This window comes from Mycobacterium sp. 012931 (assembly GCF_000419295.1).
GTDB classification, from domain to species: domain Bacteria; phylum Actinomycetota; class Actinomycetes; order Mycobacteriales; family Mycobacteriaceae; genus Mycobacterium; species Mycobacterium marinum.
The window spans coordinates 4266312-4727684 of record NZ_AOPX01000001.1 but is presented as its reverse complement, the minus strand read 5'-3'; the positions used below and the strand labels follow the sequence as shown (position 1 = coordinate 4727684).

Sequence of the window (461373 nt, the reverse complement as noted above, 5' to 3'; positions counted from 1 at the left end):
GTCGACAGGGCCGATTGCGGGCGACATCGTCGGCGTTGCACCGGGTGCTAGGCGCGCCCTCGAGTTGGGCCGTCACATCGCACCCGCACCGCGCCGCCAGCCGTGCTCCGTGCGCCGTGTCCCGTCCCCCCTCGGGGCCCGCCGAGTAACAGTCGGCACAGACGGATAGGGAAGCCATGAAGATTCACCGCCTCGACCACCTAGTGCTCACGGTTGCCGACATCGACGCCACCATCAGGTTTTACACGCGGGTGCTGGGCATGGAGCAGGAAACGTTTGGCGGCGGGCGTAGAGCGCTGCGATTTGGCTGGTCGAAGATCAACCTGCACCAGCGGGGCGCCGAGTTCGAGCCGAAAGCCCAGCGTCCCACCCCCGGAAGCGCCGATCTCTGTCTGATCGTGGAGGATCCGATGGACGCGGTCGCGGCGCAACTGCACGCGGCGGGAGTGCCGATCGTGGACGGGCCGGTACAGCGAACCGGCGCCTGTGGGCCGATCATCAGTGTGTATGTGCGCGACCCCGACAATAACCTCGTCGAACTGTCGAACTACCTGGACGCTGATGGCGGGCCGGACCAACGGCTCACTGGCGTTTGACGATTCGTCCGTGGACATTAGTGGACATCGTCGGTCGGTTTGTCCGTGTGGCGCCGGCCGGTGAGGCATCACCGGGCCGCGGGGGCCAGCATGACTACCCCGAGGGCGCCGACGACGACGTTATCAACCAGGATGGTCAGGCGCCGGGTGCGGGCAGTGCTACCAGCGCCAACGACCGCACCGATCCAGACCAGCAACAACTGCCACAGCAGTGACGCCAGCCCGACGCCGGTGACAACGGCGATCGCGGCGCTGCCCCCCAGCGACTGTTCCAGCGTGGCGGCTATCGCGGTGAAATAGACCAACGTCACGGGGTTGATCGCGGTCAGGCCAAAAAAGAACGCGAATCGATCGCTAGAGCGCGGTGATTGCCAGTGCTGAGTCGCCGGCTCGCAACGCCGCAACCCTCGTGCGATTCCCGCCGCGGCCACCACAACCAGCAGGAGTGCGCCGATGACTTCGGGCCAGGAGCCCAAGCCTTCGACCGCCGGCCCCGCAAAACGTCCGACCAGCATCGCTGCGGCGCAATACATCACATCGACACACGACACCGCGGCCGCCGCCACCGCGGCGCGACGAACTCCTCGCTCGACTCCCTCTCGCAGCAGCAGCACGCCAATCGCGCCTAACGGCACCGCGACGCCAAGCCCGGCGGCCAGTCCGACTCCGAACGCCGAGGCAATCCCCGCAACAGCTGACATGGCTACCCACTATCGCGCCGAGTCCAACCTTGCGATGACAAATGTCTCAGCTCAGCCAGTAAATTCTCAGTATGGACGACATTGACAGTGAAATTGTCGACATCTTGGCCCAGGATGGCAGAGCATCTTTCAGTGCCATGGGGCGCGCCATCGGACTGAGCACGAACGCCGTCGGGGCAAGAGTCCGACGGCTAGAGACCACCGGCGTCATCCTCGGCTACCGGGCAGTGCTCGCCGCAGAAAAGGCTCCGAGCTGAGGAATCGAGGCATTCGTCGACGTGCGTCTTCGATCAGAACAGGACGGCGACCAGTTTCTGGCATGGGCGGCCAAGGACCCCGCCATCAGCGACGCTGTCCACGTAACCGGGCCTTATGACTACCTCCTGCACATCCGGGTTCGCGATACCGCCGACCTAGATCGCCTCCTGCGGAGGCTGAAAGCCGCCGCAGGGGTGGCCCAAACCCAAACACGCATCGCACTGCGATCCCAGCACTGAACCCAAACCCATTGCGGGAGCGGACCGTGTCACCGTTTCCATCCGGCAGCTAGGGTATGGCTCGAAGAGCAGTCCGGTCCGGGCAGATGCGCTGTCGGGCAGTTACTTTGGTCACAATGACCGCGCATGGTTGACCCTCGCTGCGCAGCGGTGTGGCGCTGTAGGGCGGGGACTCGTGAAGGGAATCGACGAATGAGATCGGCAATTTTGGGTGCGGTCGCGGCGGTTGCCGTGCTGGGAGGCGCTTGCTGCGTGGCAGGGGCGGCGCCGTCCACTGCGGCTTCCGGGCCGATGATCATCGCCCATCGCGCGGGCGCGGCCGACTTCCCGGAAAACACCCTGCTAGCGATAACGAACGCGGTTTCATCCGGTGTCGACGGTGTGTGGCTGACCGTGCAGGCCAGCGAGGATGGGGTGGCGGTGTTGTACCGGCCGAGTGATCTGGCGACGTTGACCGACGGAGCGGGACCAGTGAATTCCAAGACCGCCGGGCAGTTACAGCAGCTCAACGCGGGCTGGAATTTCACCGAGCCGGGCGTCGACGGCTATCCCTACCGGCAGCGGCCTACGCCGATACCCACGCTCGAACAGGCAATCTCCGCGGTCCCGCCCGATATCGCGCTGTTTCTGGATCTCAAGCAGACTCCCGCACAGCCGGTGGTATCGGCGGTCGCGCGGGTGCTGAACCAGACCGGTGCGGCGGAACGGGCGACCGTCTACTCCACCGATGCGACCATCACCGAGGCAGCGGCTCAGCAGCATCTGCGAGTCGCCGAAAGCCGTGACATCACCCGCCAGCGACTTCTCGACATGGCGCTGAACCATCACTGTGACCCAGCGCCGGATCCTGGCAAGTGGGCCGGCTTTGAGTTGCACCGGAGCATCACGATCACCGAAGAATTCACGTTGGGTGTTGGGACCTCAAAGGTAGACGCGCAGCTATGGGACCCGGCCGCCGTCGAGTGCTTCAAGTCGGGATCCCCGATGAACGTCATGGGCTTCGCCGTCAAGACTGCCGACGACTACCAGCTCGCCAAGAAGGTCGGACTCGACGCCGTGCTGGTCGACTCACCTCGGGAAGCCCAACACTGGGCGCGATGAACAACGGGCCGCTGACGACGCCCGGCTCATCAAGCTGACTGTCCGGGCTGTCGTTGTTCATCATCGGTGCAAGGTTCCCTTCTAGATGAGGTGCATGTGTTGTGCGCACTCTGCTAGCCACGGTCGGTAGTCGGGATGCGCGAGCCCGATCAGCGCCTCGGCGCGGGCGGAACTCGACAGGCCCTTCAGATTGACGGTTCCGAACTCGGTAGCCACATAGTGTGTTTCGTTGCGCGGCGTGGTTACGGGTCCGGAAAGTCGCGGAACGATCTTGCTGATCGTCCCGCCGCGGGTGGTCGATGCGAATGCGATGATCGACTTGCCCCCGCGCGAGGCATAGGCGCCACGCACGAAGTCCAGTTGACCGCCCGCGCCGGTGAACTGGTGCCCATTGACATGCTCGGAGTTGCACGCGCCGGTTAGGTCCATCTCGATCGTCGAGTTCACCGAGACAACGTTGTCGTTGCGGGCGATCACCGCAGGATCGTTGACATAGTCGACGGGGTAGCTCTCCAACTTGGGGTTGTTGTCCATGAATTCGTAGGTCTTGCGATCGCCGAGTGCGAAAGTGAAGACGGCTGCGCCCCGATTGATCGCCTTGTGTCGCCCGGTGACAACTCCTCGGCGCACCAGGTCGGCCAGCGCAGGGGTGAATACCTCGGAGTGGATACCAAGATCGCTACGGTCTCTTAGCTGTTCGCATACCGCTTGAGGCAGTCCACCCACGCCGATCTGCAGGCAGGCTTGCTCGGGCACTAGCGCGGCAACATGGGTTGCGATGACCCGATCGAGCTCGCTGATGGGGCGTTGCGGCAGCTCGGGTAAGGGGGCGTCGTTTTCGACGATGGCGTCGACCTCATCGACGTGCAGCATCGAGTGTCCGAAGACTCGTGGCATGTTGGGGTTCACCTCGACGATGAGGTGGCGGGCCTGCCGTGCCACCGAACTGGTGTAGTCGTTGTTGGTTCCGAACGTGAAGTAGCCTTGCTCATCCATCGGGGAGACCGTCACGATAGTTGTATCGACAGAGATGGTTTCGGTGAATAGCCGTACCGCATTGCTGAACGAATTCGGAATGAACTGCACAACTTTGCGTCCGTCGTGTTCGCCATGGGCGATCAAGTCTCGCTCGGCGGCTTGCAGGAACATCGAGTTGGGCAGGAACCGCCCCATCAATTCGTAACGCAGTACGGTATCGGCCATCGGCCGCTCGGCGTGGTAGTAGAAGAGCCGGACGCGATCGATCTCGCGGCGTTCGGCGCGGGCCGCGAGAGCCTGGAGCAGCGCTGGTGGCTGGCAGGCGGCTTGGCCGACTGCCACCGCCGATCCAGAGGTGACCGCCAGTATGGCGGTGTCGGGATCGGCTAGCTTGGCGCGGTATAGGGCGGCGTGGTCCTTGACTGCTACGCAATTTTCCATCAGTAGTTCGCCTCACCCGCGGGTGAACCGGCACGTTTGTAGATCAGCATGGTGCGTTCAAAGGTCATCACGACGACTCCGTCCTGGTTGGTCCCTTGGGTTTGAACCGACACAATGCCTTGGCTCGGACGACTTTTCGACTCGCGTTTGGCGAGCACGGTGGAGCTGGCGTAAAGCGTGTCGCCTGCGAAAACGGGGTGGCAGGCGCGAACGTTGTCCCACCCCAGATTGGCAACTACCTTGGCGCTGACGGTCCGAACACTCATCCCCGTCAGCATCGCGATGGTCAACGTGGAATCGACAAGCATCTTCTGCCACTCGGTAGCTGCCGCATAGCGTGCATCGAAATGCACGGGCTGGGTATTCATGGTCAGCAGGGTCATCCAGATGTTGTCGGTGTCGGTGATCGTTCGGCCTGGTCGATGCTCGAAAGTGTCGCCGACGACGAAATCATCGTAGTACAAGCCCGCGGTTTCCCGGTACACGCCGGGCGCGACTTCCCGATAGGCCGAAATCAGCTCATGCATGGTTCCTCCTCGTTCACACCCTGAGCTCTGGCAAGGATGCCGCGCGCGCGGCGGGCCATCGCCTCGTCCACCATTCGACCGCCAACGGACCCGGCGCCTGCGTGAGCAGACTTCAATACCTCGCGTGCCCAATTGATTTCGGATTGACCGGGAAGAAATCCGGAATTGATGAGCGCTACGTGATCGGGATGGATTGCCGCCTTCCCGGCGAATCCTTCTGCGACGGCCTCGCGGACGGCCTGGCGCAGTCCGGGTATGTCGTCGATGTCGAAGAACGGGGCATCGATGACCGGTATCTTTGCGGCGGCGGCGTGGCTGAGGATGGTGCTGCGAGCATGTCGCACAATGGCGGCGGACGGTTCTGCGCCTAGGTCGGCTGCCATGTCGGCGCTGCCGAAGATGACTGCGTCGACCAGGCGCGGGTCGAGCGCGCAGTCCGGATTTGCCGCCACAACAGCGGTTTCGGCGGTCGCGATGAGTCGAGTTGTCTTCTGTGACTGCCGAAGCAGGCGTTTGACCAGGCCGATCTCGGCCGCGGACTGCACCTTTGGGAGCATCAGAAAATCTGGGTCGGCCGCAGAGTCGAGCAACGCGGTGAGGTCCCGCCAGCCATCCAGGGTATCGGGTGCATTGACCCGGATGGCCGCCATCGTCTTGGCCGGCGTTGTGGTGCAAAGAAAATTCAGCGCGTCCCGGCGAGCCTGCGCCTTGTCGCGGGGGGCCACCGAGTCCTCGAGATCGAGGATGAGTGCCTCGGCATGCACCGCTGCCGCGGCCAGGTAGTGCTGGGTTTTGGTTGCCGGTGTGAACAACAAACTGCGCGGAATGGGTTTCATCTTGTGGTCTCCTCGGGGTCTACGACCACGCTAGGAACCAACCAGGTTTGCGTCTAGCGCAAGGTTTCGAAGAACTGTTCAGTTTTGCGCAAGTATCCTGGGCCGGTGGAGCTCTATCAATTGCGCTACTTTCAGGCCGTTGCGGAATGCGGCACGCTTCGGGGCGCCTCCGAGCAGCTCTTGGTGTCGCAGTCTGCGGTGAGTCGTGCCATCACGCTGCTCGAGGCTGAGATCGGCGTGCAACTGTTCACCCGGCGAGGCCGCACCAACGAGCTCAATCGATATGGACAGGCTCTACTGGTGGGCAGCCGGCTGGCCCAACGCAGCGTCTCTTCGGCAATCGACAACGTGCGTGAGCTCGCCGGTGTCAGCGGCGGGACGGTAGCACTGGGCTTTCTTCACTCCCTGGGGATGCAGACGGTGCCGCATCTGATTCGCTTGCATCACAGCCGGTTTCCGCAGGCGCGGTTCGAACTGCATCAACGTTCCGGTCAAGGTGTGCTCAGCGACCTGGTCAGCGGTGTTACCGATGTGAGCTTGAGTTTTCCGGCCGCCTTCGAAGGCTACGGCGAGATAGCCTGGCAGACGCTATTCACTCAGCAACTTTATGCGGTGGTCAGCACCGATCATCCACTCGCCGGTCGCCGGCTGATCAGATTTCCTGAACTGGCCGCCTATCCGTTCGTGGTGCTCGACCGTGACCACACTTTGCGTCGCATCGTTGATGCGGCGTGCGCCCGCCACGGCATAGATCCGACCCCGGCGTTCGAAGGGACCGACGTCGGGACGCTGCGTGGCTTGATCGGAGCGAATCTCGGGGTCGGGGTGCTGCCGCAGGCGACGGCAAGGCCCGCTGACATCATCGAAATCGCGATTGATGATGCGCAACTGGTCAGGCCCATCGCGATCGGGTGGATCGCGGACAGATGTCTGCCTTCGTCGGCGGTCGCATTCCGCGAGACAGCGCTTGGCTGCTACGGTCACCGGGTTTCTGCGGCGGGAGTATAGGTCGAAGGTCCGCGGGGTTCTCGATGCATTGACCCCTGCCGAGCCGGCACTGACTCTCGCCGAAATCCATTCTCGCACCGGCTTTCCCGCGTCTACCGTGCACCGACTGGCGGCGAACCTGGCAGACCTGCCGGAGCGGTTTCTCGTTTACCGCCGGTAAGCGTGACGAAGGTGCCGCCGGACTGTCCGCGCCGGTGTTCGATGATCAGCGGACCCAGCTTCCGGCTGCCCCGCAGCGGGCCCAAGGGTCGCTCGCCGACGTGCTAAGCGCCGCGGCGCAAGCCACGAGGATGCTCGGCGGTCGCCTGCCCCACTAGTGGGGCACGGCCGTCTGTTCCGGAACGCCACCCGGCGACCGCAGCGCCGATCGGCGCACCGGCGAGGAGTGGTTCACCCGTACTTCGCCCACCAGGTGTGGAGTTCGTCGAGGGTGGCCGGGTCTCCGAAGGCGTCGCTGAGCATCAGCTTGTCGTCGTTGCTCCAGATCACGTTCGGGTGGTTCTTGTAGGTCCCGCAGGCGATCATTCCGGCCGTCACGTCCGGTGTCCGGTCATAGTGCCACCCGTCGGGAGACGGGCCCTCGCCCGGACAATTGTCCAGATCCACCGCGGCAATGTCGTCGTTGAAGGCCTGCTTGAGTGCTTCCAGACTCGGGAACAGCCCATAAACAGCGCGACTTGGTCCGCCATCGTTGGTGTTCTGCCCACAGTTGTACATCGCCACCGCCCCCGTCCAAACGCTGTTGGGTTTGGGCGTGGTTGCGGTGCAGACACCACTGGCGTAGCCCGACGGCAGGTAACTCAGCAACCGGGCCTGAGGGTCACCGGCCGGGGTGGTCGTCGTCTCGGGGCTGGTGGTCTCCGGTTTGGGGGAAGTAGTGGTGGTGCTGCCCGTAGTGCCGGGGCCCGCTTTGGGGGTGGAGTCGGAATTGGTCACCAGCCAGACGCCGATCCCGCCAACGATGAGGACAAACACCAGTGCGGCAACGCCGGCAACGATCGGCCAGGGATTGCGTTTGGGTGGTGGCTGGTTCCACGGCGTCGGCCCGACGGGTTGTTGCGGTGGCGTGCCTGGCGGCGTGCTTGCCCAGCTGCCGCTTTGGTAGTACTGCGGGACTTGGGCCGGTTGGTGTGCGGCCGGGATGGGACCGCTCGCGGGCGCCCACCCGGGCTGCCCGGTCGGTGCGGACTGAGGCAACGGCCCCGAACTGGCCGGATCGGCATACGGCATGGCCGGTGGCGGGGTGACGGCGGGCATGGTCGGCGGTTGGGGGGTGATCGCGGCGGTGCCGGGCAGCGTGGATTCCCGACTGCGCCGCAGGATGTCGGCCGCGTGGTCCTGATCGGGGTTGCTGAGTGCGTCATGGGCGGCGCGGGCTAGATCCCCGGCGCTCGCATAGCGTTCCTCGGGCTTTTTTGCCATGCCGCGGGCGATTACCGCGTCGAAGGCCTTGGGGATCCCCGGGCGCACCGTGCTTACTTGCGGGACAGGATCCATCAAGTGGGCGGTGACCAGCGTGCCTGCGCTGTCTGACCGGTAGGGCGGGGATCCGGTAAGGCACTCGAACAGCACACATGCCAGCGCATAGATGTCGGCGCGGTAGGTGACCTCTTCGTTGGCGAACCGCTCGGGCGCCATGTATTTCCAGGTGCCCACCGCGGTGCCCAACTGGGTCAGTTTCTCGTCGCCGGTGGCGCTGGCGATCCCGAAGTCGACCAGGTAGGCGAAATCGTCGCGGGTGATCAGGATGTTGGGCGGTTTGACATCGCGGTGCATGACCCCGTCGGCGTGCGCGGCGTCCAGCGCCGAGGCGATCTGGGTGATGATGGCCACCGCACGTGGCGGGGTCAGGGGGCCGAAGCGCTTGAGGATGCTGTCCAGGTCGGTGCCCTCGATCAGGCGCATCTCCAGGAACATCTGCCCGTCGATTTCGCCGTAGTCGTGGATCGGCACCACGTGGGGTTCCTGCAAACGTCCGGCGATGCGCGCTTCGCGTTTCATCCGCTCGCGAAACACCGGGTCTTTGCTGAATTCGGTGGTCATCAGCTTGACCGCCACTGTCCACTCTTTGACGGTGTGCTCGGCCTCGTAGACCTCGCCCATGCCACCCCGGCCCAGGAGCCGTTTGAGGTGGTAAGGGCCGAACATCGACCCCACACGCGAGTCTGGCGCCTCGCCCATCGCTGACCTCCTCAACCCAACCCGAATCCTGGCGACTTTATCAACAGGCCCGACGTGTCGTCCCGAGTCCAATCACCGGCCCAGCAACCATTGACGGTAAGCCCTCGCTAGTCGGCTCGCATGAAAGGCCACATCGCCCGGGTTCGCGGGTGCCGACCGGTCGCGGTCAAAAGGTGGGACGGCGTCAGTGGGGCAGCCGGGCTGGTGCGGCCGGCCGGAACGGCCGCGGAGACGGAGATGGCTTTGGCCAAAAGCCTTGTCGCGATCTCGGATTGCGTCGCAGGCCAGCCCGTCGAGCAAGCGTTGCGCGCCGAAAAGCATTGCTAAACAACCCGGTTGGATGAGCTGGCTCACCGGGGGTTTCGCGCGGTGAGCTGGAAGGTGAATTCGTGGTCGCAGATACGGATGTGGTCGCCATCGTTGAGCGTGACGGCGCCGCGGATCCGCTGGTGCTGTACATGCACTCCGTTGGATGACCGTAGGTCGTTGATGATGTAGTTGGTTCCGGTGTCGATGATGACGGCGTGGTGGCGGCTGACGTTCGCGCTGTCCAGGACGATGTCGTTGTCGCTGAGCCGCCCGATTCGGGTTGCCGCGGTCCGAATCGGGTAGTCGTGACCCGACGCGATGGTGTGCAAGTAGGCGACGGCCTGCTGGCCCGACACCATTGTGCGCTGGTCGAGCACCGTGACTGTGCCAACGGCGGTGGACTTGGCGTTCATCTTGGCGTCGAGTGGTTCCTGACGCAGGATTCGTTCATTGAGGGCCCGCAGGGTCGGGCCGGGATCGATGCCGAGGTCTTCGGCGAGGGTCGTCTTTACCCGGCGATAGGCACCTAGTGCGTCGGATTGGCGATCGGTGAGGTAGTAGGCGGTGATCAACTGCGTCCACAGCGGCTCGCGGTAGGGATGCTCGGCGGTCAGCGCTTCAAGTTCGGTGATCACCGCGGCCGCCCGGCCGCAGGCGATTTCGGCTTCCGCCTTCGCGGTATGGGCAAGGATCTTATCCTCGACCAGTGCGGTGGCGAACGCGTCGACGAACTGAAAGTCTCGCAGGTCGTCGAGTACGGGTCCACGCCATTGGGCCAACTCCCTCGACAAGTGCTGGCTGGCCTGCTCGAATTTGCCGGCTGCGGCCGCATGCACGCCGGCGGTCTTCTCGGCGATGAACCTCCCCAGATCGCACGTGCTATCCGGGATGCTGAGCCGGTAGCCCGGCGGGGCGGCGGCCAGCATGGCCCGTGGATCGATCCCGGTGCCGCTGAGAAGCTTGCGCAGATTGGACACGTAGGAGTGAATGCTGGCCCGCGCCCCCGCCGGCGGCCACTCCTCCCACAGGGCGGTGATCAGTGAGTCGACCCCGACCGGCCGGTTGCGGTTGATCACCAGCATGGCCAGAACCGCGCGCTGCTTGGGTGTGCCCAGCGGCACCAGCTCGCCGTCGATAGTCATCTCCAACGGTCCGAGTAGACCGAATTCGAGACGTTTGTCCACCATTGCGCTACCAGCCATTCCGGGTCCTCCGCGGCTTCACTCGCGTTCGCATCCCTAGCAGTCGGGTGTCATTACTGGTTTGTCGTTACTGGTTATTGTGGTACCAAGTTCGCCGATGCGGTGAGAACCGGGGATCCCGGCACGTCGGCGAGGTGTCGGGGCCGTCCGGCATCGGTGTCGGCCGTTGGTTCTGGCCGCAGATGGTTACCACGATGGCCGTTGAAATGCCCGCGCTGCCAAGACGATCACTGGTATTGCATGCGAATTGTCTTGGTGTGCTTGCGAACATGCCCGTGCGGGCGGCCGGTCCGGTGCGTGTGCACCGGGTGGGCCGCCCGCGGTGGTGATCGATGGTCAATTGCTGGCTTGGGTGGTCACGGCCATGAAGTCTTGGCTGGTGGCCCATGCCTGCATGAACAGGGCCATCGGGACCTGCTCGTCGCGCCCCTCGTCGCTGCCGCTGTCGTTGAGGTGCACGACCCCGTTGGCGGTGTCGACAACGGTCACGACCACCGCGTGGTCAGAAACCGGGTTGCCGGCCTCGTCCTTGTTGTCGATGGTCACGCCCCAGATCATTTCGGCGTTGACACTGACGATCACCGCGCGACCGTTGCCCAGGTGGTGCTCGAGGGCCTCCATGCCGGTGAGGACTCCGTTGCTCGGGGCGTTGTCCAGGTCGGTAAGAACAGCGTCGATGCCGTAGTGCGCCAGCAACGTCGCGATGTCGGCCTGGCTGGTGCCCTGGCCCGAGTTCGGGTTCTTGGTGTCGGCCGGCTTGGTGTAGATCGACCCGGGGTGCACGGCGCTGGGGGTCGTCTGGGCCACCTTGATTATGGCCTGCTCCGAGGGCTCCTTGCCGGTCACCTGACCGACCACGTCGGCGACGGCCATGATGAGGCAGTCGTCGTATTTCTGGTAGCGCCAGTACTTGGCGGCAGCCGCTGGGTCGCCGTACATCGTGCCGGACGCTGCACCGGCCGGGCTGGCCAGTCCCAGTGCAACGGCACCGGCGGCGATCGCGAAGGTGGCTGTCTTGAGGGCGGTGGCGATCTTGTTGATCTTCATCGTCTGTCCTTTTCTCAGTTCCGCGGGTGCGGAGTGGGCGTTGAGAAAAGGTTCTTATGTAGGCCTTTTTGTTATCTCCACGAATTCTTGGGGTGATCTGCTGCCCGCCGGTCGACGGTGGTCATCGCATGGGTCGGGCAGGTTCAGTTGCATGCCCAGGTGTCGATGTAGCCGCCCCCGAGCTTGCTCAGCGCGTCTTTCATCGCGGCGCTCAGGGTGGGCCCGACACCGCCTTCGAAAGTCTTGCCGTCGGCAGCCACCGCCCCACAGGCGGTGAAGGTGGTGAGCACTTTGCAGTCGGAGTAGCCACATAGTTTGACGGCGGTTGCTTCGGCGGCCGCTCGGGTCGGGTAGTGCGACGCTCGTCCCCAGGAGCCGTCGCCGGAGTAGGCGATCGCGCCGTATTGGTCGGCGGCATCAGCGACGGGTGCGAGCGTCAGGGTAGTTGCCGTGGCGGTAGCCACACTGGCGACGGCCACCGCTAACCGCCGCCGACGGGAGATCGTCGTCATTGGTGAGTCCTTTCCAAGTGCCGGTGCTCCGGCGGTTTCAACGGCTTGCGATGAACTGCGATGAACTGCGCTCACGACAATGGCTAGACCGGCTTGGTTGCGGTGACCTGCTTGCCCCAGTCGGACATGGTCAGCGTCACCGATGTGGCCGGGGTCGGCAGGATCTTGATCTGCACCAGGTGAGAGGACCCGTCGGTAGCTATCCAGACGGTGGTGGGCACCGTGGTGACGTCCGCGGAGGTAAGCCGCGAGCCGGCAAGCGTGGCGATGTCGTCCGCGGCCGAGTTCCCGGTGATCTTGGTGGTGGCTACACCGTTCACCTGCTCGCTGCCGGTGACGGATGCTTCCTTGAGGTTGGCCAGCAGGTTGGCCAACCCCTGGTTGGGGTCAAGCAACACCGAAACGTTGTAGATGGATGCCCCGTCACCGAAATCGGTATATGTGCCGGGCTGTCCCAGGTCCGAATACAGATGACCGTCGACATAGACGAACTTCGCGTCCTCTTGTTTGTTGCCGACGAGCATCGTCGCGCTTCCGGTGGCCACGGTCTGCGGTGAGTTGGAAATGTCGCCCTCGAGCTTGGTCACGCGCAAGTTCGGCACGTCGCCGTCCACCGTGAGGTTCACATGCATTCCGGTGACCTTGCGCATGGCCTCGGCGGCCTGCTTGAGGATGGTGGCCGCCTCGGCGCTACTGGTGGTGACGGTGGTGCCGGTGGCCGTCCCGGGTCCGCCGGAACCACCGTTGCTCGAGCAGCCCCCGATCGCGAGCACGACTGCCAGTGTGACGGCGGTGGCGACAACGGAACGAGGCGGATGCTTCATCGGAATTCTCCTTATGTTGGCCCACGGCATTGTCCTGCTTAGCAATCTGTGAGCGGCACAGTCAACAATCCATCACCGAACTCGAAGGGCCCGAGTGGGTGTGAAAGTTTTGGGTGCAGATCCTTGCGGGCACTGGGATTGCGGATCCGCCGGCAAGTCCCCAAGCTCCGCTTTCGGACCGGAAACGACGGATGCGGGGATCCGGAAATCAGGATCCCCGCACGCCCGGTCGGTTGGTCCTAGGTCAGCTGGCTGGCGTATTCGGGGCAGTAGACCTTGGTAGCGTCCACGACGAAGTAGGCCGCTTGCTTGGTGGTCAGGTTGGTCTGGCTGAGGATCTCCTCGGCGATGTCGGTGCCCGTCTTTCCGTTGGCCAATTCCTGGCAGACCTGGTGGCCCTGGCGCACGGCCGACTGAGTTGAGGAGAAGGTGACGCCGACTCCCTTCATCTGGGCGATGAAGGTCTCGTCACCGGTGCTGGCGTTCGCGGCGCCGGCGCCGGCGATGGCGAGGCCGATTGCGGTGGTGATGGCTGCGGTGATGCGCGGTGAGAACATGGTGGCGATCCTCTGTCGGTGATTTTCCGTTGGTGATTTCACCTTGAGGCCGGCGCCTTGGCGGATTCTAAATAAGTTCTTGGCAAGTTCTTGGCGCCCGTCCGCCAACCCGCCTTGGCGATGATCGGCACACTGAGATTGGTTTGAAAAGCACTGTTGCATAATTGAACTCGCCGATAGCAGGCCGAAGCGGGGATCCCGGGCCGGGATCCCCGCGTGGTTGGCGAAGGGCTAGGCGAGCTGGCTGGCGTACTGCGGGCAGTAGTCCTTGATGGCGTAGACCACGAAGTAGGCCGCTTGCTTGGAGGTCAGGTCGGTCTGGCTGAGGATTTCCTCGGCGATGTCGGTGCCCGTCTTGCCGCTGGCCAATTCCTGGCAGACCTGGTGACCTTCCCGGTCGGCCGCCTGAGGTGAGGAGAAGGTGACCCCGACCGACTCCATCTGTGAGATGAAGGCGGCGTCGTCGGTGCTGGCCGCAGCGCTGCCTGCGGTCGCGATGGCTAGCCCGACGGCGGCTGCGCCGATTGCGGTGGTGACGGCTGCGGTGATGCGGGTTGAGAACATTGCTGAGGTCCTTTGCTCTGGTTTCCCTGGCTGGATGACCCCAGCATCGGGCCGGCCGCTCCAAGGATTCTCAACAACTTCTTGGCGCACTCCAGTGGTGGCGTCGCGGCGGCTGCGCGCCGGCATCGTGGCTAGCCCGCGCGAGCTCGATCCGCGCCATTGGCCATATGCCGCTCCCGTTGCCGGCATTGGGCTGTAGCGCTGCACCGTTGACCTGGATCACGATTTCGCGGCCGCTCCTGCGTGGTTCCTCCCGGCAAATGCCCTGATGGATCTATAAGCAAGGAGAGCAACCGAATTCTGGTGGTAGGCGTTGTGTCCGACCGTGAAAGTTGCGGTGCTCGGCACAGTTAGTCTGGCTTCGGCGTGGACGATAGTGGACGTCAGTGTGGCTCTATGCGAGCAATTTTCGCGTTTGATGGCTAGGCGGCGAAATTGGGCTGTCTACGGTGTCGACTGCGGTTGGCGGTCAGTGTGGCGCAATGCGAGTGGTTTTCGAGTTTAGCGGTTGGAGTGCGAAGTATCTGCTGGTCACAGCCTGGATGGCTTTCGTGGCCAATGTTGCTGAACGTGAATGCTTTTCACCTTTTGTGTAGCGATGACAAGTTAACCAAAATGCGACATATGTTGCGTAGGAAGACGGTACGATTCGCCTCGACGCATCGTGCGAAGAAGACAGCGTGGCTGCTGGGGTGAACACGAGCAGGTGGGAGGGTTGTGATGTCGTTTGTCGTCGTCTCGCCAGAGGTATTGGCGGTGGCGGGCAGGGATCTAGCAAGCATCGGCTCGGCGATCAGTCAGGCTAACGTCGCCGCCGCGGTGCCGACCATGGGCGCGCTGGCCGCGGGTGCCGATGAGGTGTCGGCGGCGGTCGCCGCAGTGTTTTCCGGACATGCCCAGGCCTATCAAGCGCTCGGCGCCCAAGTGGCGGCGTTTCACGACCAGTTGGTAACCGCCCTTGACGCGGCTGCGGGGAAGTATGCAAGCGCGGAGGTCGCCAACGCCTCGCCGTTGCAGGCAGTGCTCGACGTGGTCAATGCGCCCGCCCAGGCGCTGTTGGGGCGCCCGTTGATCGGCAACGGCGACGATGGGGTGGCGGGGACTGGACAGAGTGGAGGCGACGGCGGGATCTTGTACGGCAATGGGGGCGACGGCGGCTCCGGAGCGTTCGGCCAGATCGGCGGTACCGGTGGAAGCGCGGGGTTGATCGGCGCCGGCGGAACAGGTGGGGCCGGGGGGGCTTGGCGCGGCCGGGGTGCCGGTGGCAACGGTGGCTGGCTGTTCGGCCAGGGCGGGGCCGGTGGGATCGGCGGTAGCGGTGCGGCCGGGGGTGCCGGCGGCAACGGTGGGTGGCTCTACGGCGACGGCGGTGCGGGCGGGCAGGGTGGTGCGGCCGCGGCGGGTATCGGTGGCGGCGACCCCGGGCAAGGGGGCAACGGTGGCAACGCCTACCTGTTCGGCAACGGCGGCAGCGGCGGGCAAGGCGGCACCGGCCTGGCCGGCGCGGACGGCGTGAACACCTCTAACGACACAGCAGGCCCCGGCGCGTGGGGCAACAACGTTACAACCTCGATTGGCGATGCCAACGGCGGTAACGGTGGCAGCGGTGCCGATGGGGGCTCGGGGGTGACCGGAGGCACCGGTGGGGTCGGCGGGTTCGCCATCAATGACGGCAGCGGTGACGCCTATGGAGGTTTCGGCGGGACCGGCGGCAACGGCGGGGCTCCTGGAGCTTCGGGCGGCGATGGAGGACTGGGCGGGCCTGCCGTCACTTCCAGCGGCAGCGCCTATGCGGGTATTGGCGGGACCGGCGGCAATGGGGCCAGCGGCGCTTCCGGTGGCACCGGCGGGACCGGCGGCGGCGGCGGGGGTAACGGTGGTCGTGGCGGGATATTGGTCGGCGACGGCGGCATCGGCGGCATCGGCGGTACCGGGGGCACCGGGGGCACCGGGGGCACCGGCGGCATCGGCGCCACCGGGGGCGCCGGGAGGACCGGCGGGGTTGGTGGTTCCGCCGGCTCGACTGACGGTGGCGTGGCCGACGCCAATATTGGCGGCGACGGCGGCATTGCGGGCACCGGCGGCGACGGCGGGACCGGCGGGGTTGGCGGGGTTGGCGGCAGCGGCGGTGCCGGCGGGCTGCTGTTCGGAAATGGCGGCGACGGCGGTGCGGGTGGCGACGGCGGAGTCGGTGGTACCGGTGGGAATGGCGGAGTTGGCGGTGACGGCAGTTCGTCTGGCACCGGGGCCGGCGGCTCTGGCGGCGATGCCACGGACGGCGGAACCGGGGGCGACGGCGGCTCCGGCGGAGGGTTCGGCACCGGCGGTGCCGGTGGCACTGGCGGGTGGTTGATCGGTCACTCGGGTACCAACGGCATCGGTGGGACTGGCGGTGCGGGCGGCGCCGGCGCTGTCGGTGGCGACGGTGGCGTGGGTGGCGATCCAGGCGTCGGGACAACCTACAACGGCATCAGCGGCCATAACGGCGTGCAGGGCGGTACCGGCGCCGACGGCGCAGCGGGCTGACCCGGTACGGTTACCGCGCGCTTTGGCGCCACCACCGCCAGCGGGGCTGCATCGCCAGAATCGTTCTAGGCCCGCGTCATGGCGTAGTAGGCGCCCCGGTTGGCCAGCAGCTCCGCGTGGGTGCCGTGTTCGACGATCTGGCCCGCCTGCACCACCAGAATCTGGTCGGCGTCACGAATCGTCGAAAGGCGATGGGCGATGATGAAGCTGGTTCGATCCCGGCGAAGTTCGGCGGTTGCCCGTGCGATGAGCAGCTCGGTGCGGGTGTCGACCGAACTGGTGGCCTCGTCCAGGATTAACAACTGCGGGCGGGCAAGAAATGCGCGGGCGATGGTGATCAGTTGCTTCTCGCCGGCGCTGATGTTGCTGCCGTCTCCGCTGATCCGGGTCTGATAGCCGGCCGGCAGCATGTGGACGAACCGGTCGACGTAGGCCGCTTTGGCGGCTTGGATGATGTCGTCCGGGCTGGCCTCCGGACGCCCGTAAGCGATGTTCTCCGAGATCGTCCCGTCGAACAACCAGGTGTCCTGGAGCACCATGCCGATGTGCGACCGCAGTGACCGCCGGCTCACCGTGGTGATGTCGATTCCGTCGACCAGGATGCGGCCGGAATCGACCTCATAGAACCGCATCAGCAGGTTGACCAGCGTGGTCTTGCCGGCACCTGTCGGTCCGACGATCGCCACCGTGCTGCCCGGTTCGGCCACCAGTGACAAGTCGTGGATCACCGGATGGCCCGGGTGATAGGCAAAGTTCACCCGCTCGAACTCCACGCGACCGGTCAGGGTCGGGGCGCGGCCGGTCCGGCTGACCGGCGGTTGCAGCGCCGACGCGGGGTCGGCGGCTTCTTCGGGTTCGTCGAGCAGCTCGAACACCCGCTCTGCGCTGGCCACACCGGACTGCAGGCTGTTGTACATGGCCGCCACCTGCGACACCGGTGTGTTGAATTGCCGGACATATTGAATGAACGCCTGCACGCTGCCCAATGTGATTTGACCGGTGGCCACCTGCAGGCCCCCCATCACCGCGACCGCTACATAGCCCAGGTTGCCAATGAACGTGGTCGCCGGCTGCACCAGGCCAGAGAGCAGTTGGGCGCCGAAACTGGCCTGGTAGACGTCATCGTTGAGGTTGTGAAACTGCTCGCGTGCTGCGGCCTGGTGGCCGAAGGTCTTGACGACCGTGAAGCCGCTGTAGGTCTCTTCGATGTGTGCGTTGAGGCGTCCGGTACTGGTCCAATGCGCAACGAACAGCCGTTGTGAACGTCGGGTGATCGCTCGCGTCACCAGCAACGACAACGGCACGGCCAGCAGGGTGATCAGTGCCAGCAGCGGCGAGATCCACACCATCATCGACAGCACCGCGACCACGGTCAGGATCGCGGTCACCAGCTGGCTGATCGTCATCGATAGCGACGACTGAATGTTGTCGATGTCGTTGGTGACCCGGCTCAGCAGTTCGCCACGCTGACGTCCGTCGAAGTAGGACAGTGGCAGCCGGTGCAGCTTGTGCTCGACGTCGGCGCGCAACGCTGCCACGGTGCGCTGCACGGTGACGTTGAGCAACCGGGCTTGCCCCCAAATTAGCAGGGAAGCAATGAGATACAGGGCCAACGCCAGTGCGAGGGTTCGTACCACCGCACCGAAGTCCACGCCTTGGCCGGGGGTTACCTTCATTCCCGACAACAGTTCGGCGAAGGTATTGTCACCGCGGGCCCGGGCGCCGGCAATCGCTTGCGCCTTGGTGATTCCGGCGGGCAACTGGCGTCCGATCACGCCGTTGAACAGCAGATCGGTGGCGTGGCCGAGGATTCGGGGAACGGCCACCCCGATCGCGGTGCCGACGATGCCCAGGGCGATCACCGCAAGACTGCGCCGTCGTTGTGGGGCGAGCCGTTTCACCAGCCGCGTCGCCGAACCCCAGAAGTCGCGCGATCGGGTTGGCGCCGGGGCGCCGCCTCGGGGTCGCTGGTTGAGTGCCGCGGTCACGAGACGCCCCTGATGTCGGCGGTCACCGACTGCGAGACGGCAAATTCGGCATAGGTGGGGCAATCGATCAGCAGGGAATCGTGAGTGCCCGCCCCGACAACTCTGCCATCGTCGATCACGATCACTTGATCGGCCTGTGCGGCAGTCGAAACGCGTTGTGTGACAATAATAATGGTCGACTTTGTGGCAAGTTCTCGCAGCGATGCGCGGACCTGCGCATCGGTGTGCACATCAAGGGCGGAGAATGCGTCGTCGAACAGATAGACCGCGGGTCGGCCGATGATCGCCCGGGCGATCGCGAGTCGTTGACGCTGCCCACCGGAGAAGTTGATCCCGCCCTGCGCGACACGCATCTGCAGGCCGTGCGCCCGGACGAATTCCTCTGCGGCCGCGACCCGCAGCGCCTCCCACATCTCTTCGTCGGTTGCGTCGGATTTGCCGTAGCGCAGGTTGTCGGCGACGGTGCCGGAGAACAGGTAACCGCGCTGGGGCACCAGCCCGATCGCCGCCCACAACCGCTCGGTCTGGTAGTCGCGGACATCAATCCCGTCCAGCAGCACGGTGCCGCCGGTAACGTCGTAGAGCCGGCAGATCAGCGATATCAGCGTCGACTTGCCCGAACCGGTGCTGCCGACAATCGCGGTGGTGGCTCCCGGCGGTGCCGACAAGGAGATGTCTTGCAGCACCGGGCAGTCGGCGCCGGGATAGCTGAAGGTGATGTTTTCCAACCGGACCGCGCCGGTGATGCCGGCAGCGGGGAATCTGGGGTGTTGCGGGTTGTTCAGTGCGGCGGGAGTCGAGAGCACCTCGGTGATGCGCTCCGCGCACACGGCGGCTCGCGGCAGCACCACCAAGGTCATCGTTGCCATCAGCACCGCCATCAGAATCTGGGCGAAGTACGACAGAAATGCGCTCAGCGAGCCGACCTGCATCCGGCCTTGGTCGATCAGCAGGCCACCGAACCAGATCACCGCGACGCTGGACACGTTGATCGTCAGCGTGGTCACCGGCAGCATCAGCGCCTGCCAATTGCCGGCCCGCAACGCGGTGCTCGCCAACGCGGTGTTCGCCTGGGCGAACCTGTCCCGCTCGAAGGGCTCCCGAGTGAACGCGCGAACCACCCGGACGCCGGACAGCTGGTCGCGCAGCACCCGGTTGATGCCGTCGATCAACGCCTGCATGCTGCGAAACAACGGCAGCATGTGGGTCATGATCCAGTAGTTCGCCAGCGCCAAGATCGGAACGCTGACCAGCAGCAGCCAGGTCAGCGCGGCCTCTTGATGAACCGCCATGATGATGCCGCCGATGCTCATTATCGGCGCGGCCACCAGCACGGTGGCAGTCGTCTGCACCAGGAACACAATCTGGCGGACGTCGTTGGTGCTGCGGGTCAACAGCGTCGACGCGCCGAATCTGGCCGTCTCGCGTTCGGAAAAGGTGATCACATGCTCGAACATCGCGGCGCGCAGGTCGCGGCCGAAGCCGGTCCTGGTGCGGGCTCCGAAGTAGACGGCACCCACCGCGCACAGCACCTGTAGTCCGGTCACGCCGAGCATCACCACACCCAGCCGGATGATGGTGTTGGTATCGCCCTTGGCGACTCCGTCATCGATGATCGCGGCGTTGACCGTGGGCAGGTACAGCGAGGCCAGGGTGCTGATCAGCTGCAGCGCCATCAGCGCGGCGACCAGCCGACGGTACGGCCGGATGTACTGGCGCAGCAGTGCCAGGAGCATGGGGTAACTGTCGCATACCGTGTCGGCCCGGTGCTGGGGCCGGCCGCATCGGCCAGGACGAAATGCCTGATCAGGTGGCGTGTCGGTGGTTGACCCGCGGGGCTGCGGCTACAGTGCATGCTGTGACCAGCAGTAGAGAGGTAAGCGGTGCGGCGTAATTTGACGACGCTGGCCCTGGCTGCGGCGGCATTGATGGCTCTGAGTCCCGCAGTTGCAGGGTGCTCCAATTCCGGTGACAACAATCCCGGTGCGACGGCTTCGTCGACCCCGGGCAGCTCCGAGGGCCGTCACGGACCGTTCTTTCCGCAGTGCGGCGGTGTCAGCGACCAGACAGTGACACAGTTGACCAGGATCAGTGGCCTGATCAACACGGCTCAGAACTCGGTGGGGTGCCAGTGGTTGGCGGGCGGCGGCATCATGGGCCCGCACTTCTCCTTCTCCTGGTACCGCGGCAGTCCAATCGGTCGTGAGCGCAAGACCGAGGAGCTCTCCCGCGCGAGTGTCGAGGACATCAACATCGACGGCCACAGCGGCTTCATCGCCATCGGCAACGAGCCCACCCTGGGCGACTCGTTGTGTGAGGTAGGGATCCAGTTCCAGGACGACTTCATCGAATGGTCGGTGAGCTTCAACCAGAAGCCATTCCCGCCGCCGTGTGACGTCGCCAGGGAACTCACTCGTCAGTCGATTGCGAACTCGAAATGAGCGGTGGGATGCGTCGTGGATCTCGGCGCGGTAATGGTGCAGGCCTGCGCGCGGCGGCCGTGCTGCTGGCGGTGCTGGTGTCGATAACCGGCTGCTCGAGGTCGATTTCGGGCAACGCCATCAAAGCGGGCGGGGGTGGGGTCCCACGCAACAACAATTCCGAGCAGCAGTACCCCAACCTGCTCAAAGAATGTGAAGTGCTGACCACCGACATCCTGGCCAAGACGGTGGGCGCCGATCCGCTCGACATTCAGAGCACGTTCGTCGGCGCGATCTGCCGCTGGCGGGCGGCCAACCCGGCCGGGCTGATCGACATCACCCGGTACTGGTTCGAGCAGGGCAGCTTGAGCAACGAACGCAAGGTGGCCGAGGGACTGAAGTATCAGGTCGAGAGTCGCACCATTCAGGGCGTCGACTCGATTGTGATGCGACCCAATGACCCCAACGGCGCATGCGGCGTGGCAAGCGACGCCGCCGGAGTTGTCGGCTGGTGGGTCAATCCTCAGGCCCCCGGTATCGATGCCTGCTCGCAGGCCATCAAGCTGATGGAGCTGACGCTGGCCACCAACTCCTGACTGGCGGGACACCCGGGGATGGGTGCTACCCCCGGGTGTCCGCGTCGGGCGACGGTTCGCTAGCGCGGCACGTGGAACGTGATGAGGGCAGCGCCACCGAGTTCGAGATCTTCCCAGCGGCCGGCCACCTGCAGCACCGCAATCGCCGACGTCGGGAATTTCGCCGAGAGCCGTTCGGCGGCGGCAGCGTCGGTGCCGGTGGCGCCGGCGAGGCCCAGTGCCACCTCGGACATCGTTGGCTCATGCCCGACGACGAGCAGGGTCGCGACGTCCTCGCCAATCCGGTTGATCTCGCCGATCAGCGTGCCGGGCACGGCGCCATAGAGCCGCCGGGAATAGTGCACCGGTGCATCGATACCGCTGCGTGCCAGCGTCTCTTGGGTACGGATCGCGGTGGAGCACAACACCTCGTCGACGGCTGGCGCATTGCCGCGCAGCCAGTCTCCGGCCAATCCGGCCTCGCGACGCCCGCGCGGTGCCAACGGTCGCTCATGGTCAGCCACACCAGGCGGATATTGGGATTTCGCATGCCGCATCAACAACAGCGTGTGCCGGTCACTCATTCGGCCCACCCTAAGGCCAACCGGGTTGGCGGCACCGACGCGCGTGCGAATCATCAGCTCGGTGGCGAACACCGTGCGCACTTCGCCGCGCACCAGATGGCGACCCGCTCTGCGCTGCCCGCGATGCGAATGGATGTTCGACTACGGCGGGCGGCGTGGGTCCTCGATCCCGTGCCGACCGCTTGCGAGCCGAACCTGCCGGGCGAGGTCCCGCGTCTTGTCGGTGCCCAGACCTACACTCGCGTTGCCCTGATAGACACGCTTTTTCGCTAGGAGGTCACCAGGATGCGATTCCTGCACACCGCCGACTGGCAGCTGGGCATGACCCGCCACTTTCTCGCCGGTGACGCGCAGCCGCGCTATTCGGCGGCGCGCCGCGATGCGGTGGCCGGTCTGGGGGCGCTGGCTGCCGAGGTGGGTGCCGAGTTCGTGGTTGTGGCCGGTGACGTCTTCGAACACAATCAGCTCACGCCCCAGGTCATCAGCCAGTCCTTGGAGGCCATGCGCGCCATCGGTGTTCCGGTCTACCTGCTTCCGGGCAATCACGACCCGCTGGACGCTTCTTCGGTATACACCGGCGCACTGTTTCGTACTGAATGTCCGGACAACGTTGTCGTTCTCGATCGCTGCGGTAGTCACCAAGTGCGTCCGGGAGTGGAGCTTGTCGCCGCTCCGTGGCGGTCCAAGGCTCCCACCACCGATCTTGTCGCCGACGTGTTGGCGGGACTGTCCGAAGGGGCTGGCACCCGAGTGCTGGTCGCCCACGGGGGAATCGATGCGCTGGACCCGGATCCCGGCAAGCCCTCGCTGATCCGGCTCGCTGGGCTCGAGGACTCGGTGGCGCGAGGAATGTTGCATTATGTGGCGCTCGGGGACAAGCATTCGCTGACTCAGGTTGGTGGCAGCGGCAGGGTGTGGTACTCGGGATCGCCGGAAGTCACCAACTTCGACGACGTCGAATCTGACCCCGGCCACGTCCTCGTCGTCGACATTGACGAAACCGACCCGTGCCGCCCGGTCTCGGTGACAGCCAGGCGGGTCGGCTGCTGGCGGTTTGTCACGCTGCGCCGGGAAGTGGACACCAGCCGTGACATTGCCGACCTCGATCTGAATCTGGATCTGATGACCGACAAGGACCGCACCGTGGTGCGGTTGGCCCTGACCGGTTCGTTGACCGTCACCGACCGTGCCGCGCTGGATGCGTGCCTGGACAGGTATGCGCGGTTGTTCGCCTGGCTGGGCCTGTGGGAACGCCACACCGACCTGGCCGTGATTCCGGCGGATGGTGAGTTCAGCGACCTCGGCATCGGCGGTTTCGCTGCGGCCGCCGTTGACGAGTTGGTCGCAACCGCTCGTTCGGGTGCCGACGGATCCGCAGTCGATGCTCAGGCGGCGTTGGCTCTGCTGCTGCGGCTCACAGATCGGGGCGCGGCATGAAGTTGCACCGGCTGGTACTGACCAACTACCGCGGGATCGCGCATCGGGAGATCGAGTTTCCAGACCACGGTGTGGTGGTTGTGTGCGGCGCCAACGAGATTGGAAAGTCCTCGATGATCGAGGCTTTGGATCTCCTACTGGAATTCAAGGATCGCTCGGCGAAAAAGGAAATCAAGCAGGTCAAACCGACCAATGCCGACGTCGGATCCGAGGTCACTGCCGAAATAAGCAGTGGTCCTTACCGTTTCGTCTACCGGAAGCGTTTTCACAAGAAGTGTGAAACACAGCTGACGGTGCTGGCGCCTCGTCGCGAACAGTTGACCGGCGACGAAGCCCATGAGCGGGTCCGGGCGATCTTGGCGGAGACGGTGGACACCGAGTTGTGGCGTGCCCAGCGGGTGCTGCAGGCCGCGTCGACCACGGCGGTGGATCTGTCCAGCTGTGATGCGCTTTCCCGCGCGCTCGATATTGCCGCCGCCCATTCGGCCACCGACGTGGCGCTCTCGGGTGCCGAGCCAGTGCTGATTGAACGCATCGATGCCGAGTATTCGCGCTACTTCACCCCAACCGGACGTCCCACCGGCGAATGGGCGGCAACCCTCGCTCGGCTGAGCGGAGCCGAGACTGCGGTAGCGGAGTGCGCCGCGGCGGTATCCGAGGTCGACGAGCGCATCAGTCGCCATGGTGAACTAACTAGGCAGGCAGCCGAATTGGCGCCGAAGTTGGCTGCAGCCGGTTCCCGGCTGGCGGCTGCGCGGCAGGCCGCCGACAAGGTCGCGGGGCTGAAGGCAGAAGCGCATGAGGCCAAGCTCGTCACCGCTGCGAAGGCCGCAACCAGCTCGGCTTCGGCGGCCGCTCATGCTGAACGGCGTGCCCTGTGCGAGGAAATCGACAGTCGCGCCAAGGCGCTCGAGGCCCTGCAAATCGATGCGCAGCACGCCGCCGACCAGCGGGCGATGGCGAGCGCCGATGCGCAGCGGTGCGACGTCGCGGTCGAGGAAGCCACGGCTAGCCTGACGGCGGTTCAACGCCGTGCCGAAGCCGCCCGGCGCTCTCTCGGCCAGATCGCCGACCGCGAACAGGCGCAACGGTTGAGCGCCCGACTGGCCAGGATCGGAGAGGTCCAGTGTGACCATGACCGGGTCTGCGCCCAGCTATCCGAGGTGACACTTACCGAGGCGCTGCTGAAACGAATCGAATCCGCTGCGGCGAGCGTGGATCGGGTGGACGGGCAACTCGCGTTGATTTCCGCGGCGGTGGAGTTCACTGCGGCCGCCGATATCGAGCTGGTGGTTGGCGGTCAACGGGTGCAGTTGTCGGCGGGTTCGAGTTGGTCGATGACGGCCACCGGCCCCGCGGAGGTCGAGGTCCCCGGGGTCCTGACGGCGCGGATCACCCAGGGGGCGACCGCGCTGGAGGCGCAGGCCAAATATGTTGCAGCACAAGAAGAACTTGCGGTGGCATTGGCCGCGGGCGGCGTGGCAACCTTGGCGGAGGCCCGATCGGTCGAACAGCGCCGCCGCGAACTGTTGGGGCGCCGCGACCAGTTGAACGCCACCCTGGCCGGGCTGTGTGGTGACGAGCAGGTAGACCAACTCCGCTGCCGGCTTGCACAGCTGCAGGCCAGCCAGCCCGCTGAGCCCGATCTGTTTGCGACCGATGCCACGGCTGCCCGTGCCGAACTCGAGGCGGCCGAGGCCGCCCGGATAACGGCCGGCAAGCAGTGCGAGGATCAGCGCAAGCTCGCTCTCGCGGCAAGCCGGCGTCTCGCCGAAACCTCTACTTCGGCCACGGTTTTGCAGAGCAGGCTGGAAAACGGGCGGGCCGAAGTCGAAGCGGCCACCTCGCGGCTGGCCACCGCGCGGGCCGCGGTTAGCGATGCCGACCTCGCGTCGGCGGCCGATGCCGATCTGCACGTGCTGCAGGCGTCGCAGCGTCGACTCGCCGAACTGACCGAAGTGCTGGACGCGGCCGAGCCCGAGGCGGTAGCCGCCGAAGCACGGGAAGCCGCCGAGATCGCGCAGTCACTGGATGAGCGCCACGATGCCGTTGTCGCCGCGCTGCGCGACATCAGCGTCGAACTCTCGGTGTTCGGCAGCGAAGGTCGGCAGAGCAAGCTTGATGCGGCAGAGACCGAACGTGAGCATGCCGCTAGTCAGCACGCCCGCATCGGACGCCGCGCCAGAGCCGCCCAGCTGTTGCGATCGGTGATGACACGGCATCGCGATACCACCCGGCAGCGCTACGTCGAGCCCTATCGAATGGAGCTACAGCGACTCGGGCGCCCGGTGTTCGGGCCCACGTTCGAGGTCGATGTCGCTAGCGATCTACGGATCCGCAGCCGGACTCTCGACGATGTCACGGTGCCTTACGAGTCGTTGTCCGGCGGCGCCAAAGAGCAGCTCGGCATATTGGCCCGGTTTGCGGGCGCGGCGCTGGTGGCCAAGGAGGACACCGTTCCGGTGGTGGTAGACGATGCGCTGGGATTCACCGATCCAGACCGCCTGGCCAAGATGGGGGGAGTGTTCGATACCGTGGGAACCCATGGTCAGGTGATCGTGCTGACGTGCAGCCCTGACCGATACGACGGTGTCGCCGGCGCGCACCGGATCGATCTGAATCTTTAGTGATCGGGCCGCCCCGCGTCATACACTGATCCCAAAACGGGGATGAGCGGTGGACATTGAGTGCGATTACGTAGTGGTCGGTACGGGCTCAGCTGGGGCGGCGGTGGTCAATCGGCTTAGCGCCGATTCGGGCACCTCGGTGGTGGCGCTCGAGGCCGGGCCGAGCGACAAGAATCGCTTCATCGGGATTCCGGCGGCGTTTCCCAAGCTGTTCCGCAGCGAAGTCGACTGGGATTACACGACCGAACCGGAGCCGCAGCTGGGCGGGCGCGAGATCTACTGGCCCCGGGGCAAGGTGCTCGGCGGCTCGTCCTCGATGAACGCGATGATGTGGGTGCGCGGCTTTGCCGCCGACTATGACGAATGGGCTCGGCTCGCCGGCTCGCACTGGTCCTACGGCGAGCTGCTCGGCTACTTCCGCCAGATTGAAGACGTCACTGCCGCCTGGCACTTCGTCAATGGTGACGACAGCGGTGTGACGGGTCCGCTACAGATCTCCCGTCAACGGAGTCCGAGTCCGCTGACTGCGGCCTGGCTGGCCGCCACACGCGACTGTGGGTTCCCGCCGGTGCAGCCGAATTCCGCAGAGCCGGAAGGTTTTTGCGAAACGATCGTCACTCAGCGCCGCGGCTCCCGGTGGAGCACCGTCGACGCGTATCTCAGACCGGCGATGGGGCGCAGGAACCTGAGCATCCTCACCGGTGCGACGGCGACCCGAATCGTCATCCACGGTACCCGGGCGACTGGCGTCGAGTACCAGCGCGAGGGGCAACACTGCACGGTGCATGCCCGCCGGGAGGTCGTGCTCTGCGGCGGCGCGGTCAACAGCCCGCAGCTGCTGATGCTCTCGGGCATCGGAGACCGTAGTCATCTCGCCGATCACGGAATCGAAACCGTCTACCACGCGCCAGAAGTGGGCCAGAATCTACTGGACCACCTCATCACGCCGCTGGGCTTCGACGTTGCCGGGGACAGTCTGGCCGCCGCCGAAAAGCCCATGCGGCTGATCAACTATCTGTTGCGGCGCCGGGGCATGCTGACCTCCAACGTCGGCGAAGCATACGGATTCGTCCGCAGCCGGCCGGGTCTGGACCTACCCGACCTGGAGCTGATCTTCGCGCCGGCACCGTTCTACGACGAAGGACTGCCCGCGCACCCGCCGGGCCACGGCGTGGTTTTCGGGCCGATCTTGGTTGCCCCACAGAGCCGGGGTCAGATCACGCTTCGGTCTGCCGATCCCCATGCCAAGCCGATCATCGAAGCCCGCTACCTGTCCGACCCCGGCGGTGTGGACCGTGTCGCGATGATGGAAGGCCTGCGGATCTGCGCACGTATCGCCCAGGCGCCCGCGCTCCGCGGCCTGCTGGGGCCGGTGGCGCGGCCGCACAACAGCAGCGAGCTCGATGAAGCAACCCTCGAGTTGGCCCTCACCACCTGTTCGCACACCCTGTATCACCCCTTGGGTACCTGTCGGATGGGCAGCGACGAGGCGAGCGTGGTGGATTCGCAGTTACGGGTGCGCGGGGTCGACGGCCTGCGCGTCGCCGACGCGTCGGTGATGCCGAGCACGGTGCGTGGACACACTCATGCCCCATCGGTGCTGATAGGCGCCAAGGCTGCCGACCTGATCCGCAATTGAGCCGGGCTCTAGGGGCCCAACCGGCGGCCCCTTGAGCTGCCGACGACAGCCCGTCTGGGCAGAATACTGCCCATGATGGGCCGACGCCGATGACGATGAGCGACAAACGGCGCCGGGCGCACGAGAAACTCGCGGGAATGCCGGGTGTGCGGCCGGTGCGCCGGCCGGTGTCGCCGGGCAACGACAGCGAGTTTGATCTGTACTACGTGCGCGCCGGCCGAAAGTCGGCGCATCCGCTGGTCATCATCCCGGGCGGGCCGGGAGTGGCGTCGATGCTGGTGTACAAGGGGTTGCGCCGGCGTGCCGCCGCTGCCGGTCTGGATGTCATCATGATCGAGCACCGCGGAGTGGGGATGTCGCGCCACGATGACTCCGGAGCCGACCTACCGCCAGAAGCTTTCACAATCGATCAGGTCGTCGACGATATTGCCGCGGTGCTCGATGACGCCCATGTCGACTCGGCTGTCATCTACGGCACGTCATACGGCACCTACATTGCCGCTGGAGTCGGCGTCCGTCACCCGGCCCGGGTACGGTCGATGATTCTCGATTCGCCGTTGCTGTCTCGCGATGACATTGCGCTTGCGCGCGAGACCATTCGTAGGCGGCTACTCGACGGGGATAGCCCGGAGACCGCCGCGCTGGCGGCCAAGGTTCGGCAGCTGGTCGATGCCGGGGTGATGACGGCCCGCGCATCCAAGGTCGCAGCGGCGGTTTACGGGTACGGCGGAGCGCGGCTTCTGGAACGCCAATTGGATCTCCTGCTGTGCGGCCGGATGATCTTGTGGCACGTGCTTTTCCGGTTCTCTGCCATGTATGCACGCAAGGTGCCGTACCGCTACGAGATGGACCTGGTCGGTCGCATCGCGTTCCGCGAACTGGACTACGCGGCCGAGCCCGACGGCCTACCGCTCGATCCCGCTCAGGCGATTCGCGAAACTATTGCGGCGACAGATCAGTTCGAGTCCGAGCCGTACGACTTGGTGGCCGAGATGCCCAGATTCGGCTGGCCAACCGTGGTTGTTTCGGGCGGGCACGATCTCACTACCCCGGCCATGGTCGCCGAACATATCGCATCATTGCTGCCCAACGCGGTGCTGATAGAGCTACCGACCATGGCGCACAGCGCCCTTGACTTCCGTGAGCCCGCGGCCCTGGCCATTGCCGGGGCGGTATGTCGGGGGGAGTTCGGAGCGCTCACCGGTCGAGGGGCGGAGCTGGACGCAATGCCGGCGCGGCTGCCGATCCGCGCCTTGTGGAAAGCGATCGAACTGGCGGCTATGGCGGAGCACGCGCTACCGGCGCCGCTGCTGCATCGCCGGGTCAGCTCCGCATGAATCCGATCGCGGTGTAATCCAGATCGGCGAGGCCCCTGGCGCCAAAATTTGCCAGCGTGCTGAGGACGGCAATCGTTCCCGGTGATTGGGTCAATGGCAGGCTGAACCCCTCGGCCCAGATGAGCTTATCCACCTCATTGGCCAGCGCGAGGGCCTTGGCCGGATCCAGCTCCTGCAGCGTCCGCTCGATCGCCGCATCGATCTGTGGGCTGCCGATCTTCCCAAAGTTGCTTTCCCCGTCGGACATGTAGATCTGGGTGAGCGAGGAGAGGGGGAAAGCGTCGCCGACCCAGCCGAACAGCGCAATGTCGAAGGCCCCGACATTGACGTAGTTACTGAAAAAGCCACTGCCCGACCTCGATTGCAGTTCGAGTTTGACGCCGATCTGGGCCAGGCTGTACTGAGCGACCTGCGCGAATTGGCGACTGCTCTGAGCTTCGTAGAACAGCAAGCGGACGACGAGCTGATGGCCGTCTTTCTCCCGGAACTTGCCGTTGAGCTTCCAGCCCAGGGCGTCGAGCTCCCGCTTGGCCTGCTCCGGATCGTAGGGACTGCTGTTGTCCTGATAGCCCTCCTGCCCGGCGACGAAAACATGATTGTTCAACGGCGCCGGATCATTGGTCAGGCCGTATAGTGCCACTTTGGCTATCGTCCGGCGGTCGATCCCCTTGCAGACGGCCAACCGCAGCGCCGGGTCGGCGAGGACCGCTCCCGGGGCACCGTTGAGGGTGAAATGGCTCCAACTGGGAGCCGGCGCGCGCCGGATCGAGATCCCCTTGGTGCGCTCGGCGATGGTGAGTTGATCGAGTGAACCGATCCCGGTCGCGTCGATGGTGAAGTTCTGCAGGGCAGGTATCCGCGCGGCGTCATCGAGAACCAGGTAGGTGATGCTGTCCAGGCGCGGCTTCTTTCCCCACCATTTAGGGTTGCGAGTCAATACGATTCGCTGTGCGCTGCGGTCCAGTGAGGTGACGATGAACGGGCCTGCGGAGGGGCCGGGTCCGGTGAGTTGTCCCTTGTTGAACGCCTCGGGCGTGGCGGTCATGCTGCTGGGCAGCAGCATCCCGTTGCCGGCAAACATCCCACGCCACTCCGCGTAGGGTTTGGCAAACGTCACCATGGCTTGACGATCATCGACTCCCGGGGTCACTGACGCGACACGGTCGGAGCCCCCGCTCGAGGCGATTTCGAATCTGTTGTCCGCGCCGCTGGTCGCGTGGATCTGACTCGCGATGTCACGCCAGGTGATCGGCGTGCCATCAGACCAGAATGCTTTGGGATTGATGGTGTAGGTGATCACTTGCGGGTTGGTCTTGGTGAGTTCGACGCTGGTGAAGTAGTCGTGGTCGACCGTCGTCGAACCGTCTGGACCGATGATGAAGGCCCGCGGCAGAGTGGCTTTGACCATCGCCGCAACCTCCGCCGAGTTGCCGTCGATATGCAAGATATTGAAATTGGGTGGGAAGTCGGTGAGCGAGAGCCTCAGGTCACCACCGTCTTCGAGGGTGGCGGGATCTTGCGGGTTGATATCGCTGCTGCTGCCGACCGCGGTGGACCCGCTGGTCGCGGCGGGGAGTTGGGTGCTGGCCGAACAGCCGGCAAGCAGGAGCGTCACGGTGAGCAATGCGGCACCGGCACACCGGATTCGACGCCGTGCCCAGGGGCGAGTCGGCCGCCGCGACCTCGCGCCAGGCCCGGGCTGGACGCCGTCATGCCGATCTGCGTTAGTCAGCATTGCCCGGAATCGGTTGTGGCACCGCGCCCAGCAGACGCTGTGTGTACTCGTGTTGCGGATTGCCGAAAACCTCCTGGCTGTTGCCCTGCTCGACGATGCTGCCGGCAAACATGACGACCACGGAATGGGCGAGGTGTTTGACCACTGAGAGGTCATGGGAGACAAACAGGTACGACAGTTTGAACCGCGCTTGCAGGTCCAGGAGCAGGTTGATGATTCCGGCCTGGATCGAGACGTCGAGGGCGGACACCGGTTCGTCGAGCGCCAGAATCTTGGGTTGCAGCGCCAGCGCTCGTGCGATACCGACCCGTTGCTTCTGTCCGCCGGAGAATTCGGCGGGATAGCGGCTGGCATCGCTACGACGCAGCCCGACGATGTCAAGCAGTTCGGCAACCCGGTCCTGGGTATCGGTCTTGTTGAAGCCGTTGGCTTGCAGTGGTTCGGCCAACAAATCGGAGATCGGCAGCCGCGGGTCCAGTGAGGCGACCGGATCTTGAAAGACCACCTGGATATCGCGTCGCAGCGCTCTGCGACTCGACGCGGTCAAAGTGGTGACATCGGTGCCCAGAACTTCGATCGATCCCGATTGTGGCGCGGCGAGCTCCAAAATCTGATGCAAGGTAGTGGATTTTCCTGATCCAGACTCACCCACGATGCCCAACGTGTGGCCCTGGCGGAGTTCGAAACTCACGCCGTCGACCGCGCGCACCTCGCCGATCGATCGCCGCAGCAGCACGCCCTTGGTCAGCGGATATGTCTTGACCAGGTCGCTGACCCGGACGACCACCGATGAGTCGGCGGGCGCCGGCTCGGTGGCCTCGGTCTGCACGCCATAGATGTCGGCGGCGCTGCGCCCGTTCACCTGATCGGTGCGAATGCAGGCAGCCCGGTGATTCTGGCCGACCTCGATCAACTCGGGTTCGTCGGAGCGGCATTCATCGATGACCAAGGGACAGCGGGGTGCGAACGGGCAGCCCCGATCGAGGCCGGCGAGCGACGGAGGGGCACCCGGGATTGGCACCAATCGGGTGTCCTGCGTGGCATCGAGCCTGGGGACTGAACCCAATAGTCCGATGGTGTAAGGCATTCGGCGATTGTGGTAGAGGTCGTTGACCGTAGCCTTTTCCACAACTCGCCCGGCGTACATGACCAGCGCTCGATCGGCGAACTCGGCAACCACACCCAGGTCGTGGGTGATGATGAGCACTCCGGCCCCGGTCACATCCCGAGCCGTCTTGAGCACGTCGAGGATCTGGGCCTGCACGGTCACGTCCAGAGCGGTGGTGGGTTCGTCACAGATCAACAGATCGGGATCGTTGGCGATGGCGATGGCGATGACTACCCGTTGGTGTTCACCGCCGGAAAGCTCATGCGGAAACGCGCGGGCGCGTCGCTCGGGTTGTGCGATACCAACCAGTTCAAGCAGCTCCACCGCACGCCGCCGCGCCGCCTTCCTGCTGAAAGTGGGCTGATGTATCTCGATGGTTTCGGCGATTTGATCGCCGACGGTGTAGACCGGGGTCAAAGCGGACATCGGATCCTGGAACACGGTGCCGATCACCTTGCCGCGGAACCGCGACATCGCGTCGTCGGCCAGCCCCAGTAGCTCGGTGCCCTGCAACCGGACCGAGCCACGGACCTTGGCGTACTCGGGTAGCAGACCGACTACGGCCATGGCCGCCGCGGACTTGCCCGATCCGGATTCGCCCACCATCGCGACCACTTCGCCGGGGGCTACCTGGTAGCTGATGCCGCGCACGGCGGTGACCGGATCGTTCTCGGTGGGGAAGGTGACGGCCAGATCGGTCACCTCGAGCAGCGGGTTCATCGGTCACCACTTCGCAGCGTCTTGCTGGCCGGGTCCAGTGCGTCGCGCAAGCCATCACCGGTCAGGTTGGCGCAGACCAGAATCAACACCAGGACCCCGGCCGGGAACAGGAACACCCACGGGAACGTGGTTGCCGACTGGATGCCATCGGCGATCAGGGTGCCCAACGACACGTCCGGTGGCTGGATGCCGAAACCGAGGAAGCTCAAGCCTGTTTCGGCCAGGATGGCGGCCGCGACATTGAGTGCCGCGTCGATGATCAGAATCGACGCCACATTGGGTATCACGTGGCCGGTGATGATCCGCCGGCTGGAAACGCCCATATACCTTGCCGCTCTGATGAACTCGCGCTCGCGCAGGCTCATGGTCATGCCACGCACCATGCGGGAGCTGATCATCCAGCCGAATCCGGCCAGCAGCAGCACCAGGAACATCATGTTGGTCGAGTTCTTGGTACGCGGAGTGACGATCGCAATCAGGATGAAGCTGGGCACCACCAACAGCAGGTCCACCAACCACATCAGGGCTCGGTCTCGCCACCCGCCGAAATAGCCGGAGACGGCACCGACGGTGGCGGCGATTCCGGTGGAGATCACCGCCACAAAGACGCCGATGAGCATGGATTTCTGCATGCCCCGCAACGTCTGCGCGAGCAAGTCCTGACCTAGCGCATTGGTGCCCAGCCAATGACGGGTGCTCGGTGGCTGTAGCAGCGCGTCGAAATCGAGGTCCTCGTAGGAGTAGGGCAGCACCGAGGGCAGCGCATAGCACCCCACGAACAGCACCACCAGCACCGCCAGCGATGCCACCGCGGCCCGGTTACGCAGGAACCGGCGCAGCACCAGCGTGCGGCGTGAGGTGAACTCGACTTGCGTGGCTTGATCGGTCATGAAACCCGGACCCTCGGGTCGAGCGCCGCATAGAAGATGTCGGAGAGCAGGCCGGCCAGCAAGACCACGGCCCCGGAGAACACCGTGATCGCTGCGACGATGTTGGTGTCCTGGGTCGCGATGCCCCGGACCGCCCATTCACCCATGCCGTGCCAGCCGAAGATCTTTTCGACAAACACCGCGCCGGTGACCAGTCCGGCAACCCCGTAGGCGAACAGCGTTGCCATCGGAATCAGTGCGGTTCGCAGCCCATGTTTGATGAGCGCGCGCCGGCGGGTGAGGCCCTTGGCGCGGGCGGTGCGAATGAAGTCCTGGCCCAGCACGTCGAGCATCGCATTGCGCTGGTATCGGCTGTAGCCCGCCGCGGCGCCCAACGCCAGCGTCAACGATGGCAGGACCAAATGTTTCAGGCGGTCACCGAATGCTGCCCAGGTTCCACCGTCCACGCCCGGTGAGGTCTCGCCGGTGTAGTCGAACAGCTGAAATCCCAGCGCCCAATTCACCCGCAGTGCGCCCAGAATCAGCAGGTTGGCCACGACGAAGGTCGGGGTGCTCAGCACCAGCAATGCTAGCATGGTGATCACCCGGTCACTGAACCGGTATTGGCGGATGGCACCCCATGCGCCGATCGCCACGCCGAGCGCGGTGCCGACTACCGATCCGATGAGCAGCAGCCGCAAGCTGGTTCCGATGCGGCGGCCCAGTTCCGCGGAGACCGGCTGACCGCTGATGGTGACACCGAAGTCGCCGCGAACGGCATGGGTGACCCAGTGGGCGTAGCGCACCGGTATCGGCTTGTTCAATCCGAGCTCGGCGGCCTTCGCGTCGATCACCGCTTGAGGTGGGCGCGGGCTGCGCTGCATCAGGCTTTCCAGCGGCGAGAAGGCCAGCGAGGTCAGGCAGTAGGTCAAGAACGAGGCCAGCGCGAGGAGCACAACGTAGTTGAGCAACCGGCGCGCCAGAAATCGTGTCATGCCCATCCACCGTGTTGCATTGGGACAGGGTAGCGAGAAGCGGGTGTGTAGCGCCGCTGACAACGCCGACCAGACGGCCCCCGATGTCGACGGTCCTCGCTGATTTTGGCGTTTGCAGCAACTGCACGCGTTGCCGCTCAATTTCGGTGGGACGGGTTCGTGTGATGCGGGCGGCGGCCGGTACGGCAACGCCGGGGGTGGGTCGATCGCTTTGCGATCCTGCTGATTTTCACCGGTGAAATTCGGGCATTCGGTTGTTAAACTCCTGCGCGGCTTCGCTTTGTGTAGCAAATTTTCTGCCGGGACATATAAGGAGACGTGCGTGACGGTTACCGACGACTACCTGGCTAACAACGCGGATTACGCGAGTGGCTTCGAAGGTCCGCTGCCGATGCCGCCGAGTAAACACATTGCGATCTTGGCCTGCATGGATGCGCGCCTGGACGTTTATCGCCTGCTCGGCATCAACGAAGGCGAAGCGCACGTCATTCGCAACGCAGGGGGCGTGGCCACCGACGACGCCATTCGCTCATTGGCGATCAGTCAGCGGCTACTGGGGACCCGAGAAGTCGTGCTGATTCACCACACCGACTGCGGTATGCTCACTTTCACCGATGACGACTTCAAGCGTGGAATCCAGGACGAGACCGGAGTCAAACCCCCGTGGGCGGCCGAGGCGTTCCCGGATGCGGCGGAGGACGTCAAGCAGTCGCTGCGCCGCATCGAGAACAGCCCGTTTGTCACCAAGCACGTCTCATTGCGCGGCTTTGTTTTCGACGTCGCCACCGGCAAGCTCAACGAGGTCACGCTCTAGCGCGACATCAACCCACCTTGTAGGTCGCCAGGGCCTTGGCGAGCAGCGTGCCTTCGGGGTCGACGATCTCGGCCTCGCAGTTGACCAAGGAGCGCCCACGTCGCAGCACCCGGCCCACCCCGATCACGTCTGTGGCCCGTGCCGGCGCCATGAAGTCCAGCGCCAGCGACACCGTGACGCCGCGCAGCTCGGGCGGCGCCTGCCCGCTGCACCAAGCGGCGGCCATGACCGTCAGGTCGGCAAGGGTAGCGATGGCCCCGCCGTGCACCATGTCGCCGATCGTGACGTTGGACGGGTCCCACAGCAGCTAACACCGCGATCAATCTGCACCGCCTCAACGGCGCCGACAACATCGCCGAAGCCTGCCGGATCACCGCTTTGACCGCCAACCGCCGCCTAGACCTCCTCAATCCACAATTCCCCAGCTCACAAGCCTGCTAATCAACAACGCCGGAGCCCTGCCACGGCAGCCGAAGCCGCACCTCATCGGCACCGAGGTGATCTGCGACGATTCCCAGTTTCGTGACGAACGGCGACTGCGGCAGAAACTGCGCGATGACGTCGCGACCGCTGGCATTGTCGGCCGAACCTGAAGCATTGGACATCCGTCCATGCTGGCGTATCGACGACGGCTGGAAAAGAAGTTCCCAAAGCTGCCCGCGCGCTTCCCAATAGTTTCATTGACAGCGGCAGGGCAGGACTGGTTCCATAGGTAACAATAGCAATAAATATGGTCAGTTCTACCAGAATTATCAGGTATTGAGTTTCTGATTCTGCATGTTAGGTGAAGCCATGACCACCAGTGGTGTAACAACGGGCCCCGCCGTCGGTCAGTACGAATTGAGTCATCTGCGCTCGCTGGAAGCCGAGGCGATGCACATCATTCGTGAGGTGGCCGCCGAGTTCGAACGTCCGGTGCTGCTGTTTTCCGGCGGCAAGGACTCCATCGTGATGCTGCACCTGGCCATCAAGGCGTTTCGTCCTGGGCGGCTGCCGTTCCCGGTGATGCACGTGGATACCGGCCATAACTTTGACGAGGTCATCGCGACCCGCGACGAGCTGGTCGCAGCGTCAGGAGTGCGGTTGGTGGTGGCATCGGTGCAGGACGACATCGACGCCGGCCGGGTCGTCGAGACCTTCCCGTCGCGCAACCCGATGCAGACCGTGACGCTGCTGCGTGCCATCCGGGAGAACCGGTTCGACGCGGCGTTCGGGGGTGCCCGCCGCGATGAGGAGAAGGCGCGCGCGAAGGAGCGGGTGTTCAGTTTCCGCGACGAGTTCGGCCAGTGGGACCCCAAGGCGCAGCGGCCGGAGCTGTGGAATCTCTACAACGGACGCCACCACAAAGGCGAGCACATCCGGGTGTTCCCGCTGTCCAACTGGACCGAGTTCGACATCTGGTCCTACATCGGCGCCGAGCACATCACGCTGCCGTCGATCTACTTTGCGCATCGGCGCAAGGTGTTCAAGCGAGACGGCATGCTGTTGGCCGTCGATCGGCACATGCAGCCCGGCGCGGACGAGCCGGTGTTCGAGGCGACGGTGAGGTTCCGCACCGTCGGGGACGTGACGTGCACCGGATGTGTGGAATCGGAGGCCGCAACCGTTGCGGAGGTCATCGCGGAGACCGCCGTGGCGCGGCTCACCGAGCGGGGGGCGACCAGGGCCGACGACCGCATTTCCGAGTCTGGAATGGAAGACCGCAAACGGCAGGGGTATTTCTGATGTCCGCATCCACCACGCTGTTGCGCCTGGCAACCGCCGGCTCCGTCGACGACGGTAAGTCCACGCTGATCGGGCGCCTGCTGTATGACTCCAAGGCCGTGATGGAAGACCAGTGGGCCTCGGTGGAACAGACCTCAAAGGAACGTGGTCACGAATACACCGACCTCGCGCTGGTCACCGATGGCCTGCGGGCCGAGCGTGAGCAGGGCATCACCATCGATGTCGCCTACCGCTATTTCGCTACTCCGAAGCGGAAATTCATCATCGCCGACACCCCAGGGCACATCCAGTACACCCGCAACATGGTTACCGGTGCGTCCACCGCGCAGCTGGTGATCGTGTTGGTCGATGCCCGGCACGGCCTGCTGGAACAATCACGCCGGCACGCCTTCCTGGCATCGCTGCTGGGCATTCGTCACCTTGTCCTCGCCGTCAACAAAATGGACTTGATCGGTTGGGACAAGGCAAAATTCGAGGCGATTCGCGACGAGTTCCACGCCTTTGCCGCCCGCCTGGATGTGCAAGACGTCACCTCCATCCCGATGTCGGCGTTGCATGGCGACAACGTGGTGACCAAATCGGACCAGACGCCGTGGTACGAAGGGCCCTCACTGCTGTCCCATCTCGAAGAGGTCTACATCGCCGGTGACCGCAACCTGGTTGACGTGCGATTCCCGGTTCAGTACGTCATCCGGCCGCACACCTTGGAGCACCAGGACCATCGCAGCTACGCGGGCACCGTCGCCAGTGGGGTGATGCGCCCAGGGGATGAGGTCGTTGTCCTGCCGATCGGCAAGGCGACCCGGATCATCGCGATCGATGGCCCCAACGGTCCGGTGCCGGAAGCATTTCCGCCGATGGCCGTCTCGCTGAGCCTGGCCGACGAGATCGACATCTCGCGTGGCGACATGATTGCCCGAACCAACAACCAGCCCAGAGTCGCGCAGGACTTCGACGCAACCGTGTGTTGGATGGCGGATTCGGGGGTGTTGGAGCCAGGGCGTGACTACGTCATCAAGCACACAACCCGGACCACCCGCGCAAGGGTCACCGCGCTGGACTACCGGCTTGATGTCAACACCCTGCATCGCGACAAGACGGCAACTGCACTGAAGCTCAACGAACTTGGTCGCATTTCGCTGCGTACCCAGGTGCCGCTGTTGCTCGACGAATACACCCGAAACTCGAGCACGGGTTCTTTCATTCTCATTGACCCGGACACCAACGGTACGGTCGCGGCGGGCATGGTGTTGCGCGACGTCTCGACCCACACATCGAGTCCGAACACGGTGCGCCACCAGTCGCTGGTCACCACGACGGAGCGGCCGCGGGGCAGGACCGTCTGGCTCACCGGCCTGTCGGGTGCCGGCAAGTCGTCGGTGGCCATGCTTGTCGAGCGCAAGCTGCTAGAAGAAGGCGTCGCCGCGTACGTCCTGGACGGCGACAACCTACGACACGGATTGAACGCGGACTTGGGCTTCAGCATGGCCGATCGCGCGGAGAACCTGCGTCGGCTGGCCCATGTCGCGGTGCTGCTCGCAGATTGTGGTCATGTCGTCTTGGTTCCGGCGATCAGCCCGCTGGCCGAGCATCGTGAGTTAGCTCGCAAGGTGCACACCGACGCCGGATTCGACTTCGTCGAGGTGTTCTGTGACACCCCGCTGGCCGACTGCGAGCGGCGCGATCCCAAAGGTCTGTATGCGAAGGCGCGTGCGGGTGAGATCACCCATTTCACCGGGATAGACAGCCCCTACCAGCGCCCGAAGCATCCTGACCTGCGCCTCACGCCGTCACGTAGCCTCGACCAGCAAGCGCAAGACGTCATCGACTTGCTCGAGCTGCGGCCCTAGTTCGGTCGCCTCGGCGGGCCGGATTCCCCGGCTCTTTGCAGCAACATCTGGCGTCGCGTCTGGTAACCGGGGGCGGATGGCACAATCCTGAGCATGCGGATGTCGGCCAAAGCGGAATATGCGGTGCGCGCGATGGTCCAACTTGCGACAGCCGACAGCGGGACGGTGATCAAGACCGAGGACCTGGCGCAGGCTCAAGGCATACCGCCGCAGTTCCTCGTCGACATCCTGACCAACCTGCGGACCGACCGCCTGGTACGCAGCCACCGCGGGCGCGACGGTGGCTATGAACTGGCGCGTCCCGGGACCGACATCAGCATCGCCGACGTGCTGCGCTGCATCGACGGGCCCCTGGCCAGCGTTCGTGACATCGGGCTGGGCGACCTGCCCTACTCCGGGCCCACCACGGCGCTGACCGATGTCTGGCGGGCCCTGCGCGCCAGCATGCGATCAGTGTTGGAAGAGACGACGCTGGCCGATGTCGCCACGGGGGCGCTGCCCGGACACGTCGCGAAACTCGCCGACGCCTACCGGGCGCAGGAGTTCGAGCGGCACGGCTCGGCGCGCAGCGGCGACTAGGAGCCTGAGCCGTACGGTCGGGTGAGGATCTCCATCGAGTGCCCGGCCGGGTCGGGGAAATACACCCCACGACCCCCATCGCGGTGGTTGATTTCGCCGGGACGTCGGGCACCCGGGTCTGCCCAGTGCGGCAAGCCGCGCGAGGAGATCTTGCCGTAGATCTCAGTGAATTCCTGCTCGGAGACGAGGAACGCATAGTGCTGGGGGTGAATCTCCACGTCCTCGGGCACATCCGCGAAGTCGAGGCTGGCGTCGTGCTCGAGCGCGACCACCAGGAAGGGGCCGAATGTCACTGGACTCGGCAGACCCAACAGCTCTGCCAGAAACTCCGCGGATTTTCGCTTGTCGTGTGACGCGACAATGGTGTGGTTGAAGCTGATGGCCATCGTTACCCCTGTCCGTGCCGAGCGTGCGTGTCGGCACCTCGACACGCCGTTAACGCTGACATTTCGCGCACGCTCGCAAGCCGCCCGGCCGGCTACTTGGGTGCGGTGAGTTCCAGAGCGATGTTGTCGGGATCGCGGAACTCCAGGATGTAGGACGGACCAATGTCCTTGACGGGCTCGTGCGCAATGCCGAGATCATCCAGATGCGCTGCCGCACTATTTAGTTCGTCGATGCTGCCCACTCGGAAGGCGATGTGGTCCAGGCCGACTCGATTCTCGTTGAAGCTGTCATTGGCGACCGGGCGCAACCCCAGTAGTGCCCCGCCGAGGTCGTAGATCACCCCGTCGTACAGAAACGCCAGCTGGCGCCGTGTTGCCTCGTCGGCGTTCGCAGGAAGCTCGATCAGCACGGGCCACTCGAAGACGCTCTCGTAAAACCGCCGCGATCGCTCGATGTCGGTAACGGTGAGCCGGACGTGCCCGATTGATGTGCTCGATACACCAATCCGCCCCATGCTGCCAGAATCGCGATTGTGCAGATAGCTATGACGATGCCGGTAATGGAGCCCGATCTGGACGCGAATGTGCTGAAGACCTGGGCGCGTGCCGTCGACGAAGGCCCGTTCTCCGCGCTGTGCTGGGGCGAGCGGATCGCATTCGACAACCCCGACAGCTCGACCCTGCTCGGGGCATTGGCCGCCTGGACCGATCGGGTGCGGTTGGTGACGACCGTTATTGTGCCGCAGTTGCATGACCCGGTCATGCTGGCCAAAGCGCTGGCCACCGGCGACATGTTGAGCGGTGGGAGGTTGACCGTGGGAATCGGGGTGGGAGGTAGGCGTGAGGACTACCTCGCCGTCGGGGCCGACCCCAAGACCCAGACGATGGGCGGAATGGCAACGCGGGTGGCAGTCATGAAGCGGGTGTGGGCGGGTGAGCAGATCAGCGAGTCGGTGCGGCCCGTCGGACCCCTACCGGTCCAGCCGGGAGGCCCGCCACTGCTGGTCGGCACCATCGGGCCCAAGACCCTGCGCAGCGCCGCACCCTGGGCCGACGGTCTAGCGGGTACCACCCTGGACCTCGACGTCGCCAAGCAAAATGAGCTATTCGACGTCGCGCGGGCCGCGTGGGCGCAGGCGGGCAAGCCCAAGCCGCACCTGGCGACGTCGTTCTGGTTCGCTTTCGGGCCGCAGGCCGACGCGCGCGCACAGGTGCATCGGCATCTGCGGCGCTACATGAATTGGATCCCGGCCGAGTACGTCGATGCGATGGCGCCCACGACGGGCTGGGCGGGCAGCGAAGACGAGCTGCTTGCCGTGCTGCGACGGTTCGAAGAGATCGGCACCGACGAAGTCCAGCTCATCCCGACGTCCTCGGACGTCGAGCAACTTCGTCGGGCAATCGATGTGGTGACGAGGTTCGGTGCGGCCTGAGTCCTGGGTCGGCGAACACGTCAGGTAGACCCTGGCTGTCGCGGGTGCGCGGCGATACGCTGTTGTTGCTCGCGGCGGCGCAGCCAGGAGGCTAGCAATGTCTTATTTCATTGCTGTACCGGACGAGTTAGCGCTGGCGGCAACGGAATTGGACAGCATCGGTGCGGCTCTCAGCGTTGCCAACGTGGCCGCGGCGCTCCCGACGACGGGGATACTGGCCGCCGGCGCAGATGACGTGTCCACGGCAATCGCGGCGTTGTTCGCCGGCCATGCGCAGGCCTATCAGGCGCTCAGCACCGCGGCGAGCACGTTTCATACCCAGTTCGTGCGGGCGCTGAACCTTTCCGGCGGCGCCTATGCGGCCGCCGATGCGGCCAACGCCTCGCCACTGCAAACCCTCGAGCAAGACCTGCTTGGCGTGCTCAATGCGCCCACCCAGGCGCTACTGGGACGTCCTCTGATCGGCGACGGCGCCGATGGGACGGCACCCGGGCAAGGCGGCGGGGCTGGGGGACTGCTGTGCGGCAACGGCGGTAGCGGTGCGGCGGGCACAAACACCGGGGTGGCCGGGGGTGCCGGCGGGGACGCCGGGCTGATCGGCAACGGCGGCTCCGGTGGCGCCGGCGGCGGCGGTGCGGCCGGGGGTGCCGGAGGCAACGGGGGCTGGTTGTTCGGTGCCGGTGGCAACGGCGGCTTCGGAGGAGCCGCCACCGGTCTCGGTCCCGGTGGAGCCGGTGGCCATGGTGGCCATGGCGGCTGGTTGTACGGCAGTGGCGGCACGGGTGGTGACGGCGGGTTCGCCAAAGGCGGCAACGGCGGAGCCGGTGGCGCAGGCGGGGACGCCGGGCTGCTCGGCGCCGGCGGATCTGGCGGGACCGGTGGTGCGGGTGCGACAAGCGGTCCTGCCAGTTCGCACTTCGCCGGTGGCGCTGGCGGCGCCGGAGGCCACGGTGGGCTGCTCTATGGCGACGGCGGGACCGGCGGATTCGGTGGGGACGGCGGGGTGGGCGGCGCCGGCGGAGCTGGTGGTGGCGGCGGGGCAGCCGGACTGGTGGGCGCCGGCGGCGCCGGCGGGAACGGCGGGGCCGGGTTGGGCATCTTGGGTGAGGCTGGCGGCAACGGCGGCGGCGGAGGCGCGGGCGGCCTGCTGGTGGGTGCCGGCGGTGCGGGAGGTGCTGGTGGCGACGGCGGGTTACACCTCAGCAGTTTCGTGGGGCCAGGTGGGTCCGGCGGCGATGGCGGGGCGGGTGGTACCGGAGGGTGGCTCTATGGCGACGGCGGCGGCGGCGGTGCCGGCGGATCCGGCGGGAACGGATTCGGGACGATCGGTGGCACTGGCGGGTCCGGCGGGCGCGGTGGCGATGCCAGGCTGATCGGCAACGGCGGCGACGGTGGAGCCGGGGCGCCCGGCGGCAACAGCGCGCCGCCCGGCGACGGCGGGGTTGGCGGGGCCGGCGGAACGCTGTCCGGTACTCCCGGCGCTACCGGCGCATCGGGGTGAGAGCCGGTTCAGTTCGGCCGGTCCAGCGGGCCAACGTTGTCGACCGTCGCCACTTCTGGCCAGTGCCCATCGCCGTTGGCGGGCTGCTGGGGAGGCTGTCCCTTGCGCAACGTCGCCAACAGTTCGCGATACGGGCCGACGAGATAGGCGGTGTCTCCGGCCCGCAGCCGGGTGTCGCGGCGCGGATGTAACTGTGGCGGCTCGTCGGGGCGGGTGATCGCAATGACGCGGGTTCCGGTGACAAGCTCACGCATTGACAGACCATCGAGTTCGCTTTGCGCTGACGCGTGCATCCCGCCCACCATGAATGAGCTTTGTCCTACCGAGAACGTGCCCAGCACCTGCAACCCCATCGCGGCGCCAATGAACCAGGCGCGGCCAATTCGACAGTGGAGCGCACGCTCTCGAAGTCAAACCGCTGGGCAACCGCGCCTCCCAGCTCACGGTCATAGACGCGCAGGACAAGCGGGATATCGCGACGATTGGCTTTCACCGCGCCCAACATTTCCCGCAGCACGATCCCGGTCTCGATATTGACCATGTCGTCTTGCGTCAGTAGCGCCATCGCGCGGGCGTGGGCGATGCAAGCCGATTCCAGCGTTTGCGGCAGCGTCGCGTCGCCGAAGATGACGGGCACGTCCAGCTCGGCCGCCGACTCCAGAAAGCGGCTGTTCTCGTCGAGCTCAATGACCGCGACGTCGTAACCGGCGGCGATCAGATCCCTGACCACCCGGATGCCGAATGAACCCAGTCCGACGACGATCACGTGGTTGCGCAGCTGGCGTACCCGCCGCCGGCCCGCCGAGCGGGTGAAGCGGCGCGACAGCAGCAGGTCGGCGATGAATGCGACCAGGATGGCGGTGGTGGTCACACCGGCGAACATCAACGTAATGCTGAATACTCGCAGCCAGGGGTGCTGGTGGGAGAAGCTGAAGTCGCCATAGCCCACCGTCGCGATGGTCTCGGTGCTGAAGTACAGCGCATCGAGCCACGTCATCCCCGGAGGGTGGCGGTAGGCAAAGCGCAACAAGGTCGTCGATACGGTCAGCAGCGTCGTCATCGCGGCCAAAGCCTTGAAGAACATCGGGTTGACGTCGTTGCGCAGCGCGCGTGCCGCATCGGAGATCTGCCGAAGCCGCAGCAGACGAAAACGCGTCGAGGTCGGTCGGGGAACCTTGATGCCGCGGGCGGCCAAGTCTTCGGCGGTGCCGACCATCGCCGTCTCGTCGCCGGCATGGACCCGCAGGTCGCGCCCCGGGCAGGTCAACACCTCACCGGGGGTGGGCGAGTTTTTTCCCCGGACCACCGCCACCGGGGCCAGATCGCCGTAGATCTCGCGCAGGGTCGCATCCCGCGGCGCCTCCGCGCGCCAGACGACGAACTCGATGCCGGCGGCCTCGAACGGGTGCACGGTGCGGGCCAGACACGCCTCGACGACCGATGGCGCGGCAAGGTCGGCAACGTCAAGGATCGCTCCCGGACCGTTGTCAGCGGCCATCGCCTCACGCAGCACATCGTTGGCCAGTCGGGCCACCACTCGTACGTGCGGGTCGGCTCTTCTTGCCAACAATGCGATTTCGAGGTTTCGCGCGTCGTCGTCGCCGGCGCAGATGACCGCGATGGCCTGAGCGAGCTGGGCGTCATTGAGCTCGTCGCTGGCCAGCTTGAGGATGGTGACGCCGGCGCTGTTCAGCTCCTCGACAATGGTGTTCGCTAGCGCGTCGTCGCCGCTGACGATGATGTGACGCCGCATGCTCACAGGTCTCGCCGTGGTCCGGGATCGTTCGGCATAGGTACACCCACCTTTGTTGGTGTTCGCTGTTCGCGCTCACTTATGCGCACCGTACAGATTTCAACCAGCTCGCACGGTTTGCGCAACCGCAACCGTCGCCGAGAGACGGGCGCAACGGGTTTGCCGGCGCCGCCGGATCGGCGACAATGGTGTCTCCTCGACCCCGCCTGGGGCCCACCCGATGCGGTTGCCGGCGCCACGAGTGTCGGTAGTGATACTGGCTGTGTGCCCTTCATCGAACCCGTCGCTTCCCGGGAGATCTACCGCAACCGCTGGATGGTGCTCCGTGAGGACGACATTCGCCGCCCGGACGGCAGTCCCGGCATCTACGGCGTGGTGGACAAACCGGCCTATGCGCTTGTGATCGCGCACGACGGGAACCGATTCCGATTGGTCGAGCAGTTCCGCTATCCCGTCGGTGCGCGGCGGTGGGAGTTTCCGCAAGGGACCGCTCCCGACTTGTCCGACGTCGAGCCGGCCGAGCTGGCGGCGCGCGAACTGCGCGAGGAGACCGGACTACGAGCGGCGTCGTTTGTGTCGCTCGGTCAGCTCGATACCGCCCCGGGACTGACCAGCCAGCGCGGTTGGGTGTTCCTGGCTACCGGAATAACCGAGGGGGAGTCGGAGCGCGAGCACGAAGAACAGGACATGCGCAGTGCGTGGTTTGCGCGCGACGAAGTCGAGCAGATGATCCGCACCGGAGGGATCGTCGACTCCCAGTCGATCGCCGCCTACGGCATGTTCCTGCTGCATCGGGGATAGTCCTGCCGCCGGCGTCTGGCGGGCTGGCAGCGCAACCTCGTTGCGCCAACGCGATCGGAGTTGTCGCGTGCGTGCCCCACCCATCCGGCCGTAGTTGTTGCACACGATCGTGTCCCCGCTGAGATCGCACCGCGTCCTGCAAGCCGCACCATGGACACGATGCGTGCGCGATCGAGGCTTCGCCTTCAGGTGTTAGGGGTGCTCGGCGGCATCGCGGCCGCGATGTTCGCGCCACCGTCGACTCCGGCACACGCCGCCATGCCCATGTGGAACGGGAAATACTCGCTCGTGCGCTACGCCGAACAAAAAGCCGGCACCAGCATGGCCGCCAGCCAGATGGAACCAACGTTTAGCGCCGACTACGTCTTTGTCACCGCTTGTTCGGCCGAACAGTGCGTTGCCACCGCCACCAACGGGCCTACCCCGAAGAATCCGACCTTGCCCCAGCCGTCCCGCTACTTCTGGGATGGGGCCAAGTGGGTGGAACGCTTCGACTTTCAATGGGACTGCTACATGGGTGAAGGCGCTGCCAAAGTGTGGGCACCGGCGAGGTCGTGGGCCTATTACGCGCCTCAGCCGGACGGGTCGCTGCGCGGCACCTGGCACACCGACATTGTCGGCGGCCCCTGCCAGGGCACGGTGCAAATGCCGGTAGCGGCGCTTCCCGCTGGATCGTGAGGACGTCGCTGCCCATCGGTGTGGGCAGTGATTCGCCATCAGCGGCGACACGGTAATGGGCGTGGGGTGGGTGCAATATCGGGGTAACTGCCGGCGGCCGATACCCTTTTCGGCATGACCGTCGGTGCATCAGTCAAGCAGTCGCTCGAACAGTGGGACCGCAAAATGTGGGATGTGGCGATGCTTCACGCATGTAACGCCGTGGATGACACCAGCAGGAAGCGCTATCCCTCGCTCGGCGCCGGCACGCGCTTTCGGCGGGTGATCCGAGATGCGGTCGACATTTACGGTGTGATGGCCACCCCCGGGCTCGACCTGGAAAATACGCGCTTTCCGGTTGCGGTGAGATCGGACCTGACGCCCGAGATGCGCCCTGACATCGCGGACGTCCTGTACGGGATTCACCGTTGGTTGCACGGACACGATGAGGAATCGGCTACCGGGTTCGAAGTATCTCCGTACGTGAACGGGAGTGCGGCACTACGGGTCGCCAGTGACGGGAAGATCCAGCTACCGAAAACTGCCATCCTGGGGCTGTTGGCCATCGCGGTGTTTGCCCCGGAGAACAAGGGCGAAGTGATTCCCCCCGATTACCAGCTCAGCTGGTTTGATCATGTGTTCTTCGTCAGCGCGTGGTGGGGGTGGCAAGACCATTTCCGCGAGATCGTCAACGTGGACCGGTCATCGTTGGTCGCGCTCGACTCCGGCAACTCGTGGAGCGACTGGGCGCCGGTTGGGTAGCGCCAAGATCCCCCGCTGATCCGATCGGGGGTTGGTCAGCCTAGGAGCGGCCGGCCGGAGGCACCGCGCTGTGGCGGCCCAGGTCTCTGGGGTCTCTGGCCAACGACGCTGCGTTGGCTGGCGCGACCGTCGACGCTGCCGCCCGAGCGGCGGCCACTTGGCCGAACGCGGAGGACGGCGGCGCTAAGGTCCCAGGTCTGTCGACGACCTCGGTTGCCCGGGCGGCTGCGCCGAGCACCATGGCCCGGTCGGATTCGTCGGCGAATTCACGTTGGGCCGCCCGCACCACCAGGGCGATCTGGGTCTGCACGGCGGCCCGGCGCGCGGGGTCCGCGCAGTTTTGGGCGACGGCGCTCAACAGCTGTAGCAGCGCCGTCAGCACCAGCGGTTCACGCACCCCGTAGCGGCGGATCTGAGAACATCCGACGTGCAGATAGGCGGCAAAATCCGGTCTGACCAGCCACAGCAGCAGCTCCCCGGCGCGATCGCGGCGCACCGTGTCTCGCAGCGCACGGGACGCCAGCACCGACTCCACGGCCGAAAGGTGATGCACGACTTGAATTGCCGTGTACGGGTCGTTGACCGCTGGAGACAGGGCTCGCAGCGCGATGTCAACCAGCTGGCGCAGGCCAAACCGAACGTCCTGTTGCAGGGTGCGTTCGTAGCCGATGTGCAGGTGGCGCAGGCAGTCCTGCTGAAAGTTCGACCCCGCCGGGCTCGGCGGGCTGCTGCGGCGCCAGCACCAACCCAACAGGCCCCCGGCGGTGACGTAGTCGCCGACGAAAGTGACCAGCAGCACCGTGTGCCCACTGGCCGCCGCGGCCGCCACAATGTCGTGGGTGTCGACGATCTGCAGATAGCCCGATTGCGGGGCCAGCAGTGCAACCGCCTCAGCGGGAGGGGTTGGCGGTGTTTCCCTTCGCCGATCCGGGGTGTCCGGGCGGGGATACAAGTCGTCAATCAGCCCCAGTGTTCGCTGCCCGACGTTGTCCATGATCGTGTCCAGCTGGATCGAATGCATGAGGTGGTGCAGGAAGTAGATCAGCGCCCCGATACTGAGGAATGCCAGCGCCAGTGACCCGGTGACCGCGACCTTGGGAAGGAACGCGCTCCCGTCGGCGTGCTGGCCGACGGTGTGCAGCCCGCCGGTGCTGTAGGCGAAGGTGCAGGCGAAGATTGCCAGCACCATTTGGTTGGGCATGTCCCGCAGGAAGGTGCGCAGCAACCGCACCGAAAATTGGCTCGATGCGATCTGCAGCGACAGGACCGTCAGCGAGAAGACGATTCCGGTGGTGGTAATCATCGTGGCGGACACCACGATCAGTACGCCGCGGGCATCGCCGGCCGTGCCCTGGAACATCAACTTGTCGATCAGTGAGTCAGGCTTGACGGGAATCAGGGACAGGATGGCGCCGGATCCCAGGCCGGCCACCACGCCGACTAGCGGTAGCACCCAGACCGTGTCCTGCAGGTAGTCCAGTATCGCTTTGCGGCGGCTGATCAGGCTATTTGCGCTCACCGATCCAGCATGCACCCGTCCGATAGCTCACGTGGAAGGTTTGCCGGAGTCATATGGCCGCAAGCGAGGGGGCGCACCGGCAGTTCGTTTCGCGAAAGTGCCCCGGTCTGGAATCGGGGCACGGCCCACGGTGACGGCCGGCTCGCTGGGCGGGTGGAGGTTGGGATTGCGGTCGACGGCGCAGACGAATGTGGGGACCCGTCGTCCGGGGTCCCCACACTGTGGTTGTTGCTAGCTCGAGGTGACGTATTCGGGGCAGTATGCCGAAGCGGCGTCAATCGCGAACGTCTTGGCGCCCTTGGAGCTCAGACCGGTCGACTCGGCGACCGCGTTGATGACCGTGGTGGGTGAGTTGCCTTCGTCGAGCGCGGTGCAGACGGCGTGTGCGTCGCTGATGGCGCGTGCCGCGCTGGGCGGTGTGATCCCGTCGGCTTGGATCTGGGCCAGGAAGGCGTCGTCGGTTGAGCCTGCGGTGGCGGTGGCGGTGGCGGCGAAGCCGAGTGCGGCCAGGCCCAGGCTGGCAGCGGTCAGGGTGGTTCCGGCCAGGGAGGCGGCGAAGCGGCGAGTGAACATTTTGGACTCCTTTGCTGATTTGATTGGTTAGCTCTTTGGCTTGACCTCAGAATCAGCGCGGCGTCTTTACGAATCCTCAATAACTTCTTGTCGAGATCGAGACATCGGGTGGACAGGCAGGATGAGCCCGTAATGCCGGAATCGGGGCGTGGTCGCTGAGCGCGACTACTCGTCTAGCTCGGCGGTTTCGATCGGCGTCGCTAACCGCGTGGGCTGGCCGAGTCCACGCAGCAGCGTCGAGTCGCCCAAACACCATTGGGCGCTGACGCTTTCGCTGGCTCCGGCAAGTGTTTCCGCCGATGCCAGTAGCCGGCCGGGGAACGATTTGGCCAGTTCACAGAGTCGGGCCGCCTCGTTCACCGGCTCGCCGATCGCTGTGTACTCGAACCGCTCGTTGGCGCCGACATTGCCGGCGACGGCTTGACCTGCCGCCACCCCGATCCCGGCCTGGCATTCGGGAACTTCGGCGGCCAGCCGGCGGGCGATGGCACGCGCGGCGGCCAGCGCCTGGTCTTCTGGCTGCTCGAGACGGTTCGGGGCGCCGAAGATCGCCAGTGCGGCGTCACCCAGGAACTTGTTCACCAGGCCGCGGTGGCGGTCCACTTCATCGACCACGATCGCGAAGAACCGGTTGAGTAGTTTGACCACTTCGGCGGGAGGCTGAGTGGTCACCAGCCGCGTGGAGCCGACGATATCGATGAAGACGACCGCGATGTGGCGATCCTCCCCGCCCAGCTTGGGGCGTTCGCGTTCGGCAGCGGCAGCGACTTCCCGCCCGACGTGCCTGCCGAACAGATCGCGTACCCGTTCACGCTCGCGCAGCCCGGCGACCATGGCGTTGAAACCGCGCTGCAGCTGGCCAAGTTCGGTTCCGTCGAACACCACCAAATCGCCCGGCAGATCGCCCATCTCGACGCGCTTGAGTGCCGCGCACACCACCTTGACCGGTGTCGTGGTGAGCCAGGACAGGATCCACATCAGCAGCAAGCCAAGCGCCAGCATTGCCGACGATACGATCACGACCGATATCGAAAACTCGGCTTGGCTTATTTGCCATAGTGATTCATCGAAGATCACCACCAGGGCCATGCCAATCAGCGGTACGCCCGAACCGGTGAGCCAGACGACTATCGTTCGACCCCTGATCCCCGGGGCCCAACGTAGCAGCGGTGGGCCTGCCGCTAACGCCATGGCCGCCACCGGGCGTAGCGCGAACTCGGTGAACATATAGCTGGCGGTGGTGACACCAAGACCGCAAAAGCTCAGTGCGAAAAGGAATCTCGGGATGAACATGCTGTTGGCCATGCCGTAGAGGGCGGTCAGCAGGATGGTGAAGGTTCCCCACACCAGGAGATGAAAGATGGCAAACCGAAATGGGGCCAGTAGCGTATTGCGCTGGTCGGTGGGGCTGGGTTCTCGTCTCTCGATTGCCCAGCGCAACATTTGCGTGGTTCGCCGGGTAATCCAATAGCTGCCAAGGGCAAATGCAATCACGACGTAGGCCGGCATGACCGCGAAGGTGATCCACAAGGGGGCGTCTGACAACACGTGTGGTGCCGGCGCGGCCACGGTCGCCAGTACCAATCCGACGCAGATTCCAATGACGTTGGTGGCCGCAATGACAGCGGTCAACATGCCTTGGATGCGGATCCGACGGTCGCGCTGGCTTTCGTTCAGATCCCCGAGCAGCCAGGAACCGTAGGCCGGGCTTTCCAATAACGAGCCGTCGTGACGCGTCACCGTCTTCACCACCGAGTCCGCCTAGTCCACACTGTCTCATTGGCCAACATGGTGGCGTCAGCTTAGTTTATTCAGGTGCGTCTGAACGTGGCATTTTGGCCGTTGCGGCGAGAGGATGTCCCTACCGCGTCGATGATGACGGGTCCATCGACCAGCCCAGCCAGGACCGCTCACGGCGGCGATGGCAGTGACCCGGACGCCGGGGCCTAGGCACCGTTTTCGCCGGTATCGTCCTGCCGTCGGCCGCCGAGCGTCAAGATGCGCAGCGGGCGCATCAGCATCAGCGCCGAGAGCAAGAGGTAAAACGCCACGGCCACGCTCGGCAGCAGCAGCACCACCACTACCGATAGACCCATCAGTGCGCTGAACATCCAACGCGACTGGGCAATTTCGGCCAGCGTCGCGCGATCCTTCGCGCTGGACAGCTCGCTCTTGTAGCGGCCGTAGCTGGCCAGGACGGCGCTTGCCGCTGTCGCCAGCGTCACGTTCACGCCGAACAAACCGACCGCCAGCCGCTGCCCCGGTCCGACGAGATAGTGGGACATCAGGGCGGAGCTGAATGGCAGGAATGTGACCAGGAGCAGCAACAACAAGTTCATCGTGTTGAACACCTCGTCCGCGGTCACCAGCGCAACGGTCAATCTGGTGTGCGCGAGCCACGAGCTGCCGATGAACACGAAGCTGACCAGATAGGCGAGAAAGGCCGGCCAGGACCGCAGCAGCGCCCCGCCAAGGTCATTGCTGGATTCCGGCACCTTCAGGTCCAGGACGAGCAGGGTGATGACGATGGCGTACACGCCGTCGGAGAATGCTTTGAGACGTGACGTGGGTAGCAGGCGAATGGTGCTCATCTGCCCAACGTGGCACATCTGTGGCCGAATGATTAGTGGCTGAGCCGGTTGCACCGAAGTGGGGTCCAACCTGGGCCGCCGACCGAATGGGTGCCTTCTCGCCGCGGCCGCCGTCGACTGGGTTGGCGCGGTGGCTTATTCGGGCGATCTTGTCACCAAAGCGCCCCGAATCTCCTAGGGATACATCGGCGTCCAGCCATTCGGCGGCAGGCGACGGAACACCCTCTCGCCCGGCCACGGGCTCGCGGCGCTGTGCCGTTTGAAGCCCGTTGCGAACCCGGGCGAGCGGGCGGCCCACAGCGCTGCCTTGCGCTCGATCGCGTGTTGGGGTCCGTTCCTTCGCGGAAGATGGCTCCGAGGCGGGCGATGGCTGGCTGAGGGTGCAGATGATGGATGCGGCGACAACCACAACCATCGCCAGCCCCCGGACCCAGCTGAGCGTCTGGCCCAGCAATATCCAGCCTGCGAGCCCGGCGACCACGGGTTCGAGACTGAGCAGCACGCCGAATGTGTGGGCGCTGAAGCGGCGCATCGCCGCGAATTCCAACGAGTACGGAAGCATCGACGACAGCACCGCGACCCCCAGCAGGGGGATCAGCTTCTCTGGTTGCCCGGTCAATGTGGGTACGGCGGGTATCCCGAAGGGCAGCACCACAATGGCTGCAATGAACTTGCTGACGGAAAGGGCTCCGTGACCCGTTTGCTGACCGGTGATGCGTTTGCCGGCCAAGATGTAGAGCGCCCAGAAGCATGCCGCGACGAGGGCGAAGGCTACGCCCGCCAGATCGGGACTCAGCGCTGCGGATTTCGAGCCGTCCCAACCGAGGACCACGATGGCGGCCGCGGCCGCCATCACGCAGCCGAGGTCGCGTGGGCGGCGGGAGAATGCCGCCGCGAGCATCAGCGGTCCAGCGAACTCGATGGTGACTGCGACACCGAGCGGGATGCGGGCGATCGCGGCAAAGAAGAAGCCGTTCATGCCCGCCAATGCCACCGCAAACAGCGCTGCTGATCTCCACTGTTGTCGGTCCCAGCCGAACGCGCGGGGCCGGTGGATTGCCATCAGCAAGGTGGCGGCAAACAACAGTCGCACGCCGGTGGTGAGCCCGGCGCCGAAGTGCGCCAGCAGCGGCGTCGCGATCGCCGCGCCCCAGCTGTAGTGAAATGCACGATCCCAGGATCATGAGAACGGGCAACGGTGTGCGTGACGCCATGCAATGAGCCTGTCAGGCCCAGATTGAATAGTCCAACGAATGATTCTGATCTAATCTAGTAAGCAAATGTGATGAATATGGGGTCGGCGGATGTTGAATTTGCAGCGGGTGGTCGTGCTGCACGAACTGCAGCGACGGGGCACGCTGGCCGCGGTGGCGAAGGCGCTTTCATACAGTCCATCGGCGGTCTCACAGCAGCTGGCGCAGCTCGAGCGCGAATGCGGGATGGCCCTGATCGAACCCGTGGGCCGGGGCGTGCGGCTGACCGATGCGGGTGAGGCGCTCGTCGAGCACACCAGGTTGGCGATCGCTACCTTGGAGCGGGCCGAGGCCCTGCTGGCAGCCAGCCAAGGGCGGGTAGCCGGTCGGTTGCGGGTCGCGGCATTTCAGACGTTGCTGCTCTCACTGCTGCCCAGGGTGCTTGATGCGCTGGCTCGCGATTACCCCGACCTGCGCGTCGAAGTCGCGCAGCGCGAGGCTGATGGGGCGATTTCGGGTCTGCTGGCCGGCACCTTCGATGTGGTGCTGGGGGAGGAGTATCCGGGCGGGCCGCTGCCGCCGAGCCCGAGTCTGGATCGCGTGGACCTGCGAACTGACGAGCTGTTTCTCGCGATGCCAAGGATCGGGCCCTGGAGCGACGCGACGACGCTGTCCGACCTGGAATACGCGTCGTGGGCCCTGGACCCAGAACCCACTGTGCCCGGCCGGTGGGCGCGCAGCGTGTGTCGCGCCGCCGGTTTCGAACCGGATGTGCGCTTCGACGGAGTGGATCTGCTGGTGCATCTGCAGATGGTGCAGGCAGGGCTCGCGGTTGCCATCTTGCCCGCCCTGCTCGGCCAAGACCGGATGCGCGGGGTGCGGCTTGCCCCGTTGCCCGCTTCGCCGAAACGCCAGTTGTTTACGTTGACCCGTACATCACGCACCTCCCACCCGGCGGTGGTGGCGTTTCGCACCGCGTTGGCCGAGGGCTTTGACGCGCAACATCAATACGACTGAAATTCAATCTTGCGTTCGTGCGGGTCAGGTGAAATTCGATTTTCCCACGTTGTGGTCGAAATCCGGCCTACGATTTCGGTGACGGATCGGCGGCCCATGGCTGGGCTGTCTGGTTTGCCGGGAGGTCGGAATGTCGTTTGTGATAGCAGAGCCGGAGTTGATGGCCGCGGCGGCAACGGATTTGGCGACTATCGGTTCGACACTGAGTGCGGCGCACCTGGCGGCGGCCCCAACCGCTGCGGTGCTGCCCGCCGCCGGCGACGAGGTGTCGGTGGGGATCGCGCAACTGTTCTCCGCCCACGCCCAGGACTATCAGACGCTGGCCGGGCAGGCGGCCGCATTTCATGAGCAGTTCGTTCAGAACCTTACGGCGAGCGCGACCTCGTATTTCGGCATTGATGCGGCGCTGGCCTCACTGTTGGACGGGTTGAAGACGATGGTGCGTTCGTTCGGGACCGCCGTGGAGGCCCAGATAGTCCGAGTCACCGGCACGGTGCTGATGGGACTGCTCACCTCGGCTCCCGAGAGTCTGTATCCCGCCCTGCTGGGCTTCATTTTGCTCAGCGCTGTCGCCGCCACGCTTCTTGTGGCCATGATCGAGGCGGTGACCCAGGTGCTTACCGGGCAAGTGGCTTTGATCTAGTCGCGCGACTCACGGTCTGCGTGTGCGTCGAGGACGTTGGGCGGGCGACTTCTTCGTGGGATGCAGGTCGCCGTCGATATAGCGCTGCAGGTTCGGCGTTATCGTCGCGAGGACTTCGGAATCGCTCATTGACGCGATTGGCTCGATCTGCCAGACGTACCGGGTCATGGCCAGGCCGATCAATTGACTGGCGATCAGCCCGCTTCGCGTGAGGCGGTCATCTTCGTCGGTGTCGAGCTGCGACACTCCGATCAAAGAACTCTCGACAATGCGTCGCAACTTCAGGCGGGTGGCGTCCTCATGCGCAGCCGTCAACAAAATGGCCCGCAGTGACGGGCCGATCTCGTCGTCTGCCCAGCTATCCAGGAGGGTCTGCAAGAGCCGGCGGCCCAGGTCGGCCTTCGGGGTGGTCCATGTCTCGGCGACCGTGTCGAGCCACCGTTGCGGTGGCGTGGTCGCTGCGTCGAGCAGCCCTTCCTTTGAACCGAAATAGTGATAGATCAGCGAAGGGTCGACGTCGGCGGTCCGCGCAACCGAGCGGACAGTGGTTCCAGCCGAACCGTTTTCAGCGAAGGAATCCCGAGCTACGGAAAGGATCTGGGCGGCGAGTACGCCCTTCTCGTCGCGCGGACCCGGCTTCACCCGTCTGCCACCCATCGTGAATCTGCCCCTGCCCACGGCGCGGCAGTGCCGGCCGACGACAAACAAAGTTACCACTTGCGTTGAAATTATCCCGCAAGTACTGCGGTCATAGTCTCAACGAGCGATGAAACTAAAGCCGCAGGGCGGGAGGCCTCATGGCCGTGCAGAGCAGTGCTCGTCGGTTAGAAAAAGCATCCGGCTTGGGCAAGGGTGAGCGGCAACTCAACGGGCCGCAGACAACCGGCCGTGAATACGCCAATCTTAGTGAGCCGCAATGCAACACGATGCAGGAGAACAATGTTGCGATCCCGGTGCGGGATGGCACCGTGTGGCTGGCCGATGTGCACCGGCCCGATGCGCAGGGCCGTTTTCCCGCCTTGATCGCCGTCTCGCCGTATCCGCGGCAAATCCAAGATCTCGGTGCCCCGATGGGGTTCATCGAGGCCGGCGTCACCGATTTCTGGGTGCCTCGGGGCTATGTCCACGTGATCGCGAACGTGCGTGGTACCGGGGGTTCGGGGGGTACCTTCGGGTTCTTCGACGCCACCGAACGCCGTGACATGCACGATCTGGTGGAGTGGGCGGCCGCGCAGCCCTGGTGTGACGGCAACGTGGGGATGATCGGCATCAGCTACTTCGCCATGACGCAGCTGGAGGCGGCCGTGGAGTGGCCACCGCATCTGAAGGCCATCTTCCCAGTGGCGGCGACCACTGACCTCTACGAGGCTGCCGTGCACCACGGCCTGTTCAGCTCGTCGTTCGTCAGTCCGTTTCTGACGATGGTGGGTATTACGTCGGAACGAAGCGACGCGCTGTGGCGGGGCAAGCTGGTCGGGCTGGTCCGGCGGGTCCTCAACACCCCACGGCTGCATCAGAAGTTTGCGACCATGAACGGCGAAGCCGCCCTGACCATGCTGCGTCAATTGACCAAGATTCACCACAATCCGCGCCCGTGGGACCAGTTGTGGCTCTCGGCGGCGGTCGAGCATCCCACCCGCGATGAGTGGTGGGACGAACGCGATCTCAATCCTCTGCTGGACCGGATCGATGTGCCGGTATATCTGGGTTGCGATTGGCAGAACGTCCCGTTGCACCTTCCGTCTACCTTCGCGGCGTGGAAAGCGTTGGCGGACGGGCCCTCTACCCGGATGGGGATGCTCGGCGAGTTCGGCTTGACCTGGCCGTGGGAGAGTCTTCATCTCGAGGCGTTGGCGTGGTTTGACCATTGGCTCAAGAGCCGCGACACCGGGATCCTGGCCGGGCCGGCCATCCGCTACGTGTTGCCCGGCGCCGAGGGATGGCGGACCACCGAGACGTGGCCGCCGCCCGGCGTTGTCTACCGGGAATTTGCGCTGCGCGCTGACGGGCAACTCGGCGATGACGAGGGTGAGCCGGGCGCTCGTGAGTACCTGGTCCTCGGCGGTGGTTTGAATCGGGCCGCCGCCAGCGCGATCGATCCGCCCTCGATGCTCACCTGGACCAGTGCGCCGCTTACCCGGGACCTTGATGTAGTCGGCGATATCGAACTGCGTCTCGTTGCCGCGGCTACCGCAATGGACACCGCGTGGATCGCGACGCTGCACGAAGTTGCCCGAGACGGCACCGTATCCGACGTCACAGCCGGGTGGCTTCGGGCCAGCATGCGCCGCGTCGATGAGAAGGCCAGCCGGCGCGGCGCGCCTATCCTGCCGTGCCGCGAAATGGAGGCCGTACCCATCGGTGAGGATGTCGTCTACCGGATACCTTTGGTGGCCAACGCTCGACGGTTCAAGGCCGGCTGCCGCATTCGGCTGATCCTCACCAGCGACGACCAGGACCCGGCAACTCCGGCCATCATGAGCTTCCGGCACGCCAGTGTCGGCACCAGCAGCCGCAACACCATCCGTTCCTCGTCGCGGTTGCACCTTCCAGTGTTGCCCGCCCAGTCGTCGGAGCTGCAGTCGTGACTGCCGGCCAGGGCAGCGGGGGAGCCCCTCGGGAAGCGGTCACCGGGCCGATGAAACGGGTCGACGTGCTCGACAGCGCGATGAGCTATATCGACGTGGGGCAGGGCGATCCCATTGTCTTCTTACACGGCAACCCGACTTCGTCCTACCTGTGGCGCAACGTGATCCCGCATCTCAGCGACGTGGGTCGATGCCTGGCGCCGGACCTGATCGGCATGGGGGCCTCCGGCACCTCTCCGACCTTCTCCTACCGGTTCGCCGACCATGTCCGGTACCTCGACGCGTGGTTCGAGGCCGTCGGGATTACCGAGAACGTGGTGTTGGTGGTGCACGACTGGGGTTCGGCGCTGGGTTTCTACCGCGCGCTGCGCTATCCGGAGCAGATTGCCGGTATCGCTTACATGGATGCGCTCGTGCAGCCCAGGACCTGGGCGGGCTTCACCGACTATGAGCCCCTGATGCGGGCGCTGCGCACCGAACAGGGCGAGCGGATGGCTCTGGCGGAGAACGTCTTTGTGGAGAAGGTGGTGCCTGGAGGTGTGCAACGCCAGCTGACCGAGGAGGAGATGGCCGTCTATCGCAAGCCCTACCCCACGCCCCAGAGCCGCATCCCCACGCTGCTCTGGGCCCGTGAGATCCCGGTCGAGGGTGAGCCGGCTGACGTGCAGGCGATGGTACAGGAGTATGCAGACTTCTTATCGCGCAGCGACATTCCGAAACTTCTCATAGTCGCGGAGCCGGGCGCAATCCTGCATGAAGGGGGCAGCGAGCTCGACTTCGCGCGCTCGTGGCCCAACCAGCGCGAAGTAAAGGTCGCCGGCCGTCACTTCCTGCAAGAGGACTCCCCGGACGCGATTGGCGCGGCCGTGCGCGCCTTCGTCCTCGACGTGCGCGAACGCCAAGATGGAGCCGACCGTGCCTGACCGACTCGAATCGCGCAAAGTCATCCAGGATTTCGGCCGCCCGGTTGGGTTGACGCTTTACGTGGTCACCTCGGTGGCGCAGGGATTGGACGCCGTGCAAGTGTATATCGAGGATCACCTCGGCTACCTGCGGGAGTTGGAAGACCGTGGCGTGCTCTTTGCCGCCGGCCCGTTGTGGACCGACGGCGGCGATTACTTCGAAGGCGACGGATTGCTGATCTACCGCGCCGGCTCGGTGGTCGAGGCCCAGGCGATCGCTGACGCCGATCCCATGCACACCAGCGGAGCCAGGACCTATCGGATCAGGCCGTGGTTCGTCCATGACGGTACCATCGCGAACCGCCTCTCTTAGTGGCGCCATGACCGTTGATCTTTTCCGGGCCAAGTAATTTCTGCACTGTCCAGAAAGGCATTTCGATGAGTTTCAGTGATGATGAGGTCGCATTCATGAAGAGCCAGCCGCTGGCCAGGATCGCGACGGTCGACGATGACGGTCAACCCGATGTCGTCCCGGTCGGTTTCGAGTTCGATGGGACCTACATCAACATCGGCGGCTTTGAGCCATCGAAGACACGGCGCCACCACAACGTCTTGGACGGCAACAACAAGATCGCATTGGTCATCGACGATTTGGTGTCCACGCAGCCCTGGAGTCCCCGGTTTCTGCGTGTGTACGGCACCGCCGAGGTGGTAGCCGGTGATCAGCCGTATCTGCGGGTGACTCCGAAGATCTCGTGGAGTTTGAACCTGCGCGGCGAACCGGTGGCCAATGACGAATCATTGGCGCCGCCTAAACGGACCGTCCATCAACATCCCCGGGCTTGATCGGCGCCAGGGCCGGCTCCCCAACGCCGGTGTCACCGTAGTAGCCCAGCCGAAGCAAATCGGTGATCTCGCTGACCAGCGGCATCCGCGGGTTGGTGCGGTTGCTGAGGTCCTCGAACGCGGTCATCGCCAGCGTCGGCAGCGCGGCCAGGAATCCCTGCTCGTCAACCCCGAATTCCCGCAGCGATCTCGGCATGTCCAGTCGGTCCAGCAGATCGTCGACCCCTGCGAACAATCGCTGGCGGCTGTCGTCGGGAAGATGGCCACCAAACACCAGCTGGCCGAGTTGCGCGTATTTATCCGGTGCGATGTACGCCGAATATCCAGGCGCGGGCATGAACTTGGTAGGCAGACTTGCGTTGTAGCGCAGCACGTGCGGCAGGAAGATGCCGTTCGCCCGGCCATGGGGGACCGAGAATTTCGCACCAACGGCGTGGGCGAGGGCATGATTGGTCCCGACGAAGGCATTCGAGAAGGCCAGGCCGGCAAGCGTCGCCGCATTGGACATGCTCGTTCGGGCGGACAGATCGTCGGGATCGTCGTACGCCCTGGGCAGGGCATCGAAGATCAGCCGTACCGCCTGGGCGCACAACGCATCCGTGTAGGGCGAGGCGAAGATCGACACGATCGCCTCCAGCGCGTGGGTCAGCGCGTCGATGCCGGTGTCCGCGGTCAGCTTCTGCGGCATTGACGAGGTCAGCACCGGGTCCACGATCGCCAGGTCGGGGACCAAGCTGTAGTCGACGAGCGTCTCCTTCTTCCCGCCAACGGTCAACACCGCCGCCGGCGAAACTTCCGACCCAGTGCCCGATGTCGTTGGGACAGCAACGAGTTGGATGCGATGACGGTCGGTCGGATAGTCAGCCACCCGCTTGCGCGGGTCGAGGAAGGGCATCGTCAAAGCGTCGAGGCTTTTCTCCGGGTGCTCGTAGAACAGCCGCATCGCCTTGCCGGCGTCGAGCACCGAACCGCCGCCGATGGCGATCAGCAGATCGGGCTGCACCCGCTGCATGAGCGCGACACCGCGGCGGATGGTCGTCTCGTCGGGCTCGGGTGTCACTTCGCTGAACACCTGCACGTGCTGGGCGCGCAACTTGCCACGCAGCGCTCCTCGGTCAGTGCGTCGGTTACCACCACGACGGTCTCGCAGTCGAGCTCGCGCAGATTGTCCAGTGCCCCTTCGTTGAAGTAGGTGTTGGACGGCACGCGGAACCATTGCGGCGGCGTGCGCCGCCGCGACACCGTCTTGATGTTGAGCAACTGGCGATAGTTGACGTTCTCGGTGGTGCTCGATCCGCCCCAGGTGCCACAGCCCAGCGAGAACGTGGGTGTCAGATTGTTGTAGACCCCGCCGAGCGCTCCGACCGCGGTTGGCGCGTTGACCAGGATGCGGCCGGTGCGAACCGCCAACCCGTATGCCTCGATGACGTCGTCGTCGTTGGCGTAGATCGCCGAGGTATGGCCCAACCCGCCGTGCTCGGTGACCAAGACGGCGGCGTCGATGCCGTGCTGCACACTGCGCGCGCGCACCACCCCGAGCACCGGCATCAGCTTCTCCTGCACCAGTGGGTGGGCGGCGAGTTCGTCCAAGTCCGACGGCAACTGCGCCAGCAGCACTTTCACCGTGGGAGGCACGCTGAATCCGGCCCGGGCGGCCAGTTCTGGCGCCTTCTGCCCGACCGCATCGAGGGAGACCTTGTCGCCACAACCAAACGCGAACTCGGCCACCGCCTTCGCCTGGTCGGCGGTGAGCAACTGGGCCCCCATCCGCTCGAACTCGGCGATCATCTCGTCGTAGATCTCGTCGTCGATGATGCAGGTCTGCTCGGCCGGGCAGATGACCGATGAGTCAAACGTTTTCGAGATGAGTATGTCGACCACCGCGCCCTTGAGGTCTGCGGTCTTGTGAATGTAGATCGGCGCATTCCCAGGACCGACACTGAGCCCCGGCTTTCCTGCCGAGTTCGCCAACGCGACGATCTTTGGCCCGCCGGTCACCCAGATGAAGTCGACCTTCGGGTGTTTGAACAAGTAGTGCGTCACCTCGTGAGCGGCATCGGGGATGACCTGCAGCGCCCCGGGAGGCATCCCGGCCGCTTCGGCCGCGGTGCGCAGGATCTCGATGCTTTGTTCGCAGCAGCGCACCGCATACGGTGACGGTCGGAAAAGAATGGCGTTGCGGGTCTTTGCGGCCACGATCGCCTTGAACAACACCGTCGAGGTCGGGTTGGTCACCGGGGTAATGCCGAGCACCACCCCGATCGGTTCGGCCACATAGACGATGTTGTGCTCGACGTCCTCGTCGATGACGCCCACCGATTTCTTGCCGCGCAGATAGTCGTGCAGGAATTCGGTGGCCACATAGTTCTTGACAACCTTGTCCTCGAAGACGCCGAAGCCCGTCTCCTCGATCGCCACACCGGCCAGTTCGCCGGCCGCGCGCACCCCGGCCCGCACCATCGCCTCGACGATCGCGTCGACCTGCTGCTGGTCAAGCTTGCGGAAGGCGCGGGCCGCCTCAGCGGCGGTATCAACAATGGCGTCGATTTCGGCGGTGCGTAGGTTGTCGATCGCGGGTGCTTCGACGGGGGAGGCGGACTCGGTTGGTGTCGTTGTCATGATCGGGTCCTCAAGCCGGGAAGAGGCGCGGTGTGCCTCGCGGATGAGCCGATGCTACGCATCCGTGGTCAGGCCTAACGAGGGTCCGAAGGCCCTACGTTGGGGGTACTAATGGGCTGATCGGACGGGGCGGGTGGGGACCGCACTGTCGGAGCCGAATGCCTGCGCGCCGCTGGCACAGCGCCCTGATCGAATCACGCACGTCGCCCGCTCGCTGCATCAGGCCCTACGGATTTCACTATCAGGGGTGATGGCGGTCATGCCACGCATGGTGCGAATGGCGTGCCTCAAGACATCCGAATCGGGTCATTGCGTGACTGCCGGTGGGTGTCGAATGCTCTCCTGGTTGTCGCTGCCGTCATCGTCGAGGGCCACACCCGGTCCGAGGTGCTGGCCTGTCATCGGGCAGAAAAGTTTGCTGCAAGGGCCTGCTGGGCTGCCGGCTTGGTGTGATACTGGCCCCTGGCCGATGGATCAAACCACGATTGGGTGGGAGGGCCGATATGTCAGATGTAATGGTGGCCCCGGAACTGGTGGCGGCCGCGGCCAACGATTACGCGAAGATTGGCGTGTTGCTGGGCGAGGCGCATGCGGCTGCGGCCGCCTCGACGGTCGAGTTGCTGCCCGCGGCCGCCGACGAAGTGTCGGCCGGCATCGCGCACCTGTTCTCCGGGCATGCCGAGGACTATCAGAAGGTGGCCAGCCAAGCGGTGGCTTTTCACGATCGGTTTGCCGCGCAGGTGAACGCCAGCGCCGGTGGGTATGCCAGCGCGGAGGCCGCCAACGCCGTCTCGTTGCAGGCTTTGTTCGATAACCCGCATCTTGTCGTGGTCGCCGCGGGAACCGCCGTCTCCAACGCTTTGTCCGGCCTGTCGGCGGGCGTGAAATCGGCTTGGGATCTGTTGTGGCGGTACGGCGGCCAGTATGTGGCAACCGCGTTGGCTCAGGTGGCGTCCAGTGCCCTATTTTTCTTGCTGATTGCGTTTGTCGGACTCTATTCGCTGGTGAATGGGCGTCCGTACGTGTTTATCTAGCCCGGCGCGTGCTGATGTCTCGAGACGGCTTCTGTGTCGTCGAATGTCAGGGTGGCGCCCGGTGCGCACCGGCTGCGGCAACAAAGTGCTCTCGGGTGCGGTCGCCGGTCGGGATGGCCTTCTGGCGCTGGTGACCTGCTCTAGCTTGGGGAATTGTTACGTAGCTTCGAGTACACCGCTGTGGGGATTAGGACCAGTAGCACAAGGCTGCCAACGGTCCCCCACAGCGATCCCCGTATTGCGTTGGCGATTGCACTGACAGCCAGTAGAAGCCAGGCAAAACCCATGATTGCGACGTAGCGACGCGCGTGCAGCACGCCTGGCCGAAGTCGGGCGAACCCTGCGATGGCGCCGGCTAGGCATGCGGCGACGACCGCGACTGCGATGACGAGGTATGTGGTGCTATTTGGTGGCACAGTTGATCAATCCTGCTCCTGATCCGGCAACGCCGAGTAGCGCCCAGTCTGCGGGGCCAGCCGACGACGGCCGGGTTGAACGCGACCGGGTCAGCGTGCAGCAGCACCCACGCCGCGCCCGCGATTGCGGCTCCGGTGAACGCTGCCCATCCGCGGCGGGCCACAGCACTCTTCCCGCAGGTTGGCGGTCTTTCGCGTGTCGCAGCGGCCGCGAGGACGGCTCCGTACTCGTCCGGTAGGCCAAGTCGTAGCCGCCGGACACCGAGCACACCAGGGCGGCGCAACGGCTCGCGTGCCGTCGGTGCTGCAGAGCGTTGTTGAGCGCGGTGTGCGCCTCGGTCGGGGTGGTGGTGTTGTGCGTCATTGGAGCCTTCCGCCAGTGCTGCACTTGCTGAAACCAGACGGATTGGATTCCGAAGTGCACGCCGGGGCGCTCGATGTTTAGGCGGGCGGCCGAAAACGGCTTCTAGTTGCCTAAGCCCGTGGTGCCCCCGGCAGGATTCGAACCTGCGGCCTTCTGCTCCGGAGGCAGACGCTCTATCCCCTGAGCTACGGGGGCGCATCGACTGCATATTGCTTCGCGCTGCGCCAAAGGGCATGAACAAGCTCCGCCAGACTAGCGCATCGCGGTGACTGCGTTGCCACCGCTATGGATTCGGGGTGCGAGCACCTCAGACCATACGATGGACGATCGTGACCCCCGCCGACCTGGCTGAGCTGCTCAAAACCACCGCTACCGCGGTGTTGAGCGAACATGCCCTCGACACGTCTGCTCTGCCTCAGACCGTCGTGGTGGAGCGGCCGCGCAATCCCGAGCACGGCGACTACGCCAGCAATGTGGCCCTGCAACTCGCCAAGAAGGTCGGTGCTAACCCTCGTGAGCTGGCCGGATGGATCGCCGAGGCGCTGACGAAGGCCGACGGCATCGCCTCTGCCGAGGTGGCCGGACCGGGCTTCATCAACCTGCGCCTCGAGACCTCGGCGCAGGCCAAGATCGTCAACGCGATCATCGACGCCGGTTCGGGCTTCGGGCACTCCGAGCTGATGGCCGCGCACAAGGTCAACCTGGAATTTGTTTCGGCCAACCCGACCGGACCCATCCACATCGGGGGGACCCGCTGGGCCGCGGTTGGCGACGCCCTGGGCCGGCTGCTGTCCACGCAGGGCGCCGACGTGGTGCGCGAATACTATTTCAACGACCACGGCGCCCAGATCGACCGATTCGCCAACTCCCTGATTGCCGCCGCCAAGGGTGAGCCGACTCCCGACGATGGCTACGCGGGTACCTACATCAACGACATCGCCGCGCGGGTGCTGCAAAAGGCGCCCGACGCGCTGAGCCTGCCCGACGCCCAGATGCACGAGACGTTCCGTGAGATCGGCGTCGACCTGATGTTCAGCCACATCAAAGAGTCCCTGCACGAGTTCGGCACGGATTTCGACGTCTATACCCACGAAGACTCGATGCACAGCACGGGGCGGGTTGATCAGGCCGTCGCGCGGCTGCGTGAGACCGGCAACATCTACGAAAAAGATGGCGCAACGTGGTTGCGCAGCAGTTCTTTTGGTGACGACAAGGACCGTGTCGTGATCAAGAGTGACGGCAAGCCGGCCTATATCGCCGGTGACCTCGCGTATTACCTGGACAAGCGGGAACGTGGCTTCGATCTGTGCATCTACATGCTCGGCGCCGATCACCACGGCTACATCGCCCGGCTCAAGGCCGCCGCAGCTGCCTTCGGCGAGGATCCGGCCACCGTCGAAGTGCTGATCGGACAGATGGTCAACCTGGTCCGTGACGGTCAGCCGGTCCGGATGAGCAAGCGCGCCGGCACCGTGATCACCCTCGACGATCTGGTCGAGGCGATCGGCGTGGACGCGGCGCGCTACAGCCTGATCCGCTCCTCGGTGGACACTCCCATCGACATCGACCTGGCGCTGTGGTCCTCGGCGTCGAATGAGAACCCGGTCTACTACGTGCAGTACGCGCATGCCCGGCTCTCGGCGCTGGCCCGCAACGCGGCCGAACTCGGGTTGATCCCGGACACCGACCATCTCGAGCTGCTCAGCCACGAGAAGGAGGGCGTGCTGCTGCGCACCCTCGGCGATTTCCCGCGGATGCTCAAGGCCGCTGCCTCACTGCGGGAGCCGCACCGGGTGTGCCGCTACCTGGAGGACCTGGCCGGTGACTACCACCGGTTCTACGATTCCTGCCGGGTCTTGCCGCAGGGAGACGAGGAGCCCACGCAGCTGCATACCGCGCGCTTGGCCCTGTGTCAGGCCACGCGGCAAGCCATCGCCAACGGTCTGGGAATTCTCGGAGTGACTGCCCCGGAGAGAATGTGAACGTCCACCCAGCCGGCCCTCGGCACGCCGAAGAGAGCCGCCACCCGGAAAGCCCGCAGCGGCCGCAGTCTGCCGAAGAGCTGTTGTACCTGGCGCCGAATGTCTGGCCGCGTAACACAGCCCGTGATGAACAGGGTTGTGCCCGGATTGCCGGGGTACCGCTTACCGAGCTGGCCCGGGAATACGGGACGCCGCTGTTTGTCATCGATGAAGACGACTTTCGCTCGCGGTGCCAAGAGATCGCGGCGGCATTCGGCGGTGGCCACAACGTCAACTACGCGGCCAAGGCCTTCCTGTGCAGCGAGATCGCGCGCTGGGTGAACGAAGAGGGACTCTCGATCGACGTATCCACCGGTGGAGAGTTGGCAGTCGCACTGCACGCCAATTTTCCGCCGGAGCGGATTACCCTGCACGGCAACAACAAGTCGGTCGCAGAGTTGACGACCGCGGTCAAAGCCGGCGTCGGTCACATCGTGCTGGACTCGATGATCGAGATCGAGCGTCTCGACGCCATCGCGGGTGAGGCGGGCATCGTCCAGGACGTCTTTGTGCGTCTCACCGTCGGGGTCGAGGCGCACACCCACGAGTTCATCTCCACCGCGCACGAAGACCAGAAGTTCGGGCTCTCGATCTCCAGCGGCGCGGCGATGGCAGCGGTGCGCCGGGTCTTTGCGACCGACCACTTGCGGCTGGTCGGACTGCACAGCCACATCGGTTCCCAGATCTTCGATGTGGATGGTTTTGAACTGGCCGCCCACCGTGTCATCGGCCTGCTGCGCGAGGTGGTCGCTGAATTCGGTTCGGAAAAGACCGCGCAGCTTGCGACGGTCGATCTTGGCGGCGGCCTGGGTATCTCGTATCTGTCATCCGACGACCCGCCGCCGGTAGGGGAGTTGGCCGACAAGCTGGGCGCGATCGTGAGCAATGAGTCGGCGGCCGTGGGCCTGCCCGCGCCCAGGTTGGTGGTCGAGCCCGGACGTGCCATCGCCGGACCGGGCACCATCACGCTGTACGAAGTCGGCACGGTCAAGGACGTTGACGTGAGCGCCACGGCGAACCGGCGCTACGTCAGCGTGGATGGCGGCATGAGTGACAACATCCGCACCGCGCTCTATGACGCTCAGTACGACGTCCGGTTGGTCTCGCGCGTCAGTGATGCGCCGGCGATGCTGGCTCGCGTGGTCGGAAAACACTGCGAAAGTGGCGATATCATCGTGCGTGACACGTGGGTGCCCGACGACCTGCAGCCGGGCGACTTGGTGGCCGTGGCTGCGACCGGTGCCTACTGCTATTCGCTGTCGAGTCGTTACAACATGATTGGCCGTCCCGCGGTGGTGGCGGTGCGCGCGGGTAAGGCGCGTCTGGTCCTGCGCCGCGAGACGGTTGATGATCTTTTGAGTCTGGAGGTGAGGTAACCCGTGTCCGGTGACGTAAAGCCGGTCGGTGTAGCGGTGCTCGGATTGGGCAACGTTGGTAGTGAAGTTGTCCGCATCATCGAGGAAAGCGCTGATGATCTCGCGGCCCGTGTCGGCGCCCCACTGGTGCTGCGCGGCGTCGGAGTGCGTCGAGTTGCGGACGACCGCGGTGTACCCATCGACCTACTGACCGACGACATTGAGAAGCTCGTTTCGCGTGAGGACGTCGACATCGTCGTCGAAGTGATGGGTCCGGTGGAGCCGTCACGCAAGGCGATCCTGACCGCGCTCGAGCACGGCAAATCCGTCGTGACCGCCAACAAGGCGTTGCTGTCCACCTCTACTGGTGAACTGGCGCAGGCGGCCGAAAGCGCACATGTCGATCTCTATTTCGAAGCCGCGGTGGCCGGCGCCATTCCCGTCATCCGTCCGTTGACCCAGTCGCTGGCCGGCGACACGGTGTTGCGGGTGGCCGGCATCGTCAACGGCACCACCAACTACATCCTGTCCGAAATGGACAGCACCGGGGCCGACTACGCGAAAGCGCTGGCCGATGCGGGCGCGCTCGGCTATGCCGAAGCCGATCCCACCGCAGATGTCGAGGGCTTTGATGCCGCGGCCAAAGCTGCGATCCTGGCCTCGATCGCGTTCCATACCCGGGTGACCGCGGATGACGTCTACCGCGAGGGCATCACCAAGATCACGCCCGCGGACTTCGCCTCGGCCCGCGCTCTGGGCTGCACCATCAAGCTGCTGTCGATTTGTGAGCGCCTCACCACTGACGAAGGTCAGCAACGGGTCTCGGCCCGGGTGTATCCGGCGTTGGTGCCGCTGTCGCACCCGTTGGCCACGGTCAATGGTGCGTTCAATGCCGTGGTGGTCGAGGCCGAGGCCGCTGGGCGATTGATGTTCTACGGTCAGGGCGCCGGTGGGGCGCCAACCGCCTCGGCGGTGACCGGCGACCTGGTGATGGCCGCGCGCAACCGGGTCCTCGGCAGCCGTGGCCCACGCGAATCCAAATATGCTCAACTACCGGTGGCACCAATGGGTTTCATCTCTACGCGCTATTACGTCAGCATGAATGTCGCCGATAAGGCGGGTGTGTTGTCGGCGGTAGCGGCCGAGTTCGCCAAGCGCGACGTAAGCATCGCCGAGGTGCGTCAAGAAGGGGTCGTGGACCAAGACGGCCAACGCATCGGGGCCCGGATCGTGGTGGTCACCCACCTGGCTACCGATGCCGCACTTTCGGAAACCGTTGAAGCGCTTGCGGACTTGGACGTCGTCGAAAATGTGGCCAGCGTGCTGCGACTGGAAGGCAACGACCTGTGAGCGCCTCGCCGACCGCGGTCCACAAGCCCTGGCCCGGTTTGATCGCGGCGTACCGGGACCGCCTCCCGGTGGCCGATGACTGGGCTCCTGTCACCCTGCTCGAGGGCGGTACTCCGCTGATCGCGGCTCCCCGGCTCTCCAAGCAGACCGGGTGCACGATCCACCTCAAGGTCGAGGGCCTCAACCCCACCGGATCCTTCAAGGACCGGGGCATGACCATGGCGGTGACCGACGCGCTGGCGCGTGGGCAACAGGCCGTGTTGTGCGCATCGACCGGGAACACGTCGGCGTCGGCGGCGGCTTACGCCGCCCGTGCTGGAATCACCTGTGCGGTGCTGATCCCGCAGGGCAAGATTGCGATGGGCAAGCTGGCTCAGGCGGTCATGCACGGGGCCAAGATCATCCAGATTGACGGCAACTTCGACGACTGTCTGGAACTGGCGCGCAAGATGGCTGCCGACTTCCCGACCATCTCATTGGTCAACTCCGTGAACCCGGTGCGTATCGAGGGCCAGAAGACCGCGGCGTTCGAGATCGTCGACGCGCTTGGCGTCGCACCGGATGTGCACGCACTTCCAGTCGGTAACGCGGGCAACATCACCGCGTACTGGAAGGGATACACCGAGTATCACCGAGACGGCATTATCGAGAAGTTGCCTCGCATGTTGGGCACCCAAGCCGCGGGTGCGGCGCCGTTGGTTCTCGGCGAACCGGTGAACCACCCGGAGACCATCGCCACCGCGATTCGCATTGGCTCGCCGGCGTCGTGGACGTCGGCCGTGGAGGCGCAGCAGCAGTCCAAGGGGCGCTTCCTGGCGGCGACTGATGAGGAAATCCTTGCCGCCTATCACCTGGTCGCGCGCGCCGAGGGGGTGTTCGTCGAGCCCGCCTCGGCGGCCAGCATCGCCGGTCTGCTCAAGGCCATCGACGACGGGTGGGTGGCCCGCGGGTCAACCGTGGTGTGCACGGTCACCGGCAACGGCCTGAAGGACCCCGACACCGCGCTCAAAGACATGCCGAAGGTGTCTCCGGTACCCGTTGACCCAGTCGCGGTGGTTGAGAAGCTGGGGTTGGCGTAGTGGTGATCGCCAGCGCGGCGCAGCCGGGCGCAGCGCAGTTTGCTGAGGCCTGTCGGTGACACAGGTATTGCCCTCGGGTCTGGTGGCGAGTGCCGTCGTAGCGGCATCAAGTGCCAACCTCGGCCCGGGGTTCGACAGTCTCGGCCTCGCATTGAGTCTCTATGACGAAATCGTGCTTGAGACAATCGATTCCGGGTTGGAAGTGGTGGTCGAAGGCGAGGGGGCCGGCCAGGTTCCGCTCAACTCTGAACACTTGGTTGTGCGCGCCATCCAGCACGGGCTGCGAGCCGTGGGCGTTTCCGCGGCTGGCCTAATTGTGCGCTGCCGCAACGATATTCCGCATTCCCGTGGTCTCGGGTCGTCCGCGTCGGCGGTAGTTGGTGGCCTCGCTGCCGTCAACGGCCTTGTCTCACAAGCTGGTTGGGTGCCATTGAGCGACCAGCAGCTGATCCAGCTGTCTTCGGAATTTGAAGGCCACCCCGACAACGCCGCGGCCGCTGTGCTCGGCGGTGCGGTGGTTTCTTGGATTGAGCGTTGCGGTGACCGTGCCGACTACTCGGCCGTGCAGCTAGATCTTCACCCCGATATTCACTTGTTCTCGGCGATTCCCGAGGTGCGCTCCTCGACCGCGGAGACTCGGGTGCTGCTGCCTGACTTGGTCAGCCATGACGATGCGCGATTCAACATCAGCCGCGCCGCATTGCTCGTGGTTGCCCTCACCCAACGGCCCGATTTGTTGATGGCGGCCACCGAAGACGTCCTCCATCAGCCCCAGCGTGCCTCGGCAATGCCGGCCTCGGCGGAATATTTGCAGCTGTTGCGGCGTCATAAAGTGGCAGCGACTCTTTCTGGGGCTGGACCGGCGCTGATTGCGTTGACCACCAACCCGGACTTGCCGCCGGAAGCGGTCGAGTACGGCGCCGCAAATGGATTCACAATTACCGCGATGACCGCGGGTGACAGGGTCCGGTGGAAGCCCGGAGTGGCATTCAGCGACTGATTGACAACCTGCGGGGGGTTTGCTTGCTTCCGGCCAGGAAGCGGGCTATCCTCGGAGCCGTCCAGCAATCGCAGCATCTGCTTCTGCACACATACTGCCTTGCAGCTAGGACACCACCAATTCTTCTCGGGGACGAGGTTCGCCGTATTCGCCGCAGATCCTGGCGACCACCGTTGGGGAGTCGATGATTGGGCGCACTCGGCTATTTGGCTGAATGCAACGAACCCTCGTATGACGTAATCAAGCGGGGGAAAGAAAGGAATTCCGTGACTGATACGGACCTCATCACGGCTGGCGAAAGCACCGACGCTGATAAGAAGTCGGATTCCGTGACAAAAGACAGTTCCGACCTCAATACTGCTGCGCCGACCGGCGCGCTGGCCACCATGGTGCTGCCCGAACTGCGCGCGCTGGCCAACCAAGTTGGTGTCAAGGGGACGTCGGGCATGCGTAAGAACGAGCTGATCGCCGCGATCCAAGAATTTCGGGACCGCGCCAACGGCACGCCCGCGGCCGCCGAGCCGACCCCAGATTCCGGCGAACAGAAGTCCTCGGCGAGTACCGAGGCCCCAGCGGTCAACGAGGCCACCAAAGACGCTCCTCAACAGGAGCAAAACGCCTCATCCGGCGACACGGTGCGCCGCGAGCGGCGCAGATCCTCGCGTGACTCGGGAACGTCGTCACGTGACGGCGCCGACTCGGCTGGCGAAAGCCCAGATAAACGCGGGAAGCGGGCCGCCGGCGGCGATGCCGACAACAATCAGAAGGCGCCGGAAAAGGCTCAAGAAGACGCCAAGACTGACGGGGGAGCAGCGGAGTCGGGCGGTGACCAAGGCGCCGGCCAGCAGGGCTCGGGTGGCCAGCAATCGCGCGGCGAAGACGATGGCGAAGGGCGGCAGGGCCGGCGAGGACGCCGATTCCGCGACCGCCGGCGTCGTGGGGAGCGCTCGGGTGACGGTTCCGACGCCGAGTTGCGTGAGGATGACGTCGTCCAGCCGGTCGCCGGCATTCTTGACGTGCTCGACAACTACGCCTTTGTCCGTACCTCCGGCTACCTTGCCGGCCCGCACGACGTCTACGTGTCGATGAACATGGTGCGCAAGAACGGCCTGCGCCGCGGCGACGCGGTCACCGGCGCCGTTCGGGTTCCGCGTGAAGGCGAGCAGCCTAACCAACGACAAAAATTCAACCCGCTGGTGCGTTTGGACAGCGTCAATGGGGGATCGGTCGAGGACGCCAAGAAGCGGCCCGAATTCGGCAAACTGACGCCGCTCTATCCCAACCAGCGTCTTCGCTTGGAAACCACCACAGAGCGGCTGACCACGCGGGTCATCGATCTGATCATGCCGATTGGCAAGGGCCAGCGCGCGCTGATCGTCTCGCCCCCCAAGGCCGGTAAGACGACGATCCTGCAGGACATCGCCAACGCCATTACCAAGAACAATCCGGAATGCCACCTCATGGTCGTGCTCGTCGACGAGCGGCCCGAGGAGGTCACCGACATGACGCGTTCGGTCAAGGGTGAGGTCATCGCCTCAACGTTCGACCGTCCGCCATCCGACCACACATCGGTCGCGGAGCTGGCCATCGAGCGAGCCAAGCGCCTCGTGGAGCAGGGCAAAGACGTCGTGGTGCTGCTGGACTCCATCACCCGGTTGGGACGTGCCTACAACAACGCGTCGCCGGCATCGGGCCGGATTCTCTCCGGCGGTGTCGACTCCACCGCGCTGTACCCGCCCAAGCGATTCCTGGGTGCGGCACGCAACATTGAAGAGGGCGGCTCGCTGACCATCATCGCGACCGCGATGGTCGAGACCGGCTCCACCGGTGACACCGTCATCTTCGAAGAGTTCAAGGGCACCGGTAACGCCGAGCTCAAGCTGGACCGCAAGATCGCCGAGCGGCGCGTTTTCCCCGCGGTCGACGTGAACCCGTCGGGTACCCGTAAAGATGAGCTGCTGCTCTCACCTGATGAGTTCGCCATCGTCCACAAGCTGCGTCGCGTGCTGTCCGGCCTGGATTCCCACCAGGCCATCGACCTGCTGATGTCGCAGCTGCGTAAGACCAAGAACAACTACGAGTTCCTCGTGCAGGTCTCCAAGACCACACCAGGGAATATGGACAACGACTAGAGCAATACACCGGCTGCGGGTGCCAGGGAATGCCCGCGCAAATCTCGGTGTTTGGGGTGATGGTGGTTGACCTGGCATAATCGAGGCTCGACCACCCAGAACCGCCTCAGGTTCTTGAGTTAAGCCTGACCGCCGCTTGAACATCGGGGAGCACCGGAGGCCACGAGCGGCCGACGATCGAAGAGGACAGCATGAAATCTGACATTCATCCCACCTACGAGGAGACCACCGTGGTCTGCGGGTGCGGAAACACGTTCCAGACGCGGAGCACCAAGCAGGGCGGCCGTATCGTGGCCGAGGTTTGCTCGCAGTGCCATCCGTTCTACACCGGCAAGCAGAAGATCCTCGACAGCGGTGGTCGGGTTGCCCGCTTCGAGCGTCGCTACGGCAAGCGCAAGGCCGGAGCCGACAAGGACCAGGCGGCGGCCGACAAGTAGCTGGATTACCGACGCCCGAACTGTGCATGAGCAGCACAGGCCGGGCGTCGGTTCGTGTTTGCGGTAAGAGCTGGCAGGAGGTGTGAGATGGCAGCGCCGGTGCAGACGATTGACGTCCTGCTCGCCGAACACGCAGACCTTGAGCGCGCGTTGGCGGATCCAGAACTGCACAGCAGGCCCGACGAGGCGCGCAAAGCCGGACGTCGGTTTGCCCGCTTGGCGCCGATCGTGGCCACCTACCGCAAGCTGGTAGCCGCGCGCGAAGATCTGGAGACCGCGCACGAATTGGCGGCCACCGACGAGTCGTTTGCCGCCGAAGCCGCCGAACTGGAGGCCCGGGTCGCCGAACTGGACTCGCAGCTCACCGACATGTTGGCGCCGCGGGACCCGCATGACGCCGACGACATCGTGCTCGAAGTCAAGTCTGGCGAGGGTGGCGAAGAATCGGCGCTATTCGCTGCCGACCTGGCCAGAATGTATATCCGCTATGCCGAACGGCACGGCTGGACCGTGACGGTGCTCGGGGAGACCACCTCGGATCTGGGCGGCTACAAGGACGCGACGCTGGCCATCGCCAGCAAGGGCGACACGGCCGACGGCGTGTGGTCGCGGATGAAGTTCGAGGGCGGGGTGCACCGGGTGCAGCGGGTCCCGGTAACCGAATCTCAAGGTCGCGTGCATACCTCGGCGGCCGGCGTACTTGTCTACCCCGAGCCCGAGGAAGTCGGCGAGGTGCAGATCGACGAGTCGGACCTGCGCATCGACGTCTACCGGTCGTCGGGCAAGGGCGGCCAGGGGGTCAACACCACCGACTCCGCGGTGCGGATTACCCACCTGCCCACCGGGATCGTGGTCACCTGCCAAAACGAACGCTCACAGCTGCAGAACAAGATCCGTGCCATGCGGGTGCTCGGGGCTCGTCTGCAGGCGATCGCCGAAGAGCGGGCGATGGCTGACGCCTCGGCGGATCGGGCCAGCCAGATACGAACCGTGGACCGTAGCGAACGCATCCGCACCTACAACTTCCCCGAGAACCGGATCACCGATCACCGAATCGGCTACAAGTCCCACAACCTCGACCAGGTCCTCGATGGCGATCTGGACGCTCTATTCGACGCACTGGCTGCCGCTGACAAACAGGCCCGGCTGCAGCAGTCATGACCTCGCTGCGCCACGCGATCGACTCCGCTGCGGCGCTTCTTGCCGAAGCCGGGATCGACTCTGCACGTGGTGATGCCGAATGGTTGGCCGCTCACCTGACCGGCGCCGACCGCGGTCTGCTGTACCTGCCTGACGATCCGCTTGATTCCGATGCTCTCGGTCAGTACCAAGACATGGTGACCGCCCGATCACGCAGGGTGCCGTTGCAGCATCTCATCGGCACGGTGCAGTTTGGGCCGGTGGAGTTGCAGGTCGGTCCGGGTGTCTTCGTGCCGCGCCCAGAGACCGAGGCAGTGTTGGAATGGGCTGGTGCACAACAGCTTTCCGAAGACCCCGTCGTTGTTGACCTGTGTACCGGATCCGGCGCGTTGGCAGTCGCGTTGGCCAACCGTTGGCCCACGGCGCGGATTCTTGGCGTCGACGATTCGGCCGCTGCGCTCGAGTATGCACACCGCAATTCCGTGGGCACCAAGGTGGAACTGGTGCGAGCCGATGTCACCACCCCGGGGCTGATGCCCGAACTCGATGGACAGGTCGACCTCGTGGTGACCAACCCGCCATACATTCCCGACGGCGCTGTTCTGGAACCTGAAGTAGCACAGCATGATCCGCATCGTGCGCTGTTTGGAGGGCCGAACGGGATGGCGGTGATACCCCACGTCGTACGGCTGGCCGGCCGTTGGTTGCGTCCCGGTGGGCGGTTCGCCGTCGAACACGACGACACCACCGCGCGGCAGACCGTTGAATGTATCGAAAGCGCAGGCGTTTTCGAGGACATCGTGGCTCGGCAAGATCTGGCCGGACGGTCAAGGTTCGTGACCGCCGTCAAGAGGCTGGTTCGGTGACGGCTGCGGTGAGGATGCGGGGCGAAGCGAATGCGAAGGAGGGCCAGCGCCCATGAGTGAGGTGTTCGACTGCGCCGACCCCGACCAGCGTTCCAACGGGATCGCTTCTGCGGCAGGGGCGCTCAAAGCCGGTCGGCTGGTCGTCATGCCGACGGACACCGTCTATGGGATCGGTGCCGACGCATTCGACAGTGCCGCGGTGAACGCGCTGCTGTCGGCCAAGGGGCGCGGGCGCGATATGCCGGTGGGCGTGCTGGTGGGCTCCTGGCACACCATCGAGGGGCTGGTTTTCTCGATGCCCGCTGGAGCGCGTGAACTGATCCGTGCATTCTGGCCGGGCGCCTTGAGCCTGGTTGTGGTGCAAGCGCCGTCCCTGCAGTGGGACCTCGGCAACGCGCACGGCACCGTGATGCTGCGCATGCCGTTGCACCCGGTGGCCATCGAGTTGTTGCGCCAGGTGGGCCCCATGGCGGTTTCCAGCGCCAACGTCTCGGGGCAGCCGCCGGCGGTCGACGTCGCGGATGCACGTAATCAGTTCGGCGATCTGGTCGACGTCTACCTGGATGGTGGTCCCGCGGCGCAGCAGGCCGCCTCGACGATCGTCGACCTCACCGGGGCCCCGCGCATCCTGCGTCCGGGACCGGTCAGCGCCGAGCGGATCGCTGACGTGCTCGGAGTGGACGCGACAACGCTGACCGCATAGCACCGTCGTGGTGGCTGCCGCTGGGCGCTGCGGCCGGGCGCGGCTATTGCCGGTGTCCCGCTGCGTGAGCTTGCGCTCGTCGGGTTAACCGCAGCGATCATCACGTATTTCGCGACCGGGCCGGTTCGCGTCTTGGCGACTCGCCTGGGCGCGGTCGCTTACCCGCGCGAACGCGACGTCCACGTGACACCCACCCCTCGCATGGGTGGGCTGGCGATGTTCCTCGGGGTGCTCGCCGCGGTCTTTCTCGCCTCCCAACTTCCCGCCCTCACCCGCGGGTTCGTCTATTCGACCGGCATGCCCGCGGTGCTCGTCGCGGGTGCGGTGATCATGGGTATCGGTCTGATCGATGACAGGTGGGGTCTGGATGCCCTGACGAAGTTTGCCGGTCAGATCACCGCAGCTAGCGTGCTGGTCACCATGGGCGTCGCCTGGAGCGTGCTCTACATCCCGCTGGGTGGTGTCGGGACCATCGTCTTGGACCAAGCCTCGTCCATTTTGCTCACCCTCGCGTTGACCGTGTCCATCGTCAACGCCATGAACTTCGTCGACGGACTCGATGGGCTGGCGGCTGGGCTGGGCCTCATCACGGCCTTGGCGATCTGCACCTTCTCGGTGGGGTTGCTTCGTGACCATGGCGGCGACGTACTGTTCTATCCGCCGGCGGTGATCTCGGTGGTGCTCGCAGGGGCCTGTCTCGGGTTCTTGCCGCACAATTTCCACCGAGCCAAGATCTTCATGGGCGATTCCGGTTCGATGCTGGTCGGGTTGATGCTGGCCGCGGCCTCCACCACCGCCGCGGGGCCCATCTCCCAGAACGCCTATGGGGCCCGGGACGTGTTTGCCCTGCTATCGCCGTTCTTGCTGGTAGTGGCGGTGATGTTCGTGCCGATGCTGGACCTGTTACTGGCAATCGTGCGCCGCACCCGCGCCGGACGAAGCGCATTCAGCCCCGACAAGATGCATCTTCACCACCGCTTGCTGCAGATCGGCCATTCGCATCGCCGGGTCGTGCTGCTCATCTACCTATGGGTGGGCATCGTCGCCTTCGGGGCGGCCAGCACGATCTTCGTGGACCCTCGCCACACCGCGGCGGTGATGCTCGGCGCACTGGTCGTCGCCGGGGTTGTGACAGCGATCCCGTTGCTGCGTCGTCGCGACGACTACTACGACCCGGACTAGGGCACGTCTACGACAGGCGGTAGTAGTGGCATCTACCTTGTGGTACGGTCCTGGTAGAGCCCCGAAATAAACCTCGTGGGTTGCCGGCCCCCGGCCCGGCGGATGCCTATCCGACCGCGCCAGTTAACGACGGACACAGGGAGCTACCCCTTGGGTGAAACCAGCCCAACCGTTGCGATACGCTCGGCGGGCCACCGATCAGTCGATCGGGCGGTTTCCGCTCCACTAACCGGGGATTGAGGTGCTGCAGTGACAACACCAGCGCAGGACGCGCCGTTGGTGTTTCCCTCTGTTGCTTTCCGTCCGGTTCGTCTATTGGTGATCAGCCTTGGACTCACCGCGGTTGCCACTGTGGTCGCCGGACTCTTCGGTCACCTGATGGTCGGAGTGTTTCTTGGCATCGGGCTGCTGCTCGGTTTGCTCAACGCCCTGTTGGTCCGGCGTTCGGTGGAGTCGATCACCGGCCGGGACCACCCGCTGAAAAGGTCGATGGCCCTCAACTCGGCCTCTCGAGTCGCGGTCATTACCATCATGGCGCTGATCATCGCGTATATTTTCCGGCCGGCCGGACTTGGCGTGGTGTTCGGGTTGGCGCTCTTCCAGCTGCTGCTGGTGGCATCCACGGCACTGCCGGTCTGGAAGAAGCTGCGTACCGGGGACTTTGCGGCCGACGATGCGCAGAACCAGCCCGTCGGCTCGGATAGTGGCGTTTTCAAGGGATCGGAAGGGAGTACCGCCAGCGATGACTGAGTCGATCCTGGCCGCCCAGATTGAGGTCGGCGAGCACCACACCGCGACCTGGCTGGGCATGACCGTCAACACCGACACGGTGCTGTCGACGGCGATCGCCGCGCTCATCGTGCTCGCGTTGGCGTTCTACCTGCGCTCGAAGGTCACCTCGACCGCGGTGCCCGGTGGGGTGCAGCTGTTCTTCGAAGCGATCACCATCCAGATGCGCGGCCAGATAGAAAGCGCAATCGGGATGCGGATCGCGCCCTTCGTGCTGCCGCTCGCGGTGACCATCTTCGTCTTCATCTTGATCTCGAACTGGCTGTCGGTCCTCCCGGTGCAGTACACCGACGAACACGGGCAGGCCACCGAGTTGCTCAAGCCCGCCGCCGCAGACATCAACTACGTGCTGGCGCTGGCGCTGTTCGTCTTCGTCTGCTACCACGCGGCCGGTATCTGGCGTCGCGGCATTGTCGGCCACCCCATCAAGCTGCTCAAGGGGCACGTGGCAATCCTGGCGCCGATCAACCTCGTCGAAGAAATCGCCAAGCCGATCTCGCTGTCGCTGCGTCTTTTCGGCAATATCTTTGCCGGCGGCATTTTGGTCGCGCTCATCGCGCTCTTCCCGCCCTACATCATGTGGGCGCCGAATGCGATCTGGAAGTCCTTCGACTTGTTCGTCGGCGCGATTCAGGCCTTCATTTTCGCGCTGCTGACGATCTTGTACTTCAGCCAAGCGATGGAGCTAGAAGAGGACCACCACTAAAACTGCGAGAAACTGCCTAGAAAATCCCGACCCAATACCAGTACTGGAACCTGGTAAACCGCTACCAGAGTTATCAAGGAGGATAAAGTAATGGACCCCACTATCGTTGCCGGCGCCCTCATCGGCGGTGGACTGATCATGGCTGGTGGCGCGATCGGCGCCGGTATCGGTGACGGTATCGCCGGTAACGCTCTGATCTCCGGCGTTGCCCGCCAACCTGAGGCGCAGGGACGGCTGTTCACGCCGTTCTTCATCACCGTCGGTCTGGTTGAGGCCGCCTACTTTATCAACCTGGCGTTTATGGCGCTGTTCGTCTTCGCCACGCCCGTTAAGTAATTCGGCAGCTGTAACCGTTGAAATGGTTGTGATGGGTAGTAATGGATGACGTGAACTCTATTGTCCTGGCTGCGGGCCAGGCAGCAGAGGAAGGCGGCACAAACAACTTCCTCGTTCCCAACGGAACGTTTTTCTTCGTGCTGGCCATTTTCTTGGTGGTGCTTGCGGTCATCGGCACATTTGTCGTACCGCCGATCCTGAAGGTGTTGCGTGAACGCGACGCGATGGTTGCCAAGACGCTGGCCGACAACAAGAAATCGGCCGAGCAGTTCGCGGCCGCCCAGGCCGACTACGAGAAAGCCATGGCCGAGGGTCGGGTACAGGCGTCGTCCTATCGCGACAACGCCCGGGCCGAGGGTCGTAAGGTCGTCGAGGATGCGCGTGCCCACGCTGAACAGGAAGTGGCATCGACATTGCAGCAGGCCAACGAGCAACTGAAGCGCGAGAGGGACGCTGTGGAACTGGATTTGCGTGCCAACGTGGGAGCGATGTCGGCGACGCTGGCCAACCGGATCGTCGGTGTCGACGTGACTACCCCAGCCGCGGCGGGGTAGCAAACCATGTCGACATTCATCGGACAGCTGGTTGGTTTCGCGGCCATCGTTTTTCTGGTGTGGCGTTACGTGGTGCCGCCGGTGCGGCGCATGATGGCAGCGCGCCAGGACACGGTTCGCCAGCAATTGGCAGACGCGGCTACCGCCGCCGTGCGGCTCACGGAGTCGACCACCGCGCACAGTAAGGCGGTGGAGGCCGCCAAGGCGGAGGCGGTGCAGGTCGTCGCAGAGGCCAAGGAAGATGCCAAGCGCATCACGGCGCAGATGCAGACCCAGGCGGGTGTCGAAGCCGAACGGATCAAGGTCCAAGGGTCTCGTCAGGTCGAGCTGCTCCGGACTCAGCTGACCCGTCAGCTGCGATTGGAGCTGGGCCACGAATCAGTCCGCCAGGCAAGCGAATTGGTGCGCAACCACGTTTCCGACCCAGGGCAGCAGGCGGCCACGGTCGACCGCTTCCTCGACGAGCTCGACGCGATGGCGCCGGCAGCGGCGGAAGTCGAGCGTCCGGTGGCGGCCAAGATGCGGTGGGCCAGCCGGCGGGCGCTGGGCAGCTTGGTCGACAAGTTCGCCGGTTTGGCCAAGGGCCTGGACAATGCGGCGCTTTCGGCTCTCGCCAGCGACCTCGTGTCGGTAGCCCAACTTCTCCAACGCGAAGTCATCGTCACCCGCTACCTCACGGTGCCCGCCGAAGACGCAGCACCCAGGATTCGGCTGTTGGAGCGGCTGATATCCGGCCAGGTCGGCAATCCCGCGCTGGATATCCTGCGAGCCGCCGTCACGGAGCGGTGGTCGGCAAGCTCGGATCTGATCGACGCGATCGAGCACGTGTCTCGGCAGGCCCTACTGGAAGTCGCCCAGCGTGACGGACAGGTCGACGAGGTCGAGGACCAGCTGTTCCGGTTCTCCCGCATCTTGGACGCGCAACCGCGCCTTTCCATCCTGCTCGGCGACTATGTGGTTCCGGCCGAGGGCCGAGTTGGATTGCTGCGCAAAGTCCTCGACAGCGCGGGCAGCGTCAATCCGATTGCCGTCGCATTGCTGTCTCAGACGGTCGAACTCCTGCGAGGTCAGCCGGCCGAGGACGCGGCGCTGCTGCTGGCCGAGGTGGCCGTGGCCCGCCGCGGGGAGGTTGTCGCACAAGTCAGCGCGGCCGCCGAGCTCAGCGATGCACAGCGCACCCGCGTTACTGAGGTGCTGAGTCGCATCTACGGTCACCCCGTGACTGTGCAGCTTCAAACGGATCCCACCTTGTTGGGGGGTCTGTCGATTGCCGTGGGTGACGAAGTGATCGACGGAACGCTCTCGTCGCGTTTGACCGCTGCCGAGGCTCAGTTGCCTGATTGATGACGAAGCCCGACTGAACACGAACTAGCCAGCACAACCCAAAAGTAGGAAGACAGCAGCCATGGCCGAGTTGACAATCTCCGCTAATGACATTCAGAGCGCGATCGAAGAGTACGTAGGCTCCTTCACCTCGGATACCTCCCGGGAGGAAGTCGGCACCGTTGTCGACGCCGGGGACGGTATCGCGCACGTCGAAGGTTTACCGTCCGTGATGACTCAGGAGCTGCTCGAGTTCCCCGGCGGTGTGCTCGGCGTGGCCCTCAACCTCGACGAACACAGTGTTGGCGCGGTGATCCTGGGTAACTTCGAAAACATCGAAGAAGGCCAGCAGGTCAAGCGCACCGGCGAAGTCTTGTCGGTTCCCGTCGGCGACGCGTTCTTGGGCCGGGTGATCAACCCGCTCGGTCAGCCGATTGATGGCCGCGGAGACATCGAGGCCGAGACGCGGCGCGCCCTCGAGCTGCAGGCGCCGTCGGTGGTCCAGCGTCAAAGCGTCAAGGAGCCGCTGCAGACCGGTATCAAGGCGATCGACGCCATGACCCCGATCGGCCGCGGTCAGCGCCAGCTGATCATCGGCGACCGCAAGACCGGCAAGACCGCGGTCTGCGTCGACACCATCCTCAACCAGCGCCAGAACTGGGAGATCGGTGATCCCAAGAAGCAGGTGCGCTGCGTATACGTGGCCGTCGGGCAGAAGGGCACCACGATCGCTTCGGTGCGGCGCGCCCTGGAAGAGGGCGGCGCGATGGACTACACGACCATCGTCGCGGCGCCCGCGTCCGACTCCGCCGGCTTCAAATGGCTTGCCCCATACACTGGTTCGGCTGTCGCTCAGCACTGGATGTACGACTGTAAGCACGTCCTGATCGTCTTCGACGACCTGACCAAGCAGGCTGAGGCATACCGGGCGATCTCGCTGCTGCTGCGCCGTCCGCCTGGCCGTGAGGCATATCCGGGCGACGTGTTCTATCTGCACTCGCGGCTCCTGGAGCGCTGCGCGAAGCTGTCCGACGAACTCGGTGGCGGCTCGTTGACCGGTCTTCCGATCATCGAGACCAAGGCCAACGACATTTCGGCCTACATCCCCACCAACGTCATTTCGATCACCGACGGCCAGTGCTTCCTCGAGACCGACCTGTTCAACCAGGGCGTTCGCCCGGCCATCAACGTCGGTGTCTCGGTGTCCCGCGTCGGTGGTGCGGCCCAGATCAAGGCAATGAAAGAGGTGGCGGGAAGCCTCCGTCTGGATCTGTCGCAGTACCGTGAGCTGGAAGCCTTCGCCGCTTTCGCTTCCGACCTGGACGCCACGTCGAAGGCGCAGCTGGACCGCGGCGCCCGGCTGGTGGAGCTGCTCAAGCAGCCGCAGTACCAGCCGATGCCGGTCGAAGAGCAGGTCATCTCCATCTTCCTGGGTACCGGCGGTCACCTGGACTCGGTGCCCGTCGAGGACGTCCGGCGCTTCGAAACCGAACTGCTGGATCACATTCGGGCCTCCGAAGAGAACCTGCTGAGCACCATTCGCGACACGCAGAAGCTCACTGAGGAGACCGAGGAAGCCCTGACCAAGGTGATCAACCACTTCAAGAAGGGCTTCGCGTCGTCCACTGGTGAATCGGTGGTCCCCGACGAGCATGTCGAGGCCATGGATGAGGAAGATCTGGGCAAAGAATCGGTGAAGGTCAAGAAGCCCGCGCCGCAGAAGAAGAAATAGCACACGTAGGTATATGAGATGGCTGCCACACTTCGCGAACTGCGTGGACGGATCCGCTCGGCCGGATCGATCAAGAAGATCACCAAGGCTCAGGAGCTGATCGCGACGTCGCGCATCGCCAGGGCGCAGGCTCGACTCGAGTCCGCCCGGCCTTACGCCGACCAGATCACACAGATGCTCACCACTTTGGCCGCCGACGCCGCTCTGGACCATCCGTTGCTGGTCGAGCATCCCCAGCCGAAGCGGGCGGGGGTCTTGGTGGTGTCGTCTGACCGCGGTCTTTGCGGTGCGTACAACGCCAATGTCTTCCGGCGGTCCGAGGAGCTCTTCTCGCTGCTGCGTGACGAGGGCAAGCAACCGGTTCTCTATGTTGTGGGCCGCAAGGCGTTGGCGTACTACACCTTCCGCAATTGGGACATCGCCCAATCGTGGACGGGTTTCTCCGAGCAGCCCAAGTACGAGAACGCCGCGGAGATCGCTTCCACCCTGGTAGATGCGTTCATGCTGGGTGCTGGCGAAGGCGAGGACCTGCAGACCAACAACGAGCAGAGCGTCGACGAACTGCACATTGTGTTTACCGAGTTCAAATCGATGTTGTCGCAGTCGACGGAGGCCCGCCGGATGGCGCCCATGGTCGTGGAATATGTCGAGGAAACCGGCCCGCGGACGCTGTACTCATTTGAACCGGATGGGACCACGCTGTTCGAGTCTCTTTTGCCGAGGTATCTGACTACCCGCGTGTATGCGGCAATGCTCGAATCCGCGGCGTCGGAGCTAGCGTCGCGTCAGCGGGCGATGAAGTCGGCGACCGATAACGCCGACGACCTGATCAAGGCGCTGACACTGATGGCAAACCGGGAGCGCCAGGCCCAGATCACCCAGGAGATTAGCGAAATCGTCGGTGGCGCAAACGCGCTGGCGGACGCTCGCTAGACAGGCCCACGAGGAAGCGGAAAGATATGACTGTTACAGCCGAAAAGACTGACAAGTCTGCAAGTTCAGAGACCAGCGGCCGCGTGGTGCGGGTCACCGGGCCCGTCGTCGACGTCGAGTTCCCCCGCGGGTCCGTTCCCGAGCTGTTCAACGCTCTGCACGCAAAGATCGACTTCGGGTCGCTCGCGAAGACCCTCACGTTGGAGGTGGCGCAGCACCTCGGCGACAGCTTGGTGCGCACGATTTCGTTGCAGCCCACCGACGGCCTGGTCCGTGGTACGGAGGTCACTGACACGGGGCGGCCGATCTCGGTTCCGGTTGGTGAAAGCGTCAAGGGGCACGTTTTCAACGCGCTCGGGGACTGCTTGGACGAACCCGGCTACGGAGAAGACTTCGAGCACTGGTCGATTCACCGCAAGCCGCCGGCCTTCGAGGACCTCGAGCCCCGCACCGAGATGCTGGAGACCGGCCTGAAGGTCGTCGACCTGCTGACTCCGTATGTGCGTGGTGGCAAGATCGCGCTGTTCGGTGGTGCCGGCGTGGGCAAGACGGTGCTGATCCAGGAGATGATCAACCGTATCGCCCGCAACTTCGGTGGTACTTCGGTGTTCGCCGGCGTGGGGGAGCGCACCCGTGAGGGCAACGACCTGTGGGTCGAGCTCCAGGAAGCCAACGTGCTCAAGGACACCGCGCTGGTGTTCGGCCAGATGGACGAGCCGCCCGGCACCCGTATGCGGGTTGCGCTGTCCGCGCTGACCATGGCGGAGTGGTTCCGCGATGAGGCCGGCCAGGACGTGCTGCTGTTCATCGACAACATCTTCCGGTTCACCCAGGCCGGCTCGGAGGTGTCCACACTGCTGGGCCGCATGCCGTCAGCCGTGGGGTACCAGCCCACGCTGGCTGACGAGATGGGCGAGCTGCAGGAGCGAATCACTTCGACGCGGGGACGCTCGATTACGTCGATGCAGGCCGTCTATGTGCCCGCTGACGACTACACCGACCCGGCGCCGGCCACCACGTTCGCGCACCTGGACGCCACCACCGAGCTCTCGCGTGCGGTGTTCTCCAAGGGCATCTTCCCCGCGGTGGACCCGCTGGCATCCAGCTCGACCATCCTGGACCCCGGTGTGGTTGGTGACGAGCACTATCGGGTGGCGCAGGAAGTCATCCGAATCCTGCAGCGCTACAAGGACCTTCAGGACATCATCGCGATTCTGGGTATCGACGAGCTGTCCGAAGAGGACAAGCAGCTGGTCAACCGGGCCCGCCGGATCGAGCGGTTCCTGTCCCAGAACATGATGGCGGCCGAGCAGTTCACTGGTCAGCCGGGTTCGACGGTGCCGGTCAAGGAGACCATCGAAGCGTTTGACCGGTTGTGCAAGGGCGAGTTCGACCACGTGCCCGAGCAGGCGTTCTTCCTCATCGGTGGGCTCGACGACTTGGCTAAGAAGGCCGAGAGCCTCGGCGCCAAACTGTAGTGGCTGGTCTCCTGCTAAGTCGAAAGGTGGTGTGACATGGCCGAATTGAACGTCGAGATCGTTGCTGTTGATCGGAAGATCTGGTCGGGCGCGGGAACGTTTCTTTTCACCCGCACTACCGTCGGTGAGATCGGAATTCTGCCGAACCATATCCCGTTGGTGGCCCAGTTGGTCGACGACGCGATGGTGCGCGTTGAACGCGATGGCGACAAGGATCTGCGGATCGCAGTGGACGGTGGCTTCATGTCGGTGACCGACGCCGGGGTCAGCATTCTGGCTGAATCCGCGGAGTTCGAGTCCGAGATCGATGAGGCTGTGGCCAGGCAGGACTCCGAATCCGACGATCCCCGTACCGCCGCCAGGGGTCGCGCTAGATTGCGCGCCGTCGGCGCGATCGACTAACAGCCTGGTGAGCGCGCCCATGGTTGGCATGGTCGTGCTGGTTGTCCTGTTGGGTATGGCGGTGCTTGCCCTGAGCTACCGGTTATGGAAGCTGCGCCAGGGCGGCACCGCCGGGATAATGCGTGATATCCCGGCTATCGGAGGACACGGGTGGCGTCACGGCGTCATCCGCTACCACGGCGGCGAGGCGCGGTTCTACCGCTTGTCGAGTTTGCGCTTATGGCCGGATCGGCGGCTCAGCCGACGAGGTGTCGAGATCATCGCTCGGCGGGGACCCCGCGGCGACGAGTACGACATCATGACCGACAAGATCGTGGTTCTCGAACTGCGCGACAGCACCCAGGACCGCAGACCCGGCTCCGAACTCGCGCTCGATCAGGGTGCGTTGACCGCATTTCTGTCTTGGCTCGAGTCTCGTCCTTCGCCTCGTGCCCAAAAGCGGAGCCGCTGACGGCTCTCGTTCGCGCGGTGAGTAGCGGCCCGAACAGTGGCTGCTCGACGCACCGGTCGGCAGTTCCTGTTGGAGCGCTTAGCTTCTGATCTATCCGGCGCTGGGCCTGTTGCCGCCCGGTCGCCACAGCACGTCGCCGTCCGGGTTGGCGGCTCGCGCCAGAATAAACAGCAGATCCGAGAGCCGGTTCAGATATTTCGCGGGCAGCGCACTGACGCCTTCGGGGTCCGCTTCGACAGCGGCCCAGGCTGACCTCTCGGCCCGCCGTGCGACTGTCCGGGCGACGTGCAGCAGTGCGGACAAAGGCGAACCACCCGGCAGCACAAAGGAATTCAAGGCGGGCAGGGTCTCGTTATATTTGTCACACCAGCCCTCGAGCCGTTCGATGTAGGACTCGGTGATGCGCAGCGCAGCGTGCTCTGGCTGGTCTTGGGAGCGTTTCAGCGGTGTAGACAGGTCCGCGCCGGCGTCGAACAAGTCGTTTTGGAGCTGCCGCAACACGTCGGCGAGTTGTGGATCGGGGCTGCCCATCGCGACTGCGACGCCGATCGCGGAGTTGGCTTCGTCACAGTCTGCGTAGGCCACCAGGCGCGGATCGTTCTTGGAAACCCTGGAGAAGTCACTCAATCCTGTCGTTCCGTCGTCGCCGGTCCGGGTGTAGATACGGGTCAGATGGATCGCCATGATCAAACGGTACCCGGATGACTTACCTGGTTGACTGACAAGCTGATAGCGCTTCACTAGACTGACGCGGGTGGCGGAGCGATTCGTGGTCACCGGTGGGAACCGGTTGTCAGGCGAAGTCGCTGTTGGGGGCGCTAAAAACAGTGTGCTCAAGCTCATGGCAGCGACGCTGCTGGCCGAGGGAACCAGCACAATCACCAACTGCCCCGACATCCTCGATGTGCCGCTGATGGCAGAGGTGTTGCGCGGGCTCGGCGCCACCGTCGAACTCGACGGAGATGTGGCCCGCATTACCTCGCCCGACGAGCCGAAATACGACGCAGACTTCGCGGCGGTGCGGCAGTTTCGGGCTTCCGTATGTGTGCTCGGACCCCTGGTTGGACGATGTAAACGGGCCAAGGTTGCGCTGCCGGGCGGAGATGCGATCGGGTCCCGGCCGTTGGACATGCACCAGGCTGGCCTGCGTCAACTGGGGGCGCAGTGCAATATCGAGCATGGGTGTGTGGTGGCCCAGGCAGACACCCTGCGCGGCGCGGAGATTCAGCTGGAATTCCCCTCGGTCGGGGCTACCGAGAACATCTTGATGGCCGCGGTGGTCGCCGAGGGCGTGACGACCATCCACAATGCGGCGCGCGAGCCCGATGTGGTTGACCTGTGCACGATGCTCAATCAGATGGGGGCGCAGATCGAGGGTGCCGGCTCGCCGACGATGACGATTACCGGCGTTCCCCGGCTACACCCGACCGAGCACCGCGTGATTGGCGACCGCATCGTCGCCGCTACCTGGGGTATCGCTGCGGCGATGACCCGTGGCGACATCACCGTGACGGGTATCGATCCATCGCATCTGCAGCTGGTTTTGCACAAGTTGTACGACGCCGGTGCCACCGTTACGCAGACCGACGACAGTTTTCGCATCGTGCAGTACGAGCGGCCCAAGGCTGTCAATGTCGCGACCTTGCCGTTTCCGGGGTTTCCGACCGATTTGCAGCCAATGGCGATCGCACTGGCGTCGATCGCCGACGGCACGTCGATGATCACCGAGAACGTGTTCGAGGCCAGGTTCCGATTCGTCGAAGAGATGATCAGGCTGGGAGCGGATGCCCGCACCGACGGACACCATGCCGTGGTGCGTGGTCTGCCTCAGTTGTCGAGCGCTCCAGTCTGGTGTTCCGACATCCGCGCCGGCGCCGGTTTGGTGTTGGCGGGCTTGGTCGCTGACGGCGATACCGAGGTTCACGACGTGTTCCACATCGACCGTGGCTACCCACTTTTCGTCGAGTACCTGGGGATTTTGGGAGCGGAGATTGAGCGGGTACAGTAGCCAAGGCCAAGCTCGAAGGCGCGGACTTCACTGAGAAGATCGAAAATCCGAGTTTGACTTTTCCGCCGGATCTGTATTAAGCTAGCAGGGTAGCCCCGAAGAGGGGCGAGTGCAAGTAAGAAATGTTGTTTGAGAACTCAATAGTGTGTTTGGTGTTATGTTTTGTTGTTGTTTTTTTGACTACACCTTATCACTCCCGTGTGAGGGCGTAGTCGTTTTTTTAGATGCCAGTTGATTGGCGTCTTGTGAGGTATCTCTGATTGTGAATTCACCTCGTTATCGAGGGGTTTTTGTTTGGAGAGTTTGATCCTGGCTCAGGACGAACGCTGGCGGCGTGCTTAACACATGCAAGTCGAACGGAAAGGTCTCTTCGGAGACACTCGAGTGGCGAACGGGTGAGTAACACGTGGGCGATCTGCCCTGCACTTCGGGATAAGCCTGGGAAACTGGGTCTAATACCGGATAGGACCACGGGATTCATGTCCTGTGGTGGAAAGCTTTTGCGGTGTGGGATGGGCCCGCGGCCTATCAGCTTGTTGGTGGGGTAACGGCCTACCAAGGCGACGACGGGTAGCCGGCCTGAGAGGGTGTCCGGCCACACTGGGACTGAGATACGGCCCAGACTCCTACGGGAGGCAGCAGTGGGGAATATTGCACAATGGGCGCAAGCCTGATGCAGCGACGCCGCGTGGGGGATGACGGCCTTCGGGTTGTAAACCTCTTTCACCATCGACGAAGGTTCGGGTTTTCTCGGATTGACGGTAGATGGAGAAGAAGCACCGGCCAACTACGTGCCAGCAGCCGCGGTAATACGTAGGGTGCGAGCGTTGTCCGGAATTACTGGGCGTAAAGAGCTCGTAGGTGGTTTGTCGCGTTGTTCGTGAAATCTCACGGCTTAACTGTGAGCGTGCGGGCGATACGGGCAGACTAGAGTACTGCAGGGGAGACTGGAATTCCTGGTGTAGCGGTGGAATGCGCAGATATCAGGAGGAACACCGGTGGCGAAGGCGGGTCTCTGGGCAGTAACTGACGCTGAGGAGCGAAAGCGTGGGGAGCGAACAGGATTAGATACCCTGGTAGTCCACGCCGTAAACGGTGGGTACTAGGTGTGGGTTTCCTTCCTTGGGATCCGTGCCGTAGCTAACGCATTAAGTACCCCGCCTGGGGAGTACGGCCGCAAGGCTAAAACTCAAAGGAATTGACGGGGGCCCGCACAAGCGGCGGAGCATGTGGATTAATTCGATGCGACGCGAAGAACCTTACCTGGGTTTGACATGCACAGGACTCGTCTAGAGATAGGCGTTCCCTTGTGGCCTGTGTGCAGGTGGTGCATGGCTGTCGTCAGCTCGTGTCGTGAGATGTTGGGTTAAGTCCCGCAACGAGCGCAACCCTTGTCTCATGTTGCCAGCACGTAATGGTGGGGACTCGTGAGAGACTGCCGGGGTCAACTCGGAGGAAGGTGGGGATGACGTCAAGTCATCATGCCCCTTATGCCCAGGGCTTCACACATGCTACAATGGCCGGTACAAAGGGCTGCGATGCCGCGAGGTTAAGCGAATCCTTTAAAGCCGGTCTCAGTTCGGATCGGGGTCTGCAACTCGACCCCGTGAAGTCGGAGTCGCTAGTAATCGCAGATCAGCAACGCTGCGGTGAATACGTTCCCGGGCCTTGTACACACCGCCCGTCACGTCATGAAAGTCGGTAACACCCGAAGCCAGTGGCCTAACCCTTTGGGAGGGAGCTGTCGAAGGTGGGATCGGCGATTGGGACGAAGTCGTAACAAGGTAGCCGTACCGGAAGGTGCGGCTGGATCACCTCCTTTCTAAGGAGCACCACGAGAAACACTCCAATTGATGGGGTGTAAGCCGTGAGGGGTTCTCGTCTGCAGTGGACGGAAGCCGGGTGCACAACAACAAGCAAGCCAGACACACTATTGGGTCCTGAGGCAACATCTCTGTTGGTTTCGGGATGTTGTCCCACCATCTTGGTGGTGGGGTGTGGTGTTTGAGAATTGGATAGTGGTTGCGAGCATCAATTGGATGCGCTGCCTTTTGGTGGCGTGTTCTGTTGTGCAATTTTATTCTTTGGTTTTTGTGTTTATAAGTGTCTAAGGGCGCATGGTGGATGCCTTGGCATCGAGAGCCGATGAAGGACGTGGGAGGCTGCGATATGCCTCGGGGAGCTGTCAACCTAGCGTGGATCCGAGGATTTCCGAATGGGGAAACCCAGCACGAGTGATGTCGTGTTACCCGCACTTGAATATATAGGGTGCGGGGGGGAACGCGGGGAAGTGAAACATCTCAGTACCCGTAGGAAAAGAAAACAATTGTGATTCCGTAAGTAGTGGCGAGCGAACGCGGAAAATGGCTAAACCGCACGCATGTTTAACCGGGTAGGGGTTGTGTGTGCGGGGTTGTGGGAATGATGTGTCTCAGCTCTACCTGGCTGAGAGGCAGTCAGAAAGTGTCGCAGTTAACGGAAATGGCCTGGGATGGTCTGCCGTAGACGGTGAGAGCCCGGTACGTGAAAACCCGGCACCTGCCTAGTATCAACTCCCGAGTAGCAGCGGGCCCGTGGAATCTGCTGTGAATCTGCCGGGACCACCCGGTAAGCCTAAATACTACTCGATGACCGATAGCGGATTAGTACCGTGAGGGAATGGTGAAAAGTACCCCGGGAGGGGAGTGAAAGAGTACCTGAAACCGTGCGCCTACAATCCGTCAGAGCCTCCTCGTGGGGTGATGGCGTGCCTTTTGAAGAATGAGCCTGCGAGTCAGGGACATGTCGCGAGGTTAACCCGAGTGGGGTAGCCGCAGCGAAAGCGAGTCTGAATAGGGCGTATCCCCGTAAGGGGTGTAGTGGCATGTTCTGGACCCGAAGCGGAGTGATCTACCCATGGCCAGGGTGAAGCGTGGGTAAGACCGCGTGGAGGCCCGAACCCACTTAGGTTGAAGACTGAGGGGATGAGCTGTGGGTAGGGGTGAAAGGCCAATCAAACTCCGTGATAGCTGGTTCTCCCCGAAATGCATTTAGGTGCAGCGTTGCGTGTTTCACCACGGAGGTAGAGCTACTGGATGGCCGATGGGCCCTACTAGGTTACTGACGTCAGCCAAACTCCGAATGCCGTGGTGTGAAGCGTGGCAGTGAGACGGCGGGGGATAAGCTCCGTACGTCGAGAGGGAAACAGCCCAGATCGCCGGCTAAGGCCCCAAAGCGTGTGCTAAGTGGAAAAGGATGTGCAGTCGCAGAGACAACCAGGAGGTTGGCTTAGAAGCAGCCACCCTTGAAAGAGTGCGTAATAGCTCACTGGTCAAGTGATTGTGCGCCGATAATGTAGCGGGGCTCAAGCACACCGCCGAAGCCGCGACAACCGCAAGGTTGGGTAGGGGAGCGTCCCTCATTCAGCGAAGCTGCCGGGTAACCGGTGGTGGAGGATGGGGGAGTGAGAATGCAGGCATGAGTAGCGATAAGGCAAGTGAGAACCTTGCCCGCCGAAAGACCAAGGGTTCCTGGGCCAGGCCAGTCCGCCCAGGGTGAGTCGGGACCTAAGGCGAGGCCGACAGGCGTAGTCGATGGACAACGGGTTGATATTCCCGTACCCGTGTGTGCGCGCCCGTGATGAATCAGCGGTACTAACCACCCAAAACCGGATCGATCATTCCTCTTCGGGGGCGTGGAGTTCCGGGGCTGCGTGGAACCTTCGTTGGTAGTAGTCAAGCGACGGGGTGACGCAGGAAGGCAGCCGTACCAGTCAGTGGTAATACTGGGGCAAGCCCGTAGGGAGAGCGATAGGCAAATCCGTCGCTCATTAATCCTGAGAGGTGATGCATAGCCGATTGAGGCGAATTCGGTCATCCTCTGCTGCCAAGAAAAGCCTCTAGCGAGCACACACACGGCCCGTACCCCAAACCAACACAGGTGGTCAGGTAGAGAATACCAAGGCGTACGAGATAACTATGGTTAAGGAACTCGGCAAAATGCCCCCGTAACTTCGGGAGAAGGGGGACCGGAATACCGTGAACACCCTTGCGGTGGGAGCGGGATTCGGTCGCAGAAACCAGTGGGGAGCGACTGTTTACTAAAAACACAGGTCCGTGCGAAGTCGCAAGACGATGTATACGGACTGACGCCTGCCCGGTGCTGGAAGGTTAAGAGGACCCGTTAATTCGTAAGGGTGAAGCGGAGAATTTAAGCCCCAGTAAACGGCGGTGGTAACTATAACCATCCTAAGGTAGCGAAATTCCTTGTCGGGTAAGTTCCGACCTGCACGAATGGCGTAACGACTTCCCAACTGTCTCAACCATAGACTCGGCGAAATTGCACTACGAGTAAAGATGCTCGTTACGCGCGGCAGGACGAAAAGACCCCGGGACCTTCACTACAACTTGGTATTGGCGTTCGGTTCGGTTTGTGTAGGATAGGTGGGAGACTGTGAAACTCCAACGCCAGTTGGGGCGGAGTCATTGTTGAAATACCACTCTGATCGTATTGGACACCTAACGTCGAACCCTGAACCGGGTTCACGGACAGTGCCTGGCGGGTAGTTTAACTGGGGCGGTTGCCTCCTAAAATGTAACGGAGGCGCCCAAAGGTTCCCTCAACCTGGACGGCAATCAGGTGACGAGTGTAAGTGCACAAGGGAGCTTGACTGCGAGACCTACAAGTCAAGCAGGGACGAAAGTCGGGACTAGTGATCCGGCACCTCTGAGTGGAAGGGGTGTCGCTCAACGGATAAAAGGTACCCCGGGGATAACAGGCTGATCTTCCCCAAGAGTCCATATCGACGGGATGGTTTGGCACCTCGATGTCGGCTCGTCGCATCCTGGGGCTGGAGCAGGTCCCAAGGGTTGGGCTGTTCGCCCATTAAAGCGGCACGCGAGCTGGGTTTAGAACGTCGTGAGACAGTTCGGTCTCTATCCGCCGCGCGCGTCAGAAACTTGAGGAAACCTGTCCCTAGTACGAGAGGACCGGGACGGACGAACCTCTGGTACACCAGTTGTCCCACCAGGGGCACCGCTGGATAGCCACGTTCGGAAAGGATAACCGCTGAAAGCATCTAAGCGGGAAACCTTCTCCAAGATCAGGTTTCTCACCCACTTGGTGGGATAAGGCCCCCCGCAGACCACGGGTTCGATAGGTCAGACCTGGAAGCACAGTAATGTGTGAAGGGAACTGGCACTAACCGGCCGAAAACTTACCAACACAAAAACGCCTCGCAACCACATATCCATGTTCTTGGACAATTACTGTCGAAGAACACCACACCCCCCATCAGCACAAATTTAAATAGAGTTACGGCGGCCACAGCGACAGGGAAACGCCCGGTCCCATTCCGAACCCGGAAGCTAAGCCTGTCAGCGCCGATGATACTGCCCAGCTCGGGTGGAAAAGTAGGACACCGCCGAACATACACAAAAACACCCCCATACTCTGGGGGTGTTTTTGCATGTCAACAATCGAATAACGTCAGATCCGCCCGCACAGTCAGATCCGCCGGCACACACGCCCTCTCCAACTCCAACAACGCCTGCTTCCGATCAAGGCCACCCCCATAGCCAGTAAGCCCCCCACTGGCACCAATCACACGATGGCACGGAACAATCACCGCTACCGGATTACGGCCATTGGCCAGCCCAACCGCACGAGCCGCACCCCGCGCACCAATCCGCTCCGCAATTTCGCCATACGAACGGGTTTCGCCGTAGGGAATTGTCAGCAGTTCCACCCAGACGCGTCGCTGGAACTCGGTCCCACGCAGGTCTAACGCCAGATCGAAGTCGAAACGCTCACCAGCGAAATAGGCGTCGAGCTGGCTCACCGCATCGGCGAACGCCTCATCATCAACTTCCCACCCGACGCGGCTAGGTTCGTAGGTCTGGTCGACCATCCGCAGATTGGTCAACACGCCGTCATGCCCGGCCAGGGTCAGCGGTCCTATTGGGCTATCAATGATGCGGTAGTGAGTCATGCAACCTCCCGTGGTGGCCAATCGTTTACCGAATGCTCGAGTGTGGTCCAAAGGTGTTGGGTTGCATACGAACGCCAGGGACGCCAGCGCGCACTGCGGTCCAGTAGATCCGGTTGACGCTGGGGCAGGCCCAACTGTTTCGCGGCCAGCCGGACGCCAAGGTCTGCGACCGGAAACGCGTCCGGGTCGCCCAGCCCGCGCATGGCAATGACTTCCGCGGTCCACGGGCCGACTCCGGGGATATCGAGCAGCTGCTCTCGCGCCCGAGTCCAGTCGCATCCGGCGTCCAGGTTCACCCTTCGGTCGGCGATGGCGTCGACCATCATGCTCAAGGTGTGCTGTCGGGTCTTGGGGACGGCCAGATGGATTGGGTCGGTTTCGGCCAGGTCCTGCACCGACGGGAAGGTATGAGTCAAGGTTCCGCCTTGATCGTGGATGGGTCGGCCGTAGGCGGTGACCAGGCGGGCCGCGTGGGTACGCGCAGCCTTGGTCGACACCTGTTGTGCGAGCACGGCGCGCACGGCGAGTTCTGCCTCGTCCACGGTGCGGGGTATGCGCTGCCCAGGTGCCGTGGCCACTACCGGGCTCAGAGCGGGGTCGCCACTGAGGGCCTCCACAACAGCCTCCGGGTCGGCATCAAGATCGAGCAGGCGCCGGCATCTGGCCGTGGCGGCCGCGAGGTCGCGGAAATCGTCGAGCACCAGTAGACACCGGACGTGGTCGGGCGCGGGTGTCAGCGTGACGATGCCATTGCCGGACGACAGTCGCAGCGTGCGTCGATAGGCACCATCACGGACCTCCTCACAACCCGGCACGGCCCCGGCGGCGAGGTGGCCGAAGACACCCTGGTAGGCAAAGGGGGTTCGCACCGGCAGGCGCAGGGATACCGTTCCCGGCGAGGTGGCGGGTGCGCCGAACCGCGCGGCAGCGTGTCGACGCAACGCCGTTGGTGTGCTGTCGCAAACCAGGCGGATGGTGTCATTGAACTGCCGGATACTGGAGAACCCGGCCGCAAACGCCACGTCGCCGAAGGGCAGATCGGTGGTCTCGATCAGCACCCGTGCGGTCTGCATCCGTTGGGCGCGGGCCAGCGCGAGGGGGCCGGCGCCGACCTCAGCCTGCAGCAGGCGTTCCAGCTGGCGTGTGGTGTAGCCCAGACGCGCGGCAAGCCCGGTGACACCTTCGCGGTCCACGGTGCCGTCGGCAACCAACCGCATCGCCCTGGCGACGATGTCGCCGCGCATGTTCCATTCCGGCGAACCCGGTGACGCGTCAGGGCGGCAACGTTTGCAGGCCCGGAAGCCCTCACGTTGAGCTGCCGCGGCTGTTGGAAGAAACCGCACGTTGCGGGCGAACGGTGGGCGAACGGGGCAACTCGGCCGGCAGTAGATCCGGGTGGTCAGCACCGCGGTCACGAACCAGCCGTCAAACCGGGCGTCCTTGGATTGGACCGCCCGATAGCAGCGTTCGAAGTCTTCGTGCACCCTTAGAGGATTACACCTGCGCAGCGTCATGACTGGCGGAAAAACGACATCAAAGTGAGCTGACAGCGGTCTCCGGCGACGGCTATGGGCGTGGGCTGCTGGCGGGGATGGCCAGGCGGGTCGGCCGGTCGCGGCCGCGAAGTGTCACCGTCTCCGCCAAATTCCAATGGGCACGTTCGGTTTCGGTCGCGCCGGCTACCGTTTCCGAGGATGCCACTAGGCGGGCGGAATACGATTTGGCCAGTTCACACAGCCGGGCCGCCTCGTTCACCGGTCCATCGATCACGGTGTATTCGAACCGCTCATTGGCGCCGACATTGCCGGCGACCACTTGTCCTGCGGCCACGCCGATGCCCGCCCGGCACTCCGGCACCTCGGTGCAGAGTCGCCCGGCGATGGCCCGTGCGGCGCTCAATGCCGCGACTTCGGGGCACTCGAGTGGATTTGGCGCACCGAAGATAGCCAGGGAGGCGTCACCTTCGAATTTGTTGACCAGGCCGCGGTGACGCTCCACCTCATCGACGATCACCGCGAAAAATCGGTTGAGCAACTGCACCACGTCTGTGGCTGGCCGGTTGCTCACCAGTTGTGTCGAGCCGATGATATCGACGAAAACAACCGCAACATAACGCTCTTCGCCGCCCAGCTGCGGCGGCTTTCGTTCCGCGGCCGCGGCAACTTCGCGTCCGACGTGGCGGCCGAAAAGGTCGCGGACGCGTTCGCGCTCACGCAGCCCCTCGACCATGGAGTTGAAGCCGCTCTGCAGCTCGCCGAGTTCGCTGCCATCGAAGACCACAACATCTCCCCGTAGGTCCCCTCGTTCGACGCGCTTGAGTGCGGCGCGCACGACCCGTACCGGGGTAGCCGTCAGCCACGCCGAGATCGCGATCAGCAACAACCCGAAGACCAGGGTTGCACTGGACGCAATCAATACGCCCACGGCGAATTCCACCTCGCTGAGGTGCAACAACGCGATTTCGAACACCGCCAGTAAAGCGATGCCCACGACCGGCACGCCCGAACCGAGCAGCCAGATCAGGATGGTTCGCCCCATGATGCCCGAGACGATCCGTCGGGGTGGGGGGCCTGTTTCAAGAGCTTGAGCGGTCAGCGGCCGCAAGGCGAACTCGGTGAGTAGGTAGCTGCCGGTGGCCACCAAGATTCCGCAAAAGCTGACCGAGAAGAGATATTTCGGGATAAAGCGGATGTCGATCAGGCCGTAGAGGGTGGTGAACAACAACGTCCCCAGTCCCCACAAGAACAGGTGGACAGCCGCGATTCGGGACGGAACCAGGAAGGTTTCACGACTCTCGGCGCGGTTGGGCGGGTGGCCCTCGATGTACCAACGCAGGGCCCGAACGGTGTTGGAGGTAATCCAGAAGCTTCCGACCACAAATGCCGTCACGTCATATCCGGCTCCGACGCCGAAGGTGAGCCATCTCGGCGCCTCGGTAATGACGTTGGGCTCTGGGATGGCCACGAACACCAGCAGCAACGCGACACCTATCGCGACCAGGCTCGCGACCATGATGGATGAGGTCAGCATGAGCTGGATGCGGACTCGCCGGCGTTGTGGAGTCTCCGTCAACTGTCCGAGCAGCCGGGAGCCGTACGCATAGTTTTCTGTTAGCTGGTCGCTCTGCTGGGTAATCTTCTCCAACGCTCGACGCAAGCGCTGGACTACCGTGTTTGTGGCGACCATGGTGGCGCAAGCCTAGTTCCTTGACGGCTGTTTGAGGCAGGAATTTATTCGCCACATCGCCGGGTCCGTCTCGGTGTGGACAGGGAGTCGGGGTGGTCGTATGGAACTGGACTCCCAGCGCGGCCAGGTTTCAGATGGGTGCGGCCAGGCGGGTGGGTTGGTCGTGGCCGCGAAGTGTCACGGTCTTGCCGACAGACCAGAGCGCACGTTCGTCGTGGCTGGCGCCGTCGGGTGCGGCCCCTGACGCCAGCAACCGGCCCGGGTGGTCTTTGGCGAGCTCGCACAGGCGGGCGGCCTCGTTGACGGGTTCGCCGATCACCGTGTACTCGAAGCGCTCCTTGGAACCGACGTTGCCGGCCACCACCTGTCCTGCCGCCACGCCGATGCCCGCCTGGCATTCGGGTACTTCGCTGGCCAGCCGTGCGGCGATGGTTCGCGCCGCGGCCAGGGCCTGATCCTCGGGTCGCTCGAGGTGGTTGGGCGCTCCGAAGATCGCCAGCGATGCGTCACCGGCGAATTTGTTGACCAGCCCGCGATGGCGATCCACCTCGTCGACGACCACGGCGAAAAACCGGTTGAGCAGCGCGACGACATCGGCCGGCGGCTGGCTGGTGACCAATTTGGTGGAGCCGACGATGTCGATGAAGACCACGGCGACGTGGCGTTCTTCGCCGCCGAGTTTGGGCCGTTCCCGTTCGGCGGCGATCGCCACCTCGCGCCCGAAGTGGCGGCCAAACAGGTCGCGCACTCGTTCACGCTCGCGCAGGCCGTCGACCATCGTGTTGAAACCGCGTTGTAGCTCGCCGAGCTCTGTCCCGTCGAAGACCACCAGATCCCGCTGCAGGTCGCCGTTGGCCACCCGATTGAGGGCCGCACGGACCACGCGGACCGGTGTCGCGGTCAGCCACGACATGATCCACATCAGGATGAAGCCGAAGATCAATGTGCCCGTCGACACGATGACTACACCGATAGCGAACTGGACCTTGGTCAGGCTCCCCTTCACCAACTCGGAGATCGCCATCAGGTTGATGCCGACGAGAGGCCCGCCCGATCCGAGCAGCCACACCATCATCGTTCGGCCCATGATTCCCGGTGCGAAGCGTTGCGGCGGTGGGGCCGCCTCCAGCGCCTGCGCCGCGACCGGACGCAGTGCGAACTCGGTGAGCAGATAGGCGCCGGTGGCGACGAGAACCCCGCAAATGCTCACCATGAAGAGAAAGCGCGGGATGAACAACGGGTTGGCCAGGCCGTAGAGGATCGTCGACGCCACCGCCCCGACGCCCCACAAGGTGGCGGTGGCGAGCGCGACTTGCCGCGGCACTCGGAAAGTGCTGCGCGCATCAGCGTGGCTGGGCGGACGTTCCTCGAGCGCCCAGCGCAGCGTCTGAACGGTTCGTCGGGTAATCTAATACGTCCCCAGCACCAGCGCAACCACGATGTAGGCTGGCGCCACCACGAACGTGACCCACCACGGTGCGTCGGTGAACACGTTCGGTGCCGGAATGGCGACGATCGCTATCAACAGGACGACGCCAATTCCGACCAAATTCGCGAATACGATGACGCTGGTCAGAATGACTTGGATGCGTATCCGCCGGCTGCGCTGGTTTTCCAACACCTGCCCCAGTAACCAGGAGCCGTAAGCGGGCGGCTCGGTTAGTTGGTCACCTTGGTCGATTACCTGCACGAATACTCGGCGTAAGCGCTGCCCCACTGCTGTTGTGGACACCATGGTGGCGCCAGCCTAATTCCTTGAGCGAGGTATCCGGCCGAAGATGATCCCGACGCCGTGTGTCGCGTTCCGCTGGCCAGTCAGCACATTCGAGCTGATGGGATCCCTGTCGGGAAGTGGCGTGGGATGCCAGCGCCATGGGTTTCAGATGGGTGCGGCCAGGCGGGTGGGTTGGTCGTGGCCGCGTAGTGTCACGGTCTTGCCGACAGACCAGAGCGCACGTTCGTCGTGGCTGGCGCCGTCGAGTGCGGCCCCTGACGCCAGCAACCGGCCCGGGTGGTCTTTGGCGAGCTCGCACAGGCGGGCGGCCTCGTTGACGGGATGCACCGGTGTCGCGGTCAGCCACGACATGATCCACATCAGGATGAAACCGAAGATCAGCGTTGCCATCGACACGATGAGTACCCCGACCGCGAACTGGGTCTCCGACAGGTTGCGCAACGCAATCTGGAAGATGGCTACCAGGGCGATGCCGACCACCGGAACTCCCGAACCAAGCAGCCACACCATCATGGTTCGGCCCATGATGCCCGAGGACAATCGCCGTGGCGGCGGCCCCGCCGCCAACGCCTGAGCCGCGACCGGACGCAAGGCAAACTCGGTGAGCAGATAGCTGCCGGTGGCGACCAGCACCCCGCAGAATGTCACGGCGAACAGAAACCGTGGGATGAACATGGTGTTGGCCATGCCATACAGAGTCGTCAGCAGGACCGCTCCGGATCCCCACAGAATCAGGTCGACGACGGCCACTCGCCACGCGGCCAGGAATGTGTTGCGCTCGTCCTCCGGCGTCGGCTGGCGTTCCTCGATCGCCCATCGCAGGGCAAGCACCGTCCGTCGGGTGATCCAATACGTTCCCAGCGCCAGCGCAACCACGATGTAGGACGGCACCACCACGAACGTGATCCACCACGGTGCTTCGGTGAAAACGCTCGGTGATGGGATTGCGACGGTCACCAGCAGGATGGACACCGCGATCCCGAGCAGATTCGCGACCACGACCATGACCGTCAGGATCGTTTGGATGCGTATCCGTCGGCGTTGTTGGCTCTCCGAGACCCGACCGAGCAGCCATGAGCCGTACGCCGGTGTCTCCGGCAGCCGCCCGCTTTGACGGGTCACCCTTTCGAGCACCCGCCCCAGGCGCTGCGCAACGCCCTTCTTGGCGCCACTCTTGGCGCCTTTCTTGCTGCCCGTCTCGGCCGGTCTTCGTCGACGGCATGGTGGCGTCAGCCTAATTTGTCGGGCACGCTCTAAGGTGATTCGGGTGCGTCTAGTCATTGCTCAATGCACCGTCGACTACGTTGGCCGCCTCACCGCACATCTGCCGTCCGCGCGCAGGTTGCTGTTGTTCAAGGCCGATGGTTCGGTCAGCGTGCATGCCGACGACCGTGCCTATAAGCCGTTGAACTGGATGAGTCCGCCCTGCTGGTTGACCGAAGAGCCCGGCGGCGACTCACCGGTGTGGGTGGTGACCAACAAAGGTGGCGAACAGCTGCGCATCTCCGTCGAAGAAATCGAGCACGACTCCAGCCACGAGCTGGGGGTCGATCCCGGATTGGTGAAGGACGGTGTGGAGGCCCACCTGCAGGTGCTGCTCGCCGAGCATGTTCAGCTGCTGGGGGAGGGGTACACGCTGGTCCGGCGGGAGTACATGACCGCGATCGGGCCGGTGGACCTGTTGTGCCGCGATGAAAGCGGAGGAGCGGTTGCGGTGGAGATCAAGCGCCGCGGTGAAATCGACGGTGTGGAGCAGCTCACCCGCTATCTCGAGTTGCTCAACCGTGACAGCGTGCTGGCACCGGTGAAAGGCGTGTTCGCGGCTCAACAGATCAAGCCACAGGCCCGCACTCTGGCCACCGACCGGGGTATCTGTTGTGTGACATTGGATTACGACAAGATGCGTGGGATGGACAGTGACGAGTACCGGCTGTTCTGAGCGCCGCGATTAGACTGGCCGGATGGCTCGGCGCCGCGGATCCCCACGCCGGCAGCGGCCGATGTCCTTCTCACCGATGTTGCGCCGGGTGGAGGCAGGGCCGGACGGCTACGACTACGAAGTGCGCCCAATTGCGGCGGCCCGCGCCGTCAAGACCTATCGGTGTCCGGGGTGCGACCACGAAATCCGTTCGGGCACTGCACATGTGGTGGTATGGCCGATTGAGCTACCGGGAGCGGCGGACGACCGGCGGCACTGGCACACGTCGTGCTGGGCAAGCCGCGCAACTCGCAGTCCGACGCGTAAGTGGTCTTAGACCCTGCGGGCCGGCTCCACCAGTTCGATGAGGACGCCACCCGCGTCCTTCGGGTGGATGAAGTTGATCCGCGAATCCGCGGTGCCCCGTCGAGGGGTCTCGTAGACCAAACGGATGCCCTGAGCCCGCAGCTGCTCGCTCAGTTTCTCGAGATTGCGTACCCGGCAGGCGAACTGCTGGATGCCCGGACCCCGCTTCTGCAGGAACTTCGCGATCACTGACGACTCGTCGATCGGCGCCATCAACTGGATTTGGGTCGTCTCGAGGGCGCTGGGCACCGCCAGCATCGCCTCACGGATTCCCTGGTCGTCGTTGACTTCCTCGTGGACTAGAATCAGCCCCAAGTGGTCGTGGTACCACTCGATGGCCGCATCTAGATCGGCGACGGCGATGCCGACGTGATCGAGCCCGGTCACCAGTGAGGTTTCCAGAATCTGACGGGCGTCAACTTGATCGGTCGTCATAACACAACGGTAACCTCATAGCGGAGAATCTGCTTCTTCGGGTTGGCCGGATCGGCCGTTCCGTTGCGCTTAGGAGGTAGTCATGACGACGTCGGTGATCGTTGCTGGAGCCCGGACACCGATCGGTCGGTTGATGGGTTCGCTGAAGGATTTCAGCGCGAGCGACCTGGGCGCGATCGCCATCAAGGCAGCCTTGGAGAAGGGGAATGTGCCGGCCTCACTGGTCGAGTACGTGATCATGGGCCAGGTGCTCACGGCGGGCGCGGGACAGATGCCCGCGCGGCAGGCCGCGGTCGCGGCGGGCATCGGCTGGGACGTACCCGCGCTGACGATCAACAAGATGTGTCTGTCCGGCATCGACGCCATCGCGCTGGCGGACCAGCTCATTCGGGCCGGGGAGTTCGAAGTGGTGGTCGCCGGTGGTCAGGAATCCATGACCAAGGCGCCTCATCTGCTGATGGATAGCAGGCCCGGCTACAAATACGGCGATGTCACCGTGCTGGACCACATGGCCTACGACGGACTGCACGACGCCTTCACCGATCAGCCCATGGGCGCTCTCACCGAGCAACGCAACGACGTGGACGGTTTCACCCGGCGCCAGCAAGACGAATACTCGGCCGCGTCGCATCAAAAAGCGGCAGCTGCCTGGAAAGATGGCGTCTTCGCCGATGAAGTGGTGCCGGTGAGTGTGCCTCAGCGCAAGGGCGATCCGCTGCAGTTCAGCGAAGACGAAGGAATCCGGGCCAACACCACCGCCGATTCCCTGGCGGGCCTCAAGCCGGCGTTTCGCAAGGACGGCACCGTCACCGCAGGCTCATCATCGCAGATTTCCGACGGTGCGGCCGCGGTCGTGGTGATGAGCAAGGAAAAGGCCCAGGAATTGGGGCTGACTTGGCTGGTCGAGATCGGTGCGCACGGTGTGGCGGCGGGCCCGGACTCGACGCTGCAGTCGCAGCCGGCCAACGCGATCAAGAAGGCCCTGGACAAAGAGGGCATCACGGCCGACCAGCTCGATGTGGTGGAGATCAACGAGGCATTCGCCGCCGTTGCCTTGGCCTCGACCAAGGAACTTGGACTCGATCCGGAGATCGTCAACGTCAACGGTGGTGCGATCGCCTTCGGGCACCCGATCGGTATGTCGGGGGTCCGCATCACGCTGCACGTTGCGCTGGAGCTGGCACGGCGCGGTTCGGGCTACGGGGTCGCCGCGCTGTGTGGTGGCGGAGGGCAGGGCGACGCCCTGATTCTGCGCGCCGGATAGGCCCTCCCGAGGGCTCGCCGAGGTTGCTGGATGCGAGCCGGCAAGGGGTGGTGTGAGATTGGTCATAATTCCGCGGCCCAGGCGCCGTGGGCGTATTCAGGGCACTCAATTGGCCAGTCGTGAGACCGCCGCGACCGGGTGGATCGGTAGCCGACGCGGCGTGACAGACTTGATCACGTGACGCGTCCCCGACCTCCGATCGGGCCGGCCTTGGCAGGTGCGGTCGATCTTTCCGGTCTCAAGCAACGAGCCCAACAAGACACCGCGGCAGGCGGCGCTTCCGGCAAGGCGCCCGCGGATCAGCCTGGTGTGGTTGAGGTCACCGAGGCCAACTTCGAAGACGAGGTGATTGGCCGGTCCGACGAAGTGCCCGTTGTGGTGGTGCTGTGGTCACCGCGCAGCGATGTGTGCGTCGAACTGGTCGACACGCTGTCCGGCCTTGCCGCCGCCGATATGGGCAAGTGGCGGCTTGCCGCGGTCAACGTCGACGTGGTGCCTCGAGTCGCTCAGATATTCGGTGTGCAAGCGGTGCCAACGGTGGTGGCTTTGGCTGCGGCGCAGCCGATTTCGAGCTTTCAGGGGCCCCAGCCTGCCGAGCAACTGCGCCTCTGGGTGGATTCTCTGCTGTCGGCGACCGACGGAAAGCTAAGCGGTGTAGCGGGTTCGGAGGATGCCGAGGAAGTCGATCCAACTGTGGCCCAGGCCCGCGCGGAACTCGAGGAAGGCGACTTCGACGCCGCAAGAGGGTCGTATCAGGCGGTGCTGGACGCCAATCCAAACAGCGTCGAAGCGAAGGCGGCCATTCGTCAGATCGACTTCCTTTCGCGGGCAACCGCTCAGCGGCCCGATGCCGTCCTTGTTGCCGACGCCGCTCCGGATGATGTCGATGCGGCGTTTGCGGCCGCCGACGTGCAAGTCCTCAGTCAGGACGTCACCGGGGCATTCGAACGTCTGGTTGCGTTGGTACGACGCACCTCCGGTGACGAACGCGCCAGGGTGCGCACTCGGCTGATCGAGCTGTTCGAGCTCTTTGACCCTGCCGACCCCGAGGTGATCGCGGGCCGGCGCAGCCTGGCCAGCGCGCTCTACTGACGGCCGGCAGCATCAACCGCCCCGCTGATGCCGGGCGGGTGGCGGTGGCGCCGGCGTCGATCGCGGCTAGGCGGGTTCCAGCCACAGCGCCGACGAGGGCGGCAGCACCAGCACCGCGGATGCCGGACGGCCGTGCCATGGCTCCGCGGTGGCATCAACGCCGCCGAAATTACCGACTCCTGAGCCGTTGTAGATCGTTGCGTCGGTATTGAGCACCTCACGCCAACGACCGGCGATCGGCAGGCCGAGGCGATAGTCGCTGTGTTCTGAACCCGCGAAGTTGAATATGCAGGCCATCACCGAGCCGTCGCTGCCATGCCGCAGGAAGCTCAAGACATTGTTCGCCGAGTCGTTGGCGTCGATCCAGGAATAGCCCTCGGGGGTGGTGTCCTGACTCCACAATGCGCAATGGTCGCAGTAGATCTCGTTGATGTCGCGGACCAAGCGCAAAACGCCATTAGAGAAGCCATTCTCGTCGAGTTGGAACCAGTCCAGGCCGCGCTGTTCGGACCACTCGGCGCGCTGACCGAACTCCTGTCCCATGAACAGCAGTTGCTTGCCGGGGTGGGCCCATTGGTAGGCGAGCAGGCTCCGCAAGCCGGCGGCCTTGGTGTGATTGCTACCCGGCATCCGGCCCCATAACGTGCCTTTGCCGTGGACCACCTCATCGTGACTCAGCGGCAGCACGTAGTTCTCGCTGAACGCGTACAGCATCGAGAACGTCATCTCGTGATGGTGGTAGCTGCGATAGATGGGATCGCGGCTGACGTAGTCGAGCGTGTCGTGCATCCAGCCCATGTTCCATTTCATCGAGAAGCCCAGGCCGCCAATGCTAGTTGGTCGAGTCACCCCGGGCCACGAGGTGGACTCCTCGGCAATGGTGACGATGCCCGGCGCTGCCTTGTGCGCTGTGGCATTCATTTCCTGCAGGAACTGCACCGCCTCCAGGTTCTCTCGCCCTCCGTAGATGTTCGGTGTCCAGCCGTCCTGCGGGCGGGAGTAGTCCAGATACAGCATCGACGCCACCGCGTCCACCCGCAGGCCATCGATGTGGAACTGCTCGATCCAGTACAACGCGTTGGCCACCAGGAAGTTGCGCACCTCAGGCCGGCCGAAGTCGAAAACGTAAGTTCCCCAGTCTAGTTGCTCACCCCTTTTGGGGTCCGAGTGTTCGTAGAGCGGTGTCCCGTCGAACCGCCCTAGGGCCCATGCATCCTTGGGGAAGTGCGCGGGCACCCAGTCCACGATGACCCCGATGCCCGCTTGGTGCAGTGCATCGACCAAGGCTTGGAAGTCGTCGGGGGTGCCGAACCTGGATGTCGGCGCGTAGTAGGACGTGACCTGGTATCCCCACGACCCGGCGAACGGATGCTCTGCAACGGGGAGTAGCTCTACGTGAGTGAACTTATGTGCCACAACGTAATCCGTCAGCTCCGTGGCGAGCTGGCGATAGCTGAGGCCGGGTCGCCACGAACCTAGGTGGACCTCGTAGGTGCTCATCGGCTCGAATACCGGATTGCGTTGTGCACGCTCGGTCATCCAGTCGCCGTCGCCCCAGCTGTAGTCGCTTACGGTTACCCGCGATGCCGTCTGGGGCGGTACTTCGGTGCCGAAGGCGAACGGGTCGGCCCGCTCCGAGACCACACCGTCGGCTCCGTGTACCCGGAACTTGTAGAGCCCGTCGGCGGGGAAGTCGGGCCAGAATAATTCCCACACCCCCGAGGAACCCAACACCCGCATGGGAGCCTCACTGCCGCTCCATCCGTTGAAGTCGCCGATCAGGCTGACCCCCTCGGCGTTGGGAGCCCACACCGCGAAGGACACCCCGTGGACCACGCCGTCGGCTGTGGTGAACGAGCGGGGGTGGGCGCCGAGCGCCTCCCAGAGTCGCTCATGGCGGCCCTCGGCGAACAGGTGCAGGTCCACCTCGCCCAGGGTGGGCAGGAAGCGGTACGCGTCGGCAACCGTGAACGGCTCCGAGTTCTCATAGCTGACTTGCAGTCGGTAGTCGATGAGGTCGACAAAGGGCAGCGCGACGGCGAACAAGCCAGACTCGATGTGCTGCATCGGAAACCGGTCGTCACCGACTATGGCGATCACTTCTGCCGCGTGCGGCCGAAACGCACGGATGACAGTGTGGTCGCCGTACTCGTGGGCGCCCAGGACGCCATGCGGATTGTGGTGTGAACCGGCGACTAGGCGCGCCAAGTCGTTGGGTTCGGGCGCCAGGTGCGTCCCGGCGAGTTGGTCGGTTCTGCTCACTGCCCCTCACCTCCTGCGTAGCAATGTGATTCGAGATTGTTCCGGTATAAGTGGCATGTTGATGATGTGGGCAACCGCTCGGCCCGGATCGATGCGAATGTAATTGGTTTGCCCCCACTGATATTCCTCGCCGGTTACTTCGTCACGTACCCAGAACCGGTCGTAGGGCTCCATGCCCAATGCGTGCATGTCCAACGACAGTGTGGCCACCTCGGGCGTGAAGGCATTCAGCGTCACGACCACCAGAACGCAGTCGCCGGTGGCCGGGTCGAACTTGCTGTAGGCCAGCAACGCGTCATTGTCGACATGGTGGAAGTAGATCGTGCGCAACTGCTGCAGTGCCGGATGCAGTCGCCGAATCGCGTTGAGCTGTGTGATGAACGGTTCCAGTGATCTGCCCTCGGCGAGAGCACCCGCGAAGTCACGAGGACGCAGTTCATACTTCTCCGAGTCCAGGTACTCCTCGCTGCCCTCGCGCACGGCGCGGTGCTCGAACAACTCATAGCCCGAGTACACGCCCCAAGCGGGACCCATGGTGGCGGCCAGCACCGCGCGGATGGCGAACATGCCTGGGCCATGGTGCTGCAGCACGGCGTGCAGGATGTCGGGGGTGTTGACGAAGAGGTTGGGCCGTCGGAAGTCGGCGAGCTTGGCTATGTCGTTGCCGAATTCGGTGAGCTCCCACTTGGCGGTCCGCCAGGTGAAATAGCTGTAGGACTGGGTGAAGCCGAGCTTGGCCAGTCCGTACTGACGGGCCGGCGGCGTGAACGCCTCGGACAGGAACAGGACGTCGGGGTCGACGGCCTTGATCTGGCCGATCAGCCAAGCCCAGAAATTGGGCGGCTTGGTGTGCGGGTTGTCAACTCGAAAGAACTTGACCCCATGGTCGATCCAATATTGCACCACCCGCAAGACTTCGGCGTAGAGCCCGGCAGGGTCGTTGTCGAAGTTGAGCGGATAGATGTCCTGGTACTTCTTCGGCGGATTCTCCGCGTAGGCGATGGTGCCGTCCGGCAACTCCGTGAACCAGTTGCGGTGTTCACGCGCCCATGGGTGATCCGGAGCGCACTGCAGCGCGAGATCCAGGGCGACCTCCATGCCCAGATCGCGCGCCGTTGCCACGAACTCATCAAAGTCGTCGATGGCGCCCAGGTCCGGATGGACCGCGTCGTGACCACCCTCGTCGCTGCCGATCGCCCACGGAGATCCGACATCCCCGGGTACGGCGGTGGGGTTGTTGTTGGGGCCCTTGCGGTGCACCTTGCCGATCGGGTGAATCGGCGGAAGGTAGACCACGTCGAATCCCATGCCCGCGATGCGGGGGAGTTGTGCCGTCGCGGTGGCGAAGGTCCCGTGCACCGGCTTGCCCTCGTCGTCCCAACCACCGGTCGAGCGGGGGAACATCTCATACCAGGCCCCGAAGCGCGCCACGGGCCGATCGACCCAGACTCCGAGCTGCTTGCCGCGGGTGACCAGATCCCGCAGCGGATACAGCTCGAGCACTTCGTCGATCTCGGGCGTCAGCGCCAGGGCCGAGCGAGTCACCGGATCGCCCGGGGCCTGCAATGCTGCCGCGGCCTCCATCAGCGGCCAGCGTTGTGCGCGCGGCACCCCGGTCGCGGCGCGCTCCAGCAGCGCCGCGCCGACCAGCAGGTCGTTGGACAGCTCGCTCTCGCCCTGCCCGGCGTCGAGTTTGGCCACCAGCCCGTGCCGCCAGCTGTGAATCGGGTCACCCCAGCCGTCGACGCGAAACGTCCACAGCCCGACGCTGTCGGGGGTGAACTGACCGTGGAAGACGAAGGGCTCTTCGCCCATGGTCATCGGAAACAGCAATGGCTTGACCCGCTGTTGTTCGGCCGGCCTGGTGCTCAGCTCCGCTTCCGCGGCCGCAGCCGCCTGGATCCTTCGTACATCCGCGACTTGCGGATAGCGCGCTCCCAAATAGCGCACCACCAGCGTCGCGGCCACCGCCTCGTGACCTTCCCGCCATACCGACGCGCTAACCGGAATCACCTCACCGATCACCGCTTTGGCGGGGTATGTGCCACATGAGACGACGGGCTGGACGTTATCGATCTCGACACGACCGGGCACCGATCACTCCGTTCCTGGCTCACCACCCCGGACGATTACCAGCAGATGTCGCCGGGGTTTCTTCGTGTGTCGCTGTCTGCTCGTCTCCTAGCGCCCCATACCCACCCTAGTGTCAGACCACACCGGAGGGGCCCAAGCAGTCGATCTCTAGCCGTGCGCACCTAGAAATCCTCAGTAATGTTTATTCGCGTGAAAGCCCTTCGCCGCTTTACCGTCCGCACGCATCTGCCCGACCGTCTGGCCGCGCTCTACCAGCTTTCGACGAACCTGCGGTGGTCGTGGGAAAAGCCGACGCAAGACCTGTTCGCGAGCATCGATCCGGCGCTGTGGACCAGCTGTGGCCACGACCCGGTGGCGGTGCTGGGCGCGGTCAAGCCCGCGCGGCTCGATGAACTGGCGCTCGACGAAGAGTTCCTGGGGCGACTCGACGCGCTTGCCGCCGATCTCAACGACTACCTCAACCGTCCGCTGTGGTACCAGCAGCAGGAGGCCGACGGCGTTGCGATGCCCACCGGCATCGCCTACTTCTCGATGGAATTCGGCGTCGCCGAGGTGTTGCCCAACTACTCCGGCGGACTGGGGATTCTGGCTGGTGACCACCTCAAGGCCGCCTCCGATCTGGGGTTGCCGCTGATCGCGGTCGGTCTATATTACCGTTCCGGCTACTTTCGGCAGTCGCTGACCGCAGACGGCTGGCAGCAGGAAACCTATCCATCGCTGGACCCGCAAGGCCTGCCGTTGCGCCTGCTCACCAACGCCAACGGCGACCCAGTGCTGGTCGAGCTGACGTTGCCGGATTCGGCTCGGCTGCGGGCCCAGATCTGGGTGGCGCAGGTCGGTCGGGTTCCGCTGCTGCTGCTCGACTCCGATGTTCCAGAAAACGAACACGACCTACGCAGCGTCACCGACCGGCTCTACGGTGGCGATCAGGAACACCGCATCAAGCAGGAGATCCTGGCCGGCATCGGCGGGATTCGGGCCATTCGGGCATTCACCGCAATCCAGGGCCTGCCCGCCCCCGAGGTGTTCCACATGAACGAGGGGCACGCCGGATTCCTCGGCGCCGAGCGGATCCGTGAGCTGATCACCGACGCGGGACTGGACTTCGACACCGCGTTGACGGTGGTGCGCTCCAGCACGGTGTTCACCACGCACACGCCCGTACCCGCCGGTATCGACCGGTTCCCGGTGGAGATGGTGCAGCGCTATTTCGCCGATGACGAGCCCACGTTGCTGCCCGGGGTGCCCACCGAGCGCATCCTTGCCCTGGGCGCAGAAGACGATCCCACCAAGTTCAACATGGCCCACATGGGCCTGCGCCTAGCGCAGCGCGCCAATGGCGTCTCGCTGTTGCACGGCAGGGTGAGCCGGGCCATGTTCAACGAGTTGTGGCCGGGATTCGATCATGACGACGTGCCGATCGGATCGATCACCAACGGTGTGCACGCGCGCACCTGGGCGGCCCCCCAGTGGCTGGAACTCGGTCGCGAACTGGCCGGCTCGGACTCGTTCAGCATGCCCGCCGTGTGGCTACGACTGAATCAGGTGGACCCCGGCCATCTGTGGTGGATCCGTTCCCAACTGCGATCGTTGCTGGTGGAGGACGTGCGGGCGCGGCTGCGGCAGTCACGGCTGGAGCGAGGTGCATCCGAGGCCGAACTGGGTTGGATACCAACGGCATTCGATCCTGATGTGTTGACCGTAGGTTTTGCCCGCCGAGTCCCGACGTATAAGCGTCTGACGTTGATGTTGCGTGATTCGGATCGGTTGGAAAAGCTCTTGCTGGATCCGCAACGGCCGATACAGCTGATTGTTGCCGGAAAATCGCATCCGGCCGATGACGGCGGCAAGGCGCTGATCCAGCAAGTGGTGCGTTTTGCCGACCGGCCAGAGGTGCGGCACCGCATCGCTTTCCTGCCCAACTACGACATGTCGATGGCCCGATTCCTGTACTGGGGTTGCGACATTTGGCTGAACAATCCGCTGCGACCGCTGGAAGCCTGTGGCACTTCAGGAATGAAGAGTGCGCTCAACGGTGGGCTGAATCTGTCCATTCGCGACGGCTGGTGGGACGAATGGTACGACGGCGAAAATGGTTGGGAAATACCGTCTGCGGATGGGGTGGCCGATCCGGAACGACGCGACGACCTGGAGGCCAGCGCACTCTACGACCTGCTGGAGCATTCGGTGGCGCCAAAGTTCTACGAGCGCGACGAACGGGGGGTGCCGCCGCGCTGGATCGAGATGGTGCGCCACACCTTGCAGACACTTGGCCCGAAGGTGCTGGCGTCGCGGATGGTGCGCGACTACACGGAGCGGTATTACGCACCAGCGGCACAATCGCGGCGCAAGACCATCGCCACCGCCGAGGACGGCACCGAGTACCAGGCGGCCCGCGAGTTGGCCGCCTACCGCCGACGTGTGGAAGCGGCCTGGCCCAGCATCGAGATCACCGACGTCGACAGCACGGGGCTGCCCGACACCCCATTGCTGGGATCGAAGCTGACTCTTACCGCGATCGTGCAACTGGCCGGGCTGGCGCCCGATGAAGTGACGGTGCAAGCGGTGCTGGGCAGAGTCGACGCCGGCGATGTTCTGGTTGACCCGGTCACCGTCGAGATGTCTTATGCCGGTCACGCCGACGCGGGCAACCAGGTCTTCTCAACGACGACCCCGCTGCCGATGGCGGGTGCTCTGGGATACACGGTGCGCGTGCTTCCGCGCCATCCGATGCTGGCCGCCAGCAACGAACTCGGGCTGGTCACCCTCGCTACCCGCTAGGTCTCGTCGAGTTCGGCCAATCGCTGCAGTGCCTGGCGAACCTGGGTGCCATTGGTGGTCTGCCAGAACGGGGGTAGCGAGTCGCGCAGATAGCTCCCATACCGGGCGGTCGCCATCCGCGAGTCCAGAACTGCGACCACGCCCCGGTCGGTGACGCGGCGTAACAGCCGTCCCGCCCCCTGCGCCAGCAGCAGCGCCGCGTGGTTGGCCGCGACGGCCATGAAACCATTGCCGCCCCGGGCCGCCACCGCCCGTTGCCGGGCACTGAGCAACGGGTCGTCCGGGCGCGGAAATGGGATGCGGTCGATCAGCACCAGGGACAACGATGGTCCGGGCACGTCGACGCCCTGCCACAGCGACAACGTGCCGAACAACGAGGTGGCGGCGTCGTCGGCGAACTGCTCGACAAGTGCGGAGGTGCTGTCGTCGCCCTGGCACAGCACCGGTGTCGAGAGCCGCTCCCGCATGGCTTCCGCTGCGGCGCGGGCCGCCCGCATCGAGGAGAACAGGCCCAGGGTGCGCCCACCGGCCGCGGTGATGAGCTCGGCGATTTCGGTCAGCTGCTCGGCCGCAGCCGCTCCCTCCCGGCCGGGCGGTGGGAGGTGGGCGGCCACATAGAGGATTCCCGACTTGGCGTGGTGAAACGGTGATCCGACGTCGAGGCCACGCCACGGCGTGCGTTGTTCGGCCGCTTCGCTTTTGGGGTCGGTCCTAGGTTCGGTCAGGCCCCAGGCCGTGGCCATGGCATCGAAGCTTCCGCCCACCGTCAGCGTTGCCGAGGTCAACACCGTCGTCGATCGGGAGAACACCGTGGCGGCCAGCAGCCCGGCCACCGACAGCGGTGCTACCCGCAGTACGGCCCGCGGCGAACCCCGGTTTTCCTCGTGTTCGAGCCAGACCACATCGGTGCGGTCGGGGATGGGCGGCGTGAATGAGGTCAGGATTCGTGACGCGGTATCAGAGATGTCGGCCAACGCCGCGGCGGATTCGGCGCGCGCTGATGCGGCCGCGGCGTCGCTGGTGCCGGAGATCGCCGAGCGGGCCGCGGCGGCGGCATCGCGCAGCGCGGTCAGGTAGGTCGCCAACTCATCGTCGAGGTGGTCGATGCGGCCGGGCGTCCCGTCGTGAATGGCCGAGGCGAAGGTGGTCGATGCCGCATCCAACCGCTGGGTCAGCTCCGGACTCACCAGACGCGCGATGCGCCGCGTCGCCGCGCTGAGGGCGGCTGAGGTCAGTTCCGCGGTGGCCACCGAGGTCACCCGGTCGGTCAACTCGTGCGCCTCGTCGACGACCAGTAGCGAATGTTCCGGCAGCACTGTCGATTCCGCGACAGCATCGATGGCCAGCAACGCGTGGTTGGTGACGACGATGTCGGCGCCACCGGCGCGGCTGCGCGCACGTTCCGAGAAACACTCGGATCCGTAGGGACAGCGGGCCACGCCGATGCATTCCCGCGCCGAGACGCTGACCTGGGGCCAGGACCGTTCAGCGACCCCAGGCTTGAGGTCGTCGCGGTCACCGGTGTCGGTGGTGGACGCCCATTCGGTCAGTCGTGCCACGTCGCGGCCCAGTGCGGTGGCGGCCATCGGGTTGAAGAGTTCCTCTTGCGGCTGATCGTCGGCTTCCGGATCGCTGGTCGAGCCATCGCTGTGGATCTTATTCAGACATAGATAGTTTCGTCGCCCCTTGAGCAGCGCGAACCGCGGTTGGCGGGGGAGTGCATCGGCGAGTGCGTCGGCCAGCCGGGGTAGGTCGCGATCGACGAGCTGGCGCTGCAGCGCAATTGTTGCGGTAGACACCACCACGGGTGCGTTGTCGTCGAGCGCGCGCACAACCGCCGGAATCAGGTACGCCAGCGATTTGCCGGTGCCGGTGCCGGCCTGAACAACCAAGTGCTCGCCGGACTGGAATGACCGCGCAACAGCGTCGGCCATCTCCACCTGGCCGGGACGTTCGCTGCCACCCACTGCGGCCACGGCAATCGCCAGCAGCTCGGGAACGGACGCAGACTCGGGCACGGGACGTGGTTGCTCCCTCGTGGTCAAGCCGGCTCTCAGGCCGAGATGGTCTGGGTCGGGATGGCGGGTTCGCCGGGTGCCAATTTCAGTCCCTCCCAAGGCAAGCTGCGTAGCCCAGACGCCACCAGCTTTCGGGCTGCGGCGAGAGTATCTGGATCGGTGGTGACCATCGGCTTTCCGCTGCGAACCAGCGGTGTCGTCAACACCCGGTGTAGCCCCGTGGTGGCCGGCGGTCGACCGGCCGGGTGCACGATCTCCTCGGTGACGGTTCCCGTCGGTCGCGCCAGCCGCAGCGCCTCCTTGCGACCACCACGGGATTCCTTCTGGCTGCTGCGCTTCTGCACCGGAATGCCTTCGACCTCAACAAGTTTGTAAACCATGCTCGCCGTTGGTGCGCCCGAGCCGGTGACCAGCGAGGTGCCGACGCCGTAGCGATCGACCGGCTCCGCGCGCAGCGCGGCGATGGAGAACTCGTCCAGATCGCCCGAGAGCATGATTTGGGTTTCGGTGGCCCCCAAGGCGTCGAGTTGCTGGCGCGCCTGCCGGGCGAGTACACCCAGCTCGCCGGAGTCGATGCGGACCGCGCCCAGAGCCGTACCCGCGGCGGCCACGGCGTTGGCCACCCCGGTCGTCACGTCATAGGTATCGACGAGCAGCGTGGTGTCCGGCCCGAGCGCGTCGATCTGGGCCCGGAACGCGGCCAGCTCGGCCAAGGCCGGTGTGCGGTCCTGGTTGATATGCACCATGGTGAACGCGTGCGCGGCGGTGCCCTCGGCGGGGACGCCGTAGAGTTGCCGGGCTTCCAGATTGGAGGAGCCGGTGCACCCGGCAATGTATGCGGCTCGGGCGGCAGCGACCGCGGCGCACTCGTGGGTGCGTCGCGAACCCATTTCGATCAAGGGGCGATCGCCGGCGGCACTGACCATCCGGGCCGCGGCCGAGGCGATCGCTGAGTCGTGATTCAAGATCGACAGCACCAGAGTCTCCAGCAGCACGCATTCGGCGAAGCTGCCGTGTACCGAGAGCACGGGGGACCCGGGGAAGTAAAGCTCGCCTTCGGCATAGCCGTCGATGTCGCCGCTGAACCGGAAGTCGCGCAGGTAAGCCACGGTGTCTGGATCCAGGAATTGGGCCAGCAACTCGCATGCTTGGTCGTCGAAGCCGAACCGGGGCAAGAGTTCCAGGAGGCGGCCGGTCCCGGCCACCACCCCGTATCTGCGGCCGGCGGGCAGCCGACGGGCGAAGACCTCCCAGGACGTCCGGCGCTCGGCGGTGCCGTCGCGCAGCGCGGCCGCCAGCATGGTCATCTCGTACTTGTCGGTCAGCAGCCCAGCCAGGACCGAGTGGTTCACACCGCCACCGTATCGGTTCGGTTGGGGAGTCGGTATCCACGGGAGGGGCTCGCTATCCTAGGGCTATGGTTGTTGCCTCAGCCCCTGCTAAGCCCGGCTCGGTCGGGCAGCAGGAGTCTGCGTCGCGAGACGCCACGGCTAGCCCGTGGGTGACAATCGTGTGGGACGATCCGGTCAACCTGATGACCTATGTGACCTATGTGTTCCAAAAGTTGTTCGGTTACAGCGAACCGCATGCCACTAAATTGATGTTGCAGGTGCACAACGAAGGTAGGGCTGTGGTGTCAGCGGGTAGCCGAGAGGCCATGGAAGTCGACGTGTCCAAACTGCACGCCGCCGGTTTGTGGGCGACGATGCAGCAGGACCGGTGAGATTCGAGGGTATCCGGATCCACTGTGCGCAAATGGAAGCGCGTTGAAACCCGCAACGGTCCTCGGTTTCGGTCGTCCTTGGCTCCGCACGAAGCGACCCTGCTCAAAAACTTGGTCGGCGCGATGATCGGCTTGTTGGATGAGCGTGAATCCACCGCGCCGTCGGATGAACTCGAGGAGATCACCGGCATCCGGACCGGCCATGCGCAGCGCCCGGGCGATCCGACGCTGCGCCGGCTGCTGCCGGATTTCTACAAACCCGGCGAGACCGACCCAATGACCCTCGACAGCTCCGAGACACTCAATGCCGCGTTGCGCAGCTTGCATGAGCCCGACATCATCGACGCCAAACGCGCTACCGCGCAGCAGCTATTGGACACGGTTCCGGAGAAGGGGGGCCGCTTCGAGCTGACGGAAGACGGCGCCAACGCCTGGGTCGCCGCGGTCAACGACCTGCGCCTGACGCTGGGAGTCCTGCTTGATGTTGGCCCCCGCGGACCCGAGCGCTTGCCCGCCGACCATCCGCTGGCCGCCCACTACGACGTCTATCAGTGGCTGACCGTTTTGCAGGAATATCTGGTGCTGGTCCTGATGGGGAAGTCGGCTGGATGAGCTCCATCACCGACATCGGGGGCATCCGCGTCGGGCATTACCAAAGGCTGGATCCGGACGCGTCCCTCGGCGCCGGTTGGGCATCGGGTGTCACGGTGGTGCTGGCGCCGCCCGGAACTGTTGGTGCGGTCGACTGTCGCGGTGGCGCGCCCGGAACCCGTGAGACCGATTTACTGGACCCGGTCAACAGCGTGCGCTTCGTGGACGCGGTGCTATTGGCAGGTGGCAGCGCCTACGGTCTGGCGGCCGCTGACGGTGTCATGCGCTGGTTGGAGGAACATCAGCGCGGTGTGGCGATGGGCACCGGTGTGGTGCCGATCGTTCCGGGCGCAGTAATTTTCGATCTGCTCGTCGGCGGGTGGGGGCAGCGTCCCACCGCCGAATTCGGCTACTTGGCCTGTGACGCGGCGGTCAGCGATCAGGACCCGGGCGCCACTGCGTCGCTGGCGGTCGGGACAGTTGGCGCGGGCGTGGGGGCGCGCGCCGGCGTCCTCAAGGGTGGCGTGGGGACCGCGTCGGTCAAGCTGCCCTCCGGTGTGACAGTCGGTGCCGTGGTGGTGGTGAACTCCGTCGGCAATGTCGTGGATCCGGCCACCGGCCTGCCGTGGATGGCGGAACTTTCCGGCGAGTTCGGTCTCACCCGGCCACCGGCCGATCAGCTCGATGAGCTCGCCCGGCTGCCTTCTCCGCTGGATCCGCAAGACGCGCCCCAAGATCGGCCGCTGAACACCACCATTGCGGTGGTCGCCACGGATGCCGCGCTGAGTCCGGCGGGTTGCCAGCGGGTGGCGATCGCCGCCCAGGACGGGTTGGCCCGCACGATTCGTCCCGCGCACACACCGTTGGACGGGGACACCGTTTTCGCGCTGGCCACCGGCGCGGTGCAGGTACCCCCTGATCCCGCCATTCCCGCCGCGTTGTCTCCCGAGACCGGGCTTCTCACCGCGGTGGGGGCCGCCGCGGCTGATTGCCTGGCCCAGGCGGTGCTGGTCGGTGTGATTGCCGCGGAGTCCGTTGCCGGAATACCGAGCTACCGCGATGTGTTGCCCGGAGCGTTGCAAACATCGGGAACAGAAAGCCGCTGAGGTGTTGGTGGTCCGTGCCGACCTGGTCGATGCGATCCTCGCCCATGCGCGCCGCGATCATCCCGACGAGGCGTGCGGAGTGCTGGCCGGGCCGCAGGGATCCGACCGTCCCCACCGGCACATTCCGATGACCAACGCCGAGCGCTCGCCGACCTTCTACCGTTTCGACTCGGGCGAACAGCTTGCGGTGTGGCAAGAGATGGAAGGCGCCGGCGAGGTGCCGGTTGTGATCTACCACTCGCACACGGCCACCGACGCCTACCCGAGCCGCACTGATATCGATCTGGCCGCCGAGCCGGCGGCGCATTATGTTCTGGTCTGCACGCGCGATCCCGACCGCGATGAGTTGCGCAGCTATCGGATCATCGCTGGTGCTGTGACCGAAGAACCCGTCAATGTCGTCGGGCGGTATTGAACTGTCCCTGGAGAGGCCGTCATGAGCGTCACCGTGTCCATCCCGACCATCCTGCGACCGCAGACCGGTGGCCAAAAGCGCGTCACGGCCAGCGGTGACACCCTGGGGGCGGTCATCGACGACCTCGAAGCGAACTACTCGGGTATCGCTGAGCGGCTGATCGACAACGGCAAGTTGCACCGGTTCGTGAACATCTACGTCAATGACGAGGACGTGCGGTTCTCCGGCGGCTTGGACACCGCGATCGCCGACGGTGACACGGTCACCATCCTGCCGGCCGTGGCAGGTGGATGAATCGCAGACCACGGTGCGATACGACTCGCTGCTGTTTGGCGGGCATCGCCACCGGCGCGGTGCTGCAGGCGGCGCTCCGACGGTGGGTGGGAGTATCTGTCCACCTGGGTCTACGCAGGTAGCCTGGATGAGGCCGGAATGCTCTGCAAGGGCACTAAGCGACGAGGAGGAGCGGCGCGTATGGTTAGACATCCGCGCACGCCAGCGACGCAGCCCGAGGAGCGGCCGCGCTGGGTGACCGGCGGAGCGACAATTCTGACCTTTGTCGCACTGCTGTATCTCGTTGAATTGATCGACCAGCTGACTCGGCATTCCCTGGACCTCAACGGCATCAGACCGCTGCAAACCGATGGCCTCTGGCGGATCATCTTCGCGCCGCTGCTGCACGCCAACTGGGCGCACCTGATGGCCAACACGGTTCCGCTGCTGGTGCTGGGTTTTCTGATGACGCTGGCCGGGTTGGCCCGGTTCGTCTGGGCCACCGCGATCGTGTGGATCCTCGGCGGGTTTGGCACTTGGCTGATCGGCAACGTCGGCAGCAGCTGCGGGCCCACCGATCACATCGGTGCCTCGGGTCTGATCTTCGGCTGGCTGGCTTTTCTGTTGGTCTTCGGATTGTTCGTCCGCAAGGTGTGGGACATCATCATCGGTCTGGCGGTGTTGTTCTTCTACGGCGGCATCCTGCTCGGCGCGTTGCCGCGGCTGGGAGTGTGCGGTGGCGTCTCCTGGCAGGGCCATCTGTGCGGTGCGCTCGCCGGCGTCGTGGCGGCGTATTTCTTGTCCGCTCCGGAACGCAAGGCTCGGGAGCTGAAAAAGGCCGGTGAACGGCCGTCAAGCCCGAAGACATGAGCTCGCCGCTGGCGCCCGTCGGAATCTTTGATTCCGGCGTCGGCGGACTGACGGTCGCACGGGCCATCATCGACCAACTGCCCGACGAAGACATCGTCTACGTGGGCGATACCGGCAACGGCCCGTACGGTCCGCTGACCATCCCCGAGGTTCGCGCACATGCCCTGGCCATCGGTGACGACCTGGTCGGCCGGGGCGTCAAGGCGCTGGTGATTGCCTGTAACACGGCATCGGCAGCGTGTCTGCGCGATGCCCGGGAGCGATACGACGTGCCCGTCGTCGAAGTGATCCTGCCGGCGGTACGCCGTGCAGTGGCCACCACCCGCAACGGTCGCATCGGGGTGATCGGCACCCGCGCGACCATCACCTCGCACGCCTACCAGGATGCGTTTGCCGCCGCGCGCGACACCGAGATCACGGCGGTGGCTTGCCCACGGTTCGTCGATTTCGTCGAGCGGGGCGTGACGAGCGGTCGTCAGGTGCTGGGATTGGCGGAGGGCTATCTGGAGCCGCTACAGCGTTCCGGGGTCGACACCCTGGTACTCGGCTGCACGCACTATCCGTTGCTGTCCGGGTTGATACAACTGGTGATGGGGGACAACGTCACGCTGGTCTCCAGCGCCGAGGAGACCGCCAAGGAGGTCCTGCGGGTGCTGACCGAGCGGGACATACTGCGCCCGCACGATGCGCCGCCGGCCACTCGATTGTTCGAAGCCACCGGCGATCCGGAGGCGTTCATGGCGTTGGCGGCGCGCTTCCTCGGGCCGGCGCTAACCGGGGTGCAGCCGGTTCGCCCCTCGGGCATGCACTAGCTTCGCGGCATCACCCTGACGGAGCCGCACCCGTTGAGCGGGTTACGGCACGAACTCCACGTTGGCTACCTTGGCCTCGTCGCCGACCTGCTGCACGGTGATGCGCATGCGCCACGCACGAGGCCGTTGTTCGGGCGCTGCGGCCGTCGTCGTCTTGACGCTCACCGCCACCAGGACCTGTGCCGCGTCGTCGGACTCCGACTCCAGTGCGGCGGCGGTGATCGTTCCCGCGGATTTCGACTGGAAATGCTGAACGACCTGGATGAACGGCTTGGATCGGCGTTGGAAGTCGTCGTAGAAAGTGCCGGTGGCCGAGTTGAGGATGCGCTCGATATCGGCGTCGACATGCTCCCAGTCGATGGTGGTGAGGTTGATCGCGCCCTGTCTGGCGACCTGAACATAGAGCTTGCGCTGTTGGTCGGCCTGATGCGATTGGTAGGCGTGGAACCCGAACCAACTCGCCAACGCCGCCATGGCCACCACCGCGGCCAGCCCCACCACGATCGCCAGCCGCACCTTTGAGGGCGCTGGCTTGGGCGACTCCTGCTCGCCGTCGCTGGCTTGCGCGTCGTCTTCGCCCGCCTCGGGATCCGCGTCGGCGTCTTCCTGGGTCTCGTCCGCGGTCTCGTCTTGGTCTTCGTTGCGCGGCTGGGCCTCGGGCACGCCTGCTTGGCCGGATTCGCCTTCGGGCTCAACGACCTCGGCAGGCTCCGGTTGCTCCTCGAGAGTCGTGGAATCACTCATTTCTTCGGGGGCAGCAACATCGTCTGCCATGTTTGCTCCTCTGGGACGGTCTGGCCCAGATTAGCTTGCGTGTACAGGTGTCCGTCGGGGCCCATATAGGTGCCGGTTGCCGGGTCGTACTCGGCGGCGGCAATCGGGGCTGGCGGTGCCGGACCCGGCGGGGCGCTCTGTTCGAGCGGCGGCTCCGGGGGCAGTTGCGGAATCGGTTGCCCGGACAGCGTGGAGTTCGGATCCCCCTTCCAGTTGTAGCCGTCGTTGAGCGGCACGTAGACCTCGTTGCTCTCGCACAGCTTCGCCGTCGGCGCGCGCTTTCCTGGCACGGTCACGCAAGGCAGATTTCGTGCGCCGCGGACGTTGAAGGGCGCATCCTGTGGCACTCGGCAGTACAGGTCACCCGGCGCACGGTTCGGGTAGTCCTCGAAGGTGGGTACCCGCTGCTGCTGGGCCGGCAGGAAGCCGGTGGTGCACGGCGGCGGCAGGTTCAGGTTCAGGTTGAAGACCAGATAGTCGCCCTTGTAGTCCTGGATGGTGTTGCGCTTGGCAACGCCGACGGCCTGCGTTACGGCAGTTCCCTGAGGAAACAGCACCAGCAGTTGCTCGAGACTCGGGTGGTAGGCGACGGCCACCTCGCCGACGCTGACCAGGTTGGCCAGCACGATCGGCAGTGTGGGGCGTAGTCGGTTGAACAGCGCGCGCACCTCATCGGCTGCCCCGGGACCCTGATCCAGCAACCCGGCCAACGACGAGTCCTGGCGCTGCAGCTGGTCGGTGATGCTGGCCAGATTCGACGCCCACGAGCGGATGGCGCCCGCGGTGTCGGTCTGGGTGTCCAACACCGGCTTGGACTGGTCGATCAACAGGGTCAGCTCGTCCAGGTTCGCGCGGGCGTCGATGGCCAGCTTGCTGCTCCCGGTGATCAACCGCCGAAGCTCGGGCCCCAGTCCGCCGACGGCGACGGCCGCCTCGTCGACAACCGTCTTCAGGTTCTCGCGGGGGATCGCCTGCAGGCCGCGGCTGGTTTCGTCCAGGATCGTGTTGATATCGGTTGGAACGCGGGTGCGGCTACTCGGGATCACGTCGCCGTCCTTCAACGACGGACCTTGGCCGCTACGCGGAAGCAGCTGAACGTACTGCTCGCCGACCGAGGACACGCTGTGCACCTCGGCCTCCACATCGGCGGGAATCTTGACATCGGAGTTCAGCGACAGGACCGCGGCCACACCCGTGTTGGTCAAGTGGACGCTCTTGACGGTGCCGACCTCGACGCCGCGATAGGTGACGTTGCTGCGCGGGTAGAGGCCGCCTGCCTCGGGCAGCTCGACGGTCACGCGGTACTGCCCGATGCCGACCATGGCCGGCACTCGCATGTACCCGAAGACCATGATCAACAGCGCGGTGGTGGCCACGATGGCGAAGATCGCCATCTGGATGAAGATCTGCCGAGTCAGACGCATGTCACGGCCCCTGGTCCCATCGGTACGGAACGATCAACGGGTTACCCACGGTGTAGGGGCTGGGCATCTGCCCGATGGTGCGGCCCCACTGCAGCTCGAGCTCGGTCAAGTCGCCTTCCCATCGCGTTCCGGTGAAGAATCCGGCGTCGATACGGCTCAACGTCATATCGATGATGAGGGTCAGGTTGGCGTAGTCGCCGCGCATCCAGTTGGTCAGCGTCTCCTTGGGAAATGGGTAGGTGGGTAGGAAGCTCAGCGCGCGCGTTAGCGCCGGACCCGCGTTGGCCAGTGACTCCAGCGTCGGCCCAAGATCTTTGAGCTCTTGCACAAGCGCGTCCTTGGTCTGGTTGACCGAGTCGGCGGCCAGCGCGCTGAACCTGCCCAGCTGGGTGAGTGCATCGGCCAGGTTCTCGCGCTCGTTCTTGAGCACGGCGAGTGCATCCGGAATCGTCCGCAACGCCTTGTCCAGTACCGGCCTTTGTGCGGCGAGCTGAGCCATCAGGTTGTTCAGGCTCTCGGCAGCGGCGATGATGTCGCCTTTTTGGTCGTCGAGGTGTCCGATGGCCTCGTCGAGCTGCTCGATCAGGCTGCGCAAGTCGTTCTCGCGTCCGGTGAAGGCGGTGCTCAGGGCTTCGGTGATGTCGTAGATGTCCCCGATCCCGCCGCCATTGAGCAGCATCGCCGTTGCGGCGAGTGCCTGTTCGGTGCTCGGATATGCCTTCGATGAGGACAACGGGATCAACGAGCCCTCGCGTAGGTTGCCCTCAGGCGGCACGTCGGTAGGCGGTGCCAGCTCGATATGCAGCGACCCCAGCAAGCTGGTCTGACCGAGTGTGGCGGTGGCATTTGCCGGCAGCTCGACATTGCCGTTGAGTTTCATCGTGACCAGCGCATGCCAGCCCTGGCGCTCGATCTTGGTGACGGTACCGACATTGACGTCACCCACCCGGACGCGCGAATTCGGCTCGATGTTGTCGACGTCGGGCATCTGAGCCTGGATGGTGAACGAGCCGGGTCCGCCGCCCTGAACACCTGGCAGCGGAAGCGAGTTCAGGCCGCGCCAGCCACTGCAGCCCGATACGGCTACCGCTAGGGCGGCGATTCCCGCCGCGATGCGTATCCGCGTGGTCCACCCGGCCCGCATCATGAGCCCACCCCTTGGGGCACCATGATCCCGCGAAGGCCGGCAGCCGGGTCGGGTGTGGCGGGCGCTTCGGCCGGCAGCGGGAGGCCCACGGCGGGCGGCGGTGCTTGCGCCGGAGGCGCCGCGGCCGGCGGTGCTTGCTGCGGCGGAATGGCTTGCGGTGGAATGTAATCCGGGCGTAGCCAGTCTTCGCTGTAGGTCAGCTCATTGGGTCGCGCACTGGCGCCGACGAAGAGGTTCTGGCCAAAGGGCAGGAAGTTGTACTGACGGTTCTTGATTATCGGTGCCAGGTATTGCACGCATAGCTTCGCGGACTGTTCATAGCCCAGTCGCGATGCGGCCTGAATGGCGCCGCACAGGAAGGAAATCGGATTGGCGAAGTTGTTGAGCATCGGCACGGCACTCACCGCGCCCTGGGCCGGCTGCCAGATGTTCACATAGTTCTGCAAGGTGTTGGGTGCCACGTGCAGGAACTGTTTGACGTCGTCGAGGCTATCGTTCAAAGCCTGGCTGACCCCCGCCAGCTTGTCCGATGTGGCGCCCAGCGCTTCGCGATTGTCGGCCACAAATCGCTGCACCTCACCGACCGTGTCGCCGAGGTTGCGAACGGCGTTGGCGACCTCGTTCGGGTCGTTGGCCAGCAGGCCGGTCACCGTCGCCAGGTTCTGGTTCAGCTGGCGCATCAAGTTGGTGCTGTCCTGCAGCGCCGACACCAGAATCGCGAGATTCTTCACGGTCGAGAAGATGTCCGTGCTGTGGTCGCCGAGGGCAGAAAAGGCCTGAGACAACTTGATCACCGTGTCGCGGATGTTGGCGCCCTCGCCGCGGAGGTTGTCTGCCGCGGTATTGATCACCGACCCCAGGGGGCTGACGCCGCCGGGCTCGGTCGGCTGCAACTCCTTGGTCAGCTTCGCCAATTGCGCACGGACGTCGTCCCACTCGACCGGAACGGCGGTGCGCTGCCGTGGAATGACCGCGTTGTCGGACATCGCGGGCCCGCCGGTGTAGGCGGGGGTGAGCTGAATCGCCCGTGAGGTCACCAGGGTCGGCGACAGGATCGCGGCTTTCGCGTCCGCCGGCACTATGTACTTGCTGTCGTACCAGAATGAGACCTTGACCGACTCGGGCTGCGGTTCGATCGAGGTGATCTTGCCGACGGGCACACCAAGGATGCGAACTTCATCCCCGGTGAAGACGCCGTTGCTGTTCTCGAAGTACGCGACGACATTGGTGCGGTTGACCACTTCGGTGGTTCGCAGCAGCACCACCACTCCAGCGGCCAATAGTCCGACCAACAGCACGGCCAGCCAGGTCTTGGTGCGCCGGATCATCGTCGGCCCCCGCGGTCTGGGGTGCTGAGACCTCGCCCGGCGCGGGCACCAATACCGATGACGGCGTTGGCTGCGGGATGGAAGCCAACTCGGGAGGCGCCGGCGCGGGCGGCCCCGGTGGTGGCCCGCCCGGGGGTGGGGCGGGCAGCGGCTCGCGGTAGGGATACTGCGGGTCATCGGGGTTGCCGGTGATCGCGTCGGGAAGCTTCAGATGTGGTTCGCCGCCTTGGCCCGTCCGCGGGAAGGGCAACGGCAGCGGCGGTGTGCCCGGCTGGCCGATCGGCGGGTCGGTGCGTTGCGACGGGAGCAGCACATTGGGATCCAGGCCGAGGTCGGAGAATGCCGCGTCGATGAATGGCTGCACGAATTGTCCCGGCGCCAGGTTGGCGACGTAGGTCTTGAAGAACGGACCGGAGGACACCGATTCACCCAGCGACATCGTGTAGTCGTCGAGCAGCTTGATCGCCTTCTGCAGCCGTTCCTTGCGGTTGTCCAGGATGGTCAGTACGCCGTTGAGTTTGTCGAGCGCGGGTCGCATCGTCGCCTCGTTCTCCGCGATCAACCCATGCAGTTGTTGACCGAGTGCGGCGATGTTGCCGGAGATGTGATCCAGGGCGGCGCGCTGGGTTGTCAGCTCGGCCAGCAGCGCGTTGGTGTTGGCGATCAGGCTGACGACTTGGTTGCTGCGCTCGGCCAGCACGGTCGTGGCCTTGTTGGCGTTGGTGAGCAGACCGCGCAGCTGCGCGTCGCGCTCGTCGAGGGTCTGCGAGAAGCGTGCCACTCCCTCGATCGCGACGCGTAGTTGTGGCGGGGTGTCGGAAAAGGTGTCCGCCAGTACCCGCAGCGAGTCCGATAGCTGGTTGGTGTTCAGGCCGCTGATCGTGGTGGCCAGGTCACCCAGCGCGTCGGGTAGTTGGTACGGCGACCGGGTGCGGTCGAGCGGAATCGTGCCCTGCAGCTGGCCGTCCCCGCGGGAGATGACCTCGAGCATCTTCGTGCCCAGCAGGCCCCGCGTCTTGATCGCCGCCTCGGTATGGTCGCCGAGGCGGATGTGCTTGTCGACAGTGAACTTGACCAGCACCCGCGGTCCGTCCAACTCGATGGACGAGACCTCACCCACCCGGAATCCCGAAACTTGCACGCGCACGCCGGTTGTCAGCCCACCCGCATCAGCGAAGTAGGCGGAATACTGCTTGCCGGATTGGAAGAACGGCAGCTTGTCGTACTGCAGCGATTCGACCACGATGCCGATGGTGATCGCCAATCCCACTGCACCGACGACGATCTGGTTGCGTTCAGCGAAGGATTTCACCGCGGTGCGCACCTCCCGGTGGGCTGACCGGCGACCTTGACGTACACCGGCTGGCCACCCCTGCCGTTGAGCTTGAGCACGACATCGCAGAGATAGAAACTGAAGAAGTCACCGTAGATGCCTTGGCGCGACAGCGCTTGATAGGCATCTGGCAGCGTGTTGATCAGATTGTCGAAGTATTCGTGGTCTGCCAAGACAATTGCCGATGCGCGATCCGTCTCCTGGACGGTCTTGGCCAGTGGCGGGCGTGCCTGCGACAACAGGTCCGCGATGCTCGAGGCGGCGGCATTGGTGTAAGCCACGCCCTTGGTGATGTCTTCCTTGCGGGCCTGCAGGCCTTCCATGAGTTCGGCGAGTGCGTCGACCGCTTTGGCGAATTGCTTGTTTTGGTCGCCGAGCGAACCCAACACGACGTTCAGATTGATGATGACATCCCCGATCAGCTGATCGCGATCGGCCAGCGTCGTCGTCAACGCGGCGGTCTGGGCAAGAAACGAGTTGATCGTCGCGCCTTCGCCCTGCAGCGCCCGAATCAACTGGCCGGACAGGGCATTGACCTGGTCGGGATCCAGCGCCTTCAGCAGCGGACGGAACCCGCCAATCAACGCATCCAAGTCCAGGGCGGGCGAGGTGTGTGTCATGGGAATCGTGTCACCGGGCTTGAGCTGTTTGGGGCTGCCGGCGCCTTCCTCGAGTGCCAGGTATCGGCCACCGATCAGGTCGTCATAGCGGATCACGGCCCGGCTGCCCTGGGTCAGCACCACCGAACTATCGGCCGTGAACTCGACCAGCGCCGTTGTGTCGGGCTGAATCGCAACCTTTTTGACTTGTCCGACCTCGACACCGGCGATGCGCACGAAGTCGTTTTGCTCCAGTCCGGTCACATTGCTGAACTCGGTTTTGTAGGTGCTGGTTTTCTCGCCAAAGCGCAGCTGCCCGAAGACCGCGAACAAGCCGATGAGGCCCAAGAAGCAGACCAGCAAGAAGGTGCCCAGTCGGATCGCATCACGGATGAGCCGGGCTCTCATGCGCGGTCACCTTCGTTGGCCCAGCGGTCGGCCGAAAGGTCGGTCGAGGGCCGGCTGAGGGGAGGTCGGTACCAGGTGTTCATGGTGACGGAGCGACCTCCTGTGGCAGTGGAGCCGGCGGCAGCGGGGTGGGCTGTGCCTGCGCGGGCGCGGGGACCACGAAGGGCTCGGAGCCCGGCGTGGGTCCCGATTCCCTGGGGGCGCCCGGTGGCGGCGCCGGCGGTAGCCCCGGCCACAGCGGGGTACCGTCTGGCGCGTACAGCTCCGCGCCGTAGGGCGGGGCCCCCGGATAGGGGATCGGTCCTGGCGCAGGTCCACCGAAGAGGTTGCGGATGCTCGGTGGTTCGGGCGTTCCGCGGGTGACCGGGAAGTAGTTGGCCCAGCCCGGGAATCCGATGCCGGGGTTGGGGCGCCAGTCCATTCCCGTGCCAAAGCCGGTGTTGGTGACGAGGTTGCGCCCCGGCCAGTTGTTGTCGACGATCGGCAACGAGCCGCAGCCCGGTTTGCCGCCAGGCCCGCCCTTGGCGCCGATGATGGGCAGGTTGTCCGGAAAACGGTAGGGGTCATCACCGAGCGCCAGGGCCGCATCGAGTACCAGTGACCGCCCATTGCCGCCGGGTGCTTCGTAGCCCCCGTGGTCCAGCAAGTACTTTGCGCCCTCCAACAGACAGGTGTACTCCGGGCTGTACTTGTAGAGCAGGTTCGTCGTGGGCTCGAGTGCGTTGATGGCTTTGATCAGGTTCGCCTGATTGGGTGCCAGCAGGCTGATACCGGTGTTGGAAAGTCCGATGGTGGCCAGCAGCAATGCGTCCAACTGGGTGGAGTGGCTGGTGATGGTGGTGCTGGTCGTGCTCAGCGCGTTGAGCGTGTCCAGAATGTCCTGCGCCGCAGCGCTGAAGGTGTCGTTGAAGTCCTTGACGGCCCGCAGGTCGGCGGTCACGGTTTCGTAGCGCGGATTCAGCTCGAGCAGGACCTGGTTGGCATCGGTGGTCGCTTGTCCGATGAGCGGACCTTGACCGCGTAGGCCCTCGGCAAGCGCGGAAAGCGCGGCATTGAGCTTGGCCGGGTCGATCTGATCCAGCACCGCCACCAGGTTCTGGAACACGGTGTTGGCCTCGCTGGTCACATTGCGCGACATGAGCACCTGGCCGGCCTTCAACCGTTGCGGGCTGGGGTCTTCGGGGTAGATCAAATCGACGAACTTGGCGCCGAACACGGTGGTGGCCCGAATCTCGGCCTGGACATTCGCCGGGATGTAGCGAATCTGGTCGGAATCAATCTCGAGCGTGAGGGCCACCGGCGTCGCGCCCTTTCCGCCGTCGACAATCGAAGCGACCCGCCCGACCTGCACGCCGCGCAATTTGACCTTGGCGTTGGTCTCCATCACCAGGCCGGAGCGCTCGGAGGTCAACGTGACCGGCACGACCGACCGCAGCGAGCCCATGAAAAGTGCGTAGGTCACCCACATCGCCGCAACGAAGAGCAGCACCAGGATCAGCGTGTGCCACGCGGGGTGCAGGCCTTCCTTGCGGTCATCCATGGTGCTATCCCGCCAAGTTGAAATTGCCGGATTGCCCGTACACCGCCAGCGAGATCATCACCAGCACGAACGCCGAGAAGATCAGCGACGTGCGCACCGCGCGCCCGACGGCCTCGCCCACCAGGGCTCCGGCGTTCCCTGGGTTGGTCCCCATGGCGGGGCGGACTGTTTGAACGACACGAGAGAGAGGGGATAACCGTGGAGTTCATTGCTACCACCATGAAGACGGCTGTGGGGGCCGCGGCCATTGCGGCGGCAAGCGTTTTCGGCGCAGCGTCAGCGTTGGCCGCGCCACCGACTATTCAAGGCTTCGGGACCAGCGAACGGCTCGTCGACGGGCCCATGGTCACCTCCTACACGGTCGGTAACCTGCAGCTCGGCGATGTCACCATTGCGGGCTACCTACCTCAGGGACAGCTTTACTCGGCCGACGTCACGGCTCGGTCCGTGACCGGAACGATCACCCCGCTGGTGTCGAGCTTCAACGCCCGCGCGGCCAACGGTGACACCTACGGAGTGGTCAACGAAGTCCCGGCACCCGGTGGCCTCAATCCCGCACCGATCCTGCAGGGCAACAGCCAAAGTGGCGTCCTGTACTTCGATGTGACCGGCCCACCGCCTAATGGCGTTGTGTACAACGACGGCGTGCAAGACGTTCTCATCTGGACCAGTAACGTCTGATTGCGCACCGCTAGCCGACATCCTCCCCGCGTCATCTGGCGCGGGGAGGGTTGTTTGTGCCGCCGAAATCCGTTCGATTGGCTGAGTCGTGGGTCTGGCAAACGGGTACTCCTTCGCCATGAGCGCAACCGACACGAGTGCAACCGACCCCAGGCCGGAACCGCTACGGCGACAAGCTCAGCGCCATGCCGAGCGGGCGAGAGTGGCGATGGATGACAAGCGTGAGCGCCGCGACGGCGGACTCAGCGGTTGGGTGGCGCAACGAGCGGGGCGGTGGGACCTAGATGGCCAAGACGAGGCCACCCTGCAGCGGCAGAAGTTTTTCTGGAATCTGTTGGTCGACTACTGGTTTCGCATGGAGATCGACGGCTGGGAAAACATCCCGGATTCGCCGGCACTGCTGATCGGCATTCACTCGGGTGCTCCCTTTGTCTGGGATGCGTGGACGGTGGGACTGCAGTGGTGGCGGCGGTTCGGTCCGCAGCGTCCGCTGCACGGTACGGCTCACGATGCGCTGATGGCGATTCCGGGTATTGGGCGCTACTTCCGGTCTATGGGAGTGCTCCCCGCCGCTCCGGACGCGATCGCCACGGCGTTGGCCGAGGGCCGCGACGTGGCGTTGTGGCCGGGCGGCGAGGTGGATTCATTGCGTCCGTGGACCGAGCGCGACTGTGCCAACCTGGCCGGGCGCAAGGGATTCGTGAAGATGGCGATTCGTGCCGGAGTCCCGATCGTGCCGATTGCGACCGTCGGCGGGGCGGACGCGATGCCGGTTCTGATCCGTGGGGACCGTCTGTCGCGGGTGCTACAACTTGACCGGCTGCTGCGCTTGAAGGTGTTCCCGCTGGCAATCTCACTGCCATGGGGGATTGCGCCAGCTGCCCTGCCCCAGCTGCCGTTGCCGGCCAAGATCCGCACCCGGTTTATGCCCGCGATCGATCTTGACCACGATCCCGACCGCACCGATGACGACGCGTACATCGACGACATCTACCACCAGGTTGAGGACAGCATCCAACACGGGATGGACGCGTTGGCGCGCAAGCGCGCTCTGCCCCTGTTCGGGTGATCAGCGGACGAGGACCTGTTCGGTCGGCACCGAAATGTCTTGCGGCTCTGGCCCCGAACCCGGGCTGAGTACGGGTTGTCGGGCGGTCCATCGGGGCGGCGGTGGCGTTACCGCCATATAGCCCACGCCCCGCACGGTATCGACCATCGATTCGTGGTCTGCTCCCAGCTTGGCGCGCAGTCGCCGCACATGAACGTCGACGGTGCGGGCCCGTCCGTTGCAGTCGTAGCCCCAGACTTCATGCATGAGCCGCGTGCGGGTGAAGGCTTGTCCGGCGTGGCGGACGAGAAAGTGGAACAGCCGAAATTCGGTGAGTGTCAGGCCTAAGGCTTCGCCGGCCACGGTGACCGTGCAACTGTCCGGGTGAATGGCGAGGTCGCCGAATTCCAGGGCGCCTTTGCGGGCCCGGCGGCGACGCATGACCGCCAGCCGCAGCCGGGCCCGCAGCTCGGCCGCGCCGGCCGCCGCCAGCAAGACGTCGTCGAAGTGCCAATCGATGTCGATGTCGACGAAGTCGGCCGCGGCGACAACTGCAACCACCGCAACAGACTGCGCGTTGGCGGTCAGCCGTCGGCAGGCGCTGCGGGCAGTTGTCAGGTCGGAGCGCGCGTCGATCATCGCGACATCTGGGCCGGCCCAATCCGGTGGGTCGGCAGCGTCTAGCCGCGCGTGTTGTATTACCGATGCGAACGACTTCAACGTCGGCAGAGTCGATTCGAAGTCAGCGGCATTGCTGAGCAAGAGGACTCTCAAAAAACATCTCTCAACCCCTCGCGGGGTTCCGGCCACCCCGGTCCGCATGCATCTCCCGGGGAGATGTCTCACGGCAGCACTGGGTACCCCTTTTCGGCCGCAACTAATTCCGCCCCCTCGTGCCGGTGGCATGCACGACAGTCCAGAACAAGTAGGTGGGCCCGATCCGTGTCCGGACCGGGCCCACCTTTCCAACAAGCCTGCTTGGTCCCCAGCGGGGCGCCGCGGTTGGGGTCAACGGCCCGCGCTCGATGGCGGATTCCCGGGGCCCCGGCCGTTCAAACATCGCTGCGCCGGTGTCCGCGACCTGACACCGGGCACGCTTTTGGTGCCGTTGGATATGAGCGGACACCCCGGCTACCCCGGAGCAGTGCGATGAGGCAGGATATGAGAGGCCGTTCCGGGTGGTTGCCGGGATGGCACTCTCATGCGAGGAGATTCATGACGGAGTCCGACGTCGCCGGTGGGGCGGCTCCGAAGCCGGAGCCGGCAAGCGCCAACGGCGTACCGGCAGCTCCTGTTTCGGGGTCGGTGTCGCAATACAAGCGAGTATTGCTCAAGCTGGGTGGCGAAATGTTCGGCGGCGGTCAGGTGGGCCTGGATCCCGACGTGGTGGCACAGGTGGCCCGGCAGATCGCCGAAGTGGTGCGCGGTGGCGTACAGGTGGCGGTCGTGATCGGCGGCGGCAACTTCTTCCGCGGCGCCCAGCTTCAGCAGCGCGGTATGGAGCGGACCCGGTCGGACTACATGGGAATGCTCGGCACCGTCATGAACAGTCTCGCGTTGCAGGACTTTCTTGAAAAAGAGGGCATAGCTACCCGAGTTCAGACCGCGATCACCATGGGCCAGGTGGCTGAGCCATACCTGCCGTTGCGCGCCGTTCGCCACCTGGAGAAGGGGCGAGTGGTGATCTTCGGCGCCGGCATGGGGTTGCCTTACTTCTCGACGGACACGACGGCGGCGCAGCGCGCACTCGAGATCGGGGCCGAGGTGGTTCTGATGGCCAAAGCGGTCGACGGGGTGTTTGCCGAGGATCCGCGAGTGAATCCGCACGCCGAGCTGCTCGCCGTGATCAGTCATCGGGAGGTCATCGACCGAGGGTTGCGGGTCGCCGATGCCACCGCATTCAGTCTGTGCATGGACAATGGCATGCCGATTCTGGTGTTCAACCTGTTGACCAATGGCAATATCGCCCGTGCGGTCGCTGGTGAGAAAATCGGAACGCTGGTCACCACCTAAGAGGAAGACTCAATGATCCGCGCTTGCGACGATGCAGGGCGCAGCGATGAGGAGGAGCGGCGCAATGATCGATGAGGCTCTCTTCGATGCAGAAGAGAAAATGGAGAAGGCCGTATCGGTAGCCCGTGAAGACATGGCGACAATCCGCACCGGCCGCGCGAACCCCGGAATGTTCTCCCGGATTGTTATCGACTACTACGGCACCCATACCCCTATCACTCAGCTGGCCAGCATCAATGTCCCCGAGGCGCGAATGGTGGTCATCAAGCCGTATGAAGCCAATCAGTTGCATGCGATTGAGACGGCAATTCGCAATTCCGACCTCGGGGTGAATCCCACCAACGACGGCACCATCATCCGAGTGGCCGTACCGCAGCTCACCGAGGAACGTCGGCGCGACCTGGTCAAGCAGGCCAAACACAAGGGCGAGGAAGCCCGGGTCTCGGTGCGTAACATTCGGCGCAAGGCGATGGAAGAACTGCACCGCATCCGCAAGGACGGCGAGGCGGGCGAGGATGAGGTCGCCCGTGCGGAAAAGGACCTCGACAAGAGCACCCACCAGTACGTCGCGCAGATCGATGAGCTGGTCAAGCATAAGGAAGGCGAGCTGCTGGAGGTCTAACGACCTCTCAGCAGCTGAGTCCGTTTAGGTCCGTGGCCAACACCGACGCCACCACCGGCACCCCGGCCGACGAGCCGGTGCAAGAGCCGCCGAAAAAAGCATCACGAGCTGGGCGCGACCTGCCCGCGGCCATCGCGGTGGGCCTCAGCATTGGTTTGTTCCTGGTTGCGACGTTGGTGTTCGCGCCGCGCGGTTGGGTCGCGATCTGTGCGTTTGCGATGGTCGTCGCTACCCACGAGGTGGTGCGGCGGCTACGTGAAGCCGGGTATCTGATTCCGGTTGTTCCGCTGCTGATCGGTGGACAGCTAACCGTCTGGCTGAGCTGGCCATACGGCGTTCGCGGTGTGCTAGCCGGGGTCGGGGCCATGATCGTGGTTTGCATGTTCTGGCGGCTGTTCATGCAGGACAACCTGCCGCACGACGGTGCTGGCAGCGACGGGGTGCCCGCGTCGGGAACCTATTTGCGCGATACCTCGACCACCGTTTTTCTGGCCGTTTGGGTTGTGCTATTCGGTTCCTTCGCCGCGATGCTGGTCTACCCGCCTAACGGCACCGGATGGGTGTTCTGCGTGATGATCGCGATCATCGCGTCCGATGTCGGGGGATACACCGTGGGTGTGCTTTTCGGTAAGCATCCGATGGTCCCCACAATCAGCCCCAAGAAGTCCTGGGAAGGTTTTGCCGGTTCGCTGTTCTGCGGGATCGTTGCAACGACTATCACGGCGACATTCCTGGCGCATGAACCCCCCTGGGTGGGTGCGCTGCTCGGGGTGCTGTTCGTGCTCACCACCACGCTGGGTGACTTGGTGGAGTCGCAAGTCAAGCGTGACCTCGGCATCAAAGACATGGGGCGGCTGCTACCCGGCCACGGAGGTTTGATGGATCGGCTCGACGGCGTTCTGCCGTCAGCGGTGGCGGCCTGGATCGTGATGTCACTGTTGACCTGACAGAGTCAGTCAGCCCCGATGTGACAGCCGGGTCCGGCTCGGAGAAGATGCGGCAGCTGCTTGAGGCGTAACGCATCTTCGGTAGATCCATGCCTTCCAAATGCGTTCCATCCGCCAGAGAGCTCATTTCTGGCGGATTTGCATTTCGCAATTGTGAGACGCAACGAGTCGCTCCCGGCAGACGGAACTGCAGTTCGCGTAATCGAGGTGAGATTGCCGCGAGCCTGGCATGTCGTGATCTTGCTGAGCGGTAATGGCGGTGCCGGAGGCCGGGGGGCGGACAGCGCGGTGCTGGGCGGAACCGGCGGGGCTGGCGGCAACGGCGGTCTCTACGGCAATGGTGGTGCGGGCGGGGCTGGCGGCAACGGGATCGCCGGATCGCGGGGCTTGACCGCGATCACTGCGGGCGACTCGGGTACCGCCGGCCACGACGGTGGCGCCGGTGGTAACGGTGGCGCCGGTGGTCAGGCATTGGCGGCCGGCTACACCGACGGCGCCGGCGGGGCCGGCGGGCTGGCCGGCGACGGCGGCCGCGGTGGTGATGGCGCGGTCGGATTGGGCGGCGATGGCGGCGACGGTGGCCACGGCGGCGACTCCGGTACTGGCGGGTCCGGCGGTGCCGGTGGTACCGGCGGGAGCACCGGATTGCACGGCCTTTCCGGAGCAACCCCGACCAGCGGCGGCAACGGCGGTGCCGGCGGCGAGGGGGGCAGGGGTGCGATCGATATCGCCGGTGGGACCGGCGGGGCCGGTGGTGACGGCGGAACGTATGGCGATGGCGGTGACGGCGGTGCCGGTGGCGACGGTGTTACCGGATCGCAGGGGTCGACCGCGACCACACCGGGGGGCTCGGGTACCAGCGGTGGGGCTGGCAGCGCTGGTGGTGCTGGCGGGTCCGGCGGGCTGGGCGGAACCCTGGCTGGTCACGGCGGTGATGGTGGTGCCGGCGGGGCCGGCGGTGATGGTGGTTTCGGCGGGTCCGGCGCGACGGGTAGTGCCGGGGATCAGGGCAGCGCCGCGGATCCCAACGGTGGCCGTGGCGGTGACGGCGGGTCCGGCGGGCTAGCCGGCGACGGCGGCCGCGGTGGAGACGGCGCGGTCGGGTTCGGTGGGGCCGGCGGGGACGGCGGCCACGGCGGTAACACCGGCGCCGGCGGGGTCGGCGGTAAAGGCGGTGTCGGCTCGACCACCGGACTCACCGGCCTTGGCGGGCATAGCCCGACTAACGGCGGCAACGGCGGTGCCGGCGGTGATGGCGGCAAAGGCGCGGTCGATATCGCCGGCGGTGCCGGCGGTGCCGGCGGTAACGGCGGGCTCTACGGCAACGGCGGGCACGGCGGCGACGGCGGTGACGGCGTCAATGGAGAACGCGGGCTGACCGCGATTGCTCCGGGGGGCTCAGGCACCGACGGCGGCGCCGGCAGTGTGGGCGGCGCGGGCGGGGCCGGTGGCAACGGTGGGGCCCTGGCCGGTCACGGGGGCGACGGTGGCGACGGCGGGTCCGGTGGTGATGGTGGTGCCGGCGGATCCGGCGCGGCCGGTGCCGCCGGGGATAACGGCACCCACAACGGTGGCCGCGGTGGTGACGGCGGCCACGGCGGTACCGGGGGCGACGGCGGTGCCGGGGGCGACGGAGGAGCAGCCGGTCACGCACAAGCGGCCGGCTACTCCGATGGCACCCGCGGTGCTGGTGGGTCCGGTGGCGCCGGTGGCGCCGGCGGGCTGGCCGGCGACGGCGGCCGGGGCGGAAACGGAGCCGCGACAACCGGTGGCGCCGGCGGCGACGGCGGCAATGGCGGTGACCCGGGTGTCGGCGGTGCCGGCGGTAAAGGCGGTGCCGGCTCGACCAACGGATTGAGTGGACTAGGCGGGTACAGCCCCACCAGCGGCGGCGGCGGCGACGGCGGCGACGGCGGCGACGGCGGTGACGGCGGCGACGGCGGCAGCGGTAGCGCCGGCAACCTCTCTAACCCACCGGGCGATTTCGGCGGAGCCGGTGGGCGGGGCGGCAACGGCGGGGCCTACGGCAATGGCGGTAACGGCGGCGACGGCGGGACCGGCGGCGACGGAAGCCAAAGCCTGAGCGGGTCTGGCGGTGGTCCTGGTGGGCATGGCGGTGCCGGCGGCGTGGGAGGTGCCGGAGGAGTCCTCGGCGGTAACGGTGGGGACGGCGGGACGGCGGGACGGGGGGAACCGGTGGCGCGGGTGGTATGGGCGCGCACGGTGAGTCGCAGGTGGACGCAAACGGCCTGAACGGCGGTGCGGGCGGTCTCGGGTCTGCTGGCGGCGCCGGCGGCGACGGCGGCAACGGCGGAAAGGCCCATGCAACCGGATTCCACGATGGTGCCGGCGGCCACGGAGGCGACGGCGGCCAAGGAGGCACCGGGGGGTACGGCGGCGACGGCGGCAACGGCAAAGCCGGGTACAACCAGCGGGCTGGAGGAGATGGTGGTGCCGGTGGCAACGGCGGCACCGGCGGCCTCAACGGCGACGGCACTAGAGCCGCCGGAGGCGCCGCGGGCATTCGAGGGGTCGGTGGCACCGGCGGCAGCGGGGGAGACGGGCTCGGTGGCCGCACCGCGACCGGCGACGGCGGCCACGGAGGTAACGGCGGTGCCGGTGGTTACGGTTCTGTCGGCGGTGTCGGTGGCAGCGGCGGCGACGGCGGCAATGGCGGCAACGGGGGCACCGGGTTCAGTACAAATTCCGCGGCCAGCGGTGGCGCCGGTGGTGGCGGCGGAGAAGGCGGTGGCGGCGGCGATGGTCTCATCGGTGGCGACGGGGGCAGCGGCGGTAACGGAGGTAACGGGGCGGCCGGCAGCACAACGGCCGGCAACGGGGGCCGCGGTGGTACCGGTGGCATCGGTGGCGCCGGTCGTACCAACAGCGGCGACGGTGGCAGCGGTGGGAATGGCGGCGCCGCCGGCGAGGTCGGCCAAACCGCCGCAATCCTGGAAGTGGTCCCCGGCGTTGGTGGCGCCGGCGGCGATGGCGGCGAAGGCGGCTACTCCAACACAGTCGGCGGCGTCGCTGGCAATGGCGGGACTGGTGGTGCCGGTGGCAGCGGCGGCACCCTCGATCACAACGTTGTCTTTACCTACTCCGGGGCCGGCGGGGTCGGCGGCACCGGTGGTGTTGGCGGCTCCAGCACCTACGGCACCGGCGGGGTCGGTGGCGCCGGCGGGACCGGAGGCATGGCCGGTGCCGCGGATGCCAATAACTATGCCGCTGCCAGCGGCGACGGCGGGACCGGCGGGATCGGTGGCGCCGGGGTCACCGGCGGCGACGGCGGCCGAGGCGGGACCGGCGGTAGAAGCACCTTTGCCGGCACCTCCGGCACCGGTGGGATCGGCGGTATCGGCGGCCTCGGCACCGCCGGGGTCGGCGGCTACGGCGGGGACGGCGGCACCGGCGGCACCGGTAACGGCGCTACGGGGGGCTACGGCGGTGCCGGCGGCCGCGGCGGCACCAGCACCATTGACGGACAACGCATTCCCGGCTACAACGGTGGCCCAGGCCAACCTCCTCCACCCGGCTACGCCGGTCCGCCCGGCGTCGGCGGGACCGGCGGCGCCCCCGCAAGCCCCTGACCCCCGCGCGGTGGGCCGTGTGCCGGTCGAACCACGATGAGGGTGCAGAAAGCCGCGGTTGGTTCGCAATCCCGGCTGCGGCCGCGGCACGGATGTCAAACTGGAGCACATGGCCCAAGAGTTGATGTTTGAGGAGCCGCGTCGCGGGAAGCCGCCGCGGCACCTTGCCGATTTCGACGCGGAGGGCCGCGCGTCGGCGGTGGCCGCGCTCGGCCTGCCGCCTTTCAGGGCCAAGCAGCTGGCACACCAGTACTACGGTCGGCTGATCGCCGATCCCCGTCAGATGACCGACCTGCCGGCGGCGGTGCGTGACCAGATCGCCGAAACGATGTTCCCGAACCTGCTGACCGCGGCGCGAGAGGTCACCTGTGACGCGGGCCAGACGCGAAAGACGCTATGGCGCGCCACCGATGGTGTCACCGTCGAATCGGTGCTCATGCGCTACCCGCAGCGCAATACGGTGTGCATCTCCTCGCAAGCGGGCTGTGGGATGGCGTGTCCGTTCTGCGCGACCGGGCAGGGCGGCCTGACCCGCAATCTGTCGACTGCAGAGATCGTCGAACAGGTGCGGGCCGGGGCCGCGGCGTTGCGCGACGAGTTCGGTGACCGGTTGTCGAATGTCGTGTTCATGGGCATGGGGGAGCCGCTGGCCAATTACGCCCGGGTGCTGGCGGCGGTGCGTCGCATCACCGAACCGCCGCCGACGGGTTTTGGCATCTCGGCCCGATCGGTGACGGTCTCGACGGTGGGTTTGGCGCCCGCGATCCGCAAGCTTGCCGATGAACGCCTCGGCGTCACGCTGGCGCTGTCATTGCATGCGCCCGACGACGAACTGCGCGACACGTTGGTGCCGGTCAACAACCGGTGGAAGATCAGCGAAGCTCTCGAGGCCGCGCATTACTACGCAGAGGTGACCGGTCGTCGGGTCTCCGTCGAGTATGCGCTGATCCGTGAGGTCAATGACCAACCTTGGCGGGCTGATCTGCTGGGTAAACGACTGCATGGCGCGCTGGGTCCGTTGGTCCATGTCAACCTGATCCCGCTCAACCCGACACCGGGCAGCGATTGGGATGCGAGTCCCAAGCCGATGGAGCGGGAGTTTGTCAAACGAGTTCGTGCACAAGGGGTTTCGTGCACCGTACGGGATACTCGCGGCCGCGAGATCAGCGCCGCCTGCGGACAGCTGGCCGCCGAAGGCGGGTAGCTGGAGCGTGGGCGATTGGGGCTGGGCCTGCGGACAGCTGGCCGCCGAAGGCGGGTAGCTGCAGCCGGTGCGATGAACCGCGTCAGTGGGTATTACGTCATCAAGGCAAACACCAGTAAGTGAGGTCTGCTATGACTGTTCGCCCTACGCCCCGCAATCGTTGGTTTGCCGCGGTCCTGATGGCCAGCATGGTCGCGCTTGTCCTGACGCTCGGCGTGATCGCCGCGCCGCGCGCCCGCGCCGCCGACGATCGTCTCGATTTCACCGCGACGACGCTGGGCGGCGCGCCCTTCAACGGGGCCAGCCTGCAGGGTAAGCCGGCGGTGTTGTGGTTCTGGACGCCGTGGTGCCCGTTCTGCAACGCCGAGGGCCCCGCCGCCAGCCAGGTGGCGGCCGCCAACCCCGGGGTAACATTCGTCGGCATCGCCGCGCATTCGGACGTGGGTGCGATGCAGGGCTTCGTCTCCAAATACGGGCTGAACTTCACCAACATCAACGACGCCGACGGCGCGATCTGGGCGCGCTACAACGTGCCCTGGCAGCCGGCCTGGGTGTTCTATCGGGCCGACGGTTTCTCGACCTTCGTCAACAACCCCACCTCGGCCATGTCCCAGCAGGAACTGGCCGACCGGGTCGCCGCGCTGACGTCCTGATTCCCCGACCCCGATGAATTCGGCCCTGGTCGCGCTGGCATTCGCCGCCGGATCGGTGGCCGCGCTAAACCCATGCGGATTCGCGATGCTGCCCGCATACCTGCTGTTGGTGGTGCGCGGGCAGCATGGCGGCGAGTCGGGGGAGGCTGCCTCTCCGATCGGCGCGGTCGGCCGAGCCATCGCCGCCACCATCGGGATGGCGCTCGGTTTCCTTACGGTCTTCGGTGCCTTTGGCGCTTTGACCATCTCGGCAGCTTCCACGGTGCAGCGATACCTGCCCTACCTGACTGTGTTGATTGGTGTGCTGCTTTTCGGCCTTGGGGTGTGGCTGCTGTCGGGGCGTGAGTTGGCCGCGCTGACCCCTAGCGGGTTTGGTCCGCGATGGGCGCCAACGGCCCGCTTGGGTTCCATGTACGGCTACGGCGTCAGCTATGCCGTCGCCTCGTTGTCCTGCACCATCGGGCCGTTTATCGCGGTAACCGGGGCGGGCCTGCGGGGCGGTTCGATCCTGGGGGCGGTGGCAATCTACCTGGCCTACATCGCGGGCCTGACCATGGTGGTCGGCGCACTCGCCATTGCCGCCGCGACCGCCAGCTCGGCACTGGCCGACCGGTTGCGGCGGGTGCTGCCGCTGGTCAACCGGATCAGCGGTGGGTTGCTGGCGGTGGTTGGGCTCTACGTCGGCTACTACGGCTACTACGAGGTGCGGTTGACCTCTGGTCTACTGGTCGATCCCCAAGATCGGGTGATCGGTGCGGCCGGCCGCATCCAAGGTGAGTTGGCCGGCTGGGTCCACCAGCAGGGTATCTGGCCGTGGGTGGTGGTGCTGACGTTGCTGGTGGCCGGTGCGTTCAGCGTTAGTTGGTATCGGCGGGCCCGTCGCTAAGCGGCGCGCGCCGAGTTGGTCGGGAAACCGCTATCGGAGCCAGCCGCGCCGGCGGCCCCACAGGTCACGAACCAGGACGGCCAGCGTCAGTACAGCGAACCCGATGAGGAACCAGTCTTCGACATGGCCGACGTGGTTGCCGCGCAGCATCGCCAGCAGGAACACAAAGATGCACGCGCCGGTGATGTGCCAGGTGCGGTAATTGATCCGGCTCCATCCCCAGCGTGCGGACGGCACCTCGGCGATATCGACGCCGGTGAAAGGCTCCACCTCAGTACTGGCCACAGCGATTCCTCCGGATGGGATTGGCTACTGCACGTCTTCGGATCGAACCCGATCATTCTGGCACATCTGCCCGAAGCGCAGACCGGGGTCATCACCTTTGTGCTACCCGTCCGGAGGAATCGCCGTAGCGAAATGCGTCGCCACTGCCGGTGATGCCTAGCTGGCTAGCTGGGCGGCATCAGCACGGTGTCGATCATGTACACCACGGCGTTGGCGGTTTGCACTCCGCCGCAGACCACGGCCGCGTCACCGACCTGTAGGTCATTGCCAGAACCGGTGACGGTCAGCGAGGCGCCCTCGACGGTGCCGTGGATGCCGACCACCTGCGACGGACTCAACTGCCCGGGGACCACGTGATAGGTGAGGATCTTTTTCAGCAGCGGCGCATCGGTTTTCAACGAGTCGATCGTTGCGGCGTCGATCTTGCCGAACGCGGCATCGGTCGGGGCGAAGACTGTGAATTGGCCGCCGTTGAGGGTGTCGACCAGGTTCACCTGCGGGTTGAGCTTGCCGGACAACGCCGAGGTCAGCGTGGTGAGCATCGGGTTGTTCGACGCCGCCACCGCGACCGGTTCGGCCGCCATGCCGGCTACCGACCCTGGCCCGGTCGGCACTTGCTGTGCGTAGGCACTGCATCCGGGGCCGACCAGTGTGTCTGGCGGGCTGGCCATCGCGCTCGGAGCGGTGGCCAGCACCAGGCCTACCGCAGCGGCTGCCGCGAGACCGGTTGCTGCAATTGCTGGGTTGTGGAACTTCATTGCCTATGGCTCCTTTGTTGTCGGGTGGATCTCTGACTGTTATTCGGAGCCGCAGCGGTTTTGGATCGGTGTTGTGGGAAAAATAATTCATCCGTAGGTGAATGAATACACCTGCAATCCTTTGCTGGGATGCACTTCTATCGTGGTTCGCTGCACTTGGTCGCCGGCGATGATTTGATGCGAGGTGGGTGCCCCGCCGATCCGCAGCGTCGTCGACTTGCCGGCTCCGGTCACGGTGAGGGTTCCGGTGCCACCGACCACCAGATAGACGTTCTTGGCGAGGTAGTTCAGCTTGATGCGGCAGTCGTCGCCGTCGGCCGTGGCCCGCTGGTGGTCCAGGGACCAGGGGCCTTGCAGGGCGAAGGTGTCTGGGGGCAGCGCGAGCGGATAGCTGAACGTCGCCGAACCCTGGTCGTAGCCGCTGCCGGCGAAGTTGACCGCTTTGCCCACGCCGAAATATGTCTCGGGGGTCAGGCTCAGCGCGGGTGTGGTGTCGGCGGCGTCCACGGGTGCCGGCAGTTTGGCGCCCGGATTGGCGTCGGTGAGTAGCCGTCTGATCAGGTTCTCCGTGCCGTCGTAGTCACCCTCGCCGAACTTGATGTGCCGAACGGTGCCACTGGCATCGATCAGATACTCGGCGGGCCAGTATGCGTTGCGGTAGTTCGTCCAGGTCGAATAGTTGTTGTCCAGCGCGATCGGGTAGGTGATGTTCAGATCCGCGGCGCCGGCCGCAACATTTTCCGGCACCTTTTCGAACGCGTACTCGGGTGTGTGCACGCCGATCACTTCCAGGCCGCTGTCTTTGTAGGCCCGGTACCAGCCGACGACGTGGGGGATGGCGCGTTGGCAGTTGATGCATGAATACGCCCAGAAGTCGACCAGCACCACGCGGCCTCGCAGCGAACTCAACCGGATCGGTTGGTGCTCAGGGGTGTTGAGCCAGCCGCTGATTCCCGTGATGTCGGGTGCGCTGCCACAGTCTTGCGGTTGGGCGGCGCCGTTGGTGCAGTTGGAGAGCTGCGCGTTTTGGTCAGTCACAAGACCGCCGATGCCGCCCAGGTTGGTGCCGATTTGGTTGGGGCCGCCCACCTGCTCCGGTAGGCCCTGTAGCGCACTGGTGTAGTCGGGGATGGCCCGTTGCAGAGTCGCGGGCAGATTGAGCACCAGGGCCACTGCCAGCAGAATCGTCACGACTCCGGCCCCAATCCGGATCTCGCGCTGGCGCCGACGAAACGCGCTCACCCGTCCTGCCGTCTCGCGCCCGGCCAGGGCGAAGAACAGCAGTGGCAAGGCGGTTCCGAGGGCGAATGCGCAGGTGAGCACGACGGTGTTGAGCCCGATTCTCGAGGTGGCGCCGGCCAGGATGATGGCGGTGAGCACCGGGCCGGCGCAGGGAACATAGAGCACGCCCAGCGCCAACCCGAGCCCGAAACCGGTGCCGCCAGCACTGATCGAGTTGTGCGGGATGCGGGAAAACGGCCGCTGCAGCCACTGTTCGAGTCGCGGAAAGATCAAGCCCAAGCCGATCGCCACCAGCGCGGCCAGCGCGACCCAGCGGATGGTGTCCTGGCGCAGATGCAGCAACGACAGCAGCGCCGAACCCGTCAGGGTCACCAGACAGAAGCTGAGCACCAGGCCGGCGATCACCCGATAGGGGCGTGTCTGGACACGCGCGGCCTTCGGGTCCGGCGTACTAACCCCCGTCTGTGTGGTGGCCACCGTGGCGCCGCCGTGGGCGCCGGAGAAGAAGACCACCGGCAGCACCGGCAGGATGCACGGCGAGATCCCGGTGATCAGACCTCCGACGAAGCCGACGAGTGCAAGCGTGACCATGTTCACTATTCGAAACTGCGGAGGTCCTGGATGGCTAGTCGAAGCGGCGGGCTGGCCGGGCCGCATTGGGGTCGGTCGGGGCACAATGATGGAGTGACTACTGCCACCGACGGGTCCGCCGACGGCCGCTTGCGCGTGCTAGTGCTGGGCAGCACGGGTTCGATCGGCACCCAGGCGCTGGAAGTCATCGCCGCCAATCCGGACCGTTTCGAGGTCGTCGGGCTGGCTGCCGGGGGCAGCAATCTGGACACGCTGCTGCGACAGCGCGCCGAGACCGGCGTAACGGAGATTGCGATCGCCGACGAGCGGGCGGCGCAACTGGCCGGCGACATTGCGTACCAGGGGCCCGACGCTGTCACCCGGCTGGTGGAGGAGACCGAGGCCGACGTCGTCCTCAACGCGCTCGTCGGCGCATTGGGCCTGCGCCCGACGCTGGCCGCGCTGGCATCCGGGGCCAGGCTGGCCTTGGCCAACAAGGAATCGCTGGTTGCCGGCGGTCCACTGGTACTGCAGGCCGCGCAACCCGGTCAGATCGTGCCGGTCGACTCCGAGCATTCCGCGCTGGCTCAGTGCTTGCGAGCAGGCACCCCCGACGAAGTCGCCAAACTAGTGTTGACCGCCTCGGGTGGGCCGTTTCGGGGGTGGTCGGCGGCCGACCTTCAGGAGGTCACCCCGGAGCAGGCCGGTGCCCATCCGACCTGGTCAATGGGCCCGATGAATACGCTGAACTCGGCCTCACTGGTCAACAAGGGACTCGAGCTCATCGAAACCCACCTACTGTTCGGCATCCCGTACGAGCGCATCGAGGTCGTCGTGCATCCGCAGTCGATCGTGCATTCCATGGTCACCTTCGTCGACGGTTCGACCATCGCCCAGGCCAGCCCCCCGGACATGAAATTGCCGATCTCGCTGGCGTTGGGCTGGCCGCGCCGGGTGCCGGGTGCGGCCCGTTATTGCGATTTCAGTCAGGCTCAGACGTGGGAGTTCGAGCCGCTGGACGACGAGGTGTTTCCCGCCGTCGAGCTGGCTCGCCATGCCGGCGAGACCGGCGGGTGCATGACCGCGGTGTACAACGCGGCCAACGAAGAAGCGGCAGCGGCCTTCCTCGCCGGCCGGATCAATTTCCCCGCCATCGTGGGAACTATCGCCGACGTGCTGCACGCTGCCGACCAATGGGCCGTTTCACCCGCTAACGTGGATGACGTACTTGACGCGCAGCGTTGGGCGCGGCAGCGGGCACAGCGTGCGATCGCCAAAGCAAGCCCGGCCGGCGCATGCGAGAAGGTCTCCGGACTGGCTTGAGAAAGGTCGATAGAGGCTGATGATGTTCGTTGTCGGCATTGTGCTCTTCGCACTCGCCATCTTGATATCGGTGGCGCTGCACGAGTGCGGCCACATGTGGGTAGCGCGTGCGACCGGAATGAAGGTGCGGCGCTATTTCGTCGGCTTCGGTCCCACCTTGTGGTCGACGCGCCGAGGCGAAACCGAGTACGGGGTCAAGGCCATTCCGGCGGGTGGCTTCTGTGACATCGCCGGCATGACCCCGGTGGAGGATCTCGAGCCCGACGAACATGACCGGGCGATGTACAAACAGGCGACCTGGAAGCGGGTGGCGGTCCTGTTCGCCGGGCCTGGCATGAACTTCGTTATCTGCCTGGTGCTGATCTATGGCATCGCAGTGGTCTGGGGGCTGCCGAACCTGCACCCGCCCACCCAGGCGATCATTGGCGAAACCGGCTGTGTCGCACCGGAAACGGCTCAAGGAAAACTGGAGCAGTGCACCGGGCCGGGGCCCGCGGCGCTAGCCGGACTGCGCGCCGGTGACGTCGTCGTCAAGGTCGGTGACACCGCGGTCTCCACCTTCGACGAGATGGCGACGGCCATTCGCAAGCTGCACGGCAGCGCGCCGATCGTCGTCGAACGCGACGGAACCACGGTGACGGCCAACGTGGTCATCGAATCCACCCGCCGCTGGGTTCCCAACGAGCAGGGCAATCAACTCGAGCCCCCGACTGTCGGCGCTATCGGGGTGGGTGCGGCCCAGTCCGGGCCGACGCAATACGGGATTCTGTCGGCGCTGCCCGCCACGTTCGCCTTCACCGGTGACCTAACGGTCGAAGTGGGCAGGGTGCTGGTGGCCATCCCGACCAAGGTCGGCGCGCTGGTCCACGCCATCGGGGGCGGCCAGCGTGACCCGCAGACGCCGATCAGCGTGGTCGGCGCCAGCATCATCGGCGGCGACACCGTCGACCACGGGCTGTGGGTGGCCTTCTGGTTCTTCCTGGCCCAGTTGAATCTCATCCTCGGGGCCATCAACCTGCTGCCCCTGTTGCCGTTCGACGGCGGCCATATCGCCGTCGCGGTGTTCGAGAAGATTCGCAACATGATCCGCGCGGCCCGCGGCAAGGTGGCCGCGGCGCCGGTGAACTATCTCAAGCTGATGCCAGCGACCTATGTGGTGCTGGTTTTCGTGGTCGGATACATGCTGTTGACCGTCACCGCCGACTTGGTCAACCCGATCAGGTTGTTCCAATAAGAACCAGAAAGAAGGGGTCACAGTGACCACTGGCCTGGGCATCCCGCAGCCTCCGGCGCCCACGCTTTCGCCCCGCCGCACCACGTGTCAGCTGATGGTCCGCGATGTCGGAGTCGGCAGCGATTACCCGGTCTCGGTGCAATCGATGTGCACCACCAAGACCCACGACGTCAATGCCACGCTGCAGCAGATCGCCGAGCTGACCGCGGCGGGCTGCGACATCGTCCGGGTGGCTTGCCCCCGCCAAGAGGACGCTGACGCGCTGGCCGAGATAGCCCGGCACAGCCAGATTCCGGTGGTCGCCGACATCCACTTCCAGCCGAAGTACATCTTTGCCGCCATCGATGCCGGTTGCGCTGCCGTGCGGGTGAATCCGGGCAACATCAAGGAGTTCGACGGCCGGGTGGGGGAGGTCGCCAAGGCGGCCGGGGCGGTTGGCATTCCGATTCGCATCGGGGTCAACGCGGGCTCGCTGGACAAGCGGTTCATGCAGAAGTACGGCAAGGCCACGCCCGAAGCGCTGGTCGAGTCTGCCCTGTGGGAAGCGTCGTTGTTCGAAGAGCATGGTTTCGGCAACATCAAAATCAGCGTCAAGCACAACGACCCGGTGATCATGGTCGCCGCCTACGAGCAGTTGGCGGCCCAATGTGACTATCCGCTGCACCTGGGGGTCACCGAGGCCGGTCCGGCCTTTCAGGGCACCATCAAGTCCGCGGTCGCTTTCGGTGCGCTGCTCTCCCGTGGCATCGGTGACACCATCCGGGTGTCGTTGTCGGCCCCACCCGTGGAGGAAGTCAAGGTCGGCAACCAGATTCTCGAGTCGCTGAATCTGCGACCACGGTCCCTTGAGATCGTGTCCTGTCCGTCCTGCGGACGCGCTCAGGTTGACGTCTACACGCTGGCCAACGAGGTCACCGCCGGCTTGGACGGTCTTGACGTTCCGTTGCGGGTGGCCGTGATGGGGTGCGTCGTCAACGGTCCTGGTGAAGCGCGTGAGGCTGACCTGGGAGTGGCCTCGGGCAACGGCAAGGGCCAGATCTTTGTGCGGGGCGAAGTGATCAAGACGGTGCCCGAAGCGCAGATCGTCGAGACCCTGATCGAGGAGGCGATGCGCATCGCCGCAGAAATGGGAACTGAGGATCCGGGCACGACATCAAGCGGTGCGCCTATTGTGACCGTAAGCTGATAGGGGGCAGTGAATTGTCTGGCCTCAGTTCGCACCACAGAGAGATCTGAGATGTCGGCTCCGCTCATCATGCGCCTTGTCGGCGAACGACGGGTGTCTGTGGTGCGTGACGTTGCCGCATTGTGGCGAGTGCTCGACGAGAATCCGGTTGAATCGTGCATGGTCGCCGCGCGGGTGGCCGACTACGGAATCGAGCCCAATTCGCTTGGCGGGGAACTGTGGACGCGCGACGGAGTGGATGAGTCGTTGTGCTTCGCCGGCGCCAACCTGATCCCGCTGCGCGGTGAATTGATCGATTTGAACGCGTTCGCCGATGAGGCGAAGAGCACCGCGCGGCGGTGTTCGTCGCTGGTGGGCCGGGCCGATCTGGTGCTGCCGATGTGGCAGCGCCTGGAGTCGGCCTGGGGGCCGGCCCGCGATGTGCGTGACCACCAGCCGCTCATGGCCATCAACACCCACCCCAGTTGCGCGATCGACCCGGAGGTACGCCAGGTCCGACCCGAGGAGTTGGACGCCTACCTGGTGGCCGCCGTGGACATGTTCATCGGTGAGGTGGGCATCGATCCTCGCCTCGGAGACGGCGGCCGGGGTTATCGCCGCCGGGTCGCCAGCCTCATCGCGGCCGGGCGGGCGTGGGCCCGGTTCGAGCACGGTGAGGTGATTTTCAAGGCCGAGGTGGGGTCGCAGTCTCCGGCCGTCGGGCAGATCCAGGGGGTTTGGGTTCATCCGGAGCGGCGCGGCCTGGGTTTGGGTACCGCGGGAACCGCCACGCTTGCCGCGGTGACCGTCGGCAGCGGGCGCATCGCCAGCCTGTACGTGAACAACTTCAACACGGTCGCCCGCGCCGCCTACACGCGCGTCGGCTTCAAGGAAGTCGGCACCTTCGCCACAGTGCTGCTCGACTGAGCAGCCTCCTGCACCAAACCCCTTCGTAGCGTCAACCAGATCCGACATAACGGTTGGGTCTCGGTGTGTCTACGCCCTCCTTGGCGTCACTGTTCTTAACATCAGTAACGATGGTAACTAGAGCAACATTGGCCTCAGCTGGCGCAGCCCTTTTGTTGGTCTGCTGCATGGCGCTGCCAGGCTGCACGCCCCGCCCCGAGGGCCCGGGGCCGGCTGCCGCGAAATTCTTCGCCGCGCTCGCCGTTGGCGATACCGCGACCGCGGCCCAGCTCAGCGACAACCCCAACGAAGCCCGGGAAGCGCTCAACGCCGCGTGGGCGGGTCTGCAGGCGACCCACCTGGACGCGCAGATCCTCAGCTCGAAGTATGCCGAGGACACGGGCACCGTCGTCTACCGCTTCACCTGGCACCTTCCCAAGAATCGGACGTGGACCTATGACGGCCAGTTGAAGATGGCCCGCGATGAGGGGCGCTGGGCGGTCCGCTGGGTATCCACCGGCTTGCATCCCAAGCTGGGGGAGCACCAGACGTTTTCCCTGCGCGCCGACCCGCCCCGGCGGGCGTCGGTCAACGAGCTCGGCGGCACCGACGTGCTCGTGCCGGGCTACGTGTATCACTACGCTCTGGATGCCGTCGAGGCCGGCCGCAACCTGATCGGGACCGCCCACGCCGCGGTTGATGCCCTGCACCCCTTCAACGACACGCTCAACGACCCGCAGCTGCTCGCCGAGCAGGCCAGTTCGTTGACGCACCCGCTGGATTTGGGGGTCACCCTGCGTCCTGACGACAGCGGTCGGGTCGCCGAAGCGATCGGCCACCTGCCCGGTGTGGTGATCACGCCTCAGCCCGAGATGTTGCCGACCGACGATCATTTCGCCGGAGTCGTCATGACCGAGGTGAAGAAAGCCGTGGTCGACGAGCTGGAGGGCGAGGCGGGCTGGCGGGTGGTCAGCGTCAACCAGAACGGTGTGGACGTGGCGGTGCTGCATGAGGTGGCACCGTCACCGGCGCCGTCGGTCACCATCACGTTGGATCGGGCCGTGCAGAACGCCGCGCAGCGCGCGGTGGACGCCAGGGGCGGCAAGGCGATGATCGTGGTGATCAAGCCTTCGACCGGAGAGATTCTGGCGGTGGCGCAGAATGCCGCCGCCGACGCCGACGGCCCGGTTGCCACCACCGGCCTGTATCCACCCGGGTCGACCTTCAAGGTCGTTACCGCCGGTGCGGCCGTCGAGCGCGATATGGCCACCCCCAACACCATGCTCGGCTGCCCCGGCGAACTCGACATCGGCCATCGCACGATCCCCAATTACGGCGGCTTCGATCTCGGCGTAGTGCCGCTATCACGCGCGTTCGCCAGTTCGTGCAACACCACCTTCGCGGAACTGAGCAGCAAGATGCCCCCGCGCGGGTTGACGCAGGCGGCCATTCGCTACGGCATCGGGCTCGACTATCGAGTGGAGGGCCTCACCACGGTCACCGGTTCGGTGCCCCCGACGGTGGACCTGGCAGAGCGCACCGAGGACGGGTTCGGCCAGGGCAAGGTGCTGGCCAGCCCCTTCGGGATGGCGCTGGTGGCGGCCACCGTGGCCGCGGGCAGGACACCGGTTCCGCAGCTCATCGTCGGTCGGCCCACGCAGGTGACGGGTGAGGGCGCGCCGATCAGCCCGAAGATGGTGGACGCGCTGCGCCCCATGATGCGCCTGGTGGTGACCAACGGCACCGCCAAAGAGATCGCCGGGTGCGGCGAGGTCTTCGGCAAGACCGGTGAAGCCGAATTCCCGGGCGGGTCGCATTCCTGGTTCGCCGGATACCGCGGTGACCTGGCGTTCGCCTCGCTGATTGTCGGCGGTGGCAGCTCGGAATACGCCGTGCGGATGACCAAGATGATGTTCGAGCTGATGCCGCCCGGGTACCTGACCTAGCCGCTGTGGGCGCCTGGCTGGGCCCGCGGCGTCGCCACCGATCCCGCAACCGCGGTAAGTTGCCAGGAGAGGCGGATGATCGCCGTTAGCGAGGGACATCAGGAAAAGGCCATGACGGATTCCGGTGCAGAGATGGTGGCGTTGCGGGTCTCCGACGCCGACAGGAACGGCACGATGCGCCGTTTACACAACGCGGTGGCGCTCGGGTTGATCGACATCAATGAATTCGAGCAGCGTTCGTCTCGGGTGTCGTTTGCGCGCACCCAGAACGAACTGGACGGGCTGGTCTGTGACCTGCCCGGGCCGGGTGCCATCGTCACATCCGCGGCTGACCGGGTCGAATTGCGTGGCTGGGCCGGGTCGCTGAAGCGCCATGGCGAATGGATGGTCCCGACTCGCCTGGCGTTGGTTCGCCGGCTGGGCTCGATCGAACTCGACCTGACCAAGGCGCGTTTCGCGGGACCCGTGGTGGTGATCGAACTCGACATGAGGTTCGGCTCACTCGAGCTCAGACTGCCCGAGGGGGCCAGCGCCTCCATCGACGACGTCGAGGTTTACGTGGGCAGTGCCAGCGACCGTCGCAAGGATGCCCCTGGTGAAGGCACACCGCATGTCGTGGTGACGGGCCAGGTGGTGTGCGGCTCCGTGGTGATCCGGGGTCCGCGCCGGGCCTTGCTGCGCCGCCATCAGGTGTAACCAGCGGTTCGTCCAGGCAGCGACCATCGGGGCGGGATGTGACGGCGGGCCGGGCGCTCCCGGTGAGGTGCGAGTCACCGGCCAGGCGCGACTAAGCTAGCGGGATGCCTGCTCGCACCGCGCTTTCCCCCGGAGTCCTCTCGCCGATGCGCTCGGTGCCCAAGTGGATCGCGCGCCCGGAGTATGTCGGCAAGCCGACGGCCCGCGAAGGGACCGAGCCATGGGTGCAGACGCCTGAGGTCATCGAGAAGATGCGCGTGGCCGGGCGGATCGCGGCCGGCGCACTGGTCGAGGCGGGCAAAGCGGTCGCACCCGGGGTCACGACCGACGAGCTGGACCGGATCGCCCACGAGTACATGGTCGACAACGGCGCCTACCCGTCGACGCTGGAGTACAAGGGCTTCCCCAAGTCGTGCTGTACCTCGCTCAACGAGGTGATCTGCCACGGAATCCCCGACTCGACGGTGATCGCCGACGGTGACATCGTCAACATCGATGTCACGGCTTACTTCGACGGGGTGCATGGCGATACCAACGCGACCTTCCTGGCCGGCGACGTCTCCGAGGAGCACCGGCTGCTGGTGGAGCGCACCCGGGAAGCGACGATGCGGGCGATCAACGCCGTCAAACCCGGACGGGCGTTGTCGGTCATCGGGCGAGTGATCGAGGCGTATGCAAATCGCTTTGGCTACAACGTGGTTCGCGACTTCACCGGCCACGGCATCGGTACCACCTTCCACAACGGGCTGGTTGTATTGCATTACGACCAGCCTGCGGTGGAGACGATCATGCAGACCGGGATGACATTCACCATCGAGCCGATGATCAACCTGGGCACGTTGGACTACGAGATCTGGGATGACGACTGGACGGTGGTCACCAAGGACCGCAAGTGGACCGCGCAGTTCGAACACGCGCTGCTGGTCACCGATACCGGTGCCGAGATTCTCACGTTGCCATGAGCTCTCCACACGCGAGCAGACGCAAACTCGCGTAGCCGTCCGCGTGCCGGTGCGATTTTGCGTTTGCTCGCCATGCTCGGTGGCGTCGGCGGTTGACCCGTTACCGGGTGGTTAGCCGCAGGAAGCTCGAGGTGTCGCGGGACTGCGACTGGATGAACTCGTGGCACGCTCTGGTCGATTGGCGGTAACTTGCGTAGGTGCCCTCGATGATGACCACGCTCGACGGATTCCCGGTCCAAGTGGCAGTGGCCGGTCCCGCAAATGGCGTCGTCGTCGTCATTCTTGGTGCCGATCAACGCGCCGTCACCGCGTATGACGCGGTGTGCGAGCGGCTGCATACCGCCTCACTTCGAACGGTGGTGGTGGGCGCCGACCCGCGGCTGACGTCAAAATCCGTGGTTGGCATCCTCGATGCCCTGGGTATCAAGTGGGCGGTGGTGGTCGGCGATCGGGAGGGCGCCGAACTCGCCTGGGAACTGGCGGCGACGAGGTTGGGCAGGTTCGCCGGCTTGGTCGCAATTGACCGTGGCCATCCGGCGATCGCCGATTCCGAGGGCGTCGTTCGCGATGACTCGTGTCCGCCCGTCGAGATCGCCACCACCGTGCTGGTGACTTCGGCGGCCGTGCGGGAAGCGGCCCGTAACAGCCAGCAGTTGGTCTACGCCGAGTATCGGGTGGTTGAGCTGCTGGGCCGACGCAACGCGCAGGAGTCGACGGCCCAGCTGGCCACCGAGATCGTGCTGCGCACCAGCGGTTGGTAGGTGCCGCCAACCTGGCCTTCCGCGAGCGGGCCGGGGATGTCTAGTCGTGTGCCACAACCGTTTCCGTTGAAATATTCGGCATGACACCACGCTGGGCGATGCGGATGCTCCAGCATGATGGGGAGAGGACGGGTGGTCTTGAACGCCGCTGGACCGGGACCGATCGTGGGGATGACCACATATCTGGACCAGGCCAAGACTGGTGTCTGGGATGTCAGCGCAAGTTTTCTGCCCGCCAGCTATTTCGACGGTGTCACCATGGCTGGTGGCATCGCCGTGCTGCTGCCTCCGCAGCGGGCCGATGCCGATGCTGCCAACAGAGTGCTCGACAGCCTCGATGCCCTGGTCATCACCGGAGGTAAGGATGTCGACCCCGCTGCCTACGGCCAACAGGCGCATCCGGCCACCGACGAGCCGGCACCGATCCGGGACAGCTGGGAGTTCGCGCTACTGCGTGGTGCGCTGCAACGGGGGCTACCGGTGCTCGGTATCTGCCGCGGCGCTCAAGTTCTCAACGTCGCATTCGGTGGGACGCTGCACCAGCACCTGCCCGATGTGCTCGGGCACAACGGACACCGGGCAGGCAACGCGGTGTTTTCCTCGCTGCCGGTGCGTACCGTGCCCGGGACCCGGTTGGCGACCTTGATCGGGGAGTCCGCGCAGGTGCGTTGCTACCACCACCAGGCCGTCGCCGAGGTGGGCGAAGGCTTGGTGGTCAGCGCCTTTGATGTCGACGGCGTGGTCGAGGCGCTGGAGCTGCCGGGGGAGAACTTCGTGTTGGCCGTGCAGTGGCATCCCGAGGAGTCATTGGAGGATCTGCGTCTGTTCTCGGCGGTGGTTGATGCCGCCCGGTCGCGCAGGAGCGGGTGAGCGGATCGGCCCTCCCGATTGGACGCCGCACTCGCCTCCGCCGACCTGGCTGCGCCCTAGTGTGGGCGCTACCCCGGCGGCTCACTGCCGACGGCGTCACCGATTGGTTCGCAGATCCATCCGGTGCGTTGTAGCACCGAGACGACGGGGCTGGCGGCAATCGCTGTTATCCACGCCTGCGGCACCGACAACGCTCCGATCGACGTTGCGTGATCAACGTCGACCAAAAGCTGGCTACCGCCACTGTCTGCGACGGTGGTTCGTGCTAGGCCCGAGGCGGTAGCCGTTTCCAGGACATGTAGCGTGCGGGCCGCGAGATTTGACCGTAGGACAACCGAACTCAGTCTTGACAGCGACAAAGCCGCCGGGGAGATCGCGGCACCCAATGACGCATAGGGCGCAGACAGGGCCTTGAGCGCTCGCGGAATTGATGAAACCACCTGAGTGCCGGTAGTCATGATCGCGAGGCTATCCATGGCGGCTGTCCCGCAGGCAACGGGCGAACCACGGTGGGCCAGCTTCGTGAACCCGATGGCGACGAGTTGGGAGGTCAACGGCGTCGACCTCGGTGAGATAGCCAGGGCGCCGGCGAAGTCGTGCACGGCGTCGGCGCAGTGCACCCACACCCGGTCGTACTCGGCTTCGAGCTCGGCGATCACCGGGCTGGCCTGGCCCAGAAAGTTGTTCGCCGACAACCACTTTCTCATCATGCGGTTGGGCGCGATCAGCTGTGCCGATGTCATCTTTGCTGCTGCCTGTTCGTAGGCTTGCGCGGCAGTTTCGGCCTGAACCGCGGTCTGACTGGCATGGCGGGCCAGGGCGGTGAGCAATGCCCAGTGCGGCGCAATGACCCGCATCACCGGCACCGCCGCCGGCCCGCGCCACCCGCTGGTGAGCCCGGCGGCGATCGAACTACATTCCGCCCCAATCTGGCGCATCCCGGCGGTCAACCCGCGCAACGCCACCGCGGTGGCCTGCAGGGAGCCCGGACGGGCTCGGCCGGAGTTGACCTCCGGTGGCAACTTTCCGAAGTCCATGGCTATCTCTTCGGCCTCTTCCGCGCGACAAATGTTCGGGGGATGGCAGGAGTGGGCCGCAAAGACATGATCAATTCCTAAAGTGCTGGGGGACGGGTTGATTCCGCTGTTGTCCCGTTATCGATGTGCTCGGGATCGTTGGCATTCGATGGCATCCCGCGAAGGGGTTACCGCATCGAAGAACGAAGAACGGCGTCATGCAACCAGCGCAGACGCGTTGAAAGCGCGTGGTTGGCAATCACCTGTAACCGGTTGTGCTGCAGCACAACCGTCGGGAACGATCAGCGCCGAGCGACGCAGAACTCGGTCAAGATATCTCGGTCAGCGGCAGTCGCCGCCGGTGGACCGGGCGGGTGCACGTGGATCAGCTGGGATTGCTAGCCCCGGGTTACCCAACCACTCGTCGGCGACCAGGCCGAAAGTGGCCCAAGGTGGGCCCGGCTTGGCGGCCGATCCCGCGTCATCCAAGCGTTTCTGAAGGGTTTCTGATGCGCGGGAGGAGCGTCTTGATCGCTATGGTTCACGGGTTGTGGGCCGTGAGCGAGCTGCAGGTGGCCGATATCGGGGATCGCCTGCGACCATGCTGCGGGTTGCAGTAGTGCCGCGGCGGAAAGCCCGGACCGCAGTGCCCAGCCCGCGATGACGGCGGCAAAAAGACCTACCGCGACGACAACAACGACGACGGCGCGTTGCCATCGTCGGGGAGAAGCCGCGCATGGGAAGGTCACAGTGGCGCAAACATACAGCGCCAGCATTGTTGGGGGCTGGAAGAAACCTTTGAGATTGGTTAGAGGAATGGCATTTTCAGCTGGGTAACTGAGCACGGGCACGTGATCGGGGCCCGATGTGGCGTGGGCCCCAACAGCATCCCGTCATCGTTTGGGTCATCCGGCGGCCGGGGAACGGGGTACCACCGTTGAGCGCAGCTCGAACCGGGAGGCGGCAGGGCCGTTGGCGCTGCGCCCGGCCATGCCGGTCAACGGCATGAACGGCATACCTGCGGTGCCGCTGTCTAGGGTGCCGACCGAGGACAAACTGCTCGGCAGGTTCGCGGCGACGGCACTTGTGGCTGGCGCCGTGATCCAAGAATGCGGAACCGACAACGCCCCTACCGTCATGCCGCGGCCCATTGGGGCGCTCAGTGCCGCACCGCTACCCGTGATTCCCAGCGAAACCGATCCCAGCGATTGCGCCCCGGATTCGACCGCCTTGACCGCACCTGTGGCCGCGGCAGTGAGCGAACCGGTTGCGGCTTTGGTAAATCCGATCCCCTTATCGAGAAAGTTCAGCGCGTACATGGCGAAGTTCAGCGGCACGGCCAGTGAGCTCAGCTTCGAAAGCGACGTTGACAACGACGTGAAGGCGCTATTCAGGGATGTCATGATGGGTGCGGTGGCGAGCCCAGCCAGGGTCCCGGGCAGCGTTGTGATCACCTGAGATGCCGCCAGTACGGCCTCGAGGCTTGGCGCAGCCGCCGATGCGCCGGTCGATTGCGTGGCGGCAACACCTTGTCTGGCCAACCCGACCGGGTCGGTGATCGGCGGCGGTGAAGTAAATGGCGTCAGCCGTGTGGCGCTCGCGCAAGCACCCGCGTAGCCATACATCGCTGCCGCATCCTGAGCCCACATCTGTTCGTAGTTGGCCTCGGTTGTCGCGATCGCCGGGCTGTTCTGACCTAGTAGGTTGGTCGCGATCAACGCTGCCAGATGGGCACGGTTGGCGGCGATCACCGGTGGCGGCACTGTCGCCGCGAACGCGCCGGCGTGGGCACTGACGGCCGCTCTTGCCTGGGCTGAGGCTAGCTCTGCCTGGGCCGCGGTGGTGCTGAGCCACGCCGCGTAGGGCGCGGCGGCTTGGGCCATCGCGGTAGCGGCCGGGCCCTGCCACTTGCCGGCCAGTCCCGCGGTGATGGAGCTATAGCAACTGGCCGCCGAATAGAGCTCGGTGGCCAACGCGTCCCAGGCTGTTGCCGCGGTCTGCATGGATGTCGATCCTGGCCCGGCATACATGCGAGCGGAGTTGATTTCGGGTGGTAAAGCTGCATAGTCCATTGCTATTTCCTCGGGTCTTGCGCCGGCTGGCTGGCTTGGTGCGTTGGCGTGTCTGTCGCCGCGGGCATGACGAATTAGTTTGTGGCGCGACAGAACATGCACTTCTTCTGGACATGTTTGGGTGAGCCGTTTAGGGCATGGCAAGTCGCACGGGTCAGCGAGATTGCTGACCGGGTGTAGGTTTCGCCGGCTCCGTGTCAGCCTTGGAATGGCCGCACAACGAGCCTGGTGCTAGCCGATCAGCAGCGAGCGACGCAGAGCTGGTTGAGATATGCCCGCCCGGCGGCAGCTGCCAGCGGGGCGCGCGCACGCAGTGCCCTGAGCGGGTGGCCCGCCGTGGTCAGTGAGGCAGGTGTGGATAGCCACCACTGCGGCGGTGCCGAGCGCGACCACGTCGGCGGCCGATCCCGTTTCAACCCAGCGCTTTTGCAGGGGCTGTGACCTGTGGATGACGAGCGTTGGTGCCCGGTGCTGCGCACGGACGGTTTGTCGATGTCGGCTCGGCTGAGGCCGGCGGCGGATGCTGTTGCGGCCGGATGCGACGGAGTGGCGGCCGCCACCCCAGAGCGCAATGCCCAGCATCCGATGACGGCGGCGAATAGGCAAAGCCCGGCCACCACAGCGATGGCTGACTGCCATCGCGTCGGCTTGTTGGGGCCCCGCAGAAACACAGTGATTCAACGGTACCAGCGACCGCGCTCAGCTGAGGTGGTAAGGCATGAAACGGCTTTCGCGCCGGTGCCGAGCATGGCCGTGAACCGGATTGGCAGGGAGTCCGGTCAACCCGCCGCTGGCGGGTGCATGACCACTGTCGGCTTGAACCCGTAGCGGGGGACCTCGCTGAAACCGCGTCCGCCAAAGCCGCTCAATGGCAGCCCGCCGAGCATGCTCGCCGGGCCGTGTGCGGTCAGGGGTGCGCCGGCGGCAACGGATGGCAAGGTCGCCACTGCGGCGCCGACCGGCGAGGTTGCCGCCCAGGTCGGGGGCACCGACAATGACCCGATCGAGGCCGCATTTCCCACCCCCGCCGACACGGCGGTGCCCAACCCGCCGAATCCGCCGAGACCGGGTGCGGCCCCGCCGAGGCCGCTGCTGGCGGCGATGGCGGCGTCCTCGGCAGCGTCCATGGCCGAGAAACTGGATAGCCCGAAGAAGTCACACATGGTGCCAAAGAAGTTGCCGGGCGTGTAGAAGCCGGAGCCGATCGCGTTCGTGGTTATTGCGTTGACGGCTGTGCCCAGCGGCGATCCGTCGGTCCCGTTGAAGAATGCGAGCAGCCCGCTCGGGGTCGTCAGGTCGATGCCCTGTAAACCGAGCCAACTTTGAATGCGGTCCAGTTGTGGGGCACCCAGCCCCAGCGCGCCCGCGACATCGGTGATGGTCACGCCGGACGCTGACGGCGAGGCCAGCCCCTGCAGGGCGGTCGGCACCGTTGACATTACCTGCGACAGCGATGCCTGGCTTTGGGCGCTACTTGTGGTCGCGGCCTGGGCGATCAGGCCGGCCTCGGGGCTGGTGGTCGGTGGTGGGTCGGCGAACGGGGTCAACTGCGTTGCCGTCGCGCAGCACGCGGCATAGCCGTACATGGCGGCCGCATCTTGGGCCCACATCTCGCCGTAGGCGGCCTCGGCGGCGGCGATGGCCGGCGTGTTTTGGCCGAGTAGGTTGGTGGCGACCAATGAGGCCGACAGCGCGCGGTTGGCCGCGATCATCGGCGGTGGCACGGTCATGGCGAATGCGGTTTCGTAGGCCGCGGCGGCGGCCTTGGCCTGCAGTGAAGCCTGCAGGGCCTGTGTCGCGGTGCCCGCCATCCAGGCGATGTAGGGGGCGGCGGCGGAGGCCATCGAGGTCGATGCGGGCCCCCGCCACGGCCCGCTCGTCATGGCGGCCAATGCTGAACTGTAATCGGCTGTGGCCGAGGATAACTCGGTAGAAAGGCCATCCCAGGCCAGTGCGGCGGCCAGCATCGGGCCCGAGCCGGGGCCGGTGTACATGCGTGCCGAGTTGACTTCGGGCGGAAGCGCCGCGTAGTCCATGGTTGTACCCACGGCTCAACCGGCGATGATTACGTTGGTGGCTTCGTTGGTGGGATGGCAGTCCGCACCGACCGACCGCCTCGGACCAAGGTATTTGGCGTTATCCGCTGCCGCGGAGCATATTTGGGGTATCGTTCGGGCAGATGACATGGGCTTCTCTTTCGGAATCGAGCCCGGCCCCGGTAAAGGTGTCCGTGTTTGGGCGCGCAGCGGCGCACGATTGAAAAACAGCATACGAGCATGAAATATGGCTCAGTGAAACCATTTTCGATGTCGAGCGCGATACCGGGACCGGATGGGTAGATTACGGCCGTCGACTTCAGTGAATTGCTCCGCCCGTGGTTGGGGGAGAAGCTGGTCCGATCGTTGTGTCGATTGTGCGTTGATCCATGGCTGGGATGCCGGAAATGCCTCCCCACCAACGTCTATCAGATCGGATCGTCATCGAATCCGGTACCGGCGCGGTGGTGCCCGCGGCTTGAGGCCGACCCAAGCCGATGTGACGACGCGTATCAGCCGACGCGTTCGGCAGGCATCGAGCACTGCTCTTCTAGCCGTGCGCTACTGCAGGTCAGGAAACAAGGTGCCGATTTGTCCGGTGCAATAGTCTTTCGAATCAAGCGCGACGATGGCTGCCGGCAGCACAGAGCACAGGCCATGTGCGTCCCCTTAGGGTTGGCGGAGACTCCCTGTATCTAGAAGGTAACTACTGCAACCACATTGATGCAATCGATTTGCAGAAATAGTTGCGAATCATTTGCTACACGACCCAGATGCGCACCATCTGCGGTTCGGGGGAGAGCGGGTGTGGGCTCAGGGCAACCCGTTGAGCCCGTCTTCGCCTAGCAGGGTGCCGCCGGTACCGCCGGCTCCGCCCTTGCCGTCGGTGCCCGCAGTTGCACCGGCAGCGCCGTTGCCGCCGTTGCTGATCGGCATCGCACCGCCACCGTCCCCGCCGTCCCCGCCGTCCCCGAATCCGCCCAAGTCGCACTCTCCGCCGGCGCCGCCGGAGCCTCCGGTGCCCAAGAGCGGTCCGCCGCTACCGCCGGATCCGCCGGAGCCGCCATCGACGAACACTCCGAATCCACCGGCTCCGCCGTCACCACCACTGCCGAATAGACCTGCGTTGCCGCCGTTGCCTCCGGACCCGCCGCCGGATCCGAACCCGCCGAACCCGCCGAATCCGCCGCTGCCGAACAGCAACGCGGCGTTGCCGCCGGCGCCGCCGGTACCAGCAAAGCCGCGGGAGGCTCCGCCGCCCCCGCCGTGCCCGCCGTTGCCGAACAGCAGTCCGGCGTTGCCGCCGGCTCCACCGTTGCTCGAAGGAGCATCGTCGCTGTAGCCGCCGGTGCCGCCAGCGCCGCCGGCGCCGCCGAGCAACCCGCCATTGCCTCCAGCGCCACCGTCGCCGCCGTCGGTATCCCCGGGCCCGCCGTGACCTCCGGCGCCGCCTCCGGCGCCGACCAGGCCGTACCGGTCGCTGGTGAGAACCCGCCGGCGCCACCGGCCCCGCCAGTACCCGCCAGAAATCCGCCGGCCCCGCCCTCACCGCCGGCGCCGCCCAGGCCTCCCGTCGAGGTGCCACCGGCACCGCCGCTGCCGCCGGTGCCCCACAGCCCGGCGGCTCCGCCCGCACCTCCGTCTTCGGCCGTGAACAGTGGAGCGGATCCGCCGGCGCCGCCGTCGCCGAGCAGCCAGCCGCCGGCGGCTCCATCGGCACCGCTACCCGCCGCAGCGGGGGTGCCGTTGCCGACTAGCGGCCGTCCGGTCAGTGTCTGGATCGGCCCGTTGATCGCGGTCAGCGCCTGTTGCTGCAGGGCGTGTATCGGCGAAGCGCTGGCCGGCGCGTTGAAGCCGTCCAGACCCAAGAGCAGCCCGCTGGTCCCGCCCACGCCGGTGCCGCCGACGGTCACACCAGCGCCGCCGATACCGGCGTTGCCGCCGTTGCCGATCAGTACGCCGGCGCCGCCGGCCCCGCCGGCGCCACCGGTGGAAGCGGTGCCGCCGTTGCCACCGGCACCTCCGTTGCCGAACAGCACCCCACCGGTACCGCCGCCGCCGACACCCCCGGAGCTGAAATAGCCCGCCCCGCCGGCGCCGCCGATTCCGCCGTTGCCAAACCAGCCGGCGTCGCCGCCGGCGCCGCCGGCCCCGCCGTCCACGGAGCTGAAGCCGCCGACTGCACCGGCCCCGCCATCACCGAACAACCCCGCATGACCGCCGGCGCCACCAACCCCCCCGGTGCCGCTAAAGGTGGCTCCGCCGGCACCGCCGGACCCGCCCGGCCCGAACAACAAGCCGGCTGCGCCGCCGGCCCCGCCGTCCCCGCCAAGGGTGCCGCCGAATGCGCCCGACCCGCCGCTTCCGCCCGGGCCGGCCAGCGCCCCGCCGTCCCCGCCGTCCCCGCCTGCTCCGCCATTGACCGAGCCGAATCCGCCGTTACCGCCGTTGCCGCCGCCGGAGCCGAATAGCCCCGCAAGCAGCCCACCGGCTCCACCGGCTCCACCATCCCCACCGGTATCCATCCCTGAGGCGCCGCCGGCCCCGCCGAGCCCGCCGGCGCCAAACAACCCGCCGGTGCCGCCGGTGCCACCGACACCGCCCGATCCGGTTAAGAAATTGCTGTACCCGCCGGCCCCGCCGGTCCCGGCGTTGCCCAACAACAAGCCCCCGGCCCCGCCGGCGCCGCCGTTGCCGGTCGATGAGCTGCCGCCGGTACCGCCGGCACCCCCGGACCCGAACAGTCCGGCCGCGCCGCCGGCCCCGCCGTTCTGCCCGGATCCCGCCGCGCCAGAGCCGCCGGCGCCGCCATTGCCGAGCAGCCAGCCGCCCCATCGGCACCGGTGCCCGGGGTCCCGTTGGCTCCGTTGCCGATCAGTGGGCGTCCGGTCAAGGCCAAAGCGGGGGCGTTGATTGCGGCCAGGAGGGGGTCGGCGATTGACGCCGCGCTGGCGGCCTCGGCGCTGGAATAGGCGCCGGCCCCGGAGGTCAGGGCCTGCACAAACCGGTTCCCAAACTCCGCCGCTTGGGCACTGGCCGCTTGATAGGCCTGGGCGTGACCGGCAAACAGCGCCGCAATTGCGGTTGATATCTCGTCTTCGGCGGCGGCCAGGATCTCGGTTGTAGGGATAGCCGCAGCGGCATTGGCGGCGCTCAGTGTCGAGCCGATGCCAGTCAATTCTGTTGCTGCCGAGCCAATAAAATCGGGTACCGCAATTACGAACGACATTGTTATCCCTCAAAATAGAATCGAATTCGGTTTGCGCCCAATCGATGTCGACGCGCCTGGCGATATTTACCGTATCGCAAATTGGCTTTTGGGATTCCTATTTCCATAACGGGATGCCTAGAATTGGCGGTAATAGGGGCAGGTGATGGGCGGCGCGGCGATCTCGGTTGGTCGCCGGTTTGCTGTGAAAAGTTCTGGGGTGAAATGGCTTTAGGGCGTCGTGGCCGAACCTGCCAGTGCCGCAGTGCGGTTGTGAGGACTGGGCTGATAAACGGATTGTCTTGCTTGCCGGTTGTTTCCGATGTGTTACGTGCGGCCGCAGCGCAGGGTGCCCTGGCTAGGGCAACCCGTTGAGCCCGTCTTGACCCAGTAGCCCGCCGGAGCCGCCGTGGCCTCCGCTGCCGGTGGGTGTTCCGCCGTTGCCGCCGTTGCCGCCGGTCCCGATGAACGCCGCGTTGCCGCCGACCCCGCCGGCGCCGTCGCCTTCCCCGCCCTCGCCGCCGGCTCCGCCGTTGCCGAGCAGCCCTCCGCCGACGCCGCCGGCCCCTCCGGCACCCGCGTCACCGACTCCGCCGAGTCCGCCGCCGCCACCGGCCCCGCCAAAGCCAACCAGTCTCGCGCTTCCGCCCGCGCCGCCGGCCCCTCCGGTCCCGCTGCCGAACCCGCCGAAGCCCCCGGCCCCGCCCGCCGAGAACAGCAGTCCGGCGTCACCGCCGTTGCCGCCGGCCCCGCCTACGCCGCCGACACCAACGGGTGCGAATCCGCCGTCCCCACCGCCGCCCCGCTGCCGAACAGCAGCCCGGCGTTGCCGCCGGATCCGCCGCCACCGGCGAAACCCCCGTGGCTGAAGCCGCCGGCTCCGCCATTGCCGCCCGGGCCACCAAGCAGTCCGGCATCGCCGCCGGCCCCGCCAAGACCTGCAATGCCGGTAGCGCCGCCACCGGTCCCGCCATTGCCGCCGCCGGCCCCGAATAGCCCGCCAAGTAGCCCGCCGGAGCCGCCGGCTCCACCCGAGCCGCCATCGCCATTGAGCACGCTCGCCCCGCCGGTGCCACCGACACCGCCGGCGCCCAGCAGTCCGCCGGCCCCGCCGCCGCCCCCGGCCCCACCGTTACCGTCGCCACCGGCCATGTTGGGTCCGCCGGATCCGCCGGCCCCGCCGGTGCCCGACAGCCAGCCGCCGGCCCCGCCGGATCCGCCGGCGCCGCCGTTGGTAGTCGATGTCAACGAGCTGCCTCCGGCCCCGCCGGTTCCGCCGGCGCCCCATAGCCCGGCCAAACCTCCGGCCCCGCCGTTGTGGCCGACGCCTGGTGCTCCGGACCCGCCGGCTCCGCCGTCACCGAGTAGCCACCCGCCAGGCGTGCCGATCGCCCCGGTGCCAGCAGCGCCGGGGGTGCCATTGCCGATCAGCGGGCGCCCGGTCAGTGCCTGGGTGGGCGCGTTGATGGCGGTGAGGACCTGCTGTTGCAGGTTGTGTAGGGGCGAGGTGCTTGCCGCTGCGTTGAATCCGTCCAGCCCGATGAGTAGCCCGCCGGTGCCGCCGACGCCGGTGCCGCCGTTGGTGGTGCTGGCACCGCCCACCCCGGCGTTGCCGCCGTTGCCGAACAGCACACCGGCGCCGCCGTTTCCGCCGGTCCCGCCGCTGACTCCAGCACCGCCGCCGGCACCGCCAGCGCCACCATTGCCAATCAGCTGGCCGGCTCTCCCGCCGGTCCCGCCGGCGCCGCCAAGGACGTTTTCGCCGTAGCCGCCGGCTCCGCCTATCCCGCCGTTGCCGACCAAGGCGGCGTTGCCGCCGTTGCCGCCGTCGCCACCACCTGTCGTGCCGTACCCGCCGTTCCCGCCGATCCCACCGGTGCCCCACAGCCCGCCGTTGCCGCCGGCCCCGCCGTTGCCGCCGGCGCCGGAGGAGTCGAAGGTGGTGGATCCGCCGGTCCCGCCGCCGCCGCCATCGCCGAACAGCAGTCCCGCGTTGCCGCCTGCCCCTCCGCTACCGCCACTGCGCCCGAGGCTGGCTCCACCGTCGCCGCCGGCTCCGCCGGACCCGCCGTCGCCGAACATGCCAGCCCCACCGTCGGTACCGCCCGCACCACCGCCGGCACCGACCATCCCGGCCAGCAGTCCGCCCGCGCCGCCGTGACCGCCGACACCGCCGTCATCGAACTCCGAGCTTCCGCCGGTCCCGCCAATCCCGCCGGCGCCCAACAGCCCACCGGGTCCGCCGGCTCCTCCGGCTCCGCCGTACCCCCGCCGATGCCGGTCGCGGTGCCGCCGGCTCCACCGGCCCCTGCGTTGCCCGCCAGCCAGCCGCCTGCCCCGCCGTCGCCGCCCGCCCCGCCGCGACCATCGACCGTCGAGCCGCCGCCGGCACCCCCGGCCCCTCCGGAACCGAACAGTCCAGCCGCTCCGCCGGTCCCGCCGGGCATCCCCGCCGCGCCCGACCCGCCGGCCCCACCATTACCGAGCAGCCACCCGCCCGGTGCCCCGTCCGCTCCGGTTCCCGGGGCCCCGTTGGCGCCATTGCCGATCAGCGGGCGCCCGGTCAACGCCAACGCGGGTTCGTTAATGGCGGCCAGCAGCGGGTCGGCGATCGATGCTGCACTTGCGGACTCCGCGCCGGCATAGGCGCTCGCGCCCGCGGTCAACGCTTGCACAAAGCGTTGCTGAAATGTGGCCGCCTGCGCGCTGGCTGCTTGATATGCATGGGCGTGTTGGGAAAACAAGGTCGCAACCGCCGCGGATACTTCGTCCCCGGCCGGGGCCAGAATCCCCGTTGTCGAAGCCGACGCAGCGGCGGTAGCCGAGTTCAAAGCTGTGCCGATATTGGCTAAATCCATTGCTGCCGAATCGATCAACTCCGGCAGCGTGATCACGAAGGACATGTGCTACCTCCAATACCGGAATAACCGGCTGGCGTCGGCCCGGGACCGACGCGGTCATGGTTCACCGTAGCGCGATTCGGGACCAGGATCTCGACATCGGGGCGGATACGTTGCGGCACCGGGGGTCTTGGCGAACGTGTATGGGGTGAAGCCGTTTCTGGGCTCTTGTGCTGTCAACAAACAGCCGCCAACCCCCGCGAGGCCGGGATGCACTGCGTTGAGAGCGACTAATCGGCGCCTTGGTGAATCTGTTGGTTGGTGGCCACTTTGGCGACGGCCTCGCCGAGCAGAGCCCCCGCGTAGTCATCGCGGGTCCGCAAGTACATGAAGATGCGTTCGGCGCGGGCGCCGAAGCGGTTCTTCTCGACCTCGGCGTCCATGCCCATCCGGACTTTGCGCATTGACAGGGCGCATGCCCTGCGCACCCAATGCAGGATCGTCACGCGGTAAATGTCTCGATCCCGATACGCGTCGTCAACTCCCAACAGGAACGGCGCATAGGTGTCACCGCACTTGTGCGCGGCCCAGAATCCGACCGGCTGTTGTGGGCCGCCCGCTTCGGCGCGGATTCGGACCACCCCGAGTTCCCAAGCGGGGCTGGTCAGCATGCCCGGGAGCAGCGTCATCGGCAGGTCGAATAGGTTGATCCGAAACTTTTTCTGCTCCAGCTGTTCAAACAGGCCATGCAAGTAGACGGCCTCCTCATCGGTCAGTGGAGCCAGGCCTACTCCGTGGAAGCTCACTTCGGTGTCTTTCGCATGTTCGATAACCCGCCGCAGCTGGTAGCGCTTCTTGTTATGAAGTGCCGAATACCAGGCCGACTCGTCCGGGGCATCGAGGGTGAGGGTGTGGGTGTCGAGGATTGGCACGCGGGAGAAGCCCTCGTCGAGCATGAAGGTATCCATTTCCGGATCTCCGTCGGGCAAGTCTCGCAGCATGATCGCGTCGGCTCCCGCGCGCTCGGATTCTTCGTCCGCGGCGGCCAGAATCAGTCGTAGCGCTTCCCGCCAGGGGCCAATGCGGTCCAGGTAGAGGTGATTGCCCTCGGACAGCGTGGAACCCGTCATGACGACCGTCGAACTCAGGTAGTACCGGTCTGCTTCCCGCCGCCTCTCGATCTCCCGCGAAACGTCTTCAGCCGCGAGCATGTCATCCTTGGTCAGCAGCGTCGTGAACACGGTTGCGGCGACGACGCGATGGGTGTGGTCGCGGACGATCAGGTAGCGGAACTTCCAGCGATGTTCCGGTGGAGCGTCCTTGGCGCCGTAGATCCGCTCTGCCGCCGCCATCGCGTCCCAGCTACAGTGGGCTGCTTCGCCCAGGACGGTGTCCCAGGTGGCGCGGTCGATCTGGTGGATCGTGGTCGCGCTCTGCATCCGTAATCCATTGCCTTTCAACGGCGCATCCGTCACTGATTCTCGCGGGATCGCGTTCGCGAACTCTTCGGCGAGTTGGCCGTCGGCGACTCCGAGTTCACGCAGCACGTTGGGAATGTGCAACGCCAGCCGATCGATGGCCCGGTCTATCTCGGCGAAGGTGTGTGCGGCGGTGACGCTGAGCCGAATGCCCCCACGCTTCATCGGGACCGAGGGGAACACGGACGAATTCACCAGCAAGCCGTCATCGAGCATCCGCTTGGTGACTTCGAAGGCCACCCGAGGTAAACCGCACTGCAGGAAAAAGATTGGACTCTGATTGACCGCGATCGGGACAATCCCCGTGTCTTCGAGGCCGTTGTTGATCCGGTCCACCCTGGTGCGCAGGGCATCTTGCAACTCGACGATCTCGGGGCTCAAGTGAACGAGTGCCGAGCCTCGCAACGCCCCAAGCATCGGTGGCTGCATGGGCCCGCCGAACATCAAGGGGCCGCCGCTGGTCCGCACCAGGTCCAGCTCTGCCGGATCGCTGAACACCAAGCACGCGCCCCCGGCGCCGAATCCCTTTGCAAATGAGGCGGCTACCACCACCCGGTCGTCTAGCGGAAACCGGTCGAGGAAACTGCCCCGGCCATGGCGCCCGATCCATGAGACGCCATGGGCGTCGTCGACATAGAGACGCACGTTCGGACTGGTGGCGAGGACTTCCTGGAGGAGGCGGGTCGGTGCCAGGTCGCCATACATCGAGTAGACGCCGTCCACGCAGAACCACACCCGGCGATGCTTGCTCGCGAGCTTGCTGATGGTGTCGCAGGCCTGGTCAAGGTGATCGTGGCGCACCAACTCGACTCGGGTTCCGCTAATTCGGGCCTGGTTGGCTCCGACGTGGACGGAATGATGGACTTGATGATCGAGGACGAGCGCATCGCGTTCATCGGCCAGCCAGGGAACGCCGGAGCCCTGATCGGCCAGCACGGGGAGTGCGGCCATATGCGCCAGGGTCGTGGTGGGGGCCAATAACGCGTGTCCACCGAAAAGTTCGGAAAGAAGCCGCTCCACGTCTTGGTACAGCGGGTTCGCCACAAAGGCCCGCGAGCAGGAGAACTGGGTGCCGTAGCGTTCGCCGGCATCGGTCATGCCATCGATGAGGGCCCGATGGAATTCCAGGCCCAGGTAGGAACACGACGAAAACGAGGTGACCTGGCGACTGTTGACCGTGAGCGATCGCCCGCGGAGCCCTGCCGGGCGGGCCCACCGAAGTGCCGAAGAAAATGATGTCGCGCGCCGCGTCATAATTTGGCGTCTGCCTGAATGCGGGGAGGCCGCTCTCGATCGTTTCGAGCACGCATTCGCGGATATTTGCGCGGCGTTCCGGTGATGGACCACGTGCTCCGCGCGGCAGTGTAAGTGCAGCGTTTATGGTGTAGTGGGCCGCCCGCTCCGGTAGTTCGGAGCCATAAATGTGAAGGCTTGTCCGAGATTTCGGCACTCCGGAATCTAAGCGACGTAGTTCTTGTGTGATTCGGGATTGAGGCCAGAAGAGGATGTGATATACACGTGGATTCGGGAAGCTTGTGTCGACCGCGGGCAGCAATAACGCCACCTCCAGGCGGTCCTGCCGCCGAAGATATATGCCCGCGCTTGGCCCGGATATGCCGCTGCCAACTATGATCGTATCGAGTTTTTGGCATGGAAGGGGTGCGCGCACTTCTCGCTCCTGAGGGGTTGGAGAAATTCGGTATATTCCGGAATTAAATTATTGAGTCCCGGATATCACGAGTACCGGTCCGTTGTTGGGTTTACGTGTTGGCGGGATCCCGACATCGAATCGGGACGCAATCCAGACGATTCTTTGCCGCGCGGATTTGGTGAGAGCTTGGTGCGGTTCTAGTTAAACGCCGGAGCCCTGGTTGCCGCGGGCGGAATTTGCCCGATAAATTGAGCTATCAAATGCTTAATTTGACCATTTATTCTGCCGATTAATTTGGGGTCAAGTTCATGAGCTGTTGAATAACGCGTAACTTTGAAGTAACAAAGTTAGTCACCCTACTTCGGGCTCCCGCGCCTTGTTGATTTGGTGCTCTCACCGCCGAACTTGGGAAGTCGGATGCGCGCGAGCGGGTGAAGGAAACCGAATAGTCCGGAAACGCTTGCGCCCGACCCGTTAGCCGTACGTAGGCTGATGCGCCCGCGCGATGTTGGCGCAACGCGCAGTTCAACGATGTATCCGTGGCCAGAACAGATCGCCCAAGCAGATCAGTTGCCGGGCACAAGGATCAGAACGAGATGAGCGGTATGGCCATTTCGGCCGCGGTGGCGGCGCCGTGAAAGCCGATGAGTCGGGCCGTTTCCGGCGGCTCGTGAGCCGTTGCCAGCACTGCCGCGTCGTCGGCACAAGTCACGACGACATCGCCGATTCGGAGCCGGTGCTCCGGTGCCACCGAACCGAAAATCCCTGTGGCAATTGCATCGTCGCGGGTGCGGACATCGGCTCGGGTTCCCAGCAGCTCCCGCCAGGTATCCAAGACGTCGGTTGTCGCCCCGGGCACGGTGTGCAGGTAGCGCACCCGCGGTTCACCGGCGACCACCCGGATCCCGGCCGAAAGCCGTGGGTCTGTGTCGAGATCGACGCGAGCATCGGCCGCGACATTGAGGCCACCGTGGTCTGCGGTCACCAGTAGCGCCGCATCCGGCGGCAACGCCTCGACCAGCCGGGTGAGCAAGGAATCCACGCTGCGCCCCGCCTCGTGCCACTGGGATGAACCGATGCCGAACAGGTGCGCCGCGGTGTCCAGGTCGGAGGTGTAGGCGTAAACTAGTCCCGGCGCGCCACGCACCTCATCGATGACCAGCTGAGCGTAGTCGTCGCTTGCGCGGGTCGGGTGAAACTGCGCGCCGCGGTACGCCGCTGCGGTCAAGCCGCTGCCGATGAACCACTCCGGCAGCACCGCGCGTGTACTGATGCCCGCCCACGTCAATCGTTCGAACCAGGTTGGGAGGGCCTGCCATTGGCCCTGTGGTGGATCATCGCGCCAGCGGATGTGGTTGAGCACTCGATCGGTTCCGGGGACGTTGACGGTAAAACCGAGGATGCCGTGCTCACCGGGCATCGCTCCGGTACCCAGGGAGACCAGGCTTGTCGGTGTCGTGGACGGAAACGTACAGCTGAGTTGGCTGACCCGACCGGCATCACCGGCCAACACGGAGGCCAGCAGTGCACCATCAGCGGCCAACTCGGGCAGCAAGTGCCAGCCCAGCCCGTCGACCAGGACGACGAGCACGCGGTCGACGTGGCCGACCCGGTCGATCAGCCCGAGCCGGTCTTCGGTGCCCGGGACCCCCAGTAGTGCGCCCGCCGCAGGCAACACGTCGCAGATGGAACCGGGCATGACGGTCAGTCTGGCATGCCGCTACACCCGAGCCAGTCGCTGGTTTGTCACTCGTAGCTGGCGGTGGGTGCTCTCGGCGAGCGCCACCACCTGTTCTGGCTGCAGCCGGGCGCAGAGCCGGCCCCAGTGCACGGCGACTTCTTCGCCGACCGACACATCGGGTACCGCGCTGTATCCGTCGGCCCAAACATCCAGTAGCTGCGATGAGGGCGCCGCCAAAGCCAGCGCCTCGCCATCCCAGATGAGGCTTTGACGCGAAACCTCAACGGCGTCACCAGTACGGGAGACGACTGTTGCCCAAGTGATTCGGCAACTATCGAGCACGCTCAGCGGATGCTCGTCGAGGCCCCGGCGCAGAAAGCGGGTCCACGGATAGACACCGAAGACGTGGAAGCAGTGATTTCCGGCCGCCTCGTGCGCCAGTTCCGGCGTCAGATGCGACCAATGACGGCCCGCCTGCGGGCCGATGATGGCCAGCAGCTCGTCGAAGAACCGGCCAGGCTCCACGTCGGCGCCGACGCCGCCACCGAGCCAGTATGCCTCGACGAGCCGATAGTCCAACGGATCGGCGATGCCGGTCAGCCGCGAGAGCACCCGCAGGTACGGCCACGCACCCGAGAATTTCCTGGCCGCGGCGCGCACATCGGCAACCGATCCGTCCCGCAGCGTGGCGCCCAGCGGGGGGCCGCAATAGCCCAAGGCGTTGGGCGCGTAGGCGTAGCGGGCGAACATCTCGGGCCCCCGGATGTCGGGCGTATCAGGGACTGACACGCGTCATGCCCGCCCGGACTGCCCCACGAGCTTGACGGCGTCGCGGTGCAGGCGGCCGAAGTTGTAGTAGGCCGCACAGGCTCCCTCCGGAGACACCATGCACGTGCCGATCGGGGTCTCCGGCGTACACGCGGTGCCGAAGACCTTGCATTCCCAAGGCTTGAGCACACCCTTGAGCACCTCACCGCATTGGCATGCCTTCGGGTCGGCCACCCGTACGCTGGGCATCGCGAATCGCAGCTCGGCATCGAACTCGGCGAAATCGTCACTGAGCCGCAGTGCACTTTGCGAGATGAAGCCCAACCCACGCCACTCGAAGTGTGGGCGCAGGGCGAATACCTTGCCCATCAGTGCCAGTGCGGCGGGGTTGCCCTCTTCGGGCACGACCCGCTTGTACTGGTTTTCCACCTCGCAGCGGCCCTCACGAATCTGACGTAGCAGCATCGTGACCGACGCCAGGATGTCCAACGGCTCGAATCCCGCCACGACCAACGGCTTGTGGTACACCTCGGGCACGAACCGATACGGCCGATTACCCACGACGGTCGAGACATGACCGGGGCCAATGAAACCCGACAAGCGCAGATCCGGTGATTCCAGAATGGCCTTGATCGGCGGAACGATCGTTACGTGATTGCAGAACACGCTGAAGTTGGGTAACGCGAGGTCGCGAGCCCGCACCAGGGTCACCGCGGTCGAGGGTGCGGTGGTTTCAAAACCGATGGCGAAGAACACCACCTGCTTGTCCGGGTTGTCGATTGCGACCTTGAGCGCATCCAGCGGCGAGTAGACGAACCGAACGTCGGCGCCGCGCGCCTTGGCGTCCAGCAGGCTGCCGTCGGACCCGGGAACCCGCATCATGTCGCCGAAGCAGGTAAAGATGACATCGGGTTGGCCGGCCAGCCACATGGCGTCGTCGATGCGGCCCATCGGGATGACGCACACCGGACAACCGGGGCCGTGCACCAGTTCGACATTGTCTGGCAGGAGGTGTTCGATCCCATGCCGGTAGATGGTGTGCGTGTGTCCGCCGCACACCTCCATGAACTTGAAGTGTTCGGGGCCGGCTCCCGGCAGGTGCGCCAAATGTTCGATGGCGGTCAGCAGTTTTCGGGCCGCCGCCGGATCACGGAATTCGTCGACAAATTTCATCGTCAGCCTCCTCACACGATCGAGGATGAGTCGAAGGCTTCCATCTCGGCCGTGTAGGCCTCGCCGAGCTGCTTGATGGCGGCCAGCGTGAGTAACGCTTCGCTCTCATCGATCTTGGCCATCGCGAACCCGACGTGAACCAACACCCAATCGTCGGGTTGTGGCGTGTCTTCGTCGAGTAGCCGCACGCTGATCGTGCGCTGCACCCCACTGACATCGACTTTCGCCAAATAGTTCTCCGGATCGGTGATCTCGACGATCCGGCCCGGAATCCCAAGACACATGTCAGCCCCTCTCTTCTAGCAGCTCAGCAGATTCGCGGCAGCGGGTCGCCGACCAACATGTCGACAATCCGGGTACCACCGAATCCGGTTCGCAGGATTACGGTTTCGGCCGGCTCGGCGATGATCTCGCCAACCTCGGCCGCATCGGCTCCCAGAGGGTGCGACTGCAACGCGGCCAGCCCCGCTTCGGCTTCCTCGGGCGCGACGACAGCGATGAACTTGCCCTCATTGGCGACGTAAAGGGGGTCGATGCCGAGCAGCTCACACGCGCCGTTGACCATCGGAGCCACCGGAAGGCGCTGTTCGTCGAGCAAGACCCCGAAACCACAGGCCTGGGCCAGCTCGTTGCAGACGGTGCCCACCCCGCCGCGGGTGGCGTCGCGCAGCCAGCGGGTGCCCGGGGCGGCCGCCATGAGAAGTTCCACCAGCGGGCTGACCGACGCGGTGTCCGAGTGGATGTCGGCTTCGATGGCCAGATCCCCGCGCGCCAACATGACCGCCATGCCGTGATCACCCATCGAGCCGGACAACAGCACCTTGTCGCCCGGTCGCACCGAGTCGGCAGACAGCGCACGCCCGGTGGGAATGATGCCGGTCCCGGTGGTCGTGATGAACAGGCCGTCCGCTGCGCCCTTGGGCACCACCTTGGTGTCGCCGGTGACGATCTGCACGCCGGCCTTGGCCGCCGCGTCCGCCATGTCGGCGACGATCTGTTTCAACTCCTCGATCGGGAACCCTTCTTCGAGCACGAAGGCGGCCGAAATCCAGGACGGTACCGCGCCCGCCACGGCGAGGTCGTTGCATGTTCCGTGCACGGCGAGTTCGCCGATCGAGCCACCGGGAAAGCGTCTGGGCTGCAACACGAATGAGTCCGTGGACATCGCCACCCGCTCGCCGCTGGGCAGAGTGAGGATGGCTCCATCGCCCAGCGACTCCAGCAGCGGGTTGCGGAAAGCCTCCATGAACACCGCATCGATCAGCGCCGCGGACGCCTTTCCGCCGGCGCCGTGCGCCAGGGTGACGTGCTCGTCGAGCAGCCTGGGACGTCTGCGGCGAAACGACTCGATGCGCCCAATGACGTCACCTTCGGCAAAGCGCGGTCCTGACGACAAGTATTCGCCGGCTGACTTGCTCATGCCGCCCCCAGATCCCGGTCGACCTTTTCGTGGGTCGCCAACCACAACTGATAGCCCAACAATGCCTGTGACTCCTGAATCCGATGCACGCTTTGTGACCGAACGATGAAGCAGGCGTCGACGTTCGGGTTGTCCGCCATCGCGCCACCGTCGTAGCCGGCGAACCCGACGGTGTACAGACCCCGCTGCCGCGCCTCGGCCAACGCGGTCAACAGGTTCGGTGAATTGCCGCTGGTTGACATGGCGATCGCAATGTCGCCGGCCTGTGCGCGCGCGATCAATTGTCGGGCGAACACCAGCTCGAACCCGACATCGTTGCCCAGCGCGGTGATGATCGCCTGGTCGGCGGTCAGCGACCAGGCCGGCAGTGACGTCGCCGGTGTGCCGATCGGCGGCCGGGCGAACAGGCCGGCCAAGGTCGCCGAATCGGTGCAGCTACCGCCATTGCCGAAGGTGAACAGGCGCCCGCCGACGCGGAAGCGGCGTGCCATCTCGGTGGCGGCCTGGTCCAGCAGCTCGGCGTTGGCCTCCAGCGTGGAGCGCCGCAAGGCCAGGCTCTCGGCGGCCTTTGCCTGCGCCGAGGCGGCGAGGTCGGCGAGCAGGGATTGTGGATCTTCTTCCTGCGCGTCGATGAACGGATACAGAAAGTTGGTGGGTTCCTCGCGCGTCATGAGTCGTCCCCGTCGTCGCCGAGGCGGCTGATCGCGGTACCCGCATGCACTAGCACCAGGTCACCGGCGGCGACCGGGTCGATAAGTGTCGTGATCACGTCCTCGATGCCGCGCGCGGTGCGCACCGCGGCCAGCCCGTCGGCCGGGGCTGACACCACCTCGCCCAGCCGGCCTTCGTCGCTGCAGGTGACGCACACCTCCTCGGTGCACTCGGGTTTGAGCAAACCGGAATGTTCGAAGCAGACATGGGTCAATTCCCACAGCAGGTGATAGAACAGCACAAATCCGCCGGTTGCGGGCACTCGCGGGTCGGGATCGTCGAGCCAGAGCAGATGATCGGCCAGCGCGGCCTCGGGGCGGGCGCCGCTGCCGATCCAGATCGTGGTGGCGCCCCAGGCCGGACTGCGACGCATCACCGATCGGACGTCGGGCTGGTCGGCGCCGGCCACCGCGACCACGATGTCGCCGGGCCGCACCGATACCCGGACCAGATCCACCAGGTCAGGGCCGGTCAGCGCCACCGCGGGCAAGGCGCGTTTGCCCATGATGACCGGATGGACGAACTCGACCGCGATGTGCAGGGCATGCGGTTCCCACGACGGCGCGATTGACCACATGGTCGCGCCCGCGGCGAACCTTTTCGCCAGCGTGAACGCGGCGGCCGCCAGGTCAGCGGCCAGCTCGGAGCTGAGCCCGCGATCGATCGCGGTGGTGTTCATCGATCAGTCCTTTTCCAATCCTCATCCAGTCCTATCAACAAGGAAACCACGGCCTGGCCCAGCGCGAGCCCACCGTCGTTGGGCGGCACCGTATGGTGGGTCAGCACCTCGAATCCTTTTCGCTGCAATCGCTCCCGGCATGCCCGCAGCAGCAGCACGTTCTGGAACACTCCGCCGGTCAGGCCCACCAGCCCCACCTGGCCCGCTACCTGGGCAACCACCTCGGCGACGGCGCGGGCCACCGCTTGGTGAAAACTCGCCGCCAGTACCGCCGGTGGCGTGCCAGCGCGCAGGGCCGATACCAGTGTTTGCACCATCGTGGTCGGGTCGATCACCCCGTCCGGGCGCACGGTGAGCGGCAGCGACGGCCGGGGCCCGTTGCACTCAGCGAGCGCCGACTCGGCGAGCGCCTCGAGTTCGATGGCGGCCTGGCCTTCATAGTCGATCCGGTGGCGGACGCCGAGCAGGGAAGCCACCGCGTCAAACAAGCGGCCCATGCTCGAGCACGGGACACAGCCCGCGCCGCTGGCCAACTGGGAACGCGTCACCCGTAGTTCATCGACTCCCGCCGCAGCGACCGGCGCCAGGTCCGGGCTCCACTCGATATGCGCGGTCCACAGCTGCGACAGCGCCATCCGCCACGGATTGCGCACCGCGGCATCGCCGCCGGGCAGCGGCACCGCCAACAGGTGTCCGGCGCGGGTGAAGCGGTGGCTCTGGGGCCCGAGGACAAGAATCTCCCCACCCCAAATCGTCTCATCACACCCATAGCCAGTGCCGTCGAAGGAGACTCCGACGACGGGTTCGTTGATCCGCCCGTGCTCGGCGAGCAGCGACACCACGTGCGCGTGATGGTGCTGGATCAGATCGAGTGGTCGATCGTCCGCGTGACGCTCGGCCCAGTTGCGGGTGTGGTAACCCGGATGCAGATCGGCGGCCAAACGAACCGGATGGCCGCGTATTTCGCTGAGTTGGCCAACCGCGCGCTCGAACGCACGCAACGTCTCCCAGGTAGCCATGTCACCGATATGCCCGGATAGGTAGGCCCGTGTGCCGTCGGTCAGACAGAACGTGTTCTTGAGCTCGCCGCCGACGGCAAGAACCGGTGGGCTCTCGACGGCGATGTGTCCGAGGTCGACCGGCAGGGGGGCATAGCCGCGAGATCGGCGGATCGGTAGCTCACGGGCCAGGCCCGCGTCTTCGACCACCCGCACCACCGAGTCGTCGCAGGGCACGTGGATGGGACGGTCATGGTCGAGCACCGCATCGCACAACATCGAAAGGCGCTCTGCGGCATCACCTTCGGTGAAGCAGATGGGTCCATCGGAGCGGTTGGCGCTGGTCAGCACCAGTGCCTCGGGCGCCGCCGCATCGGCACCCGGGACCGGCGCCAACAGTAGGTGATGGATGGGGGAGTACGGCAGCATCAGCCCGAGCAGCGGGCTGCCCGGAGCGACGGCGTCGGCGACCGGCGCGTCGAGGCGGCGGCGCAGCAACACAATTGGCCGGGCGGGATCGGACAACACCGCGGCCTCGGCATCGTCGATGAAGGCGTAGCGGCGCGCCACGTCCAGATCGCGGACCAAGATGGCGAAAGGTTTGGCCCCACGGCTTTTGCGGGATCGCAGCACACCGACCACCGCGTCGTCGTCGACGGCACAGGCCAGGTGGTAGCCGCCAATGCCCTTGATGGCGCAGACCTTCGCCGCCGTCAGGGCGTGCTGGGCGGCCGCCAACGCCGCATCCGCCCCGGCGACGTGCTCGGTTGCACTCCGAAACCACAGCGACGGACCGCAGTTTGGGCAGGCGATCGGTTGGGCGTGAAATCGGCGATCGCCTGGATCGTGGTACTCGGCGGCGCACCGCTCGCACATCGGGAATGCCGACATGGTGGTGCCCGGACGGTCGTAGGGCAGCGTGCGGATGACGGTCAATCTCGGCCCGCAATTGGTGCAGGTCACGAACGGGTGCCGAAAGCGTCGGTCCCGCGGGTCGAAAAGCTCGCGCACGCAGTCGTCGCACACCGCGATATCCGGCGGAATCGGTGTTGTCGCACCGGTTGCGCCCTGGCTGGCAACGATCCGGAAGCCGGCGGCACCGGCCTGCAGCGCCAACTCGGTAGCCGAGACCGAGCTGATGCGGGCCAACGGCGGAGCGTCTGCGCGCAATCGGCGCGCAAACTCGTCCAGCCCGGCGCGCCCGCCCTGTACCTCGATGAAGACCGCCGCCGAGTCATTGCCGACGAACCCGGACAGACCCAGCTCGCTGGCCAGTTGGTGGACGAAGGGGCGAAAACCCACTCCCTGGACGACACCGGTCACCGTGAAACGCTGTCGGGTCTCGGCGCACCGCACCATCGCGGGCCGCAGCAGGGGGAGGCCGGCCATGTCAGCCGCCGTCGGTGAAGTCGGTGTCGGTTCTGCCGCGGCCCATCAACTCCAGACCGGCCATCGCTTGTTCGGCACCGGCCCGATCCGTTTTCTCGATGGCGAAGCCCATGTGAATGATCACCCAGTCACCGGGTGAAAATGTCTCCTCCGGCAGCATGCCGATATTGACTTTCCGCGCCTCACCGGTGACCTCGACCAACGCCAATTGCCCCTCGTAGCCGTCGAGGATCCTGATTACTTGACCGGGTATGCCCAGGCACATGCTCAGACCTCCTCTCCGGTCGACTGCGCGGTCGCGGGACCCTGTAGCGCCGCCACGATCTCCTCGACCGCTCGCGCGGCGCGGGGGACGGCCTTGGCGACGGGTTCGGTGAGGCCGATACCTTCCTCGACGCTACCCGCCTCGCATCCGACGACAACGGTGTAGGGCGGATTGCCGCCCAGCGCCCGCAGATTGGCGAACACCGTTCCCGGATCCATGCCGTGGGCGTCCAGGCCGGGCGCCTCTGACCAGGACGCTTGATCTGCCTCGAAATCGGCTTGGAAGACGTGCAGGGTGCCCGGATTGCCGCGGCTGGGTACCGCGTCGACGAGCACCAGGGTGTCCCAGCTGTCCAGCAGGTCGTAGGCCAAGTGCATACCGCGGATGCCGTAGTCGATGACGCGCACACCCGGATCGTTCTGCGGGATGTCGGCTCGCCGGACCACTTCGGGGCCAAATCCGTCATCCCCCAGAAAGATATTGCCGATTCCGGCTACCAGGATGCGTGCTGTCATCGGGCTGGCGGGGCGCTACATGCGCCGCAGCCTGTGGTAACGACGGGCGTCCGGTAGCGATACCACGCCCATCACCACCGCGGCCGCCACGACCAGCGCGATGATGCCAAGGAAGATCCAGCCTAAGATCTCCATATCGAACTCCTTTCGTTGCTGGTTTGTTCGGATTCCAACGGCTCGACTTCGTCGGGGGAGAAGTACAGGTAGCGCCCGTACCAATCATGCAGATCGGCGGCGGGATCGTCCTCCACCACGACCCCGACGTGGCGGTTGCCCTCAACGTCCTCATGCACCGAGGTGACCCGCGCGATCTTGCCGGCAACAAAGATGTCCTGAGCGTCGGCGTTGCGCCTGGGGTGCAGCCGGACACGGCTGCCCCGCGCGACCCGGACCCCGTTCACCAGCACGCCGTCCAGCTCGGGCCGAACCGCGTTGTCGGCCATGGGATCCCACCAGTCGACTCCCTCGGGCAGCTCAGGGACCAGGCCGGAGACGGCATGCGGATCGCGCAGCACACCGTGCAGGCGCGCCATGGCTTCGGGTGACATGGCGTCGCATTGGTCGGTGATCTGGGCGGCGCGCGGATCGGTGGCCCGCGCTTGCGCCTTCTCCTCGTCGGTCATCGTCATCACCCGAAGCGTCAGGATCTCGTCGATCTCCGTGCAGTCGTAGAGTGCGGTGTTGCTCTGTTCGGCGACCTCGGGGTGGTCATAGAGGATGATCGGCGAGATCAGCAGCAAGTCTTGGGTGCCCGGGGGGCCGGCCAGTACGGGGAAGCAGCGGTGCTGGGTGCACCGTGACACCGCATCGGCCGCGGCAGGCGCCGGCTCGAGCAGCGAGACAAACTGGCCGCCAATCACTTCGGCGATCACATGACTGCCGATCATGGACCGCGCGATCACCGAGTCTTTACCCTCGGTAACGGGATCCACCGGCGGCCCTACATTGCGGAGCCGCAACGAGACTCGCCGCAGGTCGCCGTCGGATTGGCTGGAAACCGTGAGTTCGCCGCGCACTTCCCGGCGTTGTCGCAGCAGACGACCGCCTTCGACCTCCTCGATGTCAGTGGCCGCGGGTGCCAGCACCGGTAGCTGCCACGGTTGGTCCGGATCGTCGAATGCGAGTGGTCCGAATGACATTTCGCACTCGACCGCTTCGTCCCAGGTCAGCCATGATCCGGACGGTGTCGCCAGTTCGTCGACGGCCTCGAACGCGCCGTTGATTTCGCGCTCGGCCCGGCGATGCTGCAACTGCAGGAAGCACACCGCCACGGTGATCGCCTGGGTGCCCTCGACCAGGAACTCTGCCGCGAGCGTGTCGTCTTCACCCAAGCCGGCATCGGCCGCCCCGGGCGGACCCAAAACGCCGAACTGCCAACGAGACTGGTTTTTGCTGGAGGTCCCACGGTACGGATACAGCAGGTAACCCTCGTAGAGCACCGTGTCGGCGACCGCGCGGGCCCGGTCTCGGTTTGAGGTCATTGGGCGACCTCCGGTAGTGCGGCGGCGGCGATCAGGGCGGTGACCGTGTGGTCGAGGTCGAGCAGTCCGTGGGCCGACTTGTAACGGGCCAGCGCGCTGACGGTGTCATGGCCCAGCCGCACCCAACCGGAATTTGGATAGTGCTGGGCGATCAGCTGATGCCACACCGCCACCGGCATGTCGTATCGATCTTCGCAATCCCAGGACACCTGCTGGACCGAGAATCCGCGCTCGGACTTGACGAAGATGGTCCCGCTGAAGAGAAATTGAAGGGGCAATGCGCCGTCGCGGAGCGCATGCAGGTACTTGGCGGCGGTCACCTCGAAGTCGTATATGCAGTCCAGCGGCAGGGCGACAGTCGTGTTGCCGGCGAATCCGGGGACCATCGCGGTGCAGTGTTGCCACAAGAAGGTGCGCTGGGTGATAGCCCAGCGTTCGCGGGCACCGAAAAGGTCCACCAGTCCGTCCGCCTCGGCATCGGAATAGGGACGACGCAGCGGCTCGATTCGGACCTGGCAGCGCAGCGCAATGGCGTGCACCGGGTCTTCGCCGCCGGTGTCGATCCCGACGCGGGCGGTCAGCACCGGGCTGACGGCGTAGGGTTCGGGCGCCACGTCCAACACGGCGAAGGTCAGGTCCAGCGGTTGTTCGTTCATCGCGGCGTCTCCACCGCCTTGCCCGCGACCTTCGCGAAAAAGCTGTCGATGAACTCCCGGGCTTGCTGACCGCCATCGAACCCTCGCCACAGCATGCGCAACCGTCCGACGAACTCGTAGCACACATCGATCGGGACCAGATAGCTGCGTGGGGCGCCCGATTCGGGGACTTGCACCAGCAGCGCTTCAACGTCGTCGGCAAGCAGTTCGAGTCGCTTGTCGCCGTCTTTGAGGTCGCTCCAGACATCGAGGTCCAGCTCGGATTCGCAGGCCCCGGCCGGGCCCGGATAGAAGGCGACGGTGCGTCCGAGAGCGGAGTTGGTGAAGAAGAACGCCACACCGACCGGGATCTGCAGTGCGTCCCAGGCGCGGCGGTCCAGCGCGAAATCCGGGAACCACAAGTACCGGTCGGGCACCGCGCGGTAGCGCAACTCGGCGGCCGAGTCCGTGAACAACAGATAGCAGGCTCGACAGACGCACATCAGTTGCCGGCCAGCCACATTGACGACGTGCTGGTGCTCGTCGGCGATCTCGGTAGCGCACATTTCGCAGCGCTCACCCGCTGGTTCGGGAGGCCGCCGGTTGGCGGTGATCCGCGCCAACACGTCATAGGCGGTGTTCATGCGATGGCTCCCAGCTCTTGACCGCGCAGTGCTATCGAGGGCACACCGTCGCGAATCAGCAGCGGCAGCGGGTCGAGGTGGAGCTCCTGGTGTCCCGCGCCGGCGGGTACGCCGGCCTGCACGACGTCGAAATCTGTTCGGCAGCCAGGGCATCGCAGAAGGGTGCCCAGCAGTTGCGCCCCGGCCAGGGAGTCACGGCAGATCGGACAATGGTCGCGGTAGGCCAGTACCTGCTCGCCGACGCGGCACGCCAGTAGCGTGGTGTCGCCAATCGCAAAACCGGCGACTTCGCCGGGCACCAGTTCGGCCAGCTCGGGCACCGGGTGCCAGCTGGTGGCGCGTGATGCGTTGGACCCGTTGGAATGCACGCGCGAAAACAACGACTCCGCCGGTATCACGCCGGCGGTGCCGGCGGGTTCGGCCGCCACGACCTCGATCGCCGCGATTTCCGGGGCGGCAGCCCGCACCGCGTCCTGTACCGCCAACTCCAGCGTCACCGCCGACGACGGACAGCTCTTGCAGCTGCCGGTGAATGCCAGGCGCACGGTGATGTCGCCCGATCGCCCGGTGACGACGTCGATCAAATCGACGTCACCGCCGTGGGATCCGAGATAGGGCCGTACCTCGTCCAAAGCGTCGGACACTCGCCGGTGGACGTCATGCGGGTGTAGGCCGTGGACCAGGAGCAGGCTGGCCACCAGGTCGTCGGTGGCCAGCCGCTCGGCTAGGTCGATGTGCGCGTCCGGGTCCAGACCAGGCTGGGAGAGCAGCCGCATGATCCGCTCAAGCCCGGCTCCGTAGAGGCCGACCACCTCCCGGACCAGTTGCGAAGCGCGCTCCTGAGCGGCGGCTCCGCCGGCCGCGCAGGAGTCCAGGAGTGTCTGGATCCGATCGCCCGCTGTACGCCACTGCACGTCGCTTTCCGAAATTGCCTGGGTAGGTTCCGAGGGGGTTTCCGGGCGATCCGCCATGTGTCACTCCCCGACGGGTGACTGTGTTGGTGTGTGCAGTCTCTCCAGGGTTTTGCCCTTACCCAGATACATGTGCACCCCGCAAGGCAGGCACGGGTCAAAGCTACGCACGGTGCGCATGACATCGATGCCCTTGAAGTTTTCCTGGTCGTTCTCTTCGAAGATCGGCTGGCCCTGCACGGCATCTTCGTAGGGGCCTGGGGTGCCAAAGCTGTCGCGCGGGTTGGCATTCCACGGTGTGGGCGGATACGGATGATAGTTGGCGATCTTGCCGTTGCGAATCACCAGATGGTGGCTCAGCACTCCACGCACGGCCTCGGTGAACCCGCATCCGATGCCCTCGTCGGGCACCTCGAATTTCTCCCAGGTCTTGGTGCGCCCGGCCCGGATCTCGGCGAGTGCTTTCTCGGCGAAGTGCAGGGCGCACGCCGCGGCGTAGGCCTGGAAGTAGGTGCGGGCGCGGTCGCGCTCGATGGTGTTGCTGCCGTGCTTGGGTACCTTCCACTCAAACTCGACCGGGCCCTTCAGCGCGGTCTTGGGCAGGTTGATCTTGACGCTGTTGCCGGTGGCCTTGACGTAGCCGATGTCGACCAGGCCGGCCAGGGCCGTCGCCCACAGCCGGGCCAGCGGACCGCCACCGGTGTCCAGGGCCAGGTGATCCTTGCCGTCAAACCAGCGCGGCGACATCACCCAGCTGTACTTGCCGCCATCCATTTCCCGCTTCTGGGGATGCGGGTTGGTGTGCTGGTTCCACGGGTGGCGTCGATCCACCTTGTTGCCCAGGGGATCGGTCTTGACAAACATCTCCTGGTCGGTCCAGTCGTCGTAATACGAACTGCCCAAAAGGATCCGGATACCCAGGTTGATGTCCACCAGCGAGTGGGTGACCAGCTTGCCGTCGACCACAACACCCGGGGTTACAAACATGGCGTTACCCCAGCGTTCCATGTCCTTGTATTCGAAGTTGCACACCTCGGGATCCTGGAAGGAGCCCCAGCAGCCGAGCAGCGTGCGGCGCAGGCCCACCTTCTCGTAGCCGGGCAGGGCGTCGTAGAAGAAGTCGAACAGATCGTCGTGTAGCGGGACGGCCTTCTTCATGAACTCCACGTAGCGCATCAGACGCGTCATGTAGTCGGTCATCAACTGGATGGTCGCGACCGTGCCGACCCCACCCGGGTACAGCGTGGAGGGGTGCACGTGGCGACCTTCCATCAGACAGAACATCTCTCGGGTCCAGCGACTGACTTGCAGGGCTTCGCGATAGAACTCGCCGCTGAACGGGTTGAGCGAGCGCATGATGTCGGCGATGGTCTTGTATCCGTGCGCGTCGGCATGTGGCGCTTCGGTCTTTTCCGCTTTGGCGAGCACTCCGGGGTTGGTTTCGGAGACCATCTTTTCGCAGAAGTCCACGCCGACCAGGTTCTCTTGGAAGATGTTGTGGTCGAACATGTACTCGGCGGCCTCACCGAGGTTGACGATCCATTCACCCAGGTGTGGCGGCCGGACTCCGTAGGCCATGTTCTGCGCGTAGCACGAACAGGTGGCGTGGTTGTCACCGCAGATGCCGCAGATGCGGCTGGTGATGAAGTGGGCGTCGCGGGGATCCTTGCCTTTCATGAAGATGGAGTAGCCGCGGAAAATAGACGAAGTGCTGTGGCACTCGACGACTTCGCGGTTTTCGAAATCGATCTTGGTGTAGATGCCGAGGCTGCCCACGATTCGGGTGATCGGATCCCACGCCATTTCGACGAGCTGGCCGGGTTCGCGCTTGGCAGTGGTGGGCTCGGGGACGATAGTTGTCATCGGAGTCTCTCTGTCTAGAACAAGATGGAGTGCCGGTCGGTTCGTCGAACTACCAGGTGCGGCGGGCTCCAGTGGTGAGTTGGGTGCCCTTGTGGCGCCAGCGCGGTTCCTTGTCGACGGTGCGTTCGGTGATATTGCGCAGACTGCGGATCACCGTTCCGTACAGACCCGACGCGGTGCTGGACAACTTGCCGCCCGGCGGCTCGTCCATGAACGGCATGAACTTGTCCGGGAATCCCGGCATCGTGCAACCGATGCAAATGCCGCCGACGTTCGGGCAACCCCCGATGCCGTTGATCCAGCCGCGCTTGGGCACGTTGCACTTCACAACGGGACCCCAACATCCCCGTCTGACAATGCATTTCGGTGAACCGTATTCGGTGGCGAAGTCTCCCTGCTCGTAGTAACCGGCCCGGTCGCAGCCCTCGTGCACGGTGTTGCCGAACAACCACTTGGGGCGCAGCGCGTCGTCGAGCGGAATCATCGGTGCCTGCCCGGTGGCCATGTAGAGCAGATACGTCAGGGTCTCCGACAGGTTGTCCGGGTGAATCGGGCAGCCGGGAACGCAGACGATCGGGATGCCGGCCTTGCTCTTCCAGTCCCAGCCCAGGTAGTCGGGCACCCCCATCGCCCCGGTCGGATTGCCGGCCATCGCGTGGATGCCGCCGTAGGTGGCGCATGTTCCCACGGCGACGACAGCGGTGGCTTTGGGCGTCAGTCGATCCAGCCATTCGCTGGTGGTCATCGGCTGACCGGTCGCCGGGTCGTTGCCGAACCCGCACCAGTAGCCCTCGTTCTTGATCTTCTCGTTGGGAATCGACCCTTCCACGACGAGCACGAAGGGCTCCAATTCACCGCGTTCGGCCTTGAAGAACCACGCGAGAAAGTCGTCCGCGCCCCCGCTGGGCCCACATTCAAAATCGATCAATGGCCAGTGGACAGCGACCTGAGGCAGGCCGGGAAGTGCGCCTAATGCGATTTCCTCGACGCTGGGCTGGGTGGCGGCAGTCAACGCCACCGAATCGCCGTCACAACTAAGACCTGCATTGATCCACAGAACATGGATCAAGGTTTCTTCTGCTTTGACTGCTGCTTCTGTTGGCATGCTGCAGCTTTCCGGGGCGGGCTGAAGCCCCTCACGCTGCCGGAGTCGACCTTCGGCCCACTTGCGCAGCGTTGTTTTTGGGTCTACCCCGGTTGCCGAGCCTTGTCAATGGTTCGCAGTTAGAACACCAAGCAATGCGGCAAGAAAGCCATTGCATGACCCATCGTTTATACCGAATTCGCTTCGAGCAGAACAGTATTCATGACTTCTGGCCCATCCGATGAGCCCTGGCGAGCGGCTCGGCGGACCATTGTTGGGTTTTCTGGAAATCATTTGCAGCTGAATTAATGCGCGCCGCCAATTGCATGCGTAAAGAGGTCTATTCCGGCGGTAGGCCTTGCGCGAATCGGCGCAACCAGTCGAACCAGGCGGTCATGCCGGCCCCGGTGCGTGCACTCACCGGCAGGATTGTTGCGTGCGCGTTGACCTCTCGGATGTGCGCGACGTATGTGTCGACGTCAGCGTCCAGATAGGGCACCAGATCGATCTTGTTGAGCAGCACCACATCCACACAGCGGAACATCACCGGGTACTTCAGCGGCTTGTCCTCGCCTTCGGTCACCGAGTAGACCATGGCCTTGGCATGCTCGCCGACATCGAACTCCGCCGGACAGACCAGATTGCCGACGTTCTCGACGATCACCAGGTCCAGGTTCGGCAGGTCCAGACCCGGTAGGGCCCGGTTGACCATTGGCGCGTCGAGGTGGCATTCCCCGCCAAATCCGTTGCTGGTGTTCAGCAGCGATACCTGTGCGCCGCGACCACTGAGTTTGGCGGCGTCCAGATCGGTGGCGATGTCGCCTTCGATCACCCCGATGGCGAACTCGCTGGCGAGCTGGTCGAGGGCGGCTTGCAGCACTGTCGTCTTACCCGACCCGGGGGAGCTCATCAGGTTGAGCGCGCGGATCCCGTTGGTTTCGAAAGCCCTCCGGTTGAGATCGGCGCGCACGTCGTTTTCGGCGAAGATTTCTTCCAACACTTCGATTCGCGCCGGTCCCGTCTGATAGCCGGTGTGATCGCCGTGCTGGTGATGTTCGTGCTCGTGGGTGTGCACCGTGCCGTCGTCGTGACGGTGAAATCTACCCAAGCTGGAAACCGTTCATCTTGACTACCTTTCACGAGACATCCAGCGATGTCACCAGGAACTCGTTGCCGTGTAGCACCTCTACATCGGAACTGTCACACTGCGGACACCAGATCGACCACGCCGAGGTGATCTCCGACTGCTGGCCACAGGCGCGACAGCGGACCTCAGCGGTGACGCGCTCGAGTTCCAACTCGGCGTCGGGCATGTTCTCCGAGTCGCGCACCAGGGTCCAGCAGAACGACAAAGACTCCGGGACCACCTGCCTCAGCGCGCCGACACGCACCCGGACCACCTCGACGTGGCGACCGTCGGCATGCGTCTTGACCACGTTGGCGATCGCCTCACACAGGGCTAGTTCATGCATGGGCGGCAAACGGAGCTCATGTGCCTGTTCTACACCGTGGATCCGCACCGGGGCCATCAGCCCGGGACACAGCGGTGGGGTGCGGCTCGGGTCAGGTCGCGCTATTTGCCGCGGCGGTCCACTTCTCTTCGATGCGGCCGAAGCGCCAGACCAGCATGGCGGCGGCCCAGGTGACCACAAACATGCCGACGACCAGGAAACCGACCAGGTTCAGGTTCAGACCGGCGATCCAATCCCAGAATGCACCCCGCCAGCCGAATTCGTCGGCGAAGAGGCCAAGCAACTCGACGCTTCCGATCAACAGCGCCACTGCCACCGACAGTGCGGTGATGGTGATGTTGTAGTAGATCTTGCGCACCGGGTTGGAGAACGCCCAGCCATAGGCGAAGTTCATGAACGAACCGTCGATGGTGTCCAGCAGGCACATGCCCGCGGTGAACAGCACCGGCAAACACAGGATCGCGTACCAGGGCAATCCGGCCGCCGCACTGGTGCCGGCGAGCACCAGCAGCGCGATTTCGGTAGCGGTGTCGAACCCGAGTCCGAACAGCAATCCCACCGGATACATGTGCCAGGACTTGGTGATCGAATTGGTGAACCGGCCCAGCAGCCGGTTGATCAGTCCTCGGTTGTTCAGCTGCTCCTCGAGTTCGGCCTCGCTGAACTCGCCGCGCCGCAACCGGAAGAAAACGCGCAGGATGCCGGCCAGAATGATGACGTTGAGGATGGCGATCAGATATAGGAACAGCCCGGAGACGCTGGTGCCGATCAGGCCCGTGTAGTGGTGCAGCCTCGAGGAGTCCTCTCGGACCGGGCCGATGATGGTCTTGATCCCGGTTGCCAGCAGGACCGCTAGGCCGAAAACCACGGTGGAGTGGCCCAGGGAGAAGAAGAATCCGGTGGCCAACGGACGCTGGCCGTCGTTCATCAGCTTGCGGGTTGTGTTGTCGATCGCGGCAATGTGGTCGGCATCGAAGGCATGTCGCATGCCCAGCGTGTAGGCGGTCACTCCGATCCCGATACCGAAGGCCCTGCTGCCCACGGCAAGCTGCGCCGGCTCCACCAAGAAAACCAGCGTGCCCCAGCCGACGACATGCAGCGCGGCGATGAAGGCGAACATCGCGCCCAGGCGCCACCATTCCGGCGGCGTCAGGGTGCTGTGCAGCCTGGACCACCACGAAGAGCGTGAGACGAGGTCATTGCTGGCCATGTCGGTCCTTCCGGCACTGGGCACGACGCAACAATCAGACTGTAGGTTCGTCCCCGAGCTGGATGCAAGTCAATTGCAAGAACGCCGCCGCGGCGGCACCGCCGTGTTCCATCACTGGCATTCCCGGGGGTTGGGCGCGACACTGAATAGGTGACGACAACGCCGCCGGGGCTGGACCCGGCCGTCACCGAACGCATCGGAGAGTTGCTGCGCGCTCGCGGGTTGCGGCGGATGGCGTCGCGCATCCAGGTGTTGGCGGTGCTCGAACCGGTCAACGGGCACCTGTCGGTGGCCGAGATCCATCAACGGCTGGCCGCGCGGCTTCCCGCCGGTGCACAGCCGCCGGACCTGGCAACCATTTATCGCACCGTCACCACTCTGGTGCAGCAGGGGGTGCTGCACGCGCTGACCCTCGATGGGGGCGTCACCACCTACGGACTGGCCACCGCCGCCCACCACCACGCGGTATGCACCAAATGCGCGGCGATCATCGAAGTGCCCGCACGACAGCTGAGCTCGGCGCTGGAGCAGGCGATGGCGGGCAGTTCTTTCGCGCTCTCGGAGCGCGCCGGACTGACGCTGCGCGGGTTGTGTCCGGCGTGTCAAGACAGCGTGGCGGACAAGCCGGAACAGGCAGACCGCTAGTCGAGGTCAGCGCAGATTCAACAGGGCGTTTTCGATCACCTCGGGCAGCGCGGGATGAATCCAGTACTGGCCGCGGGCCATCTCGGCCGCGGTCAGCCCGAAACTCATCGCCTGAATCAACGGTTGGATCACCGTCGATGCGTGATAGCCCATGATGTGGGCGCCCAAGAGCCGACCGGTGGCGCGGTCGCCCACGAGCTTCACGAACCCGGTCGTGTCCTCCATCGCCCAGCCGTACCCGACGTCGGCGTACTCCTGTATCGCAACGGTGATATCGAGGCCCTTTGCCACGGCTTCATTTTCGGTCAACCCGACCCCAGCCAGTTGCGGGCCGGTGAACACCGCAGCGGGGACAAACCGGTGGTCGGTGACGGCCATCGACTCGGTGTCGTCCCAGTCGCAAAGCAGATTCTGCTGCACAACGCGGGCTTCATGGTTGGCTACGTGCTTGAGCTGGTACGGCGAGGACACGTCTCCGAGCGCGAAAACCCTACGCGCGGAAGTCCGTTGGTACTGGTCGACCACTACTCGGCCGTCGGCGACCGCGACGCCGGCTTGCTCGGCATCGATCAGATCGGCGTTGGAAACCCGCCCGGTCGCCACCAGGAGCAGGTCGGCGTCGATGGTTGAGCCGTCGTCGAGCTGCAGCTCGACGCCCGAGCCATGGTTTTCCCAGCCCACGATGTTGCGGTGCGTGCGTAGTTCCCACTTGGTCGACGCGATGCGGGTAAACCGCTCACAGATGGTGTCGTCGCAATGGCGTAGCAGACAGCTGCCCCGGATCACCAAGGTGACTCGTGCGCCGAGCGTGGAGAACACATGCGCGAATTCGGCAGCCACAAAACCACTTCCAACGATCACGACGTGTTCGGGCAACTCGGCGATACGCATGACGGTGTCGCTGGTGTGATACTTCAGGCCGGATTCGGCGATGGCCTGGGGAACCACCGGCCGCGACCCAGCCGCGATCACCACCTGGTCCGCGGTGAACTCATCGCCGGCCGCAGTCCGCAACAGGTAGCGTCCGTCAGCCTGGGTCGGCCCGAACCGGGTATGGGAGCCGTATACATCGATGTTGGGTGCCGAGCGTCGGTAGTCCTCGCCGCTGTGCGCGATGGGATCGATACGGCCGAAGACCCGCGAGACAATGTCGTCCCAGCGCACCCGGTCGATGTGCGCGTCGACGCCGTAGCGCGACGCGCCCCGAATGGTCTGGGCCACCTCGGCGGCGTAGACGAACATCTTTGTTGGCAGGCACCCGACGTTGAGGCAGGTGCCGCCGAAGGTGCCTTGCTCGCAGATCGCTGCTCGCTTTCCGGCATAGCGCTCGTCGAGAATGCTATTGCCCGAGCCCGTTCCGATGATCGCGAGGTCGTAGGTTTCCATTCTGGGCCGTTTACCCTTTCCCCGGACGATGCCGAGACGTCGGTGTCTAGTTGGCGATAGGCTATCTGGCCCGGCTGTCCGGCCGGAAAGAAGACGTCGTGTTGGGCGCACTCGTCGATGAGCTGGTGGGTGGCATCGCCCGCCCCGCGGATCCACGCGCGCCAAGGACCGATCCTCAAGGCACGCAATGCTTGTCGAGATGATGCAGCGGGATCTCGGCTCGACTCGAGGGGGCGCATGCGCGCCTTTGCCCGGGGGTTGCGTCGTCGGCCACTTCCTCGGAAATGGGCCATTCGAGCGTGTTCGAGTTTGCGTGAAATATGTGAATGTAGATTCAGGTTCTATCGACAATATAATTGGCACCACTATCTCTTCTTCCGCTTGATACCGACGGGCATCCCGGCGTCAAACAGGCCCCTCGAGGGTGCTCTCAAGTCGCGGTACCGAGAATCTTGGTTTGGCCGCCGAGGCGATCGGCGAACTGTTACCGTTCAACGTAGTGGAGCGCCCATCGCATTTGCGCCACTGATTGATGTCCGAATGATTTCATGTACAACTACTGAGGCCACAGCTATGTCGTTACTTCTAGACCGGTTTAGGGAACTCGCGGCGTGCATACCCGCCAACACCGCCATCTCGTTCGTCAACGAAAAAGGGCGAGTCGCCGAATCGATGAGCCGTGCTGATGTGGTGAGCGACATGGGCGAGGTGGCCGAGTTTCTGCGGCACCACTGCGGACTGGAGCCGGGGGACCGGGCGATTCTTGCATATCCATCCGGTCTGGACTTCGTGCGCGGCCTGATCGGATGCCTCGCAGCGGGGGTTGTTCCCGTCCCGATCTACCCGCCGGACCCGATCAACCCTCAGAAGACCGTCGACCGGATGCAGCGGGTGGTGGCCAGCAGCGGTGCGAAAGCGGTGCTGACGAGTCGGCGGTATGCGAACGCTCGCCGGCTCGGAACAGCCAGGTCCATCGTGACCGGAAGCACGGTTGGCTGGCCTGGGGATCTCCCCTGGCACATCACCTCGCGGGGTATCGGCGGCCGCCGAATGCGCGGACCGGGCACCCCCGGCGCGCCGGGCCGCGGCTGGTCCCCGAGCCCTGACGCCCCCGCTTTGCTGCAATACACCTCGGGCTCCACCTCAGACCCCAAGGGTGTCGTCATCACCCATGGCAACCTGGCGCATCAGGTCGATTTCAACCGTCGGTTGCTAGGGCTCGGACTGGATGCCCGGGGCGTCTTCTGGCTCCCGCCGTATCACGACTTCGGACTCATCAGCGTGATCCTGAGCGGTTTGGCGGGCAGTGGCGAGGTCACCCTGATGTCGCCGTTGACCTTCCTGCAACGGCCCGCGCTGTGGTTCGACGTCATGGATCGGGTGCGTGCCACCCACACCGCCGCCCCCAAGTTTGCCTACGAACTGGCGGTGCGTAAGACCACCGCCGAGCAACGTGCGGCATGGGATCTGAGTTCGCTGCAGGTGGTAATGAGCGCGGCCGAACCGGTACGCGAGGACACCACCAGCCGTTTCCTGGATGCCTTCAGCGGAACCGGGCTGCGTCGCGATGCATTCTGCCCCGCCTATGGCCTGGCCGAGCACACCGTCGCCGTCACGATGTTCGGGCGTTCGACGCTCAGTGTCGACCGCCATCAGCTGGAGACGCAGCGGCTGGCGGTTCCTGCCGATGGTCCCGGTAGCCAGATGCTGATTGGTTGCGGCCAGGTGGCCGACGACGTCGACGTGCGCATCGTGGACCCCGAACTCCACGTGCCGCTGGCCGACGGGCAGGTCGGCGAGATCTGGGTGGATTCGAGTAAGGCGGCGAGCTACTGGGGATTGCCGGACAAGAGCCGCGACACCTTCGGCGCCCGTCTCGCCGGGTCTGACGACAGCCGCAGCTACCTGCGAACCGGCGACCTGGGACTCCTGCATGACGGCGAGCTGTATGTGTGCGGTCGCCTCAAAGACCTGCTCATCCTGGCCGGGCGCAACATCCATCCCCAAGACATCGAGGAGAGCCTGCGTGACTGTCACCCAGCCATCAGGCCGGGCGGGATCGCAGCCTTCGCAGTCGATGCCGGCGATGCCGGCGATGTCGAGGGGCTTGCGGTGCTCGTCGAGGTGAAAGCCGATATCGCCACCGAGATGTTGTCGGGGGTGGCCGATGAGGTGCAGGCAGTTGTCTTGAAGAACCACCAGTTGCGCTGCTCGGCGGTGGTGGTCGCGCCGCCCGGCAGCGTGAGCAAGACGACCAGCGGGAAAGTGCAGCGTGCCAGATGCCGCACCCGCCTGCTGGACGGCACCCTGGAAGCCGAGGAGCTGCTGGTGGCACGCCTTGAGGACGCGGGGCCGCCGGACGTGCCCGACGACGAACTGGGGACGGCCGGCCCAGTGGTCACATCGGCCGGAGCCTGGCCGGCAGCTCCGGGCGACCCGCTACTGGCGTCGGTGCGCGACCAGGTAGCCGCGGTCTTCGGAATTCGGGCTGCGCGGGTCGACATCGACCAACCCCTCAGTGAGCAGGGCCTGGACTCGGTCGGGTTCGTGAAACTGGCTTCGCGCCTGAGCCAGGCGTTCGACCGGGATGTGCCTCCGGTGGACGTCTTCAACCACCCGACCGTTCGAGGCCTGGCTCACATGTTGAGGGACGCTGAGGTGGCGGGTTGCGAACACCACCCGCCGCAAGCTTTGCTGCAGCACCCCAACCCGGCCCGGTGCGGTCCGGCTGGGGATGGGGACGCCGCATCAACCAGGGATTCGTTCGAAGCGCTCCTCAAGGGGGCGATCACCACAGGGCGGATCAGCGAGGGAATGCACTTGCCGCGTTCGGCGTCTCAGCTGCGACTGGCGGTTCAATCCGAGTCCGGCGCCCGGACCTGGCCGACCGCCGTTCCGACGACCTTCACCAGCGGGCCCAAGGCTCCCCATCTGATCTTCCTGTGCACGTCGGTCTTCAGCAGCGGAGTGCATAACTATGCAAGAATCGCATCAGAATTCAGGGGAGTGCGAGCCGTCTCGGCCATACCCCTGCCCGGTTTCGCCCGCGGTGAGCCACTGCCCGACTCCCCGGAAGCCGCGGTTGAGTGCCTCGCTCGGATCGTCGTCGAACTGGTCGGTGATGAGCCTTTCGTCCTCGCGGGGCAATCATCGGGTGGAAAGTTCGCCTATGCTCTCGGCAAACATTTTGAGGATGTCAGAAATCGCAATTTCGCCGGTGTGGCCTTACTCGATAGTCACAAGGAATCCGATCCCGAACTAACTGAACTTCTCACCAGAGAAATACTTTATGACGTGTACGTAGAAAGTGTCGGACAGGATCTATTTCATGCCACCAGGCTAACTGCCGTAGTCAGCTGGTCGGATCTGCTTCCCAATATGTACGATGGGCCTCTTGAATCCGATGTGCTATTCGTGCAATGCACCCGGCCGTGGGTGATGCCTTATGGCGCGGGTGATATTACCTATCCCGCCACCGAGCCTTGGTCGCCATCGAATACCGTGCGCACGGTCGCGGTGGACCACGTTTCGCTGCTCGTCGAAGGGGCGAAACCCGCAGCGCAGATCCTCGAGGAGTGGATCAGCCGGGGCTGAGGGTCTCAGTCGACAAGGCGCGCAGCCGCCGGGTTTGGTGACGTTCGCCAACTGATGGCAAATGATCCGGCGGATCAGGCCGGCGGGGTTTGACGGCGGTGGGCCTGGCTGGCCGGGTTCGCACCTGCAGCGGCCACCAGAACCAGCGCCCGAGTAGGGCGGCGATGGACGGCGTCATGAATGCGCGCACGATCAGGGTGTCGAACAGCAGGCCCAGACTGATGGTGGTGCCGACTTGGCCGATGATCCGCAGATCGCTGACGATCGTCGAGGCCATGGTGATGGCGAACACCAGTCCCGCATTCGTCACCACCTTGCCGGTACCGCCGATCGCACGGATGATGCCGGTATTGAGGCCGGCGCCGATCTCCTGCTTGAACCTGGAGACCAGAAGCAGGTTGTAGTCGGATCCCACCGCCAACAGCACAATCACCGACATCGGAAGCACCAGCCAGTGCAATTTGATGCCGAAAATGTGTTGCCAGACCAATACGGATAGGCCAAAGGAAGCGCCCAATGACAGCGCCACCGTGCCGACGATGACGGTGGCGGCGATAAGGGCTCGGGTGAGGATGAGCATGATGATGAAAATGAGGCACAGGGAAGCGATTCCCGCGATCAGAAGATCCCATTTAGCGCCTTCGGAGAGGTCCTTGGATACGGCCCCGGTTCCGGTCAGATAAATCCTGGAGTCTTCTAATGGCGAGCCCTTCAGCGACTCTTCGGCAGCGGTGCGTATCAAGTCGATGTGGGCAATTCCTTCAGGCCTGTCGGGGTCTCCACGGTGCAAAATAATGAACCGAGCCGCATGCCCGTCGGGGGATAGAAATAGTTTCATTATGCGTTTGAAGTTCGCGTTGGTGAACACCTCGGGGGGGAGATAGAACGAGTCGTCGTTGTTTGCGGTGTCGAACGCTTTCCCCATGGCCGTCGAGTTTGCGCTCAACTCGTCCATCTGGTCGTAGATCCCGATCATGGTGCTATGCATGGTCAGGACGATGTCCCGTACCGTCTCCAGGGCTTCGATCTGTGGCGGGATCTGGGCGGCCGTCAGCGGCATGAGCCGGTCCATGGTTTTCACGTCGCCCAGCAGGTCGGTTAGTTCGTCGCTGATCTTGTCGACGCCGTCGAGCGCGTCGAATATCGATCGCAGCGACCAGCACATCGGGACTCCGTTGCAGTGCTTATCCCAGTAGAAATAGCTCCGGATCGGTCGCCAGAAATCATCGCAGTCCGCAATATGATCGCGCAACTCATCGGTGACATCCTTTATCTGGCCGGTGTCGATGACCGTCTGATGCATCGTGTCCGACATTTGCATCATCAAGTCGTACATGCGTTTCGTCACGGTGATGGACTTGCCGATCGCATCCGCCTGTCTGAGTAGGTCGTCCATTCGGTCACGTTGATAGTTGAGATTTTGCATCTGACTGGCGTTTTGCATGCTGATCTGAAACGGGATCGACGTGTGATCCATCGGCTTTCCTTCGGGCCGGGTTATCCCCTGGACACGGGAAATCCCGGGAATCCGGAAGATTTCCTTTGCGACCTTGTCCAAGACCAGAAAGTCGGCTGGATTCCGCAGATCGTGATCCGACTCGATCAGCAACGCCTCGGGCTTCATCCGCGACTGAGAGAAATGTCGATCCGCGGCGGCGAATCCCTGGTTGGCTGGGGTGAAGCCCGGGGTGTAGTCCCGGTTGTTGTAGCTGGTCGTGTACGCGGGCAGAGCGAGCAGACCGATCAGCGCGATTGCGATCGTGGCAGCCAGAACGGGCCCCGGCCAGCGAACCACGACGGTGCCGATCGGTCGCCAGCCGCGAATCTTGATCATGCGTTTGGGGTCCAATACCCCGAAACGGCTGCCGATGGCAAGCACCGCCGGTCCTAACGTCAGGGCGACCACCACCGCTAGCAGCATCCCGACCGCGCAGGGGATACCTAGCGTTCGAAAGTAGGGCAGCCGGGCCAGGCTGAGGCAAGACGTCGCCCCCGCGATCGTCAGCCCCGAGCCCGCGATGACGTGGGCGACCCCCCGGTACATCGTGTAGAACGCCGTCTCGCGGTCTTCGCCGGCCTGGCGGGCTTCCTGATAGCGCCCGATGATGAAGATCCCGTAGTCGGTGCCGGCGGCAATCGCCAGCGAAGTCAGCAGGCTCACGGCGAAGGTGGAAAGCGCAATGGCCCCGACCTGCCCGAGTAGCGCGACTACTCCACGGGCCACCGTGAATTCGGCTCCGACGGTGAGCAATAGCAGGACCACCGTGAGCGGCGAACGGTACACCAAGAGCAACATGATGAATATGACCGCGGCGGTCGTGACGGTGATTCTCGCCAAAGACCTGTCGCCACTGTGCTGCATGTCAGCCACCAGTGCCGCCGTCCCGGTGACGTAGACCGCGATCCCGGGCGGCGGCTTGGCGCCGTCAACGATGCTGCGGACAGCTTCGACGGATTCGTTGCCCAGCGGCTCACCCTGGTTGCCGGCCAGATTCAGCTGGACATAAGCGGCCTTGTCATCGGCACTCTGCGACCCGGAAGCGGTAAGCGGATCCCCCCAGAAATCCTGGACGTGCTGCACGTGCCTGGTATCGCCACGCAACCTACGGACCAGATCGTCGTAGTACTTGTGGGCTTCGGTGCCGAGGGGCTGGTCGCCTTCCAGAACAATTGTCACGATGCTGTCGGAATCCGATTCCTTGAACACCGCCCAGATCCGGTGTATAGCCTGCATCGCCGGCGCGTCGCGGGGAGTCAATGACACCGAACGGTTTTCTCCAACCGATTCCAGTGAAGGCACGAAGGCCGCGATGATCGCGCAGACGGCTAGCCAAAACAGGGCGATGGAAACCGCGAATTTGTAGATCGACCGTGCCAGAATTGATGGTTCTGTATCTGTGTTGTTGAGGTATTTGCCACTCACGCGTGCTTCGCTAGATCGATTGTGTCAAAGATGGTGCGATGAGTACCCCCTGTCGCCCATCTCTTATTGCCTGATGTGAATCGACAGTCGATGTCGGATTCCTTCGTCGCGATGTTTGTCGTCAACGCCGCCCCATCCGTCGTGCTACGAACGGTTGGTGCAGCGTACTTCGTGGCCGAGCGGGTTGTCAGTATTTTGTGAAAGTCGCGGCGGGAAGCGGGTGCAGGCAATGTTCGTCCACAGCTATTTGTCGCCCCGGACCGGGCTAGGTGGGTGCAGCTTTCATGGCGGGGCGGGGCATTCAACGATGTCGCGCTAGTGCTGGCCGAAATCCGTGCGACGACGCGCGCAGCTCCACCGTCCGAAGTCCTGATGTACGGCCGGGCTTTCGGCTGCTAGGGGGCATGGCGCGGCGCGCGGTGGTGGGCGCCGGAAACCGATTTCGGGCAGCGATTCTGCGGCGGAGGTTACGACCCATGAAACGCTGACCGCTACTCCTCCTGGTCGGGCCGTCCTGCCGGGGTTCGTCATCGAAGGACGATCCCATTTATGCACGCCAGAAGCTGAATAAACGCGGACTCGTACCAAGCTGGTTTGCAATCGGAAGTGACGCCCTGCCCGGGATACTCGAATTAGATTCTTGAATTATATTCTCGAATTACGTTCTTGAATTTGATTCTAGTATTGGGGCATTATCCTCGGTATTGGCCTGGCGAGAATCGGCTCGCTGAGCATGTTCGATTCTACGCTTGATGGCGAGGTTGTATGTCGATATCTGTCAACAATTGTTGAGTTTGCTGGTGACTCACGCAGTGGTTGCTTTCGAGCGGAGATAGGCAAGATGTTGTCAATTTGTCAGATTTGCATAGCAGCGTCTTTCTGCGGGGTAGAGTCACGGGCTGGACTTGCCGACGCATCATCGACGTTGGCTTCCGTTCGGGGAAATATTCGGTCGGGACGTGCGCGAATATTGCAGCTGTTTCAGATCGAGCCGCGGCGCAGGTATTCATCGGTTCTCGCCGATGCTCACCGAGTGACTGGAAGGGGCGCAGCGATGTCATTGCTGGTGATGGCCGCCTGGGTGCTGCATCGGGCTGGCCCGGCCGGGCCCGTTACGGCCACCGCGGCCCGCGCTGCTGGTGGTGGCCAGGTCGAAGTAGCGCCATGACGCGGGGGGAGACGCGAGCCGTGCCGGCAAGTCCGGGCATCCGCTGCAATGCTGTGCCCGTCCAAACCCATCGCGACACGCTATGGGCGATCGCCATTGGCATCTTCATGACCTCGGTGGACGACACCGTCGTGTACGTCGCCAACCCGAGCATCATGGCCGGGCTGAACACCAGCTATCACATGGTGATCTGGGTGACCAGCGGCTACGTGTTGGCCTATACGGTGCCGTCGCTGGTCGCTGGTCGCTGGTCGCTGGTCGCTGGTCGCTGGTCGCTGGTCGCTGGTCGCTGGTCGCTGGTCGCTGGTCGCTGGTCGCTGGTCGCTGGTCGACTTGGTGACCGGTTCGGCGTCAAGAACCTCTACCTGGCCGGATTGGCGGTGTTCACCGTCAGCTCATTGTGGTGTGGCCTGTCGGGCACCATCGAAATATTGATAGCGGCTCGGGTGGCTCAAGGCATCGGCGCCGCGTTGCTCTACACACAGACATTCACCATCGTCACCCGGGCTTTCCCGCCGGAACGTCGCGGAGCGGCGGCGACCGTTTGGGCTGCGGCCGCCGGCTTTGGCAATCTGGCTGGTCCGCTGCTCGGCGGCGCGCTGGTCGACACCCTTGGGTGGCAGTGGATCTTTTTCGTCAATATCCCCGTCGGCATCGTCGGATTGGTGCTGGCCGTGCGGTTTGTGCCCGCACTGCCGACGCACACGCGCCGGTTCGACCTGATCGGTGTGGGGCTATCCGGACTCGGCTTGCTCCTCATTGTCTTCGGGCTGCAGCAGGGGCACGCGGCCGGCTGGTCGCCATGGATCTGGGCGATGATCGCCGTGGGCGTCGGGTTTGTGACCGTATTTGTCTACTGGCAATCGGTGAATACCAGCGAGCCGCTGATCCCGCTGCGGATCTTCGGCGATCGCAACTTCGCCCTGTGCAGCTTCGGTGTGGCGGTGATCGCGTTCGTGGCGGCGGCGATGATGCTGCCTGGCGTGTTCTATATGCAGACGGTGCGGGGCTTGTCGCCGACTCGTACGGCGCTGCTGATGGCGCCGCTGCCCATTGTCGTCGGCTTGTTGACCCCGTTCATCGGCAAGATCCTGGATCGGGCACACCCGCGGGCGGTGGCCGGTTTCGGCTTCTCAGTGGTGGCCATCTCGCTGATCTGGTTCTCGATCGAGATGGCCCCGGCAACCCCGGTTTGGCGGTTAGCAGTGCCGATCGCTTTCCTTGGCGTTGGAATGGTGTTCGCCTGGCCTGTGTTGACGGTTACCGCCACCCGTGACCTGCCGGCGGAGCTGGTCGGTGCGAGTTCAGGGGTATACAACGCGGCTCGGGCGTTGGGCGCCACGCTCGGCAGTGCCGGGATGGCGGCGTTGATGACATCACGCATTGCCGCCCAGGCCCCGGCCATCCACGACGACGCGCATACCTCTGCGGCGGCGGCAACCGAAGGCGTCGCCCTGCAGCTGCCCGAGTTTGCGCGCGAGCCGTTCTCGGCCTCGATGTCGCAGTCACTGCTGTTGCCCGCGTTGATCGCACTGCTCGGCGTCGGCGCCGCCTTGTTCATGTCCGACTTGCGGGCGCCGCGGTCAACCCTTGCGCAAGGGCTTTGACGGGTCGGCGTCGATAGTCTCGAGGTAGTGGTCCAGCCAGCGGTCCAGCTGACGATAAGCGGTCAGTCGAGGTTGTGGCAGGGACAAGAACACATCGTGTTTGGCGTCCGGCACCGGAATGACGGTGCTGCGGTTCCCGATGCAGCCGGCCCAGCGGGCGATTTGTGTGACGTCGAGAACCGCGTCGCCGCGTTCTACGGCGGTCGGGTCGGCGCTGTCGGGCACGCTGTGGTCCGAACGCAGGATCAGATTGGGCACGCCGACGTCCAGCCCCCGATGCAGCCGCGCCTGGCCGCGGCGTATGGCACTGGACCAGCCGGCGGTGACGGGAAAGCCGCCCAGCGGTTTCCACTGCAGGTTGAAGTCGAACTCGCCGTGGTAGTCCCGGTGCAGGCCGGAGCCGTAGCCGGGCTCACCTCGCGCTCGGAGCACCCACATGGGGCGCACCCGCGATACCGCGCCGATCGCGGCGGAAATCACGCCCAGGCGCAGGACCGCCGCGCCCTGCAGGTCCAGCCACGGGCTGTTGAGCACCAGGCCGCCGACGCCCCCGTGCGCACCGAGCCGGCGCCGACGCAGCCGGTCCAGCCATAGCGACACGATGAGCCCGCCGGCCGAATGCCCGTAGATGAGGACCTTGGCGGCATCTGCCGCGCCGGTGTGCTCGCCGATGACCGCCAAGGCGCGCTGCAGTTCGACGTCGTATTGCGCCAGGTCGGTGGTGAAGTGCGGGGTTTGGCCAGGCCGGTGCGAGCGGCCGCACTTTTGCAGATCCAGCGCGTAAAAGGCGAAGCCGCGGTCGGCGAAGTGGTCGGCCAGAGCGGTATTGAAGAAGTAGTCGGTGAAGCCGTGCACCGCCAGAACCGCGTGTGCCGAGGGCGCGGCGTTCGCCCGGCGGACCAGGGTCGCGACGATGTCGCCCTCGTCGACGGGATCGGGTCCGAGCGGGATCGTGTACTGCTCATAGCCAGGCAGTACATCGGGTACCCAGCCGCTCACGAGGTCAGCTTAGAGGCGATCACCGAAGCGCGGGCGACTAGGTGGGGCAGCGGCGTTTGCTGGTCTGCGCCGTCGCAATTGCGGCCTGCGCCCCGAGGTCTGCCGGCTCGACGGCAGCGGTTTGGGTGGGGCCCATGCCCGGCGGGATAACCTGAGGACCTGCACAACCGCGCGAACACGAAGGACCAACGATCCGGTGTCAGAGTCAGCCAGAACCGACGTCGTGCTGGTGGGCGCGGGCATCATGAGCGCCACGCTGGGCGCGATGCTGCGACGACTGGAACCGGACTGGTCGATCACCCTCATCGAGCGCCTGGACGCCGTCGCAGCAGAAAGCAGTGGCCCCTGGAACAATGCCGGCACCGGGCACTCCGCGCTGTGCGAGTTGAACTACACGCCACAGCGACCCGACGGTTCCATAGACATTTCCAAAGCGGTGCGGATCAACGAGGAATTTCAGGTCACCCGCCAGTTTTGGGCGTACGCGGCGGAGAACGGCATCCTCAACGACGTGCGCAGCTTCCTCAACCCACTCCCGCACGTGAGCTTTGTGCACGGTGCCGAGCGGGTCCATCAGCTGCGGCGGCGTCGCGACGCGCTGGCCGGCAACCCGCTGTTCGCCGGCGCCGAGTGGATCGACGACCCGGACGAGTTCGCCCGCCGACTGCCTTTGATGGCCGCCAAACGTGTTTTCTCCGAACCGATTGCGCTCAACTGGGCCGCCGACGGTACCGACGTTGATTTCGGCGCACTGTCTCGACAGCTCATTGGCTATTGCGTGCGCAATGGCGCGGTGGCCCTGTTCGGTCAGGAGGTCCGCAATCTGGTTCGACAGTCCGACGGTGGTTGGATGCTGACCGTGGTCAACCGGCGCACCGGCGAAAAGCGCAAGCTGAAAACCAAATTCGTGTTTGTCGGTGCCGGGGGCAACGCGCTGTCGTTGCTGCAGCGGTCGGGCATCAAGGAAATAAACGGTTTTGCCGGCTTTCCCATCGGCGGCCGGTTCTTGCGTACCGCGAACACGGCGCTCACCGCGGCACACCGGGCCAAGGTGTACGGCGTTCCGGCGCCGGGGGCCCCGCCGCTGGGTGCGCTGCACCTGGACCTGAGGTATGTCAACGGTAAGTCCTGGCTGATGTTCGGGCCGTTCGCCGGATGGTCGCCGAAGTTCTTGAAGCGCGGCCACTTGCGCGACCTACCTGGTTCGATCAAGCCCAACAACATACTGTCCATGGTTGGCGTCGGTGTCACTCAAGTGACACTGTTGAACTACCTGATCGGCCAGCTGCGTCTCTCCGAGCCCGACCGAGTCGCGGTGCTGCGCGAGTTTGTTCCCAGTGCAGCGGATTCGGACTGGGAATTGATTGTGGCAGGTCAGCGAGTGCAGGTGATCCGTCGGGACAAGCGCAAAGGTGGTGTGCTCGAATTCGGTACCACGGTGGTCGGCGAGGCCGACGGCAGTATTGCGGGACTACTTGGGGGGTCGCCCGGGGCCTCGACGGCGGTGCCGATAATGCTTGAGGTGTTACAGCGATGCTTTACCCATCGGTACCAGTCCTGGCTGCCAGCACTCAAAGAGATGGTGCCGTCGTTGGGGGCGAACTTGTCTGAAGAGCCGGTTTTGTACGACGAGGTGCGGTCCTGGAGCAGCAGGGCGCTGCAGCTGGATGCGTCATGAGCGAAGCGCTGCGCCGTGTCTGGGCCAAAGACCTTGACGTACCAACCCTTTACGAATTGCTCAAGTTGCGGGTCGAGGTGTTCGTGGTCGAGCAGGCCTGCCCCTATCCGGAGCTGGACGGCCGTGATCTGCTCGCCGAGACCCGCCACTTCTGGCTGGAAACCGCCGATGGCGAAGTGATTTGCACGTTGCGGTTGATGGAGGAACACGCCGGGGGCGAGAAGGTGTTCCGGCTTGGCCGGCTGTGTACGAAACGTCAGGCCCGCGGGCACGGGCACTCCACCCGGCTGCTGCGGGCAGCCCTGGCCGAGGTTGGCGACTACCCGTGCCGGATCGACGCGCAGGTCTACCTGGCCGAAATGTATGCGCGGCACGGATTCGTTCGTGACGGGGACGATTTCATCGACGACGGTATTCCGCACCTGCCCATGTTGCGGCCCGCACACGGTCCCGCGGCGCAGTCATGAAGGCCTATCCATTCAGCGCGATCGTTGGACACGACCAGATGCGACTGGCGTTGCTGTTGTGCGCCGTTCGTCCGGAGATAGGCGGCGTGCTCATTCGCGGCGAGAAGGGCACCGCGAAATCAACAGCCGTGCGCGGGCTCGCCGCGCTACTGTCCGCCGCTACCGGCAGTTCCGGTCCCGGGCTGGTCGAAATGCCGCTGGGGGCCACCGAGGACCGGGTGGTCGGCTCGCTGGACCTGCAGCGCGTCTTGCGCGATGGCGAACACGCCTTCGCGCCGGGACTGCTGGCCCGCGCCCACGGGGGAGTGCTCTACGTCGACGAAGTGAACTTGCTGCACGATCATCTGGTCGACATCTTGCTCGACGCCGCCGCGATGGGGCGGGTGCACGTCGAACGGGACGGCATCTCACATTCGCACGAGGCCCGCTTCGTCCTGATCGGCACGATGAATCCCGAAGAAGGCGAACTGCGTCCACAACTGCTGGACCGGTTCGGGCTGACCGTCGACGTGCACGCGTCCCGCGATGTGGACGTCCGCGTGGAAGTCATTCGCCAGCGGATGGCTTTTGAAGCCGACCCGGACGCCTTCTGTGAACGCTATGTCGGCCCCGACGCCGAGCTGGCCCGCCGTATCGCCGAGGCGCGGGACATCGTCGACTCGGTCGTGTTGCCCGACCACGAATTGCGTCGGATCGCCGCGTTGTGCGCGGCGTTCGACGTCGATGGCATGCGAGCGGATCTGGTGCTGGCCCGAACGGCCACCGCTCATGCGGCGTGGCGCGGCGCACCGGCCGTCGAAGAACAAGACGTGCGGGTCGCCGCGGAACTGGCATTGCCCCATCGCCGTCGTCGGGACCCATTCGACGATCACGGTATTGACCGCGACCAGCTCGACGAGGCACTGGCACGGGCCGGAGCGGAGTCGCAGGGTTCGCCCGAGCCGGAGCCCGACCCGCCGGGTGGAGGCCAGTCAGCCGGCCAGGATTGCCCTCCCCAACAACAGAACTCGAACTCCAGGCCCCAGCAGGCGCCCAAGCCCAGCGCCGGGCCGTCCAAGGTGTTCCGCACCCGCGCGCTGGTTGTGCCCGGGGTCGGCGAAGGTGCGCCCGGGCGGCGCTCGCGGGCGCGCAACGGCTCCGGCAGCGTGGTAGCGGCCGCCGACGGTAGTGACAGCAATTCCGGCGCCCGTGGGTTGCACCTGTTCGCCACCTTGCTCTCGGCCGCCGAAAACGCCACCGGATCGGGGCCGCTGCGCCCGCAGGGCGCCGACATCCGCCGGGCGGTGCGCGAGGGGCGTGAGGGCAACCTGGTGATCTTCGTCGTGGACGCTTCGGGATCGATGGCTGCCCGGGATCGGATGGCGGCGGTCAGCGGCGCGACCATGTCGCTGCTGCGCGATGCCTACCAGCGCCGGGACAAGGTCGCGGTGATCACGTTCCGCCAGCATGAAGCCAAGATCCTGCTGTCACCCACCTCGTCGGCGCACATCGCCAGCCGGCGGCTGGCCCGGTTCGACACCGGCGGCAAGACTCCGCTGGCCGAGGGTCTGCTGGCCGCGCGCGAGCTGGTGATCCGGGAGAAAGTACGCGACCGTGCCCGCCGCCCGCTGGTGGTGGTGCTCACCGATGGACGGGCCACCGCCGGGCCGGACCCGTTGGGCCGCAGCCGAATCGCCGCCGCTCGGCTTGTCGCCGAAGGCGCCACCGCGGTGGTTGTGGACTGCGAGACGTCGTATGTGCGGCTCGGACTGGCCCAGCAACTCGCCCGCCATCTCGGCGCGCCGGCGGTGCGGCTCGAACAGTTGCACGCCGACTACTTGGCGCAAGCCATCCGCAGCGTGGCCTGAACTCGCGGAAGGCAACTGCTTATGCCACAGGGAAATCCGGCCCAAGTCCCCGACGACGGTCTCACTACCCGACAGCGGCGCAACACCCCGGTGCTGGCCGTGCATACCGGTGACGGCAAGGGCAAGTCGACCGCGGCGTTCGGAATGGCGCTGCGGGCTTGGAACGTCGGCTTGGATGTCGCGGTATTCCAGTTCGTCAAGAACGCCAAGTGGAAAGTGGGCGAGGAGACGGCGTTCCAACACCTCGGCCGGTTGCACGACCAGCAGGGGATCGGCGCGGCCGTCCAGTGGCACAAGATGGGCGCGGGGTGGTCCTGGTCACGCAAGGTCGGCAGCGACGACGACCACGCGGCCGCAGCAGCGGACGGCTGGGCCGAGATCGCGCGGCGACTGGCGGCGCAGCGCCACCAGTTCTACGTGCTCGACGAGTTCACCTACCCACTCAAGTGGGGCTGGGTGGACGTCGGGGAAGTGGTGGACGTACTGCTGGCGCGGCCGGGGTACCAGCATGTGGTGATCACCGGGCGTGATGCCCCCGCGCAGCTGATTGCGGCCGCCGACCTGGTCACCGAGATGGCCAAGGTCAAACACCCGATGGACGCGGGGCGTAAGGGGCAGAAGGGCATCGAGTGGTGAGCATCGCCCCGCCCCGGTGCCGCGAGCGTGCGTGTCGGCACAGCGACACGCCGCTACAGGTGGCATTTTGTGCACGCTCGCACCGGGTGCCTCGGTGAACTCAATCCCCGGTGTGGTGATCGCCGCCCCGGCATCGGGCAGCGGAAAGACCACCGTGGCCACGGGTGTGATCGGAGCGCTCCGACAAGCGGGCCGCAGGGTCGCCCCGTTCAAGGTCGGCCCGGATTTCATCGATCCCGGCTACCACGCCCTGGCCGCGGGACGCCCGGGCCGCAACTTGGACCCGGTATTGGTGGGGGAGCGGCTCATCGGCCCGCTGTACGCACACGGCGCACAAGGTGCCGACATCGCGGTGGTCGAAGGGGTGATGGGCCTTTTCGACGGGCGTATCGAGCACGCCGTGGCGGGCCCGGCGACGGGTTCGAGCGCACACGTGGCAAATCTGTTGGGAACACCGGTGATTCTGGTGGTCGATGCCCGCGGCCAAAGCCACAGCATCGCCGCACTGCTACATGGCTTTTCTACGTTCGACTCCAAGACCCGCATCGCCGGGGTCATTCTCAACCGGGTCGGAAGCGCCCGCCATGAGCACGTTTTGCGGCAGGCGTGCGAGCAAGCCGGTGTGCCGGTGGTGGGCGCCATCCCGCGCAGTGCCGAGCTGGAGCTTCCGACGCGGTATCTGGGTCTGGTTACCGCCGTCGAATATGGCCGTCGTGCCCGGCTGGCGGTCGAGGCGATGACAGCGTTGATCGCCCGCCATGTCGACGTGGAGGCGGTGCTGGCCGCGGCCGGCAGCAGTGTCGGCGATGCGCCCTGGGACCCGGTGACCGCCATTGGTGGGGCGCCAGCCGGCCACGCCACCATCGCGATGGCCGCCGGCAAGGCATTCAGCTTCGCGTACGCCGAGCACGCCGAGTTGTTGCGGGCCGCCGGGGCCGACGTGGTCGAGTTCGACCCGCTCGGCGAACCACTGCCCGCGGATAGCACCGGCGTCCTGCTACCCGGCGGATTTCCCGAGCAGTTCACCGCGGAGCTGTCCGCCAACGACCTGGTGCGCCGCCAAATCAAAGACCTGGCGCACGCCGGCGCGCCCCTGCACGCCGAATGCGCGGGCCTTATCTATTTGGCCTCCGAACTCGATGGGTACCCGATGTGCGATGTGCTGGCCGGATCGGCACGGTTCACCCCGCACCTCACCCTGGGATATCGCGACGCGGTCGCGGTTGCGGACTCGGCGTTGTATGCGGCCGGCCATCGAGTTGTCGGACACGAATTCCACCGCACCACCGTCACCTTCTCCGATCGTTACGAGCCGGCTTGGGTGTATCGCGGCAACGATGCGGCAGCGGTGCGGGATGGAGTTGTACATGCCGGCGTGCATGCGTCATACCTGCACACTCATCCGGCATCCACGCCGGACGCGGTAGCACGTTTTGTCGCGCACGCCGCCCGGGCCGGCCACGGGATTTGATGGTGGCGACCCGCTGCGCCCGGCTCCCCGCCGCGCTGGCGGTCACCACTAAGCTTGCCGGGTGACCGAGAGCCCCTACCTTGTCGGACTGCGTCTGACCGGCAGGAAGGTCGTCGTGGTCGGCGGGGGCAACGTTGCTCAGCGCCGTCTGCCCCTTCTGATCGCCAGCGGCGCGGATGTGCAAGTCATATCCCGTAGCGCCACCCGTTCTGTCGAGGTGATGGACAAGATCACCTTGACCCTGCGGGAATATCGCGACGGCGACTTGGAAGGCGCCTGGTACGCGATAGCGGCCACCGATGACCCCGCGGTGAACGCGGCCATCGTCGCTGAAGCCGATCGGCGCCAGATTTTCTGCGTGCGCGCCGACATCGCCGTGGAAGGAACCGCGGTCACCCCCGCGACCTTCAACCACGCGGGCCTGTCGGTGGGAGTCTTGGCCAGTGGCGACCACCGTCGTTCGGCGGCAATCCGGTCGGCGATTCGCGAGGCGCTGCAGAACGGCCTTGTCACCTCGACGAGCTATCAGAGTTCCGACGTCATCCGGGGCGGGGTCGCGCTGATCGGCGGCGGTCCGGGGGATCCGGAGCTGATCACCGTCCGGGGTCGACGCCTGCTCGCCCAGGCGGATGTCGTCGTCGCCGACCGGCTCGCGCCACCTGAACTGCTCGCCGAACTGCCGCCGCACGTGGAAGTCATCGACGCGGCCAAGATCCCTTACGGCCGGGCCATGGCCCAGGACGCCATCAACGACGTCATGATCGAGCGGGCCAAGGCGGGGCGCTTTGTCGTCCGCCTCAAAGGGGGCGACCCGTTCGTCTTCGCGCGGGGCTATGAAGAGGTGTTGGCATGCACCGAAGCCGGGATTCCGGTGATTGTGGTGCCAGGTGTGACGAGTGCCATAGCTGTGCCCGCTTTGGCGGGCGTTCCGGTCACTCATCGGGCCACAAATCACGAGTTTGTGGTGGTCAGCGGCCATATCGCGCCCGACCATCCCGAATCGTTAGTGAATTGGAATGCGTTGGCAGCAATGTCAGGCACGATTGTTTTGCTGATGGCGGTCGAACGAATCGAACTTTTCGTCGAGGCGCTGTTGAAAGGCGGCCGACCTGCGGATACGCCGGTGCTTGTCGTTCAGCATGGAACGACGCCCGCTCAGCACACGTTGCGGGCGACCCTTGCCGACACGCCGGAAAAGGTCCGCGCGGAGGGGATCCGACCTCCTGCGATCATCGTCATAGGGGCTGTCGCGGCATTCGGGGTTTAAACGATTCTTAAGATTACTGTAAGGTAACCCGCTATGACGGCTCTCAACGACACAGAGCGGGCAGTCCATAATTGGACGTCCGGACGGCAGGAGCGTCCGACCTCCGCTCGCGCAACGCACGAGACGGAGACCGCTTCAGAGCGCGCGAGCAGGTATTACCCGATGTGGTTGCCCTCGCGCCGCTTCATCGCCGCGGTTATTGCGATCGGCGGGATGCAGCTGCTGGCGACGATGGACAGCACCGTCGCGATCGTCGCGCTTCCTAAGATTCATGACGAGCTGAGCCTTTCCGACGCGGGTCGGAGCTGGGTGATTACCGCATACGTGCTGACCTTCGGCGGGCTGATGCTGCTCGGCGGCCGGCTTGGCGACACGATCGGGCGTAAGCGGACATTCATCGTCGGCGTCGCGCTGTTCACCATCTCGTCGGTGCTGTGTGCGGTCGCCTGGGACGAGGCGACATTGGTCATCGCACGGCTATCGCAGGGTGTGGGATCGGCGATCGCCTCGCCGACTGGTTTGGCCCTGGTGGCCACCACGTTCCCGAAGGGGCCGGCGCGTAACGCCGCGACGGCGGTATTCGCCGCGATGACTGCGGTCGGTTCGGTGATGGGCCTGGTGGTAGGCGGGGCGCTGACCGAGGTCTCCTGGCGGCTGGCGTTCATGGTCAACGTGCCGATCGGTCTGGTCATGATCTACCTGGCTCGCACCGCGCTGCGCGAGACCAACCGCGAGCGGATGAAGCTGGACGCCGCCGGTGCCATCCTGGCCACACTGGCGTGCACCGCTGCCGTATTCGCCTTCTCGATAGGCCCGGAAAAGGGCTGGCTCTCGATCACCACGATCGGCTCGGGTGCCGTGGCGTTCGCCGCCGCTCTCGGCTTCGTTCTGGTGGAACGTACCGCCGAAAACCCCGTCGTACCGTTTGACCTGTTCCATGACCGCAATCGGCTGGTCACGTTCATCGCCATCTTCTTGGCCGGTGGCGTGATGTTCAGCCTGACCGTCTGCATCGGCTTGTACGTGCAGGACGTCTTGGGCTACAGCGCGCTACGTGCCGGTGTCGGCTTCATCCCCTTCGTCATCGCGATGGGAATCGGCCTAGGCGTGTCCTCGCAGCTGGTTTCGCGATTCTCGCCGCGGGTGCTGACGATCGGCGGTGGATACCTGCTGGTGTGCGCGATGATCTACGGCTGGGCGTTCATGCAGCGCGGTGTGCCCTACTTCCCGAACCTGGTGGCCCCCATCGTGATCGGCGGCATCGGTATCGGCATGGCTGTCGTCCCGCTGACGCTGGCGGCGATCGCCGGCGTCGGCTTCGACCGCATCGGTCCGGTATCGGCCCTCACGCTCATGCTGCAGAGCCTGGGCGGGCCGCTGGTGCTGGCCGTCATTCAGGCCGTGATTACCTCCCGCACGCTGTATCTGGGTGGCACCACGGGCCCGGTCAAGTTCATGAACGACGCACAGCTGCACGCGCTCGACCACGGATACACCTACGGCCTGTTGTGGGTCGCCGGAGCGGCCGTGATCGTCGGCGGAGCGGCAGTGTTCATCGGGTACACCCCGGAGCAGGTGGCCCACGCGCAAGAGGTCAAGGAAGCGATCGACGCCGGAGAGCTGTAAGCCTTCGGCGGGGGCGCCGTAGCCGCGCGTGAGCACACGCCGGCTCGCCGCCCGGAGGTGGCCCGCTTGGTCACCCGCGGACGCACCGCCACTAGGCTAGCCGCCTGTGATTACCCGGATGTCCGAGCTGTTCCTGCGCACCCTGCGAGACGACCCCGCCGATGCGGAAGTGCCTAGCCACAAACTGCTGATTCGGGCCGGATACATCCGGCCGGTAGGGCCTGGCCTGTATAGCTGGCTGCCGTTGGGGCTGCGAGTGCTGCGCAACATCGAACGCGTCATTCGTGAGGAGATGAACGCGATCGGTGGGCAGGAGATCCTGTTTCCCGCATTGTTGCCGCGGGCGCCCTACGAGACCACCAACCGCTGGACCGAGTACGGCGACGGCGTATTCCGCTTGCAAGACCGCCGCGGCAATGACTACCTACTGGGCCCGACCCACGAAGAGCTGTTCACCCTGACCGTCAAGGGCGAATACAACTCCTACAAAGACTTTCCACTCACGCTGTATCAAATCCAGATCAAGTACCGCGACGAGGCCCGACCGCGCGCCGGCATTTTGCGGGCCCGCGAATTCGTCATGAAGGATTCCTACTCCTTCGACATCGACAGTGGCGGCCTCAAAGCGGCCTACCACGCCCACCGAGAGGCCTACCAGCGGATCTTCGATCGGCTGCGGGTGCGCTACGTCATCGTGTCGGCGGTGTCCGGTGCGATGGGCGGCAGCGCCTCGGAGGAGTTCTTGGCCGAGAGCCCAGTCGGCGAAGACACCTTCGTGCGGTGTGTGGAGTCGGGGTACGCGGCCAACGTGGAGGCGGTCGTCACCGCGCGCCCGGAAAGCCTGCCGATCGATGGGCAGCCCGACGCCGTGGTCCACGACACCGGCGAGACCCCCACCATCGCCACCCTGGTGGCCTGGGCAAACGAGGCGGGTCTGGGGCGTGAGGTGAGCGCCGCGGACACGCTGAAGAACGTCCTGATGAAGATCCGTCAACCGGGCGGGGAGTGGGAGCTGCTGGCGATCGGCGTGCCGGGCGATCGCGAGATCGACGAGAAGCGGCTGGCCGCGGCGCTGGACCCGGCCGAGTACGTCTTCCTCGATGACGACGATTTCGGCAAGTACCCGTTCCTGGTCAAGGGCTACATCGGTCCGAAGGCGCTACGAAGCAACGACGTTCGCTATCTTCTCGACCCGAGGGTGGTCGACGGCACCAGCTGGATCACCGGGGCCGACGAACCCGGTCGCCACGTGGTCGGCCTGGTCGCCGGCCGCGACTTCACCGCCGACGGCACCATCGAGGCCGCCGAGGTGCGCGAGGGAGATCCCGCCCCGGACGGCGCCGGTCAGTTGGTCATGGCCCGCGGAATCGAGATCGGTCACATCTTCCAGCTCGGCCGCAAATACACCGACGCCTTCACCGCCGATGTGCTCGGTGAGGACGGTAAGCCCGTGCGGCTGACCATGGGCTCCTACGGTATCGGTGTATCGCGGCTGGTTGCGGTCATCGCCGAACAGCATCACGACAACCTGGGCTTGCGCTGGCCGGCGGAGATCGCGCCGTTCGGTGTTCATCTGGTGATCGCCAACAAGGACGCCGAGGCGCGGGCTGGGGCCATCGGGCTGGCCGGCGAACTGGATGGCCTCGGCGTCGAGGTGCTCCTCGATGACCGGCAGGCGTCGCCGGGAGTCAAGTTCAAGGACGCTGAGCTGCTGGGAATGCCCTGGGTGGTCGTCGTCGGGCGTGGTTGGGCGGACGGCGTGGTGGAGCTGCGCGACCGCTTCGGTGGGCAGACCCGCGAGTTGACGGTTGGAGATTCGCTGGCCACCGACATCGCGGCGGCCATTTCGGGCTAACCCAACGCCTGGCTACTCGTCCCCGCCCGGAAAGGCGGTGGTGATCGGCCAGGCGCCCAGCACCTTGCTCCAGCGGGCGGCCATCACCGCGCTCTGGGTCAGCGCCGTGCTGGCGAATGCCCGATCACCGGCGGTGTCGGCGTATTCGACGACCGCGCGCCAGGCCGTTGCACCGTCGTTCTCCATCCGGGCGGCCAGCCGCGCGGCGTCGGCGGCACTGCTCACCACGTTCGGCAGCTGGTACCCGGCGGCGGCGACCGGTGCGGTGACCTTGCGGGAGGTCAGCATGGCGATCACGTCATCACGGCGTTGGCGGTGTTGGTTGAGCGCCTCCACCACCAGGTCGTTGACGCTCGGGGGCGATAGCGCTGACACGATGCCGTAGCCATAGATGGTCGCGTGCTCGACGGCGAGCGCATCGCAGAGCGCCGCGGTGTCGCCGTCTTTGTCGGCGGGGGAGCGCTTCGGGTTGGCGCCGAAGCTGGGTTCGGAAGAGGTCATATCGATGGCCCTCCGGGCAGCAGCGCGACCTGGTAGGACGCGGTGCAGGATGCGGCGATCGAGGCGAGCAGCCCGGCACGGTAGCCCTCCGTCGTGGTGACCAGGCGATTGGCGTCCTCGGCGGACTGGCGCAGTGAGTCGACCACGTCGGACAGGGGCGGGGGCGGCGGTGGCGGCGCCTGCGGCTCGGTGGCGCTGGGGCTGGGACTCGAACTGCTCGTTTCGCTGGTCGCCGATACCAGCTTGCCGGCCGCGCGGGCGATCTCGGTGGCCAGCGCGCGCGCATGGGCGGCCCGTTGGTTGGCGACCACAGTCAGGGCGGCGGCGATCTGTGGTGGATTGCCGATCGCCCCGGCGGCGGCCGAGGCCAGCGCACTGTCATGGCGGGCCTGCTCCAAAGGCGCCAGCAGCTCTTCGACGGCTGGCGGCTTGGGCGGGGACTCGCCGCAGGCGGAAACGACCACCCCGAGTGCAGCGAGAGCGGCACCGCCGGCGAGCACACCCCGCCTGTTGAGGACGGTTACTGCTCGGGACACAGCAACATCCTGCCATTGAGATCAAGCGGGGCACGATCAGGGACGATTAGCTCGGAGCTTGACGGCGGGATCGGCGCGCCGACGCGGATTCCTGGCGTATCGTTGGTAGCTGGTTCCGGTGAATCGTCGGCTTTTTGGTGCCGGTGCGACGCTGGTACCGCCCCTGGCGGCGCCATCCGCCAGATGACCGGACAACTCAAGATGAGGAGCTCGCCGTGACCACCGGGCTACCTTCGCAGACGCAGGTGATCGAGCTACTCGGTGGAGAGTTCGCGCGCGCCGGCTACGAGATCGAGGATGTGGTCATCGACCACCGCGCTCGTCCACCGCGGATCACAGTTGTCGCTGATGGTGACACCACCCTGGACCTGGACACTATCGCCGTGCTGTCGCGCTCCGCGTCGAGCTTGCTCGACAGCCTGGACAACATCGGCGACAGCTACGTGCTTGAAGTCAGTTCGCCCGGTATCGATCGCCCGCTGACCAGCGAGAAGCATTTCCGCCGTGCTCGTGGCCGCAAGGTCGAACTGACCCTGGCGGACGGATCGCAGCTGACTGGCCGCATCGGCGCGCTGCAAAGCGGTTCGCTGGATCTGGTGGTTCGGGCCGGGCGGGAGTGGAAAGTCCGCGAGATCCCACTTGCCGAGGTGGAGAAAGCGGTTGTGCAGGTCGAGTTTTCGCCGCCGAATCCAGCTGAATTAGAACTCGCGACTACAGGTAGGGCCGCTGGGACGGAGGTCGAGGCATGAACATCGACATGGCGGCACTGCATGCGATCGAGGTCGATCGGGGCATCTCGGTCAATGAGCTGCTCGAGACGATCAAATCGGCGCTGCTGACCGCCTATAGACACACCCAAGGCCATCAGACCGACGCGCGCATCGAGATCGACCGCAAGACCGGCGTCGTGCGCGTGATGGCCCGCGAGACCGATGACGACGGCAATGTGATCAGCGAATGGGATGACACGCCCGAGGGTTTTGGCCGCATCGCCGCGACAACCGCACGCCAAGTCATGTTGCAGCGGTTCCGGGACGCGGAAAATGAGCGCACTTACGGGGAGTTCTCTACCCGCGAGGGCGAGATCGTCGCGGGTGTGATCCAGCGTGACAGCCGAGCCAACGCTCGTGGGCTGGTCGTGGTTCGGATGGGAAGCGAGACCAAGGCCTCCGAAGGCGTGATTCCCTTTGCCGAACAGGTTCCTGGCGAGAGCTACGAGCATGGCAATCGGCTGCGCTGCTACGTCGTGGGCGTTAGCCGCGGTTCTCGCGAGCCGCTGATCACGCTGTCTCGTACCCACCCCAATCTGGTGCGCAAGCTGTTCTCCCTGGAAGTGCCCGAGATTGCGGATGGTTCGGTGGAGATCGTGGCGGTCGCCCGCGAGGCCGGACATCGGTCCAAGATTGCGGTTCGGTCCAACGTTCCGGGGCTGAACGCCAAGGGCGCCTGCATCGGACCGATGGGTCAACGCGTCCGCAACGTGATGAGCGAACTTTCCGGAGAAAAGATCGACATCATCGACTATGACGAGGACCCGGCGCGGTTCGTCGCCAACGCGCTGTCCCCGGCGAAGGTTGTTTCGGTGTCGGTGATCGATCAGACCGCACGGGCGGCTCGCGTCGTGGTGCCGGACTTCCAGCTGTCCCTGGCCATCGGCAAGGAAGGCCAGAACGCGCGGTTGGCGGCCAGGCTTACCGGCTGGCGGATCGACATCCGCGGCGATTCGCCGGAGCAGTCGGCGGAGCACCCGGAACGGGGCGCCAGCCGCGGCTTGGCACACGACCACTAGGGGACATGCCCCGGTTTGGGCGCCGGCCCGGACAACGGGTCCACGGGCGGTTCGGGCAATCGGTTCGGTGACGCTAGACTGAGCCGTGATCCAGCGCAAGCCTTCGGCCATGGCGCACGGGCGTCCGGATATCCCCTGCGGACCGGTGCGGACGTGTGTCGGGTGCCGAAAGCGAGAGTTGGCCGTCGAACTGCTTCGAGTGGTGGCTGAGTCGACCGGGAACGGCAACTATGCCGTGATCGTTGACACAGCTAGGGGGCTGCCGGGACGGGGTGCGTGGTTGCACCCGGTGCCGCAGTGCGTACAACAAGCGATTCGGCGACGGGCTTTCACCAGAGCGCTGCGCATCACCGGGTCACCGGATATATCCGCGGTGGTCGAGCACATCGGTGGTTTGGATGTGCCCGGTCCGCCGAGCAACAGAACAGGTAGCAAAGAACATGAGCACACCGTGAAGTCCCGATGACAATGTGTCATAGCTAAACCCCGAGGCGCGGCCCACAACTGTCGCCTCATGGACAGGAGATGTAGTGGCAGGTAAGGCCCGCGTACACGAGTTGGCTAAGGAACTCGGTGTAACCAGCAAAGAAGTGCTCGCCCGGCTGAGTGAACAGGGCGAATTCGTCAAGTCGGCCTCGTCGACGGTGGAAGCTCCCGTGGCCCGCAGGCTGCGTGAATCGTTCGGTGGCGGTAAGTCGGCGCCGGCGAAAGGCTCCGACACGGGTGCCGCCAAAGGTGTGGCCAAGGCCCCGCAGAAGGTGCCGGGTGCCAGCCCCGCGGCCAAGGCTCCGGACAGGTCTCTGGACGCCGCTCTGGACAAGGCGGTAGGCAACGGTGCTCCGGCGCCCGTTCCCGCGCGGGCGCCTGCGCCTGCGCCCGCGCAACCCGCGGACTCCGGTGTGGCACCGCCGGCCGCGACGCCGGCGGCCCCCGCTGCTTCGGCAGCGCCCGCGCCGCCGAAGGCGCCGCTTCCCGGGCAACGGCCTGCGCCGACACCGGGCAAGCCGGCCGCTCCGCAAGCGCCTCACCCGGGCATGGCTCCGGGTGCACGGCCGGGGCCGGTGCCCAAGCCGGGAGTTCGTACTCCCCGCGTCGGCAACAACCCGTTCTCCTCGGCGCAGCCGGTTGATCGGCCCATTCCGCGCCCGCAGGCGCCGCGCCCAGGGGCGCCTCGCCCCGGCGGCGCTTCTCCCGGCAACATGCCTCCGCGTCCCGGCGGCGCTTCCGGTGGGCCTCGCCCACCGCGTACCGGCGCGCCGCGGCCCGGTGGTGGTCGTCCTGGTGGGCCAGGTGGCGGCCGGTCAGATGGTGGCGGCGGTAACTACCGCGGCGGAGGCGGCGGCGTTGGCGCCGCACCTGGAGGCGGCTTCCGCGGCCGTCCCGGTGGCGGTGGTGGCGGCGGCCGTCCCGGCCAGCGCGGCGGTGCGGCCGGTGCTTTCGGCCGTCCCGGCGGCGCGCCCCGGCGCGGCCGTAAGTCCAAGCGGGCCAAACGCGCCGAGTACGAGAACATGCAGGCGCCGGTCGTCGGCGGTGTGCGGCTGCCGCACGGCAACGGTGAAACCATCCGGCTGGCGCGCGGAGCATCGCTCTCCGACTTCGCGGACAAGATCAACGCCAACCCGGCGGCACTGGTCCAGGCGCTGTTCAACCTCGGCGAGATGGTCACGGCCACCCAGTCGGTCGGCGACGAGACCCTCGAGCTGCTCGGCAGCGAGATGAACTACAACGTCCAGGTGGTCAGTCCCGAGGACGAGGACCGCGAGCTGCTGGAATCCTTCGATCTGACCTACGGCGAAGACTCCGGCGACGAGTCCGAGTTGCAGACCCGACCGCCGGTAGTCACGGTGATGGGTCACGTCGACCACGGCAAGACCCGACTGCTGGACACCATCCGTAAGGCCAACGTCCGCGAGGGCGAGGCCGGTGGCATCACCCAGCACATCGGTGCCTACCAGGTCAGCGTGGACCACGATGGCACCGAGCGGTTGATCACCTTCATTGACACCCCCGGTCACGAGGCGTTCACTGCCATGCGTGCCCGCGGTGCCAAGGCCACCGACATCGCCATCCTGGTGGTCGCCGCCGACGACGGTGTGATGCCGCAGACGGTTGAGGCCATCAACCACGCGCAGGCCGCAGACGTGCCGATCGTGGTGGCGGTCAACAAGATCGACAAGGAGGGCGCCGACCCGGCCAAGATCCGCGGTCAGCTCACCGAATACGGTTTGGTCGCTGAGGATTTCGGTGGCGACACGATGTTTGTCGACATCTCGGCCAAGCAAGGCACCAACATCGAGGCGCTCGAGGAGGCGGTGCTGCTTACCGCCGACGCGGCCCTGGATCTGCGGGCCAACCCCGACATGGAGGCCCAGGGTGTGGCGATCGAAGCGCACCTGGACCGTGGTCGTGGCCCGGTGGCCACCGTGCTGGTGCAACGCGGCACGCTGCGGGTCGGCGACTCGGTGGTGGCCGGCGACGCCTACGGCCGCGTGCGCCGGATGGTCGACGAGCACGGCGAGGACGTGGAAGAGGCGCTACCGTCGCGTCCGGTCCAGGTGATCGGCTTCACCTCGGTCCCCGGTGCCGGTGACAACTTCCTGGTCGTGGACGAGGACCGGATCGCCCGCCAAATCGCCGACCGGCGCAGCGCTCGCAAGCGCAACGCGTTGGCGGCGCGCAGTCGCAAGCGGATCAGCCTGGAAGATCTGGATTCGGCGCTGAAGGAAACCAGCCAGCTCAACCTGATCCTCAAGGGCGACAACGCCGGTACTGTCGAGGCGCTGGAAGAGGCCCTGATGGGTATCGAGGTCGACGACGAGGTGGCCCTGCGTGTCATCGACCGCGGTGTCGGTGGCATCACCGAGACCAACGTCAACCTGGCGTCGGCTTCGGATGCGATCATCATCGGTTTCAACGTGCGTGCCGAGGGCAAGGCCACCGAGCTGGCCAACCGCGAAGGTGTGGAGATTCGCTACTACTCGGTCATCTACCAGGCGATCGATGAGATCGAGAAGGCCCTGCGCGGCATGCTCAAGCCGATCTACGAAGAGGTCGAGCTCGGGCGCGCAGAGATCCGGGCGCTGTTCCGGTCCTCGAAGGTCGGCCTCATCGCGGGCTGCATGATCAGCTCCGGTGTGGTTCGCCGCAACGCGAAGGCCCGGTTGTTGCGAGACAACATCGTGGTCGTCGAGAACCTCTCGATTCACTCGTTGCGTCGGGAGAAGGACGACGTGACCGAGGTCCGCGAGGGATTCGAGTGCGGTATGACGCTGGGCTACTCCGACCTCAAAGAGGGCGACTTCATCGAGTCCTACGAGCTGGTCCAGAAAGACCGCTCCTGATGGGGCGCGAGCATGGCTGACCCGGCGCGAGCGCGCCGGCTGGCCAAACGGATCACCACGATCGTCGCGTCGGCGATCGAGTACGAGATCAAGGATCCGGGGCTGGTCGGGGTGACCATCACCGACGCCAAGGTGACGGCCGATCTGCACGATGCGACGGTGTACTACACCGTGATGGGGCCGACGTTGGACGATGAGCCGGACTACGCGGCCGCCGCGGCGGCACTGGAACGGGCCAAGGGGGTGCTGCGCACCAAGGTCGGAGCCGGCACTGGCGTGCGCTTCACCCCGACCCTGACGTTCACCCGGGACGTCACGTCCGACACCGTGCATCGGATGGACGAGTTGTTGGCCCGTGCCCGCGCCGCCGACGCAGATCTGGCGCGGGTGCGAGTCGGTGCCAAGCCGGCGGGGGAGGCCGATCCCTACCGCGACAGGGGATCGGCCGACGAACCGTCGGATGCCGGGGGACTGGTCATTCGAACTAGCGACGGGCTCGAGGCTGAGAACACCGGTGACGACTACCAAGCCGAAGATTGAGCAGATGCGATGTCCGGGGGTGCGCGTCGACGCCGTCGGCGCGGCCGAGCTGCTTTCGGCCGCCGACAGCATTGCGGTAATCGCCCATGTCCACCCCGACGCCGACACGATCGGCGCGGGGCTGGCCCTGGCGTTGGTGTTGGACGGGTGCGGCAAGCAGGTCGAGGTGAGTTTCGCCGCCCCCGCCACGCTGCCTGAGTCGCTGGCGTCGCTGCCCGGTTGCGCCCTGCTTGTCGATGCCGACGAGATGCGCCGCGACGTCGACTTGATGGTGACCGTCGACGTCCCCAGCATCAAGCGTCTCGGTGGGCTCAGTGACCTGGCCGATCCGGGCCGCAGCGTGCTGGTCATCGATCACCACGCGTCCAACGCCGAGTTTGGCACGGCCAACTTCATCGATTGCTCGGCCGACTCGACCACCATGATGGTGGCCGAGATTCTCGATGCGTGGGGCAAGCCGATCGATCTGGACGTCGCGCACTGCATCTATGCCGGTCTCACCACCGACACCGGGTCGTTTAGGTGGGCGAGTCCGCGCGGCCTGCGGCTGGCGGCCCGGCTGGTGGACATCGGCGTGGACAACGCCGCGATCAGCCGATCGCTGATGGATACCCACCCGTTCATGTGGTTGCCGATGCTCTCCCGGGTGCTCGGCTCGGCGCAGCTGCTGCCCGAGGCGGTAGCCGGTCGGGGATTGGTCTACGCGGTCGTCGAGCACCAGGAGTTTGTGCGGGCGCGCGCCGAAGAGGTGGAGAGCATCGTCGACATCGTGCGCACCACCCGGCAGGCCGAGGTCGCGGTCGTTTTCAAAGAGGTCGACCCCCAGCAGTGGTCGGTGTCGATGCGGGCCAAGAAGGACATCGATTTGAGCGTGGTCGCCTCAGCGTTCGGTGGCGGGGGCCACCTGCTGGCGGCGGGGTATTCGACCACCGGCTCGATCGATGACGTCGTGGCGTCGCTGCTCGCAGCGCTGGGCTGACCCTCTTTGCGGGAAATGGGGCCCGACGCCGGGCGGCCCGACGCCGGCGGCCGCAAGATCGCAGCGCTGGTGTTGCCCGCGCTGGGTGTGCTGGCCGCCGAGCCGCTGTATCTGTTGTTCGATACCGCAGTGATAGGTCGGCTTGGGGCTTTGGCCCTGGCGGGTCTGGCCATCGGCAGTCTGGTTCTGGGCCTGGTCGGTTCTCAGGCGACGTTTCTGTCCTACGGCACGACGGCGCGTTCGGCGCGCCACTACGGGGCGGGCGACCGGGTGGCGGCGGTCGCCGAAGGCGTGCAGGCGACCTGGTTGGCGGTGGCGCTCGGGCTGTTGACCATCCTTGTGGTGCAGATCGCCGCGGTGCCCCTGGTCTCGGTGATCGCCGGGGCCCGCGCGGGTAGCGGCGATATCGCGGGGACGGCGCTGCCCTGGCTGCGGATCGCCATTTTGGGCACGCCGGCGATTCTCATCTCGCTCGCGGGCAACGGCTGGATGCGGGGCGTGCAGGACACCGTTCGGCCGCTGCGCTACGTGGTTGCCGGTTTTGGGTTGTCGGCACTGCTGTGTCCGCTGCTGGTGTACGGCTGGCTGGGCTTGCCGCGAATGGAACTGGCCGGCTCGGCGGTGGCCAATCTGGTGGGGCAGTGGCTGGCGGCGTTGCTGTTCGGGGGCGCGCTGCTCGCCGAGCGGGTGTCGTTGCGACCCGACCGCCACATACTGCGGGAGCAATTGGTGCTGGCTCGCGATCTGATCGTGCGGACGATGGGGTTCCAGGCGTGTTTTATCTCGGCCGCGGCGGTGGCTGCCAGGTTCGGCGCTGCCGCTCTGGCTGCACACCAGGTGGTGCTGCAGCTGTGGGGCTTTTTCGCCCTGGTTCTCGATTCACTGGCCATTGCGGCCCAATCGCTGGTGGGGGCGGCACTCGGGGCCGGGGACGCCGCACACGCGAAGTGGGTGGCATGGCGGGTGACAGTGTTTTCGCTGCTTGCCGCGGGCATGTTGGCGGCGGCTTTGGCGCTGGGGGCCCCGGTGCTGCCCGCGCTGTTCACCGACGATGCGGCGGTGCTCGCGGCGGTCACCGTGCCGTGGTGGTTCCTTGTTGCGCAGTTACCTTTTGCCGGAATCGTTTTCGCACTCGACGGGGTGTTGTTGGGTGCTGGTGACGCCGCCTTCATGCGTACCGCGACCGTGGTCAGCGCGCTGGCGGGGTTCTTGCCGCTCACCTGGCTGTCGTTGGTGTACGGCTGGGGGCTGGCGGGCATCTGGTCGGGCCTTGCCACCTTCATCGTGCTGCGGCTGATATTCGTCGGATGGCGGGCGATGAGTGGCCGGTGGGCCTTGACGGGGACGGCTTGACTCGCCCGGCGCCGATCTTGGATCTTGACGAGAACTCCCCAGCAACCGCCGATACACTGCGCCGGTGACGACGACGCGGCCACGGCGGAACCGGTCGTGGCGGGATTACGCGCTATTCGTCGCTTTGGTGGGCCCCAACCTGGCATTGTTGTTGCTGTTCGTCTACCGCCCATTGGTCGACAATATCAGGTTGTCGTTCTTTGACTGGAATATCTCCGACCCCACTGCGGAATTCGTCGGATTCTCCAACTACATCGAGTGGTTCAGTCGTCCGGACACCCGCCAGATCGTGGCCAACACGGCGATTTTCACCACCGCAGCGGTGGCCGGATCGATGGTGCTGGGACTGCTGCTGGCGATGCTGCTCGACCAACCGTTGCGCGGGCGAAACCTGGTGCGCTCAACGGTCTTCGCACCGTTTGTGATCTCGGGTGCGGCCGTCGGTCTGGCAGCCCAGTTCGTGTTCGATCCACATTTCGGTCTGGTGCAAGACTTGTTGCACCGGGTCGGGGTCAACGCTCCCGACTTCTACCAGGACACGCCCTGGGCGTTGTTCATGGTGACGGTCACCTATGTGTGGAAGAACCTCGGATACACCTGCGTGATCTATCTGGCGGCGTTGCAGGGCGTGCGTCGAGATCTATTGGAGGCCGCAGAAATCGACGGCGCGAGCCGGTGGACGAGCTTTCGGCGGGTACTGCTGCCGCAGTTGCGGCCAACCACCTTCTTCCTGTCGATTACGGTGCTGATCAACTCGCTGCAGGTGTTCGATGTAATCAACGTCATGACCCGCGGCGGACCGGAAGGAACCGGGACCACAACGATGGTGTACCAGGTGTATCTGGAGACCTTCCGAAACTTCCGCGCCGGCTACGGCGCCACCATCGCAACGATGATGTTTCTTTTCCTGTTGGTCGTCACCTACTACCAGGTGCGAGTCATGGATAGAGGGCAGCAGCAGTGATGTCCTTGCGCCCGCGCGGCTCGAGGGCCATCGTTCGTGTGCTCGGCTATGTCGCCATGTTGTTGGTGATGGCTGTGGTGGCCGGGCCGCTACTGTTCGTGTTCTTCACCTCGTTCAAGGAACAGGCGGACATCTACTCACAACCGACCAACTGGTGGCCGCCGCACTGGTATCCGCAGAACTATTGGACGGCCACCCGGCAGATCCCGTTTTGGACCTTCCTGCGTAACTCGGTGATTATCACCTCGGTGCTGGCTGTGGTGAAGTTCGCCCTCGGTGTGTTCAGCGCATTCGGCTTGGTGTTTGTCCAGTTCCCGGGCAAAACCCCGGTGTTCTTGTTGATCATTGCCGCGCTGATGGTGCCCAACCAGATCACCGTCATCTCCAACTACGCGCTGATCGCTCAGCTGGGGCTGCGCAACACGTTTCCCGGCATCATCTTGCCCCTTGCCGGAGTCGCGTTCGGAACCTTCCTGATGCGCAATCACTTTTTGTCGCTGCCCAGCGAGGTCATCGAGGCCGCGCGGATGGACGGGGCGCGTTGGTGGCAACTGCTATTTCGAGTGGTGTTGCCGATGTCCGGTCCCACCATGGTGGCCTTCGGCATCATTACAGTCGTCAACGAATGGAATGAATACCTGTGGCCATTTCTGATGTCCGACGACGAATCGGTGGCGCCGCTGCCAGTGGGGCTGACTTTCCTTCAGCAGGCCGAGGGCGTGACGAACTGGGGTCCGGTGATGGCAGTGACACTGTTGGCGATGTTGCCGATCCTGGTCATCTTCATCGGATTGCAGCGGCGCATGATCAAGGGCCTCACCTCGGGTGCGGTTAAGGGGTAGTGGGCCATGAACTCCATGCATCGCAGACGGTTTCTGTCGCTCGCAAGTGCTGCCGCGGCCGGTGTGACGGCCGGATGCGCCGGGATCACCAACAACGTCTCGATCAAGTCGGGGCCCGGACCGATCTCGTTCTGGTCCAATCATCCGGGTCAATCATCCGGCGTGGAGAAGGTTCTGATCGACTGTTTTCAGCAGCAGTTTCCCGGCTTGTCGGTCAAATTGGTCGATGCCGGCATGGACTACGACGAAGTGGCGGAGAAGTTCAACGCAGGGCTCCGGCGTTAACGCCGGAGCCCTGAAGTTCAACGCCGCACTTATCGGCGATGACGTGCCCGATGTGGTTGTGCTGGAAGATATCTGGTGGTTTCACTTTGCCTTGAGCGGCGTGATTTCCCCCCCTCGATAAACTATTTCGCCAGATCGGTGTGGACACCTCTGATTATGTGGACACACTGCTGGCCGACTACGAGTTCAACGGACGGCATTACGCGTTGCCCTATGCGCGCTCGACGCCGCTGTTCTACTACAACAAGGCGGTATGGCAGCGGGCCGGATTGCCCGATCGCGGGCCGAACAGTTGGCAAGAATTCGATGACTGGGGCCCGCGGCTACAACGCGTCGTCGATGAACGGCAGTGGGCCCACGGCTGGGCCAATGCCGAATTGATCTCGTGGACGTTCCAAGGAGTGAACTGGACCTTCGATGGTTCTTACTCGGATCTGTGGACGCTGCGATTCACCGACCCCGACACCATCGCGGCGGGCAACTTTTACCGGGACAGCATCCATACCAAGCGTTATGCGGCGGTCGCCAACAACATCGCCAACGAATTCGCCACCGGAATCATGGCCTCCGCGGTCGCCTCGACCGGCTCGCTGACCGGCATTACCCAGATGGCCAAATTCGACTTTGGTGCGGCGCCCGTGCCTACCGGCCAGGGCTCCGGCGTTCATCGCCGAAGCCTGCCGGATCACCGCTTTGACCGCCAACCGCCGCCTAGACCTCCTCAATCCACAATTCCCCAGCTCACAAGCCTGCTAATCAACAACGCCGGAGCCCTGGCCTACCGGCCCGGGCGGAGCCCCCGGATGCCCGACAGGTGGGGCGGGCCTGGCGATTCCCACCAAGCTCTCCGACGAACGCAAGCGCAACGCACTCAGGTTCATCGAGTACATCACCAACCCAGTCAATACCGCCTATTTCAGTCAGCGCACCGGATATCTGGCGGTGCGAAAGTCGGCAGCCGATGTCCCCAGCGAACAGAAGTATTTGGCGGATCATCCGCGCGCCAGAGTTGCGATCAACCAGCTTCCCCACACCCGCCCGCAGGACTACGCGCGGGTCTTCCTGCCCGGTGCCGATCGAATCATCTCCGCCGGGCTCGAGTCCATCGGGTTGCGGGGAACAAACGTGGCAAAGACATTCGCAAGTATTGAAAGGCAGCTGCAGATCATTCTGGACCGACAGATCGTGCGAAAGCTTCGCCAGCATGGCTAAAGTGCAGTACTCCGGGGTCACCTATCGGTATCCAGGCAGTGGTGCGCCCGCTGTGAACAACCTGGACCTCGAGATCGCCGACGGCGAGTTTCTGGTGCTGGTCGGCCCTTCCGGTTGCGGCAAATCCACCATACTGCGGGTGCTGGCCGGACTGGAATCCGTTGAGAGCGGTCGTATTACTATCGGCGATACGGATGTCACCGACCTTCCGCCGCGGGCTCGCGATGTCGCGATGGTATTCTAGAACTACGCGCTTTACCCGAATATGACGGTGGCGCAGAACATGGGATTTGCGTTGCGCAATGCCGGCATGTCGCGCGCGGACACTCGGCAACGAGTTCTCGAAGTTGCCAGCATGCTGGAACTGACCGAGCTGCTGGATCGTAAGCCGTCGAAGCTTTCGGGTGGACAGCGCCAGCGGGTGGCGATGGGACGAGCCATCGTGCGCCGGCCGCGGGTCTTTTGCATGGACGAACCGTTGTCGAATTTGGATGCCAAGCTGCGAGTGAGCACCAGATCGCACATCTCGGGGCTGCAACGTCAGCTGGGCACCACCACCGTGTACGTCACACACGACCATGTGGAGGCCATGACAATGGGCCATCGGGTCGCCGTACTCAAAGACGGTGTGCTGCAACAGGTTGATACGCCCCGGGAATTGTATGACAACCCGGTGAACACTTTCGTCGCCACTTTCATCGGGGCGCCGGCGATGAACCTCATCGAGGCTTCGGTCGCCGATGGGGTGGCGCGACTGTCCGGTCTGGTGATACCGGTTCCGCGCGGCGCCGCCGACCGGGTGCTGATTGGCGTCCGGCCGGAGTCCTGGGATGTGGTAGGAGGCGATGCCGCCGCATCATTGGGTGTTCGCGTCGAACAGGTCGAGGAATTGGGCTTCGAATCGTTCATCTACGCAACCCCCGTCGCCCAGGACGGGTGGTCGTCACGGACCCGGCGGATCGTGATCCGGTCCGACCGACACACCACCGTCGGTGCGGGGGATTCGTTGTCGATCGCGCGCCGAATCCGCAGGAAGTGTGCTTCTTCGATAGTCGAACCGAGTCGCGCATCCGTTGAGCAGTACCGGTGCTATCGCGGACCCGATGTCATCGGTCAGCAACCCCCAGAAGTGCTTGCTCGGTGTCCTCGTCGACCAGGTCGGCGTTGATGGCCATAGCGGCGAGCAGGCCAGAAGACGCCGAGTTGACCACGTGAGCCGAAATGTCGGCCGCGTTGCCGGCGGCGTAGACGCCGGGCACCGAGGTACGGCCGCTGCCATCGGTCTTCAGATTCTCGCCGAAACCCGACGGGTGGGTCACCAAGCGAAGCCCCAGCGGTTCTAGGAAATCGGTGTTGGCGACCATCCGCGGCAACAGCGCGAGCGCTGCCAGCGCGACGCGGTTGCCGTCGGCGAGCGCGACGGCCTCTAGTCGCCCGTCGTTGCTGACAACCTCGGTGACCGGCGAGGTTATGACTTCGATCTGGCGGGCGTGCAGCCGGGCTCGCTCGGGTTCGCTCGGATCGACTGCGCCGTTGAGAAAGAGCGTGATCCGCGGACTCCACTGTCGGAACATGAGGGCCTGATGGACGGATTCGGGCCCGGTTGCCAGGACGCCGATCGGCTGGTCTCGCACCTCCCACCCGTGGCAGTACGGGCAATACAGCACATCGGTGCCCCATAGCTCGGCCAGGCCGGTGATGTCGGGCAAATGGTCCACCAGCCCCGAAGCGATAAGCAGCTTGCGTGCGCGAATCGTGCTGCAGTCGGTGATGGAAACCTCGAACATCGATCCGTTGCGGTGTGCCGCCATGACCTGGCCCTGGCGGAGTTGGCCGCCATAACCCGCAATTTCGGCATGACCGGCGGAAATGAGATCCGCGGGGGCAAAACCGTCGCGGGTCAAGAAATCATGGACCCCGGCTGACCGCGCATTGCGCGGTTGCCCGCCATCGATGACCAGGACGGATCTTCGGGCTCGGGCGAGCGTTAACGCACTGCTCAATCCGGCTGGACCGCTACCGATGACGACGACGTCATGGGGATCGGTCATCTGGCAAGGATCCCTGCAGTTCTGCGTTCAGGCAAGCGCGGTGTGATCGCTACCGCACTTGGGAACGTCCGCGATTGAGGACAGCCTCGCGGTTGGCCGCGATATCGTCGCCGCTGGTCCGGAATTCTCTAGCGGCAGTTGCTTCCAGCCACAGCCCCTGCGCGGTCGAAGAATCATCGATGCGGTGGTAGGACGCGAGTAAGGCTCGGACCGCGTTCTGGTTGTTGCCAACGATGGACGCCGCGACCTGGCGTGCGGCGGGCAGCAGTTGCTGGTGCTCCACGACCTCGGTGACCAGGCCCGCGCGCAGCGCGTCGGTGGCCGAAAGGTAGTCCCCGGTGAGGCTCATGCGCCGGGCCAGGCCCACGCCCACCTTCTGGGGCAACCGCACGCTGAGGCCCCAGGTGGGCAACAGTCCGACTCGCGCGTGAGTGTCGGCGAAGCGTGCCTGCTCGGAGGCGATCAGGATGTCGCAGTACAAGGCGAGTTCGAGTCCGCCCGTCACCGCGGCACCGTTGATGGCTCCGATCACCGGCTTGGTGAGGGCCGGCCAGCGCGGCGAGATGTCGGGCAGTGCTGATTGCCCGCCGAGCTCCTTGAGATCCAGTCCGGCGCAGAACACCGGATCGGCGCCGGTGAGGATGATGACGTCGACGTCGTCGTCGGTCTCGGCCGCGGCGAGAGCCGCGAAAAACTGATCCCGCAGGGCCGCCGATAGAGCATTGCGTGATTGCGGGCGGTTGAGGGTCAAAGTGAGCACCCGCTCAGCAGTATCAATCAGCAGGATTTCGTTGGTCATGATTTCACCGTAGTCGGCGCTGGCAAGGACCCCTATCCGGCTGGTTGGCAGGAAGGGGCCGCAGCCCTCGGCGCCGAATTTGGAGTGGCTGGGTGGTGTATCAACGGTGAACAGTGTTGAACCCACTTGGGTTTCGCGTGAATAGACGCTACCGTTTCCTGCGAGCGGCCAATTACTGCATATAGCAACTGTTTTGTAGGAAAACTGTTGACGGGCTCGCTTTTTGGGTGTCTGCGGCACAGCCGGCGCAGATCTCGTAACCGCTGCTACTTCCGAGGTGAGGAGACGAAGAGATGGATTTTGGGCGCAGACCGCCTGAAGTCACCTCCGCGCTTATGTATATGGGTCCGGGGTCGACGTCGATGACCGCTGCGGCATCGGTCTGGAACCGCGTTGCCGCGGAGTTGGATTCGGCGGCGACCAGCTATGAATCCCTGGTCATCGGGCTGGTCGAGGAAGGGTGGCTGGGCCCGGCATCGGTGGCGATGGCAGATGCGGTCGCGCCCTATGTGGTCTGGATGCGGGCCACCGCCGCACAGGCCGAGCACACGGCGATGCAGGCCAGAGCCTCGGCGGCGGCCTACGAGACCGCGTTTGGTGCGGTGGTGCCACCGCCGCTGATCTCGGCGAATCGGGTGCGGTTGGCCGAGCTGATCGCATCGAATGTCTTCGGTCAGAACACCGCGGTGATTACCGCCTTGGAAACCGAGTACGGCCAGATGTGGGCTCAAGACGCCGCGGCCATGTACGAGTACGCCGCGGCCACCTCGTCGGCCACGGAGTTGACCCCGTTCACGCAGCCGCAGCAGATCGTTAGCCCCGGCGCCGGTTCCGGGCAGATCGCTGCGGTCGCACACTCGGCGGCAACATTGGCCGGCACCAGTCAAACAACGCTGTCGCGGCTAATTTCGGAGATCCCCAAGGCGTTGCATGGCATTGTTGCGCCCCTTGCAGCCTCGACCACACCAGACTCCCCGCTGGGTTGGCTGTGGCAAATCTTGTTCGGAACGACTTTCCCCACCTCGATTTCGGCGCTGCTCACCGATTTGCAGCCATATGCCAGCTTTTTCTACAACACCGAGGGCTTGCCCTATTTCAGCATTGGGATGGCGAACAACTTCATTCAGATGAGCAAGACCCTGGGATTGCTCAGCGGCACCACCGCGGCGGCCACTGGCGGCGCCGCCAGTGGGTTAGCCGGTCTGGGCGGCCTGATTGACGGCGGCGGGCAGGTATCGGCACATCTGGGGCACGCCGCGTCGCTGGGGCGGTTGTCGGTGCCGCCGTCGTGGGCGCAGTCCGTCCCGGATCTCGAGTCCATGCCAGCACGCATGCCGATCGAGACGCTCAAGTTCGCACCCGACGGTGGAGGCGCCGGGAACCTGTTGGGGGGCATGCCGCTTGGCGGTCCCGGGCTCGGCGCATCCGGTTCGGGTCCCCGATACGGTGTCCGCCCCACCGTGATGGCACGCCCACCCTTTGCCGGCTGAAACGTGATCGCGACCAACGTGATAACGGTCCCGCCCGACAGCCAGGACACAAGTGCTGACCCAACCTATGGCGATGTCCCGATGCAGACTTTCCTGTATTCAGGCGACCGCATCCAATCGGGAAAGCGCTGATGGCCCATGCCGACTATGGGGCACGACCACCCGAAATCAACTCTGCGCTGATGTATTTCGGCCCAGGCTCGCGATCCATGCTGGCGGCCGCGGCGGCATGGGATGCGGTCGCCTTCGAGCTCGGTGTGCTGGCCTCCGGCTATACATCGGTGATTTCCGAGCTGACGAGTGGGCCGTGGGTCGGTCCGGCGGCGGCTTCGATGGTGGGTGCGTCCGCCCCGTATGTGGCATGGTTGCGCGCCAGCGCCATCCGGGCCGAACGGACCGCCAGTCAGGCGCGGTCGGCCGCGGCCGCCTATGAGGCGGCATTCGTCATGACCGTGCCCCCGCCCGTGGTCGCGGCTAACCGGGTCTTGTTGACGACGCTCATCGTCACCAACTTCTTCGGTCAGAACACCCCGGCGATCGCGGTCACGGAGGCCCAATACGCCGAGATGTGGGCCCAGGACGCCGCCGCGATGTACGGCTACGCCGCATCCTCGGCGACCGCCACCAGGCTGACCCCCTTCGTGCCGCCGCCCGCGACGACCAACCTGCCTGGACCGCTGTGGCAAGCATCCGCGATGGGAAAAGCCGCCACCACAACCGCGGTGGCTGGCGGGTCAACGCTGTTGGCGGCGACCCGGCGACCCGTCGCCCTCCCGCGGCTCGCGGCGTTGGCGCAATGGCTCGAAGCGCACCTGCCCGGCATCACGCCCGCCGAAAGGACCACGGTGGTCCGGCTGTTGGGGCAAAGCTACTTCGCCCTGGGGATTGTGCAGTTTTCCACATCGATAGCGCTGCAAGCCATTCCCGGGACCGCCAGTGGCGCCGGGGGCTCGGGATCCTCTGTCGTTGACAACTGGGGGTCGATGCTGCACGGCGCCCATGGCGGGGCCGCCGCGGAGTTCGAGGAGGATTTGGGCACGCTGACCCGCCCGGTGTCGGCGGCAATGGGCAAGGCGCGGTTGACGGGATCCCTGTCGACGCCGAGCAGTTGGGGTGCTGGGGTTCGAGAATTCGCCAACGCCGCCGCCGATGAGCAGCTCGACCTGGCCGGCTCGGTGGCGAGTGCGAAGTCGAACGCATACCTGCAGGGCATGCCGATGACAGCGGCCTGCAGGAATACCGCCGTGGCGGAGCAGAAATACGGATTCCGCTATCGGGTGATGCAACGCACTCCTGCTGGCGGGTAGCGGGGTCGAGCGGACCCATGGTGCCTATCGTGGAGGTATGTGCCGGAACATCACCGAACTGCGCGGGCTGGAGCCGCCGGCCACTGCCCAGGAAATCGCGGCCGCGGCGCGCCAGTATGTGCGCAAAGTCAGCGGGATCACCCATCCCTCGGCTGCCAACGCGGAAGCGTTTGAAGCCGCGGTCGCCGAAGTCACTGCGACCACGACACGGTTGCTCGCCGGGCTAGCCCCCCGGCGGCAGCCGCCAAAGACGGTTCCGCCGTAGCGCCGACCAGAGGTGGTGGCGCGGTTGGCGGGCTCGCAATCGCCATGACGCCCGCGCTGAAGGAGTGGAGCGCCGCGGTGCACGCGCTACTGGACGGGCGCCAGAAGGTGCTGCTGCGCAAGGGGGGGCATCGGTGAGAAGCGATTCGAGGTTGCGGCGCAAGAGTTTTTGCTGTTTCCGACGGTGGCGCACAGCCACACCGAGCGGGTTCGACCCGAGCACCGGGATCTACTGACCGCCGCCGCTGCCGATAGCACCGACGACCACCTGCTGATCCGTGCGGCAGCGAAAGTTGTTGCCGCACTGCCCGTCAACCGTCCGGAGGGGCTGGGAGAAATCGAGGATCTGCACATCTGGACCGCAGAGTCGGTACGGTCCGAGCGGCTCGACTTCCGGCCCAAACACAAGCTTGCCGTGCTGGTGGTGTCGGCGATCCCGCTCGCCGAGCCCGTGCGGGTGCGCCGCGTTCCGGAGTTCGGGGGGTGCACCAGTTGGGTCCGGTTGCCGATTGCGCCGAGCAACGCGGCACCGGTGCACGACGAGGCGCTGCTATCGCAGGTCGCTGCCCGCGTCCGTGATGCCGTCGGCTGACTAGCCGGCGCCTGAAACCCGCAACGTCAACTCCGATCGGTTACCACCAATTCACGCAATCCGACATGTTGCTGCGCTGGCCCGGTGACTTCCAGTTTCACGTAGCGGGCTAGCCGCGGCGGCGTAAGCTCGGTCCCCGTTTCGCTGAAATGCTCACCATCAACGGAGGTGAACAGGCGCAAGGAGCTCGGCGCAACATCAGTCCACGCCGTCGCGATCTTGGTGAGCTGCCGTGGCTGGCCCAAGTCGAAAGTGAGGGAGCCCGCGGTTCCGTTGGGCGCCCAGCTGGTCGCGTTGTTGCCGTCGACCGCAGCCTCGGCGTACCGTCCCGGCTCCTCCGATGTGGCGGTCGCGGGTCGGCACCGAGCGACATCGCTGGTCGGTGTGAGATCCGGGCGCCGGGTCTGGAGGACCAGCGGCTCTTGCGCGCTCACCACATGGTCCCCGTCCGTGGCGTGCACCGTGAATGGCTCACCGTCGCGAAGGCTGACCTGTGTGGTCTGGGGCCCGATGGCGATGTCGAAGGTGCGGCCCTGCCAATGCAGGTTGGCAACTTCCACGCCGTCGGCGAGCTGCGGCGGCAGCATCGGGTCGACGACGATGCCGTCGGCGCGCAGTCGCAGGCCGGTCAGACCGAAGGTGAACACCTGCGTGAATCCGCCGCCGCCGGTCAGGAAGCTAAACGCCGGAGGCCCTGTGCGCGCACTGCCACTGTCATCGCGAGTTTCCGAAAGCTGCGCGAATGGCGCTCTGAGGTATGGCAGCACGGAACGGTCCAGGTAGGTGTTGGTCGCACACCCCGGTTCGCCGGTGGCGGCCGCGTCGATTGCGTGCACGGCATCCGTCATGGCAGGACCGTCCGGGTTGGTGCGCGGTGCGTAGAAGTCGAGGGTGTTGGTCGCGGCTTCACGTGACATCGGCCACTCCAACGGATATTGGAGCAATACGGAGTCGGCCTGCTTGATCGTGCTGTCTCGGTAGCCGTCGTACTGCATGAACACCTTGTGGCTCTGGTCGAACGGAATCCGCAGGTGTTCGGCGATCTGTTCCCATCGCGGGGGTGCCGTTTCGCCAATCAGCCGCGCCGCTTCGGTGGCGCGGGTGAGCGCCATGGCGGCGCCCGCGTTGGTGAACACGCCATCGGTGACACCGTTGCTGTACTCGTCGGGCCCGGCGACGTTGGCAACCGAGTAGCTCCCGTCACGATTGACCCGCACGCGGCCGGCCCAGTACTCGGCGACCGCCTGCAGGACCGGCCAGCCGTCGTGGCGTAGCCATTGCCGGTCGCCGGTGGCCAGGTAGTACTGCCACATGGCAAACCCGACGTCACTTTGCAGATGGTTTTGGGTCAGGCAGTGCGGCGGATCCCAGCTGTGGCAGTCGGCGTATACATCGCCGGTGTCCGCACTCGTCCACGGGTAGAAAGCGCCCTTCTCGCCGATCGATTGCGCGTTACGGCGCGCTGCCGGCAGCGTTGTCACCCGGTAATCGATGATGTTGCGCGCGATTTCGGGGTGCGCGAGCAGCAGATTCGGGTACATCCACAGCTCGGTATCCCAAAAGATCAGCCCGGCGTAGTTGTCACTGCTCAGCCCGGCCGGCGCGACGCTGCTGGCCTGACCCTCACGGATGCTGGACAGCAGGGCGTAGTTCGTTGAACGCAACGCGTCCTGCAGCTGTGGACGCCCGACAACTCGGACGTCGCTTCGCCACAGCCGCGACCACTGCTCGGCATGCGTCGCGAACACATTGCCCCAACCGCGCTCGGCCGCATCCCGGGAGAACCGCACCGCGGTCGAGGCATCTCGGCGCCTGGTGTCCACGCCCACGAACTTTGCGAATTCGTAGGTGTGACCCGGCTCGACTTGGAAATCGACGGCATGCTCAGCGGTCAGACCGTCGGCGCGGTGGTGGTGTTCGCGCACCTTTGCTGACGGACCGGCCTGCAGCGTTGACGCGACCGCGCCGTTCACACCCACCCCGTCGGTGGAAAAGCCGACATGAATGGTGTTTTCGTCGGCACCAGACCCGGTCGGCTGTACCCGCCGTGCTCCGGCCCCATCGATTCGGTCGACGACCTGAGCCGGTCCGCTCCAGTGCGGCGTCATCTTCAGGCGCACCGCCCCGACGTGCGGGTTCGCTCGATCGGCCAGCACCTGGTACTCCAGGTCCGTCGCACGCCCGTCTGGTGTCGTCCACGTCAACGACGTGCGCAGTAGCCCGCACCTGACGTTGAGCGTCTGCCGAAAATTCGACACCTGCTTCGGGGACACATCGGGCGAGTACTTGTGGGCGCCTTGCTGTACCTCCAACGTCGACCACGTGGGTATCGCCGCGATGGCACGCCGGGGCACGGAGCTCTGCTTGGTCGGAGCCACGGAGTACAAGCCCGCGGTGAAAGCGCCGTCGAAACGCGGTGTGAAGAGGGGGAATCCGGTCTCCTCACCGGTCTGCGCATACCCCATGCCCGCCGGCGGCACTTGTTGCGACAGGTAGCCGTTGCCGACGAAGGCGTGCCGGCCATACGAGTTGTCGAACTCGTCAGACGTGAACTCCCAACCTGGTCCACCATCGCAGCGATCGGCCGCTGCCGGGGTCGCCTGGCTCGGTGCCACGGCGGAAGCGGTCAGCATCCCGGCTGCAACAACGGTGCAGAATCGGGTTAAGAGCCGACCGCGGCGCGCTCGAGTCTGAAACGCCGGGGTCACATCGGCCCGGTGGGCATTCTGGTCGGCCTTCACGTGAGCGAACCCCCAGGTGAACGTCGTGCGCCCGGCACGGTGGGCCGTTCGACTCCGAAGTCGGCTGCGCTGAGGGCGGATCGCGCGGCGGTGGGCACCACAGCGCCCGCGCCGCCCAGCGAACAACTGGTCAATACCTCGATCATGTAACGCACCAAATCGTCAATAGTTCCATCATGGGTGGGCTTGACCCCGTCCAATCGGTACGGGTCCGGCGGCTTGCGCCGTGTGAGCAAGTCGGTCTTGAACTCGACGGGAGCCGAGCATACCCAGAGCCGGTCGCGGACGCGAACCACACAGGCAGCGCGGGTCTGCACCCCAGCCAAATCGCGCGACGCTGCAATCAATGACGGGCAGATATCCCAAATGCTATGGAAAGCAGTGCTATTGAGGTGCAGAGGCGGAAACTGCCGGCTCCAGATTTTGCTGACCGACCGTGCCGCGGCGGAGGAGTTCAGGGATGCTAGCGCCCGCGTTGGGCGCTCATTGATCGTTGACGTGCTGCACTGCGCTACTGCGCATTTCAATCCGCGGTCGGCGCATCTCCGGGCCAAGCCCGTCGAGCCGCCATTTCGGCTCTCTCGGCCGAATCGCATTGACTGCCAGGCTAATTCGTCTCAATCGCAGATCCCGTGCGGACGCGTCATTCGGGTGATTCGTCGCTGCCCGCGTCCGTGATGTCGTTGGCTGACTGGTCGACACCCAGCAGCAGCCGCGACTGGCCGAAGTACACCGAGTGGGTGGCCGGTTGCACCTGCCGTCCGGTCAGGGTCGGCTCGTCGGTGCCCAGGTGGCGGGCATAACGCGGGAACCAGCTGCCCGCAATCAAGACGCGAATACGCGAGCCGGCCTTGAAGCGGTGAGCGATCGGATCGAGTTCGATGCGGACCGTTTCGGGCGCGTCGCCCAGTCGCTGGTAACCGTCACTGACGTTGCGGGATCGCCCGTTGCTGTCGACCTCACTGATCCGGACAAACACGTCGACGTTGGGATTGTCCGAGCTGTGGGTCAACTCGATCACCGGGTGCCCGTGAATCCACAGATCATGGGTCAGCGCGGAGCCGGTAAAGGTGAGCACGTCATTGCGTGACGCGAGCCGACTGTCGTTGCGATAGCCGGCTTTGGAGGACAACAGCGGGCCGCCGATGGTCGGGGTGGGATCGGTGGGGTCGTAGCGGAACGTTGCCGGTGTCGTTGCGTCGGGCGGCGCGATCTCGCTGAGGCGGCCGGTGGGGTGCAGGTAGAGCTCATGGTCAGTGGTTTTCGGCGGCCAGTCCGAAAGGTGGCGCCAGCCCTCGCCGGTCACGTAGACGCGAACCGCGTCGGGCCGGCGCAACTCGGCCGTGCCGCCCAGGTGGGTGTCGAGCCAGTCCAACGTCTCTTGTGCGCTGACGGCCAGCCCTTTGCTGAGTAGCTGCGAGTGAGTCCAGGGGCCGATGGTCAGCGCGACGTCCACGCCGCGGTCGCGCAGATGCCGATACTGCTGCAACGTTTGTTGCACAAAGACGTCTTGCCAACCGCCGACCAGAAGTACCGGAACCTGCACCCGGTCCAATGCGTCCGGGGAGCGCATCCGGTCCCAAAACGGATCGCTGTGGTCGGTGTGCTCGAGCCACGATTCGAACCACGGCGCCCCCGTACCGAGCAGCGTCCTGGCCGATTCACCCATCGGTAATTCGGCCGCCGCTCGCGCCACCCGGCGCGGGGCGGTCAGTTGGCGGATTCCGGTCCGGATGCGCACCGGATCCTCCTGGCGGGCGACCAACTCGCTCCAGCCCAGGAAGTCGTTGATGGCAAACGAGCCGGTGCCCCAGACCGAGGACCGCAAGTCGTGGGGGCCCGCGGTGATCACCGCCGCGGCCAGCTCCGGAGGCGGATCCTGCAACAACGCCCACTGGGTGAACCCCAGGTAGGACACCCCGATGGTGGCGAACCGGCCGGTGAACCAGGGCTGCCGGCGCAGCCACTCGACGGTGTCCGCGCCGTCGGCCGCCTCGTTGACCATTGGCTCGAACTGCCCGGCGGACCCGAAGGTTCCCCGCACGCTCTGCAGCACGACGTGGTAGCCGCGGGCGGCATACAGGCGGGCGAACACCAACGAGAACGGAAATCCGCGCCCGTAGGGTCCGCGGACCAGCACGGTCCCGGCAGGTCGCGACGTAGTGGGGCAGTAGTGGTCGGCCACCAGGTGGACACCGTCGCGCATCGGGACTCCGACGCGGCTCACGGTGTAGCGAGTGGTCGCGCGCGGTAGGCCCAATAAGCCGCCGAGAGCGCCGCCGGCCGCGCTGCCGCCGACTCGTTTGGTCAAGGCGCGCAGCGTGGGCTGCCCGACGTCGGTTGAAGTGATGCTCATATCCCCAGGTTAGCCACGCTCGCTAGCGGAGCTAGAAAACGTAGTAGGGGGCAAGTTCATTTGCCCGCTGCAGGTTGGTTGCCTGGCAGTCGACATCGGGCTCGGAGTAGACGGTGGAGTAGTAGAGCGACTGCTGGATCACCCCGTAGCTGGTTTTGAAGGTGACCATGCAGGAGGAGAACCAGAAGCTGTTGTGATAGGTCGGCTTCATCACCCAGTACTGAGCCGCCCGGTGGCCCGCGATAGTGGTCTCGATGGCATCCGGCGGCAGGGTCTGAGCGTAGGTGCGCCAGACGATCGTTTCGACGGCCATCTGGTAGTTGCCCGCATCGAAGTGGCACCGCAACCCATCCTCGTGTTCAGGCGGCGTGTAGGCCAGACCGAGTCGCTGCACGGCGTCGAACGGGATGTCTTCGCACGCGTCGAACGGGCGTACGTTGTTGGTCTCCACGATCGGGCTCTTCATCGTGCTCGACAGCGGCGCGGTGGTTGAGCGCAGATCGATGTTTTCGCCTCTGGTGGGGGCCGGCGCGACGCCCTGCCAGCCGATCACCGCCGCTGCGACCAGTGCGCCAAGCGCTCCGGCCAGACGCACTTTGGTAAGCACGACACCCCCTGCCTTTGGGCGGTCCCTTTGCCCGGAGTGTACAAGTCGGCTCCGCGCCGCCACAGTCAAACGAGAACTTGTTCTAGTCCGGGGGGTTGATTTCTTGGTGGCCAACTCGAGCGTGGCGCAGCTCGAATTTCGCCCTGACCCGCGATGAAGTGCGCTTGGTGGCGCCCAGTGCAAGAATGTCTGGGTGTTTGAGATCAACCCGGAGCAATGGGTGCGCTCAGCGGCGCATGTCACCGGGCAGGGGGAGGACTTGGCGGCCGGACATTTGTCGTCCGATCATCGGATCCAGGCCGCTCAGTCCGGGTGGCAGGGCGCGTCGGCGCTGGCTCTCAATGCCGCCATGGACGACTGGTTGGAAATGTCGAGGGCGTTGTTGAGCAGAATCGGCGATCATGCACGCGGCCTGCATCAAGCCGCCGTCGCGCATGCGGCGGCGGAGGAGGAGCGGGCCCGCGCGCTCGCCCAAGTGGGCGTTGGTTTTGATCGATGTCGCTGACGGTCGCCGATATCGATCGGTGGGACGCGCAAGCGGTTCGGGAGGTGTTCCACGCGGCCACCGCCCGAGTCCAGGTGAGCTTGGAGGTGTCGCGTCAGCTGGCCACGCTGTCGATTTTTGCCAACTCCCGTGGCAAGACCGCCGAGGCTGCCGCGCATCAGAACGCGGGACTTCGCCGCGATCTCGACGCCCACGGTAATGAAGCGTTGGCAGTTGCGAGGGCGGCGGATCGGGCCGCTGATGGGATTGTGAAGGTCCAATCGGAGTTGGCCGCGTTGCGCAATGCCGCCGCGGCCGCCGAACTGCAGATCGATGCGCTGAGCAGCCGGGTGGTGCCGATTGCGGGCTTGCGCCACACCGAGTCCGAATGGGCGCGGGTGCTTGCCAAGCAAGCCGAGCTGCAGGCTGACCTGGGGGCGATTGTGGTTGAGGCGAACACCATCGACGAGGAATTGGCGTCAGCGGTCAACATGGCCGACGGTGATTCGCCCATCCCGGCCGAGGCCGGTGCGCCGGTCGGACCCGAGGGACTGACACCGACTCAGCGGGCCAGCGATGCCAACGAGGAGCTGTTGCGTGAGGAACGCGCCAAGCTGCGAGCCCGGATTGGGCAGTTGCAGGGGCGCTATGACCAGCTGGCGGCGCGGGCCGCCAGCGACTACAACAACGGCATCCTCGACAGCGATGCGATGGGCCAGCTCGCCGCCCTTGGCGATCAGCTGACCGCCGCCAAGGGCCGGCTGGGCGATCTAGATGCTGTTGATCAGGCACTGCGAAACGCCCCGGAAACCTACCTGGCCCAGTTGCGGGTTCCGGACGACCCGCACCAGCAGGTGCTGGCTGCGGTGGCTGTGGGTAATCCGGACACCGCAGCCAATGTTTCGGTGACCGTGCCCGGAGTCGGTTCCACCACCCGGGGCACCCTGCCGGGCATGGTCACAGAGGCGCGGAATCTACAAAGCGAAGAAATGCGGCAGTTGAAGAATGCCGGCAAACCGACGTCGGTCGCCGCGATCGCCTGGATGGGCTATGAGCCGCCCCCCAACCCGCTCGACACCGCAACTGCGGGTGACCTGTGGCAGACCATGACCGATGGGCAGGCACGTGCGGGCGCCGGCGATTTGTCCAGGTATTTGCAGCAGGTGCGCGCCAATAACCCCTCCGGCCACCTCACCGTGTTGGGGCACTCCTATGGCTCGTTGACGGCGTCGCTGGCCCTGCAGGACCTCAACGCCCATGGCGCGCATCCCGTCAACGATGTCGTGTTCTACGGTTCACCCGGCCTGGAGCTCTACAGCCCGGCTCAACTGGGACTCGAGCACGGGCATGCTTATGTCATGCAGGCGCCGCACGATTTGATCACCGGCGTGGTGGCCCCGCTGGCCCCGCTGCACGGTTGGGGGCCGGACCCGTATCTGACTCCCGGCTTGACGGAGTTGTCGTCACAGGCCGGTTTCGATCCCGGTGGGATCTGGCGGGACGGGGTGTATGCCCATGGTGATTATCCGCGAGTCTTCCAAGATGCCGCCGGGCAGCCACAGCTGCGGATGTCGGGCTATAACCTGGCGGCGATCGCCGCTGGGCTGCCGGACAATAAGGTCGGCGCGCCGTTGCTTCCGCCGGTTCTGGGCGGCGGGATGCCGGCAGCGCCCGGCCACGTATTGGCGGGAGGGCATTGATGCGGTGGCGGCTGGTGGGGTTGTTGGCGCTGGTTTGTGTGCTGGTGCTGGGGTGCGGTTCCAGTGGTTCTGGTGGTCTTGGGCGTGGTGGTGAGCAGGAGGGCCCGTTGAGTCCGGAGAAGGTTGCTGAACTGGAGAACCCGTTGCGGGCCAAGCCTTCGTTGGAGGCGGCCAAGGATCAGTACCGCGCGGCGGTGACCCGGATGGCCGATGCGATCGCGGCTCTGGTGCCGGGGTTGACCTGGTCGATGGATGTGGACAGCTGGAATCATTGCGGTGGCGAGTACGTCTGGACCAACGCCAAAATGGCGTATTTCATGGTCGGATTCAGCGGGCCGATTCCCGACGACAAGTGGCCGCAGGCTGTTCGGATTGTCAAAGATGGTGGGCAGCAGTTCGGCGCCATCACCTTTGGGGTGATGAAGGACAAGCCGGGTGACCATGACGTCTACCTCGCTGGGCACGGGGGCGTCGAGTTCAAACTGGGCACCCAGGTGGCCTCATCGCTCACGGCGCAGTCGGACTGCCGGATCAGTGAAACCGACACACCCAGCCCACCGCCGCCCCCGTAGCCGGTTGCCGGACGGTGCTTGTCGGCGCCTGCCGCAGCGGTGTGAAGGGGGGTATTGATGCGGTGGCGGCTGGTGGGGTTGCTGGCGCTGGTTTGTGTGCTGGTGCTGGGATGTGGTTCCAGTGGTTCTGGTGGTCTTGGGCGTGGTGGTGAGCAGGAGGGCCCGTTGAGTCCGGAGAAGGTTGCTGAACTGGAGAACCCGTTGCGGGCCAAGCCTTCGTTGGAGGCGGCCAAGGATCAGTACCGCGCCGCGGTGACCCGGATGGCCGATGCGATCGCGGCCCTGGTGCCGGGGTTGACCTGGTCGATGGATGTGGACAGCTGGAATGGGTGTGGAGGCGATTACGAGTGGACCAGGGCCAGAACGGCGTATTTCATGGTCGGATTCAGCGGGCCGATTCCCGACGACAAGTGGCCGCAGGCTGTTCGGATTGTCAAAGATGGTGGGCAGCAGTTCGGTGCCACCACCTTTGGGGTGATGAAGGACAAGCCGGGTGACCATGACGTCTACCTCGCTGGGCACGGGGGCGTCGAGTTCAAACTGGGCACCCAGGTGGCCTCATCGCTCACGGCGCAGTCGGACTGCCGGATCAGTGAGACCGACACACCCAGCCCACCGCCGACCCCTTAGCCTGGGGCCTTGAACCCCGCCGCTGCGCCCGAGGTGTGCGGGACCCAAGGATTTCGTCTCCACTTCACCGGGTCGTTAGGCTGGTGAGTCGTGACAGGACACGAATCGACCGGCGGGGCGCAGCCGACGTTGTGGGCTGTCTCCGATCTGCACACCGGTCATATGGGCAACAAGCCGGTCACCGAGTCGCTGTACCCCTCCTCGCCAGAGGACTGGCTGATCGTCGCCGGCGACGTTGCCGAGCGCACCGACGAGATTCGTTGGTCGCTGGACTTGCTGCGGCGGCGATTCGCAAAGGTGATCTGGGTGCCCGGAAACCATGAGCTTTGGACCACCACCCGCGATCCGATGCAGATTTTTGGCCGGGCGCGCTATGACTACCTGGTCAACATGTGCGACGAAATGGGCGTGGTGACACCCGAGCACCCCTTCCCGGTATGGACCGAACGGGGTGGCCCGGCCACCATCGTGCCGATGTTCTTGCTGTACGACTACTCGTTTCTGCCCAGCGGCGCGACCACCAAAGCCGAGGGTATGGCCATCGCCAAGCAACGCAATGTGGTGGCCACCGACGAATTCCTGCTCTCGCCCGAGCCCTATGCCACCCGGGATGCCTGGTGCCGCGAGCGGGTTGCCGCTACCCGCGCCCGTCTCGAACAGCTCGACTGGATGCAGCCCACCGTGCTGGTGAATCACTTCCCGCTGCTGCGCGAACCGTGTGACGCGATGTTCTACCCGGAATTCTCGATGTGGTGTGGAACCACCAAGACGGCCGACTGGCATACCCGCTACAACGCGCTGTGTTCGGTCTACGGCCATCTGCACATCCCGCGCACCACATGGCATGACGGCGTGCGCTTTGAAGAGGTGTCGGTGGGCTACCCGCGGGAATGGCGTCGACGCAAGCCCTACAGCTGGCTGCGTCAGGTGTTGCCGGACCCCCAGTACGCGCCGGGGTACCTCAACGACTTCGGCGGTCATTTCGTGATCACTCCGGAGATGAGGGCGCAGGCCACCAAGTTCCGGGAAAGACTGCGGCAGCGGCAGGAGCGGTGACAATCAGCATGTTGGTGTCGTCGGTTCTACCCGGCACCGTGGTCGATGATCTGGCGTATGCGGAGCTGTACTCGGACCCGCCCGGCCTGGTGCCGCTGCCCGAAGAGGAACCACTGATCGCCAGGTCGGTTGCCAAGCGGCGCAACGAGTTCATCACCGTCCGCCACTGTGCTCGCGTCGCGTTGGGCGACCTCGGTGTGCCGCCGGTGCCGATTCTCAAGGGCGACAAGGGGCAACCGTGCTGGCCCGACGGCGTGGTGGGTAGCCTCACCCACTGCTCGGGCTACCGCGGTGCCGTGGTCGGTCGCAGCGCCGCGGTGCGTTCGGTGGGCATCGACGCCGAACCGCATGACGTGTTGCCCAACGGCGTGCTCGATGCGATCAGCCTGCCCGAAGAGCGCGACGAGATACCGTCGGCAATGCCGGACGGCCTGCACTGGGACCGAATACTGTTCTGCGCCAAGGAAGCAACCTACAAAGTATGGTTTCCGCTGACCAATCGGTGGCTGGGATTCGAGGACGCGCACATCACGTTCGAGGCCGACGACTCGGGGCGGACCGGCCGCTTTGTCTCCCGCATCTTGATCGATCCGAGTGCGCTGTGGGGCCCGCCCCTGACGACACTTCACGGTCGATGGTCGGTTGAGCGCGGGCTGGTGCTGACCGCGATCGTGCTATGAGCCGGCAGAACGCCGGTCCCGGCTTTGGCCCGGGCATCGTTGTGGTCGACAAGCCGGGCGCAATGACCAGCCACGACGTGGTTGGGCGCTGCCGCAGGATCTTTGGCACCCGCCGGGTCGGCCACGCGGGAACCCTGGACCCGATGGCCACCGGTGTGCTGGTGATCGGCATCGAGCGTGCCACCAAGATCCTTGGCCTGCTGACCGCCACGTCGAAGTCGTACGCCGCCACCATCCGGTTGGGCCAGACGACCTCCACCGAGGACGCCGAAGGCGAGCCGCTGGCCTCGGTGTCCGCCGAACATGTCGCACCCGAGGCAATCGCGGCGGCGATCTTGGATTTGACTGGCGACATCAGACAAGTTCCGTCGGCGGTCAGCGCGATCAAGGTGGACGGCCGGCGCGCGTATCAACTGGCCCGGGAAGGCCAGACGGTCGAGCTTGCGGCGCGCCCGGTGCGCATCGACCGATTCGAGCTGATGGATCTTCGGCGCGGCGCCGATGTGATCGATATCGACGTCGAAGTCGACTGCTCGTCAGGGACCTACATCCGCGCCCTGGCGCGCGATCTTGGTGCGGCGCTCGATGTGGGCGGCCATTTGACGTCGCTGCGGCGCACTCGCGTTAGTCACTTCGACCTGTCCCAGGCCGCGTCACTCGACGAGCTGGCCGAGCGGCCGGCGCTGAGCCTGACCCTCGATCAGGCCTGCCTGCTGATGTTTCCGCGCCGCGACCTCACCGTCGACGAATCTCAGTCCGTGGGCAACGGTCGTCCCCTTGAACCGGCCGGAATCGACGGCATCTACGCCGCCAGCGATGCCGATGGCCGGGTGATTGCGCTGTTGCGCGACGAGGGGCGCCGCACCAAGTCGGTGGTGGTGATCCGCCCGGCGACGATGTAGGGGACCCGCCCCTAAAGTCGATGCGGCCGGGTTGCACACTGTGCAAGAGGGGTCGTTCCGGCCTTTCAGCCGCTAAGGGGGGCCTGGAAGGGTAGTAGGGGTAAAGATGCCTAACAACGGGTCGAACAGGGTTTTTGTCATCGGCGTCGGCATGACGAAGTTTGAGAAGCCGGGTTGTCGTGAAGGCTGGGATTATCCCGACATGGCGCGCGAGTCGGGAACCAACGCGCTCAATGACGCCGGCATCGAGTACCGCGAAGTCGAGCACGCCTACGTCGGCTATGTCTATGGAGAGTCGACGTCGGGTCAGCGGGCGGTCTACGAGCTGGGTATGACGGGCATTCCGGTCGTCAACGTCAACAACAACTGCTCCACCGGTTCCACCGCGTTGTTCCTGGCGGCACAGGCGATCCGCGGCGGACTCGCCGACTGCACCGTCGCGCTGGGCTTCGAGAAGATGAAGCCGGGCTCGCTGTCCTCGTCCTACGACGACCGCACGCAACCGATGGACAAACACGTCAAGGCGCTGGCCCAAATAGCCGAATTCGCGTTTCCGGTGGCTCCCTGGATGTTTGGGGCCGCCGGACGCGAACACATGCAGCAGTACGGCAGCACGGCCGAGCACTTCGCCAAGATTGGCTTCAAGAACCACAAGCATTCGGTCAACAACCCGTTCGCGCAGTTCCAGGAGGCCTACACGCTCGACGACATCCTGGCGTCGCGGATGATCTACGAACCACTCACCAAGCTGCAGTGTTCGCCGACCTCAGACGGCTCGGGGGCGGCGATCCTGGCGTCGGAATCCTTCGTCGACAGCCACGGGCTGGCCGGGCGAGCGGTCGAGATCGTCGGCCAGGCCATGACCACCGACTTCGCGTCGACCTTCGACGGCAGCGCCAAGAACCTCATCGGATACGACATGAATGTTCAAGCGGCACAGCGCGTTTACCAACAATCTGGACTTGGCCCCGAAGACTTTCAAGTGATCGAGCTGCACGACTGCTTCTCGGCCAACGAGTTGTTGCTCTACGAAGCGCTGGGCCTGTGTGGCCAAGGTGAGGCGCCCAAACTGATCGACAACGGCGACACCACCTACGGCGGACGTTGGGTGGTCAACCCTTCGGGTGGGCTGATCTCCAAGGGGCATCCGCTCGGTGCGACCGGTCTGGCCCAGTGCTGCGAACTCACCTGGCAGCTTCGTGGCACCGCCGACAGGAGGCAGGTCGACAACGTCACGGCCGCGCTACAGCACAATATCGGGCTCGGTGGCGCCGCCGTGGTCACCGCCTACCAGCGCGCCGAACGCTGAGCGGCGAGCGGGCGGCGAGGCGGCTCCGATGATCGAGTGGTCCGACACAGATCTGATGATGCGCGACGCGGTTCGTCAATTCATCGACAGGGAGATTCGGCCAAATCTGGATGAACTGGAAACCGGTGCGCTATCGCCGTATCCGATCATGCGCAAGCTGTTCAGTCAGTTCGGTTTGGATGTGCTGGCCGCCGAATCGGTCAAGTCGATATTGGACGCCGAGCGCGCCAACCAAGGCGAAAAGCGGCACCGAACCAGCGGTTCGGGTGGCCTGGGGCCCCAGGCGTCGATGGGCCGCGGTGCTGGTGTCCGAGCTCGCCGGAGTCAGCATCGGCTTGCTGAGCACGGTCGCGGTGAGCCTTGGATTGGGCGCGGCGACCATCATGAGCCGCGGCACGCTGGCGCAGAAGCAGCGCTGGTTGCCCGAGTTGATGACGCTGGAAAAGATCGCGGCCTGGGCGATCACCGAGCCGGATTCCGACTCGGATGCGTTCGGCGGCATGAAGACTCACGTCAAACGTGACGGCGCCGACTACATCCTCAACGGTCAGAAGACTTTCATCACCAACGGTCCTTACGCCGACGTGTTGTTGGTGTACGCCAAACTCGACGAGGCCGGAGCCACGTCCTCGGACCGGCGGGACCGGCCGGTACTCATCTTTGTGCTCGAATCGGGTATGGCAGGCCTCACGCAAGGCAAGCCATTCAAGAAAATGGGCATGATGTCCTCGCCGGCCGGTGAGTTGTTCTTCGACAACGTGCGGCTGACTCCGGACCGTCTGCTCGGCGAGAGTGAACACCACGGCGACGGTGACGGACGTGAGAGCGCCCGTGCCAATTTCGCCGTGGAACGTCTCGGGGTGGCGCTGATGGCGCTGGGCATCATCAACGAATGTCACCGATTGTGCGTGGACTACGCAAAGACTCGTACGTTGTGGGGCAAGAACATCGGGCAGTTCCAACTGATCCAGCTCAAGCTGGCCAAGATGGAGGTGGCCCGAATCAACGTCGAGAACATGGTCTTTCAGACACTCGAGAAGTTCAAGGCGGGCAGGGAACCGACACTGGCCGAAGCGTCGGCGATCAAGCTGTACTCCTCCGAAGCCGCCACCGACGTCGCGATGGAGGCCGTCCAGTTATTTGGCGGCAACGGCTACATGGCCGAGTACCGGGTGGAACAGCTTGCGCGCGATGCAAAGTCGCTGATGATCTATGCCGGAAGCAATGAGGTCCAGGTAACTCACATCGCCAAGGGCCTTCTTGGCTGAGGTCGGATCAGACCGATCAGGCCACCACCCAGATCGCTCGCGCCGCGGGGCTCCCCAAATCGACCGTGTTCGCGGCGCCGTCGGCCGATTCGATCGCCACCGAGATCATGCCGGCGAACTCACGCCGGGTCAGGACCCGCAGCTGCGAGTCGAGGTTGATCCCGACACTGTCGAAATACCGCAGCATCTCCGGGTCGGCATCGGATATGCGTGCCACGGTCGCGGTGTCACCATCCCGACAGGCCCACAGCTGGCGGGCCGGTGGGGTGGGCACTTGCCCGTCGGAGGCGGGAATGGGATCACCATGGGGATCCCGCCGCGGGAAGCCCAGCTTCGCGTCGATCCGGGCCACCAGGCGATCCGATACCGCGTGCTCGAGCACCTCGGCCTCGTCGTGCACCTCATCCCAGCCGTAGCCGAGCTCATTGACCAGGAAGGTTTCCAAGAGCCGGTGCCGGCGCACCATCGTCAGCGCGGCTCGCCGCGCCGAGTCGGTCAGGGTCACTGCACCGTACTTTTCGTGGTCGACCAAGCCCTGCTCGGCGAGTTTGCGTATCGACTCCGAAGCGGTGCTGGCCGACACGCCGATCTTCTCCGCCAGCATCTTGGTGCTGACCCTTTCCCGCGACCACTCCTGCGCCGTCCAAATGACTTTCAGATAGTCCTGGGCAACCGTGGTGAGACCGCCAGGCTCCTCGTCAGCCCTCACAAGGAGAAAGTTTAGGCAACCCACGCCTGATCGGCGGTCCAGCCCGCCAAACGAGCGTGTCCCGGTGGACCCCGATGACCGTCCGAGCGCGCGCCGAACCCGCTCGGACAGTGCCGGCAAGACCCGCCAACCCCAGCGATGCTGTACGCCGCGGTCCCATCGCGCCGTAGGCTTGCGGTTGTGCAGCGGTGGCGTGGCCAGGACGAGATCCCCACGGACTGGGGCAGGTGCGTGCTCACCGTCGGGGTATTCGACGGTGTGCACCGCGGGCATGCCGAGTTGATCGCGCACGCCGTGAAGGCCGGCAGGGCGCGCGGCGTGCCGACCGTGATGATGACCTTCGATCCACACCCGATGGAAGTGGTCTACCCCGGCAGCCACCCGGCGCAGCTGACGACGCTGACCCGTCGCGCTGAATTGGTCGAAGAGCTGGGCATCGACGTGTTCCTGGTGATGCCGTTCACCACCGATTTCATGAAGCTCACACCGGATCGCTTCATCCACGAACTGCTGGTCGAGCACCTGCACGTGGTCGAGGTCGTGGTCGGTGAGAACTTCACCTTCGGCAAGAAGGCGGCCGGCAGCGTCGACACCCTGCGCCACGCCGGCGAGCGATTCGGGTTCGCCGTGGAGGCCATGTCGCTGGTGTCCGAGCACCACAGCAACGAGACCGTGACGTTCTCGTCCACCTACATCCGGTCGTGTGTGGACGCCGGTGATGTCATGGCGGCCACCGAAGCCCTGGGCCGCCCGCATCGTGTCGAGGGCGTCGTGGTCCGCGGCTACGGGCGTGGCGCCGAACTGGGGTTCCCCACCGCTAACGTTGCGCCGCCGATGTATTCGGCCATACCGGCCGACGGGGTCTACGCCGCCTGGTTCACCGTCCTGGGACACGGCCCGGTGACCGGCGCGGTCATACCGGGGGAGCGTTACCAGGCGGCCGTCTCGGTCGGGACCAACCCGACGTTCTCCGGACGCACCCGCACGGTCGAGGCGTTTGTCCTGGACACCGCCGCGGACCTCTACGGTCAGCACGTGGCGCTGGACTTTGTTGCCCGCATCCGAGGCCAGAAGAAATTCGCTTCCGTGCCCGAATTGGTCGCCGAGATCGGGGCGGATACCGAACGGACCCGGGTCCTGCTGTCGACCGGCTGACCCGCGGCGTTTGTGTCTGTCGGCCACACCGCTGCTAGACTGCCCGACGACATCGGCGCGTGCTGCGGTTCGCGGTGGCCGCGCCGGCTAATCCCTGATCGCGGACCAATTGATGGAGATGTTTCGTGGCGCTGACTGCCGAGCAGAAAAAGGAAATTCTGAATTCCTACGGTCTTCATGAGACCGACACCGGATCCCCGGAGGCGCAGATTGCGCTGCTGACCAAGCGGATCTCTGACCTCACCGAGCACCTCAAGGTGCACAAGCACGACCACCACTCGCGGCGTGGACTGCTGCTCCTGGTGGGGCGCCGGCGCCGGCTGATCAAGTACATCTCCCAGATCGATGTGCAGCGCTATCGCTCGCTCATTGAGCGTCTGGGCCTGCGTCGCTGACCCCCGGCGCGATGCGCGCCTTGTTCTTGGCCGTGCTGATGGTTCTGGCGGTGCCGGCATCCGGCGTCTTGGTGGGTTGCTCGTCAACCACCAAGGCCGCCGACCTGGCGGTGGGTGACTGCCTCAAACTTGCCGGACCGCCGGACCGGCCGCAGGCCACCAAGGCTGCGTGCGGCAGCGAGGACTCCAACTTCAAGGTCGTTGCCGTCGCCAAGGATGGGACCGACCACACGGAGTGCCCGGCCGACGTGGATTCGTCGTACTCCAGCCGCAACGTGCTGGGCGGCGCAAACAGCACCCTGTGCCTGGACGTCGACTGGGTGCTGGGCAGTTGTATGAGTGTCGACCCGGACCACAAGACCGACCCGTTTCGAGTGGGCTGCAACGACGCGTCGGCGCCGCACCGGCAACGGGCCACCCAGATTCTCCAAGATGTCGCATCCCCGGTCACCGTGGATCAGTGCGCCAGCGGTGTGGGCTACACCTACACCGAACGGCGGTTCGTTGTCTGTGTGGAGGACGTCGGCGGCAGTTCCCAGACGTAGTGGGTGAGTTTGATCGTTCCATCAGGAGAAGTTGATGCCCTTCCCGGTCGCTGAGAAGTACATCCTCGACACCGAGGAGAAGCTCGGAGTTACCTTCCCCGCGGCGTTCCGGGCGAAGATGATGGCCGATAACGGTGGGGCTGTCGAGACGTCGTCGGACGTCTGGGACTTGCACCCCTTCTTCGACACGAGCGACAAACAGCGGCTGAAGCGGACCTGCAATGACATTGTCCGCGAGACGGCAAGCTCCAAGGAATGGTTCGGCTTTCCGGTCAACGCCGTCGCCATTGGGGCCAACGGTTGCGGCGACCGGCTCGTCTTGTTGCCTGGTGTGAATGGTTCGGCATTGCGCGACGAGGTCTTCTGCTGGGACCACGAGTTGGGCGAGCTCGAGAAGGTCGCCGACGATTTCACGGAACTGGAATTGGCTTAGAACCGGAGCCCTCGATAATCGTCGACAGGTTCCCATCATGGCCGGGCATCGTGGCGAATTGGCCGGTGTACAGTGAGGAAGTTCTGGGCCCATTCGGCCCAGGCACTGTGGTGCGGTTCACGCAGATCCGCGTGCGCCGTTCCAGCGAGTCGCTACGTATGTCCGAGGGAGCAGCCCTGCCTGTATCGGGCGGTCTTCGGTAGTGGCTGCCGGGCACCCCGGATCTGGGGAAAGTCCGGCCGCTTCGATCGACGGCCGTAGCCGCATCCAGGCCGGCCCATCTGGGTCCGCGAGGAGTCCTGCAAACTCATCGGGTTGCGTGTGACGCCGCGAAACAGCTGAATAACCCAGAGAGGGCCGCACGGACGTTATGTCTGTAGCTGAAACTGAAGAAGGCGTGTTCGAAGCAACCGCCACCATCGACAACGGGAGCTTCGGCACCCGCACCATCCGTTTCGAGACTGGCCGATTGGCCCAGCAGGCCGCCGGCTCGGTGGTCGCATACCTCGACGACGAGAACATGTTGCTGTCGGCGACCACCGCCAGCAAGAACCCCAAAGAGCATTTCGACTTCTTTCCGCTGACCGTCGATGTCGAAGAGCGGATGTATGCCGCCGGCCGCATCCCCGGTTCGTTCTTCCGTCGTGAGGGCCGCCCCTCCACCGATGCGATCCTGACCTGCCGGCTCATCGACCGCCCGCTGCGGCCGTCGTTCGTCAACGGACTGCGCAACGAGATCCAGGTCGTGGTGACGATCCTGAGCCTGGACCCCAACGACCTGTACGACGTGGTGGCGATCAACGCCGCGTCGGCCTCGACCCAACTGGCCGGGCTGCCGTTCTCCGGTCCCGTCGGGGGCGTGCGGGTGGCCCTCATCGACGGCCAGTGGGTCGCATTCCCCAACGTCGAGCAGCTCGAGCGCGCCGTGTTCGACATGGTGGTTGCCGGACGGATTGTCGGCACCGAGGAAGACGGCACGCCCGACGTCGCGATCATGATGGTCGAGGCCGAGGCCACCGACAAGGTCATCGAGCTGGTTGAGGGTGGCGCCCCGGCGCCGACCGAGAGCGTGGTCGCGCAGGGTCTGGAAGCGGCCAAGCCGTTCATCGCGGCGCTGTGCACCGCGCAGCAGGAGCTGGCCGACGCATCTGGGGCCACCGCCAAGACCGGTGCCGAATATCCGGTGTTCCCCGAATACGGCGACGACGTCTACTACGCGGTGTCCTCGGTGGCTACCGATGGACTGGCCGCGGCGTTGACCATCGGTGGTAAGGCCGAACGAAACCAGCGCACCGAGGAAATCAAGGCCGAGGTGCTCGAACGGCTGGCCGACACCTACGAGGGCCGGGAAAAAGAGATCGGCGCCGCGTTTCGCTCGCTGACCAAGAAGCTGGTACGGCAGCGCATCGTCACCGATCACTTCCGCATCGACGGCCGCGGCATCACCGACATCCGCGCATTGTCGGCCGAAGTCGCCCTGGTTCCGCGGGCCCACGGCAGCGCGCTATTCGAGCGCGGTGAGACCCAGATTCTCGGCGTGACCACGCTCGACATGGTCAAGATGGCGCAGCAGATCGACTCGCTGGGGCCGGAGACCACCAAGCGGTACATGCACCACTACAACTTCCCGCCGTTCTCCACTGGTGAGACCGGCCGGGTCGGTTCGCCCAAGCGACGGGAGATCGGGCACGGTGCGCTGGCGGAGCGGGCGCTGATGCCGGTGCTGCCCAGCGTTGAGGAATTCCCGTACGCCATTCGCCAGGTATCCGAAGCGCTGGGTTCCAACGGCTCGACCTCGATGGGGTCGGTGTGCGCTTCGACGCTGGCGCTGCTCAACGCCGGCGTGCCGTTGAAGGCGCCGGTGGCCGGTATCGCCATGGGCCTGGTGTCCGACGATGTCGAGGTGGACGGCAAGACCGAGCGCCGTTTCGTCACCTTGACCGACATCCTGGGCGCCGAAGACGCGTTCGGTGACATGGACTTCAAGGTCGCCGGAACCAAGGACTTCGTCACTGCACTGCAGCTGGACACCAAGCTCGATGGGATCCCGTCGCAGGTTCTGGCCGGTGCGCTGGCCCAGGCGAAGGATGCGCGCCTGACCATCCTCGAGGTCATGGCCGAGGCCATTGACACGCCCGACGAGATGAGCCCGTACGCGCCTCGGGTGACCACCATCAAGGTTCCGGTGGACAAGATCGGTGAGGTGATCGGGCCCAAGGGCAAGGTCATCAACTCGATCACCGAGGAGACCGGCGCGCAAATCTCCATCGAGGACGATGGCACCGTGTTCGTCGGCGCCACCGACGGGCCGTCGGCTCAGGCTGCCATCGACAAGATCAACGCCATCGCCAACCCGCAACTGCCTACCGTTGGTGAGCGGTTCCTGGGCGCGGTGGTCAAGACGACCGACTTCGGTGCCTTTGTGTCGCTGCTGCCCGGTCGCGATGGCCTGGTGCACATCTCCAAGCTGGGCAAGGGCAAGCGCATCGCCAAGGTCGAGGACGTCGTCAATGTCGGCGACAAGCTGCGGGTGGAGATCGCCGACATCGACAAGCGCGGCAAGATCTCGCTGGTGTTGGTGGCCGAGGACGACGATTCAGCCGCTGCGGCGGCCGCCGATTCCCCGGCGCCGGCCGATGCCGCCACGGCAAGCAGCTGACCCTGCGGCCGTCCCGGCACTGCGCCGCACCACACTGCCGGGCGGTCTGCGGGTCGTCACCGAATACCTGCCTGCGGTGCGCTCCGCGTCGGTCGGGGTCTGGGTAGGGGTCGGGTCGCGGGACGAGGGCACGACGGTGGCCGGTGCCGCGCACTTCCTCGAGCACCTGCTCTTCAAGTCGACCCCGACCCGCACCGCGGTGGACATCGCTCAGGCGATGGACGCCGTCGGTGGGGAGCTCAACGCGTTCACCGCCAAGGAGCACACCTGCTACTACGCGCACGTGCTCGACAACGACCTAGAGCTGGCCGTGGAACTGGTGGCCGACGTGGTGCTCAACGGACGCTGCGCCGCCGACGATGTCGAGCTGGAACGTGACGTCGTTCTCGAGGAGATCGCGATGCGCGACGATGACCCCGAGGACGCACTGGCGGACATGTTCTTGACGGCCATGTACGGTGACCATCCGGTCGGCCGGCCGGTGATCGGCAGTACGCAATCCGTCTCGGCGATGACGCGAGCCCAGCTGCACTCGTTTCACATGCGCCGCTACACACCGGATCGGATGGTCGTCGCGGTAGCCGGCAATGTCGACCACAACCAGGTGGCCGGGTTGGTGCGCGAGCACTTCGGGCCACGCTTGGTCCGCGGCCGCCGGCCCGTCGCCCCGCGCAAAGGCACGGGCCGGGTCAACGGCACCCCGCAGCTGGTGCTGGCGGACCGGGAAGCCGAACAGACCCACGTGTCGTTGGGAGTCCGCACGCCCGGACGTGGCTGGGAGCACCGCTGGGCTTTGTCGGTGCTGCATACCGCGCTCGGCGGCGGATTGAGCTCGCGGCTGTTCCAGGAGATCCGCGAGTCCCGCGGTCTTGCCTATTCGGTCTATTCGGCGCTGGACATCTTCGCTGACAGTGGAGCGCTGTCGGTGTATGCCGCCTGTCTTCCGGAACGTTTCGCCGAAGTGATGCGCGTGACCAGAGAGGTGCTGGAGGCGGTGGCACGCGACGGCATCACCGAGTCCGAATGCCGTATTGCCAAGGGTTCGCTGCGTGGCGGGCTGGTGCTGGGGCTAGAGGATTCCAGCTCGCGAATGAGCCGCATCGGCCGCAGCGAATTGAACTACGGCAAGCACCGCACTATCGAACACACTTTGCAGCAAATCGATCGGGTCACGGTCGACGAGGTCAACGCACTGGCCCGCCGGCTGCTGGTGAAACGATACGGCGCCGCGGTTCTCGGCCCGTATACCTCGAAACGACAGCTGCTGCAACAACTTCGAGCGATGGTAAATTAGGTCGATGGTACTGGGTTTCTGGGACATCGCGGTACCCATCGTGGGTGCTCCGATGGCGGGCGGCCCAGGAACCCCGGCCTTGGCCGCGGCCGTGTCGAACGCGGGCGGGCTGGGCTTCGTCGCTGGCGGGTATCGGACCGCCGACCAGTTCGCCGATGACATCTCCGCTGCGCGGGCCGCCACCACCGGCCCGATCGGAGCCAATATCTTTGTGCCCCAGCCCAGCGTCGCCGACTGGTTGCAGCTGGAGTACTACGCAGAAGAACTCGCGGAGGTCGCCGAGTACTACCACGTCGAGGTGGGACAACCCATTCACGGTGATGACGACGAGTGGGAACGCAAGCTCGAAGTCGTGGCCGACATTCGTCCGGAGCTGGTGTCGTTCACCTTCGGTGCGCCGCCGCCCGATGTGGTCCGCCAGCTCAGTGCGCTGGGTTTGTTGGTTTCGGTCACGGTGACGTCGGCTTATGAGGCCGGGGTGGCCATCGCGGCCGGCGCTGACAACCTGGTGGTTCAGGGCCCCGGCGCGGGCGGGCATCGCGGTACGTTCGCGCCGGATACGGAGCCGGGCGAGGAGTCCCTGCACCAACTACTCGATCACATCGGCCGTACCCACGATGTGCCGCTGATCGCGGCGGGCGGTCTTGGTACCGCCGACGAAGTGGCAGCCGTGCTGCGCAGGGGAGCGGTTGCTGCACAGGTGGGGACGGCGCTGTTGCTTGCTGATGAAGCGGGTACCAGCTCGGTGCACCGAGTTGCCCTGAAGAACCCGGAGTTCGACTCCACGCTAGTCACCCGTGCTTTCTCCGGCCGCTATGCGCGAGGGCTGGCGAACAACTTCACTCGACTGCTTGACCGGGTCGCGCCGCTCGGCTATCCGGAGGTCAATCAGATGACCAAGCCCATCCGGGCGGCGGCGATCGAGGCGGACGACCCCCACGGAACAAACCTGTGGGCGGGGACGGCCTACCGGGCGGCCCAGGCGGGACCGGCGGCCGACATCGTTGCCGCCCTGGCGCCGGACGTGTGGTCGCTGTAGGTCCGGCCCAACGGCCCCCGACGCGACACTGGCCACCTGCATGGTGGGCAGGTGGCCAGCGTCGGTTGTGATTCGGTTAGCCGAGCACGCTCGCCGGGTCGGTGAACGGCAGGTCGAGGTCGGCGGCCACGTGATCTGCCAGCAGCGCGCCTTCGTGAGTCGAAAGGCCTTTAGCCAGTGCGGAATCCGAGAGGCAGGCCGCTTGCCAACCCAGGTCGGCGAGCTTGAGCACGTAGGGCATGGTCGCGTTGGTCAGCGCGTAGGTCGACGTGCGGGGCGCGGCGCCGGGCATGTTCGCGACGCAGTAGAACACCGTGTCGTGGACGGTGAACGTCGGCGACGTGTGCGTGGTCGGCCGGGAGTCCTCGAAGCAGCCGCCCTGGTCGATGGAGATGTCCACCAGCACGGCACCCTTCTTCATCCGCGCTACCAGCGAGTTCGGAATCAACTTGGGTGCCTTGGCGCCGGGCACCAGCACGGCCCCGATCAGCAGGTCGGCGTTGACTGCCGCATCCTCAAGGTCGAGGGTCGACGAGTAGCGGGTCCGGACGCGACCGCCGAACTCCGCGTCGATCTGGCGGAGCTTGTTGATGTTGACATCCAGCACGGTGACCATCGCGCCCATGCCGTTGGCGACGCGGGCGGCGTTGTAGCCGGCCGTGCCCGCGCCGATCACCACGACGTCGGCAGGCTTGACGCCGGGGACGCCGCCCATCAGCACGCCGCGACCGCCGTGGGTGCGCATCAGGTGGTAGGCCCCAGCCTGGGCGGACAGGCGCCCGGCGACCTCGCTCATGGGGGCCAGCAGCGGCAATGCGCCGTCGGCGGTCTGCACCGTCTCGTAGGCGATGGACGTGGTGCCGGACTTCAGCAGGGCATCGGTGCAGGGGCGCGAGGCGGCCAGGTGCAGGTAGGTGAACAGGGTCTGGCCCCGGCGCAGCCGGCCGTACTCGGACTCGATCGGTTCCTTGACCTTGAGCAGCAGGTCCGCATCCGCCCACACCTGGTCGGCGGTGCTGATCAGCTGGGCACCGGCGGCCTTGAAGTCGGAGTCGGAGATGGCGGAGCCTTCTCCGGAGCCGGCCTGGATCAGCACCTCGTGGCCGCGCTTGGTCAAGGCGGCGACGCCGGCCGGGGTGATCGCAACCCGGAATTCGTTGTCTTTGGTTTCGGTTGGAATACCGACTCGCATATTCGCTCCTGCCGATTTGGTGGGGGTTTGACGGGCTTGTGTGACGCGGTTCCATAAGTGTGAAAAAACTTCGGAAGTTATGCAATTACACTGATGATAATTCTGTAATGTGGATGCATGTCTGATGACCTAACGGGATCTAGCGGCCGAGAGGGAGACTCGCCGAAGGATGTTCGGCCCGCTGTGCTTGACGACATGGACCGCAAGATCCTGCTGCTGCTGCATGGCGATGCCAGGATCACCAACAATGCCCTGGCCCAGGCGGTCGGGATCGCGCCTTCGACATGCCACGGCCGGGTTCGCCGACTGGTCGATCTCGGCGTGATCCGCGGGTTTTACACCGATATCGACCCCGTCGCGGTGGGCCAACCGCTGCAGGCGATGATCTCGGTCAGCCTGCAGGCCAACGCCCGTGGCAAGATCCGCAGCTTCATTCAGCAGATCCGCCGCAAGCGACAGGTGATGGATATCTACTTCCTGGCCGGTGCCGAAGACTTTCTGTTGCATGTCGCCGCTCGGGACACCGATGACCTGCGCTCATTTGTGGTGGAGAACCTCAACGCGGACATCAACGTCGCGGGCACCCAAACGTCGCTGATCTTCGAACATCTACGCGGGGCCGCGCCCCTTTAGGCCGGTCCGCCCTGGTTATGATCACCCAATGACCAAGCCTTCTGTGGCGGCCACTGTCGAGATCGATGCCACCCCCGAGCGGGTGTACGGACTGATCACCGACCTGAGGACACTGGCGTCGCTGGCCGAGGAGGCGGTGGCGATGGAACTGCAGAAAGGCGATGGAGTCGGTAAGGGGGCCGTGTTCGTCGGCCACAACCGAAACGGTGGCCGGCGCTGGAAGACGACCTGCACGGTGACCGACGCGGAACCGGGCCGGATCTTCGCGTTCGATGTCCACTCCATCTTCATTCCGGTGTCGCGGTGGCAGTACGACATCGTCGGTGCCGATGGCGGTTGCCGGGTCACCGAGAGCACCTGGGACCGGCGGCCCGGGTGGTTCCGCAAGGTGGCCGGCCTGGCGACCGGGGTCAAGGATCGGGCCGCGACAAACGCCGAGCACATCGCGACCACGCTGCAGCGCCTGAAGCAACGTGCTGAGGCTGGCGACTGAGTTCTTCACCATCGGGGGATTGCATCACTATACTTGCGAGCACGAGTTGTCTATTGAGGCGACATATGAGGCGTTAATGTAAACGTCCAAGGCAAGGGGGCCTTATGTTCACCGTCGATAACCGCGCAGTGGGGCCGCACTCTGGAGAATCGGGTGCGGCCGACCACGAGCGTCTCGTTCTCGAGGCTCGCGATGTCGAGTTCGACTGGGCGAACCTGCCGTTTCATTACGTTCCCAACGAGCCGCTGCCCACCCATGTGCTCAACGTGCTGCACCTGCTGCTGCCCGCCGGCGAGGAATTCTTCGTCGAGGTCTTCAAGAAGACGTTGCCATTGATCAAGGATGATCAGCTGCGGCTGGATGTGCAGGGGTTCATCGGCCAGGAGGCGATGCACTCCCAGGCACACTCCGGTGTGCTGGCCCACTTCGAGGCCCAGGGCGTGGACGTGACGCCTTATACCGACCAGATCAGGTGGCTGTTCGGGAAGCTGCTGGCGGAGAAGCCGGGACGCAATCCGCGACAACGGCACCGCTGGCTGCTGGAGCAGGTCTCCTTCATCGCGGCAATCGAGCACTACACCGCCGTATTGGGGGAGTGGATTCTGAACTCGCCGCAACTCGACGTGGTCGGCACCGACCCGGTGATGCTGGACATGCTCCGGTGGCACGGCGCAGAAGAGGTCGAGCACAAGGCGGTGGCGTTCGACACCGTGAAGCACCTGCGCGCGGGGTATTGGCGGCAAGTGCGTGCGCAGCTGGCCGTGACGCCGGTGATGCTGTTGCTGTGGATTCGCGGGGTCCGGTTCATGTATACGGTGGATCCGCTGCTGGCGCCGGGCACCAAACCACGGTGGCGGGACTACGTCAGGTCCGCGCGTCGCGGTCTGACGCCCGGCCCGTGGCGACTGATCCGGGTGGTAGGCGACTACTACAAGCCGGGCTTTCACCCCTCGCAGTTGGGTGGACTCGAGCGGGCCGTCGACTACCTGGCCGTCTCTCCCGCCGCCCGGGCGTCGCACTGAGGCCAATGAACACCGCTTCGCGAACGGGAATCACCGCATCCGACGGCGCCACCCTGGCTGTGTATCACTACACGCCGCTAGATCCGCAGTGCCCGACCATTTTGGCCGTTCACGGCTGGCCCGATAACCACCACCTGTGGGATCCGGTGGCCGAGCTGCTCGGCGATCGCTACAACGTGGTTGCCTATGACGTGCGCGGCTCCGGCGAATCATCCTGTCCTGCCAGTCGTTCCGGGTACCGGCTGGAACAGCTGGTTTCTGACACCGGCGCGGTGATCGACAGCCTGGGCGTCGATCGGGTGCACCTGCTGGCACACGATTGGGGCTCGATTCAGGGCTGGGCCGCGGTGACCGCCGACTCGGTCATGGAAAAGGTCGCCTCATTTACCTCTATCTCGGGCCCGCACCTGCAGTACGCGGGTGCGTTCCTGCGCTCGGGGCGCACCCCCCGCTCGGCGGCCCAGGTTGCCAGGCAGCTTGCCAGTTCGGGATACATCGGGTTCTTCTTGTGCCCGGTCGTGCCGGAACTCTTCTTCCGTTCCGGCATCGGGGTGAAACTCGTTGGGGCGTTTGAGCGCATCGGTCAATCGAGCACCCGCAGTCAGCGTGGTCAGACGCCGCGCTCGATCGGGGACTATGTGAACGCGCTCAACCTCTATCGGGCCAACATGCCCGCCGGATTTGTCACCGATGGGTCGTCACTCCCGCAGACCAGCGTGCCGGTTCAGGTGTTGGTGCCCAGGAAAGACATGTTCGTGACGCCGGCTCTGCAACGTTTCACCGGCGCGATTCCGGGCGGCGGCAGGGTGGTCCCGATCGAGGGCGGGCACTGGGTGGTGACCTCGCGTCCGGACGTGGTCGCACGGCTGACCGCCGACTGGGTGGACCGGGTCGTTGCGGGTACGGGCGACGCCGCGGCGACCGTGGTGCGCGCGGGCCCGGGTGAGGTGCGCGGTCAGCTCGCTTTGGTCACCGGGGCGGGTGCGGGCATCGGCCGAGCCACCGCGGTGGAGCTGGCGCGCCAGGGCGCCCGCATGGTGATAATCGCCGACCGTGACCTTGCCGCGGCCAACGAGAGCGCAACACAGGTGCGCGCCGCGGGCGCGGCGGCGGCCGTGTACCAGGTCGATGTCAGCGACGAAACGGCGATGAACGACCTTGCCGCGCAAGTCCTTGACGAACATGGTGTCGTCGACATCCTGGTGAACAACGCCGGAATCGGGATGGCGGGCAGGTTTTTGGAGACGACCCCGCAGCACTGGGACGCGATCCTGGGGATCAATGTCGGTGGCGTCATCAGCGGGAGCCGAGCATTCGGTGCCCAGATGGTCGAGCGCGGTCAGGGCGGAACGATCATCAACATCGCGTCGGCCGCCGCGTATCTCCCGTCGAAATCGATGGTCGCCTACAGCACCACCAAGGCCGCGGTGCTGGGGTTCAGCGAAGCGTTGCGCGCCGACCTAGCCGACGAAGGCATCAGCGTCACAGCGGTGTGCCCGGGCTTCGTCAACACCAACATCGCCAAGAGCACTGTCTACGCCGGGATGTCGACCGAGCAACAAGAGCGCGCCCGGCAGAAGGCGGACGCGGCCTATCGGCGTCGTAATTTCACCCCGGAAGCGACCGCAAGGGCGATCGTGAAGGCCATCAGGTCCGGGCCGGCCGTGTTGCCGGTGGCCGCGGAATCCAAGGTGGGCTACGCGATGCGGCGCATCAGCCCGTCGATGATTCGGATGTTCGCACGCTTGGACATCCGGCAGCGGTAGAAAGTTGGGGGATATGGCGGTGTCGGAGAGCAGCTGGACCAGCAGGCCCGCCGATCTGTACGGTCGCAGCCACCGGGATCGCTTTGCCACCGCATTGTGGGGTGTGCGCACCATGTTCGGTGGATTCGCCCGGTTCTCGCGGTGGAATCCGTCGCGGGTAACGCCGGTGGGCCGGACACATCGCGCCAGGGTGGTTGAGCGCGAGCTCGTCGCGCCCGACGTGGTCGCGCTGACCCTGGCAGACCCGGACGGCGGATTGCTTCCGTCCTGGTCACCCGGGGGGCACATCGACGTGCAGCTGCCCTCTGGCCGGCGCCGCCAGTATTCGCTGTGCGGCCCACCGGGGCGCCGCACCGACTACCGCATCGCGGTGCGCCGCATCGCCGACGGGGGCGGCGGTTCCATCGAGATGCACGCCGCTTACCAACCGGGAGACATCCTGGTCTTCGAGGGGCCGCGCAACGCGTTCTATCTCGGTGCTGCCGAGCACGACATGCTCTTTGTGATCGGCGGTATCGGGGTGACTCCGATTCTGCCGATGGTCGCGCTGGCCCACCAGCGCGGCGTCAATTGGCGCGCGATGTATGCCGGTCGCAGCCGCGAGTACATGCCCCTACTCGATGAGCTCGTGGCTATGGCACCGGAGCGGGTGTCGGTGTGGGCCGACGACGAACACGGGCGCTTTGCCCAAGTGGAAGATCTGGTGGCCGGCGCCGGACCGAAGACGGCCGTCTACGTGTGCGGGCCACCCCCAATGCTGGAGGCGGTACGCGCGGCGCGTGCTGAATATCCCTGTGCACCTTTGCACTACGAACGATTCAGCCCGCCGCCGGTCGTGGACGGGGTGCCGTTCGAGCTGGAGCTCGCGCGCACCGGCGAGGTGCTGAGCATCCCGGCGAATCGGACAGCGCTGGACGTCATGCTCGACCACGATTCGACGACCGCGTACTCCTGCCAACAGGGATTCTGTGGCACGTGCAAGGTCAAAGTGCTTGCCGGACAGGTTGATCACCGTGGCCGGGCGGCGCAGGGGGACGACGAAATGCTGGTCTGCGTTTCGCGGGGGCACAGCGCTCGGGTCGTCATCGACGCCTGAGCGACTCAGGGTGTTCGAGAATTCTTCAGGTAACCCGCCAGCGCATTGGTGAGCGCGCGTCGTGCCAGCTCGAGGTCGGCGTAGGAACCCAGTTGTCGCTCTGACACCAGCCCGCGCATCGCGCCGGGAATGAGGGCGGCGACCTCACGCACCCGGTTGGGGTCGACATCGAGATCGGCGAAGGCGTTCTGGCACGTTTCGAGCCAGCTTCTGCCCCAGGAGAACAGCTCGGCCGCGGTGCGGGGATAGAGGCGCTCGAGTTCGCCTGGGTCTCGGGGCAGCGCGGCGCGCAGGTTCTCTATTGCGCGTGAATCGGCCGATGCCAGGCCGTGAAACAGGGTCTCGATGACGGCGGCAACTCGCTCCTGCAGGGGCCGGCCGGACTGCAGCGGCTTCGACAATGCCAACATCGACCCCGCACGCCGCTCGGCGGTGCGGTGCAGTACGGCGGCCCAGAAACCGTCGACGTCGCCAAACTGGTATTGCACCGCACCCCAGGTGGCGCCGATCTCCTTGGCGATGCGGTTGGCCGAAACCGAGCCCGGATCCCCGGAAGCAAGTGACGTCAGCGCCGCTTCGAGCATGCTCTCGCGGGTGGCGTTGCCGCGCCGGTTGGGGCGTCTGCCTGCGACTCCGGCCCGAGTCATGTGCCGATGGTATCGGCTGTCGCGATGGCAGTAGGGGCAAATCCACATTTTCATAGAAGGTGCTGTGATTTTTTGGCGGGGCGGCCTATCATTCGTACGAAGCCGCCAAGGAGGACTGCTCAGATGGCCAAGCCGCCGCTGTCGATGAAGCCGACCGGATGGTTCCAGGTCGCCTGGTCCGACGAGATCGGCGTGGGTGACGTACGCACCATGAAGTACTTCGACCAGGAATTGATCGCCTGGCGGGCCGAGTCGGGCCAGCTCACCGTGATGAACGCCTATTGCGAACATCTTGGCGCCCACCTCGGCTACGGCGGCAAGGTCGTTGGCGAGGTGCTGCAGTGTCCGTTCCATGGGTGGCAGTGGAATCAGCTGGGTCGCAACGTGTGCATTCCGTATCAGGACCGGCCAAATCGAGGGCGCCGCATTCGTACCTATCCCGTGGTGGAGCGCAATGCGTCGGTCTACCTTTGGCACGATGTCGAAGGCCGTGCGCCGTTCTTCGACGCCCCGGATGTGTTCGCCGGCTTCAACGATGGCAGCAGCGTCGCCGACTACTATCCGCAGCAGCGCCTCTACCGGCACACATTGGAACTGCATCCGCAATACGTGCTCGAGAACGGGGTGGATTTCGCGCACTTCAAGTACGTGCACAACACTCCGATAGTGCCGGTGTTCACCCGCCACGACTTCGACGGCCCAGTGTCTTTCGTCGACTTCACCATCACCTTCGAAGGCGATGACGGCCAGCAGATCGAGGACATCAACAGCGGCGTGGAGGCGATCAACGGCGGCCTGGGAGTGGCGGTCACCAAGAGCTGGGGCATGGTCGACAATCGCACCATTTCGGCGATCACGCCGGTCGACGAATCCACTTCCGATGTCCGGTTCATGGTCTACATCGGCCGTACCCCGGGTAAGGATCCGGCCCGAGCCGAACTCAAAACTGCCGAATTCGGCCGGGAAGTGATCCGTCAGTTCAAGCAAGACATCCAGATTTGGGCTCATCAGCGCTACTGCGACCCGCCAGCGCTAACCACTGATGAACTCGCCGGATTCACCGCAATTCGCCGATGGGCCAAGCAGTTCTATCCCGACGGCATCGGCGGCAGCGCCGCCGAGGTGTATGCAGCGTTGCAGAAAGGCTGAACCGAATGAGTGCACGGCCCCAACCGATTCGGGTCTTTCAGGTCGCCACCGGCAACGTCGGTCGCGAGATGATCAAACGGCTACAAACCCGGCCCGACCTGGAGCTGATCGGGCTGCACTGCTATTCGCCAGACAAGGTCGGCGCAGATGCCGGGGAACTGGCCGGTATCGGCCCGATCGGCGTAACGGCCACGGGCAGCGTCTCCGACATCGTCGCGGCCAAGCCGGATGTGCTCACGTTTCACGGTGTGTTCCCCGACGAAGACCTCTATGTCAAAGTGCTCGAGGCGGGCATCAATATCGTCACCACCGCCGACTGGATCACCGGGTGGCACCGCGATCACAACCATCCACATCCATCGGGCAAGCCGGTGACGCAGCTGTTGGCCGAGGCGTGTGAAAAGGGCGGCGCCACGTTCTACGGCACCGGCATGAACCCCGGCCTGAACCAGATCCTGGGTGTGGTGTGCTCAGCTGATGTGGCCGAGATCGAGAACGTCACCACGATCGAGTCCGTCGACGTGTCATGCCACCACTCCAAGGAGACCTGGATCGAGGTCGGTTACGGTCAACCGGTTGATGACCCGGACATTCCGGCCAAGCTGGAGAAGTACACGCGGGTCTTCGCCGACAGCGTGCTGATGATGGCGGACTGTTTCGACTTGCCGCTCGACGAGGTCAAGTTCAGTTACGAACTCGGGGCCTGCACCAAGGACGTCGACCTGGGCTGGTACACGCTGCCCAAGGGCTCACTCGGCGGTAATTATCTCAAGTATCAGGGCATGGTCGGCGGGGTGCCGCGGGTGGAGACACACCTGGAGTGGCAGATGACGCCGCACACCGACCCGAGCTGGAACATCAAGGGCTGCTACATCACCCAGATCAAGGGTGACCCGTGCATCTACAACAAGCACATGATCTTCCCGAAAGCCGGTGTGGACCTGTCCAACCCGGACAACTTCGCCTCCATCGGCATGACGGTCACCGGCATGCCCGCCCTCAACTCGATCAAGTCGGTGGTGGCGGCACGGCCCGGCTTGATCACCAGCGCTGAGCTTCCATTGCGCGGGTTTGCCGGGCGGTTCAAGAACTAGCCCCGGTCAGGGCCCCCCGTCGTCGAAGAGGCGCTCGGGGTGATGGTAGTCATTGGTGCGTGCGCCGCGGTCGAGCTGTGGGGGCGGGATCCATGCGGTCCGTCCGTTGGGGAGTTTCGTTGTTTGCCAGCCATTTCCGGCCAGCTTGTGATCGGGCTTGCAGGCAAAGGTGAGTTTGTCGACGTCGGTTGGGCCGCCGGCCGCCCACTCGTCGGTGTGGTGCACTTCGCACCAGTAGCCGGGCACGTCGCAGCCGGGGTGGGTGCAGCCGCGGTCCTGCGCGTAGAGGACCAGCCGCTGATCGGCCGAGGCTAGTCGGCGAGATCGTCCGAGATACAGGGGGCGATTTGAATGTTCGTCGAAAACTGCCAAGTAGTGATATGCGCGGCTGGCCATCCGGATCACGTCGCGCATGGGCACAAACGTCCCACCGCCGGTCACCGCGCGGCCCGTGCCCGAAGTCAGTTCCCGCAGCGTGGTCGACACGATGACCGTCACCGGCAATCCGTTGTGGGCACCGAGTTTTGGATCACCTAGCCGGCCGTCGAGCAGGGCGTTGAGGGCGTCGTGGCGGCGCTGGGCGGGGCTGCGCAGATCTTTGTCGGTGACCTCGTCGGTGGGTTCGCCTTTGACGCAGGGTGTTTCGTCATCGGGGTTGCACATTCCGGGTGCGGCGAACCGGGCCAGCCATGCATCGAGATGGGCACGCAGTTGTGGGGTGGCGATGAGTTTGCCGATGCTCATGCCGTCGGGGCGTTGAGCGCACCAGGTAAAGCCACGCTGGCGGGCCCGGTCGGCGTCGGAGAACTTTCCGTCGGGATTGATCAGCACCGCGGCGCGGTTGGCGACCTTTTCGAGTTGGTCGGGCCGCAGCTGCACCGCTTGCCGGGCCAGAAATTGTTCCGCTTGTCTGACCGTGTTGGCCGGTGTGTCCTGGGGGAGATCGCGCACGAAGGCCGCTATGACCTTTACGTGCTGGCCATCCAGCAGGCCCCGGCGCCACACCTGTGCCGTGGCGGGCAGTTCCGCCGGCAGCGGTTGGCCGGTCAGCGTGATGCGCGGTGATAGTTGTTGGGCATCGTGAACCCGGCGACGGGCTTCGGCGCAGCTGATGCGCAGCCAGTCGGCGACCACCTTGTAGACCGGGCCGCCGATGTCGGCCGGATCTTCGGTGGCCAGGCCCGCGATCACGTCGTGGCTGACCACCGCTTGGCGTCGTCGCGCGTTCTCCAGCCGCTGCAGCGCGCGCAGCCGAGCGGCGGGCTCGAGGTGGCCAAGGTCGGCTTCACCGATCGCCGCCACCGCCGCGTCCAGCGCGTCCAACAAGGCGGATATCGAATACATGTTCGAATTCTATGTGTGTGCGGCAACACGGGTGCGGCGGTCAACGGCCGCTGTGGATGAACGCCGGACTGTGGATGACGGTGCCGGGTCTAGGGTGAAGGCCATGCGAGTAGGCGTATTGGGAGCCAAGGGAAAAGTCGGTGCGACGATGGTTTCGGCGGTCGAGTCCGCTGCGGACTTGACCCTGTCCGCCGAGGTGGACGCCGGTGATCCACTGAGTACCTTGACCGAGACAAACACTGAGGCCGTCATCGACTTCACCCACCCCGACGTGGTGATGGGCAACCTGGAGTTCCTGATCGACAATGGAATTCACGCCGTGGTCGGAACCACAGGTTTCACCGCCGAGCGGGTCGAGCAGGTGCAATCATGGCTGGCCAAAAAGCCAAGCACGGCAGTGTTGATCGCGCCGAATTTTGCTATCGGGGCGGTGTTATCCATGCATTTCGCCAAGCAGGCTGCGCCGTTCTTCGACTCCGCTGAGATCATCGAGCTGCATCATCCACAAAAGGCGGACGCACCATCGGGCACGGCCACCCGTACCGCAAAGTTGATCGCCGAGGCGCGGGAAGGCCTGGCGCCCAACCCCGATGCCACCAGCACCAGCCTGCCGGGAGCTCGTGGCGCCGACGTCGACGGGATCCCGGTGCACGCGGTGCGCTTGGCCGGACTCGTCGCTCACCAGGAGGTGTTGTTCGGTACGCAGGGGGAGACGCTCACAATCCGCCACGACAGCCTGGACCGGACATCGTTTGTGCCCGGTGTGCTGCTGGCGGTGCGTCGGGTCCGGGAGCGTCCCGGCCTGACCATAGGTATTGAGCCGCTGCTCAACCTGCAGTGAGTGACCAATGAGTGACACTGTGCGCACCGTGCGTGTTCAGGTGCTGATTGCCTTCATGTGCGTAGCCCTACTGGCGTATTTCGTCATGCTCGGCCGGCTTGCGTTCGCGATGATCGGCTCGGGTCGCGCGGCCGCGGTGGGGCTGGGGTTGGCGCTGCTGATCATGCCGCTGATCGGGTTATGGGCGATGGTCGCGACGCTACGAGCTGGATTCACGCATCAGAAGCTGGCCCGCCTCATCGCCGAAGAGGGACTAGAACTCGACGCCGACGGGCTGCCGCGGCGCGCGTCGGGCCGGATCGAGCGCGATGCGGCTGACGCGTTGTTCGACACGATGCGCGCCGAGTTGGAAGAGGACCCGCAAAATTGGCGGCGCTGGTACCGGCTGGCCCGTGCCTACGATTACGCGGGGGACCGCCGCCGTGCCCGCGAAGCCATGAGAACCGCTGTCGAACTGCAGGCGCGGCAGTGAGCAAGCGACTGTTGATCGTGCACCACACGCCGTCGCCGCACTGCCAGGAGATGTTCGAGGCGGTGGTGGCCGGGGCGACTGACCCTGAGATCGAGGGTGTGGAGGTCGTCCGGCGGCCCGCGTTGACCGTCTCACCGGTAGAGATGCTGGAGGCGCACGGGTACTTGCTGGGCACCCCGGCGAACCTTGGCTACATCTCGGGCGCGCTCAAGCACGCGTTTGACCAGTCCTACTACCAATTGCTCGACTCGACGCGAGGTCGGCCCTTCGGGGCCTGGATGCACGGCAATGAGGGCACCGAGGGAGCCCTACGTGCCATCGACGGCATCACCGCCGGACTCGGGTGGGTAAAGGCCGCGGAGACCGTCGTGGTGATGGGTAAGCCGACCAAGGCAGATGTCGAGGCGTGTTGGAACCTCGGCGCGACGGTCGCCGCGCAATTGATGGAGTGAGTCCCGTGCTGCCGTGATGCGCGCCGATCCCAAGACAGGGGCATTCGAGCCGAGCGCGACGACGTCGATGCGCTGGTGCGCGCGTTGGAACGGGCAAGGGAAATCGTCGCCACCGAGCCGATCGCATCCGCTGTCGGGCCTGAACTTCTCCCAGGCCCGGGTTCCGATGTGAAGGCATGCATTCGAGAAACCGCGATCACCACCCGCCATCCCGCTTGCAGCGTCGCGATGGGGAGCCACGCCTCGGCGCTGCCTCGCATTCCCCGCGCCAACACCAATGCCCCCTCGATCATGATCGGAGAGCGCTGCGCGGACTTCCTGCTCGCACAATCGGCGACACCTACGCCGAGACGGTAATTGTGTCCGGCAAGGAACTCGGGTGCAGGCAAACTTCGAGTGCGTTGCAATAAGAAGCTGCAATCGGCGCGCTTGAGCCCGCATTGGCGGGCAGGCTGTTGGATAATGGATGGCACACCTGGAGCACAGAACGCCAATATCCCCGGCTAGAACGAGAAATGGAATCCCAAGTGGATTTTGGAGCTCTACCTCCGGAGATAAACTCCGCGCGCATGTACTTCGGCGCGGGAGCGGCTCCGCTGCTGGGGGCCGCGGCGGCATGGAACGACATCGCTGTCGAGCTGAGCACCGCCGCGTCCGCCATCGAGTCGGTCATCACCCGGCTCAGTTCCGATCAGTGGTTGGGTACTGGCCGCCGCGGCACAGCCGTTGCTGGCCTGGTTGAGCTACACCGCTGAATCCTCAGCACTTGCTGCGGCGCAGGCCGCGGCGTCGGTGGCCGCCTTCGAAACCGCATTCGCCATGACAGTGCCCCCGGCCGAGGTTGCGGCGAACCGAGCGCGGCTGGCGGCACTGATGGCGACCAACATCTTTGGGCAAAATGTGCCGGCTATCGCGGCTACCGAGGCACGTTACGGCGAGATGTGGGCCCAAGACGCGTCGGCCATGTACGGCTATGCGGCCTCTTGCGCGGGTGCCGTAAGACTGAATCCACTGACCCGGCCGTCGGAGACCACCAATCCGGGCGGGATCGCCAGCCAGGCGGTCGCGGTCAGCCACGCTGCCGCCTCTGTTTCGGTGCAGCAGGCGGGTTTCGAGAACCTGATCAGCACGGTTTCCGATGCGGTCATGAGCCTGTCGGCTCCCGTGACATCCTCACCGCATGTGACGTCACTCGGCGCTTTCATAGAGGACATCATCTTTCTGGATATTCCGCGGTTCGTAGAGTCCGCGTTTCACGGCCTGGGCGCGACCGCGGACTATGCCACCATGATCGCTGCCAATCTGCTGACCTTGCAGACCAGCGCCAATACCGCAACCTCCGCGGGCGGGGTCGCCCCGGCGGCCGCGGCGGGATCCGCACTGGCCCAAACGGTCACCTCCGCGGGCGTTGGCGATGCATCCTCGGTCGGTGCGCTGTCGGTGCCGGTGGGCTGGACTACCGCGGCACCGGCTGCGACCGGCGGCGCCGCCTCCGACGGCACGGGCTGGGCGGTTCCCGACGAGGACGTGCCGAGCCCGGCGGGGATGGTCGCCGGCACCAACGGTGCTGGTGCGCGGCCAGGCCCGCGGTACGGAGTCAAACCGAGGGTGATGCCGAAGAAAGTCCTCGTCTGACCTGAACCTGGACTACGCAGCCGGCCGCTCCTACCGTTTGTTGATATGGGGCAACAACGACACCGGTGAGCGCTGATGTAGTAGCAAAAGGATTGGGACATGAGTTCGGTCATCGAAATCTCCCGCGACCACAACCCGTTCCCGCGAGTAGGGGTTTGCGTCGATCGCAACGGCGTCGCGCGCTACGACGAACTGCCGGCCACCCTGCTGGAAATGCTCGGCGAGCAGTTCGACAGCCGTCCCGACGCCATGGCGGTGATCGAAGTCGGTGGCGACCGGTTGACCTACCGCCAGTTGTGGTGCCGCGCATCGCGAGTGGCCGGAGGGCTGCGGGCCGACGGCCTGAAACCAGGTGACCGGGTGGCCGTGCGATACCCGGCGGGCATCAATTGGGTGCTGGCATTTTGGGGGGTACTGATGGCCGGGGGGATCGCGGTTGCGGTCAACACACGCTCGGCCCGCCCCGAGGTCGAATTCGTGCTAAACGACTGCGGGGCACGGATCGACCTGGCACCACAGGACGCGCTGCCCGATGGCGATCCGTATGTGACCGAGCAACTCGGCCGGCGTGATGTCGCAGCGCTGTTCTACACGTCGGGCACCACCGGACACCCCAAGGGCGTGCCAACGACCCACGAGGCGTTCCTGACCAACACCGAGAACGGGCTCAGATGTCTCGGATTGGCGACGGATCTCGGTGAGCAACTGCGCACCCTGATCACGGTACCGTTGTTTCATGTGACAGGCTGTAACTCACAGCTGTTGACGGCCGCCCGGCTTGGCGGCGTCGCGGTGATCCTGCCTGCACTCGACCTTGACCAGGCGCTCGTAACGCTTCTCGCAGAGCGGATCTCGCTCCTGGTGACCGTTCCGGCGGTGTATTCTTTACTGCTGTGGCACAAGGATTTTGGCGCTGCCGATGTTTCGGGAGTCCGCCAGGTCTGCTACGGGGGTGCGCCGATAGCGCCGTCGCTGGTGCGGCGGGTGAAGGAAGCGTTTCCGCGGGCCACGGTGTTGAATGGATACGGCATGACGGAGTCCGCCTCGCTGATGACCGTGCTGCCCGACCCGGAGGCCGTCGAGCACGCCGATTCGGTCGGATATGCGGTTCCTTCGGTGGACCTGGGGGTAATTCCGTTGCGCGACGGCGGGACCGGTCCAGGTGAGCTGGTAGGCGAGCTGGTGGTGCGTGGCGCCAATGTGACGGCGGGCTACTGGAATCGGCCGGAGGCCACGTCGGCGACGATCGTGGACGGCTGGTTGCATACCGGTGACGTGGTCCGCGTCGACGATGCGGGCCGGGTGCACGTCATCGATCGACTCAAAGACATCATCAACCGGGGTGGGGAGAACGTCTCGAGTGTCGAGGTCGAATCCGTGTTGTTGTCCGCGCCCAGCATCGCCGACGAGTGTGTGTTGGCCGTGCCCGACGAGGTGATAGGGGAGAAGGTCGGAGCGGTGCTGTTCGGGGGCGCCGACCCGATCGATGTGGCCGCGGTGCTGCAACACTGTCGGGCCCAGCTCGCGGACTTCAAAGTCCCGCAATACGTGACCGTGGTGACCAATCCGTTGCCGCGCAACGCCGGAGGCAAGCTGCTCAAGGCCAAGCTTCGCGAGCAGATCCAGTGGGGCGCGGCCTTGCGGTGACTGACGCGCGCGCACGGCCCGCAGAAATTTTTTCGCCACAAGGCTCAATTCGGTGCGGTCGGCCGTGCCAAGGTGACACGCTCGAATGGACAGTGTTAGCGCTGTCGGCGTCGGCGTTAAGAAACCGTAAATGGATTCCTCGCCTGCGCCTTTGGGCCGGAAGTGCGGGGGTGCATATCACTAGCCTTATCTCAGTGCACAGGAGCCAATCGGAAAATATTCAGAAAGTGTTCAGCAAATGTACAGGAAATTCGGTCGCGGCAATGAGCCGGAATGTTTCACAAGGAAGGAGCAATAGATGTCTTTTCTGACTACACAGCCCGAAGAGCTGGCGGCAGCGGCGGGCAAGCTGGAGACCATCGGTGCGACGATGGATGCGGAGAACGTGGCCGCCGTGGCTCCGACCACGACCGGAGTCATTCCCGCGGCAGCAGACGAGGTGTCGGCGCTGCAGGCGTCACTGTTCACCGCCTACGGAACCCTGTATCAGCAGGTTAGCGCCGAGGCGGCGACCCTCTACGACATGTTCGTCAGAACGCTCGGGGTCAGCGCTGGCACCTATGCGGCCGCAGAGACGGCCAATTCGTCGGCGGCCGCCGGCACGCTGAATCCTTTGACCACGCCCGCGCAGATCGCCAACCCGGCCGGGCTGGCAAGCCAGGCGGCCGCCGTGAGCCAGGCCGCCGCGGCCACCACTGTCGAGCAGGTGGGCCTGGGCAATCTGATCACCAACGTGCCAGGGGCGGTCATGGGTCTGGCATCCCCGGCGGCATCACTGGTCGATGCGACCGGGCTGAGCACCCTGGTTCAGGACATCAGCAGCGTGCTGGGGACACCCTTCCTGCAGAACGCCATCAACGGTGCGGTCAACACCGCGGCATGGTTCGTCATGGCGGCCATCCCCAATTCGGTCTTCCTCGGCCACACCCTCAACGCCATCGAGACCGCGGGCGCGCCCGTGGCTGCCGATCTTGCCCCAGCCCTCGCGCCCGCGGCGGGCCTAAGGCATGCGGTGGCGCCGTTGAGCTTCGGCGGGGCCGGCGTTGAGGCGGGTCTGGGGCAGGCCGCCGGGGTGGGCAAGTTGTCGGTTCCGGTCGGTTGGTCCAGCGCCGCGCCCGCGCTAACCTCTGGCACCACGGCGCTGGACGGCAGCGGCTGGGCCGTACCCGAGGAATCCGGGCCAATAGCGGCGATGCCGGGTGGACCGGGAATGGCAGTAGCAGGCAAGGGCGGGGGCTTTGCCGGGCCACGCTATGGATTCAAACCCACCGTCATGCCCAAGCAAGTTGTCGTGTGATCCCCACTGACCTGAAAAACCGACGGGACTCATGACTCTGCTAATCGCGAACCGCGGTGAGATTGCGCTGCGAATCATCCGCACGGCAAATGAATTGGGAATCGCGACGGTGGCGGTGTATGCCGAAGACGACGCCGAGACCCCACACGTGCACGCTGCCGATGAGGCGATCGGTTTGCCTGGCAAGGGCGCATCCGCCTACCTGGACCGAGCGGCGATCCTCGCGGCGGCCGCGAAGGCCGGGGCCCGCCTGATCCATCCTGGCTACGGATTTCTCAGCGAGAACTCCGAATTTGTGTGGGCTTGCACGGCCGCGGGCTACACGTTTGTCGGGCCGGACGCCGACGTACTGGACCTGGTGGGCAACAAGGTCTCTGCCCGTGGCGTCGCGACTGCCGCCGGAGTGCCGGTGTTGGCCGCGACCGAAGGGCCGAGCAGCGTCGAGGACGTCCGTGCCTTCTTCGCTGACCAGGATGGCGGCATCATGATCAAGGCGCTGGCCGGCGGTGGCGGCCGCGGAATGCGCAAGGTCGAGTGCGGTGACCAGATCGACAACGCATACCGGCAGTGCGCGGCCGAAGCGCAACTCGGATTCGGCAATCCCGCGCTGTTCGCTGAGGCGTTGCTGCACAACGCGCGCCACATCGAGGTCCAGGTGGTCGCCGCCCCCGTCGGGCACCAAACACGTGCCCTGGCTCTTGGTGACCGGGACTGCAGTATCCAGCGGCGCTACCAGAAGCTGGTTGAAATAGCGCCAGCCCAGCAACTTTCGGACTTGCTGCGGCGTCAGCTGCATCAGGCCGCCGCGCGGTTGTGTGCCAGGGTAGGCCTGCGCGGGGTGGCCACGGTCGAATTCTTGGTTGCGGGGGACAAGTTCGTCTTTCTCGAGATCAATCCGCGAATTCAGGTGGAACACACCATCACCGAAGAGGTCACCGGGGTGGACCTGGTGGCCGCACAGTTGGCGATCGCCGGCGGCGCCTCCTACTATGAACTGGGTCATCAGCTCGGACTACCCGCCGGTATCGCCTCTGACGGCAGTGAAGTCATCGGCGAGCCCGCCGTGCGCCGCGGGATCGCCATCCAGACCCGGATCAACATGGAGACCCTCGCCGCTGACGGCTCGGTCTCGCCCGCTACCGGCACCCTGAACGTGTTCTCGCCGCCAAGCGGTCCGGGCGTGCGGGTCGATACCTATGGCCGGCCAGGCCTGGTCCCCAGCCCGCTCTACGACTCGCTGCTGGCCAAGGTGATCACCCACGTACACGGTTCTTCGTTTCCGGCAGCGTTGCGCAAGGCCCGGACCGTGTTGTCCGATTTCAGCATCGAGGGCATCGCGACCAACGCCGGTCTGTTGCGGGAAGTGCTCTCGGATGAGCGTCTTGTGTCCGGAGTGGTGCCGACGACCTTCCTCGACGAGATACTCCCGGCGCTGTTAGAGGCGGCGCAGTCGCAGCAGCGCGAGGTCCGTGTGGTGGCCCTCGAGTTGTACCCCGGTGAACAGGCGCTGCGCGCCCAAATGGCGGGCACCGTCGTCGAGGTTCCGCCCGAGGGCGTCGATATCGGCGCCGGTGACCAACTGGTGGTTCTGGAAGCGATGAAAATGCAGCATGTGCTGGCGGCGCCGCATCGGCTTCACACGGTCCGGATACTGGTGACGCCCGGTCAGGTCGTTGCGACGGGCGACCCGCTAGTAGTCTTCTGCCGCACCGATGCTGGAGAAGACGTCGAATCATCGTTGGCGGCCGTCGATCTGGATCGCTCGCGGGCCGATCTCGAGGAGGTCCGGGCGCGCCACCGGCTGACTCTGGACGAGGGCAGGGAACTCGCCGTCGGCAAGCGGCACAAGCAAGGCCGACGCACGGCGCGGGAGAACATCGCCGACCTGGTGGATGCCGGAAGCTTCGTCGAATACGGTGCACTGGCGATCGCGGCGCAACGCAGCCGGCGCTCCGAGCAAGACCTGATCGTGAGCACTCCGGCCGACGGCCTGGTGGCCGGGCTGGCAACCATCGGCGCGGATCGCTTCGGAAGCAACGCCGCCGAGGCGGTGGTGGTGTCCTATGACTACACCGTGCTGGCCGGAACCCAAGGCATGCGCAACCACGCCAAGACCGATCGTGTCTTCGGACTGGCCGCTCGAAAACGGATTCCGGTCGTGCTGTTTGCCGAGGGCGGTGGTGGCCGGCCGGGGGACACCGACCTCGGCAACATTTCCGGACTCGATGTGCCGACCTTCCGGATGCTGGTCGGACTCAGCGGGCGGGTGCCGTTGGTGTCGATCGTTTCCGGCCGCTGCTTCGCCGGCAATGCCGCACTCGCCGGAGTATGCGACGTGATCATTGCGACCCCGGACGCCAACATCGGGATGGGTGGTCCCGCAATGATCGAGGGCGGTGGGCTCGGGGTGTACCCCCCGGAGGCGATCGGCCCGATCGATGTTCAACGACGAAACGGCGTGGTAAGTCTGGTCGCCCGCGACGAAGCCCATGCGGTGTCGCTTGCCAAACGGTATCTCGGCTACTTCCAGGGCAAGGTCGAGGGTTGGCAGGCGCCGGATCCGCGGTTGGCCCGCCAGGTGGTGCCGGAGAATCGGTTGCGCGCCTACGATGTTCACCGTGCGATCGAGTCCATTGTGGACGTCGGTTCGGTATTGGAGTTGCGCGCCGACTATGGGGTGGGCATCGTCACCGCACTCGTTCGGATCGAGGGTGTTGCCTACGGTTTGATCGCCAATAGCAGTCACCACCTCGGTGGTGCCATCGATGCCGAAGCATCGGACAAGGCGACCGACTTCCTCATGCTCTGCGAATCGTTTCGGTTGCCGGTGATCTCACTGTGTGACACGCCCGGGTTCATGGTTGGGCCAGACGCGGAAACGCAGGCCTCGGTCCGCCGGTTCGGCCGGATGTTTCTGGCCGGCGCACGGTTGACGGTGCCGCTCGGAATGATCATCTTGCGCAAGGGATATAGGCTGGGAGCCATGGCGATGGCCGGCGGCTCCTTTCATGCCCCCGAATTCACCATCGCCTGGCCCACCGGGGAGATCGGCGGCATGGGCTTGGAAGGGGCGGTCCGCCTTGGCTTTAGCAAAGAACTCGCGGCGGCCGCCGACGACATCGAGCGCCAAGAACTCTTCGATCGTCTTGTTCAGGCCGCCTACCAACACGGCAAAGCGCTACGGTCGGCCACCACATTCGAACTGGATGACGTGATAGACCTGGCAGAGTCCCGGGCCTGGATCACCAGACTGCCGGGACGCTGACGGTTCGCGCGGCTGGTTATCCGTGGCCGGAGCCGCAACCGACGCCGGGGATGCAGCCCTGGCCGCCCGGCACGCCACCGGGTCCGGAGAACTGGCCTCCGGAGCCGCAACCGACGCCGGGGATGCAGCCTTGGCCGCCCGGTCCGCCGCCGGGGCCACCGTTGACCCCTCCGGATCCGCAGTTGCCGTTGCTGTCGCAGCCGCTGCCGCCGGGCTGTTCGGTGGCGAGGAAAGTGATTGCTGTGGTGGCCGCTGCCGGGCCGGCCGCCGCGACGGCATCGGCTGTGACAACCGGCGCTGCGGCGATCGCAGTAGCGACAGCCCCAGCCACCACCAGTGGTTTGATGAGGTGTGATTTCGCTAACATCCTTATCGCATACCACGCGCGCGCCTGCCCGAAACATGGCAGCAGGGATTGAGTGCAACAGGTGCCCGTCAACGATGTTATTGACTGAGTCCGGCTCACCGACAACCGAAGGCACACCACGATGACCTCACTGGATCTGACCGGCCGCACCGCGATAATCACCGGAGCCTCAAGGGGTATCGGGTTGGCCATCGCACAACGTCTCGCCGGCGCGGGCGCCAACGTGGTGCTCACCGCGCGCAAGCAGGAGTCCGCCGACGCCGCCGCCGCTGAGGTGGGTGAGCGGGCGGTGGGCGTCGGCGCTCACGCGGTCGATGAGGAGGCTGCGCGAGGGTGCGTCGACCTCGCGCTCGAGCGCTTCGGCAGCGTGGACATCCTGATCAACAACGCGGGAACCAACCCGGCCTACGGTCCGCTGATCGGGCAGGACCATGCCCGGTTCACCAAGATTTTCGATGTCAACCTGTGGGCCCCGCTGATGTGGACCTCGCTGGTGGTCAAGGCCTGGATGGGCGAACACGGCGGCGTCGTGATCAATACCGCCTCGATCGGCGGAATGCACCAATCGCCGGCCATGGGGATGTACAACGCCACCAAGGCCGCCCTGATCCATGTGACCAAGCAGCTCGCGCTGGAACTTTCACCGCGGGTGCGCGTCAATGCGATCTGCCCCGGTGTGGTGCGCACCAAGCTCGCCGAAGCGCTGTGGAAAGACCACGAGGACCCGCTGGCGGCCAACATCGCGCTCGGACGGATCGGGGAACCGGTGGATGTCGCCGAAGCCGTCGGCTTTTTGGTGTCGGACGCGGCGAGCTGGATCACCGGCGAGACCATGGTGATTGACGGCGGTCTGCTGCTCGGCAGCGCGGCGGGTTTCCAGTCCCGGCCGGGCAGCGCCTCGTGACGGCCGCCGACGACCTGCAATCGCGGGTCCAGACTCTGCTCGACGCGCACCCCCCGGCCACGAGTGACCCGCGCGAGTTTCTCGGTGCACGATTTGACGCCGGGCTGGCCTGGGTGCATTTTCCGGTCGGGTTCGGCGGGCTCGACCTGCCGCACACCTACCAGGCGCAGGTCGACAAGCAGCTGGCCGCCGCCGGTGCACCGCCGGCCGGCGGCGGGCGAAACATCATCGGCATCGGCATCGGCATGGCGGCACCGACCATTGCCGCGTTCGGCACCGCGGAGCAGAAACAGAAGTTCTTGCGCCCGTTGTTCACCGGAGAGCATCTCTACTGCCAGTTGTTCAGCGAGCCCGGGGCCGGATCCGACTTGGCCGCCGCGGCAACCCGCGCCGTTCGCGATCCACACCGGCCCCAGGACTGGATTGTCAACGGGCAAAAGGTATGGACGTCGATGGCGCAACATGCGCAAATGGCGATCCTGGTCGCGCGAACCGACCCCGACGTGCCCAAACACGCCGGTTTGACCTATTTACTGTGCGACATGACCCAACCGGGGATCGACATCCGGCCACTGCGCCAGATCACCGGCGAAGCGGAGTTCAACGAGGTGTTCCTGACCGACATCCGGGTGCCCGACGCGAACCGGCTTGGTCCCGAAGGCGGTGGCTGGCGGGTGGCGACCACCACTCTCAACAACGAGCGCGTCGCTATCGGCTCCCGAACCGGTGTCCCGCGGGAGGGCGGCATGATCGGCAAGGTCACCGAAGCGTGGCGCGCCGAACCGGCGCTGCGCAACCCGGCGATGCACGACGACATGATGCGGCTGTGGGTCGAGGCGGAGGTGCTGCGGCTGGCCGGTGAACGGCTGCGCCAGCAGGCCGCCTCGGGTCAGCCCGGGCCGGAGGGGGCGGGCATGAAGGTGGCGTTTGCCCGGCTCGCGCAACAGATCTCGGGCTTCGAACTGGAATTACACCCCGAATCCGGTCTGCAGTACGACGACTGGACGCTGCGCAGACCCGACACGGTTGATCTCACCGGACGCGGGCCCGGTTACCGCTACCTGCGGGCTCGCGGTAACTCGATCGAGGGAGGCACCTCAGAAATCCTGCGCAACACCATCTCCGAGCGGGTCCTGGGATTGCCCGGCGAACACCGCGTGGACAAGACCCTCGCCTGGAAGGACCTGGACCGATGAGCACCGGGGACTTGCTGTACTCCGACACCGAGGAAGCGCTGCGGGCCAGCGTTGGGCAGTTGTTCGCCGAGCGCTGCCCGCCCGAATCGGTGGTGGCCGCCTACGACTCGCCTTCGGCGGACTTCGCCAAGCTGTGGCGCACGCTGGCCGCCGAGCTCGGGGTCGCGGGTTTGCTGGTGCCCGAGTCCCTTGGTGGGGCCGGCGCCAGCGCGCGCGAGGCGGCGGTAGTCATGGAGGAAGTCGGCTGGGCGGTAGCGCCGGTCCCGTTCCTGTCCAGTGCGGTACTGGCCACCGTCGCGTTGCTGCATTCCGGGGAGACCGAGACCCTCTCGGAGCTGGCGCAGGGTGAGCTCACCGCGGCCCTGGTGGTGCCGTTGGCCACGGCGCCGGGTGACCCCGTTGCCGGGGTGAGTCGTGGCAGCGCTGGGCTGTCCGGGCGAGTCTGCGGCGTGGCGGGTGCCCGGGAGGCCGACGTGCTGGTGGTGCCGGTCGCCGGGGCCGACGGAGTGGAACTGCATACGGTGCGCGCCAATGCGCCCGGCGTCGAGATAGTGCCGTTGCTGGCCTTCGATATGACCAGACCGCTTGCCGACGTTGTGTTTTCGGGGGCCGCGTCCGCACCGGTCGGTCTCGGCTCGGCGGAGGCCGCGCTGGCTGAGGCGTTGCAGACAGGTGCCGCGCTGCTGGCCTCCGAGCAGCTCGGGATTGCGCAGTGGTGCTTTGACACCACGCTGGCTTACACGAAGCAGCGCAAACAGTTCGGCCGTGCCATCGGTTCCTATCAAGCGATCAAACACCGGCTGGCGAACCTGTGGCTGGAAGTCGGCTCAGCGCGGGCCGCGGCCCGCTACGGCGCCGACACCTGTGCTCGCGGTGATGAGGACGCGGCGATTGCGGCGGCGATCGCCGCGGCCTACTGCGGTGATGTCGCGGTGCACGCCGCTGAGGAGTGTGTGCAACTACATGGAGGCATCGGGATGACCTGGGAATATCCGGCCCATCTCTACCTGAAGCGAGCCAAGAGCGACCAGTTGGCGCTCGGCACCGCGTATCGCCACCGCGGTCGACTGGCCAAGCTGGTCAACCTCCCGGTGAGCTGAATCCTGCGGCGGGGCCGGGGGCCTAGCGGGACAGCGTCGCGGCGAACAGGTCGGTCATCGCGGTCCAGTGCCGCTGCGCGCAGGCTTCGTCGTAGGGCGGGTTATCGGGAACCGCGAACCCGTGCGCGCCCGGGTACCACTCGATGGTGTGCTCGACACCCGCAGCCGTCAGCGCCTTCTCCAATTGTTCGGCGTGGTCGGTGGTGAACGACGGGTCGTTTGTGGCGCCGCCCACATACAGCCTGGCGGTCATCCGGTCGGCCAACAGATGCGGGCTGTCGGGATTGTCGGTCACCAGGCCACCGCCGTGAAAGGACGCCGCGGCGGCCACCCGGTCCGGCTGCCGGCCGGCCAGCAGCACCGAGATCCGCCCACCCATGCAGTAGCCGCATACACCGAAACGCTCGCCGCTCACCTGCGGGCGAGTGGCCAGGTAGTCGAAGTATGCGCCCGCGTCGCGGGTGACCCGGTCCGGCGTCAGGGTTCCGAGCATGAACATGAGTCGAGCGCGCTCGTCCGCGTCGCCGAACACCGTTTCCATGGCGAACGGCGTCCAATCGCCCTCGCGGTAGTACACATCGGGCAGCAGCACGACGTAGCCGTGGCCGGCCAATGTGGCCGCCATCTGCTCGAAGGTCTCGCGCACCCCGCCGGCGTCGGGAAACATGATCACGCCTGGCCAGGGACCCGGGCCGGCAGGAGTGAACAAACGGACCGGGCAGGTGCCGTCGGGAGTGGAGACGCTGTCACTGATTATCGGCATGGCACCCGTTCTACTCCTGCTAGATCGCCCCAGCTTCGGCGGCGCCGTCGCGCCGTGCCTGGCTTCGTTGGGCTCGCGATCACCGCTAAGCTGACCGCGTGCCGATCGCGACGCCTTACGAGGATCTGTTGCGCAGGGTGCTCGAAACGGGCACCGCCAAATCCGACCGCACCGGCACCGGGACCCGCAGCCTGTTCGGCCAGCAGATCCGGTACGACCTCGGTTGCGGTTTCCCCTTGCTGACCACCAAGAAGGTGCACTTCAAGTCGGTCGTTTATGAGTTGCTGTGGTTTCTGCGCGGCGACTCCAACGTGGGCTGGTTGCAGCAGCACGGTGTGACCATCTGGGACGAATGGGCCAGCGAAACAGGCGATCTCGGCCCAATCTACGGAGTTCAGTGGCGATCCTGGCCGACTCCGTCGGGTGAGCACATCGACCAGATCAGTGCCGCATTGGAACTGCTGCGTACCGACCCCGATTCGCGGCGCATCATCGTGTCGGCCTGGAATGTCGGCCAGATCCCGCAAATGGCGCTGCCGCCGTGTCACGCCTTTTTCCAGTTCTACGTCGCCGACGGCCGCCTGAGCTGCCAGCTGTATCAGCGCAGTGCCGACCTGTTTCTGGGGGTGCCTTTCAACATCGCCAGCTACGCCCTGCTCACCCACATGATGGCCGCTCAGGCCGGTCTTTCGGTCGGCGAGTTCATCTGGACCGGCGGCGATTGCCACATCTATGACAACCACGTCGAACAGGTCACCGAGCAACTGCGTCGCGAGCCTCGGCCCTATCCGAAACTAATCTTGTCGCAACGGGATTCGATCTTCGACTATACCTACGAGGACGTCGTCGTGCAGGATTATGATCCCCATCCCGCGATCAAAGCTCCCGTCGCTGTATGAGGCGCAGATGACGTCGGTGGGCCTGATCTGGGCTCAGTCCACCTCCGGGGTCATCGGCCGTGATGGCGGCATCCCGTGGCGACTGCCCGAGGATCTCGCGCACTTCAAACGGCTCACCATGGGGCACACCGTGGTGATGGGCCGCCGGACCTGGGACTCCCTGCCCGCCGCCCACCGGCCACTGCCAGGCCGGCGAAATGTCGTAGTGACCCGCCAGACTGGTCTGGTGGCGCACGGAGCGCAGGTGGTGGGTTCCCTCGAGCAGGCGTTGTGTCCGGCCGAGCCGGATGCCGAGACATGGGTGATCGGTGGCGCCCAGATCTACGCGCTGGCGCTGCCCCTGGCGAACAGGTGTGAAGTCACCGAGGTCGACGTCGACTTACCGCCCGAGGACGAGGACGCCCTGGCCCCCGTGCTCGACCAGACCTGGGCTGGCACCTCGGGGGAGTGGCTGGTCAGCCGCTCGGGACTGCGATACCGGATGCACAGCTACCGCCGACTATGAGCACCTTGACCGTTGCCCAGGCCCGCCGGGTGGCGGTCGCCGCACAGGGGTTCGCCGAACCCAAGCCGGCCGGCCGGATCAACAAGGCACACCTGAGGCGGCTGATCTCCCGGATCCAGGTGCTGCAGCTGGATTCGGTGTCGGTGTCGGTGCGCGCCCACTACGCGCCGGTGTTCAGCCGGCTCGGGCCCTACGACCGGGAGGTGCTGGACCGGGTCGCGTGGGGCCCGCCCTCGTCGCGGCTGCTCGCCGAATACTGGGCGCACGAGGCCGCGCTGATGGCCGTCGAAGACTGGCCGTTGCTGCGCTGGCGGATGCGGCAGTACCGGCACGGCAGGTGGGGCACCGAGATCGTCAAGGCCAACCCGCGCCTGGTGGACGACGTCGTTGCCGCTGTTGCCGAACTCGGCCCGTCCAGCGCGGGACAGATCGAAGCTCACCTGGCAGCGGAGCCGCGCGGGGGCCAGGGGCCCTGGTGGAATCGCAGCGACACCAAATGGGTTGCCGAGGCGTTGTTCGCGTCCGGCGTGCTCACCACCGCCACCCGGTTGGGCTTCGCTCGTCACTACGACCTGGTGGAAAGGGTGTTGCCGCCCGAAGTGCTGGCCCGGCAGGTCGACGATGACGAGGCGGTTCGCGAGCTCGTATTGCGGGCGGCCTCCGCGCTGGGGGTGGGGACCGAGGCCGACATCCGCGACTACTTCCGGCTGTCCGCGCAGCAGGTCAAGCCCGCGCTCGCCGATCTGGTAGCCGCCGGTGAGGTCGAGCCGGTGCAGGTGCAGGGTTGGTCGGCCCCGGCATATCTGCGGGCGGGCCGATCCCTGCCACGACGTGATCGCGGCACCGCACTGTTGTGTCCGTTTGACCCGCTGATCTTTTTCCGGCCCCGGGTGCAGCGCCTGTTCGACTTTCACTACCGCATCGAGATCTACACCCCGGCCGCCCAACGCCAATACGGCTACTACGTCTGGCCGCTGCTGCTGGACGGGCAGCTGGTGGGACGGGTGGACCTCAAGGCCGACCGTTCCACCGACACCCTGCTGGTGGTGGGCGCGTTCGCCGAACCCGACGCATCGGGGCCGCGGGTCGCCGCGGCACTCGCCGGTGAGTTGGCGTCGATGGCGCCGTGGCTGGGATTGAGCGGGGTCAGCGTGTCCGGACGGGGTGATCTGGCCGGGGAGCTGGCGATCGCCGTCAGGCGGACCGGCTGATGGCACCGTCGACGATGAAAGAGCTCAAAGACACGCTCTGGAAAGGCGCCGAGAAGCTGCGCGGGTCCATTCCGGCCAGCCAGTACAAAGACGTCATTCTCGGCCTGGTCTTTCTCAAGTTCGTTTCCGATGCCCGAGACGGGCGCAAGCCATTCGTGGTGCCCCCCGAAGCGCGCTGGGAAGCGTTGGCCGGCAATGCGAAATCACCGGACATCGGCCAGCTCATCGACACGGCGATGCTGTCGGTAATGACGGCCAATCCGTCGCTGGCCGCGACCCTGCCGCAGCTGTATCACAAGGTCGATCAGCGGCGGCTCGGCGAACTGGTCGAGGTGCTCGGCGCGGCGCGATTCAGTGGCCGGCCAAGTCATCGCGCGCGTGACCTGATGGGTGAGGTGTACGAATACTTCCTCGGCAACTTCGCGCGCGCGGAGGGACGACGCGGCGGCGAATTCTTCACCCCACCCAGCGTCGTTCGAGTGATCGTGGAGATTCTCGAACCCTCGAGCGGTCGGATCTATGACCCGTGCTGCGGATCGGGCGGGATGTTCGTGCAAACCGAGCGCTTCATCTGCGCCCACGACGGGGACCCCGCGCAGATATCGATCTACGGTCAGGAGAGCGTCGAGCAGACCTGGCGGATGGCAAAGTTGAACCTGGCCGTCCATGGGATCGATGATGCGGGCCTGGGCGCGCGTTGGGGCGACACCTTCGCCACCGACCAACACGACGGCGTGCCGATGGACTACGTGATGGCCAATCCGCCCTTCAACATCAAGGATTGGGCCCGCGACGAACAGGACCCGCGTTGGCGGTTCGGCACTCCGCCCGCCGCAAATGCGAACTTCGCCTGGATTCAGCACATCCTGTCCAAGCTCGCGCCGACAGGTCAGGCCGGGGTGGTGATGGCCAATGGCTCGATGTCATCGAAAACCAATGGAGAGGACAGGATTCGCGCTGGAATCATTGATGCAGACCTGGTCTCATGCATGGTCGCCCTGCCGACGCAGCTGTTTCGCAGTACCGGAATTCCGGTGTGTCTGTGGTTCTTCGCCAAGGACAAGAAAGCTCGTTCGGGCCAGGTGCTGTTCATCGACGCGCGCGGGCTCGGGAGCATGTTGGACCGCTGCGAGCGAACCCTGACCGATGACGACGTAGCCCGCATCGGCGATACCTATCACGGCTGGTTCGGATCCGCATCAGCCGTCGCGAAAGGTGCTGTTTACCAGGATATTCCGGGATTTTGCAGGTCGGCATCGTTGGATGAGATCCGCGCCGAGGGGTACGTGCTCACGCCGGGGCGCTATGTGGGGACTGGAGCGTCCTGTGCTGACGGCGAACCGATCGGCGACAAACTCACAAGGTTGACCACCCAGTTGCTGGCCGCGCTGGATGAATCGACAAAACTGGACGAGGCGGTGCGTGCGCAGTTGGGGCGGGTGCGGTGGAGGTGAGGCTCGGCGAGCACCTCGAATTCCGCAGCGGCAGTTGCTCTCCGCCGCGACGCGCCCGGGGCCGGGTTTCCGTATACGGTGCGAACGGGCCGATCGGCGTCGCGGCCGAACACAACGTCAGCGGTCCGCTGATTGTGGTGGGGCGCGTTGGATCCTATTGCGGCAGTGTGCGCTACTGCGACTCCGATGTCTGGGTCACCGATAACGCCTACGTTTGCCGTGCCAATGACCCTGCGGAAACCCGGTACTGGTATTACGCACTGCAGACGTGCCGGCTCAATGAACACCGGGCGGGATCCGGACAGCCGTTGCTGAATCAGCGGACTCTTCGCGAGGTCTCGGTCCACGTTGCCCAAGCACCTGAGCGTCGGCGAATCGCCGAGGTGCTAGGCGCCCTGGACGACAAGATCGCCAACAACGAGCGGGTCATCGAGGCCGCCGAGGCCCTGATGGTCGCGATGGTCGGGTCGGTCGATGCGCGCGTCGGGCTGTCGGGCCTGGCGCGCCGGTCGACGAAGTTGGTCAATCCCGCTGACTTCGACGACGTTGTTGCCCATTTCAGCCTTCCCGCCTTTGATGCGGGGGCGCACGCCCGGCCGGTTGCCGGGGCATCGGTCAAAAGCGGCAAGTTCCACTTGTCCGAACCCTGTGTGCTGTTCGCGAAACTGAACCCCCGAGTACCGCGAATCTGGAACGTGGTGCGCCTGCCGCCCCAGATGGCGCTGGCCAGCTGCGAGTTCGTCGTATTGAGCCCGTTCGGGGTGGATACCTCGGTGCTGTGGTCGGCGCTGCGTCAGCCCGAAGTCTCAACCTCGCTGGCACAGCTGGTCGCCGGAACATCGGGAAGTCACCAGCGCATCGGGCCCAAAGACCTGCTCGACCTTCAGGTGCCAGACGTCCGGCGCTTGGGAGCCGCCCAGTCCGCGACGATCACCGATCTGGGCGCGTTGTGTCATGCCCGCCGTGGCCAGTGCGCGCAGCTGGCCGCGCTGCGCGACGCGCTGCTACCGGGATTGGTCACCGGCGAGGTCGCCGCCAGTGGGGGAGAGCTCCTCCTCGCGTCGCCGCTCGGCACGCCTTAAGGTGAGCGCCGTGGCCGAGACTGCGCCGCTACGCGTACAGCTGATCGCCAAGACCGAGTTCTTGGCGCCCCCCGACGTGCCCTGGACCACCGACGCCGACGGAGGCGAGGCGCTGGTCGAGTTCGCCGGTCGCGCCTGCTACCAGAGCTGGTCCAAGCCCAACCCCAAGACCGCGACCAACGCCGGTTACCTGCGCCACATCATCGACGTCGGGCACTTTGCCGTGCTCGAGCACGCCAGTGTGTCGTTCTACATCAGCGGCATCTCGCGATCGTGCACCCACGAGCTGATCCGGCACCGCCACTTCTCCTACTCGCAGCTATCCCAGCGCTACGTGCCCGAAGGTGACTCGCGGGTCGTCGTGCCGCCGGGGTTGGAGGACGATCCCGAGCTGCGCGAAATCCTGATCGCCGCCGCCGACGCCAGCCGTGCCACCTACATCGAACTGCTGACCAAGCTGGAAGCCAGGTTCGCTGACCAGCCCAACGCCGTCCTGCGGCGCAAACAGGCTCGCCAGGCCGCTCGTGCCGTGCTCCCCAACGCGACCGAAACCCGGATCGTGGTCAGCGGTAATTACCGAGCGTGGAGGCACTTCATAGCCATGCGGGCCAGCGAGCATGCCGATGTGGAGATCCGGCGGCTGGCCATCGAGTGCCTGCGTCAGCTCGTCGCGGTGGCGCCAGCGGTGTTCGCCGACTTCGAGGTCACGACCCTGGCCGACGGCAGCGAGGTCGCCACCAGCCCGCTGGCCACCGAGTTCTGAGTCCGGCCCTGGCGCGAGGGTGCGTATCCGGGCAGCCTTCGCGGCGTGTCGGCGGACAAACACGCACGCTTGCGCCGGTGCAAAAAAGATTGCTGCCGCCAGGTAATCTTGGGAACCGTGAGCACCGTCGGATTCGACGTTCCCGCACGCCTGGGAACACTGCTGACCGCGATGGTGACACCATTCGGCTCCGACGGCGCCCTTGATCTTGCCGCGGCGGCGCGACTGGCGAATCACCTGGTGGACCAGGGGTGCGATGGACTGGTGGTTTCCGGTACCACCGGCGAGTCGCCCACTACCACCGACGACGAGAAGCGTGAGCTGCTCAGAGTCGTCTTGGAAGCGGTGGGCGACCGGGCTCGGGTGATTGCGGGGGCCGGCACCAATGACACCGCGCACAGCATTGGGCTGGCGAAGGCCGCTGCGGCCGAAGGCGCCCATGGTCTGTTGGTGGTGACCCCGTATTACTCCAAGCCGCCACAATCGGGGCTATTGGCGCACTTCACCGCGGTGGCCGATGCGACCGAGCTGCCCGTGCTGCTCTACGACATCCCCGGGCGGTCTGCGGTGCCGATCGAGTCCGAAACAATCCGCGCCCTGGCAAAGCACCCGAACATCGTCGGCGTCAAGGACGCCAAAGCGGACCTGCCCAGCGGTGCCCAGATCATGGCCGACACGGGACTGGCCTACTACTCCGGCGACGACGCCCTCAACCTGCCCTGGCTGGCCATGGGCGCCATCGGCTTCATCAGCGTGATCGGTCATCTGGCGGCTGGCCAGCTACGGGAGATGTTGTCGGCATTCAGTTCCGGGGACGTCGCCACCGCCCGCAAGATCAACGTCGCGGTCAGTCCGCTGTGCAACGCGATGACCCGACTGGGCGGGGTGACGCTGTCCAAGGCCGGCTTGCGGCTGCAAGGTATCGAGGTCGGTGACCCGAGGCTGCCGCAGGTCGCCGCCACCGCTGAGCAAATCGACGTGTTGGCCGCTGACATGCGCGCGGCCTCCGTGCTTCGGTGAATCCCAGGGTGAGTCGACGGTGAACGAAGAACTTCCCCCACCAGCGCCGTTGGCTTCCGGGGGGTTGCGGGTCACCGCGCTGGGCGGCATCAACGAAATCGGCCGCAACATGACGGTGTTCGAGCATCTGGGGCGGCTGCTGATCATCGACTGCGGCGTGCTGTTCCCGACCCACGACGAGCCGGGCGTCGATTTGATCCTGCCCGACCTGCGCCGTATCGAGGACCGCCTGGACGATATCGAGGCGCTGGTGCTCACGCACGCGCACGAGGACCACATCGGGGCTATCCCGTTCTTGCTCAGGTTGCGTCCGGACATCCCCATCGTCGGATCCAAGTTCACCCTGGCGCTGGTTGCGGCCAAGTGCCGCGAATACCGGATCAAACCGGTGTTCGTCGAGGTCGCGGAGGGGCAGAGCAGTCGACACGGCGTGTTCGAGTGCGAATACTTCGCCGTCAACCACTCCGTGCCGGATGCCCTTGCGATCGCCGTCTACACCGGCGCGGGAACCGTGCTGCACACCGGTGATATCAAGCTTGATCAGCTGCCCCTCGACGGTCGCCCCACCGACTTACCGGGCATGTCGCGCCTCGGCGATGCCGGTGTTGACCTGTTCCTGTGTGATTCGACCAACTCCGAGATCCCCGGTGTCGGGCCCTCCGAAAGCGAGGTGGGTCCCACCCTGCACCGGCTGATCAGGGGTGCCGACGGTCGGGTCATCGTGGCGTGTTTCGCCTCAAACGTCGACCGGGTGCAGCAGATCATCGACGCCGCGGTGGCACTGGGCCGGCGAGTTTCCTTCGTGGGGCGCTCCATGGTGCGCAACATGGGCATCGCCAGGGAACTGGGCTTTCTGCGGGTGGACGATTCCGATGTGATCGACATCGGTGCCGCCGAGATGATGCCGCCCGAACAGGTGTTGTTGATTACCACCGGCACCCAGGGCGAACCGATGTCGGCGTTGTCGCGGATGTCGCGCGGTGAGCACCGCAGCATCACGCTGACTGCCGGTGATCTCATCGTTTTGTCGTCGTCGCTGATCCCCGGCAATGAGGAAGCGGTTTTCGGCGTCATCGACTCGCTCTCCAAGATCGGCGCCAGGGTGGTCACCAACGCCCAAGCCCGGGTGCACGTTTCCGGCCATGCCTACGCCGGTGAGCTGTTGTTCCTGTACAACGGGGTGCGACCACGCAACGTCATGCCGGTGCACGGAACCTGGCGAATGCTTCGGGCCAACGCCAAGCTGGCCGCCAGCGCCGGGGTGGCGCCGGAGTCAATCCTGTTGGCGGAGAACGGGGTCAGCGTCGATCTGGTGGGGCGCAAGGCTTCGATCGCCGGTGCGGTCCCGGTTGGCAAGATGTTCGTCGACGGTTTGATCACCGGCGATGTCGGCGAAATCACCCTGGGCGAGCGGCTGATCCTGTCGTCGGGTTTTATCGCGGTGACCGTGGTCGTGCACCGGGGCACCGGGCGTCCCGCGGCTGTGCCGCATCTGCATTCGCGTGGATTCTCCGAAGACCCCAAGGCGCTGGAGCCCGCCGTGCGCAAGGTCGAAGCCGAGCTGGAATCTCTGGTTGCCGCCAACGTCACCGATCCGATCAGGATCGCGCAGGGGGTGCGCCGCACCGTCGGAAAATGGTTCGGTGAGACCTACCGCCGGCAGCCGATGATCGTGCCCACGGTCATCGAAGTCTGAGGACCGGCCGCTTCCGGCCCGGCTCAGAGTTTTTCGGCGTAGGCCGACCATTCGATCTGAGATGCGTTGAGCTTGCGGCCGGCCGGCTCGACATAGCGCTGGACGAGCTCGTCGGGCCCCGCCTGTTCCACCAGCCGCCAGCCGTATTCGGCAAGAAACTCGGGGACCTCGTCGGGCAGCAAGCCGAAATGCCACAGTTGACGCCGTTGGCGCACCGAGCGGTACAAGGTCCGGGTGCCGTAGCGATTGGTTCCGTCGATGAAGTCGCGGCGGACGTAGGTGAACACCAGGCGGCTGCCCGGTGCCGCCGCGCGCAGCCCCTCCAGGGTCCGCCGGACGGTCTCTTCGGTGAGGTATTGGGTGACGCCCTCGCAGATGAAGAACACCCGGAAGTCGGTGAGGTAGCCATGTTCGGCCAATGCGGTGAGCAGGTCGTCATGCTCAAAGTCCAACGCCACCAGCCGAACCGACAACGGTAGTTCGCCCAGCACCCGTCGCACCGTCTTGGCCTTGCGAGCGATGTTGACCGGCAGGTCCACCTCGAAGATCGGAATGCGCACCTTGCGGGTCAGTCGGTAGGCGCGGGTGTCCAGCCCGGCGCCCAGAATCGCCACCGCATCGACGTCGTCGAGCGCCTCGCCAAGTTTGTCGCCGATGAATCGTTTGCGGCAGGTCAGATTGACCCAGAGCCCGCTGCCGGACCACTCCGACCAGCGGATGAAGAGGCGCCGAATGCCGGCCGGCCGGGTCGCGCTGACCAGCCACCGCAGCGGTCTGGGCAGGAACAGATCCGCCAGGTCGTCGTCGACCAGGCGGTGCTCGGCGGGCTCGTTCTGTTCGACAGCCGACAGCACCATCGGGCCGAAGGCGGTCTGTGCAGCGGGATTTCGGGTCATCAACTACCTCTTGTTCACACAGCCGGCATCCACCGGCAGGGCGACGCCGGTGATGTAACGGGCCTCGTCGGACACCAGCCAGGCCAGCGCACCGGCGATGTCATCGGCTTGCAGGATCTGCACCGGCAGCGCGTTGCCCGCGCCGGGGCCGGAGCCGGTCTCGGCGACCAGGTCGGCGAGCCAGCGCCGGATGAACTCGTTGTTGATCATCGGGGTATCCACCCCGGATGGGTGTAGCGAGTTGACCCGGATGCTGTGCGGTGCAAGCAGGTTCGCGTATACGCGCATCAACCCGACCAACGCGTGTTTGGAGGCGGCGTAGCCGATGGCGCCGGCGTCCGCGTTGCTGATGCCAACCAATCCGGCCGCCGAGCTGATCAGAACGATCGACCCGCCCCGGCCCTGTTCGATCATGGTCGGTATCGCGACCTCGACCGTGTAGTAGGCGCCGCTGAGGTTGACGTCGATAACGTCACGCCAGGCGTCGTCGCCGGACTGCATCGGTGCGATACCGGCGTTGGCCACCACAATGTCGACCTGGCCCAATTCGTCGATCCCGGCTTGCAGCGCCGCGGCCAGTGCTTCCCGATCCCGGACGTCGGCCTGGCTGGCCACGATGCGGGCGCCGGTGTCCTCGACGAGCTTGACGGTGGTTGCCAATTCCTCGGCGGTGCCCAGCGGATACGGCACGCTGGCGATCTGGTCACACAGGTCGACCGCGATGACATCTGTGCCGTCGCGGGCCAGTCGAAGCGCATGCGCGCGACCCTGCCCGCGCGCCGCCCCGGTGATGAAGGCAACACGGCCGCTCAGTGGGCCGTCCAGTGGCCGGCTCATCACTGACGGAGTTGACCTTTGTCGGGATCTCCCGCGGGGATCGGCGCCAGCATCTTGATGTCCGGCGCCCCGGCCAGGTGTTCGCCGGCCGCGGTGAACATCTTGGCCACCGCGGGCGCGGTGCTATGGGCGGTCAGTGCCTCCGCGTCGGCCCACTGTTCGATGAAAACGAAGGTTTCGCCCGTTTGATGCAGCGAGTAGAGCTGGCAGCCGGGTTCGCCGTGCACCTCTTCGACCGCCGTGGTGAGGATGTCGCGGACGGCGTCGACCGACTCCGGCTTGACGGTCAGCGTGGCGACGACGACGGGCATGCTGGGACCTCCTGGGGAGACTGCGGCGGGTTTTTGGTGGTGTGACCGGGCATGACTTTGGTCACCTTTGGCCACCCTACTCAGGCCCGAAGATAACGAGGCGGGCACATGCTGGTGAAGCCTGCGTTACCAGTGTGGCAAGTGGTGCAGATGATGCAATTGCGACTAGTCTTGCTGGCATGGCTAGTAAGACCGCTGTGCGCTCCGGAGCCCGAACGAGCAGGTCAAAGGCCGCTTCAGGGGGCGTTTCCCGAGGCGGGAGAGCTACTGCCTCCGCCGGGCCGGCAAGGCCGGCGAAGGGGACCAGAAAGCCGGCGGGCAAGCCGGCCAAGCGGGTAGCCAAGCCGATCCCGCGGCGCAATCAGTCCGTGCTCAAGGTGGCCGGGCTCGCGGGCGGCCGAGCCATGCGCGCTACCTGGATGATGGCGGCCAAGGGCACCGGCGGGGCGGCGCGGTCGATAGGGCGCGCTCGTGACATCGAACCCGGGCATCGCCGTGACGGCGTGGCGCTGGTGGTGCTGGGCATTGCGGTGGTCGTCGCCGCGAGTTCATGGTTCGACGCCGCCCGCCCGGTCGGCGCGTGGGTGGATGCGGTACTGCGAACGTTCATCGGCTCGGCGGTGGTGCTGCTCCCGATCGTTCTTGCAGGCACGGCGATAGTGCTGATGCGCACCGAGCCGAACCCCGACACCAGGCCCCGGCTGATTCTCGGGTCCAGCCTGATCGCGCTGTCTTTCCTGGGGTTGCGGCACTTGTGGGCGGGTTCGCCGGAATCCCCGGAGTTGCGCCAGCGTGCCGCGGGGTTCATCGGATTCACGATCGGTGGACCGCTATCCGACGGGCTGACCGTGTGGATCGCCGCTCCGTTGCTGTTCATCGGGGCGCTGTTCGGACTATTGCTGTTGACCGGGACCACAATCCGCGAGGTTCCCGATGTGCTACGTGGCCTGTTCGGAACCCGGCTGCTGCAGCGCGAGTACTACGATGACGAGTTCGACGACGGCGATGACTACGAGGGCTACTCGGATTTCGCCGGTGATGATGCCGACACGGTGGAAGTCGCGCGTGAGGACTTCTCCGACGGCTACTACGACGAGGTGCCGCTGCGGCCCGACGAGGAGCTGCGGGCCTGGCCCTCGCCGAACACGGAGCCCGACGGCGAAATCGGGGAGCCGGATGCGCCGACCGTTCCAGAACCTGCCGTCGCGCGCGGCGCCGGCAAGGCCGGAAAGTCCGGCCGCAGCGCCCCGGCGGAGAAGCAGGAAACCCTGGTACTCGACCGTGTCGTCGAGGGGCCCTACGCACTGCCATCGATGGAACTGTTGGTGGCGGGAGATCCGCCCAAGAAGCGCAGCGCCGCCAACAGTCACATGGCCGGCGCCATCGGGGATGTGCTCACCCAATTCAAGGTCGACGCGGCGGTGACCGGCTGCACCCGCGGTCCGACCGTCACGCGGTATGAGGTCGAGCTGGGGCCCGGCGTCAAGGTGGAGAAGATCACCGCGCTGCAGAAGAACATCGCCTACGCGGTGGCCACCGAGAGCGTGCGGATGCTCGCTCCCATCCCCGGCAAGTCGGCGGTCGGCATCGAGGTGCCCAACACCGACCGCGAAATGGTGCGGCTTGCCGACGTGCTCACCGCTCCGACGACCCGCCGCGACCACCACCCGCTGGTGATCGGCCTGGGCAAAGACATCGAGGGCGATTTCATCTCGGCCAACCTGGCGAAGATGCCGCACCTGCTGGTCGCCGGTTCCACCGGGTCCGGAAAGTCCAGCTTCGTCAACTCCATGCTGGTCTCCCTGCTGACCCGGGCCACCCCGGAAGAGGTCAGGATGATCCTGATCGACCCGAAGATGGTGGAACTGACCCCTTACGAAGGCATTCCGCACCTGATCACCCCGATCATCACGCAGCCAAAGAAGGCGGCGGCCGCTCTCGCATGGCTGGTCGAGGAGATGGAACAGCGCTACCAGGACATGCAAGCGTCCCGGGTGCGTCATATCGATGACTTCAACGAGAAGGTGCGATCGGGAGCGATCACCGCGCCACTGGGCAGCCAGCGGGTGTACAAGCCCTATCCCTATGTCGTTGCGATCGTCGACGAGTTGGCCGACCTGATGATGACCGCGCCGCGTGACGTCGAGGAAGCCATCGTGCGGATCACCCAGAAGGCCCGCGCCGCCGGCATCCATCTGGTGCTGGCCACCCAGCGGCCCTCGGTCGACGTGGTCACCGGCTTGATCAAGACCAACGTGCCGTCCCGGCTGGCGTTCGCCACATCCTCACTGACCGACAGCCGGGTGATCCTGGACCAGGCGGGCGCGGAAAAGCTGATCGGTATGGGTGACGGCCTATTCCTGCCGATGGGCGCCGGCAAGCCGATCCGGCTGCAGGGCGCGTTCATCACCGACGAGGAGATCCACGCCGTTGTCACCGCGTGTAAGGATCAGGCGGAGCCCGAGTACACCGAGGGTGTCACCAACGCCAAGCCCACCGGTGAGCGCACCGACGTCGACTCGGACATCGGTGACGACATGGACGTGCTGCTGCAGGCCGTGGAGTTGGTGGTGTCCAGTCAGTTCGGCTCCACCTCGATGTTGCAGCGCAAGCTGCGGGTCGGGTTCGCCAAAGCCGGCCGACTGATGGACCTGATGGAGACGCGCAACATCGTCGGGCCGAGCGAAGGCTCGAAGGCCCGCGAGGTGCTGGTCAAGCCCGATGAATTGGCCGGAACGCTGGCCTTGATCAGGGGCGGGGTGGCCGACGACGCGCCGGACGAGGATTGATCGGTGACGGCTTAAAGCACCAACAGCATCCGGGTGTTGCCCAAGATGTTGGGCTTGATGTAGCTCAGATCCAGAAACTCCGCGACGCCGATGTCGTAGGAGCGGCACATCTCTTCGAACACCTCCGCGGTCACCGGCGTGCCCTCGATCTCGGTGAACCCGTGCGCGGTGAAGAATTCGGTCTCGAACGTCAGCACGAATAGTCGCTCTAGCTGCAGTTCCCGGGCCACCTCGAGCAGTCGGTCGACAATCGCGTGGCCGATGCCGTGCCCGGTCATAGCGGGATCCACCGCGACGGTGCGGACCTCACCGAGGTCCGACCACAACACGTGCAGGGCCCCGCAGCCGATCACGTTGCCCTGGATTTCGGGGTGTTCGGCAACCCAGAATTCCTGAACCGCTTCGTAAAGGGTGACCAGGTTCTTCTCCAGCAGGATCTTCCCCGCATAGGTGTCGACAAGCTTTTTGATCGCCGGGACGTCGGACGTTCTGGCACGCCGGACCACCGGCCGGAAATCCTGTTGACTTTCGGTCACGAGAAAACAGTATCGACATCGGCGGCGGGGCGGCTGGTCAAACGTTATTCTGTTGCGGTGTCAGGGCAGCCGCAAACAGGTCAGGTGCCGGGAACCGCAGGGATCGCCAACCTAGCCAACGTCCTGACTGGCCTGCGCTTTGTGCTGGTCCCGATTTTCTTGTACCTCCTGTTCTATGACGGAGGTCACCAAACGACTTTCCGGATAGCGGCATGGGCGGTATTCGCGGTTGCCAGCATCACCGATCGATTTGACGGACTGCTCGCCCGCAACTACGGCATGGCCACCGAATTCGGGGCGTTTGTTGATCCGATCGCGGACAAGGCCCTGATCGGGGCGGCGCTGATCGGGCTATCGATGCTCAACGACCTGCCGTGGTGGGTCACGGTGTTGATCCTGAGCCGCGAACTCGGGGTGACCATGCTGCGGCTGGCTGTCATCCGCCGCGGTGTCATTCCCGCCAGCTGGGGCGGCAAGCTCAAGACCGTCGTCCAAGCGGTGGCGATCGGGCTGTTCGTCCTGCCGCTTTCCGGCCCGCTGCACATGGCGGCGGTGGTCGTGATGGCCGCCGCAATCGTGCTCACGGTGGTGACCGGGATCGACTACGTGGCATCGACCGTCCGCGAAATTCGTGCCGGAAAACGCGCGTCGTAAGCCAGCGGGAACCACACCAGCTCACGCCGCGTTCATCTAAGAACCAGTGCTCTTGGGCGCTGCTGGTCGGGCGCTTGAACCGCATTTGGGTGCTTGATTTGGTCGTCATGGATGTTGAAGGCAGATGGAGGAGAGCACGATGGCGTCATTGGTGCGCGAGGTCATTGGCGACGTGTTGCGCGGGGAGCGAACTTCACAGGGCCTGACGCTGCGGGAGGTGTCCGACACCGCTCGGGTGAGTCTGGGGTATCTGTCCGAGATCGAGCGTGGCCGCAAGGAGCCGTCCAGCGAATTGCTCAATGCAATCTGCGACGCGTTGCAGGTCCCGCTGTCTGAGGTGCTCATCGGTGCGGGTGAGCGGATGGCGCGTGACGAACGCGCGATCCAGACCGCGCCGACCGGAGCCACCATCGATGCCGGCACCAGATTGGTCATTCCCCAGGTAGCGTCGCTGGCGGTGGCCTGAGCGCGGCGCAGCCGATCTGGTGCCGATCAGTTATGGGATCACGGGTGGGGAGATCGGCCCGGACCCACTAAATTGAGCGACAGGGTAAGTGTGCTGAGCTCAATCGGGCCCTACCCGGGACCCACCCGGCCCACAAGAAACGAAGGCGGAGCTAACCGATGGCCAATCCGTTCGTCAAAGCGTGGAAGTACCTCATGGCGCTGTTCAACTCCAAGATTGACGAGCACGCCGACCCCAAAGTGCAGATTCAGCAGGCTATTGAGGAAGCCCAGCGCACCCATCAGGCGCTGACCCAACAGGCCGCACAGGTGATCGGAAACCAGCGCCAGCTGGAGATGCGCCTCAACCGCCAGCTGGCCGACATCGAAAAGCTACAGGTCAACGTGCGTCAGGCGCTGACGCTGGCCGACCAGGCCACCGCCGCTGGCGACGCGGCCAAGGCGGTCGAGTACAACAACGCCGCCGAAGCGTTTGCCGCCCAGCTGGTGACCGCCGAGCAGAGCGTCGAAGACCTCAAAGCGCTGCACGACCAGGCCCTCAATGCCGCGGCTCAGGCCAAGCGGGCAGTCGAGCAGAACTCGATGGTGCTGCAGCAGAAGATTGCCGAACGCACCAAGCTGCTCAGCCAGCTGGAGCAGGCAAAGATGCAAGAGCAGGTCAGCTCGTCGCTGCGGTCGATGAGTGAGCTTGCCGCCCCCGGCAACGTCCCCAGCCTCGATGAGGTGCGGGACAAGATCGAACGCCGGTATGCCACCGCACTCGGTCAGGCCGAGCTCGCCCAAAGTTCGGTGCAGGGCCGCATGCTCGAAGTTCAGCAGGCCGGCGTGCAGATGGCCGGTCATTCCCGGCTGGAACAGATCCGGGCCTCGATGCGCGGCGAGTCGCTGCCGGCGGGAGGCGCGGCCACTCCCGGTGCCACTGGGGCCACCGAAACCGGTGGGGCGGTCGCAGAGAAACCTTTTGGTCAGCAGTAGGGCGGAGAGTCTCACATGGCGGTGAAGTCGGCTCAGCGCGGCCAGCGGCGTGCGTTGCTGCAGCGGGGTCTCGACTTCGTGGGTGATCTGTCCGACTTCGCCGCCCGCAAGATCAGCGCTGCCACCGATCCGCGAGCTCGCCAGCTGCGCCGCCGCCGCCGTGCGCTGCGGTGGGCGCTGATCTTCAGCGCCGGCTGCGTCTTTTGGGCCGCGGTGACGGCGGTGCTGGCAGCGTGGGGCTGGTTCGCGTTGCTGCTGCAGATCACAGGAGCGATCGCGGTGGTGCAGGTGATTCCCGCGACGTTGCTGTTCTTCCGCTACTACTGGCTGCGGTCGGAGCCGTTGCCGTCACAGCGGCCGACCACCACCCGGCGGTTGCCGCCGATGGGTTCGGCCGCCCGCCCCGCGATGGCCGCCCTGGGCGCCTCCGAACGTGGATTCTTCTCGCTGTTGGGTGTGATGGAGCGGGGCGCGCTGGTACCTGCGGCCGAAATCCAGGACCTGACCGATGCGGCCAACCACAGCGCCGCGGCGATGGCCGCCACGGCTGCCCAGGTGGTATCGATGGAGCGGGCGGCGCAGTATTCGGAATCCTCGCGTGGCCAACTGGTGCCCACCATCAATGCCTTTACCGCCCAACTAGGCGCCGGCGTGCGTCAGTACAACGAGATGGTGACCGCGGCAGCGCAATTGGTTTCGTCGGCCAACGGTGCCACCGTGGCCGAGGCGGTGTCGCAGCAGCGCTACCGCCACGAACTGGTCGGAGCTACCGATCGCCTGGCCGGCTGGGCGCAGGCCTTCGACGAACTGGGTGGGTTACCGCGCCGCTAGGTGTGCACCTACATGCGTGCCTTCAGCGCTGGGATCACCGCGCCGGCCACCCCGCGCAGCAATGCCTTGGTCATGTCGTAGAAATCGAAGTAGTCGCGCCACAGCGTGATGCGCTCGTCGTGTACCTCGAACGCGCTGCAGACCCAGAACTGAATTCGCAGCGGGCCGAGAATCAATGCATCGGTGCGTTCGGTGAGTACGGCGGCTCCATCGGCGGCGGCGCGATGGATCTTCACCTCGAACCCCATGCGCCCGTCCATCTGGCGGAACAGCCGCATCGCCCGGCTCCGGCCACGGATCGTCGGCAGTCCGACGTTCTGGTACACCAGGTGGTCGTCTAGGGCCGCGTTCGCCGCTTCGTAGTCCGCGTCCTGAAGCGCACTCAGGAAGCCCTCGACCGTGCGGATGTTGTCGGTGCTTGTTTGGCTTGTTTGAGTCAGCTCGGTCATGGTTGCCAGGGTAAGCGAGTACGGGCAACTGCGGTGGCTGGTCGGCGATTGGGCGGTGGCTGGGCACCGGCCAGGCACTGTGGCAGGGTGGTGCGGTGCGTGTCGCCGTGGTCGCCGGGCCGGATCCCGGCCATTCGTTTCCCGCGATTGCGCTGTGCCGGCGCTTTTTGGCGGCCGGCGATATTCCAACGCTGCTGACCGGTGTGGAGTGGTTGGACACCGCTCGGGCGGCCGGCGTTGACGCCATTGAGTTGGCGGGGCTGGTCGCCACCGACGAGGATCTGGATGCCGGCGCCAGGATTCATCGCAGGGCCGCTCAGATGGCCCTGCTCAACGCTCCGGCGCTGTCCGACCTGGCGCCCGACCTGGTGGTGTCCGACGTGATCACCGCCTGCGGGGGAATGGCGGCCGAGCGGTTGGGGATCCCCTGGATCGAGCTCAACCCGCATCCGCTGTATCGGCCGTCGAAAGGCCTGCCGCCGATCGGCAGCGGTCTGGCGCCGGGCACCGGAATTCGCGGCCGGCTGCGCGACACCACCATGCGGGCGCTGACGGCGCGGTCCTGGCGTGCGGGCCTGCGACAGCGCGCCGCGGTGCGGGCCGAGATCGGCCTGGCAGAGCATGATCCGGGCCCGCTGCGGCGATTGATCGCTACGCTGCCCGCCCTCGAGGTGCCGCGTCCGGACTGGCCTGCCGAGGCGATCGTGGTCGGCCCGTTGCACTTCGAACCGACCGATCAGCTGCTGAAAGTCCCTGCCGGTTCGGGTCCGGTGCTGGTCATCGCGCCGTCCACGGCATTGTCCGGAACCGCCGGACTGGCCGCGGTCGCACTGGAGTCGCTGATTCCGGGCGACACGCTGCCGTCGGGATCGCGGCTGGTGGTCTCCCGGCTCGGCGGTGACGATCTGGTGACACCGTCGTGGGCGGCGGTCGGGCTGGGCAGCCAGGCCGAGCTGTTGACCCACGCCGACGTGGTGATCTGCGGGGGCGGTCATGGGATGGTCTCCAAGACGTTGCTGGCCGGGGTGCCCCTGGTGGTGGTTCCCGGCGGCGGGGACCAGTGGGAGATAGCCAATCGCGTGGTACGCCAGGGCAGCGCTCGGCTGATCCGGCCGCTGGGCGCTGATGCGCTGGCGGCCGCGGTGAATGAGGTGCTGTCGTCGCCCGGTTACCGGGAGGCGGCGCAACGGGCCGCCGCCAGCATTGCCGACGTGGCCGATCCGGTGCAGGTCTGCCACGAAGCGCTGGCGCTTGCGGGATGACCGGATTGGCTGGCCGGCCCAGTATGTTGGCTGGCGTGCGGCTGACAGAGTTTCACGAACGGATCACGCTGCGGTTTGGTGCCGCCTACGGCGCATCGGTTCTGGTCGACCACGTCTTGACGGTCTTCGATGGCCGGACCGCCGCCCAGGCGATCGAGGCGGGTGTGGAGCCTCGCGACGTGTGGCGGGCGTTGTGCGCTGACTTCGATGTTCCCCGTGAGCAGTGGTGATCTAGGCGCCCGCTAGAGCGGGCAGTCGCCGCATTTCCCCGCGCCGGGCAGGCGGTAGTAGAGACAGCAACTGTTGCGCCGGAAGCTCAGATCGGCGCCTGCGATCACCCCTGATCCGGCCAGGCGGCCCATGCTCAGCAACTCGGCGGTGGTGCTGGCTACGGACTGGCGCAAGTCCGGCCGCGCCGAGATCAGCGCGCGTGACGCCCCGACGAGTGCCGACGCGATGTTGCCGGACAGCAGCGCGGGCGCCAACTTGGCGCGCAGGCCCGCTGCGAACGGCTCCATGTGGTCCTTGATGACGACGCGATACAACAATTCCGGGGACGGTGCGGCGGGCTCGCCGATGGGTTCGGGCAGCCGCAGCAGCGCGGCGTTGTCGGCACGCTGCAGGTTGGTCAGGTCGGGAACTACCCCCTGGCTCAAGACGCATGCGAGCACTGGTGACCACAGCCGGGCGGCATGGCCGAGATGCACCAGGGATGCGCCGATTCGCACCTCTGGCGTGCCATAGCGCTCGATGGTGGCGTCGATCAAGTCCGAGAACCCGTTGGCATAGGCCTGGGTGACCGGATGCCATCCCGTTGGGTCGCCGCCCACGGTCAGCCCGAAAAAACCTCCGTAGGAGGCGATTTCGGCCAGCTCGGCGGAGATGTTCATGCGTCCATCGGTAGCCGATATTGCCACACGCGGCGTGTCGAAACTTGAATCGAACAGATGTTCGGCTACTGTGGTCATCACTCGAAGACGCGATCTGTCGGTGGTCTTCTTTAGTGTCACAGCCAACCGACCCATACCGGTCATCGAACACCGACTATAGGAGAGGCACGATGGCGCAAGCTCCCGACCGCGAAAAGGCACTCGAACTGGCGATGGCCCAGATCGAGAAGAGTTATGGCAAAGGTTCGGTGATGCGCCTTGGCGACGAGGTACGGCAACCGATTTCGATCATCCCGACCGGATCCATCGCACTCGATGTTGCCCTGGGCATCGGCGGTCTGCCACGTGGCCGGGTGATCGAGATCTACGGCCCGGAATCCTCGGGTAAGACCACCGTGGCATTGCACGCGGTGGCCAACGCCCAGGCCGCCGGCGGCGTCGCGGCATTCATCGATGCCGAGCATGCGCTGGATCCCGAGTACGCCAAAAAGCTTGGTGTCGATACCGATTCCCTGCTGGTCAGCCAGCCGGACACCGGTGAACAGGCGCTCGAGATCGCCGACATGCTGATCCGTTCGGGGGCGCTCGACATCGTGGTGATCGACTCGGTGGCCGCACTGGTGCCACGCGCGGAGCTCGAAGGCGAAATGGGGGATAGCCATGTCGGCCTGCAGGCCCGGCTGATGAGCCAGGCGCTGCGGAAGATGACTGGCGCATTGAACAATTCGGGAACCACGGCGATCTTCATCAACCAGCTCCGCGACAAAATCGGGGTGATGTTCGGCTCACCCGAGACGACGACGGGTGGAAAGGCGCTGAAGTTCTACGCGTCGGTGCGCATGGATGTGCGTAGGATCGAAACGCTCAAGGACGGCACCAATGCGGTCGGTAACCGCACCCGGGTCAAGATCGTCAAGAACAAGGTCTCGCCACCGTTCAAACAGGCCGAGTTCGACATCCTCTACGGCAGGGGTATCAGCAGGGAAGGCTCGCTGATCGATATGGGTGTGGATCAGGGCTTCATCCGGAAATCCGGTGCGTGGTTCACCTACGAGGGCGAACAGCTCGGGCAGGGCAAGGAGAATGCCCGCAACTTCCTGCTGGAGAACGGCGAAGTGGCCAACGAGATCGAGAAGAAGATCAAAGAAAAGCTCGGTATCGGTGCAGTGGTGACTGATGACGGTGTCCTTCCCGCCCCCGTCGACTTCTGAGCCATCTCGCGAAGAGCAGGCGCGGGCGTTATGTCTGCGCCTGCTCACCGCGCGATCCCGGACTCGGGCAGAGTTGGCCGGTCAGCTGGCGAAACGTGGCTACCCCGAGGACGTCGGCGATCGCGTGCTGGATCGGCTTACCGCGGTAGGTCTGGTCGACGACGCCGACTTTGCCGCGGACTGGGTGCAATCCCGTCGGGCCAATGCGGGAAAGAGCAGGCGCGCACTGGCCGCTGAGCTGCAGGCCAAAGGGGTCGACCAGGATGTGATCGGCACCGCGCTGGCCGGACTCGACGCGGGTGCCGAGCGAGGCAGGGCCGAGCAACTCGTCAGGACCAAGCTCAGGCGCGAAAAGCTGACCGAGGATGACGCCCGGGTGACCCGCAGATTGGTGGCGATGCTGGCGCGTCGTGGCTACAGCCAGACTGTGGCGTGCGAGGTGGTCATCGCAGAACTGGCCGCCGAACGAGATCGCCGGCGGGTCTAGCCCGACTCTGTCCGGGAGGGGCTCGGCCACCGGCCGACACGCTGTCGGCCAGCCGGCCGCCGTACCATGGCCCCGTGACTTCGACGGTGGCGCACGGCGCCGGGTCTGCCGGCCCGGCCGATGATGCTGATCCCATGTCGGCGCGCACGTATCAGGTCCGCACCTACGGCTGCCAGATGAATGTCCACGACTCCGAACGAATGGCGGGCCTGCTCGAAGCCGCCGGCTACCGTCGTGCGGCCGAGGGCACCGATGCCGATGTAGTGGTCTTCAACACCTGCGCGGTACGGGAAAACGCCGACAACAAGCTCTACGGCAACCTCAGCCACCTGGCCCCGCGCAAGCGCACCAGTCCGGACATGCAAATCGCCGTCGGTGGTTGCTTGGCCCAGAAAGACCGCGACGCGCTGCTGCGCAAAGCGCCCTGGGTTGACGTGGTTTTCGGTACCCATAACATCGGGTCGTTGCCCGCGCTGCTCGACCGCGCCCGGCACAACCGGGTGGCTCAGGTGGAGATCGCCGAGGCGCTGCAGCAGTTCCCGTCGTCGCTGCCGAGCGCCCGTGAGTCTGCGTACGCCGCTTGGGTATCGATCTCGGTCGGCTGCAACAACACCTGCACCTTCTGCATCGTGCCGTCGCTGCGCGGCAAAGAGATCGATCGCAGCCCGGCAGACATCCTGGCCGAGGTCCAGTCGCTGGTGGATACCGGTGTAGTCGAGATCACCCTGCTGGGGCAGAACGTCAACGCCTACGGCGTCTCCTTCGCTGACCCCGCACTGCCGCGCAACCGGGGCGCTTTCGCCGAGTTGCTGCGGGCTTGCGGAGACATCGACGGGCTGGAGCGGGTCCGGTTTACCTCGCCGCACCCGGCCGAGTTCACCGATGACGTCATCGAGGCCATGGCACAAACACCCAACGTGTGCCCCGCCCTGCACATGCCCCTGCAGTCCGGATCGGATCGGGTGCTGCGCGCGATGCGGCGCTCCTACCGTGCCGAACGCTATCTGGGCATCATCGAGCGGGTTCGGGCCGCCATGCCGCACGCGGCCATCACCACGGATCTGATCGTGGGATTCCCGGGTGAGACCGAACAGGACTTTGCCGCCACCCTTGATGTGGTGCGGCAGGCCCGGTTCTCGGCCGCGTTCACCTTCCAGTACTCCAAGCGCCCCGGGACCCCGGCGGCCGAACTCGACGGGCAGTTGCCCAAAGCTGTTGTGCAGGAACGGTATGAGCGGCTCGTCGAGTTGCAGGAGCAGATCTCGCTGGAGGGCAACCGGGCCATCGTCGGACAGCGCGTCGAGCTGCTGGTGGCCACCGGAGAAGGACGCAAGGACACCCTGACGGCGCGCATGAGCGGCCGGGCGCGCGATGGGCGCCTGGTTCACTTCCGCGCCGGTGACGGGCCGGTTCGCCCCGGCGACATCGTCACCGTGGAGGTCACCGATGCCGCTCCGCACCACCTGATTGCCGACGGGGGCATTCTGGCCCACCGCCGTACCCGTGCCGGTGACGCGCACGCCGACGGACAGACCGTTCGGGGCATCGGCCTGGGCATGCCCGGCATCGGGCGGCCCGTGGTTCCCGTTGCGGCCGAAGCCACCTCATGCGGATCGGCGGGCGGATGCGGATCGGCGGACGGGGCTGGATCTAGCGCGGGTGACCCGCAATGAACGGAGAGGTTGACGTGGCGGATTTCGACGCCTACCGGTCTGAAATCGAGGCGGCAGAACGCCGGGTGGCGCGTGAGATCGACCCCGGCGCCAGAGCTTTGGTCGTCGCGATCCTCGTGTTCGTGCTGCTGGGGTCGTTCATCCTGCCGCACACCGGAAACGTGCGCGGATGGGATGTGCTGTTCAGCAGCAATGGGGCGACCGACGCCGCGGTGACGCTGCCGTCGCAGGTGTTCGCCTGGTTGACACTGGTATTCGGCGTGGGCTTCTCGATGCTGGCGTTGATGACACGACGCTGGACGCTGGCGTGGGTGGCCCTGGCGGGTTCGGCGTTGGCCAGTGGCACCGGGCTGTTGGCGGTGTGGTCGCGCCAGACCGTGGCCGCGGGTCAACCGGGTCCGGGCGTCGGGCTCATCGTGTCTTGGATCGCGGTGATCCTGTTGACGTTTCACTGGGCACGGGTGGTGTGGCAGCGCACGATAGTGCAGCTTGCTGCGGAAGAGCAGCGTCGTCGCGTGGTCGCCGAACAACAGTCGCAGACCTTGTTGGACAGCTTCAACACACCCGATGAGTCCGACGGGACCGCGGCCGAAAAAGACCAGGACTAGGTTTTGCGGGTCAGCGCGTCGGCCGCGGCTGCCGCCCACTGCCGCCACTGTTCGGCGTTGGCCTTTGCCTGTTCGGCTTCCTTGGTCTTACCCGCCGCGGTTGCCTTGGCGGCTTGCTGTTCGAACTGCTCGACTCGGGCCTGGAACTGCTCGGCGCGCGCCTGAGCCTGTGGATCCGACCAATTGGATTCGCCGGCTTCGCGCACCTTTTTCTCGACCGCGCGCAACCGACGCTCCAATTCGGCGGTGCGCTCGCGGGGCACGCGGCCGATCGCGTCCCACTTGTCGGTGATGGTGCGAAGCGCTGCTCGCGCGGCGTCGCGGTTGGTGGTGTCGAGCTTCTCCGCCTCGACGAGCAGGGCCTCCTTGGCGGTGGCATTGGCGCGGAACTCGGCGTCTCGCTCCGCGGTCGCGGCGTTGCGCGCGGTGAAAAAGGCATCCTGGGCGGCTTTGAAACGACGCCATAACGCATCGTCGACGTCCTTGCTGGCGCGTCCCGCCGCTTTCCATTCGGCGAGTAGTTTGCGGAATTCAGCGCTGGTGGGGGCCCAGTCCGTGGAGTCGGACAACTCCTCCGCGCGCTCGCAGAGCCGCTCTTTGCTCTGCTTGACCCCAGATCGCTCACGGTCGAGTTCGGCGAAATGGGAGCCCCGTCGACGGTTGAAGGTGTCACGGGCCGCCGAGTAGCGCTTCCACAACGCGTCATCGACCTTGCGGTCCAGGCCGCTGATCGTCTTCCATTCGTCGAGGATCGCGCGCAGCCGGTCGCCGGCGGCCTTCCATTGGGTCGAGTTGGCGGCCAGTTCCTCAGCCTCGGCGGCCAGCGCCTCTTTGCGCGAGGTCTGGGCGGCCCGATGTTCGTCTCGTTTGGTGCGGTCGGCGACGGCCATGCTGTCGGCCTGTTCGCACAGGCTGGCCAGCCTGGTGGCCAGCGCATCGAGGTCCCCGAGCACCGACGCGATCGGCAGTGTCTCGGCCAGCGCTGCGGCGTTGGCGCGGATCTTGCGGGCGTCTCCGGTGCCGGCGGCCAGCCGCTCCTCCATCAGCGTGATCTCGGTGTTCAAGTCGTCGAAACGCCTGCCGAAATGCGCAAATGCGGCCTCGGCGTCCCCGGCCTGCCAGGACCCGACGATGCGCTCGCCGGCGGTGGTGATCAGCCAGACCGTGCCGTCGTCGTCGACACGACCGAACCGGTGGGGATCGCTGGGCGCGGATACCACCACCGGATGGGCAACGGGTCGGGGCGACGGCCTGGGGCCGGGCCTGGGTCCCGGCCGCGGTCCCGGCCGTGGGCCGGGGCCCGAAACCGTCGGGTGCAAATCGTTGCCGCGGGGTTCGTCAGCCGTCATGCGCTCGTCACCTACCCTTTGCACCCTCTGCGCGGTCCGTATCCCGCGCACCTGCCGCGCGAAGTGGCACCCAATATCCGATCTGCAGCTCTGATGGGGCCGACGGCTTCACCAGAGGGCACAGACCGGTTCTAACAGTTCCAACAGTATTGAAGCAGCTTGCCCCGCCATACACCGACACCTTGGTCGGTGTTGGTTAACTGCCCATCTGGACAGTTTCACAAACGAGGCCGGCTATCACGAGTGCTTTTTCCACCAGCTGTAGAGCTCTTCGAGGTTGGGGCCCCGCGGATCGCCCTGGACCACGCTGATCATCAACTGGGCTTCGTTTGTCCACACCACCGAGGGACTGCCCTCCTGGATCGCGCAGAAGATCATGCCGCCGACCTGTGGGCTATCGGGATGGTGCCAGGCGGTCGGTGACTTCTTCTCGCCTGGGCAGTCGACCATGATGTCGGTGCGCAGCAGGCCGTCGAAATACTGGCGCAGCGTCGCCGTTTCCCCGAACAGCGTGTACACGCCCCGGGACGGGCCCCCAGGGTCGACGTTCTTGTCGCAGGTGACCCTGGCCAGCGAGTCCTTGGCCGGCAGAAAGGCCCGGCAGGTGCCCGGTGCGTAACCCAGTGGAAGCGTGCTCAGTAGGCGGGCCAGCGCGTCCGCCGACGCCGGCGAGGGCGCGCTGGGCGAAGCCGTCGACGGGCTGGTGGAAGCGGACTCGGACTTCGGCCGGAAGCTGAGCCAGATGCCCTGGGCGGCGAAGACGATCAGGGCCACCAGGGCGGCGGCGCCGAGCAGCATCCACGGGTTGCGCAGGCGTGCGGCCAAGAAGTGTGGGCCCGGGCCCGACGGTGATGTGTCGCTCGTCTGCTTCGGCGGTTGCGGGGGCGTCGGGGGAACTGGGGGAGTCGGGGGTGTCAGGGGCGCCGGGGGTGCCTGTGGTGGTGGTGCGGCCGTCAGATCGCCCCAAGAACTCGTGCTCGCGTCGAATAACGGGACGTTGGCTTCCGATGTGGGGAATGACGGAATCGACAGGGGCCCGGAGATCCTCAGGTCGGGCTGCGAAGTCGATGCGACCGGGGTGGGTGCCGATGGTGACGCCGTCGACGGGCTCGCAAAGGTGATACCGGCCTCTGCCGCGGCGTCGGTGTGCAGGCCACCGGCCTCCTCACTACGTTTGAGGATGCGAAATTCTTGAGCCTGGTGCGGTGCGCTGAGCGCTTGGTGCGCCGCCGCAGCCAGTTCGCCCGCGCTTGCGAAGCGGTCCTCCGGGCGTTTGGCCATTCCGCGCGCGATCACCGCGTCGAACGTGGCGGGGATACCGGGCCGCAGCTGGCTGGGACGCGGGATGGGCGCCATCAGATGCGCGGTGATCAACATGCCGGCGCTGTCCGCCCGATATGGCGGGGTTCCGGTCAGGCACTCATGGAGCACGCAGGTCAGCGAATAGATGTCGGCACGCTGATTCATTTCGGCGTCGGAAAACCGCTCCGGGGCCATGTACCTCCAGGTCCCCACCGCGCTGCCGATCTGCGTCAGTTTCTCGTCGGTCGCCGCACTGGCGATCCCGAAGTCCACCAGGTAAACGAAGTCATCCTGGGTCACCAGGATGTTTTCCGGTTTCACATCCCGATGCATCACGCCGGCCGCGTGGGCGGCGTCCAATGCGGAGGCGACCTGATGCACCAGCGCCACCGCCCACGGGGGTGTCACCGGACCGAACCGTTCCAGCAGCAGCGCCAGGTGGGTGCCCTCGATGAGGCGCATGTCCAGGTAGAGCTGCCCGTCGATTTCACCGTAATCGTGAATGGGCACCACGTGCGGCTCTTGCAGCCTGCCCGCGTTGCGGGCCTCACGCTGCATCCGCATGCGAAACACGGGATCGTGGCTGAGCGACTCCGACATCAACTTCAGTGCCACCACGCGCTGTCTCACGGTGTCCACGGCCTCGTAGACCTCGCCCATGCCGCCGGTGCCAAGCTGTCGCTTGAGGTAGTAGGGCCCGAAGCGGGTACCTACTCGCGAGCGTCGCGCGGAGGCGCTCATCGCCTACTCCTCAAACCAGCGGGTAATCGCACCGGCAAGCCACACTCACCGGCCGACCTGCCGACCGCATACCCCGGTCTAGCAACCATGACGGTAATTGCTCACCATTGTGGATGCACCAAAACTGCAGCATCCGTCCTATAGCTGCAACCGTTCCGTTAGTTGCGCTGTGTGCTCGCGCGGGAATTTGGGCAGGTCGGATCGGCATAGCCGGCGCCCCGATCGATTTTGTGAATTGCGGTGATCGGGTGTGCGCGCTGCTGGCGTGCGGACCGTCCAGCTGGTGTCGCGGCCGACCGGTCGGCTGCGAAATGCGCGGCCCGATGCCCGGGTGAGGCAACCATTTCTATGGGATCGCGCGATTGAGATGCTTAACCAGCACACACGGGTCATTATTGAACAACTGCCTAACGGAAGGTTTACGCAGACAGCTTGCAGCTGAATGCGGTGGGAGGGCACCAAATGGCCAATGTCGAAGTCTCGGCGTCGCTCGCCCTGGGCGCGGCGCTGCTGGCCGGGGTCGGCTACGTGGTGCTGCAGCGGTCAGCGCAGCAGGTCACCGAGGACGAGGTTGGTCACTTCACGCTGCTGCACCTCTCGCTACGCCATGGTCAGTGGTGGCTGGGCAGCGCCGCGGCTCTGTCCAGCTTCACCCTGCAGGCCATCGCGTTGACCATGGGGTCTGTGGTGCTGGTGCAGTCGCTGCAGGCGACCGCGCTGCTTTTCGCCCTGCCGATCGATTCTTGGCTTACTCAGCATCGGATCACCGCTCGAGAGTGGATGTGGGCGATCTTGCTGGCCGGCGCGGTGGCGGTCATCGTGACGGCAGGGGATCCCACGGCTGGCCACGCGCGCGCCCCGCTGTCGACCTGGGCGGTGGTTGCCGCGGTGATGATTCCGGCCTTGGTGGTCTGCGTGGTAGCGGCGCGGGTCACCTCCGGTGCTCTGTCGGCGGTGCTACTAGCGGTCTCTTCGGCCAGCTGTGCTGGCCGTGTTCACGGTGTTTACCAAAGGCGTTGTCACGCTCATCGGCACCGGCTTCGGGCCGCTAGTGCGCGCCCCCGAGTTCTACGCCTGGATGACGGTGCTGCCGATCGGTCTGATGCTTCAGCAATCATCGCTGCGGGCCGGCTCGTTGACCGCGTCATTGCCGACCATCACCGTGGCCAGGCCGGTGATTGCTTCGCTGTTGGGGGTCACGGTGCTCGACGAGGTGCTACAGACCGGCGACTTGGGCGTGTTTGTGTTGCTGGTTGCCGTTGCCGTGGTGATCGTGGCCACCGTGGCGCTGGCTCGCGACGAAGCCGCCATGATGGCGCCCGCCGACAATCTCAACGCGGCCGGCCAGCTTGCCATGCCGTAGCCGTGTGAACCGAAACACATCTGGCACACAGGTTCTGCATAGCTTCCTAAAGAGTTGCCGCTGTTAGGTGGGTGCACGGTGGGTATTTGGGGTCGGTTCGAATCCAGCTAGTTGCCAGCCCGGCGGGGTAAGCCTGGTTGAGAACACCACCAAAACGGGTAGTGGATACCGGATGTACGAACGGTTTCCCGAGGGCGAGTTTTGGCGAGGAGGTTGGCCATGACGACGACGGAGATCGCGGCTGTTCTCGCGCTGGGTGCCGCGTTCGCATCCGCGCTGGGCAACGTGACGCGTCAGCGTTCCGCTCAGGAGATCACCGACGAACAGGTGGGCCACCTGGAGCTGTTCTGGCTGTCATTGCGCGACTCGCGCTGGTGGCTGGGAGCCCTCGGCGCGATCGCGAACTATCTGCTGCAGGCCGCCGCCCTGACGCTGGGATCGGTGGTGCTGGTGTCGGCGCTGCAGGTGACGGCGCTGTTGTTCGCGCTGCCGATATACGCCCGTGTTACTCGGCGCCGGGTGACGCGCTGGGAGTGGACCTGGGCTGTGCTGTTGGCCGTTTCGCTGGCGGTGGTGGTCATCGTTGGCGACCCGGATGTCGGCGTGTCGCGTGGTTCACTGGCGACCTGGATGGTGGTGGCCTCGGTGCTGGGCCCGGTAATGGTGTTCTGTGTGCTTGGTGCACGGATCTGGTCAGGATCGGTGGCCGCGGTGCTGCTGGCGGTGGTCTCGGGGTGTTCGTTGGCGCTGTTCGCCGTGCTCACCAAGGCGGTCGTCGAAGTGGTCGGCGGGGGAGCCGGCGCACTGTTTCGCGCGCCGGAGTTCTATGTCTGGATCGCCGCCGCGCTGGGCGGAATGATCTTCCAGCAGTCCTCGTTTCGCGCGGGCACGTTGACCGCCTCGTTGCCGACGGTGGTGGTGGCCAAACCATTGATGGGCGCGGTGCTGGGCATGGTCGTCCTGGGCGAAACACTCGATACCACCGGCCCCGGGCTTGTCGTGGTGGCCTTTGGCGTGGTCCTGGTGCTCGTCGCGACGATAGCGCTGGCCCGCGGAGAGGCCGAGAAGGTGGCCGAAGAGGCGGTCGAGAGTGGCCATATTCCGGCAACGATGCCCCACCGGGCGGTCACCATGCACTTCGGGCCCGCCGACGACGACGTGCAGACCGACCGGTTGCGCAGGGCGCCGGCGGGTTAGCCCCAACCGGTCGAACCGGCGCGCGCCGAGACACTAGTTTGGTGACGTGCTGAGCGCCATCGCGATCATCCCGTCCGCGCCTGTGCTTGTCCCCGAACTGACCGGACTGGCCGGCGCCGAAGTGGCCGACCTGAGGTCGGCGGTGGTCGCAGCGGCGAGCTCGTTGCCGAACCACTGGGTTGGCATCGGGGTCGGCCCCGAAGATCAGGTAGCCGGCCCCGACGCGGTCGGGACTTTTGCGGGCTTCGGGGTAGACGTGCAGGTCCGCCTTGCCCCAGCGCTTGGCGAGCAACCGGGTCCGCCGTCCGACCTTCCGCTCTGCGCATTGCTGGCGGGTTGGGTTCGCGGTCAGGTACGGCCCGCCGCCACCGCGAAAATCCAGGTCTACGCCCACGGCCGGGAATCCGAAGACGCACTGGTGCAGCGCAAGCTACTGCGCGCCGAGATCGACCGGACGGCCGATCCGGTCGGTGTGCTCGTCGTTGCCGACGGCGTCAATACGTTGACCCCAAGCGCGCCGGGCGGCTATGACCCCACCGGCGCCCCGGCCCAACTGCTCCTTGACGACGCGCTGGCCGGCGGTGACGTCGCCGCCCTGGCGCGGTTGCCCGAACGAGTGCTCGGGCGCCCCGCGTTCCAGGTGCTGGCCGGCCTTTGCGGTGCCGGGCCCCGATCGGCCACGGAGCTCTATCGCGGGGCACCCTTCGGTGTGGGGTGCTTCGTCGGTGTCTGGCAGCCATGAGACCACTGGCGATCATCGGCCCGACGGGCAGCGGAAAGTCGCAACTGGCGCTCGACGTGGCCGAGCGGCTGGCCGGCGAGGTACCCGCGGAGATCGTGAACGCCGACGCGATGCAGCTCTATCGCGGCATGGACATCGGCACCGCGAAGCTGTCGGTCGCAGCGCGCCGTGGCATCCCGCATCATCAACTCGACGTCCTCGACGTCGCCGAAACGGCGACCGTCGCCCGCTACCAGCAGGCGGCGGCGGCCGACATCGAGGCGATTATCGCTCGCGGGCATGTGCCGATCGTGGTGGGCGGTTCCATGCTCTACGTCCAGTCGCTGCTCGACAACTGGTCGTTTCCGGCAACCGATCCGGCGGTGCGGGCCAGATGGGAAGAATGTCTGGCCGAACTCGGGGTCGGCGAGCTGCACGCCGAACTGGCTCGGCGCGACCCGGCCGCCGCCGCCACGATCCTGCCCACCGACGGTCGCCGCATCGTGCGCGCGCTCGAGGTCATCGAGCTCACCGGGCAGCCGTTCGCCGCATCCGCGCCGCGCATCGGCGCCGCCCAATGGGGCACCGCGATTATCGGGTTGGATTGCGACACAACAATTCTGGATGATCGGCTGGCGGTGCGCACCGATTCGATGTTCGAGCGGGGCCTGGTCGAGGAAGTGCGCGTGTTGCTGCGCGCGGGTCTGCGCGACGGGGTGACCGCCGCGCGTGCGCTGGGTTATGCCCAGGTGCTCGCGGCTCTCGACGCCGGCGGCGGCGCGGAGCTACTCGACGACGCACGTGAGCAGACCTATTTCGGTACCCGCCGTTACGTCCGACGGCAGCGGTCGTGGTTTCGCCGGGACCACCGAGTGCACTGGTGCGACGCCGGCGCAACCGGTCCCTCCGATCGCGTCGCCATGGTCGATGAGGCGCTGCGGGTGTGGCGGCACGTAACCTGATCTGGTGATCTTCGCCAAGGGCCACGGCACCCAGAACGATTTTGTGCTGTTGCCTGACGTGGCGGCCCGGCTGTCGCTGACCGCCGCGCAGGTTGCGGCGCTCTGCGATCGCCGCCGGGGTTTGGGCGCTGACGGCATCCTGCGGGTCACCACCGCGGATGCGGCCGTGGCGGCCGGTGTTCTGCACCGTCTGCCCGACGGTGTCAGTCCGGGCGACTGGTACATGGACTACCGCAACGCCGACGGGTCGACCGCTCAGATGTGTGGCAACGGCGTGCGAGTGTTCGCCCATTACCTGCGAGCCAGCGGGTTGGAGACGCGCGATGAGTTCGTGGTCGGGTCACTGGCCGACCCGCGGCCGGTTACCGTGCACCACGCCGATCAGACCCACGCCGACGTCACCGTCGACATGGGCAAGGCCAACAAGCTGGGGCCGGGGGAGGCCGTCGTTGGCGGCAGGCGGTTATCCGGCGTGGCCGTTGACGTCGGTAATCCGCACCTGGCATGCCTTGATCCGGGGCTGACACCGGAGCAGCTGGCAGCGTTGGATGTGGGGGCCCCGGTGAGCTTCGATCACGCGCAATTTCCCGAGGGCGTCAACGTCGAGGTTCTCACCGCGCCGGCCGCCGGCGTGGTGTGCATGCGTGTTCATGAACGCGGCGTTGGTGAAACCCGCTCCTGCGGCACCGGCACCGTCGCCGCCGCCGTCGCCGCGCTGGCGAGCGCAGGACAGGAGACCGGCACGCTGACCGTCCGCATTCCCGGCGGGGATGTCACGGTCAACATCACCGATGCGACCAGCCTGCTGCGCGGGCCGTCGGTGCTGGTCGCCAGCGGTGAGATCAGCGAGGAATGGTGGCGCGATCAACGGCGTTAATTCAGGTGCGCGACACCCATCCACCGTGCACTATTGCTAATTGCCTATGACATATTCCGAATTTCCCGATTCCGTTCGGCGGGCTTCTCAGCCCGCCGCCGAGCCCAGCATCGGCGAGCTCGCCCTCGAAGACCGGTCCGCGCTGCGCCGCGTCGCCGGGCTGTCGACCGAGCTCGCCGACGTCTCCGAGGTCGAGTACCGACAGCTGCGACTGGAGCGTGTGGTGTTGGTCGGCGTGTGGACCGAAGGTACCGCGGCCGACAACCAGGCGAGCCTTGCGGAGCTGGCCGCACTGGCCGAAACCACCGGTTCCCAGGTGCTCGAAGGGCTTATCCAACGTCGTGACCGGCCCGACCCGTCCACCTACATCGGCTCGGGCAAGGCCGCCGAACTACGCGAAGTGGTGGTGGCGACCGGGGCCGACACCGTCATCTGTGATGGCGAATTGTCACCGGCCCAGCTGACCGCCCTGGAGAAGGCGGTCAAGGTCAAAGTCATCGACCGCACCGCGCTGATTTTGGACATCTTTGCCCAGCACGCGACCAGCCGAGAGGGCAAAGCCCAGGTTGCGCTGGCTCAAATGGAGTACATGCTGCCGAGGCTGCGCGGCTGGGGTGAGTCGATGTCGCGGCAGGCCGGTGGCCGAGCCGGTGGCAGCGGCGGCGGGGTCGGCTTGCGCGGCCCGGGTGAGACCAAGATCGAGACCGACCGTCGTCGCATCCGGGAGCGGATGGCCAAGCTACGGCGCGAGATCAAGGCGATGAAGCAGGCCCGCGACACTCAGCGCAGCCGGCGGCTGCATAGCGACGTGCCCTCGATTGCGATCGTCGGCTACACCAACGCCGGCAAGTCCAGCCTGCTCAACGCGCTCACCGGCGCCGGGGTCCTGGTGCAGGACGCGTTGTTCGCGACACTGGATCCAACCACCCGGCGCGCGGAGTTCGACCCCGATTCCAATGGTGCGCGACCCTTTCTGTTCACCGACACCGTCGGTTTCGTGCGCCATCTGCCCACCCAGCTGGTCGAGGCGTTTCGGTCCACGCTGGAGGAGGTCATCGACGCGGATCTGCTGTTACACGTCGTCGACGGCTCCGACCCGAACCCGTTGGCCCAGATCAACGCGGTGCGCCAGGTGATCTCCGAGGTCATCGCCGACGAGGCCACAGGCGGCGGTGAGGCCAGTGATGGGAGGGCCGGCAGTGCCGGCGCCGAGGCGCCGCAGGAGCTGCTGGTCGTCAACAAGGTGGATGCCGCCGGTGACCTGGCATTGGCCGAGCTGCGTCACGCTCTGCCCGGCGCGCTATTCGTCTCCGCACACACCGGCGACGGTATCGATGTGCTCTGGCGCAAGCTGGCAGAGCTCGCCGCTCCCACCGATACCGCCGTGGATGTGGTGATCCCATATGACCGCGGTGACCTGGTGGCGCGCATGCACGCCGATGGGCGGGTGCAGCAGGCGGAGCATCAGCCGGAGGGCACCCGGATCAGGGCCCGGGTGCCTGGTGCACTGGCGGCCACTTTGCGGGAATTCGCTGCATCGCCTGCCGGGCCGGGGGAGTAGCGGCCGCCCGGGTTATTGCCGCAAATTTCGCGTTGGCCTGCCACTCGTTGCAACCGGATGCCCAATAACGGCCCCAACAGGCCTACCAACCGTATGGTTGGTATACGGTGTGCAGCAAGATTATCTTCGGCGGAGGTCTATTCATGGGCAGTGCCATCAAGTACCAGCGCACTCTATTCGAACCTGAGCACGATCTATTCCGCGAGTCTTACCGCGGCTTTCTGGAGCGCCATGTAGCGCCATGTCACGACGAATGGGAAAAGGCCAAGATCGTCGATCGAGGCGTGTGGCTTGAAGCCGGCAAACAAGGTTTCCTCGGCATGGCGGTACCCGAGGAGTACGGCGGCGGGGGCAACCCCGACTTCCGGTACAACACGATCATCACCGAGGAGACCAGCGCCGGGCGCTATAGCGGCATCGGTTTCGGGTTGCACAACGACATCGTGGCCCCCTACCTGCTGGCGTTGGCAACCGAAGAGCAAAAGCAGCGTTGGCTGCCGAAGTTCTGTACCGGGGAGTTCATTACGGCGATCGCGATGACTGAGCCGGGAACCGGCAGTGACCTGCAGGGCATCAAGACCCGCGCCGTCAAGCAGGGTGATCATTACCTGCTGAACGGTTCAAAAACCTTCATCACCAACGGGATCAACGCGGACTTGGTCATCGTGGTAGCTCAGACCGATCCCGAGAAAGGCGCCCAGGGCTTTTCGCTGCTGGTGGTCGAACGCGGGATGGAGGGCTTCGAACGGGGCCGTCATCTCGACAAGATCGGCCTGGATGCCCAGGACACCGCGGAACTGTCCTTCTCCGACGTGCAGGTGCCGGTCGAAAACTTGCTTGGCCAAGAGGGAATGGGCTTCATCTACCTGATGCAGAACCTGCCCCAGGAGCGCATCTCCATCGCCATCATGGCCGCCGCCGGGATGGAATCGGTGCTAGACCAGACGCTGCAATACACCAAGGAACGTAAGGCATTTGGCAGGTCCATTGGCAATTTTCAGAACAGTCGCTTTGTCCTGGCTGAGCTGGCCACCGAGGCCACCATGGTCCGCATCATGGTCGACGAGTTCATCGAGTTGCACCTTGACGGCAAGTTGACGGCCGAGCAGGCCGCCATGGCCAAGTGGTACTCCACCGAGAAGCAGGTGTCCTTGAACGACCGGTGCCTGCAGCTCCACGGGGGCTACGGGTACATGCGCGAATATCCAGTTGCCCGAGCCTATCTGGATTCACGGGTGCAGACGATTTACGGTGGCACAACCGAAATCATGAAAGAGATCATCGGCCGCAGCCTGGGTATCTAGCCGCACCGCGGTGTGGCTCTGACGGGTCTCACTCGCGCGCTTCGCGCGCGTTGTGGGCCTGTTGCAGCAGCGTTGTCAGCTCCGTGTCCTGCTGCACCTGGGCGCGGTGTTTCAATGGGAGTGAGCTGATTTCGTCTTCGGCCTGTAGCAGCGCTGCGAAGATCCCTTCTCGTTCGACCGGATCCGCCGGGTGATGCAGATCGAGATACTCCAGGGCGTGTCGACGGGCTCGGGCAGCGGCGTTTTCCCTGCGTCCGCGTACCGAAACCAATGACGCCACCGTTGTGAGAAGTAGGACGACGACAATCACGGTCAACGACATCGCGGTGCTCATCTCCACGGTCGTGACCGGCCTGCCCCGGTTAATGAATGCAATGGTGTTGTGATGCAACGCTTCTAGCATCAGCTTGATGCCGATGAAGCCCAGAATCGTCGCTAGGCCGTAGGGCAGATAGATCAGCCGGTACAGCAGCAGGGCTCCGGCGTTCCCTGGGTACAGCAGATTGTCGATCAGAAAGTACAACTGTCGCAGACCCAACAATGAGAACGCGGTCGCAGCGAACACCAGATAGACGTTCTGGGTCAGGCCAAACAGCGCCGGCACCGAGTCGAACGCGAACAGCACGTCGCTGCCGCCAACCGCGAGCATTACCAGAAGCAGCGGAGTCATGACCCGACTTTCGTTCTCCACGATAAAAAATCGGTCGCCGTTGTAGTTCTGGGAGGTACGCAGGAACCGATTGGCCAGGCGGATGGCGAGATTGTCGGCGTCGCGGCTTTCCGCTGCGGCGGGTTTGGCGAGGTTACCCGCCATGATCAGCAGCGTCAGACCGAACACATAGAAGGCCGCGTTGAAGTGTTCGATGACTGCGCCACCGAGCAGGATGAAACCGGTGCGTGCGATGAGTGCGAATGCAACACCGAACAGCAAGACCTTCTGCTGAGCGACCCGTGGGACCCCGAAGCTGCTGATCACCACCAGGAAGACGAATAGGTTGTCGACAGAAAGGGCTTCGTTGCTCAAGTAGCCCGCGAAGTATTCGATCCCCATGCCGATGCTGCCGAAGATCACCACGCCGACACCGAACAGGATCGCAACCCCGATGTAGATCGCTGACCATAAAGCGGCTTCACGCAGCGTCGGCACGTGGGTATGACGTACGTGAAATACGTAGTCGAACAGCATCAGAGCCGCGACCATCACGATCGTGAGGGCCCAGACAATAGTGGGAACACCCATTTCCAGCTGGGTTTCCTCTCGCGGTGTAAGTCGAGTTAGGCTCGTGCGCACGGTAACCTAATCGCCGTGCGGGTAGCAGTTCGGTTCATCGCGAAAGGAGCTCGGCCCCGCATCGATTCGACATCAGCTGGGTATCCGTTTCGTAATATCTGCGAATTGACTTCGCATTTGTCACTCGCTGTAGCAAAGTAATGGGGGCCCCTGGCAGCGACGCGGATCGTAGCTAGAGGACGGCTCAAGGGTGGCGGTCCATTGAAACGCTAGGCGGGGCAGCGGCATCGGCTGGGAGGCTTGGTGAACGGGCAGAGAGGTCAATTGAGCAGGCTGATTGGGCGTGCATTGCTCAGTTTGGCGGCTTCGGTGGTGGCAGTCACGTTGCTGGCGCCTACCGCGACGGCGTCGCCGATCGGCGACGCCGAAGCCGCCATGATGGAAGCTTGGGACAAGGCCGGCGGCGATACGTCAACACTCGGTGCCCGCAAGGGCGACGTTTATCCCGTCGGTGACGGATTCGCGCTGGACTTCGACGGCGGAAAGATGTTCTTCACCCCGCAGACTGGGGCCAAGTACATGTACGGCCCGATTCTGGCGAAGTATGACGAGCTAGGCGGTCCGGCAGACAGCGATCTGGGCTTTCCGACGATTAATGAAGTCCCCGGTCTGGCCGGCCCCGATAGCCGGGTGAGCACCTTCTCCGCCAGCGACAACCCGGTGATCTTCTGGACGCCCGACCACGGGGCGTTCGTCGTGCGTGGCGCGATGAACGCCGCGTGGGACAAGCTGGGCAGCTCCGGCGGTGTATTGGGTGCCCCGATAGGGGACGCGACATTCGACGGCGAGGTCACTTCGCAGAAGTTCACCGGCGGCGAGGTGTCCTGGAACCGGCAGACCAAGGAGTTCACCACCACCCCGACGGTACTGGCCGATCAGCTCAAGGGCCTGCAGGTGGCGATCGACCCCACCGCGGCCATCAATATGGCCTGGCGCGCCGCCGGCGGCGCCACCGGCCCGTTGGGCGCCAGGAAGGGCGCCCAGTACCCGATCGGCGGCGATGGTATCGCCCAGGAGTTCGAGGGCGGAAAGGTCTTCTTCAGCCCGGCTACCGGTTCGAACGCGGTCGAGGGCGAGATTCTGGCGAAGTACGAGTCGCTGGGTGGGCCGGTGAGCAGCGACCTTGGTTTCCCCACCGCCAACGAGTCTGACGGCGGCATCGAGCCGGCGAGCCGGGTCGCTGCCTTCTCGGCGGCCGACAAGCCGGTGATCTTCTGGACGCCCGATCACGGCGCCTTCGTCGTGCGCGGAGCCATGAAGGTCGCCTGGGACAAGCTCAAGGGTGCCACCGGGAAACTGGGCGCACCGGTCGCCGATCAGACCGAGGCCGGCGATGTGGTGTCGCAGAAGTTCACCGGCGGCACGATTTCGTGGAACCGGGCGACCAATAGTTTCAGCACCGACCCGGCGAACCTGGCGCCGCTGCTCTCGGGCCTTCAGGTGTCCGGCCAGAATCAGCCCAGCACGTCGGCGGCGCCCCCGCACAGCAAGAAGTTCACCTGGCATTGGTGGTGGCTGGCGGCCGCCATCCCGGTGCTGCTGCTGGTGGTATTCCTCGTGGTGATGGCTGTTGGCCTGCGCCGGCGTCGCGCCGGCCAGGAGACCCACGGCTATGAGCCGGCCGAGCACGATGCGGAATCCGGCTACGACGCCATCGGTGGCCAGTGGCCCCATGACGAGTTGGACTTCGGTTCCGAACACTTCCCGCCTGATGATCACGATCTGGCGCATGCGGCGTCGGACTCCGGCACCGGGGCCCGGGTCAGCTGGCCGCGTGGTGGTGGTGGCCCTGCCTACGGCGAGGAGATGCCGCCCTCGTTCCACGAAGATTTCGAGCGGGACGAGTTCGCACACGAGGACTTCGAACATGAAGACTTCGAAGATGAGGACTTCGAGCACGAAAACTTCGAACACGAGGACTTCGGGGCCGATGACGAAGACCCCGACGCGGTGGACACCACACCCACCCCCGTGATCTCCATCGCCGACTTGGCCGAAGCGGTGCGGCAGGAGACCGCCGTGCCGGAAACCGCGGTCACCGAGGCCTTCGGGCTACCGCACCGGTATGTTCCGGAACCAGTCGTTCCGGAGACCGCGGCACCGGAGGCAGCGGTTCCGGAAACCGCGGTCCACGAGGACGATTTCCCGAAAAGCTTCATGCCCGGCGGTGGTACCGCAGACGCCACGACCGAGATCCGCGTGCTCCCGGAAGCGGCCGGATCGCCTCGTCCACCCAGGGCCGGACGGCACGCCGCGGCCGAAACGGCGGAGGATGACTCCGAGGACGAGGTCACCGTGCATGCTCGGCAAGCCCATGCCCCAGCGGCCGCCGCAGCTGGGCCAAGCGCGGGGGCGCGACCGACGATCCACATGCCGCTCGACCACGACCCGTACCAGGCGCCGGAGGGATATCCCATCAAGGCCAGCGCCCGCTTCGGCCTGTACTACACGCCGAGCAGTGCGCTGTACTACGACACCCTTGCCGAGATCTGGTTCGCCACCGAAGCGGCCGCGCAAGCCAACGGTTTCATCAAGGCCGACTAGAGGGCCGCACTGCCCGTGGTGGTTGGCACCCCGGGTGCCGCTATATCTTGCGGATAACCGTGACCACCTTGCCGAGCACGGTCGCGTCATTGCCGGGGATCGGATCAAAGGCGGGGTTGTGCGGCATCAGCCATATCTGGCCTCCCGCGCGCTTGAACGTCTTGACCGTCGCCTCGCCGTCGATCATCGCCGCAACGATATCGCCGTTGTCTGCGACGTTCTGCTGTCGCACCACCACCCAGTCGCCGTCACAGATCGCGGCTTCGACCATGGACTCCCCGACAACCTTGAGCAGAAACAGTGTTCCCTGGCCAACCAGCTCACGCGGTAGCGGGAACACATCTTCGACGGCTTCCTCGGCCAGGATCGGTCCGCCGGCCGCGATGCGTCCCAGGACCGGGACAAACGTGGGTTCCGGCAGCGCGTCCGAACCCGCGACATCGGTGACCGGGGCGGCGGTCACCGTGTCGTCAGCGCCACGCACGTCGACGGCGCGGGGGCGATTGGGGTCGCGGCGCAGATAGCCCTTGCGCTCCAGGGTGCGTAGTTGGTGCGCGACCGACGAGGTCGACGTCAAGCCGACGGCATCGCCGATCTCCCGGATGCTCGGTGGGTATCCGCGATCGTTCACCGACGTCCGGATGACGTTCAAAATGGTGCGCTGCCGCTCCGTCAACGCCGTGTCTACTAATTGCGCGCGATTGTCCGCTCCACTGGCTCCGTCACTCGCCCCGTCGACCGTGGTGTCGCTGCTGTCGCTCATGGGACTGAATGTAGCCGTACCGCGCCCAAGAATCAAACATGTGTTCGACCAGTGTGTCGCGGGGTTAGTGGCATGCCTCAGGTGCCCGCCGCGGCGGCGCGAACTGGCGAATCACAAAGGTGTAACTCGGCGCGAGGCCGGGTATTCGCAGCAAATGGGAGTTGGTTGCGACCGGCAGGTCTTGTCGGTGGCTTGGTCTAGCGTTTTGCTCGAGCGACACGCCTCGATCAAATGTTCGGTAAATCGAACACGTGAGCGACTACAGTATCGAACACTTGAGCGATAAACCGTCAGCCGGAGGAACGAACATGACACTCATGCAGGCAGTCCAGCCCGTCTCGCCCGCCGTGCCCGTCCGGTTGGGCACCCGTGAGGCGCGCAGGTTCATTCGAGGGCCGGTCGGGGAGGCCATCCACGAGCCTGTCACCGGCCGGGGCAGGCTGGCCACGTCGCGGCGAGTCCGCCCATCGCGTCCGGCTGTTGCCCCGCTGAGCTACCGGGGCACCGGTGTGGCGCTGTCGGCCACGGCCCATCGCCGGCGTCCCGCTTCGGTTGCGACGACGGTGGGCCTGGCGCTGCTCGCCGCGATCATCACGCTCTGGCTGGGGTTGGTCGCCCACTTCGGCGAGATGGCCAATGGCGGCTCCGCCAATGTGTCACCCATCTCATCGGGCGTGCCGGACCGGCTCGCGGTGGTCCGGGTGGACGCGGGGGAGTCGCTGCAGGACGTGGCGGCTCGAGTCGCTCCGGACGCGCCGGTTCGACAGGTCGTCGAGCGCATCCGGGAATTGAACGCGTTGGGCTCGTCGATGCCGGCTTCCGGGCAGACGCTGATTGCGCCGGTTGGCTAGCGCACTCCGATGAACAGCGAAAACCGCTCCACATCAACGCTCCTCGGCTACCGCGGCGTCGAGCGGAGGTGGATTGCGACGGCGTTGGCAGTGCGGGGGAGCGCGCAGGTACTCTCGGAAAGGTCCGAGGTACCGCATTGTCAGGACGCCGAAGGAGCGGCCATGCATTGTCCGTTCTGCCGGCATCCCGATTCCCGGGTGATCGATTCGCGGGAAACCGATGAGGGCCAGGCCATTCGGCGTCGCCGGTCATGTCCGGAATGCGGGCGACGATTCACCACTGTCGAGACCGCGGTCCTTGCCGTGGTCAAGCGCAGCGGTGTCTCAGAACCATTCAGTCGGGAGAAAGTCATCAGCGGGGTGCGCCGGGCGTGCCAGGGGCGCCAAGTTGACGACGACGCGCTGAACCTGCTTGCCCAGCAGGTGGCGGACTCGGTTCGCGCCGCTGGCTCGCCGGAAATCCCCAGTCACGAAGTCGGCCTGGCCATCCTTGGGCCGCTGCGTGAACTCGACGAGGTGGCTTACCTGCGATTTGCATCGGTGTATCGCTCGTTCTCCTCGGCCGAGGATTTCGAGCGCGAAATCGAGGCGTTGCGCGCACACCGCCAGGTTCCTACTTCGAGCTGAGCCATTGCCGCCTCGTTAGGCTGGCCCCATGCCTGCCGACTTGCACCCGGATCTTGATGCGCTGGCCCCGCTGCTGGGCACCTGGGCGGGACAAGGTGCCGGCGAGTATCCGACGATCGAGCCGTTCGAATATCTCGAAGAGGTTGTGTTCTCTCATGTAGGCAAGCCGTTCCTGGTTTACGCACAGAAGACCAGGGCAGTTGCCGACGGGACGCCGTTGCATGCGGAGACCGGATATCTGCGCGTGCCGAAACCAGGCCAGGTCGAGCTGGTCCTGGCTCATCCGAGTGGCATCACCGAAATCGAGGTGGGCACCTATTCGGCAAGCGGCGGGGTGATCGAGATGGAAATGGTCACCACGGCCATCGGCATGACCCCCACGGCAAAAGAGGTGACTGCGCTGAGCCGATCTTTCCGGATGGTCGGAGACGAGCTGTCCTACCGGCTGCGCATGGGAGCGGTCGGACTGCCGCTGCAACACCATCTGGGCGCTCGGTTGCGCCGAAAGTCCTGATCCGCCCGGTCAGTCGACGTGCGTCACGCCGTCGCTGACGACTCGTCCGGCAACCGCGACCCAGCCTTCGGCACTCCAGGTCGTGTTGATTATTGATCCCTTGCCCTGGGTGATGGTGAGGTCGCGGCTGAGGTAGTCGGTAAGCCGCATTGCGGCGGAACCGGTTGCTTCGTCTTCCTCGACTCCCAGGTTGGAGGCGAACATCCGCGACCGCAGCTCACCGGCGGCGTCGTCGGTCCATGTCCATAGGTAGTGCGCCGTGTCATCGGCAAAGTCAGAGGGGTCGGCGGCCGCGAGGGCATCAGGGGAATCCAAGTCGTGGATAGCGAATTCGGGTGCGCACTCCGCGCGGGCGCTGATCGTGGTGAGGTCGCGGTCGTGATGCACCTGCACGAGACCGGCCGGCACCTGCAGGGTGTTGACCGGTGTTCCCTGCTCGCGCAGCCACCAGGACGCACCAACGGTCGGGTGGCCGGCGAATGCGATGTCGGTGCGGGGGGTGTAGATGGTGGCGTGTGCGGTGTGCGAGCCGGTGGCCGGAAGGTCGACGAAAACTGTTTCGCTGTAGGCCAATCGGCTCGCCAGATGCTGCCGGTCACGGGGTTCAACCTTGCTGGCGTCGACCACCCCGAGTGGATTCCCGAAGTTGCCGATTGGATCGGTGAAGACCCGCAACACCGTTACGTCGATGCCCATGGCCCGACTCTACGACGCCGTCCTAGGCGTCGGCATAAGGGCTGGTCAGGTGGCGCTGCGTTCGTCAGAACCCATGGCGCTGAGCACCGCCACGCGGGTGTCGGCCGGGCCCGAAACGGTTCGTTCACCGCCGTCAGTGCGCAGCAGTTCCCGAAGCGCCGCTTGATCGTATTCGGGAGGCTGGGTGCTGTCGATGAAGCGCAGGACGATGTCGATAAAACGAGCGGGGTCGTCGTGGAACGGGAAATGTCCGGATCCCTCGAAGACCTCGAGCTTGGATCCCGGCATGGCCGCGTGTGCCATTTCGGCGTGGCGAACCGGGACCACGGCATCTCGACTGCCCCAGATGATCTGCACCGGGATGGCCTGGGTCAAGTAGCAGCGATCGAGCATCGTGACGATCTGGCCGCGCCAGTCGACCACGGCCCGCAATGTGCGGGTGAAAGCCGACGAGGCCGTTGGTTCGGGGAGGTCGTCGAGTATTCGCAGCACATTGGGAAGGTCTTGGCCGAGCGCGGTGGAGCCGAGTGCCATGCCCAACACCTTGCCGGCGAGCTGAACCGTTGGCAGGACCATGGGCAGCCGCAACAACGCCAACGCCTCGGCGCCCATCGGCAGCGAGGCCAAACGGAAGACGACGTTGACATCCTTGGTAACTCCACCGGCCCCGACCAGAATGAGTCGGTCCACCAACTGTGGGAACTGGTAGGCGAATTGCATGGCAACGCCGCCGCCGAGCGAATGGCCGATGATGGTCACGCGCTCGATGTCGAGCACGCTGAGCAGGTCGCGCATGCCGTTGGCATAGGCCGCGATCGAGTAGTCGGCGCGCGGCTTGTCGGACCTTCCGTGCCCCAGCAGATCGGGGCGATGACGGTGAACCGCTGGGCGAGCTTGGCGTGAATACCGGTCCAAGTGGTGGAATTGTCGCCAATCCCGTGGATTAGCAGGATCGCGGGACCTGACCCGGCGATCCGGAACGCTCGCTTGTATCCGTGGATGGTGCGGAACTGAAGCGACGGCGCAGTCACTTCCCGCACCGGGCGAAGATTGCGCTTGCGCTCGGTCATCTCGGCAACCTCATTGTCTGGCCGACCGGGGCGTATTTTTTGGGGGCGTTATGGCTGGTCGTCGTCGTCGAACTTCTTCTCTGCCTGCTGGGCCAAGAATCGTTCGAACTCCGCGCCCAGCTCGTCGCCACTAGGCAGATCCTCGTCGCGCGTTAGCAGTGATCTGTTTTCCTGGGCGTCGATGAACGCATCGTACTGGCGCTCGAGGGCTGCCACCACTTGAGCGACTTCCGCGCTTGCCTGTACTTGCTCATCGATCTTGGCTCCGACCTGCGCCGATGCGTCTGTTAGTGCGGCTAGAGGAAGGTCCAGTGAACCGGTCTTGGCCACCTGTTCCAGCAGTGCCTGCGCGGCAGCGGGGTAGTCGGTTTGGGTGAGGTAGTGGGGGACGTGCACGGTGAATCCGACGACCTCGTGGCCATGCTGAGCCATCCGGTACTCCAACAGGTTGGATGCGCTCGCCGGAACCTGGATTTCGGAAATCCACGGTTGGAAGTCCGCGATGAGCTCCGGGTTGTTGGAGTGAGCGGTCATCGTGACGGGACGCGTGTGCGGGACGGCCATGGGAACGGTGCCCAATCCGATGGTCTGGCGCACCCCCAGCCGCTCGGCCAGCAGGCGAACAGCGGTGATGAACCGCTCCCATTTCAGGTCGGGTTCCATCCCGGCCAACAGCAGAAACGGTGTGCCGACACTGTCACGCAGTGCGTAAAGGCTCAGCTCTGGATCGTCATACTTGGTGAAGTGGTCGGTCTTGAACGTCATCATCGGTCGCCGCGAGCGATAGTCCAATAACTCGTCGATCGCGAACGACGCGACCAGCTCGGTGTCCAAACCATCCTTGAGGTGGGTGGCGGCTAGCCGGATCGCATGACCGGCGTCGGAGAAGCCCTCCAAAGCATGCACCAACACGGGACCGCGGCCATCGGACGTCGACAACTGGGGCGCGGGGAACTCAAGCTCATACATGCCGGATTGGCCCGGCTGGTAGTCCTGCGCCTCGCCTGGGTCTTGGTCATGCGCCATGGGTGTTGCCTCCTCTCAGGGGTCGGACCAGGGTGCCCTGATCAGTGTCTCGCAGATCAGTGGGCACCAGTGACTAATTACAAACTCGTTTGTTCGTTTCATACATAACGCGCGAGCGCCCGGCTGTATTCGCTGTCGCCGGCGTCATGCGGTGGCGCGGGTTGCTGACAAGTGTATTGGCGAGGTGAAAGCGATCCGCATCCGCTTGCCGCCCGGCGGTGGGGCCAGATGGGTCAAGATGGGTGTCGATGCGCAACCTGGCTGCGGTGATTTGCTTGTGGGGCGGCCTGGCGCTGCTACTGAGTTGCTGCGGGCGGCCAACCAGCCAAGCCCCCAGCGCCGGTGAGCGGTCTGAGCAAACTTCCTTGCCCGGGCAGCGGTCCAGCCCGCCCGGCAACCAGGCCGCGGTGGCCGTCCCGGTGGATCCGGACCCGCGGGTGGCGCGATCTTCCTCGATGACGGGCCGGTGCACATCTGCACGGGCGCGGTGTTGCATTCGACCAGCGGTGACCTCGTCCTGACCGCCGCGCATTGCCTGCTGGGCGGTCACACGGCGGTGTCCTTCATCCCGGGATTCGGCGGCGCCGACCCGCCGCCGTCGAGATGGAAGATCGACCAGGTCTATTTCGATCCACGCTGGATCGCCAACCAGGATCCGCGCGCCGACTACGCGATCGCCCGCGTCAGCGGCGATGGATCGCTGCAAGCACGGGTCGGCTCCGCGCTGCTGTTGGGCCGAGCCCCGGCGCGGGGCGCCCCGGTGACCGTCACCGGCTACCCGGCGGGTCTGGATGACACGCCCATCGCCTGTTCGGCGAACACCGAGGTCACGGAGGGCGGGTTTCCGGAATTGTCATGCGACGGCCTGGTGGCCGGCACAAGCGGGGCGCCCTGGGTCAGTGCTGGGACCGTCACTGGGGTAATCGGTGGTCTAGAAGGCGGTGGCTGCACCGAGAGCGTCTCGTATTCGGCACCGTTGGACGAACACGCCGCTGCCCTTCTGGTTCGTGCCGAAGCCGGCGGACCCGGCGACGACCCGCCGGTCGAGTTCGACGACGCGTGCTTGTGAGGCCCGATCAGCGGCGGAACTGGTTGAGCGCCCGGACCTTGTTCATCACGTCGAGCGCGGCCACCTTGTAGGCCTCGGAGAAGGTCGGATAGTTGAACACCGCCTCGACCAGGTACTCGACTGTGCCGCCGCAGCCCATGATGGCCTGCCCGATGTGCACCATCTCGGTGGCGCTGGTACCGAAGATGTGCACGCCCAGCAGGGTGAGATCTTCGGTGGAGACCAGCAGCTTGAGCATGCCGTAGGAGTCGCCGGCGATCTGACCGCGGGCCAGCTCGCGGTAGCGTGCTACGCCCACCTCGTAGGGGATCGAGTTCTTGGTCAGCTCCACCTCGGTGGCCCCGACGTAGGAAATCTCGGGGATGGAGTAGATGCCGATCGGCTGCAGTTCGGTGATGCCGTCGGTGGGTTCGCCGAATGCGTGGTAGGCGGCGAGACGGCCCTGCTCCATCGATGTTGCGGCTAGCGCCGGGAAGCCGATGACGTCGCCCACCGCGTAGATGTGTTCGACCTTGGTCCTGAACTTGTCATCCACCCAGATCCGCCCGCGACCTTCGACCTCGAGTCCGGCGTTGGCCAGATCCAGGTGGTCGGTCTGGCCTTGGCGTCCGGCGGAGTACATCACCGTTTCGGCGGGGATCTGCTTGCCGCTGGCCAGGGTGGTGACCGTTCCCGCTGAGCCGACGTCGACCGCGGTGACCTCTTCGCCGAACCGGAATGTCACCGCCAGATCGCGCAGGTGGAATTTCAGCGCTTCGACGACCTCGGGATCGCAGAAGTCGAGCATGTTGTCCCGCTTCTCGACGACGGTCACCTTGGTGCCCAGCGCGGCGAACATCGACGCGTACTCGATCCCGATCACTCCGGCGCCCACCACGACCATCGAGGCCGGCAGCGACTTGAGATCCAGGATCCCGTCGGAGTCGAGGACCTTGTCTTCGTCGAACTCGACCCCGGATGGCCGGGCCGGCCTGGTGCCGGTGGCAATGACGATGTAATCGCCTGTCACCGTGGTCTTTTCCCGGTGTGTCTGGTCTTCGACCACGATGCTGTGCGGGTCGACGAAGCGGCCATGGCCGACGATCAGGTCGACCCGGTTGCGCATCAGCTGGTTACGCACCACGTCGACTTCCTTGCCGATCACGTGCTGAGTCCGTGCCAGCAGGTCGGCGGGGGTGATTCGGTCCTTGACGCGGTAGCTGGCTCCGTAGAGTTCGCGCTGGTTCATGCCGGTGAGGTAAAGCACCGCCTCGCGCAACGTCTTTGACGGGATGGTGCCCGTATTGACGCATACCCCGCCCAGCATGCGGCCGCGCTCGATGATCGCGACGGATTTACCCAATTTGGCCGAGGCGATGGCGGCCTTCTGGCCGCCAGGCCCAGAACCAATAACCACCATGTCGTATTCGCGCATCGACCCCATGGAATAGACAGTAGAACGCACAGTGGGCAATTCGTCCACAGGAGGGCAGTTGGGTCGCCCGGTGTGTGCACCGGCTGACGGTGTGCAGGGCCAGCGTTGAGGCCTATGACGAAGCATCGATCTGAATTTGAACTGAATCGTCCTGCCGCACTTATTGCGGCACTTCTGGCCATTCTCGGATTCGTGCCGGAAAAGTCTCTGGTCTTGGTATCTCTCGATGACGGCGAACTGGGTTCGGTGCTGCGCGCCGACTTGTCCGAGGACCTTGTTGCCCTGCTTGTTGACCGGGTCGAGCATCTCGCCGAGGTCGCGGGAGGGGCCGATCCGCAGGCCGCCATCGCGGTGATCGTCGACGAGGGCGGCGCACAGTGCCCGGCGTGCAATGAGGTGTACCGGCGAGTGTGCGCGGCGCTCGCCGAGGCGCTCTCGCAACACAACGTGGTGCTGCGGGCGGCGCATGTGGTGGACCAGATCGCGGTGGGCGGACGCTGGCATTGCGTCGATGGGTGCGGCTCTAGCGGGCTGATAGACGACCCGGCGGCGTCGCCGCTGGCCGTTGCGGCGGTGTTGGACGGGCGCCGTCTCTACCCGCGGCGTGCCGACCTGCAAGCCGTCGTCGAGCTGGACGAGTCGGCGCGTGCCGGCGAGTTGGCCGGGGCCCTCGCCGAACACGCGGCCGAGCGGGAGATCTCCTACCGGGCCGACCCGTCGCGATGCGCCCGCCGCGACGTCGAGAGCGCGATGGCCGCCGCCGCGCGGGTTGCCGACGGGCAATCCCTGTCGGAGGTGGAGCTGGCGCGGCTGGGATGCGCGCTGACCGACGTTCAGGTCCGCGACACGCTGTATGCCCTTGCCGTCGGTGAAAACGCGGATGAGGCCGAATCCTTGTGGGGCGTGCTGGCGTGGGCGCTCCCGGCGCCATGCCGGGCCGAAGCGCTGGTCTTGCTCGCGTTCAGCGCCTATGTGCGCGGTGATGGGCCGCTGACCGGGGTTTCCCTGGACGCGGCGCTGCGCTGCGCGCCAGGACATCGCATGGCCGGCATGCTGGACACGGCGCTGCAGTCCGGTCTGCGCCCCGAGCACATCCGTGACCTCGCGGTCACCGGTTATCGGCTGGCAAAGCAGCTGGGGGTGCAGTTACCTCCGCGGCGGGCATCGGGCCCCTACGGTCGATGCGCCGGCTAGGTCAGACCTTCTCGACCTTGACCGCGTGTGCCATCGCGTGGGGCAGGGTCACGTTCTCGTGTCCCGGGATGAGGATGGTCACCCCGCCGGCCGGGCTGGTTTCGACGGTCACCCGCGCGTTGGGTACCACGCCGGCGTCCTTGAGCCGGCTGATCAAGTCGATATCGCCCTGAACGTGCTCGGTGAGCTGGCGGACGACCACCGCGACCGGTGATCCCGACGGCAATTCGGTCAACCGCACCAAGTTGGCTTCGTAGGAGTCGGACTCCGGTCCCACACCGAGGTCCAGCAGACCCGGAATCGGATTGCCGAAGGGGGAGGTGGTGGGGTTGTTGAGCACCTTGACCAGACGCCGTTCGACGTCTTCGCTCATCACGTGCTCCCACCGGCATGCCTCGGCGTGCACCTCTTCCCACGGCAACCCGATGACATCGACGAGTAAACGTTCGGCCAAGCGGTGCTTGCGCATCACCGCGACCGCCAGGGCCCGGCCCTTGTCGGTCAATTCGAGGTGGCGGTCGCCGGCCACGCGCAGTAACCCGTCACGCTCCATCCGCGACACGGTCTGGCTGACGGTGGGCCCACTTTGCTCGAGCCGCTCGGCGATCCGGGCGCGCAATGGGGTGACACCCTCTTCTTCGAGGTCATAGATCGTCCGCAGATACATCTCGGTGGTATCAACCAAGTCGTTCATTCAGCATCCTCCGTTGCCGCCGAGTCTACTTGGCCAGCTGCTTGCATGGTCTGCCAAAACACCCCACCGCAGCAGTATGCCCGCCGCGTATAGCGGCGGGCACACCGTCTCGTACCTAGCCTCTCAACCTAGCGGGCAACGGGCTGACTACTCAACTGGCGTATGAGCGCAGCCGGTCGGCGCGTTCGCCGTGGCGCAGCTTGCACATCACGTCCCGCTCGATCTGACGTACCCGCTCGCGGGAAAGGCCGAACAGTTTGCCGATCTGGTCCAGGGTGCGTGGCTGGCCGTCATCGAGGCCAAAGCGCAGCCGGATCACCTGATGCTCACGTTCGTCGAGGGTGGCCAGCACGCTGCGGATGTCGGTGTGCAGCAGTTCGGCGATGACCGCGTTCTCCGCGGACATGGCCTCAGCATCTTCGATGAAGTCGCCCAGCGGGGCCTCTTCCTCCGAGCCGACCGGCATGTCCAGGCTCACCGGGTCGCGGCTGTGCTCCAACAGGTCGTTGATCTTCTCGACGGGAATGCCGGATTCGGCGGCGAGTTCCTCGTCGGTGGCTTCGCGGCCCAGATTCTGGTGTATCTCACGCTTGATCCGGGCCAGCTTGTTGACCTGTTCGACCAGGTGGACCGGCAGCCGAATGGTGCGGCTCTGGTCGGCCATGCCGCGGGTGATGGCTTGACGGATCCACCAGGTGGCGTACGTCGAGAACTTGAATCCCTTTGTGTAGTCGAACTTCTCCATCGCGCGGATCAGGCCCAGGTTGCCCTCCTGGATGAGATCCAGCAACGGCATGCCCCGACCCGTGTAGCGCTTGGCCAACGACACCACCAGCCGCAGGTTCGCTTCCAATAGGTGGCGGCGCGCTTCCGCGCCATCGCGCACCACGGCGGCGAGTTCGCGTTTGCGGTTGTCGCCGAGGCGCTTGCGGGTTGCCAACAGATGCTCCGCGTAGAGCCCGGCCTCGATGCGCTTGGCGAGTTCCACCTCGCCCTCGGCGTTGAGCAACGCCGTCTTGCCGATGCCGTTCAGATACACGCGCACCAAGTCCGCTGCAGGGCTTTGAGCGTCCAGATCGCTGTCAACCCGGCCTACGATGCCTCTTGCTATGGGCTGTGCCATTTCGCCCTCCCGATCGGCTTGTGCTGTCATGAGGATTAACGACAGGTTCCACCGCAGAGTTCCCGCGCAGCTGTCATCTCACACCCCGTGACGTGCAGGAATGTGCCGCCGAGCTGAGAATGTCCTGAGAAATGTGTCGCCGGGTCGGTTGACCGGAACCCGGACTAGCCCCGCTCGTCGAAGCGCTGCGCGTCCCACCGTGGCGCGGGGTCTTCCAGCCCGGCGTCCAACGCCAACCGCTCAGCGGTGGGGAACAGGGCGGTATGCCGCCGGGCGTCGTCGAAGCGGCGGGGCTCATCGGAGCTACGCGGCGGCCGGTCGTTGGCGATGAGTACGGCCATCCATGGCAACGGCACCGAGGCGGCCACGATCAGCAGTGAAATCAAACCGTTGTGCCAGAGGCCGTAGGCGATCGCGGCAAGGATCAGCGCCGGGATCCGAAAGGCCATCAGGGTCAGGTACTTGCGCACTCGCGCTCGGTGCTGCACCTCGTAGGACGGCGCAGCGCCGGTGATCAACACTGGGCGGTGCTTGTCGTCGAAGTCGTCGAAACTCAACTCCGAGTCTCGCGTCATACCTCCACTCTCCCACATCCGGTGGATTCCGGCAGGAGCGAGTCAGGAGGCACAATGTCATACATGGAGACGCAGACGATCGAACGTCCCGATACCGAAGAACGCGTCGACGACGGGACCGGCAGCGACACCCCCAAATTCTTCCACTACGTCAAGAAAGACAAGATCGCCGAGAGCGCGGTCATGGGCAATTACGTGGTGGCGTTGTGCGGCGAGGTCTTTCCGGTGACTCGGGCGGCCAAGCCGGGCTCGCCGGTCTGCCCGGATTGCAAGCAGATCTACGAACAGCTCAAGAGGGACTGATCAGGACGGCGGGTCGACCGCGGTGTTGGACTGCGGTGACTCCGAATCCGCGGACCCGGTAGCCGCAGCCGTGCGTGCCCGCAGCCAATTGCGCAGCCGGTGCGCGTGGGTTGCCGGTGCCGGCCATTCCTCTTGGATGGCGGCGTTGAGTTCGGCGCCGATCATGACCGCAAAACCGCCGAAGAATGCGAACAGCAGGAAAGCGATCGGGGTGGACAGTGCACCGTAGGTATAGCCGGTGTGGGTGATCCATCCCAAGTAGAACCGCAGCCCCAACGTGGCGATGAGAAACACCGCCATCGCAAGCACGGCACCCAGGATGAGTCGATGGGTCGGCAGCGGCACCGGCAGCGATACTCGGTACAAGATGATCACCCCGACGGTCAGTACCGCGATCAGGGCCGGGTAGTAACCGTAGTGCATGAGGTTGGACATGCTGTCGGGGATGTGTTCGCTCACCTTGCGCGGGCCCATCACCGCCACCGGCGCCGAGATGACGATGAACAGCAATCCCACGACGTAGAGAAAGAGTGCGAAGAACCGCTGGCGCACCGGATGACGCAGGGGAGTCTGGTCATGGGCCTCGACGATGGCATCGACGTAGGACGAGATCGCCGATGACCCTGCCCACAGCGAGATCAGGAAACCCACCGATACCACCTCACCACGAGCGTTGGCGGTGATGTCGCGGATGGTGGGTTCAATGATCTCGTCGACCACGCTGGGGGAGAAGAAGCGGTGGGTCATCGAGATGATCGTTTTTTCGATCGCGGGCGACGTGTCCTGCCCGAACAGCGGAGCCACGTAAGCCAAACTGCCCAACATTCCCAACAGCAGCGGCGGCAGCGACAGCGCCGACCAGAAACCCGCTTGCGCCGACTCGGAAAAGATCGAGTCGTCCCAACTTTTGGAGAGGGTTCTTAAACTAATACGCCAGATGTGATGGCGGGACGGCCTGGGGACTTGGTCGCTCATACCAGTCCAGCATTACCGAAGACTGCTCGGTCAGCCGACGTTGGCTCCGGGCTGGCTCGGTGCATCTAGTCGCCGCTGACCTCCAGCACTGCGGCTAGCTCGAGCAGCTTGGCCTCATGCTCGTTGGCGTGATGCTGGCAGAAGAGAAGTACGGCTCCAGAAGGCAGCTTCGCACGCACCCGCGCTGCTGCACTGCAGCGGTCGCAGCGGTCTGCTCTAGTCAATTCGGGACTGGTCAGAGTTGCGTTCATGGCTTCTCCGTTCCTGGCGTAAGTTCACTCTGTCAGACGTATGGGGATTTCGCCTTGTTCCCCGACCGCTGTGAGGTGTGTCGTTTCTCACGAGTTTTTGACCTGCGGGTCGGGCAAGCTGACTGTATGTCTGCGACGGTCGGTTCACTGGTGCACATGTGCGGTGCCGAGGAGTGGTTGCACGCTCGTCACCATGGGTGCATAACGCCACAACCTGGTGCCGAGTTCATCCACCTGTCGACGCCCGAACAGGTGCACCTTCCGGCGAATCGACTGTTCCACGGCCGTCCAGACTTGGTTCTGCTCCACATCGACCCTGCTGCGCTGCAGTCACCGGTGCGGTGGCAACCAGGCGTTCCAACGGATCCGGCCTCGATGCTATTCCCGCATTTGTATGGGCCGCTGCCGGTGCAGGCGGTGGTCGGGGTGACCGCCTACCGGCCAGGCCCCGACGGCACCTTCGGGTCGGTCTCGGGGCTTGGCTGCCCGCCTGGCGACTGCACGTAGGCGTCGGCTTCGATCTCGACCAGCAAGTCGGGCGCGATGAGTGCGGAGACCTCGCCCATGGTGGCTACCGGACGGATGTGGCCGAAGACCTGCGCATGCACGTCGCCGACTTCGCGCCACCGTGAAATGTCGGTCACGTAGATCCGGGTGCGGATCACATCGGCGAGGCTGGCCCCGGCATCGGTGAGTGCGACCTCGATGCGCCGCAGGGCGTCTCGGGTTTGCGCGGCGATGTCACCGGCCGGGCCATTGCCGGTCGTTCCGGCCACCGCGACATGGGGGCCGATGCGAACTGCGCGCGAGTAACCGACGGCCGACTCGAAATCCGATTCCGACGAAATGATGGTGCGGCTGGTTGACATGCGCGTCACAGTAGGACCTCAGTGGCCCTGAGTGCAGCTCAATTTCTTGAGCCGCAGTTCAAGCCGATGCAGCGGGAGGGCAGGCCGAGATGTGTTGGCAGGCCGCGGTCGGGCTCAGGAGTTGCTGGCGTACTGCTCGAAGATCTCGGAGAACTCGAAGGGCGTCTGTTCCACTCCGCTGCCGTTGTTGTTCGATACCCCGATATCGCCGGTCTGGTCGCGAGGAAGCTGCCACATCGACAGTTGGCCGATGTTGTTGTCCTGCGCGAACGAGGTCAACGTTTGGGCGTCGGTGAGGGTGAAGATTTCGCTGGTGTCGTCGTTGACGCCGATCATGGGCGTCACGCCGAGCATGGCCCACGCCTGATCGCTGCTGAGCGAGGGATACAGCGTCATCAGCTGACCATGAGTGGCGGTCGCGGCGTCGATTGCCGCGGTGCCCATCTGGGTGGTGTCGTCGTAGTAGTCCATCGCCATGATGTTCACTGTCGACACGTTCACGCCACTGCTGATCGCGGCATTGATCGGCGCCATGCCCTCAGCGGTCAGACCCGAGGGCGCCACCGGAACGGTGTAGGAGACCGTTACCGGGGTCCCGTTGGCCGTGCCCCACGCCTGGGAGAGCGCGATCGCCTGGGCCTGCAACGTCAGTGCCGAGCTGTTGGTCAGAATGGCGCCTTCGTCGTCGAAGTCGATGTTGTAGATCCCATAGGTGCTCATCACCTCTTGATACTGCGCGGCCAACTGGGTGGCGGTGAGAGAGTTGTTCGCGGCGTACACAGCGAGCGGGGTGCCGGCCTGGCCACCGAAGGAGATGGTCCCGTTGATGCCGGCGTTGGTCATGTTGGTGATCTGGTTCTCGATGTAGGAGATTTGGGAGCCGCCGGTGACGTCGTAGGCGGTATACCCACCCCAGGCAGCTTGGCCATTTGTGGTGTCGGCGGTGATGAACGCGAGCGTGACGTCTGTGATGCCCGCGTTGGCGGCGTCAGAGAAGTTGTATCCGGATCCATCCGGGTAGGGTCACAGCGTGATGTCGACGTAGGGCTTGTACACCCCGGTAGAGCCCGTCCCGGTGATGCCGTCACTGCCGTTGCTGCCGTTAAGGCCATTGTGACCGCCGGTGCCGCCCAGCAGCGCGTGGTTGACGCCGCCGGTACCGCCCACGCCACCCTGGCCACCGAGCCCGCCGCCCGCGCCGCCGGCACCGCCGTTGCCGCCGTTTCCGCCAGTGCCGCCGGTACCGCCCAACAGCGCCTGGTTGGCCCCGCCGGCCCCGCCGGCACCGGCATCACCTCCAGCAGCGCCGATGCCGCCGAACCCGCCGCCGCCGCCGGCGCCACCGGTCCCGTCTAGTGAAAGAAGCTGACGGTTGGCCCCGCCGATGCCACCGGCACCGCCGGTACCACCGGCGATGTCGCCGCCTGGGGCGCCAGCGCCACCGGCGCCACCGGCGCCACCGTTACCGCCTCCGATCAGCCCATTGGCTCCGCCGGCGCCACCGTTACCGCCAGGCCCGCCGGCGATAGTGGCGTCCCCGCCGACGCCCCCGTCGCCCCCGCGGCCCCACAGCCCCGCCGACCCACCGGCCCCACCGGCGCCGCCGGGCGCACCCGAGCCGCCATTGCCTCCATTGCCCCACAGCCATCCGCCGTCACCGCCGTTTTGCCCGGTGCCCGGGGATCCGTTGGCTCCATCGCCGATCAGCGGGCGCCCCGTCAGCGCCTGGCTAGGGGCGTTGATCACCGCCAGCAAGCTCTGTTCGAGGTTCTGCAGCGGCGAGGTGCTGGCCGCTTCGGCTGCCGCGTAGGCGCCACTGGCGCCGCTCAGTGTCTCCACAAACTGGTCATGAAAGGCCGAGGCCTGCGCACTGAGCGTCTGAAATTGCTGGGCATGGCCGCTGAAGAACCCTGCGATCGCCGCCGAGACCTCGTCCTGTGCCGCGGCTAACACCTGCGTTGTCGAGGGCGCAGCCGTCAAATTCGCCGACCGAATGGCGATGCCGATCCCGGCCAGGTCCGACGAAACCGTGGTCAGAGCCTCGGGCGTGGCGAACACATAGGACGGCATGGGCGACCTCCCGGGGAGCGTCAGTACTGCCAAAGAACACGATGTGTACGCCGAACACTATGCCCTGGTGCACCGGATGTCAGCAATCGCTGGCGGGTCGCAGCTATTCGACACCTCAGGTAGATGGCGACGCCAACGGTCCCCACAACGCGCGGCGGGTGCGCCGGAGCTGCAAGAGAACCGCTGATCCGGTGCGCTTACGCGGGATGTCAGTCCAGGTAGTCGCGCAGCACCTGCGAGCGGCTGGGGTGGCGCAGCTTGGACATCGTCTTCGACTCGATCTGGCGGATGCGTTCCCGGGTGACGCCGTAGACCTGGCCGATCTCGTCGAGCGTGCGCGGCTGGCCGTCGGTGAGACCGAAGCGCAGACGTACGACGCCGGCCTCGCGCTCGGAGAGCGTGTCCAGCACCGACTGCAGCTGGTCTTGCAGCAGGGTGAACGACACGGCATCCACCGCGACGACCGCTTCGCTGTCTTCGATGAAGTCACCGAGCTGGCTGTCGCCTTCGTCACCGATGGTCTGGTCCAGCGAGATCGGTTCCCGGGCGTACTGCTGGATCTCCAGCACCTTCTCCGGGGTGATGTCCATTTCTTTGGCCAGCTCCTCCGGCGTGGGCTCGCGGCCCAGGTCCTGAAGCAGCTCGCGCTGGATGCGGCCCAGCTTGTTGATCACCTCGACCATGTGCACCGGGATCCGGATGGTGCGGGCCTGGTCGGCCATGGCACGGGTGATGGCCTGGCGGATCCACCACGTCGCGTAGGTGGAGAACTTGTAGCCCTTGGTGTAGTCGAACTTTTCGACCGCACGGATCAGGCCCAGGTTGCCTTCCTGGATGAGGTCCAGAAACGCCATCCCGCGGCCCGTGTAGCGCTTGGCCAGCGAGACCACCAGACGCAGGTTGGCTTCCAGCAGGTGGTTTTTCGCACGATCACCGTCGCGGCAGATCCACATCATGTCGCGGCGCTGGGCTGCGGGCAGTTTCTCGCCGCGGTCTGTCAACTCAGCCATCAGCTGTGTCGCGTAGAGACCGGCCTCGATGCGCTTGGCGAGCTCAACCTCTTCCTCGGCGTTGAGCAGCGCCACCTTGCCGATCTGCTTGAGGTAGGCGCGGACCGAGTCGGCGGATGCCGTCAGTTCGGCGTCCTTGCGCGCCTGGCGCAATGCCTCCGACTCGTCCTCGTCCCAGACGAAGTCCCCCGAAGCCTTGTCTTTCTCGCTGGGCTCGGCGATCTCTTCTTCATCGCTAGGGGTTCCCGGCGCCGCGGCCGCGGGTGCCTTGGCCCCATCGCCGTCCTCGGCGTCGTCGCCCTCGTCCGAGTCGTCGTCGCCCTCGGCCTCGTCGGAGGCCGCTTCGTCCTCGTCTTCGAGGTCATCCAAGTCGAGGTCGAGATCGTCGGAGGAGTCGACGTCGATGTCCGGATCGGCATCAAGATCGTCAGCGGTGTCCAGATTGGCGTCTGGGTCCGTTGCGCCTTCGCCCGGCGCCTTGGTTCCGCGGGCGGCCTTGGTGTCTCTGGCCGACGGACGCGTCTTCTTCGGGGCGTCGCCGGTAGTGGCGTCGTCGGCTTGACCTGGTGTTTTTGCGGCCCGCTTGGCGGGGGCCGCGCCGTTTGCGGTCTTCGTCGGTCGCTTGGCCCCAGCCTTGGCCGGGGACTTGGTGGCGGTGCGTTTCACCGGCTCACCGGTCTCCGGGCTTGCCTTGGTCGCTGCCACATACACCCCTTCGGTGGTACTCACTTCCGGCTGCGGCTGGGCGTGCTTAACCGAAAGTGTCTGTTATGTCGAATGTCGGCGTTGATATCAGCGTGAATACTCGCGCGCTATCGGTTGGGCTGTCGCCGACGACCATTGTAACTTCACTGCGCGCGTGCACCGCCCGAGCGGGCAGAATTCAGTGCGTCACATCGGTGCTGGAGGCCATTGCCGCGCCGACAATCCCGGCGGTGTTCTGCAGGGTCGCCGCCACCACCGGCGTGCGGTTCTCCAGCAGGTGCACCCACTTGTCGGCCTTGCGGCTGATGCCACCGCCGACGATGAAAAGGTCAGGCCAGATCGCGTTTTCGATGGCCACCAGGACCCGCGTCACCTGCTTGGTCCACTTCTCGTAGCTCCAGTCGTTTTTCTCCTTGACCGACGACGCGGCCCGTTGCTCGGCCTCCTTGCCGCCGACCTCGAGATGGCCAAATTCTGTGTTGGGTATGAGCGTGCCGTCGTTGATGACCGCCGACCCGATACCGGTTCCGAAGGTGAGGAGCACCACCAGGCCGGGCTGGTTGTTCCCGGCGCCGTACCGTTCCTCGGCGAGCCCGGCCGCATCGGCGTCGTTGAGGATCGTCACGTCCTGGCCGTTCAATTCGGCGCTGATGACCTCGCGCGCGTTGGTACCGATCCACGACTTGTCCACGTTGGCCGCCGTCTGAACGATGCCGTGGGTGACCACGCCCGGATAGGTCACCCCGAGCGGGCCGGTCCAGCCGAATCGATCGACCACCTCGGCGATGGTCTTGGCAACCGCTGACGGAGTTGCGGGCTGCGGGGTCGCCAGCTTGATGCGCTCGCCGATTAGCTGGCCCGTGTCCAGGTCGACGATCGCGCCTTTGATGCCGCTGCCGCCGACGTCAATCCCGAATCCGCGATGCGGCTGTGCGGCACCGGCGGTTTGGGCCATTGGGTCGGTGCTGTTCATCGGATCTCCTCGGCGAGACGTGGCGAGACGTTTTGTGTCCGGATCACCTTAGCCCGGCGACAAACCAGGCTTGGCCTGGTGAGGAGCGGGCTGTTTGGGGTGAGCCCGGCGACAAACCAGGCTTGGCCTGGTGAGGAGCGGGCTGTTTGGGGTGAGCCCGGCGACAAACCAGGCTTGGCCTGGTGAGGAGCGGGCTGTTTGGGGTGAGCCCGGCGACAAACCAGGCTTGGCGTGGTGAGGAGCGGGCTGCGTGGGGCGACTGTGATGCGATAGAGCGGTGACACGACCTGACAACGACCCTGCGCGGCTGCGTGTGGTGGCTGAGACCCTGGCCGCCGAGGCGGCCGAATTCGTGCGCAGCCGGCGCGCCGAGCTGTTTGGCGCCCATCCGGCCGCGGCTGACGAGTCGGACGCGGTGCGGGCCAAGAGCACCCCGACCGACCCGGTGACCGTCGTCGACACCGATGCGGAACGGTTGCTGCGCAGTCGACTGGCGCAACTTCGGCCCGGGGACCCGATTGTGGGGGAGGAGGGTGGCGGTCCCGCGGATTCGGCGCCGGCGCCCGACGATGCCGTTACCTGGGTGCTGGATCCCATCGACGGCACCGTGAACTTCGTCTACGGCATCCCGGCCTATGCGGTGTCGATCGGCGCCCAGGTGGGTGGCGTGTCGGTGGCCGGGGCGGTCGCCGACGTGGTGGGCCGCAGCGTGTATTCGGCGGCGCTTGGCCAGGGCGCCCACGTCACCGACGAGCAGGGAACCCGCGAGCTGCGCTGCACCGCGGTGGAGGATTTGTCGATGGCGTTGCTGGGCACCGGGTTTGGCTACTCGGCGGGACGCCGGGCCACCCAGGCCGCCCTGCTGGCCCGGATGCTGCCAATGGTCCGCGACGTGCGCCGGATCGGTTCGGCGGCGCTGGACCTGTGCATGGTCGCGGCCGGCCGTCTCGACGCCTACTACGAGCACGGGCTGCAGTTGTGGGATCGCGCCGCGGGAGCGCTGATCGCCGCCGAGGCCGGAGCGCGGGTGGTGTTGCCCGCCTCGGATGTCGTTGGCGCCGGTTTGGTCGTCGCCGCCGCGCCTGGGGTCGCCGATGAGCTGTTGGGGGTCCTGAAGCGACTCAATGCGCTCGAACCCCTGGACTGAGTCGGCTAACAGCTACTGGCGTGGATCTTTGCTATCAGGGTTGGGTCCGGCGGTTGGGTGGCGCCCGGGCGCAGGCTGCTCAGCACCGCGTCAATGTCGTCGTTGTGCGCCAGGGTGGTGAAGTCGGTGCCCAGGACGAGGTCGACGGAGTCGTCGGCCCGGCCGTCGTTGAACAATTCGGTGCACGGTGCGACCAGCCATACCGCCGCCGCGGTCGCTTGTCCGGCGGTGCCGAATCGGATCTGGCCTTGGCAGTCCAGACGGGTGTCGGCATAGACGGGGTCGTTTGCTGCGGTCGGCTGGGTGAATCCGAGGTCTTTTAGCGCCCCAGCGACGTCGGCGGCTTGACCGCCCCGGCCGCTGGCATTGAGCACCCGGACTTTGGTCTCGCCCAGTTGTGCGGGTGTGACGTCGGTCATTTCGGTGCGCGACACCCGCTCACCGAGTTTGACCGTTGCCGTCGCGTCGGCCGGTTGGGGCGGCGGGTTGCACACCGCGGCCTCGGTGATGTCCGGTGGGCGGGTCAGCGCGACTGTCCACACCACACCGGTCAAGACCACCAGCAGAATCACGACGATGATGGCGGGCCGGGGGTTGCGTCGCCGGAATGGCCGACCGTGTTTGTCGAAGGCGGTACCCTCGGTGATTTGTGCGACCACACGTGCACTCTAGTCCGCACGCTGTCCGCACCGTTTAGGCCTGATTACAAGGGCCGATTCAGAGATGTGACGTAAATCACAGTTGAATCAAGCAAGATACGGGCACGAATCGTTTGGTGGATGCGTTCGACGCTGGTACAAAGCGTTGCTTGAAGTGATGAGGGCATGCGAGGGGACGGAACAATGCCTACCGACTATGACGCTCCACGGCGGACAGAGTCTGACGACGTGTCAGAGGATTCGCTGGAGGAGCTGAAGGCTCGACGGAACGAGGCCGCCTCGTCGGTGGTCGACGTGGATGAATCGGAATCCGCTGAGTCATTCGAGCTGCCAGGGGCTGACTTATCCGGCGAAGAGCTGTCGGTGCGTGTCATTCCGAAGCAGGCTGACGAGTTCACTTGCTCGAGCTGCTTCCTGGTGCAACACCGCAGCCGCCTGGCCAGCGAGAAGAACGGCTTGATGATCTGTACCGACTGCGCCGCCTGATCGGTCAGCTGCGCAATGCAGATAGGACCCGCTCGGGGTGGCGACAGCTCACCAGCCAGTACGGCGTCGGGTCGTCTGGGTCGTCCAGAACGAGCAGAACCATGGGCCCGACCCACGCTCGGTGCAGGACATACGCTGCTGGGTCGAGTTGACGGCCCAAAGCCGCGGACTTCGCCGTGCGTGGAACTTCGGCGGAGCGGGCGATGACGGTGACAGGCAGATGCGCCTCGCCGGCCCATAGCTCGACTTCGCCATCCGCGCCGGCGATGACTCGGATCTCGACTCGGCCTAGCCACAGCAATGCGGCGGCCGCCACAGTGAACAAAATCGCGTACGGGAGCCAGTCCGCGAGAGCGGCTATACCCAGATTGACCTCGAACGCGATGAGTCCTGCCAGTGCGAAGCCCAACGGCCACCACCACCAGGGGACCCAAAGTCGTTCGCGATATCGCACGCTGTGCGGCGCGACGCGCGTTTCGGACATCCGGTCAAGAGTAGTCTGTGGCCCCGTGTCGAACAGTCTCGCCGTTGTGCGTCTTGACCCCGGGCTTCCGCTGCCCAGCCGCGCTCACGATGGCGACGCGGGGGTAGACCTCTACAGCGCCGAAGACGTGGTGCTGCCCCCGGGGCAGCGGGCCCTGGTGCGCACGGGTGTCGCGGTCGCGATTCCTTTCGGCATGGTGGGTCTGGTCCATCCCCGCTCGGGGCTGGCCTCCCGCGTCGGGCTCTCGATCGTCAACAGCCCGGGCACCATCGACGCGGGGTACCGGGGCGAGCTCAAGGTCGCGCTGATCAATCTCGACCCGGCCACGCCAATCGTGGTTAACCGCGGTGACCGTATCGCTCAGCTGTTGGTGCAGCGGGTCGAGTTGCTAGAGCTGGTCGAGGTTTCGTCCTTCGACGAGGCCGGGCTGGCCGCGACATCCCGTGGTGATGGTGGTCATGGTTCCTCCGGCGGACATGCGAGTTTGTGATGGCATTCGGTAGACGCACCCGTAAAGGCGACAGCAGCGGCAGCCCCGTGGAACCCGATGGGCCCGCAGCGCGCGAGGTCGGCGAACCGGCTGCAGATGACGTGGACCTGGTAGGCCCGTTCGACATCGAAGACTTCGACGACCCGTCGGTTGCCCAGCTGGCCCGACTCGATCTGGGATCGGTCTTGGTTCCCATGCCGGAAGGCGGCCAGGTCCAGGTCGAACTGACCGAGAGCGGAGTTCCCAGCGCCGTGTGGGTTGTCACGGCCAACGGTCGCTTCACCATCGCTGCCTATGCGGCGCCCAAGTCCGCCGGCCTGTGGCGTGAGGTCGCATCGGAGCTCGCCGACTCGCTGCGCAAGGATTCGGCCGAGGTATCGATCAAGGATGGCCCGTGGGGTCGGGAAGTGATCGGCACCGCCTCCGGGGTGGTGCGCTTCATCGGCGTCGACGGCTATCGGTGGATGGTCCGGTGTGTGGTCAACGGTCCGCACGAGACCATCGACACGCTGACCGATGAGGCCCGCGAGGCGCTGGCCGACACGGTGATTCGCCGCGGCGACAAGCCGTTGCCGGTGCGCACCCCGCTGCCGGTGCAGTTGCCTGAGTCGATGGTGGAGCAACTGCGGCAGGCTGCGGCGGCCCAGCACGAGCAGGGACAGCAGGGACAGCAGGAGCCCGACCAGCCGGCACCGCGGCGCGGGGCCGAAGGATCTGCCATGCAGCAGCTGCGCAGCACCACCGGCGGCTAGGCGTACCCAGCGCTCAAATATCGGCCAGAGCGGCCAGGCAGGCGGCGCCCAGCGCCGAAGTGTCGGCCCCCATCTGCTCCAGCGTCACCGTCCGCAAGGCGGCGTGTGCCGCTGCGGACACCCAGTCGAGACCGACCTGCAGTGGATGGACCGGGTCATCGGTCGCGGCGGCCACCCCCAGCGGCACGGTAAGGCGGCCCAATTCGGTGCTGCTTGGCGCCACGTAGTCGGCCGCCTGTTCCATCGCATCGGGAAGCTGCGGCCATTGCACCCGCCAGGACCGAGCCAGCTCGTCGGCCAACCAGGGTGGGCTGGATGCCCGCATCTGCGTTGTTGTGGTGGCCAGGCCGTCGCGACGCAATTGCGCTGCCGTGTAGCGCGCCGAGTGGGCGGCCGGCGCCGGCCCAGGTTCCCCGGTCCATGCGGGCAGCGCGGCCAGCACGGCAACGCACCGGTCGGGATGGGCCAGCGCCCACGCGACGGCCACCGCGGCACCGATCGACACGCCGCCCACGGCGATCGGACCGGCCTGGGCGGCCTCATCCAGTGCGGCCAGATAGCCCTCGATTAGGTGTTCTTGCTGCGGCGGCGGTGTCACCAAGATGGCTTCCACGCTTTGCAGCGGGCCGGAAAAGGCCCGGTAGACGTAGTCGTCGTCGGAGCCGGTTCCGGGCAGTAATGCGACGGGTACACCGCGCAGATCGACTGGCACCCCACGATAGTGCCCGGTCATTTCAGGTACTCCAACGTCGGTAGGGCGATCCGTGTGGCGGACGGGAACTAACAGGTCTACGGTGACCGTTGGCATTGTGGAATGCTGCTAGCTAGTGCCACTAGCTAGCACAGCTTCCAAACGACGTTGGAGTGTCAGGAGAGGCCATGGGGGCCGAAGGTTATCTGCGCCGGCTCACCCGTCGGTTGACGGAGGACCCGGAGCAGCGCGACGTCGAAGAATTGTCCGACGAAGTCGTCAATACCGGAGCGCAGCGGGCTATCGACTGCCAACGCGGCCAGGAAGTCACGATGGTAGGCACGCTGCGCAGTGTGGAAACCAACGGCAAGGGTTGTTCCGGCGGTGTTCGGGCCGAATTGTTCGACGGGAGCGACACCGTGACGTTGGTGTGGTTGGGTCAACGCCGGATCCCCGGCATCGACTCGGGCCGCACACTGCGGGTGCGGGGACGGCTTGGCAAGCTCGAGAACGGGAGCAAGGCCATCTACAACCCGCATTACGAAATCCAGCGGTGATCATCGCTTTGGTGGCGGAGGCGGCCGGTGAGCGCTAACCGGGTCAGCGCCGAGAGCTTGCTAGCACAGGCCGGCGGGGTGAGCGGGCTGGTCTACTCGTCGGTTCCGGTAGTGATCTTCGTCGCAGTATCCAGTATCGGCGGACTCTTGCCCGCCATCGGATCCGCGCTTGCCGCGGCCGGGTTGGTGCTGCTGCTGCGCCTGATCCGGCGCGAGTCCACCCAACCTGCGGTCTCCGGGTTCTTCGGGTTCTTCGGGTTCTTCGGGTTCTTCGGGGTCGCCGGGTGCGCGCTGGTCGCCTACCTGGTGGGGCAGTCCAAGGGCTACTTCTTGCTCGGCATCTGGATGTCGCTGCTGTGGGCGGTCGTGTTCGCCCTGTCGATCGTTGTTCGTCGGCCCGTGGTCGGTTTTCTGTGGAGCTGGACCAGCGGGCGTGACCAGGGCTGGCGTGAGGTGCCCCGCGCCGTCTACGCGTTTGACGTCGCAACGCTGGGTTGGACGCTGGTGTTCGCGGTCCGGTTCATCGTCCAGCGGCTTCTCTACGATGCCGACAAGACGGGCTGGCTAGGGGTTGCGCGGATCGGGATGGGCTGGCCGCTGACCGCGGTGGCGGCGCTGGCGACCTATGCGGCGATCAAGGCGGCCCGGCGGGCCATGCCGGCCGCTGACGAGCCCGAGGCCGCAGAAGTCGCTGCCGTCGACACCGAGGCCTGCCGGGAGCTCTAGACCCGGTTCGGACGCATTTAGGGCGCTGAGAGCCCCTGTACCGCGTTGAGCGTGCTCGGCGGGCTCCCCATGGGCCGTGAGGAGCCGGCGGGGCGTTCAGTGTCCTTGGAGGGCTTTGAGTGCGCGCTGAGGGCGGCGTTGCCCCCGTTGCATCGCCACCGGCGCACAGTGCGCGCCGTAATCGCACATTGGCTCGCGCAACGACAGCGCGCGGGTGGCTAGCTCGACGGCAGCAACAGCTGGCTCAGCTCTTCCTCTGCCTCGGTGACCGCGACGAAGAGCAACTCGTCGCCACCTTCAAGGGGTTCATCGGCTTGCGGGACGATGACGCGGGGTCCGCGCAGGATCGTGACCAGCACCGCATCCCGCGGTAGTTGCAGTTTGCGCACCGGTTTACCGCCCCAGGGCGTGTCGTCGGGCAGGGTGATTTCCACCAGGTTGGCCTGACCCTTGCGGAATTCCATCAGCCGCACCAGGTCGCCGACGGCGACAGCCTCTTCGATCAGTGAGGCCAACATGCGGGGCGTCGACACCGCCACGTCCACGCCCCAGGCATCGGTGAAAAGCCACTCGTTGCGGGGATCGTTGACCCGGGCCACCACCCGCGGCACCGCGAACTCCGTCTTGGCCAGCAGGCTGAGCACCACGTTGGCCTTGTCATCGCCGGTGGCGGCGACCACGACATCGAAATCTTCGAGATGAACCGACTCCAGCAGGCTCAGTTCGCAGGCATCGCCCAGCAGCCAATGCGCGGCCGGAATGGCGTCGTCGTCGACGTGATCGCTGTTGCGTTCGATCAGGGTCACGTCGTGGGCGTTTGCGATCAGTTCGCGGGCGACTGAGCGGCCGACCGCGCCGGCGCCGGCGACAACGACTTTCATTTGCCCCACCCCTCAACCCCGGCTGCGCCGATGTGTGCGTCGCGAGCGCGGCTCATTTGGCGGTCCCCGACTCGAAATCCTCGCTCGGCGGCAGCGCCGCGATGGCGACGGCCTCGGCCGCCCGCCCGGAGATGGCGGCGACATAGACCTGGTCACCGGCCTGTAGCACCGTTTTCGGTTCGGGCAGCACGCCGGTGCCGAAACGGAGTAGGAACGCGACCCGGGCACCGGTGGCCTGCTGCAGGTCGGAGACGCGGCAGCCGACCCAGTCTTCGTGCAGCACTACTTCACAGACCGCGACGGTGCCGGTGGGATCGCGCCACTTGGCGGTCTCGGTCTCCCGGAGCAGGGCGTTGAGCAGGCGGTCGGTTGTCCACGGCACCGTGGCGATGGTGGGAATGCCGAGGCGTTCGTAGACCTCGGCGCGCTTGGCGTCATAGATCCGCGCGACGACGCGTTTGACGCCGAAGGTCTCCCGGGCCAAACGCGCCGAGATGATGTTGGAGTTGTCTCCGGAGGACACCGCGGCGAAGGCGTCGGCGCCCTCGATTCCCGCGCTGAGCAGCACATCTCGGTCGAATCCCTGGCCCAGAACACGCTCGCCGGCGAATTCGGCACTGAGCCGGTTGAAGGCAGTGCCGTCGCGGTCGATCACCGACACGTCGTGGCCGATTCGCGACAGTGCATCGGCCACCGAAGAGCCGACTCGGCCGCAGCCCATCACTACCACTCGCACTTGACGTCCTCTCGGCCGTATCCCTCGCGTCGAACGCAATCGGTAACCACACTGGCCAGCCGATTCCCCTATGGAAAATTCTCGCCTAGGGAACGCTACCGTCAACGCCGATGGGGCTTACCCTTGGCTCTCGTGTCCAAACTTTCCACGGCCGCGCGCCGGCTGCTAATCGGCCGGCCGTTTCGCAGCGATCGGCTTAGCCACACGCTATTGCCAAAACGGATCGCGTTGCCGGTGTTTGCCTCCGACGCGATGTCCTCGGTGGCATACGCCCCGGAGGAGATCTTTCTGATGCTGTCGGTGGCGGGCCTGGCGGCCTACTCGATGGCGCCGTGGATCGCGCTGGCGGTGGCAGCGGTGTTGCTCGTCGTGGTCTCCAGTTACCGCCAGAACGTGCACGCCTACCCATCCGGCGGCGGGGACTACGAGGTCGTCAGCACCAACCTCGGGCCCACCGCCGGCCTGGTGGTGGCCAGCGCCTTGATGGTGGATTACGTTCTCACCGTTGCGGTCTCGATAGCTTCGGCGATGTCGAACATCGGCTCGGCGATCCCATTCGTCTATGACCACAAGGTGTTCTTCGCGGTGGCCGCCATCCTGCTGGTGACGGCGTTGAATCTGCGCGGCGTCCGCGAATCAGGGCTGGCATTCGCCATCCCGACTTATGCATTCATCATCGGGATCAGCGCCATGCTGGGCTGGGGCTTGTTCCGGATCTACGTGCTGGGCAATCAGGTACGCGCCGAATCCGCTGGATTTGTGATGCACGCCGAGCACGGCAAGGTGGTTGGCATCGCGCTGGTTTTTTTGGTGGCCCGCTCGTTCTCCTCCGGCTGTGCGGCGCTCACCGGTGTGGAGGCGATCAGCAACGGGGTACCGGCCTTCCAGAAGCCGAAGTCGCGCAACGCCGCGACCACGCTGCTCATGCTGGGCGCCATCGCGGTGGCCCTGCTGATGGGTGTGGTCGCGCTGGCCGTGCAGACCGGGGCCCAAGTCGTCGACGACCCGGATACCCAGTTGACCGGTGCTCCGGACGGGTACCAGCAAAAGACGCTGGTCGCCCAGCTGGCGCAGGCCGTATTCGGCAGCTTTCACCTCGGCTTCCTGATGATCGCTGCGGTGACTGCGCTCATCTTGGTGCTGGCCGCCAACACCGCCTTCAACGGCTTCCCGGTCCTGGGCTCGGTGCTGGCTCAGCACAGTTACCTGCCCCGCCAACTACACACCCGCGGGGATCGCCTGGCGTTTTCCAACGGCATCATCTTCTTGTCCGCGGCGGCCGTCGGGGCGGTCGTCGCGTTCCGGGCTGAGCTGACGGCGCTGATCCAGCTCTACATCGTCGGCGTGTTCATTTCGTTCACGCTGAGCCAGATCGGAATGGTCCGGCACTGGACTCGCTTGCTGCGCACCGAAACCGATGTCGCGGCCCGGCGCAAGATGGTGCGCTCCCGGGTGGTCAACTCGGTCGGCCTGGTGTCCACCGGGGCTGTCCTGTTGATCGTCCTGGTCACCAAATTCCTTGCCGGCGCGTGGATCGCCATTGTGGCAATGGGTTCGGTCTTCATTCTGATGAAGATGATCCGAAGGCACTACGACACGGTCAATCGGGAACTGGAGGAGCAAGCCGCCGCCCATGACAACGAGGTGGTGTTGCCCAGCCGCAACCACGCCTTGGTGCTGGTCTCGAAGTTGCACCTGCCCACGCTGCGGGCCCTGTCCTACGCGCGGGCGACCCGTCCGGATGTGCTCGAGGCGATCACCGTCAGTGTCGATGATGTCGAGACCCGCGAGCTGGTGCGGCAGTGGGAGGACAGCGACGTCAGCGTGCCGCTGAAGGTCATTGCTTCGCCCTATCGCGAGATCACCCGTCCGGTATTGGATTACGTCAAACGGGTCAGCAAGGAATCGCCACGCACCGTGGTGACGGTGTTCATCCCGGAGTACGTGGTGGGCCGGTGGTGGGAGCAGCTGTTGCACAACCAAAGTGCCTTCCGGCTCAAGACGCGGCTGCTGTTCATGCCCGGGGTGATGGTCACCTCGGTGCCATGGCAGCTGACGTCGTCGGAGCGGATCAACACGTTGGAGCCGCATGCGGCTCCCGGCGACATGCGGCGGGGCATTTTCGATTGAACCCGAATCAGGCACTTGAACTGAACCTGGTCACCGGTGCGGCCGCCAACGGCGGTAGCTGCGTGGCCCGCCACGAGGGGCGAGTGGTCTTCGTCCGCCATGCGCTACCGGGGGAGCGGGTGCTCGCCAGAGTCACCGCGCAACGTGGTTCCTATTGGAACGCAGAGGTTATCGAGGTCATCGACCCGTCGCCGGACCGGATCGGGTCGTTGTGCCCCATCGCCGGGGTGGATGGTGCCGGGTGTTGTGATCTGGCGTTTGCGGCCCCGGACGCGGCCCGGGCGATCAAGTCGAGCGTGGTTGGCGAACAGCTGCAACGCCTTGGCGGCTTCAGCTGGTCCGGCGCGGCTGAGCCGCTCTCGGATGCCGGCCCGACGGGGTGGCGTACCCGGGTTCGGCTCGAGGTGGGAGCGGACCATTGCGTGGGTTTCCACCGCTACCACAGCAACGAACTGGTCACCGATCTGAGCTGTGGGCAGCTGCCCGACGGAATGCTGGACGGGCTGGCGCAGCGGTCGGCCAAGGCCGGTTGGCCGGCCGGGGCGCAACTGCATGTGGCGCTCGGTGACGACGGGGCACGCCACGTGGTGCTCACGGTGCGCCGGGGCCGGCGAACCGACGCCAAGGTGGTCGAGGGCGACCCGCGTGTGCTGCAGCGGGTGGGTGAGCGCAGCTGGCGCATTCCGGCGACGGCGTTCTGGCAGTCACACCGCGACGCAGCGAAGGTGTACAGCGGCCTGGTCGCGGACTGGGCCCAACCCGGCGCCGGCATGACCGCCTGGGATCTCTACGGGGGAGCGGGTGTTTTCGCGGCGGTGCTCGGTGACGCGGTGGGGGAGTCGGGACGGGTCTTGAGCGTGGACACCGCGCGCGCGGCCTCGGCCGCGGCCCGCGTCGCCCTGGCTGATCTGCCCCAGGTCGAGGTGGTCACCGATTCGGTGCGACGGGTGCTGGCGGCTCAGGACGGTGGCGCCGATATTGCGGTGCTGGACCCGCCCCGATCGGGCGCCGGGCGTGAGGTCATTGATCTGCTGGCCGATGCCGGAGTGCGCCGTGTGGTTCACATTGGTTGTGAAGCAGCGTCTTTCGCTCGCGACCTCGGCCTGTATCGGGGCCACGGGTACGGCGTCGACGCCATCAAGGTGTTCGATGCCTTCCCGTTGACCCATCACGTGGAGTGCGTTGCCCTGCTAACCCGCTAGCCCGTTGGGCGTCGGGGCCGAATGCGCGCGCGCCGAGGCCCGAAGCGCCGCGAACTTGATTATGCTGGCGAGGGCGCTCCGGGAAGTCTGGTCGGAACTGGACGAAAGGAGCGCGCATGCGCGACCCCGAGCCGGCCGTGTCCGGCGCCGTGGGCGAGGTGATCCGGGTCCGTGGACTCACCTTCGCGTATCCGAAAGCGTCGACACCCGCGGTGCGCGGCATGGATTTCAGTGTCGGCCGAGGTGAAATCTTCGGCTTTCTCGGTCCCAGCGGTGCGGGCAAGTCGACGACGCAACGAATTCTTATCGGGCTACTGCGTGGCCACGGCGGTGAAGTGGCGGTGTAGGGCAAAGACCCGGCGAGCTGGGGCTCCGAATACTACGAGCGCATTGGCGTGTCGTTCGAGTTGCCCAATCACTATCAGAAACTCACCGGGCTGGAGAACCTGCAGTTCTTCGCCTCGCTCTACAGCGCGCCGACGCTGGATCCGATGCAGCTACTCGAGGCGGTCGGATTGGCCGACCACGCAGATACCCGGGCGGGCAAGTACTCCAAAGGCATGCAGATGCGCCTGACGTTCGCCAGGGCGCTACTCAACGACCCCGAGTTGCTCTTCCTGGACGAACCGACTTCGGGGATGGATCCGGTGAACGCCCGCAGCGTGAAGAACATGATCATGGATCTGAAGGCACGCGGGCGCACGGTGTTTCTCACCACACACGACATGGCGACGGCGGACGAGCTGTGTGACCGGGTGGCCTTTGTCGTCGACGGGAGCATCGTCGCGTCTGACCGGCCCGCCGAGCTGAAGATCGCCCGCAGCCAGCGCCTGGTCACGGTCGAATATCGCGGCAACGGCGGTGGTTTGAGCGCCGCGGAGTTTTCGCTGGACACGCTGGCCGACGACCCGGCATTTCACGCGGTGCTGCGCGAACATCAGGTCGAGACGATCCACAGCAGGGAAGCCAGCCTCGAGGACGTATTCGTCGAAGTCACCGGCCGGCGGTTGTCGTGAGCCGCTTGAGCACGGCGCTGCGGCTGGAGCTGACGCTGCAAAACCGTCAGCGGTTCCTGCATGCCGCGGTGTTTTCGGGCTTGATCTGGCTGGCGGTGCTGCTGCCGATGCCGGCCGACTTGCGTTCGGTTGCCGAACCTTACGTGCTCTCCGGTGACATCACCATCATCGGGTTCTTCTTTGTCGCCGGCACGGTCTTCTTCGAAAAGCAGGAGCGCACGCTGAGCGCGGTGATCGCCACCCCGCTGCGGTTCGGGGAATATCTGGCGGCCAAACTGGCCGTCCTGCTGATGGTTTCGGTCGGGGTGGCGGTGGTGGTGGCCACCATCGCGCATGGGTTTTCCTACTCGGCCGCGCCGATGATCGTCGCGGTGGCGCTGGGGACGTTGTTGATGCTGCTGGTGGGGTTCATCAGCTCGTTGCCATTCGCCTCGATCAGCGACTGGTTCCTGGTGGCGACGATCCCGCTGGCGGTAATGAATCTGCCGGTGCTGTACTACTCCGGGGTGTGGCCGCACCCGGTGCTGTATGCCATTCCCACCCAGGGGCCGCTGTTGCTGCTCGGCGCGGCCTTCGGTCAGCTGACCCTGGCGCCCTGGCAAATCGGATACGCGCTGTTGTATCCGTCGGTGTGTGTCGGGGTGCTGTATCGAGTGGCTGAGGCAAGCTTCGCCCGTTACGTCGTCGCAGCGGCGGGTAGCTGGTGAGCGCCCCGGCCGGCGCGTCGATACGCGCACTGATCGCGTTTGGGCGCAACGACATCCGCGGTACCTATCGTGAGCCGCTGTTGGTCATGATCGTGGTCGCACCCGTCATCTGGACCAGCGCAGTCGCGCTGCTGACGCCGCGGGTGACCACGATGCTGGCCGATCGCAACGGGTTCGACCTGAGGCCCTACTATCCGCTGATCTTGACCGCATTCCTGCTGCTGACCAGCATCATCATCGTCGGTGGTTTGGCGGCGTTTCTCGTTCTCGACGAGGTGGACGCCGGCACGCTGGCCGCGCTGCGGGTCACCCCGGTGCCGCTGTCGACCTTCTTTGTCTATCGTGCCGCCACCGTCATGGTGGTCACCACCATCTATGTGGTGGCAACGTTGTCGCTCAGCGGCATACTCGAGCTGCGGCTGTTGCCCTCGCTGATCCCGATCGGCCTGCTTGCGGGACTGTCGGCGGTGGTGACCCTGCTGTTGATTCTGGCCGTGGCCAACAACAAGATTCAGGGGCTGGCCGCCGTCCGCGCGCTGGGGATGCTGATCGCGGGATTGCCCTGCCTGCCCTGGTTCATCCACTCCAACTGGAACTTCGTGTTCGCGGTGTTGCCCCCGTACTGGCCGGCCAAAGCGTTCTGGCTGGCCAGCGATCACGCCACCTGGTGGCCGTACCTGGTGGCGGGAAGCGCCTACAACCTGGCGCTGGCCTGGGCGCTGTTCCGCCGTTTCCACGCCAAACACGTGGCCTCGGTCTAGCCGGGTCAACTCCAAACGAAGTAGCGCAGCCACAGGTAGGCCGCCGCCACCAGCAGTGAGATGGTGGTGACCACGATGCCTTTGCGGGTGAATTCCCAGAATGAGATGGGAGTGCCTGCCCGGCGGGCGATTCCCAGCATCACGACGTTGGCGCTGGCTCCGACGGCGGTGAGGTTGCCACCGAAGTCGGCACCCAGGGCCAGCGCCCACCACAGCGCGTCCGGGTTGACCTGACCGGGCATCACCGCGACCAGTTCGGTGACGATAGGCGTCATGGTGGCGACGTAGGGGATGTTGTCGATGATGCCCGACACCGGAGCCGACACCCCGATGATCAACAAGACGGTGAATAGTTCGTTACCGCCGGTCAGTTCGATCGAGGCGCGCGCGAGTTTGTCCACGACGCCGGTCTTCACCAGCGCCCCGACCATGATGAACAGCCCAGCGAAGAACAGCAGCGTTTCCCACTCGACGCTGGCCAGATAATCGCGGCCGCCCAGTCCGGAGATGATGATCAGCACGCCGGCGCCCAGCAGGGCCACCACCGAGGGCTGGATGTGCAGCACCGGATGGGCGATGAAGGTCGCGAACACCGCCAGCAGCACCACGCCGCACTTGATCAGCAATTTGCGGTCACTGATCGCTTCGCGCTCATTGAGCGACATGACGTCGGAGACCCGTTCGGGCTCGACGGTGACCGAGCCGAACAAGCGGGGCAGCAGTGCGACGAAGATGACCAGCACGATGAGCACGACCGGGGCCATGTTCAGCAGGAAGTCGTTGAACGACAGTCCGGCTCGGCTGGCGATGATGATGTTGGGTGGGTCGCCGACCAGTGTTGCCGCGCCACCGATGTTGGCGGCGAAAACCTCGGCCATCAAGAACGGCGATGGGTTGATCGCCAACCGGTCGCACACCAGCAGGGTGACGGGGGCGATCAGCAGCACCGTGGTGACGTTGTCCAACAAGGCCGAACCGAACGCCATCACCAGGACCAGCAGAATCATGATGCGGGTGGGGGAGCCATTGGCGCGTTTGACGGCCCAGATGGCGATGTATTCAAAGACGCCGGTCTGGCGCAGCACGCTGACGATGATCATCATGCCCAGCAGCAGAAAGATGACGTCCCAGTCGATTCCGGTGTCGTGGGAGTAGAACACGTCGTGGGAGTCGACGATGCCCACCGCGAGCATGATCGCCGCACCCACCAGCGCCGCACGGGTCTTGCTGACCCGGTCGCTGGCGATGAGCGCGTAGGTGACGACGAACACCCCGATCGCAATGACGCTCACGGGGTCTCCGATGAATCGTTATCTGGTGTGTGCACGGGTCAACTCAGTACGAAGTAGCGAACCCAGAGGTAGATGGCGGCCAGCACCAGCGACATCGTGGTGACCACGATGCCCTTACGGGTGAATTCCCAGAAGGAGATGGGATTGTCGGCCCGCTTGGCGATGCCCAGGACGATGACGTTGGCGCTGGCGCCGATCGCGGTGAGGTTGCCACCGAAGTCGGTGCCCAGCGCAAGGGCCCACCACAACACGTCCGGGTTGCCCTTGTCGCCCAGGACCGGCACCAACTCGGCGACGATCGGCGTCATGGTGGCCGCGTAGGGAACGTTGTTGACGATGCCGCTGATCACCAGCGAGGCGGCCAGGATCACCATGGTCGCCAGCAGGGTGTTGCCGCCGGTCGCGGTCACCGCCATTTGCGCGACCTGCGTGACCACACCGGTTTTCACCAGGGCACCGACCATGATGAACAGACCCACGAAGAACAGCAGCGTGTCCCACTCGACGCTGGACAGATAGTCGGAGTGGTCCAGCCGGGAGACGACCACCAGGATGCCGGCACCGATCAGCGCCACCATGGACGGCTTCACGTGCAGCGCGGAGTTCGCGACGAATGCCGTGAACACCAGGAGCAGGACGATGCCGCACTTGATCAGCAGGCCGTGGTCGCGGATGGCCTCCTTCTCTTCCAGCGACATCACGTCGGCGACTCGCTCGGGGTCGGCCTCGAATGAGCCGGGGAACAGGCGCGGCAGCATCAGGATGAACACCGCCATCACGATGACCACGATCGGAGCCAGGTGGACCAGGAAGTCGTTGAACGTCAGCCCGCCCTTGCTGGCGATGACGATGTTGGGCGGGTCACCGACCAGTGTCGCGGTGCCGCCGATGTTGGAGGCGAACGCTTCGGCCATCAGATACGGCGCCGGGTTGATCACCAGCCGGTCACACACCAGCAGGGTGACCGGGGCGATCAGCAGCACCGTGGTGACGTTGTCCAGCAGCGCCGATGCGACCGCGGTGACGATCACCAACAGGATCATGATCCGCAGTGGTTTGCCGCGGGCCCGCTTGGCCGCCCAGATCGCGACGTATTCGAACACACCGGTCTGACGCAGCACGCTGACGATGATCATCATGCCGAGCAGCAAGAAGATGACGTCCCAGTCGACCCCGGTCTCGTGGGAATAGAAGACGTCCTCGGAATTGATGACCGGCAGCATCACCACGATCGCGGCACCGGCCAACGCCACCAGGGTCTTGTTGACGCGTTCGCTGGCGATCAGCGCATAGGCCACCACAAAGATGGCGACCGCGACAATGCTCATCGAGTCGCTACCTGTGTCTTTGCCCGCAGACCGTCTATCGCTGAATCCGTTGAGATCAAGGCCTTAGCGCCGCTCCCAGAAGGCGCGATGCCGTGATCACCCCGTGCAACTTGCCGTTCTTGACCACCGCGAGCAGCGGGCTGCGCAACCGAGCCATCAGCGCGGCCACCTCGATGATGGTGTCGTCGGCATTGACCGGCGGAACGTCATTGAGGTGATCAGGCAACACATCGCTGACCTTCTTGCCGCGCAGTTTTTCCGCGCAGCGGTCTGCCATCGATTCGTTGAGCACACCGGCCAGCGATGGGTCGTCCTGGACATAGCGGGGAACGATGAATCGGACCACCTGCGACGCCGGCAACACCGCGTAAGGGCTGCCGGTTTTCTTGGTAACCAGCAACCCGGGCAGGCGGTGTTCGGCCAGCGTGCGTGCCGCCTCGAGTGCGTCTGAGTCGATGCTGATTACGGGATACTCCTCGGCGATGTCCTCGGCGCGCATATGGTGACCATACGTTGCCGGTGTGGTCAGGGTTAGCTCATTTGCACCCATCGTGTTCTTTCGCGTCGTAAGTGCTTGCAGGACAATCAGACGCCGACCAGGCTTCCCGGCTCACCGGTCTCCGACGCTATCAAGCCGTCCGGTCGATGGGCGGCGGAGGTCATTGATGGCTCCGATGCGCAGGCGCTGCGTACACTGGCGAGATGCTGCAACAGATCCGTGGTCCCGCTGATCTGCAGCACCTGCCGCAGGCGCAGCTGCGTGAGCTGGCTCAGGAAATCCGAGAGTTTCTGGTCCACAAAGTCGCCGCCACCGGGGGACACCTGGGACCGAATCTTGGGGTCGTGGAGCTGACGCTGGCTTTGCACCGGGTGTTCGACTCGCCGCACGATCCGATCATCTTCGACACAGGGCACCAGGCCTACGTGCACAAGATGCTGACCGGCCGCGCCCAGGACTTCGAGAGCCTGCGCAAGAAGGGCGGGTTGTCGGGTTATCCGTGCCGGGCCGAGAGCGAACACGACTGGGTGGAATCCAGCCACGCCAGCGCGGCGCTGTCCTACGCCGACGGTCTGTCCAAGGCGTTCGAGCTGAGCGGGCTCCGTAATCGGCATGTGGTTGCGGTGGTCGGCGACGGCGCGCTCACCGGCGGCATGTGTTGGGAAGCGCTGAACAACATCGCCGCCTCGCACCGGCCGGTGGTCATCGTCGTCAACGACAACGGCCGCAGCTACGCGCCGACCATCGGCGGGGTCGCCGACCACCTGGCCAAGCTGCGGTTGCAGCCGGCCTACGAACAGGTGCTGGAGAAGGGCCGAGACGTGGTGCGGGCGGTGCCGCTGGTCGGCGAAGTCTGTTACCACTTCATGCACAGCGTCAAGGCAGGTATCAAGGACTCCCTGTCGCCGCAGTTGCTGTTCACCGACCTCGGGTTGAAGTACGTCGGCCCGGTCGACGGACACGACGAGCGGGCGGTAGAGGTCGCGTTGCGCAGTGCCCGCGGTTTCGGCGGCCCGGTGATCGTGCACGTGGTCACCCGCAAGGGCATGGGTTACGGCCCGGCCGAGGCCGACGTGGCCGAGCAGATGCACTCCACGGTTCCGATCGACCCGGCCACCGGACAGGCCACCAAGCTGGCGGGCCCGGGCTGGACGACGACGTTCGCCGATGCCTTGATCGAATACGCCGGCAAGCGCCGCGACATCGTGGCCATCACCGCGGCCATGCCGGGCCCCACCGGTTTGACCGCGTTCGGCCAGCAGTTCCCGGACCGCCTGTTCGACGTCGGTATCGCCGAGCAACACGCGATGACGTCGGCGGCCGGGCTGGCGATGGGCGGAATGCATCCGGTCGTCGCGATCTACTCGACGTTCCTGAACCGCGCATTCGACCAGATCATGATGGATGTGGCGCTGCACCAGCTGCCGGTCACCATGGTGCTCGACCGGGCCGGGATCACCGGTTCGGATGGTCCGAGCCACAACGGCATGTGGGATTTGTCGATGCTGGGCATCGTTCCCGGAATTCGGGTAGCCGCACCCAGGGATGCCACCCGGTTGCGCGAGGAACTGGGCGAGGCGCTCGACGTCGATGACGGACCGACGGCGTTGCGGTTCCCCAAAGGCGATGTGGGCGAAGATATTCCGGCACTGGAACGGCGCGATGGCATGGATGTGCTGGCTGTGCCGGCTAGCGGCTTGAACCACGACGTGCTGCTGATAGCGGTAGGTGCATTGGCGTCGATGGCGCTGGCGGTGGCCAAACGGCTGCACAACCAGGGGATCGGGGTGACGGTGATCGACCCTCGCTGGGTGTTGCCGGTGGCCGATGGGATCGGCGACCTGGCGGTGGCGCACAAGCTGGTGGTGACGCTGGAGGACAACGGCGTCAACGGTGGCGTCGGGTCAGCGGTGTCCGCTGCGCTGCGGCGTGCCGAGATTGACGTGCCCTGTCGCGATGTGGGGTTGCCGCAGCAGTTCTTCGAGCACGCCTCGCGCGGTGAACTGCTGGCCGACCTGGGGTTGACCGATCAGGACGTGGCCCGCCGGGTCACCGGTTGGGTTGCCGCGCTGGGTGCTTGCGTTTCGGAAGCCGAGATCAAAGAACATCTCGACTAGGGTTCCGCTGACTTAGCTGCCGCCCCGGTTGGCTGGACGGGTTCATCCGGCCTTGCCGTCGGTGCCATTCTGGCCGGTCTGGCCGCCGGGGAAAATGCCAAACCCGCCGGCACCGCCGGTACCGGCCAGGCCGCCTGCCCCGACGGGTGTGCCGGTGCCGCCGTCGCCGCCGTCTCCGCCTTTGCCGATGCCGAGGAGTGACTGGAACTCGCCGGCGTTGCCGCCCGTGCCGCCGGCGGCCCCGTCTCCGCCTTTGCCGCCGGCACCGCCATCGGTTGCGTTGCCGCCGGTGCCGGCGTTGCCTCCAACTCCGCCGTCACCTGAGGGTAGATTGCCTAAGCTCTTGCCGCCGGTTCCGCCGGTTCCGCCCCCGCCGGACTTTCCGCCGTCGCCGCCGTTGCCGCCGCCGCTGGCGTCGGCGCCGTTCCCGCCGTCGCCGCCGGCCCCGCCGTTGCCGGCGGCCTTGGCGGCTGAGGGGGCTGCTGCGCCCTGCCCGCCTGTTCCGCCCTGCCCGCCGTTGCCGCCGTCGCCGGCATTGCCGCCGCCGTCGCCGGCATTGCCGCCGCCGGTTGCTTGGCCGCCCTGCCCGCCGGCTCCGCCGGTGCCACCGATGCCGCTGGGGAAGGCGGATAAGCCGCTGACGACGCCCGCACCTCCAGTGCCTCCAGTGCCCCCGGTACCGCCGTCTTTACCGCCGATTCCGGCGCCGCCAGCGCCGCCAGCGCCGCCAGCGCCGCCAGAGGCGCCGCTGTCACCAGCGCCACCATTGCCGCCGGTGCCGGCGTTGCCGGCGCTACCCCCGGTGCCGCCGCTCCCGGCGGTACCCCCGATTCCGCCAGTGCCGCCTGTCCCGCCGTTGCCGCCGTTGGCGCCGGTACTGCCGTTGCGGCCGTCGCCACCGATGCCGCCGATGCCGCCCTTGCCGCCGGTGCCGTTGGTGCCGCCGGGGCCGCCGTTGCCGCCGGTGCCGGCGTTGCCGGTGCTGTCGCCGGTGCCGCTCAGGCCTCCCGCGCCAGCGTTGCCACCGGCCCCGCCTTCGCCGCCGTTTCCGCCGGCTTGGGCTAAGCCGCCGGCCGCGCCGTCGCCGCCTTTGCCACCGTTCCCGCCGGATCCGCCCGTGCCGGGTTCACCGAATTGACCGGCGTTACCGCCGCCGCCGCCGGCGCCCCCGTTGCCGCCGGTGTGGCCGCTGCCCGCCGCGTCACCGGCGGCTCCGTTGCCGCCGTTGCCGCCGTTGCCACCGTTGCCGAATTGGCCGGCGTCTCCGCCCTTGCCGCCAGACCCGCCGTCTTGACCGGAGGTGGCGGGACTAAAAGCCGTCTCCGCCCTTGCCGCCGTGGCCGGCCGCGGTGGTGGGGGTGTTGCCAGTGGTACCGGGCGGCTAGTTCGGTTTGGCCCGCACCGCCGTTGGCGCCAGCAACGCCGCTGGCGCCGGTGCCGCCGGTGCCGCCGTCACCGCCGTGGCCGAAGAGGAACCCGCCGTTGCCGCCGGCTCCGCCGGCCGCCCCGGTCCCGCCAACGGCTCCGGTCCCGCCGATGCCGCCGTTGCCTCCGGCGCCGAAGAGGACGGCGTTGCCGCCTTTTCCGCCGGCCGCGCCGGTTCCGCCGATGCCGCCGGCGCCGCCGGAGCCGATCAGTCCGGCGGCCCCGCCGGCGCCGCCGTTGCCGATCAGCAGGCCCCCGTCACCGCCGGCCTGCCCGGTGCCTAGGGCCCCGCTGGCGCCGTTGCCGATCAGCGGGCGTCCCAACAGTGCTTGGGTGGGCCCGTTGATCAGGTCTAGCACCGGTTGCAGGGGTGCGGCTCCGGTGGCCTCGGCGCTGGCGTACGTCTGTGCTGCGCCGGACAGGCTGCGCACGAACTGGTCGTGGAACCGCGCCATTTGGGCGCTCAGGGCCTGATATTGCTGGGCGTGGTTGCCGAACAGTTCGGCGATGGCCGCCGAAATCTCATCGGCGGCCGCGGCCGCGATGGCGCTGGTTGGGATCGCCGCGGCGGCATTGGCGGCGGTGATGGCCGAGCCGATCCCGTCCATAGCCGCGGCCGCGGCGGCCACGATCTCCGGTGCAATGGCTAGGTAGGACATCAGGTTTCTCCTCCGAACTCAAACAACAACGCAGGCTTCAGGCAGCGCGGTCGACAAATGCTGACCGCGCCCTGAAAAACACCGGACGGCCGAATGGTTTCCGCACGGTCGGGCGACAGCGATCGCACCCGGTCTCGAACCGAAGGTTCGTTGTCGGCAATGTCTCGGGCTACCGGAAATTCGCTGTGAACCGTGCCGTCCATTACATGAGAAAGAGTTCTTTTCCGGCCCTTCGGCAGACTCTCGCAGCGACTGGTTGCGCTGCTGTCGACCAGCGCTACTGTGTAGCAGCAGGGAGTTCTCGGCGTGGAACCACACATCTGCCTCGCTTGCCATTCACATGGAATGTGGTGGGAATTAGATTGGACGAATGTACTCCAATGTGTAGCTATTTCCACTAATTTGAGCACTTTTCTTAAGTCATTCACTGCTGAATTTCTGGCAGGAAATTAATTCTCTATGGAGTTAATTCGGATGCGGTTGCTGCAGTTGTAATTCACCACGTCTAAATAAATCGCTTTGTCTATCGACATTCGAAATGTGCCGCACCGTCCTACGGCTTCGCTCACCCGCGCCTCGACGTCCCCCGGCCCTGCTGGGGATGGCAGCCCTAGGCTTCCGGCGCTGGTGCCGCCCGCTCCGGCGCCGCCGTTTTCGCCGGCCAGGCCCGCGCCGACGCCGGAACCGCCGTTGCCACCTTGTGGCCATCACCGCGGCCATGCCGGGGCCGACCGGGCTGACGGCGTTCGGGCAGCGCTTTCCGGACCGCCTGTTCGATGTCGGCATTGCCGAGCAACATGCGATCACGTCGGCAGCTGGGCTGGCGATGGGTGGGATGCACCCGGTAGTGGCGATCTATTCGACGTTCCTCAACCGGGCATTCGACCAGTTGAGGATGGATGTGGCGCTGCACCAGCTGCCCGTCACCATGGTGCTCGACCGGGCAGGGATCACCGGTTCGGATGGTCCGGCCCACAACGGCATGCGGGATTTGTCGATGCTGGGCATCGTCCCCGGAATGCGGGTAGCCGCGCCCAGGGATGCCACCCGGTTGCGCGAGGAACTGGGGGATGCGCTCGAGTTCAGTGATGGTCCGACGGCTTTATGATTCCCCAGAGGTGACGTCGGTGACGATATTCCGGCTTTGGAGCGGCGCGGAGACGTCGATGGCGCTGGCGGTGGCGGTGGCCAAGCGGCTACACAACCAGGGCATCGGGGTGACGGTGGTCGACCCACGCTGGGTGTTGCCCGTCCCCGACGCGGTGCTCGAATTGGCGGTGGCGCACAAGCTGCTGGTGACCCTCGAAGGCAACGGGGTCAACCGGGGGACCGGGTCAGCGGTGTCGGCAGCGCTGCGGCGTGCCGAGATCGACCTGCCGTGTCGCGATGTGGGCCTGCCGCAGGATTTCTTCGATCACGCGTCGCGTGGCGAGGTGTTGGCCGACTTGGGTCTCACCGACCAGGATGTCGCCCGCCGCATCACCGGGTGGGTTGTCGCGCTGGGTTCCAGCGTTGTCGAAACCGAGATCACCGAACAGCTCGACTAGCGGGCGCCCGGTTCGGTCTCGGGTTCGGCGGCATTGGCCAGCGCTGCGGCCAGGGCGGGTACCACCAGCTCACGCTGCCAGACCCGGGCTTGCCCGGTGGCCAAGAATTCATCGATGGTGCTGGTTATCTCGGCGGCGGCCACCGGTGCCCAGTCCCAGCACAGGCGCCGCACCAGCTCGGGCGTGACCAGGTTCTCCGTCGGCACTCCCACCGAATCCGACACCTCGGACAACGCCGCGCGGGCGGCCTCCAGGCGCGCGGCAGCTTCGGGTTTGCGTCGGCTCCACCGCGCCGGAACGGGCGGCCCATTGGAGGGTTCGGCCACTTCCGGCGGATGCTGGCTCTTGCGCGCGACGTCGAGGGCCCCGAGCCACATCGTCGCGTTACGGCGCTGGTTGCGCCCGCCGAACACCGGCAATGACACCAGGTCTTCGACCGACTTCGGGTCGGAGAGGGCGGCATCGATGATCGCCGAGTCCGGCAGAATCCGGCGGGGCGCGATGTCACGACGCTCGGCGATGCGATCTCTGGTTATCCACAACTCGCGAACGGCGGCCAGACCTCGCCGGTCACGCACTTTGTGGATCCCCGAGGTTCGCCGCCAGCGGTCCGGTTTGGCGGTCGCCGGCACCCACCGTGATTCGAACGTCCGCAGATACTCGAATTCTTGCGCGGCCCAGTCGGATTTACCTTGCTCGGCCAGCACCCCCGAGATCGCCGAGCGCAGCTCGATGAGCAACTCCACATCCAACGCGGCGTAGTTGAGCCAGTCCGACGGCAGCGGACGCTTGGACCAGTCGGCGGCGCCGTGGCCTTTGACCAGGCCCATGCCGAGTAGCCGCTCGACCATGGTCGCCAGGTTCACCCGGTCGTACCCGGCCAATCGCCCCGCCAGTTCGGTGTCGTACAACGCCGACGGACGCATCCCAACCTCGGCCAGACAGGGCAGGTCCTGGTCGGCCGAGTGCAGGATCCACTCGTCTTTGGCCAGCACTTCGGCCAGCGGTTGCAGCACGGTCAGCGGGTCACCGCCGTGGCTGACCGGGTCGATCAGCACCGTTCCGGCGCCGGCCCGCCGGATCTGGATCAGATAGGCCCGATTGGAGTAACGAAAGCCCGATGCGCGCTCGGCGTCGACGGCAAAGGGCCCGCTGCCGCGGTCCAGGAGTGTCGCGGCCGCCTCGATCTGGCCGGCGGTCACGGAGAGTTCCGGAACCCCGCTCGCCGGGCTCAGCAGGGGAGTGGCTTCGGGTGCTGTGCCCTCCGGCGGTTCGTTCCCCTCAGGAGATAGGGCTGAGCACATATCAGGCGCGCGACCTCGAGCCCAGGTCGACGACCCCGGCCGGCGGCAGGCCCGCGGCGTGCTCGAGGACAGCGCAGAACGCCTCGACGTGGCTGCCTAGATCGGGTGTGGTCGCCGTCCACGACGCTCGTAGCTCGAGCTGATGGGCGCGCGGCGGTCCGGAGATGTCGCCGTAGCGCACCGATGTGGTGGCGGTGACGGTGCCACCGAGAGCGGTCACGTGTTCGGTGCGTGATTCCAGCGCCTCCACCAGCCAACTCCACGCCACTTCCGGTAGCAGCGGATCGATCGCCTCGTGCGAGTCCAGATCGGCCTCAATGTAGGCAACCAGGCGAATGGTGCCGTCCCACGCGTCAGAACCATCAGGGTCATAGAGCAGAATCAGCCGTCCGAAAGCGTCGCCTTCGGATCGTTCGGGCACGATGTCGAGCTCGGGATGCTTGACTTCGGCCCCCAGGGCATAGCTGTACGGGGCCAGCCGCTGTGGCGGGCGGATGGGGCCGAGTTCAATCTCGGGCCGCACGGTGACAGCGTTCATCGCCGCTACCGCCTCGCGGAAAGGGGTCGGTTCGGCTGAGGTCACAAGCGCCGCTCCTCTCCCCCGCAAGCGGGAGGTGCCCCCCAATCGCTGCGCCCCGTCTTATCGTCGGCGCGGTTCACAGAATTCGACGGTAGACCCATCGGTCGACACGCGGGGACAGGCGCGCCGTTTCGTCGCCGGCTAGGGCCCCTCGGTGCGGTCGGTAAACCGGGCGGGACGCTTCTGCCGGTGCGCGGCCAGGCCTTCCTGCACATCGGGGCCGGTGAACCCGAGAAACTCCAGGCCAAGCGACGTTTCGAAGGTCGGCCCGAACATCCGGTACCAGTGATTGAGGCTACGCTTGGTCCAGCGGATCGCGTTTTGCGCCCCCTGCGCCAGATTCTCGGCCAGCCGGGTTGCGGTGGGCAGCACCTCATCGTCATCGACGCACGTCGAGACCAGGCCGATGCGTTCAGCTTCTTCGCCGGACAGTGTCTCGCAGGTGAGTAGGTAGTACTTGGCCTTGGCCATGCCGACCAGCAGCGGCCAGCAGATCGCGGCGTGGTCACCGGCCGCCACCCCGAGCTTGGTGTGGCCGTCGATGATTTTCGCGGTTGCGCTTGCCGCCGAGATATCGGCGAGCAGCGCTACCACCAGACCGGCGCCAACGGCCGGGCCGCGAATCGCCGAAACCACCGGCTTGTCGAGGTTGACCAGGTTGAGCACCAGGTCACGGGCCTCGCGCATGATGCGGATTCGGCCTTCGTAGTCGCCGATCGTTTCGTCGATGAGCTCAAAACTGCCCCCGGACGAAAACGCTTTGCCCTCACCACGAACCAGCACCACCCGCACGTCGGGGTCACGGTCGATCACCGGCCAGACGTCAGCGAGGTCGCGGTGCATCTGCGGTCCGACCGAATTCAGCCCGGGGGAGTCCAGCACCAGATTCAGCACGCCGTGCTCACCCGGCTCGAAGCGAAGGCTGGGGAAATCTTGGTAGGTGAGTGGCATGCGGCGCTCCTGACCGTTGCTGGTTGCCAGCTGGTTGCCGTCGTGATGTTACGCAGCGGCCCGATGGCCTGCGGGGCCGCCCAAACCGCCTCATGGCAGCCCTCATGGCAGCATTGAGGCCGATGAGTACCCGTCGCGACCTTCCGCAGTCGCCCTATCTGGCCGCGGTGGCCGGCCGCAAACCCAGCCGAGTACCGGTGTGGTTCATGCGGCAGGCCGGCCGCTCACTGCCGGAATACCGGGCGCTGCGCCGCCAGCACAGCATGCTGGCCGCCTGCTTCGAACCCGAGGTGGCCTGCGAGGTCACCATGCAACCGATCCGCCGCTACCACGTCGATGCCGCGATCCTGTTCTCCGACATCGTGGTACCGCTGCGCGCGGCCGGTGTGGACTTGGACATCGTGGCCGATGTCGGACCCGTCATCGCTGCGCCGGTGCGTACGGTTGCCGATGTCGACGCCATCAAACCCATTGACCCCCAGTCGATTGCGCCGGTGCTCGACGCGGTTGAGCTGTTGGTCGCCGAGCTGGGTGACACTCCGCTGATCGGATTCGCCGGAGCGCCCTTCACGTTGGCCTCCTACCTGGTCGAGGGCGGACCCAGCCGCCACCATGCCCGGACCAAGGCGATGATGTTGGCCGAGCCCGCGACCTGGCATGCGTTGATGACCAAGTTGACCGACCTCACCATCGAATTTTTGCTCGGTCAGATCCGTGCCGGCGTGAATGCCATCCAGGTGTTCGACTCGTGGGCGGGAATGTTGTCGTTGGCCGACTACCGCCAGTACGCGTTGCCGCACAGCGCACGGGTATTCGCCACGCTAGCCGAGCATGGTGTTCCGATGACGCACTTCGGGGTCGGCACCGCTGAACTGCTGGGTGCGATGTCGGAGGCGGTCAAGCCGGGGACGGCGAAGGTGGTCGGGGTGGACTGGCGCACCGCGCTGGCCGATGCCGCCGCCCGGGTGCAACCCGGCACCGCGCTGCAGGGCAACCTGGATCCGGTGGTGCTGCTGGCGGGCTGGCCCGCGGTGGAACGGGCCGCACGCGCCGTCGTCGACGATGGACGTCGGGCCGTCGACGCGGGTGCGGCCGGGTACGTCTTCAATCTGGGGCACGGGGTACTGCCGCAGACCGATCCGGGGGTGCTGACCGACCTGGTGTCACTGGTTCACTCGCTATGACACCGGGCTCGTATTGTGTTGTGGGCGGTGGAATCTCGGGCCTGACCGCGGCCTTCCGGTTGCGGCTGGCGGTCGGTGAAGACGCCTTGATCACCCTGTTGGACCCCAGCGATCGGCTGGGCGGAATCTTGCGCACCGAGCGGGTCGGCGGACAGCCGATGGATCTGGGTGCCGAAGCGTTCGTGGTGCGCCGTCCGGAGATGCCCGCCCTGCTCGCCGAACTCGGTCTGTCCGGGCTGCAGCGCTCCACCACGGGCGCCCGGCCGCTGATCTACAGCTGCCAAGAGCTGCACCCGCTGCCAACGGGCACCGTGATGGGGATCCCGGCTTCGGCGCGCTCGCTTGCCGGCCTGGTTGACGACGCCACGATTGCCCAGATCGAGGCCGAACCGGACCGGCCGCTGCACTGGCGCCCGGGCGGCGATCCCGCGGTGGCCGAACTGGTGGCCGAGCGGTTCGGCGAGCAGACCGTGACCAGGTCGGTCGATCCGCTGCTGTGCGGCGTCTATGCGGGCTCGGCCGCCACGATCGGTGTGCGCGCGGCCATCCCGGCGGTGGCGGCGGAGCTGGACCGCGGCGCCACCAGCCTGACCGAGGCGGTTCGGCAGAGCTTGCCGCCGGCCAGTGCCGGCCCGGTGTTCGGTGCCTTGACGGGCGGCTATCAGGTGCTGGTCGAGGAGCTGGTCGCACGCAGTGGGGTGCAGTGGGTGCAGGCCGCGGTCAGCAAGATCGAACCCGGTTGGGCACTGCACGACGATGCCGGCCGGCGCTGGCACGCCGACGCCGTCATCCTGGCCATCCCGGCCCCGCGCCTGGTGCGGATCCTCGACGGTGTCGACGGGGTGGATCCGCGCAGCGTCGCGGCCGCGAGCCGGGTGCGCAGTGCCTCCTCGGCTGTGGTGGCGCTGGCGGTGCCGGCAGATACCCCCTTCCCGCAGTGTTCCGGGGTGCTGGTGGCCAACGGTGAGCCGTTGCGGGCCAAGGCAATCACGTTGTCGTCGCGGAAATGGGGTATCCAGGGCGACGTCCAGCAGCTGCGGATTTCGTTCGGGCGGTTCGGCGACGACCTGGCCGAGCGCGTGTCCGACCATCAGCTGCTTTCGTGGGCGCGCGACGACCTGGCCACGGTGTTCGGTGTGACGGTGGATCCCGTCGATTCACGTGTGCAGCGGTGGATCGAGGCGATGCCGCAATACGGTCCCGGTCACGGGGTGCTGGTCGCGCAAGTGCGGGCCGGGCTGCCCCCGACATTGGCCGTGGCCGGCAGCTATCTGGACGGAATCGGGGTGCCGGCCTGTGTCGGGGCGGCAAGCCGCGCGGTGGACGGCGTCGTTGGGGCGCTCAACCCGCAAGTGGCACGATAGGTGCCATGGCACGCCTCGACTACGACGTCCTGAACGCAACCATTCGGTACCTGATGTTCTCGGTGTTCTCTGTGCGGCCGGGCGAACTCGGTGACCACCGCGAAGCCGTGATCGACGACGCTGCGACGTTTTTCAAGCAGCAGGAGGAACGCGGCGTCGTGGTGCGCGGCCTCTACGACGTCGCGGGCCTGCGGGCGGACGCGGATTTCATGATCTGGACCCACGCCGAGCGCATCGAAACGTTGCAGGCGACCTATTCGGACTTTCGGCGCACCACCACCTTGGGGCGGGCCTGCACTCCGGTGTGGAGCAGCGTCGGGCTGCATCGTCCGGCCGAGTTCAACAAGAGCCACATCCCGGCATTTCTAGCCGGCGAGGAGCCCGGCGCCTACATCTGCGTGTATCCGTTCGTGCGCTCCTACGAGTGGTATCTGCTGCCCGACGAGGAGCGACGTCGCATGCTCGCCGAGCACGGCATGGCCGCGCGTGGCTACAAGGACGTTCGGGCCAACACGGTGCCGGCGTTCGCGCTGGGGGACTACGAGTGGATCCTGGCGTTTGAGGCCCCCGAGTTGGACCGCATCGTCGATTTGATGCGTGACCTGCGGGCCACCGACGCCCGACGGCACACCCGTGCGGAGACGCCGTTCTACAGCGGGCCGCGGGTGCCCGTCGAGCAGCTGGTGACCTCGCTGCCATGACCGCCCCGGATCCGACCGACCCCACCCGCTTCGAGGAGATGTATCGCGACCAGCGGGTGGCACACGGCTTGCCGGCGGCCACACCGTGGGACATCGGCGGCCCGCAACCGGTGGTTGAGCAGCTGGTCGCGCTGGGCGCGGTCAAGGGGGAGGTGCTCGACCCGGGCACCGGGCCCGGCCACCACGCGATCTATTACGCGTCCAAGGGTTACTCGGCGACCGGCATCGACGGATCGGCGACCGCCATCGAGCGGGCCCGGGACAACGCGGCTAAGGCCGGGGTGTCGGTGAACTTCCAGGTGGCCGATGCCACGAGGCTGGAAGGCTTGGACAACCGATTCGACACCGTCGTCGACTGCGCCTTCTATCACACGTTCGGTACCGCGCCCGAGCTGCAGAGGTCCTACGTGCAGGCGTTGTGGCGGGCGACCAAGCCGGGCGCACGGCTTTACATGTACGAGTTCGGCGCCCACCAGGTCAACGGATTGACCGCGATCCGGTCGCTGCCGGAGGAAAACTTCCGCGAGATGCTGCCACTTGGCGGTTGGGAGATCACCTATCTGGGGCCGACCACCTACCGCACCACGGTGAGCATGGAGACGCTGGAAACTATGGCCGCGCGAAACCCCGAGGTGGCTGACCAGGTCGGGCCCTTGGTGGAGCGGTTCAAGACGATCCAGCCCTGGCTGACCGACGGCATCGCGCACGTCCCGTTCTGGGAAGTCCACGCCACCCGGCTGGACTAACCCCCCTGCTATTGCGCTGCTGAGTCCGTGGGAACCAGGCGCAGCGAGATCGAGTTGATGCAGTAACGCAGATCCGTCGGTGTCGGATACCCCTCGCCGGCGAACACATGGCCCAGGTGGCTGTGGCAGTTCGCGCATAGCACCTCGGTACGCAGCTGGCCCAGTGAGTGGTCGGGACGCAGGATCACCGCTTCGCTGGCCGACGGGTCAAAGAATGACGGCCAGCCGCAATGGGATTCGAACTTCTCGGTACTGCGGAACAACTCCGCGCCACAGGCCCGGCATTGGTAGATGCCCTGCGTCTTGGTGTCGGTGTACTCGCCGGTGAACGGCCGTTCGGTGTCGGCCAGACGCAGCACGTCGTACTCCCGCTGGCTGAGCCTCTTGCGCCACTCGTCTTCGCTGAGTTGCAGTTTCGGACGCTGCGAGCCGGCGTCGGAGGAGGTCATGCGTCCACGCTAGCGCGCTCTCGCTCGGCCGTCAGCCACGCCGGATCGATCCCGCTGTCCAACCGGTCTTCGGCCTTGGCGTCGAGGTAGCGGAAATACAGCACGGTGAACGTCACGATCAACAGCAGCGACCACCCGTAGGTGATCTTCAGATACTCGAGGGCGCGGCCCCACCTCATCCAGTTGAACAGCAGCCAGCGATCCAGCGTCATGAAGCCGTAGATCCCCAGCCACGCCGGCCAGTTCCGGATCACCGAGTTACGCAGCGTGATCGTCATCAGGAACGGGAACAGCATCATCGAGTAGTAGCCCTGGGCCAGCGACATCGCCAGCCACGACCACAGCAGCAGCATACCCGAGGATGCGGTGAACCAGAACAGGGGATCGCGGGTGCGGTAGTAGCGGTACAGCAGCCACAAGCTGGCGATCGCGATTGCGGTGAACAGCAGCCGCAGGAACAGGATCAACCAGGTCGGCAGGCCGAAGTAGATGCCATTGCCCTGGATCGAACTGTTGAAGTAGTCGCGGGTGCCCAGGATGTAGGGCAATGTCCGCGTGAAGAAGTCCATCGGATGATTGATCAGCGGCAGGGCGGCCAGGTTGATGACGATGGGGATCACGATGGCGGTCACCAGCGTGCGCCACTGGCGGTTGAGCAGGGGCAGCAGCAGCAGCGGGCCGAGTAGTGGTTTGAGCACCAGCGTGAATCCGATAGCTATCCCGGCCCACCATTGATGACTGACCCGGCCGTCCAACAGCCACCGCAGGAACAGCACCTCGAGCAGCAGAATGCAGCCGTTGATGTTGGTGAAGACCAGGGTGTTGGTCACGGTCTCGGTGGTGAACATGGCCAATACCAGGGCGGGGGCGGCGACCGAGGTCAGCGTGAAGTTGAACAGCCGCAGCAACAGGTACGCCGCCAGCAGAATGGCCGCGGTGTTGATCGAGATGAACAGGTAGCGCGACGGCGCGAAGGGCAGGTACCCGAACGGGGCCATCAGCAGCGTGCCGCCCGGCGGGTAGAGATAGTGCGGGTCGACGTAGTCGAAATGCTCGTTATAGATGTCCCAGCCGCGGCGGAAGTTGAGCACCGCCCGATACACCGGCTTGAAGTCGTCAGTGATGTTCCCGTTGGTCGTCAGCACGATGGCGCGATGCAGTACGGACAAAATGGCCGCCGGCCACAGCACCGAGCGCAATATCGCCGACGCGCTCGGTGGGCCGGTACGGGGGCGGAATGCGGCTTGCATGCATTCACGCAAGCCGGTTCGGGTCGAGTCAGCCGCGGTCACCAGCGCACCGTACACCGGGGCGGTCGAGCCGGTTTCAGGCGGGACAGTAGGTGTCGGTGCCCGGCAGTTTGCCGTCGTTGAGATAGCCGATCAGCGGTGGTACCGCGCAGGACGAATAGATGCTGGCACCGTGTCCGATGCCCTGCCACATCACTCGCTTGCTGGCGGCGTTGGCGTTGATGATCGTGGCCGCGGTCTGGGCGACGCCTTCGTTGCCCACGATCGGGTCGTTTTGCACCCCCAGCAACAGAACGTTGACCTTGAGGCTCTTGGGGGCATCGGTTGTCGAGCCGCTGGGCCAGTGCACGCACTTGACCAGGTTGAGTGCGGCGACCGTGCCGAATTGTGGATAGAGCTTGCCCCAGGCGACCACCAGTTCGCGAACCCGGTCCGGGGTGGGGCGATTCACCGCGTCGCTGCACGAGCTGACGAACTGGCCGTCGGTGTGCTGCAGGGCATCGGCCCGGTTGATCAGGTTGGACAGCTGGTTCATGTCACCCGCGCGGGCGGCCACCAGCGCGTCCGCCAGGTTGGTCGTGGTGCGGATGCGGTCCCCGGTGGGAAAGCCCAGGGCGGTGGTGATGGCGGTGGCGATCGAGGCCACCGACTCGCCGCCGGGGCCGTTGTCGGAACGGGCGTCGTTCAGCAGTGCGGCGACGGCGCCCTTGGGATCGGATCCGAGCGCGCAGTGCACCGCGACACACTGTGCGGCGAACGCATCCAGCGCCGCTTGCTGACCCTTGACCTGTTGTTCAGCGGCGGCTTCGGCGCTGACCCCCAAAGCCACCGGGGAGTCGAGGATCAGCCGGGCGACCTTGTCGGGTCGTGATCCGGCGTAGGTGAGGGCCACCTGGGCGCCGTTGCCGATGCCGACCAGCGCCAGTGCCGGCACATCCCACAGATTGCGCAGCCGCTCGATGTCGGATGCGGCGTGTCCGTTGTCGTAGGCGGATGCGCCGGGGGCGATGGCGTCGGTGCAATCGGTGGTGGCTTCGTTGGAGATCGTCGAAAGGTTGGCCACCGGGTCATCGCCGGTTTGGAACTGCGACTGATCACGCATCTCGGTGCGCTCGTAGTGGTCCCGGCAGTCGATCGGGCTCGACATGCCCATCCCGCGGCGGTCGATGGCAACGATCGGGTGGGTGCGCAGCACGTCGGCGCCGGCATGAGACAGCCAGACCGGCAACTGAGTCGACGACGGCAGATCGGAGCCGGTGGTGAAGACCAGCGGGCCGGCGTCGCGTGGCGTCTGGCCGGAGCGGGCGCGCACCACGCCGATACTGACCGACCCGGATCCGCCGTTGACCGGATCCAGGTCGTTGTCGAAGGTCGCGCACTCCAGCCGGGTGCCGGGGGCGCCCTGAACGCCGGCATCGGAATAGACCTGTGAGGTGCAGTCGGTCCAGGACAGATCGTTCTTGGGCGCGGCGATCGGCGGCGGGCCGCTGGGCGGTGGTGTGGTGGTGGCGGCGCCCTGCGGGCGCGCGCCGGTGTTGGTGGCAAAGCGCGGGTCAGCGCCCAGTACCGGAACGCAGGCAGCCAGCACTGTGGTCACCGAGAAGGCCACCGCGACGAGAATCGGGGTGGACGGGAGGCGCCGACTCATGCCGACAACACTAACCACTCCGCTCAGCGATGCTGCGCGACGTGCAGTTCAGGCTCGAACGTAGCGGGTGTAGAGGTACCCGGCATCGTCGGTGATGACGTGAGCGCAGTGCATCCGGGTTTGCAGCTGGCCCGGGCCGGACGCAATGCGCCGGGGCAGACCACCCACCACAACGGGGGCGATGGTCAGACACAACTCGTCGAGCAGATCCTGCTCGATCAGCGATCCGAACAGCGTTGGCCCGCCCTCGGTGAGGATGCGGCGCATGCCCCGCCCGGCGAGTCTGGCCAGCAGCAGGCCCTCGTCGACCCGGTGGGGGTCCTTGCCGGAGCAGTCGACCACTTCGGCGAGGCCGGTCAGCCTCCGGCGGGTGTCGTAGACGGCCGCCGCGGCGGTCAGAACCAGCGGTGGTACCTCGGTGCGGGTGAACACGGGCAGATCCCGGTCCAGCTGACCGGAGTTGGTGGCGATCGCCAGTTGCGGGACTTCGCTTTGTCCGCGGGCCTGCCGCTGCTGGCGTTCCGCGACGCCCAGTTGCGCGCCGGAGTAGCCCTCGATGCGCACCGTGCCCGCGCCGACCAGGATGACGTCGGCCAGCTCACGCAGCAGGACAAACACGGCTCGGTCGCCCGGCCCCGCTAGGCCGCCGCTGGTGCCCCCGACGGTCGCGCCGCCGTCGAGGCTGGTGATGAAATTGGCCCGCAACCAGGTGCCGCTCAGCTTCGCCGGATAGCCGTAGAACTCGGGCAGGTCCTCGTCGGTGAGTTGGCGGTCGGTTCCGAGCAGCGTCAGCTGTGCATCGGCGGACCGGCCTGAGGTTGGGTCAGGCATGGGCAGACCTCCACGTCGGCTATGAAGTTGATTGCAACACGCCGCTACAGTGCCAGCATGCACGGGTCCACTTCTGCGGGTGCTTGGGGAGGGGTGGCGCATCTGGTGGACCGTCATCCGTCGGTGTCGCCAGAGCGGCTGATTGCCCAATTGCGCCCGCCCCCAACCTTCGCCGAGGTGAGCTTCTCGACGTATCGGCCGGATCCCGCGGAACCGACCCAGGCCGCCGCCCTGGTGGCCTGCCGGGACTTCTGCCAGGAGGCGGTGCAGCGCCGGGCTGGCCGCAAGAAGCTGTTGGGCAGGCGTGAGGTGTTGCCCGGGGTCGGGCTGTACCTCGATGGCGGATTCGGTGTGGGCAAGACGCACTTGCTGGCCTCGTCCTACTACCAGCTGCCCGGCTTGGGGCCGGACGCACCCGAACAGCCCAAGGCGTTCGCGACCTTTGGTGAGCTGACCCAGTTGGCGGGCGTTTTCGGCTTCGCCGAATGCATCGACCTGCTGGCCAACCACACGGCCGTGTGCATCGACGAGTTCGAGCTTGATGACCCCGGTAACACCACGCTGATCTCCCGGATGCTCTCGGCGTTGGTGCAGCGGGGCGTGTCGGTGGCCGCCACCTCCAATACGCTGCCCGAACAGCTGGGCGAGGGGCGCTTTGCCGCCCAGGACTTTCTGCGCGAGATCAACACGCTGGCAAGTATTTTCACCACGGTGCGGATCGAGGGGCCGGACTATCGCCACCGTGGCCTGCCGCCGGCGCCGCAGCCGTTGTCCGATGATCAGGTCGCCCAGCGCGCTGCGACGGTGCGCGGCGCGACCCTCGATGACTTCGACGCCCTGTGTGCCCACCTGGCTACCATGCATCCATCGCGGTATCTGACCCTGATCGACGGTGTGAGCGCGGTGTTTCTGACCGGTGTGCACCCCATCGAGGACCAACATGTTGCGCTGCGGCTGGTGGCGCTCACCGATCGGCTCTATGACGCCGGCGTCCCGGTGGTGGCATCCGGGGCCAAGCTGGACACCATTTTCAGTGAGGAGATGCTGGCGGGCGGTTACCGCAAGAAGTATCTACGTGCCACCTCGCGACTGTTGGCTTTGACGGCCCCGGTCAGCGAAGCTCGCGAACCATGATGTAGTCGTTCTCTTGGTGGGGGCCCAACTGAAATGTTCTGGTGCCACTCACCGTGAACCCGCGTTTGGCGTAGAAGCGTTGTGCCCGTTGGTTTTCCTGGTTCACCCCGAGCCATACCCGGCGGGCTCCCCAGTCTTGGGCGGTAGTGAGCGCATTGTCCATCAGCGCCTTGGCGGTTCCGGTGCCGTGCTGGTCGGGCAATAGGTACAGCTTGGACAACTCGACATCGCAGTCGTCGGTATCGGCGCGAACAAGCATGGCGTAGCCCACAATTCGGCCGCCAGCGCGAGCGGCAAGAATGGTGCGCTGCGGATCGTTGAGATATTCGGCGAACCGGTCGCCCGACAAGTTGGTCTCGATGAACGACGCGACGTGTTCGGCCGGTGCCGAGGGCGGACAAGCCAGCGGGAAGGTGCGCGCGGCCACCGCACCCAACTCGGCGGCGTCGACGGGGCCCGCCGCGGCGATCTGGACGTTCAGTTCAGAGGTTCCACTGTGCGAGGTGCTGGCCGGTCTTGCGGTCCAGCAGCACGACGACGGAGACCGGATCGCGATAGGCGTCCCAGTACACCCCGCCGCGCACGATCGAGCCTTGTGGTGCGTTGCCCAGTGCGGCGTCCAGCCAATCCGGTGCGTCGCAGGGGCGCGGCTTGTAGGCGTCGGCGAATTGGGTGACGCCGTCGAAGCTGAAATTGGTGGCCATGATGAAGGAATTGGGCACCCGGACCGCACGGACCGTCACGTCGGCGCGGTTCACCGAGCTGCCGGGGAAGCTCTTCACCGGCACGCCGGTGCGGGTGTAGCCGAATCCCGGCGGCGGATCGACCGGTACCACGTTGCTCACGGTGACGTCGGCGACATAGGTGCCGGTATCGACTCGAAGCGTGTCACCGATGTGTCCGATCGGCGCATCGCCGGCCCAGGCGCGGGGAGCGGCCGAGTTCAATGCCAGCACCCCGGCACCGGCGGCGAGCAAGACGGCAAAGACGGGGGCCACGAGAACGACGAGGGCGGAGCGAACAACCTTCGGCCAGCGGTGCATGTTTGCCTCCTCGGCGCCCTGTTCTGGGACCTTCGCATGATTACACATGCGGCAATGCGAAGGGGAGGGGTTGAGTCTTCAGGACTTGCCGGGGCGGCCGTCCGGTCCGTGGCCGGTCAATGACTCGAGCGCGCTGCTCAGATCGGCCTCCGCACGTGACTTCTCGACACCGGATCGGTGTAGCGGTCCGGCTCCGTCCTCGAGTTCGAGCAGCGCGAGCAGCATGTGCTCGGTGCCGATGTAGTTGTGGCCGAGCCGAAGGGCCTCACGGAAGGTCAGTTCCAGCACCTTGCGCGCCGGTCCGCTGAACGGGATGAGGGCGGGGGTTTCGCCGGTGGCCGCGGGTAGGCGCACCGACGCGCGCAGGGCCTCGGTGTCGATCGCTTGCATCCGCAGCAGCGCGGTGGCCAGCGCGGCGGGGTCGGCCAGCACTCCCAGCAGCAGGTGGTCGGGGGTGATCTCGTCGTTGGCGCCTTGGTGGGCGGCGTTCTGGGCGGCGACCACCGCGCTGCGAGCGCGCGGCGTGAAGCGTCCGAAGCCTTGCTCCGGGTCCAGCGTGGTGGCTTCGGCTCGGGGGACGAATCGCTTCTGCGCGGCCTGTTTGGTCACTCCCATGCTCTTGCCGATGTCGGTCCATGAGGCTCCGGAACGACGCGCCTGGTCGACGAAGTGTCCGATCAGATGGTCGGCGATCTCGCCGAGGTGTTCGGCGGCCAGGACCGCGTCGGTCAGCTGGTCCAGCGCGTTGGTGTGGACCTGTTTGATCGCGTCGATCAGTTCGTCGAGGCGGACGGGATAGGTGATTTTGGTCGGATCGGCCACGTCGTCAACGATAGGTTGACGATAGCGGTTTCGTCAACGCTAGGTTGACGATCTTGGCGTGTTCTCCGGGATGCAGGGATGGCGCCGGTCTGGGACCATCAGGGGGATATGAAGCTCTTGGTTGGGGTGACAGGGTTGGCCGTCATGGTCGGCCTGGCCGCACCCGCACACGCCGATGCCAACGATGACGCATTCCTGGTTGCGCCGGGAAAGGCCGGCATCACCTATCCGGACGCGGCACGAGCGATCGCGGCCGCCAAATGGATATGTCAGCAAGTGAACAACGGGACTCAGACGGTCGACGTTGTCAAGCAGGTACAGAGCTCCAATTCCGGGCTCCAAGAAGATGGCGCAGCCAAGTTCACCGCGATCGCGGCCAATGCCTATTGCCCCGCGATCCTTTCCGGCCACGGCGCAAACCCTCCCGGCTGAGCCCGCTAGGCCATTGCGTGCTCTGAGCCGGGCAAATCAGGCAAGCTGGACGGATGAGACCGACGCTGGCCGCCGCGGCCCTAGCCGGTGCCAGCGGTCTGGTCGGCTGGGGTGGTGCCCGGGCCCTGGCCCGCCGAATCGAGCGCAATCCCGACCCGTTTCCCAGGGAACGGTTGCTGGCCGAACCACAAGGTGAGCGGGTCGCGATCACCCGCCCCGACGGGGCCGTGCTGCATGCGTTGGTGGCAGGCCGGGGGACGCCGGTGATTTTGGTCCATGGCTACTGCGCCAGCCTCACCGGGACGAACTGCTGGCCCGGGCCTGCGGGTGATTGCCTTTGATCAGCGCGGCCATGGCCGGTCGACACTGGGCGCCGAGGGAATCGGATCGGAGCCCATGGCCGACGATCTTGCCGCGGTGCTGCAACACTTCGACATCCGCGACGGCGTGCTGGTCGGACATTCGATGGGGGGCTTCGTCAGCATCCGCGCCCTGCTCGACCATGGCGCCCTGGCGCAGCGGCTGCGCGCGGTGGTGCTGTTCGCCACCTGGGCGGGCCGGGTGCTGGACGGGGCTCCGCAGAACCGCCTACAGATCCCGCTGCTGGAACGCGGGATCCTGCAACGGCTGCTGCGCAGCAGGACCATCGCGGTGCTGTTCGGGGCGGCACAGTGCGGGGCGCGTCCGTCACCGGCGATGATCTCGGTATTCCTCGAGTGGTTCCATCAACATCTCGACCGGCACGGACCGCACCTACCCATCGTGCGGGCGTTCTCGCGCGAGGATCGCTATCCACGGCTGGCCGAGATCTCGGTGCCGGCGGTGGTGATGGTAGGCGATCCTCGGATCGCACCACCCCGCCCAGCCACTCGCACCGGCTGGCCGCCGGAATCCCGGGTGCCCGGCTGGTCACCGTGCCCGGCGCGGGACACCTGCTGAACTGGGAGGCGGTCGACGAGCTGGCCGAAGTCGTCGAATCCTTTGCGGCGCAGCGGTGATGATGCGGGGCCACGCGGCGGGGGTGTGGCGATGACCGCCGGCGAGCAATACTTCGACCTCGGCAGCTACCACCGGCCCGTCCAGACCCCCTCCGCCCAGGCGCAGGTCTGGTTCGACCGGGCGATGGTGTGGGCGTACGCGTTCAATCACGAAGAGTCGATCCGCTGCTTTGAACGGGCGCTGGACCTTGATCCCGGCCTGGCCATTGCGCGGTGGGGGATCGCCTACGCGGTGGGCCCGAACTACAACAAGCCGTGGGTGGCGTTCGACCCCGTCGATATGACCACGTCACTGGCCCGCGCACGCATGGAGCTGTCCCTGGCCGCCCAGGGACGGGCCAGTCCGGTCGACCAAGGCCTGGTCGCGGCGCTGCAAGCCCGCTTCCCGACCGACGACCCCGACGACGCGGAGGCGCTGCGCGCCGGCCTGGGCGCCTACGCCGACGCAATGGCAGAGCTGGCCGCCGCCTATCCGGCCGATGTCGACGTGCAGGCCCTGGCCGCCGACGCGCTGCTCAACGTCACCGCCTGGGCCCTGTGGGACACGGCGACCGGGGAGCCGGCCGCCGGCTCGCGGGTGCTCGAGGCCAAGCGCCTCCTGGACCAGGCACTGGCCACCCCCGCGGGCCGGGCCCATCCGGGAATCCTGCACCTGTACCTGCACGCATGGAGATGTCGGCGACCCCCGAGGTTGCCCTGCCGGCGGCCGACCTGTTGCGCGGCTTGGTGCCCGACGCCGGGCATCTGCAGCACATGCCTAGCCATATCGACGTGTTGTGCGGCGACTACCGCAGCTCGGTGCTGGCCAATCTTGCCGCGGTGCGGGCGGATCGGCGGTTCGTCAGTCGCGAGGGCCCGCTGAACTTCTACTCGCTCTACCGCGCGCACGACCTGCACTTCATCGTGTACTCGGCGATGTTCGAAGGGCAATCGCAGATCGCGCTGCGGGCTGCCGACGAGCTGGCCGGCCAGCTGGGGGCCGAGCTGCTATCGATCGAATCTCCGCCGATGGCCGACTGGCTCGAGGCGTTCGTGCCGCTACGGACCCACGTGCTGGTGCGGTTCGGCAGATGGCAGGAGCTGATCGCACAACCACTGCCATGCGACCGGGACCTCTACTGCACCACGACGGCCACGATTCACTATGGCCGTGGTGTCGCCCTGGCGGCCACCGGCCAACTCGCTCAGGCCCATGCCGAGCGCGCCGCGTTCGTCGAGGCCTGCGCGCGGGTGCCGGAGTCGCGGTACCTGTTCAACAACACCAGCCGCGACATCCTCGCGGTGGCCGCCGCCATGCTCGACGGTGAGATCGCCTACCGCGACGGGCGTTTCGACGAGGCCTTCGCGCACCTACGGCGCGCGGTGACACTCGATGACACGCTGCCCTACGACGAGCCCTGGGGCTGGATGCAGCCCACCCGGCATGCGTATGGGGCGCTGCTGCTCGAACAGGGCCATGTCGAGGAGGCGGCCGCGGTGTATGCCGCCGACCTGGGACTGGACCCCACCCTGGCCCGGCCGTGTCAGCATCCCGGAAACGTTTGGAGCCTGCACGGGTATCACGAGTGCCTGCAGCGGCTCGGTCGAACCGCTGAGGCCGCCATCATCGGCCAGCAGCTCGCGCTGGCCGCCGCCCGTGCCGACGTGCCGATCCGCGCCTCGTGTGCATGCCGAGTTACGGCGTGCTGCGACCAGTGACGGGGTCGCCGCCCGGGCGCGCGGGCAACCTTCGCCGGGGTATCCGATAACCCAGGGCCGCGGCGGCAGCGGCCACAGCGGCATCCGAAAGGGCCGCACCAAGTCGCGGTCCCGAACACGACAGACGATCGCCGACAACGCCACCAGCAGATACACGATGGCGATGACCACGCCGGTGAACGTGATGAGCTTGGGCAGCGACATGAAGACGCACAGCAGGCCGTTGCCGAGGAAGAGGAAGAGGAATCCGTGCACCGGGACCCGCGACCGGGCTGACAGTCGACCGAACAGAGGTTGCAGCCGTCGCGGCAGCATTCCATCCCTGGCCGCGGCGTAGTAGACGCGCGCATACCCGAGGTTTGCCGTCAGGCCGGTATCGAACATCGCCACCACCACGCCGGCGACCAAAACCGTCGCGCCGGCCGGACCCATCATTATTTGGCGGGCAAGAAACTCGACCGCAGAACCATCGGTGATGGCGGCGGGAATGTCGCGGATGGCCAGGGTCGCGGCGATCACCGCGACGCACTCGACCACGACGGCCAGGACCGCGGACAAGACCACGGCGTGCGGAATCGCGCGTCGTGATCCCGCCGTCTCCTCGGAGAAATACAGCGGCCAGTCGTAGCCATTGAAGGCAAACAGCGCCGGACCGACCGCAGCGAAAATACCGGCGATGCCGACACCAACGAGGGCGCCGCCGGGCCCGGCCGTCACCGGCTGGGTGAACGGCTTGGTAACCGCGGAAGCGTGCGCGAAGGCCACGACGGTGAAGACGATGATCACGGCCAGTTCGAGGGCCAGCATGGCGGCGACAACCCAGCTGGCCGGGGCGATCTTCCCGATCGATAGCGCCGTGATGAGCGCCATCATCCCCAGCGCCAGCCACTGCACCGGTACGGCGGCGCCGATCAGCGACGACAGATACGTCGCCGCGGCGACCAGGATGGCGGCCGTCGAGACCACTCCGAGCAGCAGGAACAGCACGCTGGTGACGCCACCCGCTACGGGGCTGATGGCGCGGCGCACGATCGTGTAGGCGCCGCCGGCGGAGGGAAAGACCGAGCCGACCTCGGCGTAACACAGCGCCATACACACCGCGATGGCGGAGCCAATGACAAACGCCCACACGACGCCGGTTCCGGCGATCTGCAGCCCGTCGCCGTAGATCAAGAACACCGACGTCGTCGGGGAAATCGCGGAGACCGCGATCGCCAGCACGTTGCGTGGCCGTAGCGCCGATGCCGCAAGAGTTGCCGGCGCGGCCTCGGCCCGCCGCTGTGGCCCTTCAGACATGAGTACTACGTACACCTCCGCAGCGGAGACGACCGTCTCTGCGGTTCGAACGGTAGGCGACGGTGTAGCCGAATTCGACCACGAGAATTGATGAGCAGTGCTAAGTAGCACCTGCGAACTGCGCTGACTCTGGTGCGCGATACTGGGATTGAACCAGTGACCTCTTCCGTGTCAGGGAAGCGCTCTCCCGCTGAGCTAATCGCGCTGGGGAGATCAAATCTGGAGGTGGAGACGGGAATCGAACCCGTGTGCACGGCTTTGCAGGCCGTTGCCTCACCACTCGGCCACTCCACCGCTGGGGATTGATGCCACTTGCACCTTCGAGCGGATGACGGGATTCGAACCCGCGACCCTCACCTTGGCAAGGTGATGCGCTACCAACTGCGCTACATCCGCGCGCAACGGGCGAGATCGTCGTCCGGTGCGAAGCAAGACACTAGTCCACTTGAGCGGACGGGCACAAATCGCGAGGTCCTTTGGGGCGCTTTGGTGGTCGCCGGCTCAGACGGCGCGTTCATTGACGCCGTGGATCGTGCTAGTCTTCCTCCTCGTTGCCGTTCGGCGCCGGTCCCGTGGCTCAGTGGGAGAGCGTCCGCTTCACACGCGGAAGGTCGCTGGTTCGATCCCAGCCGGGACCACAAGGTTTGTTTATGGGTTTTCTTCACCCATGCCCGATGCGAACTCGCAGTCAAGCACCGGCGTAGGCGCCGCGAGCGGCCGTCGGGCAGCGGTCGGTGGTGGTTACCCGGTTGCCCCGTCGGTTCCGAACAGCACTCCACCTTTGCCGGCGGCGCCAGCGGTCCCGTCGGTCCCGCCAGGGGCGGCGGTGCCGCCCGCTCCGCCGTTGCCACCGGTGCCGATCAGCTGGGCCCTGCCGCCGTCGCCGCCGTCCCCGCCATCACCGCCCATGCCTGGCCCACCGCCGCCATACCCGCCCGACCGCCGGCTCCGCCGTTGCCGTACAGGAACCCACTGGTTCCGCCACCAGCGCCGGCGCCGCCGTCGCCGCCCGCGGAGTCCGGCCGATCCGCCGCTGCCGCCGGTGGGATGCGCGGCGGTCCCGACGCCACCCGCCCCGCCGTTGCCCCACAGAAGTCCGCCGTCGCCGCCGTTCTGCCCGGGCGCGCCCGCGGTGCCGTCACCGATCAGGGGCCGCCCCAACAGGGCTTGGGTGGGCGCGTTGATCACCCCGAGCAGTTGTTGTTCGATAGCTTGCAGCGGGTTGGCGCTGGCCGCCTCGGCGGCCGCATAGGAGGCCCCGGCGCTGTTGAGGGCTGTGACGAACTGCTGGTGGAACCCGGCCATCTGGGTGCTCAGGGCCTGGTAGTCCAGGGCGTGGCCGGAAAACAGTGCGGCCACCGCCGCGGAGATTTCGTCGGCGCCGGCGGCCAGCACGCCGGTGATCGGGGCCGCAGCGGCGCCGTTGGCACTCTGCAGTGCAGTGCCGATGCCGGCCAGGTCCGTGGCTGCGCCCGCCAGCATTTCCGGGGCCGCGATCACATACGACATCGGTGTCCTCCCAGCCCCTGGCCGTGCCAGAGGGGCACTGTTTCGTTGGCGAATAGTCGCAGCCGTCAATGTTAGGCACGACCATTCGCGAATTCAGGGTTTTGATGGTATCTGCAGAGTATTTAACCGCCATTTGATGAGCCGGTACATTGCCGCAATTCGTGACCGTCGAGAACGGAAATTCCTATTGTGGAATGCCATTCCAATTATTCGGATAGCAAACTTTGCTAGCTGCGACTCCGCTCGGGTGCGATTGATCTATCTGCCTGCTTAGCGGCGCGTCGGCCGCGTCTCGGTGCCTCAGGTGTTTGTTTGCTGATCAGCCAGGGTTCGTGTGCGATCACAAGCACTACGTGTTGACGTCTGCTGTTGCTGAGTTAACGGCTAAAAGCCTTGCGGGCCAGGGGGTAACGCTGGTCAATGGCATGCCGATTCGGCAAACAAATTCCGTTCGATCCCGGCTCCGGGGCAGGGCCAGGGAACGCCGGAGCCCTGGGCTCCGGGGCCGCCCGGTAGGTGCGCCGCGGCACCTGGCTACCCCTGGGGCACGGCAAGGCCGCGGCAGCGGACCCCGGTCAGGCCGCGAAGTACCCGCTGACCCCGACGGTAAACGTCGGGCAGTCGGCGCCGAAGAGGTCCACGGTGAAGGTGACCTGGTTGCCGGCGGCGACGAAATCATCCGGCTCAGCAAATGCGTCCGCTTCGCTAAGCAAATTGTTGCCGTCAAAGCAGTAGGCCGCGACGGAGAATGGGCCCTCGACGGATTTCCCGGTGTTGTTGATGGCCGCTCCGACGATGGAATACGGCGTCATGTTGGCCTCGGTGGCCTTGAGCAGTGCCGTGCCGGACAGGTCCGCATCGGTGGTGGTGCTGTTCACCGAGAACTCGTACTTGGCATCCGGGGGTGGAGGTGGCGTCCTGTCGTCGAAGTAGATGAACGCAAGGCCCACCTCGCCGGACTTCACCCGCGCGGGGATCGTGCCCTGGCTGCTGCCGGTCTTGATGACGGTGCCCTCACTGCGGACCAGCCCCGTCCAGTCGATGAATGAGATCGTCTCGCTCGTGTTGTTGCGGAAGGCAAACGGGAGCTTGGCTGATCCGCCCTCATGCACGGTCAGCGGACCGACTTGAACGACGGACATCTTGTTCGGCTCCCCCTCGGGGAAGCTGGGGTGCGCCGAACCGGCAAGCAGGCCGCCGGCATTGAAGGGCAACGGTTCGGCGCTCAATTCTGGCGCAGTGGTGGTTTCCTGCGCTGACGACGAGCCATGAGCCGCCGGGTGGCTCACCCGTCCGGACCCGCCACAGGCGACGAGGAACAACAACAGGAAGCTGGGAACGGCGACCCGCAGTATTTGCCCCGGCCCGGGAGTAGTACCGGCCTCACGCATATGGATCGCCGGCGGGCTGGCTCGTGAGCTGGCTCATTTGACAGGTCTCCTCGGCGGGCGATTTCGCACCGGCAGTAACGATCCCGACAAAACCTAGCAAACCTCGCCTCGGAAGAGGCCGAAATGGCTATCCCCGGCAAATCTGCGCGGTATCGGGATGCTCGTTGAGCAACTCGGCGATCAGGGCTCGCACTCGTTCGCCGATGTCGTCCCGGATCGGCCGCACGACGTCGAGGGGCTGGCCGGCCGGGTCGGCCAGGGTCCAGTCGCGGTAGCTGACGCCGGGGAAGTACGGGCAGGCGTCGCCGCAGCCCATGGTGATGACGACGTCGCTGGTCTGTACCCACGCCCCGGTGAGCACCTCGGGTGTGTTGGCGGTGATGTCGATGCCCAGTTCGGCCATCGCTGCTACCGCGACGGGATTGATGCGGTCAGCGGGCTCGGTACCGGCCGAGCGAACTTCGATGCGATCACCGGCGAGGTGGCGCAGCCATCCGGCGGCCATCTGCGAACGTCCGGCGTTGTGTACGCAGACGAACAAGACGCTGGGCTTGATCATGTCGTGCTTGCGCCGGTGGGGCCGGACCGTAGTAGCGGTTGCGCAGCGCCAGGGACACATAGACCAGTCCCACCAGAACCGGCACTTCGATCAGCGGGCCGACGACTCCGGCCAGCGCCTGACCCGAGGTTGCGCCGTAGGTGGCGATGGCCACGGCGATGGCCAGTTCGAAGTTGTTGCCCGCGGCGGTGAACGCCATGGTCGTGGTGCGTTGGTAGCCCAGGTGCAGCGCCGCGCCCAGCAGGTAGCCGCCGCCCCACATGACGGCGAAGTAGACCAGTAGCGGCAGCGCGATGCGCGCGACATCCTGGGGGCGATTGGTGATCTGATCGCCTTGCAGCGCAAACAGGATCACGATGGTGAACAGCAGGCCATAGAGCGCCCACGGCCCGACCTTGGGCAGAAACCGGGATTCATGCCAGCCGCGGCCTTTCGCCCGCTCGCCCAACCGCCGGGACAGGTATCCGGCCAGCAGCGGGATACCAAGGAAGATCAGCACCGATTTGGCGATCTGCCACGGCGAGGTGGAGATGGTGGTCTGTGTCAGATGCAGCCAACCCGGAAGTACCGACAGGTAGAACCAGCCCAGCACCGCGAACATCGCCACCTGGAAAATCGAGTTCAGCGCGACCAGCACCGCGGCCGCCTCGCGATCCCCGCGGGCCAGGTCGTTCCAGATGATCACCATGGCGATGCAGCGGGCCAGTCCGACGATGATCAGGCCGGTTCGGTACTCCGGCAGATCCGGCAGCAGCAGCCAGGCCAGTGCGAACATCAGCGCCGGGCCGGCCACCCAATTCAGCAGCAGGGAACTGATCAACAGCTTGCGATCGCCGGTGACGCTATCGAGGCGGTCGTAGCGCACCTTGGCCAGTACCGGATACATCATGATCAGCAGGCCAAGGGCGATCGGGAGCGAGATCCCGTCGACCTGAACCTTTTCCAATGCCGTGTTCAGGCCTGGAATCCAGCGCCCGAGCAGCAACCCGGCGGCCATCGCCAGCCCGATCCATACCGGCAAGAACCGGTCCAGGGTGGAAAGCTTGCCCACCACCGCGGGCGCGGGCTGGTGGTCGACGGTGCCGGTCATGCCGATGTCTCCAGCTCGGTTGCGCTGCCCGCGTGAACGCTCAACAGCCGCGACAGCGCGTTGAGTGCTTCCGGGACCACGGCGTAGTACACCCACGAGGCGCGCCGTTGTGAAGTGAGCAAACCCGCGTCCCGCAGCACCTTGAGATGGTGGGAAATCGTGGGCTGGCCCACCTCGACTCCGGCGGAGATGTCACAGACGCAGGCTTCGCCTCCGGCATGACTTGCTACCGAGCTCAGCAGCTGCAACCGCACCGGATCGGCCAATGCCTTGAATCGGGCCGCCATTTCGACCGCTGAGCTGGCCTCGAGCGGCTCACGCAGCAGCGGCGCTGTCACACAGCACGGCGCATCCATTTCGACACGATTCGACATGCATCGATATTGATGGATATCGAATCCGATGGCAAGTGGGGCGCTCGGCCCAGCCGCCCCACCCGCCTCGGGTCATCACCTAGCAGCAGGATGTCGCGGCCGCGGTCTGCGCGCCGCAGCACCCACCCGCCTCGGCCGCGTCGCTCTCCTGGTCGGCGGGGTGTTGCGGACTGGTGCCGAAGGTTTCGGAGTCGGCCAGCACGGTGTATACCTCCCAGCGCTCACCGCCGGGGCCGGTCATCCACACCTTGTTTTGGGTGGCAAAACAACACGTCGTGCCCATCTCTTCCTCGGTGAACATTCCGGTCTCGGCCAAGCGGGCGATCTCGGCATGCACGGTGTCGCTATCGCCGACTTCCACGCCGAGATGGTTGAGGGTGCCGCCAGCGCCGGGGTTTTCCAGCAGCACCAGCTTCAGTGGGGGATCGGCCACCGCAAAGTTGGCGTATCCGGGTTTGCGTTTGGCCGGTTCGGCGTTAAACAGCTTGGAATAGAACGTGATTGCCGCGTCAAGGTCATCGACATTGAGGGCAAGCTGAACACGGGACATCGGGTGAAACCTCCGGCTGGTTAGACATATATCAAAGTGGCGCCGCTGCCCAGTGTCGTCACTTTTTTGATATATGTCAAGGTATCTGGCAGAGTGAACTTGTGCCCAAGGCCCTGCCCGTGATCGACATCTCCGCACCCGTTTGCTGTGCCCCGGTGGCCGCCGGACCGATCGGCGACGACGACGCCTTGGCGGTGGCCCTGCGGCTCAAGGCCCTGGCGGACCCGGCGCGGGTCAAGATCATGTCGCTGCTCTTCGGTTCCCCGGCCGGGGAGGAGATCAGTGGCACCCTCGCCACCGCGCTCAACCTCAGCGATGGCACCGTCAGCCATCACCTGACCCAGCTGCGCAAGGCGGGCCTGGTGGTCTCCGAGCGGCGCGGCATGCACGTCTTTCACCGAGTGCACACCGAGGCCCTGCAGGCGTTGTGCGCGGTGCTCAGTCCCGACTGCTGCACCTGAGCCGGCCGCGGTCGCCGCACGGCGAGGCGCTACCCGGCGCGATGGCATACCGTCAGCCTTGGCAGGTTGTCCAAAACAACACGGAGGATGGCAGACGATGAGCTTTTCCGACGGGCTGGGCGTGTTGAAACTCGAATGCCCGCAAGGTCATCCGGTGGGCAGGATCCTCAAAGAGGCCGCGCATCAGTCGGTCCAATTCGACCCCGGTGCACAGGTCGGGCCACGCCGATTCTGGCCGGACGAAGACGGGCAGGGCCAGTTCAAAGCGCACTGCCGCTATTGCGACAAACCCGTGGGGGACTCCATCGCGACGCTGCAGAACAAATACAACGAATTGCTCGCCGACCCCGCCCAGATGTACGCAACCGCGACGGTCCCGTACCTGTAGCCACCGCCCCGGCGGGGCGACGGCAGGACTTAGGATTCGCCAATGGGCGGTTCAGTCACTCCTGACGAGGCGATCGAAGCGATCCGGGGGACCGGGGGAGCGTGTCCCGGTTACCGGGCGTTGCACGCCAAGGGAACCCTGTATCGCGGCACGTTCACCGCGACCCCCGAGGCGGCCGGGCTTTCTCGCGCCAAACACTTCGACGGCGCCACCGTCGCGGCGCTGATCCGGTTTTCCAATGGATCGGGCAAGCCCACCCAGCGCGACGGCGCGCCCGGAGTGCGCGGCATGGCAGTGAAATTCACACTGCCCGACAAGTCCACCACCGATGTGTCGATGCAGACCGCGCGGCTGTTCACCTCGAGCACGCCGGAGGGGTTCGTAGATCTGCTCAAAGCGCTGCGGCCGAGCCTGACCACCCCGGCGCGCATTGCGAAGTATCTGGTCACCCACCCGCGCGTGCTGGCCGCGCTGCCGATCCTGGGCGCGGCGAACAGAATTCCGGCCAGTTACGCCACCTGCGAATATCACGGGCTGCACGCTTTTCGCTGGGTAGCCGCTGACGGCAGTGCGAGATTCGTTCGCTACCACATGATTCCCGCGGTCGGGGAGAAATTCCTGTCGCCGCTGGCGGCCCGCAACCAGGGCGCCGACTTCCTCACCGACGAACTGCAAACCCGCCTCGCCGCCGGGCCGGTGCGGTTCTATTTTCGCGTCCAAATCGCCGGCCCGGGGGATTCGATCGTCGATCCGTCGGTGCCTTGGCAGGGTTCGGAGATGGTCACCGTCGGCACCCTTGACGTCACTGGCGTTGACACCGAACGCGAACACGACGGCGATATCGTCGTGTTCGACCCGATGCGGGTGACCGACGGCATCGAAGCCTCTGATGACCCGGTGCTTCGCTTTCGCACACTCGCGTACTCGGCGTCGGTCAAGTTGCGTACCGGTGTGGATCGCGGCCCGCAGGCCCCGCCTGACCCCGCTTGAACCCAACGGGGCCGGGTGCTCAATCCGATGGGGCGGGCAACGCTAGGGCGGCGTCCACCGACCGGTAGACGGGCAGTGCGTCGCTGAGCCCGCACGCCGCCACGATGCGAGTCACGCGGGTGTGGGCGGCACTGGCGATGCGCAGCTCGACGCCGCGGGCGCGACATCGGCCGGCCTGCTCGGCCAGAACCTCGAACGCGCAGCAGCCCATGAAATCAAGGCCGCTCACGTCGACGACGAACAATCCCGGCGACGGGGCACTGGCGGCCGTCTCGGCGATCAGCTGGCGCCAGGTGTGTTCGTTGGCCGCGTCCACCTCGCCGCCCGCGTGGATCAACACCGCGGTGCTGCGGAAGTCGGTGGCGGCCCGCAGTGTGCTGTACGGGTCGCCCAACTCGCGGAGCAGCCGGATGCTGAGCATTGGGTGAGGGGTAAAGGGTTCTGCGATATCCACGCTCATGGTGCGCCCCTAATCGACTGGCGTCGTAACGCCGCGATGGATGCCCGTCCTGCGCGTCTGAAGACAGACTTTCGTCGCTCGAATCTCATTTGTATAACAAGACAGGGTGGTCTGTCTACCTCTTCGGCCTGAGAGTATGGTTAATCCTCGCTATGGCAATCCCGGAGGCCACCACGCCGGCTGTGTCGGCTCGCGAGCGCATTTTGGGGGCCGCATACGATCTGTTCAGTCGGCGGGGCATCCGGACCGTCGGCACCGATGAGGTAATCGATCGTGCCGGGGTGGCCAGAGCCACGCTCTATCGGCACTTCGCCACGAAGGACGACCTGGTGCTGGCGGTGCTGCAGCGTCGCGAAGAACTCTGGACTTTCGGTCTGATCGAGCAGAAGTCACGGGCGCGCGGCAACACGCTCGAGGAACAGTTGCTGGCGATCTTCGACGTCCTGCACGAGTGGTTCCAAAGCCGCGACGGCTACGAAGGCTGCTCATTCATCAACGTGTTGCTCGAACTGAGGGCCGATCACCCCGCCGGGCGGGCGTGCATCGGCCACATCGACCACGTCCGCGGCATCGTGCGTGAACGAGCGGTGGCCGCAGGGCTGCACGACGTCGAGGATTTTGCCTGGTCCTGGCACATCCTGATGAAGGGCGCCATTATCTTGGCAGCGGTGGGTGACCCGGATTCGGCCCGCCGCGCCCAGCGCATGGCCCAGGTGCTCATCGAACAGCACCGCGCGGCCGGTGCGGCGGCCTGCTAGTCAGGCCAGGTCAAGCCTCGGCGGTCTGCGCCTTGCGGTGGTGTTCTTCCTCCAATTCGGCGATGGCCCGGGCGGTGCGTTCGCGCAGCAGGATCGCCGCGATGAGGCCGCCCACGACGGCGATCACCAGCCCGACCCAGGAGAACCGCTGCAGCCAGTGTTCGGCCGCCATGCCTGCGTAGTACACCAGCGCGGTGGTACCGCCCGCCCAGCAGATCGCCCCGGACACGTTGGCGGTCAGAAATCGCGGGTAGTGCATCTTCAGGGCACCGGCCAGCGGGCCGGCCAGGATCCGTAGCAGCGCGATAAAACGACCGAAGAAGACCGCCCGAGAGCCCCAGCGACTGAACAACCGTTCGGCGAGCGCGACGTGCCCCGGGCCGAAGTGCTTGGGAAAACGCCGCCCGAGCCGGTCGAACAGCGGCATGCCGAACCGGCGTCCGATCGTGTAACCGATCGAGTCGCCGATCACCGCGCCGATCACGGCCGCCGCCCCAACCCCGACCGGATTCACGGCCAGCTCGTGATGCGATGACAGGAGGGCGGCGCTGACCAACACGATCTCCCCGGGAAGGGGAATGCCCAGGCTCTCGACCCCGACGACGGCGCCGACCAGGATGTAGACCGCTAGTGGCGGAATCGTGTGCAGCAGGGCTTCCACATCCATGGCTAAAGGATGCCTGACGGACGCGAGATGTGCGTCCGAAACGCAGCCGAGCAATGTATCGGCGCGTCCGCGCCTCGGTCGCATCCAGCCAATTACGGTCGACTCGCCGGCGGTTCGGCGAATTCGCGCAACTGGCGCCAAGTTCAGCCGCAACTCGCCATGCAGATCGGGGTCGGCGTTATAGCGTTGCTAGGGGCCCAGACGTTGGCTTGAACGAGCTGAGGAGAGCCGGTGGAATACAACATCGCCCAGGTATTCTCGGCGGTGGCCGCTGCCAACCCGGACCGAGACTGCATCGTCTACGGGGATCGGCGATTCACCTTCGCTCAAACCGAACGGCGTGCCCGCCGCTTGGCTCGGGCGCTGCACCAGTGGGGTTTCGGCGCCAGCCGGGAACGGTCGCAATTGGCGCCCTACGAGTCGGGTCAAAGTCACCTCGGCCTGTATATGACCAACTGCAACGAGTTCCTCGAAGGGATGGTCGGCGCGTACCAGGCGCGGGTCGCCCCGTTCAACATCAACTATCGCTACGTTGCTGACGAACTCGCGTACCTGCTGCGCAATGCCGGCGCGGATGCGGTCATCTGCCACGCTCGGTTCGGTCCGACGTTGGCCGAGACGTTGGAGAAGGCCGGCGGTGAACCGCAGCTGATCCACGTGGACGATGAGTCCGGAAATGATCCGCTGCCCGGCGCGGTGCGCTATGAGGAGCTACTGGCGTCGGTATCCGACGAGCCGCTAGACGTCGAGTTGTCGCCAGACGACCTGTACATGCTCTACACCGGCGGCACCACCGGGATGCCGAAGGCGGTGCTGTGGCGTCAGCACGACATCTTTATGAACTCGATGGGTGGGCGAACGTTCGGCACCGGCGAGCTGGTGACCGGGCTCGACGACATCGTCGAGCGATCCCGGCAAGGAGGACCGGGCTCGATGACGGTCGCTCCGCTCATGCACGGCGCTGCGCAGTGGGCGGCGTTCATCAGCCTGTGCGGCGGCCGGCCGTTTGTGATGCCGCAAATGGCCACCCGCTTCGATCCAGCCGCGGCGTGGGCGATGGCCGCTCGGGAACGGGTGATGTCGCTGTCGATTGTCGGCGACGCCTTCGGCCGGCCATTGCTCGACGAACTCGAGTCCGGCGACTACGACCTGTCCGCCCTGTCGGTGCTGATTTCGGGTGGCGCCGCGCTCAGCGCCGGGGTCAAGCAGCGTTTCGTCGATCTGTTGCCGCAGTTGACGATCCTGGACGCGGGCGGGTCATCAGAATCGGGATCACAAATGGTCCAGGTGTCCAGTCGGGTGCTTCCCGCAAGCGGACGCTTCGACCCGATCCCGGGTGCGGTGGTGGTCAGCGAGGATTTGACCAGAATCCTCACGCCGGGGGACAGCGAGATCGGCTGGCTTGCCCAGCAGGGCGTGATACCGCTGGGCTACCTCGGTGCCAAAGCCAAGACCGCGCGGACCTTTCCCGTCATCGAAGGAATCCGGCATTCGGTTCCCGGCGACCGGGCGCGCTGGGACGCCGACGGCACGATCGAGCTGCTGGGCCGGGATTCGGTCACCATCAATTCCGGTGGCGAGAAGATCTTTGTCGAGGAGGTGGAGGCCGCGATCGCCGAGCATCCTGCCGTCTATGACGTCGTGGTGACGGGGCGGCCCAGCCCGCGCTGGGGAAACGAAGTCGTCGCGATCGTGCAGCTGGCCGAGGGCGCGGCCCCCGACCCCGACAGCATCATCGGGGAGGCCGCGCGACACATCGCCCGCTACAAGCTGCCGAAGGAGATTGTCTTCTGCCCCAAGGTGCAACGTTCGCCGGCCGGCAAGCCGGATTACCGGTGGGCCAAAGCTACCGTCGCCCCGCAAGATTGAGGCTGCGGCTCAGGGCAGGAAGCGCTTGCGCAATCGGTCGAAAGCCGTGGGTTGCGGGCAGGCCTGGTAGGACTCGTAGAGTTCGCGCGCCAGCTCCCGAACCGGGCTCGCGGTGGTATCGAGTTCGAAGTCGTACTCGGCATCGCGGTGGGCAGCGCGCGCTGCCGCGGTTCCATCCCGCATAGCGGTCGCCGCGCTCTTCTTCCCGACGGGCGCCTTCTTCATCGGAGACGTGAACCCCGACCATCCAGACCTGAGCACCTTCGAAAATCTGGAGTGTATCGATGAGCCACTCCCGTTTCCAGATCACGTCATCGGCGACGACGTTCATGCCGTTGTCCAGGTAGGCCCTGATTGCGTGGTAGCGCGCATGCATGGCCTGGTCCAGGATGGGCCCCGGGTGCACGGTGAACCAGTCCAGCCCGTCGGCCTCGACCACGCTTTCCCAGGTGTAGTACTGCGGCCACACTCGCGCGAGGTCATGTTGCTTGGGCGGCAGCGCCTTCCAAAACACGTCGATACCCAGGTGCATCCAACATTCGGCAGCCAAATCCTGGAATGCCAGCGCGAGCGAAGTTTTTCCCGCGCTGGATCCGCCGTTAAGGAGGATGAGCTTGCCCTTTGCCATTTCTGTCATAGCGGCATGAGGCTATCGCAGCTGCTCGCGCGTTGGGCCCGTTTGCGAGCCAGATTTGCTGGGCAAATCGCCAATCACGCGGGTGGCGGGCGTGGCTGCGCTTTAGTTTCCGAATGAGCGCAACGACGGATTTCGCGCGGAGGTCAGCCTTGTGATGATCTGAATACAACCTTTTCCAGAATGCCTGTCGGGGAGTTGCCCGCGGCCTAGGATCGGTAGCCACCGAGTGCTCGATATGTTGGGCGGGGGGCTGCCGGTGGCACCGGGGTTGGCGGCACGGGCGGTCCGGGCGGTCAGGGCGGTGCGGGTGGCAACGGCGGGAGCGGCGGCGCAGCCAGTGGGAACGGTGCCAGCACCGCCGGCACCGGCGGTGACTTCGCGCTCGGCGGCAACGGCGGCGACGGGTAGCCGCTTTGGCCTCAGCCCCTCAGCCCCTCAGCCCGTCAGTCCGTCAGCGCCGCGCGCTCACGGGCTCGAAGACGAACACCTTGCGGGTGCCGGTGCGCTTGACATAGGTGTCATGCGCAGGCCACAGCGCGATCAGCCTCGGCATGTTGCGGTCCACCTCTTGCGCCGTGGCGGGTCGCGACAGATAGTCAGCAGCAGCGCCGTCAATCTCGATGCGGGCCTTCGGGTCAGCGAGCAGGTTGTACGGCCAACTCGAGGCCGTATCCAAGCCGAAGTTCTCACACACGGCGACCACGTTCGAGCCATCCCACACGTAGTGCAGCGGAACCGTTCGCTCTTTGCCGGTGCGCCTGCCTTTCGTGGTAAGCAGCATCGTCGGCATCTCGGAACCACCCATGGAGAGCCGGCCCCGGCTCACCCGTATCAGCGCCCGGTCTACCGGCGTGCCGACGCGCTTGAAGATCGCCGCGAACCATCGGTAGTGGCCTATTCGGCGCAGCATGCTCAGGTAGAGGCCATACAGCTGGTTCGGTCCTTCATGAGGCATGAGTCAAGGGTCTCACCGGAATCGGGCTGAGCGTGTGCAATGGGCGCGACATATTGACCGGTTGTGCGTTCTCGAGCCGGCCGCGGCGCTCGACCCGAGCGCGCCGTCTGCCCGGAGCGTTCGGTCGCTCGACGTGGATTGACGGCCCATGGTGTGGGGGACTTTGCGGCACAGGGCTTTTGCTAGCTGCGATGGCTTTCGGTCTCGGGCGGTGGCATCGCTGCCCGCTAGGGGCTCATGGCTCAACCCGGCTCCGCCCCGCTCGAACAGGATTTCGATCGTCTCATCGGGATTTGACGAGTTGGGAGTTCGGCCAAGCTCGGTGCGGGGACAGGGAACGCCGGAGCCCTGGGTGCGGGGATTAGGTTTTGGTATCGAAAACGGAATCTATCGGGTTTCGACGGTCGGCCGGGACGGATTTCTCCGGTACCCGCCATTAACAATCTGCGGTACAGGGGATTTCAGTTTGTCGCGACTGCCAATTGCGCCGGATCGTGGGTGCGGCGATAGCTGGAGTGCGGCGTGTTTGGTCCGGTCGGGCGTTGGAGAAGGGCTTGCGGGGCAACCGAATTTCCCCGACGCGCGCACGCTGTTGGGCGAATATCCATTGTGTTATTCGTGACGGGGATAGGATTTGATGCTGCCCAGCGCTCGATCATCGCTTGTCCTGTATGGGAGGTTGGCAGATGTCGTTTGTGATTGCTGTTCCGGACGCGGTGACGGCCGCGGTCTCGGATCTGGCGAACATCGGATCGGTGCTCACAACGGCCAATGCCGCTGCGGCGCTGCCGACAACGACCGTCGTGGCAGCAGCGGGTGATGAAATATCGGCGGCCGTCGCGGCGCTGTTCGGGTCCTACGCCCAGGGCTACCAGAGCCTGAGCGCTCAGGCGGCCGCGTTTCACGAGCGCTTCCTCCAAACACTTTCGGGCGGCGCCGGCGCCTACGCGGCCGCTGAGGCCGCGAATGCCTCGCCGCTGGATCAACTGATGGGTGTGGTCAACGCCCCCGCACAGGCCCTATTGGGGCGCCCCTTGATCGGCCATGGCGCCAACGGTGCCGATGGCACCGGCGCTGCCGGAGGCGACGGCGGGATCCTGCTTGGCAATGGGGGCAATGGCGGCACCGGGGGTACCGGTGGCGAGGGCGCCGCCGGCGGCCTGGGCGGACGGGGCGGGCTGCTGCTGGGCAACGGCGGGGCGGGCGGAGTGGGCGGGGTTGGCGCCACCGGGTTGGCTGGCGGTACCGGCGGGGCTGCCGGATTCTTGGGCAACGGCGGGACCGGGGGCGCGGGCGGGGCCTCGAACATGGGTGGTGACGGCGGCATGGGCGGCACCGGTGGCACCGGTGGCTTCTTCGGCAACGGCGGGTTCGGTGGCGATGGTGGCGACGGTGCCGTCGGCGGCGCGGGCGGTGCCGGCAGCTTCCTCGGCGGCGGTGTCGGCGGTACCGGAGGGGTCGGGGCGGCCGGGGGCATGGGCGGCGCGGGCCCGCTGATCGGCAACGGCGGCAATGGCGGGATGGGCGGGGCCGGGGCGGCCGGTGGCGACGGCGGTGCCGACGGAACGCTCCTGGGTGACGGCGGTAACGGCGGGCGTGGCGGAGCGGCCTGACCGGCATCCTCGGCGGTTTGCCCGGCCAGGGCGGCAACGGCGGAAACGCGAATTGGTTCGGCTCGGGTGGTGCCGGTGGCCAGGGCGGCACCGGTCTGGCGGGGACAGACGGGACTAATCCGACCCCGGGTGCGACAGCCGGTACCGGTGGCGCCGGTGCTGACCAAAGCAACAACGGCAACGTAACGGGAGGCAACGGGGATCCCGGTGACGCCGGCACGGGCGACGAAATCGGCGGCACCGGCGGTGCGGGTGGGCTCGGCGAGTCGACCGACGGTAACTCGGGCACCGGCGGTATGGGCGGGGGCGGCGGTACCGCTGGCCCCAACGGTGGCAACGGCGGCGAAGGCGGGATGGGCGGTGAGGGCAGAACCGACGGTAGTTCCGGCGGCACGGCGACCGGCGGCGACGGTGGTGCTGGTGCCGACAGTGGAACCGGCGGCGGCGACGGCGGTGCCGGCGGTGACGGCGGCGGTGCCGGCGGTGACGGCGGCTTCGGGAACAACACCATCAGCGGTGCTGCGATAGGTGGTAACGGCGGGATCGGTGGTGCCGGTAGCACGCTGCAGGGGGCAACTGGCGGTAATGGCGACACCGGCGGTGCCGGCGGCAACGGTGGGCGTGGCGGGATGTTCATCGGCAACGGCGGCACCGGAGCGGCCGGCTATGCGGGCGGTATCGGTGGCGACGGTGGGGCAGCCTTCAGCGATGCCGCCGCGGCGACCGGAGGCGACGGCGCTGTCGGAGGCGTCGGAGGGCTCGGTGGCAACGGCGGGACCGGTGGTGCTGGAGGTGCCGGCGGCACCGGCGGCGCGGCCGGGTTCATCGGGATCGGGGGCAACGGAGGCGCCGGCGGTATCGGCGGCGTCGGGGGAATCGGAGGCATCGGCGGGGCCGGTGGGGACGGCGGTATCGGCGGCGCGGCCACCACCACTTCGGGAACGACGACCGGTGGCATCGGTGCCAATGGCGTGCTCGGCGGCGACGGCGGCACCGGTGGCGACGGCGGCGCCGGCGGCACTACCGGCGCCAGCGGTGGCGCCGGCGGCGTGATCGGGTGGGCTGGTTCGACCGGCGCTACCGGCGCCGGCGGTACCGGCGGGCAGGGCGGCCAGGGTGGTGCCGGCGGCAGTGGTGGCAACGGCGGCACGGCCCAGACCGGTGGTACCGGCGGCGCCGGTGGTGACTTGGCACTGGGTGGTCAGGGCGGCGCCGGCGGTGCGGCCGGTGGTACGGGCGGCGACACCGGTCTCGACGGCCTTCTCGGGGTGCCCGGCAGCAACGGCCAGACCGGAGAGATTGTTCCGTGATGGTCGCTGGACATCCCGGCGTCTCGTGACCTTTGCCCCTACTGCCGGTGGGTTCGGTGGTGGTGGCATCGAATGTGTCTGCAAGACAAAGGAGACGGCGATGACAGGAAACACCACCAACGCCAAGTCCTGCCACGTGGATGTGCTGATCGAAGAGCGCGACGAGCGCACCCGGGCAAAGGCGCGACTGGTCTGGGGCGACCAGACTCTGGTTGGTATCGGGTTGGCCAGGCTTGACCCGGCCGATGAGCCGGTGGCTCAGATCGGCGATGAACTCGCGATCGCCCGAGCGTTATCCGACTTGGCCAATCAGCTGTTTGCGGCGACGTCGGCCGACATCCAAGCCAGCACGCACGAGCCGGCTTCCGGCCTCCACCACTGAATCGCCGGCTATCGCAGCGCGTGCGAGCGCTGACTAGTGATGGCGCAGGTGGCCGAGGAACCAATCACGCGCCAGTGTCGCCACTTGCTCGAGGGCGCCAGGTTCTTCGAAGAGGTGAGTGGCACCGGGAACCACCACAAGCTCACACGGCGCCGGGATCGCCGCTTGCGCTTGCCGGTTCAACTCCAGGACGGCCTCGTCACGACCACCGACGATCAGCAGCGTGGGAGCGTGCACTTCGCGCAGCGCATCGCCCGCGAGATCGGGCCGCCCGCCGCGGGACACCACCGCCTGCACCTTGACGCCGGGGTGCGCGGCCGCGACCAGAGCCGCGCCGCCGCCAGTGCTGGCCCCGAAGAATCCCACCGGCAGCGCCGTGGTGTCCGGTTGTGCCGCCAGCCACCCGGTGACGCCGACCAATCTCCGGGCGAGTAATCCGATGTCAAACACGTTGGCGCGGTTGTGTTCTTCCTCGGGCGTCAGCAAATCCAGCAGCAGAGTCGCCAGGCCGGCCTGGTTGAGTACCTCGGCCACGTAGCGGTTGCGCGGGCTGTGGCGGCTGCTGCCGCTGCCGTGGGCGAAGACGACGATTCCGGTGGGGCGGTCGGGAATGGTGAGGCGCCCGATCACCGAGACCGGGCCCGCCAATACCCGAACCTCATCGTCTCGCCGCGCAGGAACTGGCGGCTGATGGCCCGCACCGAATTCGCTACGGGCCCGATCCAGTAGCGTCACCACCTCCTGATCGGAGGTCTGGGTGAAGTTGTCGTATCCCTGTCCGACGGCAAAGTAGGGCGTGGGCGTTTCCAGGCACACCACCTCGTCGGCGTATTCAGTGAATCGTGGTGCGGTATCGGTAGCACCGATGGGAACGGCCAGGATGACCCGGCTGGCGCCCTGGGCGCGCGCAACCTGGCAAGCGGCCGCGGCGGTGGCTCCGGTCGCGACGCCATCATCGACGATCACCGCGATCCGGCCCCGCAGCGGGATCGGATGGCGATCGCCACGGTAGCGCTGCACCCGGCGCTGCAACTCGGCCCACTGCGCGGTCTCGACCGCGGCCATCTCCTGTTCTCCGAGCCCGGCCTCGTGCACCACGGCACTGTTGATCACCTGCACGCCGCCCTCGCCGATGGCGCCGAAGGCCAGCTCGGAATGCAGCGGCACACCGAGCTTGCGCACCAGCAGCACATCAAGTGGCGCGTGCAAGGCTTTGGCTACCTCGAAGGCCACCGGGACACCGCCTCGCGGCAGACCCAGCACCACAATGTCTTGACCACGTAGGAATTCCAGCCGGCGGCCCAATTTGCGGCCGGCGTCGATGCGATCGCTGAACTGCCTCATACCTCGGGTGTCCTTCAACCAACGCGAGCGTAACGCCAGGGCCGAATGTCACGCCAGAGTTCGCCACGGCGTTACGCCCGCGAGATCGCCCGTCAGGCCTTACGAACTCTGGCTGGCCAATCTGTCGCTTGCCGGATACCGCAGCAGCGCGCCCACCCCGTCGGCGGGCGCCATCTGACCATCGGCTCGAACCAGCGAGGCGTCGGCCGCGATCGCGGTGAATGGCAACGCTTCATCGGCACGGGCAATCCGCACCACGGGCTCGCCGAGCTCGGACAGCACGTCGGCGTTGGGGGCGATCGTGGTGAGCGCGGCCCCGGTTACCACCGTGGCGTCGCGCAGCTCACCGACGATCAGGGTGTCGACCTCGCCGTTGCGCAGGGCCGCGCAGACCGCTGACAGTCCCTCGGTTGCCAGCCCCGAACGCCGCCCCAGCTCCGCTTCGAACCGCTGTGTCACCTCGGCCATTTCGGTGTCTCGCCGGCGAGCAAACTCGGCAAGGGTGAGCTCGTTGATCTCGTCCTCACCGATGCTGCTGTTGCGTGCGCCGCCATGTAGTTGCCACACTCGCTGGGCCGCCCGGTGCGGCAGTGCCGCAACCAGGTCGGAGCGGGATCGGATCTCACCGGAGACGAACACCACCTCGGGGTCGGCCTCGTCCACCAGCTGGGTGAGGTGGTCGGCGACGGCACGGTAGTTCATCCGGGCGGCCTCCTCGGCGGTGTGCTGAAAGTCGCCATAGCCCTTCCAGCCGGCGGTGGCCGGTTTGTGGATGGGGTGGCCGCCGCCGTCGATGCTGGTGCAGCTGAACGTGTCACCGCGATACAACCGGACGTCGGCGCCGGCGTGATCCACCGCCGCGAACACGTAGGTCGGTCGCCGAATCTCGCGGTCGATCAGCGGCACCAGGTACGGGTACTCGGACAGCCGCACCACGGTTACCGGCGGTGGGCTGATGAGCTGTTCGTTGACCAGCACCTTGTCGCTGGTCGCCACCACCGCCCGGCCCCGCCGCCCGACGGCCGGGCGGTGGTTGCACACCGCCTCTTCGAGCCGGCCGATGAGCTGATCGTCGGCCTTCAGACCGTCGAGGTGACGCCGGATGTCGCGCCATGTCGCTTCCAGCCGCTCGGCGGCATCGGCGGTGTTGTGTGAGTCATCGAAATACACCGAGGCGAATGGACCAGCCGCAGTTGTTAGCCAATGGAGGCGATCTGATTGCATGCCAAACTTCTCCGCTGTGTCGTTTATGTTGTTGTGATACTTGCTGTCTCGTCGCGCGAGCTCAGCCGCTCTTGGGTGCCTGGCCCGCTGGTTGCTGGTAGAGAGCCGAGATCTCGTCGGCGGACTTGTCCAGAACCACCTTGCGGCGCAGCTTCATGCTCGGTGTCAGGTCACCGGATTCGATGGACAGCTCGCGGTCGAGCACGGCGAATTTCTTGATCTGCTCCCACCGGTTGAGCTCGGCGTTGAGCGTGTCGATGTAGCCCGCGATCAACTCGCGTGTCTTGGGGTCGCGGGTTAGCTCGGCGAAGGACTTGCCGGCCAATCCATGCCCCGCGGCCCACTCGGTGATCGCTTCACTGTCCAGACTGACCAGGGCCACGCAATAGGGCTTGGCTTCACCGACGACGATCAGCTCGCCCGCGTAGGGGCACAGGCCTTTGAACCTCACCTGGATCGCGGCAGGTGCGACGTACTTACCTTGTGAGGTCTTGAACATGTCCTTCTTGCGGTCGGTGATCCGCAGGTAGCCGTCGGCGTCGATCTCCCCGATGTCGCCGGTGTGAAACCACCCGTCGTGGTCGAGTGCCTCCTCGGTGGCCTCGGGCAAGTCGTGGTAGGACGTCATCAAGCCAGGGCCCCGCAGCAGGATCTCGCCATCCGTGGCGATCTTCGCCTCGGTAGCGGGAAACGGCCAGCCGACCGTGCCGAACCGATAGGCGTTGGGGCGGTTGATGAACGACGCCGCGGCGGTCTCGGTCAGCCCGTAGCCTTCGAGCACGGTGATACCGATCGCGTCGAACCACTGCGCGACGTTGCGGTCCAGGGCCGCGGCTGCGGAGACGAAGAAGCGGATCCGGCCGCCGAAGCGCTCGCGAATGGTGGAGAACACCTACCGGTCGGCCAGCTGGTAGGCCAGCCTGGACAGCAGTGCGGGCTGGCGGCCGGCTTGCCGGGAGGCCGAGACTTTCAAGCCCACACCGATCGACCAGTCGAACACCGCTTTCTTGAGCCCGCCCTGCTCGGCGACCATCTGCTCGATCCGGGCGTGAGCCTTTTCGAAGATGCGCGGCGCCGCCCCCATGACGGTGGGATGCAGCTCCGCCAGATTGTCGACGATCCGGTCGACCCGCCCGTCGATCGCGGTGGGGAACCCGATGAGCAGCGGCAGCGAAAGCATCACCTTGCCGAATGCGTGGGCCAGCGGCAGCCACAGAAAGTTCAGGTCGGCCGGGCCGAGCACGTTGAGGGCATCGATCGCCGAGGCGGTGTACGTCCAAGCCCCGTGGGTCAACCGCACACCCTTGGGCCGTCCGGTGGTTCCGGAGGTGTAGATGAGGCTGGCGAGCTGGTCGGGGCCGATCGCGGCGACCCGCTGGTCCACGGCGGCGGGGGAGTCGGCAAGCAGCTGCTTGCCCAGTTGTTCGAGTTCGGCGAGCGTGATCACCCAGCCGCCATCACCCTTGCCGTCGATCACCACCACCCTGGCCACCTCGGGCAGTTCGGCGCGGTGTTCGACCAGTTTGTCGACCTGCGTCTGGTCCTCGGCGACCACGACTCGACTTCCGGAGTTCGCCACGATGTAGGCGACGTCGGCGGCGATGGTCGTCGGATACACCGTGGTTGTCGCCGCTCCGGCGCACATCACGGCGAAATCGACGAGCACCCATTCGTATCGGGTCGACGATGCCAGCGCGACCCGATCCTGCGGGGCGATGCCCAACGAGATCAGGCCGGCCGCCAGGCGGCCTACCCGCTCGCCAACCTGCTCCCAGGTGACGCTCTCCCAGTCGTCACCGTGGGGATAGCGGAACGCTTCGGCGCTCGGGGAGGCGGCCACGCGGTCTAGGAACATCCGCGCCACCGATGGTGGCCGGTTGTCGATCTTGGCGATGTCGGGCCGCTCGTGGGCCAGCGTGGGATGCATCACGCAAACCACCTCTCACCAGTGCAAACATCGCCGACGAGCGGGATCTCTGGTGGGCCTGGCAAGCAGTGCATAACGCATCTCTTCTGTCGCTAGATGACACTTTCGATGTTTCTGCGGTTGCCTGGGCCGGGGTAGGGCCCAAAGTCATCCAGGCGATTGGCAATTGTCCTTTGGTGCCCGTTGGTGCCCGTGACCTGCTCGGGACGTAAGACCCTAACCGGCGTTTTGGGCGACCTGTTAGCTTTAGCGCCATGGCGAAACCGGCCGGCGATGACGCGCAGGAAAGCCCAGGGGCCCGGCAAGTCAACCCGATTGGCCTCGGGGGCTTGGGCAGCGTGGTCACGCCCTTCGTGCACACCGGTCGTTACTTCGCCGAGTCGTGGCGCGACTACCTCGATCAAGACTCCGACGGGCTCCCGATCGCCCGGCCCACCATCGCCCTGGCGGCCCAGGCGTTTCGGGACGAGATCGCGCTGATGGGGCTCAAGGCGCGTCGCCCGGTCAGCGATCCACACGTGTTCGAGCGAATCGATGACGAAGTGGCGCTGGCCCTGCAGTTCTACGGCGATCAGGGCTGGCTGCAGCGCCCGCGGACATTCTTCGCCGACCCCCCGCCCCCCTCCGAGGTCACGGTCCGCAAGGTCAAGGGGCGCAAACGCTCCTTCTACCGGATGTTCTTCGACAGCGGGTACACCCCGCTGCCGGGGGAGCCGGGTGGCCAACGGTGGCTGGGGTACACCGCGAACAATCGCGAGTACGCGCTGTTGCTGCGCCACCGGGAACCGCGCCCCTGGCTGGTCTGCGTACACGGCACCGAGATGGGCCGTGCCCCGCTCGATCTGGCGCTGTTCCGGTCCTGGAAGCTGCATCGCGAGTTGGGCCTGAACATCGTCATGCCGGTGCTGCCGATGCACGGTCCCCGGGCGCGTGACCTGCCCAAGGGCGCGGTATATCTGGGCGAAGATGTTCTCGACAACGTCCATGCCACCGCTCAGGCCGTATGGGACATCCGTCGGCTGATCTCCTGGATCCGGATGCAGGAGCCCGAATCGCTGATCGGAATCAACGGTCTGTCGCTCGGCGGCTACATCGCGTCCTTGGTGGCCAGCCTGGAAGACGACTTGACCTGCGCGATCCTCGGTGTGCCGGTCGCGGATCTGGTCGATTTGCTGGGCCGCCACTCGGGTTTTGGTCGCGATGACCCCCGCCGCGAGACGGTGGCGCTGGCCGAACCCATCGGCCACATGATCTCGCCGCTCGCCCTGACTCCGCTGGTGCCCAGGGCCGGGCGCTTCATCTATGCCGGCGTCGCCGACCAGCTGGTGCATCCGCGGCGGCAGGTAGCCCGGCTTTGGGAACACTGGGGTAAGCCCGACATCGTCTGGTATCCGGGCGGACATACCGGGTTCTTCCGATCTCGGCCGGTGCAGCAGTTCGTCGAGGATGCGCTGCAGCAGTCGGGCCTGCTCGACGATCCCTCGGAGCAGCGCGACCGCCCTGCCTAGTTGCGGAGGAACCGGATGCATCCGCTGGATCCGCTGGACGCATTGATGTTGACCGCGGAGTTGGTATCCAACCCCATGCATGTCGGTGCGCTGCTGATCCTGTCACCGCCACCCGGTTCCGGGGCCGACTACGTCGACCAGCTTCACCGCGAAACACTGGCTGGTGGTGAACCGATAGATCCGAGGCTGCGCCGATACCCACATCGTGGCGTGGACACCGGGGGTGTCTGGGTCTGGAGAGATGCGCAAGCCGTCGACATCGGGTACCACTGCCAGCGGCGCAGCGTCGATGCCGGCCGCGACGCGTTCTGGCGGCTGATCGCCGAGCTGGACGCGCAGCGGCTCGAACTGTCCCGCCCGATGTGGATGTCGTATCTGATCGATGGTCTCGAGGATGGCCGGTTCGCGTTCTACATCAAGGTGCATCACACCGTCGTCGATGGTGTGGCGGGTTTTCAAATGATCGCCGAGGCGCTGAGCACCGATCCCGAATGCCGGTCGATGCCGCCCTTCTATGCCGACCGCCACCTGGACCACCCGCCGTCGTCTACCTCGACCGGGCTGCTGGCGCGCCTTTTTGCGCCGCTGCGTTCGCTGGCCGGTGCCGCGGCATCGGGCATCGGGCTGATCAATCACGTCGTCGCCGGGGAGGCATCCACGGTCTGGGACAGCTTGATCGGGCACACAACGGTGCTGCCGTTCACCGCACCCTACACGCGGTTCAACGGCCGCTTGGGCGCTCAGCGCGCCGTCGCGGCGGGCAGTTGGTCGCGGCACCGCATCGAGGCGATACAACGGGCGGCCGACGTCACGGCCAACGACGTGGTCACCGCGGTGATCGCCGGCGCGCTGCGCCGCTGGTTGCTCGCCCATTCCGAACTGCCCGATCACTCCCTGGTCGCCATCTGCCCGATCACCGTGCGTGATCGCGAGCATCCTTCGGCACCCGACGAGCACGCCAACATGTTCGGTCTTTGGTTGTGCCCCTTGGACACCGATCTACCAGATCCGCACCGGCGCCTGGATCTGATTCACCGGTCGATGTCGGAGGGCAAGCACTGGGTGAGCGCGCGGGGATCGGCGGCATCGTTGCTCACCACGGCGGCCAGCATCGCTGCCACCGTTGTCTTTCCGCTGCTGCCGTTCACCCCGAAAATCCGCACCGGATACAACCTTCCGATTTCCCACGTTGGGGGCCCACGCGCCGAAAGGTATTGGAACGGAGCACACGTCGACGAGATGTATCCGGTGTCGACCGTCTACGACGGTCAGGCGCTCAACGTCACCACGTGTTCCTACGCTGACCGGATCGGGTTCGGCTACGTCGCGGGCCGCGAGGTGATGCCCGATATCGACACCCTCATCCCGCTGACCGAGGAATGCCTGACCGAGCTGGAATCTTGTGTGGGCGTGCCACCCCGACTGTCGGGGCACATCGGCTAGCGCATGGGGGACCATTGGCCCTGGTCAATGAGCATGCCGTGCTCGCAGACTGGGGATATGGGCACGACGACGAAACGGATTGCTGAAGCCACAGCCTCGTTGGCGCTGCTTTACGCCGCGCGACGCTACTACCGCAACTGGGGCGCGACCAAGCAAGAGGCTCAGATGCTGTTGCCCGGTGACAGTTTGGTGGGGGATCCGGCGACTCAGACCACCGAGGCGTTGTGCATCGACGCGCCCGTGTCGGCCGTGTGGCCCTGGCTACTGCAGATGGGGCAGGACCGGGGTGGCTGGTACGGCGGCGAGCGACTGAAAAACCTTGCCGGCCTTGGCTACGACGCCGATCGCATCCATCCGGAATGGCAACACCTTGCGGTAGGCGATGTGGTTCGACTGGCTCCGCCGGGGTGGCTGGGATTGCCGGACGGACTGACGTTGCGTGTCGCTGCGATCGAGCCCGAAAAGTACCTGGTGCTCAACGCGACCCAGCCGGACCAACGCTGGAACGCGGTCTGGTCATTTCACGTTCAGCCGCACTGGGAGGATCGTGTGCGTCTGCTGACGCGCGCCAGGATCGCCCTGCGCCACCCGGGGGAGATCTTTGCCCTGGAGCTGGCCAGGCCGCTGATCTCGCTGGGCACCCGGGGTCTGCTGCTGGGAATCAAGCACCGAGTTGAACGTCTGGCCCCGGCCCAGCCGCAGCCGGCCGGCGATCGGAAGGCCGAACGGCCCTAGCGCAGTCCGCCGGCTCGCCCTACGTTCGGGAGTAGGTGGATCGCGTTGGTGAGCGTTGCAGGGCAATCCGCCAGGTTGGAGGTAGCGCGGTGAGCGACGAGATCCCATTGGGACGAATCGCCGGCTTTGCGGTGAAGGTTCACTGGAGCGTTCTGGTCATTCTTTGGCTATTCGCCTGGAGTCTGGTCACAACATTGCCGGAAACGGCCAAAGGCTATGGCGCGGTGGTCTATTGGATAGCCGGCGGGTGCGGGGCACTGGTGCTGCTGGCCTCGTTGTTGGCCCACGAGCTCGCGCACGCCATCGCGGCGCGGCGGGCCGGGGTACCCGTGGGAAACGTCACGCTCTGGCTGTTCGGGGGAGTGACCACCCTGGGCGGGGAAGCCAAAACTCCAAAGGCGGCTTTTCGGATCGCATTCGCGGGCCCAGCCACCAGCCTGGCCCTGTCCGCGATGTTCACCGCGGTGGCCGTCGCCCTGGCGATGGTGCGAACCCCGGATCTGGTGGTCAGCGTCGTCTGGTGGCTGGCCGCGGTCAATTTGATGCTGGGCCTGTTCAATCTGCTGCCGGGGGCGCCGCTGGACGGAGGTCGGCTGGTGCGGGCCTACCTGTGGCGACGCCACGGCGATATCGTGCGCGCCGGAATCGGTGCGGCGCGGGCCGGACGGGTGGTCGCGCTGATCTTGATCATCTTGGGGTTGGCGGAGTTTGTGGCCGGCGGCCTGGTCGGCGGTGTGTGGTTGGCCTTCATCGGCTGGTTCATCTTCGCCGCCGCCCGCGAGGAGGAAACCCGGATCTCGACTCAGCAGCTTTTTACCGGCCTGCGGGTCGCGGACGCGATGACCGCGCATCCACATACCGCTCCCGGCTGGATCGACGTCGACGAGTTCATTGCGCGCTATGTGCTTGGCGACCGGCACTCGGCCTACCCGGTCACCGAGCGGGATGGATCGATCACGGGTCTGGTCACCCTGCGGCAGCTGCGCGAGCTGGCGCCCGAGCGGCGAGGCGGCACAACGGTCCGCGAAATCGCCCTACCCCTGCATGACGTGCCCACCGCAACGCCGCAGGAGCCGCTGACGACGCTGCTCGAGCGGATGGCGCCGGCGGGCCGGGGTAGCCGCGCGCTGGTCCTCGACGGCGGTGCGGTGGTCGGCATCGTCGCCGCCAGCGACATCGCACGGCTGATCAACGTCTACCGGCTTGCCGGGCCGGGGGCCACGGCGGACTCCGCTGATCAGCACGAAAAGTATTCCAACGCGGGTTGATTGGCCATCTGGTGGATTACCGAACGTGAGCAGTGCCGGAGAGGGGCAATGACATGAAACCGGTCATCGTTGGCATCGATGGTTCACCGGCGGGTATCACGGCAGTGCTGTGGGCCACCGCGGAGGCGGTCAGCGCCGGCGTGCCGTTGCGGCTGATATCGGTGCTCAAGACGGCTCATTCGTCCCCCGAAGAGTACGAGCATGATCTCGCGCATGCCGAGACATCGCTGCGCGCAGCGCAATCCGCGATCGAAGTCACCGCAGCGCCGGTCAAAGTGGAGACCGACACCCCGCGCGGGCCGGCGGGTGCCGTGCTCGTCGAGGCGTCTCGCGATGCGGAGCTGGTCTGCGTGGGCTCAGTAGGGATCGGCCGCTACGCGCGAGCCATTCTGGGGTCGACGGCCACCGAGCTCGCCGAAAAGGCGCACTGCCCGGTGGCGGTCATCCGTTCGAACTCGGATCAGCCGCCGCCGGACATCAACTGGATCGTGGTGCGGGTGACCGACGCGCCCGACAACGACGCGGTGATCGAATACGCCGCCCACGAGGCGAAACTGCGCCAAGCACCGATCCTCGCACTCGGTGGGCGCCCCGAGGAGCTCACCGACGCCGCGGACGGGGAATTTGAACGTCGAGTACAGCAATGGGGCCAGCACCATACCGATGTGCACGTCTATCCGATCACCACCCAGGCGGGCATCGCACGATTTCTGGCCGATCACGATGAGCGGGTTCAGTTGGCGGTGATCGGCGCCGACGAGGCCGATCAGGTTGCGCGGCTGGTGGGGCCATCCGGACACCCGATCTTTCGGCACGCCGAGTGCTCGGTGCTCGTGGTCCGCGGCTAGGCCGGCGACTCGCGCGCCACGATCACCGGCACGCGGGCCAGTCGGGCAACGGATTCGGCCACCGAACCCACCACCATTCCGGCGAATCCACCGCGTCCGCGGCTACCGACGACGACCAGCTGGGCTTCGCCGGACCGCTGCACGAGCTGGCGGGCCGGCTGATCACGCGCGACCACGCGGCTGACGCTCACATCGGGATATTGCTCTTGCCATCCCGCCAAGCGCTCGGCCAATACCTGTTCTGCCATCGACTGCGTTGCCGGCCAATCGATTCCCGGCCATTCCGAGACATCGACGTCACTCCAGGAATGCGCCGCCACCAGCCCGGTATGGCGGCGCGATGCCTCATCGAAGGCCAAGCCGGTGGCGAATTCCGATGCCCGGGAGCCGTCGATGCCCACCAGCACCGGCGCCGCGGCGCGATCCGGCGCCGAGGCGTCCTCGTCGTGGACGATGGCCACCGGACAGTGCGCGTAGCGCAGCAGCCCGGAACTGACTGAGCCCAGCGGCCGGCCCGGCCAGCGCCCGCTGCCGTGGCAACCGGTTACCACCATCTCCGCGTCCTTGGACATGTCGACCAAGGCGGGAACGGCGGCGGAAGGCACGATTTCGCTACCCAGCCCCGCGGGACCGCCGCGCTCGGCGGCCTCCTCGATGACCTTGAGCGCGTCCTCGACCAGTTGGTGGCCGTGATCGCGCTGCCAGCGGGCCAGGCCGGGCGGCAATGGCTTGTTCAACCACGTCGCGACGTCGGGAGAGATCGCGTGAACGAGCGTCAGCGGGGCGTTTCGCAGCTCAGCTTCACGCGTTGCCCACTGGATGGCCACCTTCGCGGCCGGTGAATCGTCGATACCGACGATGATTCCCAATCGTTGGTTCTGGGAGGACATGGCGTGTCCTTTGTTGGCGGGTCAGCCGGCTCGGCCGAATTGGCGGGCCGCTACCCACGACTCTAACGACGAACGGTCACCACGGTCAGAGCCGTTTGTCACTCGCACGGGGGGCCGGCGCTACGGCCGTCAACTGCCCGATGCCGAGGGCTTGTAGGCCACGATGGCTACCGCCGCCATGCGGTCCCGGTGTTTGCGGAATGTGCTGCGCATCATCAGTACTCGTTTGCGCGCGGCCGGCTGGGTGAGCAGGTTCTTGGCAAAACGCAGGGCCCCCCAACAGGCCCTCATCGGCGATGATCCGCCGTGGCTGCAACAGCGCCATCGGCGCGGTTGCCACGTGGCTGACGACCAGCCCGTGTCCGGCCAGTAGCTGGGACCATTCGGCCACCGTCAACGGCCGGGCGTTGACTTTGATGGACCGGGCCAGCGCCTGGCGGACCTCGGTGCTGATTTCTTCGGGCACGTCGTCGGGCGTCAGCGCCAGCTCGTGGATGGCGTAGCGCCCGTGGGGGCGAAGCACCCGCGCCGCCTCGGCGACGATCGCGTGTTTGGCCGCATCGCCCTGCATGGTCAGCATCGCCTCGCCGATGACGACATCAGCGCTGGAGTCCGGCAATCCGGTGTCGGCCGCGTCGGCGACTCGCACGTCACCGTGCCCGGCCACAATTGTGCGCACCAGGTTCGCCGCATCGGGATCGGCTTCGGCTCCGACGTAGGACCGCGGATGGCGGGCCAGGATCTCGCTCGCGGTGCGGCCCAGGCCGGGCGCCAGTTCGAGCACGTCGGCATGGTTGACGTCGGCGCGGGCCAGCAGGGTGCGGGTGAGTTCGACACCGCCGGGGCGCAGTACCCGTTTGCCCAGCCGCGCCAGCAGCCAGTGCCCCTGCAGATGGTCGTCGCTGCGATTCGACAGCGGGAGGGGCTGTCCGGATTCGCCCTGAGTGCCGGCCATCAGGCGGTGGGTCGGGTCGGTAGGCCCACAACCAGCGGGCGCCGTGGATGGGCGGTGCAATGCCAGAGCGCGGAGGCGGAATACGGGTCGATGATGCCCTCCTTGTTACTCGGCCGGCCGATCCCGGACAGCGCGGATCAAGACCTGCAGGTCGGGTCCAGTATGCATGCCGAGGTATCCACCGTGCGCCTAGGCGGCAGCACCGGAGAGCTGCGGATCCTCGTTAGGTTTGTGGGGCGCCGAGTCAACCGGGCTGCGTGGGCGCACGTACCGTGCCCAGGTCAGCGCGGCCGCGCAGAGGTAACACACCAGGAACGCCCAGAAGGCCGGCGTCTTGGTGCCGCTGTGCACATATGACTGGCGCAGAGCCAGGTTGATCCCAACGCCGCCCAGTGCGCCCACCGAGCCGGCGAACCCGATCAGTGCCCCCGACATGATGCGTGCCCATTGGCGGCGTTGCATATCGCTGATGTCCAGGTGCTGACTACGCTCCGCGAATATCGACGGGATCAGCTTGAACACGGTTCCCTTGCCCATCCCGCAGAAGATGAACAACGCGATGAAGCCGCTCACATAGCCGATCAGCGTCGCAGCTGTCATGCGCCCGCCGGCGCCGTGGTTGAGGTCGGCGTGTGTGCTGACTGCGACCAGCAGTGCGGCACTGAGGATCATGGCGACGAAGACCCCCAGGGTGACGCGGCCGCCACCGAAGCGGTCGCCCAATTTGCCGCCGACTATGCGCGCCAGCGACCCCAGCAGCGGACCGACGAAGGCGATCTCGGCGGCGTGCAGCGACGCCTGTGCGGTGCTCTGCCCGCCGGCCAGCAGGTTGAACTGCAGCACCTGACCGAAGACGAAGGCGAAGCCGATGAACGAGCCGGAGGCGCACATGTAGAGAAACGAGACGCCCCAGGTATCGGGCACCGCGAGAACGGATCGCACGTGCCCGACCTCGATCACGTGGGTCAAGTTGTCCATGAACAGGGCCGCGCCGAGGCCGGCGATGGCGATCAGCACCAGGTAGACGGCGCACACCCAATATGGAGCTTCATGGCCCGCGGTCGCCAGCACCAACAGGCCGACCGCCTGGATGGCGGCCACCCCCAGATTGCCGATCCCTCCGGTGAGGCCTAGAGCTACGCCCTTAAGCCGTTGTGGGTAGAAGGCTTCGACGTTGGCCAGCGATGCGGAGTAGTTGCCGCCGCCCAGGCCGCTCAGGGCGGCACAGACCAGGTATGGCCACAGCGGCAGTCCGGGGTTGGCCAGCAGCACGATTGCTCCGACGGTGGGCACCAGCAGTACCAACGACGAGAACGTCGCCCAGTTGCGGCCACCGAATCGGGCGGTGGCCATCACGTAGGGGATCCGCACGCAGCCGCCAACCAGCGTCGCGGTGGCGCCCAGCAGCAACTTGTCTGCGGCCGAGATGCCGTAGACGGACTGCGGCATGAACAGCACCATTACCGACCAAAGGGTCCAGATCGAGAAACCGACATGCATGGTGGCGATGGAGAAGACGAGATTGCGCCGGGCGATGGCCTTGTTGCCGGCTTCCCACGCCTGGACATCCTCGGGGTCCCAGTGCGCGATGTGACGTGAGCGTCCCATGCAATCCCTTCCACTCCGTGTCGTGGAGACTGGGCCCATGGCGTTTAATCGTAGCGGTTGAGGTGGCGCGCCGTCACTGCGTCGATCCGGACGTCAAGTACGTTGTCGGACAGAACTTTTGCCGCCTCGCTAGTTTTTACAAATCATGTTGTATAAACTCCGGAACCATGACGTATGTGATCGGAAAACCCTGCATCGATGTGACGGATCGGGCCTGTGTGGAGGAGTGTCCGGTCGATTGCATATACGAGGGTGGGCGCTCGCTGTACATCCACCCCGACGAATGCGTGGACTGTGGCGCCTGCGAGCCCGTGTGTCCGGTCGAAGCGATCTACTACGAGGACGACCTGCCGCAGGAGCTGCACCCGCATCTCGCCGACAACGTGGCGTTTTTCACCGAAACCCTGCCCGGCCGGGACGGGCCGCTGGGTTCGCCGGGCGGGGCTGCCAAGATTGGCCGACTGGGTGTTGATACGCCACTCGTGGCGGGTCATCCTCAAGCCGCAGATGCTTAAGATTCTTAAATGGGAGAGGGTCGGATCGCCAGAATGGGCGGGGAGCCGGCGGGGCGTCGCCGCGCGGTGCTGCGGGTATTGCGTGCCCTCGGCCATCCGCTGAGCATTGTCGCGATCGCCGAGCACCTGGGAGTGCACCCCAACACCGTGCGCTTCCACCTCGACGGCTTGGTCGATGACGGTCAGGTGGAGCGCGTGCAGCCCAGCCGTCGCGGCCCCGGACGCCCGCCGCTGATGTTCCGGGCGGTCCAGCAGATGGACCGCGGTGGCGCTCGCCACTACCAGCTCCTCGCCGAGATCCTCAGCAACGGCCTTGCCGCCGAGAGCGATTCGGTTGACAAGGCGCTGGCCGCCGGCCGCGCCTGGGGCGAACGTCTGCAAGCCCCGACGACCGCGCACAGCGCCGAGAAATCGATCGATCACTTGGTCGGCGTCCTCGACGGACTCGGGTTCGCTCCCGAGCGCCGAGTCTCCGACGGACAGCAACAGGTTGCCCTGCGACACTGCCCGTTTCTGGAACTTGCCGAGAACCGGTCGGGCGTGGTGTGTCCAATTCACTTGGGCCTCATGCGCGGGGCGCTGGAAAGTTGGGGGGCGCCCGTCACCGTCGAGCGGCTCGACCCGTTTGTCGAACCGGATCTTTGCTTGGCCCACCTTTCGCCGGAAGGAGCCCTCAGTTGAGCACCGCAGCGGCGACCCAAATCGCCGTCACCTTCATATGGCTCGGCATGGTGCTGGCCATCTCGTTTCTGGAAGCTCCGCTGAAGTTCCGGGCGCCGCACGTGACGCTGCAGATCGGGCTTGGCATCGGCCGGTTGGTCTTCCGCGCGCTCAATATCGTTGAGGTCGTCTTCGCGCTGGTCCTGGCGGCAATAGCGGTGTCGGGCCCGGCGCCGCTGCGGATTATCGTGGCGTTCGGTGTCGTGGTCGCAGCGCTAGCGGTGCAGTTGCTCGCGGTGCGTCCCCGTCTGACCCGCCGGTCCGATCAGGTGCTGGCCGGGTTGGATGCGCCCCGCTCCCGTGCGCACTACGTGTACGTCGGTTTGGAAGTGGTCAAGGTGGTCGCCTTGATCGTTGCGGGAATACTGCTACTGAACGGCTGAAAGGACTCACCGATGGAATCGCTTTCGCTGACCGCGCTCGCCTCCGAAAAGCTGGCCGAGGCAAAACAGTCACACAGCGGACGGGCCGCCCACACGATCCACGGCGGACACGCCCACGAATTGCGCCAGACCGTGCTGGCACTGCTGGCCGACCACAATCTCGGCGAACACGACAGCCCGGGTGAGGCGACCCTGCAGGTGCTACAGGGACATGTGCGCCTCACCACCGGCGATGACGCCTGGGACGGCAAGACGGGCGACTATGTCGCGATTCCGCCGCAGCGGCACGCGTTGCACGCCATCGAGGATTCGGTGGTGGTGTTGACCGTGCTCAAGTCCCAGCCCGGCGCCCACTAGGGGTGCTCGCTACCGGCTGGTCACGGGGCTTCGGCCTGCGGGTTCCCATCGTCAACGCCCCAATGGGCGGAGTCGCCGGTGGCCGGCTCGCCGCCGCTGTCACCGCGGCCGGTGGACTGGGCATGATCGGCATGGGAAGCCGGGCCACCCGGGCTGCCTTGGCCGAACAATTGCGGCAGGTCAGCGGCAGGTTCGGGATCGGGCTGGTGGACTGGGTGATGCGCAGTGAGGCGGGGCTGCTCGAGGATGCGCTTGCCGCCGGGCCCGCCCTGTTGTCGGTCAGTTTCGGCACCGACTGGTCATGGGTCGGCCCGGCCCGTGACGCCGGAATCCACACCGTCACACAGGTTTACGACGCTGTGGGGGCCCGGCGTGCCGCCGATGCGGGGGTGGACATCGTGGTGGCGCGCGGAGCCGAGGGGGGTGGCCATGGCGAGGTGCGGCTGGGAACGCTGCCGTTGCTCGACGCGGTCCTGGCCGCGGTCTCGGTGCCGGTATTGGCCGGCGGCGGCATCGCCTCGCCCCGAAGCCTGGCCGCGGTGCTGGCCGCCGGTGCCGCGGGGGCCTGGGTAGGCACGCGTCTGGCGGCGTGCCCCGAGGCGCTGACGGGGGAGCCGAGCCGTCAGGCTCTGATCGCGGCGCGCGAAACCGACACCAGCACTACCCGGGTCTTCGACGTCGCCGACGGCCTGCCCTGGCCTCAGCGGTTCCCATCGCGGGTGTTGACCAACGACTTCGTCGCGCGCTGGAACGGCAATGAGACGGCACTGGCCGCCGATGCGGATGCTCGTGCCGAGCTGGCCGCTGCCAGCGCGGCCGAAGACCTGCGGGTGGCGCCGGTCGACGCGGGCCAGGGAGTTGGGATGATCCCCGACGGCGCGCCGGCCGGCGAGGTGATCGAGCAGATGTGCTCGGGTGCGCGGGAGCTGTTGGCGCGATGGGCGTGACCGCGCGTTGTCGCCGGCTCGGCTGACGCCGCCTACACCCCGCGCAAGTAGCGCTTGGCGATGATGCGTTGAGTCAGTGCCACAAACGGGCCACCGGCCTTGCTCCACCAGGTCGCCGGCCGGGAGAACGACGACACCTCCGCAAAAACCCCGGAAGTGTCCGGGTCGTAGCGAATGGCAAACCGTTCCTCGCCGCATTCCGGGTGCCCCGGCAGCGTGCCATAGGCAAATCCGCGGATATCGGGTTCGTCGATGACGTAGACCACGCGGCACGGCGCGCGCAACACACCCATCATCTGGATCACCGCCACCGTCGAAACAGCGACCGTATCCGAGGTGGCCCGCACCGCCAGCCCGGCGCCACGCTGCATGCCCCAATGCATCACCGCGTGGGCGGCCTCCTCAAAACGCTTCCGGCCGGTGCCGATCTGGTCGGACACACTGAGGTGGGCGTATCCCGGGGGCAACTGTCCGGCCGCGGTGGCGCCCACTTCCGGGTAGGTCAGTTGTTGCCCGGAAAGCGCGCGAAGGTCCACACCCCCCAGCTTGCCACGCCGGATCGGGTGTGCCCCGTGGCGTACGGTCGGAAAAATGAGTGCTCACAGCGCGAAAGCCATGGCCGCAGCATCCGCAACGTTGACCCTGGGTGGCGACCTGACCGTCAACCGGCTCGGGTTCGGCGCGATGCGCCTTACCGGCGACGGCGTCTGGGGCCCGCCCGCCGACCGTGCCGAAGCCGTACGGGTGCTGCGCCGGGCCGCCGAACTGGGCGTCAACTTCATCGACACCGCCGACTCTTACGGCCCCTACGTGTCCGAGGAGATCATTCACGAGGCGTTGCACCCCTACACCGGGCTGGTAATCGCCACCAAGGCCGGGCTGCTGCGTACCGGCCCAGGCGTGTGGGTGCCGCTGGGCAATCCGAGCTATCTGCGCCAGGAATGCGAGATGAGCCTGCGGCGTCTGGGCGTGGACACCATCGACCTGTTCCAGCTGCACCGCATCGATCGCAACTATCCACTGGCCGACCAGGTGGGCGAGCTGCTCGCCCTGAAGAACGAAGGCAAGATCCGCCACATCGGGCTGTCCGAGATCGACGTCGACCAACTCGAGGCGGCCCAACAGATCACCGAGATCGTGTCGGTACAGAACATGTACAACCTGGCCGCGCGTGGCGCCGAACCATTGCTGGAGGCGGCCACCAGCCAGGGGATCGCATTCATCCCATGGTTCCCGCTGGCCTCGGGCCCGCTGGCGGCGCCGGACGGTCCGTTGCGCAAGATCGCCGACGATCATCACGCGACGCCGTCGCAGCTCGCCCTGGCGTGGCTACTCAAGCGGTCGCCGGTGATGCTGCCGATTCCCGGCACCTCGCGGGTAGCGCACCTGCAGGAGAACGTCGCCGCTGCCGAGATTGTGCTCTCTGACCAGGAGTTCGAAGCATTGTCGGTGGCCGGAGCCGCCCACGGCGGGTAGGGGCGGGCGGCGACCCGTGAGCCCGGCTAGCCAGTCTCAGCCGCGGTGTCGCCCATTTGGCTGGCGGCAGGCAATACGGTGGTAGGGTGACCCGCGAACAGTCGCAACACCCTGGCGGCGGCTTCAATCCGCCGCAGCCAACCGACAAGGGCGGACCGGACTACGGCAGGTTCATTGATGCGGTGCGCAAGGTGCAGGACCACGCGCGTGCCGCCGACGCGCCTGACGAGGTGATCACCCAGGCCGCCGACCTGCTCGAACGGGTCTCCATACTGCTTGCGCCATTCGACGCCGACGAATGGGAGTCACCATCGGGGCGCCGAATGGACTTGCCGATGCGGGGCAACGTCACGACCATCCCGATGTCGGCGCGCAAGACGCAAGACGGCCGGATCGGTGGCTGGGCCCGCTTCGCCCGGTTCCACCTCGGACGCAATGGCGCGGTCCATGGTGGTGCGTTGGGCATGTTGTTCGACACGCTCCTGGGCTTGACGGCGTCGGTGCTCACCGGCAGTCGGCGCCAGCGCACCGCCTACCTCAAGATCGACTATCGCAACATCGTGTCCATCGAAAAGGAGCTGCAAATCGACGCCGGAGTGGACCGGGTGGACGGGCGCAAGATCTTCGTGTCCGGCCGGTTGCGCGATGGCCAGACCCTGCTGACCGAGGCGGATGCGTTGTTTGTGCGGCTCAAGCCCGGCCAGCCTTGAGCCGGTTTCGGCCAAGACGCCGACGCGGACCTAGCACGCGGCTTGGGTTCGACCAGCTCCGCCCCGATAGCATGGTCGCGTTCGATTCGACATGCCCATTCACTCGCGAACCTTGGAGACCACCCCGATGAGCGTCCCCGCACAACCCGCCCCAGGAGCCGACGGCGGTGACCCGCGGCAGCCGATCCGGGTTCCTGCCGGGACCACGGCGGCCGCCGCAATCGGTGAGGCGGGGCTGCCCAGACGCGGCGCGTCGGACGCGATCGTCGTGGTGCGAGACGCCGAAGGCAAGCTGCGCGACCTGAGCTGGGTGCCCGACGCTGACGCGGAGGTCACCCCGATCGCGGCCAATACCGACGACGGTCGCAGCGTTATCCGGCACTCGACCGCGCATGTGCTGGCCCAAGCGGTTCAAGACCTCTTCCCACAAGCCAAACTGGGTATCGGACCGCCCATCACCGACGGCTTCTACTACGACTTCGAAGTGCTCGAGCCGTTCACCCCTGATGATCTTCAGGCGCTGGAGAAGCGGATGCGCCAGATCGTCAAGGAAGGGCAGCTCTTCGACCGCAGGGTCTTCGAATCCAAGGATCAGGCGCGCGAGGAGTTGGCCAACGAGCCCTACAAGCTCGAACTCGTCGATGACAAGTCCGGGGATCCCGATGTCATGGAGGTCGGTGGCGATGAGCTCACCGCCTACGACAACCTCAATCCCCGTACCCGCGAACGGGTCTGGGGTGACCTGTGCCGCGGACCGCACATCCCGACTACCAAGCACATCCCGGCGTTCAAACTGACCAGAAGCTCGGCGGCCTACTGGCGGGGCGACCAGAAGAACGCCAGCCTGCAGCGGATCTACGGGACGGCATGGGAGTCGCAAGAAGCGCTTGATACGCACATCGAGCTCATCGAAGAGGCACAGCGCCGCGACCATCGCAAGCTCGGTGTGGAGCTGGATCTGTTCAGTTTCCCCGACGAAATAGGCTCTGGCCTAGCTGTTTTCCATCCCAAGGGTGGGATTGTGCGGCGCGAGCTCGAGGACTATTCGCGTCGCAAGCACACCGAAGCCGGCTACCAGTTCGTCAACAGTCCGCACATCACCAAGGCCCAGCTGTTTCACACCTCGGGGCACTTGGACTGGTACGCCGACGGCATGTTCCCGCCGATGCAGATCGACGCGGAGTACAACGCGGACGGTACGGTGCGCAAACCCGGCCAGGACTATTACCTCAAGCCGATGAACTGCCCGATGCATTGCTTGATCTTCCGGGCGCGCGGTAGGTCCTATCGCGAACTACCGCTGCGGCTCTTCGAGTTCGGCACCGTCTACCGCTACGAGAAGTCCGGTGTGGTGCATGGGCTGACTCGGGTGCGCGGATTGACCATGGACGACGCGCATATCTTCTGCACCCGCGAACAGATGCGTGACGAGCTGCGTTCGCTGCTGCGGTTCGTGCTCGATCTGCTCAGCGACTACGGACTGGCCGACTTCTATCTGGAACTGTCCACCAAGGATCCGGACAAGTTCGTCGGCTCCGATGAGGTCTGGGAGGAAGCCACCAACGTGCTCGCCGAGGTGGGCGCGGAATCGGGTCTGGAGCTGGTACCCGATCCCGGTGGCGCGGCTTTCTACGGGCCCAAGATCTCGGTGCAGGTCAAGGACGCCCTGGGCCGTACCTGGCAGATGTCGACCATCCAGCTCGACTTCAACTTCCCGGAGCGATTCGGGCTCGAATACACCGCCGCCGACGGGACTCGCCAGCGCCCGGTCATGATCCACCGTGCCCTGTTCGGGTCGATAGAGCGGTTTTTCGGCATCCTCACCGAGCACTACGCGGGTGCCTTCCCGGCGTGGCTGGCGCCCGTTCAGGCGGTCGGCATCCCGGTTGCCGACGAACACATCGCCTACCTGGAACAGGTTGCCGCACAGTTGAAGTCACATGGGGTGCGGGTCGAGGTGGACACCAGCGATGACCGCATGGCCAAGAAGATCGTGCACCACACCAACCAGAAGGTGCCGTTCATGCTGCTGGCCGGCGACCGCGATGTGCAGGCCGACGCGGTGAGCTTCCGGTTCGGCGACCGCACGCAGATCAACGGCGTGCCACGCGAGGCTGCGGTAGCTGCGATCGTGGACTGGATATCCCGGCGCGAAAACGCCACTCCCACAGCTGAACTGGTCAAGGTGGATAGCGGTGAGTAACGGTGACTAACGAGGAAAGCGCGCAGCCGCAGGACAGCACCATCCTGGACCGCGGCGTCGGCGAGCGCGACCACCTGGAGCGGCTCTGGACGCCGTACCGGATGAACTACCTCGCCGAGGCTCCGCTCAAGCGGGAGGACTCCGCGCGCTCGCAGCCGTTCACCGAGATCCCGCGGCTGTCTGATGAAGAAGGTCTGGTGGTTGCCCGCGGCGAGTTGGTCTACGCCGTGCTCAACCTGTACCCCTACAACCCCGGCCACCTGATGGTGGTGCCGTATCGGCGGGTATCGGAGCTCGAAGACCTCACCGAGCCGGAGAGCGGCGAGCTGATGGCGTTCACCCAGAAAGCGATTTGCGTCGTCAAGAACGTCTCGCGGCCACACGGCTTCAACGTCGGCATGAACCTGGGGACATCGGCGGGCGGATCGCTGGCCGAGCACCTGCATGTGCACGTTGTTCCGCGCTGGGGCGGGGACGCGAACTTCATCACCATCATCGGCGGATCCAAGGTCATCCCACAGTTGCTGCGCGACACCCGGCGGCTGCTGGCGACCGAATGGGCTCGGCAATCATGAGGCAACGATGAGCAAGGCGCCCTTCTTGTCCCGGGCGGCATTTGCGCGGGTCACCAATCCGCTGGCAAGGGGCTTGCTCCGGATCGGTCTGACCCCCGATGCCGTCACCATCATCGGCACCACCGCTTCGGTGGCCGGCGCGCTCGTACTTTTTCCGATGGGCAAGCTGTTTCCCGGCGCGTGCGTGGTCTGGTTCTTCGTGCTCTTCGACATGCTCGACGGAGCCATGGCACGGGAACGGGGCGGCGGCACCCGATTTGGCGCGGTGCTGGATGCGGCCTGCGATCGCATCAGCGACGGCGCGGTGTTCAGTGGGCTGCTGTGGTGGGTCGCGTTCGGCATGCGAGACCGATTGCTGGTGGTGGCGACGTTGATCTGCCTGGTCACCTCGCAAGTGATCTCCTACATCAAGGCCCGGGCGGAAGCCAGCGGGTTGCGTGGTGACGGCGGCATCATTGAACGACCGGAGCGGCTGATCATCGTACTGGCCGGTGCGGGGGTGTCCGATTTTCCGTTCATCGCCTGGCCGCCGGCGCTGCCGGTGGCGATGTGGCTGCTGGCGGTGACCAGCGTGATCACCTGCGGACAACGGTTGTACACTGTGTGGACCTCACCGGGGGCCACCGATCTGCTGGTTCCCAGTGCGCCGGTGCGCGACGACGACGCGCAGGCCCATCCGAGGTCGGGTGACCCCGGAAAGACCCAGCGGTGATCTCCACCCCGGCCGGCCTGCGATGGGTCAGGGCTCCGCGGCAGCTCCTGGTCGGCAACGCGACGGACTTGGCGTATGCGGCGGGATGGCGGATGGTGCGGGCGCTGCCCGAGTTCGCCGCGCGCAACGCCTTCGACGCCGGGGCGCACTACGCGGCCCGCCACGGCGGGCCCGAGCAACTTCGCAAGAACCTGGCCCGGGTAACCGGGGTGCGGGCCGGCGCGGTCCCGGACTCCCTGATGCGCGCGTCGCTGGAGTCCTACGCCCGCTACTGGCGGGAGGCGTTTCGGCTTCCGTCGATGAACCTGCGTAAGGTCGCCGCCCAGATTGACAGTTCCATCGGGGGCAAAGATCACCTCAATGCCGGGCTGGCCGCGGGACGCGGTGTGGTGCTGGCATTGCCACACAGCGGCAACTGGGACATGGCCGGGGTGTGGCTGGCGCAGCGGCACGGCACCTTCACTACCGTCGCCGAGCGGCTCAAGCCCGAGTCGTTGTACCGGCGATTCATCGACTATCGGGAAACCCTTGGCTTCGAAGTACTTCCGTTGTCGGGCGGTGCGGAGCCGCCCTTCGAGGTGCTATGTGAGCGACTGCGGGACAACCGGGTGGTATGCCTGATGGCTGAGCGTGATCTGACCCGCACCGGTGTTGAAGTCGATTTCTTTGGCGAGCCCACCCGGATGCCGGCGGGCCCGGCCAAACTCGCGATCCAAACGGGAGCCGCCCTGCTGCCGACCCACTGCTGGTTTGAGCCCAAGGGCTGGGGTTTTCAGGTCTATCCGGCTCTGGATTGCAGCAGCGGTGATGTGGAAGCGATCACCCAGGCGCTCGCCGATAGGTTCGCAGCCAACATCGCGGACCATCCCGAGGATTGGCACATGTTTCAGCCACAATGGTTGGCCGACTTGTCCGATGCCCGCCGCGCGCGGCTGCGGGAGCCCTGATGCGGATTGGAATGGTGTGTCCCTACTCGTTCGAGGTGGCGGGTGGGGTGCAGTCACACGTCTTACAGCTCGCCGAGGTGATGCGGGCCCGTGGGCATGAGGTCAGCGTGCTGGCACCGGCGTCGCCGCACGCGGCCCTGCCGGACTATGTCGTCTCCGGCGGCAAGGCCGTTCCCATTCCCTACAACGGGTCGGTGGCGCGGCTGCGCTTCGGCCCCGCCACCCATCGCAAGGTCAAAAAGTGGCTTTCCGAGGGCGATTTCGACGTCCTGCACCTGCACGAGCCCAACGCGCCGAGTCTGTCGATGCTGGCCCTCAACATTGCCGAGGGCCCCATCGTGGCAACGTTTCACACCTCGACCACCAAGTCGCTGACGTTGACCGTCTTCCAGAGCATCTTGCGGCCCATGCACGAGAAGATCGTCGGTCGCATCGCGGTGTCCGATCTGGCCAGGCGTTGGCAGATGGAGGCGCTCGGCTCGGACGCGGTCGAAATTCCCAACGGTGTCGACGTCGGTTCTTTCGCGTCCTCGTCGTGTCTGGACGGATACCCCCGCCCCGGCAAGACGGTGCTGTTCTTGGGCCGATACGACGAGCCCCGCAAGGGGATGAGTGTCCTGCTCGAGGCGCTGCCCAAGTTGGTGGAGCGCTTCAGCGACGTGCAGCTGCTGATCGTGGGCCGCGGTGACGAAGACGAACTACGCGATGAGGCGGGTGAGCTGGCCGAGCACATGCGTTTTCTCGGTCAGGTCGACGACGCGGGCAAGGCATCGGCGATGCGCAGTGCGGACGTCTACTGCGCACCCAATACCGGCGGCGAGAGCTTTGGCATCGTGCTGGTTGAGGCCATGGCCGCCGGCACCCCGGTGGTGGCCAGCGACTTGGATGCCTTCCGGCGCGTACTGCGCGATGGCGAGATCGGGCGCCTGGTTCCAGTCGATGACAGCGACGCGCTGGCGGCCGCGCTGATCGAGGTGCTTGATAGCCAGGAGCTGCGAGAGCGCTATGTGGCGGCGGGCACTGAAGCGGTCCGCCGCTACGACTGGTCGGTGGTGGCCAGCCAGATCATGCGGGTCTACGAGACCGTCGCCGGGGCCGGGGCCGGGGTCAAGGTGCAGGTGGCGAGCTGATGACGTGGTTGGTTGTCGCCGGCATCGTGCTGCTCGTCGTGCTGGTCGTGTTCGGGGCCTGGGGATACCAGCGCGCCAACCGGCTGGATCGATTGCACGTGCGCTACGACTTGTCCTGGCAGGCGCTCGACGGTGCTCTGGCGCGCCGGGCCGTGGTGGCGCGCGCCGTCGCGATCGATGCCTACGGCGGCGCGCCCCAGGGCAGCCGGTTGGCGCGGCTGGCCGACGCCGCCGAGCAGGCGCCGCGACACGAACGAGAGAATGCGGAAAACGAACTGTTCGCCGCGCTGGCGATGGTTGATCCGGCGTCGTTGCCGTCGGCGCTGGTGGCCGAACTCGCCGATGCCGAGGCCCGGGTATTGCTGGCCCGCAGATTCCACAACGACGCCGTGCGCGACACCCTGGTGCTGGCCGAGCGGCGCATGGTGCGCGCCTTCCGTCTTGGTGGGCGAGCTCCGCTGCCGGCCTATTTCGAGATCGCCGAGCGGCCGCAGGCGCAGGCGCACAGCGACGACGGCGATATCGGCCGGCGTACCTCGGCGCGGGTGGTGCTGCTCGATGACCGCGGCGCGGTGCTGCTGCTATGCGGTTCGGACCCGGCCTCCGCGGCGTTCGACGAGGGCGGCGCGCCTCGGTGGTGGTTCACCGTGGGCGGCGAGGTGGGCAAGGGGGAGCGGCTGGCCCAGGCCGCGGCGCGTGAGCTCGCCGAAGAGACGGGTTTGCGGGTCGACCCCGCCGACCTGGTGGGCCCCATCTGGCGACGTAACGAGGTCTTTGAGTTCAACGGTTCCAAGCTCGACAGCGAGGAGTTCTATCTGGTGCACCGCACCAGTCGGTTCGAGCCGTCCCTGGATGGCCGGACCGAGCTGGAACGGCGTTATGTTCACGGGGCCCGCTGGTGTGATGTCAGCGACATCGCCGCGCTCAACGCCTCCGGTGAGCAGGTCTACCCGCGCCAACTCGGGGAGCTATTGGCCGAGGCCAATCGCATTGTCGACGCCGCTTGCGGCGGCGCGGGAGGCGACCAGACCGTCCGCACCGCATATGTTCCCCGGTCGATTCGCTAGTCCGAATATCGGGCGGGACTGCGGTCCCGCAAACTTGCTTGTGGTTCCCATTAAAGTAAGACTCCAACAGTTGAAGGAGAAAGACAGTGGACAGCGCTACCCAGCCCAGTGGGGACCGGCCAGATCCGGCATCGTCCAAGCAGGCTCAGTCGGGTTCAAGCCAGACCGGAACGGCGAGGGTCAAGCGTGGCATGGCCGAGATGCTCAAGGGCGGCGTCATCATGGACGTCGTCACCCCCGAGCAGGCACGCATCGCTGAAGGGGCCGGCGCCGTCGCGGTCATGGCCCTAGAGCGGGTGCCCGCCGACATCCGCGCCCAGGGCGGGGTGTCGAGGATGAGCGACCCCGACATGATCGAGGGCATCATCGAGGCGGTCACCATTCCGGTAATGGCTAAAGCGCGTATCGGACATTTCGTCGAGGCGCAGATCCTGCAAAGCCTCGGGGTGGACTACATCGACGAATCCGAGGTCCTCACGCCCGCGGACTACACCCACCACATCGACAAGTGGAAGTTCACCGTGCCGTTCGTGTGCGGGGCGACGAATCTGGGTGAGGCGCTGCGGCGCATCGGCGAGGGGGCGGCGATGATCCGCTCCAAGGGTGAGGCCGGCACCGGTGACGTTTCCAACGCGACGACGCACATGCGCTCCATCGCCGGCGAGATTCGCCGGCTGACGTCGATGTCCGAGGACGAGTTGTTCGTCGCGGCAAAGGAATTGCAGGCGCCCTACGAACTGGTCGTGGAGGTGGCCAGGGCGGGCAAGTTGCCGGCCACCCTGTTCACGGCCGGCGGTATCGCCACTCCTGCCGATGCCGCGATGATGATGCAGCTGGGCGCCGAAGGCGTCTTCGTGGGCTCGGGCATCTTCAAGTCCGGCGCCCCGGAACACCGGGCCGCCGCGATCGTCAAGGCCACCACGTTCTACGACGACCCCGACGTGCTGGCCAAGGTGTCACGCGGGCTGGGCGAGGCAATGGTGGGCATCAACGTGGAGGAGATCGCGCAGCCGCATCGCCTGGCGCAGCGCGGGTGGTAAGAATCTTTCGTGGCAATCGAGGAGATTCTTGATCTCGAGCAACTCGAGGTCAACATCTATCGCGGTAGTGTCTTCAGCCCGGAATCAGGCTTTCTGCAGCGCACATTCGGCGGCCATGTGGCCGGGCAGTCACTGGTGTCGGCGGTGCGCACGGTCGACCCGCGCTATCAGGTCCACTCGTTGCACGGGTACTTTCTGCGCTCCGGGGACGCCCAGGAGCCCACGGTTTTTCTGGTCGAGCGCACTCGCGATGGCGGATCGTTTGTGACCAGGCGGGTCAACGCCGTTCAGCACGGCGAGGTCATCTTCAGCATGGGGGCTTCGTTTCAGACCGCGCAGAACGGCATCAGCCACCAGGACGCGATGCCGGCGGCGCCACCGCCCGACGATCTACCCGGATTGAGGTCGGTGCGGGTCTTCGACGACGCCGGGTTCCGGCAGTTCGAGGAGTGGGATGTGCGCATCGTGCCGCGGGACCTGCTCGCGCCGCTACCGGGTAAGGCATCCCAGCAGCAGGTGTGGTTTCGCCATCGCGACCCGCTGCCTGATGACCCGGTGCTGCACATCTGTGCCTTGGCCTATATGAGCGATCTGACCCTGCTGGGTTCGGCGCAGGTCACCCACCTGGCGGAGCGTGAGCATCTGCAGGTGGCGTCCCTGGACCACGCGATGTGGTTCATGCGGGGGTTTCGGGCCGACGAGTGGCTGCTCTACGACCAGTCATCGCCGTCGGCAGGCGGGGGTCGCGCACTTACGCACGGCAAGATCTTCACCCAGGGAGGCGAGTTGGTGGCCGCGGTCATGCAGGAAGGGCTGACCCGCTACCCAAGCGGATATCAGCCGGGCGAAAAGTGAGCGGGTTGTGAGTATTCCGAGGGTTGGGGTGCTGGCGCTGCAGGGCGATACCCGCGAGCACCTGGCGGCGCTGGGCGAAGCCGGCGCCGAGCCGATGACCGTGCGCCGCCGCAGCGAACTCGACGCGGTGGATGGATTGGTGATTCCGGGTGGCGAATCCACCACCATCAGCCACCTGCTGTGCGGGTTCGATCTGCTCGAGCCGTTGCGTGCCCGATTGGCTGCCGGGCTTCCGGCCTATGGCGCGTGCGCGGGCATGATCATGCTGGCCAGCGAGATCCTGGACGCCGGTGTCCGAGGACGCCAGGCGCTGCCACTGCGCGGGATCGATATGACGTTGCGGCGCAACGCTTTCGGGCGCCAAGTCGACTCTTTTGAAGGCGATATCGCGTTCACGGGTCTTGATCATCCGGTGCGCGCGGTGTTTATCCGGGCGCCCTGGGTCGAGCGCGTGGGTGCTGGGGTGACGGTGCTGGCCCGGGCCGGCGACCATATCGTCGCGGTTCGGGAGGGTTCGGTGCTGGCAACCGCGTTTCACCCGGAGGTGACCGGCGACCGCAGCATCCATCGGTTGTTCGTCGATATCGTCAACGGCAAGGCCTAGCCAACAAGTTCGGCCCCAACCGCCGGCTACGTCGACCCGTCGGTCCCACTCACGCCGATCAGTTGTCCGCCGGTGCCGCCGGTGCCTTCGTTGCCCGCGGTAGCGCCGGCCCCGGCGTTGCCGCCGTTACCGCCGTTACCGATTTCCCGAGCGTCGCCGCCGTCACCGCCGTCGCCGCCGGTGCCGCCGCTGACCAGGGCGTCGCCTCCGGTGCCGCCGTCACCGCCGTTACCGATCGTCCCGGCCGCGCCGCCGTCCCCGCCATGACCGCCCTGGCCACCGCTGCCCGAATCGTCGTAGCCGCCGTGGCCGCCGGCCCCACCGGCACCGCCGTTGCCGAACATCCCGGCGTCGCCGCCGGTGCCGCCGGCCCCGCCGTTGCCGGCCAACAAGCCGGCGTTGCCGCCCGCGCCGCCTTGCCCGCCGGTAAAGAGGTTTCCACCAACCCCGACGCCGCCGGTGCCGCCGGCCCCGCCATTGCCGCCGTAGATGCCGGCGTTGCCGCCGGCGCCGCCGTCTCCGTGGGCATCGAAGCCGCCGATTCCGCCCGCGCCGCCGTTGCCGAACCACAATCCGCCGCCGCCGGCCCCGCCGTTGCCGCCCGTGGCGTTTGCCGCGGCGCCACCGGCGCCACCGGCGCCTCCGGTGCCGCCGGTGCCGAACAGCCCGCTGGTACCGCCAATACCGCCGTCGCCACCGTTGCCGGTACTCGATGACGGGCTGGTGGCACCGCCTTCGCCGCCGCCACCGCCGGTACCGAACAGCAACCCGCCGGCCCCGCCGTTCCCACCAGCGCCGCCGTCGGCACCGCTGAAGCCGGCTCCACCGTCGCCGCCGGCGCCGCCGGGGCTGAACAACAGCCCGCCCGCCCCGCCGCTGCCACCGGTCGCGCCGGTACCACTTGCCGAGGTGCCGCCCCACTTGCCGAGGTGCCGCCGGTGCCGCCGTGGCCGCCGGCACCGACGAGCAGCCCGCCGGCTCCGCCGGCACCCCCGACGCCCGCGGTGGTTGCCGAATTCCCGCCTTCGCCACCGGCGCCGCCGGTGCCGCCGTTGCCGAACAGTAGCCCCCCGTTGCCGCCGGTGTCGCCGAACAGGCCGAGGGCCGCGCCGCTGCCGCCCGCCCCGCCGTTGCCGATCAACCCGGCATTGCCGCCGGCACCGCCGGGCCCGCCGGCGCCGCCGTTGCCATACAACAGACCGCCGTCGCCGCCGGCCTGCTCCGGAGCCGTCCCGTCAGCGCCGTTGCCGATCAGCGGTCGCCCCAACAATGCCTCGGTGGGTCCATTGACCGCATTCAGCATGTCTTGCGATATGCCCAGCAACGGCGAGGCATTGGCCGCCTCGGCGGCCGCATACGCGTTGCCGGCACCGGTCACGGCCTCCACGAATTGTGTGTGAAACGCCGCCACCTGGGTGCTCAGCGCCTGATAGTCCAGGGCATGGCCAGAAAACAGCGCTGCCACCGCAGCCGACACCTGGTCCGCCCCGGCGGCCAGCACCCCGGTGGTCGGGGCCGCTGCCGCCGCAGTGGCCGCGTTGAGTGTCGAGCCGATACCGGCCAAATCGGCGGCCGCCGCCACCGTGTCGGGTACCGCGAACATGTACGACATCGGCCGCCTCACACATACATCGCGGTGACCGGCCAAGACGGTCCGCTCACGGGGCCATCGGAATCCGAACATCCGCCAGAAAGCTCAACCTAGCGCGTTCGAGGGCCCAACGGCGCTGTTTCGAGTGAGGATGGTGTCTCCGGATGCACCAGATTGGGCAGGGCGACGGCACAGCGCGGCCACCGCCGCATTGCGTCTCCCGGCCGGGTCAGCGGATCGGCCGTCCACGTAGACTCGGCTAGCCATCATTCAAAGGATTTGAGATAGGACGGCGATGAGCGGCCATTCCAAGTGGGCCACCACCAAGCACAAGAAGGCCGTCATCGACGCCCGCCGCGGCAAGATGTTCGCACGGCTGATCAAGAACATCGAGGTCGCGGCTCGCGTCGGTGGCGGTGACCCGGCGGGAAACCCCACCCTCTACGACGCCATCCAAAAGGCCAAGAAAAGCTCGGTGCCCAACGAGAACATCGAGCGGGCCCGCAAGCGCGGTGCCGGTGAAGAGGCCGGTGGGGCGGACTGGCAGACCATCATGTACGAGGGTTACGCGCCCAACGGTGTGGCCGTACTGATCGAGTGTCTGACCGACAACCGCAACCGCGCTGCCAGCGAGGTGCGGGTGGCGATGACGCGCAATGGCGGCGCCATGGCTGATCCGGGGTCGGTGTCCTACCTGTTTTCCCGCAAGGGCGTGGTGACCCTGGAGAAGAACGGTCTGACCGAAGACGACGTGCTGGCGGCCGTGTTGGAAGCCGGCGCCGAGGACGTCAACGACCTCGGGGACAGCTTCGAGGTGATCTCCGAACCGGGTGAATTGGTCGCGGTACGCTCCGCGCTGCAGGATGCCGGCATCGACTACGAATCGGCCGAGGCGGGCTTTCAGTCGTCGGTGACCGTGCCGGTGGACGTCGACGGGGCCCGCAAGGTTTTCAAGCTGGTCGACGCGCTGGAAGAAAGCGACGACGTTCAGAACGTGTGGACCAACGTGGACGTGTCCGATGAGGTGCTGGCGGAGCTCGACGAGGAGTAGTCCCGGTGCCCGGGCTTAGGTGATGGCCCGAAGGGAATCGCCATCCCGATCGCTGCGCCACTGTAGGACTTCCAGTGCCACGGCGATGTGAACGATGTTCGCCTCGACCGGCTGGGGCAGGAGTCGGTGCGCGGTCTCGAGCCGGTGCACCAGCGTATTGCGGTGGATGTAGAGGGCCTTTGCGGTGCGTGCGGCATTGCATTGCTGGTTGATGTAGGTCAGCAAGGTGGCGTGCAGTACCGGGCTGGCCGACTGGAATTCCCCGAGCGTGCATTCGATGAACTCGTCGACACCCTCTAGGTCTTGGGTGAGCAACTCGACCATTTGGGTGTCCGCAAAGTGGGCGGTGCGCTGGGGTGCGCCGAGCCGGGTCAGCATGCGCTGCGTCGTCTGTGCGTCGCGGTGACTGCGTCGGAACCCCTCGATACCTCGCCTGGTGTTGCCGACGGCAAACCGTACCGTTGGCGCGTCGGTGAGCACCTGTTGGATACGGTCTCCGACCGGGGTGGCGGCGTCGTTCACCCATACCCAACGAGTCGCGGAATTGGTGACCACGATCAATGGTGCCCGACAGCCGAGCGCCGTGCAGAACGCGTCGGCCGCCTGGTCCAGTTGGCCGTGGTCGCCGTCGGGCTCGTCGGACCAAACGATGGCGGCGGTATGGGCGCGATCCAGGAGATAGCCCAACTGCGCTTCGGCGCGTTCCCGGTTGACGGGGGCGCCGCCGAGGATCTGTTCGACGACTTTGCGGCGCTGGGCGCTGACTTCGCGGGTCAGCGCATCGTATTCCAGGGGTAGCTGTGCGGGGATGCCCGCAATGGTGGCGTCGATGAAGTCGTTGGAAGAGCGGAACGCCACATCGAGGAGGTCGCGCAGTTCTTGGGGGTTGGACGTCAGGCCGAACGCGATGTCGGTCCAGCGCTCCCATGCCACGTTGTGCGCGATTCGGTAGATGTCGGCGGCGAGCGCCTCCAGGCCGCGGTTGAGCAGCTCTTGGGCCATCCGCAGCGGTTCGGGCCCGAAGTTTGCTGGCACCGGGCCGCCGGGATCGCGCAAGATGGCAATGGCGAAATGGATCAGGTTGGCACGGTTTGCGCGGCTGATGATTTCGATCAGGGCGGGATCATCGGAAAGGGCCGGATTGGCGGCCAAGGTGGTGCGGTCGAGTTCATCGAGCCATTGCTGGGTGGGGTTGAGAGCGATGCGCGCGGTGTGGCGGATCAGCTCGCGCATGCGTGGGGAGAGTGATGGATTGCTTGGGCTCGCCACGGTCCCGATGGTAGGGGAGAGCGGGGCTTGGCACAGTCGCAGCGATCCGTGGCTGACGGTGCCCGCCGGGTGCTGCCGCCGCATCCGAGGTTGTTTAGCTGCGCGTTTGTTGTTTGCGGGACGGCCGCAGATATCCACGCCGGTAATTCGTGCCGGGCGAGGCTCGTTGAACTCGGGTACGCCATTAGCACGTACCGGCGTGAATTGGTAGGTGCACTTCTGCCGGTCTTCTAAGGCGGGTTCGGAGTTTTTGTCCATTGGGCTGCACTTGAGCAACCGGGATCGTTGGGGGCGCAGCTCGTAGGTCGCCAGCTCTACAGGGGCTTGAACTGGCGGTATATTTTTCGCATTTCCCTTTGTCGGCAACCGCTGGCAAAGGGTTGATCGTCGTGGGTACTGGTGGGTTAACGGGAGGGTGGGGCAAATGTCATTTGTGAGTGTGATGCCGGAGATGGTGGTTGCGGCGGCTTCGGATTTGTCGGGAATCAATTCGGCGATAGCCCAGGCGAATTCGGTTGCTGCGGCAGCGACAACAACGGTATTGTCGGCCGCCGCCGATGAGGTGTCGGCGGCGATCGCGGCCTTGTTCGGCACCCACGCACAGCAATACCAGGCGATCAGTGCAGAGTTGGCGGCTTTCCATGACCGATTCGCGCAAAGCCTGAACACCGGCGCCGGTTCGTATCTGCGGGCCGAGGCGGCCAATGCCGAGCAGGGTTTGCTGGGGTTGGTGAATGCCCCCACCCAGGCGCTGTTTGGACGTCCGCTGATCGGAGACGGCGCCAACGGGGCGCCCGGTAGTGGCCAAGCCGGTGGAGCCGGTTGGTTGCTGTACGGAAACGGTGGTGCCGGCGGCTCAGGCGGGGTGGGTCAAGCCGGCGGGGCCGCTGGAGCCGCGGGGTTGATCGGCTCCGGCGGGGCGGGCGGCGCGGGTGGCGCGGGCGGTGCTGGTGGAGCTGGCGGTGCCGGCGGCTGGCTCTACGGCAATGGTGGCGCCGGCGGGGTGGGCGGTGCCGGCGCGGTCGGTGGGGCCGGTGGCAACACCTGGCTCTGGGGTAATGGGGGTGCCGGCGGAAGCGGTGGTGTGGGCAGCGGCTCTGGCGGTGCCGGTGGTTCCGGTGGCTGGCTGTATGGCAACGGCGGCGCGGGTGGGACCGGTGGGGTCGCTGACGGCGTGGGTGAGGGCGGCGGCAATGGCGGGGCCGGTGGGTGGCTGTTCAGCGCTCACGGTGCCGGCGGCGTCGGCGGCGCCGGCGGCACCGGCGGGACTCCCGGTGATGGAGGCGGCGGCGCGCACGGCTCCATGGCGGTGAACCCGGGTGCTGGATTTGGGACCGGCGGCAACGGCGGAAACGGCGGTGACCCCGGCGCCGGCGGCGCGGGCGGGACCGGCGGTTCCGGCGCTGGCGGCAGTCGCGCCGCGACGGGCGCGACCGGATCCACCCCGAGCAGCGGTGGCAACGGCGGCGCCGGCGGTGCTGGTGCGGACTCGATCACTACCGGCGGCGCCGGCGGAATTGGGGGAGTCGGTGGGACCGGCGGTGATGGTTCGGTCGGTGTCGATGCCGCTGGCGCGGGCCAGGATGGCGGTGTCGGCGGAGCCGGTGGTGCCGGTGGCGCCGGCGGCGCCGGCGGTGAGGGTGGTGCCGGCGGTCACGCGTTGGCGGCCGGCTATGCCGACGGTAGCCAGGGGGCGGGCGGGGCCGGCGGTGCCGGCGGGATTGGTGGTGACGGTGCGGCCGGAGGCAAAGGCGCCGAGGGCGCGGCGGCCGCCGGTGCTGGCGCGGATGGCAATGATGGCGGCAATGGTGGCCGAGGTGGAGCCGGCGGTCGTGGCGGTGATGGTGGTGTAGGCGGGCCGGACCGGAGGGCCAGACCGGGATGCAAGGCGTCGGTGGCGCCGGCGGCGATGGAGGTCTGGGCGGACAGGCCGGCAACGGTAGCGACGGGGCCGACGCCATTGTCGGCGGTGGCAAGGGCGGCGACGGTGGTGACGGCGGCGACCCAGGTCTTGGAGGCGCTGGCGGGCAGGGCGGCGCCGGCTCGACCGCGGGGATGGAAGGTCTCACCGCCGGCGATGACGGGCCGGGTCACGGCGGCGATGGCGGGGCCGGCGGCGACGGTGCGGCCGCTGTCACCACCGGCAGCGCCGGCGGTGATGGCGGGGCCGGCGGCGACGGCGGTCTGGTCGGTGACGGTGGTGTCGGCGGGAACGGTAGCCCCGGCATCACGTTCATCAGCCCGGGTGGGCTCTCCGGCACCGATGGCGGTGCCGGGAGCATCGGCGGAACTGGCGGTGCCGGCGGTGCCGGCGGCCTGCACGCCGGTGATGGTGGTGCCGGTGGTATCGGTGGAACCGGAGGCGACGGAGGCCACGGCGGCAGCGGGTCGGCGGGCGCCGATGCCACCGTAGCTGGCGCGGCCGGTCAAACCGGTGGTGACGGCGGAGATGGCGGGGCCGGCGGGGCCGGTGGTGCCGGTGGGCTGGCGCAGGCGACTGGATACCTCGACGGCAGTCATGGTTCCGGCGGTGCCGGCGGGCAGGCAGGCAACGCCGGAGACGGCGGCAACGGCGGTGACGCAGGCGTTGGAGGCAGTGGCGGCCTCGGCGGCGACAGCGGCAATGGCACCCACGCCGCCAACGGTGCATCTGCGGGCGCATACGGAACCGGAGGTGACGGTGGTGCTGGCGGCGACGGCGCCGACGCCACCGCTGCGGGTCAGGCCGGCGGCGCCGGCGGTGACGGCGGGGTGGTCGGCGATGGTGGTGTTGGCGGTAACGGTGGTGATGGCAAGGCCGGCGTTGACGGCACCTCGGCCGTGACTTTCGGGGCCTCGGGTGCTGACGGTGGTGACGGCGGTGCTGGTGGCGCCGGCGGTGCTGGTGGTGATGGCGGGGCCGTTGCCGGTGACGGTGGCCGCAGCGGTGCTGGTGGCGACGGCGCGATGGGCGGGAACGGCGGTAACGGCTTCGACGGACTTCACGGCACCACCCCAGGTGCGAATGGCCAATACGGCGGAGCTGGCGGCAATGCCGGCGCAGGCGGGCTCGGTGGGGAAGGCGGTGCCGGCTCAACCTCGGGCGCATCGGGACTTGACGGCAGCCAGGCCGCGGGCGGCGACGGCGGCAACGGTGGCTTCGGTGGAACCGGTGGCCTCTTCGAGGCCGCAGGGTCCGGCGGCGCGGGTGGCGTGGGCGGAGATGGCTCCCAAGGTGGCGACGGCGGGGACGGCGGGGCCGGCGGCAGCTCTCCTGGCGCTACGGGAGGCTGGGGCGGCCAGGGCGGTCTCGGCGGCGTAGGAACGGCCGGGGTTGGCGGCCACGGAGGAGACGGAGGCGACGCCGGTGACTCCGGCAGCTCCGCCTTTGGTGTGGGCAGCCCGGGTGGGGGCGGCGGTCAGGGCGGCTTTGGTGTCGCCGGCGGCGGAGACGGCGGCGACGGCGGGAACGGCGGGGCCGGCGGGTTTGGCCAGAATGGAGGTCCCGGCGGCAGGGGCGGGTTGGGCGGCACCGGCGGCAACGGTGGGAACGGCTCCCAACCGCCTTTCGGTTCCACTCCGGCCGGCAGCGGCGGTGACGGCGGAAATGGCGGTGACGGCGGGTCGAGCGGGTTCGTTAGCGGCCAGTCGGGAACCGACGGCCAAGACGGCGGCGACCCCAGCGGACAGTTTGGTGGAACCGGCGGAGCCGGCGGAAGCGGCGGTGCCGGCGCCGGCACGTGATCACCACGCGCGTCGGCATCAACCACTTCAGTATCTTTGACCCCACCTAGCGGGTCTGTGCATCCGGGACGACGGCACGATCGCGCTCGGTTTGGTCGGCCTGCCATCGAGGCACCTCAGCACGCCATGAGGACATTGCGCCGGAAACCCGCAGCAGGCACACGGAGTGAGGAAGGTAGACATGTTCACGATTGCCGCAGTTCTCGTTGCGGTGGTCGGCGGCTTCGTCCAAAGCTGGCGCAGCAAGGACCGACTGGCCGCCGACGTTCACATGGTGTGGTGGATGGTGGCAGTAGTGGGGTTCAACTCACTGTTGGGAGCCGGCTTTCACGTCCTTGATGGCCCGCACATCGCCACATTGATCGAATACACCCGCGGCGACGGCGGCTTCCAGTGGGAGAACGCCATGGGTGACCTGGCGATCGGCGTGGTGGGGATCATGGCGTACTGGTTTCGAGGCCACTTCTGGCTGGCAACGATCGTGGTGCTCAGCGTGCAATACCTCGGCGATGCCGCCGGCCACATCTATTTCTGGATAGCTGAGCACAACGTCGAGCCGGACAACATCGGGGTTCCGCTGTGGATCGACGTTGTGCTACCCATCATCGTGTGGGCGCTGTATGTCGGGTCGCGGCGACACGGTGGTGACGCGGTGCCCGACCGGCCGGTAGTCCGGTAGGCCGGTAGGTCGCACCCAACCTTTTCCGGCAAGCCCCGCGTGGGCAATTGTGCATTGCAATTGGTGGGCGCATTGGTTGGGGGGATTTTGCCCTTGGCCGCCCGTAACCCGAGCAGCAACCATGGCGCGGTGTTGTGTCGCCTGACACGGCTTTGACGTATCGGTGACCGCTGGCCAGGGGCGGGTTGCGGGAAGGTGCGAGATGTCTTTTGTGGGTGTGGCTCCCGAAATGGTGGCGGTCGCGGCATCGGATTTGGAGCGGTTGGGGTCGACGATCAGCGCGGCCAATGTGGCGGCGGCGGGGTCGACCACGACCATATTGGCCGCCGGCGCCGACGAGGTATCTGCGGTGATCGCGGCGTTGTTCGGTACGCACGCGCTGGAGTACCAGGCGATCAGCACGCAGCTTTCGGTCTTTCATGAGCAGTTTGTGCAGACGCTGACCAACGGCGTCGGCGCCTATTCGGCCGCCGAACTGGTCAACGTGTTGCCGCTGCAGAACGTCGAGCAAGACCTGCTGAACCTGGTCAATGCTCCCACTCAGGCATTGTTCGGGCGGCCGCTGATCGGCAATGGCGCTGACGGGGCCGCAGGGACCGGGCAGGCCGGTGCGGCCGGCGGCATCTTGTGGGGCAATGGCGGTAGCGGCGGCTCGGGTGCGGCGGGCCAGGCCGGCGGTGCCGGTGGCGCGGCGGGCTTGATCGGCAACGGCGGCGCCGGTGGTGCCAGTGGGTTGGTCGGCAACGGGGCGGTCGGTGGTGCCGGTGGTATCGGCACCACCGATGGCGGGGCCGGCGGACAGGGCGGCAACGCCCGGCTATTTGGCACCGGTGGTGTCGGAGGCCACGGCGGTACCGGTGCGGGGTCCGGCAGCGGCGGGGCCGGTGGCGATGGTGGCCTCGGCGGTCTGGTGTACGGCAACGGTGGAGGTGGCGGTGCCGGTGGCGTCGGCGGTGCTGGCGGTGCTGGCATTGTGAGCGTCGCCGCGGGTAGCGGTGGCCATGGCGGCACGGGAGGGGCGGCCGGCCTGTGGGGTGTCGGTGGCCACGGTGGTGACGGAGCCCACGGTGGCGCCGGTGCTTCGGGTGGGGCCGGTGACGCCGGCAGCGGCGGCGGTGACGCCGGTGACGGCGGGGCCGGTGGGCGCGGTGGCTGGTTGGTCGGCGGTGGTGGGGCCGGCGGCTCTGTGGGCTCTGGCGGTAGCGGCGGTGCCGGTGGTTCTGGTGCCAACGCGGTGACTTTGGGCAGTGCGGGCGGCAACGGCGGTAATGGTGGCGACGGAGGCGCCGGTGGGGTTGGTGGCGCCGGCGGCCGGGGCGGGTGGATCAGCTTCTTGAGTGGGCAGGGCGCGGGTGGAGCCGGCGGCGACGGGGGAGCCGGTGGCGGGACCGGCAACGGTGGAGACGGCGCCGCCGGCACGTTCTTTGGCGGCACCGGTGCGGGCGGGAACGGCGGTCACGGGGGTGATCCGGGCAGCGGCGGCGCCGGCGGAGCCGGGGGTGCCGGATCCAGCGCCGGGGCGGCCGGCGCGGGCGGGCTGAGCCCGACCACCGGCGGCAACGGCGGTAATGGCGGTCGTGGTGCGGATGGCTATGGCACCGGCATTTCCGGTGCTTCTGGTGGGGCGGGGGGTGACGGCGGAAGGTATGGCAACGGCGGCGCCGGTGGCGCCGGCGGCGATGGGATGGGGGGTGCGAGCGGTTCTCGATCGTCTTTCCACCCGGACAAGACGGTGGTGGCGGCGGCATCGGCGGGTCCGGCGGCGAAGGCGGCGCCGGTGGGATGGGCGGCGCCATGGCGGGTCACGGCGGAGACGGTGGTGCCGGCGGTCATGGTGGCCAGGGGGGCTCGGGAGGTAGCGGTTCGCGCGGGGCGGACGGGGTCACCGGCCCGAACCCCAACGGTGGCGGCGGCGGTGACGGCGGGGCCGGAGGTGCCGGCGGCCAGGGCGGTAACGGTGGGCTGGCCGGTCATGCGCAGGCGGCCGGATATTCCGACGGTGTCCAAGGCGTGGGCGGGGCCGGCGGGAAAGGTGGTGCCGGAGGGCTCGCGGGTGATGGCGGCACCGGCGCGGCCGGCACGTTTGCCAATGGCGGCAATGGCATCGGTGGCACCGGCGGGGACGGCGGCGACAACGGCGCCGGCGGCGCGGGCGGGACCGGCGGTAGTGGCTCCACCACCGGTACGGACGACGCATCCGGGACCACGACCACATCCGGCGGCAACGGCGGCAACGGCGGGCGCGGCGCCGATTCCGTCATGATCGGCGGCAAGGGCGCTGCCGGCGGAGACGGTGGTGACGGCGGACTGTACGGCAACGGCGGTAAGGGCGGCGACGGCGGCACCGGTCAGGGCGGTATCAGCTTCCTCGCCCCGGGCGGACAAACCGGGGGAGACGGTTCTACCGGTGGGACCGGCGGTACCGGTGGTGCCGGCGGTTCGGGTGGAGCCATGGCCGGCAGGGCGGCGATGGTGGTGACGGCGGCATGGGCGGTGGCGGTGGTGTCGGTGGTAACGGCAGCAACGGCGACCACGGAGTCTCGGGCGGCAACGTCAACGGGGGAACCGGCGGCGATGGCGGCAAAGGCGGGTCCGGCGGGCAGGGCGGTAATGGCGGAGCCGCCGGCAAAGCGTTAGCGGCCTCGTACGCGGATGGAGCCGAGGGTGCGGGGGGAGCCGGCGGCATGGGCGGCACCGGCGGTCTCGCCGGTAACGGCGGTGATGGTGCAGACGCGGCCGCGGGCTCCGCAGGCACTGGCGGCAACGGTGGCCACGGCGGCAATAACGGCGCCGGCGGGGCGGGCGGCAAAGGCGGCACCGGCTTGACTACCGGTGCTGACGGCGCGACCGGGTCCCGCCTGACCGCGGGTGGTAACGGAGGCGACGGCGGAGATGGCGGCAGTGCGGCAACCGCCGGCGCCAAGGGTGGGGCCGGCGGTGTCGGCGGTGACGGGGGAACGGCGCCGCCGGCGGGCAGGGCGGCGGTGGTTCGGCGGGCGGCGCCGGTGTCGCTGGCGTTCAGGACGGTGCGGGTGGCGCGGGCGGCGGGGGCGGCCTGGGCGGTAGCGGTGGCGCCGGTGGCGCCGGCGGCGTCGGTGGGATTGGTGGTCAGGCCCACGCTGGCGGAGCATTCCACGACGGCGATGCCGGCGCCGGCGGCCTTGGCGGCAAGGGCGGAACCGGCGGCACCGGAGGCAAGGGTGGCACCGGCGGCGGCGGAGCCGATGCCACCGTGTTTGAACCCTTCGCCGGCAACGGGGGCCACGGTGGCGCTGGCGGTGGTGGTGGGACCGGTGGTGCCGGTGGGGCCGGCGGTACCAGCGGTGATGGGGTCACTGTGGCCGGGGCAGGCCCCACTGGCGGTACCGGCGCCGGTGGCGCCGGGGGCAATGGCGGCGCGGGTGGCAATGCCGACGGCGGTGGCATCGTCAACCCCGAGTACGGCGACGGAGGCGCCGGCAGTAACGGCTCCAGCGGTGGCGACGGCGGCTCCGGGGGCACCGGCGGCCGCTCCGGCGCCGGCATTTACAACAAGGGTGGTACCGGCGGCGTCGGCGGTGACGGCGGCAACGGCACCAATGGTGCGGGCGGCAAGGGCGGCTCCGGGGGCAACGGCGGCCGCGGGGCTGACGCGTCCCTGTTTGCTGACGCCGGCGATGGTGGTACCGGCGGCGATGGCGGTGACGGCGGTACCGGAACCGCGGGGGCCGGACGCGGTGGCACCGGAGGCGCCGGCGGTGGCGGTGGCACCGGGACAGGAACTCCGCCGCCTTTCGGCACGGGTGCCCCCGGCGGAAGTGGTGGCACCGGCGGCCATGGCGGCGATAGCGGCTTTGGATGGTCCGGCCAGGTCGGCTCTGCGGGCTCCGGTCCCAACGGGGTCATCGGCGGCAGCGGTGGCGACGGCGGAACCGGGGGCGGCTGAACACATTGCGGCAGCAGCGAATTCGTATGTGATGCGATGCCGGTTGCGTGCCATGCCGCGTCGGCCGCCTGAATCTAGTACTCGGAAACGCGCCGAAAAAGTGCAATTATGAGCGGGGTCACAGCTGCCGATGGTTGCGGGCTTGCCGAGTTGGAGGGCCAACATGTCGTATCTGATCGCTGCACCGGACCTATTGATGACAGCGGCGGCAGATGCGGAGGGCATCGCTTCTTCGATCATGGCGGCGAACCTGGCCGCGTTTGCTCCGACCAGTACGTTGATGGCCGCTGCCGGAGACGAAGTGTCGACGGCGATCGCCTCGTTGTTTGCTGGCCACGCTCAGGAGTACCAGCTGCTCAGTGCGCGCGCGGCGGTGTTCTACGAGCAATTTGTGCAGGCGCTGAGTACGGCCAGCGGGGCGTATGCGGCCGCGGAGGCCGCCAATGCCAACCCACTGCAGATCCTCATCGATGACGTTCTGGGTGTGGTCAACGCGCCCACGAACCTGCTGTTGGGGCGTCCGTTGATCGGCGAAGGAGCCAATGGCGCGCCCGGCACCGGCCAAGCCGGTGGGGCCGGCGGCATTCTGTGGGGCAATGGCGGGGCGGGTGGCTCGGGGGCACCGGGCCAGCAGGGAGGGTCTGGCGGAAACGCCGGGCTGATCGGTAACGGCGGCGTCGGCGGCGTCGGGGGCATCGGCGGTGGCGTCGGCGGCGTCGGCGGCACGGGCGGATGGTTGCTGGGCAATGGTGGGACCGGCGGTACGGGAGGGGGGGAACGGGAAACATTGCCGGCGGGGCGGGAGGGTTCGGCGGCAGTGCGCTGTCCTTGTTAGGCAACCCGGGTGCCACCGGTACCCCTGGGGGACACGCCGACGTGCTGTACCTGTCTCAACAACAGGCCCTGGCTCTTTTTCTGTCCGCACCAGATGCGAATTTCCTGTTGATCGGCACCGACGGCACGAACCTGGCCAGCATTCTGGCCGATCCCGCCGGCACCCCGAACTTCCACGCGCTGATGCTGCATAGCGTCACCGCCGCGTCGACGATCTCCGGGCACACCAGCATCTCCAACCCCTCGTGGACGACCATCCAGACCGGAGTGTGGAGCGAGACGGCGGGCGTGTCCAACAACGTCTTCACTCCCTGGACATACGACACCTGGTCGACCGTGTACAACCAGCTCGAGGCCACCTATGGCGACCAGGTCAACACCACCGTCATCGCAAACTGGCCGGTCATTGCCGACATAGCCGGGGCCGGCTCGCACCCGGCCGACAACATCGAGTTCGTCCCGCAGGTCGCCGGTGATACGAACTGGATCGCGACGCAGAACCTGGTCGGCACGAAGACCCAGGCCGCGATTATGGCCGCCGATCCACAACAGGGAAACCTCATCTTCTCGTACTTTGTCGGTGTCGATAACAACGCACATATGTACGGTGGTGATTCGCCGCAATACCAGCTGGCCATTCGGAACATGGACTACAACCTTGGTTCCCAAACCCAAGACGGCGGTGGGAGATTGGGAGCGGTATACAACTGGGAGCAAATGCACCACGAAGAATTCTCCACGCTTGTGCTCACCGACCATGGTGAAACGGGGGCCCAACAGTTCAGTCTCACTCACGGCTTCCAATCGCCGCGTGAGACCGCAACCTTCCTGATCTTCGATCAGGCCTACAACGACGCCCACGATGGATTTATCAACAATTCATGGCAAATCGTCAGCACCACACCAACAATCCTGGACCAATTCCACATTCCTCCGCTGCCGTACATGCAGGGTGCGCCGCTGACGGATCCCAGTTTCGACAGCACCTACGTTGACCCCGGCAACAACCTTTTCAGTGTGCTCAGCGCCGATTTCGCCGCGCAGGGGTATCCGAATATTCCGACCAGCCTGAGGCTGGCGTCACGCACGCTCGTGACCACGATTCCGTTCGTGGTATACGAGCAGGTAGAAAACCTCGTCAATGCGGTGCCCAGCTTCCTGCAGGTACCGGTCTCATGGCTCGGAGTCGGCGTCTACCAGTTGGTGAATATCCCCGCGCAGATTTGGATCCGGCTCACCGGCGTGACCGGCAACGAAATCATTCCGCCGGTTTTCAACCCATTCCTGCCCTAGAGCCGGCCGCGATCACCTATATCCTCGGCGCATGTCCTCGACGATGCGCGGATTGTCCAGGGTGGACGGCTCGAGCATGTTGGGTCCGACGTCGCTGGAGAACACGGTGGCGGCGTTGAGCACCGGCTGGTTGAGGAAGCGCAGCGACGGTGCGTCGGCCGGTACGGCGGGGATGGGCGCGGTGCCACCCCGCCTGGCCAGGGCGAATCCCCAGTCGCCGAAGGTGGGCACGTGGACGTGGTAGGGCGTGACCGCATATCCGGCGGCCTTGATGGTTGAGACGGTGCGCCAGAACGCGGTCGGGGTGGAAATCGGGCTGCCGGCCTGCACCACCATCAAGCCATCGGGGGCCAGGGCGTGGGCGGCAAGCGCATAGAACTCGGCGGAATACAGCCGCCCCAACGCCGGAGTATCCGGATCGGGCAGGTCGACGATGACCGCGTCGAAGCGGCGGGACTGGCCCGAGTCAGTCCCGCGCAGCCATTTCATCGCGTCGCCGATCACCACCTGCACGCGCGGGTCATCCAGCGCACCACCGTTGGCCTCGCGCATGGTGGTGCGCGCCAGCTCGATGACCGCGGGGTCCAGTTCCACCTGCACGATCCGCTCGATGCGGGGCAGGCGCAGCAGTTCACGGGCCGCCAGTCCGTCACCGCCGCCCAGCACCAGCACCGAGCGGGCGCCGTCACCCAGTGCCGGGTAGACCAGGCTTTCGGTGTAGCGGTACTCGTCTCGGGTGGAGAACTGTAGCCCGCCATCGAGGTACAGACGCAGGTCGTTGCCGCGCCGGGTCACCACGATCTCCTGGTAGGAGGTGTGGCGGTAGGCGATGATCGGGTCGGCGTAAAGCTCTTGGCGGCTGGTGGTCTCGATGTCGCGGGCATGGACCAGCAGCGTGACCAGCAGCCCGAGCGCGGCAAGTAGAGAGCACAGCGCCATCGCCAGCTGCCGGGTGGAAACGACCTGACGGAGCAGGAAGATCGACACGACGGCCGCCGCCACCAGGTTGACGATGCCGGTGGCGGCCGCACCGCGGATCATGCCCAGATGCGGCAGCAGGACGAAAGGCCAGACCAGTCCACCGATCAGGGCCCCCAGATAGTCGGCGGCGTTGAGGTTGGCCAGGGTGCGGCCGGTGTCGGCCGCCTCGGCCAACCGGCCGCGCTGCAGGAGCGTCATCAGCAGTGGGACCTCGGCACCGACCAGTCCGCCGATCAGGGCGGTGCCCAGCGCAAGCACCCAGGTCGACCCATCGATGAAGGCGAACGCCACGTAAAGCGCCGCCGCGGACAGCCCGCCGATGATGCCCAGCAGGACTTCGACCGCGATGAAGGCGATGGCCGCGTGCGCCAGCAGCGGTTTGACCAGCAGGGCACCGGCACCCAGCGCGGCGATGTAGCCGGCCACGATCAACGAGGTGGCCACGATGCCGCCACCATCCAGGCTGGTCGACAGCGTGAGCAGTGCGAGTTCGTAGATGATGCCGCACGCCGCACAGGCCGCGACGGCCGCCAGCAGCAGTGCCCGCCAGCGTCCCGAGGCCGTCACGGTCCCGACGGTGTCGGGTGCCAGTGCGTGATCAGTCGCGGTCATGACAGCGCGGCAGCGATCACACCTCCCACCGACAGCAGCATCACCGCGGTGGCAAAGGCTGCCGGATGCAGTTGGGTCGCCTCGATGTGATCCCGAAAGCGGCCCGGCACTGCAATTTCGAGGACTACCAGCGCCGCCCCTTGCAGGGCGACGCCGACGAGCCCGTAGAGCGCGACCCCGAGCAGGCCCTCGCCGAGCTGGTTGGAGCTGGTGAAGATGGCGCTGATGATGACCAGGGCCAGCGCGGCGTACATGGAGCAGGCCAGCACGACCGCGTTGGGGCGACGTTCGACGAACACCAGGGTGCGCAGATTTCCCGGGGTCAGCAGGTTGACCATCACGAAGCCGACGATCAGGATGGCGAAGGCGACCAGGAAGTACAGAACGCTGGCGACCACGCCCCGCAGGAGCGGATCGACGCTGAGGGTGCCGAACTGGACTCCGGCCTGGTTGATGGCCTGGTACATGGCTGTCTCCTTTGCGTGTGCGCCAAGTGGGTCTTACTTGCTGCCGCCCGGGCCGCCGGGGTTGCCGCCCGAACCACCCGACGGAGATCCGGGATAGAACCCGGGGCCGAGAAAGATGTACGAGCCGTGGTTGTATCCGGCGCTGAGGTTTTCGACTTTGATGATGCACGGATGGGTGCCAGCGGGACCGACGCTGACAATGTTGTGCCGGTAGCGCAGGTACTCGGTTTCGCCATAAGACGCACGCGCGGCCGGTGACTTGTATCTGGACAGTGTGTTGGCCACCTGCTTGGGCGATCCTTCGCAGAGGTAGCGCGTTGCGTTGACGTCACGTGATTCTTGCTGATAGTGCGAGGCGATATAGGAGCCGATGTTGCGGTTCAACAGGGATACTCCGAAAACCATGGCCACCAAGGCGGCGACGGCCAGCGCGCTGGCGATGACGAACAACCGGTTGCGGCTCACGGATGCCACCAACTCGTAGTGTGCACGACGGTCCCGCCGGATCCGCCGGGGTGCAGCGGGTACAGATGCCAGGTATGCCAGCGCCAGCCCCTGCCCTCGGGTTCGGCGCTCAGTGCGGTCAACGCGGCCTCGTCGCCGGGAAACACGCCGCCCAGCCAACCGTTGTCGCGGCTGCAACGCTGTCGCAGGTCGTGCGCAAGGCTGCGGAAGCTCGATTCATCGTGCGTCTCGATGCGTGATTGGAGGCGATAGCCGGGCGCCTCGGTGCGCTCGGGAAGGCTTTCACCGTGGCCGCCAACCGCGCAGGAGACCTGTTCGGAAAAGTCGCCGTCGCGGTGCGCCACGGTGATGACGTGTGATGCGCCCAGCACGCCGAGCAGCAACGTACCCCCATCGGGGTGGTCCATCCGGCAGGTGGCCAGCGGCGGCGGCGCGGGCGCGTTGAGCGCAAGCCCAAGGCGCGCCCCGGAAACGTCGGCCGGAACCACGGCGAGCTGATGAAGCGGCACCGATAATCCCTAGTCGGCGGCCGGGGGCGCGGGGTAGACGGTCAGCTCGCCGGTCAGCACGGTCTTACCCGTGGAGATCTCCCACGGCATGTCCGGCGCCCAGCGCTCGAAACCCAGCAGCGCGGACTCGTCGGCACTGACGTAGTCGACATAGTCCATGTCCCCGCCGGCCGGCAGCCCTGTCGTTCCCTCGGTGGTGTAGCCGGCACGTCCCCGCTCCTCTTCCCGGAACGTGACGCCGTCGACCACGTGAACGCCGCTGGGCTGCAACGCAAGATCGGTGCGCTTGGTCCACATCGCGAGCTCCAGCCGCCCCTCATCCTCTTCGACACTGAACCAGATCGGCTCGTCGCCGCCTTCGAGCAGATGCTCCCACCACACGAAGGGGCCCACGCGGAACGTCACCGATCCGCGCACCACATAGTCGACGCCGCCGTAACTGACGATCGCACCCGGGCCCAGTTGCCGTGGGCCGAACTGCGGCATCGCGTTGAAGGCGAGCGGATCTTGGCGCTGGCCGGGTCTGGCTGGTGTCTTGGGCCGCCGCAGCGCCACCGTGAGAACGATGATGGAGGCGATGAATAGCATCACGGCCAGCAGAACCAGCAGAGTTCCCACGCATACCCTCCAGTACCGCGCTGCCGCGAAGTGGTTTGCCAATCACGGCGCATCGATGGTGCTCAAACGTAACAGCTTCGCCGGGGCCGGGTGCAGCCAAACCGCATTGATTGGGTGAGCAACTCGCGCGTGTCCTGCCGGCCGGTGTGGCGGCCAGCCGCTAGGCTATCGAACAATTGTTCGGACCCGGCAGGGCTGAAGGTGGGAGCATGCAGTGCGGGTGATGGGTGTCGACCCCGGGTTGACGCGGTGTGGGCTGTCTCTGATCGAGAGCGGCCAGGGTCGGCAGCTCACTGCGCTGGACGTCGACGTGGTGCGCACGCCGTCAGATGCCCCGTTGTCGAGTCGGCTGCTGGCCATCAACGAGGCCGTTGAACACTGGCTGGAGACGCATCGTCCGGATGTGGTTGCGATCGAGCGGGTGTTCTCCCAGCAAAATGTGAAGACCGTGATGGGCACCGCGCAGGCCGGCGGCGTGGTCGCACTGGCGGCGGCCAAGCGTGGTGTGGAGGTGCACTTTCATACCCCGAGCGAGGTGAAGGCGGCGGTCACCGGCAACGGTACCGCCGACAAGGCACAGGTCACCGCGATGGTCACCAGAATTCTTGCGCTGCAGACCAAACCGACGCCGGCCGACGCCGCCGACGCACTGGCGTTGGCAATCTGTCATTGCTGGAGGGCGCCTATGATCGCCCAGATGGCCAAAGCACATGCGCTGGCCGAACAACAACGGCGCAGCTATACCGCCAAACTCAAGGCCGCCCGATGATCTCGTCGCTGCGCGGTGAGGTACTCGAGGTGGCACTCGATCACGTGGTCATCGAGGCCGCCGGTGTCGGCTATCGGGTGAACGCGACGCCGTCGACTCTGGCGACGCTGCGGCAGGGGACCGATGCCCGCCTGATCACCGCGATGATCGTGCGCGAGGATTCGATGACCCTGTACGGCTTCGTTGACGGGGAGACCCGCGATCTGTTCCTGACACTGCTGTCGGTGTCTGGAGTGGGGCCCCGGTTGGCGATGGCGACGCTGTCGGTGCACGATGCCAACGGGCTTCGGCAGGCGTTGGCCGACGGCGATGTCACCGCGCTGACCCGGGTACCCGGAATTGGCAAACGCGGCGCCGAGCGAATGGTGGTGGAGCTGCGCGACAAAGTCGGTCCAGCGGGTTCGGCCGCCACCGCGCCCGCGGTAAACGGTCACACCGTGCGCGCTCCGGTGGTCGAAGCCCTGGTCGGCCTCGGGTTCGCCGCCAAGCAGGCCGAGGAAGCCACCGACAAGGTGTTGGCCGGCGACGGCGAGGCGACGACATCGAGCGCGCTGCGTGCCGCCCTGTCGTTGTTGGGGAAGGCACGATAGTCGATGAGCACCGATCCCGATGAGCGCGAGGTCTCACCGGCGCTGACCGTTGGCGATGGCGATGTCGACGTCAGCCTGCGGCCGCGCTCATTGCGTGAGTTCATCGGCCAGCCACGGGTGCGCGAACAACTTCAGCTGGTGATTCAGGGCGCCAAGAATCGCGGCGGCACACCGGATCACATTCTGTTGTCCGGTCCGCCCGGGCTCGGGAAGACCTCGCTGGCGATGATCATCGCGGCCGAGCTTGGTTCCTCCCTGCGGATGACATCGGGTCCCGCGCTCGAGCGGGCCGGCGATCTGGCCGCGATGTTGTCCAACCTGGTCGAGCATGACGTGCTGTTCATCGACGAGATTCACCGCATCGCCCGGCCCGCCGAGGAGATGCTCTATCTGGCCATGGAGGATTTCCGGGTCGACGTGGTGGTCGGCAAAGGGCCGGGGGCGACATCGATTCCGCTGGACGTCGCGCCGTTCACCCTGGTCGGGGCCACCACCCGATCCGGCGCGTTGACGGGGCCGCTGCGTGACCGGTTCGGTTTCACCGCACACATGGATTTTTATGAGCCCGCTGAGCTGGAGCGAGTGCTGGTCCGTTCCGCCGGAATTCTGGGCATCCAACTCGGTGCGGACGCGGGGGCCGAGATCGCCCGCCGGTCACGCGGGACTCCGCGGATCGCCAACCGGCTGTTGCGCCGCGTCCGTGACTTTGCCGAGGTTCGTGCCGACGGGGTGATCACCCGTGATGTCGCCAAGGCGGCGCTGGCGGTTTACGACGTCGACGAGCTGGGCCTGGATCGGCTGGACCGTGCCGTGCTTTCCGCCCTGACCCGCAGTTTCAGTGGGGGTCCGGTAGGTGTGTCGACGCTGGCGGTGGCGGTAGGGGAGGAGGCCAGCACCGTGGAGGAGGTGTGTGAGCCGTTCCTGGTCCGTGCCGGCATGGTCGCGCGCACTCCACGCGGCCGGGTGGCCACCGCACTGGCCTGGACTCACCTGGGCATGACGCCACCGGCGGGAGCGAATCAGCCGGGGCTGTTCGAGTAGCGAGTGGGCCGGGCGGCGGTGCTGGCTAGGGAGAGCCGTTCGTCCCATCGGTGCCGATCAGCGTGCCGCCGCTGCCGCCGGTGCCGCCGGTTCCTCCATTGACGCCGTTGCCCCCGTAGCCCACGGGTGTCGGGGTGAACGAGCCGTCGGAAATCACCCCGACGCTGCCGCCGTTGGCCGCCCCTACGCCACTGCCGGCGTTGCCACCGTGTCCACCGGCGCCGATGCCGAACAACGCGCCCGCGTTGCCGCCGTCGCCGCCATTGCCCACGGCGTTGACGGTTGCCGAGCCGCCGTCGCCGCCCGCACCGCCGAAGCCCGCGCCGATGAGCACGGCGCCCTGACCGCCCTGGCCACCGGCGCCGCCGAAGTCGTTGGCGAATCCGCCGATGCTGCCGGCGCCGCCGACGCCCAAGCCCATCACGGCCGCGCCGGAACCACCCGCGCCCCCGGCGCCGCTGGTGCCGTTTGCGAAGCCACCGATACCACCGATACCGCCGACGCCGACACCGACGAGTGCGGCTCCTCCGCCGCCCGCACCGCCCGCGCTGGCGGCGGCGTTGCCGGCGCCGCCGATGCTGCCGGCGCCGCCAACTCCGACACCAAGCAGCGCTGTGGCGTCACCGCCCTGGCCGCCCAGGCCGCCGGTGTCGTTGGCGAAACCGCCGATGCCGCCGGTGCCGCCCTGGGCGTAGCCGAACACGGCGCCGCCCTCACCGCCCACACCGCCGGTACCTCCGGTGTGGGGGGTAACGGCGGTGGCTGAACCGCCCATGCCGCCGGCGCCGCCCAGGCCATGTGCCGCCGACGGCCGAGAGCGCGCCGCCGGCCCCGCCGATACCGCCGGTGCCCTGGGGAGCGTTGCCGCCGACCCCGCCGTTGCCGCCCCAGCCCAGCAAGGGCGCGTTGCCGCCGGCCCCGCCTGCACCCGCGATCTCGCCGATGCCGCTCACCGAACCTCCGGCACCCCCGTTGCCGCCGCTGCCGGCGAGCCAGCCGCCGCTGCCACCGGCTCCGCCGGTCCCGCCGAGGAAGCCGTTGCCGCCGCTGCCGGCGAGCCAGCCGCCGCTGCCACCGGCTCCGCCGGTCCCGCCGAGGAAGCCGTTGCCGCCGTTGCCGCCGTTGCCGATCAGTCCGGCCGAGCCGCCGCTGCCGCCGTTTTGGAGGCCCCCGCTGGTGAAGCTGTAGCCGTTGCCGCCGTTGCCGTACAGGATGCCGCCGGCACCGCCGTTGGGGCTTGTCGCGGTTCCGTTGGCGCCGTTGCCGATCAGCGGGCGCCCGAACAGCGCCTGGGTGGGTGTGTTCACCGCGTCCAGCACGGTGGATTCCAGGGTCTGCAGTGGGGAGGCGTTGGCGGCCTCTGCGCTTGCGTAGACTCCGCTGGCCGAGTTGAGCAGCTGGACAATGCGCTGGTGTACCTGGGCGCCCTGGGCGCTGAGCGCTTGGTATTGCGCTCCGTGATTCCTCAGCATTGTGGCGATGGCGTGCGACACCTCATCGCCACCCGCTGCCAGCACGCTGGTGGTCGGTGCTGCGACGGCGGCGTTGGCCGCGCCCAACGATGTGCCGATGTTTGCCACATCTTGCGCCGCCGCGCTCACTAGCTCCGGAGTCGCGAACACAAACGCCATCGAGGCCTCCACCCAAGTCAGGTCACCCGCACCAACAAGCGAAAGAAGCCATTCTTACTGAACTTGGTTGGGGTTGCCTTCGTTTGGTGAGACTATTTGTCTCAGGTTTTGTGCCGCCCCGGCCGACCTGGGTCAACCGGCGCTTTTGTCCGCCAAATGGGTGTGACGAGTGGCCGCAGCGGGGTGGCGCGTGTGTCCGCGCGCCGCGGCCAGCCCGATATCAGGATCCGTTCGTCCCGTCGGCGCCGATCAATATGCCGCCGCTGCCGCCGGCGCCGCCGGTGCCAGGGGTGCCGCCGGTGCCGCCGTTGCCGCCGTTGCCGCCGTCACCGAAAAGCGTTTGGGTGAAGGTGCCGTTGGCAACTACCCCGATGTTGCCGCCGTTGCCGCCGTCACCGCCGTTGCCGCCTGCTCCGACGAAACTGTTGCCACCGACAGCACCATCGCCGCCGAAGCCCGCGCCCCACAGCGCGGCGCCTTGGGGCCGCCCGCGCCGCCGTCCCCGCCGGTGGCAGTGCCGAATCCGCCAACGCCGCCGATGCCACCGACGCCCAGTCCCGTGAGTGTGACGCCCTGGCCGCCGACACCGACCGCGCCACCGGTTGTGCCGGCGCCGCCCATGCCGCCGAACCCTCCGACACCCGCGCCGACGAACACACCGGCCACGCCGCCGGCGCCGCCGGTGCCACCGATGTCGCCGCCGTAGCCACCGATGCCGCCGGCCCCGGACTGGGCGTAGCCGATGATCACGCCGCTCTCGCCACCGGTGCCGCCGGTGCCGCCGATGCCGGTGGCATCGGTGGCAACGCCGCCGGCCCCACCGGAGCCGCCCAGGCCGAACAGCAGGCCGCCGCCCGCACCGCCCATCCCACCGGCGCCCTGAGTGGAGTCACCGCCAGCCCCGCCATTGCCGCCCCAGCCCAGCAAGGGAGCGCTGCCGCCAGCCCCGCCTGCGCCGCCGACCTCGCCGACGCCGGTCACCGAGCCCCCGGCACCTCCGTTGCCGCCGCTACCGGCGAGCCAGCCGCCGCTGCCCGCGGCTCCGCCGGCCCCGCCGAGGAAGCCGTTGCCGCCGTTGCCGCCGTTGCCGATCAGTCCGGCCGAGCCGCCGGTGCCGCCACTCTGGGTGCCCCCGCTGGTGAAGCTGTAGCCGTTGCCGATCAGTCCGGCCGAGCCGCCGGTGCCGCCACTCTGGGTGCCCCCGCTGGTGAAGCTGTAGCCGTTGCCGCCGTTGCCGTACAAGAATCCGCCGGCACCGCCGTTGGGGCTCGTCGCGGTTCCGTTGGCGCCGTCGCCGATCAGTGGCCGTCCGAAGATCGCCTGGGTGGGTGTGTTCAGTGCGCCCACCACGTTGGATTCCAAGGTCTGCAGTGGGGAGACGTTGGCGGCTTCTGCGCCGGCGTAGGCTCCGCCGGCAGAGTTGAGTAGCTGCATGAAGCCCTGGTGGAACTGCGCGGCCTGAGCGCTGAGCGCTTGATATTGCGCGCCGTGACTACTCAGTAGTGCGGCGATGGCCTGCGACACGTCATCGGCGCCCGCCGAGAGCACGCTGGTGGTCGACGCCGCGACGGCGGCGTTGGCCGCGCCCAACGAAGTGCCGATACTCGCCACGTTCTCGGCTGCCGCGCTCACCAGCTCCGGGGCCGCGATCACAAACGCCATTTCAACCTCCACCTGTGTGATGTGCCTTACACATACTAGGAATGCGTGGGGCTTTTGGGGCGCCGTTTCCCGATCTGCTCCCAACCTGGCGTTTCGAGCCAGGTCCGGGCCGGTATGGTCGCGCATACCCGACTCCACCCGCCGGGTGAACCGAGCCGGTGCCGTTCGAGTAGTTCGAGTGGAAGGCCGTGATGATGATCATCGCCGGGTTGATATTTGCCGCGCTGGCGGGACTGCTGCACGTCTATATCTTCACCATGGAGTCGCTGACCTGGACCTCGCCGCGCACCTGCGCGACGTTTGGCACGACGGCGGAGGAAGCTGAAACCACCAAGCTGCTGGCCTTCAATCAGGGCTTCTACAACCTGTTTCTGGCGATTGTCGGCGGATTGGGCATCGCCGGTGTGGCCATGGGCCACAACGGGATCGGAGCCGCACTCATCTTCGCCGGCGTCGGATCGATGGCCGCGGCGGCGGTCGTGTTGTTGATCTCGGCGCCGGACAAGGCGCGAGCCGCGGTGACGCAGGGCCTGTTTCCGGTGATCAGCCTGGTCCTGCTCGGGCTCGGGCTCGCGTCGTAGGGCGATTCGCTGCTGCCTTGATCCTGTGACGGGCGTTACATCGCCTCAGCTTTCGGGTACCCGAAAAGGTATCGGAAGAGGAGATTGCGATGACGCACACAGAAGATCGCCCCGCCCGGTTGGGCATGCCACGCTCGCGCGGCGCGGTGACCGGGATACTTCTAGTGGTTCTGGGCGCCTGGGGAGCGCTGATCCCATTTGTCGGGCCTAGCTTCGATTTCGGCTATACCCCCGGCCACGCGTGGACCGCCGCCCGCGGCTGGCTGGAGGTGTTGCCTGGCATCGTGACCGTGGTCGCTGGTCTGCTATTGATCATTTCCACAAACCGCGCCAGTGCGGTGTTCGGTGGCTGGCTGGCCGGTCTTGCCGGAGCCTGGTTTGTGGTCGGAGTTTCGCTCGCCCCACTGTTGAGGATCGGCTCCGTTGGCGACCCGGTCGCGGCCACGAACTTCAAACGCGCCCTCATCGAGGTCTCGTACTTTTCGGGCCTGGGTGTGGTGATCGTGTTCTTGGCCGGTGCCGTCTTGGCAAGGCTGGTGGCGCGATTGGCGCGCGATATCCAACCGGTACCCGCGCCGGCCTATGCGGCCTACGCGCCCGAGGCGGACCAGACAGCCGAGGAGGAGCCGCAGGACGAGCCCGAGTCCAAGGATCCCAAGTCAAAGGACGAGGCAACGGAAGAGGAAGCGCCGAAGGAACCCGAGGAGAGCGAGGCCGAGGCCGAGCATCACGGCCTGGCGTTTCACCCGTTCCGCCGACACCGCGCCGGCGTGTAGCCGGGTAGAGCGACCTGGCCGCCGGCCGGCGCCGGTACTAACCGGACTGGCCGGCGCCGCCCGCGGCGCTGGGCACAAATTGGAAGGAATTGCCGCCCTGGCCGCCCGCGCCCCCACCCGTGCCGCCCGAGCCGCCGCTGGTGGTGCCCGTTCCTCCGGTGCCGCCGTTGACTCCATCGGCGCCGTTACCAGCGTCAAGGCTCAAGGTGGAGGCCAGGGGACCGCCGCCGCCCCCGCCGCCGGTGCCCCCGGGAGCCCCGGTGCCTCCGGAGCCGCCGAAGGCGCTGCTGAAGGTGGTGCTGCCGGCGAACGCTATGGCGTTGCCTCCCGCGCCTCCATTTCCGGCGGCGCCACCGGCGCCGCCGGCGGCGCCACCTCCACCGCCGCCCCCGCCGACGGCACCCGTCCCGGCGGCGGCACCCGCGCCTCCTCCGCCACCGCCTCCGCCGGTACCGCCTCCGCCGGTACCGGCGCTGGGGGTCGGGCCGGTGTTGCTACTGGATGCGGTGCCGCCGGTGCCGCCGGTGCCGCCTTGGCCGCCGAGGGCACCGTTGCCTCCGCCGTTGCCGCCGTGGCCGCCCGCGCCACCTCCTCCGCCACCGCCGGCATATCCGACGGCGGTATCGATGCCAGAGGTGTTGTTGCCGCCATTTCCGCCATTTCCGCCAATACCGCCTTGGCCGCCCTGACCGCCGATGGCGTTGGCGGCGCCGGGCGCCCCGCCATTGCCGCCGGCACCGCCATTGCCGCCGGTACCGCCGCTCGCGCTGGCGGTGCCGCCGGTGCCGGTGTTGATACCGCCGTTGCCACCGGACCCGCCGCCGACCCCACCGATACCGGCGCCGCCAGCGCCTCCGTCACCCCCGGCGCCACCGGGGCCGCCCGTGGTCGGGGCGGTGCCGTCGGTGCCGGTGGTGCCGATGCTGCCGGCCCCACCGTTGCCGCCGAGACCGCCGTTGCCGCCGAGACCGCCGTTGCCGCCGAGACCGCCGTTGCCGCCGGTACCGATGCCGCCGTCGGAGCCGGCATGCGCCGAAGAAATTGACTGGCAGCTGCCGCCGGCGCCGCCGGCCCCGCCGGCACCCCACAGGCCCGCTGATCCGCCCGCGCCACCAGCCTGCCCGGGCGCGCCCGACCCGCCGTTGCCGCCGTTGCCTACCAGCCACCCGCCGTCCCCGCCGGCCGCCCCGGTGCCGTCCACCCCATTGGCGCCGTTGCCGATCAGCGGGCGCCCGGTCAGCATTTGGCTGGGGGCGTTGATGCCCGCCAGCAGGTCCTGCTCCAGGGTTTGCAGCGGCGAGGCGTTGGCGGCCTCAGCCCCCGAATAGGCTCCTGCGCCGGTAAGTAGTGCCCGCACAAAGTCGGTATGGAACTGCTCCATGCGCGCGCTGAGCGTTTGAAATTCTTGCGCGTAGGCGCCAAACATTCGGGTGACAGCCGCTGATACCTCGTCGCCGGCCAGCGGGGCTATCGCCGTGGTCGACGGCGCCGCTGCCCCGGTAGCCGCCCGCACGGCATCCCCGATCCCACTCAAATCGTTTGCTGCCGCGGTCAAGAACTCAGGTGTTGCGATTACAAAAGACGACATCGTTGGCGCTCCTGCGGTAGGGCGGTCAGTCTCCTATAAGAATGTGACACCCACCTCACGCGCAGCGCATAGAAAATTCACATTGTTAGCAAAAAATTTGCAAACACCGCCCAGCTCCACGATGGGTTCGGGCCGTTGGACTTGTCCCCGTCCTCAGAGCAGGCCGAGTAGGCGCAGGTCGCTGACGTACTTCACGATGATCGGCGCGCCGACGTGCGGAATGTCTTTGTCGGGGCCGATCTTGGCCTCTTGCACCGCTGCCCGGAAGCGATCGGTAGGGGCGATCGACCCGCGGACGGGCCGCTCCGGCTGCCGATAGTTGTGCAACAGCGGCAGCAGTGAGCTGTGCCGCTGCCGATCGGGCAGTGCGCGCAGTGCGGTTTCGAAGCGCTGCAGCCAGTCGCCATAGTCAGCGATGCGCTGGATGGGGCAACCGGACTCGTTGAGCCAGTCGACGAACTCGTCGAGTCCGATGCCGTCGTCGTAAGGGTTCATCACGTGATACGTGTGGAACCCATCCTGGCTCTGCGCACCCAAAGTCGAAATCGCCTCGGCGATGAACTCGACGGGCAGACCGTCATAGTGGGCGCGTTGCCGGGCGCCGTCGGCCGCAAGCTCATAGAACGAACCCGGCGCGATACCGGTGGCCGCCAGGCTCAGGATCATCCGGGTGAACATGTCCGGCACGTTGAGCTGTCCCGCCCATGTGGTGTCGGCCAGGATCATGTCGCAGCGGAACACCGCAACCGGCAGGCCACACAGGACATGCGCCTCGCGCAACAGCACCTCGCCGGCCCACTTGCTGTTCGAATAGCCATTGGCGTAGCTGTCGTCGACCGCGCGGGTGGCGCTGATGACCCGGATGTCGGCGTCCTCGGTGAACGCCGACGGCGGGATCTGGTCGGCGACACCGATTGTCGAGGTGTAGCTGTAGGGCTTGATCTTGGAGGTGAGCGCCAGCCGCAGCAGCTCGGCGGTGCCCAGCGCGTTGGGCCCGAACAGCTGGCTGTATGGCAGTACGTGGTTGACCAGGGCCGCGGGGTCGACGATCAGGTCGACCGTGTCGGCCAGGCGTTGCCAGGTCTGCCGGTCCAGTCCGAGGTCGGCTTCGCCCTTGTCACCGGCGAGCACCTCGAGGTGGTCGCCGGCCAGTGCGCGGTAGTGGGCCAGCAGTTCGGGGGCGCCGCTGTCGAACGTCTTGTCCAGCCGCGCCCGTGCTTCGGTGTCGGACTTGGCCCGGACCAGGCAGATCAGTTTGCCGTCGACCAGGTCCATCCGCTCCAGCCATTCCAGGGCCAGGTAGCGCCCGAGGAAGCCGGTGGCGCCGGTCAGCAGCACGGTGCGCACTTGGGTGTTTGCGGCGGGCAGCCGGGGAGCTTCGGCCAGGGTTGCGGCATCGATGAATTTGTCCAGGGACAGGTCACCGGCATGCACCTCGGTGACCTGCTCATTCGAGGCGTCGTGGACCGAGGCGAAGGTCGGCCGTGACGAGCCGGGTTTGCGAGCCGCCTCGACGTAGTCGGCCAGGGCCTGCAAGTCGTTGGCGGGGCTGACGATGACGCCCACCGGCACTTCGATGTCGAAGATCTCGTGCAGCAGGTTGGTGAACGACAGCGCCGACAGCGAGTCGCCGCCCAAATCGGTGAAGTGCGCATCGGGCTGGACGTCAGAGGCGCTGCCGCCCAACAGCGCGGCCGCCGCGCGGCACACCGTCACCAGCACCGGCGCATCGGCACCGCTTTGGCGCAGCGAGCGCAGTTCGTCGGCCTGGCCGTGTGCCAGGTCCGTGTAGATCTGCTCGAGAAGCTCGCCGTAATGCTTTTTCAGCTGCGGCCTGGCCAACTTGCGGATGCCGGTGAGCAGGCCGTTCTCCAGCGTCCATGGTGTTGTTTCGATGATGAAGTCGCGCGGGATCTCGTAGGACTGCAGGCCGGCGGCCTTTGCGACCTCTTGCAGCGAGTCGCCCAGCCGCGCCTTGAGCTCCTCGACAGGCACGGCGTCCAGCGCCTCCTGGGTGGGGACGATCACCGCCAACAGGTAGGCACGGGCGCTGTTGCCGTAGATGTAGATCTGCCGTACCAGTGGGCTGTCGCCAAACACCGCTTCGAGTTTGGAGACGGTGACGAACTCGCCCTGCGACAGCTTCAACACGTTGTTGCGGCGGTCGAGGTACACGAACTGTCCGGGGCCGACCTCGGCCATGATGTCGCCGGTCCGGTAGAAGCCGTCAGCATCGAACACGTCGGCGGTGACTTCGGCTCGCTGGTAGTAGCCCGGGAACAAACTATCGGTCTTGACCAGCAACTCGCCCCGCGGATGTGGCCGGTCGGTCAGGAAGTAACCCAGGTCGGGAACATCGACCAGCTTGTAGTCGAGTACCGCCGGGCGCCGAATGGCTCCGTCGATCAGGATCATCCCGGCCTCGGTGGAGCCGTAGCCCTCGACCAGATGCATGTCGAGCAGCTCCTCGACCCACGCCTTCATCTCGTCGGAGATCGGGGCGGAGCCGGTCAGTGCGCTGGTATACCGTCCACCGAGCACGTCGTTGCGTATCTCGGCCTTGACCTGGGCTTCGAGCGCGACCCGGTCGGCGCCGTCGACCAGGCGGCGGTCGACCTCACTCTGAAACTCGTCGAACACCATGTCCCACACGCGCGGCACGAAGGTCAGCTCGGTGGGCCGCACCAGCGCCAGGTCTTCGAACAAGGTGGAGAGATCGCTTTTCGCCACGAAGTAGGCGGTGCCGCCATTGCACAGCGTGCCGTACAGGATTTGGCGGCCCATGACGTGGCTCATTGGCATGAAGTTCAGCGTGATCGACGGCTCGTAGCCGCCTTCGAACCAGGTGCGCTTGCGCCAGAAGGTCGCAACGTTGCGTCGGGGGTACATCGCGCCCTTGGGCGCACCGGTGCTGCCCGAGGTGTAGATCAGTAGCGCGAGCGAGTCGTCGGACACATCGGTGCCGGGCGCCGAGCCGGCGGACGCACCGCGGGGCACGTCGCCGCGCGCGATGGCCTCGGCCAGGGTTTCGACGACCGCCGAGCCAGCCAGGCGCTCCCGGGCGGATTCGACCGCTGCGCGGTGTGCGTCAACCTGCCGGTGGTGGTCGAACACCAGTACTCGGGTAGCGGTCTGACCGGACAGAGCCAATTCGGTGGCGTCAGCGAGTGCGTCGACGCTGGCCGCGATCATGGTGGGCTGGGTCTCGGCGACGATCGGCTGCAGCTGGGTTATCGCCGCGCTGGTCTGCAGTGGTACGGCCACCGCGCCCAGCCGCGCCAAAGTCATGTCGATCGTGGCGTAGTCGACGCTGTTGAAGCCCAACAAGCAGACCCGGTCGCCCGGTTTCACCGTCTGTTCGGTGCTGAGCACGTCGGCCAGTGCGCTGATGCGGTCCCAAAGCTCGCCGTAGCTGATGGTTTCGAAGTGGGGGAGCAGTCGCAGCGTGGTGTGGCCGGTGCCGGCATCGGTCACGAATTCGACCGAGCGCTGAGCGAGAGCCGGCCGATCGGCGTATCCGGTCATGACGGTCTCGATGATCTGGGGTAGCGGTAGACCCGGCCGCTCGATTGCTGCGGTGATCGCCGTGGCGGGTTTGGCGGCGGCGAACTGCGGGTCGTTGGCGTAGAGGTCCTGGATGCGGCGCTCGAGCCGCTCTTCACGCGTGATTGGCGACATGGCAGATCCTTGCAATAGCTCAGAAAATCGAGAATTTGACCGCGCGACGTTGCGCTAGACAACTAGAACGTTAGCTAAAGTAAATAACTTTCTCAATGCCTCGGCCGGGCCAAGTGTCGCCAAAGGGTGTGATCTACCCCACCGCCGAGTCCGGGTGTCGACGGATGGGGGACGGGCCGGCTAGAGGTCGGCCAGGATCTGGCACAGGATGTCGAGGCCTTCGGACAGCAGCTCGTCGCTGATCGTCAGTGGTGGCAGCAGCCGGATCACGTTGCCGAACATTCCGCACGTCAAGACAATTACGCCGGCAGCATGGGCGGCGGCGGCCAGCTTTTGGGTGAGCGCAGCGTCGGGTTCGGCAGTGCCCGATTTCACCAGCTCCATGGCGATCATGGCGCCGCGGCCGCGCACATCGCCGAGACGGTCATCGGCGGCTTGCAGGCGCAGCAATCGGTCCATCACCAGTCGTTCGATCTGGCGGGCCCGTTCGACCATGCCGTCGCGTTCGATCGTTTCGATGGTGGCCAGGGCCGCCGCACACGCGACCGGGTTGCCGCCGAAGGTGCCGCCCAAGCCGCTGGTGTGCGGGGCGTCCATGATCTCGGCCCGGCCGGTGACCGCCGACAAGGGGAATCCGTCGGCGATGCCTTTGGCGGTGACGATCAGGTCGGGCTCGACGTTCTCGTGGTCGCACGCGAACATGGCGCCGGTGCGGGCAAATCCGGTCTGCACCTCGTCGGCGATGAACACCACGTCGTTGTCGCGGCACCACCGCTGCAGCGCGGGCAGGAAACCGTCGGCCGGAACGATGAAGCCGCCCTCGCCCGCGATCGGTTCGATGATGACCGCGGCCAGGTTGGCGGCGCCGATCTGCTTGTCGATGAGGTTGATGGCGCGTTCGGCGGCAAGCTCACCGTCGGTGGCGATGTCTTTGTCGAGCAGGTTGTCCCGGTAGGGGTAGGACACCGGTGCGCGGTAGATCTCCGGCGCAAAGGGGCCGAAGCCGCTCTTGTACGGCATGGACTTGGCGGTCAGCGCCATCGTCAGGTTGGTGCGGCCGTGGTAGGCGTAGTCGAACGCGACCACGGCCTGCTTACGGGTGTGCGCGCGGGCGACCTTGATGGAGTTCTCCACCGCCTCGGCGCCGGAGTTGAACAGCACCGTCCGCTTCTCGCCGGAGCCCGGGGTGATCCGATTGAGCTGTTCGGCGACGGCCACGTAATGCTCGTAGGGGGTCACCATGAAGCAGGTGTGGGTGAACTGCTCCACCTGGTCCCGTACCGCGTCCACCACGCGGGGCGCCGAATTGCCGATAGTCGTGACGGCGATGCCGGAGCCGAGGTCGATCAGCCGGTTGCCGTCGGCGTCCTCCACGATTCCGCCACCCGCGCGAACCACGAACACCGGCAGGGTGACCCCGACGCCACCCGACACCGCCGTGGCCCGGCGCTTGTTGAGCTCCAACGACGCGGGGCCGGGGATTTCGGTGACCAAGAGACGACTTTGATCGAGGCTGGCCACGGGTGTTCTCCTCTCGCGCGGCGCGGGGGTCGCGTCGCGGGTAAAAGCGTATCTGCTCACCGCAGCCCGGCGATCCCTGTGGGGCGGGACGGCAATGGGGCGGGTGCCCGTCGGGGTACGACCTGCGGGAATGGCAGACTGGACCGTTACGAGGCGCGCGAGCCCGGTGTCACGCTCGGCGCCGTCCTCGAATGCCGAGGGAATGCCGATTCGAAAGACAGGCGTGTTGATGGAGAGTTTCGTCCTATTTTTGCCGTTCCTGCTCATCATGGGCGGCTTCATGTACTTCGCCTCGCGACGGCAGCGCAAGGCCATGCAGGCCACCATTGACCTGCACGAGTCGCTCGAGCCTGGCGACCGGGTGCACACTACTTCTGGCCTACAGGCCACCGTCGTCGGCATCACCGAGGACACCGTCGACCTCGAGATCGCCCCCGGTGTGGTCACGACCTGGATGAAGCTGGCCGTACGCGACCGGATCCTGCCCGATGACGACTCCGACGGCGACCTCGATGCAGAAAGCCCAGAAATCTCGGAAAGCCACACAGCCAAGGAGCTGTGATCGGGGTTCGGGGTCCGAACATGGCAAGCCGCGTGCGTGACGCACGCGCCCCGCAGCGCCACGTAGGCTCTGTCGGGGGTAAGAACGGAATTTCAAGGAGATAAACGGAACGTGGCGTCGTCTTCTGCGCCGGTGCATCCTGCCCGCTACCTGTCGGTGTTTCTGGTCCTGTTGATCGGCGTCTACCTGCTGGTTTTCCTCACCGGGGACAAGAAGGCGGCCCCCAAACTGGGTATTGACCTGCAGGGCGGCACCCGGGTCACGCTGACCGCGCGGACCCCGGACGGCTCGGCCCCCAGCCGCGAGGCGCTGGCCCAGGCCCAGCAGATCATCAGCGCCCGGGTCAACGGGCTCGGTGTGTCTGGCTCCGAGGTCGTTGTGGACGGGGACAACCTGGTCATTACGGTTCCCGGAAACGACGGCAACGAAGCTCGCAACCTCGGGCAGACCGCACGGCTGTACATCCGGCCGGTGATGAACTCGATGCCTGCCCAGCCCGCTGCCCAAGAACCGCAGCAGGAACCGCAGCAGCCGGGCGGCACTGCGCCCGCCCCAGGCGGACCGGCGCCGAATGCGGGGCAACCGCCCGAATCCGGTGCTCCCGCTTCGCCGCAATCCGGCGCCCCGGCTGCCCCGCAATCGGGAACTCCGGGCCGCCCGGGGGCGCAGCCGCGGCCCTATCCGCAGGACCCACCGCCGTCGCCGGCTCCCGCTCCCAGCCCGGCCCCGACGGGCAGCCCCGCGCCACCCGCCACCGGGGCCCAGCAGCCGGCGGACTTGCCGCCGGGCGAAGAGCCCGCGCTGCCGGATCCGCGCAAGGATCTCGCTGAGCGGATTGCGAAGGAGAAGAAGTGGCGGCAGAGCACCAACCAGTACATCCAGATGGTCGCTCTGCAATTCGAGGCCACCCAGTGCGGCAAGGACGACATCCTGGCCGGCAACGATGACCCGAAGTTGCCCCTGGTGACCTGCTCCACCGACCACAAGACCGCCTACCTGCTGGCGCCGTCGATCATCAGCGGCGATCAGATTCAAAACGCCACCTCCGGAATGGATCAGCGCAGCATCGGCTACGTGGTGGATCTGCAGTTCAAGAGCCAGGCGGCCAACACCTGGGCTGACTACACGGCCGCTCACATCGGTACTCAGACCGCCTTCACCTTGGACTCGCAGGTCGTGAGCGCACCGCAGATTCTGGAGGCGATACCCGGCGGCCGGACCCAGATCAGTGGGGGAGAGCCACCATTTAGCGCATCGACCGCACGCCAGCTGGCCAACGTCCTGAAATATGGTTCGCTGCCGCTGTCTTTCGAGTCGTCTGAGGCACAAACGGTTTCGGCGACATTGGGTTTGACGTCGCTGCGAGCGGGCCTGATCGCGGGCGCGATCGGTCTGGCGTTGGTGCTGCTCTACTCCCTGCTGTATTACCGGGTGCTCGGGTTGCTCACGGCGCTATCGCTAATCGCCTCTGGTGCAATGGTTTTCGCGATCCTGGTGTTGTTGGGTCGCTATATCAACTACACCCTTGACCTGGCGGGTATCGCGGGTCTGATCATCGGTATCGGCACCACCGCCGACTCGTTCGTGGTGTTCTTCGAACGAATCAAGGACGAGATCCGTGAGGGTCGTTCGTTCCGCTCGGCGGTGCCACGAGGTTGGGCGCGCGCCCGCAAGACGATCGTGTCGGGTAACGCGGTCACCTTCCTGGCCGCCGCGGTGCTGTACTTCCTGGCAATCGGGCAGGTGAAGGGTTTCGCATTCACGCTGGGCCTTACCACGATTCTGGACATCGTCGTGGTCTTCCTGGTGACCTGGCCGCTGGTCTACTTGGCCTCTAAGTCGCCACGGTTGGCGAAGCCGGCTTACAACGGCTTGGGTGCGGTTCAGCAGGTTGCTCGCGAACGGCGTGCCTCCGACTCGAGGACTCGATCGGGCATCGCGAAGACGGGACGGGGATAACGCCATGGCGTCGGAGACCAAGGCCGAAACCACAGCCAAAAACGACAAGAAGGGCGCTTCGGCGGTCGAACTCACCGAAGCCTCCGAGGGCTCGGCCGAACTGAGCGGCTCGGGCAGCGAGAAGGCCACTGGGCTGCCGCACCACAACCTGCTCTCCCGGCTCTACACCGGTACCGGGGCCTTCGAGGTGGTGGGACGGCGCAAGCTCTGGTACGGCATCAGCGGGGCGATCATGGCGATCGCGATCCTGAGCATCATCGTGCGCGGTTTCACGTTCGGGATCGATTTCAAGGGCGGCACCACGGTGTCGTTCCCGCGAGGCGACAGCCAGGTCACTCAGGTTGAAGAGGTTTTCCACAACGTCGTGGGCAGCGATCCCGAATCGGTCGTCACCGTGGGTAGCGGCGCTTCGGCGACCGTGCAGATCCGGTCCGAGACGCTGTCCAACGAACAGACGGAAAAGCTGCGCGACGCCCTGTTCGACGCGTTCCACCCCAAGGGGGCCGACGGCAAGCCCAGCAAGAAAGCCATCAGCGACGCCGCGGTATCGGAGACCTGGGGTGGGCAGATCACCAAGAAGGCGGTGATCGCCCTGGTGGTGTTCCTGGTGCTGGTCGCCACCTACATCACCGTGCGCTATGAGCGGTACATGACGATCTCGGCGATCGCGGCGATGATTTTCGACCTGACCGTCACCGCAGGGGTGTACTCCCTGGTGGGCTTCGAAGTCACCCCAGCCACCGTCATCGGACTGCTGACAATCCTCGGGTTCTCGCTCTATGACACCGTGATCGTGTTCGACAAGGTCGAAGAAAACACGCACGGCTTTCAGCACACCACTCGGCGCACCTTCGCCGAGCAGGCCAACCTGGCGGTGAACCAGACATTCATGCGCTCGATCAATACCAGCCTGATCTCCGTATTGCCGGTGCTGTCACTGATGGTGGTGGCGGTCTGGCTGCTGGGCGTCGGGACGTTGAAGGACCTGGCGCTGGTGCAGTTGATCGGCATCATTGTGGGCACCTACTCATCGATCTTCTTCGCCACTCCGTTGCTGGTGACCCTGCGTGAGCGCACCGAGCTGGTGCGGTCCCACACCCGCAAGGTGATCAAGCGTCGCACTCCGGCTTCGCGTGCGGCCGGCGAGCGCGCAGAAGCCGATGCCGAGTCGGGGCAGGAGCTCACCGAGACCACCGCCGCCGAGACATCGACAGAGACTGCGCGCCCGAGTGAGAAGGCTGACGCGAAGCCGGCCGCATCGAACAAGCCGGCGTCAGGTGCGCGCCCGGTGCGCCCCACCGCTACCAAACGTCCGACCGGCAAGCGCAACGCCGGCCGTCGGTAGTCGCGATGGCCAGCTGTCGTCGTGAACGCAACTTCAGCCGGTGGTCGGGATTGCGCAACGTCCTGCGGCGCGGTTTCGGGGGCAATGGGCACAAGATCGCCGCTGTCGGCGTCGCCGCGCTGGCTGCGGCATCCTCGCTGAGCGCGTGCTCGGGTAGTGCGGCGGGGCAGATCGACTATGTGGTTGATGGTCCGCTGCCCACCTACAACACCAACACCGTCACCGGAGCCGCATCCGCCGGAGCGCAGGCATTTGCCCGAGTGCTGACGGGGTTCGGGTACCACGGACCCGACGGCCAGGTGGTGGCCGACCACGACTTCGGAACGATCTCGGTAGTGGGCGGCGCGCCCTTGGTGCTCGATTATCAAATCGCCGACGACGCCGTCTATTCCGATGGCAAGCAGGTGACTTGTGACGACCTGGTGCTGGCCTGGGCCGCAGAATCCGGGCGTTACGCGGGTTTCGATGCCGCAACGCAGGCCGGTTACGTCGACATCGCCAACATCGAATGCACGCCCGGGCAGAAGAAGGCCCGAGTGTCCTTCATCCCGGATCGCGCGGTCGTCGACTACGCCCAGCTGTTCACCGCGACATCATTGATGCCGTCGCACGTCCTGGCCGATGAGCTTGGCATCGACGTCACCGCGGCGCTGCTGGACAACAAGGCTCCCCAGGTGGAGCAGATCGCGCGACTGTGGAATACCACCTGGGATCTCAAGCGGGGTGTGGATCTCAAACACTTCCCGTCTTTGGGGCCGTACAAGATCGAGTCGATTCTCGACGATGGTGGCGTGGTGCTCGTCGCCAACGACCGTTGGTGGGGCGCCAAGGCGATCACCAAGCGGGTCATCGTCCGGCCGCAGGGGGCCGACATCCAAGACCGGGTCAACAATCGTGACGTCGACGTGGTCGACGTCGCGGCCGGGTCCTCGGGGACCTTGACCACCCCCGACAATTACCAGCGCACGGATTCGCCATCGGAGGGAATCCAACAGCTGATCTTCTCGCCGAAGGGGCCGCTGGCCGATGTTCGGAATCGTCGCGCCGTCGCGTTGTGTACGCCACGGGACGCGATTTCGCGCGACGCCGGAGTTCCGATCGCCAACTCGCGGCTCAATCCGGCCACCGAGGACGCCATCGCCGGGGCCGACGGCACCACGGAGGGGGGCAAGTTCACCAAGGGTGATCCGGGCGCCGCACGCGATGCGCTCGGCGGTGCGCCGCTGACCCTGCGCATCGGCTACCACGGGCCCAATGCACGGCTGGCGGCCATCATCGGCGCCATCGCCAAATCGTGCGGGCCGGCCGGCATCTCGGTTTCTGATGTGACGCTGGACACAGTGGGGCCCGGGGCGCTTCGGGACGGCAAGATCGATGTTTTGCTGGCCAGTACCGGTGGGGCCTCCGGTAGCGGGTCCACGGGTTCGTCGTCGATGGATGCATATGACCTGCACGGCGGTAACGGAAACAACCTGTCGGGCTACGCAAATCCGCAAATTGACGGCATCATCAGTGCACTTGCGGTGTCCGCTGATCCGGCAGAGCGTGTCAGGTTGCTCGCCGAGGGGGCGCCGGTACTCTGGGATGATATGCCAACGTTGCCGTTGTATCGGCAGGAGCGCATGTTGCTGATGTCAAAAAAGATGTATGCCGTGAGCAGGAATCCGACTCGCTGGGGGGCAGGCTGGAACATGGACCGATGGGCGTTGATGCAGTGACAGATTTAGTGGTAACTGGGCGGGGGAGCGCCCCCGTCGCGGATCTGATCTCGTCGCTTACCAGGGACGTGGCAGATTTCCCCAAGCCTGGCATTCAGTTCAAGGATCTGACTCCGCTGTTTGCCGACCGTGAGGCGATGGCTGCGGTGATCGACGCGCTGGCCGACATTGCGGCCGGCACCGACCTGGTGGCCGGTATCGAGTCGCGTGGGTCGCTGGTTGCCGCGGCCCTGGCCGCACGCCTGGGCACCGGCGTGCTGTCCATTCGCAAGAGCGGCAAGCTGCCACCGCCGGTGCTCACCGAGGAATACGACAGGGAATATGGCGCTGCCAGCATGGAGATTCCCGCCGACAGCCTCGAGCTGCGGGGCCGCAGCGTGATGATCATCGATGATGTGTTGGCCACGGGTGGGACCCTCGGGGCGGCAACGCGCTTGCTGGAGCGCACTGGCGCCAGGGTGACCGGGGCGGCGGTGGTGGTCGAACTGACGGCGCTGCGCGGTCGCGAGGCGATCGCGCCGTTGCGGGTGCACAGTCTGAGCCGGGCCTAGTCTGCGCCGGCAGCGGCCGAGAACGAGCGGGGCAAGTCCAACTTTGGAGATATCCTCTAGGTCGGAGGTGACGACGGTGGCCGATGACCAAAGCACGACGCAGGCAGTCGTGCCGTCCGTCGAGTCGCCACCGGTGGTAGAGGCGCCCGAGGCGGCGCCGGCTGAGACCCTCAAGACAACCAGCAGCGCCTCCCGTCGGGTGCGTGCCCGGCTGGCCCGCCGGATAACCGCTCAGCGCAGCGCCATCAACCCGGTTCTCGAGCCATTGGTGGCGGTGCACCGCGAGGTGTACCCCAAGGCCGACCTTTCGCTGCTGCAGCGGGCTTACGAGGTCGCCGACCAGCGCCACGCCGGCCAGTTCCGGCATTCCGGTGATCCTTACATCACCCACCCGCTGGCGGTTGCCAACATCCTGGCCGAGTTGGGCATGGACAGCACCACCCTGGTGGCGGCGCTGCTGCACGACACCGTCGAAGACACCGGATACACCCTCGAGGCGCTTTCCGAAGAGTTCGGCGAGGAGGTGGGCCATCTTGTCGACGGGGTGACCAAGCTGGACCGGGTCGTGCTCGGTAGCGCCGCCGAAGGCGAGACCATCCGCAAAATGATCACCGCCATGGCTCGCGATCCGCGGGTGCTGGTGATCAAGGTGGCCGACCGGTTGCACAACATGCGCACCATGCGCTTTCTGCCCCCGGAGAAGCAGGCACGCAAGGCCCGCGAGACATTGGAAGTCATTGCCCCCCTGGCGCATCGACTGGGGATGGCCAGCGTCAAGTGGGAGCTCGAAGACCTGTCGTTCGCCATCCTGCATCCCAAGAAGTATGACGAGATCGTGCGTCTGGTGGCCGGCCGAGCGCCGTCGCGCGACACCTACCTGGCCAAGGTCCGTGCCGAGATCATCGCCACGCTGAGTGCATCGAAGATCAAGGCCACCGTGGAGGGGCGCCCCAAGCACTATTGGTCGATCTACCAGAAGATGATCGTCAAGGGCCGCGACTTCGACGACATCCACGACCTGGTCGGCATCCGCATCCTGTGCGACGAGATCCGGGACTGCTATGCCGCTGTGGGCGTGGTGCATTCGCTGTGGCAGCCGATGGCGGGGCGGTTCAAGGACTACATCGCCCAGCCCAGATACGGTGTGTACCAGTCGTTGCACACCACCGTGGTCGGCCCGGAGGGCAAGCCGCTGGAGGTGCAGATCCGCACCCGCGACATGCACCGCACCGCCGAATACGGCATCGCCGCGCACTGGCGCTACAAAGAGGCCAAGGGCCGCAACGGTGTTCCCCATCCACATGCGGCAGCCGAGATCGACGACATGGCGTGGATGCGTCAACTGCTCGACTGGCAGCGGGAGGCCGCCGACCCGGGCGAGTTCCTGGAGTCGTTGCGTTACGACCTTGCCGTACAAGAGATTTTTGTGTTCACACCCAAGGGTGATGTCATCACCTTGCCCACCGGATCGACACCGGTGGACTTCGCCTATGCGGTGCACACCGAGGTTGGCCACCGCTGCATCGGCGCCAGGGTCAACGGGCGGCTGGTGGCACTGGAACGCCAGCTGGAAAACGGCGAAGTGGTAGAGGTTTTCACCTCCAAGGCGCCCAATGCCGGGCCATCGCGGGACTGGCAGCAGTTCGTCGTCTCGCCACGCGCCGAGACCAAGATCCGGCAGTGGTTCGCCAAAGAGCGGCGTGAGGAGGCGCTGGAGGCGGGTAAGGAGGCGATTGCGCGCGAAGTGCGCCGCGGTGGGCTTCCGTTGCAGCGCTTGGTCAATGGCGAGTCCATGGGGGCGGTTGCCCGTGAGCTGCACTACACCGATGTGTCGGCGCTCTACACCGCCATTGGCGAGGGGCACGTGTCTGCCCGCCATGCCATGCAACGGCTGCTGGCCGAGCTTGGCGGCATCGACCAGGCCGAGGAGGAGCTCGCCGAGCGGGCCACGCCGACCACCATCCCGCGCCGTCCGCGCAGCTCCGACGATGTCGGGGTCTCGGTGCCCGGTGCCCCGGGCGTAATGACCAAGCTGGCTAAGTGCTGCACACCGGTTCCCGGCGACAACATCATGGGTTTTGTGACCCGCGGTGGCGGAGTCAGCGTGCATCGCACCGACTGCACCAACGCGGAGTCGCTCAAACAGCAGTCCGAGCGCATTATCGAGGTGCATTGGGCGCCGTCGCCGTCGTCGGTGTTCCTGGTCGCCATTCAGGTGGAGGCACTGGACCGGCACCGGTTGCTGTCGGATGTGACCCGAGTGCTGGCCGACGAGAAGGTCAACATCCTGTCGGCGTCGGTGACCACCTCGGGTGACCGGGTGGCGATCAGCCGGTTCACCTTCGAAATGGGCGACCCCAAGCACCTGGGGCATCTACTCAACGTCGTGCGCAACGTGGAGGGCGTGTACGACGTCTACCGGGTGACTTCGGCCGCCTAGAGACGGCCTGGAGCCGCCTAGCGGCGGCTACCGAGGCCGTTCACGGCGCTTTCCGGCTAGTCGAGGAACACCGACTTGATGGTCACATCAAGTGCTGGCGGTCCGTCCTCGCCGCCACCGGCGACACCGGCCTTGGCGATCTTGTCCAGCGTTTCCAGCCCGTCGGCTTGGATGGTGCCGAACACGGTGTACTGCGGCGGTAGCTGCGAGTCGCGATAGACCATGAAGAACTGGCTGCTGTTGGTATCCGGGCCGGCATTGGCCATGGCCAGGGTGCCGCGCGGATAGATCACCGGCTGGCGCAGTGCCGGGTCGTTGGGCGGGTACTGGTCGGTGGGGTACTCGTTGGCGAATTGGTAACCCGGACCGCCCGTTCCGTCGCCCTTCGGGTCGCCGCACTGCAGCACCGACAGCGTCGGCGAGGTGGTCAGCCGATGGCACTTGGTGTCCTTGAAGAAGCCCTGCTGCGCCAGGCTGGCGAAACTGTTTACCGTGCAAGGTGATTCGTTGTTGGCCAGCATGAGGCCGACCTTTCCTTGGCTGGTCATCATGCTCGCGCTCACCTGGGCCGGTTCGGTCGGCACCTTGCCCGACCGCGGCGGCTTGGCCGGCTTGGCGGCCTTGTCCAGGGATGCCGGGTATTGGCAGTTGGCACCGAGGTTGGCCGAAGGCTTGAACGCCGGCAGCGGCGGTACCGAGTCGTCGGCGGGTGCAGCGGCGGAGCTGGTCGGCTCGGAACTGCTGGGGCTCGCGGAGGCGGTGGTCTTGTGATCGCCCTTGTTGATCACCACAACGACCACTACGGCGGCGATCACGGCGACCGCGGCCACTGCGCTACCCACGATCATCAGGATCCGCCGGCGCTTGGCCTGCTTGGCGCGGCGCTCCAGCTGCCGCTCTAGTTTGCGCTTGGCTGTGGCACGTCGCTGCTGGTTGGTCGGCACGGCCGATGGCCTCCCTGCTTGTCCGGTGAATCGGGCCGAGTGGCCAGCCCAGGCTAATGTCAGCGCCGAAACCCTTGTCAAGCACCCCACGGTGTTGGCCCATATCGTCGCCGGTCCGCGGGAATGGGAAACTGGGAATCGTGTTGATCACCGGATTTCCCGCCGGCGTGTTGCAGTGCAATTGTTACGTGCTGGCCGAGCGGCCTGGAACGGACGCTATCATCGTCGACCCCGGCCAGCGTGCGATGGGCCAACTGCGTCGCATTCTGGACAAGAACCGGCTGACTCCGGCCGCGGTGTTGATCACCCACGGGCACATCGACCACATGTGGTCCGCTCAGAAGGTCTCGGATACGTTCGGCTGCCCGACCTACATCCATCCCGAGGACCGATTCATGCTCAAAGACCCCATCTACGGCCTGGGGCCGCGGGTGGCACAGCTGTTCGCCGGTGCCTTCTTCCGTGAGCCCAAACAGGTCGTCGAACTGGACTGCGACGGCGACAAGATCGACCTCGGCAACATCTGCGTCAACGTGGATCACACACCCGGGCACACCCGCGGATCGGTGTGCTTTCGGGTGCCGCAGGCGGCCAAAGATGACCGCGACGTCGTATTCACCGGCGACACGCTGTTCGAGCGCTCCATCGGCCGCTCCGATCTGTTCGGAGGCAGCGGCCGTGACCTGCTGCGTTCGATCGTCGACAAGCTGCTGGTGCTCGACGACAAGACCGTGGTGCTTCCCGGGCACGGCAACTCCACCAGCATCGGTGCCGAACGGCGCTTCAACCCGTTCCTGGAAGGGTTGAGCACGTGACGGAATTCTGTGCTCCCAAAGGCGTGCCGGACTACGTGCCACCGGACTCGGCGCAGTTTGTGGCGGTGCGCGACGGCCTGCTGACGGCCGCCCGCCGGGCCGGCTACGGCCACATCGAACTGCCGATCTTCGAGGACACCGCGCTGTTTGCCCGTGGCGTGGGTGAATCAACCGACGTGGTGTCCAAAGAGATGTACACGTTTGCCGACCGTGGTGACCGTTCGGTGACGCTGCGGCCCGAGGGCACCGCTGGGGTGGTGCGGGCGGTGATCGAACACGGCCTGGACCGTGGGGCGCTGCCGGTCAAGCTGTGTTACGCGGGTCCGTTCTTCCGCTACGAGCGTCCGCAGGCCGGCCGGTATCGCCAGTTGCAGCAGGTTGGCGTGGAGGCGATCGGGGTGGACGATCCGGCGCTGGACGCCGAGGTGATCGCCATCGCCGACGCGGGCTTCCGTTCGCTGGGGCTGGACGGGTTCCGGTTGGAAATCACTTCGCTCGGTGATGAGACCTGTCGGCCGCAGTACCGAGAACTGTTGCAGGAGTTTCTGTTCGGTTTGGACCTCGACGATGAGACCCGCCGGCGCGCTGCACTCAACCCATTGCGGGTGCTCGACGACAAGCGCCCGGAGGTGCGGGCGATGACCGCCGAGGCCCCGGTGCTGCTCGACCACCTCTCCGATGTCGCCAAGCAGCACTTTGACACGGTGCTGGCGCATCTGGACGCGCTCAGGGTGCCCTATGTCATCAACCCGCGCATGGTGCGCGGGCTCGACTACTACACCAAGACCACCTTCGAATTCGTGCACGACGGGTTGGGCGCACAGTCCGGCATCGGTGGCGGGGGCCGCTACGACGGCCTGATGAAGCAGTTGGGCGGGCAGGACCTGTCGGGCATCGGGTTCGGGCTGGGTGTCGATCGGACGATGCTGGCGTTGCGCGCCGAAGGCAAGAGCGTGGGGGAGAGCGCCCGCTGCGACGTGTTCGGGGTGCCATTGAGCGAGCAGGCGAAGCTGACGCTGGCGGTGCTGGCCGGGCAGCTCCGGGCCTCGGGTGTTCGCGTCGACCTCGCCTACGGTGACCGTGGGCTCAAGGGCGCGATGCGTGCGGCTGACCGCTCCGGTGCGCGCGTTGCGCTGGTCGCCGGGGATCGCGACATCGAGGCGGGCACGGTCGGGGTGAAGGACCTCGGTACCGGCGAGCAGGTATCGGTGTCGACGGATTCGGTTGTCGACGACGTGATTTCCAAGCTCGGACGCTAGCCCGGCCGCGCCCCCGTCGGGGCGATCGCCGTTCGTGTCGCACCCCCGTGGTAGTATCGAATGTATGTTCGAATTCTGGTACGCCAGTCGTGCGACATCCGAGTCGGCGGCGTTGCTGGATCGGGTGGGTGAGGCCGCGCGGTCAGAGGCGCAGTCAGCGGCCGGGCGCCTGGTGGCGATCGGGGAGTTGTTCGTACTGCGGTGCCGCGAGTCGGGGGAGCGGGCCCAGTGGGCAACCGATACCTGGGAGGCGGTCGCCGCCCAGGTATCGGCCAGGTTGCGCTGCAGCGTGGCGATGGGGGCGAGCTATCTGCGCTATGCGATGGCGATGCGGGATCGGCTGCCGCTGGTCGGCAAGGTGTTCGAGTCCGGTGACATCGACTATCGGAGCTTTCAGACAATTGTGTTTCGCACCGATCTGATCGCCGATGCCGACGTGTTGGCCAAGGTGGATGCCCAGGTGGCGGCGCTGGTATCGCGTCGCCCCTCGCTGACGCGCGGTGGGCTGGGCGCGGCGGTCGACCAGATTGTCACCAAGGTCGATCATGACGCGGTGCGCCAGGCGCACAAGGCGGCCTCGGACCGGTACGTCGACGTCATTGGGAATGGTTCGGGAATGGCCTGGGTGGAGGGCAGTGTGGTTGCCACCGCTGGGCAAGCCCTTGATCGGCGACTCGATGAGTTGGTGGCCACCGTGTGTGCGGCCGATCCGCGCACGCGCAAGCAGCGGCGCGCCGACGCGTTGGGGGCGCTGGCCGCCGGTATCGAGCGGCTGGTGTGCGGTTGTGGGTCGGCTCAGTGCGCGGTGTCGGAACCGGAGCGTTCGAGCAACATCGTGATACATGTCATTGCCGAGCGGGCCAGCGTCGAGGGCGCGGGGACCGCGCCGGGCGTGCTGGCGGGGTCGGAGTGGCTTGTCCCGGCCGAGTTGGTCGCCGAGCTAGCCAAGTCCGCCAGGCTGGTGCCCGTGATCCGGCCGGCCGAGATTGCCGAACCGAGATACACCCCATCGGCGCAACTGGCTGACTTTGTGCGCTGTCGCGACCTCACTTGCCGGGCTCCCGGGTGTGACCGCCCGGCCGCCGACTGCGACGTCGACCACACGGTGCCCTACGCGGCTGGCGGCCTCACGCACCCCTCGAACCTGAAATGCCTATGCCGCAAACACCATCTGCTGAAGACGTTCTGGGGTTGGCGCGACCAGCAGTTGCCCGATGGAACCGTGATCTGGGGTCTGCCCGACGGGCATGTCTATGTCACCACCCCGGGTAGCGCGTGGTTGTTCCCCTCGCTGTGTGCACCCACCGGCCGCGTGCCCACGAGGTCGGCCGCGCAGGGCGCTTGTGGCGACGGTCGGGGCGCGATGATGCCCCAACGGCGTCGCACTCGGGCTCAGCAACGGGCCCATCTGATCGCTACCGAACGCCGTCGCAACCGGCAGGCGCGCCAACCCCGCACCGTGTTCGCGCAGGGTTCGGACTTGCAGACCCGCACCTGCGCCGCTGCCGAGGAACCGCCGCCCTTCTAGCTGGCTCGTTGCGCCGTCAAAGATGCGTGCAAGCGATGTACTTCGTTCTGTGTTGTCGAGCTCAGACGACTATCGCTGCGACCTGAATTCCGGTAGCAAGCCACCTTTCGCGAACTTCATCGAGTTCATGGGCGGGTCGGCGCCGGCTTCATTGCAAACGCCACCGCCGAGACCCGCCTGATGCGCGCTCGACGGGCAGGTCTAGGTGACTATCCCGGGCGGCAAAAGCGAGTTAGTCGGGCGCTTGACTAGAAATCGAACTAGTGTTCGAATATGTGGTATGCGCTGGTGTGCCCAGGCCCTGGCGGTCAACGGGGAGCCCGTCGATGACGGAGCGCTACCCGGGCTGCAGCGCATCGGGTTGGTTCGAAGCGTCCGCTCGCCGCACTTCGAGGGCATGACGTTTCATGAAGTGCTCTGCAAGTCCGCGCTGAACAAGGTGCCCAACGCCGCCGCGTTGCCTTTCCGCTACACCGTCAACGGCTACCGCGGCTGCATGCATGCCTGTCGTTACTGTTTCGCCCGTCCCACCCATGAGTACCTCGACTTCGACTCGGGTGCGGATTTCGATACCCAGATCGTGGTCAAGACCAATGTCGCCGAAGTGCTGCGCCGCGAGTTGCGCCGGCCATCGTGGCGGCGCGAGACCGTCGCGCTCGGCACCAACACCGATCCCTACCAGCGCGCGGAGGGCCGTTACGCGCTGATGCCGGGAATCATTGGCGCGCTCGCCGGATCGGGAACCCCGCTGTCCATCCTGACCAAGGGCACACTGCTGCGCCGGGATCTGCCACTGCTGGACGAGGTGTCCGGGCAGGTGCCGGTGTCGGTGGCCGTGTCGCTGGCCATCGCCGACCCGGACCTGCACAAGGAGATCGAGCCCGGCACGCCGGCCCCGCAGGCCCGGCTGGGTCTGATCGCCGCAATCCGCGACGCCGGTCTGGATTGTCATGTGATGGTTGCCCCGGTACTACCGCACCTCACCGACTCCGCTGCGCACCTCGATCTCTTGCTCGGCCAGATCGCGGCGGCCGGTGCTACCGGTGTCACGGCTTTCGGGCTGCATCTGCGCGGAGCGACGCGCGGTTGGTTCATGTCCTGGCTGGCCCGGGCGCACCCGGACCTCGTCGGCACCTATCGGGAGCTGCATCTGCGCGGCGCCTACTTGCCGCCGTACTACCGCGACATGCTCAGGCAACGCGTGGCGCCACTGGTCGCCAAGCATCGGCTGGGCGGTACCCCGCGCCCGTCCTCGCCGGTCGCCGAAGCGGAGGTCATGCCCGTTCCCGAGCAGGCGACCCT

At 65.9% G+C, this 461373-nt stretch carries 381 protein-coding genes, 5 tRNA genes, 3 rRNA genes and 38 pseudogenes (1 of these 427 cut by a window edge); 255 read left to right on the top strand and 172 right to left on the bottom strand.

What is annotated here, in order from left to right:
• The first annotated feature begins 176 nt into the window (after window positions 1-176).
• Entirely contained in the window at window positions 177-596 is a 420-nt protein-coding gene (locus tag MMSP_RS20805) for a VOC family protein (RefSeq protein ID WP_015356750.1), read from the top strand.
• A 68-nt stretch (window positions 597-664) separates the two neighbouring features.
• Here MMSP_RS20805 and MMSP_RS20800 read toward each other — a convergent pair whose 3' ends face one another.
• The gene (locus tag MMSP_RS20800) at window positions 665-1297 is read right to left on the bottom strand and encodes a hypothetical protein (protein WP_020788204.1); all 633 of its coding nucleotides are present in this window, start codon (window positions 1295-1297) and stop codon (window positions 665-667) included.
• A gap of 71 nt (window positions 1298-1368) precedes the next feature.
• Between MMSP_RS20800 and MMSP_RS28940 the strand changes: the two genes are divergently transcribed.
• The 3 genes from MMSP_RS28940 (at window position 1369) to MMSP_RS20785 (ending at window position 2895) form a co-directional block, all read left to right on the top strand.
• Window positions 1369-1554 (top strand): Lrp/AsnC family transcriptional regulator, encoded by a 186-nt coding sequence (locus MMSP_RS28940; RefSeq protein ID WP_020788203.1) that lies wholly within the window; start codon window positions 1369-1371, stop codon window positions 1552-1554.
• Window positions 1555-1575: 21 nt separating this feature from the next.
• On the top strand, window positions 1576-1794 hold the full coding sequence (locus tag MMSP_RS28935; protein ID WP_020788202.1) for an Lrp/AsnC ligand binding domain-containing protein: 219 nt from the start codon (window positions 1576-1578) through the stop codon (window positions 1792-1794).
• Window positions 1795-1986: 192 nt separating this feature from the next.
• Window positions 1987-2895, top strand: a complete 909-nt coding sequence (locus tag MMSP_RS20785; RefSeq protein ID WP_020788201.1) for a glycerophosphodiester phosphodiesterase family protein — start codon at window positions 1987-1989, stop codon at window positions 2893-2895.
• Window positions 2896-2976: 81 nt separating this feature from the next.
• Here MMSP_RS20785 and MMSP_RS20780 read toward each other — a convergent pair whose 3' ends face one another.
• From MMSP_RS20780 to MMSP_RS20770, 3 genes are read right to left on the bottom strand one after another with little or no spacing between them, the layout of a single operon-like run.
• Window positions 2977-4314, bottom strand: a complete 1338-nt coding sequence (locus MMSP_RS20780; RefSeq protein WP_015356747.1) for an acetyl-CoA hydrolase/transferase family protein — start codon at window positions 4312-4314, stop codon at window positions 2977-2979.
• Window positions 4314-4841, bottom strand: coding sequence for a MaoC/PaaZ C-terminal domain-containing protein (locus MMSP_RS20775; RefSeq protein ID WP_015356746.1), 528 nt, complete (start codon window positions 4839-4841; stop codon window positions 4314-4316). The genes MMSP_RS20780 and MMSP_RS20775 overlap by 1 nt, the downstream gene beginning before the upstream one ends.
• Window positions 4829-5677 carry an aldolase/citrate lyase family protein gene (locus tag MMSP_RS20770; protein ID WP_020788200.1) on the bottom strand — a complete coding sequence of 283 codons (849 nt, stop codon included), beginning with the start codon at window positions 5675-5677 and terminating at the stop codon, window positions 4829-4831. Before MMSP_RS20770 ends, MMSP_RS20775 begins: the two co-directional genes overlap by 13 nt.
• Window positions 5678-5782: 105 nt before the next feature.
• Between MMSP_RS20770 and MMSP_RS20765 the strand changes: the two genes are divergently transcribed.
• Together MMSP_RS20765 and MMSP_RS29405 are read left to right on the top strand one after the other, a co-directional pair.
• Window positions 5783-6685 (top strand): LysR family transcriptional regulator, encoded by a 903-nt coding sequence (locus MMSP_RS20765; RefSeq protein ID WP_020788199.1) that lies wholly within the window; start codon window positions 5783-5785, stop codon window positions 6683-6685.
• The gene (locus tag MMSP_RS29405; RefSeq protein WP_081435744.1) at window positions 6645-6845 is read left to right on the top strand and encodes a helix-turn-helix domain-containing protein; all 201 of its coding nucleotides are present in this window, start codon (window positions 6645-6647) and stop codon (window positions 6843-6845) included. The genes MMSP_RS20765 and MMSP_RS29405 overlap by 41 nt, the downstream gene beginning before the upstream one ends.
• 230 nt (window positions 6846-7075) lie before the next feature.
• Here MMSP_RS29405 and MMSP_RS20760 read toward each other — a convergent pair whose 3' ends face one another.
• From MMSP_RS20760 to MMSP_RS20725, 7 genes are all read right to left on the bottom strand, one after another.
• A complete protein-coding gene (locus tag MMSP_RS20760) occupies window positions 7076-8866 on the bottom strand; it encodes a serine/threonine-protein kinase (RefSeq protein WP_020788196.1) in 1791 nt (596 codons plus the stop codon).
• A gap of 350 nt (window positions 8867-9216) precedes the next feature.
• Window positions 9217-10377 carry an ATPase/transcriptional regulator EmbR gene (gene embR / locus MMSP_RS20750; protein WP_020788194.1) on the bottom strand — a complete coding sequence of 387 codons (1161 nt, stop codon included), beginning with the start codon at window positions 10375-10377 and terminating at the stop codon, window positions 9217-9219.
• A gap of 336 nt (window positions 10378-10713) precedes the next feature.
• Window positions 10714-11424 (bottom strand): C39 family peptidase, encoded by a 711-nt coding sequence (locus tag MMSP_RS20745; RefSeq protein ID WP_020788192.1) that lies wholly within the window; start codon window positions 11422-11424, stop codon window positions 10714-10716.
• Window positions 11425-11567: 143 nt separating this feature from the next.
• Window positions 11568-11936 carry a DUF4189 domain-containing protein gene (locus tag MMSP_RS20740; protein ID WP_015356740.1) on the bottom strand — a complete coding sequence of 123 codons (369 nt, stop codon included), beginning with the start codon at window positions 11934-11936 and terminating at the stop codon, window positions 11568-11570.
• Between the two features lie 83 nt (window positions 11937-12019).
• Window positions 12020-12760: an LppX_LprAFG lipoprotein gene (locus tag MMSP_RS20735; RefSeq protein WP_015356739.1), complete on the bottom strand. Its 741-nt coding sequence runs from the start codon at window positions 12758-12760 to the stop codon at window positions 12020-12022.
• Window positions 12761-12999: 239 nt separating this feature from the next.
• Window positions 13000-13317, bottom strand: coding sequence for a DUF732 domain-containing protein (locus MMSP_RS20730; RefSeq protein ID WP_020788191.1), 318 nt, complete (start codon window positions 13315-13317; stop codon window positions 13000-13002).
• Between the two features lie 231 nt (window positions 13318-13548).
• Window positions 13549-13881, bottom strand: a complete 333-nt coding sequence (locus MMSP_RS20725; RefSeq protein ID WP_020788190.1) for a DUF732 domain-containing protein — start codon at window positions 13879-13881, stop codon at window positions 13549-13551.
• A gap of 720 nt (window positions 13882-14601) precedes the next feature.
• Between MMSP_RS20725 and MMSP_RS20720 the strand changes: the two genes are divergently transcribed.
• Window positions 14602-16407 (top strand): PE family protein, encoded by a 1806-nt coding sequence (locus MMSP_RS20720; protein ID WP_036426797.1) that lies wholly within the window; start codon window positions 14602-14604, stop codon window positions 16405-16407.
• Window positions 16408-16472: 65 nt separating this feature from the next.
• On the opposite strand, the gene MMSP_RS20715 is transcribed toward MMSP_RS20720, so the two are convergent.
• The gene (locus MMSP_RS20715) at window positions 16473-18395 is read right to left on the bottom strand and encodes an ABC transporter ATP-binding protein (RefSeq protein WP_020788187.1); all 1923 of its coding nucleotides are present in this window, start codon (window positions 18393-18395) and stop codon (window positions 16473-16475) included.
• Window positions 18392-20131, bottom strand: a complete 1740-nt coding sequence (locus tag MMSP_RS20710; protein WP_020788186.1) for an ABC transporter ATP-binding protein — start codon at window positions 20129-20131, stop codon at window positions 18392-18394. The genes MMSP_RS20715 and MMSP_RS20710 overlap by 4 nt, the downstream gene beginning before the upstream one ends.
• 192 nt (window positions 20132-20323) lie before the next feature.
• On the opposite strand from MMSP_RS20710, the gene MMSP_RS20705 reads away from it, so the two are divergent.
• Both MMSP_RS20705 and MMSP_RS20700 read left to right on the top strand, forming a co-directional pair.
• Complete coding sequence (locus tag MMSP_RS20705) at window positions 20324-20836, top strand: DUF3558 domain-containing protein (protein ID WP_369797362.1); 513 nt, start codon at window positions 20324-20326, stop codon at window positions 20834-20836.
• A complete protein-coding gene (locus MMSP_RS20700; protein ID WP_020788185.1) occupies window positions 20833-21411 on the top strand; it encodes a DUF3558 domain-containing protein in 579 nt (192 codons plus the stop codon). Before MMSP_RS20705 ends, MMSP_RS20700 begins: the two co-directional genes overlap by 4 nt.
• Window positions 21412-21470: 59 nt before the next feature.
• Here MMSP_RS20700 and MMSP_RS20695 read toward each other — a convergent pair whose 3' ends face one another.
• Entirely contained in the window at window positions 21471-21974 is a 504-nt protein-coding gene (locus MMSP_RS20695; RefSeq protein WP_036427462.1) for a histidine phosphatase family protein, read from the bottom strand.
• A 285-nt stretch (window positions 21975-22259) separates the two neighbouring features.
• Between MMSP_RS20695 and MMSP_RS20690 the strand changes: the two genes are divergently transcribed.
• The 4 genes from MMSP_RS20690 (at window position 22260) to MMSP_RS20675 (ending at window position 29014) form a co-directional block, all read left to right on the top strand.
• A complete protein-coding gene (locus MMSP_RS20690) occupies window positions 22260-23411 on the top strand; it encodes an exonuclease SbcCD subunit D (RefSeq protein WP_020788182.1) in 1152 nt (383 codons plus the stop codon).
• Window positions 23408-26038 (top strand): ATP-binding protein, encoded by a 2631-nt coding sequence (locus tag MMSP_RS20685; RefSeq protein ID WP_020788181.1) that lies wholly within the window; start codon window positions 23408-23410, stop codon window positions 26036-26038. Before MMSP_RS20690 ends, MMSP_RS20685 begins: the two co-directional genes overlap by 4 nt.
• A gap of 49 nt (window positions 26039-26087) precedes the next feature.
• Entirely contained in the window at window positions 26088-27677 is a 1590-nt protein-coding gene (locus MMSP_RS20680; RefSeq protein ID WP_036426795.1) for a GMC family oxidoreductase, read from the top strand.
• 89 nt (window positions 27678-27766) lie between these two features.
• Complete coding sequence (locus tag MMSP_RS20675) at window positions 27767-29014, top strand: alpha/beta hydrolase (RefSeq protein WP_020788179.1); 1248 nt, start codon at window positions 27767-27769, stop codon at window positions 29012-29014.
• Here MMSP_RS20675 and MMSP_RS20670 read toward each other — a convergent pair.
• From MMSP_RS20670 to MMSP_RS20655, 4 genes are all read right to left on the bottom strand, one after another.
• On the bottom strand, window positions 29001-30638 hold the full coding sequence (locus MMSP_RS20670; RefSeq protein ID WP_020788178.1) for an ABC transporter family substrate-binding protein: 1638 nt from the start codon (window positions 30636-30638) through the stop codon (window positions 29001-29003). The two genes, MMSP_RS20675 and MMSP_RS20670, sit on opposite strands and share 14 nt — an antisense overlap.
• Before the next feature lie 100 nt (window positions 30639-30738).
• Window positions 30739-32577 carry an ABC transporter ATP-binding protein gene (locus MMSP_RS20665; protein ID WP_020788177.1) on the bottom strand — a complete coding sequence of 613 codons (1839 nt, stop codon included), beginning with the start codon at window positions 32575-32577 and terminating at the stop codon, window positions 30739-30741.
• Complete coding sequence (locus tag MMSP_RS20660) at window positions 32574-33467, bottom strand: ABC transporter permease (protein WP_020788176.1); 894 nt, start codon at window positions 33465-33467, stop codon at window positions 32574-32576. The genes MMSP_RS20665 and MMSP_RS20660 overlap by 4 nt, the downstream gene beginning before the upstream one ends.
• The gene (locus tag MMSP_RS20655; protein WP_012395714.1) at window positions 33464-34441 is read right to left on the bottom strand and encodes an ABC transporter permease; all 978 of its coding nucleotides are present in this window, start codon (window positions 34439-34441) and stop codon (window positions 33464-33466) included. Before MMSP_RS20655 ends, MMSP_RS20660 begins: the two co-directional genes overlap by 4 nt.
• A gap of 322 nt (window positions 34442-34763) precedes the next feature.
• Here MMSP_RS20655 and MMSP_RS20650 point away from each other — a divergent pair, with 322 nt between their 5' ends.
• Complete coding sequence (locus tag MMSP_RS20650; RefSeq protein ID WP_011741665.1) at window positions 34764-35255, top strand: carbonic anhydrase; 492 nt, start codon at window positions 34764-34766, stop codon at window positions 35253-35255.
• A 7-nt stretch (window positions 35256-35262) separates the two neighbouring features.
• On the opposite strand, the pseudogene MMSP_RS20645 reads toward MMSP_RS20650, so the two are convergent.
• Window positions 35263-35562 (bottom strand): annotated as a pseudogene (locus MMSP_RS20645) (PaaI family thioesterase); the annotation flags it as partial.
• Between MMSP_RS20645 and MMSP_RS27645 the strand changes: the two are divergent.
• A pseudogene (locus MMSP_RS27645) lies at window positions 35556-35696 on the top strand (ISAs1 family transposase); the annotation flags it as partial. The pseudogenes MMSP_RS20645 and MMSP_RS27645 overlap by 7 nt on opposite strands.
• Here the strand turns inward: MMSP_RS27645 and MMSP_RS20640 are convergent.
• Window positions 35693-35860: a hypothetical protein gene (locus tag MMSP_RS20640; protein ID WP_020788173.1), complete on the bottom strand. Its 168-nt coding sequence runs from the start codon at window positions 35858-35860 to the stop codon at window positions 35693-35695. The pseudogene MMSP_RS27645 and the gene MMSP_RS20640 overlap by 4 nt on opposite strands.
• Before the next feature lie 172 nt (window positions 35861-36032).
• On the opposite strand from MMSP_RS20640, the gene cysD reads away from it, so the two are divergent.
• The 3 genes from cysD (at window position 36033) to MMSP_RS20625 (ending at window position 39409) form a co-directional block, all read left to right on the top strand.
• Complete coding sequence (cysD, locus tag MMSP_RS20635; RefSeq protein ID WP_174524070.1) at window positions 36033-36980, top strand: sulfate adenylyltransferase subunit CysD; 948 nt, start codon at window positions 36033-36035, stop codon at window positions 36978-36980.
• A complete protein-coding gene (gene cysC / locus MMSP_RS20630) occupies window positions 36980-38830 on the top strand; it encodes an adenylyl-sulfate kinase (RefSeq protein WP_020788172.1) in 1851 nt (616 codons plus the stop codon). Before cysD ends, cysC begins: the two co-directional genes overlap by 1 nt.
• Window positions 38831-38923: 93 nt before the next feature.
• A complete protein-coding gene (locus tag MMSP_RS20625) occupies window positions 38924-39409 on the top strand; it encodes an RrF2 family transcriptional regulator (protein WP_012395710.1) in 486 nt (161 codons plus the stop codon).
• Here the strand turns inward: MMSP_RS20625 and MMSP_RS20620 are convergent.
• Together MMSP_RS20620 and MMSP_RS20615 are read right to left on the bottom strand one after the other, a co-directional pair.
• Window positions 39406-39795: a VOC family protein gene (locus tag MMSP_RS20620; RefSeq protein WP_011741660.1), complete on the bottom strand. Its 390-nt coding sequence runs from the start codon at window positions 39793-39795 to the stop codon at window positions 39406-39408. The genes MMSP_RS20625 and MMSP_RS20620 overlap by 4 nt on opposite strands.
• 92 nt (window positions 39796-39887) lie before the next feature.
• Window positions 39888-40301, bottom strand: a complete 414-nt coding sequence (locus MMSP_RS20615; RefSeq protein ID WP_152522495.1) for a VOC family protein — start codon at window positions 40299-40301, stop codon at window positions 39888-39890.
• A 39-nt stretch (window positions 40302-40340) separates the two neighbouring features.
• On the opposite strand from MMSP_RS20615, the gene MMSP_RS20610 reads away from it, so the two are divergent.
• Both MMSP_RS20610 and MMSP_RS20605 read left to right on the top strand, forming a co-directional pair.
• Window positions 40341-41228 carry an LLM class flavin-dependent oxidoreductase gene (locus tag MMSP_RS20610; protein ID WP_020788170.1) on the top strand — a complete coding sequence of 296 codons (888 nt, stop codon included), beginning with the start codon at window positions 40341-40343 and terminating at the stop codon, window positions 41226-41228.
• A 97-nt stretch (window positions 41229-41325) separates the two neighbouring features.
• A pseudogene (locus tag MMSP_RS20605) lies at window positions 41326-42726 on the top strand (PE family protein); the annotation flags it as partial.
• A gap of 11 nt (window positions 42727-42737) precedes the next feature.
• Here the strand turns inward: MMSP_RS20605 and MMSP_RS20600 are convergent.
• Window positions 42738-44482, bottom strand: a pseudogene (locus MMSP_RS20600) (NAD-binding protein).
• A 264-nt stretch (window positions 44483-44746) separates the two neighbouring features.
• Here MMSP_RS20600 and MMSP_RS20595 point away from each other — a divergent pair.
• The 3 genes from MMSP_RS20595 to MMSP_RS20585 all read left to right on the top strand — a co-directional run bounded on the left by MMSP_RS20595 (window position 44747) and on the right by MMSP_RS20585 (window position 46702).
• Window positions 44747-45283: an NUDIX hydrolase gene (locus tag MMSP_RS20595; protein WP_020788166.1), complete on the top strand. Its 537-nt coding sequence runs from the start codon at window positions 44747-44749 to the stop codon at window positions 45281-45283.
• Between the two features lie 150 nt (window positions 45284-45433).
• Entirely contained in the window at window positions 45434-45961 is a 528-nt protein-coding gene (locus MMSP_RS20590) for a hypothetical protein (protein WP_012395704.1), read from the top strand.
• A gap of 114 nt (window positions 45962-46075) precedes the next feature.
• A complete protein-coding gene (locus tag MMSP_RS20585; protein WP_020788165.1) occupies window positions 46076-46702 on the top strand; it encodes a hypothetical protein in 627 nt (208 codons plus the stop codon).
• Between the two features lie 40 nt (window positions 46703-46742).
• Here MMSP_RS20585 and MMSP_RS20580 read toward each other — a convergent pair whose 3' ends face one another.
• From MMSP_RS20580 to MMSP_RS20560, 5 genes are all read right to left on the bottom strand, one after another.
• Window positions 46743-48245 carry a DUF2254 domain-containing protein gene (locus MMSP_RS20580; RefSeq protein ID WP_369797361.1) on the bottom strand — a complete coding sequence of 501 codons (1503 nt, stop codon included), beginning with the start codon at window positions 48243-48245 and terminating at the stop codon, window positions 46743-46745.
• 207 nt (window positions 48246-48452) lie between these two features.
• Window positions 48453-48794, bottom strand: a complete 342-nt coding sequence (locus tag MMSP_RS20575; protein WP_011741656.1) for a DUF732 domain-containing protein — start codon at window positions 48792-48794, stop codon at window positions 48453-48455.
• Window positions 48795-48959: 165 nt separating this feature from the next.
• On the bottom strand, window positions 48960-50546 hold the full coding sequence (locus tag MMSP_RS20570) for an adenylate/guanylate cyclase domain-containing protein (protein ID WP_020788163.1): 1587 nt from the start codon (window positions 50544-50546) through the stop codon (window positions 48960-48962).
• 194 nt (window positions 50547-50740) lie between these two features.
• Entirely contained in the window at window positions 50741-51331 is a 591-nt protein-coding gene (locus tag MMSP_RS20565; RefSeq protein WP_231395648.1) for a TMEM175 family protein, read from the bottom strand.
• On the bottom strand, window positions 51270-52478 hold the full coding sequence (locus tag MMSP_RS20560; protein ID WP_020788162.1) for a DMT family transporter: 1209 nt from the start codon (window positions 52476-52478) through the stop codon (window positions 51270-51272). The genes MMSP_RS20565 and MMSP_RS20560 overlap by 62 nt, the downstream gene beginning before the upstream one ends.
• A 211-nt stretch (window positions 52479-52689) precedes the next feature.
• Between MMSP_RS20560 and MMSP_RS20555 the strand changes: the two genes are divergently transcribed.
• Window positions 52690-53595, top strand: coding sequence for a LysR family transcriptional regulator (locus tag MMSP_RS20555; RefSeq protein WP_020788161.1), 906 nt, complete (start codon window positions 52690-52692; stop codon window positions 53593-53595).
• 130 nt (window positions 53596-53725) lie between these two features.
• A complete protein-coding gene (locus MMSP_RS29640) occupies window positions 53726-54238 on the top strand; it encodes a PE family protein (RefSeq protein ID WP_011741651.1) in 513 nt (170 codons plus the stop codon).
• Window positions 54239-54247: 9 nt separating this feature from the next.
• On the opposite strand, the gene MMSP_RS20545 is transcribed toward MMSP_RS29640, so the two are convergent.
• Window positions 54248-54895, bottom strand: a complete 648-nt coding sequence (locus MMSP_RS20545) for a TetR family transcriptional regulator (RefSeq protein WP_036426792.1) — start codon at window positions 54893-54895, stop codon at window positions 54248-54250.
• Window positions 54896-55035: 140 nt separating this feature from the next.
• Here MMSP_RS20545 and MMSP_RS20540 point away from each other — a divergent pair, with 140 nt between their 5' ends.
• The 4 genes from MMSP_RS20540 (at window position 55036) to MMSP_RS20525 (ending at window position 58574) form a co-directional block, all read left to right on the top strand.
• Window positions 55036-56826: a CocE/NonD family hydrolase gene (locus tag MMSP_RS20540; RefSeq protein ID WP_020788159.1), complete on the top strand. Its 1791-nt coding sequence runs from the start codon at window positions 55036-55038 to the stop codon at window positions 56824-56826.
• 50 nt (window positions 56827-56876) lie between these two features.
• Window positions 56877-57749, top strand: coding sequence for a haloalkane dehalogenase (locus tag MMSP_RS20535; protein WP_174524071.1), 873 nt, complete (start codon window positions 56877-56879; stop codon window positions 57747-57749).
• A complete protein-coding gene (locus MMSP_RS20530) occupies window positions 57742-58101 on the top strand; it encodes a YciI family protein (protein ID WP_020788158.1) in 360 nt (119 codons plus the stop codon). The genes MMSP_RS20535 and MMSP_RS20530 overlap by 8 nt, the downstream gene beginning before the upstream one ends.
• Before the next feature lie 65 nt (window positions 58102-58166).
• Window positions 58167-58574 (top strand): PPOX class F420-dependent oxidoreductase, encoded by a 408-nt coding sequence (locus MMSP_RS20525; RefSeq protein ID WP_015356710.1) that lies wholly within the window; start codon window positions 58167-58169, stop codon window positions 58572-58574.
• Here the strand turns inward: MMSP_RS20525 and adhE are convergent.
• A pseudogene (gene adhE / locus MMSP_RS20520) lies at window positions 58540-61193 on the bottom strand (bifunctional acetaldehyde-CoA/alcohol dehydrogenase). The gene MMSP_RS20525 and the pseudogene adhE sit on opposite strands and share 35 nt — an antisense overlap.
• A gap of 503 nt (window positions 61194-61696) precedes the next feature.
• On the opposite strand from adhE, the gene MMSP_RS20515 reads away from it, so the two are divergent.
• A complete protein-coding gene (locus MMSP_RS20515) occupies window positions 61697-62227 on the top strand; it encodes a PE family protein (RefSeq protein ID WP_020788154.1) in 531 nt (176 codons plus the stop codon).
• An 899-nt stretch (window positions 62228-63126) separates the two neighbouring features.
• Here MMSP_RS20515 and MMSP_RS20510 read toward each other — a convergent pair.
• Window positions 63127-63202 (bottom strand) — tRNA-Arg (locus MMSP_RS20510).
• A 134-nt stretch (window positions 63203-63336) separates the two neighbouring features.
• On the opposite strand from MMSP_RS20510, the gene argS reads away from it, so the two are divergent.
• The 21 genes from argS to MMSP_RS20405 all read left to right on the top strand — a co-directional run bounded on the left by argS (window position 63337) and on the right by MMSP_RS20405 (window position 84976).
• Window positions 63337-64989: an arginine--tRNA ligase gene (argS, locus tag MMSP_RS20505; RefSeq protein ID WP_015356707.1), complete on the top strand. Its 1653-nt coding sequence runs from the start codon at window positions 63337-63339 to the stop codon at window positions 64987-64989.
• Between the two features lie 80 nt (window positions 64990-65069).
• Window positions 65070-66404 carry a diaminopimelate decarboxylase gene (gene lysA / locus MMSP_RS20500; RefSeq protein WP_231991516.1) on the top strand — a complete coding sequence of 445 codons (1335 nt, stop codon included), beginning with the start codon at window positions 65070-65072 and terminating at the stop codon, window positions 66402-66404.
• Between the two features lie 3 nt (window positions 66405-66407).
• On the top strand, window positions 66408-67733 hold the full coding sequence (locus MMSP_RS20495; RefSeq protein WP_012395684.1) for a homoserine dehydrogenase: 1326 nt from the start codon (window positions 66408-66410) through the stop codon (window positions 67731-67733).
• Window positions 67730-68812 (top strand): threonine synthase, encoded by a 1083-nt coding sequence (gene thrC, locus MMSP_RS20490; protein WP_012395683.1) that lies wholly within the window; start codon window positions 67730-67732, stop codon window positions 68810-68812. Before MMSP_RS20495 ends, thrC begins: the two co-directional genes overlap by 4 nt.
• 55 nt (window positions 68813-68867) lie before the next feature.
• Window positions 68868-69812: a homoserine kinase gene (gene thrB, locus MMSP_RS20485; protein WP_020788151.1), complete on the top strand. Its 945-nt coding sequence runs from the start codon at window positions 68868-68870 to the stop codon at window positions 69810-69812.
• Between the two features lie 266 nt (window positions 69813-70078).
• Window positions 70079-71944, top strand: coding sequence for a transcription termination factor Rho (gene rho, locus MMSP_RS20480; RefSeq protein ID WP_015356703.1), 1866 nt, complete (start codon window positions 70079-70081; stop codon window positions 71942-71944).
• Window positions 71945-72135: 191 nt separating this feature from the next.
• Window positions 72136-72381, top strand: a complete 246-nt coding sequence (gene rpmE, locus MMSP_RS20475; protein ID WP_011741636.1) for a 50S ribosomal protein L31 — start codon at window positions 72136-72138, stop codon at window positions 72379-72381.
• Window positions 72382-72468: 87 nt separating this feature from the next.
• A complete protein-coding gene (gene prfA, locus MMSP_RS20470; protein ID WP_020788150.1) occupies window positions 72469-73542 on the top strand; it encodes a peptide chain release factor 1 in 1074 nt (357 codons plus the stop codon).
• The gene (gene prmC / locus MMSP_RS20465) at window positions 73539-74387 is read left to right on the top strand and encodes a peptide chain release factor N(5)-glutamine methyltransferase (protein WP_020788149.1); all 849 of its coding nucleotides are present in this window, start codon (window positions 73539-73541) and stop codon (window positions 74385-74387) included. Before prfA ends, prmC begins: the two co-directional genes overlap by 4 nt.
• Before the next feature lie 52 nt (window positions 74388-74439).
• Complete coding sequence (locus MMSP_RS20460; protein ID WP_011741633.1) at window positions 74440-75090, top strand: L-threonylcarbamoyladenylate synthase; 651 nt, start codon at window positions 74440-74442, stop codon at window positions 75088-75090.
• 27 nt (window positions 75091-75117) lie between these two features.
• Complete coding sequence (gene rfe / locus MMSP_RS20455; RefSeq protein WP_036426789.1) at window positions 75118-76272, top strand: UDP-N-acetylglucosamine--decaprenyl-phosphate N-acetylglucosaminephosphotransferase; 1155 nt, start codon at window positions 75118-75120, stop codon at window positions 76270-76272.
• A gap of 249 nt (window positions 76273-76521) precedes the next feature.
• Complete coding sequence (locus tag MMSP_RS20450) at window positions 76522-77022, top strand: ATP synthase subunit I (protein ID WP_020788147.1); 501 nt, start codon at window positions 76522-76524, stop codon at window positions 77020-77022.
• Window positions 77015-77767: a F0F1 ATP synthase subunit A gene (atpB, locus tag MMSP_RS20445; protein ID WP_020788146.1), complete on the top strand. Its 753-nt coding sequence runs from the start codon at window positions 77015-77017 to the stop codon at window positions 77765-77767. Before MMSP_RS20450 ends, atpB begins: the two co-directional genes overlap by 8 nt.
• 90 nt (window positions 77768-77857) lie before the next feature.
• A complete protein-coding gene (locus tag MMSP_RS20440) occupies window positions 77858-78103 on the top strand; it encodes a F0F1 ATP synthase subunit C (RefSeq protein WP_020788145.1) in 246 nt (81 codons plus the stop codon).
• Between the two features lie 41 nt (window positions 78104-78144).
• A complete protein-coding gene (locus MMSP_RS20435) occupies window positions 78145-78657 on the top strand; it encodes a F0F1 ATP synthase subunit B (protein ID WP_020788144.1) in 513 nt (170 codons plus the stop codon).
• Window positions 78658-78663: 6 nt separating this feature from the next.
• Entirely contained in the window at window positions 78664-80001 is a 1338-nt protein-coding gene (locus MMSP_RS20430; RefSeq protein ID WP_020788143.1) for a F0F1 ATP synthase subunit B/delta, read from the top strand.
• A gap of 61 nt (window positions 80002-80062) precedes the next feature.
• Window positions 80063-81712: a F0F1 ATP synthase subunit alpha gene (atpA, locus tag MMSP_RS20425; protein WP_020788142.1), complete on the top strand. Its 1650-nt coding sequence runs from the start codon at window positions 80063-80065 to the stop codon at window positions 81710-81712.
• Between the two features lie 18 nt (window positions 81713-81730).
• Window positions 81731-82645 (top strand): F0F1 ATP synthase subunit gamma, encoded by a 915-nt coding sequence (locus MMSP_RS20420; RefSeq protein ID WP_020788141.1) that lies wholly within the window; start codon window positions 81731-81733, stop codon window positions 82643-82645.
• Between the two features lie 26 nt (window positions 82646-82671).
• The gene (gene atpD, locus MMSP_RS20415; protein ID WP_011741624.1) at window positions 82672-84123 is read left to right on the top strand and encodes a F0F1 ATP synthase subunit beta; all 1452 of its coding nucleotides are present in this window, start codon (window positions 82672-82674) and stop codon (window positions 84121-84123) included.
• A gap of 36 nt (window positions 84124-84159) precedes the next feature.
• The gene (locus MMSP_RS20410) at window positions 84160-84525 is read left to right on the top strand and encodes a F0F1 ATP synthase subunit epsilon (protein WP_012395670.1); all 366 of its coding nucleotides are present in this window, start codon (window positions 84160-84162) and stop codon (window positions 84523-84525) included.
• A gap of 7 nt (window positions 84526-84532) precedes the next feature.
• The gene (locus tag MMSP_RS20405) at window positions 84533-84976 is read left to right on the top strand and encodes a DUF2550 domain-containing protein (RefSeq protein WP_086085109.1); all 444 of its coding nucleotides are present in this window, start codon (window positions 84533-84535) and stop codon (window positions 84974-84976) included.
• A gap of 90 nt (window positions 84977-85066) precedes the next feature.
• Here MMSP_RS20405 and MMSP_RS20400 read toward each other — a convergent pair whose 3' ends face one another.
• Window positions 85067-85660, bottom strand: a complete 594-nt coding sequence (locus MMSP_RS20400) for a cob(I)yrinic acid a,c-diamide adenosyltransferase (protein WP_020788139.1) — start codon at window positions 85658-85660, stop codon at window positions 85067-85069.
• A 70-nt stretch (window positions 85661-85730) separates the two neighbouring features.
• On the opposite strand from MMSP_RS20400, the gene murA reads away from it, so the two are divergent.
• From murA to rrf, 4 genes are all read left to right on the top strand, one after another.
• Window positions 85731-86984, top strand: coding sequence for a UDP-N-acetylglucosamine 1-carboxyvinyltransferase (murA, locus tag MMSP_RS20395; RefSeq protein ID WP_012395668.1), 1254 nt, complete (start codon window positions 85731-85733; stop codon window positions 86982-86984).
• A 291-nt stretch (window positions 86985-87275) separates the two neighbouring features.
• Window positions 87276-88806: ribosomal RNA gene (locus MMSP_RS20390) — 16S ribosomal RNA — on the top strand.
• Window positions 88807-89081: 275 nt separating this feature from the next.
• Window positions 89082-92186 (top strand): 23S ribosomal RNA (locus MMSP_RS20385).
• A 91-nt stretch (window positions 92187-92277) separates the two neighbouring features.
• Window positions 92278-92391 (top strand): 5S ribosomal RNA (gene rrf, locus MMSP_RS20380).
• Together the 16S, 23S and 5S rRNA genes form the textbook arrangement of a ribosomal RNA operon.
• 42 nt (window positions 92392-92433) lie before the next feature.
• On the opposite strand, the gene MMSP_RS20375 is transcribed toward rrf, so the two are convergent.
• The 5 genes and pseudogenes from MMSP_RS20375 to MMSP_RS20355 form a co-directional block, all read right to left on the bottom strand.
• Window positions 92434-92952, bottom strand: coding sequence for a methylated-DNA--[protein]-cysteine S-methyltransferase (locus MMSP_RS20375; protein WP_020788138.1), 519 nt, complete (start codon window positions 92950-92952; stop codon window positions 92434-92436).
• On the bottom strand, window positions 92949-94436 hold the full coding sequence (locus MMSP_RS20370) for a DNA-3-methyladenine glycosylase 2 family protein (RefSeq protein ID WP_020788137.1): 1488 nt from the start codon (window positions 94434-94436) through the stop codon (window positions 92949-92951). The genes MMSP_RS20375 and MMSP_RS20370 overlap by 4 nt, the downstream gene beginning before the upstream one ends.
• An 82-nt stretch (window positions 94437-94518) precedes the next feature.
• Window positions 94519-96138, bottom strand: a complete 1620-nt coding sequence (locus tag MMSP_RS20365) for an adenylate/guanylate cyclase domain-containing protein (RefSeq protein ID WP_020788136.1) — start codon at window positions 96136-96138, stop codon at window positions 94519-94521.
• Window positions 96139-96268: 130 nt separating this feature from the next.
• Window positions 96269-97873, bottom strand: a pseudogene (locus tag MMSP_RS20360) (adenylate/guanylate cyclase domain-containing protein).
• A 144-nt stretch (window positions 97874-98017) separates the two neighbouring features.
• Window positions 98018-98995: a hypothetical protein gene (locus tag MMSP_RS20355; protein WP_369797332.1), complete on the bottom strand. Its 978-nt coding sequence runs from the start codon at window positions 98993-98995 to the stop codon at window positions 98018-98020.
• A 145-nt stretch (window positions 98996-99140) separates the two neighbouring features.
• Here MMSP_RS20355 and nucS point away from each other — a divergent pair, with 145 nt between their 5' ends.
• Both nucS and MMSP_RS26325 read left to right on the top strand, forming a co-directional pair.
• Window positions 99141-99812 (top strand): endonuclease NucS, encoded by a 672-nt coding sequence (gene nucS / locus MMSP_RS20350; protein ID WP_020788132.1) that lies wholly within the window; start codon window positions 99141-99143, stop codon window positions 99810-99812.
• A 22-nt stretch (window positions 99813-99834) separates the two neighbouring features.
• Window positions 99835-100128, top strand: coding sequence for a hypothetical protein (locus MMSP_RS26325; protein WP_081652186.1), 294 nt, complete (start codon window positions 99835-99837; stop codon window positions 100126-100128).
• On the opposite strand, the gene mce is transcribed toward MMSP_RS26325, so the two are convergent.
• Window positions 100125-100592, bottom strand: a complete 468-nt coding sequence (mce, locus tag MMSP_RS20345) for a methylmalonyl-CoA epimerase (protein WP_020788130.1) — start codon at window positions 100590-100592, stop codon at window positions 100125-100127. The two genes, MMSP_RS26325 and mce, sit on opposite strands and share 4 nt — an antisense overlap.
• 82 nt (window positions 100593-100674) lie before the next feature.
• Between mce and MMSP_RS20340 the strand changes: the two genes are divergently transcribed.
• Together MMSP_RS20340 and MMSP_RS20335 are read left to right on the top strand one after the other, a co-directional pair.
• Window positions 100675-101856, top strand: a complete 1182-nt coding sequence (locus MMSP_RS20340; RefSeq protein ID WP_020788129.1) for an acetyl-CoA C-acetyltransferase — start codon at window positions 100675-100677, stop codon at window positions 101854-101856.
• Between the two features lie 177 nt (window positions 101857-102033).
• Complete coding sequence (locus MMSP_RS20335; protein WP_036426786.1) at window positions 102034-102948, top strand: tetratricopeptide repeat protein; 915 nt, start codon at window positions 102034-102036, stop codon at window positions 102946-102948.
• Window positions 102949-103014: 66 nt separating this feature from the next.
• On the opposite strand, the gene glgB is transcribed toward MMSP_RS20335, so the two are convergent.
• Window positions 103015-105210, bottom strand: a complete 2196-nt coding sequence (gene glgB / locus MMSP_RS20330; protein ID WP_020788127.1) for a 1,4-alpha-glucan branching protein GlgB — start codon at window positions 105208-105210, stop codon at window positions 103015-103017.
• A 6-nt stretch (window positions 105211-105216) separates the two neighbouring features.
• Window positions 105217-107304, bottom strand: a complete 2088-nt coding sequence (locus tag MMSP_RS20325; RefSeq protein WP_020788126.1) for an alpha-1,4-glucan--maltose-1-phosphate maltosyltransferase — start codon at window positions 107302-107304, stop codon at window positions 105217-105219.
• 189 nt (window positions 107305-107493) lie between these two features.
• On the opposite strand from MMSP_RS20325, the gene MMSP_RS20320 reads away from it, so the two are divergent.
• On the top strand, window positions 107494-110085 hold the full coding sequence (locus MMSP_RS20320; protein ID WP_020788125.1) for a glycosyltransferase family 1 protein: 2592 nt from the start codon (window positions 107494-107496) through the stop codon (window positions 110083-110085).
• Here MMSP_RS20320 and MMSP_RS20315 read toward each other — a convergent pair.
• Together MMSP_RS20315 and MMSP_RS20310 are read right to left on the bottom strand one after the other, a co-directional pair.
• Window positions 110082-112103, bottom strand: coding sequence for an ATP-dependent DNA helicase (locus tag MMSP_RS20315; protein ID WP_020788124.1), 2022 nt, complete (start codon window positions 112101-112103; stop codon window positions 110082-110084). The genes MMSP_RS20320 and MMSP_RS20315 overlap by 4 nt on opposite strands.
• 35 nt (window positions 112104-112138) lie before the next feature.
• Complete coding sequence (locus MMSP_RS20310) at window positions 112139-113491, bottom strand: nicotinate phosphoribosyltransferase (protein WP_369797360.1); 1353 nt, start codon at window positions 113489-113491, stop codon at window positions 112139-112141.
• Window positions 113492-113520: 29 nt separating this feature from the next.
• Here MMSP_RS20310 and clpS point away from each other — a divergent pair, with 29 nt between their 5' ends.
• The 7 genes from clpS (at window position 113521) to murI (ending at window position 117893) form a co-directional block, all read left to right on the top strand.
• Entirely contained in the window at window positions 113521-113826 is a 306-nt protein-coding gene (gene clpS, locus MMSP_RS20305) for an ATP-dependent Clp protease adapter ClpS (RefSeq protein WP_012395653.1), read from the top strand.
• A 24-nt stretch (window positions 113827-113850) separates the two neighbouring features.
• Entirely contained in the window at window positions 113851-114438 is a 588-nt protein-coding gene (locus MMSP_RS20300; protein WP_011741604.1) for a DUF2017 domain-containing protein, read from the top strand.
• Window positions 114435-115523, top strand: coding sequence for a P1 family peptidase (locus tag MMSP_RS20295; protein ID WP_020788121.1), 1089 nt, complete (start codon window positions 114435-114437; stop codon window positions 115521-115523). The genes MMSP_RS20300 and MMSP_RS20295 overlap by 4 nt, the downstream gene beginning before the upstream one ends.
• On the top strand, window positions 115477-115938 hold the full coding sequence (locus MMSP_RS20290) for a Mov34/MPN/PAD-1 family protein (protein ID WP_086085593.1): 462 nt from the start codon (window positions 115477-115479) through the stop codon (window positions 115936-115938). Before MMSP_RS20295 ends, MMSP_RS20290 begins: the two co-directional genes overlap by 47 nt.
• 21 nt (window positions 115939-115959) lie before the next feature.
• Window positions 115960-116232, top strand: a complete 273-nt coding sequence (locus tag MMSP_RS20285; RefSeq protein WP_012395650.1) for a MoaD/ThiS family protein — start codon at window positions 115960-115962, stop codon at window positions 116230-116232.
• Between the two features lie 138 nt (window positions 116233-116370).
• Complete coding sequence (locus MMSP_RS20280) at window positions 116371-117081, top strand: rhomboid family intramembrane serine protease (RefSeq protein ID WP_152522467.1); 711 nt, start codon at window positions 116371-116373, stop codon at window positions 117079-117081.
• Window positions 117078-117893 (top strand): glutamate racemase, encoded by an 816-nt coding sequence (gene murI, locus MMSP_RS20275; protein ID WP_011741600.1) that lies wholly within the window; start codon window positions 117078-117080, stop codon window positions 117891-117893. Before MMSP_RS20280 ends, murI begins: the two co-directional genes overlap by 4 nt.
• A gap of 42 nt (window positions 117894-117935) precedes the next feature.
• On the opposite strand, the gene MMSP_RS20270 is transcribed toward murI, so the two are convergent.
• The 8 genes and pseudogenes from MMSP_RS20270 to MMSP_RS27005 all read right to left on the bottom strand — a co-directional run.
• Window positions 117936-118667, bottom strand: a complete 732-nt coding sequence (locus MMSP_RS20270) for a hypothetical protein (protein ID WP_020788118.1) — start codon at window positions 118665-118667, stop codon at window positions 117936-117938.
• On the bottom strand, window positions 118634-120091 hold the full coding sequence (locus MMSP_RS20265; protein WP_020788117.1) for an MCE family protein: 1458 nt from the start codon (window positions 120089-120091) through the stop codon (window positions 118634-118636). The genes MMSP_RS20270 and MMSP_RS20265 overlap by 34 nt, the downstream gene beginning before the upstream one ends.
• Window position 120092: 1 nt before the next feature.
• Window positions 120093-121238 carry a virulence factor Mce family protein gene (locus MMSP_RS20260; RefSeq protein WP_020788116.1) on the bottom strand — a complete coding sequence of 382 codons (1146 nt, stop codon included), beginning with the start codon at window positions 121236-121238 and terminating at the stop codon, window positions 120093-120095.
• Entirely contained in the window at window positions 121235-122500 is a 1266-nt protein-coding gene (locus MMSP_RS20255; protein WP_235065804.1) for an MCE family protein, read from the bottom strand. Before MMSP_RS20255 ends, MMSP_RS20260 begins: the two co-directional genes overlap by 4 nt.
• On the bottom strand, window positions 122415-123878 hold the full coding sequence (locus tag MMSP_RS20250) for an MCE family protein (RefSeq protein WP_020788114.1): 1464 nt from the start codon (window positions 123876-123878) through the stop codon (window positions 122415-122417). The genes MMSP_RS20255 and MMSP_RS20250 overlap by 86 nt, the downstream gene beginning before the upstream one ends.
• Entirely contained in the window at window positions 123875-124906 is a 1032-nt protein-coding gene (locus tag MMSP_RS20245) for an MCE family protein (RefSeq protein WP_020788113.1), read from the bottom strand. Before MMSP_RS20245 ends, MMSP_RS20250 begins: the two co-directional genes overlap by 4 nt.
• 79 nt (window positions 124907-124985) lie before the next feature.
• A complete protein-coding gene (locus MMSP_RS20240) occupies window positions 124986-126446 on the bottom strand; it encodes an MCE family protein (RefSeq protein ID WP_020788112.1) in 1461 nt (486 codons plus the stop codon).
• Window positions 126447-126450: 4 nt separating this feature from the next.
• Window positions 126451-126573: pseudogene (locus tag MMSP_RS27005) on the bottom strand (ABC transporter permease); the annotation flags it as partial.
• 71 nt (window positions 126574-126644) lie between these two features.
• Between MMSP_RS27005 and MMSP_RS20235 the strand changes: the two are divergent.
• Entirely contained in the window at window positions 126645-127127 is a 483-nt protein-coding gene (locus MMSP_RS20235) for an MPT63 family protein (RefSeq protein ID WP_020788110.1), read from the top strand.
• Window positions 127128-127245: 118 nt separating this feature from the next.
• Window positions 127246-128196: a lysophospholipid acyltransferase family protein gene (locus MMSP_RS20230; protein WP_036427452.1), complete on the top strand. Its 951-nt coding sequence runs from the start codon at window positions 127246-127248 to the stop codon at window positions 128194-128196.
• On the opposite strand, the gene MMSP_RS20225 is transcribed toward MMSP_RS20230, so the two are convergent.
• Window positions 128197-128997: a response regulator transcription factor gene (locus MMSP_RS20225; protein ID WP_051153715.1), complete on the bottom strand. Its 801-nt coding sequence runs from the start codon at window positions 128995-128997 to the stop codon at window positions 128197-128199. It lies immediately after the preceding gene.
• 393 nt (window positions 128998-129390) lie between these two features.
• Here MMSP_RS20225 and pyrH point away from each other — a divergent pair, with 393 nt between their 5' ends.
• The 7 genes and pseudogenes from pyrH to MMSP_RS20190 all read left to right on the top strand — a co-directional run bounded on the left by pyrH (window position 129391) and on the right by MMSP_RS20190 (window position 138090).
• Window positions 129391-130188: a UMP kinase gene (pyrH, locus tag MMSP_RS20220; RefSeq protein WP_015355202.1), complete on the top strand. Its 798-nt coding sequence runs from the start codon at window positions 129391-129393 to the stop codon at window positions 130186-130188.
• Between the two features lie 64 nt (window positions 130189-130252).
• Window positions 130253-130810, top strand: a complete 558-nt coding sequence (gene frr / locus MMSP_RS20215; protein WP_012393625.1) for a ribosome recycling factor — start codon at window positions 130253-130255, stop codon at window positions 130808-130810.
• Window positions 130811-130842: 32 nt separating this feature from the next.
• On the top strand, window positions 130843-131757 hold the full coding sequence (locus tag MMSP_RS20210) for a phosphatidate cytidylyltransferase (RefSeq protein ID WP_020788107.1): 915 nt from the start codon (window positions 130843-130845) through the stop codon (window positions 131755-131757).
• Window positions 131758-132312: 555 nt separating this feature from the next.
• Window positions 132313-135347 (top strand): annotated as a pseudogene (locus MMSP_RS29955) (GTP-binding protein CgtA).
• A 109-nt stretch (window positions 135348-135456) separates the two neighbouring features.
• On the top strand, window positions 135457-136551 hold the full coding sequence (gene rlmN, locus MMSP_RS20200) for a 23S rRNA (adenine(2503)-C(2))-methyltransferase RlmN (RefSeq protein WP_020788104.1): 1095 nt from the start codon (window positions 135457-135459) through the stop codon (window positions 136549-136551).
• A gap of 131 nt (window positions 136552-136682) precedes the next feature.
• Window positions 136683-137204 (top strand): protein disulfide oxidoreductase, encoded by a 522-nt coding sequence (locus MMSP_RS20195; protein ID WP_036426776.1) that lies wholly within the window; start codon window positions 136683-136685, stop codon window positions 137202-137204.
• Window positions 137205-137217: 13 nt separating this feature from the next.
• Window positions 137218-138090 (top strand): cytochrome c biogenesis CcdA family protein, encoded by an 873-nt coding sequence (locus tag MMSP_RS20190; RefSeq protein ID WP_020788102.1) that lies wholly within the window; start codon window positions 137218-137220, stop codon window positions 138088-138090.
• A gap of 30 nt (window positions 138091-138120) precedes the next feature.
• Here the strand turns inward: MMSP_RS20190 and MMSP_RS20185 are convergent, their stop codons facing one another.
• From MMSP_RS20185 to MMSP_RS20175, 3 genes are all read right to left on the bottom strand, one after another.
• Entirely contained in the window at window positions 138121-138375 is a 255-nt protein-coding gene (locus MMSP_RS20185; protein ID WP_015355213.1) for a DUF2631 domain-containing protein, read from the bottom strand.
• Window positions 138376-138539: 164 nt separating this feature from the next.
• A complete protein-coding gene (locus tag MMSP_RS20180) occupies window positions 138540-139133 on the bottom strand; it encodes a fasciclin domain-containing protein (RefSeq protein WP_020788101.1) in 594 nt (197 codons plus the stop codon).
• Window positions 139134-139220: 87 nt separating this feature from the next.
• Window positions 139221-140966, bottom strand: coding sequence for a cytochrome c biogenesis protein DipZ (locus MMSP_RS20175; RefSeq protein WP_036427449.1), 1746 nt, complete (start codon window positions 140964-140966; stop codon window positions 139221-139223).
• A 93-nt stretch (window positions 140967-141059) separates the two neighbouring features.
• On the opposite strand from MMSP_RS20175, the gene dxr reads away from it, so the two are divergent.
• The 9 genes from dxr (at window position 141060) to MMSP_RS20130 (ending at window position 150808) form a co-directional block, all read left to right on the top strand.
• On the top strand, window positions 141060-142268 hold the full coding sequence (gene dxr / locus MMSP_RS20170; protein ID WP_036426774.1) for a 1-deoxy-D-xylulose-5-phosphate reductoisomerase: 1209 nt from the start codon (window positions 141060-141062) through the stop codon (window positions 142266-142268).
• Between the two features lie 19 nt (window positions 142269-142287).
• Window positions 142288-143502, top strand: a complete 1215-nt coding sequence (locus tag MMSP_RS20165; protein ID WP_036426772.1) for an RIP metalloprotease — start codon at window positions 142288-142290, stop codon at window positions 143500-143502.
• A gap of 22 nt (window positions 143503-143524) precedes the next feature.
• Window positions 143525-144688, top strand: a complete 1164-nt coding sequence (gene ispG / locus MMSP_RS20160; RefSeq protein WP_020788097.1) for a flavodoxin-dependent (E)-4-hydroxy-3-methylbut-2-enyl-diphosphate synthase — start codon at window positions 143525-143527, stop codon at window positions 144686-144688.
• Between the two features lie 51 nt (window positions 144689-144739).
• Window positions 144740-145594, top strand: coding sequence for a GNAT family N-acetyltransferase (locus tag MMSP_RS20155; RefSeq protein WP_036426770.1), 855 nt, complete (start codon window positions 144740-144742; stop codon window positions 145592-145594).
• A gap of 110 nt (window positions 145595-145704) precedes the next feature.
• On the top strand, window positions 145705-147519 hold the full coding sequence (locus tag MMSP_RS20150) for a penicillin-binding transpeptidase domain-containing protein (protein ID WP_012393638.1): 1815 nt from the start codon (window positions 145705-145707) through the stop codon (window positions 147517-147519).
• A 111-nt stretch (window positions 147520-147630) separates the two neighbouring features.
• On the top strand, window positions 147631-148215 hold the full coding sequence (locus tag MMSP_RS20145) for a DUF1707 domain-containing protein (RefSeq protein ID WP_036427447.1): 585 nt from the start codon (window positions 147631-147633) through the stop codon (window positions 148213-148215).
• A gap of 104 nt (window positions 148216-148319) precedes the next feature.
• On the top strand, window positions 148320-149177 hold the full coding sequence (map, locus tag MMSP_RS20140; protein WP_036426768.1) for a type I methionyl aminopeptidase: 858 nt from the start codon (window positions 148320-148322) through the stop codon (window positions 149175-149177).
• A 206-nt stretch (window positions 149178-149383) separates the two neighbouring features.
• The gene (locus MMSP_RS20135; protein WP_015355220.1) at window positions 149384-149938 is read left to right on the top strand and encodes an alpha/beta hydrolase; all 555 of its coding nucleotides are present in this window, start codon (window positions 149384-149386) and stop codon (window positions 149936-149938) included.
• Between the two features lie 114 nt (window positions 149939-150052).
• Entirely contained in the window at window positions 150053-150808 is a 756-nt protein-coding gene (locus tag MMSP_RS20130; RefSeq protein WP_015355221.1) for a gamma-glutamyl-gamma-aminobutyrate hydrolase family protein, read from the top strand.
• Between the two features lie 68 nt (window positions 150809-150876).
• Here MMSP_RS20130 and MMSP_RS20125 read toward each other — a convergent pair whose 3' ends face one another.
• The 25 genes and pseudogenes from MMSP_RS20125 to MMSP_RS20005 all read right to left on the bottom strand — a co-directional run bounded on the left by MMSP_RS20125 (window position 150877) and on the right by MMSP_RS20005 (window position 184008).
• A complete protein-coding gene (locus MMSP_RS20125) occupies window positions 150877-151845 on the bottom strand; it encodes a PPE family protein (RefSeq protein ID WP_015355222.1) in 969 nt (322 codons plus the stop codon).
• An 884-nt stretch (window positions 151846-152729) separates the two neighbouring features.
• Window positions 152730-153896, bottom strand: coding sequence for a PPE family protein (locus MMSP_RS20120; RefSeq protein WP_020788091.1), 1167 nt, complete (start codon window positions 153894-153896; stop codon window positions 152730-152732).
• A 779-nt stretch (window positions 153897-154675) separates the two neighbouring features.
• Window positions 154676-155932: a PPE family protein gene (locus MMSP_RS20115; protein ID WP_015355224.1), complete on the bottom strand. Its 1257-nt coding sequence runs from the start codon at window positions 155930-155932 to the stop codon at window positions 154676-154678.
• Between the two features lie 813 nt (window positions 155933-156745).
• Window positions 156746-159161 (bottom strand): annotated as a pseudogene (locus MMSP_RS29390) (PE family protein).
• Window positions 159162-159498: 337 nt separating this feature from the next.
• Window positions 159499-162043, bottom strand: a pseudogene (locus tag MMSP_RS20105) (PE family protein).
• A 227-nt stretch (window positions 162044-162270) separates the two neighbouring features.
• Complete coding sequence (locus tag MMSP_RS20100) at window positions 162271-164556, bottom strand: bifunctional aminotransferase class I/II-fold pyridoxal phosphate-dependent enzyme/GNAT family N-acetyltransferase (RefSeq protein ID WP_235065801.1); 2286 nt, start codon at window positions 164554-164556, stop codon at window positions 162271-162273.
• Between the two features lie 1139 nt (window positions 164557-165695).
• Window positions 165696-166808, bottom strand: a complete 1113-nt coding sequence (locus MMSP_RS20095) for an alkaline phosphatase family protein (protein ID WP_020788084.1) — start codon at window positions 166806-166808, stop codon at window positions 165696-165698.
• Between the two features lie 21 nt (window positions 166809-166829).
• Entirely contained in the window at window positions 166830-167579 is a 750-nt protein-coding gene (locus tag MMSP_RS20090; RefSeq protein WP_020788083.1) for a DUF6390 family protein, read from the bottom strand.
• Window positions 167580-167582: 3 nt separating this feature from the next.
• Window positions 167583-168731 (bottom strand): hydrogenase formation protein HypD, encoded by a 1149-nt coding sequence (gene hypD, locus MMSP_RS20085; RefSeq protein WP_020788082.1) that lies wholly within the window; start codon window positions 168729-168731, stop codon window positions 167583-167585.
• A gap of 11 nt (window positions 168732-168742) precedes the next feature.
• Window positions 168743-169015 (bottom strand): HypC/HybG/HupF family hydrogenase formation chaperone, encoded by a 273-nt coding sequence (locus tag MMSP_RS20080; protein ID WP_012393655.1) that lies wholly within the window; start codon window positions 169013-169015, stop codon window positions 168743-168745.
• A 23-nt stretch (window positions 169016-169038) separates the two neighbouring features.
• Complete coding sequence (hypE, locus tag MMSP_RS20075) at window positions 169039-170151, bottom strand: hydrogenase expression/formation protein HypE (protein WP_020788081.1); 1113 nt, start codon at window positions 170149-170151, stop codon at window positions 169039-169041.
• On the bottom strand, window positions 170148-170822 hold the full coding sequence (locus MMSP_RS20070) for an SIS domain-containing protein (RefSeq protein ID WP_012393657.1): 675 nt from the start codon (window positions 170820-170822) through the stop codon (window positions 170148-170150). Before MMSP_RS20070 ends, hypE begins: the two co-directional genes overlap by 4 nt.
• Window positions 170819-171541 carry a HypC/HybG/HupF family hydrogenase formation chaperone gene (locus tag MMSP_RS20065; RefSeq protein WP_020788080.1) on the bottom strand — a complete coding sequence of 241 codons (723 nt, stop codon included), beginning with the start codon at window positions 171539-171541 and terminating at the stop codon, window positions 170819-170821. Before MMSP_RS20065 ends, MMSP_RS20070 begins: the two co-directional genes overlap by 4 nt.
• Window positions 171538-173928, bottom strand: coding sequence for a carbamoyltransferase HypF (hypF, locus tag MMSP_RS20060; RefSeq protein ID WP_036426765.1), 2391 nt, complete (start codon window positions 173926-173928; stop codon window positions 171538-171540). Before hypF ends, MMSP_RS20065 begins: the two co-directional genes overlap by 4 nt.
• A 1-nt stretch (window position 173929) precedes the next feature.
• Entirely contained in the window at window positions 173930-174193 is a 264-nt protein-coding gene (locus tag MMSP_RS20055) for a HypC/HybG/HupF family hydrogenase formation chaperone (RefSeq protein WP_015355231.1), read from the bottom strand.
• A 2-nt stretch (window positions 174194-174195) separates the two neighbouring features.
• Window positions 174196-174708 carry a hydrogenase maturation protease gene (locus MMSP_RS20050; protein ID WP_020788078.1) on the bottom strand — a complete coding sequence of 171 codons (513 nt, stop codon included), beginning with the start codon at window positions 174706-174708 and terminating at the stop codon, window positions 174196-174198.
• Window positions 174709-174830: 122 nt separating this feature from the next.
• On the bottom strand, window positions 174831-176189 hold the full coding sequence (locus MMSP_RS20045) for a hypothetical protein (RefSeq protein ID WP_020788076.1): 1359 nt from the start codon (window positions 176187-176189) through the stop codon (window positions 174831-174833).
• Window positions 176186-176845 (bottom strand): DUF6084 family protein, encoded by a 660-nt coding sequence (locus MMSP_RS20040; RefSeq protein WP_020788075.1) that lies wholly within the window; start codon window positions 176843-176845, stop codon window positions 176186-176188. Before MMSP_RS20040 ends, MMSP_RS20045 begins: the two co-directional genes overlap by 4 nt.
• Window positions 176842-177468 (bottom strand): DUF5947 family protein, encoded by a 627-nt coding sequence (locus MMSP_RS20035; RefSeq protein WP_020788074.1) that lies wholly within the window; start codon window positions 177466-177468, stop codon window positions 176842-176844. The genes MMSP_RS20040 and MMSP_RS20035 overlap by 4 nt, the downstream gene beginning before the upstream one ends.
• Entirely contained in the window at window positions 177465-178439 is a 975-nt protein-coding gene (locus tag MMSP_RS20030; RefSeq protein ID WP_020788073.1) for a NifU family protein, read from the bottom strand. The genes MMSP_RS20035 and MMSP_RS20030 overlap by 4 nt, the downstream gene beginning before the upstream one ends.
• Before the next feature lie 3 nt (window positions 178440-178442).
• A complete protein-coding gene (locus tag MMSP_RS20025; protein WP_020788072.1) occupies window positions 178443-180242 on the bottom strand; it encodes a nickel-dependent hydrogenase large subunit in 1800 nt (599 codons plus the stop codon).
• A 49-nt stretch (window positions 180243-180291) separates the two neighbouring features.
• Window positions 180292-181347 (bottom strand): hydrogenase expression protein HypE, encoded by a 1056-nt coding sequence (locus MMSP_RS20020; protein WP_036426763.1) that lies wholly within the window; start codon window positions 181345-181347, stop codon window positions 180292-180294.
• 319 nt (window positions 181348-181666) lie between these two features.
• Complete coding sequence (gene hypB / locus MMSP_RS20015; RefSeq protein WP_020788070.1) at window positions 181667-182434, bottom strand: hydrogenase nickel incorporation protein HypB; 768 nt, start codon at window positions 182432-182434, stop codon at window positions 181667-181669.
• Between the two features lie 28 nt (window positions 182435-182462).
• Window positions 182463-182798, bottom strand: coding sequence for a hydrogenase maturation nickel metallochaperone HypA (locus tag MMSP_RS20010; RefSeq protein WP_020788069.1), 336 nt, complete (start codon window positions 182796-182798; stop codon window positions 182463-182465).
• Window positions 182799-182889: 91 nt separating this feature from the next.
• Window positions 182890-184008: a HoxN/HupN/NixA family nickel/cobalt transporter gene (locus MMSP_RS20005; protein WP_012393670.1), complete on the bottom strand. Its 1119-nt coding sequence runs from the start codon at window positions 184006-184008 to the stop codon at window positions 182890-182892.
• A 150-nt stretch (window positions 184009-184158) separates the two neighbouring features.
• Here MMSP_RS20005 and MMSP_RS20000 point away from each other — a divergent pair, with 150 nt between their 5' ends.
• Window positions 184159-184653, top strand: a complete 495-nt coding sequence (locus tag MMSP_RS20000) for a Fur family transcriptional regulator (RefSeq protein ID WP_012393671.1) — start codon at window positions 184159-184161, stop codon at window positions 184651-184653.
• 6 nt (window positions 184654-184659) lie between these two features.
• On the opposite strand, the gene mtr is transcribed toward MMSP_RS20000, so the two are convergent.
• Window positions 184660-186039: a mycothione reductase gene (gene mtr / locus MMSP_RS19995; RefSeq protein ID WP_020788068.1), complete on the bottom strand. Its 1380-nt coding sequence runs from the start codon at window positions 186037-186039 to the stop codon at window positions 184660-184662.
• Between the two features lie 573 nt (window positions 186040-186612).
• On the opposite strand from mtr, the gene MMSP_RS19990 reads away from it, so the two are divergent.
• Window positions 186613-189633 carry an AMP-binding protein gene (locus MMSP_RS19990; RefSeq protein WP_020788067.1) on the top strand — a complete coding sequence of 1007 codons (3021 nt, stop codon included), beginning with the start codon at window positions 186613-186615 and terminating at the stop codon, window positions 189631-189633.
• Here the strand turns inward: MMSP_RS19990 and MMSP_RS19985 are convergent.
• A complete protein-coding gene (locus tag MMSP_RS19985; RefSeq protein WP_020788066.1) occupies window positions 189620-192556 on the bottom strand; it encodes an RND family transporter in 2937 nt (978 codons plus the stop codon). The genes MMSP_RS19990 and MMSP_RS19985 overlap by 14 nt on opposite strands.
• Window positions 192557-193744: 1188 nt before the next feature.
• Here MMSP_RS19985 and MMSP_RS19980 point away from each other — a divergent pair.
• On the top strand, window positions 193745-195331 hold the full coding sequence (locus tag MMSP_RS19980; protein ID WP_020788064.1) for an MFS transporter: 1587 nt from the start codon (window positions 193745-193747) through the stop codon (window positions 195329-195331).
• Here the strand turns inward: MMSP_RS19980 and MMSP_RS19975 are convergent.
• The gene (locus MMSP_RS19975) at window positions 195308-196330 is read right to left on the bottom strand and encodes an alpha/beta hydrolase (protein ID WP_020788063.1); all 1023 of its coding nucleotides are present in this window, start codon (window positions 196328-196330) and stop codon (window positions 195308-195310) included. The two genes, MMSP_RS19980 and MMSP_RS19975, sit on opposite strands and share 24 nt — an antisense overlap.
• 196 nt (window positions 196331-196526) lie before the next feature.
• Here MMSP_RS19975 and mqo point away from each other — a divergent pair, with 196 nt between their 5' ends.
• From mqo to MMSP_RS19935, 8 genes and pseudogenes are all read left to right on the top strand, one after another.
• Window positions 196527-198008: a malate dehydrogenase (quinone) gene (gene mqo, locus MMSP_RS19970; RefSeq protein ID WP_020788062.1), complete on the top strand. Its 1482-nt coding sequence runs from the start codon at window positions 196527-196529 to the stop codon at window positions 198006-198008.
• Entirely contained in the window at window positions 198005-198475 is a 471-nt protein-coding gene (locus MMSP_RS19965; RefSeq protein WP_012393679.1) for a GNAT family N-acetyltransferase, read from the top strand. The genes mqo and MMSP_RS19965 overlap by 4 nt, the downstream gene beginning before the upstream one ends.
• Window positions 198472-200322, top strand: a complete 1851-nt coding sequence (locus MMSP_RS19960; RefSeq protein ID WP_020788061.1) for a magnesium chelatase subunit D family protein — start codon at window positions 198472-198474, stop codon at window positions 200320-200322. The genes MMSP_RS19965 and MMSP_RS19960 overlap by 4 nt, the downstream gene beginning before the upstream one ends.
• Before the next feature lie 21 nt (window positions 200323-200343).
• Window positions 200344-200958, top strand: coding sequence for a cob(I)yrinic acid a,c-diamide adenosyltransferase (gene cobO, locus MMSP_RS19955; protein ID WP_020788060.1), 615 nt, complete (start codon window positions 200344-200346; stop codon window positions 200956-200958).
• Between the two features lie 103 nt (window positions 200959-201061).
• Window positions 201062-202429: a cobyrinate a,c-diamide synthase gene (locus MMSP_RS19950; protein ID WP_174714232.1), complete on the top strand. Its 1368-nt coding sequence runs from the start codon at window positions 201062-201064 to the stop codon at window positions 202427-202429.
• 61 nt (window positions 202430-202490) lie between these two features.
• A pseudogene (gene cobA / locus MMSP_RS19945) lies at window positions 202491-203707 on the top strand (uroporphyrinogen-III C-methyltransferase).
• A gap of 22 nt (window positions 203708-203729) precedes the next feature.
• Entirely contained in the window at window positions 203730-205322 is a 1593-nt protein-coding gene (locus tag MMSP_RS19940; RefSeq protein ID WP_036426758.1) for an MFS transporter, read from the top strand.
• Window positions 205323-205428: 106 nt separating this feature from the next.
• Entirely contained in the window at window positions 205429-207177 is a 1749-nt protein-coding gene (locus tag MMSP_RS19935; protein ID WP_015355251.1) for a proline--tRNA ligase, read from the top strand.
• 12 nt (window positions 207178-207189) lie between these two features.
• Here the strand turns inward: MMSP_RS19935 and MMSP_RS19930 are convergent, their stop codons facing one another.
• Together MMSP_RS19930 and MMSP_RS19925 are read right to left on the bottom strand one after the other, a co-directional pair.
• Window positions 207190-207678, bottom strand: coding sequence for a ferritin-like domain-containing protein (locus MMSP_RS19930; RefSeq protein ID WP_012393685.1), 489 nt, complete (start codon window positions 207676-207678; stop codon window positions 207190-207192).
• On the bottom strand, window positions 207675-208214 hold the full coding sequence (locus tag MMSP_RS19925; protein ID WP_012393686.1) for a hypothetical protein: 540 nt from the start codon (window positions 208212-208214) through the stop codon (window positions 207675-207677). The genes MMSP_RS19930 and MMSP_RS19925 overlap by 4 nt, the downstream gene beginning before the upstream one ends.
• 215 nt (window positions 208215-208429) lie before the next feature.
• On the opposite strand from MMSP_RS19925, the gene rimP reads away from it, so the two are divergent.
• The 12 genes and pseudogenes from rimP (at window position 208430) to MMSP_RS19860 (ending at window position 220596) form a co-directional block, all read left to right on the top strand.
• A complete protein-coding gene (gene rimP, locus MMSP_RS19920) occupies window positions 208430-208963 on the top strand; it encodes a ribosome maturation factor RimP (RefSeq protein ID WP_012393687.1) in 534 nt (177 codons plus the stop codon).
• Window positions 208960-210003 (top strand): transcription termination factor NusA, encoded by a 1044-nt coding sequence (gene nusA, locus MMSP_RS19915; protein WP_015355253.1) that lies wholly within the window; start codon window positions 208960-208962, stop codon window positions 210001-210003. Before rimP ends, nusA begins: the two co-directional genes overlap by 4 nt.
• Window positions 210004-210112: 109 nt before the next feature.
• Window positions 210113-210469, top strand: coding sequence for a YlxR family protein (locus tag MMSP_RS19910; RefSeq protein ID WP_179953036.1), 357 nt, complete (start codon window positions 210113-210115; stop codon window positions 210467-210469).
• Window positions 210470-210533: 64 nt separating this feature from the next.
• Window positions 210534-213344: a translation initiation factor IF-2 gene (gene infB / locus MMSP_RS19900; protein WP_020788056.1), complete on the top strand. Its 2811-nt coding sequence runs from the start codon at window positions 210534-210536 to the stop codon at window positions 213342-213344.
• A gap of 12 nt (window positions 213345-213356) precedes the next feature.
• Window positions 213357-213884 carry a 30S ribosome-binding factor RbfA gene (gene rbfA, locus MMSP_RS19895; protein WP_012393691.1) on the top strand — a complete coding sequence of 176 codons (528 nt, stop codon included), beginning with the start codon at window positions 213357-213359 and terminating at the stop codon, window positions 213882-213884.
• A gap of 4 nt (window positions 213885-213888) precedes the next feature.
• Complete coding sequence (locus MMSP_RS19890; protein WP_036426755.1) at window positions 213889-214863, top strand: bifunctional oligoribonuclease/PAP phosphatase NrnA; 975 nt, start codon at window positions 213889-213891, stop codon at window positions 214861-214863.
• 15 nt (window positions 214864-214878) lie between these two features.
• Complete coding sequence (locus MMSP_RS19885; RefSeq protein WP_036426753.1) at window positions 214879-216216, top strand: MATE family efflux transporter; 1338 nt, start codon at window positions 214879-214881, stop codon at window positions 216214-216216.
• A gap of 64 nt (window positions 216217-216280) precedes the next feature.
• Window positions 216281-217180, top strand: a complete 900-nt coding sequence (locus MMSP_RS19880) for a carbohydrate ABC transporter permease (RefSeq protein WP_011740164.1) — start codon at window positions 216281-216283, stop codon at window positions 217178-217180.
• On the top strand, window positions 217180-218022 hold the full coding sequence (locus MMSP_RS19875) for a carbohydrate ABC transporter permease (RefSeq protein WP_012393694.1): 843 nt from the start codon (window positions 217180-217182) through the stop codon (window positions 218020-218022). Before MMSP_RS19880 ends, MMSP_RS19875 begins: the two co-directional genes overlap by 1 nt.
• Before the next feature lie 6 nt (window positions 218023-218028).
• Window positions 218029-218945, top strand: a pseudogene (locus MMSP_RS19870) (extracellular solute-binding protein); the annotation flags it as partial.
• Between the two features lie 139 nt (window positions 218946-219084).
• A pseudogene (locus MMSP_RS19865) lies at window positions 219085-219519 on the top strand (extracellular solute-binding protein); the annotation flags it as partial.
• Window positions 219512-220596: pseudogene (locus tag MMSP_RS19860) on the top strand (ABC transporter ATP-binding protein). The pseudogenes MMSP_RS19865 and MMSP_RS19860, both read left to right, overlap by 8 nt.
• 29 nt (window positions 220597-220625) lie before the next feature.
• Here MMSP_RS19860 and MMSP_RS19855 read toward each other — a convergent pair.
• Together MMSP_RS19855 and MMSP_RS19850 are read right to left on the bottom strand one after the other, a co-directional pair.
• Complete coding sequence (locus MMSP_RS19855; RefSeq protein ID WP_020788048.1) at window positions 220626-221570, bottom strand: NAD(P)/FAD-dependent oxidoreductase; 945 nt, start codon at window positions 221568-221570, stop codon at window positions 220626-220628.
• 49 nt (window positions 221571-221619) lie between these two features.
• The gene (locus tag MMSP_RS19850; RefSeq protein WP_036427437.1) at window positions 221620-222369 is read right to left on the bottom strand and encodes an enoyl-CoA hydratase; all 750 of its coding nucleotides are present in this window, start codon (window positions 222367-222369) and stop codon (window positions 221620-221622) included.
• A gap of 293 nt (window positions 222370-222662) precedes the next feature.
• Between MMSP_RS19850 and MMSP_RS19845 the strand changes: the two genes are divergently transcribed.
• The 4 genes and pseudogenes from MMSP_RS19845 to MMSP_RS19830 all read left to right on the top strand — a co-directional run bounded on the left by MMSP_RS19845 (window position 222663) and on the right by MMSP_RS19830 (window position 226022).
• Window positions 222663-223859, top strand: a complete 1197-nt coding sequence (locus MMSP_RS19845; RefSeq protein ID WP_012393699.1) for a PPE family protein — start codon at window positions 222663-222665, stop codon at window positions 223857-223859.
• Between the two features lie 131 nt (window positions 223860-223990).
• A complete protein-coding gene (locus MMSP_RS19840) occupies window positions 223991-225166 on the top strand; it encodes a PPE family protein (RefSeq protein ID WP_020788046.1) in 1176 nt (391 codons plus the stop codon).
• Window positions 225167-225203: 37 nt separating this feature from the next.
• Window positions 225204-225431: a DUF2277 family protein gene (locus tag MMSP_RS19835; RefSeq protein WP_020788045.1), complete on the top strand. Its 228-nt coding sequence runs from the start codon at window positions 225204-225206 to the stop codon at window positions 225429-225431.
• A gap of 44 nt (window positions 225432-225475) precedes the next feature.
• A pseudogene (locus tag MMSP_RS19830) lies at window positions 225476-226022 on the top strand (DUF1802 family protein).
• A gap of 26 nt (window positions 226023-226048) precedes the next feature.
• On the opposite strand, the gene MMSP_RS19825 reads toward MMSP_RS19830, so the two are convergent.
• From MMSP_RS19825 to MMSP_RS19810, 4 genes are all read right to left on the bottom strand, one after another.
• Window positions 226049-228655 (bottom strand): discoidin domain-containing protein, encoded by a 2607-nt coding sequence (locus MMSP_RS19825; protein WP_232022801.1) that lies wholly within the window; start codon window positions 228653-228655, stop codon window positions 226049-226051.
• A gap of 104 nt (window positions 228656-228759) precedes the next feature.
• Complete coding sequence (locus MMSP_RS28885; RefSeq protein WP_020724764.1) at window positions 228760-229080, bottom strand: hypothetical protein; 321 nt, start codon at window positions 229078-229080, stop codon at window positions 228760-228762.
• 326 nt (window positions 229081-229406) lie between these two features.
• Complete coding sequence (locus tag MMSP_RS19815; RefSeq protein ID WP_012393705.1) at window positions 229407-231119, bottom strand: CocE/NonD family hydrolase; 1713 nt, start codon at window positions 231117-231119, stop codon at window positions 229407-229409.
• Window positions 231120-231150: 31 nt separating this feature from the next.
• Window positions 231151-231726 (bottom strand): hypothetical protein, encoded by a 576-nt coding sequence (locus MMSP_RS19810; RefSeq protein ID WP_015355268.1) that lies wholly within the window; start codon window positions 231724-231726, stop codon window positions 231151-231153.
• A gap of 193 nt (window positions 231727-231919) precedes the next feature.
• On the opposite strand from MMSP_RS19810, the gene MMSP_RS19805 reads away from it, so the two are divergent.
• From MMSP_RS19805 to MMSP_RS19765, 9 genes and pseudogenes are all read left to right on the top strand, one after another.
• Complete coding sequence (locus MMSP_RS19805; RefSeq protein WP_011740170.1) at window positions 231920-232231, top strand: WXG100 family type VII secretion target; 312 nt, start codon at window positions 231920-231922, stop codon at window positions 232229-232231.
• Window positions 232222-233910, top strand: coding sequence for an alpha/beta hydrolase family protein (locus MMSP_RS19800; RefSeq protein WP_020788042.1), 1689 nt, complete (start codon window positions 232222-232224; stop codon window positions 233908-233910). The genes MMSP_RS19805 and MMSP_RS19800 overlap by 10 nt, the downstream gene beginning before the upstream one ends.
• Window positions 233910-234482 (top strand): LppA family lipoprotein, encoded by a 573-nt coding sequence (locus tag MMSP_RS19795; protein WP_020788041.1) that lies wholly within the window; start codon window positions 233910-233912, stop codon window positions 234480-234482. The genes MMSP_RS19800 and MMSP_RS19795 overlap by 1 nt, the downstream gene beginning before the upstream one ends.
• A 57-nt stretch (window positions 234483-234539) precedes the next feature.
• Window positions 234540-235112: an LppA family lipoprotein gene (locus MMSP_RS19790; RefSeq protein WP_020788040.1), complete on the top strand. Its 573-nt coding sequence runs from the start codon at window positions 234540-234542 to the stop codon at window positions 235110-235112.
• Window positions 235113-235202: 90 nt separating this feature from the next.
• Entirely contained in the window at window positions 235203-236168 is a 966-nt protein-coding gene (locus MMSP_RS19785; protein ID WP_012393709.1) for a metallophosphoesterase, read from the top strand.
• Window positions 236165-236848: a 4'-phosphopantetheinyl transferase gene (locus MMSP_RS19780; RefSeq protein ID WP_012393710.1), complete on the top strand. Its 684-nt coding sequence runs from the start codon at window positions 236165-236167 to the stop codon at window positions 236846-236848. Before MMSP_RS19785 ends, MMSP_RS19780 begins: the two co-directional genes overlap by 4 nt.
• Entirely contained in the window at window positions 236845-237750 is a 906-nt protein-coding gene (gene truB, locus MMSP_RS19775) for a tRNA pseudouridine(55) synthase TruB (RefSeq protein WP_015355271.1), read from the top strand. Before MMSP_RS19780 ends, truB begins: the two co-directional genes overlap by 4 nt.
• A gap of 106 nt (window positions 237751-237856) precedes the next feature.
• Complete coding sequence (locus MMSP_RS19770) at window positions 237857-239059, top strand: lipid-transfer protein (protein ID WP_020788038.1); 1203 nt, start codon at window positions 237857-237859, stop codon at window positions 239057-239059.
• A 28-nt stretch (window positions 239060-239087) separates the two neighbouring features.
• Window positions 239088-240327: pseudogene (locus tag MMSP_RS19765) on the top strand (acyl-CoA dehydrogenase family protein).
• 16 nt (window positions 240328-240343) lie between these two features.
• On the opposite strand, the gene mntR reads toward MMSP_RS19765, so the two are convergent.
• Window positions 240344-241036: a manganese-binding transcriptional regulator MntR gene (gene mntR / locus MMSP_RS19760; RefSeq protein WP_020788035.1), complete on the bottom strand. Its 693-nt coding sequence runs from the start codon at window positions 241034-241036 to the stop codon at window positions 240344-240346.
• 180 nt (window positions 241037-241216) lie between these two features.
• Between mntR and MMSP_RS19755 the strand changes: the two genes are divergently transcribed.
• From MMSP_RS19755 to MMSP_RS19725, 7 genes are all read left to right on the top strand, one after another.
• A complete protein-coding gene (locus MMSP_RS19755) occupies window positions 241217-242191 on the top strand; it encodes a bifunctional riboflavin kinase/FAD synthetase (protein ID WP_012393715.1) in 975 nt (324 codons plus the stop codon).
• 125 nt (window positions 242192-242316) lie between these two features.
• Complete coding sequence (rpsO, locus tag MMSP_RS19750; protein WP_011740180.1) at window positions 242317-242586, top strand: 30S ribosomal protein S15; 270 nt, start codon at window positions 242317-242319, stop codon at window positions 242584-242586.
• A gap of 11 nt (window positions 242587-242597) precedes the next feature.
• A complete protein-coding gene (locus tag MMSP_RS19745) occupies window positions 242598-243131 on the top strand; it encodes a hypothetical protein (protein WP_015355276.1) in 534 nt (177 codons plus the stop codon).
• A 34-nt stretch (window positions 243132-243165) separates the two neighbouring features.
• A complete protein-coding gene (locus MMSP_RS19740) occupies window positions 243166-243564 on the top strand; it encodes an SMI1/KNR4 family protein (RefSeq protein WP_012393716.1) in 399 nt (132 codons plus the stop codon).
• 370 nt (window positions 243565-243934) lie between these two features.
• Window positions 243935-246223, top strand: coding sequence for a polyribonucleotide nucleotidyltransferase (locus tag MMSP_RS19735; protein ID WP_036426749.1), 2289 nt, complete (start codon window positions 243935-243937; stop codon window positions 246221-246223).
• Complete coding sequence (locus MMSP_RS19730) at window positions 246201-247517, top strand: pitrilysin family protein (protein ID WP_020788031.1); 1317 nt, start codon at window positions 246201-246203, stop codon at window positions 247515-247517. The genes MMSP_RS19735 and MMSP_RS19730 overlap by 23 nt, the downstream gene beginning before the upstream one ends.
• A gap of 4 nt (window positions 247518-247521) precedes the next feature.
• Window positions 247522-248556 (top strand): nitronate monooxygenase, encoded by a 1035-nt coding sequence (locus MMSP_RS19725; RefSeq protein WP_020788030.1) that lies wholly within the window; start codon window positions 247522-247524, stop codon window positions 248554-248556.
• 76 nt (window positions 248557-248632) lie between these two features.
• Here the strand turns inward: MMSP_RS19725 and ald are convergent, their stop codons facing one another.
• Entirely contained in the window at window positions 248633-249748 is a 1116-nt protein-coding gene (ald, locus tag MMSP_RS19720; RefSeq protein WP_020788029.1) for an alanine dehydrogenase, read from the bottom strand.
• A gap of 117 nt (window positions 249749-249865) precedes the next feature.
• Between ald and MMSP_RS19715 the strand changes: the two genes are divergently transcribed.
• The 5 genes from MMSP_RS19715 (at window position 249866) to MMSP_RS19695 (ending at window position 254758) form a co-directional block, all read left to right on the top strand.
• Window positions 249866-250381: an Lrp/AsnC family transcriptional regulator gene (locus MMSP_RS19715; protein WP_084472611.1), complete on the top strand. Its 516-nt coding sequence runs from the start codon at window positions 249866-249868 to the stop codon at window positions 250379-250381.
• A gap of 28 nt (window positions 250382-250409) precedes the next feature.
• Entirely contained in the window at window positions 250410-250874 is a 465-nt protein-coding gene (locus MMSP_RS19710; RefSeq protein ID WP_011740188.1) for an SRPBCC family protein, read from the top strand.
• A gap of 104 nt (window positions 250875-250978) precedes the next feature.
• The gene (locus tag MMSP_RS19705; RefSeq protein ID WP_020788027.1) at window positions 250979-251896 is read left to right on the top strand and encodes a metal-dependent hydrolase; all 918 of its coding nucleotides are present in this window, start codon (window positions 250979-250981) and stop codon (window positions 251894-251896) included.
• A 5-nt stretch (window positions 251897-251901) separates the two neighbouring features.
• Window positions 251902-253662 carry an SDR family oxidoreductase gene (locus MMSP_RS19700; RefSeq protein ID WP_020788026.1) on the top strand — a complete coding sequence of 587 codons (1761 nt, stop codon included), beginning with the start codon at window positions 251902-251904 and terminating at the stop codon, window positions 253660-253662.
• Between the two features lie 13 nt (window positions 253663-253675).
• Complete coding sequence (locus tag MMSP_RS19695; RefSeq protein ID WP_020788025.1) at window positions 253676-254758, top strand: PDR/VanB family oxidoreductase; 1083 nt, start codon at window positions 253676-253678, stop codon at window positions 254756-254758.
• A gap of 5 nt (window positions 254759-254763) precedes the next feature.
• Here MMSP_RS19695 and MMSP_RS19690 read toward each other — a convergent pair whose 3' ends face one another.
• Window positions 254764-255405 carry a TetR/AcrR family transcriptional regulator gene (locus tag MMSP_RS19690; protein WP_012393724.1) on the bottom strand — a complete coding sequence of 214 codons (642 nt, stop codon included), beginning with the start codon at window positions 255403-255405 and terminating at the stop codon, window positions 254764-254766.
• Between the two features lie 123 nt (window positions 255406-255528).
• Here MMSP_RS19690 and MMSP_RS19685 point away from each other — a divergent pair, with 123 nt between their 5' ends.
• Entirely contained in the window at window positions 255529-256554 is a 1026-nt protein-coding gene (locus tag MMSP_RS19685) for a Rieske 2Fe-2S domain-containing protein (protein WP_020788024.1), read from the top strand.
• A gap of 5 nt (window positions 256555-256559) precedes the next feature.
• Window positions 256560-257648, top strand: coding sequence for a dihydrodipicolinate reductase related protein (locus tag MMSP_RS19680; RefSeq protein WP_015355285.1), 1089 nt, complete (start codon window positions 256560-256562; stop codon window positions 257646-257648).
• A gap of 6 nt (window positions 257649-257654) precedes the next feature.
• Here MMSP_RS19680 and MMSP_RS19675 read toward each other — a convergent pair whose 3' ends face one another.
• Window positions 257655-258992, bottom strand: a complete 1338-nt coding sequence (locus MMSP_RS19675; protein WP_015355286.1) for an HNH endonuclease signature motif containing protein — start codon at window positions 258990-258992, stop codon at window positions 257655-257657.
• Between the two features lie 103 nt (window positions 258993-259095).
• On the opposite strand from MMSP_RS19675, the gene dapB reads away from it, so the two are divergent.
• The 9 genes and pseudogenes from dapB to MMSP_RS19640 all read left to right on the top strand — a co-directional run bounded on the left by dapB (window position 259096) and on the right by MMSP_RS19640 (window position 268601).
• Window positions 259096-259833: a 4-hydroxy-tetrahydrodipicolinate reductase gene (gene dapB, locus MMSP_RS19670; protein ID WP_012393728.1), complete on the top strand. Its 738-nt coding sequence runs from the start codon at window positions 259096-259098 to the stop codon at window positions 259831-259833.
• 7 nt (window positions 259834-259840) lie between these two features.
• The gene (locus MMSP_RS19665; RefSeq protein ID WP_011740195.1) at window positions 259841-260305 is read left to right on the top strand and encodes a hypothetical protein; all 465 of its coding nucleotides are present in this window, start codon (window positions 259841-259843) and stop codon (window positions 260303-260305) included.
• Window positions 260306-260355: 50 nt separating this feature from the next.
• Window positions 260356-260757 carry a flavodoxin family protein gene (locus MMSP_RS19660; protein WP_085981912.1) on the top strand — a complete coding sequence of 134 codons (402 nt, stop codon included), beginning with the start codon at window positions 260356-260358 and terminating at the stop codon, window positions 260755-260757.
• Between the two features lie 42 nt (window positions 260758-260799).
• Window positions 260800-261114 carry a GMC oxidoreductase gene (locus MMSP_RS26300; protein WP_117420653.1) on the top strand — a complete coding sequence of 105 codons (315 nt, stop codon included), beginning with the start codon at window positions 260800-260802 and terminating at the stop codon, window positions 261112-261114.
• 170 nt (window positions 261115-261284) lie between these two features.
• Window positions 261285-262392, top strand: a pseudogene (locus MMSP_RS19655) (PPE family protein).
• Window positions 262393-262491: 99 nt separating this feature from the next.
• Window positions 262492-264039: a class I adenylate-forming enzyme family protein gene (locus MMSP_RS19650; RefSeq protein WP_020788019.1), complete on the top strand. Its 1548-nt coding sequence runs from the start codon at window positions 262492-262494 to the stop codon at window positions 264037-264039.
• 298 nt (window positions 264040-264337) lie between these two features.
• A pseudogene (locus MMSP_RS29950) lies at window positions 264338-264647 on the top strand (PE family protein); the annotation flags it as partial.
• A gap of 140 nt (window positions 264648-264787) precedes the next feature.
• Window positions 264788-265336, top strand: a complete 549-nt coding sequence (locus MMSP_RS29945) for a PE/PPE C-terminal domain-containing protein (protein WP_369797359.1) — start codon at window positions 264788-264790, stop codon at window positions 265334-265336.
• A 31-nt stretch (window positions 265337-265367) separates the two neighbouring features.
• Window positions 265368-268601 (top strand): carboxyl transferase domain-containing protein, encoded by a 3234-nt coding sequence (locus MMSP_RS19640; RefSeq protein ID WP_020788018.1) that lies wholly within the window; start codon window positions 265368-265370, stop codon window positions 268599-268601.
• 16 nt (window positions 268602-268617) lie between these two features.
• On the opposite strand, the gene MMSP_RS26295 is transcribed toward MMSP_RS19640, so the two are convergent.
• Window positions 268618-268947: a PE-PGRS family protein gene (locus MMSP_RS26295; protein WP_172900676.1), complete on the bottom strand. Its 330-nt coding sequence runs from the start codon at window positions 268945-268947 to the stop codon at window positions 268618-268620.
• A gap of 142 nt (window positions 268948-269089) precedes the next feature.
• On the opposite strand from MMSP_RS26295, the gene MMSP_RS19630 reads away from it, so the two are divergent.
• The 3 genes from MMSP_RS19630 to MMSP_RS19620 are packed head-to-tail and all read left to right on the top strand — an operon-like array spanning window position 269090 to window position 272168.
• Window positions 269090-269872 carry an SDR family oxidoreductase gene (locus tag MMSP_RS19630; RefSeq protein ID WP_020788017.1) on the top strand — a complete coding sequence of 261 codons (783 nt, stop codon included), beginning with the start codon at window positions 269090-269092 and terminating at the stop codon, window positions 269870-269872.
• Entirely contained in the window at window positions 269869-271068 is a 1200-nt protein-coding gene (locus MMSP_RS19625; RefSeq protein ID WP_020788016.1) for an acyl-CoA dehydrogenase family protein, read from the top strand. The genes MMSP_RS19630 and MMSP_RS19625 overlap by 4 nt, the downstream gene beginning before the upstream one ends.
• Entirely contained in the window at window positions 271065-272168 is a 1104-nt protein-coding gene (locus MMSP_RS19620) for an acyl-CoA dehydrogenase family protein (protein WP_020788015.1), read from the top strand. The genes MMSP_RS19625 and MMSP_RS19620 overlap by 4 nt, the downstream gene beginning before the upstream one ends.
• 22 nt (window positions 272169-272190) lie before the next feature.
• Here MMSP_RS19620 and MMSP_RS19615 read toward each other — a convergent pair whose 3' ends face one another.
• Window positions 272191-272931, bottom strand: coding sequence for an alpha/beta fold hydrolase (locus MMSP_RS19615; RefSeq protein ID WP_020788014.1), 741 nt, complete (start codon window positions 272929-272931; stop codon window positions 272191-272193).
• 98 nt (window positions 272932-273029) lie between these two features.
• Here MMSP_RS19615 and MMSP_RS19610 point away from each other — a divergent pair, with 98 nt between their 5' ends.
• The 8 genes from MMSP_RS19610 to MMSP_RS19575 all read left to right on the top strand — a co-directional run bounded on the left by MMSP_RS19610 (window position 273030) and on the right by MMSP_RS19575 (window position 281561).
• Window positions 273030-273830 carry a thymidylate synthase gene (locus MMSP_RS19610; protein ID WP_015355295.1) on the top strand — a complete coding sequence of 267 codons (801 nt, stop codon included), beginning with the start codon at window positions 273030-273032 and terminating at the stop codon, window positions 273828-273830.
• Between the two features lie 7 nt (window positions 273831-273837).
• Window positions 273838-274335 carry a dihydrofolate reductase gene (locus MMSP_RS19605; RefSeq protein WP_011740204.1) on the top strand — a complete coding sequence of 166 codons (498 nt, stop codon included), beginning with the start codon at window positions 273838-273840 and terminating at the stop codon, window positions 274333-274335.
• Window positions 274332-275546, top strand: a complete 1215-nt coding sequence (locus MMSP_RS19600) for a winged helix-turn-helix domain-containing protein (RefSeq protein ID WP_020788012.1) — start codon at window positions 274332-274334, stop codon at window positions 275544-275546. Before MMSP_RS19605 ends, MMSP_RS19600 begins: the two co-directional genes overlap by 4 nt.
• Complete coding sequence (locus MMSP_RS19595) at window positions 275546-277000, top strand: type I restriction-modification system subunit M (RefSeq protein WP_015355298.1); 1455 nt, start codon at window positions 275546-275548, stop codon at window positions 276998-277000. Before MMSP_RS19600 ends, MMSP_RS19595 begins: the two co-directional genes overlap by 1 nt.
• A complete protein-coding gene (locus MMSP_RS19590; RefSeq protein WP_020788011.1) occupies window positions 276991-278082 on the top strand; it encodes a restriction endonuclease subunit S in 1092 nt (363 codons plus the stop codon). Before MMSP_RS19595 ends, MMSP_RS19590 begins: the two co-directional genes overlap by 10 nt.
• Window positions 278083-278092: 10 nt before the next feature.
• Window positions 278093-278845: an FAD-dependent thymidylate synthase gene (gene thyX / locus MMSP_RS19585; RefSeq protein ID WP_020788010.1), complete on the top strand. Its 753-nt coding sequence runs from the start codon at window positions 278093-278095 to the stop codon at window positions 278843-278845.
• Window positions 278846-278962: 117 nt separating this feature from the next.
• Window positions 278963-279865, top strand: a complete 903-nt coding sequence (gene dapA, locus MMSP_RS19580) for a 4-hydroxy-tetrahydrodipicolinate synthase (RefSeq protein WP_011740207.1) — start codon at window positions 278963-278965, stop codon at window positions 279863-279865.
• 19 nt (window positions 279866-279884) lie between these two features.
• A complete protein-coding gene (locus tag MMSP_RS19575; protein WP_020788009.1) occupies window positions 279885-281561 on the top strand; it encodes a ribonuclease J in 1677 nt (558 codons plus the stop codon).
• A gap of 23 nt (window positions 281562-281584) precedes the next feature.
• Here the strand turns inward: MMSP_RS19575 and MMSP_RS19570 are convergent, their stop codons facing one another.
• The 3 genes from MMSP_RS19570 to MMSP_RS19560 are packed head-to-tail and all read right to left on the bottom strand — an operon-like array spanning window position 281585 to window position 283605.
• Window positions 281585-282457: an SAM-dependent methyltransferase gene (locus MMSP_RS19570; RefSeq protein ID WP_015355302.1), complete on the bottom strand. Its 873-nt coding sequence runs from the start codon at window positions 282455-282457 to the stop codon at window positions 281585-281587.
• Window positions 282458-282460: 3 nt separating this feature from the next.
• Entirely contained in the window at window positions 282461-283294 is an 834-nt protein-coding gene (locus MMSP_RS19565) for a mycofactocin-coupled SDR family oxidoreductase (RefSeq protein WP_036426741.1), read from the bottom strand.
• Window positions 283294-283605 carry a putative quinol monooxygenase gene (locus MMSP_RS19560; RefSeq protein WP_012393755.1) on the bottom strand — a complete coding sequence of 104 codons (312 nt, stop codon included), beginning with the start codon at window positions 283603-283605 and terminating at the stop codon, window positions 283294-283296. The genes MMSP_RS19565 and MMSP_RS19560 overlap by 1 nt, the downstream gene beginning before the upstream one ends.
• 179 nt (window positions 283606-283784) lie before the next feature.
• Between MMSP_RS19560 and MMSP_RS19555 the strand changes: the two genes are divergently transcribed.
• Window positions 283785-286394, top strand: coding sequence for a DNA translocase FtsK (locus MMSP_RS19555; protein WP_051153711.1), 2610 nt, complete (start codon window positions 283785-283787; stop codon window positions 286392-286394).
• Between the two features lie 11 nt (window positions 286395-286405).
• Here MMSP_RS19555 and MMSP_RS19550 read toward each other — a convergent pair whose 3' ends face one another.
• Entirely contained in the window at window positions 286406-286930 is a 525-nt protein-coding gene (locus MMSP_RS19550) for an amino-acid N-acetyltransferase (protein WP_011741175.1), read from the bottom strand.
• A gap of 57 nt (window positions 286931-286987) precedes the next feature.
• Here MMSP_RS19550 and pgsA (MMSP_RS19545) point away from each other — a divergent pair, with 57 nt between their 5' ends.
• The 4 genes from pgsA (MMSP_RS19545) (at window position 286988) to MMSP_RS19530 (ending at window position 289855) form a co-directional block, all read left to right on the top strand.
• Complete coding sequence (gene pgsA / locus MMSP_RS19545) at window positions 286988-287584, top strand: CDP-diacylglycerol--glycerol-3-phosphate 3-phosphatidyltransferase (RefSeq protein WP_181013034.1); 597 nt, start codon at window positions 286988-286990, stop codon at window positions 287582-287584.
• A 139-nt stretch (window positions 287585-287723) separates the two neighbouring features.
• Window positions 287724-288050 carry a transcriptional regulator ClgR gene (gene clgR, locus MMSP_RS19540; RefSeq protein WP_036427433.1) on the top strand — a complete coding sequence of 109 codons (327 nt, stop codon included), beginning with the start codon at window positions 287724-287726 and terminating at the stop codon, window positions 288048-288050.
• Between the two features lie 158 nt (window positions 288051-288208).
• A complete protein-coding gene (gene pspA, locus MMSP_RS19535) occupies window positions 288209-289024 on the top strand; it encodes a phage shock protein PspA (protein WP_012393759.1) in 816 nt (271 codons plus the stop codon).
• 15 nt (window positions 289025-289039) lie between these two features.
• Window positions 289040-289855: a hypothetical protein gene (locus tag MMSP_RS19530; RefSeq protein WP_012393760.1), complete on the top strand. Its 816-nt coding sequence runs from the start codon at window positions 289040-289042 to the stop codon at window positions 289853-289855.
• 8 nt (window positions 289856-289863) lie between these two features.
• Here the strand turns inward: MMSP_RS19530 and MMSP_RS19525 are convergent, their stop codons facing one another.
• On the bottom strand, window positions 289864-290304 hold the full coding sequence (locus MMSP_RS19525) for a limonene-1,2-epoxide hydrolase family protein (protein WP_020788005.1): 441 nt from the start codon (window positions 290302-290304) through the stop codon (window positions 289864-289866).
• A gap of 95 nt (window positions 290305-290399) precedes the next feature.
• On the opposite strand from MMSP_RS19525, the gene MMSP_RS19520 reads away from it, so the two are divergent.
• Together MMSP_RS19520 and MMSP_RS19515 are read left to right on the top strand one after the other, a co-directional pair.
• On the top strand, window positions 290400-291566 hold the full coding sequence (locus tag MMSP_RS19520) for a glycosyltransferase (RefSeq protein ID WP_020788004.1): 1167 nt from the start codon (window positions 290400-290402) through the stop codon (window positions 291564-291566).
• A gap of 23 nt (window positions 291567-291589) precedes the next feature.
• Complete coding sequence (locus MMSP_RS19515) at window positions 291590-291796, top strand: DUF3046 domain-containing protein (RefSeq protein WP_011741168.1); 207 nt, start codon at window positions 291590-291592, stop codon at window positions 291794-291796.
• 12 nt (window positions 291797-291808) lie between these two features.
• Here the strand turns inward: MMSP_RS19515 and MMSP_RS19510 are convergent, their stop codons facing one another.
• The gene (locus MMSP_RS19510; protein WP_020788003.1) at window positions 291809-292456 is read right to left on the bottom strand and encodes a (2Fe-2S)-binding protein; all 648 of its coding nucleotides are present in this window, start codon (window positions 292454-292456) and stop codon (window positions 291809-291811) included.
• 170 nt (window positions 292457-292626) lie between these two features.
• Between MMSP_RS19510 and recA the strand changes: the two genes are divergently transcribed.
• From recA to MMSP_RS19490, 4 genes are all read left to right on the top strand, one after another.
• Window positions 292627-293667 carry a recombinase RecA gene (gene recA / locus MMSP_RS19505; protein ID WP_012393764.1) on the top strand — a complete coding sequence of 347 codons (1041 nt, stop codon included), beginning with the start codon at window positions 292627-292629 and terminating at the stop codon, window positions 293665-293667.
• Complete coding sequence (recX, locus tag MMSP_RS19500) at window positions 293633-294154, top strand: recombination regulator RecX (protein WP_011741165.1); 522 nt, start codon at window positions 293633-293635, stop codon at window positions 294152-294154. The genes recA and recX overlap by 35 nt, the downstream gene beginning before the upstream one ends.
• Before the next feature lie 134 nt (window positions 294155-294288).
• Window positions 294289-295827 (top strand): tRNA (N6-isopentenyl adenosine(37)-C2)-methylthiotransferase MiaB, encoded by a 1539-nt coding sequence (gene miaB / locus MMSP_RS19495; protein WP_223161124.1) that lies wholly within the window; start codon window positions 294289-294291, stop codon window positions 295825-295827.
• Entirely contained in the window at window positions 295824-296435 is a 612-nt protein-coding gene (locus MMSP_RS19490) for a membrane protein (RefSeq protein WP_012393766.1), read from the top strand. Before miaB ends, MMSP_RS19490 begins: the two co-directional genes overlap by 4 nt.
• On the opposite strand, the gene MMSP_RS19485 is transcribed toward MMSP_RS19490, so the two are convergent.
• Together MMSP_RS19485 and MMSP_RS19480 are read right to left on the bottom strand one after the other, a co-directional pair.
• Window positions 296432-297784, bottom strand: a complete 1353-nt coding sequence (locus MMSP_RS19485; protein WP_152522463.1) for a DUF349 domain-containing protein — start codon at window positions 297782-297784, stop codon at window positions 296432-296434. The two genes, MMSP_RS19490 and MMSP_RS19485, sit on opposite strands and share 4 nt — an antisense overlap.
• Before the next feature lie 237 nt (window positions 297785-298021).
• Window positions 298022-299827, bottom strand: coding sequence for a serine/threonine-protein kinase (locus MMSP_RS19480; RefSeq protein WP_020787997.1), 1806 nt, complete (start codon window positions 299825-299827; stop codon window positions 298022-298024).
• 462 nt (window positions 299828-300289) lie between these two features.
• On the opposite strand from MMSP_RS19480, the pseudogene MMSP_RS19475 reads away from it, so the two are divergent.
• The 7 genes and pseudogenes from MMSP_RS19475 to MMSP_RS19445 all read left to right on the top strand — a co-directional run bounded on the left by MMSP_RS19475 (window position 300290) and on the right by MMSP_RS19445 (window position 307812).
• A pseudogene (locus MMSP_RS19475) lies at window positions 300290-301190 on the top strand (DMT family transporter).
• Window positions 301191-301409: 219 nt separating this feature from the next.
• Window positions 301410-302387 carry a DMT family transporter gene (locus MMSP_RS19470; RefSeq protein ID WP_011741160.1) on the top strand — a complete coding sequence of 326 codons (978 nt, stop codon included), beginning with the start codon at window positions 301410-301412 and terminating at the stop codon, window positions 302385-302387.
• 46 nt (window positions 302388-302433) lie between these two features.
• Entirely contained in the window at window positions 302434-303129 is a 696-nt protein-coding gene (locus tag MMSP_RS19465; RefSeq protein WP_020787995.1) for a hypothetical protein, read from the top strand.
• Window positions 303126-304070, top strand: a complete 945-nt coding sequence (miaA, locus tag MMSP_RS19460) for a tRNA (adenosine(37)-N6)-dimethylallyltransferase MiaA (RefSeq protein WP_020787994.1) — start codon at window positions 303126-303128, stop codon at window positions 304068-304070. Before MMSP_RS19465 ends, miaA begins: the two co-directional genes overlap by 4 nt.
• A 4-nt stretch (window positions 304071-304074) precedes the next feature.
• Window positions 304075-304947 carry a diaminopimelate epimerase gene (dapF, locus tag MMSP_RS19455; protein WP_020787993.1) on the top strand — a complete coding sequence of 291 codons (873 nt, stop codon included), beginning with the start codon at window positions 304075-304077 and terminating at the stop codon, window positions 304945-304947.
• A gap of 46 nt (window positions 304948-304993) precedes the next feature.
• Window positions 304994-306508: a GTPase HflX gene (gene hflX / locus MMSP_RS19450; RefSeq protein ID WP_020787992.1), complete on the top strand. Its 1515-nt coding sequence runs from the start codon at window positions 304994-304996 to the stop codon at window positions 306506-306508.
• 143 nt (window positions 306509-306651) lie between these two features.
• A complete protein-coding gene (locus MMSP_RS19445; RefSeq protein ID WP_020787991.1) occupies window positions 306652-307812 on the top strand; it encodes an acyl-CoA dehydrogenase family protein in 1161 nt (386 codons plus the stop codon).
• 28 nt (window positions 307813-307840) lie between these two features.
• Here MMSP_RS19445 and MMSP_RS19440 read toward each other — a convergent pair whose 3' ends face one another.
• A complete protein-coding gene (locus MMSP_RS19440) occupies window positions 307841-309052 on the bottom strand; it encodes a TerC/Alx family metal homeostasis membrane protein (protein WP_036426738.1) in 1212 nt (403 codons plus the stop codon).
• 294 nt (window positions 309053-309346) lie between these two features.
• On the opposite strand from MMSP_RS19440, the gene MMSP_RS19435 reads away from it, so the two are divergent.
• Complete coding sequence (locus MMSP_RS19435) at window positions 309347-311647, top strand: LGFP repeat-containing protein (protein WP_200861954.1); 2301 nt, start codon at window positions 309347-309349, stop codon at window positions 311645-311647.
• Window positions 311648-311687: 40 nt separating this feature from the next.
• On the opposite strand, the gene lexA is transcribed toward MMSP_RS19435, so the two are convergent.
• Entirely contained in the window at window positions 311688-312410 is a 723-nt protein-coding gene (gene lexA, locus MMSP_RS19430; protein WP_020787988.1) for a transcriptional repressor LexA, read from the bottom strand.
• 308 nt (window positions 312411-312718) lie between these two features.
• On the opposite strand from lexA, the gene MMSP_RS19425 reads away from it, so the two are divergent.
• The 3 genes from MMSP_RS19425 (at window position 312719) to MMSP_RS19415 (ending at window position 314402) form a co-directional block, all read left to right on the top strand.
• The gene (locus MMSP_RS19425; RefSeq protein WP_036427431.1) at window positions 312719-313261 is read left to right on the top strand and encodes a hypothetical protein; all 543 of its coding nucleotides are present in this window, start codon (window positions 312719-312721) and stop codon (window positions 313259-313261) included.
• Window positions 313262-313423: 162 nt separating this feature from the next.
• Window positions 313424-313888, top strand: a complete 465-nt coding sequence (gene nrdR / locus MMSP_RS19420; RefSeq protein ID WP_020787986.1) for a transcriptional regulator NrdR — start codon at window positions 313424-313426, stop codon at window positions 313886-313888.
• A 28-nt stretch (window positions 313889-313916) separates the two neighbouring features.
• Window positions 313917-314402, top strand: a complete 486-nt coding sequence (locus tag MMSP_RS19415; RefSeq protein WP_011741150.1) for a peroxynitrite isomerase — start codon at window positions 313917-313919, stop codon at window positions 314400-314402.
• Between the two features lie 9 nt (window positions 314403-314411).
• On the opposite strand, the gene MMSP_RS19410 is transcribed toward MMSP_RS19415, so the two are convergent.
• From MMSP_RS19410 to MMSP_RS19400, 3 genes are all read right to left on the bottom strand, one after another.
• Window positions 314412-315098, bottom strand: coding sequence for a PhzF family phenazine biosynthesis protein (locus MMSP_RS19410; protein ID WP_020787985.1), 687 nt, complete (start codon window positions 315096-315098; stop codon window positions 314412-314414).
• Between the two features lie 45 nt (window positions 315099-315143).
• Window positions 315144-316013, bottom strand: coding sequence for an alpha/beta fold hydrolase (locus MMSP_RS19405; protein ID WP_020787984.1), 870 nt, complete (start codon window positions 316011-316013; stop codon window positions 315144-315146).
• A 203-nt stretch (window positions 316014-316216) separates the two neighbouring features.
• On the bottom strand, window positions 316217-317194 hold the full coding sequence (locus tag MMSP_RS19400) for a proteasome assembly chaperone family protein (protein WP_012393783.1): 978 nt from the start codon (window positions 317192-317194) through the stop codon (window positions 316217-316219).
• A 242-nt stretch (window positions 317195-317436) separates the two neighbouring features.
• Here MMSP_RS19400 and MMSP_RS19395 point away from each other — a divergent pair.
• Window positions 317437-318263, top strand: a pseudogene (locus MMSP_RS19395) (serine protease).
• Between the two features lie 7 nt (window positions 318264-318270).
• Here the strand turns inward: MMSP_RS19395 and sthA are convergent.
• Window positions 318271-319677, bottom strand: coding sequence for a Si-specific NAD(P)(+) transhydrogenase (gene sthA / locus MMSP_RS19390; RefSeq protein WP_086085828.1), 1407 nt, complete (start codon window positions 319675-319677; stop codon window positions 318271-318273).
• Window positions 319678-319791: 114 nt separating this feature from the next.
• Between sthA and MMSP_RS19385 the strand changes: the two genes are divergently transcribed.
• Complete coding sequence (locus tag MMSP_RS19385; RefSeq protein WP_036426733.1) at window positions 319792-320871, top strand: DUF4192 domain-containing protein; 1080 nt, start codon at window positions 319792-319794, stop codon at window positions 320869-320871.
• A 1-nt stretch (window position 320872) separates the two neighbouring features.
• Here MMSP_RS19385 and MMSP_RS19380 read toward each other — a convergent pair whose 3' ends face one another.
• From MMSP_RS19380 to MMSP_RS19370, 3 genes are all read right to left on the bottom strand, one after another.
• Window positions 320873-321565 (bottom strand): metal-dependent transcriptional regulator, encoded by a 693-nt coding sequence (locus tag MMSP_RS19380; protein ID WP_012393787.1) that lies wholly within the window; start codon window positions 321563-321565, stop codon window positions 320873-320875.
• 151 nt (window positions 321566-321716) lie between these two features.
• On the bottom strand, window positions 321717-322688 hold the full coding sequence (gene sigB / locus MMSP_RS19375) for a sigma-70 family RNA polymerase sigma factor SigB (protein WP_015355326.1): 972 nt from the start codon (window positions 322686-322688) through the stop codon (window positions 321717-321719).
• 164 nt (window positions 322689-322852) lie between these two features.
• Entirely contained in the window at window positions 322853-323281 is a 429-nt protein-coding gene (locus MMSP_RS19370) for a DUF3099 domain-containing protein (protein WP_020787979.1), read from the bottom strand.
• 45 nt (window positions 323282-323326) lie between these two features.
• Between MMSP_RS19370 and MMSP_RS19365 the strand changes: the two genes are divergently transcribed.
• Window positions 323327-323566 (top strand): DUF3039 domain-containing protein, encoded by a 240-nt coding sequence (locus MMSP_RS19365; protein WP_020728402.1) that lies wholly within the window; start codon window positions 323327-323329, stop codon window positions 323564-323566.
• Here the strand turns inward: MMSP_RS19365 and MMSP_RS19360 are convergent, their stop codons facing one another.
• Both MMSP_RS19360 and MMSP_RS19355 read right to left on the bottom strand, forming a co-directional pair.
• Entirely contained in the window at window positions 323567-324541 is a 975-nt protein-coding gene (locus MMSP_RS19360) for a YihY/virulence factor BrkB family protein (protein ID WP_020787978.1), read from the bottom strand.
• 65 nt (window positions 324542-324606) lie between these two features.
• Window positions 324607-324792, bottom strand: coding sequence for a hypothetical protein (locus MMSP_RS19355; protein ID WP_011741138.1), 186 nt, complete (start codon window positions 324790-324792; stop codon window positions 324607-324609).
• A 126-nt stretch (window positions 324793-324918) separates the two neighbouring features.
• Between MMSP_RS19355 and MMSP_RS26290 the strand changes: the two genes are divergently transcribed.
• Window positions 324919-325299, top strand: a complete 381-nt coding sequence (locus tag MMSP_RS26290; protein ID WP_083866433.1) for a DUF952 domain-containing protein — start codon at window positions 324919-324921, stop codon at window positions 325297-325299.
• Here MMSP_RS26290 and MMSP_RS19350 read toward each other — a convergent pair.
• The 4 genes and pseudogenes from MMSP_RS19350 to ppgK form a co-directional block, all read right to left on the bottom strand.
• On the bottom strand, window positions 325227-325661 hold the full coding sequence (locus tag MMSP_RS19350; RefSeq protein WP_020787977.1) for a RidA family protein: 435 nt from the start codon (window positions 325659-325661) through the stop codon (window positions 325227-325229). The two genes, MMSP_RS26290 and MMSP_RS19350, sit on opposite strands and share 73 nt — an antisense overlap.
• Window positions 325662-325775: 114 nt before the next feature.
• Window positions 325776-327731: pseudogene (locus tag MMSP_RS29940) on the bottom strand (PE domain-containing protein).
• A 209-nt stretch (window positions 327732-327940) separates the two neighbouring features.
• On the bottom strand, window positions 327941-329446 hold the full coding sequence (locus tag MMSP_RS19340) for an RNA polymerase sigma factor (protein ID WP_036427429.1): 1506 nt from the start codon (window positions 329444-329446) through the stop codon (window positions 327941-327943).
• A 178-nt stretch (window positions 329447-329624) separates the two neighbouring features.
• Window positions 329625-330419 (bottom strand): polyphosphate--glucose phosphotransferase, encoded by a 795-nt coding sequence (gene ppgK / locus MMSP_RS19335; protein ID WP_020787973.1) that lies wholly within the window; start codon window positions 330417-330419, stop codon window positions 329625-329627.
• Window positions 330420-330696: 277 nt separating this feature from the next.
• On the opposite strand from ppgK, the gene MMSP_RS19330 reads away from it, so the two are divergent.
• The gene (locus tag MMSP_RS19330) at window positions 330697-331566 is read left to right on the top strand and encodes an inositol monophosphatase family protein (RefSeq protein ID WP_011741133.1); all 870 of its coding nucleotides are present in this window, start codon (window positions 330697-330699) and stop codon (window positions 331564-331566) included.
• Window positions 331567-331571: 5 nt separating this feature from the next.
• On the opposite strand, the gene cei is transcribed toward MMSP_RS19330, so the two are convergent.
• Window positions 331572-332225, bottom strand: a complete 654-nt coding sequence (cei, locus tag MMSP_RS19325; protein ID WP_012393797.1) for an envelope integrity protein Cei — start codon at window positions 332223-332225, stop codon at window positions 331572-331574.
• 183 nt (window positions 332226-332408) lie between these two features.
• On the opposite strand from cei, the gene MMSP_RS19320 reads away from it, so the two are divergent.
• Complete coding sequence (locus MMSP_RS19320; protein ID WP_011741131.1) at window positions 332409-332711, top strand: DUF4193 domain-containing protein; 303 nt, start codon at window positions 332409-332411, stop codon at window positions 332709-332711.
• Between the two features lie 4 nt (window positions 332712-332715).
• Here the strand turns inward: MMSP_RS19320 and MMSP_RS19315 are convergent, their stop codons facing one another.
• Window positions 332716-333195, bottom strand: coding sequence for a DUF3093 domain-containing protein (locus MMSP_RS19315; protein WP_011741130.1), 480 nt, complete (start codon window positions 333193-333195; stop codon window positions 332716-332718).
• A 25-nt stretch (window positions 333196-333220) separates the two neighbouring features.
• On the opposite strand from MMSP_RS19315, the gene dut reads away from it, so the two are divergent.
• Window positions 333221-333685: a dUTP diphosphatase gene (dut, locus tag MMSP_RS19310; protein WP_012393798.1), complete on the top strand. Its 465-nt coding sequence runs from the start codon at window positions 333221-333223 to the stop codon at window positions 333683-333685.
• Window positions 333685-334437, top strand: a complete 753-nt coding sequence (locus tag MMSP_RS19305; RefSeq protein ID WP_051153710.1) for a DUF3710 domain-containing protein — start codon at window positions 333685-333687, stop codon at window positions 334435-334437. The genes dut and MMSP_RS19305 overlap by 1 nt, the downstream gene beginning before the upstream one ends.
• Window positions 334438-334450: 13 nt before the next feature.
• On the opposite strand, the gene MMSP_RS19300 is transcribed toward MMSP_RS19305, so the two are convergent.
• Window positions 334451-335149 carry a serine aminopeptidase domain-containing protein gene (locus tag MMSP_RS19300; RefSeq protein ID WP_036427427.1) on the bottom strand — a complete coding sequence of 233 codons (699 nt, stop codon included), beginning with the start codon at window positions 335147-335149 and terminating at the stop codon, window positions 334451-334453.
• A gap of 167 nt (window positions 335150-335316) precedes the next feature.
• Here MMSP_RS19300 and MMSP_RS19295 point away from each other — a divergent pair, with 167 nt between their 5' ends.
• Window positions 335317-335685: an OB-fold nucleic acid binding domain-containing protein gene (locus MMSP_RS19295; protein WP_011741126.1), complete on the top strand. Its 369-nt coding sequence runs from the start codon at window positions 335317-335319 to the stop codon at window positions 335683-335685.
• Between the two features lie 27 nt (window positions 335686-335712).
• A complete protein-coding gene (locus tag MMSP_RS19290; RefSeq protein WP_020787970.1) occupies window positions 335713-336411 on the top strand; it encodes a DUF3159 domain-containing protein in 699 nt (232 codons plus the stop codon).
• A 218-nt stretch (window positions 336412-336629) separates the two neighbouring features.
• On the opposite strand, the gene MMSP_RS19285 is transcribed toward MMSP_RS19290, so the two are convergent.
• Both MMSP_RS19285 and MMSP_RS19280 read right to left on the bottom strand, forming a co-directional pair.
• Window positions 336630-337292, bottom strand: coding sequence for a TrkA family potassium uptake protein (locus tag MMSP_RS19285; RefSeq protein WP_011741124.1), 663 nt, complete (start codon window positions 337290-337292; stop codon window positions 336630-336632).
• A 52-nt stretch (window positions 337293-337344) separates the two neighbouring features.
• Window positions 337345-338028 carry a TrkA family potassium uptake protein gene (locus MMSP_RS19280; protein ID WP_011741123.1) on the bottom strand — a complete coding sequence of 228 codons (684 nt, stop codon included), beginning with the start codon at window positions 338026-338028 and terminating at the stop codon, window positions 337345-337347.
• A 132-nt stretch (window positions 338029-338160) separates the two neighbouring features.
• Here MMSP_RS19280 and MMSP_RS19275 point away from each other — a divergent pair, with 132 nt between their 5' ends.
• From MMSP_RS19275 to MMSP_RS19255, 5 genes and pseudogenes are all read left to right on the top strand, one after another.
• Window positions 338161-340158 carry an APC family permease gene (locus MMSP_RS19275; RefSeq protein WP_015355339.1) on the top strand — a complete coding sequence of 666 codons (1998 nt, stop codon included), beginning with the start codon at window positions 338161-338163 and terminating at the stop codon, window positions 340156-340158.
• Window positions 340155-341360: a class I SAM-dependent RNA methyltransferase gene (locus MMSP_RS19270; protein WP_020724821.1), complete on the top strand. Its 1206-nt coding sequence runs from the start codon at window positions 340155-340157 to the stop codon at window positions 341358-341360. The genes MMSP_RS19275 and MMSP_RS19270 overlap by 4 nt, the downstream gene beginning before the upstream one ends.
• A 116-nt stretch (window positions 341361-341476) precedes the next feature.
• A pseudogene (locus MMSP_RS19265) lies at window positions 341477-342376 on the top strand (ABC transporter ATP-binding protein).
• A complete protein-coding gene (locus MMSP_RS19260) occupies window positions 342373-343083 on the top strand; it encodes an ABC transporter permease (RefSeq protein ID WP_020787966.1) in 711 nt (236 codons plus the stop codon). The pseudogene MMSP_RS19265 and the gene MMSP_RS19260 overlap by 4 nt, the downstream one beginning before the upstream one ends.
• Complete coding sequence (locus tag MMSP_RS19255) at window positions 343080-343844, top strand: hypothetical protein (protein WP_020724824.1); 765 nt, start codon at window positions 343080-343082, stop codon at window positions 343842-343844. Before MMSP_RS19260 ends, MMSP_RS19255 begins: the two co-directional genes overlap by 4 nt.
• 5 nt (window positions 343845-343849) lie before the next feature.
• Here the strand turns inward: MMSP_RS19255 and MMSP_RS19250 are convergent, their stop codons facing one another.
• The 3 genes from MMSP_RS19250 to MMSP_RS19240 are packed head-to-tail and all read right to left on the bottom strand — an operon-like array spanning window position 343850 to window position 346963.
• Complete coding sequence (locus tag MMSP_RS19250) at window positions 343850-345136, bottom strand: ArsB/NhaD family transporter (RefSeq protein WP_012393808.1); 1287 nt, start codon at window positions 345134-345136, stop codon at window positions 343850-343852.
• Window positions 345137-345174: 38 nt separating this feature from the next.
• A complete protein-coding gene (locus tag MMSP_RS19245) occupies window positions 345175-346464 on the bottom strand; it encodes an SLC13 family permease (RefSeq protein WP_020787965.1) in 1290 nt (429 codons plus the stop codon).
• A 55-nt stretch (window positions 346465-346519) separates the two neighbouring features.
• Window positions 346520-346963: a CBS domain-containing protein gene (locus MMSP_RS19240; RefSeq protein ID WP_012393810.1), complete on the bottom strand. Its 444-nt coding sequence runs from the start codon at window positions 346961-346963 to the stop codon at window positions 346520-346522.
• A gap of 203 nt (window positions 346964-347166) precedes the next feature.
• Between MMSP_RS19240 and dxs the strand changes: the two genes are divergently transcribed.
• Window positions 347167-349080: a 1-deoxy-D-xylulose-5-phosphate synthase gene (dxs, locus tag MMSP_RS19235; RefSeq protein WP_036426730.1), complete on the top strand. Its 1914-nt coding sequence runs from the start codon at window positions 347167-347169 to the stop codon at window positions 349078-349080.
• Between the two features lie 42 nt (window positions 349081-349122).
• On the opposite strand, the pseudogene MMSP_RS29935 reads toward dxs, so the two are convergent.
• Window positions 349123-351164, bottom strand: a pseudogene (locus MMSP_RS29935) (PE family protein).
• A gap of 685 nt (window positions 351165-351849) precedes the next feature.
• Between MMSP_RS29935 and MMSP_RS28850 the strand changes: the two are divergent.
• Window positions 351850-352711, top strand: a pseudogene (locus tag MMSP_RS28850) (transketolase C-terminal domain-containing protein); the annotation flags it as partial.
• Here the strand turns inward: MMSP_RS28850 and MMSP_RS19205 are convergent.
• The 3 genes and pseudogenes from MMSP_RS19205 to MMSP_RS19195 all read right to left on the bottom strand — a co-directional run bounded on the left by MMSP_RS19205 (window position 352708) and on the right by MMSP_RS19195 (window position 355546).
• Window positions 352708-354015, bottom strand: coding sequence for a ribonuclease D (locus MMSP_RS19205; protein WP_011741115.1), 1308 nt, complete (start codon window positions 354013-354015; stop codon window positions 352708-352710). The pseudogene MMSP_RS28850 and the gene MMSP_RS19205 sit on opposite strands and share 4 nt — an antisense overlap.
• 1 nt (window position 354016) lies before the next feature.
• Window positions 354017-354696: pseudogene (locus MMSP_RS19200) on the bottom strand (DUF3000 domain-containing protein).
• A 40-nt stretch (window positions 354697-354736) separates the two neighbouring features.
• On the bottom strand, window positions 354737-355546 hold the full coding sequence (locus tag MMSP_RS19195) for an enoyl-CoA hydratase/isomerase family protein (RefSeq protein WP_020787960.1): 810 nt from the start codon (window positions 355544-355546) through the stop codon (window positions 354737-354739).
• A gap of 122 nt (window positions 355547-355668) precedes the next feature.
• Between MMSP_RS19195 and hemE the strand changes: the two genes are divergently transcribed.
• From hemE to MMSP_RS19175, 4 genes are read left to right on the top strand one after another with little or no spacing between them, the layout of a single operon-like run.
• Window positions 355669-356730, top strand: coding sequence for a uroporphyrinogen decarboxylase (gene hemE / locus MMSP_RS19190; RefSeq protein ID WP_036426728.1), 1062 nt, complete (start codon window positions 355669-355671; stop codon window positions 356728-356730).
• Window positions 356727-358094, top strand: coding sequence for a protoporphyrinogen oxidase (locus tag MMSP_RS19185; protein WP_036426726.1), 1368 nt, complete (start codon window positions 356727-356729; stop codon window positions 358092-358094). Before hemE ends, MMSP_RS19185 begins: the two co-directional genes overlap by 4 nt.
• A gap of 5 nt (window positions 358095-358099) precedes the next feature.
• Window positions 358100-358795 carry a hydrogen peroxide-dependent heme synthase gene (gene hemQ / locus MMSP_RS19180; RefSeq protein ID WP_011741110.1) on the top strand — a complete coding sequence of 232 codons (696 nt, stop codon included), beginning with the start codon at window positions 358100-358102 and terminating at the stop codon, window positions 358793-358795.
• Entirely contained in the window at window positions 358792-359541 is a 750-nt protein-coding gene (locus MMSP_RS19175; protein WP_020724836.1) for a class I SAM-dependent methyltransferase, read from the top strand. The genes hemQ and MMSP_RS19175 overlap by 4 nt, the downstream gene beginning before the upstream one ends.
• 8 nt (window positions 359542-359549) lie before the next feature.
• Here MMSP_RS19175 and msrB read toward each other — a convergent pair whose 3' ends face one another.
• The 4 genes from msrB to MMSP_RS19155 are packed head-to-tail and all read right to left on the bottom strand — an operon-like array spanning window position 359550 to window position 363719.
• Entirely contained in the window at window positions 359550-359990 is a 441-nt protein-coding gene (gene msrB / locus MMSP_RS19170; protein ID WP_020787957.1) for a peptide-methionine (R)-S-oxide reductase MsrB, read from the bottom strand.
• Window positions 359987-361297 carry an arabinofuranan 3-O-arabinosyltransferase gene (gene aftC / locus MMSP_RS19165; RefSeq protein ID WP_020787956.1) on the bottom strand — a complete coding sequence of 437 codons (1311 nt, stop codon included), beginning with the start codon at window positions 361295-361297 and terminating at the stop codon, window positions 359987-359989. Before aftC ends, msrB begins: the two co-directional genes overlap by 4 nt.
• A gap of 19 nt (window positions 361298-361316) precedes the next feature.
• On the bottom strand, window positions 361317-362906 hold the full coding sequence (locus tag MMSP_RS19160; RefSeq protein WP_085979809.1) for an alpha/beta hydrolase: 1590 nt from the start codon (window positions 362904-362906) through the stop codon (window positions 361317-361319).
• A gap of 30 nt (window positions 362907-362936) precedes the next feature.
• Window positions 362937-363719 carry a pyrimidine reductase family protein gene (locus tag MMSP_RS19155; protein ID WP_012393821.1) on the bottom strand — a complete coding sequence of 261 codons (783 nt, stop codon included), beginning with the start codon at window positions 363717-363719 and terminating at the stop codon, window positions 362937-362939.
• Window positions 363720-363740: 21 nt separating this feature from the next.
• Here MMSP_RS19155 and zapE point away from each other — a divergent pair, with 21 nt between their 5' ends.
• Complete coding sequence (gene zapE, locus MMSP_RS19150; RefSeq protein WP_015355349.1) at window positions 363741-364853, top strand: cell division protein ZapE; 1113 nt, start codon at window positions 363741-363743, stop codon at window positions 364851-364853.
• On the opposite strand, the gene MMSP_RS19145 is transcribed toward zapE, so the two are convergent.
• The 3 genes from MMSP_RS19145 to MMSP_RS19135 all read right to left on the bottom strand — a co-directional run bounded on the left by MMSP_RS19145 (window position 364831) and on the right by MMSP_RS19135 (window position 366718).
• The gene (locus tag MMSP_RS19145) at window positions 364831-365334 is read right to left on the bottom strand and encodes an N-acetyltransferase (RefSeq protein WP_223161269.1); all 504 of its coding nucleotides are present in this window, start codon (window positions 365332-365334) and stop codon (window positions 364831-364833) included. The two genes, zapE and MMSP_RS19145, sit on opposite strands and share 23 nt — an antisense overlap.
• A gap of 1 nt (window position 365335) precedes the next feature.
• A complete protein-coding gene (locus MMSP_RS19140; protein WP_020787955.1) occupies window positions 365336-365896 on the bottom strand; it encodes a hypothetical protein in 561 nt (186 codons plus the stop codon).
• 78 nt (window positions 365897-365974) lie between these two features.
• Window positions 365975-366718 (bottom strand): Clp protease N-terminal domain-containing protein, encoded by a 744-nt coding sequence (locus MMSP_RS19135; RefSeq protein WP_015355352.1) that lies wholly within the window; start codon window positions 366716-366718, stop codon window positions 365975-365977.
• 108 nt (window positions 366719-366826) lie between these two features.
• On the opposite strand from MMSP_RS19135, the gene MMSP_RS19130 reads away from it, so the two are divergent.
• The 4 genes and pseudogenes from MMSP_RS19130 (at window position 366827) to MMSP_RS27635 (ending at window position 369846) form a co-directional block, all read left to right on the top strand.
• The gene (locus tag MMSP_RS19130) at window positions 366827-367150 is read left to right on the top strand and encodes a DUF732 domain-containing protein (RefSeq protein ID WP_036427420.1); all 324 of its coding nucleotides are present in this window, start codon (window positions 366827-366829) and stop codon (window positions 367148-367150) included.
• 53 nt (window positions 367151-367203) lie between these two features.
• A complete protein-coding gene (locus MMSP_RS28845) occupies window positions 367204-367491 on the top strand; it encodes a hypothetical protein (protein WP_235065796.1) in 288 nt (95 codons plus the stop codon).
• On the top strand, window positions 367427-368089 hold the full coding sequence (locus MMSP_RS19125; protein ID WP_235065795.1) for an alpha/beta fold hydrolase: 663 nt from the start codon (window positions 367427-367429) through the stop codon (window positions 368087-368089). Before MMSP_RS28845 ends, MMSP_RS19125 begins: the two co-directional genes overlap by 65 nt.
• Before the next feature lie 90 nt (window positions 368090-368179).
• Window positions 368180-369846 (top strand): annotated as a pseudogene (locus tag MMSP_RS27635) (tetratricopeptide repeat protein).
• Between the two features lie 138 nt (window positions 369847-369984).
• Here MMSP_RS27635 and MMSP_RS19115 read toward each other — a convergent pair.
• The 4 genes and pseudogenes from MMSP_RS19115 to MMSP_RS19100 form a co-directional block, all read right to left on the bottom strand.
• Window positions 369985-371142, bottom strand: a pseudogene (locus tag MMSP_RS19115) (APC family permease); the annotation flags it as partial.
• Window positions 371143-371272: 130 nt separating this feature from the next.
• Window positions 371273-371347: transfer RNA gene (locus MMSP_RS19110), tRNA-Val, on the bottom strand.
• A gap of 15 nt (window positions 371348-371362) precedes the next feature.
• Window positions 371363-371436, bottom strand: a tRNA-Cys gene (locus MMSP_RS19105).
• A gap of 29 nt (window positions 371437-371465) precedes the next feature.
• Window positions 371466-371538 (bottom strand) — tRNA-Gly (locus MMSP_RS19100).
• Between the two features lie 170 nt (window positions 371539-371708).
• Here MMSP_RS19100 and MMSP_RS19095 point away from each other — a divergent pair.
• Window positions 371709-371780 (top strand) — tRNA-Val (locus tag MMSP_RS19095).
• A 106-nt stretch (window positions 371781-371886) separates the two neighbouring features.
• Here MMSP_RS19095 and MMSP_RS19090 read toward each other — a convergent pair.
• The 5 genes and pseudogenes from MMSP_RS19090 to MMSP_RS19065 all read right to left on the bottom strand — a co-directional run.
• A pseudogene (locus MMSP_RS19090) lies at window positions 371887-372651 on the bottom strand (PE family protein); the annotation flags it as partial.
• Between the two features lie 575 nt (window positions 372652-373226).
• A complete protein-coding gene (locus MMSP_RS19085) occupies window positions 373227-374042 on the bottom strand; it encodes a hypothetical protein (RefSeq protein WP_020787949.1) in 816 nt (271 codons plus the stop codon).
• Window positions 374043-374169: 127 nt separating this feature from the next.
• A pseudogene (arsB, locus tag MMSP_RS19075) lies at window positions 374170-375691 on the bottom strand (ACR3 family arsenite efflux transporter).
• The gene (locus MMSP_RS19070) at window positions 375688-376065 is read right to left on the bottom strand and encodes a metalloregulator ArsR/SmtB family transcription factor (protein WP_011741095.1); all 378 of its coding nucleotides are present in this window, start codon (window positions 376063-376065) and stop codon (window positions 375688-375690) included. Before MMSP_RS19070 ends, arsB begins: the two are co-directional and overlap by 4 nt.
• Window positions 376066-376144: 79 nt before the next feature.
• Entirely contained in the window at window positions 376145-376615 is a 471-nt protein-coding gene (locus MMSP_RS19065) for an ArsI/CadI family heavy metal resistance metalloenzyme (RefSeq protein WP_020787946.1), read from the bottom strand.
• A 101-nt stretch (window positions 376616-376716) separates the two neighbouring features.
• On the opposite strand from MMSP_RS19065, the gene MMSP_RS19060 reads away from it, so the two are divergent.
• The 3 genes from MMSP_RS19060 to MMSP_RS19050 all read left to right on the top strand — a co-directional run bounded on the left by MMSP_RS19060 (window position 376717) and on the right by MMSP_RS19050 (window position 378454).
• Window positions 376717-377076, top strand: a complete 360-nt coding sequence (locus MMSP_RS19060; RefSeq protein WP_011741093.1) for an Rv2640c family ArsR-like transcriptional regulator — start codon at window positions 376717-376719, stop codon at window positions 377074-377076.
• Between the two features lie 97 nt (window positions 377077-377173).
• Window positions 377174-377464: a hypothetical protein gene (locus MMSP_RS19055; protein WP_012393834.1), complete on the top strand. Its 291-nt coding sequence runs from the start codon at window positions 377174-377176 to the stop codon at window positions 377462-377464.
• A gap of 42 nt (window positions 377465-377506) precedes the next feature.
• Window positions 377507-378454 carry a catalase family peroxidase gene (locus tag MMSP_RS19050; RefSeq protein WP_015355359.1) on the top strand — a complete coding sequence of 316 codons (948 nt, stop codon included), beginning with the start codon at window positions 377507-377509 and terminating at the stop codon, window positions 378452-378454.
• A gap of 19 nt (window positions 378455-378473) precedes the next feature.
• Here MMSP_RS19050 and MMSP_RS19045 read toward each other — a convergent pair whose 3' ends face one another.
• Window positions 378474-378914 carry an anti-sigma factor antagonist gene (locus tag MMSP_RS19045; RefSeq protein ID WP_036426723.1) on the bottom strand — a complete coding sequence of 147 codons (441 nt, stop codon included), beginning with the start codon at window positions 378912-378914 and terminating at the stop codon, window positions 378474-378476.
• Between the two features lie 152 nt (window positions 378915-379066).
• Between MMSP_RS19045 and MMSP_RS19040 the strand changes: the two genes are divergently transcribed.
• Window positions 379067-379672, top strand: coding sequence for a TetR/AcrR family transcriptional regulator (locus MMSP_RS19040; protein WP_020787944.1), 606 nt, complete (start codon window positions 379067-379069; stop codon window positions 379670-379672).
• 10 nt (window positions 379673-379682) lie between these two features.
• Here MMSP_RS19040 and MMSP_RS19035 read toward each other — a convergent pair whose 3' ends face one another.
• The gene (locus MMSP_RS19035) at window positions 379683-380339 is read right to left on the bottom strand and encodes a DedA family protein (RefSeq protein ID WP_012393838.1); all 657 of its coding nucleotides are present in this window, start codon (window positions 380337-380339) and stop codon (window positions 379683-379685) included.
• A gap of 231 nt (window positions 380340-380570) precedes the next feature.
• Between MMSP_RS19035 and MMSP_RS19030 the strand changes: the two genes are divergently transcribed.
• Window positions 380571-382208: an acyl-CoA synthetase gene (locus tag MMSP_RS19030; protein ID WP_020787943.1), complete on the top strand. Its 1638-nt coding sequence runs from the start codon at window positions 380571-380573 to the stop codon at window positions 382206-382208.
• Between the two features lie 9 nt (window positions 382209-382217).
• Here the strand turns inward: MMSP_RS19030 and MMSP_RS19025 are convergent.
• Both MMSP_RS19025 and MMSP_RS19020 read right to left on the bottom strand, forming a co-directional pair.
• Window positions 382218-382845: pseudogene (locus tag MMSP_RS19025) on the bottom strand (hypothetical protein).
• A 451-nt stretch (window positions 382846-383296) separates the two neighbouring features.
• Window positions 383297-383800 carry a nitroreductase/quinone reductase family protein gene (locus tag MMSP_RS19020; protein WP_020787941.1) on the bottom strand — a complete coding sequence of 168 codons (504 nt, stop codon included), beginning with the start codon at window positions 383798-383800 and terminating at the stop codon, window positions 383297-383299.
• 686 nt (window positions 383801-384486) lie between these two features.
• Between MMSP_RS19020 and MMSP_RS19015 the strand changes: the two are divergent.
• Window positions 384487-386723, top strand: a pseudogene (locus MMSP_RS19015) (PE family protein).
• 100 nt (window positions 386724-386823) lie between these two features.
• On the top strand, window positions 386824-387105 hold the full coding sequence (locus MMSP_RS19010; RefSeq protein ID WP_036427414.1) for a DUF1876 domain-containing protein: 282 nt from the start codon (window positions 386824-386826) through the stop codon (window positions 387103-387105).
• A 33-nt stretch (window positions 387106-387138) separates the two neighbouring features.
• Here the strand turns inward: MMSP_RS19010 and MMSP_RS19005 are convergent, their stop codons facing one another.
• The 3 genes and pseudogenes from MMSP_RS19005 to MMSP_RS18995 form a co-directional block, all read right to left on the bottom strand.
• Entirely contained in the window at window positions 387139-388449 is a 1311-nt protein-coding gene (locus MMSP_RS19005; RefSeq protein WP_020787937.1) for a phosphoribosyltransferase, read from the bottom strand.
• A gap of 99 nt (window positions 388450-388548) precedes the next feature.
• Complete coding sequence (locus MMSP_RS19000) at window positions 388549-389673, bottom strand: hypothetical protein (RefSeq protein ID WP_020787936.1); 1125 nt, start codon at window positions 389671-389673, stop codon at window positions 388549-388551.
• 61 nt (window positions 389674-389734) lie between these two features.
• A pseudogene (locus tag MMSP_RS18995) lies at window positions 389735-391600 on the bottom strand (long-chain fatty acid--CoA ligase).
• Window positions 391601-391854: 254 nt separating this feature from the next.
• Between MMSP_RS18995 and MMSP_RS18990 the strand changes: the two are divergent.
• The 5 genes from MMSP_RS18990 (at window position 391855) to MMSP_RS18970 (ending at window position 397402) form a co-directional block, all read left to right on the top strand.
• Window positions 391855-393108, top strand: a complete 1254-nt coding sequence (locus tag MMSP_RS18990; RefSeq protein ID WP_036426721.1) for a S9 family peptidase — start codon at window positions 391855-391857, stop codon at window positions 393106-393108.
• A gap of 15 nt (window positions 393109-393123) precedes the next feature.
• Window positions 393124-394551, top strand: coding sequence for a wax ester/triacylglycerol synthase family O-acyltransferase (locus MMSP_RS18985; RefSeq protein ID WP_020787931.1), 1428 nt, complete (start codon window positions 393124-393126; stop codon window positions 394549-394551).
• Between the two features lie 57 nt (window positions 394552-394608).
• Window positions 394609-395286 (top strand): hypothetical protein, encoded by a 678-nt coding sequence (locus tag MMSP_RS18980; RefSeq protein ID WP_020787930.1) that lies wholly within the window; start codon window positions 394609-394611, stop codon window positions 395284-395286.
• 89 nt (window positions 395287-395375) lie between these two features.
• Window positions 395376-396554 carry a site-2 protease family protein gene (locus MMSP_RS18975; RefSeq protein WP_020787929.1) on the top strand — a complete coding sequence of 393 codons (1179 nt, stop codon included), beginning with the start codon at window positions 395376-395378 and terminating at the stop codon, window positions 396552-396554.
• Between the two features lie 53 nt (window positions 396555-396607).
• The gene (locus MMSP_RS18970; RefSeq protein ID WP_020787928.1) at window positions 396608-397402 is read left to right on the top strand and encodes a universal stress protein; all 795 of its coding nucleotides are present in this window, start codon (window positions 396608-396610) and stop codon (window positions 397400-397402) included.
• Here MMSP_RS18970 and MMSP_RS18965 read toward each other — a convergent pair.
• The 3 genes and pseudogenes from MMSP_RS18965 to MMSP_RS18955 all read right to left on the bottom strand — a co-directional run bounded on the left by MMSP_RS18965 (window position 397399) and on the right by MMSP_RS18955 (window position 400855).
• A complete protein-coding gene (locus tag MMSP_RS18965; protein ID WP_020787927.1) occupies window positions 397399-398292 on the bottom strand; it encodes a universal stress protein in 894 nt (297 codons plus the stop codon). The two genes, MMSP_RS18970 and MMSP_RS18965, sit on opposite strands and share 4 nt — an antisense overlap.
• 129 nt (window positions 398293-398421) lie before the next feature.
• A pseudogene (locus MMSP_RS18960) lies at window positions 398422-399247 on the bottom strand (methyltransferase domain-containing protein).
• A gap of 189 nt (window positions 399248-399436) precedes the next feature.
• Window positions 399437-400855: an MFS transporter gene (locus tag MMSP_RS18955; RefSeq protein WP_020787926.1), complete on the bottom strand. Its 1419-nt coding sequence runs from the start codon at window positions 400853-400855 to the stop codon at window positions 399437-399439.
• Between the two features lie 167 nt (window positions 400856-401022).
• Here MMSP_RS18955 and fdxA point away from each other — a divergent pair, with 167 nt between their 5' ends.
• Genes fdxA through MMSP_RS18930 form a run of 5 tightly spaced genes read left to right on the top strand, consistent with a single transcriptional unit; the run spans window position 401023 to window position 403777 of the window.
• Window positions 401023-401370 (top strand): ferredoxin, encoded by a 348-nt coding sequence (gene fdxA / locus MMSP_RS18950; protein WP_015355899.1) that lies wholly within the window; start codon window positions 401023-401025, stop codon window positions 401368-401370.
• 9 nt (window positions 401371-401379) lie between these two features.
• Window positions 401380-402051 carry a metalloregulator ArsR/SmtB family transcription factor gene (locus MMSP_RS18945; RefSeq protein ID WP_011741077.1) on the top strand — a complete coding sequence of 224 codons (672 nt, stop codon included), beginning with the start codon at window positions 401380-401382 and terminating at the stop codon, window positions 402049-402051.
• A 47-nt stretch (window positions 402052-402098) separates the two neighbouring features.
• Window positions 402099-402473: a hypothetical protein gene (locus MMSP_RS18940; RefSeq protein WP_085979890.1), complete on the top strand. Its 375-nt coding sequence runs from the start codon at window positions 402099-402101 to the stop codon at window positions 402471-402473.
• 12 nt (window positions 402474-402485) lie between these two features.
• Window positions 402486-402830, top strand: coding sequence for a cupin domain-containing protein (locus tag MMSP_RS18935; RefSeq protein ID WP_012393857.1), 345 nt, complete (start codon window positions 402486-402488; stop codon window positions 402828-402830).
• Window positions 402831-402832: 2 nt separating this feature from the next.
• On the top strand, window positions 402833-403777 hold the full coding sequence (locus MMSP_RS18930; protein ID WP_020787924.1) for a nitronate monooxygenase family protein: 945 nt from the start codon (window positions 402833-402835) through the stop codon (window positions 403775-403777).
• 32 nt (window positions 403778-403809) lie between these two features.
• Here the strand turns inward: MMSP_RS18930 and MMSP_RS18925 are convergent, their stop codons facing one another.
• Window positions 403810-404313: a DUF1990 domain-containing protein gene (locus MMSP_RS18925; RefSeq protein ID WP_012393859.1), complete on the bottom strand. Its 504-nt coding sequence runs from the start codon at window positions 404311-404313 to the stop codon at window positions 403810-403812.
• Window positions 404314-404392: 79 nt separating this feature from the next.
• On the opposite strand from MMSP_RS18925, the gene MMSP_RS18920 reads away from it, so the two are divergent.
• The 11 genes from MMSP_RS18920 to pdxT all read left to right on the top strand — a co-directional run bounded on the left by MMSP_RS18920 (window position 404393) and on the right by pdxT (window position 415096).
• Window positions 404393-405253, top strand: coding sequence for an aldo/keto reductase (locus tag MMSP_RS18920; RefSeq protein ID WP_012393860.1), 861 nt, complete (start codon window positions 404393-404395; stop codon window positions 405251-405253).
• Between the two features lie 86 nt (window positions 405254-405339).
• Window positions 405340-405963: a PaaI family thioesterase gene (locus MMSP_RS18915; RefSeq protein ID WP_020787923.1), complete on the top strand. Its 624-nt coding sequence runs from the start codon at window positions 405340-405342 to the stop codon at window positions 405961-405963.
• 127 nt (window positions 405964-406090) lie between these two features.
• Entirely contained in the window at window positions 406091-408166 is a 2076-nt protein-coding gene (thrS, locus tag MMSP_RS18910) for a threonine--tRNA ligase (protein ID WP_020787922.1), read from the top strand.
• Window positions 408167-408168: 2 nt separating this feature from the next.
• Window positions 408169-408741: an HIT domain-containing protein gene (locus tag MMSP_RS18905; RefSeq protein WP_020787921.1), complete on the top strand. Its 573-nt coding sequence runs from the start codon at window positions 408169-408171 to the stop codon at window positions 408739-408741.
• A gap of 7 nt (window positions 408742-408748) precedes the next feature.
• Window positions 408749-409453 (top strand): phosphatidylinositol phosphate synthase, encoded by a 705-nt coding sequence (pgsA, locus tag MMSP_RS18900; protein WP_020787920.1) that lies wholly within the window; start codon window positions 408749-408751, stop codon window positions 409451-409453.
• Window positions 409450-410400 (top strand): phosphatidylinositol mannoside acyltransferase, encoded by a 951-nt coding sequence (locus MMSP_RS18895; RefSeq protein WP_012393865.1) that lies wholly within the window; start codon window positions 409450-409452, stop codon window positions 410398-410400. Before pgsA (MMSP_RS18900) ends, MMSP_RS18895 begins: the two co-directional genes overlap by 4 nt.
• Window positions 410400-411530 carry a glycosyltransferase family 4 protein gene (locus MMSP_RS18890; protein WP_020787919.1) on the top strand — a complete coding sequence of 377 codons (1131 nt, stop codon included), beginning with the start codon at window positions 410400-410402 and terminating at the stop codon, window positions 411528-411530. Before MMSP_RS18895 ends, MMSP_RS18890 begins: the two co-directional genes overlap by 1 nt.
• Window positions 411530-412597: an NUDIX hydrolase gene (locus tag MMSP_RS18885; protein ID WP_020787918.1), complete on the top strand. Its 1068-nt coding sequence runs from the start codon at window positions 411530-411532 to the stop codon at window positions 412595-412597. Before MMSP_RS18890 ends, MMSP_RS18885 begins: the two co-directional genes overlap by 1 nt.
• An 86-nt stretch (window positions 412598-412683) precedes the next feature.
• Window positions 412684-413637: a pyridoxal 5'-phosphate synthase lyase subunit PdxS gene (gene pdxS / locus MMSP_RS18880; protein WP_020787917.1), complete on the top strand. Its 954-nt coding sequence runs from the start codon at window positions 412684-412686 to the stop codon at window positions 413635-413637.
• A 9-nt stretch (window positions 413638-413646) separates the two neighbouring features.
• On the top strand, window positions 413647-414492 hold the full coding sequence (gene tesB, locus MMSP_RS18875; protein ID WP_012393869.1) for an acyl-CoA thioesterase II: 846 nt from the start codon (window positions 413647-413649) through the stop codon (window positions 414490-414492).
• Window positions 414493-414499: 7 nt separating this feature from the next.
• Complete coding sequence (gene pdxT, locus MMSP_RS18870) at window positions 414500-415096, top strand: pyridoxal 5'-phosphate synthase glutaminase subunit PdxT (protein WP_036426716.1); 597 nt, start codon at window positions 414500-414502, stop codon at window positions 415094-415096.
• A 44-nt stretch (window positions 415097-415140) separates the two neighbouring features.
• Here the strand turns inward: pdxT and MMSP_RS26270 are convergent.
• Window positions 415141-416708 (bottom strand): annotated as a pseudogene (locus MMSP_RS26270) (PE family protein); the annotation flags it as partial.
• 274 nt (window positions 416709-416982) lie between these two features.
• On the opposite strand from MMSP_RS26270, the gene MMSP_RS18855 reads away from it, so the two are divergent.
• Window positions 416983-417738, top strand: a complete 756-nt coding sequence (locus MMSP_RS18855) for a YebC/PmpR family DNA-binding transcriptional regulator (RefSeq protein WP_011741062.1) — start codon at window positions 416983-416985, stop codon at window positions 417736-417738.
• Window positions 417739-417753: 15 nt separating this feature from the next.
• Here the strand turns inward: MMSP_RS18855 and MMSP_RS18850 are convergent, their stop codons facing one another.
• Window positions 417754-418971 (bottom strand): CdaR family transcriptional regulator, encoded by a 1218-nt coding sequence (locus MMSP_RS18850; RefSeq protein WP_036426715.1) that lies wholly within the window; start codon window positions 418969-418971, stop codon window positions 417754-417756.
• A gap of 460 nt (window positions 418972-419431) precedes the next feature.
• Here MMSP_RS18850 and MMSP_RS29930 point away from each other — a divergent pair.
• From MMSP_RS29930 to MMSP_RS29615, 7 genes and pseudogenes are all read left to right on the top strand, one after another.
• Window positions 419432-422730, top strand: a pseudogene (locus MMSP_RS29930) (PE family protein).
• A gap of 181 nt (window positions 422731-422911) precedes the next feature.
• Window positions 422912-423409 (top strand): DUF6790 family protein, encoded by a 498-nt coding sequence (locus MMSP_RS18840; RefSeq protein ID WP_020787910.1) that lies wholly within the window; start codon window positions 422912-422914, stop codon window positions 423407-423409.
• A gap of 202 nt (window positions 423410-423611) precedes the next feature.
• Entirely contained in the window at window positions 423612-425672 is a 2061-nt protein-coding gene (locus MMSP_RS29925) for a PE family protein (RefSeq protein ID WP_369797327.1), read from the top strand.
• The gene (locus MMSP_RS29920) at window positions 425669-426046 is read left to right on the top strand and encodes a hypothetical protein (protein WP_020787908.1); all 378 of its coding nucleotides are present in this window, start codon (window positions 425669-425671) and stop codon (window positions 426044-426046) included. The genes MMSP_RS29925 and MMSP_RS29920 overlap by 4 nt, the downstream gene beginning before the upstream one ends.
• Before the next feature lie 27 nt (window positions 426047-426073).
• Window positions 426074-426235 carry a hypothetical protein gene (locus MMSP_RS29915; RefSeq protein ID WP_200861953.1) on the top strand — a complete coding sequence of 54 codons (162 nt, stop codon included), beginning with the start codon at window positions 426074-426076 and terminating at the stop codon, window positions 426233-426235.
• A 406-nt stretch (window positions 426236-426641) separates the two neighbouring features.
• Window positions 426642-427334: a hypothetical protein gene (locus tag MMSP_RS29910; protein WP_020787907.1), complete on the top strand. Its 693-nt coding sequence runs from the start codon at window positions 426642-426644 to the stop codon at window positions 427332-427334.
• 163 nt (window positions 427335-427497) lie between these two features.
• Window positions 427498-429461: pseudogene (locus tag MMSP_RS29615) on the top strand (PE domain-containing protein).
• 12 nt (window positions 429462-429473) lie between these two features.
• Here the strand turns inward: MMSP_RS29615 and MMSP_RS18815 are convergent.
• From MMSP_RS18815 to MMSP_RS18795, 5 genes are read right to left on the bottom strand one after another with little or no spacing between them, the layout of a single operon-like run.
• On the bottom strand, window positions 429474-431054 hold the full coding sequence (locus tag MMSP_RS18815; RefSeq protein WP_020787904.1) for a polyamine aminopropyltransferase: 1581 nt from the start codon (window positions 431052-431054) through the stop codon (window positions 429474-429476).
• Window positions 431051-431521, bottom strand: a complete 471-nt coding sequence (locus MMSP_RS18810; RefSeq protein ID WP_011739815.1) for a DUF350 domain-containing protein — start codon at window positions 431519-431521, stop codon at window positions 431051-431053. Before MMSP_RS18810 ends, MMSP_RS18815 begins: the two co-directional genes overlap by 4 nt.
• 33 nt (window positions 431522-431554) lie before the next feature.
• Window positions 431555-431986 carry a DUF4247 domain-containing protein gene (locus MMSP_RS18805; RefSeq protein ID WP_020787903.1) on the bottom strand — a complete coding sequence of 144 codons (432 nt, stop codon included), beginning with the start codon at window positions 431984-431986 and terminating at the stop codon, window positions 431555-431557.
• Window positions 431983-432495: a DUF2617 family protein gene (locus tag MMSP_RS18800; protein ID WP_012393878.1), complete on the bottom strand. Its 513-nt coding sequence runs from the start codon at window positions 432493-432495 to the stop codon at window positions 431983-431985. Before MMSP_RS18800 ends, MMSP_RS18805 begins: the two co-directional genes overlap by 4 nt.
• Window positions 432496-432504: 9 nt before the next feature.
• On the bottom strand, window positions 432505-433113 hold the full coding sequence (locus MMSP_RS18795) for a DUF4178 domain-containing protein (RefSeq protein WP_020787902.1): 609 nt from the start codon (window positions 433111-433113) through the stop codon (window positions 432505-432507).
• A 214-nt stretch (window positions 433114-433327) separates the two neighbouring features.
• Between MMSP_RS18795 and ruvC the strand changes: the two genes are divergently transcribed.
• From ruvC to ruvB, 3 genes are read left to right on the top strand one after another with little or no spacing between them, the layout of a single operon-like run.
• Window positions 433328-433882 carry a crossover junction endodeoxyribonuclease RuvC gene (gene ruvC, locus MMSP_RS18790; RefSeq protein ID WP_011739820.1) on the top strand — a complete coding sequence of 185 codons (555 nt, stop codon included), beginning with the start codon at window positions 433328-433330 and terminating at the stop codon, window positions 433880-433882.
• On the top strand, window positions 433879-434472 hold the full coding sequence (gene ruvA, locus MMSP_RS18785) for a Holliday junction branch migration protein RuvA (protein ID WP_011739821.1): 594 nt from the start codon (window positions 433879-433881) through the stop codon (window positions 434470-434472). The genes ruvC and ruvA overlap by 4 nt, the downstream gene beginning before the upstream one ends.
• A 3-nt stretch (window positions 434473-434475) precedes the next feature.
• Window positions 434476-435513, top strand: a complete 1038-nt coding sequence (gene ruvB, locus MMSP_RS18780) for a Holliday junction branch migration DNA helicase RuvB (RefSeq protein ID WP_012393880.1) — start codon at window positions 434476-434478, stop codon at window positions 435511-435513.
• Window positions 435514-435538: 25 nt separating this feature from the next.
• Here the strand turns inward: ruvB and MMSP_RS29905 are convergent, their stop codons facing one another.
• The 3 genes and pseudogenes from MMSP_RS29905 to MMSP_RS18770 form a co-directional block, all read right to left on the bottom strand.
• Entirely contained in the window at window positions 435539-436237 is a 699-nt protein-coding gene (locus MMSP_RS29905) for a hypothetical protein (RefSeq protein WP_020787901.1), read from the bottom strand.
• Window positions 436238-436463: 226 nt separating this feature from the next.
• Window positions 436464-437144, bottom strand: a pseudogene (locus MMSP_RS29900) (PE family protein); the annotation flags it as partial.
• A gap of 220 nt (window positions 437145-437364) precedes the next feature.
• Window positions 437365-438806 (bottom strand): annotated as a pseudogene (locus tag MMSP_RS18770) (PE family protein).
• Window positions 438807-439000: 194 nt separating this feature from the next.
• On the opposite strand from MMSP_RS18770, the gene MMSP_RS18765 reads away from it, so the two are divergent.
• Both MMSP_RS18765 and MMSP_RS18760 read left to right on the top strand, forming a co-directional pair.
• Window positions 439001-439387 (top strand): DUF1304 domain-containing protein, encoded by a 387-nt coding sequence (locus MMSP_RS18765; protein WP_036427408.1) that lies wholly within the window; start codon window positions 439001-439003, stop codon window positions 439385-439387.
• Window positions 439388-439476: 89 nt separating this feature from the next.
• Complete coding sequence (locus tag MMSP_RS18760; RefSeq protein WP_036426713.1) at window positions 439477-440163, top strand: hypothetical protein; 687 nt, start codon at window positions 439477-439479, stop codon at window positions 440161-440163.
• A gap of 37 nt (window positions 440164-440200) precedes the next feature.
• Here MMSP_RS18760 and MMSP_RS29610 read toward each other — a convergent pair whose 3' ends face one another.
• From MMSP_RS29610 to gabT, 3 genes are all read right to left on the bottom strand, one after another.
• Window positions 440201-441751: a PE family protein gene (locus MMSP_RS29610; protein WP_036426712.1), complete on the bottom strand. Its 1551-nt coding sequence runs from the start codon at window positions 441749-441751 to the stop codon at window positions 440201-440203.
• A gap of 153 nt (window positions 441752-441904) precedes the next feature.
• On the bottom strand, window positions 441905-445429 hold the full coding sequence (gene car / locus MMSP_RS18750; protein WP_020787897.1) for a carboxylic acid reductase: 3525 nt from the start codon (window positions 445427-445429) through the stop codon (window positions 441905-441907).
• Between the two features lie 180 nt (window positions 445430-445609).
• Entirely contained in the window at window positions 445610-446950 is a 1341-nt protein-coding gene (gene gabT, locus MMSP_RS18745; RefSeq protein WP_020787896.1) for a 4-aminobutyrate--2-oxoglutarate transaminase, read from the bottom strand.
• A 229-nt stretch (window positions 446951-447179) separates the two neighbouring features.
• Here gabT and yajC point away from each other — a divergent pair, with 229 nt between their 5' ends.
• From yajC to MMSP_RS18715, 6 genes are all read left to right on the top strand, one after another.
• The gene (yajC, locus tag MMSP_RS18740) at window positions 447180-447512 is read left to right on the top strand and encodes a preprotein translocase subunit YajC (RefSeq protein WP_015355869.1); all 333 of its coding nucleotides are present in this window, start codon (window positions 447180-447182) and stop codon (window positions 447510-447512) included.
• A 111-nt stretch (window positions 447513-447623) separates the two neighbouring features.
• Window positions 447624-449471: a protein translocase subunit SecD gene (gene secD / locus MMSP_RS18735; protein ID WP_020787894.1), complete on the top strand. Its 1848-nt coding sequence runs from the start codon at window positions 447624-447626 to the stop codon at window positions 449469-449471.
• Between the two features lie 4 nt (window positions 449472-449475).
• Window positions 449476-450816: a protein translocase subunit SecF gene (gene secF / locus MMSP_RS18730; RefSeq protein WP_020787893.1), complete on the top strand. Its 1341-nt coding sequence runs from the start codon at window positions 449476-449478 to the stop codon at window positions 450814-450816.
• A 5-nt stretch (window positions 450817-450821) separates the two neighbouring features.
• Window positions 450822-452534 (top strand): ABC transporter substrate-binding protein, encoded by a 1713-nt coding sequence (locus tag MMSP_RS18725; RefSeq protein ID WP_020787892.1) that lies wholly within the window; start codon window positions 450822-450824, stop codon window positions 452532-452534.
• Window positions 452516-453085 (top strand): adenine phosphoribosyltransferase, encoded by a 570-nt coding sequence (locus tag MMSP_RS18720; RefSeq protein ID WP_015355866.1) that lies wholly within the window; start codon window positions 452516-452518, stop codon window positions 453083-453085. Before MMSP_RS18725 ends, MMSP_RS18720 begins: the two co-directional genes overlap by 19 nt.
• Before the next feature lie 76 nt (window positions 453086-453161).
• Window positions 453162-455525: a bifunctional (p)ppGpp synthetase/guanosine-3',5'-bis(diphosphate) 3'-pyrophosphohydrolase gene (locus MMSP_RS18715; RefSeq protein WP_020787890.1), complete on the top strand. Its 2364-nt coding sequence runs from the start codon at window positions 453162-453164 to the stop codon at window positions 455523-455525.
• Window positions 455526-455581: 56 nt separating this feature from the next.
• Here the strand turns inward: MMSP_RS18715 and MMSP_RS18710 are convergent, their stop codons facing one another.
• The gene (locus MMSP_RS18710; RefSeq protein WP_020787889.1) at window positions 455582-456469 is read right to left on the bottom strand and encodes a peptidylprolyl isomerase; all 888 of its coding nucleotides are present in this window, start codon (window positions 456467-456469) and stop codon (window positions 455582-455584) included.
• Between the two features lie 140 nt (window positions 456470-456609).
• On the opposite strand from MMSP_RS18710, the gene MMSP_RS18705 reads away from it, so the two are divergent.
• From MMSP_RS18705 to MMSP_RS18690, 4 genes are all read left to right on the top strand, one after another.
• Window positions 456610-457284 carry an MBL fold metallo-hydrolase gene (locus tag MMSP_RS18705; RefSeq protein ID WP_020787888.1) on the top strand — a complete coding sequence of 225 codons (675 nt, stop codon included), beginning with the start codon at window positions 456610-456612 and terminating at the stop codon, window positions 457282-457284.
• Window positions 457281-458543 carry a histidine--tRNA ligase gene (gene hisS, locus MMSP_RS18700; protein WP_015355863.1) on the top strand — a complete coding sequence of 421 codons (1263 nt, stop codon included), beginning with the start codon at window positions 457281-457283 and terminating at the stop codon, window positions 458541-458543. The genes MMSP_RS18705 and hisS overlap by 4 nt, the downstream gene beginning before the upstream one ends.
• 64 nt (window positions 458544-458607) lie before the next feature.
• A complete protein-coding gene (locus MMSP_RS18695; protein ID WP_020787887.1) occupies window positions 458608-460071 on the top strand; it encodes an HNH endonuclease signature motif containing protein in 1464 nt (487 codons plus the stop codon).
• 280 nt (window positions 460072-460351) lie between these two features.
• Window positions 460352-461373, top strand: the 5' portion of a protein-coding gene (locus tag MMSP_RS18690) for an Rv2578c family radical SAM protein (protein ID WP_020787885.1). Its footprint extends 7 nt past the window's final position; the window shows 1022 of its 1029 coding nt (coding positions 1-1022); the start codon lies at window positions 460352-460354; the stop codon falls past the right edge of the window.

Coding starts and splice junctions, on each gene's coding strand:
- MMSP_RS20805 (WP_015356750.1), top strand. CDS start 177: ATGAAGATTCACCGCCTCGACCACCTAGTGCTCACGGTTGCCGACATC.
- MMSP_RS20800 (WP_020788204.1), bottom strand. CDS start 1,297: ATGTCAGCTGTTGCGGGGATTGCCTCGGCGTTCGGAGTCGGACTGGCC.
- MMSP_RS28940 (WP_020788203.1), top strand. CDS start 1,369: ATGGACGACATTGACAGTGAAATTGTCGACATCTTGGCCCAGGATGGC.
- MMSP_RS20785 (WP_020788201.1), top strand. CDS start 1,987: ATGAGATCGGCAATTTTGGGTGCGGTCGCGGCGGTTGCCGTGCTGGGA.
- MMSP_RS20780 (WP_015356747.1), bottom strand. CDS start 4,314: ATGGAAAATTGCGTAGCAGTCAAGGACCACGCCGCCCTATACCGCGCC.
- MMSP_RS20775 (WP_015356746.1), bottom strand. CDS start 4,841: ATGCATGAGCTGATTTCGGCCTATCGGGAAGTCGCGCCCGGCGTGTAC.
- MMSP_RS20770 (WP_020788200.1), bottom strand. CDS start 5,677: ATGAAACCCATTCCGCGCAGTTTGTTGTTCACACCGGCAACCAAAACC.
- MMSP_RS20760 (WP_020788196.1), bottom strand. CDS start 8,866: ATGGGCGAGGCGCCAGACTCGCGTGTGGGGTCGATGTTCGGCCCTTAC.
- embR (WP_020788194.1), bottom strand. CDS start 10,377: ATGGCTGGTAGCGCAATGGTGGACAAACGTCTCGAATTCGGTCTACTC.
- MMSP_RS20745 (WP_020788192.1), bottom strand. CDS start 11,424: ATGAAGATCAACAAGATCGCCACCGCCCTCAAGACAGCCACCTTCGCG.
- MMSP_RS20740 (WP_015356740.1), bottom strand. CDS start 11,936: ATGACGACGATCTCCCGTCGGCGGCGGTTAGCGGTGGCCGTCGCCAGT.
- MMSP_RS20735 (WP_015356739.1), bottom strand. CDS start 12,760: ATGAAGCATCCGCCTCGTTCCGTTGTCGCCACCGCCGTCACACTGGCA.
- MMSP_RS20730 (WP_020788191.1), bottom strand. CDS start 13,317: ATGTTCTCACCGCGCATCACCGCAGCCATCACCACCGCAATCGGCCTC.
- MMSP_RS20725 (WP_020788190.1), bottom strand. CDS start 13,881: ATGTTCTCAACCCGCATCACCGCAGCCGTCACCACCGCAATCGGCGCA.
- MMSP_RS20720 (WP_036426797.1), top strand. CDS start 14,602: ATGTCGTTTGTCGTCGTCTCGCCAGAGGTATTGGCGGTGGCGGGCAGG.
- MMSP_RS20710 (WP_020788186.1), bottom strand. CDS start 20,131: ATGCTCCTGGCACTGCTGCGCCAGTACATCCGGCCGTACCGTCGGCTG.
- MMSP_RS20705 (WP_369797362.1), top strand. CDS start 20,324: ATGGCTCTGAGTCCCGCAGTTGCAGGGTGCTCCAATTCCGGTGACAAC.
- MMSP_RS20700 (WP_020788185.1), top strand. CDS start 20,833: ATGAGCGGTGGGATGCGTCGTGGATCTCGGCGCGGTAATGGTGCAGGC.
- MMSP_RS20695 (WP_036427462.1), bottom strand. CDS start 21,974: ATGAGTGACCGGCACACGCTGTTGTTGATGCGGCATGCGAAATCCCAA.
- MMSP_RS20690 (WP_020788182.1), top strand. CDS start 22,260: ATGCGATTCCTGCACACCGCCGACTGGCAGCTGGGCATGACCCGCCAC.
- MMSP_RS20685 (WP_020788181.1), top strand. CDS start 23,408: ATGAAGTTGCACCGGCTGGTACTGACCAACTACCGCGGGATCGCGCAT.
- MMSP_RS20675 (WP_020788179.1), top strand. CDS start 27,767: ATGACGATGAGCGACAAACGGCGCCGGGCGCACGAGAAACTCGCGGGA.
- MMSP_RS20665 (WP_020788177.1), bottom strand. CDS start 32,577: ATGAACCCGCTGCTCGAGGTGACCGATCTGGCCGTCACCTTCCCCACC.
- MMSP_RS20660 (WP_020788176.1), bottom strand. CDS start 33,467: ATGACCGATCAAGCCACGCAAGTCGAGTTCACCTCACGCCGCACGCTG.
- MMSP_RS20655 (WP_012395714.1), bottom strand. CDS start 34,441: ATGACACGATTTCTGGCGCGCCGGTTGCTCAACTACGTTGTGCTCCTC.
- MMSP_RS20640 (WP_020788173.1), bottom strand. CDS start 35,860: ATGTCCAATGCTTCAGGTTCGGCCGACAATGCCAGCGGTCGCGACGTC.
- cysD (WP_174524070.1), top strand. CDS start 36,033: ATGTTAGGTGAAGCCATGACCACCAGTGGTGTAACAACGGGCCCCGCC.
- cysC (WP_020788172.1), top strand. CDS start 36,980: ATGTCCGCATCCACCACGCTGTTGCGCCTGGCAACCGCCGGCTCCGTC.
- MMSP_RS20625 (WP_012395710.1), top strand. CDS start 38,924: ATGCGGATGTCGGCCAAAGCGGAATATGCGGTGCGCGCGATGGTCCAA.
- MMSP_RS20620 (WP_011741660.1), bottom strand. CDS start 39,795: ATGGCCATCAGCTTCAACCACACCATTGTCGCGTCACACGACAAGCGA.
- MMSP_RS20610 (WP_020788170.1), top strand. CDS start 40,341: ATGACGATGCCGGTAATGGAGCCCGATCTGGACGCGAATGTGCTGAAG.
- MMSP_RS20590 (WP_012395704.1), top strand. CDS start 45,434: ATGGACACGATGCGTGCGCGATCGAGGCTTCGCCTTCAGGTGTTAGGG.
- MMSP_RS20585 (WP_020788165.1), top strand. CDS start 46,076: ATGACCGTCGGTGCATCAGTCAAGCAGTCGCTCGAACAGTGGGACCGC.
- MMSP_RS20575 (WP_011741656.1), bottom strand. CDS start 48,794: ATGTTCACTCGCCGCTTCGCCGCCTCCCTGGCCGGAACCACCCTGACC.
- MMSP_RS20555 (WP_020788161.1), top strand. CDS start 52,690: ATGTTGAATTTGCAGCGGGTGGTCGTGCTGCACGAACTGCAGCGACGG.
- MMSP_RS29640 (WP_011741651.1), top strand. CDS start 53,726: ATGTCGTTTGTGATAGCAGAGCCGGAGTTGATGGCCGCGGCGGCAACG.
- MMSP_RS20545 (WP_036426792.1), bottom strand. CDS start 54,895: ATGGGTGGCAGACGGGTGAAGCCGGGTCCGCGCGACGAGAAGGGCGTA.
- MMSP_RS20540 (WP_020788159.1), top strand. CDS start 55,036: ATGGCCGTGCAGAGCAGTGCTCGTCGGTTAGAAAAAGCATCCGGCTTG.
- MMSP_RS20535 (WP_174524071.1), top strand. CDS start 56,877: ATGAAACGGGTCGACGTGCTCGACAGCGCGATGAGCTATATCGACGTG.
- MMSP_RS20525 (WP_015356710.1), top strand. CDS start 58,167: ATGAGTTTCAGTGATGATGAGGTCGCATTCATGAAGAGCCAGCCGCTG.
- MMSP_RS20515 (WP_020788154.1), top strand. CDS start 61,697: ATGTCAGATGTAATGGTGGCCCCGGAACTGGTGGCGGCCGCGGCCAAC.
- rpmE (WP_011741636.1), top strand. CDS start 72,136: ATGAAATCTGACATTCATCCCACCTACGAGGAGACCACCGTGGTCTGC.
- prfA (WP_020788150.1), top strand. CDS start 72,469: ATGGCAGCGCCGGTGCAGACGATTGACGTCCTGCTCGCCGAACACGCA.
- prmC (WP_020788149.1), top strand. CDS start 73,539: ATGACCTCGCTGCGCCACGCGATCGACTCCGCTGCGGCGCTTCTTGCC.
- MMSP_RS20460 (WP_011741633.1), top strand. CDS start 74,440: ATGAGTGAGGTGTTCGACTGCGCCGACCCCGACCAGCGTTCCAACGGG.
- atpB (WP_020788146.1), top strand. CDS start 77,015: ATGACTGAGTCGATCCTGGCCGCCCAGATTGAGGTCGGCGAGCACCAC.
- MMSP_RS20440 (WP_020788145.1), top strand. CDS start 77,858: ATGGACCCCACTATCGTTGCCGGCGCCCTCATCGGCGGTGGACTGATC.
- MMSP_RS20435 (WP_020788144.1), top strand. CDS start 78,145: ATGGATGACGTGAACTCTATTGTCCTGGCTGCGGGCCAGGCAGCAGAG.
- MMSP_RS20430 (WP_020788143.1), top strand. CDS start 78,664: ATGTCGACATTCATCGGACAGCTGGTTGGTTTCGCGGCCATCGTTTTT.
- atpA (WP_020788142.1), top strand. CDS start 80,063: ATGGCCGAGTTGACAATCTCCGCTAATGACATTCAGAGCGCGATCGAA.
- MMSP_RS20420 (WP_020788141.1), top strand. CDS start 81,731: ATGGCTGCCACACTTCGCGAACTGCGTGGACGGATCCGCTCGGCCGGA.
- atpD (WP_011741624.1), top strand. CDS start 82,672: ATGACTGTTACAGCCGAAAAGACTGACAAGTCTGCAAGTTCAGAGACC.
- MMSP_RS20410 (WP_012395670.1), top strand. CDS start 84,160: ATGGCCGAATTGAACGTCGAGATCGTTGCTGTTGATCGGAAGATCTGG.
- MMSP_RS20400 (WP_020788139.1), bottom strand. CDS start 85,660: ATGGCGATCCATCTGACCCGTATCTACACCCGGACCGGCGACGACGGA.
- MMSP_RS20375 (WP_020788138.1), bottom strand. CDS start 92,952: ATGACTCACTACCGCATCATTGATAGCCCAATAGGACCGCTGACCCTG.
- MMSP_RS20365 (WP_020788136.1), bottom strand. CDS start 96,138: ATGGTCGCCACAAACACGGTAGTCCAGCGCTTGCGTCGAGCGTTGGAG.
- MMSP_RS26325 (WP_081652186.1), top strand. CDS start 99,835: ATGGCTCGGCGCCGCGGATCCCCACGCCGGCAGCGGCCGATGTCCTTC.
- mce (WP_020788130.1), bottom strand. CDS start 100,592: ATGACGACCGATCAAGTTGACGCCCGTCAGATTCTGGAAACCTCACTG.
- MMSP_RS20340 (WP_020788129.1), top strand. CDS start 100,675: ATGACGACGTCGGTGATCGTTGCTGGAGCCCGGACACCGATCGGTCGG.
- clpS (WP_012395653.1), top strand. CDS start 113,521: ATGGTTGTTGCCTCAGCCCCTGCTAAGCCCGGCTCGGTCGGGCAGCAG.
- MMSP_RS20295 (WP_020788121.1), top strand. CDS start 114,435: ATGAGCTCCATCACCGACATCGGGGGCATCCGCGTCGGGCATTACCAA.
- MMSP_RS20290 (WP_086085593.1), top strand. CDS start 115,477: ATGTGTTGCCCGGAGCGTTGCAAACATCGGGAACAGAAAGCCGCTGAG.
- MMSP_RS20285 (WP_012395650.1), top strand. CDS start 115,960: ATGAGCGTCACCGTGTCCATCCCGACCATCCTGCGACCGCAGACCGGT.
- MMSP_RS20280 (WP_152522467.1), top strand. CDS start 116,371: ATGCTCTGCAAGGGCACTAAGCGACGAGGAGGAGCGGCGCGTATGGTT.
- murI (WP_011741600.1), top strand. CDS start 117,078: ATGAGCTCGCCGCTGGCGCCCGTCGGAATCTTTGATTCCGGCGTCGGC.
- MMSP_RS20270 (WP_020788118.1), bottom strand. CDS start 118,667: ATGGCAGACGATGTTGCTGCCCCCGAAGAAATGAGTGATTCCACGACT.
- MMSP_RS20265 (WP_020788117.1), bottom strand. CDS start 120,091: ATGCGTCTGACTCGGCAGATCTTCATCCAGATGGCGATCTTCGCCATC.
- MMSP_RS20260 (WP_020788116.1), bottom strand. CDS start 121,238: ATGATGCGGGCCGGGTGGACCACGCGGATACGCATCGCGGCGGGAATC.
- MMSP_RS20245 (WP_020788113.1), bottom strand. CDS start 124,906: ATGAGAGCCCGGCTCATCCGTGATGCGATCCGACTGGGCACCTTCTTG.
- MMSP_RS20240 (WP_020788112.1), bottom strand. CDS start 126,446: ATGGATGACCGCAAGGAAGGCCTGCACCCCGCGTGGCACACGCTGATC.
- MMSP_RS20230 (WP_036427452.1), top strand. CDS start 127,246: ATGAGCGCAACCGACACGAGTGCAACCGACCCCAGGCCGGAACCGCTA.
- MMSP_RS20225 (WP_051153715.1), bottom strand. CDS start 128,997: ATGCGGACCGGGGTGGCCGGAACCCCGCGAGGGGTTGAGAGATGTTTT.
- pyrH (WP_015355202.1), top strand. CDS start 129,391: ATGACGGAGTCCGACGTCGCCGGTGGGGCGGCTCCGAAGCCGGAGCCG.
- frr (WP_012393625.1), top strand. CDS start 130,253: ATGATCGATGAGGCTCTCTTCGATGCAGAAGAGAAAATGGAGAAGGCC.
- rlmN (WP_020788104.1), top strand. CDS start 135,457: ATGGCCCAAGAGTTGATGTTTGAGGAGCCGCGTCGCGGGAAGCCGCCG.
- MMSP_RS20195 (WP_036426776.1), top strand. CDS start 136,683: ATGACTGTTCGCCCTACGCCCCGCAATCGTTGGTTTGCCGCGGTCCTG.
- MMSP_RS20190 (WP_020788102.1), top strand. CDS start 137,218: ATGAATTCGGCCCTGGTCGCGCTGGCATTCGCCGCCGGATCGGTGGCC.
- MMSP_RS20180 (WP_020788101.1), bottom strand. CDS start 139,133: ATGAAGTTCCACAACCCAGCAATTGCAGCAACCGGTCTCGCGGCAGCC.
- MMSP_RS20175 (WP_036427449.1), bottom strand. CDS start 140,966: ATGGTCACGCTTGCACTCGTCGGCTTCGTCGGAGGTCTGATCACCGGG.
- MMSP_RS20165 (WP_036426772.1), top strand. CDS start 142,288: ATGATGTTCGTTGTCGGCATTGTGCTCTTCGCACTCGCCATCTTGATA.
- MMSP_RS20155 (WP_036426770.1), top strand. CDS start 144,740: ATGTCGGCTCCGCTCATCATGCGCCTTGTCGGCGAACGACGGGTGTCT.
- MMSP_RS20150 (WP_012393638.1), top strand. CDS start 145,705: ATGGTAACTAGAGCAACATTGGCCTCAGCTGGCGCAGCCCTTTTGTTG.
- MMSP_RS20145 (WP_036427447.1), top strand. CDS start 147,631: ATGACGGATTCCGGTGCAGAGATGGTGGCGTTGCGGGTCTCCGACGCC.
- map (WP_036426768.1), top strand. CDS start 148,320: ATGCCTGCTCGCACCGCGCTTTCCCCCGGAGTCCTCTCGCCGATGCGC.
- MMSP_RS20135 (WP_015355220.1), top strand. CDS start 149,384: ATGATGACCACGCTCGACGGATTCCCGGTCCAAGTGGCAGTGGCCGGT.
- MMSP_RS20130 (WP_015355221.1), top strand. CDS start 150,053: ATGATGGGGAGAGGACGGGTGGTCTTGAACGCCGCTGGACCGGGACCG.
- MMSP_RS20125 (WP_015355222.1), bottom strand. CDS start 151,845: ATGGACTTCGGAAAGTTGCCACCGGAGGTCAACTCCGGCCGAGCCCGT.
- MMSP_RS20120 (WP_020788091.1), bottom strand. CDS start 153,896: ATGGACTATGCAGCTTTACCACCCGAAATCAACTCCGCTCGCATGTAT.
- MMSP_RS20115 (WP_015355224.1), bottom strand. CDS start 155,932: ATGGACTACGCGGCGCTTCCGCCCGAAGTCAACTCGGCACGCATGTAC.
- MMSP_RS20100 (WP_235065801.1), bottom strand. CDS start 164,556: ATGACCGATGCCGGCGAACGCTACGGCACCCAGTTCTCCTGCTCGCGG.
- MMSP_RS20095 (WP_020788084.1), bottom strand. CDS start 166,808: ATGCCCGGTTCCATCTGCGACGTGTTGCCTGCGGCGGGCGCACTACTG.
- hypD (WP_020788082.1), bottom strand. CDS start 168,731: ATGAAATTTGTCGACGAATTCCGTGATCCGGCGGCGGCCCGAAAACTG.
- MMSP_RS20080 (WP_012393655.1), bottom strand. CDS start 169,015: ATGTGTCTTGGGATTCCGGGCCGGATCGTCGAGATCACCGATCCGGAG.
- hypE (WP_020788081.1), bottom strand. CDS start 170,151: ATGAGCAAGTCAGCCGGCGAATACTTGTCGTCAGGACCGCGCTTTGCC.
- MMSP_RS20070 (WP_012393657.1), bottom strand. CDS start 170,822: ATGACGCGCGAGGAACCCACCAACTTTCTGTATCCGTTCATCGACGCG.
- MMSP_RS20065 (WP_020788080.1), bottom strand. CDS start 171,541: ATGAACACCACCGCGATCGATCGCGGGCTCAGCTCCGAGCTGGCCGCT.
- hypF (WP_036426765.1), bottom strand. CDS start 173,928: ATGGCCGGCCTCCCCCTGCTGCGGCCCGCGATGGTGCGGTGCGCCGAG.
- MMSP_RS20055 (WP_015355231.1), bottom strand. CDS start 174,193: ATGTGCCTGGGCATACCCGGTCAAGTAATCAGGATCCTCGACGGCTAC.
- MMSP_RS20050 (WP_020788078.1), bottom strand. CDS start 174,708: ATGACAGCACGCATCCTGGTAGCCGGAATCGGCAATATCTTTCTGGGG.
- MMSP_RS20045 (WP_020788076.1), bottom strand. CDS start 176,189: ATGACCTCAAACCGAGACCGGGCCCGCGCGGTCGCCGACACGGTGCTC.
- MMSP_RS20040 (WP_020788075.1), bottom strand. CDS start 176,845: ATGAACGAACAACCGCTGGACCTGACCTTCGCCGTGTTGGACGTGGCG.
- MMSP_RS20035 (WP_020788074.1), bottom strand. CDS start 177,468: ATGAACACCGCCTATGACGTGTTGGCGCGGATCACCGCCAACCGGCGG.
- MMSP_RS20030 (WP_020788073.1), bottom strand. CDS start 178,439: ATGGCGGATCGCCCGGAAACCCCCTCGGAACCTACCCAGGCAATTTCG.
- MMSP_RS20025 (WP_020788072.1), bottom strand. CDS start 180,242: ATGACAACTATCGTCCCCGAGCCCACCACTGCCAAGCGCGAACCCGGC.
- MMSP_RS20020 (WP_036426763.1), bottom strand. CDS start 181,347: ATGCCAACAGAAGCAGCAGTCAAAGCAGAAGAAACCTTGATCCATGTT.
- MMSP_RS20010 (WP_020788069.1), bottom strand. CDS start 182,798: ATGCATGAACTAGCCCTGTGTGAGGCGATCGCCAACGTGGTCAAGACG.
- MMSP_RS20005 (WP_012393670.1), bottom strand. CDS start 184,008: ATGGCCAGCAATGACCTCGTCTCACGCTCTTCGTGGTGGTCCAGGCTG.
- mtr (WP_020788068.1), bottom strand. CDS start 186,039: ATGGAAACCTACGACCTCGCGATCATCGGAACGGGCTCGGGCAATAGC.
- MMSP_RS19990 (WP_020788067.1), top strand. CDS start 186,613: ATGTCGTTACTTCTAGACCGGTTTAGGGAACTCGCGGCGTGCATACCC.
- MMSP_RS19965 (WP_012393679.1), top strand. CDS start 198,005: ATGAGCGAAGCGCTGCGCCGTGTCTGGGCCAAAGACCTTGACGTACCA.
- MMSP_RS19960 (WP_020788061.1), top strand. CDS start 198,472: ATGAAGGCCTATCCATTCAGCGCGATCGTTGGACACGACCAGATGCGA.
- cobO (WP_020788060.1), top strand. CDS start 200,344: ATGCCACAGGGAAATCCGGCCCAAGTCCCCGACGACGGTCTCACTACC.
- MMSP_RS19940 (WP_036426758.1), top strand. CDS start 203,730: ATGACGGCTCTCAACGACACAGAGCGGGCAGTCCATAATTGGACGTCC.
- MMSP_RS19930 (WP_012393685.1), bottom strand. CDS start 207,678: ATGACCTCTTCCGAACCCAGCTTCGGCGCCAACCCGAAGCGCTCCCCC.
- nusA (WP_015355253.1), top strand. CDS start 208,960: ATGAACATCGACATGGCGGCACTGCATGCGATCGAGGTCGATCGGGGC.
- MMSP_RS19910 (WP_179953036.1), top strand. CDS start 210,113: ATGGCGCACGGGCGTCCGGATATCCCCTGCGGACCGGTGCGGACGTGT.
- rbfA (WP_012393691.1), top strand. CDS start 213,357: ATGGCTGACCCGGCGCGAGCGCGCCGGCTGGCCAAACGGATCACCACG.
- MMSP_RS19890 (WP_036426755.1), top strand. CDS start 213,889: ATGCGATGTCCGGGGGTGCGCGTCGACGCCGTCGGCGCGGCCGAGCTG.
- MMSP_RS19885 (WP_036426753.1), top strand. CDS start 214,879: ATGGGGCCCGACGCCGGGCGGCCCGACGCCGGCGGCCGCAAGATCGCA.
- MMSP_RS19875 (WP_012393694.1), top strand. CDS start 217,180: ATGTCCTTGCGCCCGCGCGGCTCGAGGGCCATCGTTCGTGTGCTCGGC.
- MMSP_RS19855 (WP_020788048.1), bottom strand. CDS start 221,570: ATGACCGATCCCCATGACGTCGTCGTCATCGGTAGCGGTCCAGCCGGA.
- MMSP_RS19850 (WP_036427437.1), bottom strand. CDS start 222,369: ATGACCAACGAAATCCTGCTGATTGATACTGCTGAGCGGGTGCTCACT.
- MMSP_RS19845 (WP_012393699.1), top strand. CDS start 222,663: ATGGATTTTGGGCGCAGACCGCCTGAAGTCACCTCCGCGCTTATGTAT.
- MMSP_RS19840 (WP_020788046.1), top strand. CDS start 223,991: ATGGCCCATGCCGACTATGGGGCACGACCACCCGAAATCAACTCTGCG.
- MMSP_RS19835 (WP_020788045.1), top strand. CDS start 225,204: ATGTGCCGGAACATCACCGAACTGCGCGGGCTGGAGCCGCCGGCCACT.
- MMSP_RS19825 (WP_232022801.1), bottom strand. CDS start 228,655: ATGCTGACCGCTTCCGCCGTGGCACCGAGCCAGGCGACCCCGGCAGCG.
- MMSP_RS19815 (WP_012393705.1), bottom strand. CDS start 231,119: ATGAGCATCACTTCAACCGACGTCGGGCAGCCCACGCTGCGCGCCTTG.
- MMSP_RS19800 (WP_020788042.1), top strand. CDS start 232,222: ATGTCGCTGACGGTCGCCGATATCGATCGGTGGGACGCGCAAGCGGTT.
- MMSP_RS19795 (WP_020788041.1), top strand. CDS start 233,910: ATGCGGTGGCGGCTGGTGGGGTTGTTGGCGCTGGTTTGTGTGCTGGTG.
- MMSP_RS19790 (WP_020788040.1), top strand. CDS start 234,540: ATGCGGTGGCGGCTGGTGGGGTTGCTGGCGCTGGTTTGTGTGCTGGTG.
- truB (WP_015355271.1), top strand. CDS start 236,845: ATGAGCCGGCAGAACGCCGGTCCCGGCTTTGGCCCGGGCATCGTTGTG.
- MMSP_RS19770 (WP_020788038.1), top strand. CDS start 237,857: ATGCCTAACAACGGGTCGAACAGGGTTTTTGTCATCGGCGTCGGCATG.
- MMSP_RS19745 (WP_015355276.1), top strand. CDS start 242,598: ATGCGCGCCTTGTTCTTGGCCGTGCTGATGGTTCTGGCGGTGCCGGCA.
- MMSP_RS19740 (WP_012393716.1), top strand. CDS start 243,166: ATGCCCTTCCCGGTCGCTGAGAAGTACATCCTCGACACCGAGGAGAAG.
- MMSP_RS19735 (WP_036426749.1), top strand. CDS start 243,935: ATGTCTGTAGCTGAAACTGAAGAAGGCGTGTTCGAAGCAACCGCCACC.
- MMSP_RS19730 (WP_020788031.1), top strand. CDS start 246,201: ATGCCGCCACGGCAAGCAGCTGACCCTGCGGCCGTCCCGGCACTGCGC.
- MMSP_RS19725 (WP_020788030.1), top strand. CDS start 247,522: ATGGTACTGGGTTTCTGGGACATCGCGGTACCCATCGTGGGTGCTCCG.
- ald (WP_020788029.1), bottom strand. CDS start 249,748: ATGCGAGTCGGTATTCCAACCGAAACCAAAGACAACGAATTCCGGGTT.
- MMSP_RS19715 (WP_084472611.1), top strand. CDS start 249,866: ATGTCTGATGACCTAACGGGATCTAGCGGCCGAGAGGGAGACTCGCCG.
- MMSP_RS19710 (WP_011740188.1), top strand. CDS start 250,410: ATGACCAAGCCTTCTGTGGCGGCCACTGTCGAGATCGATGCCACCCCC.
- MMSP_RS19705 (WP_020788027.1), top strand. CDS start 250,979: ATGTTCACCGTCGATAACCGCGCAGTGGGGCCGCACTCTGGAGAATCG.
- MMSP_RS19700 (WP_020788026.1), top strand. CDS start 251,902: ATGAACACCGCTTCGCGAACGGGAATCACCGCATCCGACGGCGCCACC.
- MMSP_RS19695 (WP_020788025.1), top strand. CDS start 253,676: ATGGCGGTGTCGGAGAGCAGCTGGACCAGCAGGCCCGCCGATCTGTAC.
- MMSP_RS19690 (WP_012393724.1), bottom strand. CDS start 255,405: ATGACTCGGGCCGGAGTCGCAGGCAGACGCCCCAACCGGCGCGGCAAC.
- MMSP_RS19685 (WP_020788024.1), top strand. CDS start 255,529: ATGGCCAAGCCGCCGCTGTCGATGAAGCCGACCGGATGGTTCCAGGTC.
- MMSP_RS19680 (WP_015355285.1), top strand. CDS start 256,560: ATGAGTGCACGGCCCCAACCGATTCGGGTCTTTCAGGTCGCCACCGGC.
- MMSP_RS19675 (WP_015355286.1), bottom strand. CDS start 258,992: ATGTATTCGATATCCGCCTTGTTGGACGCGCTGGACGCGGCGGTGGCG.
- dapB (WP_012393728.1), top strand. CDS start 259,096: ATGCGAGTAGGCGTATTGGGAGCCAAGGGAAAAGTCGGTGCGACGATG.
- MMSP_RS19665 (WP_011740195.1), top strand. CDS start 259,841: ATGAGTGACACTGTGCGCACCGTGCGTGTTCAGGTGCTGATTGCCTTC.
- MMSP_RS19660 (WP_085981912.1), top strand. CDS start 260,356: ATGTTCGAGGCGGTGGTGGCCGGGGCGACTGACCCTGAGATCGAGGGT.
- MMSP_RS19650 (WP_020788019.1), top strand. CDS start 262,492: ATGAGTTCGGTCATCGAAATCTCCCGCGACCACAACCCGTTCCCGCGA.
- MMSP_RS29945 (WP_369797359.1), top strand. CDS start 264,788: ATGGGTCTGGCATCCCCGGCGGCATCACTGGTCGATGCGACCGGGCTG.
- MMSP_RS19640 (WP_020788018.1), top strand. CDS start 265,368: ATGACTCTGCTAATCGCGAACCGCGGTGAGATTGCGCTGCGAATCATC.
- MMSP_RS19630 (WP_020788017.1), top strand. CDS start 269,090: ATGACCTCACTGGATCTGACCGGCCGCACCGCGATAATCACCGGAGCC.
- MMSP_RS19620 (WP_020788015.1), top strand. CDS start 271,065: ATGAGCACCGGGGACTTGCTGTACTCCGACACCGAGGAAGCGCTGCGG.
- MMSP_RS19615 (WP_020788014.1), bottom strand. CDS start 272,931: ATGCCGATAATCAGTGACAGCGTCTCCACTCCCGACGGCACCTGCCCG.
- MMSP_RS19605 (WP_011740204.1), top strand. CDS start 273,838: ATGACGTCGGTGGGCCTGATCTGGGCTCAGTCCACCTCCGGGGTCATC.
- MMSP_RS19600 (WP_020788012.1), top strand. CDS start 274,332: ATGAGCACCTTGACCGTTGCCCAGGCCCGCCGGGTGGCGGTCGCCGCA.
- MMSP_RS19595 (WP_015355298.1), top strand. CDS start 275,546: ATGGCACCGTCGACGATGAAAGAGCTCAAAGACACGCTCTGGAAAGGC.
- MMSP_RS19570 (WP_015355302.1), bottom strand. CDS start 282,457: ATGACCCGAAATCCCGCTGCACAGACCGCCTTCGGCCCGATGGTGCTG.
- MMSP_RS19565 (WP_036426741.1), bottom strand. CDS start 283,294: ATGAGCCGGCCACTGGACGGCCCACTGAGCGGCCGTGTTGCCTTCATC.
- MMSP_RS19560 (WP_012393755.1), bottom strand. CDS start 283,605: ATGCCCGTCGTCGTCGCCACGCTGACCGTCAAGCCGGAGTCGGTCGAC.
- MMSP_RS19555 (WP_051153711.1), top strand. CDS start 283,785: ATGGCTAGTAAGACCGCTGTGCGCTCCGGAGCCCGAACGAGCAGGTCA.
- clgR (WP_036427433.1), top strand. CDS start 287,724: ATGGCGTCATTGGTGCGCGAGGTCATTGGCGACGTGTTGCGCGGGGAG.
- pspA (WP_012393759.1), top strand. CDS start 288,209: ATGGCCAATCCGTTCGTCAAAGCGTGGAAGTACCTCATGGCGCTGTTC.
- MMSP_RS19530 (WP_012393760.1), top strand. CDS start 289,040: ATGGCGGTGAAGTCGGCTCAGCGCGGCCAGCGGCGTGCGTTGCTGCAG.
- MMSP_RS19525 (WP_020788005.1), bottom strand. CDS start 290,304: ATGACCGAGCTGACTCAAACAAGCCAAACAAGCACCGACAACATCCGC.
- MMSP_RS19515 (WP_011741168.1), top strand. CDS start 291,590: ATGTTGGCTGGCGTGCGGCTGACAGAGTTTCACGAACGGATCACGCTG.
- MMSP_RS19510 (WP_020788003.1), bottom strand. CDS start 292,456: ATGAACATCTCCGCCGAGCTGGCCGAAATCGCCTCCTACGGAGGTTTT.
- recA (WP_012393764.1), top strand. CDS start 292,627: ATGGCGCAAGCTCCCGACCGCGAAAAGGCACTCGAACTGGCGATGGCC.
- recX (WP_011741165.1), top strand. CDS start 293,633: ATGACGGTGTCCTTCCCGCCCCCGTCGACTTCTGAGCCATCTCGCGAA.
- miaB (WP_223161124.1), top strand. CDS start 294,289: ATGTCGGCGCGCACGTATCAGGTCCGCACCTACGGCTGCCAGATGAAT.
- MMSP_RS19490 (WP_012393766.1), top strand. CDS start 295,824: ATGAACGGAGAGGTTGACGTGGCGGATTTCGACGCCTACCGGTCTGAA.
- MMSP_RS19485 (WP_152522463.1), bottom strand. CDS start 297,784: ATGACGGCTGACGAACCCCGCGGCAACGATTTGCACCCGACGGTTTCG.
- MMSP_RS19480 (WP_020787997.1), bottom strand. CDS start 299,827: ATGAGCGCCTCCGCGCGACGCTCGCGAGTAGGTACCCGCTTCGGGCCC.
- MMSP_RS19470 (WP_011741160.1), top strand. CDS start 301,410: ATGACGACGACGGAGATCGCGGCTGTTCTCGCGCTGGGTGCCGCGTTC.
- miaA (WP_020787994.1), top strand. CDS start 303,126: ATGAGACCACTGGCGATCATCGGCCCGACGGGCAGCGGAAAGTCGCAA.
- hflX (WP_020787992.1), top strand. CDS start 304,994: ATGACATATTCCGAATTTCCCGATTCCGTTCGGCGGGCTTCTCAGCCC.
- MMSP_RS19445 (WP_020787991.1), top strand. CDS start 306,652: ATGGGCAGTGCCATCAAGTACCAGCGCACTCTATTCGAACCTGAGCAC.
- MMSP_RS19440 (WP_036426738.1), bottom strand. CDS start 309,052: ATGGGTGTTCCCACTATTGTCTGGGCCCTCACGATCGTGATGGTCGCG.
- lexA (WP_020787988.1), bottom strand. CDS start 312,410: ATGAGCGACAGCAGCGACACCACGGTCGACGGGGCGAGTGACGGAGCC.
- MMSP_RS19425 (WP_036427431.1), top strand. CDS start 312,719: ATGACACTCATGCAGGCAGTCCAGCCCGTCTCGCCCGCCGTGCCCGTC.
- nrdR (WP_020787986.1), top strand. CDS start 313,424: ATGCATTGTCCGTTCTGCCGGCATCCCGATTCCCGGGTGATCGATTCG.
- MMSP_RS19415 (WP_011741150.1), top strand. CDS start 313,917: ATGCCTGCCGACTTGCACCCGGATCTTGATGCGCTGGCCCCGCTGCTG.
- MMSP_RS19410 (WP_020787985.1), bottom strand. CDS start 315,098: ATGGGCATCGACGTAACGGTGTTGCGGGTCTTCACCGATCCAATCGGC.
- MMSP_RS19400 (WP_012393783.1), bottom strand. CDS start 317,194: ATGGCGCATGACCAAGACCCAGGCGAGGCGCAGGACTACCAGCCGGGC.
- sthA (WP_086085828.1), bottom strand. CDS start 319,677: ATGCGCGAATACGACATGGTGGTTATTGGTTCTGGGCCTGGCGGCCAG.
- MMSP_RS19385 (WP_036426733.1), top strand. CDS start 319,792: ATGACGAAGCATCGATCTGAATTTGAACTGAATCGTCCTGCCGCACTT.
- MMSP_RS19380 (WP_012393787.1), bottom strand. CDS start 321,565: ATGAACGACTTGGTTGATACCACCGAGATGTATCTGCGGACGATCTAT.
- sigB (WP_015355326.1), bottom strand. CDS start 322,688: ATGGCACAGCCCATAGCAAGAGGCATCGTAGGCCGGGTTGACAGCGAT.
- MMSP_RS19370 (WP_020787979.1), bottom strand. CDS start 323,281: ATGTGGGAGAGTGGAGGTATGACGCGAGACTCGGAGTTGAGTTTCGAC.
- MMSP_RS19365 (WP_020728402.1), top strand. CDS start 323,327: ATGGAGACGCAGACGATCGAACGTCCCGATACCGAAGAACGCGTCGAC.
- MMSP_RS19360 (WP_020787978.1), bottom strand. CDS start 324,541: ATGAGCGACCAAGTCCCCAGGCCGTCCCGCCATCACATCTGGCGTATT.
- MMSP_RS19355 (WP_011741138.1), bottom strand. CDS start 324,792: ATGAACGCAACTCTGACCAGTCCCGAATTGACTAGAGCAGACCGCTGC.
- MMSP_RS26290 (WP_083866433.1), top strand. CDS start 324,919: ATGTCTGCGACGGTCGGTTCACTGGTGCACATGTGCGGTGCCGAGGAG.
- MMSP_RS19350 (WP_020787977.1), bottom strand. CDS start 325,661: ATGTCAACCAGCCGCACCATCATTTCGTCGGAATCGGATTTCGAGTCG.
- ppgK (WP_020787973.1), bottom strand. CDS start 330,419: ATGAACAGCACCGACCCAATGGCCCAAACCGCCGGTGCCGCACAGCCG.
- MMSP_RS19320 (WP_011741131.1), top strand. CDS start 332,409: ATGCCTACCGACTATGACGCTCCACGGCGGACAGAGTCTGACGACGTG.
- MMSP_RS19315 (WP_011741130.1), bottom strand. CDS start 333,195: ATGTCCGAAACGCGCGTCGCGCCGCACAGCGTGCGATATCGCGAACGA.
- MMSP_RS19305 (WP_051153710.1), top strand. CDS start 333,685: ATGGCATTCGGTAGACGCACCCGTAAAGGCGACAGCAGCGGCAGCCCC.
- MMSP_RS19295 (WP_011741126.1), top strand. CDS start 335,317: ATGGGGGCCGAAGGTTATCTGCGCCGGCTCACCCGTCGGTTGACGGAG.
- MMSP_RS19285 (WP_011741124.1), bottom strand. CDS start 337,292: ATGAAAGTCGTTGTCGCCGGCGCCGGCGCGGTCGGCCGCTCAGTCGCC.
- MMSP_RS19245 (WP_020787965.1), bottom strand. CDS start 346,464: ATGAGCATTGTCGCGGTCGCCATCTTTGTGGTGGCCTATGCGCTGATC.
- MMSP_RS19240 (WP_012393810.1), bottom strand. CDS start 346,963: ATGCGCGCCGAGGACATCGCCGAGGAGTATCCCGTAATCAGCATCGAC.
- dxs (WP_036426730.1), top strand. CDS start 347,167: ATGCTGCAACAGATCCGTGGTCCCGCTGATCTGCAGCACCTGCCGCAG.
- MMSP_RS19205 (WP_011741115.1), bottom strand. CDS start 354,015: ATGTGCTCAGCCCTATCTCCTGAGGGGAACGAACCGCCGGAGGGCACA.
- MMSP_RS19195 (WP_020787960.1), bottom strand. CDS start 355,546: ATGCCACTCACCTACCAAGATTTCCCCAGCCTTCGCTTCGAGCCGGGT.
- hemE (WP_036426728.1), top strand. CDS start 355,669: ATGAGTACCCGTCGCGACCTTCCGCAGTCGCCCTATCTGGCCGCGGTG.
- MMSP_RS19185 (WP_036426726.1), top strand. CDS start 356,727: ATGACACCGGGCTCGTATTGTGTTGTGGGCGGTGGAATCTCGGGCCTG.
- hemQ (WP_011741110.1), top strand. CDS start 358,100: ATGGCACGCCTCGACTACGACGTCCTGAACGCAACCATTCGGTACCTG.
- MMSP_RS19175 (WP_020724836.1), top strand. CDS start 358,792: ATGACCGCCCCGGATCCGACCGACCCCACCCGCTTCGAGGAGATGTAT.
- msrB (WP_020787957.1), bottom strand. CDS start 359,990: ATGACCTCCTCCGACGCCGGCTCGCAGCGTCCGAAACTGCAACTCAGC.
- MMSP_RS19155 (WP_012393821.1), bottom strand. CDS start 363,719: ATGCCTGACCCAACCTCAGGCCGGTCCGCCGATGCACAGCTGACGCTG.
- zapE (WP_015355349.1), top strand. CDS start 363,741: ATGAAGTTGATTGCAACACGCCGCTACAGTGCCAGCATGCACGGGTCC.
- MMSP_RS19140 (WP_020787955.1), bottom strand. CDS start 365,896: ATGCACCGCTGGCCGAAGGTTGTTCGCTCCGCCCTCGTCGTTCTCGTG.
- MMSP_RS19130 (WP_036427420.1), top strand. CDS start 366,827: ATGAAGCTCTTGGTTGGGGTGACAGGGTTGGCCGTCATGGTCGGCCTG.
- MMSP_RS28845 (WP_235065796.1), top strand. CDS start 367,204: ATGAGACCGACGCTGGCCGCCGCGGCCCTAGCCGGTGCCAGCGGTCTG.
- MMSP_RS19125 (WP_235065795.1), top strand. CDS start 367,427: ATGGCTACTGCGCCAGCCTCACCGGGACGAACTGCTGGCCCGGGCCTG.
- MMSP_RS19085 (WP_020787949.1), bottom strand. CDS start 374,042: ATGCGTGAGGCCGGTACTACTCCCGGGCCGGGGCAAATACTGCGGGTC.
- MMSP_RS19070 (WP_011741095.1), bottom strand. CDS start 376,065: ATGTCGAATCGTGTCGAAATGGATGCGCCGTGCTGTGTGACAGCGCCG.
- MMSP_RS19065 (WP_020787946.1), bottom strand. CDS start 376,615: ATGTCCCGTGTTCAGCTTGCCCTCAATGTCGATGACCTTGACGCGGCA.
- MMSP_RS19055 (WP_012393834.1), top strand. CDS start 377,174: ATGAGCTTTTCCGACGGGCTGGGCGTGTTGAAACTCGAATGCCCGCAA.
- MMSP_RS19050 (WP_015355359.1), top strand. CDS start 377,507: ATGGGCGGTTCAGTCACTCCTGACGAGGCGATCGAAGCGATCCGGGGG.
- MMSP_RS19045 (WP_036426723.1), bottom strand. CDS start 378,914: ATGAGCGTGGATATCGCAGAACCCTTTACCCCTCACCCAATGCTCAGC.
- MMSP_RS19040 (WP_020787944.1), top strand. CDS start 379,067: ATGGCAATCCCGGAGGCCACCACGCCGGCTGTGTCGGCTCGCGAGCGC.
- MMSP_RS19035 (WP_012393838.1), bottom strand. CDS start 380,339: ATGGATGTGGAAGCCCTGCTGCACACGATTCCGCCACTAGCGGTCTAC.
- MMSP_RS19020 (WP_020787941.1), bottom strand. CDS start 383,800: ATGCCTCATGAAGGACCGAACCAGCTGTATGGCCTCTACCTGAGCATG.
- MMSP_RS19010 (WP_036427414.1), top strand. CDS start 386,824: ATGACAGGAAACACCACCAACGCCAAGTCCTGCCACGTGGATGTGCTG.
- MMSP_RS19005 (WP_020787937.1), bottom strand. CDS start 388,449: ATGAGGCAGTTCAGCGATCGCATCGACGCCGGCCGCAAATTGGGCCGC.
- MMSP_RS19000 (WP_020787936.1), bottom strand. CDS start 389,673: ATGCAATCAGATCGCCTCCATTGGCTAACAACTGCGGCTGGTCCATTC.
- MMSP_RS18990 (WP_036426721.1), top strand. CDS start 391,855: ATGGCGAAACCGGCCGGCGATGACGCGCAGGAAAGCCCAGGGGCCCGG.
- MMSP_RS18985 (WP_020787931.1), top strand. CDS start 393,124: ATGCATCCGCTGGATCCGCTGGACGCATTGATGTTGACCGCGGAGTTG.
- MMSP_RS18980 (WP_020787930.1), top strand. CDS start 394,609: ATGGGCACGACGACGAAACGGATTGCTGAAGCCACAGCCTCGTTGGCG.
- MMSP_RS18970 (WP_020787928.1), top strand. CDS start 396,608: ATGAAACCGGTCATCGTTGGCATCGATGGTTCACCGGCGGGTATCACG.
- MMSP_RS18965 (WP_020787927.1), bottom strand. CDS start 398,292: ATGTCCTCCCAGAACCAACGATTGGGAATCATCGTCGGTATCGACGAT.
- MMSP_RS18955 (WP_020787926.1), bottom strand. CDS start 400,855: ATGGGACGCTCACGTCACATCGCGCACTGGGACCCCGAGGATGTCCAG.
- fdxA (WP_015355899.1), top strand. CDS start 401,023: ATGACGTATGTGATCGGAAAACCCTGCATCGATGTGACGGATCGGGCC.
- MMSP_RS18945 (WP_011741077.1), top strand. CDS start 401,380: ATGGGAGAGGGTCGGATCGCCAGAATGGGCGGGGAGCCGGCGGGGCGT.
- MMSP_RS18940 (WP_085979890.1), top strand. CDS start 402,099: ATGGTGCTGGCCATCTCGTTTCTGGAAGCTCCGCTGAAGTTCCGGGCG.
- MMSP_RS18935 (WP_012393857.1), top strand. CDS start 402,486: ATGGAATCGCTTTCGCTGACCGCGCTCGCCTCCGAAAAGCTGGCCGAG.
- MMSP_RS18920 (WP_012393860.1), top strand. CDS start 404,393: ATGGCCGCAGCATCCGCAACGTTGACCCTGGGTGGCGACCTGACCGTC.
- thrS (WP_020787922.1), top strand. CDS start 406,091: ATGAGCGTCCCCGCACAACCCGCCCCAGGAGCCGACGGCGGTGACCCG.
- pgsA (WP_020787920.1), top strand. CDS start 408,749: ATGAGCAAGGCGCCCTTCTTGTCCCGGGCGGCATTTGCGCGGGTCACC.
- MMSP_RS18890 (WP_020787919.1), top strand. CDS start 410,400: ATGCGGATTGGAATGGTGTGTCCCTACTCGTTCGAGGTGGCGGGTGGG.
- MMSP_RS18885 (WP_020787918.1), top strand. CDS start 411,530: ATGACGTGGTTGGTTGTCGCCGGCATCGTGCTGCTCGTCGTGCTGGTC.
- MMSP_RS18855 (WP_011741062.1), top strand. CDS start 416,983: ATGAGCGGCCATTCCAAGTGGGCCACCACCAAGCACAAGAAGGCCGTC.
- MMSP_RS18850 (WP_036426715.1), bottom strand. CDS start 418,971: ATGCGCGAGCTGATCCGCCACACCGCGCGCATCGCTCTCAACCCCACC.
- MMSP_RS18840 (WP_020787910.1), top strand. CDS start 422,912: ATGTTCACGATTGCCGCAGTTCTCGTTGCGGTGGTCGGCGGCTTCGTC.
- MMSP_RS29925 (WP_369797327.1), top strand. CDS start 423,612: ATGTCTTTTGTGGGTGTGGCTCCCGAAATGGTGGCGGTCGCGGCATCG.
- MMSP_RS29920 (WP_020787908.1), top strand. CDS start 425,669: ATGATCGGCGGCAAGGGCGCTGCCGGCGGAGACGGTGGTGACGGCGGA.
- MMSP_RS18815 (WP_020787904.1), bottom strand. CDS start 431,054: ATGACCGCGACTGATCACGCACTGGCACCCGACACCGTCGGGACCGTG.
- MMSP_RS18810 (WP_011739815.1), bottom strand. CDS start 431,521: ATGTACCAGGCCATCAACCAGGCCGGAGTCCAGTTCGGCACCCTCAGC.
- ruvA (WP_011739821.1), top strand. CDS start 433,879: ATGATCTCGTCGCTGCGCGGTGAGGTACTCGAGGTGGCACTCGATCAC.
- ruvB (WP_012393880.1), top strand. CDS start 434,476: ATGAGCACCGATCCCGATGAGCGCGAGGTCTCACCGGCGCTGACCGTT.
- MMSP_RS18765 (WP_036427408.1), top strand. CDS start 439,001: ATGATCATCGCCGGGTTGATATTTGCCGCGCTGGCGGGACTGCTGCAC.
- MMSP_RS18760 (WP_036426713.1), top strand. CDS start 439,477: ATGACGCACACAGAAGATCGCCCCGCCCGGTTGGGCATGCCACGCTCG.
- MMSP_RS29610 (WP_036426712.1), bottom strand. CDS start 441,751: ATGTCGTCTTTTGTAATCGCAACACCTGAGTTCTTGACCGCGGCAGCA.
- car (WP_020787897.1), bottom strand. CDS start 445,429: ATGTCGCCAATCACGCGTGAAGAGCGGCTCGAGCGCCGCATCCAGGAC.
- yajC (WP_015355869.1), top strand. CDS start 447,180: ATGGAGAGTTTCGTCCTATTTTTGCCGTTCCTGCTCATCATGGGCGGC.
- secF (WP_020787893.1), top strand. CDS start 449,476: ATGGCGTCGGAGACCAAGGCCGAAACCACAGCCAAAAACGACAAGAAG.
- MMSP_RS18725 (WP_020787892.1), top strand. CDS start 450,822: ATGGCCAGCTGTCGTCGTGAACGCAACTTCAGCCGGTGGTCGGGATTG.
- MMSP_RS18720 (WP_015355866.1), top strand. CDS start 452,516: ATGGGCGTTGATGCAGTGACAGATTTAGTGGTAACTGGGCGGGGGAGC.
- MMSP_RS18695 (WP_020787887.1), top strand. CDS start 458,608: ATGTTCGAATTCTGGTACGCCAGTCGTGCGACATCCGAGTCGGCGGCG.